Here is a 452,385-nt window from a genome sequence, read left to right as displayed (position 1 = left end):
CCCACAAGCCATCCTGCAGTGCCGACGCAGGCGATAAACGCCGCCGCAACGACCGCCGACGCAGTCCCGACGGTGGTTCGGAAGGCTGGCAAGAGCACCGCGACCCCGGTGGCAGCGAAAACGACGGGAACGACAGCCTGCCCGGACGACCGGAGCGAGGGTCGGGTGTCGGCTGCGATCGAACCGTCCCCGGCCGCGAGCGCCGCGGCCGCACCGAACACCAGCGCGGCGACGACGCCGACGGGGAGTGGGTGAGTCACGATCCGGTGGACGGCATTGGCGACTCCCCAGAACGGTTCCCAACCGATGGGTGTCCCGCCCGCGACGGCGACAGCGTAGGTTGCGACTGCGTAGGCGATGTCGAGATCCGGCAACAGCGCCGCGAGCGCGGCAACAGCGCCGAGACGGAGCGCCGCCACGTCGTCGCAGCCGAGCCAACGCGCCGCTCCGCCGGCCAGCGCGAACGCGAGAAACTCGTGACCGACGAACATCGCTCACGTCGGGTCTGCTCGCGGCGGAAAATAGGTCTTCGGTTGGCGACTCACGGAAGCGGCGCGGATCGACACCTGGACTTTTGCGTTCGGACGCCGAACGGCTTCCCGTGAACGCGACCGAAATCGACCACGCGAAGCTTCTGATCCCCGACGACGGCATCGAGACCGCCTGCGCGTTCTACCGCGACGCGCTCGGGTTCGGGATCGAGGGGATGGAGCGGTACGAGTCGGGCGAGAAGCCGTTCTTTTCGGTTCGGCTCGCACCGGGAGCGGTGCTCCATTTAGAGCCCGATGAGTCCTTCGAGGAAGCCGGTGGCGGCTACGACCACATCGCGGTCCGCGTCGACGACACGATCGACGGGATCGAAGCGACGCTCGAGGACGCGGGCGTCGAGATCGAGCGACACCTGACGTCACCTGTGGGTGCGACGGGCGTCGCGCCGGCCGTGTACGTCGTCGACCCGTTCGGTTACCGGATCGAACTGAAGGCCGAACGCGAGTAAGCGGTGAGGCCGCGGCCCGAACAGAACCAGAGCGGGGCGCTCACGGACCCGATAGACGCGACACCGAACGGTTTTTCTCGCCGCTCCTGTTTGCAACACGCAGTCGATGGCTCCTAAGGTCCCCTCCGTCGGCGGCGTCCCGCTCTCCGGAGCACGGGCGGGTGTCGCACTCGTCGTCGTCGGTGTCGTTCTCTTTACCGCTTCGCTCGTCGTCGGTGCCGCGCTCGCACCGAACGTCGGTGCCGCCGACGACGGCGAGACGCGGCAGACGCTCGTCGGATCCCACGGCGGCGGCCCCGGCCTCCACGAGAAGGGCTCTGTGTACCTCCTCGACGGCCGGGAGACCGCTTGGCGGGCGGGCGACACTGACAGCTACTTCGACGTCACGATGCTGGACAACGGCAGCGTGATGGCCGGGTTTATGCAGGGCGGCTACGAGGACTGCGGGCCGTACGAATCGCCGTGCACCCACACCGGCTTCCGGATCATCGATCCGAACGCCGACTCCGACGCCGACCCCGAAATCGAATACGAGTACTCGTTCCCAGTCCGGACCGAGAAGAACAGCGAGGTCCACGACGTGGAACTGCTCGACTCCGGGGAGTTTCTGGTGACCGATATGGAACACGAGCGGATCTTCACCGTCGAGGACGGCGAGATCACCTGGCAGTGGAACGCCAGTTCGTACTACGACGCCCCCGAGGACCCGACCCGGACCGACTGGCTCCACATCAACGACGTCGACGTCATCGGGGAGGATCGCTATCTGGTCTCCGTTCGCAACGCCAACCAGCTCGTGATCGTCGAGCGCGGCGAGGGCGTCGTCGAGGTGATAAACGAGGGCGACGGGACGGCGGCGGGCAGTCCGACACCCCGCGGTGATCCGACGCTGCTCCGGCAGCAGCACAACCCCCAGTGGCTCGGTGACGGGCGTGTGCTGGTCGCCGATAGCCACAACGATCGGATCGTCGAACTCCAGCGGACCGACGGCGGCGAGTGGGAGGTCGCCTGGGAGATCTACGCCGCCGAGGGTGTCACGTTCAACTGGCCGCGCGACGCCGATCGGCTGCCCAATGGCAACACTCTGATCACGGATTCGCTGAACAAGCGGCTCGTGGAAGTCAACCGCTCCGGCGCGACCGTCTGGAGTTACGGGACGCCAGAGGTGCCCTACGAGGCAGAGCGACTGCCGGCCGGCGAGACAGTCGGCGGCGTCTCGTACGCTGAGGACGGGGACGGCGAGGCGACGACGATCGGAGAGGGTCGCGACATTCCCGTGCTGTCGTTCCTTCTGGTCATCGTCCAGACCGGCGTACAGACACCCTTCTGGTTCACCGAGGTGCACGTCGCCGTCACGCTCGTATCCCTGGTCTGTGTGCTCGTGGGGCTGGGGCTCGTCGTCCGCGAGCGCTTCCGGCGGAGATAGCCACGGCTGGGAACTCCCGGGACGTCGAAACACCGCTTTGTGAGTGGCTCAAACGCGGATACTGGGCAAACAGTCGGCACAGGTCTGGAGCGACTTCTCCGTATCCCGCGTCGGTGTGCCGAACAATCGCTGCTCGACGCGGGGTCGATCCTACGTCACACCGGCGCTGGCCCCGACATCATATATAAACCTCAGCCGGCTATGGGGAGATATGACAGACGACGGGGACGCGGACCTGACGTGGCAGACGACCGACAGCGAGATCGACTACACTTGCCCGGGATTCGACGTACGCCGCGACGAGGTCGTGCTGCCCGACGGCACCGAGACGGACTTCCACTACGTCGAGGAACCGCCCGCGGTGGTGGTCCTCCCCTTTACCCCCGACGGCGACGTCGTCCTGATCGACGAGTGGCGGCAGGCTGTCGGCCGTGTCAACCACGCGCTGCCGGCCGGCAGCACCGAACCCGACGACGACGACCTCGCTGCCGTCGCCGCCCGCGAACTCGCCGAGGAGACCGGCTACGAGGCCGACTCGTTTTCGCCCCTGTTCACGGTCGAGCCGAGCAACGGCCTGCTGAACAGCGTTCACCACTACGTGCTGGCCCGCGGGTGTGAACCGACCGCCGAGCAGGACCTTGATTTCAACGAGAGCATCCGCGTCGCCGTCACCGACTACGACGACCTCCTGAGAGCCGTTCTCGACGGCGATGTCCGCGACGGCCGCACCGTCGTCGGCGTGACACGGTACGAACTCGCCGACCGCTGGCAGCGACCGGGCGCTCGGACGGGAGCGGGAGACGAAGGACTTTGACGCCCGAGCACGTAGCCAGCGTGTGTCCTCCGAACTGAATCCTGTCGGCGATACCGACGAGTCGGCGTCGCCGTCCGATCCGGTCCGTAAGGTCCTCCGCGCGTTCGCGGTCGCCGTTCTGCTTGCGGTCGTCGGGATCGGCGTCGGGGCAGTCCTCGTTATCGCCGCCGTGATCGTGCTCACGCTCGCCGGCGTCTCGATCACCCCGCTTTTGAGTATCGTCCTCTCGCTGGCGCTGGCGACAGGCGTCGGGTTCGGCGGCGTCGCGTTAGGATACCTCCGGTATCGCGGAGTCGGACTCGAATACGTGGGAATCGCTGTGCCGTCGCTCCGCGAAATCGCGTTCGTCGTCGCCGGCTACGTCGCGTCGTTTGCCTTGCTCGTTGTGGCCTCAATCGTCATCTCGGCGGCAAACGCCGACACGGCGCCGAATACGGTCGCCGAGACCGGGATGCAGAACCCCGAGATCCTCCTGCTTTTGATCCCGGCGTCGTTCCTCCTGATCGGCCCCGGCGAGGAACTGCTCTACCGCGGCGTCGTCCAGAACCGGCTCGGCGAAGCGCTGCCGGTACCCGCAGCGATCGTACTCGCGAGCCTGCTTTTCGCGTCGATCCACTACTTCTCGCTCTCGGGGGCGCCCCAGGCGCGGCTGGTCAGCATCTCGGTGCTCGTCCTGCCGACGCTCGTGTTCGGGACGGTCTATGAACTCACAGACAACCTCGTCGTCCCGGCGTTGATCCACGGCGCGTACAACGCGACGCTGTTTTCGTTGCTGTACATCACGCTGCAGTACTCGGGCCCCGATGCGATGCCGCAAACCGTGCTATCGATCGTAGCGCTGTAGCCTTCGATCCCCGCCAGAGCGGCCTACACCAGCGTCCACCCGAAGTACAGCCCGCCGAGAATCAGCGCGATACCGACCGCCTGAACGAGCCGTCGCCACTGTGAGGGTACTCCGGCGTCGTCGGGAGGCGCCGTCCCGTCCGTGCTGTCCGTTGTATCGGTTCCGTCCGTTCCGTTACGCGCGTCGCTGCCGCCGGAAACTCCATCCTCGCCGTACCGGCCGTGTCTCCCACTCGGCAGCCGTCCGGCGGTGTGCACCTGGATGACGGTCTTGGGCGCAGCGACGAAGAGGAGGCCGAGCCCGATCCCGAGGACGGCGGCCGCGAGCGTCCGGACGTCGACCATCAGCCGCGGAGGCGTTCGATCCGCTTTTCGATCGGCGGGTGGGTCGCAAACAGCCGGGCGAGGCCGCGCTCCTCGCCGAAGATACAGAGCGCGTTCACCTGCGAGTCGACGGCCGAATCGTCCCGCCGCTCGTTGCCGCGGCTGATCTTTTCGAGCGCCCGCGCCAGCGGTTCACCGCCGCCGATCTCGTCGGCAGCGTCGCTGTCGGCGACGTACTCGCGGTACCGCGAGATGGCGAACACGAAAAGCATCACCAGCATCTGGGTGATCTGGCCGACGATGATCGCGACGAAGAAGTCCGCGATGTCGTTGTCGCCGGTCAGAAGCACCGCCCACTGGGCGACGATGGCGACGATCGAGGCGACGCCCTGCCCCAGCACCATCATCACCACGTCGCGGTTGCGGATGTGCGCGAGTTCGTGGGCGAGGACGCCTTCAACCTCCTGCGGTTCCAGTCGCGAGAGGAGTTCCTCGCTGACGACGACCGTGCCCGCGCCCTTCCGCCCGACGGCGAAGGCGTTCGGCACGCCCATCCGCGCGATCATCAGCCGGGGCTTTTCGATCCCCATCGAGCGCGAGAGCGATTCGACGCGCTGGTGGATCTGCGGGTAGCGATCCTCCGGGAGGTCCTCCGCGCCGACGCTCCGCAGCGCCATCCACTTGCCGACCTTGTACTGGACGCCGACGAAGGCGACGCTGCCGACGAGGATCACCGGCAACAGTCCCTCGCCGAACATCGCCATCAGCACCACGGCCGCGACGGCGTAGAACGCAAACAGGATCGATCCGACGATCGCCATTCGCGCTTTGAGTCCGAGGTGACGCATACAGCGCCGGCTTGTCCGTGCGGACGGAAATACTCGGTGGGTTGGAAGACGGAAGCGGCATCGGCGGCTGGCCGTCCGCGAACACCGCGAATCCGACGATACTTACCGATCCGCCGCCGAGACCACCGGTATGCGCGATCACTTCGAGCTCCGCGACGGGGACGCCGCCGGCCGCATCGGCGAACTGTCGATCCCCCGGGCGGGGGTGACGGTCGAGACGCCGGCGCTTATGCCGGTCATCAACCCCAACATCCGGACGATCACGCCCGCCCGCCTCGAATCGGAGTTCGGCGCGGAGATCCTGATCACCAACGCCTACATCATCCACCGGAACGAGGAGCTCCACGCGGCCGCCCGCGACGTTGGCCTCCACGATCTGCTCGAGTTCGACGGCGCGATCGTCACCGACTCGGGATCGTTCCAGCTCTCGGAGTACGGCGACATCGAGGTGACCACCGAAGAGATTCTCGAATTTCAGCGGGAGATCGGCTCCGACGTGGGGACGCCGGTGGACATCCCGACGCCGCCGGACGTGAGTCGCGAACAGGCCGAGCGGGAACTCGCTCAGACGGCGACGGCGCTCGCGGACGCCGAAACCGTCGACACGGGCGAGATGCTCGTGAACGCCCCCGTCCAGGGCTCGACCTATCCGGATCTCCGCGAGGCTGCCGGGCACCAGGCGGACGAAACCGACCTCGACGTCTTCCCCATCGGTGCGGTCGTGCCGCTGATGAACAGCTACCGCTACGCGGAGATGATCGACGTCGTCGCCGCCGCGAAACGGGGACTCGGTCGCGACGCCCCGGTGCATCTGTTCGGTGCCGGCCACCCGATGATGTTCGCGCTCGCGGTCGCCGCCGGCTGTGACCTCTTCGATTCGGCCGCCTACGCCATCTACGCCCGCGACGACCGCTACCTGACTGTTCGCGGCACCGAGCATCTCGAAGACCTGGACTACTTCCCCTGCTCGTGTCCGGTCTGTTCGGCGCGGGATCCGGCGGGCCTGCGCGACTGCGATGGCGAGAAGCGCGAACGACTCCTCGCGGCCCACAACCTCCACGTCTCCTTCGCCGAGATCCGGCGCGTCAAGCAGGCGATCCGCTCGGGGAACCTCCTGGAGTTGGTCGAGTCGCGGGCACGGGCGCATCCGGCGATGCTCGACGGCTACCGGACACTCCTGGATCACGTCGAACAGCTCGAGCGCGAAGATCCAGTCTCGAAAGGCTCCTTTTTCCATCTCTCGACGGAGTCGGCGCGCCGTCCGGAGGTACGCCGGCACCACGAGCGTCTCGCGCGGCTCGACGCCGGCGATCGCGTGTTGCTCACGGAAGGGAGCAAGCCCTCGGTCGACGCCTACGACGCCGTCTGGCGGATCGTCCCGCCGTTCGGCCCGTTTCCCCGGGCGCTGTCGGGAACGTACCCGCTCACCGCCGAAACGCCCGAGCGGACGGACCGGGCAGCCTACGAGGCGGCCGCCGAGGGTATCGCGGCACTCGCCGCGGCGAATCCGGACTCGTCGTTCGTTCTGACGCACGACGGCTGGTCGAAATCGGCGCTTGCGCGGGTGCCGGACGGTGTCGCGGTCGAAGCCCGCGGGGGGTGTCGCGGGAACGGCGACGATAGCGCTGACGCCGACGACGCCCACGAGTCGGCGGAGTGAGGGGGGCCAGCGGCCGCCGAAGTGAACGAGGGACGGACAACCAGTCGCCGGACTCATACTGATTACTCCCCGTCGGCCGTCGACACGTCCGCCATCCGGTCGGAGAAGTCCCACGAGTGGAGGCGGTCGGGTGCGATCCGGAGTTTGACCTCATCGCGATCAGGACCGAGGAGCATCTCGGCGAGGTCGTTGTCGGTCCCGCCGAGGTAGCGATCCAACAGCGACCGCAGCAGCGCCTTGTCGGCGTCGGGTTCGATCGTAACCGTGCCGCGACCGCGGACGCCACGGTACGGCGGGTCGTTCGTCGAGATCTCGAACGCGACCGCGGGGTCGTGCCGCAGGTATTCGACGACGTCGGTGTCTGCACTCGTCGCACAGCGGAGTTCGGGCGGTGACTCGGCGCCGTCCGCACTCGCGGTGTCGGAGTCGTCGCCGTCGACCCACGCGTACCACAGCGAGAGCATCCAGAGGTTTCCGTCCGGAGTGTGACACGAGAGCCGAACGGGGACGTGCGTGGCGCGGAGGAACTCACTCGCCTCCGCCAGGGACCACGAACCGGTGACACGCATACCCGATCCTCGGAGGCAACCGCAAAAAGCGCGCGGGCCGAATCCGCGGTGAGAGCCGCTCACAAACAGACAGATAATTGGCGGTCGACGGACCATACGGGTGTATGACCGATTACTTCGAGATCCACGGGCGTGATGGGGCCGCCCGACTCGGCGAACTCCGCCTGTCGGATCCGCTGACGACACCGGCGCTCGTCGACGGGAGCATCGACGACGCCGGGAGCCTCTGGACGGACGAGCGCGACGTACCCAAAGGCTACCGGGAGATCCTGACAGTGCTCCCGCATCGGGCGTTCCCGGCCGGGACCGACGAGCGCGTCGAGGAGGCTTTCGCCGTCGACTACCCCGACGTCGACTTCCCGAGTGCCGCGGTCGTCACGAGCGAAACCGCCGCAGACCACGGTGCGGACGCGTACATCCTCTCGGATGCCCAGGGGTTCGTCGGTCACGCCTCGGCGTTCCGCGACGAGATCATCGCCGCTCGTGAGGCGCTGCCAGCCGACACCGCGCTGTATCTCTCCGGGGTCGCGACGCCGCGGAACGCCGCGACGCTGGTCTACGCGGGCGTCGACCTCCTCGACGCAAAGCGGGCGCGCGTCCGGGGACTGCAGGGCTTCTATCTCACGTCGGAAGGGGAGTACTTCCTCGAAGACCTGGACGAACTCCCGTGTTCGTGCCCGGCGTGTCAGGGCAAGCGCCTCGACGTCGACCCCGACGATTCGTCGGGGGGCCCCTCCAGCGCCGCCCGGGCCGCGGCGTTCGATCGCGAGGACTGCGCCGACCACAACGAGTACGCACTCGAATCCGAACTCGCGACGATCCGGCGGCGGATCCGCGACGGCCGCCTCCGCGACTACATCGAGGGACAGGCGCGCCACGACCAGTGGCTCACCGCCGCGTTCCGGGAGTTCGACGACCAGTACAGCTACCTCGAAGAACGGACGCCCGTCATCCGTGACACCGAACTCGCCTCGGCGTCTGAGGACACGCTCCGCCGCGTCGAAATCCAGCGGTTCGCCGAGCGCGTGACCGAACGCTACCGGAACCGCTTCTCGAATCCGCTCGTGCTCGTGCCGTGTTCGGCGACGAAGCCGTACAGCGAATCACAGAGCCACGCGCAGTTCCACGACGCGATCCAGTACCGCGCCCATCAGGTCTCGATGACCTCGCCGATCGGCGTCGTGCCGATGGAACTGGAACTCACCTACCCCGCCCAGCACTACGACACGGTCGTCACGGGCCGGTGGTCCGAGGCCGAGAAGTCGTTCGTCGCGGACGCGCTCCGCCGGTATCTCGAACGCAACGAGTACCCGCGTGTCGTCGCTCACGTCCCCGAGGGCGGCTACCGCGAGATCTGCGAGCGCGTCGAGGCCGCCGTCGACGTCGACTTCGAGTACACCGTCGAGGAGCACCCGACGACGACGGAGTCGATCGGGAACCTGATGTCGACGCTCGACGGCGAACTGAAGTACGGCAAGCGAAAGCGACAGCACAACACGGTGAAGGCGCTCGCCGACTACCAGTTCGGTCCCGGCGCCGGCGACGACCTCTTCGCCGACGTAGCGCTGGAGACGACGAGCCGCTACCCCAAACTCCAGGTCCGGGACGGCGACGGCGAGGACGACGACGGCAACGGCGGCCAGCAGCTCGCGACGATGGTCCCGCAGTACGGCGTCCTCTCTTTCACCCTCGCTGGCGCGCGTGTCTGGGCCGACTCCGAGGCGCCGACGAAACGCGTCGAGATCGACGAGTTCGTCCCGCACGGGAGCGTGCTCGCGCCGGGCGTCGTCGACGCCTCCGAGGACATCCGCGTCGGCGACGAGGTCGTCGTGGAAGGGCCGCGGGCGTTCGCCGTGGGCCGCGCGCGGATGTTCGGCTCCGAGATGGTCGAATCGACTCGCGGCGAGGCGGTGCAGGTGCGGCACGTCGAGGACCGGTGAACCGGCCGAAGAAGCAGTAGACCGCCGAGGAGGGCGTACATCAGCGACTGTCGATTCGTAGTGCCGGTCGATGCACAAAAATGTTAACCGACTATAATATTTAAGTAGTTATCTGCATTACAAGAGAGTGATGCCACAACAACGGGAGGGCGTGGGGCAACCTCTTGAAGAACTGCCGGACGCGGACGCGCTCGACTGGACGATCGTCCGTTCGCTTCTGGCCGCAAACAACGCGACGTCGCAGGCGCTGGAATCACATCTGCTACACACGTACTACGATCAGGACAGGAACGAAGCGGCTGAATCCACAGAAGAGTACATCGAGCGGGCGATCGCTAACCACGAACAGATCATCGAGGATCTCCGGTTCGCTCGCGATCTGGTCGACGAGAGACAGATGGCGAAACGGTGAAAGTCCGGAACCGCAGAATTATCGCCGTTCGCGGGCGTGTACCGATGCTACATAGGAGATTATTTTATTCTGGAGGCTGACCACCGGCTATGAAACTGGCGGTCCCGACGGACTTCGACATCCTCGACGCTCTCTCGGACGGGCGTCGCAATACTGCGGTCAACCTCTCGCATCTGATCAACAAGAACCGCTCGTACATCAACACTCGGCTTCCCGTCCTGGCGGATTACGGCCTCGTGGAACGGGTCGGCCCCGCCCCCAACAGCGGACTCTACGAGATCATTGAGAAGGGTCGCATCGTCGCCGCGAACCGCGACGCATACGAACGCGACGACCTCGACTTCGAGGCGTTCGTGGCTGCCGAACTGGACGAACGGAAGGAGGCGGCCGAGGGGGGACGGAAGCCGGGGTGACGGCGCCGGGGGTGAGGTCGACGACGCGTAATGTCGCTACCGCCAACTTCGTTTACTCGCCGGGATTAGGCGTCTGCGAACTCGAGGTCGGTGACCTCGAACCGGGCACCGCCGTCGACGCTTTCCGTGACGAGGAGGTTCCAGCCGTGGGCGTCCGCGACGTTCGTGACGATGTTCAGACCGAGCCCCAGTTCCGTGATCGGACATCGTGTATCCGGGTTCGAGCACCCGCTCGCACTCCGCAGGCGGAACCCCGCAGCCGTCGTCTTCGACGTCGAAGCCGTCGGTGAATTCGCCGACCGTCACGGTGATGTTGCCGTCGGTCCGTCGCTGAACGTCACCGTAAGTCTGCGACGGGGCGCTCGTCGAGCCGTGTTCGACGGCGTTCTGCAGGAGGTTCGCCAGTAACTGTCGCAGCCGCTCTTCGTCGGCGCGGATGCGGCTGTCGGTGTCGACGAGCGGCGATGCTCCGCCGGTTTCGGTCGTCCGCCACGACGCTTCGGTAACGCGGTCCAGTTCGACCGCACTCGTCTCGCCGGCACGGTCGTCGGTGCGGGCGAGGGTCAGCAGGTCCCCGATCAGTTCAGTCATCCGGTCGAGCGCCCGGCGTGCGGCGTCGAAATGGTCGCCCTCGCGACCGTCTGCCAGGAGTTCGAGGTTGCCGGTGGCCACGTTCAGAGGATTCCGGAGGTCGTGGCTGATGATTCCCAGGACCTCGTCGAGACGGTCCTTCTGTCGCTCCAGCGCCCGCTCGTACCGGACCCTATCGCTGACGTCTCTGAACACGAGTAGGACTCCCCCGGATGGCCCGCCGTCCGAGAGCGGCGAGACGCGGATTTCGGCCGGGAGGCGTCGGACGATGGGTGCGTCCGCCGGATGGCGGATCTCGCACTCGACACGCTCCTCGTCCACCCGGCCCGCCGCGACGGCGTCGACCGCCGCCCGGAGGTCGTCGTGGCCGTGGACGACGTACTGTTCGAGCAGCGCATCTTCGGCGCCGACGACGGTCGAACGGTCGGACTGCGTGACGTCGAGAAAGCGGCGGTTCGCGAACGCGATAGAGCCGCCCGGGGTGAGGACCACGACCGGTTCCCGGAGCGACCGCAGAACGGCGTCCCCGTCGACCAGCTCGTTCCCGCCCGCTGTCATTGCCCCGTGAGGTTTCGGCACCTAACATAACTGTTCTGAAAATAATCGTTCAGATCAGGTGTAGAGAGCGCATAAACCCGGGAAAACAACTATACACCATCAGTATATATGTTCAGTATCAATAGCGCCCGTCGATCCGGCGGGAACCACAGATGGAACTTGATCTAGTAGCGCCGACCGACTTCGAGATCCTCCGGTACCTCGCGGAGGAGGGCCGGAACAACGCGGTCAACATCGCCGTCGCGCTCGACCGCAACCGCGAGTATATGAACACTCGCCTGGGTGCGCTCGCGCGCAACGACTGTGTGCGTCGAGTCGGCCCGGCGGAGAACAGCGGACTCTACGAGGTCACCGAGAAGGGGGAGGCCGCCCTGAGCGACGGCGCGCGCGAGAGCGAACGCCGGTGATCATCGCGAGGTCCGAGGAGTCGGCGAATCTCGACCGTCGAAAATCGGCTCGGCGGATGTTTATTTCGGATATATTTTTCAGAAATTTTTCTGATCGGGTGACTCCTGCCGGCAGGTTTCTGTTAAGTGAGTAACTTTAAGTCGGACGCTATATACCGTTGGTATGTCCGAGCGGTGTCGGCTACGGCAGTGGGGTATCCTCGGTCGGTGCGAATGGGGAGCCGCTCGTGAGCGAACCACGGTAACACAAACTATGACAGCACGCAATCGACTGACGAGAGACGGAGCAGTACGTTCGATTCCGCTATCAGCGGGGGACGTACTGTCAACACTCGAGACGGGAATCGCTCAGGGTGGGGTGGCGAGCCTATGGAATGTGGGAGACGCTCTCCCGCAGGAGGTGACAGCATGAGTAGTAGCACAGGTGAGAAAGCACGTGCGGTCTTCCTGGCCGCGCTGATGGTGCTGTCCGTCGTCGCGATGAGTGCGGCGTTCGCCGGGAGTGCGGCGGCACAACAAGCTGGGAATGAGATCACAGTGGACAATCTCAGTGATCTCAGAACCAATGTTTCTGGACAGGGGACTGCTGCTCCCGGGGATACGATCCTCGTTGAAGAGGGAAGTTATGATATTTCCACAGGTTCTACCTCTGCTGATATTGATGTCACACTAGATAATCTTACCGTTCGGCCTGCTGATGGTGCGAACCCAGAGATTACTATCAGTGCTTCAGCTCCCTCTCAAATGTTGAACATCACAGCAGATGATGTGAGGGTGGAAGGACTCACTTTGACGGACAACAACGGTGATACCTCTACGCGCGCCATCCTTGCAGAAGGCAATGGTGTAGAGATCGTTGATAACGATATCAATATGGATGACGGTGGTAATGCCGTTGTAAGTATTGGCGGGGATTCACCGACGATTGAGGACAACACCATCTCTGGTGGTCCGATCGCTGCTTCTGGATCTGGTGATGCTATTATTAGGAACAATAGCATTTCAAGTTCTAATCCCGGAAACGGGAATGCCGTCTTCCTGTACAGTACTGGAGATGTTGTAATTGAAGAAAACAACATCACGGATTGGAACTCCGATGCTGGTTCCTCTGCTGATGTGTTGCTAGTGAATGAGGTAAACTCCCTGAACGGCAACGATGATATGCGTGCAGGCGCGCTGGCCGTTCAGTCGGATAACACGCACGTGAACAGCACCCACCTGATGGCTGATGAACTCACGACGGTCAAGCCAGATGGGACAATCTCACACGCCGTTGATCGCGCTTCGCAGGACTACACTGTCCTCGTTGAGTCTGGCACCTATAACGAGAGTGTGACCATCGATACGGCGAACGTCACGCTCGAATCGACGGCCAGTGCTGACGAGACGACGATCGATCTAACAGATACTGAAGATCCTGGAAAAGCAATTGCTGCTACTGCCGTCAAAATCACGGCACCTGGCGTTACAGTTGACGGATTCAATATCGTCGGTGGGACGTATGCCGGAACCGGTGTAAGCGTCCAAGTGAATAAGGCTCCCTCAGGCGTAGCTATCACGAATAATACAATCAGTGGCTTCGCTGGAGAAGCCGGTGGTGACAAGAAAGAGAGCTTTGGTATCCTAGCGTGGGGTACCGATACGGCTCTGGAAAATATCACCATCCGTGGAAACACGATTGAGGATATTGGCTCGGGAACGAACGGAGCCGACACGAATAGCCAAGGCTTCGGAATATTCCTTGAAGAATTAGCTGACAAAACGGCTGGTCACAAAGGAGCGACAATCCAGAATAACACCATTCGGAACATCAATGGCACCACAATCAGCGGTAATGACTATCCGGGTGTCGGGGTTTCTCTGCTACCAGAACTGACAAACCCTGATGCATCCACCGGCGATACCGGAATTGTCACGGATACGCCGAATGCGGATCTCCACAATAATACCATCACGAGCAATGCGGTTGGTGTTTCCATAGCCGGTAACGCCAGCCAGACGACGGTTACCAGCAACGACCTATCTGGCAACGGTATCGGCGTACTCACTGAAGGGAACGTTCCCGACGACGGTTCCGTTGGTATCACGGAGATAGATGCCGAATCGACTGAGTCAGTCGTATCTGGAACAGTTGACGCCACCTCGAACTGGTGGGGATCCACTGACGGTCCGAGCGGGGACTACAGCGGCCACGGTGCAAGCGTAAGCAGTGGCGTGAGCGTTGATCCCGCTACCGTCGACGCTGGTAGCGCCGACCTCGACGCAGAGTTCATCGGCGTTGTCGAGGACGACGCATCTGCACTCACCGTGAGTGCGGACGAGAGCGCCGGGTTCACGGTCGAAACGCTCGACGTTCCCGCGAACGGAACGCTGGTCCTCGAAATCGCCGGCCAGGAGTACGTGTTCGCGGACGCCCTCGATAACGGCGCGGTCGTCGAGACTGACAGCAACAAGAACGCGTCCACGGCCATCGCGGACTCGACCGAAACGGGGACGACGAACATTTCGGTCGCCGGAAGCGGCAGCACGGCGATCGAACAAGCCGGTACGGTCAACCTCGTCCACGAGGCTTACACGGCCCCCGAAGAGGGGTACTTCCTGACGTCGATGCCGCAGTCCGGTGACCTGGTCTATCAGGGCATCAACGACATCACGCACTGGGACGGCGTCAACGACGAGTACGAGTCGTTCGACGACTCCAACGAGGTCCAGAGCGTCCACAAGGCGCTCTATATGAACGCCACGAGCGCAGACGCACGCTACGGCTTCAGCTACGACACTGACCAGTCCGATATCCGGGCGACGGTCGGCAGCGCGGAACTCGACGAGGGCTGGCACGTGCTCGGGTCGAACTTCAACATCAGCAACACGAATTCGATAGATCTCCAAGACGATCTCAACACCCAGTACGACCCCAGCAGTAGCGAACTCGTCGTGTACGACGAGGACGTCACGTCCACCCTCAGTGACAAGGACTCTGTGTCCGAGTACCAAGCGTATTACGTGTACGTCCATCAGGACGACTCGCGTCCGATCGTGCTGCCCGAGTACAACGCCACCGCACGAGGAAGCTGAGGACCAAAATCCCCTATAGCCCTCTTATGAGATCGAAAACTTGGCTGATCGCGCTGCTGGTCATCGTCGTAGCGTTAGGCGGAGCCTCGGCGGCGACAGCCCAAGAAGAGGCGCCCGGAGATCCGGCGTCGTTCTACGGAGCGATCGAGGACGCCGACGGAAATCCGGCCCCGGAAGGCACGACGATCTACGCCGTCGTCGACGGCGAGACGGAGGCGACGATCACCGTCGAAACGGCCGGTGAGTACGGCGGTTCCGGCGCGACGGACGACAAACTGCGCATCGATAGCAACGCGGGCGATCAGGTTAGCTTCCACGTCAACAGTGCGGACGGCCCGCAGTCGCAGTCGACGTACGCCCTCGAAGCGGGCGTCCACGAGCAAGACCTGACCTTCCCGGCCGGAACCTTCGCGGCTGATGAGGACGACGGTGACGACGGCGACGACGATGCCGGGGGTGGCGGTGGAGGCGGCGACGGTGCCGCCGACGAGCCAGCCCCCGAGCCACAGACCGACGTCGAGGGCGACGCAGTCGCCGAATCTAGCTTCGACGGCCAGACGCTCTCGACGCAGGTCGAAAGCGCAAGCGCCGGCAGCAGCGTCACAGCGCGACTCGACGACAACACCGTCAACGAGAACCTCCAGAATACCGGCGCGTCGCTGAACTCGCTGAACACCCGGTTTGCACGGGACGTGTCGAACGTCAACGTCGACGCGAGCTACAGCCAGACGAACCCGAGCGAGGAGGTCCCGGACCTCTCCGCGGAGACGAACGCCGACGAGGTCGCGTACGTCAACGTCGACACCAACGTCGCGGAGGACGACCTCGAATCGGTGACCTTCGAGTTCAGCGTGAGCCGCGACCGGCTGTCGGAGTCGGATCTGAGCCCCGATGAGGTGGCCCTGTACCGGTTCAACGACGGCGAGTACGAGGAGTACGACGCCTCGGTCGAATCGGAGGGTGACGACCGCGTCACCTACACCGCGGAGGTGCCGGGGCTTTCGGTGTTCGCCATCGGCGAGGAGACCGATCAGGTGACCGCCACGACGACGGCCGCACCCGACACGGACACGCCGGACCCGGACACGGCGACGCCGGAACCCGACACGCCGACCGACACGCCCGAACCCGACGGTGACGGCCCCGGTGCGCTGCTCATCGGCGGCATCGTCATCGTCGTGCTCGCCATCGCGGCCGGCGCGTACCTGGCGTTCGGCAGAGAGTAATCGAACCGCCCGCAAACCGCACGCGGACATTCCGCTTTTTTCGGCTGCGTCGACGGACGCCGAGTCGAACCGCTAGCGTCTGCGACGGCGGGACGCGGTCACTCCTCGCGCTCGCGGAGGAGGTCATCGAGGACGTAGAGGCCGAACGGGACCGTCCCGCAGACGAAAGCAAAGAGGACAATCTCCGGCCCCGCCTCGCCGAACCGGTCGATGTAGACCGACAGATTCCCGTCGAAGGCGTACGCCATCAGGATCACATTTCCCAGAAGCAGCGTCGAGAAGCCCCCGAGGATCGCGGTGTACCACACGATAAAGCGGCGAAACCGATCGTGCGTCGGAACGGGAAGGGGGACGGCGAGCATCGCGAGGGCCTTGTGACCTCAGTCGGCCGCGGCGTACTTAGTTAAGCGACGGAATGAACCGACGCGGGCCGGGTAAGCAACGACAAACGAAGGCGTTCGAGCGCCGATCGAAGGGCGCCACTTTTTCACCCTGGTGTGGGTAGCGCCGGTATGCCGACCGTCGCCGCCTGCCAGCTCGCGCTCGCCGACCTCGACGTCGCAGCCAACGTCGCGGCCGTCGAATCCCGCGTAGTCGATCTGCCGGATCGGGTCGACGTCGCCGTCTTCCCGGAGCACACGCTCACCGGCTTCGTCGCCGACGAGCGGGTCGCCGACGTGGCGCTCCCGGCCGACGGCGAGCACATCAGCCGCCTGCAGGACGTCGCCGCCGCCGAAGCGACGGCGCTCGTCGTCGGATTCGTCGAGACCGACGGCGAGGACCTGTACAACACCACCCTCTATCTCGCACCGGACGGCACGCGGGCCCGCTACCGGAAGCGACACCTGTGGTCGGGCGAGGAAGATGTCCTCGTCGTCGGCGAGGAGTTGACGACTGTCGAGACCACCGCGGGCACAGCCGGACTGCTCACCTGTTACGACCTCAACTTCGTCGAGGACAGCGCCGAACTGACCCGGCGCGGCGTCGATGTCCTGTTCGTCAGTGGTGGCTGGCCCGCGACGTACAGTGAAAACTGGACGCTGCTGATGCGCGCCCGAGCGCTCGACGGCGTCCGCTGGGCGGTCGGCGCGGGACGAACCGGCCGCCGCGACATCCCGGACGCCAGCGTAGTCGAGTACGCCGGGCGGTCGCTCGTGGCGCGACCGGACGGCGGCATCCACGCGACGCTCGACCGGCGGGAAGGCGACCTCGTCGCCGACCTGGATGGCGACATTCTCGCGGCCGCCCGCGACCTCGTGGGCGTCTCCCCCGAGTAAACCGCCGCCGACGGCGACTTTTTCACCCCGGCCGCCCTCGATGGCGGTATGTCAGGAGACAACTCCGACACGGACCGGGAACTCTCGCTCGGCGTCCCACAGCCGATCATCGACTCGCTGCCGGCCGACGGCGAAAGCGCCGCCGCGGATATGCAGGAGGCCGTTGCAGGGCTGGAGGGGAGCCTGAAGGATGCGATCGAATCCGCCGACTCGGAGTCGGAAGCGGCGGGCTACGCCGTCGACGCCATCGAGCACCTCGAAGACCGGATGGAGACCCACGACGAGTTCATCCCGGAGCTTCGGGCGTGGGGCCAGTCGCCGATCTACGCGATCGCGTGGCGAAACCTCTATGCGGAACTGATCGCCCAACTCTACGAGCACGACTGGCTCGCCGCGCACATCGACCGCGAGCGCAACTATCGCCTCGTCGAGGACGGGATCCGATTCGGGGACTAATAACGATTACTCTCGTCTCTTACCGCCGAGTGCCATCCCCGTTGACGGCGCCCCGGCGGTAAAAAGTGAGAGTAGTCATTACGAGACGGACTGCGGTAACCACGTACCGCTGATCGCAACGCCGGATGGCGTGACCTGCGGTACGACGTTACAGCAGTTTGGCTGACAGGAAGCGAACGCTCACTGCTCGGGAGCGGAACCGATGCGGGCGGGCCGCCGAACAAGCTTAATCCGTCGATAGCTACGTCTAGATACTACTATGGATGCACTCGATCGGGTGAAGAAGCGATACGCGACGAGCCAGACGCTTATGGACCAGATCAGGTACGCTGCGGAGTCAATAAGTCTGCAGTTCGATCAGTGGGGCGAACAGCACGTCTCCGGCCCTAGCCTCTACTTTCTGATCGTCGCGGAGATGAGTTTCGATGGATACACTGACCCACTCGGCGCGAACAAGTGGCCGGTCAACCGGTGTAAAATCGTCACCGAATCGTTAGATACGTTCACCGAAGTCGCGCGAGACGTGGCGATGACGCAGGATGGGGCGATTATCGTCACCGCGGACGGGACGATCCAAGAACAGATGGTGCGTGTCCGTAATCCCCCGCGGGATGATGTCCCAGGCATCGACGAACTCAATCCCGCCGACTGGATGGGAACTAAACACCTGAGTGCACTGGAAACCTCGCTCCGTGAGGACGTCATCTGGGCGGTCACACTGAGCGAAGAGGACGGGCGCGTCACCACGTTCTTGGATGGGACGTATCGGGACTATCCTCGCGACGAAATCGGTGGCCGATGGCGCCCCGAATAGGAACCTGGTTTCGCACCGGAGAACAGGCACAGATATGCGACTGGAACGTCGATCTCAGTTCCGTTGGCTATTTCGATCTGTTCGTTCTGAGAGATGCTGTGTAATCGCGTGCGGCTATCGGAACTGCGGCGATCGGACCCTGGATGGTCAGTACACTCCTCCTTCCTGCCGATAAAGCCCTGCTTAAAATCTGATTCGGCTAAATCCGGCTAAACTTGAGCGGCAGTATTGACCTGTTTCATATCAATCCCTCCCAACAATCAGGTATGATCAAGCGACGATCGAACATCGATCAGGGGAGAAAAACCGGGTGGAAGACCGTGGCCCAGCACGACTTCGGAGGGCTGACGGAACTCGACGCCACGATCGCCACCGCCCTGGGCGAAGACGGTTGTCTGGAGGACGGGCCGTTGTATCACGCAGTCGACGTCGAATCCGCCGAGCAGTTTCTCGCCTCCGCCGACGACGCCAGCGTGGTGTTCCCCGTTTCGGGCCACAGCGTCCGCGTCTCGGCGGACGGGACGGTCGAAATCAGACAGGAGTCCGGAGACGCGCTCGGGGTGAGGCCTGTCGAACACTGAGTTAGGCTATCGAAACGGCCGGTACCGCATCGGGCAGTGACGAACACCTTTTTGCCAGGGACCGCTTCCAGTCGGCTGTGACCGACGACGCGCTGCACGTGCGCTACGAGGGCGACGACGATCCCGAAAAATGCACAGCCCGGAAGCTCGCCCGCTTCGATCTCGTGGAGCTGCACCGGTCGGATCGCGAGACGCCGTACGGCGTCGTCCTCAATCCCCACGCCGAACGCGCGCTCTCACCGGCGGACGCCGACACGGGGCCGCTCGTCGCGCTGGATTGCTCCTGGGAGTCCGCGGGCGAAGCCCGGTTTTCGCTGCCCGGCGAGCATCGCGCGTTACCGTATCTCGTGGCCGCGAACCCGATCAACTTCGGACGCCCGATGCAGTTGACGACGGTCGAGGCGCTCGCTGCCGCGCTCGTCATCTTCGGCCGGCGAGACCGCGCCGAATTGCTACTTTCGAAGTTTACCTGGGGCCACACGTTCCTGGAACTGAACGAGGAACCGCTGGCTCGCTATGCCGACTGCGAGGACTCGGCCGAAGTGATCGCTGTCCAAGAAGAGTACCTCGATCGGGGGGAGGAAGAGTGAAATCGTTCAAACTGGCTCCGGGCCGGACGCTCAGCGGTTGAACAACCCGCCGAGTGCGCCACCGATGGCGCTGTCGATCGCGAAAAGCAGCGTGATGAAGACACCCACGAGGAAGACCCCCGCCCCGCCGAGGATCCCACCCAGCGGTCCGCCGGCGAGCCCGATCACCCCGCCGAGTAACGCGGCGAAGAGCGAGACTGCGATCCCGGATAGCGACCCCGCGACAAGGCCGTTCCACGCGCCGTTGCCGACCCCGCCGGCGAGGTAGCCGGCGACGAATCCCCCGACGAGGCCGGCGCCGACCTGTCCGACGATTGGGAGCCACAGGCCGAACGTGCCGACGACGAGCATCACGACGAAACCGATACCGACGGCCCGCCAGTTCGTACTCATACTGCTGTGGACGCGTTTGACGGACAAAATCTTCGCGGCTATTTGTGGAAAAACTCGAACGACCGCCGAACGGACGCGTTTTTACCGTTCGGCGATGTAACGTGAGTAATATGATTTTCGAGTCCCTTCCGACGACGCCCCGGTCGGAGGAACTTCTCGACAAGGCGTTCTCGCGGGCGGCCCGTGCTGGGCGGGCGAAGTCCGGGCTCGAGGCCCAGCAGTCGATGCTGCAGACGGCAGCCTCGATCCTCTCGGATAACCTGGAGAACGTCGTCACAGAGTGGCCCGACTTCGGGACGATCGACCCGTTTTACTACGAGATTGCCGACGCCATCGTCGACGTCGACGAACTCAGACAGAGCCTCTCGGAGGTGACGTGGGCGAGCCGACAGGTGGCCGAACTCCGCCGGGAGTACCAGCCGAAGCTCCGGAAGACGGACCCCGAGGCGGCTCGAAAACACCGGAAGCAGGCGTTCGCCCGGATGGCCGACGTCGTCGAGGAGGTCGCCGGCGACCTCGAACGGATCGGCGAGGCCCGTGACGCGCTGAAGAACCTCCCGGACATCCGTCCGGACGAACCGGCCATCGTCGTCGCCGGCTACCCCAACGTCGGCAAGTCCTCCTTCGTCAACGAGGTCACGCGGGCGACAAACGAGATCGCACGCTACCCGTTCACCACGAAGGGTGTCCACGTCGGCCACTTCGAGCGCGACCGGATCCGGTATCAGATCATCGACACGCCGGGACTGCTCGACCGGCCGGCGGCCGAGCGGAACGACATCGAGCGGCAGGCGGCCAGCGCGCTCGAACACCTCGCGGACGCGGTTATCTTCGTCCTCGACGCCAGCGAAGCGTGCGGCTATCCACTCGAATCGCAGCTTGAACTGCGTGACTCCGTCGCCGCACGCTTCCGCGAACGCGACGTGCCGGTGCTGACGGTGAACAACAAGAGCGACCGCTCCCGCGACGTCGACGCTGACTATCAGATGAGCGTCGAGACCGGCGACGGCGTCGACGCGGTACTCGATGCGGCCGTCGAGGCTGTCGGCTGGGAACCGGACATTCCGCCGTCCAGGCAAGAATAAGCGCCGGGAGCCAGCTATCCCGCCGTCCCGGCAAGAATAAGCGCCCGGAGTCGAAACCGGTCGGGAGGCTGCTTCGGCCGCCGCTGACACACAATGATCGAACCCGCCACTGCGCCGCTGTCGGAACTCGTTCTCCGGCTTTTGGTCGCTTTGGGCCTCGGCGCGCTCCTCGGGTTGGAGCGCGAGCAAAGCGAGTCTGGCGGGAGCTTCGCTGGGAGTCGGACGTTCCCGCTTTTCGCGCTCTACGGGGCACTGGTCGCCGCGTTCTTCCCGGACGCGCTGCCGCTCGCGTTCGCGATTCTCGTCGTGCCGCTGACCGTCGCGTACGGCGCGAAGGTCCGCTACGAGCGCGACCTGGGTCTGACGACGCTGATGGCGGCGCTGCTTACCGTTCTGCTCGGCGCGATGACGATGCACTCCCAGCAGGGTGCGACGCTCGCCGTCGTCGTCGGCGGGATTGTCACCGTGTTGCTGTCGGTGAAGGATCCGATCCACGCGTTCGCAGATCAGATCGAGGAGAGCGAACGGCGGGCGTCGGCGAAGTTCATCCTCATCGTCCTCGTCGTCCTCCCGTCGCTCCCGAACCGATCCCTGGCGGTGCTCTACGGACTCAATCCGCGGTTCATCTGGCTGATGGTCGTGTTCGTTACCGGGTTGGGATTCGTCGCGTATCTCCTGGGCCGCGTTTTGGGCCCCGAACGCGGGATCGCCGTCACCGGGGTGATCGGGGGGTTCGTCTCCTCGACGGCGACGACCGTGTCGATGGCGGGCAAGACCGCACAAAACGAGACGCTGTATCGCGTCTGTGCGTTTGCTGTCGTTACCGCGTCGGTCGTGATGTTCCCCCGCGCGCTCGTGGAGGTCTCGGTAGTCAACCCCGCTCTCCTTCCGAGCGTCGCGCTCCCGTTGGGGGCGATGACCGCGGTCGGCGCGGTCGCGGCGGCCGTGCTGTACTGGCGGACGTCGGCCGAGGAGACAATCGAACCGGAGGAGCTGAACAATCCGTTCCGGCTGCGTCCGGCGCTTTTGTTCGGCGCGATCTTCGCGGTCGTGCTCCTCGTCTCGGAGTACGCGAACCAGTGGCTGGGCGCGACGGGAATCTACGCGACCGCGTTCTTTTCCGGACTTGCCGACGTCGACGCGATGACGCTCACGCTGAGTAGACTCGCCGCCGAGGGGACTGTCTCGACGGAGGTCGCGACGACCGGAATCGTCATCGCGGCGATCGCGAACACGTTCGTCAAGGCGGCGTTGGCGTTTCTCCTCGGGACCTACCGACTCGGGCGGCTCGTCGCGCTCGTGTTGGGCACTGTCGTCGCCAGCGGCGTCGTCATTCTCGCGCTGACGGTCTGAACGTCCCGATTCGGGCCGCAAATCAACCGGCCGACTGCTATTCGACGGCGGTGTACGTCACGTCGACGGTCGCCGAGACGGTCACCGATCCGGCGTCGAACTGCGTCGGCGCGCCGCCGCTGTCGGCTGCGGTCGCGCGCACTTCGTAGACTGGCGCGTGACCGCCGCCGGTCGATGCCGATTTGACGCCGGTCACGGTCAGGTCGGCCGATGATGCGATGACGTCGGCGTCGGATCGCGCGTCGCTCATCGCACGTTCGAGCGCCTCTTCGCGGAGTTCGGTGCGGGTCTCGTCGGTGAGCGTGAACTGGACGTGCCGGACCTCGCTTGCCCCGTTGCCGACTGCGGTGTCGACGACGGTACCGGCCGCGTCTGGCGTCGTATCGATACGGAAGACGTGGACCGCCTCGTACCCGACGATTTCGCGCTGCTCGGTCTTGCGTTCGACGTCGGAGATCCCCCGGACGCGGTAGGCTGCGGTCGTCACGCTGTCGTCGTCGACGCCCGCCTCGCGGAGCGCCTCACGCATCGTCGAGGCGTTCGCGGCCACGGATTCACGGGCGGCCTCGGCGCTGTCCGCGCGGGCGGTGACGGCGACAGTCACGATTGCCCGGTCGGCGTCGGCGGAGACTTCGCCGCTGCCGCTCGTGGAAATCGTCCGCTGTGATTCGGCGGCTGCGTCGCTGCCGGTGGTCTGGAGAGGAGCACTGCATCCTGCGAGCAAGAAGAGCGCCGCGATCACGATGGCACCGATACCGAGTCGTCGGTTCATACCCGTCAGTACGTCGGCACAGATAATCAACGCGCGCTTGACAAAAGGAACTGTTTGACTCTTTCGGAGCGTGCGGTGGCTTACCCGGCGGCGCGGTCGACGGCGACGTACTGGATCTCGACGCGGACGTCCCGCTGTCCGAACGGGCCGATCGGCTCGGGGGCCAGCGCCGAGACGCGGTCACGTATCGACGCCCCCACGTCCGGCGGCGACTCCGACGGCGGGTACCCGACGGTCACGACGACGGTCCGCGGAGTCTGTAAGGGGAACCCCTCGTAGACCACCTCTAAATCGAGCAGCGTCGCCTCCGGCGGCAGTTCAGCCTCGATGGCGGCGGTGGCGTTCTCGTCGAAGTCGGCGGTCCGGTAGGAACTGTACGTGAACGCGCCGAGTAACCCCGTGAGAAGCAGGAGGACCACAGCCAGCGCCGCGATCCGCTTGATCGTCGACGCGCGTGCCTCCTCCTCCCGGAACCAGAGTTTCGGTCGGTAGCCCATCCGCCAGAGCACGATGAGCGCGACCAGGTTGATCGCGAGGACGTTGACGAGGACGAGGACCGCAGAGCCGAGGACGGCGCCCGGCGCCCCCCAGGCGATACCGATCCCGACGACCGCCGTCGGCGGGATCAGGGCAGCGGCGATCATCACACCGACGAGCGCCGAGGAGACCCCGGATGCGAGCGAGACGGCGCCCGCTGCGCCCGCCCCGAGCGCGATCACGAGCGAAAGAACGTCCGGGGCGAGTCGCTCCTGTACCTCGCCGATCGCGAACACCTCCCCGGCGGAGAGCGGAACGATGTTGGCCGACCGGATCAGGTACGCGAAGATGGCGGCCGCGCCGATGGCGATGACGCCGCCGAGCGCCTGGAGTTTGATGCCGCGGACGGCGAGTTCGTCGTCGTCGACGACGGTCCCGACGCTTGCAGCCATTGCGGGACCGATCAGCGGCGCGATCACCATCGAGCCGACGACGACCGCAGGCGAGTCAAGGAGAAGCCCGGCGGTCGCGACGATCGCACTGACCGCGGTCATCAGCACGTACGGCCGGATCGTCGGTGCCATATCCTCGGCGCGAGCGACGAGCTCCTCGCGAGCGATGCGGTCGCCGTTGCTGGCCTCTTCCTCGTCGGATTCGTAGCGTTCTTTCAGCTTCTCGAAGCGATCGGAGACGACCGTCTCGGCCTGGACGATCACGGTGTAGGCGTTTCGCTCGATGCCGACGCCGCGGAGGTCCTCCAGAATCGGCTCCACCGCCGCCGTCGGCAGCGGAAACGTGACGACGGCAGTGTAGTCCCGACCGCTGGTCTCGTCAGAGACGGCGTAGTCGACGTCCTCCTCGTCGAGGACGCCGAGAACGGCCTCGCGTTTCCCCGTCGGAACCATCACCTGAACGAGTCGCACACCGGGCGGTCACGCCGGCGGGACAAGAATCCGACGGGTGGCTCACGAGAGTTGGCGAACAGCCGGCACGACTTCCGCATCCCCGCGCCGATGTGCCGGACAACCGCAGAGGGCGCGGGGCCGAATCTACGTCACGGGGACGCTGGCCCCGCGATCGGATATAAACCTCCGCCCCAAGCACTCATATCGATCGCAGCCCCAGACCTACGCGATGCGGCGTGTCTCGGTGACGAACCTGCTCAGGCCGTTCGAGAACGGGGTGCGCTCCGCCCTCGCCCAGCACCGCTCGCTGTCGGCGCCGGTCACCGACTTCCTCGCGGTTGCGGTGTGTGCGGTGTACGCAGCACAGGCGTTCGGGACCGCCCTCTGGGACGCCCCCTCGGTGTTCGTGACGACGAACTACGTCTACCTCCAGGCGCCGTGGCTCGCGTGGCCCCTGTCGCCGTTGCTTCACGGTGGTCTCGAACACGTCGTCCCGAACGTCGTCACGCTGTTCGCCTTCGGGCGGATTGCCGAGTCGCACCTGTCGACCCGACGTTACGCCGCGATGGCAGCGATCGCGGCCGTCGGATCGATCGCGGCGCTGGCGTGGTGGGGGACCGTTTTCGGCGCCGACACCCACGTCGCCGTCTACGGAATCAGCGGCGTCGTCTTCGCGGCCGCCGGGTTCGCCGTAGTCCACCTCCCTGACCACGAACGGGTGACCGATCCCGAACTCCTCGCGGTACTCTTCGGCGTCTGTGCCGTCGGCCTCGTCGGCGTCCAGTCGCTCGGTGCACTCGTGCTTCTGTCGCCGGCGACGGTCAACGTCGGCCACGCGGTGGGGCTCCTCGTCGGCGCCGGGACCGCGTTCACTGTCGATAGCGACTGCGCCGACCACGGATCACGGGACTCGGACCACCGATCGGACGGACACGCCGGGGCGCCAGTGGCGGATATTTCCCCCACAGAGGGGGCCGACGAGGAGTAGAATTATGACGGATCGTTCCCATCGTGGGGACGATGGAGGACAGCGAGTACGACGAACTCACCGCGTCGCTGACGCCACACGAGTCGGCCGGCGGGGTGACGACGTATCGGAACACCGTGAGCATCGCCTGTCCCGCGTGCGGTGACCCGTTCGACGACCTGGTCATCTGCGAGGACGAGTACAACAGCCTCGAACTCAGTATGCTGCTCGACCTCTGCGTGACGACACACGAGGACGAAGTCCTGCTTTTCACACACAAACAGTAGTCGGGACGTCGCGACGCCACCGCCGGCGTCGTCGCAGGAGAGGCGTGTGGCGAATGGGCGTGAAAGCCCCGTTTTTCAGTCCCGTTCGTCCAGTTCTTCCGGCGGCAGTCCCTCCTCGTTGATCACGGTCCCCTCGTCGTCGACGGTGACGATCCCGCGGTTGTTCACCGCGTGGGCGTCGAGGCCGACCTCCTCTAAGAACTGCTTGTAGAGCCGTTCGGCGGTCTCGCCGTCCTTCTGCTTCTCGGAGGCGTGGTCGCACAGTTCCACCAGATCCTCCGGGACGTCGTTCTCGTGGACGATCCAGTGGTTGATCAGATCCGACAGCCGGCGGATCGGGGAGGTGAAGTGCCCGTAGATGTCGAAGTTCAGCGCGTAGTGGCCGCCGAAGGGGTCGTTCATGTACTTCGCGCGCGGCATCACCTTCAGCACGGCGCGCTGGATCTTGTTGAGCGCCCGCTTCTCGGAGTTCTCCAGGGCGTCGTTGACGGCCTTCCGCGGATCGTCCCAGGAGGCCCCGGAGATGTTCACGCCGTCGAGTTCGGTGATCTCCCGCAGCGCCTCGTCCCACTGGTCGGGCGTCGGCTGGGGGTGGACCCGGTACATCGCCTCGACGCCGCGGTTCCACATCAGTTCGTGCGTGACGGCCTTGTTGGCCTTCAGCATACACTCCTCGATGATCGTGTGAGCGCGGTCCCGGCTCGGGTTCAAGACGAGCGAGCCGTCCTCCTTCCGCTGTTCGTGGAGCTGCTCCGCCAGTTCGTAGACGAGGACGTTCTCCTCGTGGAGCGGCGCCTCGGGGTCGTCGAGGCGGTGCTCACACTGCGTGTACGTCAGCCGCTCGTCGGAGTGAATCACCGACTTGTAGATGTCGACCGTCTCGAAGGACAGCGTCTCTTTGCTGATCTCCATCTCGACGGTGTGGGCCAGCCGGTCTTCGCCTGCAACGAGCGAGCAGACCGTCTCCGCGAGGACCGGGGGGAGCATATGGACCGTATAGGCCGGGAGATACACCGTGTTCCCGCGTTCGACTGCCTCTTGCCACATCTCCGAGCCGGGATGGACGTAGTGGGTGACATCGGCGATGTGGACCCACAGCGTGTAGGTCTCCTCGTCTTGGCGGATACTGAGCGCGTCGTCGAAGTCCTGGGCGTCGACCGGGTCGGTCGTCCACGTCGTCAGGTCACGGAGGTCGTGGCGGTCGTCGAGTTCCGCCTCGATCTCGTCTTGCACGCCCTCGGTCCGTGAGCGTGCCTCGGAAAGAACCGCGGGTGGGAACTCGTCGCGGAGTTCGAACTCCGCGAAGAGCTCCTCGCGTTTCTCCTGCAGCTGCCGGGCGACGTCGGGCGAGATCTCGACGGGGCCCTGGCCCTCGGCCGTCCCGGCCTGTGACTGCGCGTCGTTTGACATACCGGGTTCTACTGTCGAGAGGTAGTTAGTGGTGTCGCACCGGGGAAAGCGAGCCGCTCGGGACCGGATCAAGCCAGGGATCGCCGCCGGCGACGTCGTTATGCGAACGATGCCAGTGTCGTGCGTCGGTTTTCGCGACCGAAAGCGGTAGGGGTTTATCCGGGCCGCGTGCAACACTGCCTCGTGTCCCGCCGTCGTCTCCCCGGAGAAGTGCGCCGTGGCCTCCGCGACGTCGCGCCCATTATGCTCGGGGTCGCGCCGTTCGCCCTCGTCGCCGGCGCGGCCGCCGTCGACGCCGGACTGACCCCGATGCAGGCGGTCGGCCTGTCGGTCGTCGTCTTCGCGGGCGCCTCCCAGTTGGCCGCGATCGATCTGTTCGGCAGCGACGCCGCACTCGCCGTGATCGTCCTGACCGGCGTCGTGATCAATCTCCGGATGGCAATGTACTCCGCGTCGATCGCGCCACACTTCCGCCCGCTGCGGGCCCGCTGGAAGGCGATCAGTTCCTACATCCTTACCGACCAGGCGTACGCCCTCTCGATCGCCCGCTACGCCAACGAGGAACTCGACGCGACCGAGCGGCGGCGCTACTATCTGACGGTCGGCGGGTCGCTGTGGGTGGTCTGGCAGTGCTGTACCGCCCTCGGAATCGTCGTGGGCGCGCGGGTCCCCGACTCGTGGGGGCTGGAGTTCGCCGTCCCGCTCGTGTTCCTGAGCCTCCTGGTCCCGGCGGTCTCCTCGCGGCCGAAACTGGTCGCAGCGCTCGTCGGCGGCGGCGTCGCCATCGCGGGCGACGTCTTCGCGGTTCCGCTCGATCTCGGTCTGATCGCGGGCGGCATCGCGGGAGTCGCCGCGGGAGTCGCCACGGACGCGTGGCTGGCAGACGGGAGCGCAGGAAGCGCGGGCGAAGACGAGGGGTCGCACTGATGCCGACCGAATACGGCGCCGTGGCGATCTGGGCAGTGATCGTCGTCTTGGGCGTTGCGACGTTCAGCATCCGGTCGTCGTTCGTCTTCCTGCTCGGCCGCATCGACGACCTCCCCGATCGCGCCCGGAACGCGCTGCGGTTCGTTCCGCCCGCAGTGTTCGCCGCGCTCACGCTGCCGGCGATCGTCGCGCCCGAGGGCTCGATCGCGATCGCCGGCAACCTCCGGTTGCTCGCGGGGATCGTCGCCGGTGCTGTCGCGTGGTACGTCGACGACATCCTCGCGACGATCGTCGCCGGGATGGTCGCGCTGTGGGTGCTGCGGTTCGGGCTGGGACTCGGATGATCGGTTCCGGACTCACGGTCGATCTCGGATGATCGGTTCCGGACTCACGGTCGATCTCGGATGATCGGTTCCGGACTCACGGTCGATCTCGGATGATCGGTTCCGGACTCACGGTCGATCTCGGATGATCGGTTCCGGACTCACAGTCGATCTCGGATGATCGGTTCCGGACTCACAGTCGATCCGTGTTCCGGTTTCGGTGGCCGACTCGCCCGCGTGCTGGGAGGTCCCCTGCGCCCGAGAAATTAAATCGGCTCGGCGTGTCGTGCCGCTATGGACTGGCGGACGGCGGAGGCGACACTCGATTACGAGCCGGTGACCGAACCGACCGTCTCGCGGCTGTTCGAGGCGGCTGCGACGCGGCACGCCGACGCCGTCGCGCAGCGATACAAGGGCGGGATCTACGACCGCTCGCTGGCCGCTGCGGACGTCGTTCCCGCCGCGCCGGACGGCGGATACGCCGACCTAACGTTCGCCGAGATGCGCGAGATCGTCCGCCGACTCGCCGCCGGGTTCCGCGCGATCGGCGCCGGCGCCGACGATCGGGTGGGCATCCTCGCGAATACCCGACTGGAGTGGGCGCAGACCGACTTCGCGCTCCTCGCAGCGGGGACGGTCGTCACGACGGTTTACCCCTCCTCTTCGGAGTCGCAAGTGGAGTACCTCCTCTCGGATCCGGGCGCATCGGGCGTCGTCGTCGAGAACGCCGAACTGCTCTCGCGGGTGCTCGCCGTCGAGGACGCGCTCGATCTCGACTTCGTGGTCGTGATAGACGAGATCCCCGACGGCAGCGGGATGGCCGGGGCTGCTCGCGACAGGGACGACATCTATTCCCTCGCGGCGGTGTACGAACGCGGGACGGACGTGTTCGAGGAGGCGGCGTACGAGTCGTGGCTCGATGCGCGCGCCCCCGACGATCCCGCCTCCCTCATCTACACCTCCGGGACGACCGGCCGCCCGAAGGGCGTCGAACTCACCCACGGGAACTTCCGGGCGAACGTCGGGCAGTGCTACAGGCGGTTCAGCGATCGCCCGGAGAGCCCGATCACGGGCCTCTCCCCGGACTCGACGACGCTTTCCTTTCTCCCGCTGGCACACGTCTTCGAGCGGCTGGTCGGGCACTTTCTGATCTTCGCCGCCGGTGCAACCGTCGCCTACGCGGAGAACCCCGACACGCTCCGGGACGATTTCCGGACCGTCCGGCCGACGGTCGGAACCAGCGTCCCGCGGGTCTACGAGAAACTCTACGACGCGGTCCGCGCCGCGGCCCGGGAGTCGCCGGTGAAACGGCGGCTCTTCGAGTGGGCCGTCGACGTCGGGCGGACCTATCAGGCGACGGACGACCCCGGACGGCTACTGACCGGGAAGTACCGTCTCGCGGATCGGCTCGTCTTCTCACAGGTGCGGGAAGCCCTCGGCGGCCGGATCGAGTTGCTCATCAGCGGCGGCGGGAGTCTCTCCCCGGAACTGTGCCGCCTGTATCACGCGATGGGGCTGCCGATCCTGGAAGGCTACGGGCTCACGGAGACGGCGCCCGTGCTCGCCGCAAATCCGCCCGCGGCGCCAGCGATCGGCACTATCGGGCCGCCACTCTACGACGTCGACGTCCGCCTCGATTCGACGGCAACGACAGCACAGATGGCGAGCGACGACGGCGAGGTCGGCGAACTGCTCGTCCGCGGGCCGAACGTCTTCGACGGGTACTGGAACCGCCCGGAGGAGACTGCCGCGGCGTTCACCGACGACGGGTGGTTCCGGACGGGCGACGTCGTCGAACAGCGACCGGACGGGTATCTCGTCTTTCGCGAGCGGGCAAAGCGGCTTCTCGTCCTCTCGACGGGCAAGAACGTCGCGCCCGGCCCGATCGAGGACGCCGTCGCCGCCAGCCCGGTGGTCGAATCGTGTCTCGTCGTCGGCGACGGGCGAAAGTTCGTCGCCGCCCTGGTCGTGCCCGACGTCGACGGCCTTCGCGAGTGGGCCGCCGGCGAGGGGATCGACCTGCCGGACGACCGGACCGCGCTCTGTCGGGACGAGCGGGTCCGGGCGCGCGTCGAACGCGCGGTCGACGCCGCCAACGACGAACTGGAGTCCCACGAACAAATCAAACGGTTCCGCCTCGTCCCGGAACCGTTTTCGACGGATGACGACACGCTGACGCCGACGATGAAAAAGCGGCGGGACCGGATCCTGGATCGATACGACGAGGCGGTTGCGTCGCTGTACGAGGGGGCGGAGGCGCCGTCGAACCAGTAGAATGTTACATCCGTTCAGGGTTCCGAATATTCGTTCCCGAAGTGTGCCACTAGACGGATGGCGAAAGTCCGACCGGAATCTGGGGATTTATAGCCCTTCGCAGTTGTCAAATCAACGTATGGAGGGCCCATAGTGGCAGCCGAAAGCGGAGCGAACCTCATCCCCATCGTGGCCGCGATCATCGGGATCGGCGTCGTCGCGCAGGTCCTCGCGGACCGTTTTCAGGTGCCGAGCGTCGTGTTCCTCATCGCCGCGGGGATCATCCTCGGCCCGGAAATGCTGGGGATCGTCGGGCCGGACTCCTTCGGCAACGCCTTAGGTGCCATCGTCGGGCTCTCGGTGGCGATCATCGTTTTCGAGGGGGCGTTTCACCTGCACATCGACAAACTCCGCGAGGCGCCGAAGGAGACGGTAAAACTCGTCACGATCGGCGCCGCCATCGCGTTCGTCGGCACTAGCGTCGCGGTGCACTTCCTGCTCGGCGCGCAGTGGGACGTCGCCTTTCTCATCGGCGCGCTTCTGGTTGCGACCGGGCCGACGGTCGTCACGCCGATCCTCGCGGTCGTCCCGACCCGAGATCGAGTGGAGGCGGCACTGGAGACCGAGGGGATCGTCAACGACGTGACGGCGGCGATCCTCGCTATTGTCATCTTCGAGGCGATCCGCGTCGGCCTGGACGATCCGGTTGCGCTGGTGCCGCTTTTCGCGGAACGGCTCGGCATCGGCGTCGTCGTGGGTGGCGTCGTCGCCGCGATCCTGTTTTACGCGCTCCGGTACATCGATCTCTCGCCGGGGAACGCCCCGCGGAACGCCCGGTTGCTCGTGCTCGCAGGCGCGCTCGTCGCCTACGGTGCCGCCGACACCATCGCGACCGAGGCGGGGATCGCCGCCGTGGCGACCGCGGGCATCCTCCTGGGAAATCTGGACGTTCCCTACGAGGAGGATATCTCCGCGTTCAAGGGCGATATCACCCTCATCGTCCTGTCGTTCGTCTTCATCGCCCTCGCGGCGCTTCTGCGGTTCGACATCCTCCGGACGATCGGCCTCCGGGGGCTCCTCGTCGCCGGCGTCGTCGCACTCGTGCTCCGCCCGATCCTGGTGTTCGTGTCGGCGACGGGAGATCGCTTCACGACCGGCGAGAAGTGGTTTATGAGCCTCGTCGGGCCACGGGGGATCATCCCCGCGTCCGTCGCGACCCTGTTCGCCATCGAACTCCGGAGCGCGGGGCAGCCGGGGTCGGCAGATCTGCTCGTCGGGACGGTCTTTCTCGTCATCCTCGTGACGGTCGTGCTGGAAGGTGGCTTCGCTCGACAGATCGCAGAATACCTCGACATCATCCCAATGCGCATACTCATCATCGGAGGCGGACGAGTGGGCCGAACGCTCGCCGAACGCCTCGAAGGCCGCGGAGAGAACGTCGTTATCGTCGAAAAACGAGAAGAAAACGTCGAAAACGCACGAAACGCCGGGTTCACCGTCCACCAGGGGGACGGCACCGACACAGACGTGTTGCGCTCGGCCGGCGCCGAGAACGCCCGGATCGTGGTCGGCGCGACCGGCGACGACGACGTGAACCTGCTGGTCTCACAGCTGGCCCGGTCGAAGTTCGACCCGGAGACGATCCTCTCGCGGGTGAACCAGCCGGACAACACCGAGGCGTTCGAGGAACTCGGCGTCCGGGCGATCTCGGCGTCGCTGGCGACGGCACAGGCGATGGACAACTACATCGAGCGCCCGTCGATGATGGACTGGATGGGCGAGATCGGCCACTCCGGCGACATCCAGGAGATCGAGGTCACCGCCGAGAAGCTGATCGGCAAGACGATCGACGAGATCGGCGACCGGCTCCCGGACGACTGCCTGATCGCGCTCGTCCAGCGGAACGGCGAAACGCAGGTGCCCGATTCGGATCTGACACTGGAGCGGGGCGACCGGATCACGATCATCGGCGGCCGCGAGGAGGTCCGGGAAGCGATCGAGTTCGTCCACCCCGATATGTGATACCGGGTACGCTCGTCTCCTCTCGCAGCGCGCCGTTACCGGGGGGTGCGCTCGGCGGGAAACAGTGAGAGTACTCAGTGAGGGCCGGTGGGACGCGAGTTTTTACCGCAGGAACTCGATCGCCTCGCCCTGTCCGAATCCGACACAGAGCGTCGCGAGGCCGCGGTCTATGTCCCGCTTTTGCATCTCGTGAATCAGTGTCACGGGTAACCGCGCCCCCGACGCGCCGAGCGGGTGGCCGATCGCGATCGCGCCGCCGTTGACGTTGTAGCGATCGGGATCGACGCCGAGCTCCCGCCGCGCGTAGACACACTGGCTGGCGAACGCCTCGTTGAGTTCGACCAGCCCGTAATCGTCGATACTCGTCCCCGCGCGTTCGAGCAGACGCCGCGTCGCCGGAACCGGGCCGATGCCCATCACGGTCGGATCGACTCCGGCGACGGCGTTGGTGCCGACCTCCGCGAGGATGTCGAGGCCGCGGTCCTCGGCGAACGCTTTCGAGGTCACGAGCGTCGCGGCTGCGCCGTCCGTGACCTGCGAGGAGTTGCCGGCGGTGACGGTCCCATCGCCCGTAAAGGCCGGATCGAGGCCAGCGAGTGCTTCGAGGGTGGTGTCGGGGCGGATACCCTCGTCCTCGGTAATCGGCCCCGCGTCGGTCTCGACGGGGACGATCTCGTCGTCGAAGCGGCCCGACTCGGTCGCGGCGGCGGCCCGCTGGTGGGACTGGAGTGCGTACTCGTCTTGGGCCTCCCGCGAGACGTCGTACTCCTCGGCCACCTTCTCGGCCGTCATCCCCATCTGTAGCTGGAAGACGTTGTACTGCTCCGAGAGGTCCGGGTGGAGGTGCTGGTAGGAGTCGCCGTCCATCGGGACCCGGCTCATACTCTCGACGCCGCCGGCGATGATGCACTCGCGGTTCCCCGCGGCGACGGCGTCGGCGGCGGAGACGATCGCCTGCATCGACGAGGCACACCAGCGGTTGATCGTCGTCGCCGGGACGCTCTCGCCCAACTCCGACAGGAGGGCGATCACGCGAGCGACGTTGTTGTCCTGCTGCCCGCGCTGCTGGGCGACGCCCCACTGGAGGTCCTCGACGTCGTCGCTCCCGACGCCGGTCTCCGAGAGGATGTGATCGACGAGTGTGACCGAGAGATCTTCACTTCTGACGTCCGCAAAGACCCCGCCGGCCTTCCCGAACGGCGTGCGGTAGGCGGCGGCGATGACTGGTGTCGGCATATCGGGCGATGGAACGCGCGGCCGTATAAATGGAGAGGCAACGGAGCGATCCCGCCGGGTCGATCCTGTGCGCCAAGCGGTAACACGACGGTTCCCGCAATCGTGCTAGACAGAGAGTTCCCGCTCGAAAGGTGTGACGCGGAACCGCTCGTCGCCGCGAGTTGCGGAGACCGACTCCGTGACCCGCTCGCCGGGGTCGATCGTCACCGCGATCCCCTCGGGCAGGTACACCCAGTCGGACGCTGTCGGCCTGGTCTCGTAGAACTGCAGGCCCCCGCGGAACGTCCCCGGCGCGTCGCCGACGTTTTCGACTGTCACCTCGATCGTCGGATCCGCTCCGCCCTGCGCAGAGATCGTTGCATCGACCAACTCGAAGTCGGGAAGCGGCGGGGTATCGTCGACGGCCTCGAAGCGAACGTCCTCGGTCTCTCCCCACAGCGATAGCGTGAGAGTCGAATCCGGGATCTCCGTGGGAGGCAGTTCCTGGATGGCAACGAGAACCGCGCTTTCACCGGCGGCGATTGTGTTGTCGCCGAAGGGAACCCCGCCGTCGAGGACGAGCGTCTCAAGCGAGTCCCGCATCGCCTCTGCCGTGACGGTGGCGCCGGGATCAGCACGGATTCCCGCGTCGGTAAACGCGTTGTCCGCGATCACCTGCCCGAAGCCGAGCGAGCGGTCGCTCTTGTTCGCCACGCGGAATCGGTGGAGGGCGAGTACGTGACCGTCGCTCGCGGACAGCAGTCCCGTCGCGTCCTTCGGCAGGAGGCCGACGCCGCCCTCCTCGGTCCGGTAGTGGAGTGCGCGCTCGAATCGGGATTCCAGCGCCGTGATCTCGAATCCGCCGACGTCCGAGGCCACGGTATCGCCGGCCGCCAGCCGTCTCGGATTCACCTCAAAGGAGGGATCGAACGCGGGATGTTCGCGGGCGTCGGCGGTGATCGTCCAGGTCGTGCCAGCGTTGACTCGCAGTCCGACCTCGACCCGTTCCCACTCCCCGACGGCGATATCGGGGAGTTCGACGGCGACGGGATCGGGTTCCGAGACCGAGTCGTGAAGCGAATCCGCCGAGTCGCTCTGAACCGACGCGGCCACCGTGGTCGTCTGCCCCGTTATTGTCGCGCCGCCGACGTTGCCGACTGCGAGTTCCACGGTGAACGTATCGAGGAATGTGAGCGGTTCCGCGTCGGGGATCGCGGCCGCCAGGAGCATCGGCGCAGGTTGCGCCGACTCGTCGACGCTGAATTCCGGCACGTCGTCCGCGGAGAGTCCGCTGGCATCTTCACCGTCGTGAGAGGGCTCACTCGATGCGTTCCCGTCGCCAGCGCTCCCGTTCCCGCCAGCGCCGGAAAGGCAGCCTGAAACCAGGCCGATTCCGGCAGCGATTCCCGCGAGATACGATCGGCGGGTCCGGCTGTCACGAGCCGAGCGACTGCCGGCGTCGTTCCCGGGGCGGTGTCCGGTCATTGCGTCTCACCACCGTTCGCGTAGTTCGGATCGTAACACTCCTCGCCAAGCCGGGACCGTGCGGCACGTACGAGATCGAGGAAGTACTCCCGGTAGGCTGCGAGCGTGTCCGGACAGAGCGCCGACTGCTCGAACAGCCGCCAGACCTGGCCGACGTCGTGCCGCGCCCACCACAGGAGGTGGTTGACGAGCGCCAGCCGTGCATCCCGCGGGCGGCCGTACGCCTCCCGGACGGCCGTCGACTGCCACCCCTCCTCGAACAGCAGACTGAACTTCCGGCCGTTCGCCGCGCCCGTCGCTTTTCGGAGCAGTTCCGCGTCGTCGAGGACTGAGGTCCCCACCTCGGGAGTTGTCTCGGACATCACACCACAACCGACGGGTGGCAACCACCTAATACCTATCAAATTACTTATATGTATGCGGATGCGGATTCGTGGTCGAGTACACTGAATCGATCAGTTACAGGATCGTAATCGCACTCCGGCAGAGACGCCCCGGAACGACCAAAGTCCATCACCCCCCGGGACGCTCAATCGATCTGTCCGGACAGTTCGGGGGACAGCGCCGCGACCGGACCACCCAGCAGGATTAAGTCGGGGTGTGCGTGAATGTTACCCGGAAGATGACAACAAAAGATGGCTTGTCGGAGACGCTCCCGTCGGTCAAATATCCGGTTCGACGGGCACGGATCCTGCTGTCGGGACTCGGGTTTCTGTTTGTACTGTACTTCTTCGGGAGCCTCCTGTTTTTGCTCCCCGCGTTCTTCCTCGTGAGTGCGTACGGATCGCTCGGATGGCTCCTGACGCTCCTCCTCGTCTCGGCCGTGATCCTGTTCGTCGCGTATCGGGGCTACCGACGGATGCTCGCGCAGATTCTGGCCGACGCCGAACGAGTGACCCCCGAGGACAGCCCGGAATTCGGCGACTTGCTCGATTTCGTCGAGGAGGAGTCCGAGCGGCGCGGGATGGAACCGCCCGCTCTCTACGTCCATCCGGCACCGATCGCTAACGCGCTGGCGGTCGGCCGGCGAACGAAGGGGCACGTGGTCGTCTACGACGGGTTGCTGACGACCCTCCAGAACCCGGCAGAGCTGAACGCCGTCGTCGCCCACGAACTCGCGCATCTCGACAACCGGGATTCGACGGCGATGACACTGCTCTCGGCGATCAAGCTGACCGTGGTCCGCTTTTGGACGTGGTTCGGGTTCGCCCTCAAGTCGTGGATGTACGAACGGCGAGGCGTCGTCCTGACGCCGACAGAGGAACAGGCGCTGTGGGCGAAGGCGCACAGACGGTCGAACCTCGTCTGCAGTCCGATCGGCCTCGCGGAGAACTCGATTTCGCGACACCGGGAATACATCGCCGACGCGGAGGCGGCCGAGGCAACCTCCCCGGGGGCGATGATCGGCGCGCTCGAATCGATCGCTGACGGCGACCACGATCCCGGAGACCTGGACGTGCCGCAGTCGCTGTGTATCCACGGCGAGAGCGATGGAGTGCTCGCCCGGTTACGTTCGGACCATCCGCCGATCGAAAAGCGGATCCGCTACGTCGAGAAGACGCACGGCGATATCGACAAGTAGCCCCACTGCACCGACGTCGACGAGTGCCGCAGCCGCACGAAGTACAGCGGTGACGGCTGTCAGCAGAGCGGAGAGTGGCACCCGGCGACGCGATCGTCCTCGGTGCTGGCACGGGAGCGACGGCCCCCCGGATGGAATCCTGAAGATCGCCCCGTGGTCCCCCAAAAATTATGAGATCCGGAGAGAAGGTCCACATATGACAACGAGTATGAATTTTGCGCTCGATCGCCTGCAGCAGCGAAATACCGGCCTCACCGCGAAGTGGCGTGAGCGCAACGCGCGAACCACTCTCTCGACGGCGGACGCGCCGACAGGAGGCGACGAGGTCGAGCAGACGTCGACCATCGTGCCGGACGAAGGTCAATTCAACTAACCAACTATGAGTACGGAACCGAAGAAGGGAGCGGTCATCGGCACCTATCGGCTCGAGGAGTTCGTCGACAAAGGCGGGTTCGGTCGCGTGTGGCGGGCCGAGGATCAGACGACAGGCGAGGAGGTCGCGCTGAAGATTCCCCGCCACGACCAGGTCAGTGAGGCGATCCTCGACAAGTACGTCAACCGCGAGTTGCAGGCGCTCAAGGAGATCAGGCAGGTCGGCGGCCACCCGAATCTGATGAACTTCAAGGACAGCGTCGCCAACAACGGGGACGTGATCCTCGTCGTGGACTTCGTCGGCGGTGACGAACTCGGCGAAATCGTCGAAGATCGATCGGGGTTCGGCGCCGACGAAGCGCGCGACATCGGGATCGACATCTGCGATGCGATGTCGTTCCTCCACCAGCACGAGATCGTCTACCGCGACCTGAAGCCCGACAACGTCCTGCTGGATGGTCAGCGCACGCCGACGATCATCGACTTCACGACGGCAAAACAGATCGACGTCTCCGGTCTCTCACGGGCAGGTGACGGTGTTGACGCTGACGATACCGAATCAGAATTCTTGGGTGACGCAGCGTTCAAACCTCCGGAAGTGCTTCCGAGCGGGATCGACAGCGACCAGGGACCCTGGAGCGACGTTTACTCTCTCGGAAAGACGCTGTTCTATATGATGACGACGGCGAAGTTAGAGAGCAACGGTCTCAGGCCGAGCAATTTCGGCGCCTCCTGTCCCCAGTATCTCGACGAAATCGTCGCGCGGGCGACCGCGAGCGATCCGACAGAACGGTACAGCAGCGCGACCGCGCTGAAGAACGCGCTGGGACGGAAAGACCCCACGCCGCCGCAGACGGCGACGCTGTACCACGTCGGGGCCGACCACGCTTACGACATCGAAGACGGCGACACGATCGGCCGCGACGACCCGCCGAAGACCAGCATCTCGATCACGGATCCGAACGATGACACGTTCGTCTCCCGCGTCCACTGCCGGATCACCCGGAACGCCACTGGCTCGTGGGTGCTCGAAGACGAGAGCACGAACGGCACCTACTATTACGAGGACGGTGACTGGGTGGAGATCCTCTCGCCGAACGGCAGACAGACGTACCGAAGCAAGGGGCGGGACGTCGAGGCGACGACTGACACGAAGCGGCTCGAACCCGGCGACACCTTCGCTTTAGTCGATCCGAGCTACGACAAGCAGACGTGGTTCATCTTCCAGGGTGAGAACTGACGGACTACACCCGGACGGTGTGATTCCGCCGCGTTCGAGTCACGGACTGATAATGATGCGACAGTCGGTGACTCTCCCCTACTCCGCCCCGTCGAACCCGGGAACCTCGAACAGCGAGTCGGTGATCGCTCCCGTTCTTTCGTTACTCGCCCGATTCGGCAGGAGATCCAGGACCTGCGCCTCCGAGAGGAGATAGACGCTGGGCTTTGGCCCGCGGCACATCCGCTCGTGGGTGAGATAGAAGACGCGCTCGCCGACCTGCGGGTCGGCGGCCCAGACCGACGAGATCTCTTTGGGCGGACGGATCCGACCGCCGGGTTCGTCGACGTCGTCGATGTCGTATATCTTGTAGATCCCGATGTTGGTGTAGGCGTCCTTTTCAAGCGACGACTCCGAGAGCACGATATATCGGTTTTCGTCCTCGATGCTCCAGCAGATCGACGGCCCTTTGGTCAGGTGGTTGACGGCGACGGTCTCCCGGACCTGTTCGGGGAGTCGGATCATCCGCTCTCTGTTGACCGTCTCCTGGATCAGAAACTCCCAGCCGCGGAACTCGTCCATACTGTCGGCTCACACGGTACACTGCTGTAAAGCTTCACACCAACGGAGCCCGTTTCCCTCACGTCATCGATTCCGACTCCGGAATATGCGAGTGCCTATACCGCGGGCAGCGCAACCGACGGACGAACCCCTCGACGGGAGCAACACACGATGGGACGAACCTTATCGGAAGTCAAACGATACGGCCCGAACTGGGACGAGACGCGGAAGCAGATCCTCCGGCGCGACGACTACACGTGCCAGCGGTGCGGGCACCAGAGCGGCCCACACGCCGGCGACGAGGGGCGCGTGCTGCAGGTCCACCACATCGAAAAGGTCTCCGACGGTGGCTCGAACGACGAGTCGAACCTGGTGACCCTCTGTCGGCCCTGTCACGGCGTCCAGCATCCCGACAACGACACGTTCGACGCGATCCGCGGGTACGCCCGGATCTATCCGCCGGCCACGGCGGACGGCTCCGTCGCGTACGTCAACTCGAAGAACGAACGGGAACCGCTCGACTCCTATCTCGACCGGACAGAATCGGACTACTGCGAACGGTGTGGCGACCCGAAGTCCGACGGCGAACGCTTCTACGTCTACCCCAACATCGATTTCGCCGACCGCGGGTCCTACGAGAACCCCGCCGAGAAGTTCGGCGTGCTGTGTGCCCCCTGTACGGGACTCGTGTACGCGGCGGACGACGACGATGGCGTTGAGAAACGGTTGATCTCGACGGACGGCCGCATCATCGGAACGAGCGTCGAACGGCTGGTCGCACAGCGCGACCGCGCGCTCCTCTCCGGGACGAAGAAGACGCGGAAGTTCGGCACGACCCGCGAGGCGGCAAACCGGAAGGAGTGGTGGCTGTTCGAGAGCCCCTATCGACATATTCACGGTCTCTGGCGGCGGCTCGGAACGGCCGTCATCGCCGCTTTCCTGTTCGTTCTGGCCGGGCCGCTCCTCGACGGTCTGATTTCCGCAGTCGCTGCCAGCACCTCGCTGGGACCGTCGGCGGCGTGGTTCTACGTGTTCGCGGGCGGCCTCATCGCTGCACTGAGCCTCGCGTACGTGCTCCGGTGGTCGGTGGCCGCGCTCTCGGACCGGCTGTGGCACCGGATCGACGGGACGATCCGCCCACATCACTACCGAAAGCCGAAACTGTTCACGCTCCGGCGACGGCTCGGGGCCGTGGGTGGCTATCTGTTCGTTCCCTATCTGGTCGTCGGGGCGCTGCACGCGGTCGTGCTTCTGCTCTGAGTCGGTGAGGAGGGGTGCACACGGTGGTGCTCTCCCTCGGAACCTGCGGTGTGACGATGGCACGGTTGGGTCTCCCGCCCCCGCAACGCGTTTCGACGCGCTTATGCGAGTAGGTCGGCAACCTCTTTGGGATGAGTAATCGGGCTCTCGAAGTCGTCGAGTTCCTCCTCACGGCCCATCTCTACACGGAAGACCGTGATCTGGACGAGAACGACCTCCCGCCGCGGTACCGCCGGGTCTTCTGGACTGACCCGTCCGACGGCGACGACGAGGAATCGGGCGTCGTCGATATCGAGCGGCCGCTCGTCGTCACCGACGACGTCGCGCGGAAGGCGACCGGCGTCGAACACCCCTGGGATGCCGTCTCGGACCTGCTTTTCACCCAGCGCGAGGAGTTCTCCGGCCGCCTCTCTATCACACAGGCCGATATGGCCATCGAGTGGTATCTCGACCGCGCCGACCGCGAGCGGCTGGCGACGAACCCCACGATCGCAGCGACCGTGGAGGACCGCGAATCGGTCGACGTGACCCACGAGGAGGCGCGGGATCACACCCGCCCGATCCAGGCCGACCGCGTCTGGATCGACAGCCTGCTGGAGGAGTATTTCGACGCCGAGGAGGACGCCGAGATGCTCGATCTCGTGCAGGTGCGCGCGCCCGAGGAGATCGAGATGACACTCGAAGATCTCGTGTTGACCTCGGATCAGGAAGGCGAGATCCAGAAGCTGATGAAGGCGATCGAACACCGCGAGTACCTCGCGGGGATCGGCCTCCGCGAGATCGGGAAGATCCTCTTCGTGGGCCCGCCGGGGACGGGGAAAACAACAGTCTCCCGCGCGCTCGCCCACGAACTCGGACTCCCGTTCGTCGAGGTGAAGCTCTCGATGATCACGAGCCAGTACCTCGGGGAGACCGCCAAGAACGTCGAGAAGACCTTCGAGGTCGCAAAGCGGCTCTCGCCGTGTATCCTCTTCATCGACGAGTTCGACTCCGTCGCGAAGACGCGGCGCTCCGACGAGCACGCGGCGCTGAAGCGTGCGGTCAACACACTGTTGAAGAGCATCGACGACATCTCCCTGATCCGCGACGAGGTGATCCTCATCGGCGCGACCAACCACCCCGATCAGCTCGATTCGGCGGCGTGGCGTCGCTTCGACGAGATCGTGAACTTCCCGAAGCCCGACCGCGATATGCGCGCTGACATCCTCCGGATCATCACGCGGCGGATGGACATCGCCGAGTTCGATCCCGGAGCGGTGGCCGAACTGACCGAAGGACTCACCGGCTCCGACCTCCGGATGGTCCTCCGGGAGGCCGTCCTGGAGGCGCTGACCGAAGAGCGGACGACCCTGACCCAGGAGGACATCGTCGACGCCGTCGAAGACTTCGAGGAGCGGGACAACCTCAAGAATATGGATATGATGTCCGACGGCGAACAGTTGGTCGCCGACGGTGACAGCCACTCCCACGACCACGCGCACGATCACTGATCGGAGCGGAGACAGCCACGCTCACGACCACTGACTGGGCGGAGACAGCCACGCTCACGACCACTGACTGGGCGGAGACGCCCAACGGTACACGCCGCGAACGGCGAGCACGTCGGCGTGACACGACAGTATATTCCGACGGCGTTCCCAACGACCGATGATGCAGGTCACCCTGCTCGGGACGGGCGATACGACCGGGACGCCGACCGTCGGCTGCGACTGCGACACCTGCGTCGAGGCACGTCGCCGCGGCGTCGAGCGCACCCGGTTTTCGGTCCACGTCGAGAACGAGCGAACCGGCGAGTCGCTGCTCGTGGACTTCAGCCCCGACTTCCGCCACCAGTTTCTCACGCAGTCGGTGCCGTTGCCGGACGCGGGGATCGTCTCGCACATCCACTTCGATCACCTCGACGGCCTCGGCAACGCCTACCGGCTGTTCGACGACCTGCCCGTCTACGCCGCAAACGAGACCGACCCGGCGACTTCCGAGAGCGTCGCCGGGACGATCGAGCGGAAGTACGACTACCTCGACCAGGTGTCGGTCCACCCGCAGACGCCCTTCGAGCCCTTCGAGGTCTGCGGGCTGGAGGTGACGCTCGTCCCCGTCGATCACCCGCCGCTGCTCTGCTATGGGCTCGCGATCGAGGATCCGAAGACGGGCGCAAAGCTGTCGCTGTCGGGCGATACTTCCTACGGACTCCCCGACCGATCGCGGGAGGAACTGGCGGACCCGGACCTGCTTCTCGCCGACGGGATCGTCCCGGCCGCGCTGTGTGAACACCATCCGCTCGGCGGCAAACACCACGACGACGACGGCGTCCCGCGGACCTTCGGGACGAAGCATATGACGCGAGAGGGCGCACTCGCGCTCGCTGCCGACCTCTCGGCGTCGGAGACGCGGATCGTCCACACGGCCCACTTCTACCCCGCCGAGGAGGCGTTCGCGGAACCGCTCGCCGTCGACGGCGAGCGCTACACGATCTAAGGATTCGGGTCCGCCGAAAAGTCGATCGTCATACTGGTTACTCTCGTCTCTTCCCGCCGAGCGCTGCCCCCGGTAGCGGCGCTCGGCGGTGAAAAGTGAGAGGAACCAGTATCAGTGGTTCACTCGGCCGGCCGGAGTTTGGGGACGTCCGGGCCGGCAGCCTCAACCGAGGATGTACTTCGCGATGCGCTTTTTCCCGAGTTCGGTCTTCTCTATGATCGCGTCCAGGCCGAGCACGCGGCCTGCCCCGAGGACGCCCAGCGTCACGAACATCATCAGACCCAGGAGGTCACCGTTGACGAAGCCGTGCGCCCACGAGGCGTTCCCGAGGTAGAAGAACACCATCAGGAACGCCCCGAAGAAGCTCGCCAACCGGACCAGGGCACCGACGATGAGCCCCAGGCCGATGAGCGTCTCGCCGATCGGGATCATGAAGTTGGTGAACTCCAGCATCCACGGCGTCTGGCCGGCCCAGACGAGAAAGCCCTGGATAGGACTGGACGCGCCCGCGTTGACGAGGTAGCCCTGCGCGCTGAACGGTTCGCCCGAGACGAAAGCGAACTTGGTCAGCCCCGCGTGAAGGAACCAGTACCCGGTGATCACACGGAGGACGGCGACCCAGTAGCCTGCGAGCGTCCCCTGCAGGTCGAAGTCGAGCGGGTTATCGAACACCGCTTGCGTTGATGTTGCCATCGTCGGTCACCTCACAGATGAATCTCTGGAGCTCACCCCCGTATAATATCGAGCCGATTCTCAGGAGTTTGGAAAAGCGTACTCGAACCTGAGTCGCGTTATGTAAACCGGTCTAACCCAGACTGTCGCCGTCGCACGCCGGAGGGATCCCGCCGCCAGGTGCTCCGCTCGTCGCGGAGCGTTCCGGTCGAAACGTCCGGTGGTTCGGCGGGATCGAAGGCGTCGCAGTCGTCGCCGCACGTTCGCGCCGGGTCGACGACGCGATCGAACTGCGCACAGTACGGGCGGCCGTCGTCGGTCGCTTCGGCGTGTGCACACGCCGGGAAGTCGTACGTCCGCCACCCTTTGCCGTAGGCGCGCTCGGCGATCCGTCGCCGGGCGCGTGCCTTCCCGGCCGCAGTGACGGGGCGAACGTCGGTCCGGAGGGGCCGCTCGGCAACGAGTTCGATCCCCGGTTCGTCGGGCGACAGCGACGCCGGCGGCCTGATTTCCTCCCGTGTCCCCGTTTCGGGGTCGAACTGCCAGACGCCGACCGCCGCAGGGATGCGATTGAGGTGCGCGCGCGTGACGTGACTCTCCGTCGCCAGCACGACGGCATCGAACAGGCCCAGAGAGACGTCGGTCCGGAGCTGACGGTCCAGCGCACCCGGGTCGCCGAGATCAGGTTTGTTCTCGATGCCGATCAGCCGGCCGAACCACTCGTCGGGGTACCGCGTCGTCTGGCGGACGTACTCTCGACCCTCGCGCCGCTCCGTGGCGAAAAAGCCCGCGTCGACGGCGGCGTCGACGACGGCATCACGTGTTTCTGAGGCCATCTCGGTGAGCACCCGGTTCCGGGGAACCGCCTCGCCGGCGCCGACGTCGCTCTCGATCGCGCGGATCGGGACAGATCGGTCGGTGATCTCCGCTCGACGGTCGAATGCGGGCCCGGGAATCACGCCGACGACGTCGACGATCCGTCGCCCCGCGCGGTCGACGGTCGCGCCGAGTTGTCGGCTCACGACCCACTCGGTCGTCGCTTCGAGGTGGGAACAGAGCGCGAGTTCGAAGGCGAACTCCCGGGGCGCGTCGATGTCGACCACGTCCGGACATAGACGTCGGCAGACAAAAGCGACTCGTCGGGGCTTACGGCGCCGACTATCCTCGGGCAGGCACGGCCGGAAGGATCAGAAGTGGCCCGGGTCCTCGGTGCCGTACTGGAGTTCGCCGCCGCGGCCGCCCTCGACGGTGCTACTCCCGTGGTCGCCGGAACTCGGCACCTTCACGCGGACCTCGGTGACTTCCTCGAAGTCCATAATCAGGTCCGACTTGATGTTGTCGGCGGTGATATTCGAGATGCCGCAGCCGGCGCAGGCGCCGCCGAGTTCGACGACGACCTCCCCGGTGTCGGGGTCGGCCTTCCGGACGACGCTCTCGCCGCCGTGCATCTGAATGATCGGCATCTGGCCGGCCATCCACGTCTCGATGCGCCGCCGGAGTGGTTCCTCGGAGTCGCTCATTGTATCCAGTACGAGGCCGACGCTTTGGAAGCTTGCGGTTGCACTCGCGGCGTTCCGGCGTCGAGAAAAGTGTGTCACGGTTATACAGGGAAGTTGACGCGGGAAGTGAGGATCTCGATTCGGAGAACCACGAGAGCGACCGATCGACGCGCCGCCCGTCCGCTACTCTCGGCTTCGACGCAGCAGCCGCCACGCCGCCAGCGAAAAGCCGGCGACGGCAGCGGTCGCGCCGAACCCGGGCGCGCCGATGTCGACCCCCGGATCGTCGGTCGCGGCCTCTGTGGCGTCGGCTGTCGCTCCCGCGTCGTCTGACGTCGTCTCCTCACTGGCAGTCGTCGAGACCTCGGTGGCCGGCGTCGCCGTCCGCTCGGGGAGTATTCCCGGCGGATCCGCCTGCTGGCCCGCGTGATCGGGGAACGTGTACAGCCGCGCCGGGCCGTCGCCGACGCCCATACTGCTGGCGACGAAGAACCCCTCGCGTTCCCCGGGGCGGGCCAGCCGTGCAGTCCAAAAGCGGGCCACGTCGGGATCGCGCCACCACGACAGTTCCCGCGGGGCCGATGGCTCGGAGATGTCGTGCCGCTTGACCCCGCCCTGATACCACGAGGAGTAGAGCACGCTATCGGTGAGCTCGAAGTTGTGCGCGGTGGTCCAGACGCCGCCGTACGTCGGATCCGGCGACGGCGGCGCGGGAATCGTCGCCAGCGGGACCGGATCAGCGGGGTCGGCGACATCCCAGAGATCGATCCCGGAGGGGCCGCCGACGTACTCGGATGACGCGGTCGCGGTCGCGGTGGCCGCAGTCCTCGGGGCTGGCGTCGGTGTGGTGTCGGTTGCGCCACCCACGTCGCCCTCCTTCGGGGTCGCGGTGCTCGTCGCGTCCGACGCCGCCGGCCGCAGCGCCCACGTTTCGCGGCCGACCCCGAGAAGCGTTCCTGACGGGTCGGTCGCGACGTAGTGGTGGTTCCGGGGCGGGAGTGTAGCCTCCCGGCGGGCCGCCTCCGCGGCGAGTTCCGCGAGCGACGAGGGATCGGGGGCGTCGACGGTTCCCAGCACGGTCGGCGATGCGGGGTCGGAGACGTCGAGGATCCAGGTGCCGGCGTCCCACAGGGCCACGAACGCGGTCGATCCGTGGACGTAGACGTCGTGGATGCTGCGGAGCCGACTCGCCACCTCGTCCCAGGTCTCGTCGGCGTCGATCACGGACCACCGGCCCAGTTCCGCGCCGCTCTCGATATCGCGGACGACGAGCGGATTGCGACCGCCGTCGTTGCCGGTGAGGTAGGCGACCCCGTCGCGGACGAAGCAGTTGTGGATCGGAAACGGCGTCTCGTGGAACGCTTGCTCCGTGGGGGATTCGGGATCGGAAACGTCGACGACGAGGAAGCCCGAGATCGCCCCCGACAGCGGGTTTGCCGGGCCGGCGACGACGAGCGTCGTCGGGTCCGTCGCGTCGAGTTTGACGTCGAAGATGCCACGGAGCGGGCCGCCGTCGCGGTCCGCCAGCGGTTCACGGACGTCCGCGAGCAGCCGTGGGCGGTCCGGCACCGAGACGTCGACGGCGGCGTAGCCGGTCGTCGTCGCGAGATAGGCGGTCTCGCCGTCCGGTGCGACGACCGCCTCCTTGGCGCCCTCGACGTCGATCGAGCCATACGGTTCGTACGGGCCCGGGTGTGCGGCGGTCGGAGCGGAAACGAGCGACCCGCCGAGGCCGACGGCGACGGCGCTGCCGAGGAGGCCGGCGCCGGTACGGAAGAACTCGCGACGTCGCATCTCGTTGGGGCGGTGCATTGGGCTAAATCGTCCCGTCACAGCCGCGAGTGATCCCCCGTCCCGCCGGTCATCGCGCTCGCGAGGGCACCCTTGACGACCACCTCGTCCCCGAGGGTCGTGAGTTGGATCTGGGGGACGTTCGACATCACCATCTCGTCCATCCGCTCGCGGATCGGATCGAGTGTGCGCTCGGGGTTGTTGAGCGCGACGGCGCCGCCGACGTAGATGATGAGGGGCGCGTACGCGTGGACGATGTTCGCGACGCCCATCGCGTTCCAGTGGCCGAGTTGGTCGACGACGTGGGTGGCGAACGCGTCCTCGCCGTCCTGCTCGAAGACGTCGACGGCCGAGAAGTCCGGATCGTCGATCGGCAGCGTCGTGTCCGTGCCGTCCTCCCCGTGGAGGTAGGCGGCGTACCGCGGGATGTTGTTGCCCGAGCAGTACGCCTCCCAGTGGCCGTCGTGGCCACAGCCACAGGTGAGGTGTCCCTGCGGATCGACCGTCATGTGCCCGACCTCGCCCGCGTTGCCGTCCCACCCCGCAAGGACGTTGCCGTCCACACAGACCCCCGCGCCGATCCCCGAGGAGATGGTGAGATACACCATATCGTCTGGGTTCTGCTCGGAGTAGAACCGCTCGCCGATCACGCCGGCGTTCGTGTCGTTGTGCAGATACACCTGGTCGGTGTCCAGGAGGACCGACAGGGGGCCAGTGAGCGGGATCCGGTCGATAGTGTCGGGGAGGTTCGCCGGATTCTCGACGGCCCCCTCCGCGAGGTCGAGCGGACCGATCGCACCGATCCCTGCCGCGGTCGCCCCCTCGGGGTCCACGCCGGCGTCGTCGCACGCCTCGCGGACGACCCGGAGGACCGCCTCGGTGACGGTGATGCCCGTCGGACCGTGCGGGGTGTCGTCGTCGCTTTCGCCGATGACCGTGCCGTCGTCGTCGGCGACGACCGCTCGGACGTTCGTCGCCCCGAGGTCGACGCCAACGTAGTGCGCCATTGTGTCGTTACGGGTGATCCCCGCACTTAATTAAGCGGGTTCGTGCCGATCCGAGGCGTCCAGCGAGAGAGACTGCTGGGGTGATCAGTAATCGGGTGCGTCGTCCTCGACTTCGCGCTTCATCGAGTCGCGGCGGGACTTCGCGTCTCGACCGGTGGCCTCGAGCAGGAAGTCGTTCTTCGCATCGACGGCGTCGCCCGCCGCCGAGAGTTCGTCGGGGCCGAGTTCCGAGGGATCGGTCTCCTCGAACTCGACGCCGAGGCGGTCCTTCTTGCCACTGTAGGACACCGCGCCGGCGACGATCCGCTCGAACACCGGGTTGTCGGGTTCCTCGACGACGAAAAGGTCGCTTCCCTTGTACTCTGTCGTCCCCGTGATGGGTCCGAAATACTCCTCGACTGTCGCTTCCATATCCGGAATCCGCTCATCGAGCGTCTCCCCGCGACGCATCTTGTACTCCTTCATAGCCCGTCGTTCGACAGGTGGCCGTTTACCTGTTTCGTCACCGAACGGGCGATCCGGGCGGGGCTTTTTGAACCCCCTGGGGACCGTCGCGTTAGAATCGCTGGAGGGACCCGTCCGGGGGTCGTCGCGATCGAATCGCTGGAGGGATCCGTCCGGGGGTCATCGCGATCGAACCGCTGGAGGGACCCGTCCGGGGTGTCGGCCGAGCGACCGACCTCACCGCTCGCGTTCGGCGATGTAGCCCTGCTTGCACTCGGGGCAGATGTCGCCCGCCCGAAGGGAGGACGCGCCTGCCATCCGGGCGTGCCCGCAGTTCGGGCAGTAGAACTCGATCCGGTCGTCCGGGACGTCCGATTCGAGCGTTCCCGACTCCGTCGTTCGGATGAAGCCGTCGCTTTTGGCCCCGTCGCGCTCCGCGCGCCTGATACCGGGGTCTTCCTCGACGGCGACGCCCTCGACGGTCTCGGGCGCGTCGGCTTCGGATCCCGCGTGCCCGTTGACTTCGGGAGTTAGGCCGTTGCCACCGAGTTCGATGTCGCCGTCGCCACCGGGATGCGCGTCGAACCCCTCGTCGTCGCCCTCGACCGCGGGCCAGCCGTCACCACCCGAGGCACCGGCACCGCCCGATGCTTCTGCCGCCCTCCCACCGGCGTTGCCGTCTCCGCCCGGCAGATCGTCGCGTTCAGGCCACGCGCCGGGGTCGCGCTCGCCGTCGACACGCTCGTCGCCGCCGTCGTCCGCAGCGTCGCCGTCGATGATCTCCGCGTCGTTCGTCACCTCTTCGTCCGCCACCTCGCGGGACTCGTCTGTCCCCGCCGGACCGTCGACGGCGTCTGTGTCCGTCTCTTCCGGCCACTGTGCCTCGTCGCGTTCGGCCGCGCCCGCATCGAGGATGACGGCGTCGTCGGCGTCCGGGTCCGATTCGACGTCGTCCCACTCGTCGCTGCCGGTCTCCCAGCCGTCGTCGCTGTCGGGCTGACTCTCCGCGGTGTCATCCGACACGTCGCGCGCCGCATCGCTGTCGAGGCTTTCTGTGGTGACGTCTGGCGGCTCCGCCGTCCCGGAGTCGACGTCTCGAATCTCTTTGTCGTCGACGTGGTCGATGACCTCGCCCCTTTCGTCGTCCCGTGCGGACTCCTCGCCGACGTCGGCCGCGTGCTGCTCCGCCGTCGATTCGGGCGGCTGTTGGGCCGTCGGGATGTCGGCCGATTCGGCGGGGCTCTCACTGAGGTCCGTCGGTTCGACCGCCGAATCGGCTGGTGGGGACCGTTCGGTCCCGGCCGGCTCTGGCGGCGCGTCCCCGCCGGTGGGGGCGTTCTGACCGTCCGGAGGCGCCGGACTCGCATCGGGACCGGACGCCCCCGCGTCCAGTCCGACTTCCGACGGCGAGCGGATGGCAGTCACCTCCCGGTTCTTGCTGACGGTCTCTTCGGCGCCACAGCGGTCACACACCTGCACCTCACGGACCGTGACCACCACCTCGTCCCCGTTTTCCTCCCGGCTCCGTTCGACCTCGGGTTCCCCGTACGCGTGCCCGAGAAGACGGCACTTGAGTCCCATTACCCGTCTTTCCGGCACAAAGCGCCAAAAGTGTACCTCCTGCGTCTGACGGGCGGCAGACGATTGAGACTGTCGGACACGGCTGTTTCGAGGCGGTGACGAAATCCGAAATGGGCCCGAGTCCGACAGTAGCAGGGCCGGGCGGGGGATTTTTTGCTGTCGGTTCAGTTCCTGACAGCTATGGGGCTCCCGTGCACGCTATTCGGCCACGACCTGGCCGACCCGGAGATCCGACGCGACGTCGACCGCCGGGAGAACGCGATGGGTGTCGCGAAGAACGAACTCGTCGCGGTCAGGCGGGAGGTAGCGACGTGTTCGCGCTGCGGAGCCACGGAGATCGTGAGCGAACACACGGAAGTGATGGGACTCGGCGCGGCGACGGTCGTGGTGACGGGCGGGCAGGCCGAGGAACCGCTGGAGGACGTGGTCGTGGACGTAGAACTCGACGAGTCGGTGCCGATGGAACTCCCCTCGCTCTCGACTGACGCCGGCGGCGAGGTCGAGATCCATCTCCCCCGCGTCGAATCGACCGTCACGTTCACCGCCGACCACGACGCGTTTCCCGCTGTCTCGGAGACGGTGTCAGTCGACGAGGCGGTCGAAGGCGGCGTCGAACTGGATCTGACCCCCCAGAGGGGTGCGCTCGAAATCGAGTCGCGGGTTGGCTCGCTCCGCCGAGGCGGCATCGACGTCGACGTGAGCCCGATAGACGGCCCAGCGACGGCGAACGCCGATCCCGGCACGGTCACCACCGATGGGACGGGACACACGCGGATACCGGACCTTCCGGTCGGCGAGTACGAACTCACGGCGAATCCGGACGTCCCGGCCGTCGAGACCGTCGAGACCGCCGAATCCGGGACCGTCCAGGCCGATACGACCACGACAGTCACGCTCGCAGTCGAAACGTCGCTGCCGCTGGCCGCCGACAAGCGGGAGCGACGCGCGATGATCCGTGAGCGGATCGAGGAACTCGCCGCGGCGGACCGAGACACCGCGATCCCGTACTACTACGCGACAGTCCTCGAACGCGTGCTCGATCTGGTCGCCGCGGTCGAAGCCGCCCCCGAGCGAGCCGTCGAGAACGACCTCGATCCCGACGCAGTGGTCGACGCCCTGCTGGAGGCGACGGCCGAGGGAACAGCGATCGTCGCGGACGCGATGTCGGATCCGGGAAACATCAGGCTGTTTCGAGCGACTGACTCGCTGCCCGACGCCGACGTGGCGTGGGACGGGGTCGTCGACCTCGAGACCTTCTTCGAGCGGATCGCGAACGGCGCCGCCTACGAGCGGGAGAGGCTCCGACGTCGGATCGGCGAAACCGACGAGTTCCTAGACGAGATGTGGAGCGAGGTAGCCGAGACCCGGCCGGCGAGCGCCGTCCACACGCGCCTGCGGGAGTCGATGGACGACCTCGGAGACGACGGCCTCACGACGGTCGCCAGGGGGTACGTCGGCGTGTGTCTCCTCGACGCCATCGAGTCGTTGTTCGAGATCGAGCCGCTCCGCCGCCGACTCGATCCCGGCAGTACCGACGGCGTCGCGGACGCCGACTCGTGAATGGCGGTCACCGACGGACGCCCGGTGCCGAGTGCCTGGGACGGCGGCGGTAAGCGTATACCGGACGGGAGCGAACGGCAACGTATGAGAGCGCGGCGGGAGTTTCGGGACCGGCGCGGCGTCGAAGTCGAGGTGCTGGACGCGCTCGTCGATCGTTCGGAGGAAGGGATGACCGTCTTCGAGGTCCGCGCCGCCGTCGACGCCGACATCGACGAGATCGAGGCGGCGCTGGCGGCGCTGAAAGACGACGGCCTCATCTCCGTCGAGGACGGCGAGGACCGCGTCGTCATCCTGGTCGACGACCGCGTCGTGCCGGATCCCGAGGCAGATCGAACCGAAGAACGGGGCTACATCGACGCGATCCGGGACCGGCTCGGGCTGTGACGAGGGCTGCATCGATGCGGACAGAGCTGGAAACGCCTCGAGCGCCTTCGAGCGCTCGTCGGGACGGGCGCGTCCCGGGACGCTGCGGTTTTCCCGCGGGAGCCCCCATAGGTGTGTAATGACTATCGTCACGGAAGCACACGAGGCACACGGTGCGACGTTCGAGGAGCGCGCCGGACGCAAGGTCGTCCGCGAGTACGGCCGCCCGGCGCGGACTCACCGCGCGGTGCGCAACGGCGCGGGCGTGATCGAGATGGCGTACGGCGGCGTCGTCGTCGAGGGCGACGACCGCGTCGACTTCGTCGACGACACCGTCTCCAACCGCGTCCCCCGAACCGACGGCAAGGGTGTCTACGCGCTGCTACTGGACCCGCAGGGGCGGGTCGAGACCGACCTCTACGTCTACAACGCCGGCGAGCGACTGCTGTGTTTCACGCCGCCGACGCGTGCGGGCCCGCTCGCCGAGGAGTGGGCCGGGAACGTCTTCATCCGCGACGTTGAGGTACGCGAGGCCTCGACGGACTTTGCGGTCTTCGGCGTCCACGGCCCGCAGTCGACCGAGAAGATCGCGAGCGTCCTGAACGGCGGCGGGTCGCCCGAGCCAGCCCTGACCTTCGTCCGTGGCTCGATGGGCGGCGAGGGTGTCACCGTGATCGCTACCGACGGACCCGCCGGCGAGGAGGGCTACGAGGTGGTCTGCTCCGCAGACGCCGCCGAGCGGGTCTTCGAGACGCTCCTGACGTTCGGGATGAACGCCGTCCCGTTCGGCTACGAGACCTGGGAGACGCTCACCGTCGAAGCCGGGACGCCGCTGTTCGAGTCGGAACTCGACGGTCGGATCCCGAACGTCCTCGGCGTCCGCAACGCGCTCGACTTCGAGAAGGGCTGTTACGTCGGCCAGGAGATCGTCTCGAAGGTCGAAAACCGCGGCCAGCCGAGCCAGCGACTCGTCGGCCTCCGGCTGGACGGCGCCGCTGGTGGAGAGGCGGCCGACGCGGCCGAGACCGACTGGCTCCCCGACGCCGGGACCGCCGTGACAGCGGACGGCGAAGAGGTGGGGGAGGTAACGCGGGCCGTCGTGAGCCCGTCGCTGTCGGTGCCGATCGCGCTGGCGCTCGTCGACTTCGAGGTCGGAGACGGGTCGTTCGCCGTCGATTTCGGCGGGGAGTCAGTCGACGCCGACCTCACAGCGCTCCCCTTCGTCGAGGGGAGCGCGGTCTCGGCCCGAGCGCCCACGTATCCGGCCGAGTGAGTCCGAATCTGACGGGAAAGTTCCTCTCCGGGCGGGTTTCTGCGTCGAACGGGTGGTTCTAACCCCGGACCAAATACTAAGACCACGTACTCCCAAGCCCTCACAATGAACCAACGTGATCGTCTCTCAACCGGCATCGCTGGACTCGACGACATCCTCTCGGGTGGACTGCTCCGGGAGCGGGCGTATATGGTGACCGGCAGTGCCGGCACGGGCAAGACGATCATCGGCCTCCACTTTCTCACTGCGGGCCTCGAAGCGGGCGAGGATGCGCTGTTCGTCGCCTTCGAGGAAGCTCCGGCCGACCTCAAGGCCGACGCGGCCGGGCTCGGGTTCGACACCGAGGCGATCTCGTTTGTGGATCTCTCGCCGGACGCAGACCGGTTCGTCGCCGAGGAATCATACGACGTGTTCCAGCCGGACGTCGTCGAGGGATCCGGCGTCTCCGCGCAGATCGTCGACGCGGTCGAGGAGACACAGCCCGATCGGGTGTTCGTCGACCCGCTCTCGCACCTGGAGTATCTAGCGCCGGACGAGTATCAGTATCGCCAGGAAGTTGCTGGGTTCGTCACCTACCTCACCGGCGAGGGCGCGACGGTGCTTTTCAGTTCGCAGGCAGCCCTCCCGGGCGAACGGCCGACGCTGGAGTATCTCTGCGACGGGAGTATCAAACTCGATCGCGCCGAAAAGGGCCGGACCATCGAGGTGACGAAGCTCCGCGGATCGTCGTTCCTCTCGGGAGAACACACGCTGCGTATTTCGGGCGACGGAATGCAGGTGTTCACGAAGCTCTCGCCCGACGCCCACCACCGAAATCGGAAGTTGACGACGCTTTCGTCCGGCGTCGACGAACTCGATCGGTTGCTGCACGGCGGCATCGAGGGGCGGACGGTAACGGTGGTGAGCGGCTCCAGCGGTGTCGGGAAATCGACGACGGCGGCGCAGTTCGCGGCGGCGTCGGCCGCCCGCGGGGAGCGTGCGGTCTTCTATCTCTTCGAGGAAACCAGAGACACCTTCGTCCGACGGTCCGAGAGCCTCGGCCTCCCGATCCGTGAGTTAGAGGAGGCGGGGACGCTCGCCGTCGAAGAGATCGAAGCGCTCTCCGTGTCGCCCGACGAGTTCGCCAGCCAGGTCCGAACGGAAGTGGAAGACAGAGACGCCGAGTTCGTCGTGATCGACGGGATCTCGGGGTACCGGCTCTCGATCCGGGGCGACGAACAGGAACTGATCAGGGAACTACACTCGCTCGGGCGCTACCTCAAGCGGATGGGTGTAAGCGCCGTCTTCATCGACGATATCGACTCGGTTACCGGTGACTTCGAACCGACGAGTTCCCAGATCAGTTACCTCGCGGACAACCTCCTCTTTCTCCGGTATCTCGAAGCCGGCGGCGAACTCCGGAAGGCGATCGGCGTGCTCAAAAAGCGGACCGGCGACTTCGAGCGGACGCTCCGGGAGTTCGAGATCCGCGGCGACGGCATCCACGTGGGCGAACCGTTAACCGGGCTACGCGGCATCCTCACGGGGACGCCGGAGTGGGAGGGCGACAGCCCGTTCGGTCCCAAAGAAGCAGGCCCGAGGGACGAGCCACCCGACGCCGGATCGAGTGGGGATCCCGGCGGCTCAGACGGTCCTAGATGACTGACGACGCGTCCGATCCGGTTACCGACGTCCTCGTCCTCGTGTCGGCACCCGGAAACCGACGGGTACTGGTCTCGTGGGTGAAAAACACCGAGGGGCACCGACTGGTCGAGCTAGTTGACCCAGATGAGGAGGCCTCGCTGCCGTCGTTCGACGTCTGCCTGGCAGATCGACCCGGGATTCGGCGGTTCGCCGACGGAATTCGTGCGGCCCAGCAACGGAATCGAACGTTTCTGCCCTGTCTGCTGGTCGAAGAGAGCGGACGGAGCCTCGATGGGCTCGACAACGCGATTCTCGAGCTAGTCGACGACGTGGTGACGGCGCCGATCGATCCCGCACAGCTCCGGTTCCGAATCGACACCCTCGCGCGTCGCCGACGCCTCTCACAGCACCTCCAGGAGAGCGAAGCGCGCTACCGACGGCTGTTCGAGTTGGCCCCGAACGCCGGCTTTCTCCTCGAAGACGGCGAGATCCGCGCGACGAACCGTGCCGCCGAGCAGTTCTTCGACTGCGACACGGAGGCACTCGTGGGGCGCTCTCTCGCAGCGGCCGTCGCCGATGAGGACCGGCCGTCGTTCCAGCAACTGATCGCGGAGGCGCCGTCGGAAATCGGTCCCGAGGGGCCGCGATACCGGACGGTCGCGTGCAATCTCGACGGCGACACCGCGATCTGTGAGGTGGCCGCTGTCCGAACCGGCGAGTCCGACGAGCGACTGGTCCTCGTTCGCGACATGACGGAGCACATCGAGCGGCAGCGTCGGCTCGAACTCTACCGCCGAGCGATGGACGAGGCGACCATCGGCGTCACGATCACCGACCCCAGCCTCCCCGACAACCCGCTGATCTACGTCAACGATCGGTTCGTCGAGATGACGGGCTACGACCGCGAGGAGGCGCTCGGGCACAACTGTCGGTTCCTGCAGGGGGACGGCACCGACGAGGAAGCAGTCGGTCGAATCAGGGCGGCGATCGACGACGAGCGCCCCGTGACGGAGATCATCCTGAACTATCGGAAAAACGGCGAGCCGTTCTACAACGCCCTCGACGTGATGCCCGTTCGCGACGCCGACAACGTCGTGACGAACTTCCTCGGGTTTCAGCGGGACGTCACAGAGCAGGTCAGAAACAGACGCCGCCTCTCGGTACTCGACCGCGTCCTCCGGCACAACGTCCGCAACCGGATGAACGTCGTCGTCGGCCACACCGAACAGCTCTCGGATCACGACGATCCGGCGGTGCGGGAGGCAGCAGCGCGTATCCGTGGGGCCGGTGAGGAACTCTTAGAACAGAGCGACACCGCACGGCGGTTCCGTGACGTCGTAAGCAGCGGCCCCAGCGTCGAGATCCGAGATCTCACCGCGGACGCACGGGAAGCTATCGCTGAGGTCCGATCAGGATATCCGGCGGCCACCATCCACGAATCCCTGCCCGACTCGGCGCCGGTCCGCGGCGGGCAGGGCATCCCGCTGGCAGTGTCGGAGCTCATCGAGAATGCAGCCGAACACGGCGAATCGCCGATCGTCGTCCGCGTCGAGCCGGGGGCGACGGAGACGCACCTCACAGTGTCGGACCAGGGAGCCGGCATCCCCGAGCAGGAACTCACCGTCTTCAGCGACGACGAGGAACAGCCGACGGAGCACTCGGGTGGCGTCGGCCTCTGGCTCATCCGCTGGACGGTCGAACGGGCCGGCGGCCAGATCGAGTACACCGGCGAGAACGAGACGAGGGTGCAGCTATCCTTCCCGACGGCGAACGGGAAGTCCTGATCGGCGTCCGTCGCTCGCCCGTCGCCGAGGGAGCGAGAGGCGCCGCTGGCACAGCAATCGAGCGTGCCGACCAGGAACGTCGACCGGACAATTTCGGCCGCGAGCTATCGCCCGACCAGCTTCGCGAGGTGCTCGCGGGAGAAGAAGGACGTCGGACGATCCATATGGACGCCGATTTCGCCGGACAGCGCCCGGAGGCCGAGCTGCTGGACCGGCTCCGGAAGCGAGTAGGCCCGCCGGATCCAGCGGCCGAGTGCGATCTCCCGGGAGAGTTCAGCGCGCCACGCCGACTCGTAGTCCCGGAGCGATCCCGGATCGTCGGGATCGACAGCGTCGACCGCACAGTCGGCCGCAGTCATTCCATAGAGGATCCCACCCCCGGTGAACGGTTTCGTCTGAGCGGCCGCATCGCCGATCAGGAATGCCCGGCGGCTGTGCACCCGCTCCGGCGGGCCGATCGGGATCGCGCCCGAACAGAAGTGCTCGGTATCGACGTCGTACGCCGCTGTGAGCCGGTCGAACAGCTCGTTGACCGACGTCCCTGGCGGCGCGCCGAGGCCGTATTCGACGCCCGCGTCGCCGCGGGGGATCCGCCAGGCGAAAAAGCGCGGCGCGGTGAGATGGACGTCGACGAAGTCGCCGTCGTCGGGGGCGGGATCGAACGCGAGGACGCCGTGGAGGATCTCGCCGGGTTCGGGGAGTCCACACTGCTTCCGGACGCGGGAAGTAGGGCCGTCGCAACCGGCGACCATCTTCGCGCGGACGGCCTCGGTCCCGTCCTCGTTCGAGACGGTGAGCGCGACGTCTTCGGCGCGCTCGTCGACGTCGACGACGGTGTGTTGCTCCCAGACGTCGGCGCCCGCCTCTCTCGCACAGTCGGCAAGCGTCCGATCGAGTTCGACCCGGTCGATCACGTTCGAGACCTCCTCGCGCTTGTAGAACGGGTGTGCCGCCGAGTCGGGACCGCCGACGTGGAACCGCGCGCCGTAGACGCGGTTCTGCAACAGTTCCGACTTCGCGTCATCGGGGACGTAGCCCCAGATGTCGGTGCTTACGTGCCCCGAGCAGGCCAGCGGCGTTCCGACCGTTCCCCGCTCGAACGCGACGACGTCGTAGCCGGCCTCGGCCGCACGGCGAGCGAAGCGTGCGCCGGCCGGGCCGACGCCGACGACCGCGAAATCGTACATCACCAGTCAGTAGCGGGCCCGCCGGCAAATAGCGTTCGGGTCCGGCGTCGGTGTCGAGCGTCCGGGGTGGCGGTGAACTTCGCAGATCAGGCCGCGTCCTCGACGACCGCCAGCCCCTGTGTCGTCCGGTCGTCGAACGCCGCCGGCCACTCGACGTCGACGCGGGCGAAGGTGTCGCCGCCGTCGCCCGTTCGGTAGAGGCCGCGGTCCGTGAGCGCGAACAGTTCGCCGTCGTCGACCCCGGCAGCGAGCGTCGCCCGGAGCGCGCCCTCGCCGGTCGGGACGGCAGTCGTATCGAGCCGTTCCCACTCGGTGGTCTCCGTCGGTTCGGCGGCCGCACTCGCCGTCCGTTCGGCTGCGTCGCCCCCGCCTGCCCCGTCCGTGTCGCTCCCCACGCGGTCGTGTTTTCGATAGAGATACGACGCCGCGTGCTCGGGCGTGTGGGCCCGTCGGGCGCCCGCGGCCGCCGAAAGGAGAATGCGACCTGGATCGCCCGGATCGATCGCGACGCTCCAGCAGTAGCGGTGTCGCAGCCCCTCCTGCGGGAAGGTCCACGTCTCCCCGCCGTCGTCGCTCTCGGCGTAGCCATCGCCCGCGGCGGCGCGGACGACGTCGGGCGCGTCGGGATGAATCGCGATCGTGTGGGTATCCCGCCGAGTCGAGGGGGCGCGTTCGTCCCAGGTTTCCCCGCCGTCCCGCGTCCGAACCAGCGCCCCCGCTTCGACCGCGACCAGGAGGTGATCCGGATCGCTCGGGTCGACCGTGATCCACCGGACGTGGTGCGTGTCGGGACGCGGCGGGAACGACCACTCCGGCGCGGAGGGGAGGTCCGTCAGCGCGGAAAGTTCCGCCCAGGTCGTTCCCCCATCCGTCGATCGGTAGACAGCGCTCGGTTCGGTCCCGGCGTAGACGACGTCGGGGTCGTGCGGCGAGACGGTCACGCTCGTCACCGCGTCCGGGAGCGTCTCGGCGCCGACGCGGTCCCAGGTCTCCCCACCGTCGCGAGAGCGGTGGAGCCCGGCCTCGAACGTCCCACAGAAGACCCGCTCCGGCGCCGCGGCCGCGGCGTCGAGACACTCGACGTCCTCGCGCTCGAAGGTGTAGGCGGCCGAGGGCGTCGGGGTATCGTTCTCCTCGCCGTCCGCAACGTCGCGTACGACTAAGACGCCAGCACGGGAGGCAGCGTAGCAGGTGACCATACAGAGGGTACGCGAGCCAGTCACTTCACTGTGGGATGCGATTCAGCGTATCGGCCCCGATGCGATCCGCCGAGAAGTTCGTCACAGAGAGCTGGTCGCATAGCAGACCACCGTCTCGGAATCGGTGCGGATTCCGCAATCCAAAAACGGCCTCCCTCACGCCACGGGACTCTGTAATTCCGTCTCTATCTCCAGTTGTTCCAACTCCCATTGGAGATATTCGCGTAATCCTTCCTCTATCGGTCGGTGCTCGATGCCGAGTTCCCGGACAGCTTTCGAGTTGTCGACCAACACGCGTCCGCTGCTGAAGAATTCCAACAGTTCGCTCTCGAATCCCTCAGGTGGTCGCGTGACGGCCTCGACGGGCTTGATCCCACGACTCAACCAATAAAAGATCGTGCCAGAAACCGCCCGTGGTGCTGGAATGTCAGTCATCTCTTCGACTATTTCGAGTACTTCGGCCACGCCTCGTGGCTCGTTTGCGATAATGTACTCTTCACCGGGAGATCCCCGCTCCATCGCTCGAAGGAGGTTCGCAGCGGTGTCCTCGACGTAGTCCCACGGCAACGCGAAATCCGAGGGAACCATCGGGAGGTCCTGTTGGAGATGGCCGAGGAACGCTGTCCGGGGCGTGCCGCCGTAGTCCTTGTCTCCTGGTCCGTAGATGGCTCCGAGTGTTGCGATTACGAGCGGGAGTCCGTCCGCGATCATCGGTTCGGCGACCTCGTAATGGGCACGCCATTTCGTCCGCTGGTACACCGATGGGAACGAGTTCGGCGCGCGATACCATTCGTCGACGTGTTCTCCGCCGGTGTTTCCGTATACCCCGACGGTGCTGACGTAGACGCCCTTTGGGACGTCCAGGTCGTCCATCAGTTCGAGCACGTTACGCGTGCCGTCGACGTTGATACGCTCGGCCTTCTCGGCGTTCCACGGACCCGGGCCGACCTGGAACCAGGCAGCGAGATGGAAGACCCCGTCGACTCCCTCCATCGCGCTTCGCATACTTTCCTTCTCGGTGATGTCGCCCTCGACGACCGTCACCGATTCGGAGAGATGGTCGGCGTTCGTCCGATCCCGGGTCAATGCGATCACCTCGTGACCGTTCGCTTCGAGCCGATCGACGAGATGGGTGCCGATGAACCCTGTCGCCCCCGTGACGAAGTACTCCATACCGAATTTTCATTATCATTTATAATAGTATTTCGCCTCGAACAGCCAGATAGCCCTCGAAGTGAGCACCGGGACGGGACGACAACAGTCGTGATCAGTCGTCGTCTGCGGCCGGGGCGGGCTTGTGTCGATCCGCGCGTGGACCCTCCACGTCGACATCGGGGAGCAGGTCACGGAGGTACCGTCCGGTGTGGGACTCGTCGGTGCGCGCGACCTCCTCGGGCGTTCCCGTGGCGACGATCCGCCCGCCGCCCTCGCCGCCCTCCGGCCCGAGGTCGACGATGTTGTCCGCGTTCTTCACCAGATCGAGTTCGTGCTCGACGACGACGACCGTGTTTCCGTTGTCGGTGAGCCGCTGGAGTACGTCGATCAGTTTGCGCTCGTCCTCCTTGTGGAGGCCCGTCGTCGGCTCGTCGAGGAGATACAGCGTGTCGCCGGTCTGCTTTTTGCCGAGTTCCTCCGCGAGCTTGACACGCTGGGCCTCCCCGCCCGAGAGCGTCGTCGACGGCTGCCCGAGCGTCATATAGCCGAGGCCGACGTCCTCCAGCAGCTGGAGTCGCCGGCGGAGCTGGGAGTTGGCCTCGAAAAAGTCCAATGCCTCCGAGACCTCCATATCGAGGACGTCCGCGATCGTCTCGCCCTTGTAGGTCACGTCGAGCGTCTCGTCGTTGTAGCGGGCGCCGTCGCACTCCTCACAGGGCACGTAGACGTCCGAGAGGAAGTTCATCTCGATCTTGACCGTGCCCTGCCCGCCGCAGGCCTCACACCGGCCGCCCTTCACGTTGAACGAGAAGCGGCCCTTCTCGTAGCCGCGCTGCTTCGAGAGCTTCGTCTCCGCGAAGAGCTTCCTGACGTGATCGAAGACGCCGGTGTACGTCGCGGGGTTCGACCGCGGCGTCCGCCCGATCGGCGACTGGTCGATCAGCCGCACGGTCTCGATCTCCTCGATTCCCTCGATTTCGTCGTGGTCGCCGGGGTCGACGGAAGTGTTGTCGTTCATCTCGCGGGCGAGGCCCTTGTAGACGATCTCGTGCATCAGCGTCGACTTCCCCGACCCCGACACGCCCGTGATCGCGGTGAACTGCCCGATCGGGATCGACACGTCGATGTCCTTCAGGTTGTGCTGGCGCGCCCCGCGGACGGTCAGCGCCTTGTCGGATTCCCGGCGCTCGTCAGGCACAGGGATCGACTTCCGTCCGGCGAGGTAGTCGCCCGTCACGGAGCCGTCGGCCGCACAGACGTCGTCGAAGTCGCCCTGGACGACGATGTCGCCGCCGCGCTTGCCCGGGCCGGGGCCCATATCGATGATGTTGTCGGCGCGCCGCATCGTCTCCTCGTCGTGTTCGACGACGATCAGGGTGTTACCGAGGTCGCGCAGGCCCTCTAAGGTGTCCAGCAGCCGGTCGTTGTCGCGCTGGTGCAGGCCGATCGAGGGCTCGTCGAGGACGTAGAGGACGCCGACGAGGCCGGAGCCGACCTGCGTGGCGAGGCGGATGCGCTGGCTCTCGCCGCCGGAGAGCGTCGACGCCTCCCGGTCGAGGGTGAGATACTCCAGGCCGACTTCCTCCATAAAGCCGAGTCGCGCACGGATCTCCTTGAGGATCTCCTCGGCGATCGTCCGCTCCCGCTCGGTGAGTTCGGCCTCCAGCCCCTCGAAGTGTTCGAGGGCGTCGCCGATGCTCATCTGGTTGACTTCGGTGATCGCAGTGTCGGCGACGAGGACGTGCCGGGACTGCTCTTTCAGCCGCGTCCCCTCGCAGGCGGGGCACGTGGTGACCGCCATATAGTCCTCGATGTGCTCTCTGGTCGACTCGGATTCGGTCTCGACGTGGCGGCGTTCGAGGTTCGGGATGACGCCCTCGAAGCGCTTGGTCTTCCGGCGCGTGCCGTTTTTCGTCTGCCGCTCGAAGACGACCTCCTCGTCGGTGCCGTAGAGGAACTGCCGCTGGACGTCGTCCTCTAAGTCCTCGAAGGGCGTCTCGACGCTCACGCCGAAATGCGCCGCCACGGCGTCGAGCCGCGTCCGGTAGTAGGAGCGGTTGTACGACCACGCCTCGAAGACGTCTTTGATCGGCTTCTCGGGGTCGCGGACGACGAGATCCTCGTCGACCTCTTTTGTCTGGCCGAGGCCCTCACACTCCGGACACGCGCCGTGCGGGCTGTTGAACGAAAAGGAACGCGTCTCGATCTCCGAGAACTGGAAGTCGGAGTTGGGGTTGCCCAGTTCCTCGGAGAACTCGACGACCAGCCGGTTGTCGCCCTCGCCCGCGAGCGCGCCGGTCGAGCGGGTGTTCGAGGCGAAGGGTCCGTCCTCGGGCGGGTCCGGCACGATCACCTTCAGGACGCCTCCGGCTTCCTCCAGCGCGGTCTCGACGGAGTCGGCGAGCCGCGAGCGACCCTCGGCGCTGATCTTCACGCGGTCGACGATCACGTCAATCGTGTGGTCGTAGTTCTTGTCCAGATCCGGCTGCTCCACCGTCAGGTCGTAGGAGTCGCCGTCGACTTCGACGCGAGCGTACCCCTCGCTGACGAGGTCCTCGAAGAGGTCCTCGAAGGCGCCCTTCTGGTCGCGGACGACCGGCGCGGCGATCTTCGCCCGGGTCCCCTCCGGAAGTTCCAAGAGCGCGTCGACCATCTCCCCGGCGGACTGTTCGCCGACCTCCTCGCCCGTGACGGGATCGTACTGCGTCCCGACGCGGGCATAGAGGAGTCGGAGGTAGTCGTGGAGTTCGGTCACCGTCCCGACCGTCGAGCGGGGGTTGTTGGCGGCGTTCTTCTGGTCGATCGAGATGGCCGGGGAGAGTCCCTCGACAGCCTCGACCTGCGGTTTGTCCATCTGCCCGAGGAAGTTGCGGGCGTACGCCGACAGCGACTCGATGTACCGCCTTTGGCCCTCGGCGTAGACCGTCTCGAAGGCGAGCGACGATTTCCCCGACCCCGAAAGTCCGGTGACGACAGTGAACGTCTCGCGCGGAATCCGGACGTCGAGGTCCTTGAGGTTGTGCTCTTCGGCCCCTCGAACCTCGATAAAGTCCTTGCTCATCTACGCCCCGCTATGGAGAGCGGAGAGGAAAGGGCGTCGGTTCCGGCGGTCGGGGCAAACGCACACGACGACTGCCCCGAAACGTTGGGAGGCTTCGCAAACCTGTACTACGTCCCGCGTTCGGCGATATACCCCTGCTTGCACTCGGGACAGATGTCGCCGGGTCGGAGCGTTGCGGCGTCTTTGGTCCGAGCGAGCCCACAGTTCGGACAGTAGAGTTCGGCCCGCTCGTCGGGGACCTCCGAATCTGCCGTCACCGAGTTCGGCGCCCGTGCGAACCCCTCGCCGCCGGAGTCTGACTGTCCCGCATCGGACCCGGCGGACTCCGACTCCGCCGCCCGGTACACCTTCGTGTCCCCGTCGTCGCCAGTCGTCGGCTCGTCGGCCGCCGGCTCTCCATCCGAGTAGACAGCGGTTTCTGTCCCGTCGGATTCGACCTCAAACTCCGGTGGAACCGGGACTGCTGTCGGCGATGTTTCGTAGTCCGTCGTCAGGGTCGCATCGTCGAGAAGCCCGAGGTCGGCGAGTCTCCCTGCGATATCGGCGACGACGTCGCGGGCGCCGGCCGGCGTCGCGCTCTCGACCAGTACCGTCCCGTTGCCGAAAATGATGGCGACCGCCTCCGGGTCGTCGGACTGGTAGATCAGCCCTGGAAGCCGGTCCGGATCGTAGGTGATATCTTCGAGTCCCAGTCCGATCGCGGCCGCGTTGAGGTTCAATACCCGGTCGAGATCGGTCAGCGCCGTCGTGGTGGTCGGCGCTTCGACCGCAGCGTCCATCGCTGCGGCCTGCGAGAGCACCTGCTCGGGTGGGACCGCCGTTTCTGCCATACCGGTGACACTCCGACGCCGAAAAATAAGCCTTCTGACGGACGGGAGGGCGGCGATGGTCGCTCCGACGCCGATCAGGTTAGTTTCTCGCGGGCGATCTCCATCCCACCCGGCGCGAGGATGAGTTCGTCCTCGCCCTTCTGGACGATGTCACCGCCGACGTCTTCGGTGACCTGTCGGAGCGAGTCGACGATTTTCTCCACCGTGCCGTCGGCCGTGTTATGCCGCGTGATGTCGGCAATCACGAGGTCCCCGTCGTAGATGGCGTCGATGATCACCATCGCGTCCCGCTTTTCGCTGACCGTCGCGACGTGGACGCGAGATCCCTGCGACGCGGTGCTGGCTGCCGTGTCGGGATCGTCGACCGTGTCGCCTATGCGAGGTCCATCGCCGACCGACTGACCATCCCCACCAGTGGACGTGTCCGTCGCGTCCGCCTCATATACTTTCGTCTCAGACTCGTCCGTGGGCGGGTGGTCCGTCCCCGCCCCCTCCTCGGGGTAGACGGACGTCCGCCTCCCCTCTGCAAACTCGGGCGGAACCGGGACCTCGCTGGGCGACACCACAACCTCATCTGTCACCTGACTGTTGGGGCCCCCCACCATCCCCAGATCTACGAGCCCGAGCGTGATATCGGCGACGAGTTCCGCGGCCGGGTCTGCGCTCTCGACGAACAGGGTGCCGTCGTCGAAGAGAACGGCGACTGCCGCCGCGTCGTCGGGGCGGTAGATCAACCCCGGGAAGCGATCGGGATCGTACACGATCTCTTCGAGGTCCAGCCCGACGGCGGCGGTTTCGAGATCCAGCGCTGTGTCGAACTGCTTTATCTCCGTCGTGGTGTCCGGCTCATCGACCCCGAAGCCCAGCGCGTCGAGTCGCGCGACCAGCCGGTCGGTCGGCACAGTCTGTCGAGTCACGGCGCATATTTCGGGATCGAACGACCTGATTCTATCGACAGTGAGAACTGAACACGGGCGGTCAGAACCGGCGCGTCAGGTATCAGTTCAGTTTCTCGCGGGCGACGCCGACGCCGGTCGGGGCGATGATGATCTGGTCGTCGCCCTTCTGGGCGATGTCGCCGTCGACCTCTTCGGCGACCTGCCGGAGGGAGTCGACGATGTGCTCCATCGTGCTGTCTTTTGTGGTGTGCCGCGTGATGTCCGCGATTACCAGATCGCCGTCGTAAACGGCGTCTTTGATCGCGACGACGTCCTGCTGTTCGCTGATCGTCGCGATCCGGACGTTCATACCGACGTCGCCACGCGAGGTCTCGATCCCCTCGACGTCGAGGTCGAGATACTCGTCGGTCGTGTGCTGTCCGCCCCCGCTCGCGATCTTGCTGATGATGCCCATACCGACCACAAACGGCAGTAACACGTTAGTTCTTACGTCAGACGTGCGTCTGACGCCGAGGAGTGTTCAGAACCTCACGGGATTTTTGTCGGGATGTCAACCGGCGGCGCCGACGGGCAAAGACGGAATCGCAGATCAGACCGCAAAGTCGAAGAGTTCGTCGCCGACGTGGTGGATCGACTCGACGACCTTTCCGGAGTCGCCGGTCATCTCCGACCCGTCGACGAGCGCCCGCCCGATTGCGAGCACCTTCCCGTGGGTCTCCTCGGCGATCGTGACGAGGTCTCCCGCCGTGATGTCGGGGTCTGCCTCGACGATCCCCGGCCGCATCACGTCCGCGCCGTCGCTGACGAAGGAGATCGCCCCCGCGTCGACGGTGACGACCCCCGTCGAGGGTTCGTGTCGGTTCGCACCCTGGACGGTCAGAAACGGTTCCGACTCGAAGGCGACCACGTCCGGCTCGCCGTCGACGAGGACCACGTCGAACGGTTCGTCGGCGAGTTCGACCATCTCGTAGGTGTCGCCGTCGAGTTCGACACCCGTCGTCGAGGCGATGTCGGCCTCCAGGTCGTCGATCTCGTCGGCGCGGAGGTGGTGGCGGGATTTGACCTGCATACGCGACTGCAGGATTCGCCCGCCGATAAATCACGCGACACGAGCCGCCGGGCGAGGGTCGGTAGTCGGAAAAACGCTAAGTGGGGGCCGTGCCTGTCTCAGAGTATGTGGCGCTCCCGGAACAACCGGGACGGGACGACCGTCGTCTGTATTGCCTGCGGCACGTCGATCCCGCGCTCGGAGGCACGCGAATACGACAAGCGGGGCAACCGCTGGGAGAGACACGGCAAGACGTTCGAACATCTCTGCAAGGAGTGTTATCGTGACCTCTGTCATCAGCCCCGCGAGGGGCTCGAATCGCTGTTGGTCGACGTAGAGCAGGGAACCGCGGGGACGGACTTCGATGGGGAAGCGACGGAGGCGGATTCCGAAGACGGGCCGCCGGCAACGCCCGATGACGAGTCGGCGGAGGACGCAGACATGGATCGGTCGCGGGCGGCGTTTCTCGCACGGTACTTCAGTGCCGTCGAGGAGCGATACGGGCCGGCAGAGGAACCGGGCCGAGAGTCCTGATCTGCGGATCCCCGAAGCGGCCCGTCCGAACCGCTAGGTCCCGATCACGACTGCTTCTCGGATCTCCAGGGCCGTCTCGTATTCCTCGCGTCTGTCAGTCGCTGAACCGATCCGTCGGAGTTGCTGGGCGTGGGCCCGTCTCGCAGCATCGATTGCCCGCTCGGACAGGCCGAGTTCCGATCCCAGTTCGTCCCAGTGTCCCTCGGGAACGAGGAAGATTGCCCGTTCCTCGTCGTCGAGAGCGCACTCGTAGGACCGCCGGTACTCGTCGAGTCGAGAGCTGAGATGTGCCTGCACCCGGCGGAGTAACGGCCCGATCCGCGCCGGCGCGACGCTGGCCGTCGCACCCGTATAGCGGATGACGTCGCCGTCGAGCGGGACCGACACCTCCGCCGCGGGTGCTGTCTCGTCGGCCGCCGGCTCTTCTCCCCCACCGTCGGCCGCGGCCCCGCCACCCTCGACATCGTCGTCGCCGTTAGCGGACATCTCAGCCACCGGCGCGCATCGCCTTCTGGGAGAAGCGTTCGACCAACTTATCGAGCGCGTCGGGGTGGCCCTCGAAGATGACGGTCACCTCCGTCAGCGACAGCGACGGGCCGATCGCAATCTTCTCGGCGGAGAGAGAGGCCCTCCACTCGTCGGCCTCGACGTGCTCGTCGTCGACGATGTCGCCGCCGAGTTTCTCCAGATAGCGACGGGCCAGTCGAATTGAGATTCCACGGTAGGACCTCTCGTTTGTGACCCAGTCGTCGCTCACGGTCGGCCTCCCGAACAGCCACCCGCGACCGGCGGGAAGATACTGAACGTGTCGTCCGGTTCGATCGGGGTGTCGAGCCCCTCCATGTGTTCGACGTCGCTCCCGTTCAGGAGCACGTTCACCTGGGGCCGGATCGCGCCATCCTCCAGAATCTGTCCCTCGAGCCCCTCGAATTCGGATTCGAGCGCGACGATGACGTCGCCGACGGTGTTTGCGTCGTACTCGCGGGAGATCGTCTTGTTGCCGACCGCCTCCCGGAAGGTGGCGAAGAACCGCAGTTGTAAGGACATATCCGATACAGGGGCGGACCGGATAAAAAGGATTTGCGCCAGTGTGAGCGGGCCGCCATCGGCCGGCCGAACCGCCGCAACCGCCCCGACGCCCAATATTATCAGGGTGCAGAGAGGAGTTGGACGCAGCCACGATGCAGGACGAGTTGACCCCGTGTCACTACGTCGAAATCGACCCGGAACCGTCGTCGACGTCCCCGCCGTCGGTGAACCGGCTCCTCGACAACCGGAGTCGAACGCGGTACGTGCCGAAGGACCTCCGGTGTGAGTACTGCGAAGCGACGGGGGAGGAGTTCCCCTGGTTCCAGCGGATTTCCGCCGGCGACGTCGACTCCGGTCGCCCGGAGAGGGACCTGTACTTCTGCGGGATCGTCTGTCTCGCCGCGTACTGCCACGACCGCTTCCCGGCGTTCTCGCCCGACACCCTCCCGACGTCGATCCAGTATACCGAGTCAGCGACTGACGACTGAAGTCGTGGGCTTCCGCCTCGTATATCTGTGAGCGGCTTCCTCACGGACCGACCCACCATTTTATTCGCACGTCTCCCGAATCATTCGTATGGGAACTCGGATCCTCGTCCCGATGGACGACTCGGAGATGGCTCGGCGGGCGCTCACGTACGCCCTCGAAAACCACCCGGACGCCGAGATCACCGTCCTGCACGTGGTGGGAAATCCCTCGTCGATGATGGGTTCCGCGGCGGGACTCGCACTCGAAGACGACCCGGAAGCGGCGGCCGAAGAGCAAGCCGAGGAAATTTTCGACCCCGCGCGGGAACTCGCCGCCGAGTACGACACGGAAATCGAGACCGCAATCCGTTCGGGGAGTCCGGCATCGGTGATCGTGACGGCGGCCGAGGCGTTCGATACGGTCGTCATCGGAAGCCACAGCGGTTCGCTGGTCCAGGACCTGTTCGTCGGCAATATCGCAAAGAAGGTGGTCTCGGAGTCGCCGGTGCCCGTGACTGTCGTGCGGTGAGGCGAACCGGGAACAGCCGGCTGCGGGGCGATACCCACCCATCCGGTCCGAGGCTTTTAATTCCAGGAGGGCGGAGAATCCACCGTGTCGACCACCGGCGAGTACGAGCGGTTCTTCCCCTACGAGGAGCCGTACCCGAACCAGCGCTCGGCGATGGCGGAGATCGCGACGGCGCTGGACGACGAGCGCGACGTGCTGCTCGAAGGAGCGCCGGGGACCGGCAAGACGCTCTCGGCGCTCGTTCCCGCACTCGAGTACGCCCAGCGGACGGACAAGACGGTCGTCATCACCACCAACGTCCACCAGCAGATGCGACAGTTCGTCGAGGACGCCCGCGCGATCACCGAGGAGGAACCGATCCGGGCGGTCGTCTTCAAAGGGAAATCGTCGATGTGTCACATCGACGTCGGATACCAGGAGTGTCAGACCCTCCGCGATACGACGCGGACGCTCGTCGAGAAGGAAGAGGAACGGTCCGAACTGAACCGGCAGTCTGAGGCGCTGCTCGATCGGATCCGGGAGGGCGAGGAGGGAGCGGCCGAGGCTCGCACCGCCGTGACCGACGAACTCGAATCCGTCGAGTCGGACCTGGAGGAACTCAGAGAGGGCAACGTCTGTGACCACTACCACAACAACCTCGTCGAGAACACCGACGAGTTCTTCGAGTGGCTCTTCGCGGACGTCCGGACGCCCGAAGAGATCTACGCGTACGCCGACGAACAACAGCTCTGCGGCTACGAACTTCTCAAGGAGGGGATGGAGGCGGTCGATCTGGTGGTCTGTAACTACCACCACCTGCTGGACCCCGCGATCCGCGAGCAGTTCTTCCGGTGGCTGGGACGCGAGCCCGGAGAGGTCGTCACCGTCTTCGACGAGGCGCACAACATCGAGGCCGCCGCCCGCGACCACGCGAGTCGGGCCCTGACCGAGAACACGCTCGAAGAGGCGCTCGCGGAACTCGACGACGTCGACGACTCCCGGGCCGACGCCGCCGAAAACGTCCTCTCGGCGTTTCTCGGTGCGCTTCGGGAGACCTACGACGACGCGCTCGGGTTCGGCGAGCGCGAGCAGGTCGGCGACGACTGGCACGATCTGACGATCGCAAACGACGACCGGCGCGACGACCTGACGCTCGCCTTTCTCGACCGCTATTCGGGCCGCGGCATCGACACCGAGGTCGACCTCGCGCTGCAACTCGGCCGGACGATCGACCGAGAGTACGAGGAGGCCTACCGCGAGGGGACGGCGACGACCCGCGCGGAGTGTCAGATCCTCCCGGCCGCGGAGTTCATCGCCACGTGGATGTCCGAGGGGAGCAAACTGGGCCAGCATCCGCTGTGTTCGGTCCGCCGGGACGGTGGCACAGACGAGGTGTACGGGCGGGCGGAACTGTACACCTGCATCCCGCGGACGGTGACCGAGACGCTGTTCGAGGAGGTCCACGCGAGCATCCTGATGTCGGCGACGCTGCGCCCCTTCGACGTGATCGAGGACGTCCTGGGGCTCGAAGAGCCCGCGACGATGGCCTACGGGCTGGAGTACCCCGAGGAGCGCCGCCGCACGCTCGCGGTGAAGGCGCCGGCGCTTTTCAGCTCCGAACGCGGAAACCCGGAGACGCAGGCGGCGGTCGGAGACGCCCTGGCGGACGCGACACGCTTTACCCCCGGGAACGCGCTCCTGTTTTTCCCCTCCTACGCCGAAGCAGAGCGATATTACGAGCGCCTCCGGACCCGGTCGGACGTGACGAGCCGGCTCCTGCTCGACGGCCCCGACGTGGAGACGGAGTCGACCCGGCAGTCGTTCGTCGGGAGCGACGACGCGGCGCTTTTCACGTCACTCTGGGGGACGCTCGCGGAGGGCGTGAGTTTCGACGGCGACGACGCGCGGACGGTCGCCGTCGTCGGCGTCCCGTATCCACACCTCTCGGAGCGGCTGGAGGCGATTCAGGACGCCTACGACCGCGCGTACGGCGACCGCGAGGAGGCGGGCTGGCGCTACGCGGTCGAGATTCCGACGATCCGGAAGACGCGGCAGGCGCTCGGTCGCGTGATCCGCTCGCCCGAGGACTTCGGCGTGCGCCTGCTGGTCGACAAGCGCTACACCCAGGCCAGCGTCGAGATGGGGAAATACGGCGTCCGGGAGAGCTTCCCGCGGGAGGAACGAGTCGAACTCGTCGACGTCGAGCCCGAGAAACTGCGCTTTTCGATGCTGAACTTCTACGCCGACCTCGACGCCTACGACGGGGCGCCGCCGACCCCGTAGTGCGGATCTGGGCAATCGAGGCGGTGGGAGCGGTCGACACATCGACAGCGTCGGAGCGATCCAAACGGCCGAACGGCTGATATCGCTGCAGTCCTTCTAGCCGACGATGCGTACTCAGCCGCCGGGTCCCGCGGGCGTGCCTGTATTCGGCAACAGCCGACAGTACGCCCGGGACCCCTTCACGTTCCTCACGACCGTCGCCGAGGCCTACGGCGACGTGACCCGCTTCGACCTCGGCCCGGTCGAGACGTACCTCCTCACTAACCCGGCCGACATCGAACGGGTGCTCGTGACCGACGACGCGAAGTACCGCAAGCCGGATTTCCAGGACGACGCCATCGGGACGCTGCTCGGCGACGGCCTGTTGCTGAGCGAGGGCGACACCTGGAAGCAACAGCGACAGCTCGCCCAGCCCGCCTTCGGACCGAAACGGATCGGGAAGATGGGGGAGTTGATCACCCGACACGCCGAGTCGATGCTCGACGACTGGAGTTCGGGCGACCTCACGGACGTCCACCTGGAGATGGCGCGGGTGACCGTCCGGATCATCGTCGAGGCGATGTTCGGGTCGGAGTTGACCGACGAACAGACCCGGACGATCCAAGAGAACCTCGAACCGCTCGGACGCCGCTTCGAGCCCAGCCCGGCGCGCTTTCTGATCCCGGACTGGCTACCGACCCGGGAGAACAGGCAGTACCACGAGTCCGTCCGAACCCTGGAGGGAATCATCGACGACATCGTCGAGGAACGACGTGGGACCGAGTACGACCCGAGCGTCGACCCCGCGGCCGACGGCGACGAGCCGATGGATCTGCTGTCGGTCCTGTTGCGAGCGAAGAATCGCGGCGAGCAGACCGACAAACAGCTCCGCGACGAGCTGATGACGATGCTTTTGGCCGGCCACGACACGACGGCGCTGACGCTGACGTACACGTGGTATCTCCTCTCGGAACACCCCGAGGTCCGGTCGCAAGTCCACGCGGAACTCGACGAGGTCTGCGGTGGCGACCCGCCGACGGCGGCGGACGTGCGAGATCTCGACTACCTCGAACGGGTGATCCAGGAGTCGATGCGGCTCTACCCACCCGTGTACGTGCTCTTCCGGGAGCCGAAAGTCGACGTCCGACTCGGCGGATACCGGATCCCCCGCGGCTCGGCCGTGATGCTGTCGCAGTTCGCGGTCCACCGGTCCGGCCGGTGGTACGACGAGCCCGAGACGTTCGATCCGGACCGGTGGCTCCCGGCGCGCCGTGCTGAACGGCCGCGATTCTCGTACTTCCCGTTCGGCGGCGGTCCGCGCCACTGTATCGGCAAGCACCTCTCGATGCTCGAAGCGAAACTCATCCTCGGGACGGTCGCAAGCGAGTACGAACTCGACTACGCGCGGGACCGCCCGTTCGACCTCCGCGGCTCCCTGACGATGCACCCGGAGGAGCCGATGGCGATGCGGGTCCAGTCGCGGTAAGCCGCCGCCGAAAACCAGTCACCGAAGCGGAATCCGCGCGGCGTCCTCCCGGTACCGGGAGTCGCGAACCAGCAGTTCGTCGGCTGTCCACTCGATGGGGTCGATCCCTCGCCGCGTCGCGAGGTCCTCCGCGTCGGCGATCCGCCCGCCGCGGGCGAGCGTCACGTGCGGCGTGTACTCGTCGTCCTCCAGCCCCTCGACCGCCCCGAACGAGTCGCAAAGGCGGCGGTGAAGCGCGTAGAGGTCGGGGCTCTCGACGACGAAATAGAGGACCGGTCCGGAACCGCGCGGCGGGGTCTCGAAGTAATCGAGTCCCGTCACCCGGAGGGTCAGCTCCCGGGTGTCGTGCGCCCGAAGCAGCGGGCGGAGCCGTTCGCGGAGTCGGGGCAGCGAGTCGGCGTCGTCGTCGAGACCGGTGTCGAAGCGCTTCGCCAGCAAGGTGTGTCGCTCCCGGATCCGATCGAAGCGCGTGAGCTCCGGGTGGAGCTCCCCCGCAAGCGCCTTGATTTCCCCCGGAACGGGAACGTTCAGACTGAACACACTCGGCTGTGCGGTGCCGGAAACCAAGAACCCGTCGGGAGCGGATTCTGCGGGTCGTTGCGTCGAGCCGTTGCGTTGAGCGACCCCTGCGCGTTTGTGTCGGCGGCACCAAGCGGAGGTATGCAGGAAATCCGTCCGGACAGACGACGGGCCCTCGGAATGCTTTCAGGCGCACTCGTCGCGGCGGTAGCCGGCTGTAGCGGCGGGTCCAGCAGTGATAGCGACGACTCCCAATACGGGAGCGGTGGGGAGACGACGGGGACGGCGACCGCGACGGAGACGGCGACCGCGACGTCGACAGAGTCCACGACGCGGACCGAGGAGTCGGAGCCGGAACTCGATCTCCGCGAGGCGAACGTCGTTGCCGTCGCCCTCGAAGGCGACGGCGGAAGCTACACCTTCGACGTGACGCTCCATCACGACGACGACGGCGAAGACGGGTACGCGAACTGGTGGCAGGTCGAACGCCTCGACGGGACGCGATTGGGGCGACGGGAACTCCTGCACCCCCACTCCCAGCAACCCTTCACCCGCTCGGCGACGATCGAAATCTCTGACGGCGTGAGCTGTGTGGCGGTTCGCGGCCACGACGAGATCCACGGCTACGGCGGGCGAATGATGGTTGCGAACCTCGGTTCCGGGGAGACACGAGCGATCGAACAGGGGGCCGATCCCCGGGCAGTCGACGAAAGCGATTGTCCGTGAGAGGCGGTCCCGCGTTATGCAGGTAGCGGCGGCTCGATCCCGCTCGTCGCGTCAGATCCGATCGAGTAACCACAACACAATCAGCACGAGGACGACGAGCCCCACGAGCGGACGGAGCGGACCCAGAATCCATCCCAGGATGTCGAGGATTCCGCCGATGACCTCCAGCACGATCCAGATCACGACGAGGACCAGAATGATCTTCAGGAGGCTCTCTACGTCCATCTTTGCTCTGTCGAGGTCGGGACTCGGTATCATACCGTTCGCTTCTCGGCCGGCCGGGAAGTGCCTTCGGGTCACCCGCCGTTGTCGCGACCGCCGCCGACCGAACGTGGGTCGGCCGCCGCACCCCGGGACACCCTTAATGCGACAGCCTCACAAGGATTCCTATGGCGAACCTCTTCCGCCGTCTCGGTCGCCTTACCGCCCGCGACGTCCCCGATTGGCTCCGCCCCGTTGCGGGCATCATCGCGGCCGTCATCGCCGCGGTTGCCCTCTTCGGCGGCGACCCGATGGCTGTCGTCGGCCTCGCCGTCCTCGCTTTGGCGATCGTGACGGTGTACAGCGCCGTCGAGATAGTCGACGCCTACGAGAAGGAGGCACTGACGGTGTTCGGCGAGTACCGGACACTACTTGAGCCGGGGATCAACTTCATCCCGCCGTTCGTCTCGCGGACATACGCGTTCGATATGCGGACGCAGACGCTCGACGTCCCCGAGCAGGAGGCGATCACGCGGGACAACTCCCCAGTCACCGCCGACGCCGTCGTCTACATCCGGGTGATGGACGCAAAGCGGGCGTTCCTGGAGGTCGACAACTACAAACGGGCGGTCTCGAACCTCGCACAGACCACGCTCCGTGCGGTCCTCGGCGATATGGAACTCGACGAGACGCTGTCGGAGCGGGAGAAGATCAACCGTCGGATCGCCGAGGAACTCGACGAACCGACGGACGAGTGGGGGATCCGCGTCGAGAGCGTGGAGGTCCGGACGGTCAAACCCAGCGCCGCGGTCCAGAGCGCGATGGAGCAGCAGTCCTCCGCCGAGCGTCGCCGCCGGGCGATGATCCTCGAAGCACAGGGCGAGCGGCGCTCCGCAATCGAAACCGCCGAGGGCGAGAAGTCGGCGAACGTGATCAGCGCCCAGGGCGAAAAGCAGGCGGCGGTCCTCCGCGCGCAGGGTGACGCAATCTCGACGGTCCTCCGTGCGCGATCCGCCGAATCGATGGGCGAACGCGCGATCGTCGACCGCGGGATGGACGCACTCGAACGCATCGGCACGTCGCCGTCGACGACGTATATCCTCCCGCAGGAACTGACGAGTCTTCTCGGTCGATACGGGCGGGGGCTCACGGGATCGGATATGCAAGAGTCCGCAGGGTTAGAGAGTCTCGACTTCGACGCTGAGACGCGGGAACTCCTCGGCCTCGACGAGGTCGACGAGATCGCTGCCGCGGTCGAAGAACTCGAAAGCGGCGGCGCGGTCGACGAACTCACCGGCCGGGCGGACGGCGAAGCGACGGCCGAGACCGACGTCGACCTGAACATCGAGGAGTCCTACGAGACGTAACCGCGTCCCCGCGGGGGTTAAACGAACGATCGTTAAGGTTATTTCGCGCCGCGAGGAAGGGCGAGCTATGAGCCACGAGCGCGGGCCGGGAATCTCCGATGGCGACCGGACACCAACGACACCGGGGCACCGTATTCTCCGCGCGGCGAAGCGACACCTGCTGGAGTGGCCGCGTCGCTACGTCGAGATGCGGGTCGACGCGGTCGAGGATGACAGGATTTAGGTGACTTCTCGGCGCACCGTCGTTCGATGTCTCTTCCGCTACACCTCGGGTTGGAACACGCCGGCCTGTGGGTCGTCGTCACCGTCCTCGCGTTCGTCGCCGGACTGGGAGTCAATCTGTATCGTTCCGGCCGATCGGACCCGTCGCCCGACCCGGTCGACAAGTCCGAGTCGTAATCACGCGTCCGCGCGGACGGTCAACACGGGGACCGGCGACTGCCGGACGACCCGTTCGGTGACGCTGCCGAGCAGGTAGCGGTCGAGCCCCGACCGGCCGTGTGTCCCCATCACGACGACGTCGGCATCTGCCTCCGCGACGAGCGAGAGGATCTCGTCCTGCGGGACGCCCGTGGTGATCGTCCGTTCGACCTCGACCGCGGTCGGGAGTCGGTCGACGACCTCCAAAACGGCCGCTTCCGCGCGTTCCTGTTCGGCCTCGCGCCACGCGTCGGGAGCGAGCCCGCTACTCGGACTTTCGAACCGGTTTCGACTGTCCGCGACCGAGACGACGTGAACCGTCGCCTCCGCTTTCCGGGCGAGCGATCCCGCGTGCGTCGCCGCCGCGAGCGACGCATCGCTGCCGTCCGTCGGTAGGAGAATTCGCTCGTACATCTCAGATGCCTCCGAACGCCATCAGGAAGAGCGCAAGCGAGATCACGGCGAAGAGCCCACCGACGAACGCCTTGATCGTCGAGGTGCTCAGCGCGTTCGAGACGTACGGCGCGATCTGCCCGCCGGTCACCGTCGCCGGGACGGTGAAGACGACCATATTCCACGGTGTCGAGGCGAGGCTGAGGCTGTGACCGCCGACGAGGCCGCCGCCGAACACGTGGACGAGCGACGCCAGGACGGCCGTCAGGGCGACCACGATGTGGTTCGTGCCGATCGCGACCCGGACCGGGACCTTCGTCCCGAGCATCGAGATGATCCCGAGTTCCCCGACGCCGAAGCCCGCGAGTCCCTGGAACGTCCCCCCGATGCTGTAGTTGGCGAACCGACGGAGGTAGCCCTCGCGTGTGTACTGGTAGTCGCCGCCCTCGCGATCGACGCGGGTGACGGTCCCGGTCTCGTCCGTGGTGACGCCCGCGGGACCCAGTTTCCCGGGATCGTCCGGGAGGCCGGTTTGCCCGCCGTCGGCGGCCGCGTTAGATCCGACAGCGGCCGATTCAGTATCCTCGGCTCCGTCCTCGCTTTCGGCCTCGTGGTCGAGATCGGCCTTGAACAGGAGGTACGACGCCGCGAGCAGCGCGATCGCTAGCAGGGCGTGAAAGAGCGGTTCGGGGATGACGAACGACAGGAGCGCCCCGGCGACGACGAACGGCACCGCGCCGCCGACGAGTGCAATCGCCAGCCGGCGGTCGACGAGCCCATACTGGATGAAGGCTATCGAGGAACTCGACAGCCCGAACGCCTCGCTGATGAGACCGACCTTCACGATCGTCGGCGGATCGAGCGGGCTGGCAGCCAGCGGGAACAGGAAGATCAGGAACGGAACGAACAGCGCCGATCCGCTGATCCCGACCGTGTTGACGATCGTGGCGCCAAGCAGGAACGCCGGGAACAGCCACCAGAACTCCAGCCAGTAGCTCACTCCCGACCCCGCCGGCGTGGGTGCGCCGAGGACGACCCCGGTCACGAACACGAGGGGGGCCAGGAACACGAAGATGTGCTGATACCGGAGGAACGACCGCTGGACACGACTGTAGGAGCTTGAGCTCATTCGTTTCAGGGTGTCTTTAGTTATCGAGCGACGCGGCGGTGGTGATCGAAGAAGCGGGGTGATCCGAACGGACGCAGGGAGTTCCGCGCCGGACGGTTCCGAACGCGGAACCGATGCCGCCGTGTACTGTGCCTGGCACGGATGCGGAGGACTCACGGAACATCTACGTGACTCCCTCGCTCGGTTTACTGCTGCACCGCACGTCACACCGGCAGTTCGTCGACACGTGGCTCATCGTAGCGGCCAGGTAGCGACGAGTGCGGAATAAATCTTGAGATTCGAGTACACTGTGGGGTTCTGTGGCGTACGGCAGAGACCGCCGCGATTACCAGGAATCGGATCCGGGCGGGGCGTCGTCCTCCTCGACCGGCACGCCGTCGAGCGGGTCGACGCCGGGATCGACGCCCTCGTCGTCGCGCTCGCTGCCGTCCTCGATGCCGAACTCCCGCCGGAGGTCGCGGATCCGGTCCCGGATGTCGGCGGCGAGTTCGAATTCGAGGTTCTCCGCGGCCTCTTCCATCCGGCCTTCGAGATACGCGATCTGCTCGCGTGCTTCGTCTTCGTCCGTCGGCTCGTCGGTCGGGGACCGCTCGCCGCGCTCGCCGCTGCCGGGGAGACTCGTCTCGCCGATCGCCTTCTCGATCGTCTTCGGCTCGTGGCCGTGTTCCTCGTTGTACTCCCGCTGGATCCGCCGGCGGCGCTGCGTCTCCTCGATCGCCGACTGCATCGAATCGGTGGTCTCGTCGGCGTAGAGGACGACCTCGCCCTCGACGTTGCGGGCGGCGCGGCCCATCGTCTGCACCAGCGTCGTCTCCGAGCGGAGGAATCCCTCCTGATCGGCGTCGAGGATCGCCACGAGCGAGACCTCCGGGATGTCCAGTCCCTCCCGGAGGAGGTTGATGCCGACGAGGACGTCGATGTTCCCGAGTCGCAGGTCGCGGATCAGTTCGTGCCGCTCCAGGGTGTCGGTCTCGTCGTGCATATACGCGACGTCGACGCCGGACTCCTCGAGGAACTCCGTGAGGTCCTCGGCCATCCGCTTTGTCAGCGTCGTCACGAGTACCCGTTCCTCGCGGTCGATCCGCTCGTCGATCCGTTCGAGGAGGTCGTCGACCTGGCCGGTCGCGTCTTCGACCTCGATCGCCGGGTCGACCAGGTGCGTCGGCCGGACGATCTGTTCGACGATCTGCTCGGAGTGCTCCCGTTCGTAGTCGCCGGGCGTCGCCGAAACGTACAGCGTCCGGTCGATCTTCTCCTCGAACTCCTCGAAGGTCAGCGGGCGGTTGTCGTACGCCGTGGGGAGCCGGAACCCGTTCTCCACGAGGGAGTCTTTGCGGGATTTGTCGCCTGCGAACTGCCCGCGGATCTGCGGGAGCGTCTGGTGGGACTCGTCGACGACGGTGAGGAAGTCGTCGGGGAAGTAATCGAGCAGCGTGTACGGCGGTTCGCCGGGCTCGCGGTCGGACATATGCACCGAGTAGTTCTCGATCCCGGAGCAGTAGCCGGTCTCCCGGAGCATCTCGATGTCGAAGGTCGTCCGCTCCTCGATGCGCTGGGCGGCGACGAGGTCGCCCTGCCGCTCGAAGTACGCGACGCGTCCGTCCATCAGCTCCTCGATCTCTTCGATCGCGGTCTCCAGTTTCTCGTCGGGGATCGAGTAGTGCTCCGCGGGGTGGATCAGGACGGCCGGTTCCTCGGAGACGACCTCGCCGGCCAGCGGATCGAGCTTCGTCAGCCGGTCGATCTCGTCGCCCCAGAACTCGATGCGGACCGCGTAGCGGCCGTACATCGGGTAGACCTCGACGGTGTCGCCGCGGACCCGGAACGTCCCCTGCTGGAAGTCGACGTCGTTGCGCTCGTAGTTCAGGTCGACGAGCCGCGCCAGCAGTTCGTCGCGATCGAGCCGATCTCCGAGTTCGACCCGGAGCGCCATCTCCGTGTAGTTCGTCGGGTCACCGAGGCCGTAGATCGCCGAGACGGAGGCGACGACGATGACGTCGTCGCGGGTGAGCAACGAGCGCGTCGCTGAGTGTCTGAGCCGGTCGATCTCCTCGTTGATCGACATATCCTTGTCGATGTAGGTGTCGGTCTGCTCGACGTAGGCCTCCGGCTGGTAGTAGTCGTAGTAGGATACAAAATATTCTACTGCATTATCCGGGAACAGTTCCCGGAACTCCTCGTACAACTGGGCGGCGAGCGTCTTGTTGTGGGCGATCACGAGCGTGGGCTGTTGCAACTCCTCGATGAGCCACGAGACGGTGTTCGTCTTCCCCGAGCCGGTGACACCCAGGAGGGTCTGTTTCTCCATTCCCGACTCGAAGCCCGCGGCGAGTTGTTCGATCGCCTCGGGCTGGTCGCCCGCGGGGTCGAACGGGGCGTCGACGCGGAACGGCCGGTCTGCCGCGGGTCTGTCCGGCGACAGCGGGCCCGATCCGGAGGTATCGCTCATCGACCCGTCGTTGGGTGCACACGCACTTGAGGCGGTCGGTTGGGCGGGATGGGAACGCGACGCTTTCGGTCCGCAGGGATGCGGCTGCGTGGCAAACGGTCCGGTCGACCGGACGCCGGAGTGGCAAGTATTTTTTGCCCGTTGAGCGTAGCCGCAGGTATGTCACGAGAACTCCTCGAGGAAGCCAGCGAGCGACTCCGAGCGGCCGCGGAAGCGACGAGCGGCGACGTCCAGCAACGGATCTACGACCAATCCGACGCCATCGCGACTCTCGCGGCGCGCGACGAGGGGCCGGACCACGGCCGACTCGCGCGCCACTCCAACGCGCTCGCCGAACTCGCCGAGGAGACGGACGGAGACGCCGAAGAAGCGGTCCGCGACGCCCGATCGAAGCTCTCGACGTACCGCGAGGGTATCGAGGGCGTCTGATACTGATTACGCTCGTCGCTTCCCCCCCGAGCGCCGTCAACGGGGGTGGCGCTCGGCGGTGAAATGTGAGAGTGATCAGTATGACGCTTGGCGGACGCGCGTCGGCGATTTCGTGGTCTCACCCCCGTAACCCCTCCGTTTCAGGTGGAGATTGTGAACCCTTCACATTCGATACGGTAGCGGGGAATGGAACGGTTTTGCCGTGACGATCAGCAGACGTTCTTCGGCTTGATCCCCATCGATTCGAGCGTCGCGACGTACTCGTCGTAGGCAGCCTCGATCACCGCGTCGGCGGCCTCGCGGGCAGCGGTCCAGTCGTCGTCGCTCTCGCAGACCGCGTCGAGTGCGTCGACGACCCGGTCCCGCTCGGCTTCGAGATCCGAGCGGAGTCCGCGGAATTCGTCGGCGGCCATCGGATCGGCGTCGCCGACGAAGAAGCCGACCATCTGGCCGGCGTACTCGAGCGTGACGAGATACCGGCCGAGGAGGCCGCCGAGGCGGGCGGGGGCGGACTCGAACCCGGCGAGGGCGTCGTACTGCCGGGGTTCCGCGAAGTCTCCGGACTCGTCGGCGACGTCGGCCGCGTGCTCACGCGCGGCGTCCGCGAGGTCTTCGTACAGCGCGTCGGTGGCGTCGCCATCGTCCGGCGTCTCCGCCCAGTCGTCGAGGACGGCTGCCAGTGCGAGGGCATCGGTCGCCGCCGCGTCGCGGACCTCGTCGCCCTCCATCTCGCCGTCCGTGAGCGCGTACATCGCCTTCGAAGAGCCGAGCCGCGAGAACGCGGTCTCGTGATCGTCGCGCAGTGCCGCCGCGAGGTCGGTGCCGTTCATATTCCTTCATTGGCCGCCGGATCGCTTGTAGGCATCGACACCGGGGCGGCTGATCCGTCGGCAGCGAGCCCCGGTCCCCAATCTCTTTGCTGCGCCCACGCGATACCCCCGCCTGTGAACCCCGCGACGGCCCTCCAGACCGGCGTCCGGCTCCTCTGGGAGCGCTCGGCGTCGGTGATACCGGTGTATCTGCTCGCGAATGGACTCTACGGCATCGCCCGCGTGCCGCTGCTTCTCGCTGGAGCACTCGCCCTCTGGCTTCTTCTGGTCGGCGGGCGGCTGGATCCGCTCGTCGACGTCCTCCGCAAGGTCGAATCCGGGGCGGGCCCGGGGGATCCCGACCCCACCGACCTCGAAGCGGTCTTTCCCGGACTCAGTGACGCGCTGACGAATCTCCTGACGCCGGAGATGGTGGCGCTCGTCGCCGTCGGCGGCGTGCTCTCAGTCGCGCTCGCGCTGGTCGTTTCTGCGATCGGTAACGCCGCGGCGATCGGTGCGATCGTCGGGGTCCTCCGCGACGACGACGGCGTCCGCGCGGCGGTCGACGGTGCACGGCGCCACTGGCGGGCGTTCCTCGTCGTTCGACTCCTGCTGTTCGCCACGCTCGGCGTCGTCATCGTTCCCATCGTCGCTGTCGTCGTCGCCGTCGCCGGCTACTCGGGACCGATCGATCCGGCCGCGGCGGTTGCTGGCGGCCCACCCGGAGCCGCGACGGTGCTCGGCATCGTGGCCGCCGTGTTCGGTCTGCTTGTGACACTGCTCGTCGTCGTGGTCATCCTCGTCCTCTTTGCATTCGCCGACCAGGCGATCGTCGTCGACGACGTCGGCGCGTTCGCGGCGATCGGTCGCAGCATCAGGTTCCCGTTCCGTCGCCCGATCGCCGTCCTCGGGTACGTCGCCGTCGCGATCGCCGCGCTCGTCGTCTCGGGAACAGTCGGCGGGGCGGCCGCGGCGGCCGGAACCGCGCGCGTCTCGGCGCTGCTCGGGGTCGTGCTCCTGCCGCCGGTCGTCGACGGGTTCAAGACGTCGCTGTACGCCGAGACGTCGCTTCCGTCGCTTCCGGAGTCCGAGCGGACCCCGATCGGTGAGCGGTTGCGGACGGCATTCGGCAGCGGACTCGGTGCTCTCGGCGGGTTCGTCCGGTCGCATCCGGCGGCGCATCTCGCGTCGCTCGCCGTCCTCCTCGCTGGCGGCGCCGTCGGGTGGACCGCAACGGGGGCCCTCGGAGTGACGTTTCCGGCGAGCGGGGACTTCACGGGTATCTTCGGGCAGGTTCCAGTCGGGCCGTTCGCGAACATCGCGGTGAACAACTGGCTCGTCGCGACCGACCTGGCGTACAGCGGCCTCGCCGCCGGGATTCCCGCGGTGGTGAGTCTCGCGTTCAACGGCCTGCTCGTGGGCGCCGTCGGCGGCGTGTTCGATCCCGTCGCGTTCGTTGTCCTCGTCGCGCCGCACGGGGTCGTCGAAGTCCCAGCCTTGGTCGTTGGGGGTGCGCTCGGGCTTCACCTGGGCGGCGTCGCTGTCGGCACAGCGCGGGGGCGACACAACACTGACGCCCTCGCTGCGGCGATCCGGCGCGCGTATCGTGTGCTCCTGGGGCTCGCTCCGGTGTTCGTCCTCGCCGCATTCATCGAGGCGTTTCTCACCCCGGCGATCGCTGGAGTCGTCATCGGCGGGTGAGAGCCGTTCTCGTCGCCGCCGACAGGGACGACCCGAAGGCCCTACGGGTCGAAAATCACGGCTTCGCCCCTCGTCAGTCGGAAAAGAAACGGAATCTTCGGCCGCGCTATCGGCAGTTACTCGCCGCTGCCGGTCTCGACCGGCGCGCCGACGAGGTTGCCCCACTCGGTCCAGGAGCCGTCGTAGTTGACGACTTCGTCGTAGCCGAGCAGTTCGTGGAGCGCGAACCACGCGATCGAGGAGCGCTCGCCGATGCGGCAGTAGGCGACGGTCGTCTCCGAGCCGTCGATGCCCTGGTCCGCGTAGAGCTCACGGAGTTCCTCGGCGGACTTGAACGTCCCGTCGTCGTTGACGGTCGCCGCCCAGGAAATGTTCTTTGCGCCCGGGATGTGGCCGCCGCGCTGGGCCGTCTCCTGCAGTCCCGGCGGGGCGAGGATCTCGCCGCTGAACTCCTCGGGCGAGCGGACATCGACGAGCGGCAGGCCCTCGTCGACGGCGTGGTCGACGTCGTCGCGGTACGCGCGGATGGACTCGAACGGCCCCTTCGCGGTGTACTCGACCGCGGAGAACTCGGGGACCTCGTCGGTCGTCGGGTAGTCGTTGTCGATCCAGTAGTCGCGACCGCCGTTCAGGAGGCGCACGTCGTCGTGGCCGTAGTACTTGAACTGCCAGTAGGTGTAGGCGGCGAACCAGTTGGAGTTGTCGCCGTACAGCACGACCGTCGAGTCCTCGGAGATCCCGTGGCTTCCGAGGAGGTCCGCGAAGTCCTCCTTATCGAGGATGTCGCGGGTCGTCTGATCCTGCAGTTGCGTCTCCCAGTTGAAGCCGATCGCACCGGGGGCGTGACTCTCGTCGTACGCTTCGGTGTCGACGTCGACCTCCACCAGTCGGTGGGCGGGGTCGTCGCTTTCGAACTCGTCGAGTCGCTCCTCTACCCACTCCGGGGAGACGAGCACGTCGTTGGCGTAACCGTCGTCTGTCATTGCATTCCCCTGTAGAACCCCCACCCCTATAGTCTTCACAGCTACGGCGTGTCCTGCCCGTCCTCCCACTATCCAGAGATTTTTGCCGCATCAACCGAACGTGACAGGTCGCGGGAGCGGCGCGACCTCCCTAGGGGCATCGAGGACCGGCTGCCGGCCGATTGCGCTGGCAAGTATTTCCCCTTTCTTTGACGCAGCCGCTCCGAGGCGAATCAATCACGTTGAAGAGTCTCACGCCGAAACTGGAGTGTATGTACGAGAACGTCGTCGTCGCCGCCGAGTGGCTGGCGGATCGACTCGACGAGGTCCGGGTGATCGACGTCCGCGACGCCTGGGAGTTCGACGGGATCGGTCACGTACCCGGCGCGGTGAACGTGCCGTTCGAGAAATTCCGCAGCGAGGCGGGCGAGACGGGGATGCTCCCCGGGGCGGCGACCTGGGAGTCGCTGCTCTCGGCGGCTGGCATCGGACCGGATGACGACATCGTCGCCTACGACGACACCCACGGGGTCTTCGCGGCGCGGTTTCTGGTGACCGCGGAACTGTACGGCCACCCGCCCGAGCGACTCCACCTGCTCGACGGCGACTACAGCGCGTGGAACCAGGAGTACGAGACGACGACTGACGTGCCGTCGCCGTCGGAGACCGACTACGAGATCCGGGAACCCGACCACTCCCCGCTCGTGGACTACGAGACGGTGCTGTCGGCGATCGACGACCCGGAAATTACCGTCGTCGACACCCGCGAGGCGGGGGAGTTCGCGGAGGGACACCTCCCCGGGGCGGTCCACCTCGACTGGCGCGACCTCGTCGACGACGACACGCGGGGACTGAAACCCGCTGCGGAACTCGAATCGCTGCTTTCGGACGTCGGCGTGACGCCGGACTCGCGGGTGATCCTCTACTGCAACACCGCCCGCCGGATCAGCCACACCTACGTCGTTTTGCGGTCGCTCGGCTACGAGGACGTCGGGTTCTACGAGGGGAGCCTGACCGAGTGGACGGAGCGCGGCGGTCCCATAGAGGCCGAAGAGAACGCTTGATGCGGGTGGATCCGCGACGTACGGGAGCCCACGTAGACGTCGGGGTTGGTTTTATCAATCCGCCAGTGGAGGATCGAATATGCCGATGCGCCAACTCCGCGCCTGCGATTTCTGCGGCGACGAGGCCGAAGGGGTCTACGAGGTGATTCCCCCGGAACTGTCGCCGACGGAGGCCGAACAGCGGCGGCTCGCTCTCTGCGAGAGCTGTGTCGGGACCCTCGAACTGACGCTGGAGCCGCTGCTTTCGCGGCTGGGAGTCGACGGGGCCGACGACGAACCGGACGGGAACGCCGAGCCAGCGCGTTCAGAGCCGGCGTCGACGTCACAGACGGAGTCCACAGAACCGGAGTCCCGTGCGGACAGAGACTCTCCGGACGAACTCGACGCAGACCTCTCGGGGGACCGCCGATCGCTCCCGTCGAACGACTCCGAGAGCGCCGCCGGGGACGTCGACGACGCGGTTTCCACGGCGGAGACGATGACTGCGGACACCGCAGACCAGCTGAAAGACGGGACGGGATCGATCTCGGGTCCCACTGACGAGCTTACTCGGGACACCGGAGCGTCCACTCGGGACGCGACCGCACCGGCGGAAAGCAAGGACGACCCCGCCGACGCCCCCTCGACGACCGACGCCGCGATCGACGACGAACCGGAGGATTTCAGGACCGTAATGCGATTGCTCGGAAACCGCGAGTTCCCAGTCGACCGGGCGGAGATCGTCGAACTCGCGGAAAGCGCGTACGAACTGGAGGAGGCGCATATCGAGCGGATTCTCGCCTACGCCGTCGACCGTGGCCTGATCGTCGACGACGGGACGACGCTCAGAAAGCCGTAGCGTCGGGCCCAGAGCGGGTCACAGCTCGCCTTTGGTACTCGGCGTATCGCTCCGGCGTGGATCGACGCGGGTGGCGTCGTCGAGCGCACGCGAAAGCGCCTTGAACAGGGCCTCGACCTCGTGGTGCGCGTTCACGCCCGAGACCTCCGTGTGCAGCGTCAGGCCGGCGTTCATCGCGAGCGAGTACGCGAAGTGCCGCGCCATATCGCTGGTGAACTCGCCGATCGTCGGCTGGGAGAACTCGCCGTCGAACGCGAAGTGGGGGCGGCCGCTGACGTCGACGACGACGCCCGCGACCGCCTCGTCGAGGGGGACCTGCCGGTCGGCGTAGCGGGCGATGCCGCGCTTGTCGCCGAGCGCCGCCGCGAAGGCCTCCCCGAGGACGATCGCGACGTCCTCGACTGTGTGGTGGTCGTCGATCCCGAGATCCCCGTCGCAACGCACGGTCAGATCGAACAGGCCGTGCTTCGCGAACGACTCGAGCATGTGGTCGAAGAAGCCGATCCCGGTCTCGATGTCGGCCTGGCCGTCGCCGTCGATCGCGAGCGTCAGATCGATCGTCGTCTCGGCGGTCTCGCGGGAGACGGCCGCAGCGCGCCCCCCGTCGACGTCGCCGGCGGCCGCCTTCCCGCCATCTGTGTCCTCGTCGGCGTCGGTCATACCGGCGAATCGACGCGCGGCCCTATCACCGTTGTGCCTCGTGGCGCCGACGAATTGCTCTCGCCTCCTCGTTCGCCGCCTCATCGTTCGCCGCCGACTCGCGAGCGAAAGTGGTACGTCGCGGGCGCGTGACGTCCGAGTATGCGCATCGCCGTCCCCAACAAGGGCCGCCTGCACGATCCGAGCGTCGACCTCCTCGAACGGGCCGGACTGCATCTCGAAAGCGCCGCCGACCGGAAGCTCTACGCTGACACGGTCGACCCCGAAGTGACCGTGCTGTTCGCCCGCGCGGCCGACATCCCCGAGTACGTCTGGGACGGCGCCGCCGCGGTCGGGATCACCGGCCGCGATCAGGTCGTCGAGTCCGGCCGCGACCTCGTCGAACTCGTGGACCTGGAGTTCGGGCGCTGCCGCCTCGTCCTCGCAGCGCCCGAGGGCGGCGAGATCACGGAGCCGGCGGACGTCGCGGGCGGCAGCGTCGCGACGGAGTTCCCGGAGATCACCCGGCAGTACCTCGAAGACGAGGGGATCGACGCCGACGTCGTGGAGGTGACGGGCGCGACGGAGCTGACCCCGCACGTCGAGATGGCCGACGCGATCGTCGACATCACCTCGACCGGGACGACGCTGCGGATGAACCGTCTCGCGGTGATCGACGAGGTGCTCTCCTCGTCGGTGCGGCTCTACGCCCATCCCGACCACGTCGACGATCCGAAGGTAAAGCAGCTCGTGACCGCCTTCGAGTCGGTCCTCGACGCCGCCGACAAGCGCTACGTGATGATGAACGTCCCGCGGGAGCGCCTCGACGACGTGCGCGAGGTCATCCCGGGGCTCGACGGCCCGACGGTGATGGACGTCGCCGGCGACGACACCGTCGCGGTCCACGTCGTGGTCGACGAACAGGACGTGTTCGAGGTGGTCAACGACCTGAAGGAGATCGGCGCCTCCGGCATTCTCGTCACCGAGATCGAACGGCTCGTCGAGTAACGTCGGCGCCGCGGACGCCCCGGAAGCAGCGACGAGACAGTCGCCGGAGAGCGACGGGTCGGCCCCAGCGGTCCAGGCGCGTCGTCGGCTCTCCAGCCCCTTGAGCTCTCCAGCGCCTTCGGCTATCCAGCCGCCCCCGACTACCCGGGCGCGCTCCCGGCGAGCGCGAGAATCCCGAAGACGATCGTCCCGAGGATGACGCTGACGACGAAGTGGATGACGGTGATGTACGCCGAAAGGCGGGTCGACTCGCCGTAGAGGGCGCGTATGGCGGCGCCATCGAGGACGAGTGCGACGACGAGCCCGGCGAAGAGAACCGCTGAACTGTCGCGGGCGAACGTCGCGACGAGGACGCTGATCGCGGCCGGGACTGGTCCGACGACGAACGCGTTGCGAACGGGCACGTCGCCGAGGACGTTCCGGGCGGCGATGTGGGCGGTGACGGACAGAAAGAGCGCGAACGAGGCGAACGTGCCGGCGATCGCGAGGGGGCTACCGGCGGCAGTCGATTGGAGCGGGAGCGTCATCAGGGAGAGTGAAAGAGCGTGTCAGGCGGGCCTCAGTCCTCTAACAGGCCGAGGTCGTCCAGTCTGGAGACGATGACGTCGACGGCCTCGCGGGCGTCGTCGGGCTCTTTGCCCCCGGTGATGACGAGCTTCCCCGAACCGAAGAGCAGCGCGACCACGGACGGTTCCTCCAGTCGGTAGACCAGCCCCGGAAACTGCTCCGGCTCGTACTCGATGTTCTCCAGACCCAGTCCGATGGCGATGGCGTTGAGATTGAGGTTGCGGCCGAGATCCGCGGAGGTGACGATGTTCTGGACCGTGATCTCGGGGTCGTCGTCGACGGGGATCTGCAGGTCGCGGAGTTTCTCGAAGACGATGTGGAGGCTCTCGTGAACGTCGTCTGTGGATTTGGCGCCGGTGCAGACGATCTTCCCCGACCGGAAGATGAGCGCCGCGGATTTCGGCTCCTGTGTCCGGTAGACAAGGCCGGGAAACTGCTCGGGGTCGTAGTCGGCGCCTTCCAGATCCATCGCCACGCTCTGGAGGTCGAGTTCCTGGCCGATCCCGGTGGAGGCGACGACGTTCTCGATGTTGATCGTATCCTTGGGGTCGCTCATGAATCGACTTAAACGACGTATTTAAGGTTTAAAAAGATTGGTGCGCGGTTTCGGGGGACTGAACGAGGGCGGGACCGGGCGTCGTTCGGCACTCGCCCCCGAGGCGACACGCTGATTTACACCCCGAGCGAGAACCGGACGTGTACTGTCTGGAACTCGGCGGGGAAGCGGCCGACGAGGCGTTCGCCGCCCTCGAAGCCGAGCGGGCGGCCGCCTCGGCGGTGACACGCGTCGCCCCGGGACTGGCGACGGCCCGGGGCATCCACGCCGACCGCCTGCCGACGCTAGCGTACACGCGCCGCGTCTCCGAACTCGTCGGACACACCGATGCTGCCGTGTCGAGCGCGGTCGCGACGCTTTCGGCCGCGTCGATCGATCGGACGGGATCGATCGCGGTTCGGGCGCGGAACGTCCGATCGACCGCGGACGTGAGCACCGCGGCGGCCGAGCGCGAACTCGGGGGCGTGCTCGTCGACCGCGGGTTCTCTGTCGACCTCGACGATCCCGACCACGAACTCCGGGCGTGTTTCGCCGACGACGTCTGTCTCCTCGGGTGGACGGTCGCCGAGCGCGACACGGCGTTCGGCTCGCGAGCCCCGACGGACCGCCCGTTCTTCCAGCCGGGAAGTATGGCACCCAGAGACGCTCGCGCGTACGTCAACCTCGCCGCCGGGCCGGCGCTTACAAACACGACTGCCGCCGGGCCGACACACCCGGACGCGACCGTACTGGATCCGATGTGCGGGACCGGCGGCCTCCTCATCGAGGCGGGCCTCGTCGGCGCGCGGGCGATCGGTTCCGACGCCCAGTGGAAGATGGCCCGCGGAACGACGGAGAACCTCGCAGAGTACCTTCCCGAAGCCCGCTGGGACGTCGTCCGCGGAGACGCTACCGACCTCCCCTTCAGGGACGACACGGCCGACGCGATCGTCTTCGACGCGCCCTACGGCCGGCAGTCGAAGATCGCCGGCCACGAACTGGCCGACCTCGTCGAGGGCGCGCTTGCGGAGGCCGCACGCGTCGCCCCGAGCTGCGTCCTCGTCGGCGACCGTGACTGGTCGGCGGAGGCGAGCGACGCCGGCTGGACGGTCGAAGCGCGGTTCGAGCGTCGCGTGCACGGTTCGCTCGTCCGGCACGTGCACGTGCTGGCACGGGAGTAGCGACGCGGATCCGGCAGCCGCAGCCCGATCACTCGAACCCGCTGATCAACGTCACGAGCCACTGCGCCGGATCGTCCCGCTGGCGGACCTCGACGCGGTGGATCCACTTCACCCACTGGAACCCTCGTCGGCCGGGCGCCACCAGTCGCATCGGAGCGCCGTGGCCGTGGCTGAGTCGTTCGTCGCCGACGTGGGTCGCCAGAAGCGCGTCACGGGCCTCCGCGATCGGCAGCGACCAGCGGTAGCCCGTCACGGAGACGAACCGGACGAACCGTGCCTCCTCGGCGACGTCCGCAGCGTCGAGCAGGTCGCCGACGCGGACGCCGCGCCACCGCTGGATGGTGTACCAGCCGCTCGTACAGTCTAAGAGTGCTTCCTCACTGCTGTCGGGAGCGAGTGCGTCGAGAGAAAGTTCGAGCGGCGACGCAACCTCGCCGGCTACGGTCAGCGACCACGTCGACCGGTCGATCGGTTCGGGATCGTCGGCGACCCAGGAAGTGACCGGAAAGCTGCCGTTTCCGGATCCCTCGCGCGGCTGTGAGCCGGTGAACCGACGGTCCTCGCCGGGGGTGTCGAGGACGCGATTGGCAAGTTCCTGTCCCCGATACGTCAGGGCGCCGCCGACAAGCAGCCCCGCGTATTTGATCGTCGTCCGCCGCCGGTGGAAGTCGTCCCGGTCCGGGAGCCGGGCGCGGGAAGAGAGATGCCACCCCACCAGCGGCACCAGCACCAGCCCGAACCCGACGTGCACGCTCAGAAGCGTCCAGTAGGCGATCCGGATGTCGAGCCCGAAGACCCAGGCGACCCCCGTCGCGAGCGCTCCGAGCGTCGCAAGCAGCGTAAGCACCGATACGAGCGTCGACGCCTGCCAGTGTTCCCGTCGGGTGAGTCGGTGCCGAACCCGGGCGAGTTTGAAGCCCAGAAGCGCCACGAACGCCAGTCCGAGGATCCGGTGCAGCCAGAAGACGGGCCATCCCGACGCAGCGGCGACAGTGAACGAGTACAGCCCGGTCGCCGTTTCGAGGAGGACGACCACGAGGAGTGACCAATCGACGAGCCGTGGCGGCGGCTCGAGCACGGCGACTGCCCGCCGCAGGAAAGCGACTGGTCGGTAGCCCATATCTATGTCACATCGTCACACGGCAAGAAGCGTTGCGGCCGGGAGTGTCAGTCGAGGCCGCTCTGGAGCGCCAGCCCACTACTTCCCGAGCACCCAGCCGAAGAGAAGGGGCGCGAAAAGCAGCGTCAGCGGGACGAGGATCCACACCTGCCCCGCGAGCACGTCGTACTGTGCGAGCGTCTCGCTCACCGGCGTCCCCTCCACGTAGCCGACGAGAAACTCGAAGCCGACCGTGAGTACCGTCCAGACGGCGCCGACGAGGAGGAGTTCGGCCCGGGTGTACGCGATCGGTGTGACGCTGAAGTAGGCTCCGGCGACGAGCAGGATCGCTCCGACAAGCAGCGCGGTGCTGACGACGTGGCCCGCGTACTCGCCGATCCGCGGGATCACGACGAGTTCCCTGAACACGCCGTTGGCGACGGCGATGACGGCCATCAGGAGCCACAGCGCGAGCGGATACGGAAGCACGGAGGGGCGGATCGACGGGAGCGATGAGAGCGTCATCTGTCGGGTCTCGGTGATGCTACGATGGATTCGAGCAAAAGAGTAGCGTCAGTCGCCCCTGCTCACCACACCGTACTGACGTGTGGCTTGACGGGTGCAATGGGGCAGACGGCTACCGGTTTACTACGGCCAGGATCGACTCGCCCGCCCGGACGGTGTCTCCCTCTGCGACGAGAAGGTCTTCGCGATCGTACGACGGCGGCAACAGCACGTCCGCCCGCGACCCGAAGTCGATGTGGCCGATCCGCTGGGCCCGCGAGAGGTCCGCACCCGCCTCGACGTAGGGGTGGATGCGCCGCGCGAACGCGCCGGCGATGAGGGAGACTTCGGCGGGTCCCTCGTCGGTCGCAACGTCGATATCGACGCGCTCGTTGCGCTCGGAGTCCTTCGAGAACGCCGGCCGGTGGGCGCCCGATCGGTGAGTCACGCGCTCGACCCGGCCGGACAGCGGCGCGCGGTTCACGTGAACGTCGGTCACGTTCATAAACACGCCCACGCGGACCTGTTCGCCCTCCTCGCGAACGACCGAGACGCGGCCGTCGGCTGGCGAGACCACACCGGGCCCCGACGGCCGGCGCTCGGGGTCGCGGAAGAACCACGCCACGAACCCGCCGGCGGCGAGCGCAACGACAGCAAGGGGAGGTGCGACGACAGCGAGCACGGCGGCGGCCGCAAACGCCGGGATCGCAACGCGCCGCGCGCCGGGCGCAAAGCGCATCTCAGGCGAACGCCTCCGCGGCGAGTTCCGATTCCCCGGCCGCCCAGGCGGTCAACAGGTGGGTGATGTGGAGGCGGCCGTCGTTGCCCGCCGCGAGGTTGTGGTCGGCCTCGCCGGCGAGGCGGTGCAGGCGGATCAGGTTCGCCTCGCCGAACTCCTCGGGGTAGGTGTCGGCGACGCGCAAAAGTTCCGCGAGCAGTTCCTCGCCGCCGAACCCCTCGTCGTCGAGCAGCGTCGTCACCTCCTTGCGGGCGTCGCGGATCTCGCCCGCGGCCGCGGCGTCGAGCACCGACTTCAGCGCGTCGTCGTGGCCGGCGTCCGACAGCGCCGCCTCCGCCGCGTCGACGCTGATCTCACCCTCGCCCTCGATCGACGCGTGCTGGCCGGCAAGCACCGCATAGCGGAGGTCGCCGCCGGCCTTCGACGCGATGAGGTTCAGCGCCAGCGGCTCGGCGTCGACGTCCTCGGCAGCCGCGACGTCGGCGAGCACGGTCTCGATCTCGTCTGTGGTGGGCGCACGAACCGGCACGGGAAAACACCGCGACCGGATCGGCGGGATGAGTTTCGAGGGCTGTCTGGTGGCGATCACGAACTGGGTGTTGCGGTGGTACTGCTCCATCACCCGGCGGAGCGCCTGCTGGAAGTCCTCGCGGATGGTCTCGGCGTTGTCCAGAAGCACCGTCTTGTACGCCCCCGAGGCGGGCTTATACGAGGAGAGTTCCTGCATCACGTGCGAGACCATATCGCGCTTCGACCAGTCGCGTTTGTACTTGTTGCCCTTGCCGCCGCGACGGTACTGCTTCGAGAACGCGGTTTGGCCCTGCAGGAACCGCGAGAAGCGCGGGTCCTCGCGGATCTCCTTTTTCGTCCGACTGAAGAAGTCCGCGACGTTGATCTCGATCAGATCCGCGTCGGGATCCTCGTGGGCTTCCCTCGCCAACGCGCGGACGGCGGCCGTCTTTCCGACACCCGCCGGACCCTGGACGACGAGGTTCATCGGTTCGTCGACGGTGCGAGCCAGCCGTTCGCGGACCTCCGTCTGGGGCAGGTCCGAAAGGGAGGGCGCGTGTTTCTCGGTCCACAGGGGCGCGTCCATCGAACGCGAGTAATCGTCGGGGGGGTAAGAAACTCCCCCTCTGGACTCGGTCGACACGGGCGCCGACTCGCCGGACGGAGGACAGGCACCGACTCGCCGGATGGAAGAGAAGCACCGACCCGCCGGATGGAAGAGAAGCACCGACTCGCCGTCGGGGGAATGTCAAGTGCGATCGATCTCAGATTCTCGTTCGGCGTGGGCGGATTCCGTCGAGCGCTCGCTCCGTTTCGACCGCTCGATCCGTTCGCGGGCATCCTCCGGTGTTTCAGTCTCCAGCAGGGCTTCGAGTTTCCGCTCGAACTGTTCCTCGGAGAGTTCGCCGCTGGCGTAGCGCTCGCGGAGTCGCGACAGCGCGGAATCGACACCTTCACCCGCAGATTCCTCCGCCGACGCGTGCCGTCCCTCCGTCTCGCTATCGCGTCGCGGTCGCTCCATCCGCCCGTCTCGCGAGCGCTGTCCACGGATCAGCGACACGAGCGGGACCACGACAGCGTACCCGACGACGAAGATCAGCCAGAAGTCGACGGCGGCGAGGAGCGGGACCCCGAAAAGCGACCCCAGCCCCGCGCCGAGAACCACGAGCGCGGTGGCGGCGACGACTCGGTCGTCGGAGTCCGCGGGCGCCGCGTTCCACCGACGTCCCTCAGGCCGACGGTCGTCCATACGCAGCAAATCCTGTGGCAGTGTAAAAAATCGTCCGCTGGTGCGGCGGAAAACGTCACGCAGGTCGACCCGACCGCTCGACCACTGGCGCCCGATCCGACACGGGTTTACCACGCCGCCTCCGAGGGCTGGTATGTCGATGCGCGTGACGTTTCTCGGGACTGGCGGGGCCGTCCCGACGACCGAACGGGGGCCGAGTGCGCTCGTCCTCGAACGGGAGGGTGAACGGCTCCTGTTCGACTGCGGCGAGGGCACCCAGCGGCAGATGATGCGGTTCGGCACCGGCTTTTCCGTCTCGCATCTGTTCGTCACGCACCTCCACGGCGACCACGTCCTCGGGATTCCGGGGCTGGTCCAGACCCTCGATTTCAACGACCGCGAGGCGCCGCTCGCGATCCACGGCCCGCCGGGATCGAAACGGCACTTGCGGGACCTCGTGGAAGCCGGCGGCTACCGGCCGTCGTTCCCGCTGACGATCAACGAAGTCCGCCCGGGGAACGTCGCGCTGGACGCCGACGGCTACGAGGTCCGGACGTTCCCGACCGACCACCGGAACGTCAGTTCGTTGGGCTACGCGCTCGTCGAAGACGACAGGCGGGGGCGTTTCGACCGCGAGAAGGCCGAGGAACTGGGCGTCCCGGTCGGCCCGAAGTTCGGCCGGCTCCACGACGGCGAGGCCGTCGAACTCGACGACGGGACGATCGTCCGCCCCGAACAGGTCGTCGGCGAGCCCCGACCCGGTCGGCGGTTCGTCTACACCGGCGACACCCGACCGACCGATGCGACCGTCGAGGCCGCCGAGGAACCGGATCTACTCGTCCACGACGCCACCTTCGCCTCGGAGTGGGCCGAGCGGGCGCGCGGGACCGGCCACTCGACCGGCCGGGAAGCTGCCGAAATCGCGAACCGCGCCGGCGCAAGGCGGCTCGCGCTCGTCCACATTTCCTCGCGGTACGCCGGCGACGCCAGTCCGATCGAACGCGACGCCGAGGGACGCTTCCGGGGGGAGGAAGCGTTCGTCCCCGACGACGGCCGGAAACTGACGGTGCCGTATCCCGACGAGGAGTAGCGCCCCGCGGGAACCGCAACCGGCCCCCGGCTCCGCCGGAAACGACACCTTTGCCTGAGTCCAGCACGTCTATCAGAGTATCTCTCGAATGACTGCAAGCGACCCCCGTAGCGGCGAACGAACGCCCACGACTGCGCTGGTGTCGGCGCCGTGACCGACGAGGACGGCGGCTTTTCCGACATCCGCGAGACCGTCGACGGCCACCCGATGCGGAGCCTGCTCGGCTCCGCCCGCCCGTACTGGCCGCGGATCACGCTCGGGGTGATCGCGGCGATCCTCACGCGCTTTGCCCGGCTCGTCCCCCCGATCATCGTCGCGACCACCATCGACCGGATCGTCCTCGGCGCCTCGGAGCCCGGGCTGTTGACCGAAGCGGGGCTGCTCCCGGGCGGGGCGATCACCGGCGAGGCCGCACGCCTGGCGTTCCTCCAGCGACTCGTCGCCATCGCGGCGCTGGCGTATCTGCTCCGCTCCGTGACCCGGTTCGGCTCGCGGTACCTGTTGCAGTCGTCCGCCCAGAAGATCCAGCGGGACCTCCGGAACGACACCTACGATCACCTCCAACATCTCTCGATGGACTTCTTTGCGAACCACCAGACCGGCGGGATGATGTCGATTCTCAACAGCGACATCAACCGGCTGGAGCAGTTCCTCAACACGGAGTTCCGCCAGCTCATCCGGGTGGTCGCAACCGTCAGCGGGATCGCCGTCATCCTCTGGTACTACGCGCCGACGCTCGCACTGATCGCCCTCGCCCCGGTCCCGATCATCGGCCTCGGGAGCGTCCTCTTCCTCCGGTGGATCGAACCGCGCTATAAGTCGCTCCGAGAGACCGTCGCCAGACTCAACACCCGGCTGGAGAACAACCTCGGCGGCGTCGCGGTCGTCAAGTCGTTCAACCGGTACGCCTTCGAGCACGACCGCGTCGCCGACCAGAGCGAGGCGTACCACGACGAGAAGGTCGCCGCCCTCCGGATCCGGCGTGGCTTCTTCGCCGCGCTTCGGCTCCTGACCGGCGTGGTGTTCGTGCTCGTGCTGTACGTCGGCGGGCGGGCGATCATCACCACGCCGCCCGGCGAGGCCGCGCTGATCTCGACGGGCGCCTTCGCAGCGTTCTTCCTCTACCTCCGGCGGCTGTACTCCCCGATGCGGCGGATCGGCCGTTCGGCCAACAAGTACCAGCTCGCGAAATCGAGCGCCGAACGAGTCTTCGGCCTCCTGGGGCGCGAGCCGACGGTCACCGAGCCCGAGGACCCTTTCGTCCCTGACCATATTGACGGCGACGTGGCGTTCGAGGACGTCTCGTTCAGTTACGACGACCGCGAGTCGGTGTTGCAGTCGATCTCGCTGGACGTGCCGAACGGCGCGACCATCGGCCTCGCGGGCGCGACCGGCGCCGGGAAGTCCACGCTCGTGAAACTCGTCCCGCGGCTCCACGACGTCGACGAGGGACGCGTGACCGTCGACGGCCGCGACGTCCGGGAGTACGACCTCCAGGCGCTGCGCGAGGAGATTGCCGTCGTCGAGCAGAATCCGTATCTCTTCTCCGGCAGCGTCGCAGAGAACATCGCCTACGGCGACAGCGAGGTGCTCGCCGCCGAGCGGGCCGAGGAGTCGACACAGCGCCACCGCGTCGAGGCGGCCGCCGAGGCCGCGGCCGCAGACGAGTTCATCGCCGGGCTCCCGGACGGCTACGACACCCAGATCGGCGAGCGCGGGATCAAACTCTCCGGGGGCCAGCGCCAGCGGATCGCGATCGCGCGGGCGCTGCTCAACGACCCGGCGATCATCGTCTTCGACGAGGCGACCAGCGACGTCGACACCGAGACCGAAGAGCGGATCAAAGCGAGCATCGACCGGCTGATCGAGGACCGGACGGCCTTCGTGATCGCGCACCGCCTGTCGACGATCCGCGACGCCGACCGGGTCGTGGTCTTAGACGACGGCGAGATCACCGAGTCCGGCTCCCACGAGGAACTGCTCGCGGCGTCCGGCGAGTACGCGTCGCTGTGGGACGCACAGGTCGACGAGGGACTCGACGCGGCAGCGCAGTAGGTCACGCCGAAGCGTCGCTTCAGTCCAGACCTGTTCTGGCCCGCCTGCTTTTGTCCGTGCCGGTCTGAGAGATCGTATGCGCCGCCCGAAGCGTCCGACCGTCGACCTGCTTCTGCTCTTCGTCGGCGTCTACCTGCTTCAACGGCTGGGTGGCCTCGTCGGCGTCGGTCCGGAAGCGTTCGCCCTGGCGACGCCGCTGGCCCGGCCGTGGACGCTAATTACGACCGTCTACGCGCACGCGAGTCTCGGACACCTCCTCGCGAACGCCGTCGCGCTCCTCGTCGTCGGCCTCGCGCTCGAACCGTTCACGACCCGTCGCCGCTTCCACGGGTTCGTGCTCGTGATCGGCGCGCTCGCGGCCCTGACGGAGTATCTCGTCGGAGTCGTTCTCGGTTCGCCGGTGGCGGTGCTCGGCGCGAGCGGCGCCGTCCTCGCGCTGTACGGCTACGCCCTCGCAGGAAACCCCCTCACGGGTGGGCTCCTCGCTCGGATCGAACTCAGTCGACGCGCGCGAGTCGCGCTGGTCGTCGCTGTCGTCCTCGTCGTCACCGTCCTCACCGCCGGTCCCGGCGTCGCGGTCGTCGCGCACGCGACGGGGTTCGTCCTCGGACTGGTTGCGGGACGGCTGCGCGTGCTGCGCCCCACGTGAGGCAGAAACGACAGACCAACTGTCCGCGACACCCCGGCCTGCCCGTGGCATATATATCTACACGCGACAAAGCACGGGTGTGAACGACCGGACGAGCGCACTCGACACCCTCGTCTTCGGCGTGGACATCCAGAGCGGCGACGTCCGGGGCGATTCGCCCTCCTACGCCGTCGTCGCCTTCGACGGCGAGCAGTTCGACCGCGACGTCGTCTCCCACCGGAAGCTCCGGCGACTGCTGGACCGGGAGGAGCCGTCGATGCTCGCGACCGACAATATGTACGAACTCGCGGCCGACAAGGACGAACTCGTCCACTTCCTGCGGTCGCTCCCGGCGGCGACGAAACTGGTGCAGGTGACCGGCGCGGAACGGCCCGAGCCGCTCTCGCGGGTCGCCTCCAGGCACGGCGTCCCCTACGGCAAGAAGCCGATGGAGGAGGCCGAGGCCGCCGCGCGACTCGCGGCGGCGAACGTCGGCCAAGAGGTGACCGCGTTCGGCGACACCACGACCGTCAAGGTCTCGCGGGGGCGATCGACCGGGAAGGGCGGCTGGAGCCAGGACCGCTACACCCGGCGGATCCACGGCTCCGTCAAGCGCCGGACGCGGGAGGTCGAAGACCGGCTCCAGCAGGCCAGCCTCGACTTCGAGAAGGACGTGACCGAGAAGTACGGCGGCTACGCGAACGCCGTCTTCACCGTCGAGGCCCCGCCGTCCGACATCCCGGTGTCGAGCGGCCGTTCCGGTGACACCCGGATCGAAATCGAGCGCGAGCGCCGCGACGGCATCGAGTTCGAGCCGCTGGTCAAGCGTCGCGACCACGTCGTCGTCGGGATCGATCCCGGCACGACCACGGCCGCGGCGGTCGTCGGACTCGACGGTCGCATCCTCGACGTCTACTCGACGCGAACCGCCGACACCGCCGACGTAATCGAGTGGCTCATCGAACGCGGGCGGCCGATCGTCGTCGCGGCCGACGTGACGCCGATGCCCGAGACCGTCGAGAAGTTCCGTCGGAGCTTCGACGCAGCGGGCTGGACGCCGAACACGGATCTGCCGATCGACGAGAAACTCCACCGCACCCGGGAGGCGTCCTACGAGAACGACCACGAGCGGGACGCGCTCGCGGCAGCGCTTTTCGCGCTCGACGACCACGAGGATCAGATCGAGCGCATCACCCAGAAGGTGCCGCGGGACGTCGAGCGCGGCAAGGTAATCTCCCGGGTTGTCGCCGGCGAGGAGTCCGTCGAGGCCGTGCTCAGAGACCTCGAAGACGACGAGGGCGGGGAAGAAGAGGGAGAAGAACACGAGGAGCGCGAACTCACTGAGGAGGAAGCGGAGATCCGTCGGCTGCGGACCCGCGTCGAACGACTGGAGTCACACGTCGAGGACCTCAACGAGACGATCGACGAGCGCGACGCCACTATCGAGGAGTACGAGGAGAAACTCTCGGATGCGAAACGTCAAGAGCGGCGCGAGGCCAGAGAACGCCGGGAGGTCAAGCGGCTCGAACGCGAGAACAACCGGCTGCAGCGCCGCGTCGATGATCTGGAGGCCGAAAACGAGGAACTCGACGGGAAGCTCGAACGGCTGAAGGCCTTATGGAAGCTGGATCACTCGAACTTCGCCGACGTCGACACCGACGGCGACCTCGTGCCGGTGAAGGTGATCGACCAGTTCACCCGCGATGCGATCGAGACGGCCGACGAGCAGTACGGCCTCGCGGCCGGCGACGTGGTCTACCTCCGTGACGCCTCCGGAGCCGGACGCTCGACCGCCGAACGGTTGGCGGCGGTCGAACCGCGGGTCGTCCTCCGGTCGGGCGGCGACCTCTCGGAGGTCGCCGATGGGATCCTCTTCGAGCGGGAGATCCCAGTCGCCCCCGCCGAGGACGTCACGATCCAGGAAGTCGACGAACTCGCCGTGGCCCGCGAATCCGAGGTCGCGGCCGCGATCGAAGACTGGGAACGCCGCGCCGAGGAGCGCCGGAAGGAGCGAAAGGCGTCGATGGTCGATCAGATAATCTCCGAGCACCGCGCGGAGACGCGCGGCGACGGCGACTAACGGGGATCGGTTCTGTGGACAGGATAGGCGGAAAGTTGTGGGAGTGTCAGCCGGATGGCTGCGGTCGAGTAACGTATTCATAACGAATGTTCATTGAGGTGCGTGTTTGTGCGTTTATAATCCAGAGAAGTTTGATTTTGGGCAAGATATTCGACGTTCGTCTTTTGTTTGGGATCGAATACCACGCAATAGTTAACAGGGGTGAGTGCATCTGCTCACCTGTCCCGCAATGTATACCCACGGGCTGAATACGGCGATGACCCTGTACCGGAACGGAACACTGAGGCTCTCACAGGCGGCGTCGCGGGCGGGTCGCTCGAAGGAAGCGTTCGCCACGGCGCTCGCACGGCACGGGATCGCAGTGCGGGAGGCACAGGAGCGGCGGCACGCGGCCGACTGATAGATCGGTCACGATTGGAACTGGTCGATCGGCCATTTTCTGGAGAGTCCGCGACCGGAAGCGACGAGCGGGCAGAATGTGTTCGATGATTTCAGGACGATCGCGCGTGATCGTCAGACAGGGTCGGGGTCGTCACGCTCGTCATTGTCGACGCTATCTGCCGGCAGTACGTGCAGTCCGGCCCGAGTTTTCAGGACCGAAACAGTGTCGGCGTCGGCGTCGACGTACGACGGCCGAGCGATCGTCTTCGACTCGTAGGTCTCGGGATCGAGCACCTGGATCGCGTGCTCGTCTTCGATCGTCACGACCGTCGTCTCCGCCGCATCCACGACAGTCCCCAGCCGGCGGGCGTCGGGCGTCTCACCCTCCTCGAAGGACGCCTCGTATGGCTCGCCGGTCGTGAGTCGCACACCCTTGAGATTGCCCTGTACGCTCCGGACCAGCACCGGGCCCTCGTCGTCGTCCGGGTCGATGACGTCGCCCGGTGTGAACTTCGGAAGACGGACGGCGTAGGTCACCCGGTAGACCTCGTTGCCATCGCTGTCTTCGGTCACCAGCGTCGGGTACTCCTTGACGTGGCCGCCGAGTTCCCGGACGATCCGCTTTGCGACGCCGCCGCCGAGCTGGTTCGTCGAGATCTTGATGTCGGTCCCGTCGTCCGTCTCGACGATCTCGGAGATGAACGCGTTCCGATCCCCGGTGTCCTCGCGTTCGGCGACGTAGGACTCGGCGATCTCGACGGCGCGGCGTTCCTCCTCGGCGGTCGGCGTCCGATCGTCGGCGCGGATCTGAACGATGCTGGCGTAGTACCCGCCGGCGATGCGACCGCAGCGGTCACACGTCTCTCGGGCGATGTGAACCGGCACTGTGACGTGTTCCTCGCGGAACGTCCCGCGGACGATGCCGCCGAAGGTGCAGTGCATCCGGATCGTGTTCTCGTCGACCTGCTCGGGTTCGACCCCCCAGCGGACGTCCTCCGCGTTCAGGTGGACGCCGAGCGCCTCCGTCACCTGCTCGACGGCGACGTCCGTGTAGTCGCGAGCGCCGACATCCACCCAGCGGTTCCCCCGGTGGACTGCGCCGCACTGTGAACAGACGCGCACCTCGATCCGCTCGGGTGCGTCCACGAGATCGAAATCCTCGAAGTAACAGTCGTCGCAGAGGACAGCGTCGCGTTCGCGGGGTTCCCCCGGGAGCGGGTCCGCTCGCTCCGGCATCGGATCCCCACAGCGCGGGCAGAAGTCTCCCGAACTCATCGGCCATCGTAGACGGTCGAGGCGGTTAAGCGCGACGAAGGGGCGTGGGTGTGGGAGTCGCTCCGCACCCCAACACCGTTTATTACCCCGAACTCGTAAGTCGGGTATGGACTGGAAACCCGACTGGGGACTCAGGGGCCGTATGGTCCTGACGATGTTCCTGCTCTTTGCCCTCTATCTGGTCTTCGTGGGGGTACTGTGGCAGACGAACTCCTTCGTCTTCCTGCCGCTGATGGGACTGTTCGTCCTCGCGCAGTTCTTCTTCAGCGACAAACTCGCCCTCTATAGTATGGGCGCAACGGAGGTCTCGGAGGAGGAGTACCCGGAGCTGCACGCGATGATCTCGCGGCTCAGCCAGCAGGCGGACCTGCCGAAGCCGACGGTCGCCGTCGCCGACTCGCGGGTCCCGAACGCCTTCGCTGCCGGCCGCTCGCAGAAGAAGGCGACGGTGTGTGTGACGACCGAACTCCTCAGGACGCTCGACCGCGAGGAACTGGAGGGCGTGATCGCCCACGAACTCGCCCACGTGAAGAACCGCGACGTGATGGTGATGACCATCGCCTCCTTTCTCTCGACGGTCGCGTTTATGATCGTTCGGATGGGCTTTTGGTTCGGCGGCGGCCGGAACCGCCAGGGCGGCGGGATCATCGTCGCCATCGTCGCCTCCCTTGTCGTCTGGATCGTCTCCTTCTTCCTGATCCGGGCGCTCTCGCGGTACCGGGAGTTCGCCGCCGACCGTGGCGGGGCGCTCATCACCGGAAAGCCCTCGGCGCTGGCGTCGGCGCTCCTGACGATCGACGGTCGGATGGATCGGGTCCCGAAGGAGGACCTCCGCGAGCAGTCGGAGATGAACGCGTTCTTCATCGTGCCGCTGAAGAGCGACTTCATCGGGCGGCTGTTCAGCACTCACCCCGCGACCGAAACGCGCGTCGATCGCCTCCGGGAACTCGAACGCGAGATGGAGACTCAGTAAGATGTCTCTGCACCGAGCACCGGTGACTCCGGGAGGGAGCCGCTGATGGGACTGTTCGACACGATCCGGACCGTCCTCGGTACCAGCGCGGAGGCGGACGCGACCCGGGACGCCGACCCCGAGGATCTCTTCGGGATGAGCACCGCGTACGTCACGATGGAGGCCGACCTCGGCTTCCGGCCCGTCGACGCGGCCGCGCTGTGTTTCTCCGGCGTCGACAGCACCGACTTCGACGAGACCGTCGAGGACGTCGAGACGATCCTCCGGGCCGGCGAGGAGGAGACCGGCACCTCGTTCGACGTCCGCGAGGACAGCCACGGCTGGGAGTGGGTCGTCCTCCGCGACGACGACCCCGAGGATCTGGTGACGAGCATCCACTTCGCCGCCGACGAGTTCATCGAGCGGGGCTACGGCTCGCGGCTCCTCGCGGCGGTCTTCAGCTTCCAGCAGGAGAACGGAGCAAGCGGCGGCAGCGGGGGAGACCGCGCCTACTGGATCTACTCGTTCCGTCGGGGAGCGTACTACCCGTTCGCTCCAGCGGGCGGGAAAGAGCGGAACCAGCGGCTGGAGTTCAAACTGGAGTCGGTGCTCGACGGCGAACTCGACGTCGAGGACGACGAGTCCTACTGGTACCCGATGTGGCCCGACACGACCGGCGGGCATCCCTGGGAGTAGTCCCGGGAGCGGCCGTCGGGCCGGATACTGAAAGGAACGACTGAGCCACCGCGGACTATATGTCGCTGGCACCTGACGTTGGAACCGATGCCCTCCAGCACGCAGTTGCCGACGAGGCGCCGGTTCGTGACGTCTGCGATCGCTCTCCTCGGGGGCACCGCCCTCGCGGGGTGCGGCGGGAGCGGATCGGCGTCCGGATCGTCCCGCGAAGCGCCGAACGCCGACCCGCCCGACGACGCGCTCGTCGACCCGCCGCACGTCAGTCTCCGGAACGCGGCCCTGGAGCCGATCGTGTGGAGCGGGACGCCGACCGAAACCCCGGACACGGAGGAGAGCGGCGAGCCGGCGATCGACAGCTGGGCGCACCACGTCGTCGCCAGCGACGAGGCCGCCGCGGAGCTCACATTCGCCGACGTCGACGGCGTCGACGAGGCGCGCGAGTTCCTCGCGGAGACCGACTTCGACGCGGCGACCGTCTACGTCGAGCGGCAGCTCGTCGGCGAGTGCTACCGTCACGAGCTCTGCTGGGTCCGCTGGACCGACTCCAAGATCGAGACCGACTACGCCCGGATTCTCCGCGACGCCGACGTCGCCTGCGAGGCCGACGCCCGCGCTGTCGTGACGAAGCTGATCCGACTCCCGGTGACGCTCGAGCCGGGGCAGATCAGCAGTTACGGGTCGAGCAGCGGCGGCGGACCGTGTCGCCGTCCCGGGGGAGACGGCGAGTCGATGGAGGTGGACGCGTCGTGAGCCGAAGCGGTCGGAGTGACGTGCGCCCGGCGATTGGTCGGCGGCGGCTGCTCGCGCTCGCGGGGACGGGCGTACTCGCGGCGCTGGCCGGCTGTTCGGGACTGCTCTCCGACAGCGAGCCAACGATCGACGCCGACGCCCTCGCGGAGGTGGTGGCGGAGGACGCGCCGTCGGCCCCGGAGACGATTCCCGTCGACATCGAACCGGCGTTCGTCGACGAACAGCGGTCGACGGCGGCGGCGACGCTCGACGGCGTTCCCGCCCCGTTCGACCGCGAGGCGATTCCCAACGGCGTGATCCGCGAGCGGCTGAACGACAGCTACGAGGCCGCGACCGAGGCGCTCGAAACGATCGACGAGGGCGAGACACCGTACGGCCGCCTCGGGCGTGCGAACCGCGCGCGGGTCGCAGCCCGCGAGGTCCGGGCGGGCTGGCGGGCGATCGAGGAGGACCTGACCCAGGCAGATTTGCGAGAGGAGGTTCCGGCCATCGAGAACGGGATCGACGAAGTCGCCGCGCGGTGGTCGTACGTCGGCGACGACCCCGTCCGCGCGGTGGTCGTCCACGCGGAGATCGAAGACGAACTCCGCGCCGCGCGCAACTGGATCGCGCCGGATCGAGGCCGGCCGGCAGACGGGAACGCGCTCGGCGTCGCGGACCTCGCCGAGGAACTCGAACGTGCGCGGACGAGCGTCGCCGTCGCGTCGTATCTCTTCGAGCGGTTCCGCGGGAGCCTCGACACGACAACCGGACAGCGCGGGCGCTTCAGGACCGCGCGTGAGGAACTCACGGGGCGCGTTCGCGAGGCGATGTCCGGGCTCCCGCCCCAGGACGTCGACGAACCGACAGCACTCGTCGACCGCGACGTCGACGAGACCGCGGGCGTCAGAGCGCTCGCCAGCCTGGGCTCCGAGGCCAGATACCGTGCGAAGGACGTGACCGCCCCGGAGAACCGCCGCGAAGGACCGTCCCTCGCGAACGATGTCGTGGGCGCAACCGACGCGCTCGTGTACGTCCGCGGCTTCGAGTCGCTTCGCGAACGGATCGAAGGGGGCGACGACGTCGCAGTCGAGAGCGTCGAGGACGTGGCCGCGCTCCGGTCGGCCGCGGTCTCGGCCGTCGAGCGGGCCCGCGACGCGACGCGCGCGGCGCTTCTCGTCGACGCGATGCTCCCGTGGTACGCCGACGATATTCGGTGGACCGACGACCGCTTCCGGCGGGAGTCGGGGTCCGTCACCGTCGATTCGGTCGCGTACGACGCCATCGATTACGTGGTCGCCGCCGAGACGTGCCGGGCGCTCCCGCCCGCCTGCGCGGACGCGGCAGCCGCGCTCCGCGAGTCGTAGTCGTCCCGGACTCGGCCGAACCGCGCTCTTCTCGGTTAAACGCTTGTGCCCCTGGTCGATTCGCCTCGCAACCGTACCCCGGTTTCACTTTCACCTTGGTGTTAACGAGGGTTTATGTGCAAGTGGGACCCAGACCCGGACACGATGCCAGAAGACGATCTTGAGGATCTTCCGGGAGTGGGGCCTGCGACAGCAGACAAACTGATGGACTCCGGGTTCGAGAGCTACCAGGCGATCGCCGTCGCGAGTCCGGGCGAGATGTCCAACACCGCGGACGTTGGGGAGTCGACCGCCGCGGACATCATCAACGCCGCGCGGGAGGCCGCCGACATCGGCGGCTTCGAGACGGGGTCGACAGTGCTCGAACGCCGCGAGGAGATCGGCAAACTCTCGTGGCTGATTCCCGAGGTCGACGACCTCCTCGGCGGCGGGATCGAGACGCAGTCGATCACCGAGGTGTACGGCGAGTTCGGGTCCGGCAAGTCGCAGGTGACCCACCAGATGGCGGTCAACGTGCAGTTGCCGAAGGAACACGGCGGTCTCGAAGGGGCGTGCATCTTCATCGACTCCGAGGACACGTTCCGGCCCGAGCGGATCGACGATATGATCCGCGGCCTCGACGACGAGATCATCGCGGATCTCCTGGAGCGACGCGAGATCGAAGGGTCGCCCGGCGACGACGACGCGATGGATGCGCTCCTCGATAGCTTCCTCGATCACATCCACGTCGCGAAGGCGTTCAACTCGAACCACCAGATCCTGCTGGCGGAGAAGGCCAAGGAACTGGCGCGCGACAACGAGGACGCCGAGTTCCCCGTCCGCCTGCTCTGTGTCGACTCGCTGACCGCACACTTCCGCGCGGAGTACGTCGGCCGTGGCGAACTCGCCGAGCGGCAGCAGAAACTCAACAAGCACCTCCACGATCTGATGCGCATCGGCGACCTGTACAACACCGCCGTGCTGGTGACAAACCAGGTCGCCTCCAACCCCGACTCGTACTTCGGCGACCCGACGCAGCCGATCGGCGGCAACATCCTCGGTCACACCTCGACGTTCCGGATGTACCTCCGGAAATCGAAGGGCGACAAGCGGATCGTCCGCCTCGTCGACGCCCCGAACCTCGCGGACGGCGAGGCCGTGATGCGCGTCCAGGACGGCGGACTCAAACCCGAATAGCCGCGGTCTGCCCCGCCGCCGCGAGCGGCCGGTTACTCGTCGAGGCCGGTCGACGGGGTCTGATCGTCGGCCACGAAGTCGAGCGGGTCTTCGAGCTCGCCCAGCACCGCCTCGAAGGCGTCGGTCGCGGTCAGCAGTCCCACGACGTCGCCGCCGTCCAAGACGAGCGCGAGCTCCTGCCGTTCGACCTGGAACTGATCGATCGCCTCGCTGAGGTTCGTATCGGCGGACAGCGTCATCGGGGGCGCAGCGATCGCCTCGAAGGTCGTCTCCCCGTTCCGGAGCCGATCCACGTTCGCGACGACCGAGGGGACGTACACGATCCCGCGGAAATCCCCGGGATCGTCCCCGATCAGCGGCAGCCGCGTGTGGGGGCTCGACCCGATCCGTTCGAGGTTCGTCTCGACGGACTCGGTCGTCGACAGGAAGACGATTTCGTCGACCGGCGTCATCACCTCGCCGACCAGTCGGTCGCCGATGTCGAGGGCGTTGAGGACCTCCTCGCGCCGCTCCTCGGGGAGGTCGCCGCGGTCGAGGACCGAGCCGAGTTCGTGTCTGAGATCCGCCCGCGACTCGATGGAGTCGGTCTCGGCGTCCAGCCACGCGCCGGTCATCTCGACGCCGAACAGCCGCAGCGTCCACTTTGCGACGCCGTCGCCGACGGCGATGACCGGGTAGATCAGTTTCGCAAACCAGTACAAAGGCGTCGCGCCGTACCGGACGACGAACTTCGAGCGCTCGACGCCGAGATACGTCGGCGTCTGTTCGCCGTGGGTGAGATGCACGAGATTGATGATCAGGAAGGCGAGCACGCCGCCCGTCCCGATCGACGCCAGCACCGTCGACCGGAAGAACGGTTCGAAGAGCGCCGCCAGCGCCGGTTCGGCGATGATCCCGACGGCGATGCTCGATGCGGTGATCCCGACCTGACAGCTCGTCAGGTAGATCTCCAGGTCGTCGGTCATCTCCCAGCCGCGGCGCAGTCCGGGTTCGTCGAACTCGGATTCCGAGAACTGCCGGACGCGGGTGAGCGCGAACTCGATGGCGACGAAGAAGCCGTTCGCCAGGATCAACGCGACGCCCGCGAGCAATCGGAGTGTGACTTCCAAGCCGTTCACATCCGAGCCACGTTCGTCCGGGAACAAATACGTGCGGGACCGACGGCCGGGATCGGCGTGGGAACGGAGACTGGCGTCGTGACGCAGGGCGCGGGTCTTGGTCCCGAGGCTCCGCCTGCGCTCAAGCCGCCCGGACAAAACCGGTTTGTACCGTCGCCGGTCAAGTGCACGTATGACCGAATTCGATCCCGAGCAGTTCGAGGACAAATACGCGAACTACTTCACGGAACTGCAGCGGGCCTACAAGAACGCCTTCGAGGTGATGAACGACGAGTTCGACTCCGAGCTGGTCCACGCCATCGACCAGCAGATCCTCAACGAGTCGGAGCCGTTCTACGAGGACGGCGAGTTCCGCATCGAACTCCCCGAGAGTCCCCACGAACGACTGACGGCCGTAATCGTCGACGACGAGAAGCTGTCGGCAGTGCTGGAAGAGTACCGCGAGGAGCTACGACGGCAGCTCCGCCGCGTGTTCGGCCTAGAGAAGTGAGACCGTTCAGTGGTATTCCGACGACCGGCACCGGCGGATCAGTTCGATATGCCCCCGAACCAAAGGCCTAAGCCCGTCGGTGCCGAATTGGTTTCTATGAGTGCGGACACCGCAGACGGCGACGACGACCTGAAAGAGCGCGTAACGAACTTCCTGCGCCGGAACTTCCCGCAGATCCAGATGCACGGCGGCTCGGCCGCGATCCAGCACCTCGACCGCGAGACCGGCGAAGTGTCGATCCAACTCGGCGGCGCGTGTTCCGGCTGCGGCATCTCCCCGATGACGATCCAGGCGATCAAAAGCCGGATGGTCAAGGAGATTCCGGAAATCGAGACCGTCCACGCCGACACCGGAATGGGCGGCGGTGGCGGCCACGATGAGGGAATGTCGCCGTCGTTCCCCGGCGAGAGCGCAGACGACGGCGGCGAGAGCGACGAAGGCCCGCAGGCGCCGTTCTGATCGCGACACCGCTCTGATCGCGACACCGCTCTGACCGCGGCGTTCGCTGTACCGTCGAAGACGCGTTCGGACCGATGACTCTTTGATGCCGTCGCCGCGAGGGGTGGGTATGAGCACCGGTTCGCCCGAGAACGTCCTCTTCGTCGTCTTGGACACGGTCCGGAAGGACCGCCTCACGCCGTACGGATACGACCGGCCGACGACGCCGAACCTCGCGGCATTCGCCGAGGAGGCGACGGTCTTCGAGCAGGCCGTCGCGCCCGCGCCGTGGACGCTCCCCGTCCACGCCTCGCTGTTTACCGGCTTGTACCCCTCCCAGCACGGCGCCGACCAAGAGAACCCGTATCTCGAGGGCGCGACCACACTGGCGGAGACGCTCTCGGCAGCGGGCTACGACACCGCCTGTTACTCCTCGAACGCGTGGATCACGCCGTACACGCACCTCACCGACGGGTTCGACGACCAGGACAACTTCTTCGAGGTGATGCCCGGGGAGTTCCTCTCGGGACCGCTGGCCCGCGCGTGGAAGACGATGAACGACAACGAGTCGCTCCGAGCGATCGCGGACAAACTGGTCAGCCTCGGGAACACCGCCCACGAGTACTTCGCCGGTGGCGAGGGCGCCGACTCGAAGACGCCCGCCGTGGTCGACCGGACGAAAACCTTCATCGACGACGCCGACCGGTCGTTCGCGTTCATCAACTTGATGGACGCTCACCTCCCGTATCACCCGCCCGAGGAGTTCGCCGACGAATTCGCTCCGGACGTCGACTCGACGGAAGTCTGTCAGAACTCCAAAGAGTACAACTCCGGCGCCCGCGACATCGACGACGACGAGTGGGAAGACATCAGGTACCTCTACGACGCCGAGATCGCCCACATCGACGACCAGCTGGGTCGGCTGTTCGACTGGCTGAAAGAGACCGGCCGCTGGGACGACACGATGGTCGTCGTCTGCGCCGATCACGGCGAACTCCACGGCGAACACGACCTCTACGGGCACGAGTTCGGCCTGTACGATCCGCTCGTTAACGTCCCGCTGCTGGTCAAACATCCCGAACTCGACGCCGATCGGCGTGACGACCAGGTCGAACTCATCGACCTGTATCACACCGTGCTGGACGTACTCGACGTCGAGGGCGGAACCCCGGCGTCGGCGGGCGAGACCGCGGTCGAACTCGATCGAACGCGCTCGCTGGTCGCCGATACCTACCGCGCCTTCGACGCTGTCGATCCCGCCGAGCGCGACCCCGGACAGCGCGGCGGCGGGAAGTACGCGTTCGTCGAGTACTCCCGCCCCGTCGTGGAACTGAAGCAACTGGAGGAGAAGGCCGCTGCGGCCGGGATCACGCTCCCGACGGACTCCCGGTTCTACTCGCGGATGCGAGCCGCCCGCCGGACTGACGCGAAGTACGTCCGGATCGACCGCATCGACGACGAGGCATACCGGCTGGATACGGATCCAGACGAGACTGAAAACCTCGCCGGGGCCGACGACGACGCGATCGAAGCGACCGAAGAGACGCTCGCGGCGTTCGAGTCCGCGGTCGGCGGCGCGTGGACCGGCGCGCTCGACGACGACGTCGACGACGGGGCCGTCGAGGAGATGGACGCGGAGGCACAGGAGCGGCTTCGCGATCTCGGCTACCTGGAGTGACGACTTCGGTCGAATCGGCCGGATGCGAGCAGATTTGATCGACGCAGTCAGTCGAATCGGCCGAATACGAGCAGAGCCCTTCGACGCGTTCCGAAGCGCCGGCTATTCGGCGACGAGATCGGCGAGTTCGCCCAGTCCGTCGATTTCGAGCGTCGGATCGACGTCGAGGTCCGCGTCGGCGTTGTGGTCGCGTCTGAGGAACGCACTGTCTATCCCCGCCCGCTCGGCGGCGACGACGTCCGTCGCCCGGTCGCCCACGTAGAGTCCGTCGCTCACACCGAGCGCGTCGAGTGCCTCGTTCAGGTAGTGGGGGTTCGGCTTGCGGCGGCTGAACCCGTCGGGGCCGAAGTCGCGGCCGCGGACGTACCGGAACGCGTCGAGGCGATGGTGGTCGACGACGAACTCGACGGTCGGGTGGTAGTTGTTGCTGACGAGGCCGACCGCCGCGTAGTCGGCAAGCCGATCGATCGCGTCGACGTCGCCGAAGACGCCACGTTTTCCCGCCGCCAGGCGGTCGATGCTGTGTTCGGCGCTATAGCGCTCCCGGGCCGTGTAGAACTCGTGAGGATCGACGCCGACCGCCTCGCAGGCCGCGACGAACTCGTCTGTGTACTCGTATTGCTCCAGCGGAGCACGGTAGCGGTCCGGCACGTCCATCTCCCGCTCTTCGAGGAGGTCCTCCAGCGCCAGGCTGTGGACGATCGGATCTGCGCCGCGGCCCTCCACGATGACGCCGTCCATATCGAACAGCAGCGCGAACTCCTCCGGGCCGGAGAGTGTGTCCGACGGCACCTGGGCAGAGTCGGAGACGAAGTGTTTCATTGACTGCCTTAGACGGAGCGGACAAATATATCCTCGCTTGCGGGACCGGGGAACAGGATCTGCGGACGCCCCCAACGACCAGTTACGAGTCCTCAACGACGCCCTGCCCGTCCTCCCACGTCCGGAGCAGCCCCGTCAGCGTCCGGTTGGTTGGGACGGGGACGTCGTCTCGCTCGGCACGGCGGACCACCTCGCCGTTGATCGAGTCAACCTCGGTACGTCTCCCCGCATCGATATCCTGGAGCATCGACGAGCGGTTGGCGGCCGTGGCATCGACGACCTCGTCGAGCGCCCCCGCAGCGTGGTCGTCCGGCAAGTCGACGCCCGCGGCCCTGGCGACCTGTGCGGTTTCGCGGGCAGCGCGGCGGGCGACTGTCCGTCCGGGATCCGCCGCGAGAACACCGTTTTCGACCCGCGCGAGCGCAGTGACGGCGTTGATGCCGGCGTTGACTGCGAGTTTCTCCCAGCGGCGGCGGGGCATATCGGTTGCGACGACCGTTTCCACCTCGACATTGCGGAACGCTTTCCCGAGGCGTTCGGCCCACAGGTGGGTGCCGCCGGTCCGGTCGCCGACGACGACCCGGCCGACGCCGGTACACGCCACGCGCCCCGGTTCGACGAGTCGTGCGCCGTAAGTCGCCGTCCCGGCGAGGACCGGCACGTCGAGCTCGGCCGCGAGCGCCTCCTCGGTCAGTCCGTTCTGGAGCGAACAGACCGCCTCGAACGAGCCGGTCGACAGCGCCGCGGCCGCCGCGTCGGTGTCGAACGCCTTCACCGTCACGAGCGCGACGTCGGCGTCGTGGCCCTCGCCGTCGGTCGTCGCGGCCGGGTGGGTATGAGCCTCGATCGCCCCCGAGATCCGGACGCCGTCCGCCTGCACCGTCGAGACGTGGGGGTCGCGGCCGACGAGCGTCACGTCGTGGACGGACGCGAGCAAGCCGCCGACGAGCGTCCCGAGGCTCCCCGCACCGAAGACGAGAATCTCCATACGCCGCGGAACGAGGGCCGGGGCAAAAAAGGGGGTCGGAGGGGCGGCGAGAAGAGATCATATCCCACAGAGTGCGGTAGCGGTGCGGTGTCCTCCCAGCGATCGCACCGCGAGGCTCGCATTCGCTCGCCTCGCGGGATTTTGGTCGCGTTAAGTTAAGCGTGGATGCGGGCGCAGTACAGCGATTTTGTTATCTCCGTTCCGTAGTTTTCCAGTCTATGGTGTTCCAAGGACGACCAGTAGAGGAATCGAGAGAGCCGATGTCGTTTCGATCCGTGTTCGTGTCCGACTCTACGTATACGCTCTTGGGAGGGAGATTGTTGACGGCGAGAGCGACAGCTGAAAGTCGAAGAGGGCAAGGGCACCGCGCGGAGACCGACACGCGATCAGACGAGATGAACAGTACCATCGAACAGTGGATCGACGACCTCGTCGCCGGCGTCGACGACGCGCAGGCCAGCGACGAGTTCCAGGAGTGGCTCGACGTCCAGAGTCGCTTCCACGACTACTCCTACCGGAACACGCTCCTCATCAAGCGGCAGTATCCCGAAGCGAGCCGAGTGGCGGGCTACCGGACGTGGCAGGAGGAGTTCGACCGCCACGTTCAGGAGGGTGAGTCGGCCATCTGGATCTGGGCGCCGATCATCACCACGCAGTGCCCGGAGTGTGAGAATTCGCCGAGCTATCACGAGGATAGCGACTGTGACTACGATGAGACGTCGCCCGAGGAGTGGTCCGAGGGCCTGGTCGGGTTCAAGCCTGCGCCGGTGTTCGATGTCTCCCAGACCGAGGGCGAGCCGCTTCCCGACCTGGACACAGAAGCGACCGGCGACGCTGGCGATCTCGTCGAGCAGTTGACTGACGCCGCTGATGCCCTCGGCGTGACGGTGCGGATCGTTCCAGCCGAGGAGTGGACCCACGGCGAGGCGAAGGGCATCTGCGAGCAGCTGAGCCTCGTCGACGTTCAGCCGCTCGTCGAGGTGCGTGATCGGGAGAACGAGGCCGACCTCGCGCGGACGCTGATTCACGAGTACGCACACGCCCTGCTCCACTTCGATGTCGACGACGACACCGAGCGAGCGAAACGCGAAGTCGAGGCCGAAGCCGTCGCGTACGTCGTCGGGCGCTACTGCGGGCTCGACACCAGTGGGTCAGCGTTCTACCTCGCAGCCTGGGAGTCGGACGACCCCGAGGTCGTTCGCGAGCGGCTTGGACGGATTAGTCGAACGGCAGAAGAGCTCATCGACGTTCTCGAGAGCGAATCCTCGTCCCAACCCAGTTAACCAACAGAGTGATGGATTTCTTCCGTTCTGTTGGTTAAGTTTTTCAGCGCCCGCCGAGGGGCGGAGGCGCGTTCTGACCTCCGTCGAATGATGACTGAACCCTATCTCACGACGGTCCTCGAGGAAGCCGAGCACGTTGCCGAGCAGCACGACCAGGTCGCTCGAACGACAGACAACCAAGCCCACGAATACCTCCGATACGCCGTCCTCCGGGTGCTCGAAGGCGAGTCGGAACACCACCCAGCAGACTGGACGCCGATCGACGACGTGACCGTCGGCTACGGGAGCGACGACGCGATGTACGACAGCTGGGGCTCCAGCGAAGACTGGTGGGAGACCGTCCCGCCGCAGGAGGCGTGTACCCGCTTCCGGATGTTCTTCCCGGACGACCACCAGACGGTTCCCCGTGACATCGTCGACGTGATGGCCGCGCTCGGTGCCTGGCGCGTCTGGACTGGGTGCGCAGCCGCGTGCGGCTCCTACGACCATCGCGAGCGCCGCGAAGTCCACTACCTGTGGCCGGAAGGCCATCCGGTGGAGGAACTGCTCCACGAGCGGCTCAGTGGCCCTGCGGAAGCCGTCGCTCCCGACGGTGGCCGAACGGGCGACGTTCGCGACCGACTGGTCGTCGACGAGAACGCACAGTCGAAGGACGATCTCGAGCCCCGCACGAAGCGTGCCGTCGCCGAAGCGATGGACGTCTCACTCCTCTCGAAGGGTGGCCGCTACGAGGTGCAGTCCGCGTCCGGAAACCGGTACGAAGTCGATGTCATCGACGAATCGTGTACCTGTCCCGACTGGCAGCAACGTTCACCCGAAGGCGGCTGCAAGCACCTGCGCCGCGTCGATCACGAGATCAAACGGGGCCGCGTTCCCCGACCAGACGGCCGCCTTCCCTCCCCGTAGGGTAACGATTGAACTACTCCACGGGACGGGCTGTGTCGCCATCCCGACGGACCCGGTCGAACGTTGAGAGATACGCGATCCGGTCGTGAATTTCGTCGGTATCCAGCTCCAGTTCGGCGGCCAGTTCGTCAACGGTCATCGGCTCGTCGAGTGCCTGGAGGACTTCGAGCCCCCGGTAGTACCTATTCGTGAGCTCTTGGACGCGGCCCACGATCGGCGTGGTCACTCCGTACCGCTCCTCGAGTTCGACCAGGGCCTCGTTCGCGAACGTGGCGAACTGATCGTCCCCCAGGCGTTCGATCTGGGCTTCGAGGTCATCCCGGACGACGTCGTAATCGAGACCGGCCTGCACGAGCATATTCATGTCCTCGATGTCGTCGTCACGGCCGGCGATTAGTTTGAACAGGAAGATATCCTCGTTGCTGACCAGCCGGACCGTCAGTCGATCCGTGTCGAGGAACGGCTCGCTGCGCTCTTGCATCCCGTCGGTGAGCACGAGCTTGTTCGCGACCTGCCGGTTGAAGATATCGAGCCGACACCCATCGTCGTTCTCGACGCAGCTCGTTGCCCCCAGCGCCCGATAATCTGGATCCAGCGACTGGACCTCCGCATACCCGAGGTCCATCAGGACGGCCCACAGCTGGCCGTACGCGTCGCCATCCGGGACGACCAGGTCGATATCTTTCGTCGCCCCCTTGAGGTCGCGCAGCGACATCGCGCCACCACCGATCAGGTAGACCGTGAGCGGGGCTGAGAGGCCATCCGCGATTCGCTGGAATTCGTGCTCGATGTACTCGCGGCCGAATGTTGGTCTCATTGTGATAGTGGCACCTCGTAGTCAGCCGCCAGCTCCTGGAACTCGTCCCACTCCGGGAGCTGCTCGTCGTTGACCTCGCCGTGCGTCTCGAGGTAGCGCAGCAAGGCGTCGATTTCGTCTTCGAGGCCATACTTCGCCGCCTGCTCTCGGAGGTCCGCCTCGTCGACGTCGACGTGGCTGAGCAGGAGGAGACAGTACGAGCGGTGGCGGCTGCCGTCGTCGATCAGCAGCGTGTGACAACAAAGTTCCGCCGGCGAGACTGCGTCGAGCTCCTCGGAGTAGACGTAGTAGCGATGGCCGGTGAGCAGGAACTGGAGGTCGAAGGCCGCGAACCGAGCAAGGCCGGTTTCGTGGAACGCCTCCGCGTCGATCTCCGTCTCGGCCTGGGCGAGGAATTCGTCGTAGTCCTCCCAGAGAATCGTCCCCTTCCGGGCTACGGCTTCGAGGCGTTGGCGATGCAGATGGTGTGCGAGTTCCCGGGCGAACTCGTGGAGGCGATCGAAGTCGGCGTTGAACTCGTAGTGGCCGTCGACGGTCCCGACAAGCCCACGGTCGCGAAACCGCTTGAGGACCCGGTTGACCGTGTTGCGGTAGTTGTCGCTCTGGTCGGCGATCTCGGAGACGGTTCGCGGCTGGTCGAGGTAGTACAGCACCTCGAGTGCCTTCCCGGTCAGCAGCTCGGGAAACTCGATGTGGGAGTGCTGGCGGCCGAGATCCCGAAAGAGTTCGACGGCGCGAGCATCCGACGGGACGACTCGTTTTCGCCGGCCATCGCGTTCCGTGTAGACGAGCCCTTTCTCGACGAGGTCGTCGACGGCACGAGAGAGGTAGCTCTCGCTGTGGTCGAGCTTCGTCGCGAGCTCGGAGATCGTGTCGCCGCGGTCGACCGTGGCGAGGACCTCGAGTTCGATGCGCCGGAGCACGGTGTAACATAGTACGAAACTTGTATATAAAGAAGTTTCGAGTAGTGTTACAGCCAGCAATCGCGAGAACCGTCCCCATCGTCTTAACCAACAAAACTATGGACTCGTGGGGCGTGTTGGTTAACGCGAGAGTAGCCGATGTCCTACGAACCCCCGACCCCACCGGCGAACCTCCCGACGGAGATCGTCAACACGCTCAATGAAGCCACACCGGAGCATCTTCGGGACGTTGCCAGCTACGCCGAGGCGTTGACCGAACACAAAGAGCGGGAAGCCCGTCTCGAGGAGGAAGCGGACGACGCCGACGTCGAGGAGCGCCCCGATGACCTCCCAGACGACGTGCCGGCGAAGGCGACGATCACGATCAAGGAGATCAACGACAACCGCTACTACTACTGGCAGTGGAGAGAGGGGGACAAGGTCACGTCCAAGTATAAAGGGCCAGTCAATCCGGACGAATAAGAGGCCAATACGTCCGATTATAGAGTTCCCATACCCCGTGTGCTATTTGATTTTGGTGCACTTGGAAAAGTGATGACTACACACCCCTCGTCCAGAGTGAAAACAGTGGGACGAGAAAGAATTTGAGATTAGATTAAGCCGTTAATAGTCGATAGAGCCGTTTTTACGGACGAACAGTCGAACAGAGTTCCACAGTTGAAGCATAGTTTTCTATTTGAGACAGACCACACCCCTGATCACGAGTGTATCCGCTGATAGGTTCTCACCACACACCCCGTGTGTAAAGTGTAAATGTGTCGTATTCCGACGATAGAGTCCCACTAAGCTGGTTTTGTATATTGGAGGAGACCTACAGCCCGTGGGAAGACACAGACGTACCGGACTCCGTGTAAGAGATGAATTGAGTAACAAGTCGAGCGGGAACACCCCGTGTGCGAAATGGAATTCGAACGGTGAACATCAAGAGGGACGGAGACTGAACCGATTTTCACTTCGATGACGGGGGGATGGTCGACCCTGCGTTTACACTTCGATGACGGGGGGTGTCAGACGTGCGGCTTGCTCTTCGATAACGGGGTGTGGAACAACTAGGTCCAATTACAGATACGCAAATCCACATAAGGACCGCCGATTCTGCGTTACACATCGATGACGGGGGGTCTTCGACCAGATGTACTTCGGTGTCGGTTGTAACTAACGAGCCGCGAAAACGCCGAATTCAGGCGAAATATTCGATACAGCGGACGAATAAACATCGACGGAGGTTAATCTTTTTAATGCTCCGGCGTACAGCAGGCATATGGCCGGTAGTGATCAAGAAGGGGCGGACCAATCCACCCTTGATGAAGAAACTAGTTCTACATCGGATGGACAGCAGTTAGAATCCGCCCGTGAGGATGCTGCCGGAGACGCAAGCCAAAATCAGGGATCGACCGAAGAGACCGCTCAGCGGTCGATCCGTGATATGCTCGATGATGAGGGGGAGGCATCGGTGTTCGTCAACCGGGACCTCGTCGAGCCTGACACGATCATCGACGAGGAGCGAATCGTCGGTCGTGACGACCAGCTCGAGTCCGTCGTCTCGTTTCTGAAGCCGACTCTCCAAGGAAATCGGCCGCCGAATATGCTGCTGTACGGTCCCGCAGGGACAGGTAAGTCACTCATCATCGGAGCCGTCACGCAACAGATCATCGAGCTCTGTCAATCCAAAGGCGAACGGTTCGGCGTTGTCGATATCAACTGCCAGCCAATCAATACGCTCGATCAGGCCGTCTACGAACTCGTTCAAACCGTCGCTCAGGACGTTGGGACGGAAGTCGGTGTTCCAGAGACCGGCGTCTCGACGAAGCGCAAGTACCGACGTCTCTACGAACTCATCAACGAGCACTACGATTCAGTCATCTTCATTCTCGACGAGATCGATCTCTTGGTCGGCCGGCGCGAAAACGACGAACCCGCATACTCAAAGCTTCTCTATCAGCTATCGCGGGCAAGTAACACGAACGAAATCGAAGGCCGCGTGTCCGTCGCAGCGCTGACGAACGATCCAAAGTTTATGGAAGACATCGACGGGCGTGCCGAGAGTTCATTCAATCCACGTGACGTCTACTTCCCAGATTACGACGCGAACCAGCTGCGCGAAATTCTCGAAAATCGACACGATGCGTTCCGTCAAAATGCTCTCGAGGACGACGTGATTCCGCTCGTGGCGGCATTCGCTGCACAAAGTCACGGTGACGCACGGAAGGCGATCGACCTGTTCCGCGGTGCCGGTGACCTTGCAGACGAACGGCGAGATGAGGTGGTTACGGAGGACCACGTCCGAGAATCTCAGGAAGAGATTGACAAAGACCGGTCGCTGAAGCTCGTTGAGGGGCTTACGACACAAAAGAAGATTTCACTATACGCAACCGCAGCCGTTGCGTATCACTCGAACCGGACGGGAAGCTCCGTCCCAAGCCCGATTGGATTCAAAGTTTATCAGTGGGTGACGAACGAACTCGATGCGGACCAGATGACTCGTGAGACGTACGTCAAATATGTCAAAGAACTTTCAACGTACGGATTGATTTCAACATCTCGGAAAAGCCGCGGACGAGGCGGCGGGATGTATATGGAGTTCACATTCACGGGCGATCCTGAAGCGATGATGACCCGGATCGTCGATGATACGCGCCTGGAAAGAATAGCCCAGCAGGAAGAACTCCTCAGTTCAGTCGTGAATGCTCAGCTGAAAGAATTTCACGAAGAGTGAGAACCCGGTCGAGCACCCCGTGGAGGACACACCCCCCGTGTTCGATGTGTAAAGTCGAGATTGTAGCGGGACAGAAGTCGAGAGAGTCCTGAACTGAGATCGGTGAATCGGAGAACACGGAGCAGCCGCTTCCACACCGAATCCTCCTAACGGACTGAAATGAGATCAAGACACGGGGTCTCGTGACCCCCACCCCCCGTCATCGATGTGTAAACACCAGAGGGTGGAAGGGGGAACCCACGTGAAACAAACCACGAAAATCGGGTTTAGCGCCACGAGACGGTTGATAACAAAAGAGATCGTGTATGAAGACGAGAGGTGTGATGGAGACATCCGTGTTCGGTTAGTCGAAGTTCCATTTCTCCTAATCTTCACATCTAATTCCAGTACGGTTCCAGTTTTAACGCACTGCATATAAAACTTCGTTAGACAATATGCATTGCTTACGAGAATATAGATTCGACTGCTGAGGCGTTCTTCTTCGTGTTTGTGGTCTCATCGCCGGTTTTCGCCGTTCTTCTCTCGTCACCCCCCTCCCTCCTCTCTTGGTTTTACACATCGATAACGGGGGGAGGGAGTATGACCGTGGTTCTCTATTGAAACCATTCGCTGCTCGGTCACTAGAAATCGGTTAGCTCTGGCTCACGCGTCCCTGCGAGTTCTTGTTGAATCTCCATTCGATCCCAGCCAAGCGGTGCCAGCACACTCTCGACAGCTCTGACGAGTTGCGTCTCGTAGTACGACGCATCGTACGACTCTACCTCTTCGTGGACCAACGCGACCCGCTCTCGTGACTTCTTCTCGTCGTCGACGACCACGTACTCGATGTCCTGTCCCGGATGGATGGCGAGGTCCTGGTCCCGAGACCGCTTCAGCTCAGGTGGTCAATCTGCGAAGACAGATATTCTTGAAGAGTGGTGACCGTCTCTTCTGAGACAGCTGAAGCCCCGAAGTCACTCCGAAATCCGTGCTTAAGTTCGTCGCTCTCCAAGATCTCCAGACCACGATCAAGTTGCTCCCGGAGCGCATCGTCGTCCCCTCGCTGCAGGTGGGGCGTGACAGCGTCGAGGTCGATCTCTTCTGCGACCGCTAGGACATCCCGAAGATCTGTTTCGCGACCGCTGTGGAGCTTTGCCGCGACAAGGACTGCCCCATCGATGACTCTGGCCGTCGTCGTCACTGTACCCCCGCTCACCTCCTGCTGGTGGCTGTGGTCGTACAGGTAGTCGAACGACCACTGTGCCTCTGTCTGGCGACACCCGAGTCCGTTCACCAGGAGATCGAAGCCGATCGGCTGTTGCGGTGTGACCCGCTTTTCGTACTCGATTACCTCGGTGTCGTAGAACCATTCCTTTGCGTGGCTGTCCGTTTCCTCGAAGCCCTGTCGCTCGAGGAATTCGGCGAATTCAGCTTTGGAGTCCGGTGCGATGACGATATCGAGGTCCGTGGAGAAGCGTGCGTTGAACGCTGAGACTGCGTAGCCGCCGACGAGAACGTACTCGTGGCCCTCTTGGGTGAGATCCTCGAGCAGTTCGATGAGTGCGTCACTCCGGTTGTTGAAGCTCATGTCTGTGCCCGTTCCGTCTCTCGATACGTGACGCCGAGGTCGAGGTCCTCGTACATCCGGTCGAGCATCGCCAGCCCCGACTGGAACTGGGCGTAGTTCTCGCGCATATACTCGATCGTTTCAGCTCTCGGGATTACTGGATACCCTTCGACGTGATTGACGTTGAGCGACGACCGCGGCTCAAGGACGACCTGTAGCGACCCATCCAGCTCGTCACGGGGCTGTCGTTCGAATGCGGTGGGGAGGTCGAACGACTCGAAAAACGTCTCCCAGGTGTCGACGTCTTGCTCGTTGACGGCCAGGAAAAGCGGATAGTCATCGGGGTCGCGACCGACTTGATAGCCGCCCTGGGTCCATACGTAGACGGCGTCGATCCGCGTAAACGCGTACTGCCGGTCACTGAACTGCGGGATGACGTATGCCTCCTCAATCGAAGGCGGACTGACGCCGGCGCTTGTAGCCACAAGCTCGCGTGCGGCCTCTCTCACGCGCTCGTCGACGACGGAGAGGCCGTCATCATAACTGATGTAGCCCGAGTCTTCGAGCCGATTGACGGCCTGTCTCACCGTCTCGTACGGCGTGTGAAGGTGTTGTGCGACACGGCGGATAGAGTCACCACTCTCGATAGTGAGGATGACCTGTGCCGCCGTGTCGTCGAGCACCTCGTACATCTATCAGTTACCAATATTCCGGGAACAGTAAAAAGCCTTACTAGATGTCTGATTGAGTGTCTACAGTCTCGGTGGAGGAGCTTCAATCTGATTAATCTAAATCGGTGTCTTCTATTTGGGAATAGATTACTATTCTAAAATAGTTTTTATTGGGAAGAAAAGAACGCTATTCATACTATTCCCCACAGATTTATGTCGTGAGGGGATGATACTGTTGAATAGTATGAGTGGCTCAGATAGAAAGAATAGTATAGATAGAACGAATAGCCCAAATAGCCCATATAGCTCGGCACAGGCCGACGGGAATTCTCGCGCTGTGTCGGTTTGTATGCTGAAGGGGGGCGTTGGTAAATCAACGATCGCAGTCAACCTCGCCAGACAACTGGCTGCTCAAGATCACGATGTTCTCCTCATTGATCTTGACCCGAACGGTCACGCATCCGTCGGATTAGGCTATGACGACGAATACCACAACACGGAGGAAACCATTGGTGACGTCTTCTTCGACGATGCTGACCCGACCTCTGTCGTCTATGATACCGGCTACGAGTTCGACATTCTCCCCTCCAGCGAGGATCTCGAGCAGGTTGAACGGGAGATCGTCGTTGGCGACGTCTTCCAGCCCTCTGCGCTGCTCAAGCGAGAGGTCGTCGACCCACTTCTCGGGGACACCTACGATTACATCGTCACGGATTCGCCGGCGTACCGGTCCCGACTCACGGACAATGCCCTGGTTGCGACGGCAAATTTGGTCCTTCCCCTTGCACCTGGAAACGAGGCGATGACTGGCCTTGAGCGAACTATTGAGCGGCAAATTTCCCCGCTTCGTCAGCACATGGATGTCGACGTGCTGGCGCTGGTCCCGAATATGCTGAGCGGTCGTATCGACCAGCAGACCCAGGATCGCCAGCTGCTTGAACGCCTCAATTCGCACGATAATCTTCAGGACCGCATCCCGAACTTCGCGCGAATCACGGACTGGGAGGCCGTCGACGCTGGCGACCTCAGCCCCTCACCGGGCATACGGGACCGAACCAGCATCACGAAGGCCTACGGCGAGCGCAAACCTTTGCTGGACTACGATCCCGACTGTGACCAGCTGAAGTGTTTCGATGAGCTGGCGCATATCGTCGAGGCTGGGGAGGTGGTCCGCTATGGCTGAGGACGATCCGTTCGCTGACCTTGGGGAGACGCTTGAGGATGAACCGGATGACGAACCACAGGATACGGATGAGGCGCCCGAATCGGAGGGCGACGAGGAGATGCCCTCTCAGGAACCGGTCGAACGACGGAACCCGATGACTGATTCAGCGTTCAGTTACGAGGCTGCCAAACAGCGACCTTTCTACGCCCGAGAGGCTACGATTGAGGACTTTGATTCCTGGCTGAAGTACGAATTAGAGCGGGAACTCAACCAGCAGGGCTACCAGAATATCGTCGTTCGGGAGATGACTGATGCCCTCCTACGAACCGTCGTGGAGGAAGACCTCGTGGATGAAGTGGCCGAACGGTTCGAACAAGCCCGCGAGTCTGCTTCTTCAGAATCGACTGAATAGGATACTATTCTAAAATAGAATACTATTCAGCAATACCCAACAGCAACCTCAGAATAGTCTGATTTCGCCTCTATACGGTGGACCCAGTGTAGACCGCCGGCTCAAAGAAGATGAGACTGGCCGCCTCAATATAGGATCTGTCGTGATCTCCGAGACCGGATCCGTAATCTGCGATACGCCTTTTGCTACTGATCTGCTTCGACAACAGTGAGTTTGACCTGATGGATCCCTTTCAGCGGTCGAATCCAAGACAGTAGCTCTTCGACCTGCACACCAATTCCGTCGACGGCAATGGACTCTAAGCGGAGACGGTCACTAAAATAGACATGATGCACCCGATGATGGTCTTAGTGACTGGGTGTTGCAGGCCGGTCATCTCGCCGATTACGTCTTTGTCCCGCTGTCCAAATAGTCGGCAATACAGTTCCACACGTTCTAGACGCACACTCGGGTCGAAAGAGTGAGATACGGAAAGACATCGTCGAAAGCTTGCTCAATTCTGCGACGGACATCGTTTACGCCGGTACTGTGCTGATGGCTTGAGAGTTCGACGGTCACCACATTCTAGTATTGTTCAGCAAACGTAGACTTTCCTCCGTTGTCTTGAAACGAATGCAGACGAGTGAGAAGGCCAAAACGAAGCAACTATTCCAGCGTGGTCAGTCGCCCCCAAGTCTGCGGTACCGCTCTGTACTCCCCCTCAGTCCTGCTGACTTGGCCTCGCTGTTCTAAGTACTCGAGGGCGGATCTGACCCGCAACTCGGTCAGGTCGCAGGCTTCCGCGAGCTCCGCAGGGGTATGCGGCTAGTCGCTTTCGCGAAGCGCCCGGTGCACCGTGTGCAAAATCTGCATCCGGAGCATCGCCTCGGATTCCGCTTCCGAGACGAACTCGTGCGGCGTCTGGACGGACCCGTACCGGATCGTGATCGCGCCGTCGAGAACAAACCAGAGACCGACGAGCAGTGCCACCCCTCCGATCCAAGCCGTGTAACTGAGCGTCAGGAACACGCCCACAGCCACCAGTCCCAGACCGTAGACCAGCCAGTTCGTTCCGCCTGGGAGGTCGTAGCCTCGTCCATCGCGCTGTACGTCAGCATTCCTGCAGAGAGGATCAGAACGGGTGCTAACGATCGGACCGTGTGTTCGGTGAACACCACAAGAGCAGCGAACAGGCCCACTGCGCTGACGAACGTCCGAAGGGTATCGTCTGTGACGGGGAGGTTCATACTAGCGGGACACCGGCACTCAACGTGTCCAGGCCACTTTTCCATTACTGTTCAGCGGAGCGACGATACAGGCGTTTGTCGATGAACGTTCCTGGGTCGAAGTGACTGAGAGTAACAGCACAGAGGCTAGACCCTTCTTCGCTGGCGTCGATGGATGTCCCGACACCGAACTGCCCGAGTGGTATCGCCAGTGTCACGGGAGCGATAACCCCGTGAGCTTCGCCGAGGCGGTTCGTGGTCTTCTACGATTGTTCACCGGGTCAAGAGTTTATAATCCATTACGGGGGAACCGCGGAGGGAGGTGACGGAGCTGTAACAGAGTATATCTGTGACTACTATGGCGTGTCGTTTGCGACCTCAAACGAACTGGGCGGGCACGTAACGGCCGTCCATCGGCGCGACCAGTTCGTAACGGATGCCGAGGTGATTCTCGACGGTATTCGGCGGGTCGAAAATGAACTGGAGAAACCCCCGACAGCCAGAGAAATGCTGGAACGCTCTTGTGGCGGAGATTGTTGGTGAGTCATAGCGCAGTTTCGAGGATGGTTTTGAGCGCTTCTTTCCCCGGTTTGCGGAACACTTCTCGACGGATCTGAAACGCTCGGATATACGGCGTGAGTCTGTCTTTAGAGACACCTCGATGCGGCGAGAGCCACCGTCGCGCCAGCGACGCGTGGCTCTCGCAGGTGTTCACGTGAACGTCTCCATCGACGTACTCGCCGTCACCGTGGACGACGTATTCACGGGTGAATGCGTTGTCCTCGTCAAGTGGATCGTATGCCCGAAAGCCGTCTGTGTAGACGGTTAACGACTCCTGCTGGCGGTCGGCCAGCAGGAGTCGAATCCTCGATTCGGTCGCGGCTTTCGTCGGGATCACGTGTCGTTCACCACTGCCGCGATCAGCGAGAACAAACACAGGGAGCTTATCCTCAGCGTATGTTCCACGTCCGCGCGTAGACAGGCCACGCGAGCGCGACGGCTGGTCGCGCTCGCGGCCCTTGAGACCTGCTTTCACGTAGAGTTCATCTATCTCGATGGGGCCTTCGAGCTGTAGTCGAGGCGCGTCCAGCGCTCGCAAAAAGCGCTGGACGCGCCGGTAGATCGTCTTGTATGAAACGTCAATCTTTACGTCTAATTGCCTGAGACTTGTGTTGAAGCGGATGTACGTGTAGACGGCGAGAAACCACTTTCTGAGCGCCACCGAAGAATGTTCGAAGATCGTGCCGGTCTGATCGTTGAACGTGCGGTCGCAATCCTTACAGAGATACCGCTGAAACACGCGATAGCTGCCGTACCGAATCACAGATTCGCCACGGCAGCGTGGGCAATAGACGCCGTCGCGCCAGCGAACCTGTGCCAGCAGGTTCGCGTCGCGACGCTCCGAGACGAACGTCTTGATAGGGAACATTGTTCGTCGGGTGACGCGGTCGCGTCACCCTTGCCCGCTGTGACTTCCAGCTACTGCTGAGAACTCACCAACAATCCTCTACCCAAGAGCGTTGTCTCCGAGAGCGTCGGGTGGGGATGTATGACTTCTGCGAGTTCGTCTGTCGAGAGACTCTTTTCGACGGCGAGTGTTATCTCAGAGATCAGTTCGGAGGCTTCCGGCCCGATGACTTGTCCGCCGAGCACGACGCCGTCGCCACCGCTCACGAGACGCATACATCCGTCAGTGTGCCCTGTCGTAAGCGCGCGGCCGCTGGCACGCATCGGAAATTCACCGGTCGATACGGTATGTCCGGTCTCTTCGGCTTCTTCTTCGTTCATCGGGACGGTTGCGATTTCTGGGGCGTTAAACGCGACAGCGGGGATAGCCCGGTTCCTAGCCGAGGGATTCCGACCGACAATCTCAGCGGCAGCGATCTCGCTTTTTTTCGAGCCGACGTGTGGGGCATCGGTTCACCCGAAACGTCGTTGACGGCAAACACGTGATTGACGTCCGTACGTTCGTATTCATCCGTTGGAACGAACCCGTCCTCGTTAGATTCGAATCCGATTCGGTCGAGGTCCCTCGTATCGGTCACGCGCGTCCGGCCCTCAGCGACGAGCACCGCATCAGGCTTGACTCTCTCGCCGATGTCAGCACCTTCAGGATGACCGAAACGCCTAGGTCTGTAGAGCGATACTCCACGGCGAGTTCGCCGTAGTTCGTTTTGATCGCGACCGCTGAAGCGGCTGAAGAAACTGGAGTGACCACGTCCGACGGGAACGCGACCATACGAAGGCGTTCGATTTCCTCCCGGTTGGATACAACTTTGGCGATACGAAATCTGTCGACTCGTATACCTTTACAACAGACACTTGACTCGTGGCTCGATATCATCTTAGTTCGGAGCCGGTCACTGCACCGGGTACCTCGATTCCGACACTGCAAATCGGCTTTGAGGATGGATGTTCGAAAAATAAGAACGCCTGTCGATGCCCCAATCACCGGGAAGACGATCTCAGATAACAAATCTACATTTGTAATTTTGTAAAACTGAGCCACAGATCTCCGTGAGAATCGGTCCCATTCGGCCGTGCAGCTTCTGCACTCCGTTCTTATTTTTCGAACGGTATGGCTAGTCTGCGTGCTGGGGCATATATGGTGGCGCTCACGGCCCATCTGGACCTATGCCGAAGCCTTATTTTGCTTCCAGCTAGTTACGGGTATATGGATGAAAACACGACCTACAGTTCAGAGGTGAAAACAGCCGTGCGCGTGTTCGAAATAATAGAAGCGATTCGGGAGAAGAATGAGGTCGGGGTCACGGAACTTGCCAACGAATTGGACATCGCGAAAAGTACCACGCATCGGTACCTGACGACGATGGAACAGGCAGAATACCTGATCAAGGAGGATGACAAGTACCAACTCAGTCTGAAGTATCTCGACCACGGAGTATACAAACGGAAACAAATCCTTCCCTGGCAGATCATCGGCCAGACGCTGAAGCAACTGTCGAGCGAGACGTCAGAAATCGCCTGGTTCACAGTCGAAGAACACGGGAAAGGGCGGGACATCTACAAGTCCGAGGGCGACCGCGCAATCACCGTCGAAACCTGGATCGGACAAGCAAAGCCGCTGCACGCACTCGCTGCCGGAAAAGCGATTCTCGCGTTCACACCTCAGGACCGGGTTCGCGAAATCTTAGACACCCAGGAACTGGAGAAGATAACCGAACAGACGATTTCGACCCGGGACGCTCTGCTCGCCGAGCTCGAGGAGATTCGAGAGAAGGGGGTCGCGTTCAACGACGAAGAGTACACGAAAGGCATCCGTAGCGTTGCTGCACCAGTGTTTCACGACGACGACGTAGTCGGAGCAGTGAGTGTGTCGGGACCAGCGAACCGAATGAGAGGGGACCGGTACCGACAAGAATTACCCGAGTTGGTACTCGGCGCCGTGAACGAAGTCGAACTTAAGATGCAATCGACGTTCTAACGGTTCGAGACTGGAGACACCATACCGAATTGCTGCATATTCTTTCCTCGGCCTCCCTGTTGACGGACGCACGAACTGGTCCGTCGATAGTTGTCAAGGAGTCAGGTGGAGTGGCCTGCTGATCCACCGCCGATACTACTGTCTCGACCGGGCTGTCCCAGTGCGATTCTCTCGTCCCGTTATGCAGTACTTCTCTTATTGCGGTACTTCTGGGTGTCCGTCGCTCACGACTCCAGCGACGCTACCATCACCAGTTCGATTTCCGCCCCACCTGGAAGCGCCTCGACTTGGATCACGTCTCTCGCAGGAGGGGTGCTATCGAAGTATTCGGCGTAGGCGTCGTCCATCTCACCGAAGTCATCGATGTCGGTGAAGTACGCCGTCGTCCGAACCACGTCTTCGAAACCGGTTCCAGCCTCGGCGAGGATGGCCTCTAAGTTCGACATTATCTGATGCGTCTTTTCGGCGACTGTTCCATCGACGAGTGTTCCGTCGGGGGTCATTGGAACCTGGCCTGCTGTGAATACGAATCCCTGGGCTTCTACAGCGTGGGTGTATGCTTCCTGTTCTGTTGGTGCGTCTGGGCTAGAGTAGGCTTGGCGCATAGAGAGTACCAATCTCGAGAATACATAAAAGTATTTTGGGTGGGTAGGTAGTTCGAATACACGTTCGAGCGAGAACGGACACACAGGTTCGGTTGCAGAAAGCTATTAATCCCTGCCACGACTACAGCTATTAGATGTCGTACGAGGAGTTGCCCCTGTCGCAGGTGCACGAAGACGAAGGGGCAAACGTGACGAACGTAACAGGATGGCAAGTCCCGATCGAATTCAACTCGATCCGTCTCGAACACAACGAAGTCCGAAACAACGCGGGACGGTTCGACGTAAGCCACCTCTGTAAAATCCGGGTCTCTGGACCAGACGCGACCAGGCTCGTCGGCAGGGTGACGACGAATCGAGCGACCGATATCGCGCCGGGCGAGGTCCAGGCCAGTTGCATCCTCGCGGCAGACGGGACGATGCTTGAATACGTCACCGTCTACCGGGTGCCCGACTCGAGCGAACAGGAGTTTCTCGTGGTCGGAGGGCCGGGAAACGATGGGCTGGTTCACGACTGGATTCGGGCGCGTCGTGACGAACTGGGACTCCAGGCTTCGGTGGAGAACAGCACCCGCGAACTCGCGATGCTCGCCGTTCAGGGTCCCGATGCCGAACGGCACATCTCACAAATCACTGGTCCGTCGGTGGGGAATCTCGACCGATTCGAGGCGACGTATACCGGTGTCGACGGCACGTCAGTGTTGGTATCTCGAACGGGCTACACAGGCGAGGACGGGTTCGAGCTATTCCTTCCGTGGACGGATGCCCCTGACATCTGGAACGAACTTGATTGCCAGCCGTGCGGCATCGGAGCGCGCGATACCCTCCGGCTGGAGGCCGGGTTGATACAGGCTGGTAACGAATTCCACCACGAGAACAACGAGCGGACGCCGCTGGAAGCTGGTCTAGAGAACATCGTCGATTTCCAGACGCCGTTCGTAGGGAAGGACGCGCTCGAGACCGAATCGGACGGGGACACACTCATCGGCCTCAAACTTCGCGGTCGGGGTGTGCCGAAACAGGGCTGCGCGATTCAGTACGATGGAACGCGTGTCGGGAGAGTAACGAGTGGTGTCTTGAGCCCAACGCTGAACGAAGCCATCGGACTCGGCTACGTCAGTACAGAGACGGGAACCGAGGCGGCTGTCGTCGAAGTCGAGATTCGAAACCGGTGCGTCGATGCCCGTGTCGTAGACACGCAATTCTATACTGGAACGATGACCAATATATGAGCAAGCAACTCTTCAGTCCCAACGTCCCACGCGAGAACTTCGACTTCCGGTACGTTCCGGATACGAACCAGCACTTCGAGAACGCGCTGGCGAAGGCCCGTGACGGCGACCGCCTGACCGTCGACGATGCGGTCGAACTCCTCACGACGGGCACCGACTGCGACGGTATCGACCGCCAGCGCAAGGAGCAGGTGCTTGAAGCCGCCGACCGTCGCAGAGCCGGAGTGGTCGGCGAGGAGGTGACCTTCGTCGCGAATCTGAACAACAACGTCACGACCGCCTGCAACACCGGGTGTCAGTTCTGCAACTTCAAGGACCGCTCCGAGCAGTTCCGGACTGACCACAACGGCGACCACGGCGGCTTCACGAAGACGCCTGCCGAATCTCGCGCTGTCGTCGCCGATGCTCTCGAACGAGGCATATACGAGGTTACCTCGGTGTCCGGACTGCACCCGGCGTTCGCGCTGAATGCCGACCACCGTGAACTACTCGAACGCAGCGAGCGCGGCGACCTGAACTACCGGTCGCCGGAGGCGTACGATGTCGACCCTGGCACCTACTGCGAGCAACTCCGTGCGATGAGTGTCGATGACGTCCACCTCCACTCGATGACTCCCGAGGAGGCGTACCACGCGCGCAGAGGAACCGACTGGTCATACGAGGAGGTTTACGGACGCCTAGCCGACGCCGGGCTGGACTCAGTGCCTGGCACGGCCGCGGAAATCCTCGTCGACGAGGTACGTGAGGTCATCTGTCCGGCAAAGATAGACACCCGGGAGTGGCTCGACGCGATGGAGGCCGCCGCTGCCGTCGGCCTCGACACCACTGCCACCATTATGTACGGCCACGTCGACAACGAAGCCCATCGTGCGATACACCTGAAACGGATACGCGACCTGCAGGACCGGACAGGCGCGATTACAGAGTTCGTCCCGCTCTCGTTCGTCCACCACGACACGCCGCTATTCGACCGCGGTATGGTCGATGGGGGCGCGAGCCGCCACGAGGACGAGCTTATGATAGCCGTCTCGCGACTTTTCCTGGACAACGTCGACCACATCCAGTCGTCGTGGGTCAAGTACGGCGACGCCCAGGGACTGAAGATGCTCACCTGCGGGGCCGACGACTTTATGGGGACCATCCTCAGCGAGGAGATAACGACGCGCGCGGGCGGGAAATTCGGGGAGTGCCGGAGTTTCGAGCGGTACGTCGAGATGATATCTGCCATCGGCCGGGTCCCCGTCGAGCGGTCGACGGACTACCGACAGCGCCGCCGCATCGACCCCGATGATCGCCCCCACGGCCCACGACTCGGGCCAAAAGCCGACGGCACACCCCTTCTCGACTAGTGAGACGGCACTCACCGACATCCGTAGCACACAAGATATAATATCTTCGGGTAGAACGTAACAGTTGATGCAGTTCCAAGACGAGGTAGTCATCGAAGCAGACGCAGAGTCGACTTGGGAACTCGTTTCCGACCCCGAAGTCTTAGTCGGAGCAGTCCCCGGCGCGAAAGAAGTGACGCGGGTCTCCGACGACGAGTACGAGGGGACGATAGAGCGCGGCATCGCAGGTATTTCCGTGACGCTCGACGGACGAGTGGTTATGACTGAATTGAACGCACCGTCGCATCTCACCGCGGAAGCCAGCGGCGAAGACTCTAACACGGGGAGCAGGCTCGACGCCGACGCGGAGATGACGATGACTGACGAGGGTGATTCGACGACGATAGCCTACGATATCGACATAGAGTTCACGGGTCGATTGGCAACTGTCGGTTCGCGATTGCTCAAGCGGATGATCCGGAAAGACATCAACACGTACTGGGACAACATCAAAGAGACCGCCGAGACCGAACAAACGGAAGCTGCAGCCGGGGAGTAAGCGGATGGCATTTACCGGGCCCCAGCGCGTCGCCTGGTTCTCGATGACCACCTCGAACTGACGCCCCTCCTCCGCGACGGAGCCGAACTCACGGGTGTACTGTTTACGTCACCGACCGTTATGAGCGACGAAAGTGTCGCTCACTAGAACGGTTAAACGGTTGCTGGTTGGACGTGTGTCACGATGTTGCAAGAGGTACTGCGAACCCTCATAGAGCCGATACGTGGGCCCTCGACGATCGAGTCCGTTGGTGAACAACCGTCGCCGGAACGCCCTCCGAGCATTACTCCCGACTGTGGCACCGCCGTGGTTGACGACGACGCCAGTCGGCAACCGACCGCCTCAATCCACAATTATATGATCGTGTAGCCCACAGCACCGAACGGATGCAAGTAGCACTACTAGGTGGTACTGGCGATATCGGCGAAGGGTTGGCCCTCCGAATCGCGGCGGAGACGGACCACGAGGTCATCGTCGGGTCACGTGAAGAGTCGAAGGCAGTCGACGCAGCGACAGACTACGAGGACGTGCTGGCCGAGCATGGTCACGACGTGGCTCTTTCGGGACACGCGAACGACAAGGCGACCGCACTGGGCGACGTGGTCGTTCTGGCAGTGCCTCCCTTCCACGTCACTGACACCGTCGACGCAGTAGCGGCGGAACTCGACGCAGGGACGGTGCTGGTCAGTCCTGCAGTCGGTATGGACAAATCCGCCGACGGGTTCAGCTACGACCCACCCGGAGTCGGGAGCGTGACGGAACTGGTCGCTGCGACTGCCCCCGACGAAGTTCCGGTCGTCGGGGCGTTTCACAACCTCCCCGCAAACCGTCTGGCACACCTCGACGCCGATCTCGGCATCGACACGCTCGTGGTCGCCGACGACGACGACGCCAAGCGGACCGTAGTGGACCTTGCTGACGACGTCGGCGGGCTGCGACCGGTCGACGCCGGGCCGCTCGCGAACGCTCCGGAGATAGAGGGCATCACGCCTTTGCTGATCAACGTCGCGATGAACAACGACGATATGCACGATGTCGGCGTGCGTTTCCTGTAAACCGAACTGTCGACACGACCTCGACACGGTGAGCGCGGACGGAACACCATCGCCACCGACGGCCCATCTACGGTGAAAAGAGACGACAAAACTGACGCTGAGGTCAGTCTCGAAGCGATTCGGTCGCTTCCCAATCGATTTCGAGGTCCTCGGTCACGACGACGCCGTAGTCTTCTCTGGCGCTTTCCCTGGAGACGTATTCGTCGATCACGTCCTCCAGCACGCGCTCGGGATCACGTTCGTAGGGGTCGCCGTATCCACCGCCTCCAGCGGACCGGTTCGATAGCGATTCGCCGGGCTGGAACGTATTCCGCATCATACCGGTGCTGAGTTCTTGTTCGGTATCGGGGTAGAGGACGACTGCGTTCTTCGAGTTTGCTTCGCCGCCTTCGAGCCCCCAGCCGGCGGTTTCGGTCTTCTGTATTATCGAGAGCGCACCGATTTCGTGCGTGAACCGGAAGTCCCGTCGGATGCCGAGGCCGCCTCTGTTCCGACCAGGGCCACCCGAGTCCTGTCGGAGTTCCAGCCGGTCGATGACCACGGGCGCCTTGTTCTCCAGCACCTCGATAGGGATGTTCTGGACCATCGTCTCGCTGATGTGCATCAGCGCCGACCCGCCGTCGTGGTCCTGGGTCGCACCCCAGCCGACGCCCTGGTTGGTCGCCTCGACGATTTGTTTTCCAGTCTTGGGGTTTTCACCGAAGACCGTAATCGAGAGGATGTCGCCGCCCGAGCTAGCGGGGATACGGTCGGGCATACCCTTCGCAAGTGCCTTGTAGATGACGTCGACGGCCAGCATAGCTGGCCAGACTGCGAACGTCGGCGCGGGGTATGACGGGTTGTAGAGATTGTCTTCGGGCACTTCGACGTTGAGCGGGGCGTAGTGGCCCGCGTTGGATTCCTCGTCGGGCGTCGTTATTGTCTTCAGACAGAGTCTGGCGACCGTCTGGGTCATCCCGATGGGGACGTTGAACGGCGCCTCTACCTGGTCGGACGACCCCGAGAAATCGACCGTCATTTCGTCGCCGTCGATGGTGACGGTGGTTTCGATGCGAAGGAGGTCGTCGTCGTCGATGGCGCCGTCTGCGTAGTCGACAGCGTTCCAGGTACCGTCGGGCAACTCTTCGACGGCATTGTGGGCGTTTTCCTCGCCGTACGAGAGGATGCGGTCGATACTCGCTTCGACGGTGTCGGCGCCGTACTTCTCGTAGAGGTCCACGAAGCGCTCCTTGCCGGTTCTGAGCGCCGCAATCTGAGCATTGATGTCGCCGATGACCTTGTCGGGGACGCGAGTGTTGAACCGTAGCAGGTCGCGTATCTCCTCGTCGAGTTCGCCCGCCTTGTATAGCTTCGTCCCAGGAAACAGCAGTCCCTCCTGGTGGACGTCGGTCGAGTCCAAGACGTATCCTGGGTCTTTCTGTCCGATGTCGAGCAGGTGAGCGCGGCTGACCGCATATCCCTTGAGCTCGTCCGCGACGAAGATGGGCATAATGACACACACGTCGAGCGTGTGCCCCGAACTCCAGTAGGGATAGTTCATAATGACGACGTCACCATCCTCGAAGTTCTCCTCACCGATGTGTTCGACACCTTTCTTCAGGCTGTAGTCGTTCGCGCCGAGAAAGAGGGTCAGTCCCGGGGAGTCGGCGACGAGGTTGAGGTCGCTGTCGTACAGCGACAGCCCGAAGTCCTTGATTTCGTAGACGATAGTATTGTACGCGGTTCTTATGAGCGTCCGCTGCATCTCACTAGCCGCCGACGTGAGATAGTTACGAATCACTTCGACGGTCGCAGGATCGACGTCGCTGTTTTTCATTGTCGGGCACCTCGATTACTGATGATGATGTTACCGTAGCCGTCTAGTTCGGCTGTCTGATCGGAGTGGAAGACAGTGGTCGTCGTCGGTTCCTCGATGACCGCGGGACCGGGAACGGTCTGGCCGCGTGCGAGATGCGACCGCTCGTAGACGTCGAACTGGACCATATCGTCCTCGGCGAAACAGTATGCCTGGCGCTGGGCGACCGGCGACGCTTCGCCATCGGTTTCCTCGGCGTGCTCGAACGTCGGTTTGTCGTTTTCCCCGATGCCACGGACGCGCAGACTGACGACTTCGGGAGGGTCGTCCATCGTGTGGCCGTACCGGTCGCGGTGGACCTGCTCGAAACGGTCGCTCAGTTCGTCCGTCCCCGAGACGTCGTCGGCCGGCACGTCGACGGTGTGTTCCTGCCCGAAGTAGCGCATCTCGAGCGTCCGTTCTAGGTGTGCCTCCGATCGGTGGAATCCTTCCGCCTCAATGGCGTCGACGGCCTGCGTTTCTAGGGCTTCGAACTCCGATTCGAGAGCGTTCTCGTCCAAGTCGTCGACGATCTCGATGTGCATCTCCGAGAAGTCGTAGACGACGTCGGCCATCAGCATACCCCACGCTGAGAACACGGAGGGGGCGCGCGGAACCATCATCTCGGGGATGTCGAGTTCGCGGGCGAACAGCGACCCGAGCAACGGCCCCGCACCGCCGAACGGTGCGAGCGTGAAGTCTCGGGGGTCGAGCCCGCGTTCGACGGTTATCTCCTGAATCGCGCCGACCGCCTTCGCGGCCGTAACGTCGAGGACACCCTTCGCGGCGTCGCGAACCGACGTATCAAGCGGGTCGGCGAGTTTCGCCTCGAGGCCGTCCATCGCGCTCTGTTTGTCGAGTTTCATCTCGCCGCCCAGAAGTCCTTCCGGATTGATGTAGCCCAGCGAGAGCGCGGCGTCGGTGACGGTCGGTTGTTCCCCGCCGCGTCCGTAGCAGATGGGACCGGGATCCGCACCGGCGGACTTCGGTCCGACCTTCAACAGTCCGCTGTCGACCCAGGCGATGGAACCACCACCGGCGCCGATGGTACGGATGTCGTAGACCGGAATCATCATCGGCAGGTGTTCCAGATTGGACTCATATTGGATGGCTGGCGACCCGTCCTCGATGACACAGGCGTCGGTACTGGTCCCGCCGATGTCGACGGTGATAACGTCCGATCGACCGGTCATATCGCCGACGGCCGAAGCCCCGATTATGCCGCCAGCAGGTCCGGAGAGAATCGTCTGTACCGGCGTCTGCTTGGCGTTGGCCGCCGAGAGCGTTCCCCCTCCCGAGCGGGTGATGTAGAACGCGTTGTCGAAACCTGCCTCACGTAACTGCCCGTCTAGTTCGTCGACGTACGTCTCGAAGGTGGGCTTGATGTAGGCATCGAAGACGGCAGTGCTCGTACGCTCGTATTCGCGGTACTCCGAGGCGATTTCGCTCGATATCGATATCGACACGTCAGGACACGCTTCGCGAACGAGTTCGGCCGCTTGCCGCTCGTGGGACTGGTTCTGATACGCGTGGAGGAAACACACGGCGATGGATTCGACGTCGTATTCCTCGACGAGTTCGATCGCCGCGTCGGCGACTGCCTGCTCATCGAGCGGTTCGACGACGTTACCGTCGACGTCGATGCGGCCCGGGACGCCCTTGCGTCGTCGCCGTGGAACCAGCAACTCCGGTTTCTGGTAGTCGAGGTCGTACATAGACTCGGGTTCGAGATTCGTCCGGGCAATCTCGTACACGTCGCGGAATCCCTCGTTCGTAATGATGCCCGTGGTTGCACCTTCCCGTTCGAGGAACGCGTTCAGACCGAGAGTCGTCCCGTGGACGAATGCTTCGACCGTTTCGAGGTCGAGTTCGAGACCCTCAATGGAGTCCAGTACGCCTTCCGTTGGGTTACTCGGCGTTGTGGACGTTTTGTCGATGGCGAGTTCGCCCGACTCCCGATCGAACGTTATCGCATCGACGAATGTCCCGCCGATATCGACTGCTAATCGCTTCATTGGCAGTTTGAAAATCCAACAGCAACCACTAATACTTTGCCCAGTCTATCCAGAGAGCCCCGGCGTCCCGATCGTCGACGCGCGCGAGGGACCCGGTGCGGTCCGTCCGGTGATACAGCTATTTGTAGGAGGGCACACATCGCTAGGCAGAACGCATGGTAGACACGCTCGTAACCAACGGAACAGTCGTCACTCAGAACGACGCACGCGAGGTACTCCAAGACGGGACAGTCGCCATCCAAGATGGCGAAATCGTCGCGGTCGGACCCACCGCCGAGGTGACAGACCGGTACGACGCCGACGAGGTCGTCGACGCGAGCGACCACCTGGTGTTGCCGGGACTCATCAACGCACACACGCACGTCTCGGACATCCTCTTCCGGGGGTGCTGGGGTGACGACCGAACACTGTTCGACTGGCTATACAACGTGAAACGACCTGGCGTCGCGGCGATGGACGCAGACGACCACCGCGTCGCGGCGGAGCTGTACTGCCTTGAAGCCATCAAATCCGGTATGACGACGTTCGTCGAGAACGACGCCGAGATGACCTGGGAGGAGTGGGACGAAATCGAGACCAAACTCGACACGTACGACCGCTCCGGTATCCGGAGCGTGTATGCGCGCGGGTTTATGGACCAGCCAGTCGACGACGGGTACAGGTCGATGGTCGCGGAGTTCACGACGAAAGAGCCCGGCGTCGAGCATCCGGACCCGGAGGACTACGTCGTCGAGACCGAGGCAGGCCTCGACGAGGTTGCCTCGCTCATCGAGCAGTACCACGGCACTGCCGAGGGCCGCCGTGAGATATGGATTGCGCCGGTCGTCGTCGAGGGAATGACGACGGAGGGTCTCCAGAAATCGTACGCGCTGGCGGAACGCCACGACGTAATGACGACGACGCACGTCTCGGAGTCTCAACTCCAGGAGCAGGGTCGAGCGCTCTCGAGCGTCGAGTATCTCTCGAACATCGACTACCTCGGCGAACACGCGCTGCTGGCCCACTGCATCCACATCAGCGAGCGCGACGCCCGCATCCTCGCGGCGACGGACACGCGCGTTTCGCACAACCTCATTGCGAACCTCTTCTTGGGGTCGGGCCTCGCGCCGCTTGACGCGCTCCGGAACCACGGCGTCACGACCTGCGTGAGCACCGACAACGCGAGCTGTTCAGATACCGTGAATCTCCTCAAGGACGCTCAGTACGCGACGCTCACACACCGTGGCGCGAACGCCGATTCGGGCGTTGTGTCTACGCAGGCGGCCCTCGATATGGTAACGCGAGACGCAGCACGGGCGATGCGCAAAGGCGACGCACTCGGATCGCTCGAGACCGGTAAGCGCGCCGACGTGATCCTGCTTGATGCCGACAGACCCCATATGACGCCGGTGCGCGACGCGGTATCCGCCGTGATCCACCAGGCGCAGGGCCACGAGGTCGATACTGTCATCTGCGACGGGGACATCGTGATGCGCGACGGAGTGGTAACGACCCTCGACGAATCGAGCATCCTCCAGCGTGCCCGAGAGACTGCTACGGCGGTTATCGAACGATCCGGCCTCGACTCGCTTGCCGACCACGACCGCTGACTGTCAACGACGTAGTGAGACAGATGGACGCGGAACCGACCTGCCGAAGGTACTTTTTTAACCCCTCACGGTTAGTTTGGAGCTATGGGTAGAGTTGGCGTGACACAGCCAGAAGACACGTCCGAGAGTACGCCGCTCATTGAGTTCGACGGGATTCACAAGGAGTTTCCAGGTGTCGTCGCGAACGACCAAGTCTCCTTCTCCGTGGAACGTGGTGAGGTACACGGGCTGCTCGGCGAGAATGGTGCGGGGAAGTCGACGCTGATGAAGACGATGTACGGGCTCTACCACCAGGACGAGGGCCAAATCAAACTCGACGGAGAACCCGTCGAGATAGATTCCCCCCAGGACGCCATCGAACACGGAATCGGGATGGTGCATCAGCACTTCAAACTGGTACAGAGTCTCACGGTGGCCGAGAACATCATCCTGGGGCTGCGGGAGTCCTACGAACAGTTCGACGGCTCCGGGCCACTGAGCGTGCTGAACCGTCTCGGTCGTATATTCACTATCGACCGAACCCGGTCACAGAAGCGCACCGAAGAAATCGCCGATCGATACGGCATCGAAATCGATCCGACCGACGAGGTGTGGCAACTCGACGTCGGTGAACAGCAGCGGGTTGAACTGCTGAAGGCCCTGTACCGCGACATCGACCTCCTCATCTTGGACGAGCCGACGGCGGTTTTGACGCCCACACAGGTCGACCGGCTGTTCGAGACCATCGAATCGCTGACCGAACAGGGGATGACCATCATCTTCATCACGCACAAACTGGAGGAGGCCAAATCGATTACCGACCGCGTGACGGTGTTGCGCGACGGGTCGGTCGTCGGAACCGTCGAGACGGCCGACGTCACGACCGACGAGATGGCCGAAATGATGGTCGGTCGGGAGGTGCTGTTCGAACTCGACCGAAAACCCGCCCGGCCCGGCGACCCTGTCTGTACGGCGCAGGGGCTACGGGCGACGAACGCGCGGGACGTCGAGGCACTCAGTGGACTCGACCTTACCGTCCGGAGTGGTGAAATCGTCGGCGTCGCTGGCGTGAGCGGGAACGGCCAGCTGGAACTCAGCGAGTGTCTGGCGGGCGTGCGTGAACCGGAGGAGGGAACGATTACAATCGCGGGAACCGAACTCACCGGCGAGTCGACGAAGACCTTCATCGAAAACGGCGTAGCCTACGTCCCCGAAGACCGCCTCAAACACGGGTGCGCTCCGGAACAGACACTCACCTACAACGGCATCCTGAAGGTGTACGACACCGACGAATTCGACGGCAGTATCGGTCTCGGTATAGATTACGGGAAGGCGCGTGCCTACGCCGAAGATATCGTCGACCGGTTCGATGTCCGCGTGCCAAACGTCGACACGAAGCTGAAGGACCTATCAGGGGGGAACCTCCAGAAGTTCATCCTCGGTCGCGAGTTGACCCGGGAGCCGAACCTCATCGTGGCGAACCAGCCGACCCGGGGGGTCGACGTCGGTGCCATCGAGTTCATCCACGAGATTATGTTCGACCAGCGCGACGACGGCGCAGGTATCGTCTACGTCTCCGAGGACCTCGACGAGTTGATCAACGTCAGCGACAGGCTGGTCGTGATGTACGAAGGCGAAATCGTCCACTCGACGCCCAACGAGAACGTCGACCCGGAGGAACTTGGGTACTATATGACCGGCGCGACGGTAGACGAGTAATGCCGCGGCACATCATCCGTCTTTAGTTAGGAGACGAATCGATGTACGGCGGTCGCTCATCGGGGCTTCTTTTCGAGAGGAATGAGGAAGTCGAGTCTGTGTACAACCAGATGTACCGTGAGTTGAAGTCGCGGTACGTACTGGAGGAGTTCGACACGAGCACGTGGTGAAGATCTTGCTGTATGCAGTGATACTGTCGCGGCTTGTACGCCGTTATCTGTTGGATCTGGTCACTGCGCAGGCGGCTGATGCGATCCTGTTTCAACCGTGCGCTGGACGGCGACCATTCGGTCGCCCGCCAGCCCTTAGTCCACGAACTCGGTGAGCACCTTGGCTACTTACCTCCGCCACTACTTGAACGGCTGATCGAAGACGCGCAGAAGATCCATAAGCAGCGACCGATCTCCCAAGAGACGCTCGCTACTGCTACGCAACCGAGCTGTAACCTTCAAGTGAGGATTAGTGGCCGCGGTACATATTTTCGTCGCGTGAAACACCGAATCGGTACCGTGGGTTGAATACCCCTCCGTGCCTATCGCCGCCCGCATGGAGGCAGTAGCTAGCCGTCCCCGCAGTGGACGGTACGGCACGACCGACAGGTATCGACGGCAACCGGACCCCGGTCAGCGGAGGGACAGATGCTAGTCGGGGTCCCAACCGAGACGGACCCCGGCGAACGACGGGTCGCACTTGTCCCATCGGTGGCCACAGAACTGATCGAACGTGGACACGAAGTTGTCGTCCAGAGCGGTGCTGGGGAGAGAGCCGATCACAGCGACGACGCCTACGAGGCGGTTGGCTGCGAGGTGGTTCCCGACCGCGAGTCGGTCTTCGCACGCGCGAACATAGTTACTCAGGTCAACGGACTGGCTGCCAGCGGCGAGCCGGATCCGACAGCGTACCGCGAAGGCCAAACCGTCGTCGGGCTGTTGGGTCCCTACGAGATCGAGGAGGCGTCACTCTCGACGCTGGCCGACCGGAACGTCAGCGCGTTCTCGCTGGAATTGATGCCCCGCATCAGCCGCGCCCAGAGTATGGACGCCCTCTCGTCGATGGCCAGCCTCGGCGGCTACAAGGCGTGTCTGATGGCCGCCGAACAGTTGCCCAAGATGTTCCCTATGGAGATGACTGCCGCGGGCACCATCCAGCCCGCGGAGGTGTTCGTCATCGGCGCCGGCGTCGCTGGCCTGAAGGCCATCGCGACCGCCGAACGCCTCGGCGCGTCCGTCCGCGCGTACGACATCCGTTTGGAGGTCAAACGGGAGGTAGAGAGTCTGGGTGCGGACTTCGTCGAACTGGACCTCGAAACGGAAGAGTCGGGCGACGATGAGGGCTACGCTCGCGAGATGGACGAAGAGTTCTATCGCGCCCAGCGCGAGGCGATGCGGGAAGTGGTTCCCGACTCGGACGTCCTCATCACCACGGCTGCCATCCCCGGCGCGCCAGCGCCCGAACTCGTGACCGCCGAGATGGTGGCCGATATGGACGCCGGGTCGGTCGTCGTCGATATGTCCGCCGACAGCGGGGGCAACTGCGAACCCACCCGCGCCGGCGAAACCGTCGAACACGAGGGCGTGACGGTATTCGGCCCGACTGACCTTCCCTCACGGGTGGCACACACCGCCAGCGAACAGTACGCCAACAACATAGCGAACTTTCTGGACGCGATACTCGACGACGACGAACTCCACTTCGATTTCGAGGACGAAATCGTCGACTCGACGCTGCTGACTCACGATGGAACGATACGCAATCCACACCGCGACGACGAGACTGAACCGGATACCGACGAGGAAGACTCGAAGCCGGACCCAGACGAGGAATCCGATTCCACCGCGACCGATGGAGGGGCGACCGATGGCCAGTGAGTCACTGGAGGTGCAACGATGACCTTCGTCGGGAACCTCACGCTGTTCGTCCTCTCGGGGTTCGTCGGTTACGAGATTATCACGAAGATCCCGACCAACCTCCACACGCCGTTGATGTCCGGCGCCAACGCCATCTCGGGCATCACGCTCCTGGGGTCGGTCGTGGTCGCGGGCTCCGGGTCGACCACGTTGGCGACGGTGCTGGGCTTCCTCGCGGTCGTTATGGCGACCATCAACGTCGTCGGCGGCTATATGGTGAGCCACTTTATGCTCGATCAGTTCAGCAACGGGGGTCGATGACCTATGGCTGGCGTGCTCGCGGGACTGCCCGAGTCGGTCCTGCAACTGGCCTATCTCGTCGCTGGCGTGTTGTTCATCCAGGGGTTGCGGGATATGACTCACCCGCGGACAGCCACGCGCGGTAACGCCATCTCGTCCGGTGGGATGTTCCTGGCGGTGGCGATTACCGTGCTGTGGTTCGAGGTTCTGTCGCCGGTAGTGCTGGCGGCGGGGCTGCTGGTCGGCGGTGCGGTCGGCGCGTATCTGGCGATCACCGTCGAGACGACTGAGATGCCCCAGCTCGTCGGCCTGTTCAACGGTTTCGGCGGCGGCGCGTCGGCAGTCGTCGCCGGCGCGGAACTGGTCGACGTGCTGGCAGCGGGCGGGTCGCTGTCAGTCGGGCTGACGTCGACGGCAGCTATCGCCGGCATCATCGGGTCGGTCACATTCTGGGGCAGCCTGGTCGCCGCCGGCAAACTCCACGGGCTGGTGGGTGATTCGCCGGTGGGGGACACCGCCGGCCACGCCATCAAGGTCGTCTTCCTGGCGGCGGCGGTCGTCGCCGGTCTGTTCCTGGTGGTTCGACCGGACCTGGGCACCCAACCGCCGCTGGCGTCGTGGGTGCCGTCCTACTGGGTCGTCGTCGCCGCGGCCTCGGTGCTGGGCGTGTTCCTCGTGGTTCCGATCGGCGGCGCGGATATGCCCGTCGTCATCGCGCTGTTGAACTCCTACTCCGGGCTGGCGGCCGCCACCACGGGCTTCGTGCTGAACAACACCGTCCTCATAATCGCCGGGACGCTGGTCGGTGCCTCCGGGCTTATCCTGACGGTCATTATGTGCGAGTCGATGAACCGGTCGTTGACGAACGTCCTCTTCGGCGGCCTCGACGGCGATGACGGCGACAGCGAGGATATGGAGGACATTTACGAGGGGCAAATAACCGAGACCTCCCCCGAAGAGGTCGTGATGTTGCTGGAGACAGCCAGCCGCGTGGTCGTCGTCCCGGGCTACGGGATGGCGGTCGCACAGGCCCAACACGCCGTCGCCGAACTGGTCGAGTTGCTCGACGAGAACGGCGTCGACGTCGAGTTCGGCATCCACCCCGTCGCCGGCCGGATGCCCGGTCATATGAACGCGCTACTGGCGGAGGCGGACGTCCCCTACGAGAAGATGCGCGAACTGGAGGAGGTCAACCCCTCCTTCTCGAGGACCGACGTCGTCATCGTCACCGGAGCCAACGACGTCGTCAACCCGAAGGCCAACACCGACGACTCCAGTCCCATCGCGGGGATGCCCGTACTGAACGTCTCAGAAGCGCAGTCGGTCATCGTCAACAAGCGGAGCCTCAGTCCAGGCTTCTCGGGAATTCCCAATCCGCTGTTCGCGAAGGACAACACGAGTATGTTGTTCGGTGACGCCAAAGCGTCGATGCAGGCGCTGGTCAACGAATACAAGGAAAGCACTAATTAGCAACCGACGTCGGTTTTCACCGTCGCGAGTGCCGAAACATCCTTGATCGACGCCGGACTGTGCGCCCCGAACGGGTCCGGCGCCTGCTCGCGTGCCGTCGAGGCGGAGACAAATTTAAATAGTTGACTATTAACAGTGGTACCGTATGCCACAGAAACGGCGGCAATTCATTCGGGCAGCGGGCACAGTCGGTGCCATCGGCCTCGCCGGATGTACGCAAGGCGGCAGCGGTGACCAGACAACCGATAACGACACGACGACCAGCAGTGGTAGCGACGATTCGGACTCAGATACGGTCAGGGCGGCGTACGTGTACAACGGGCCTATCGGCGACCAGGGCTGGGTCGCGTCACACGAAACGGCACGCAAGGAACTGGAAGAGAAGTACGACTGGTACCAGACCGAGACGGTGACCGAGCTCCCGGCATCCGAAGCCAGTTCGGTGTTCCAAGACTACGGCGAACGCGGCTTCGATATCGTCGAGGGCTGTACCTTCGACTACGGTCCCGTCCAAAAGCAGGTCGCAGGAGACTATCCGGACACGTACTACGAGTCCTCGCGTGTCACGACCGTCGAGGACGATATGTCGAACGTCGGGTACTACTACGGAAAGCTCCACGAGGCGCGCTACCTGACCGGCGTCGCCAGCGCTATGTTGTCGGAGTCGAACAAACTCGGCTACGTACTGGCGTTCCCCATTTCGTTGCTCATCAATGACCTCAACGCGATGACGCTGGGCGCCCGGTCGGTCAACCCCGACATCACGATGATCCCGACGTACACGAACACGTGGTACGACCCGCCGAAGGAGCAGGCCGCGGCGCGGTCGCTCGTCGACCAGGGCGCCGACGTCTTGGCGTACCACGAGAGTTCGCCCTCCGTGCTGAAAACGGCGCAAGAGGCGGGCGTGTGGGGTATCGGATACGCGGACGAGGTCGGGCAGTTCGCGGGCGACTCCTACCTGACCTCCTGTATGTGGAACTGGACACCCATCCTCGAGGCGACGGCCAAGGCCGCGAAAAACGGCGAGAGCCAACCGGAAATGAAGTTCTTCGGTCTCGAGAACAACGGCGTGAAACTCGACGATTGGGGGCCAGAAGTGCCCCAGGACGTCAAGGACGAGGTCGCTTCCATCCGGGAAGAACTCATCAACGGCGATCGCAGCATCTGGTCCGGGTCGAAGTTCGAGGGAAAATCCGACCTCGAAATCGCCCGGACCGCCAACGAGTACGTCGAAGGCGTCGAAGGTTCGGTGCCGGAGTCGTAACGCGGCGTTCCCTCTGCGTCCGGGACAAACCGCGGTGCAATTCTTTCGGTCGTCTCTCGACGAGCAACCGCTCCGACCGAAGACCGTGCCGTCGGTTGGGGAATACCTATATCGGTCGTCGTCGTAGGGAGCAGTATGTCGTTGCGACCTCCGACGGCGGAGGATATCCGTCGCCTTGGTGAACAGCTTCATCTCGACCTCGACGACGAGGAGATAGCCGACTTCCAGTCACTCGTCACCGAGGGGCTGGACGCGTACGAAACCGTCAGACAGTACCCGCACCCGTCGACGCGAACGCCGCTCGGCGATCGCGACACCGGCTGTCGAGTTCCACGCAACGAGGACCCCAACAACGCCTGGATAACTGCCTGTGAGGTCGTCGGGGCGTCCGAAGGGCCCCTGGCAGGTTGGGACGTCGCACTCAAGGACAACGTGGCCGTCGCCGGCGTCGAGATGACCTGCGGGTCGCAGGTTATGGAGGGTTACGTTCCGAACCGCGACGCCACCATCGTCTCGCGGTTGCTGGATGCGGGCGCGACGGTGGTCGGGAAGACGAATATGGACGATTTCGCGTTCACCGGCAACGGGCATTCGAGCGCGTTCGGTCCGACGCTGAACCCACACGACGATGACCGCCTCGCGGGCGGGTCCTCCGGTGGCAGCGCTATCGCTGTCGCGGAGGGCGAGGTCGACCTCGGTATCGGTGGCGACCAGGGCGGTAGCGTCCGCGTGCCTGCGGCTTGGACCGGCGTCGTCGGTCACAAACCGACCCACGGGCTGGTCCCGTACACGGGCATCGTCGGCATCGAAAACACCATTGACCACACCGGGCCGATCGCTCCAGACGTCGAGACAGCCGCCCGGGCACTGACCGTGCTGGCGGGCCGCGACCCCGACGATCCACGCCAACCCGACGAGGTGCCGACACAGGAGTACGAGGCGACACTCGACGGCGATGTCGACGACCTCGCTATCGGCGTCGTTCGGGAGGGGTTCGAGCGGCCGGAGTGTGACGAAGCAGTCAACGATAGCGTGCGCGACGGGCTTGCGACCCTAGAGTCGGCGGGCGCGACCGTCGACGAAATATCGATTCCTATCCACCACGACGCGGTCGACATCTACACCGTTGCACTCAACGAGGGGACCGTCGCCGCGTTCCGCGGGGAGGGCGTGGGACGCAACTGGTGGGGCTGGTACGACACCTCGTGGGTGGAGTCGTTCGGGAAGTTCCGTCGCGCACAGGGTGGTGACCTGGCTCCGAGCGTCAAGTATACTCTGTTGATCGGGGCGTACGCGTCCGAGGAGTATCACTCGAAGTACTACGCTGAGGCGATGAACCTGCGGCGGACCGTGCGGGACGTATACGACGACCACCTCGCGGAGTATGACCTCCTGGCGACGCCGACGACACCACAGTTGCCACACGAGTACGTTCCCGATCAGAACCGGTTCGAATTCATCGACGACGCCTGGGGGAGTCTGGCAAACACATGTCAGTTCAACGCCACGGGCCACCCGGCAGTGAGTGTTCCGGTCGCGCCCGTCGATGGACTCCCGGTCGGGCTGCAACTCGTGGGGTCACACTTCGACGACGCGACGGTTCTGAACGCGGCGTACGCGCTCGAATCCGCGACCGACGGAGACGCATCGGAGTGACCGACGGGGACGCGTAGCTGTCCGTCGGTGCGAGTACGGCGAAACGAAGAACCGAAAAAAAACGGAACCTTCCGCGAAGGCGGGCGACGGACGCGTACGGCCGTCGGCGTTATATTTCTCGCAGCCCAGCGTCGTCGAGCGCCGGAAGGACGTAGTGTGGGGCCAGTGGCAACTCGGTGAACCGGATGCCGGTGGCGTCGTAGACGGCGTTGGCTACCGCCGCGGACGTTGGGACGAGCGGGCACTCGCCGACGCCCTTTTGGCCGTGAGAGGTTGTCGGATCGGGGTTTTCGAGTTCCTCGATCTTGGTGACCAGCGGCACATCCGCGGCCGTCGGGAGATGGTAGTCTATCATCGACCCGTTCATCAGGTTCCCGTTGTTGTCGTAGGCGTACTCCTCGTAGAGCGTCTCGCCGAGCCCCTGGACGATGGCACCCTGCACCTGTCCTTCGACGAGTTTCGGGTTGATGACGTTGCCGACGTCCTCGCAGATGGCGACGTCGACGACGTCTATCTCACCCGTTCCGGGGTCGACGTCGACGACGATCGCCAGCGCCCCGAGGGTGTAACTGTGCGCGACGTTCCCGCGCCCGGTGTCGGGGTCGACAAACTCGACTTCCTGACTCTGGTACTTGCCGCGACCGACGAGAGAGATGCCGTTCTGAAGTATCTCCGGACGCTCGGACTCTGGACCGAGGGTCTCGGGGTTGCCGAGCATCGCGGTGTTCGCCAGGTCCTCGATTTCGATGCCAGTGTCGGGATCTGTGGCATCGTAAGCTCGTCCGTCTCCGAGACGAACGTCCTCGGGATCCACGTCGAGCATATGCGCGGCGACCGCCTTCAGCGTCTCCGCGAGGTCTTCGGCTGCGCGTGCGGCCGCGCTGCCACCGATAATCGTCCCGCGGTCCGCCCATACACCGAGCCCTTCGGGCGTGGCGTCGGTGTCACCGCGCACCGCGTCGACGCGATCGATAGGGATTCCCAGGGTATCCGCGACCATCTGGTTGATGCCGGTCTCAGTTCCCTGGCCGATGCTCGCGATGGCGGTCAACACGGTAACGTCACCGTTCCGGTTCATCTTCACCACCGCCTCGTCGAAGTCACCACCGGAGGCAGACTTGTTGCCGCCCCGTTTCATAATAGTACCCATCCCGACGCCGCGGAGCTTCCCGTCTCGCGTCTTGCTGCCGCCGCGGTGTTCGTCCCAGTTTATCATCTCGCGGGTCTTTTTGAGACAGGTGACCTGGTCGGCGTTGCGCCAGATGTGGCCCGCGTCCGACCGCATCGGCATGTCCTCTTGACGCGGCGTGTTCTTCAGGCGGAGTTCGATGGCATCCATACCGATTTCTTCGGCTGCCATCTCGATGAGTTGCTCGCGCATAAACGTGACCTGTGGGTCGCCGAACCCACGGACTGCGGTCGTGGGCATCTCGTTGGTGTAGACGACCTTCGTCCGCCAGTGCTGGTTCGGAATCAGGTACGGCCCCTGGCCGCAGTTGGCTGAGGAGTAGGCGACTGCGACGCCGTATGCGGCGGCCGCTCCCGTGTTCTGTAGCAGGTCGACGTCTATACCGACGATGTTGCCGTCCTCGGTAACGCCGAGCCGACCGTCGAGTTCTTCCGGCGAGCGACCGCGACCTGCGGTGAACTCTTCGAGTCGGTCGAGAACGTGCTTGACCGGGCGCTGTGTTGCCTTCGACAGCAGTATCGAACAGATCTCGAAGGGATATGGGTCCAGCTTGATGCCGAAACCGCCCCCAACGTCGGGAAGCCGACAGGTGATGTCCCGCTGTTCGAAGTTCTTCAGGACCTCCGAAATCTCCACGGACAGCAGGTGTGGCATCTGCGTCGAGGAGACGAGTTCGACCGACCCGGTCGCGGGGTCGTAGTCGGCGATGCAGCCGTGAGGTTCCATCGGCGCGGGCGTAGTCTTGTTCGTCTGGAAGGTGTCCTCGACCACGACGTCGGCGTCGGCCAGTGGGTCTTCGTAGTTGCCGACTTCGACTTGGCCGGACCAGGCCACGTTTCCGTCGGTATCGTTCTCGGGGTCGGCGTCGAGGTCTGGATGCACGAGCGGCGCATCGTCCGCCAGCGCATCCTCGACGTTGGTGATGGTATCGAGTCGCTCGTACTCGATGTCGACGAGGTCCGCAGCCTCTTGAGCGACGTCCCGCTCGTTCGCCACCACGACGGCCACCTCCTGACCGGCGTACGTGACGCGGTCGGACGCGAGCACTTCTTCGTCGTGCAGCATATAACCGAACGGTTCCTCGACCTTGTCAGCGATGTCGTCGTGAGTCCAGACGAGTTCGACTCCAGGGTGGGCCTCCGCTTCGCTGGTTTCGACGTCCAGGACCTTCGCGTGGCTGTACTGGCTCCGCACGAAGTAGGCGTGGAGCATATCCGGCCGCTGGATGTCGTCGACGTAGCGACCGTGGCCGGAGACAAACCGGCTACCATCGTAGCTGTTGACGCGTTCGCCGACCCACTCGGTCTCGGATTCCTCGCTTTTGATCTCCTCGTCCTGGTCTTCGGTCACCTCACGCTGTTTCTGCTTGCTCATGGTGCATCACCGTCCATCCGGTCGCCGGCCTCCTGGACGCTCTCGATGATTTTCGTGTAGCCCGTACACCGGCAGATGTTCCCTGCCAGGTGGTCCTGTATCTCGTCGACGCTCGGGTCAGGGTTGTCTTCGAGCAGTGCCACAGCGTTCGTCACGAACCCGGGCGTACAGTAGCCACACTGACTTCCGTGGCAATCCCAGAAAGCCTGCTGGACGGGGTGAAGTTCTTCACCGTCGGCGAGACCCTCGACGGTCGTGATGCTGCTCCCGTCGACCTGCGCGGCGAGCAGGTTGCACGATTTCACCGGTTCGCCGTCGACCAGGACCGTACAGGCGCCACACTTGGCCGTCTCGCAACCGCGATGCGTCCCCGTGAGGTATTCGTGGTTTCGGAGGAACGCCGACAACAGCGTCCCGGCCGGAACAGTCTGTTCCACTTCGGTACCGTTGAGCGTCGTCTCGATAGTGACGTTGGCGCTCGGTTCGGTTTCGGTGCTCATCATCAATGCTGGGCGCGGTCGCGCGCCGTCTTGAGTGCGTCTTTCGCGAGTTTCTTGCTGATGGCCGTCTTGAACTCGGCCGATCCCTCGAAGTCGTCGACCGGCATCGTGTCGTCGCCGAGCCGCTCGGCCGCCTCCGTCAGGGCCTCGTCCGTCGGTTGCCTGTCTTCGAGGAGGGATGCAGCGTCTTCCATCGGCGTCGGTCCGGCTTCGAGTGCACCGGTCGCGAGGCGTGCCTCCGTGATCTGTCCGTCGTCGGACAGCGAGAGGTATGCCCCGACCGTCGCGACGGGGTAGGCTCCTTCCGTCGGTTCGTACTTCTCGTATCCCGCCCCCTCGTTCGCAGACAGGGCGGGGAACCGAACTTCAGTCACGAGTTCGTCCTTCGACAGTGCGGTCTCGTAGAAGTCGTGGAAGAACGAGTCGCCTGATAAGGTCCGCGTGTCGTCGGCACTGCGGGCGACGATGGTCGCGTCGAGGAGAGTGGCGATCACCGGCGGGTCGCCGGACGGGTCTGCGTGGGCGACGGCTCCGCAGAACGTCCCGCGGTTGCGTACTTGAACGTCGCCGATCTGGGCAGCGACCTCCGCCAGTACCGGACAGTGACGCTCGACGGCCTCGGCGGTTGCGACGTCACGGTGTCTACTCAGACAGCCGATTCGCACTTCGCCGTCGGTCACGTCGATGTAATCCTGGTCGGGCAGGTCGTTGATGTCGATGACCTTGTCGTAGGAGCCGACGCGCTGACGGAGCATCGGCAGTAGCGACTGTCCACCCGACAAGATGGCCGCGTCCTCCTTGTGTTCGTGCAGTAACGAACACGCCTCTTCGACCGTCTCTGGGTTCGCATATTTTATCTCTGGCACATCGAGTTACCCTTGTACTGCGACCAGTATATAATTATTGCGTGCGAGCGGGCGTCTTGGATGACAGAGCTACTGGGACTTCGGCGGTCCTCCTGACTGGCAATGACACCCACATCTATAAGAGAGTGTACGGATATGTGGCGATTAGATGGTTAGAGTGTACCTATCCTCGCGAACGTCCGTTCCGAGGTGGCTCTCGGTCACCACTCAGATAGCGACGGTCGTCGCGGCCCTGGCGGTCGGCGGTATCGCGCTGGCATTTACCGGTGTCGACCCTTTCCAGGCGTACTCCATACTGTTCATCGACACGCTGACGACACCGTACACGATCACGAACACGATCGTTCGGGCGGTCCCGCTGGTCCTTGCGGGTTACGCTGTCTTTCTGCCCTTGAAGGCGGGACTTGAGAACATCGGTGCAGAGGGACAAATATACCTCGGTGGCATCTTCGGTACCTGGGTCGGATTGAATCTCGGTCTACCGTCACCGATTTTGTTGCCGGTAATGGTCCTCAGCGGTCTCCTCGGCGGTGCGCTGTGGGCGCTCGTGCCGGCGTTTCTCCGCGCTAAGTGGAACGTCAACGAGATCCTGACGACGCTGATGAGCGTCTTCATCGCCATCCAGGTCAACGAGTACCTGATAAACGGACCGATGCAGGGTGGCGCCGGCGCGTTCCCCCGGTCGGAGTCGTTACCGACTGGGGCCCTGCTCCCGACGATACCCGGAACGGGTTTCCACGTTGGAGTCCTGTTCCTCGTGGTTGTACCCGTCCTGTTGCACTTACTGTTGAACCGGACGCGCTTGGGATACGAAATAACGATGACCGGGTCGAATCCCGAGGCGGCCGGACAGGCGGGAATGTCGAAGTTCAAGATTTACGTGATAGTCCTGACGCTCGGTGCCGCGTTCGCTGGACTCGCCGGTATGGTCGAGATAGCCGCCAATCAGCAACGGCTGACCTCCCAGTGGAGCCCGGGATACGGCTGGACGGCGATTCCGATCGCCTTGCTCGGCCGACGTGGCGCGTTCCAGACGGCCCTGGCCGGATTCTTTTTCGCCATCCTCATCGTGGGGAGTCTGCAGATGCAATCGGCCCTCAGCGTCTCGGCGGCCCTAGCGAGCGTCATCGAGGCGCTCGTCATCCTCTTTCTCATAACTGCGGAGTTCGTCCGTAGTTACGAGGTCTACGTCGAGACTGAGCGCAACTTCGGACGGGACCTCCCGTTCGTCAACGTGGTCGGCAAGGAGTCCTAATTATGTATGAATTAGTCCTTCCACTGGCAACGAGTGGAGCCGCGGTCGGATTGCTCGACGCGACGGTACGCGCGTCGACGGTACTCATCCTCGCCGGACTGGGTGAGCTCATCACCCAGCGATCCGGCGTGTTGAATCTCGGCGTCGAGGGGATGTTGCTGTTCAGCGCGCTCGGGTCGTTCATCGCTGTCGTCGCGACGGGGAGCTACGTCCTGGGATTCGCGGTGGGCGTCATCATCGGCGTCCTCGCGGCTGGACTACACGCGTTCCTCAGTGTGTCGCTGAACTCCAATCAGGTCATCAGCGGCCTAATGATTACACTGTTGGGCATAGGTGCAACGACGTTCTTCGGCCAGCCCTACACCGGCGAAACCATCCAGGGTATGCCGAAGACGACGCTCCCGCTCGTCGGCCAGTACCTCGTTCAGGTTCCGGTTGTGGGCGAGGTTCTGTTCCGGAACGCGGCAACCGACTTCCTCGCCATCGCCCTCGTCCCCATAACGTGGTACTTCCTGTTCCGGACCAACCTCGGACTGGAGATACTGTCGGTCGGCGAGGCACCGGAGGCGGCCGACACCGCCGGCGTACGTGTCGACCGGCTCCGGTACCTGAGTACGATGCTCGGCGGTGCGCTCGCCGGACTCGCGGGTGCGCACCTCTCGCTGGCGCTGACCGGTCTCTGGTCGGCCGGTATGGCCGCAGGACGCGGCTGGATCGCCATCGCTCTCGTGTTCGTTGCCCAGTGGAAACCCTTCCGAATGCTCGCTATCGCGTACGTGTTCGCGGTCCTCGACGCACTGACGATTCGCATCCAGGCCATCGACGTCGGCAGCGCGCCGATCGTCGAGTTCCTGACGCACCCGACCATTATGGCGATGTATCCCTACATCGCGACCGTGTTGGTGCTGGTGCTGGCCTCGCGTGGTACGCTCAAGGAACGGCTCGGTGGGCCGTCGGCGCTGGCGCAGCCGTATCGTCGGCTAGAGTAGCGGTCTGTCACCCCCGGTACGCGAGCGCGTTCGGCACCTACTTTTATCCTGTCGCGGCGGGACGTACGGGACGCAATGGCAGACCAGCGACCGGACGCCGCATTCCTCGATAGCGGCGTCGCGACATTCATGGGAGCAGACCAACTTGACGTGTACGACGACGACGCGCTGGCAGCGACCGACGCGGACGTCGGTGTCGTCGGATTCCCCTTCGACAGCACTTGCATCTCTCGAACGGGGACGAACCAGGGTCCACGCGCGATACGCGATGCGAGTTCGCAGACGCGCTACTACCACTTCGAGTACGACACCGACCTCAGGGACCACTACGCGTTCGCCGACTGTGGCGACGTCCCGGTGATACCGGGCAACGCAGCCCGGAGCCTCGAGCACGGTGCGACGCATATGAGCCGGATGCTCGAAGCGGACGTGATGCCGGTTATGGTCGGCGGCGACCACGTTACGACCGTCTCCGGCGTTCGTGCGCTCGCGGACCATAGAGACGACCCGGGTCTCGTCCTGATAGACACGCACTTCGACACCGCGACGGACGTGGCAGGCGAGAGGTACAACCACTGCTGTCCCATCGCGCGTGCCGTCGATGAAGCGGATTTCGACCCAGAGAATATCAGTATCGTCGGGTTGACCGGCCCGACGAACCCGCGGTTCGAACTCGAATGGGCCAACGAACGCGGCATAAACCTCTACACCCTCGACGAGGTGATTCGACGCGGACCGGTCGAAGTCGCTCGTGACGCAGTCGACGCCGCCACCGACGGTTCTGACGGGCTGTACCTGACCCTTGACATCGACGTGCTGGACGCGAGTGCGGCACCCGGTACCGGCGTCCCTACCAACGGCGGCCTGCGCGCGCGAGAGTTACTACAAATACTCGGGACCGTCGCGAGCGAAGGCATCGACGCTATGGACGTCGTCGAGACATCTCCCCAGCTCGATCCGGCCGGAATCACGTCGCGGATGGCGGTCCGCAGCATCGTCGATTGTCTCGCAGCGAACGCTCTAGGGGAATCACACGCCCCGGGAACCGGCACCGCCGCGACCGAAAACTGTTCCTGACGAGGGGATCCCCCCAGCCAACGACAGAAGGTTTATATTTTCGTTTTACGCAGTTAGTGTGTGTCACACCTGCCACCTGTAGTGCGACCACCGACTCGGGAGGAGCTCCGCGACATCGCGGACCTCTATCACTTCGAGTTGAGCGAGGAGGAACTCGAAGACTACCTCGAACTCATCGAGGCGAAGATGGGGTTCTGCGAGCGTATCGAGGAACTCTCCGACAGAACGGAAACGCGAACCGCAGCGAGCCGGGACCCGGGCTATCGGGCCGGCAAGCACGAAGACCCAAAAAACGCCATCATCACGTACTGCGATGTCGGGAGCGAGGCAGACGGCCCCCTGTCGGGGTACGAAGTCGGCGTCAAGGACAACATCGCCGTCGCCGACGTCGAGATGACGTGTGCCTCAAAGGTGCTGATGGGGTACCGACCCAAGTACGACGCGCCGGTCGTCGAGCGATTGCTCGACGCGGGGGCTACCATCACGGCGAAGACGAATATGGACGAAATGGCGGTCTCCGGGAGCGGCGAGATGTCGGCGTTCGGTCCAATCTTGAACCCGTTCAGCGACGACCATCTCGCCGGAGGGTCGTCCGGCGGGTCCGCGGTGGCAGTCGTCACCGGACAGGTCGACATCGCCATCGGCAGCGACCAGGCGGGGTCGCTACGAACGCCTGCCTCCTGGAGCGGGTGCGTCGGGTTCAAACCGACCCACGGTCTCGTCTCGTTCCGTGGTGTCGCCCCGCTCGGCCACTCCTTCGATCACGTTGGGCCGATGGCGACGTCCGTCACGGACGTCGCGCGCGCAATGGAGGTGCTCGCCGGCGAAGACGCGCGGGACCCGCGCCAGACCACCGTCGAAACGGAGGCCTACACCGACGCACTCGACGAGCCGATCGAAGACCTCCAAATCGGCGTCGTCCGTGAAGGGTTCGAGTTCGAGGGCAGCGAGGCCGCTGTCAACGAGGGCGTCCGCGCGGCCGTCGAAGAACTGGAATCACTCGGCGCTACGGCCGAGGAAGTGTCGATTCCGTGGCACGTCGACGGCTTCTTCGTCTGGCTGGCCGTCGAGAACGAAGAGGCGGCTATGATGTGGGACGCCGACAACACCGGGTACTTCGTTGACGGCCACTACAATACCGACTTCGCGGAGGCGTTCGGCAAGGCACGTAGAGCACAGGCAGACGAGTTCGCTCCGACGGTAAAGCTGAAGTGCCTTCTCGGAAGATACCTCAAAGAGAAGTTCTACGGGCGATACCACGGCAAAGCGCAGAACCTCCGAGAGGACCTGACCGCCGCCTACGACGAGCAACTCGAGACGTACGACGTACTGGTGATGCCGACGACACCGATGACGGCGTTCGAATTGGAGGAAGACCTTTCCCGCCAGGAGGTCGTCAACCGAGCCCAGGGGAAAGAGGGCCGGACGCGCAACACGATGCCGTTCGATATGACCGGCCATCCGGCGTTGTCCATCCCCTGTGGTACGAGCGACGGATTGCCCATCGGTATGATGATAGTCGGCGACCATTTCGACGAACGAACGGTCGTATCGGTCGCTGACGCCTTCGAGCGGAGCACCGACTGGCGCGAGCGGTCCTACTGAACAGCGATGCAACTATCAGGAGTGCGAGTCAACGTGCAACGGCAACCCGGATACGAAGTATGACATACAGAATCGGTACTGACATCGGCGGAACGTGTACTGACTCAGCAGTTATGGACGAGGACGGGCGGGTCGTGATCGGCAAAGACCTGACGACCTATCCGGACTTCTCGGAGGGCATCTTCAATTCGCTGCGGACGGCAACCGAGAAGATGGACCTGACGCTAGAGGAACTCCTGCAGGACACCGAGTTGTTCCTGCATGCAACGTCGGTCGGCGAGAACGCGCTCTTCGAGCGAGAGGGTGCGGAGACCGGCCTGCTGACAACCAAGGGGTTCGAAGAGACACTCCACGCGACGCGTGGCGGCTACGGTCGCTGGTCGGGACTCCCGTTCGAGGAAGTCAAAGACATCGTCAACTCCGACAAGCCCGACCCGCTCATCCCGCGCGAGCGGGTCGCCGGCATCTCCGAGCGAACCTATCGCGAGCAGATCGTCGAACCTCTCGACGAGCAGGAAGTCGTCGAGGCCGTCGATTCCCTCGTCGACGACGGCGTCGAAGCGATGGCTGGCTGTTTCCTCTGGTCGTTCACCGCTCCGGAACACGAGCAGCGCGTGAAGGACATTCTGCAGGAGCGGTATCCGGACCTGTACGTCTCTATGTCGAATGACATCTCGCCGACGATGGGCGAATACGAGCGGACCGCGACAACGGTTCTCAACGCCTACCTGGGACCGACGACCGAACAGTACCTGGAAAGCCTCGGCACGACGCTTGAAGACTACGGCTTCGACGGACTCATCCTCCTTATGTTCGCTCACGGCGGTCTGGTGACGCGTCGGGACGCCATCGAGAAACCAGTCGGACTCATCGAGTCGGGTCCGGTCGGCGGGCTGCTCGGAAGCCGGTTCGTCGCAGGGGAACGCGACATCGAGAACGTCATCTCGACGGATATGGGCGGGACAACGTTCAAGGTCGGCATCATCAACGACGGCCGGTTGGAGTACGCCGACGAACCGATGGTCGGACGGTACCACTACCAGTTCCCGAAACGGGACATCAACTCAATAGCTGTGGCGGGCGGGAGCATAATCTCCCTCGAAGAGGGCACGAACGTTCCGTCCGTCGGGCCCGAAAGCGCCGGTTCCGACCCTGGGCCGGTCTGCTACGGACGCGGTGGCGAACAGCCGACAGTGACGGACGTCGATATGATTCAGGGGTACTTCGCACCGGAGTACTTCCTCGGCGGTGACAAGGAAATGAACCCGGCGAAGGCTCATGACGTATTCGAAGAGCAGATAGCGGACCCGCTGGGCAAGTCTCCGGTCGAAGCCGCTGCGGACATCTACGAACTCATAAACTCCATCGTCGCGGACCTGCTCCGGGAGATGACCGTCGAAAAGGGAATCGACCCCCGCAAGTTCACGCTCGTGTCAATCGGCGGCGCGGCCGGTATGCACGCCGCTTCCTACGCCCGGATGCTTGACATTCCCGAGGTGCTGGTCCCGTACACCGCCTCGGTGAACAGCGCGCTCGGGTTGCTCTCGACCGACGTTACGCACGAACACTTAGACGTTCGGCAGGTCAAGCCGCCCTTCGAGGCCGACCGTATCAACGGCATCTTCGCCGACCTCGAATCGGAGGCCCGCGACAAACTCACCGCGGAGGGCTTCGACCCCGAGGAGATGACCATCGAACGGTCCATCAGTATGCGCTACCAGCGGCAGGTTCACGAACTCGTCACGCCGATAGAGACGAGTGGCGAACTCGACCAGAGTGAGGTCGACGAGACCATCGACCGCTTCGAAACGCTGTACGAGAAGCGGTACGGCGAGGGCTCGGCGTTCAAGGAAGGCGGTATCGAGATGACCGAGTTCCGGGTCCGCGGCGTCGGGCCGATGTCGATGCCCGAGTTCAACGAACACGAACTCACAGACTCCTCGGTCGACGACGCCATCGTGGGTGAAAAAGAGATGTACTTCAAGCAGGCCGGTGGTATCATCGACGGCAATGTCTACGATTTCACCGATTTGACACCTGGAGACGTCATCGACGAACCCGGCGTCATCCTGACTCCGGTCACGACGATCGTGGTCAATCCGGGCGACGTCGCACGAATGGACCGCTATCAGAACGTTTACATCGACATCGAAGGTGACGACCAATGAGTTCAGACATCGACACCTCCCTGGAAGGCATCGACCCGGTCACGTTCCAGATAATCAAACACCGGCTCGCACGGGTGACCGACGAGGCCGTCGAGGCGCTCAAGCGAGTCTCCGGCGCGCCGAATACCAACGAGGGACACGACCTGATGGTCGCGCTGTACACGGCCGAGGGCGACCTGCTGACCGGCGGCGTCGGGTTCCTCCACCACTACCTCGGGGCATCGGAGGCGACCAAACATATCATCGACGAGTACGGCGATGACGTCGAAGAGGGCGATATGTTCGTCCTCAACGACTCCTATACTGCGGCGTTGCATCCCCCTGACGTCTACATCATCAGCCCGATCTTCTATGACGGTGAGCTGCAGGCGTTCTCGGCGAGTTTCGTTCACGTGGCCGATATCGGAGCCGCCGACCCCGGCGGGTTCTCCCCGAGTTCCACGAGCGTCTTTCACGAAGGGTTCCAGACGCCGGGTCTGAAACTCATCGAAGGTGGCGAGATGCGCCAGGACGCGCTCAACACCATCCTCAATATGAGCCGCGACCCTGGAATGGTGGAACTCGACCTGCGTTCGGAGATAGCCGCAAACAACGTCGCTAAAGACCGGATGCGAGATCTGATGGACGAGTACGACCCGGACACCGTCGAACACGTGGGCCGGGAACTCATCAATCAGTCGCGCAATAAGTTCAAGAAACGGCTGCTCGACCTTCCCGACGGCGAGTGGCAGGCCCGACAGTACGTCGACTCGGCCCCCGAAGACGAGAACTTCACGGTTCAGGTCACGCTCCGGAAGGAAGGCGACTCGCTGACCTTCGACTTCGAGGGTACCAGCGAACAGAGCGAGTACGGACTGAACTGTACCCTGACCGCGACGGTCGGGGGCGTGTTCGCGCCGGTGTTCCCGCTGCTGTGCTGGGATATGACCTGGAACGACGGTATCATCGACGTGGTTGACGTCGAAGCTCCGAAGGGGACCATCGTCAACGCCGAGCGACCTGCGCCGATATCCATCGCGACCGTCGCGACGCTACAGGTCTGTAACAACCTCTCGACGCTGTGCGTCTCGAAGATGCTGGGGTCCAGCGAGGAGTACGCCGACCGCGCGACTGGCGTCTGGCACGGCTCACACGCGCACGTTATGCTGGAGATCACCGAAGGGGGAACGACCCAGGTCGAAGCGCTGACTGACACCTTCGCCGGGGCTGGCGGTGCACGACGGTTCGCTGACGGGGTCGAACTCGGTGGCGAGATTCCCAACATCGTGGCCCGATGGGGTAACGCCGAGCGCCACGAAGCGGTGTTGCCGCTGATGTACCTTTACCGGCAGTTCGTGCCCGATTCGGGCGGTCCGGGGTCGAATCGCGGTGGCGTCGGCCACGAGTACGCCGTGACGCCGGTGGGTGACGAGGCCGACAAGATAGACGTTGTCACGTTCGGTCGCGCGGTCGACGTCCCCGCATCGAACGGGATGTTCGGCGGTCACCCCGGCAGTACCATCGAGTACTCGTTCTTCCGGGACGCGGGTCTCGATACCGACGAGATGCCGTTCCCGCCGACGAACGACGAGCTCGACACCGACCGGGAAGACGGCCGCTGGGGCGTCAACGAGCTCGGCGAAGACGACGTGTTCTACCTGCGGTTCCCGGGGAGCGGCGGCTACGGTGACCCGCTAGAACGCGACCCAGAGGACGTCGTCGAGGACGTCGTGAACGGCACCGTCTCGCCCCGGTCTGCGTGCGAGGTGTACGGCGTCCCGGTCGACGACGACGGACAACTGGCGGGCTCCGTCGAGCAAGCGCGCGAGGACATCAGGGCCGACAGACTGGACGGCTCGGACGCGTCGCCCCTCGATGTGACCGGGGCAACCGCGACCGACCGGAAACTCGGCGAGTGCCTGCGAATCGTCCGAGCCGACGACGAACGGTACGTGGCGTGTACGGACTGCGATACCGTCCTCAGCCGAGTCGAGGACAACTGGAAGAACAACGTGGTGGTGAACGAGCGTCCACTCTCCGACAGCGGCGAGAACCACGAGGGTGGTGAGGAGTTCTGTCTCCGCGAGTTCGTGTGCAGCGGCTGTGCCAGGTTGCTCGACGTCGAGGTCGCACAACGGGACGATCCGTACCTCGTGAGCCGGCTCGTGTAGCTCTGGTCCCGGCGCACGTCCGGCGTCGGACAGTAATTATAAATCGTTCGCGGCTGATTGGTTTGCGTATGTACCGTATCCTACTCGCAGTCGACGAGAATGAGGACCGCGCCCACTACCAGGCAGACTACATCGCCGAGCGTCCCGGGACCGAGTCGGTCGAAGTCTGTATCATCCACGCGTGGTCGGGTGACCTCGAATCAGTACCCGAAGAGAGCGTCGGTACGCAGACGGTCGACCACGTCGGATCGGTCCAGGCCGCGGTCGAACGGTTCGAGGAGGCAGGCATCGACTACGACGTCATCGACGGTGCGGGCGACCCGGGCGAACTCGTCCTCGACGTGGCCGAGGACGTCAACCCGTCCGAAATCGTTATGAGCAGGGGAAAGCGTTCCCCGGTTGGCAAGGCGCTGTTCGGAAGTGTTACCCAGAAGGTCCTGCTCAATACCGACGCTCCAGTCGTGGTCATCAATCCGGGCGAGGACTAGTTATCCTGCGCGGTCGAAGAGGTCCTGGAGGGCACGCGGCAGGGCCGCCAGTGCCGCGTCAAGTTCCGCGACGGGGACGTATTCGTCCTGGCTGTGTGCTTGTGCCAGTGCACCGGGACCCCAGACGACGGCGTCCATCCCGCCCTCGTTGACGAGAAAGCGCACGTCACAGGCCGCGGTGTAGCCCCAGGATTCCGTCGGAACGTCTGCGGCGGCCGCCGACGCCTCACGTAGCGCTGACGCAAGGGGACTGTCAGCGGGGCTGGCCGCCGATTCGTAGGTCCGGACCCGTTCCCACTCGATGTCCAGGTCGTGGGCCGTCGCGACGTCGGCGAGCAGATCGTCTATCTCGTCGTCGACGTCGGCGACGGTCTCGTCGGGCAGGAAGCGACGGTCGACCGTATAGGTCGCCCGCCCTGGCACGACGTTCTCCTTGGTTCCGGCGTCGGCCATCGTCGCGGTGGCATAGGCCCGTCCAACGAGGTCGTCACGCCGTTTTCTGACCTGCTGGTCGTAATCGACGATAGCGTCCAGAACTGGTCGCGACGCCAATAACGCGTTCTGGCCGGCGTCGGGGTCGCTGGCGTGGGCAGGCTCTCCATCGACCGTTATCTCGTACCAGGCCAGTCCCTTCGAGCGCGTGGCCGTCTGGAGTCCCGTCCCCTCGAGGACGACGCCGTAGTCGCCGCCGTACCCCGCGTCCAGCAGTGCCCTGGTTCCGGGAGCGGCCGTTTCCTCGCCAACCGCGGCGTGAAAGACCACACTTCCGTCGACGTCTCCGCGCTCGATGCGTTCGGCCAACTCGACTGTTACGAGCATACCGAGGGCGATGCCGGCCTTCATATCGGCTGTTCCCCGCCCGTAAACTGCACCATCGTCGACGGTCGCCTCGAAGGGGTCGTGGGTCCACGCCGACGTATCGCCGGCCGGAACGACGTCGAGGTGTCCATTCAGTACCACGGTCGGGTCGTCGTTACCCACGCGAGCAGCGACCTGCGGGCGGTCCGGAAACGGTTCGGCGACCAGTTCCGCATCGACGCCGTGGTCGGTCAGCCAATCGGCTACGTATTCGGCACACGCCGCCTCGTTTCCGGGTGGATTCACGGACTCGAATCGGACCAGGTCAGAAAGCAGTTCGAGATACTGCGACCTGTCGAATCGGGTCGACATATGGCTTGTCAGGACCGGCACGAGAATAAACGTAGGGGAAGTTACGTTTCGTCGATGACGTGCTCGGAGAACGCTTCGAGGTTCGCCAGTTCGTCGTGTTCCTCGTTATCGAAGCTCAGCAACCCGATGTGGTCGATGCCCAACTCGTGCAGGCGGTCGACGTGTGCCCGACACTCTGCGGGCGTTCCGGCGATGGCGAACTGCTCGGTAACCTCGCGTGGGACATGCTCGCGGAGTTCGGCGGCCTCCATCTCCTTGACGTCCTCCAGAGCCTTGACCTGCTTTGCGTCCTCCTCGTCGATGCCGATGGCCGTCAAGGCAGGCATCGGGGTCTTGTTGACGATGCGACTGACGAGTGGGTTGACACCGTCGAGCGCGGTATCTCTGTCCTCGCCGATAGAGAGAAAGGCCCAGCAGAGCACGTCTATGTCGGCAACGTCGCGGTCCGCCTTCTCGGCCCCGTTGCCTATCTTTTCCAGAGCGTACTCCATCCCCTCGACGGACGCCAGGCCTGCGCCGGCGATAACGCCGTCACCGCGGAAACCGCCCAGTCCGAGAAGGTGGGGACCACGGCCAGCAACGTATATCGGGACGTCGTGGTCGGGGGTGAAATCGAGACCGGCCCCGTGAATCTCGAACTGTGGCCGCTCGATGGTCGGCTCGTCTCCATCGAGCAACGCTCGAATCATCTTGACCGCATCCCGGACGGTTCCGACGGGGTCGTCCTGATCGTACCCGAGCGGGTCGAGCACAATGGGTGAGCCGCCGCCCAGCCCCAGTCGTGCCCTGCCGTCGGAGACCTTGTCGAGGGTCGCCATCGCCGCGGCAGTTACTGCAGGATGTCGGGTGTAGGGATTTGTCACCCCGGTTCCCAGGCCGATGTCGTCCGTGTTCGCGGCGGCGAGTGCGAGCAGGGAGTGCGTATTCCGGTTCAGTCGCTCGTCACCGATGAGAAAGTTCTCGTACGCCAGTTCGCTGTCTATCTTCTTTGCGGCGTCTACCACGTACGACGGGTCGTGGTGATTCGCCAGGCTTGCAGTAAACGTTGGCATTGTGAAAGTTTCCCGCGTGAAACGGGTATCACAATCATACGGTGGAACGGAAATAATAGTTCGGGTGTGGCACGCTGGCGCCGCGCCGTGACACCTCTCGCAGGGACGACAGGTGGAGGTCAATCGGTCAGGGAACGTCGTCGTCACACCTCGTTCCGGAACCGATGAACCGTCCTAGCCTGCGGTTCGAACCTGGCGATCTCGCGGCCGACGTGTCGGTTTATACGATTTCACGGCCGGGATGAAGCCCGCTCGTCGCTACCAGCAGCAGGATACAGACGCCCGTAAGTGCCCAAAACGCCAGCGTGAATCCGCCGAGCAGGTCGACGAGCCAGCCGATAGCGACCGGCCCCCCAGCGCCGACGAGATAGCCGACGCCGAGGACCAGCGAGGTGACCTTCGCCGTGACGTCGCCGGCGGACGTGTAGTCGACCGGTAACGTGAGACAGAGACCGAACATACCTCCGACACCCAGTCCGCCGACAATCGACCACAGCCACGGGGCCGCGAGGGGGAGTGCTGCCACTCCGCCCAGGCCCACCGCGCTGGCGACCACTGTCAGACCGAGTGGGACCCGTCGGTCGGGACGGTCCGCCGCCAATCGCGCGAACCCGAGCGTCCCGAAGAACTCAGCAGCCGTGAAGACCGTCAGGACCAGTCCCGCGCTCTGGGCACTCCAACCGAGCGCGACGTATCGCGGTGGGAGCCAGGCCAGCACCGAAAAGTATACGACCGCGTTTCCACCGAAGTACAGCGTCAGGTACCAGCTCAGAGGGTCACGCCAGACGGAGCGTTCCGAGGCATCTCCGGTTTCGGTCCGCGTCGGTGCGCCACCTGTGACTGGACGCCAGACGGCGAGCGCGACCAGGGCCAACGACCCCCACGCGGCGAGTGCCGCTGGCCAGCTACCCAGGAGACTCGACAGTGGCGCCGTCAGGCCCGCTGCGATTGCTGCGCCAGCTATCAAACCGGCACTGTAGAGACCGGTGACTATCGCAGCCCTGTCCGGAAAATACGAGTTTACCAGCGTCGGCAGCAGCGTCTGTATGATGGCGAGACCGACACCGAGAAGCAGTGTCGTCGCGAACAGGACGGTATGACGGTGGCTTCCGATCCGAGCAAACGTCGCTAACGCGACGAGAACCAGGCCCCAAAATACGGTACGCTCGGAACTCGTGTATCGAGAGATGGGACGAGCGAGGAACGCGAACACTCCCATACAAACCGTCGGCACCGTCGTCAATAGACTAGCAGCGGTGTAACTCAGGCCAAGATCCGCTCGAATCACCTCCAGAACCGGTGAGACCGAGGTTATCGCGGGACGAAGGTTCAATGCAACGAGTAGAATGCCAGCGAGAACGAGCGCGTTCTCCCGTAACGGTGTTTTACGTGTCATATTGATGCTGTTAAGCGTGGTCGCGACCCGGACTCCGCCCCGGCGGAGAACGGCGTTAGCGGCTCGATACGATCGACGGCCAACGAACTGAGAGGACGACGTGGCGACGATGGATGCCACAAGAAAGGAACCGAACCGGATCGGAAAATAACTGTCGGGTGACTCGGGGCCGGAAGAGGAGGTACGGCAGGTTCCAGTGCGGTCACGACGACGAGCCACGCCGACCCGTGCTGAAAGGACGTATCAGGTGCAGGGGAGAGACGACTGAACCGGACCAGCGGACAACTACTGTGCCTCTGAGAGGGTCGTTCCATAGACCGACTGATTAGACCTGCCACTTGCTTGGTATTTGAAACACGAAAATAACTTTTCTCACTGTGGCCGGACGAACATCGATCGAAGACGAAAATTATCGGTTCAGGGTGTGTATCGCCCGGTCTTCAACGTTCGCAGCGGCCTCCCTGATCGCTTCCGCGAGGGTCGGATGCGCGTGAACGGTTTCGGTGAGGTCAGTCACGGTCAATCCGCGCTCTACTGCCAGGCCGATCTCGGCGACCAGTTCCGAGGCCTCGGGACCGACTGCCTGTCCGCCCAGTACCGTCCCATCCTCGTCAGCGACCAGGCGCACGAACCCGTCGGTGTGGCCGGTCGTCAGGGCCCGTCCGCTCGCTCGCATCGGAAACTCACCGACGCTGACGTCGATAGCTGTGTCCCTCGCCTCCTCGGCGCTCAGACCAACGGTGGCGATTTCGGGGTCGGTGAACGCTACGGCAGGAATCGCTCGGTTGTTCATCGACGCGGCCCTTCCAGCGATGCGTTCGGCGGCTACCTCAGCCTCGGCGCTTCCGGCGTGAGCGAGCATCGGTTCGCCGGCGACGTCGCCGACGGCGAAGATGTGGTCGCGAGCGGTTCGGCAGTGTTCGTCGGTCCGGATGAAACCCCTGTCATCCAACTCCAGGCCGACTTGCTCAGGCGCGACCGTGTCGGCGACCGGTTGCCGTCCGACGGCAACCAGTACAGCGTCGGCAGGATACTCTGTCACCGTCCCATCGTCGGACTCGGTCCGAACGGTAATCCCCTTGTCCGTCGTCTCACACGCTGTTGCTCGTTCACCACAGTGAACGTCGATGCCCAACTCGGTGACACGGCCGTCCACCGGTGCGACGAGGTTTGCCGGGAAGCCCTGCAACATCGTGTCCAGCGCCTCGAGGACGGTCACCTCGACGCCGAGTTTGGCGAACATCGTCGACAGTTCCATCCCAATGTATCCGGCGCCGACGACGACGAGCTGATCCGGGAGGGTCTGCAGTTCCAGTGCCTGCCCCGCGTCCAGTACTGCCGGTCGGTCGAATTCGAACTCAGGGAGTTCGATCGGACGACTCCCGGTCGCGATGATGGCGTGGTCGAACGTTGTGCGTTCGACCTCGGAGCCGTTTTCGTCGACGATTCTTGCGGTGTGGTCGTCGACGAACTCCGCGCGCCCCTCGAGCAGCGACACGCGGTTCGCCCGACAGAGTTTCTCGACGCTTCGGCTCATCGAGGAGACGACATCGTCTTTCCAGTCCATCATCGTTCCGAAGTCGAGGTCGACGTCCGCCTCGATACCCATACGGTCGCCATTGCGCACTTCGTGGACGCGGTTCGCGACGGTGATGAGCGCTTTCGATGGGATACACCCGGCGTTCAGGCACGTTCCGCCGTACGCGTTCCGCTCGACGAGGGTGACGTCGCATCCGAGCTGGCCGACCCGAATCGCGGCAGTGTATCCGCCTGGACCGCCACCGACGACCAGCACCTCAGTATCGCGTTCAGTCATCGGTCCTCTCAACCGCCTGCCACGAGAGGCGAGGGTTCCGTGCCGCGGAAGTCTGGTCGATACGTTCGGTGGCCGTTGTCGTCGGCGCATCGGCGAGTTCCGTCTCGGAGAGGTCGCTCGTGTCGGCGAAGGCTTCGGCCAGCACGTCGAGCATCTCCTTGCTCACCGCCTCGGTGGGTTCCGTCATAAGCGCCTCGTCGACGATTTCGGGCCACTTCGTCGTCGGCGGGTGGACGCCGTAGTCGAGCATCCCTTTGGCGAACTCCGCGGCATCCTGCTCGCCCGCACTAGCGACGAACTCGTGGTGGAACGGTTCGTACGGAATGTCCAGATCGATCCGGTTGGCGAGGTAGTTGGCGTTCAGGACCGCCATCGAGCTGGTATCTTTCAGCCCCTCGTCACCGAGCCGAGAGATGTAGGCGTAGGTTTTCAGCAGGACGAGCCAATTGCCCTGGTACCCGTGTACCTTGCCGACCGATTGCGCCGGGGAGTACAGCTCGTAGTTACCGTCCTTGTCCTCCCTAACGTGCGGTTCGGGGAGGAACTCCGCCAGGTGGTCGACGACACCGATGGGACCAGCACCCGGCCCGCCGCCACCGTGAGGTGAAGCGAACGTCTTGTGGACGTTGTAGTGCATAATGTCGAAGCCCATATCGCCAGGGCGTGCCCGACCCAGGAGGGCGTTGAGGTTCGCGCCGTCGTAGTACAGCAACCCGCCAGCGTCGTGGACGATATCGGCGATTTCCTCGATGTTCCGCTCGAACAGTCCCAGCGTGTTGGGATTCGTAAGCATCAGCGCGGCGGTCTCGTCACCGACTGCAGCCTCTAGGGCGTCGACGTTCACGCGCCCCTCGTCGTCGCTGGAAAACTCCACCACGTCGTACCCAGCGAGCGAGGCGCTGGCGAAGTTCGTGCCGTGGGCGCTGGCGGGAACGATCACCTCCTGACGTCGCTCGGCCTCGCCGTTTGCCCGGTGGTAGGCCTGTGCTGTCAGGAGACCGGTGAATTCACCAGCCGCCCCAGCGGGCGGTTGGAGCGTCACCGCGTCCATCCCGCCGATCTCCGCGAGCAACTCCTGCAGTTCGTGGAGTAGTTCGAGCGTCCCTTGGGCGAACTCATCGGGCCGTGCCGGGTGGATGGCACCGGCATCGAGTCCAGCGAGGTCCTCGACGAACTTCGGGTTGTACTTCATAGTACAGCTCCCCAGCGGATACGGTCCGTGTTCGATCGAGTAGTTCATCTGGGAAAGCCGGGTGTAGTGACTCGCGATCTCCGGTTCCGAGAGTTCCGGCAGCGTCAGTTCGTCACGAGTCACTTCCTCGGGCAGGGCCGAATCGTCGTGGTGGACGGTCTCGGTACGCTTCTCGGCGAGCAACGGCTCGTTGACCGTCTCGCCGTCGATCTCACGTTCCCAGCGGGCCTGTCTGTAGTTCATACCACCACCCCCTCGAGAGTCTCGACGAGACCGTCGACGTCGTCGCGGTTGACATCTGTCACGCAAACTTGTAACTCGTGGTCGTCGACGGCGTGGACAAGGTAACCGCGGTCAGCCAGTGCGGATGCAACTTCGTCGGCCGGCATATCGGTCTGCATCACGAACTCTCTGAAGTGATGCCGGTCGTGGACCGGCGCTTGCACACCCTCGATGTCATCCAGTCTGGCCGCCACCTCGCGAGGGTACCTGGCACACTCGTTGGCGAGTTCCGCCAGGCCAGTCGCCCCGAGGGTAGCGACGTGAATCGCGGTCCGGAGCGCGACCCAGGCCTGGTTGGTGCAGATGTTGCTCGTCGCCCGCTCCTTCCGGATGTGCTGCTCGCGCGTCTGTAGCGTGAGCGTGTAGGCCCGACGGCCGCTGGCGTCCTCACTCGCCCCGACGAGTCGACCCGGGACTTGTCGCAGGTACTCTTCCTTGACGGCGAACAGCCCCAGCCCCATTCCGTAACTGGTGGGCAACCCGAGTCCGCTTGCGTCGCCGACGACGACGTCCGCACCAACCGTCGCTGGTTCCTCCAGGAGTGCGAGCGCCACGATGTCCGAGCCGAGACAGAACGTCGCGTCGTGGTCGTGAGTAGTCTCCGCTATCGTCGAGAGGTGTTCTTCGATAGTGCCGCGGCTTGTTGGCGACGCCGCATACACCATCACGACGTCGTCTTCGATAGTCTCACGGAGTGAATCGAGGTCGACGTTCCCGTCTGAGGTAGGGTACGAGTCGACCGACAGGCCGGCCCCATCGGCGTAGTTCTCCAAGACGCTCCGGTCGTCCTTACGAAGGGTTTCCGGCACCAGAATCCGTGATCCGCTCGTCGCACGGACCCGCGCGGACAGCGTTGCGGCCTCGCCCAGCGCCGTCGCGGCGTCGTACATCGAACAGTTCGCGATTTCGAGTCCAGTCAGTTCGACGAGAATCGACTGGAACTCGAACAGCGCCTGGAGGAATCCCTGGGACGTCTCGGGCTGATACTGCGTGTAGGACGTGAGAAATTCCGACCGGAGCGAGAGGTAATCGACGACTGAAGGGATGTAGTGACTGTAGTGTCCCCGACCGAGGAACTCGACAGCTTCCTGATTCCGGTCCAGCATATCCGAGACCTCCGATACGACAGTCTGTTCGGACTTCGCCGATATGTCGAAATTGCCCTCGAACGCCACCTGTTCCGGAATATCGAACAGCTCGTCGACCGACTCGGCACCAATGAACTCGAGCATCGTCGCTATCTCGTCGTTCGTGTGTGGTGCGAAGGGGCTTCCTTTTCTCTGCTCGTACGATTCAGTCTCTGGGGTGAATTCGGGCTTACTCATGGTTTCATTCTATCTGCTCGCTGTATTCCTGTGGGTCCAGCAGTTCGTCGCCTACTTCGGCTTGCAGTTCGACCAGCCAGCCGTCACCGTACGGGTCCTCGTTGATAACCTCGGGTTCGTCGAGCAGTCGGTCATTAGTCTCGACGACGACACCATCGACGGGTGAATACACGTCGCTGATTGCCTTGATACTCTCGATGGTGACGCAGGCGGTCCCAGCCTCTAACGAGTCCCCTTCGTCGGGAAGTTCGAGAAACACGATGTCCCCGAGTTCGTCCTGTGCGAAGTCCGTGATACCGAAACGGACAGAATCGTCCGTCTCGGCGACCCATTCGTGCGATTCGGTGTAGCGTAGATTCTCAGGTATTTCGAAGCTCATTGTTTATAATCTCTGAGTTAGTTCGTGCGACACGATTCCAGAAACCGAGTACCGACGACCGTCGCGGACACCGTCCGCCCACGAATCGAGACGTTGAGTTCGGTTCCCTCGTCGGCCAGAATGGCATCGATATAGCCGAGGGCAATGGGCACTCCCAGCGTCGGACTCATAGATCCGCTTGTTACACGTCCGACGCGTTCCCCGTCGTGGAGGATCTCATATCCATGCCGGGCGATACCTCGTTCCTCGAGTCTGAGACCGACCAGTCGTTCGTCGACGCTGTGGTTCAGTGCCTCACGGCCGACGAAATCACCGGCGTCCTCGTCGACGACGAATCCGATGCCGGCCTCGTAAGGGTCGTGTGGTTCCTCCACGGGGTCGAAATCCTGACCGGAAAGCAACAGTCCGGCCTCGATACGAAGGGTGTCCCTGGCACCGAGCCCACACGGCTGGACCCCATCGAAAGCGGCCTGCATACGGTCGGATTCGGCGGCGGGGAACACGATCTCGAATCCGTCCTCACCGGTGTACCCGGTCCTGGCGATTAGACATTCGTCGCCGTCGATCGTCGCCTCGCGTACCTCGAACGGGTCGAGGTCAGCGACCGAGTCGGTCGTGACTCGGTCGACTTGTTCGGCCGATTCGGGGCCCTGGACTGCCAGAATACCGGTTTCCTCCGTCCGGTTGTCGATGGTCACATCGACGTCCCAGCGCGAAGCGTGCTCGTGCAGGCGTGCCCAAATTTCTTCGTCGTGACCGGCGTTCGGAACGACGAGATATTCGTCGGCCGTCGGGTGGTCGTAGACGACAACGTCGTCAAGTATCACGCCGTCCCTTCGCAGGAAACACGAGTATGCTGCCCGTCCGGATTCCAGTTCCCGAACGTCACTCGGGAGGAGCCGTTGTAACAGCGTCGCGGCGTCGGCCCCGGTGATGGAAAGTAATCCCATATGGCTGACGTCGAAGAGACCGACAGACTGACGGACGGCAGCGTGTTCGTCCTGTATCGATCCGAACGACACCGGCATCTCCCAGCCGCCGAAATCGGTGAAGTCAGCTCCCGATTCGTCGTGCTGCTCATATAGTGGTGGCCTGCGTAATGACACGTCCGTTCGTACAACTCGATAGTGTTTATATCTTTCTAATAATTTCACTAATTGTGGCTCCGAGACCTTCTAAAGCCACTTTAGCCACTTACGAAACAGTAATATAAATTATAATATCCGTACGCTCCGACGAATTCGGTCTATACGCGTCCGACAAGAGCGATGCCTCCGAATTTGGGGTCCACAGTTGGAAAATCGGAGTACAGCGGACAATTGACCAACCGGCTCACGCTTCGGTTCTGACGAAATGTGGTTCGGGAATACATTCAGGAATTCCGGAAAGAGTAGATATAACTGGAGAAAAAACATTTATATTCCGTTTTTATCAGCATATATTATATAATTCACCGGTCCTTCGCCGGGAGTCGAACGCTCGGCAGTCTTAGTTTCGGCTCTGGCTAATTTTTATACTTGTAGAGTCCTGAGGAGCAAATATGGACGATACAAGCAGCGCACTTCAGACTACCACGACCTCCCTGGAAATACTCGACGCCATAAGCCACCAGAATGGGGCCAGGCAAGGCCAGATCGCCGACGAACTGGAACTTGCCGACAGTACTGTCCACGCTCATCTGACTACACTCCGTAATCACGGATATCTCGTTCGGGAGGGCAACGAATACCACCTGGGAGCCAAACTCTTTCACCTCGGCGAACGAGCCCGAGACCGTAAGCCTGCCTACGACGTCGTGCGGAAACGGGCCTACAAGTTGAGTAACCGGTTCAACGAGGAGGTAGCGTTCGCTATTCCAGAACGGGGGCGGTCGATAATCATCTTCGACGAGAACAACGACCCCACGACAGAGGGGTTTCAAGTCGGTCGATATTTTTATATGCACAGTTCAGCGAGCGGAAAGGCAATGCTCGCGGAATTTCCACGTGAGCGCGTCGAAGCAATCATCGACCGCTGGGGACTCCCGAAACAGACCGAACGGACGACCGATTCTAAAGCCGAACTGTTCGAAGAACTCGAGCGGACGCGAGAACGCGGCTACGCCATCAATCGCCAGGAGGCTCTCGAAGGACTGATGGCGATCGGGATGGTCGTCAAGAACCCAGACGGGAGTGTCCTCGGCTCGCTCGACGTGTCGGGCCCTCCCTACCGGCTCTCTGAGGACGAAATCGTTCCCCAGCTCCGTGACGTCGTCTCCCAAATCGAGACAGAAATCGCCGAACAGTACGGATAGCGAACGATCGGCGTCGACAGTCGTGGAGCTGTCTCGATTCTCGGGACCCCTACCGTTCGAAAAATCGGAACAGCTGGTCCAAAACCCACGGCGACTAGGCGTTGAGCAGTCAAGGTGGGAGAAGGTGTTGTAAGCACACGTCTGTAATGACTACTACCAGTCGCTCCGAGTGCCACTGCTATGGGATAGCGGACAGGTGAGAAACGAGATTATATTACATTTGTACATTTGTAATATATGGAACGGCACGCACAATACGAACTGCCCTGCACGCGTTCGTTCACTCCCGGGATATCGTTGACAGTGGCCGTTCGGTTCCTCTTGTTCGAAAAAAAGGAACGCACACTGTCGAACTCGCCCGTGAACGAGTGGCTTCGTTGAATCGCCATACAGCAATTGAGGAGTATACTATTAACAGTCCGGGAAATGAATTTGAGGACCGCTGGTTAGGCCGTGGTTACGAGTCGCAGAGTCTTCGATCATTGGCTGATTGGTGCAATAAATATACTTCAAGTAACATATCAGAAATTTTAGTAACTATTGATTAATATGAAAAGTTGATAATATTTACCGTTTGCTGGCTACTGACGAACTTATTTCAGAGATGCTTCTTGACGCGGAAATAGGGGTGATAAAACATCGATTCTGAAAGTATTCGACGAAAAATTCTCTCTCACTAGTTAGTCTAGATATATTGACTGAATGCCGAGATATATTGAAACAGCGTTCGCCTGGAGATCGAGTTGTGAGCGCCCGCGACACGATGCAACGACTTCAGAACCGACTCATCCCTGTGATCGAAAGTCGTATTAGTCAACTCCGTTATTTGAAAACCTCGCCATCAGGAAGTTCACCGTACTCGTCGATATCCGGATTTTCTGTGAGGACTAAGGATTCAGTTACTCTATCACGAATCTGTTTGACCGTGGAGGCTGTGACTGTCGTTGGTCTCCCACTCGGTCTCAGAGGAATATCAACGACCAACTAGCAGACGGAGGATACCCGCTCACTGCAGTCATCGCCGACCGCACACTGGCAACACCTGACGCGCTCGAACGCCTGTTCGAACCGGACGCTGACATCGTTCTCGTTCTCAGAAGCGGTAGCGGCATTAACGCCGTCGTCGTCCATCACCCAGTCTTCCGGGGTGACTACCACGGCGCCTCGATTCGAGACCATCGAACCATCGGCACAAACGTTGGCACCGATGTCGCCGAGATCGATTCCTTGCGACTGTCGACTGATGGCAACGTACCACAGGACTCAATCGAGGTGCTGTTACATAGCAACGGTGCAGCAAACGAGTGGCTCGTGAACGCTGGATTCGAACTTGCTGTGGATGATCTTGTGACGGCCGAGCGATAATAATGGTACAGCGCGCTCCGCCGTAGCCTGAATCTTTTTGAGGCAAGGCACAAAGGCGGTAATATGATTCCCGGTGCGGCAGAGTACGGCATCGAGGTAGAAACCGGGGAGGAGGATGTCAAGGATTTGCTCTCGGTTGGACCTGAGGATGTCTCCGCCGCAGACGAACTGTCCTTCGCGCGCAACATCTTCATCCCACTCACGACGGCCTGCCGGTACACCTGTAGCTATTGTACTTACTACGACCCACCTGGTCAGGCCGATCTGATGAGCCCGAGAGAGATTCGGGAAATCTGCCGCCGCGGGGCCGATGCCGGGTGTACGGAGGCGCTTTTCACCTTCGGCGACGACCCGGACGATCGATACGACGAGATATACGACCAGCTGGAAGCCTGGGGCCACGAAACGATCTACGAATACCTCCGGGAGGCTTGCAGGATCGCTCTGGAGGAGGGCATCCTTCCTCACTCCAACCCGGGCGACCAGACCAGAGAACAAATGGAGAGGGTCGCCGACGTCAACGCCTCGATGGGTGTGATGCTCGAGACGACCGCCGAGGTGCAGGCTCACAGTGGGCCTAGAGCCAAAACTCCCGGCCAGCGGCTCAACACCATCCGTAACGCTGGCGAACTAGGGATACCGTTCACCACCGGCATCCTCGTCGGCATCGGCGAAGACTGGCGGGATCGTGCAGAGAGCCTCCTCGCCATCCGCGAGATGCACGAGCGATACGACCACATCCAAGAGATCATCGTCCAGCCGGTGGTCGAGAACGATCGCTGGAAGGGCGGCTCACCTGATCTTGAAACCCTTCGCCGGATCACGGCGATGGCTCGTGTCGCAATGCCCAAGACAGTCAGTATTCAGGCGCCTCCGAACCTGGCATCAGTGCGTGAGCTCCTTGACTGTGGCATCGACGACCTCGGCGGTGTCTCGCCGGTCACTGTCGATCATATTAATCCTGAGTATGAATGGCCGGAACTCCGGGAACTGGAGGATATCGCCGAGATAGCTGGTGTCCCCCTGCGGGAGCGGTTGCCAGTCTACGAACGCTTCGTGGCGGATGGGTGGCTCTCAGATCCAGTCAAACGCGCCATAACCGCAGATAACGAACACGGCGAGCGCTATCGATCCCATCTGGACGGAGTGAGCAACGTCGCGAGGTGTGTTGATTAATTGTCTGTGCTGTTGTGTAGCACATTGTTGATTTCAGAGCGTTGGGTCGAGAGCGAGCGCTTTCATCATCCCGTTCATAGTGCCGAAGTCACTGCAACCGGGACACCACGTTGGCTGCTTGTCGATTTGAAGTCGGTGAATCTGATGTCGGTGCTCATCTTCTTACTGGCCCCTTCCGACCGTACGCCAGCGTTCATACTCCGAGCCGATACTCTCGGGTGTCGGTCGTTGCGTAATCTGGCTTGGTATCATGCTTTCGAGTTCGTGACTGTCGCAATCTCGATGTCTGTTATTCCCTGCATCTCGATTTCGGCTCTCACTGCTGGTGGGAGTGTTTCCAGTGTCTCGTCAACTTGTAGGTTAATCGACACACCGTCAACTTTGATCGCAACCAGCTTGCCACGGCGACCGTGTGCAGCGACTTCAAATTCGAACGGTCGGTCACGTTCATCGACGCTGTGGACCCAGACTTTCGCGAGCCCGTTTGCACTCTCCCAGTGAACGCTGTTGACGACGGTGAGACAGCCAGCCGGCGGGACGCAAGAGGATCCACATACTGGGCACTGAGCGGGATGTGGACTCGTACCAATATAGGTATACTCTGCTCCGCACCGGTAGCACTGGAGTGGTAGAGTCATAAGCGGTTCCTCAATCACCCCTCACAGGCGCCTCGCTCGTCCGGGATCGACATCAATGGCGTCGACGGGACACACGTCGACACAAAGCATGCAGTCGATACACTGTGTCTCGTTGAGCGGATCGGCTTTGATGTCGCTCTCGGGATGGCCCGGTGTATCTGCCCATTCGAACACGTCAACAGGACAGTCCTCGAGGCAGGCACCGTCGGCGATACAGATATCGAAGTCGACAGCCACGTGTGTGCCGTGGATTCCGAGCTGTTCCGGTTCGTCGACCGGCCCCCAGACTCGGTGCCCCTCGTGTTTCTCGGCGACATCGCGGTTCTCTTCGAAATTTGGATCGATAGCCATGAGATATCCTCTATAAGAGTGGCGTAGTCCAGATGAACTACTATCCGAGCGAGCCCTCCATCTCAAGTTCGACGAGTCGGTTGAGTTCAACCGCGTACTCGATGGGTAACTCTTCAGTGATAGGCTCGATGAAGCCAGAGACGATCATCTGCTTGGCGTCGTCGTCGTCCAAGCCGCGCGACTGTAAGTAGAAGACGTCCTCATCGCCGATCTTCCCGACAGTCGCCTCGTGGGCCACGTCCACCGTCGACTCGTTGATCTCCATGTACGGCATCGTGTCGGAGGTGGACTCGTTGTCGAACATCAGCGCGTCACACTCGACGGAGGTTGAGGAGTTCTCCGCGCCATCTGCGATGTGGACGAGCCCACGGTAGTTGGTGCGGCCGCCGTCCTTCGAGATCGACTTCGACTCGATCGTCGATTTCGTGTCGGGGGCGTTGTGGTAGACCTTGGCGCCGGTGTCGATGTTCTGGCCCTCACCGGCGAACGCGATGGTGATGTGGTTGTCAGTCGCGCCCGGTCCCTTCAGGATCGTCGATGGATACAGCATCGTCGCCTTCGAGCCCATCGACCCCGAAATCCACTCCATGGTCGCATCTTTCTCGGCGATCGCACGCTTTGTGTTGAGGTTGTAGGTGTTCTTCGACCAGTTTTGTACCGTCGAGTACTGGACGTGGGCATTCTCCTTCACGATTACCTCAACGCCACCCGAGTGCAGGTTGAACGCCGAGTACTTCGGGGCCGAGCAACCCTCGATATAGTGAACCTCGGAGTTTGGCTCCGCAATGATGAGCGTGTGTTCGAACTGCCCCATCCCCTCGGAGTTCATCCTGAAATACGCCTGGACGGGCATCTCGACGGTGACGTCCTCGGGAACGTAGACGAACGAGCCGCCGGACCAGATGGCGCCGTGGAGCGCCGCGAACTTGTTGTCGCTCGGCGGCACGCACTTGGTCATGAAGTACTCGCGGACGAGGTCTTCGTGTTCCTGAACAGCCTCGTCCATATTACAGAAGATGACGCCTTTCTCTTCCCAGCGCTCCTGCATATTCTGATAGACGACTTCGGACTCGTACTGGGCACCAACGCCGGAGAGCGCATTCTTTTCGGCTTCCGGGATACCGAGCTTGTCGAATGTATCCTTGATGTCCTCGGGCAACTCTTCCCAGTCGTCGACGCCGGCGCGGACGTCGACGTCGGGGCGGATGTACGGCACGATTTCGTTCACGTCGACTTCCGACAGATCTGGTTGCCCCGGCCAGTCCGTTGGCATCGGCATCTCTTGCCAGAGGTTCAACGCACGTAGTCGTCGCTTCAACATCCACTCTGGCTCGTCTTTATCCTCAGAAATGAGCCGTATCGTCTCCTCTGTCAGCCCCTGGTCAGCCTTGAACGCAGCTGCTTCCTCTTTCTTGAAATCGAATCGGTCTTCAGTGTCGGTCTCGCGGAGTTGCTCTTGTTTGGAGCTCATCAACCAACATTTGTAGTATGGGAGAATAAAGCTAGGGTGCCTAAACTACAATTTGTAACTATAATAGGTTTCTTTCACAGTTTCTAGAAACTATTAGTGATCACAAAAGTTTACTATTGATGGGCTGAAAGAGGGCGTATGAATCACCAGACTCGCAAAATGACGGATCCAGTCTCAGATTCAAAAACAGAGCAAGCACAGGAGCAGCGATGTCCCGAGTGTGGCGAGGACGTACTCGCAGAGAGTGATACGGCCGAGAAGGTGTGTACTGCCTGCGGATTGGTCCTTGATGAGCAACGTATCGACCGCGGTCCGGAATGGCGGGCCTTCGATTCGGCTGAAAAGGCGGCGAAATCACGCGTTGGAGCGCCGACGACACAATTGATGCACGACAAGGGGCTTTCGACCAATATTCAGTCGATCACATCGGGTTTGAGTGAAAGTGTCTGCTTGGGAGGAGTGTGGAAGCCACCCAGGCAGACAGCAAGATAGAAGAAGAGCACCTCCTTAATTTTGTCGTCAACAGCCTCAACGAAGAGCTTGCGATAGACCTCGACGAGAACGTCAAGGTCACGACAGAGACGTTGTACGAGGTTCTCGCCGGCGCCAGCGCCGGCGGGACCTCGATCAACCACGTCTGCGAAACGACAGACGACTCACCGCACGCCAATACCGTCCGGGGACATCTCACCGAGCAGTTCAACCTTGACACGGTTGAGGCGGTTGGAGACACGCTCCTCCAACGAGATGCGCTTGCGACACTTCCGGATCGACCGGTGGAGGTCTGTGTCGCGCTCGCGTGGCCTGTCCACGCGTGGGCGCGGAACATATGATGGCGACAAACCACCGGTGTTCACGCTGGTTGACCGTGGTTCGGACGAACGGTACATCGTGCCAGCGAAATCCGCAGACGAATCGACCATTCGACTCCTGCTGGCGGATCGCCAGCAGGAGTCGCTCACCGTCTATACCGATGGATTTCGGGCCTATGATCCGCTCGAAGAAGACGACGAATTCACCCGAGAATACGTCGTCCACAGCGACGGAGAGTATGCTGACGGCGACATCCACATCAACACCTGCGAGAGCCACGCGTCGCTGACGCGACGGTGGCTCTCGCCGCATCGAGGCGTCTCAAAAGACAAGCTCACGCCGTATCTCAGAGCGTTCCAGCTTCGCCGCCGAATCTTACGCAAACCCGGTCAAGAAGCTCTCAAAGAGGTCGTTCGAACTGTGCTCTGACTCACCAACAACGTGCTTCCTATGAGCGTACGTATAAATCCGGATCCCCTAGTTCTCAAAAACTCGTTGCTGTCCTGCGTTTCTGTCTAACTTAATGCGACCGGATTTTTTGGTGCAGCTTTTTTTGCGGGGGTCCTCGGCCGCCGCAAAAAAAGGTGCTACATAAAATCCGCAATCCCGGACTGTTTGTTTTTGTCGATTTCACAGTAACAGAAGCAGAGTCAAGATTCCGTTCGAGAATCTTCGTTCTTCTCCGTAGATTAATTTAAAAAGCGAAACGATGGAGATATCCATTGTCTCATTCTAAATTCTTTGATAGATAAGTTGTGAACTTTTCTTTTCTACCGCATTCTGTACAATGAGTTTGGTACTTCAGAAGTACCTTGGCAGAGCCGTGTCTGTCGATACTAAGGTTGCCTCTTACAGTATCCAATTCGCAATCTAAACATCAAAAATAGAGATAGTATTCGAAAGCGATAATACTGTGAGATACAATTGAGTATAGAGCTTCATTAGCAACCACGGTTTTGTTTTCACTTGATAAAACCTAACGTGATCAACCACTGAGGCGCGCAATTTCTGGCATAGACTATGAAGAAATCATTTACTCTCACCCGATATTTTCAATGAGAACACAACCAATATTACGCCGATAAGCTCTCTTATCTCCCATCTCCTCCAGTAATTGGTTCCACAACCCTAATTACGTCTCCGTCATCCAAGCACTTGTTTTTCTCTGAGAGATGCTGGATGTGAGTCTTATTTCTTGTCACGATCAGATCATTTCGAACCGAATTATTTTCGTATACCCGTTCGGTTAGTTCGGGATACTCTTCGGTGAGCCTACATATTATATCCGCCACTGCAGTTCCTGGTGGTACCTCGTAGGTCAAACAATTCTGGCCAATTATCTTCCTCAGAGACCCGAATATCTTCACTTCGACGTGCATATTTCACAAGTATGAGCGTCTTGAGTAATATGTGTTGCTCGTTGAGCACTATGGGGGGTTTTCGATGAGCGCATAATTTAATGGTATTACTCTAATTGTGAAATATATTAGTGGCTCTATGCAGATCGAAATCCGACTGTACGGTGACTGTCGACAGTTGTTTGAAGAGGCCAAGATACATCAGTCAATCGAGCATACGATGACCATCGCTGAGTTGCTTGATGATCTGGGTGAGAATTATCCTAAATTTTCCGAATGGCAAACAAAAACGAATCGAGACGTCATCGTTATTCATAATGATACACACGTGACAATGCCAGAGACATCCGAATTGGAACTTTCTGCCGGAGATGTAGTGACGCTCACGTCATCTTTTGTGGAGTAAAGATAAATTGGTTTTAAGAGGATATAATCGAATGATGATGAGGATTCATAGGACTACCAGATATAGTATCTATTATTCCCTGCTGGTTAAGACAGATCACACAAATTAGTACGATATGGGCTAATTTTTATTGTACTGGGAAATCGATTTTCCAGGAACTGTACCGTCATTGTCCCACCCACGCACCTCGTAGTAGGAATCAAGTGCCGATTCAAAGCCAGGGAGATCGTAGGGGAGGATATCGTCCGAACGGTCTTTACCACGGCGGTTGTTGAAGTGGCGCTCAAGTTCCACAATACTTGCACCTACGTCAAGAAGTGTCTCGATGTCGGCATCAAGCAATTGTTCTTTCTGGTCGTCGGTAATATAATCTTCTGCAAAATTACAAAAAATACCAGAATCCCGTAGCGCCATCCGGTTTTCTTGGTCAACGACCAATTTTACTTTCTCGTCTGAGAGATCTTTGGGTGGCAACACGCCGTCATACTCTTGACCCAATGTTACCGAATACATATGATCGGCACCTCTGTTCGCGACCGCATAACTCAGCCCTTGACCGTGTAGGACACGCCCATCGTGACCAGCGAACTCTAATCCTTTGACGGTCCAGTTTTGGACGCCGAGCGTCTCGTGACAGCGGGCCACGCCCTCTGCTAGTTGGTCACCAATGCCGTCACGAAAAGCAATCTTATCGAGTGTCTTATGGATAAGATCCGAGTTGCCGAAGTCATCCTGACTCTTGAGATAGGCTGCGACTGTCACTCCCGCGCTAACCGTATCCATCCCGTACAGGTCACACTTCTGATTCGACTTCATCACCGAAACGATATCATCGATAGCACAGCTACTGCCGAAGGCATAAATAGTTTCGAACTCAGGGCCTTCGGTCTCTACCCCACTCTCTTCGTCGCGCGTCGGGAGCTTACAGCCGAATGCACATACCGAGCACGACCCTTTTTTGTACTTTTTTTCCTCAACTGCGTCACCACCAATACCGGATGCGCCTTCAAAGGTGGTCTCCTCGAAGTATCGAGTTGGAAGAGAGAAATTATCGTTTATAAACGCTGTTGATCCGGCGGTCCCCTGTCGTTTCATCAGATCGTCGCTCGTCGCCGCATCTCGGTGGACTGTTGTCACCGCTTCTTTCGAGAGATCGAGAGAAGGACGGGAGTCACCTTGGAAAGTTATGCATTTGACGTTCTTTGCGCCTAGTGCTGCGCCAAACCCGCCGCGGCCGAAGGCTCGCGAGTCATAGGTCATAAGACTCGCAAACCGGACCAGATTATCTCCTGCCGGACCGACTGTCACCAGGTTCTCGCTCTCAAGATCGTGTTCAGTTGCCATATATTTCGTCACCTCAGGTACGAGAGCCTCGTCAAGTTCCGGAACATGTTCAAACTCAATCCTGTCGTCAGAGACGTGTACAGCCAACAGTTCGTCACTCTCACCCACAATCTCGACGACACTATATCCGGTATCTGCAAAGTTACGAGAGAGATATCCACCGGCGTTCGATGAGGCAAGACCATCAGTCATTGGTGAGAGACCGGTGACGTTCATTCGTCCGGTAAAACTCATTTGGGACATCTGGAGAGGACCAGTCGCAAAGAATAGTCTATTCTCCGGCCCATACGGGTCAGCGTCGAACGGAATCCGCTGATGAGCGAGTCGAGTCGCTACGCCACGTCCCCCGATGAACGACGACAATTCTTCGTCGATCGACTGTTCTCTTACCTCGCGTTCGCTAACATCAATGGTTAGCATTGGCCCTTTCGAGTAACGCATTAAAAGTAATACTTTATTTGTCCAATATAAAAGTTGGTTTCATCAAGGGGGTCGTGTATAGTTTAGAATATTAAACAGGCGGCAAACGATCGGAGCCAATTTTCAGCAGTTTCAGGCTGTACGTGGCTAAAACAGTTTGAAAACGAGGAATTACGGCGTTTGAGTTCTCGAAAGACTCGCTCGATGATCTTCCGATTTCTGTTCCTTTCAGTATGAAATCCGAAAGATGCTATGGCTAGCGCAGTTTGGAGGTGTTGAGCGCCATCGAACAGAAACACGGCGAATTCGACGTTATATTCTGGCGAAGTTATCGCATCTCGATTAACGCGCTCGTTGTCGCCGAAAACAATCGTAGATGTAGCAGGTCATATGTATTGGGATCGGCCGCGGCATACAGCCGGAATTGTTGAGCGTTGATTCGAATCACGGTTTCGTCTACAGCAACCTGATTCGGGCTGCGACCCTCTGTGGGCTGTAGATCGATTTTTTTTTGCACCCAATCGTGGATGGCTTTGCGAGAGCGCTCGACACACAACCTTTCGAGGATACAGATGGGATTCGACAGCGAAAACCCCTAACTGCAGTTGAATACCGAGCTTCATCGCACGCTCGGGTGTCCGTTATCCTTCAAGAAAATCCAAATCAATCCAATCCGTGCAGCCGCTGAGGCGGTCGATTTCTGTCATAGGCATCGAGAAATCACTCCGTTTCACTCTTCATCCGTAACTAAACACGACACCCTCGGCAGATCAAAATAGTATATCTTCACCGATGGTTTGTTTTGCTAGCAGAATTTTCATAGATGAACACGCTCGTGCATACGTGACTATATACAGGCCAGTCGACATATAAAACGGTTGAGTTCCGTTCATCACACTACGGTACATTATATTTAAATATCCACTATTTATAGACAAAATCCGTCGTTGGCGTGTATTTATCGTTATTGTCTCTGTTGAACTTCCGTTTCTCGTCGTTACTGACTGGGTTCTCCAGCCCAGTTTGAGTTGATGAAATTCGAAATGTATTGATTGTCGAACGGAGCGTTGTACTAGCTCTGAGCCAATCCTTAGGATTACAATAGTAGGGTTGTAATTACAGCAGCAGCTTGAACCTAGACAAAAATAATCACATTTAGTGAACGGGATTAACGCAGGCCCACGCGCCCTACACGGTTATTGCTTCGTTCATTGCTCGAATATCCTGGTTTTTGCTGCATTTGGATCACTACAGTCTTTCGTAAGCGCCGTCTTCTATATTTAAATATCCATCACAAAAAGATATTTATATTTCACTCACCAAATTGGGCACTATGTCCCCCGATGACCGGGTTACGACGACGGAGACCTCGTTCGAGATCGTCGATACGATTAAAAATTGTAATGGCGCGACGTTAAGCCAGTTGAACCAAAAACTAGACTTGTCCCGGAGCGGGATCCACAAACATCTACACACGTTACAGGAATCTGGGTTTCTCACCAAAGAGGACAATACCTACCACATCGGTATGCGATTTTATAACCTTGGTGAGTACGCCCGTAAGCGAAAGCAGGAATTTGTTATCATCGAGAAGCACGCGGAAAAACTTTCTAATAACACGAACGAGGAGGTCGATTTTCTCATAGAAAATAATAATAAAGCACTATCGATATTCAGATCCCATCATCCTATCGAGAATCAACGTCACAGCGGACGATACTACTATATGCACTCTGTTGCCGGAGGAAAGGCATTGCTATCGACGTATACACGAGATCGCGTCGAAGCAGTACTAAATCAATGGGGGTTACCGAAACGAACGGAAAACACGATTACTTCCAGAGCGGCTCTCTTTCAGGAGCTTTCCCAGATTCGGGATCAAGGGTATGCTATCTCAGATGAAGAGTTCGAGCGCGGATTACGAGCAATAGCGATCCCAGTCGAAGAACCACTAGGGGAAGTAATTGGTGCGCTCGTCATTTCTGGCCCCACCTATAGAATGTCCCACGACCGTATGCAAGACGAACTGGCCGATACAATCCAATCATCCCGGGAAGAACTAGAATCGGTGATTTATGAGGAGAAATTTGGTAACGATTCGAAATCAACCTAGTGGGCTATACTGTGAAGAACGAATAAGAAGATCCAATATATGATTGACGTATTCGAGGATTACTGTACTCTGATGAGATCAGTTTGATCGTGGACGTATCGAAGATCGGGACTGAAGTTTCTACTAAAACAGAGACCTCGCGTACAAGTTGCAATGGTGTGACTTGAAGGAGATGATTGATAATTAGTGCCAAGTATTCGTCTTTAGCTGAGGATCACACCTCGGTTGCGTAGCGGTAGCGAGTGTCTCTTGCAGGATCGCTCGTTTCTTGTGGATCTTCTGTGCATCTTCGATCAGCCGTTCCAATAGCGGTGGTGACTGGTATCCGAGGAACTTGCCGAGTTCGTGGAGAATAACCTGGACGTGCGACCGGAAGGTCGCCGCCCAGCGTTTCGGCGGGAACACGATCCCCTCGTCAGCCTGCTCAGTGAATAGGTCCAACACATCACGACTCACCAGCAGCGAAAGCAATGCCGAGTACAGCAAAATTTCCACAACAACCGGGTTGCTTGTGTCGAACTCATCCAGTTAGTACTGCGTCTTCAACTCTCGAAACAGCGTTTCTACCTCCCAGCGACACCGATACAGCGTTGCTAAATCTGCTGGTAGGAACTCTCTGCTCCGAAGATTCGTGATATAGATATGGTAGTCGTCGGCCTCCTCGTTGTGGACGACGACGCGGAATCGTATCGTATCCAGTGATCGCGTCCCATTGCATCGCCCGCGCTTGGACTCGGCTTCGATCTCCGCGTCAATACACTTGACTTACGAAGTAGCCGTCGTTCTGGTCGGTCAACGTGAAGCGAAGATACTTGAAGTACGCAAAGTCGAGCAAAACAAGCCGTCCTTGCAACCACGAACCTATCTTGAATAGCGCGCTATCGTGCGTTTTCTCGTCAGTTACGTCGAGCCGTTCAATCGTCTGGCCGGTAGGCGTTGTCGAGTAGTGAACTTTCGCTCCAGCCTGCACCTAGTGAGGGGATTGGAACTGGTCAGGGAGGAACCCTCAGCACCGTTCCATTGACGATCACTACGTCTCTGGATCGGTCGATAGCAGCGTCAACTGCATCAGGAACAGCGACCCCGTCGAGCGCGGCCAAGACGACGTCGCGGAGATACTCTGCGGGTGCCGGCGTCAGCCGGAGATGGAAGCCACTGGGAGAGATCGTCTCATCAGCTGTCAAGTTGTACCTCCGTCTGTATCCAGCGAGTGTTCGGCTCTCGCCTGCGGCGAAGTCGAACACGAGGACAAGGATCTGTAGCTTACCCTCTTGTTTGACCACGCCGAGTTCCTCGGTGTGCTTTTCAAGATGCTCGGAGGAAAACAGTGTGGTGAGCCAACGCATAATTGAGGATGAAGAGCCGGAGTTGTGCACAAACTCGGCTTCCTCATCCTTCTCCAAGAGTAGTCTCAATAAGCCACCGCTGTCACGTGGTTCTCGTCTTAGCTAAAGACGGATGTTAGTGCCAAGAACCAAACCAGCACAAGGTTTATACACCCATAAAAAATACGAATCGCTATGGCAGAAATAGTATGTGAAGGACTGACGAAGGAATTTACGACTGAGTACGGAAGTGAGGTGGCAGTGGACGATATCGACGTGACGATAGATGACCAGTCCTTCGTAACGATTGTGGGACCAAGTGGCTGCGGAAAAACGACGTTATTGCGTATGTTGAGCGGTCTGGAATCTCCGACAACCGGGGAGGTGTACTTCGATGAGACTCAGGTAACCACCCTCCCGCCACAGGACCGTAATATTTCGATGGTCTTTCAAGATATAGCTTTGTTTCCATTCAAAACCGTGGAAAAAAATATTCTCTACGGCATCAAGTACACAGATATGGGTGAGGAGAAAGGAAAAGAACGGGTACGGGAAATCGCGACGATGCTCCAGATCGACGAACACCTGGATAAAAAGCCTGGACAACTCTCGGGGGGGCAACAGCAGCGGGTGGCTCTGGCTAGAGCACTTATCAGGGATCCAGATCTATTCTTGCTCGATGAACCGATGAGCGATCTCGACGCCCAGTTGAAAATCGAGATGCGGGCTGAACTCAAGAAGTTACATCAGGAGTTTCCCGTGACTACGGTTTACGTGACACACGATCAAGAGGAAGCGCTGACACTATCCGACAAGGTGGTTATCCTGAACGACGGCAAGGTGATGCAAGCGTCGTCCCCTGGTGATGTGTACGAGAATCCCGAAAATATGTTTGTTGCGGAGTTTATCGGTTCGCCGAAAATAAACATCATCGAAACACGTGTCGAAGGATCAACGCTCACGGACGGGACATTCGAACTCCCAATCACAGAAACTGCGGTTGACAATTTCGGAGACTCCCAGTACATCGGTATTCGGCCCCCTATTCTCTACCCCGTCGAAGACGAGGATGCAGCGAAGTTCTCTGGTACGATACGTATGATTGAGAACTACGGGAAGGAAACGGTACTTCACGTTACTGTCCCCCAAATCGAGCGAGAGATGCGGGTCAACATTTCATCAAAAGATTTCGCGGTGGGAGACGACATTTATTTGAATTTCGACTGCGAGAACGTCGACGTTTTCGACGGTACGACACGGGAGACGATCACGAATAACCTCGCCGAGTATTTAGCGCAAAAACCGAACCAGCCGACATCCTGAGCCTTAAAATGGCTATCTTGGAGCGTGTATACTGCCCAGATCTCTTATCGGTTGATATATCCGTGGAGTGATCGACCTCGGATTGATCTTATAATACTGTTTCTTTCTAGATGGATCGTCCGCCGTCAACGGGTAATGCCACCCCTGTGATCATTTTAGCCTCCTCGCTTGAAAGAAAGAGGATAGCATTTGCGATGTCGTCTACTTCGAGCAGGCGGCCCAGTGGGACGCTACTTTCGTACTCTTCCATACTCAAATCGCCGCTCGTGAATTTGGGGAGCATGTCCGTATTGGTAGCCCCGGGACAGATGGCGTTGACGCGAATGTTGTCGCTCGCTAGTTCGTACGCCAGTTGTTTTGATAGTGAAATAACGCCACCCTTCGCTGCAACGTAGGGTGCGAGTCCGTCACGGGGTCGAAGAGCAGCTACGGACGATTGATTTAGAATCACTCCACCTCCAGCTTCGCGCATATAGGGCACAGCGTGTTTGGTGGTCAAAAAGACGCTCTTGAGGTTCACCTGCTGATTTTGCTCCCATGTTTCTATATCAATATCCTCAACTGGGGTCGATTGTTGAGGGATTCCAGCGTTATTATACAAGACATCAATCGACCCGAACTGATCAACAGTCTGGGATATGAGTGACGTGACTGCCTCCTCGTCAGAGACATCCGTGACGATACCAATCGTCTCGCCTGACCCAACCTCTTGAATCGATTCTGCGGCCTCTTCTGTTCCATCAGGGTCGATATCTGCGATGACGACGTTCGCATCGTGCGATGCGAGAAGCCGTGCCGATTCGCGCCCAATTCCCGAAGCTGCACCAGTGACAATTACATTTTTATCTTCAACGGTCTGCATAGCCCGAAGTTGTTCTTTACCTAAATAAATCTTTGGTGAACGGACATTGTCCAAATTAGCTAATTGAAGTAGACAACAAATGCTTGCAACCATATTTTTGCTCCTCTGTTGACTTGATGGAAACGCTGCTACCCTAGGAGAGCGTGAAACAAGATATGGGGCGCAAGAGACCGACCGCTATTCCGTGCTACAGAGCACGTCGTGTTGACTGGTCCGTGTGCGAAAGAAGCCGAGTCATGGGCGTGACAGCCCGGATGCCGCGCGGCGCGGCATCCGGGAAAGCCCGAATAGGTGAATCTCTGCTTCACGCACTGGCGTCCCGGGTGAACAGACTATGTACCTCGGAATTGATGTCCACAAACGGTACGCACAGGTGGCAGTGATGGATGAGGCTGGGAAGATTGTCGAAGAGGTTCGCGTCAAGAACGCGAACCTCGACGACCTCGCCCAGCGGTACGCCGGCGCACAAGCTGTGCTTGAGGCGACCTCCAACTACTACCACATCCACGATACGCTGTCGGAGCACTTGGATGTGACCGTTGCTCATCCCAAAAAAATCAACCAGATCGCAGACACCGACAAGAAAACTGACCGCGTCGACGCCAAAGAACTCGCGCGAATGTTGCGGCTGAATTCGGTGCCTGAGAGCTATGTTCCGACCGAGGAAGTGAGGGAAGCCCGCGCACTCGTGCGCGGGCGACAAACGTTGGTCGAAAATCGTACCAAGTACGCCAACAAAGTCCACGGACTCCTCTCCGATCACGGTATCACTGAAGACGTGAAACCACTGACTGCGAGGGGACGAGAGTTCCTGCGGGAACTCTCGCTCCCGACGCCGTTCGACGCGTTGCTTGAGTCGTATCTCGACCTGATCGAGTCGCTCACCGACGAGATTCAGAAGCTCGAGAAGACGATTGAAGAACGCGCTGGGTCTCTGAAGGAGACCCAGCTGCTGATGACGATTCCTGGCGTGAGTTACTATACGGCGTTGACGATCTATGCGGAGTTAGGCGACATCGACCGGTTTGACGGAGACAAGGAGGTGGTTAGTTACGTCGGATTGAATCCGGTGATCCGCGAGTCAGGCGACTCGCGGATCGAAGGGAGCATCTCGAAACGTGGATCAGGTCGTGTAAGATGGCTGCTCGTCCAAGCAGCTAATACTGCAGTCCATACGTGTAACGACGAGTATCTGAGTCGGTTCTATGACCGGTTAGCAAGCCGGAAGAACTCACAGAAAGCAATCGTAGCGGCAGCTCGGAAGATGCTGGTGTCGATCTACCATATGCTTGATCGGGGAGACGTATACGATCCACCTGGTGTGAGCGCATAGACGAGGGAACTGAGGGCCGCCAAGTGGGCGGCCCTCAGTGGCCGGCCGAGGCCCTCCGTAGCGTCAGCTATCGCTAGACAGCGACCGCACCGCATCACGAGCAGGACCGCCTGTCGGCTGTGGGAATAGCAGATTCCAATACGGCGTAACCATTTTGTCGCCAGCGGTGGTTTGTCCGGGTAGCAGCGTTTCCATAGGTGAATAGCGACCTCCGAGCCGAAACGAACCGAGACCAGTTTTGAGATCACGACCCATACCCACTCACGTCCCGATTCAATTTCTGCCTCCGTACTCAATCACCGCTATTCAACAGAGCAGATTCAGTGGCTATTCAACAGAGCAATCTTCTCCCTTTCAGTCGTCAAATAGCTATGTCTGTCCTAATTACTACCCACACCATTCAATCGTCATCGGATCCGTATATGAGATATTGATAATTATATTTACAAAAACAATTAAGTAAATGCGTTTTGGACATCGTTCATATGTCACGAGATGACATAGGTACGGTGAATAGGCGCAAATTCCTCGGCACATCAATGGCAGTCGGGATCGGAGCGTTGGCAGGATGTTCCGGAGGCACCGAGACAGCCACATTACAATTTATGACGGACCAGAGCGCTCCAGAGTCACAGGATGTGTTCGAGAGCGCGTTCGACGAGTGGGCAGAAACTAGAGACGAAGATGTCGAATCAGAGTTTCAGTATCTCGGATTCGAGGAAGTCTGGCAACAGGCGGGCCAACAACTAGAAGCTGGATCTCCGCCGGATCTCCTGTTGATGCGAGTGGGCGAAACGAGTCAGTTTGGTCTCGCAGGGCACCTAAGTGACTTGTCTGGCGTGATTGACGCAATCGATATCGACATACCAGACCGGATGCTGGTGGAATTCGACGGCGATAGCGTCTATCTAGCACACGACGTGGATCAACCTTCACAATTTTATCGAACTGACATATACGACGATGCCGGTGTTGAACCGGGCTCGACGTGGGAAGAGGATCTGGAGACGCTCTCGACGCTTGACGAGAATCTGGACGAGATGGACCCTATGCTCGTACTGGCAAACGACGCCTCAGGACCAACTCAGTGGTTCCACGATACGCACTTTTGGGGCAACGGCGTCCACTACGTCGAACGAGACGGTGGGGACCTGAACGTTACTATCGATCAGGAGCCATATCGAGAGCGAGCAATAGAGACGCTTGAATACCTCCAGCAAAAGTACCAGTATTCACCAGCGTCGTTCGACTACTCGTGGGGCGAATTGATAGATACGTTCGCGACCGAACAGGTTGCGACGACACATTACGTCGGACGCCTCGTCAGCAGTGTTGCTGAATCTGCACCTGAAGTATACAATAATATGGCTGCAGCCCCGGATCCAGTCGCGCCCCTTGCTGAAGCTGGCGATGCAGATTACGTAATGCGCGGGACGTCCAACGGGTTCTCCGTTCCCGCAGAGGCGGACAACGCCGACCTAGCGAAGGACTTCTTGGAGTACTTTATGAACAACTGGTACACCGATAGCCTCCTTGCTGTTCCGATTCATAAGGTTCCCGTTAATCTCAACATCCTCGACAGCGATGCGTTCCAGGAACACGAACTAGTACAGGAAAATCAAGAGTACGTCGAGTACGTCAAGGAGTGGAATGATTCGGTGGTATGGATTCAAAACCGAACGGAGCCAGCTACACCCTTCCTCAACGGGCTCACCAACGGGTCAGGCGCGATCCCGACAATGATTTCCTCGACGCTCCTCGGGGAGGCTGAACCCGGAGAGGCGGTTGACGCTGCCGCGGACGAACTACGAGATCTGATCGAAAACGAGTTCAGCGATCAGGTAGATCAACTCTGAAAATGGCAAAGTCTCAGCCTCGACGTGTTACAGACCTTCTGCCGGAGAGATACCATTCTATCGCGGAAAACGAAATCACAAAATCGCTGCTGTTTCTCTCACCGGCAATTTTCATTTTCTTTCTAGTGTCTGTATTTCCGATTATTTTCGGTATCTGGATGGGATTGACCACAAGAGGGATCGGCGGTGCGAATATCTCGTTTGTGGGACTCGAAAATTTCCAGACGCTGGCTGGAGATGCTGATTTCAAAATGTCTCTCTGGCGCGGTGGTGTCTACGCGTTTTACTCTGTGTTTGTCCAGACACTCTTGGGCGTGCTGATCGCTCTCGTACTAAACGAATCTTTTCGATTTGCCAATATCGTCAGAACCATCGTCATACTCCCGTATCTGGTCCCAACGGTCGCAATTGCGTTCGTTTTCAGATGGATTCTCAACGCACAGTACGGGGTAGTCAATTACGTGCTTCTGGCAACCGGTCTCAGAGCTGAACCGTTGAGTTTTTTCTCGATGGAGACGGCTATGCACTCCGTAGTCTGGATATCAAGTTGGAAGTTCACTATTTTCGTCGTCTTGGTCGTGCTGGCGCGAATACAGGCGATCGACTCCGAGTTGTACGAACTCGCGAAAATCAATGGAGCGAACATCTATCGTCGATTTATGGACGTCACCCTACCGAACATCAAGAACGTCCTCTTACTTGTGGTGTTGCTCCGCGGCATCTGGATGTTCAACAGGTTCGACGTCATCTGGCTGCTGACCCAAGGTGGGCCACTTGATCGCACTATGACGCTTGTGGTACTCGCGTACATCACGGCGTTCCAGACCTCCAGTATGGGGATGGCAGCCGCAATGGTCACTGTAATGTTCGTTCTATTGCTTGTATCTGCGATGGTATACATTCAATTGTTTGATCCCGAACGGGAGGTGGAACAATGAGCACCACGTCTAGTTCTCAGACGCTCGCACAGCGGGTTCTCCCCCGGATTCACCGGGTGTTGCTCTACGCCTTCGCGGCCGTGTTCGTATTCGCGTTCGGTTTCCCCATCTACTGGATGATGGTGTCGAGTATAACGCCGCTGGAACAGGTCATATCCTACCCACCATCTTTCGTCCCGTTAGAGATGACCTTCGAAAACTACGAACGGTTGCTGTCGGATACGTCGTTTGCCCAGTGGATGTTCAACAGTCTGGTCGTTTCCTTCGGGAACATCGCACTCTCAATTACTGTTTCGATTCTCGCTGGCTACGGGTTAACTCGATTTCATCTCCCATACAAGAAACACCTCGCCTACATTTTCTTGTTTGCCTATATGTTTGCGCCGGTAATGCTTGGAGTGCCATACTTTATGATCTTCCATCAGTACGGACTTCTGAACACGTATCCCGGAATCATCCTCGCTCATTCCTCAGTCACGATTCCGTTTACAATCTGGTTAATGTGGCAGTTCTTCCAGACAGTTCCAATCGAACTGGAGGAGTCTGCATGGATATATGGGGCTCCGAGATGGAAAAGTATGCTTGAAGTGGCGATTCCGAGTGCAGCACCTGGTATCGTTGCAGCCGCAATCTTCGCGTTCGGTATCTCGTGGAGTGATTACACGTTCGCGCTGATTCTGATCTCGGATCCGAGTATGCAAATGATGACTGTCGGCATCGCGAACTTCACTACTGGTGCCGAAATTTTCTGGGACTTGATTATGGCAAGTATCACGCTGTTAGTCATTCCACCGTTGTTAATTATATTCTTCCTCAACAAGTACATACTCAAAGGCTTCAGCGTGAGCGGTATGTGACAAGGTAACGTATTTATGTTTTCCCCCGGAATCGACAAACAGAGTCAATGAGCCGATTACACGAGACAGAACCGATTACGGATACGATAGCCAGGGTCGCAGAATACACGACCACTATGGACGTCGCTCACGAGGATTGGCAAAAAGCTATTGCGGTCGATGGCCTTCTCGCCACCGAAACGGAACTTGATTGGGCACGACGTGCCATTGATCGCGCAATAGACACCCAGACGTCGAACGGGCAGTTTGCCTACGGCTGGGGAAATTATCCTAAAGATTGGGCCAGATGGACCGAATACGACGTGGAAACCTACAATCCGACGACCCTTGCTGCAGCACTCGCTGACGGAGCCCTTGCATTTTACAACCGAACAGGTAACGAGCGATATCTCGAAGCGGTCGAGAAGCAGACTATGTTCCTCGACAGCGTTGAGCGGACTTCAACCGGTGGAATTACGCGGAGACGCGAGGAAGACGAAATATGGACAGAGACACTAAGTTTCGTCTGTCCATACTTTGTACGGTACGGCAGGATCACAGATTCGCCAGCATATATCAAGGCGGCACGCGATCAAATTCGCATTCACATTGATCATCTGCTGGATTCTCGGACCAACCTGTTTCGGCATATCTGGCGAGAGACGCCAGACTGCTATCCGGCGAGTTCGTTCTGGTCGCGAGCTAATGGCTGGGCGCTGGCCGGCATTCTGGAATCAACTCTCCGGTTACCAGCTGAGTACGACAAGTCCAAGTTGCACTCGCTCATCGAATCGACGGCGAGCGCTCTGATAAAGTACCAAGATGAGAGTGGTTTCTGGCATCAGAAAATAGATGATACGACGACTCCGTTAGAAAGTTCAGGGACGCTGATATTTGCATACGCGCTCAAAACCGCGTTGAACGAAGGAATCATTGACGACCAGCGGTTTCGCGAGGCGGCCCGCGACGGGTTCGCGGCCGTACGCAATGAAGTGGACTCAAGCGGTGCGGTTCATCGTGTTTCGAAACCCCCAGCCAGTGCTCGATCTGAACTGGGCGTTACACCGTACGGACAAGGATGGTTTTTGAAAGCAGCAACACAATTCATTACCAATGAACAAAATTAATTCCACTGAAGTGACGGACGGACCGAGTCGTGCACCACACAGAGCCCTATTCAAAGCGATGGGGCATTCGGACGAGGATCTGGAGAAACCGCTCGTCGGGATCGCCAATCCTGGCTCCGAACTGACGCCGTGTAACATTCATTTACCGGAACTTGCAACTGCCAGTGCAACCGGGATCGAAGATGCCCAAGGGCTCCCGCTCGAGTTTGGAACGATAACGATCAGCGACGTCATTGCGACGGGTCACTCGGGAATCAAAACGTCGCTAGTTTCGCGTGAGGTTATCGCTGATTCCGTCGAACTCGTCGCGATTTCGGAATGTCTGGACGCGTTACTGACAATCGGCGGATGTGACAAGAATCTCCCCGGGATGTTGATGGCTGCTGCGCGTCTCGATATTCCATCGGTGTTTTTGTACGGTGGAACAATGTTACCTGGCCACTATCAAGAAGAGGACGTTACGGTTCAGGACGTGTTCGAAGCCGTCGGGGAGTACAACCGCGGAAACATAGATGCTGCCGATCTCGAGGAGATTGAGAATGCCGCTTGTCCCGGCCCCGGATCCTGTGCAGGAATGTATACGGCTAATACGATGGCCGCCGTCAGCGAGGCCCTGGGTATGAGTCCTTTGGGAAGTGCTTCTCCACCTGCAGATACCGACGAGCGGACTGCAGTCGCAACGCAGTCTGGCAGAGTTCTGATGGAGATGCTCGAGCAGGAAATCAGGCCGAGCGACGTGTTGACCGAGGCGGCGTTTGAGAATGCGATCACGACTGTTTCGGCGATCGGAGGGTCGACCAATGCTGTGTTGCACTTGCTGGCCCTTGCCAGGGAGGTCGGGGTCGATCTTGAGATTGACGCATTTGATAGGATCTGCAAACGGACCCCACAGATCTGTAACCTACGTCCCAGCGGAGGATACGTTATGGCTGATCTCCACCGCTCCGGTGGTATACCAGCGGTGCTTTCAACGCTTCGGGAGGGTGGCTATCTCGACGAGAGTGCTCTCACGGTCTCGGGACAAACGATAGGTGCGGAACTCGATTCATACTCGCTTCCAGAAATCGACACTGACGTCGTCCGGCCACTGGAAGATCCTCTCTACGAAAGTGGTGCAATCGTCGTTCTTAAGGGCAACCTTGCTCCGGAGGGAGCTGTTACGAAAGTGACTGGTGGCGACGAGTATGTTTTCACGGGGCCTGCTAGGGTATTTGAGGACAAGGGAACGGCCTATTCCGCTGTGAAAGATGGCGATATCGACGACGGAGACGTCATCATCGTTCGGAACGAGGGACCAAGCGGTGGCCCCGGGATGCCGGGGCTGCTGGATGTGAGCTCTGCGATAGTAGGTCGTGACATCGAGGCCAATGTCGCTCTGTGTACAGACGGCCGTTTTTCCGGGGCCACGCGTGGACCTATGATCGGCCACATTGCACCAGAGGCAGCGTCTGGCGGACCGCTTGCGGCGGTTCAGACTGGGGACCAGATTCGAATAGACATCCCTGACCGGCGCCTCGATGTTGATCTCTCAGATAAAGAAATAGCGTCGCGGCTTACCAGCATCGAGAAACAGTCTTCCGACGAATCCTCACAGGTCCTGCGGAAATATGGAATGCTTTTCGATTCAGCAGCTGTCGGTGCGACAACCCGGATTGAGGATTAATTGGGACGACTCTCGTGTGAATTCTCGTTTACAAAGACATCTCCCCGACTCTTGATAGGTTATCCACCGTATACTCAATGAGATATACCTGCCATTTTGGAGTATCCCACGAAACCATTGAAATTTGTCATTAGCAGACAGACATCATAAAAAGACGCCACTGTCGCCAAGATCGATACTCGTGATTATTCGTGTTAGTATACTCAATGGCCACTGGTTCCAGCGCCTGAACGATGATCTCGGTCCCAAGCGGTGAGAGGTCTAGTTTCCGGGCTGCAATTCGATGGTTGACTATGCCGGCGAGGTACTTATAGGCGAATATAATGCGCTCGTCGTCTGTTCGTCAATATAACCACAACGTTCAAGAGCGATTTCACATTCACCCTCAGAACACATCCATAACCCGGAACGTGCGTCTCGAACACCTCACGGGACGTGAAACAACAACTACGTTCTCGTCACTGAGGTCGGCAACGTATTTGATTCAAACAAGATATATTTGGACAGCTGTACTGGACGATCTTTCGGAATTCGAGTTCGATGACCTGATAGAGGACTTATTCCGCCACATCGACAACGAGAGTAGATGGGTCATTGGTGACGGGATCTTCTATTGAATTTTTCATCTCCGACGATACTATCACTTCATATTCATATTTTTCAAGTGTTTTTGATATTTTATGTATTATATAGAAATATATCATTAGTTCCGATAGGACGTGCACAAAATCGCTTCCCAAACTATAACCAGAATAAACGGCCGGAGTAGATGAGTGGACACGGAGCACTTCTATCGTCTCAGTTTGTTATCAGCCAAATCAGGTAACTTAGATAGTTAGAGAAAATTTTACCCAAAATTAATATAGTTTATATGAAACAAACGATAAGGTGACGATTACATAGCTCTGAAACTGAAATCAGAAGAAGCCAGGAAAATTTGTAACTCTGCAAAACAAAAGAGTGAATAGCTCAGAATCCTGATGAGTATCGCCGTAATTGGTGTCAGAAACGAACTCCTGCATTTTGAACGTGCGGGTAGGTCTAATCCAGTCACATCCGTGTTGCGACCGCGGAACCCATACGGATCTTGAGATTCGGAGCGAAACAATTGGAAAGGGTTTCCGAGACACGTAAACTATAGTAGCGTTTGTAACTGATTACTCATCCAATCGCACACTGTGGTGCGATCGTGTGAGCGAAGACTTGCAAACGCTACTATAACACCCGTCGAAATATTTTGCTCTGTCCTAAACGCATCCCCCAGCGGGTTTCAGGCGAGGTCAATCTCCCTTCGCTTGGGAGTTTGTATTTGATACACACATGCCTTGTTGAACGCAAGACAGCGACGGGGTAGGGTCGATTGTTTGTAGTCTCACGCTGTCAGAGGTGCGTTCTTACAGTCAGAAGATACAGCGGCTGTTACTGACAGCGGTTGCCGAAGGGTCAAAACTATGGTATCTTGCTTCGTTGTTTCGGTGACGACGGCGATGCCTCTCCCGGATACGTCCGGAGAAGGGGAGCAGGCGGCGAGCCCTAACTCGCCGCCTGCGTTAGGTTATGGACGATGCACTTCCGAGTCAGCTCCCGGAACTGGCCGTGCCAGCTCCGGGAGCGGAGCTTCTCGCCGTCGTCTTCTTTCAACTGCGAGAAGCCCGTCTCACTCATCCAGCGTTGGTTGTAATCCTCGGTCATTCGGGCGTTGTGGGCCTTCTGCAACGGTGTTTGTTCCCTGTGCTTGATCAGTGGTCGCGTTGAGTTCGAGCGACACTCCTCACGGAGTTCGCCCCACGAGTAGTTCGCGTCAGCAGACAATACACGCAGGTCTTCCGCGTTCCGGCGGAAGACCTGCATCCCGATGTGGCCGTCCCACGCCTTCTGTGTCGTGAAATGAACGTCTTTGATCGCTAGCGAGTTCACGTCGATCAAGATGGTTGTCTTCATCGACTGGAACGAGTAGTTCGCACGGTCACGGTAGTGATAGCTGGTCTGATCACGCTGGAAGCCACTTGCATCGATTGCGGCTTCACCACTCCAGCCCGCCTGCTCCGCCGAAGCGCGGAGCAGGCGGCGGAGTTCACGCATCCGATACTCGTCTTCCCACCGGCAGAACGAACTGTAGTGTGGTGCCTCGTTGAGATCAAATACGGCGAGGATACCGGGCATCTCGTTGAGGTAGTCTTCAGTCTCACGAAGACTCTTCTCCAACTCAACGCGGAACAAAATCAACGCAATCTGTGTCCACTTGGCGTACCCGTCCGCGCCGTTCGGCGCGGCGGGTACGTCAGGGTCATCTACGTGCTGTTTGGCAAGATCTCGACACATCCGAGCGAGCCGTCTGAGCGATCCCATATCGCCAGACGGCGTCCAATTCCCGGTTAGCTTGACGGTATTTTCCTGTGAGAGCGTCTGAAACTACAGTCAGCTAGCGGCAAAACAAGGCATACACACAGGAAGAAGTCCGGAGAGAACTGAGAGGTGCTGAGCAAGTCAAGCCAGTCAAGTACGGTGAAACCACGTTCTGGGTTACTGAAGCGAGTTTGTCGGCTGAGGTTCGGGACGAAGTGGCAACTTTCTAAAATGTTGGTTCTGACTTACCAGACTCAGTCACGCCTTCTCTATCCTCTTTTAGACAGGAGCATATCAAATAGATAGATATTCTGACCGGGTAATCTCATATTTTCGATAGAGGGAACAGTCGCGAAACTGATTCGAAATGCGATCCAATCGCTTGTTCGGAGCTCCGCACGAATCGTCAGTGCCACTGAGACAGTGTTGCTTGAAACGTACGAGATTATCGTCGAGAAAAGTCACGGCGTGTACAATTCGTTCATTATCGCGCTTGGACGAGCATATGACGCCGATTATCTGATCAAGAAAGAAGATGATTTCGACGATCTGTGCGCGGTTGAAGATGTCAAATGCGTTAATTCAATCTCATCTTAGAAACGTGAGAAATTAACACTCATTGATAGATAGTCGGTCTGCGATACATATGTGGACTGTACTGAGCGATTCCCGCTTCAGGATTGGTAACGATAACATTTTCCGAAGACTAAATGGAGCGGAAATACAGGTATAATAACCGTTATACGACACCCTCTACCAAGTTTCTATGTTTGTGATAAAATGTGTGATCGATTCCGAGGGCAATTATTCGGATTATAAAATGAATGCAGAGATTCTTTGTCGAGACGGATATATGCAATGTAGTTCAGAAAAGAATCTGAGAATCTATGCTATATCCTCATAAAAATCTCACAAGAGGCCAGAATTTTGAGGAGGAGAACGGAGAAGGATATGCCGGGAGAAGTATTAACCAACAATGGAGGGGTCGTGTTAATTTTGGCGTGAGTTGTGACGGACAGCGAGGGCTTGGAGCCACGATTCTGCTGTCGGTGGGTTGATATGGCTAAAACTCGTTGCAAACGAAGACGTTCGTCGTTCTATTTCCCAAAAGACACGTTCGATGGCATTCCGATTCCCGTGTGAAATCATCTGGAATCGGTATCCGTCTTCATCGAGGACATTGACTAAGTAATCGGCATCGTCGACGAGAAATTCGACTCCATCCAGCTGATATCGTCGATGTAGATCGGCCAGAAACCATCGCGTTGTCTGTTTTGTTGTCGTCGAAAATAGTCTGAACTGCAATATTTCGTTTGTTTCGGGATCGACGGCACCGTACAGCCAGTAGTCGTCGCCGTTGACGCGGATCACTTTCTCGTCCACCGCGATCTGATCCGCAATTACCGTTGAAATCGGCTGTAGATCAGCCTTGTGCACCCAGTTGTGAACAGCGACGTGACTCCGCTGGACTCCCAACTCATCGAGAAACTGACTGGCATCCCTTGTTGACATACCTGCAAGATGACACTGGATGCCTACTTGAATCGCCCACTCGGGAGTCCGCTTTCGCTCCACAAACGACAAGTCGATCCACTCGATACATCCGCTGAGGCGTTCGGATTCTGCCATAGACACTCAGAACTCGAACGCCTCATCCTCTAACTTAACGCGACCAATGGAGGAGGCAAGATACTTTTGTTGGTTAAGATGGGCAGACAAGACAAAAGTATCAGACACTAATAGTGGAAATAGAGGCGAAAGAGCGAAATGAATTCGAGTGAATATAATTGACTTAGAGCCTCAGAAACTATTTTCACATATAATCAGCAAAGGTCGTAGGCCTATTCTTGTCGTTCTCGAAGATCGACTCCAGACTCCGCTCCAGTACTTCGAGCCGCTGTTTGGTGTACTCACGGCAGCCGAACTCCTCGGCGACGTGGATGGCGGTGTCCATATACTTGTTCACCGAGCCGCGGTGGACAGTGAGGTTGACGCGGCCGCCACACTCCCGGCAGTCGCCGGTCAGCGGCATCCGGCGGTACTTCTCGCCGCAGTCGAGACACCGGGTCTCCTGTCTGGCAAAGGCCCGGAGGTTCCCGATCAGATCCGGGAGGAAGTGATACTCGATGACGCGCTCTGCGACGTCGGTCTCGTCGACCGCCCGGAGCTTCCGCGACAGCGCCAGTTGGGCGTCCATCTTGTCCATCATCGAGTCCAGTGTCTTGTACGCCGACAGGTCCGGCCCCAGAGCGATGTTGGAGGTGTCGTGCGTGTGCTCGAAGCCGCGGTACTCGTCGTCGGTGCCCAGCGTGTCCTCGCCGAGTTTGATCAGATCCTCGACCTCGTCGGGATCCGCAAGCTCCCGCGTCGCCTCGTAGAATTCGAGCGGATACTCCCGGGCGATGTCCATATTGTGCGCCTCGTCGTCGATCTCGCTGGGATCGATGCGGGAGGACATCACCAGCGGGGCGTCCATCTGCCCGCCGCGCTGGTCCGGGAGGTACTGCTTCGAGAAGTTCAGCAGGCCGTCCATCAGCAGCATCACGCAATCCTCGTCGCCGTCGCAGTTCCGGCGCTTCGCGGCGTGAAAGTACGGATGCGCGTAGCCGACCGCCGCGGAGGTGAAGCCGACCACGCGGCCGACGACCGCCGCCGACGTGTGCGGCGCCATCCCGAAGACGAGTTCGCCGACGAGGTCGTCGCGCTCCTCGACCTCGTAGAACGGCGGGAGGTCGTAGAACTGTTCGAGGAGGTCGTCGACGAAGTCCGCCGTCTTGAGCATATGCTCGGCGGCGCCATCGGAGAGGACGATGTCCTGGACTTTCAGTTCGACCAGCTGGTCGTCGAACTGCAGCGGTTCGCCGTCGATGTCGGTCTCGTAGCCGAGTTCGCGGAAGTGCTCGGCCGTCACGTCGAGTTCCGACGGGCGGACCGACGTCACCGGCAGGTCAGTCATATCGTAGCGGACCGTGCCGTCCTTGAAGGACGAGACGCCGTTTTTCGCGCGCAGAATCCCTTTCTGCATCGGCTCTGGTGTCTTGTTCGCGGAGGTGAGCCCCTTGACGCCCTTCAGGATGTCGTAGGCCGACTCTCGCTCGCCGACCGACTCCAGTGCCTCCCGGTACTCCTCGCCCACGTCGATGGAGAACCACTCGGGGCTCCTGACGTCGCGGTCGCAGCGGTCGCAGTGAACGCGCCCGGCGTCGTCGGGTTCGACGACGCTACCGCACTCCTCGCATTCGTAGTACGGTTCGGTGTGGGTGTCGCAGTCGGGACAGGTCGTCCGGTAGGTGTGAGTGTCGCAGTCGGGGCAGACGCGGTCCCCCACCTGGACGTCGACGACGCCGCGGCGCCCCTCGTCGTCTCTGGCCCGGGCGGCCTTGCCGACGTCGCGCTGGCTGCCGCCGGCCTCGCCGATGGGAAAGAGCGTGTGCACGGCCGGCGAGAGGTCTCTCGATTCCGATTTCTCGGGGCGGCCCATCCGGTTGCCGATGCGTGTGGGAGCGCGCTCGCGGATCTCGAAGGGGGCGACCTCGTTGACCGCCCGCAACGCGCTCTCGCCGTCGTCCCACTCGCGGGCGCCCGATGTGAGGTCGCTCTCCTCCCAGGCTCGTTCGGGGGGCGCCCCCGAGTCGAGACCGGTGAATCCCAGCGACCGGACCAGCAGTCGCCACTCGGGGACCCGGATAGTCTCGTCGTCCTGGGTGTGTTCGACGAGCAGGCCTTCGAGCGTCTCGGCGACCGGTTCGGTGTTGGGGATCGCCAGGACGTCGTCGCCGCCCTCGTTCGGACCGCTTCCGGGATCGCCCACTGGTCCGTCCGTACCGTCCGCGTCGGCGAGGCCGCCGTCGGCCTCCGCCGCGAGTACGCGCCCGGACTCGACGGCGTCGGCGAGGCCGAGGAACTGCTCGACGGAGACGTCGTGCCACAGATACGTGTAGTCGGGGTGGAGTGGGCAGTCGTACGCCGTCGCCCACTCGAACGCCTCGGTGGGCGTCGGGTGTTCGAGGTCGACCGCGGGGTCGTCGTCGAGCGCCTGGACGGGCCCGCCGGCCGCCTCGAACGCCTGCACCCACCACTCGTAAACGTACGACGCGGGGGCGAGCGGGTGGTTGTTCTCGACGAATTCGCCGAAGTTGACGAGGTACTCCCCCAGATCGAGGATCTTCTCGACGCCGTTTCTGACTTCCAGCGCCTCCGCGGGGTCGTCGATCCGCCGCACGTCACCGTTGGCGAGGCGGACCGTCGGCCCCTCGATCGAGTCGACCGGGACGACGCCGGCGGCCTTCCCGGGCCGTTCGGTCTTGATCTGGGTCCCGGTCGCGAGGAAGTCGTCGACGAGGTGCATCGTCGCCGGGTGGACCCCGGCAGTCGCAAAGCCGTGGTTGCGAGCGCGGCCGTAGCGGAGGCGGAACCCGCCCTCGGCACTCGGATGGCTGAAGACGGGACGGCCGGCGATGAGGTCCCGGAGGAACTTCGATGAGGGGTCGGGCCGAAGCGGGCCGTCCCTTGCACCGTCCGCATCGTCTCCGGCCTCGCCGTTGGAGCCATCCGTTTGCTCGTCGCTTTCGGCTGTATCGTCATCGCCAGCGTCGTTGCCGTCGCCTGCTTCGCCCTCGTCTCCGTCCGTCTCGCCGGCCGCCGATTCGGCCGCATCCTCGCCGATGGTGCCGTCGATGAGGTCCTGGAGCCACGGCCAGTCGACCTCGTCGAGGCCGCGGGTGTACCGCTGGATCTTCGGCGCCTTGAGCGCGATCCCCTCCGCGAGGACCAGACACATCCCGCCGCGGGCGGCGTTGGTGTCGACGCGTTCGAGGTCGCGGAAGCCCGAGACCTCCTCGTCGCTTGTGGCCTCCCCGTCGAGCATAATCGGCATATGCTCGGCGATGAACCTCGTCTCCTTGTCTTTCGGTGTGTACTGGAGGCCGGTCTCCTTGTCGTAGAGACCGATCTCCTCGGCGTAGCGTTCGATTTCGTCTGTACGCGCCCGAAATTCCTCGATTCCGAGGAGCGAGCGGGCGTAGTCGGCGACGAGCACCGAGAGGGCCTGTGCGGTGCCGCCGGCCGAGCGGATTGGCCCCGCGTAGTAGACGTTCACGAACTCCGTGCCGTCGTCGTTTTCGAGGATCTCGACGCGGTCGATGCCCTCGATCGGCGCGGCGACGACCCCCTCGGTGAGGAGCGCGACGGCCGTCCGGACCGCGCCCTCGATCTTTCCGGCCCGGCCCTCGTAGTCGCCGACGGTCCCTTCGACGAAGTCGGTGACGAGTTCGAGGGCGGCCTCCTCGCGGGACATCTCGCCTTCGAGTTCGCGGACGCGCTCGGCGACACCCCCGATCCCGAGGATGTTCTCGACCCGGTCGGCCATATCCTTCGCGACCGGGATCTCGACCTCGGGTTCGGGGTCGTATCCCCGGCGCTTCGCCCGTTCGGCGCGGTCGAACGCCTCGTCGAGGCGGGATTCGAGCCGCTCGAAGTAGCGCTCGTCGTCCTCCCGCACGGCTACAACCAGAGGTCGAGGTCTGTCGTCTCGTCGTGTTCGCGTTCGAGCGGCTCCTCGAACGCCCGGAGGTACACCTCGCCCGCGAAGACCGTCGCGGCGTTGAGATGCCCCGCCAGCGATTGGCCGCTTGGCCGCGAGAGAACCGCATGGGTGTGAGCGAAGCGCTCGCCATCGAGGAAGGAGACGTTCCCGACGCAGGCGGCGACTTCGAGCGGTTCCTCGAACGTCACCGACCGATACTCCATATCCTCTTGGTCGTAGAACCACACCTCGGCGTCCTGGACGGCCCCCATCGCCCCGAACCACGCGGCGTCGATGTCTTCGAGCGCGGCGAACTCCTCGATCTCCGTGCGCCAGTCGGCCCCCGTCTCGAGTCGCAGCAGGAACTCCCGACTCGTGTCGACCTCTTGGTATTGCATACCCGACCCCTCGTGAGACGCGGACAAAAGCGCTGTGTTCGCCGGGGTCGACGACGGGGGTCGGTCACCGACGGGGGGAGTCGACGACGGGGGTCGGTCACCGACAGGGGAAGTCGACGACGGGGGTCGGTCACCGACAGGGGAAGTCGACGACGGGGGTCGGTCACCGACAGGGGGAGTCGACGACGGGGGCCGGTCACCGACAGGGGGAGTCGACGACGGGGGTCGGTCGACTCGCGGGCGAACACACTGATGTGGGCGCGGAACGGCCAGTGGATGCTACCGGGCCCGAGAATTAGACCCAGTCTCGGAGCGACGGCGCCTCCGATGCCGGCATCGAGAGATACGCGTCGTCGCGGGAGATGTCTGCGATAATGAACTCCGGCTGTGCGGGAGTGGAGTCCACCGAGGCCATCACCTCGGCGCGCGACGCGTCGGACTTTGCCGTCGCATTCGGCGTCATGTTTGGGAGTGTGTCTCATTCATACATAAACCCGTCGGATCGATGTCGCGATGGATATCACGTTTGTGTGTATTCTGTGGGTGGAAACGCACGTTCTTGCAGATATTCCGGTGATCGTGATATATATGATCGTTCCCGCTGTGTCGATCGTGTTTGTGATTACCAGCCAACTCGCGGCGATATTGGTATGTCGCAACTTACCATATCTCAGGCAGCGTATATAAATTCTTGCCAACACGGGACAGTGTACGGACGGCGACCGTCCCACACAACCCGGACCGCGGCGGATGACGCAGGTGTTCGTCGACGGGATGGCCGGCGAGACGCCAGGAGTCCCGATGTCGTTCGAGGACTCGGAGCGGCCGCGAGGTGTGTGCGAACTTCCCCGCGGACCTCGATTTGGGGCTGGTTGGCTGCAGCGACGTCGACCACCTCGACGAGTCGGTGCTCGCGGGGTGAAACCTGCCGCAGGTCCGTCCGGGGGCCTTCAAAGAGTACAAGAGGTGTGGCCCAGTAAGGCGCGGTATGAACGTTGCTGACGCGATGACTCCCCGCTCGGACGTCGTTACCGCCGAACTGCCGGGGACCCGCGACGACGTACTCGAGCACCTCCAGGAACGCGGCTTCTCCTCGGTGCCGGTGGTCAAACGAACCGACGAGGGCGAACAGTACCGCGGTCTCATCTCCCGGGAAGAACTGATCGAGCGACCCGACGAGGACCAACTGGCGGTCCTGATGCGGGAGGTTCCGACGGTGACCGCCGACACGACCGTCGAGGAGGCTGCGCGGCTGATGGTCGAAAGCGACACTCGGCGCGTGCCGGTCGTCGACGGTACGCTCGAAGGAATCATCACGGTGACCGACGTCGTCCACGCCATCGCACGGGGCGAAGTCGAACTGGACGTCACCGCCGGGGACATCGCCACGGCGGACGTGAACACGACGTACGCCGGCACGCCCCTTCCAGTCGGCGAACGGGAGATCTACTACGCGAACGTTCCCTATACGGTCTGTCTCGACGACGAGGGGTCGATGGCCGGCATCCTCACCGAAGTTGACATCATCTCCGTCGCCCGCGTCGTCGAGGGCGAAGACGACACCGGAGACTCGGTGGCCGGGCAGGACGACGAGTGGATGTGGGAGGGAATCAAGGCTATCGGCCGGCGCTACGTCCCGACGCGGAACGTCGAGATTCCCGCCGAACCGGTCTCGAAGTTTATGTCCGACGACCTCGAGACCGTCTCGCGCCGAAAGCCCGCGGTCGAGGTCGCCCAGTCGATGATCACCGAGGAGATCGAGCAGATCCCGATGGTATCGGGCGACGAACTCGTCGGCATCGTCCGCGACGTCGACCTGCTGGAGGCGCTGTGATGAGCGAGGAGCGGACGGAGGGCGAGCGCCTCGCGGAACTGGCCAAACGCCGCGGCTTCTTTTTCGGCGCGAGCGGGGCCTACGGCGGCGCCGCGGGCTTCTACACGTTCGGCCCCCAGGGCGCGACGCTGAAATCCAACGTCGAGGAGGCCTGGCGCGATCGATTCACCGTCCAGGAGGGGAACTTCGAGGTCGAGGCGCCGACGATCATGCCCGAACCCGTCTTCGAGGCGTCGGGCCACCTCGACGGGTTCGACGACATGCTCGTCGAGTGTCCGGACTGCGGGGAGTCCCACCGGGCAGATCACCTGATCGAGGACGCGACCGACATCGAGGACGCCGAGACGCTGCCGATCGCCGAGGTCGAGGACCTGCTGGTCGACCACGACGTCCGGTGTCCGAACTGCGGCGGCCACCTCGCCGGGGAACCGGTCGACGATTTCAACCTGATGTTCGAGACGAACATCGGGCCCGGATCGTCCACGCCGGGCTACCTCCGGCCGGAGACGGCGCAGGGGATCTTCGTCGAGTTCCCGCGCGTCAAGGAGTACGCGCGCAACAGCCTCCCGTTCGGCGCGACCCAGATCGGCCGCGCCTACCGCAACGAGATCTCGCCGCGGAAGAGCATCGTCCGCACGCGGGAGTTCACGCAGGCCGAACTGGAGCAGTTCGTCGACCCCGAGCGCGACGAACCCGATCTCGACGCCGTCGCCGACGTCGAGGTCACCCTCTACCCGGCGACCGAACAGGAGGCCGACGACGGCGAGTACGTCGAGACGACGATCGGCGAGGCCGTCGACGACGGGATCGTCGGCGACCCCTGGATCGGCTACTTCCTCGGCATCGCCCAGGAGTGGTACGAGCACGTCGGTGTCGACACCGACCGGTTCCGCTTCCGGCAGCATCTCGCCGGCGAGCGTGCCCACTACGCCGCGGACTGCTGGGACGCCGAAAGCGAGGTCGACGGCGACTGGATCGAGATCGCCGGCTTCGCCTACCGGGGCGACTACGACCTCTCGAAACACAGCGAGTACAGCGACGACGAGTTCACGATCTTCCGGCAGTTCGACGAACCGAAGACCATAGAGCGCGCCGTCGTCGACCCGGATATGAGCGTGCTCGGCCCGGAGTTCGGCGGCGAGGCCGCGGACGTGCAGTCGGCCCTGGAAGAGTTGGCCGACCGCGACCCCGACGCGTTCGAAGGCGAGACTGTGACGGTCACCGTCGGCGGCGAGACGAAGACCGTCGACACAGACGTGGCGAACTTCCGGATCGAAGAGGAGACCGTCTCCGGTGAGCACATCACGCCGCACGTGATCGAACCGTCGTTCGGCGTCGATCGGACGGTGTACACGCTGCTCGCGCACGCCTACCGACAGGACGAGGTCGACGGCGAGGAGCGGACGTACCTCTCGCTTTCGCCCGCAGTCGCGCCGACCGACGTCGGCGTCTTCCCGCTGGTGTCGAACGTTCCGGACCTCGTCGACCGCGCGAAAGCCATCGTCGAGGATCTCCGTGCGGCGGGCCTAGACGTCGCCTACGACGACTCCGGCAGCATCGGCCGCCGGTACCGTAGGCAGGACGAGGTCGGGACCCCGTTCTGTATCACCGTCGACCGCGACGGACTGGAGGGTGAGGGCCCGGACACCGCCACCATCCGCGAGCGCGACACCGCCCGCCAGGTCCGCGTCCCGATCGACTCTCTGGTGACTGAACTGCAGGCGGTCGACCGCGGCGAGACGGCGTTCGACGAACTGGTCGAGGCGTACGAACTGGTCGCGCCCGGGACGGACGCGTAGCCGGTGTCACCCTCGCGATCCGCGGACGGCGCCCTCCTACTCGTCGCCAGCCCCGACGGCCCGCTGCCCGCCCCGTCGTCGGGGGAGTTCAAGCGGCGCCTCGTCCACGCCAGCGGGACGGGGCTGCCGCTGCTGTACGTCCTCGATTTTGTGACGTGGCGGCAGTTCGGATACGTGATGATCGCGGCGTCGGCAGTCGCCGCCGTTCTGGAGTTCTTCCGGCTGATCGTCGGCCTCGACTGGCGGATCTACGACGAACTCACGCGCCCCTACGAGCAGACGAACCTCGCGGGCTACGCGCTGTATATGTTCAGCATCACGGCCGTCGCGCTTGTGTTCGCGCCGTATCTCGCCGTGCCGGCAGCGCTGATGTTGACGATCGGCGATCCCATCTCGGGGCTCCTGGGAACGACGCGTGAGGCCGGCGAGCCGAAGCGCCCGCGGACGCTCGCGGCGATGTTCGCGGTCTGTCTCCTCGTGGCGGTGCCGTATCTGGTCCCGGTCGCCGGCGTCGCAGTCGGCGGGATCGCCGCGGTCGCAGCAGCACTGGCGGCGACTGTCGCCGACGGTTTCACGCCCGTGATCGCGGGGTACGTCATCGACGACAACGCCTCGATTCCCCCGGTCGCAGCCGTCGCCGGGGGTGTAGTGTTGGCCCTGACGGGCGCCGCGCCTGTGATCGGATAGGGAAAGCAGGGTGCTCAGCGGCCCACGGAGGAATTTTTTATACTGCCGAGACGAACCGTCAGCCGTGACGGTCTACGAGAGCGACCTCCCGGGCGTCGGCAAGAAACACGAGATCGATCTGGGGGACGGATCGCAGCTCGTCGTCGTGACTCACAACGAGGGGCGGCGGGAGGTGTTTCTCCGTCCGGATCCCGAACGGGACTCCGAGAAGCTGTTCGAGCTGTCGGACAAACTGGCTCGACAGGTCGGGACGATCCTGGAGGGTGCGTACTTCCAGCCCGTCGAGTCCCAGGACGTCGAGACGCTCCTCGGCGGCGACACGCTGTTGGAGTGGATCGACGTGGGCGAGGAATCGCCCGTCGCCGGCGTGACGCTCGGCGAGTCCGACCTCCGCGCGAAGACCGGCGCATCCGTCGTCGCTATCGAACGGGGAAGTGACGTGATCCCGTCGCCGGGTGCGGAGACGACGGTCCAGGCGGGTGACAGGCTCGTCGTCATCGGTACCCGGGCGGACTGTGAGGACTTCCAGTCGCGCGTGGAAGGCGCATAATGGCGGCCGGGCTGTTGGAACTCGGGCAGGTGTTCGCCGTGCTCGCGATCGCCGGAGCGGTCGCGCTGCGGATCGGGCTGTCGGTAATCCCGCTGTACGTCGTCGCCGGGATGCTCGCCGGCCCCCACGTGGCCGGTCGCGTGGGCCTTCCGGCGGTACCGACGGGAGAGCTCCTCACGGTGCTTGCGGAGGTCGGGATCGTCCTGCTGCTATTTTTTCTCGGCCTGGAGTTCAGCCTTGACCGGCTGCTGTCGGCGCGATCGCAGATAAGTCGCGCCGGCGTGATCGACGCCGCGATCAATCTGCCGCTCGGCATCGCGCTCGGGCTCGCGTTCGGCTGGTCGCTCGTCGAGGCGCTGCTGCTTGGCGGGATCGTCTACATCTCCTCGTCTGCCATCATCACGAAGACGCTCATCGACCTTGGGTGGATCGCAAACGAAGAGGCCGAGCCGATCCTCGGGACGCTCGTCTTCGAGGACCTCTTCATCGCCGTCTACCTCGCGGTCGTCACCTCGCTGGTCCTCGGCGGTGGGGGCGACGTGGCCGGTGTCGGCCGCTCCCTGGCGATCGCGTTCGGCTTCTTGGGCGCGCTGCTTCTCGTCGTCCAGTACGGGACGCCGTTTTTCTCGCGAGTGATCGACGTCTCCGAGCAGGAGTCGTTCGTCCTCCGAATTCTGGGGGTCGTCGTGCCCGTCGCCGGGGTCGCGCTCTCGATCGGCGTCAGCGAGGCCGTCGCGGCCTTCTTCGTCGGGATGGGGTTTTCGACGAGCGGCCACCGCGAGCGGATCGAGGACCTGCTCACTCCCGTCCGCGACGTGTTCGCCGCAGTGTTCTTCTTGTGGATCGGGATCGGGACCGACCCGCGATTGCTCCTCACGGTCGCCGCTCCGCTCGCCGCGGTCGTCCTGCTGACGACGCCGGCGAAACTGCTCTCGGGGTATCTCGGCGGGCGGGTCTATGACCTCTCGCAACGCCGGTCGATCCGCGTGGGCATCGGACTGGTGCCGCGCGGGGAGTTCTCGCTCGTCATCGCCGCGCTCGCAGCAGGCGGATCGACGGCGGTGATGCGGGAGACGATCCCGGCGCTCGCCGTGGGCTACGTGCTCGTGATGAGCGGGCTCGGGACGGTTCTGATGCAACGCTCCGACCTCGTCGAGGCGGCCGTCTCACGGGTGCGTCCGGTCGATCGGACCTGACACGGTGACGTGCGCTGGAAGCCCCCGAGTCGACGGTGAACGACGACCGCGTCGTGCAGTCGGACGCGGCACAGCGGTGATCACCGACGAGGGCGACACCGTGGCGATCCGCCCCCGTCCGGAGCAGTGAGCGCGTACGACGAGAACGCCCCGCTGCGAGGAGAACACGCCACGGACCGGCCGGACGCTTTATTCGCCGCGCCGCGGAAGCGACGGCGATGACAGACGATACCCCACTCGTCGGCGTCGACGCGTGCCCTGCGGGCTGGGTCGCGACGGTCTGCGAGGGTGACATAGTGCGCGTCGAGACCCACGAGGCGTTCGCCGCGGTGACCGAGACCTATCCGGAGGGACCGATCCTCGTCGACATCCCGATCGGGCTGCCAACCGGATCCCGACGCCGGTGCGACGAGGCGGCGAGCGAACTGCTCGGCTGTCGCGGCATCTCCGTGTTCTACCCGCCGAGCGAGCGCGCGATCGAACACGACGAGTACGACGCCGCCAGCGACGCCCACCGTGCGGACGTGGGCCACGGGCTCTCGCAGCAGGCATTTCACATCCGGGACAAGATCCGGGAGGTGGCCGACGTCGTCGGCGACGACTACGACGGGCGGGTGAGAGAAGCCCACCCGGAACTCTGCTTTGCCGGGCTGAACGGCCAGCCAGTCGCGTACGGCAAGTCGGGGGCGCGGGGGCGTCGTCTCCGGCGAGCGCTGCTGGCCGAAGTACTCGACGGCGCGGAGCGGGCGTACGAGGACGCACTGGAGCGGTACCCCCGGAACGCGGTCCGCCGCGACGACATCCTCGACTCGCTCGTACTTTCCGTCGCCGGCGAGGGCTTCTCGACGGCGACGGGCATCGCGGACACGCTCGCGACCGTGCCCACGGACCCGGACGGCGACGAACCGCGGATCTACTACCCCGGGTTCGAGATCCCCGGCCCGCCGGGCCGTCCCGAAAACGTTTAGTGCGACGCCCGGCGTCTATCACGACGATGACCGAACGCTCTCGGACGTTCGCTCGCGTTCTGCCGAGAGCGACCGCTGCAACCGCTTCGGCGCTACGCTCTCGGGTTGGCGCCGCTGCCGACGTCGGCGCACGACGCCGACGACGACGGGCCCGTTAGGCCCGCTCTTACTCTTCTCTCTCCGTCACGCCGGTTCGACCCGAAAGCGACCAGCGTCTTTTCGACTCGCCTACAGGCATTGCTGTGTCTTAATTTCTTAACTCTAAACCGTGTAATTTATACGGAAGAGCGTCCGACTCGGAGATATGACAAGCGTGGCACTCGCGTTCTCGGGCGGGCTCGACACGACAGTGTGCGTGTCGCTCCTGCAGGAGGAGTACGGATACGACGAAGTCGTCGGCGTCACCGTCGACGTCGGACAACCGGAGTCGGAGTTCGATGAGGCACAGGAGACCGCCGACGCGCACGGGCTGGATCTGCACGTCGTCGACGCGAAAGAGGAGTTCGCCGACCTCTGTTTCGAGTCGGTGCGCGCGAACGCGACGTACCAGGGCTACCCGCTCGGGACGGCGCTTGCGCGTCCCGTCATCGCGAACGCGATCCTCGAAGTCGCAGAGAACGAGGGCTGCGACGCCCTCGCCCACGGCTGCACCGGCAAAGGGAACGATCAGCTCCGCTTCGAGGCCGTCTGGCGCGCCTCCGACCTCGATGTGATCGCGCCCGTCCGCGAACTGGAACTCACCCGCGAGTGGGAGATGGAGTACGCCGAGGAGAAGGGCCTGCCCGTCCAGTCGGGCAACGACGGCGTCTGGTCGATCGACACGAACCTCTGGAGCCGCTCCGTCGAGGGCGGCGAGCTGGAGGACCCCGCACACGTGCCCTCGGAGGACATCTACGAGTGGACCGACGACCCCGCCAACGCCACCGAGACCGAACTCGTCGAGATCACATTCGAGGACGGCTATCCCGTCGCCCTCGACGGCGAGGACCTGGAGCCGGTGGAACTCGTCCGTCAGCTGAACGAGCAGGCGGGCACCCACGGCGTCGGCCGCACGGATATGATGGAAGACCGGATGCTCGGGCTGAAGGTCCGCGAGAACTACGAGCATCCGGCGGCCACGACGCTTCTGACCGCCCACGAGGCCTTAGAACAGCTCGTGCTCACGAAAGACGAGCGCGACTTCAAACGCTCCGTCGACAACGAGTGGGCCCAGAAGGGCTACGAGGGCCTGGTCGACCATCCGCTGATGGGGGCGCTCGAAGGCTTCATCGCGGAGACGCAGACGCGCGTGACCGGGACGGTGACGGTCAAATTCGAGGGCGGCCAGGCCCGCGCGGTCGGCCGCGAGTCCGAGTACGCCGTCTACTCCGAGGACGCCGCGTCGTTCAACACCTCGGGCGTCGGCGACATCACCCAGAAGGACGCCACGGGCGTCGCGAAGTACCACGGCTTCCAGTCGCGCCTCGCCAACGCCGCGACGGACGCCACCGACGAACGCGCCGACAGCGAAGGCGACTGGGAGTAACCGATGACCCACGGCGAGGACGACCCGGCGGCGGGCGAGGGCGATCCGATGAGGGCTGACGGTGACGTACCGACGGCGGACGACGATCCGACGGCGGCCGGTGACGAATCAGCCGCAGGCAGCGACGGCTCGGGCGTCGTCCGCCGGGACCGCTTCAGCGGCGGCCCCGCCCGGAACTTCCTCTCCAGCCTCGCTGCCGACGAGCGCATCTTCGCCGCCGACCTCGCCGTCGACCGCGCCCACGTGGTGATGCTCGCCGAACAGGGCATCGTCGACGAGGCGGTCGCGGGTGAGATCCTCGCTGCAATCGACGACGTGGAGGACGCAGGCCACGGCGCACTGCCCGACGGTGAGGACGTCCACGAGGCGATCGAGACGGCCGTCGTCGACCGGGTCGGCCCCGACGGCGGGAAGATGCACACCGCCCGCAGCCGGAACGACGAGGTCGCGGCCTGTATCCGCTATCGGCTGCGCGCGGACCTCCTCGACGCGGTCGAGGGGACGGTCGCGCTCCGTGAGGCGCTGGTCGAGACCGCCGAGGACCACGTCGACACCGTGATGCCCGGCTACACGCACCTTCAACCCGCTCAGCCCACGACGGTCGCGCACTTCCTGCTCTCGTACGAGTCGGCGGTCGCCCGCGACACCGCGCGGCTGCTCGACGCCTCCGACCGGACGAACCGCTCGCCGCTGGGCGCGGCCGCCTTCGCGGGCACGCCGTTCGACATCGACCGCGAGCGGACTGCCGAACTGCTCGGCTTCGACGGCATCGTCGAGAACTCGATGGACGCCGCCGCCGGTCGCGACTTCCTCGCGGAGTCGACGGCGGCGCTGGCAACGCACGCGACGACGCTCTCGGGGCTCGCCGAGGACATCGTCGTCTTCGCGAACAGGGGCTTCGTCGACCTCGCCGACGAGTACGCCTCGACGTCGTCGATCATGCCCCAGAAGGTCAACCCCGACACCCTGGAACTCGTCCGGGCGGTCGCGGGCGACGCGGTCGGCGGCCTCACCGGCCTCCTGACGACGCTGAAGGGGCTGCCGCGGGCGTACAACCGCGACCTGCAGCGCGCGACGCCGCACGCCTGGGAGACGGTCGACGCCGTCACGGAAGCGACCGACGTCGCCGCCGGCGCTGTCGCCACCGCGGAGTGGCCCGAGGAGACTCTCGAAGCCGCCGCCGGCGAGGGTTTCTCGACGGCGACGGGCGTCGCGGACGCGCTCGCGATGGCCGGCGTGCCCTTCCGCACCGCCCACGAGGTGCTCGCGGCGGCGAGCGAGGAGGCCGACGATGGGACGCCCGACATCGACACGCTCGATGCGGTCACCGTCGACGTGATCGGGGAGTCGCTCTTCGAGTACGTGAGCCGCGAGCGCGTCGAGGCGGCGCTCGATCCCGTCGAGAGCGTCGCGAGCCGCGACTCCGTGGGCGGTCCCGCACCCGAGGCAGTGGCGGCGCAACTCGAGGCGGCCGCAGCGGGGATCGAAACCGACGCCGCCGCTCTCGATGAGCGCCGCGACGCCCTCGCGGCGGCGGCGACGACGCTCGAATCGGAGGTGGCCGCGTATGTCTGACCGGCGGCCACCCGGCCCCGTGAGTCGCCGCCCTGGGCCGCCGCCTGGGGCGCCCTCTCGGCTGCGTTCGCGACCGTCCCCAACCCGGGGACGATAACATACGAAATCAGACATCGATTTCGCACGGGCGGATCCTTCGACGTTTTCACGCCGTTAGTGGTTTCACCGGTCAGTTAATTTATCCGATAGCTTCGATGGGTTTAAGTCGCTTCCTTGCCCACCGACAGGTATGGCAGAAACCATCACCGCGGAAGACCCGCTGACCGGAGAGGAGATCGAAATTCCCGCCGACGTCGAGGTCGGCGAGATCGTCGACAGCCCCGCGACGGGCGCCGAACTGGAGGTCGTCTCGGTCGATCCGCTGACACTCGAGGAGGCCCCCGAACTCGAAGAAGACTGGGGCGAGTGAGATGAAGGTCGGGCTGCTCTACTCCCGGATCCGTCGGGACGAGAAGCTCCTCCTCTCGGAGCTTCGCGAGCGCGGCCACGAGGTCGAGAAGATCGACGTCCGGAAGGAGCAGTTCAGCATTTCCGACCCCCCGGAATCGTTCGACGGCGTCGACATCGCGGTCGATCGGTGTCTGGCGACGAGCCGGAGCCGCTACGTCACGCAGTTCCTCGACGCCTACGGCGTTCCCGTCGTCAACTCCGCGAGGACCGCCGACGTCTGCGCCGACAAGGTGAAAAACAGCCTCGCCCTGGAACGGGCGGGCGTACCGACGCCGAACACGGAAGTCGCGTTCACCACCGACAGCGCCTTAGAGATCATCGAGGAGTTCGGCTACCCCTGTGTGCTGAAGCCCGTGATGGGCTCGTGGGGGCGGCTGATGGCGAAGGTCGACTCCCGCTCGGCCGCGGAGGCTATCCTCGAACACAAGGCGACGCTCGGCCACTACGAGCACAAGGTGTTCTACGTCCAGGAGTTCGTCGAGAAACCCGGCCGCGACATCCGCGTCGTGGCCGTCGACGGCGAGCCGGTCGCCGCGATGACCCGCTCGTCGGACCACTGGCTGACCAACGCCGCGAAGGGCGGGGAGGTCGCAGCGTTCGAACTCGACGACCGCGCCCGCGAACTCGTCGCCGCCGCCTCCGACGCCGTCGGCGGCGGCCTGCTCGGCGTCGACCTGATGGAGACGGGATCGGATTACACCGTCCACGAGGTCAACCACACCGTCGAGTTCAAGGCGCTGAACGATGCCGTCGACGTCGACGTCCCCGCGGCGGCCGTCGACTGGCTGGAGTCGAAAGTCGAACAGTCGACGACGACGGAGGCGAGGACATGAGCGACGAGACGGGTCCCGGAGCCGACGGCGGCACGAGCACCGACGCCGACTACACGGCCGCCGTCGTCGGCGGGTCGGGATTCACGGGCGGAGAACTCCTCCGCCTTTTGTACAGTCACCCCGAGTTCGAGGTCGTCCAGGCGACGAGCCGCTCGAAGGAACGCAAGACCGTCGGGCACGTCCACCCGAACCTCCGGGCGATGGACCTCCGGTTCACGTCCCCCGAAGAGCTCGAATCGGTCGACGTCCTCTTCGCGGCGACGCCGCACGGCGTCTCGATGGAGCACATCGACCAGTTCCGCGACGCCGCCGACACCGTCGTCGACCTCTCGGCTGACTTCCGGCTCGAGTCGGAAGCGCAGTACGACGAGTGGTACGACGGCCACGTCTGTCCGGAATACCTCGAAGACGCGGAGTACGCGCTCCCCGAGATCAACCGCGAGAACCTCCCCGGTGCCGACCTGATCGCCTCCGGCGGCTGCAACGCCACGGCGACGATCCTGGGGCTGAAACCCCTGTTCGAAGCCGGCATCCTCACGGGCGACGAGCAGGTTGTCGTCGACGTGAAGGTCGGCTCCTCGGAGGGTGGCGCGGGCGGCGGCGACGCCTCCAGTCACCCGGAGCGCTCGGGCATCGTCCGGCCGTACGCGCCGACCGGGCACCGCCACGAGGCCGAGATCGAGCAGTTCCTCGGTCTCTCGGTGTCCTTCACCGTCCACGCGGTCGATATGACCCGCGGCGCGAGCGCGACCTGTCACGTCTTTCCTGAAGAACCGGTCTCGAAGGGCGACCTCTGGGGCGCGTACCGCGACAGTTACGCCGACGAGCCGTTTATGCGGACCGTCGCCGGGGGCGGCGGCGTCTACCGCTATCCCGAACCGAAGGCGGTCGCCGGCACCAATCACGGCGAAGTCGGCTTCGAGATCGACCCCGGCAACCGCCGGCTGGTCGTCTTCTCGGCGATCGACAATATGATGAAAGGATCGGCCGGACAGGCCGTCCACGCCGCCAACGTCGCCCTCGGGATGGAGGAGACCGCCGGCCTGGAGTTCGCCGGGCTCCACCCCGTCGGCGCTCCCTGACACCTGCCGGACCACGTACGATGACGCACGAATATCACACCCACGACGCACGCGACGCACGCCAGACGACGCCGGCCACGGGCGACGAGCGAGCACTCCGAGCCGACGGCGGCGAGCGGGAGGATAGCGGCGCGGGCGAGCAGGAGGATAGCGGCGCGGGCGAGCGGGAGGATAGCGGCGACGCCGATCCGCCGGTCGTCGTCAAAGTCGGCGGCGCACGTGCGGTCGATCCGGCCGGTGCCGTCGCGGACGTCGCCGACCTCGTCGAAGCGGGACGCGACGTCGTCGTCGTTCACGGCGGCTCGACGGCCGTCGACGAGACCTTAGAACAACTCGGCGAGGAGCCGACGTACGTCGAGACCCCGGGGGGCGTCGTCGGGCGGTTCACCGACGAGCGGACGATGGAGGTCTTCTCGATGGTGATGCCCGGCAAACTCAACACGGATCTCACGGTCTCGCTCCGGGATGCGGGCGTCGACGCGCTCGGCCTCTCGGGGGTCGACGGCGGCCTCCTGACCGGGCCGCGGAAGTCGGCCGTGCGGGTGATCGAGGACGGCAAGAAGAAGATCAAGCGGGGCGACCACTCGGGGAAGATCACCGAGGTGAACGCCGACCTGCTTGCGACCCTGCTCGGGGACGGCTACACGCCGGTCGTGACCGTGCCGATGCTGGCCGACGACGGCGTCGCGGTCAACGCCGACGCCGACCGCGCGGCCGCGGCAGTCGCGGGCGCGCTCGGCGCCGATCTGGTTGTCCTCACGGACGTCGCGGGAATCTACGCCGATCCCGACGACGAATCGACGCTGATCGAGTCGGTCTCCACGCCGACTGAATTCGACGGGCTCAAGGACGCAGCGGAAGGATTTATGACCAAGAAAGTGATGGCTGCAAGAGAGGCCCTCGACGGCGGCGCACGCACGGTGATCGTCGCGGACGCGAACGCGTCGGCGCCGGTCTCGGGCGCACTCGACGGGGGCGGCACGCACATCGAGGCGAGTGCCGTCGTCGAGCCGGACGAGGGCGACCAGACGGAAGCGGTCGACGATGACGGCGAGACGGAAAACGGAGAGGAGAACCCGGAGGTGACGGGATGAGCGGCGGCTTCGTCTTCTCGGAGAAGCCGATCGAGATCGAGTCCGGCGAGGGTGCGTATCTCTACGGCGAGGACGGCACCGAATACCTCGACTTCGGGGCGTCGTACGCGGTCGCGACGCTCGGCCACGCCCACCCGGCCGTGACCGAGGCCGTCCAGGAGCAGGCCGCACGGCTCACCTACGTCCAGGCGTCGTATCCCGTCTCCGTCCGAACGGACCTCTACGAGAAACTGGCCGCGCTCGGCCCCGGGTCGGTCGACAACGTGTGGCTCTGTAACTCCGGGACCGAGGCCAACGAGGCGGCGATGAAGTTCGCCCGCTCGGCCACCGGCCGCGAGAAGATCGTCGCCACGAAGCGCGGCTTCCACGGCCGGACGCTGGGCGCGCTCGCGATGACCTGGAAGGACAAGTACAAGAAGCCGTTCGAGCCGCTGGCGGGCGGCGTCGAGTTCGTTCCCTACGGGGACGGCGAGGCGCTCGCCGAGGCGGTCGACGAGGAGACCGCCGCCGTCTTCCTGGAACCGGTCCAGGGCGAGGGCGGCATCCATCCCGCCTCCGCGGAGTACCTCGAACACGCCCGCGAGGTCACAGAGGAGACCGGCGCTGCGCTCGTCTTCGACGAGATCCAGACCGGCGTCGGGCGCACGGGCGACCTGTGGGCCTGCGACGGCGTCGGCGTCGAACCCGACATCCTCACCGCGGCGAAGGGCATCGCGAACGGCCTGCCGCTGGGGACGACCCTCGTGGCTGACTGGATCGCCGAGAACCCCGGCGACCACGGCTCGACCTTCTCCGGCGGGCCGGTGGTCGCGGCGGCGGCCAATGCGACGCTCGACACCGTCGTCGACGAGGACGTCCCCGCCAACGCGGCGCACGTCGGCGAGTACCTGCGCAGCGAACTGGAGGCGGCCGTCGAGGAACACGACCTGCCCGTCCGCGAGGTGCGGGGGGTCGGCCTGATGATCGGGATCCAGGTGAAACGCGGCGCCAACCGCGTGCTGAAGAACCTCGCGCTCTCCGAGCAGGTGCTCGCGCTGCCGGCCGGGCGGACGGTCGTCCGCCTGCTGCCGCCGCTGATCATCGACGAGACGCACGCCGACCAGTTCGTCGACTCGATCGTGGAGGTGCTGAAATGAGCGCCGAACTCGACGGGGACGACGAGCTGAGCGTCGATGGCGACGAGGGCGAACCGGCTGCCGAACGCGACGAGGATGCCGAAACGCCGCCGGAGACACCGGAACCGGCCAGCGACGGCGGGATCACGTTCAAGGCCACCGGCCACGACGTCTTCGAGGTCCAGGAGAACCTCACCGAGGGGCTGACCGAGGCCCAGACCCTGCTTGCGGATCTGGTCTCGATCCCCTCGCCGTCGGGCGAGGAGGGCGCCGCCGCCCAGCGGCTGAAGGAGTTTTTCGAGGAACACGATCGGGAGGTGTGGATCGACGACGCCGGCAACGTCCGCGCGCCGGCCGACGATTCGGTACTTTTGACCTCCCACATCGACACCGTCCCGGGCGACGTCCCGGTGAAGATTGAGAACGGCGTCCTCTGGGGGCGCGGGAGCGTCGACGCCACGGGCCCGCTCGCGGCGATGGCCGTCGCGGCCGTCGAGACCGGCGTCTCCTTCGTGGGCGTGGTGCGCGAGGAGACCGGTTCCAACGGCGCGTGGCACCTCGTCGAGGACCGGGGACAGCCCGAGGCCGTTATCAACGGCGAGCCCTCGGGGTGGGACGGCATCACGCTCGGCTACCGCGGGTTCCTCGCGGGGACGTACGTCTCGACGAGCGAGCTCGGGCACTCCTCGCGTCCCGAGGACAACGCCATCCAGTCGGCGGTGAACTGGTGGTCCAGCGTCGCGGACTTCTTCGACGAGGACGACTCCGAGGGCGTCTTCGACACCGTGACGACCAAACCGGTCCGCTTCGACGGCGGCCCCACCGACGACGGCCTCGCCGTCGAGGCGACCGTCGACGTGCAGTTCCGGGTCCCGCCGAAGTACACCATCGACGACGTCCGGGAGGTCGCGGAGGGTGAACTCGATCGTGGCGGTGTTCACTGGGAGACGCCGATCCCGCCCGTGATGGCGAGCCCACGGACGGAAGTCGCCGCCGCGCTCCGCGCCGCGATCCGGGGGGCCGGCGGCGAGCCGCGGCTCCTCCGGAAGACCGGGACCAGCGACATGAACATCTACGCCGGGACGTGGGACTGCCCGATGGCGACCTACGGCCCCGGCGACTCGGACCTGGATCACGCGCCGAACGAACACCTCGACCTCGCGGAGTACGACAGTTCGATCGACGTGCTTGTCGACGTCTGTGAGCGCCTGCAGGAGTGAGACAGATGCTCCAAACCGACCACTTCCTCGACATCGACGACCTCGCGACCGACGAACTGCACACCGTCCTCGACCGCGCCGCCGCGATCAAAGCCGGCGAGGACGGGGCGAGACTGCCCGAGCAGACGCTGGGGATGCTCTTCGAGAAGCCCAGCACGCGGACCCGGATCTCCTTCGAGACCGGGATGACCCAGCTCGGCGGCCACGCCATCTTCCTGGGCCCCGACGACATCCAACTGGGCCACGGCGAACCGCTCTCGGACACCTCGCGGGTGCTCTCGCGGTACGTCGACGTGGTGATGGCGCGGCTGTTCGATCACGAGGACCTCCTCGAACTCGCCGAGTACGCGGACGTCCCGATCGTCAACGGACTCACCGACGACGCCCACCCGTGTCAGACACTCGCGGACCTGTTGACGATCAGGGAGGCCTTCGACGGCTTCGACGGGGTACAGGCCGCGTGGGTCGGCGACGGCAACAACGTCGGGCAGTCGTTCGTGATCGGCGCCGCGATGGTTGGCCTGGACCTGACAGTCGCGACGCCCGAGGGCTACGGAATGGACGATGCGGTCGTAGAGCAGGCAGCGGATCTCGGCCACGAGCCGACGGTCGTCGACGACCCCGGCGAGGCCGTCGCCGACGCGGACGTCGTCTACACGGACGTCTGGATCTCGATGGGCCAGGAGGACCAACGCGAGGAGAAACTGGCCGCCTTCGAGGGGTATCAGGTGAACGAGGACCTCCTCGAAGACTCCGAGGCGTCGGTGATGCACTGTCTGCCCGCCCACCGCGGGGAGGAGATCACCGACGCGGTGATGGAGTCCGACCGCGTACTCGTCTGGGATCAGGCGGAGAACCGCCTGCACGCCCAGAAGGGGCTGCTCGTCGAACTGCTCGACGCGTAACGGGTCCCCCTTGGCCGCGCGTTGTTCACCGAAGCGTCGCGTACACGCCGCCGACCACCACACCGTACGCCAGGTGACCGATCAGGCTGGTGACGCTCACATTCGGGAGTGGGGGGTTCGCGGGCGAACCGACCGCCGAGAGCCAGATCGGCATCACGATGACGGCGAGGACGATCCAGAGCGCGACGCCGTAGCCCGCACCGAGCGCGACGCCCTTTGCGGTCGACAGATCCGTCTGCGTCGACGCGATCGCGGCGAAGACGACGCCGAGAACGGCGCTGTGAGCGACGTGGATGGTGAAGCCCGCCGCCCCACCGGTCAGGAAGTACATCGAGGGGATCGCTACCTCGAGGACGGGGCGCATCTGCATCACCATCAGCGCGCCCATCACGATGCCGCCGATCACGCCGGCGACGACGCCGTACTGCCACTCGGCCGTGTCTGTACCGGTCGCTGTCGAGGTCGTGGTATCCGTTGCCATACTCTAACATCGACGAGGATCAGATTAAGCCCACCTCGGGCGCGCGCAGCGGCCGCACGTGGCCGGTAATTTTATATAATAGATTGTGAGAGTTTCGCAGTCGGTCGATCGCTCCGGAGTCGGCGGCGGGGCACCGCGCATTACAACGAAAAGACACATACCGACGGACGGAATGTGTTCGGGTATGGCGAACCCGCTCCGTCGACGATTCGCTGACGCCTACGAGCGGATGCTCCGCCGACAGCTCGATTCCGCACCCACGCACGTCGCGATCATCCAGGACGGCAACCGGCGCTACGCCCGCAAGCAGGGCGACGACGCTCCGGAGGGACACCGCGAAGGGGCGAAGACGACCGAGCGCGTCCTCGAGTGGTGCGACGAACTCGGGATCGCGGAGTTGACGCTGTATGCCTTCTCGACGGAGAACTTCGACCGACCCGACGAGGAACTGCAACCGCTCTTCGACCTGCTGGAATCGAAGCTCTACGAGTTCGCGGACGCCGACCGCGTCCACGACAACGGCGTCCGCATCGGCGCCATCGGCGACGTCGAGCGGCTGCCCGAGCGGGTCCGCGAGGCGGTCACCTACGCCGAGTCGCGGACGAGCGGCTACGACACCCTCCGCTTGAACATCGCGTTGGCGTACGGCGGGCGCTCCGAGTTGCTCGGGGCCGCTCGCGACGTCGCCGAAGAGGTCGCCGAGGGCGAACTCTCACCCGACGAGGTCGACATCCACGCGGTCGAAGACCGGCTCGCGGAACACACCACCCGCGACGTCGACCTGATCATCCGGACCGGCGGGGACGAGCGGACCTCGAACTTCCTGCCGTGGCACGCCAACGGCAACGAGGCCGCGGTCTACTTCTGTGCGCCCTACTGGCCGGAGTTCTCGAAGGTGGACTTCCTCCGCGGGCTCCGGACTTACCAGGCCCGCGAGCAGTCCTGGCAGCAGTCCCGTGCCGACCGGGCGGTCGCGCTGCTGCGGGCCGTCACCGAGACGGAACTCGCGGACGCGAAGGCCGTCGCCGGGCGCCTCCGGGAGCAACTCCCCTCCGCGGGCGCCCGAGAGGTGTCTGAGGAGCTCGAACGGCAGCACGGCGCGGAGCCGGTAGATCACGGCGATTGAACTGGCAGGGCGGGGTCCGCCGCCGCAGTCGGGCGCCGTCAGGTCACCGACCGAACCGCCGCTGTCGGTTCTGATAGTCGAGCACGGCCCGGAGGTAGTCCCGCCGCCGGAAGTCCCGCCAGTTCACGTCAGTAAAGTACAGTTCCGAGTACACCGACTGCCAGATGAGAAAGTCCGACAGCCGCTCGGCACCGGTCTTGATGAGCAGATCCGGTTCGTCGTCGAACACCAGCCGTTCCTCGATCCGGTCGGCGTCGACCTCCTCGGGGGCGAGGTCGCCCGCGTCGACGGCCTCGGCGATCTGTCTGACCGCGGCCGCGAACTCCCGCTTGCCGCCGAGGCCGATGTTGATGCGCACCGGTGCATCGGCCCGTTCGGTGTCTCCCGGCTCGCGAACCGCGACGCGTCGGGGAGCGTCCAGGTCCTGCAGTTCCCGCGATAGTGTCGGCACCACGGCCTCGTCGAGCACGCTGACCGAGACGGTGACCCGCTCGGCGCCGTACTCGAAGGCCCACCCGAGGAACGCCGAGAGAGTACCGTAGGCTCCCTGTTCGAGCAGATCCCGCTCGGTGATTACGAGTGCGACGTGCTCGGGGGGATCGGCGTCGTGGAGGCGGTGGCGGAGGGCGAGATAGCGGTCGTACAGTCCCACGGGGGACAGTCCACCCCGCGGCGACAAATGTCTCCGGGTTCGGGACGGATCGATTCTCCCCGGGATCGGGACGAATCGATTCTGCCGGAGTCGGAACAGATTGATTCCGGCGAGATCGGAACAGATTGATGCCGTCGGGGGCGGGACGAACGGAGACGGAGATCGAACGACGCCTCGACTATCGCCGAGGGATCGGGAGACGGGCCCACACCCGATGTCGGGAGGGTTAAGTACGCCTCCGGGTTATCCGGGGGTGTGCAACCGACGCTCCGGCGGGCGAGCGGGTTCGCCCTGGTGGGGACGCTGTCGGTGGCCGCGCCGGTCCTCGGTCGGGCGGCGTTCGTTCCCTTCGCCGCCGTGGCGGTCCTTGCGGCCTTTGCGATCACCGACGGTCCGCTGTTCGAGCTATTTGCTCGCCCCGCAGACAGGCGGGAGGGACGGCTCAACGGGCTCACCGGGTTCGCGCTGGCGGCCGCCGGGCTGGCGATCCTCGCGACCGAAATCGGGCTGCCGACGGACCTCTTCGTCGCCGCCGTGCTCGTCCTCGCGTACGGGAACCTCGGCAAGCGGCTCGTCGCCGAGACGACCGACAACCCGTTTCTCGGGACGGCGGGCTTCGCGGTCGCCGGGAGCGTCGCCGGCGTCGCTGGACAGGTGGCAATCGCGTCGCTGACCTCGTTGCCGGTTCTCGCGCCGCGGTTTACCTTCCTCGCTGTCGCCGGAACGCTCGTGGCGGCGCTCTTCCGGGAGATGCTCTTCGAGCGCGACGATCCGCTGGTGATGCTGTCGACCGGGATGCTGTTGTGGCTGTTCGACGCGCTCGCCAACGGCGTCGGAACGGTCGACGTCGTCGCGGCGCTGGCGGTGACGGTCGCGCTCGGGTACGCGTCCTACGCGCTGGGGGCGGCGTCCGTCGCCGGGATGCTCTCGGGCGTCCTTTTGGGGCTGCTCGTGATTGTCTTCGGCGGCATCGGCTGGTTCGCCGTGCTCATCACCTTTTTCGGCGTCGGGTCGCTGTCGACGAAGTTCAAATACGAAGAGAAGAAGCGCCGCGGCATCGCCGAGGAGAACGAGGGCGCCCGCGGCACCGGCAACGTCCTCGGCAACGCCGCCGTTGCGCTCCTCTGTGTGATCCTCTTTGCCGGCAGTGGCTCGCTTCCGCTCGACGGCGGCCTGTTTCAGTACGCGTTCGCCGGATCGATGGCCGCCGCGCTGAGCGACACGCTCTCCTCTGAGCTCGGCGGCCTCTACGACAACCCCCGGCTGGTCACGACACTGGAGCCCGTTCCACCGGGGACCGACGGCGGCGTGACCTGGCAGGGCGAAGTGTTCGGCCTGCTCGGTGCCGGGCTGGTCGGTGGTGTCGCGTTCGTCCTGCTGGCGGGCGTCTCGCCGCTCGGCGCCGTCGTCGTTACCCTCGGCGGCTTCGCGGGAATGACCGCCGACAGCGTCCTGGGTGCGACCGTCGAGGGCCCACGGTTCGGGAACGAGGCGGTCAACTTCGCGGCGACGTTCGTGGGCGCGGTCGTCAGCGCACTCGCCGCCTTCGCACTCGTCCTCTCGTGATCCGACCTGTCCGACGCGACGACCTGCCGACGCTCGCGACGCTCCAGTCGCACCTGGCGTCGCCCTCCCCGGACCTGCTCGATGCGGCCCCCGCTGTCGGCACCTGTCTCGTCGCTGTCGACGACCGGGAGGCGGAGCAGCCGATCGGATACCTCCTCGCCGTCGAGGGCGAGAACACCCACCTCGCGGAACTAGTCGTCCACCCGGAACGCCGCCGGGAGGGTCGCGGGCGGGCACTCCTGTCGGCCTTCCTCGCCGAGCAGGATCCGGGGACGCGAGTGACGCTCGCGGTCGCCGTCGGCAACGATCCCGCCCGCTCTCTGTACGAGTCGGTGGGCTTCGAGCCGGTCGGCTACAACGAGGGCTTCTACGAAACTGATGGCGAAGGTGGCGGAGACGGGACTGCGGACAGCTCCCGGAGTTCGGACGCGGTCATCTACGCGTACGAAGTTTGAGACGCCAAAAAAACGCAACGCGACAGTACCAGAGCGGCGCTCAGCTCGCGACCGAGTTCGCCAACTGATCCGCAGTCAGCAGCCGTACGCCCGCCGGTTTCTTGACGAACTCGCCGGTCTCGGCGGCGACAGCGTGGTCGACCCCGCGCTGGGCTGCGATGTCGAGCAGCCGCTGGGTGAACTCGCCGTCGACCACGGCGGCGAACGGGACCGGGTCGGCCTCGGCGAGGGCATCGAAGGCTTCGGCAGCCGGTCGTTCCCCGATCGTCACCAGGTCGTCGTCGAGGAGCCGAATCCGGCCGCTCCCGTCGTCGATGACCTCGCGAACGTGCTCACGGAGCGAGCGGGGACGATCGGTAGTGGTGTCGTCCTCCGTCGCGGACGCGACAGCGTCTTCGTCGGCCGTATCGGCGCTACCGGTCGTCGCCGTCTCCGAATCGGACGCCGTCCGGGGACTCTCCGCTCCGGTCGTCACGTCGGTGTCGGAGTCGTCGCCGCCGGGCGAGTCGGGAGAGCTGTCAGCCGATTCCGGGGACCCGTCAGTCGGACTCGGAGAGTCGCTGCCGGATGGCTGGACGGCATCGGCAGGCGTCGCCTCGGCGTCGACTGCCTCCGCTGCCTCGGTGGCTGTGGTGTCGTCCTCGGCGTCGCCTGCCGTGTCCGAATCAGCGCGTTCTGCCGCCGCCGACTCGTCGTCCGCTGGTGTATCCTGATCTGCGTCACCTACCGCCTCCGCACTGCCGTCGGTTCCGGCGGCGTCTTCGGCCGTGTCCGCCACGTCGTCCGGCGTCACTGCACTGGGACGGCCGTTCTCGGCCGAGGTGGCCGACGGATCTGTACCCGGATCGCTGCGTGCCGCGTCAGTTCGACACTCGCCCGTGGGGGTGTGCGCCGCCGACTCAGTCGTCGGCGACTCCCTGCGAGGGTCCGGTCGCTCATCCCCGTTGTCGGCGCTTGGGACTTCGAGCGATCCGTCCTCCAAGAGCGATTCGACCGGCGTCTTATCGCGGAGAGCCGCGAACACTTCGTGCCGCTTGAGATCCTCGACTGACTGCCCCTCGGGCGCGAACGCGACGTAATCGACGTCGCCGACCTGCGTGAGTTCACGCAGGAGTAGCTCCCCGCCGCGGTCGCCGTCGAAGAAGGCCGTCGTCGTCCGTGCCTGTGTCAGGTCCGCGACGGCGTCGGGGACGTTGGTGCCCTCGACGGCGATAGCGTTCTTGATCCCGTATCGGAGGAGTGTCAGCACGTCTGCACGGCCCTCGACGACGATGACGGCGTCGGAGTCGGCGACGCGCGGGCCCGCCGGCAGCCCCTCGTACTCGCTTATGTCCTCGATCCGGACGCTCTCTTTGACCTCGTCTAAGATCTCCGTCGAGGACATCACGCTCTCGTCGAACGACTGCGAGAGCAGTTCCTTCGCCCGCTCGACGACTTCGCGGCGTTTTGCCTCCCGGACGTCCTCGATGTCGGTCACCTCGACGGTGGCCCGGCAGGGACCGACCCGCGTGATCGTCTCGAGGGAGGCGGCGAGGATCGCGGTCTTGACCCGATCCAGGCTGCTTGCGATGGTAACGGTCCCGAAGGACTGGCCGTTCTGGGAGTCGATTTCGACGTCGATGCGTCCGACTTTCGACGACTGCTGGAGGTCGCGGAGGTCCAGATCGTCGCCGAGGAGCCCTTCGGTCTGGCCGAAGATGGCCCCGACGACGTCGGACCGCTCCACGATCCCGTCGGCAGTGATCGCTGCGTGAATGAGGTATTTTTCCGTGTCTTCCATTGGTGAATCCCCCCGAAGGGGTGTGATTGTGATATGAGCGTCATGGGAAACCCGATGACGTCTTTATATATGGGCGTCTCGCGGCAAATATCTATCGTACCGGGGAGTTCGGCGGCCGAACGCGACTTGAACCCCCGTCTTCGACTCCTTCGACCCTGAAAACGGGTATTAAACCGATGTTAACCTGTACTCAGTATTGAAGAGAATACTTCTTCGATACTTGCTATCGAACTTTGAAAGAAGAACGTTTACGTATATCGGGTGATGAGATAAGTTCGATGACGCGACGGAAGAGCGATTATCTATGGATCGGCGTCTTCGCAGTACTCGTCACGTTCGCCATTCCCTGGTTCCTGTGGGGGAACTCGACGACGTGGGTCGGTCTGCCGCTGTGGCTCTGGTGGCACGTCGGATGGATGGCGCTCGCGTCGGTCGCGTTCGCCCTGTTCGCCCGCGGCGCGTGGGACCGCGGAATGGACGTCGATCCCGAGGAGGTGGGGTTCGATGGTTGACGCGACGCTTCTGGTCCAACTGGGCGTCATCAGCGCGTACCTGCTCGTGGCGCTCGGCGTCGGCGTCGTCGCCTACCGGCTGACCGGCCGCGACGCCGAGGACTACTACCTGGCGAGTCGGTCGCTCGGGACCGTCGTCCTGCTCTTCACGACGTTCGCAACGCTGCTTTCGGCGTTCACCTTCTTCGGGGGACCGAACCTCGCGTACAGCGCCGGTCCGGAGTGGATCCTCGTGATGGGGCTGATGGACGGCATCCTGTTTGCCATCCTCTGGTACGCGATCGGCTACCGGCAGTGGCTGATCGGGAAGGTCGAGGGGTACGTCACGCTGGGTGAGATGCTCGGCGACCGGTTCGGCTCGAAGCGCCTGCGCGCGCTCGTCGCGGGCATCTCGCTGTTCTGGCTGTTCCCGTACGTGATGCTCCAGCAGATGGGTGCCGGCGAGGCGATCGTCGGCCTCACGAACGGGACGGTTCCCTACTGGGTCGGCGCGGCGTTCATCACGCTGTTTATGATCGTCTACGTCGTGCTCGCGGGGCTCCGCGGCGTCGCGTGGACCGACACCATCCAGGGCGTGTTTATGCTGGGGATCGTCTGGGTCGCCGTCGGCTGGGTGCTGTCGAGCGCGGGCGGCTTCGAGGCGGTGTCGGCGTCAATGGCCGAGTCGAACCCCGAGTTCCTCTCGCTGGGCGGCGGCGTCTACTCGCCGCAGTGGATGATCGCCCAGGCCGTGACCATCGCGTTCGGCGTCACGATGTTCCCGCAGATCAACCAGCGCTTCTTCGTCGCGAAGGACGCCCGCGTCCTGAAGCGCTCCTTCGCGCTGTGGCCGGTGCTCGTCCTCCTGCTTTTCGTCCCTGCGTTCCTGCTTGGGTCGTGGGCGGCCGGACTCGGCGTCTCGGTGCCGGAGGGCGCAAACGTCATCCCCGTGGTGTTGAACGCGTACACGCCGGCGTGGTTCGCGGCGCTGGTCGTCGCTGGCGCGATGGCGGCGATGATGTCCTCCTCGGACTCGATGCTGCTTTCGGGGTCGTCGTATCTGACCCGGGATCTCTACCGACCGTTCGTGAACCCCGCGGCCACCGACGAGCGGGAGGCGTGGATCGCCCGATTCGGCGTCGCGGCCTTCGCGGTCGGGACGTTCGTCGCAAGCCTGTTCCGGCCCGGAACGCTCATCACCGTCGGGAGCACCGCCTTCGGCGGCTACGCGCAGCTCGCGCTGCCGGTGATGGTGGCGCTCTACTGGCCGAAGACGACGCGACAGGGGATGCTCGCCGGGGTCGGTGGGGCCCAGTTGTTCTACCTCGCGCACGTGTTCCTGCCGGCGGTCACCGTCGGCGGCGTCACTATCCTCGGTTCGACATATCTCACCTGGGACTTCGCGCTCTACGGGATGGCCCTCTCGCTCGTGCTCACGGTCGGCGGATCCCTCATCACCTCCGCCGACGCCGACGAGCGGGACGAGGCGTTCACCGTCGGCACGCGCGCGGATTGATCGATCACCGCGCTACGCGGGCTTCCGCCGCGGTGACGGCTCGCGGCCGTCGTCCACCCACGACGCATCAGGGCGGTTTAACATCTGGACCTCCCTACGAGAGCGTATGCAGACCCACATCGTCCCGGTCGGGTTCGACTACGACCGGCTCATCGCGCCGCTCATCCGGGACCAGCGGGATGTCGACCGGGTGATCCTGCTGGAGGGCGCCGTCGGCAGCGAGTCGAACGTCGAGTACTCCCGGAACCTCTCGGGGAAACTGGAGAAGGACTTCCAGAACCTGCTCGGCGCCGAGACCGAACGCGTCGTCGTCGCCGACGTCTACGACTACGACGCCGCCTTCGAGCAGGCCTACGACCTCATCAACGCCGAACTCGACGCCGCGGAGGACGCCGAGGTGTGGGTGAACGTCTCGGCGATGCCCCGCCCGGTCTCCTTCGCGTTCGCCACCGCCGCCCACTCGATCATGGTCGAACGGCAGGAGGACCGCGAGCGGATCCACACCTACTACACCGCCCCCGAGAAGTACCTCGAAACCGAACTCGCCGAGGAGGTCCGCGCGGCGAAGGACCTGCTCGGTGAACTTCTGGCCGGCGCGGACGTCGACGACGAGCGGATCCGCGAGCGCTACGAGTCCGCGGCCGACATCGTCGAGGAGTTCGACGAGCGCGGGACGACTATCGGCGCCAAACGGATCGGCGACAGCCACATCGTCGAACTCCCGATCGCCTCCTTCCGGAACGTCAAACCCTTCGAGGAGGTCATCCTCTTCGAGCTCGGCGAGTACGGTGAGTTCGAGTCCGTCTCCGAACTCGCGGAGACGCTCGCGCGGGACATGAACGAGGAATACACCGACTCCTTCCGCTCGAAGGTCATCTACAACGTCGACCGGCTCGGTCCGGGCGGGAAAGGCTACATCGAACAGGAAGACCACGGGAAATCCTACCGGACCCGCCTCTCGCGGATCGGGCAGCTCTGGGTCCGCGCACACGCCGAGGACGACGTGAGGGACGGCGAGCAGCTCCCCGGGGAGTGAGAGTCCGGATGACGCAACCCGGCGTCGGTGCGGGCGACGCTACTCCTCGTCGACCTCGAGGTCGAACTGTTCGTTTTCGACGACGGCGTTGAGGACGACGCTGGTGTTCGACTCGCGGATGTCGGCGTCGGTGAGTAGCTCCTTGATCTGGTCGTTCATCCCGTCTGTGTCCTCGAACTTCCCGACGGCGATGACGTCGTAGTCGCCAGTGACCTCGTAGACGGTCGTCATCTGTTTGTGGCCCCTGAGGCGGTCGGTGATCTCCGGCAGCGCGCTCCCCTCGACCTTCAGCTGGATGATCGCCGTGACGTCGTAGCCGAGCGCGTCGTAGTTCACGCGGGGGGTGTATCCCTCGATGACACCCTGGTCTTCGAGATCCCGGAGGTGATTCGAGACTGTCGTGACCGAGACGTCCAGTTCTTCCGCGAGACTTCGGAGGCTCGCGCGACCGTCGCCGAGCAGTGCGTTGATCAGCTTGGCATCGAGGTTTTCGTACGTCATTACAGTCACAATGCCTTCGGGGGCATTAGAATTTTACGAATATCCAATTCCCCCGAACTGCGAGGGATTTGCACTAAGCGATAAGGTCTTTATACTGGGAGTGTTCGGTAGAACCGTCCAGAAATATGACGGACGACAACGAACACGCCGTCCCCGACGGCGGCCTTTCAGCGGAAGCACAGCGCGTCATCGACGAGATCGAGGAGAAAGAGGTCGAGTTCCTCCGCCTCCAGTTCACCGACATTCTCGGGACCGTAAAGAACGTCGCGGTTCCCGCCACGCAGGCAGAGAAAGCCTTCACCGACGGAATCTACTTCGACGGCTCCAGCATCGAGGGCTTCGTCCGGATTCAGGAGTCCGATATGCGGCTCAAGCCCGATCCCGAGACGTTCGCTATCCTTCCGTGGCGCGACGGCCGTTCGGCCCGCCTCATCTGCGACGTTATCAACACCTCGACGGGCGAGCCGTTCGAGGGCGATCCGCGGCGCGTCCTGAAGAACGTCCTCGACCGCGCCGAGGAGATGGGCTACGAGGTCAACGTCGCCCCCGAACCGGAGTTCTTCCTCTTCGAGGAAGACGAAGACGGTCGCGCGACCACGAAAACGAGCGACGCCGGCGGGTACTTCGACCTCGCGCCGAAGGACCTCGCCTCGGATGTGCGCCGCGACATCATCCACGGCCTCGAACAGATGGGCTTCGAGATCGAGGCCAGCCACCACGAGGTCGCCGAGGGCCAACACGAGATCAACTTCGAGTACGACGACGCGCTGTCGACGGCCGACAACGTCGCGACCTTCCGGACGGTCGTCCGCGCCATCGCGGCCCAGCACGACCTGCACGCGACGTTTATGCCCAAGCCGATCCCGAAGATCAACGGCTCGGGGATGCACACCCACATGTCGCTGTTCGAGGACGGCGAGAACGCCTTCCACGACGAGGACGACGAGTTCGACCTCAGCGAGACGGCACACTCGTTCCTCGCCGGTATCCTCGAACACGCGCCGGCGATCACGGCCGTCGCCGATCCGACGGTCAACAGCTACAAGCGCCTCGTCCCGGGCTACGAGGCGCCGGTCTACATCGCCTGGTCCGACCGCAACCGCTCTGCGCTGATCAGGAAGCCGGCGGCGCGCATCCCCGCAGCAAGCCGGATCGAGGCCCGCTTCCCCGACCCGTCGTGTAACCCGTACCTCGCCTTCGCGGCGCTGCTTGCGGCCGGACTCGAGGGCATCGAGAACGACCTCGACTGTCCGGATCCGGTCCGGGAGAACATCTACGAGTTCGACGAGCAGAAGCGTCAGGAGTACGGCATCGAGACGCTGCCGGCGAACCTCGGCGAGGCAGTCGCGGCCCTCGAGGAGGACGAAGTCATCGAGGAGGCCCTCGGCGACCACGTCTACGAGAAGTTCATCGAGGCCAAAGGCCAGGAGTACGACGAGTTCCGCATCGACGTCTCCCAGTGGGAACTCGACCGGTACCTCGAAACGTACTGAGACTGAGTACTCTCACCGTTTACTGCCGAGCGCCACTCCGGTGACGGCGCTCGGCGGGAAGAGACGAGAGTACTCGGTGTGAACGCCGCCGTCAGTCACCGCTTCCGTCCCGTTTCTTTTTCGCGCGTTACCGCCCCGAGCCGCTACGCCCGCCGACGACGAGCGGCAGGCCGAGTAGGCAGATCGCGCCGATCGCGCCGGCAGCCAGGATCAGCAGCGCGCTGTCGGCCAGTTCCGCTGTTCCGCTCATCGCCCCCAGGAGGACGGCAAGCCCGCCCCCGCCGATTGCGAGCGTCCGCCCGGAGACGTCGACCGTCGCGGCCGCGGCCGCGCGACCGAACCGCTGCCACGCGAGCAACCCACCTGCCGACGTACCGATGCCGAGCAGCAGTTCGCTCTCCCCCGGCGCGACCAGGAGGCCGGCGAGGCCGAACAGGAGCGCGACGCCGAAGAGCGCGGTGACGTGCCGGTGGGTCGGTTCCGAGAGCGGCCCTGTCTGACCCGTCGGCGAGAACCCGGGACCGAGTCCGAACGCGGCCGCGAGGAAGGCGACGCCGACGGCGACGCCCGCCACGACGTCGACGAGGTAGTGGACGCCGATGACGACCCGCGAGAGCGCGACGATCGCGACCACGACGCCCGCGACGCCGAGCCGCCACCGCCACCGTCCGCGGTGGGCGAGAACGGCGACGCCGCCCCAGAAGGTCGTCGATCCCAGCGCGTGGCCGCTCGGGAAGCCGAGTCCCTCGCGGTAGGAGATCGGCGGGCGCGGGAGCCCGAAGAACGCCTTCAGTCCGAGCGTGAGCCCGATCGCACCCAGACCGAGCGCGAGCGCGAACGCCGCGCCACGCCGCGAGATGCCGATGCGATCTCCGAACAGATACGCGACAGCGACACACGTGAGCAGCAGATAGGGGTTCCCGAGGTGGGTCAGGCCCCAGAAGATCGCTGTGACGGTTTCCGGGAGCGACTCGGCGAATCCGACCTCGCCGACCCCACGGGCGGAAAGCGGCACCAGAAGTGTCGTCATCGGTCCGGCATCACCGCCCGACGGACAAATAGCTGCGGGAACTGTGGCGCAGAATCGGGGTCGAAAACGCAATCGGCCGCCTCAGGACCGACGATCCCGCACCCAATCGAGGAGCCGGCCGGGAACGCCCAGTGCGTTCAGGCCGACGCCGAAAACCACGAAGAGGGCATAAAGCCCCAGCGTCGAGAGGTAGATCACGATCATCGCGACGACCGCGAGCAGGTCCGACTGCAGCAGGTAGAACGCGGCGATCGTCGCCACGGTGCCGTACAGCAGAACGAGATACGGGCCCCAGCCGCGGGCCTTGCTCCCCCGCATCCGCCCCCGGACGTAGCGGCGCATCTCGGCTTCGACGTCGGGGCGCTCGACCGTCCGGGCGTCGACGTCGTCCTCGAAGGCGTCGAGGTCGGCCCGCAGTTCCTCGATGCGTCGGTCGAGCTGTTCGATATCGGGCGCGCCGCGGGGATCGACGTCGGTGTCGGTCGGCGAGTCGTCGTCGGGTGGGGACCCGTCGCCAGCCGCCTCGCTCGCGGACCAGCCGCCAGTCGCGTCACCCGCGTTCCCGCCGCCAGGCGCGTCGTCGGTCGTCTCGTCGTCCGCGCTCATCGTCTGCTCGGCACGTCGGTCCGGCGGGTTTTCTACCTGCCGGTCTGGGGCGTCGACCCGGCCGAGCGATCGCCCCGTCGAGTCGGCGATGGGACCTTGCTCGTCGATCCGTCCCGCGAGGACGGCGTTGACGGCGGCGCCGGTCAAAACCAGGATCCCCGAGAAGTAAAACCAGGTCACGAGGAGCAACACCGCGCCGAGGGCCCCGGCGACGCCGCTGGAAAACTGGGTGTAGAGACCGAACCCCGCGCTCAATGCGGACCAGCCCACCGCGGCGAACGCCGCACCGGGGAGCGCCCGACGGACACCCACGTCGATGTCGGGGATGACCGCATACAGCGGCAGAAAGGCGACGATCAGAAAGCCCAGGAGGACGAGCGGACTCAATATCCCGACGAGCGGGACGTCGACGACGGTCATCACGGCTGTCGTGATCGCCACGCCGATCGCCGCCACGCCGAGCGTCGCGAGCGTGATCACTCCGTCCGAGAGCTGTGAGAGTATCGGGCTAGTTGGGTACCCGTAGATCCGCGCGAACGCGACGTCGACGCCGCGGAACAGCCGCAGCGCCCCCCAGACCGTGATCACCAGACTGAGAACCGAGAGCGTGCCCCGGCCCGTGGGGTCGGCCAACGCGCTCCCGACGACCTCGGAGCCGGTTGGAAGGAGATACTCGCCTGCGAGCGTCTGAACCTCGGCGGCGAGCTCAGCGCCACCGATGAACGTCGCCACGACCGCAACGAGCGTCAAAAGCGGGACGAGCGACACGAGGACGTAATACGAGATCCCCGCCGCGAGGAACGTCACCTCGCGGTCGCGGACCGTTTCGAAGATCGAGCGCGGAAGGGCGAGTCGACGCTGAGTCCGGATGCTCACGCCCCCAACTTCGGCGGATCGACACAAGAATCACTCGGCGGTGGCGTCGCGGATCTCCGCGACGGTCGCGGGAGTCTTGAACGCCGTCCCGGAGTAGTGGGCGCGCGAGGCCGGGAAGCCGGCGTCCCGGAGCGTTTCGAGGAAATCGTCCATCGCCGGCGCCGAGCGGTTCCACTGCTTGCAGAGTCGGTGCTGGTCGTAGTGAGTCGGCGTGTCGAGTTCCGCCGCGACGGTGTCGAGGAGCCGCCGGGCCCGCGCGGCCTCGCCCATCTCGTCGGTGACCGACTCGCGGACGTTGCAGGCGAACTCGGGGTCGCAGATCGCTCCGAGGTAGATCGGCCCGGCGGTCAAGAGGCGGTCGCCGCCGCAGATGTCGCAGGTCTCCGGCGGGTGGGCGACGAGACCGTACTCGTGGCGTCGGCGGAGGCAGTCCTCGCAGTGGTGGACGTATCCGAGTTCGTCGATGAGTTCGTCCGCCTGCGTCGCCCGAGCGTCGATCTGGAGGTACGTCCGGGCGTAGTGCCGCGAGACGTGCGAGAGGATCGGGACGGCGGCCTTGTCGTAGCGGGCGGCCGTCCGGATCAGCGCCGAGAGGAGGACGCGCAGCCCCATCTCGGGGTGGTAGTCGGTGTTCTGCGGCAGCGTCGAGTACTTCCGGATTCCGGAGCGCTGGTGGGCGCCACACAGCGGCGCCGTGTCGGTCGCGGTGACGCAAACGAGGCTCCGGGCGTTCGAGAGGGCGGCGTCGGCGAAGGGGATCGGCGTCCCGAACGGGTCCAGGTCGACGATATCGAAAAGCGACTCGTACAGCAGGGCGTTGACGTCGCGCTCGAGGACCTCGCCCGACAGGTCGTTGCAGTCGAGGTTCTCGCGGGCGAGATCGACCGCTTCAGCGTCGACGTCGGCGCAGGTCACGTCGAATCCCTCCGCAGCGGCGCGAACGCCGCGGATCCCGCTTGCCGCCATCGCGTCGAGGTAGGAACTCGCGCGGGGCTCGCGGTCGCGGTACGCGCGGAGTGCTGCCACCGTCACGTCGCGGTTGAGCTCCTGGGTCGGGTTGTAGAACACGTCGTCGCCGGCGCCCTCCGACGCGCCGTCCCGGGCGTCCGGGACCGAAATCTCGACGGCACCCTCACGAACGTCCATACGTCCGGTCGCACGCCACAGGCGAAAAACGATGCGATGGGAGAGAGCGAAGAAGGCGACCGAAAGCTTCCGGCCGGCAGGCGACGGTCTTTCGACCACCGGATCCACCGGTGCCGTTTTGTCTGCGCCGGGAGAACCGACGGGCGTGAGCGACGGGGACGGGGGCACCGACGGCGGGGCCGACGCCGACGACGCCGAAAACGGGAGCACCGACAGCCCCGCCGACGCCAGCGACGGAGTCGCGCCACCCGAAGAGACCGCCGAGGAAGCCGCACCATCAGAGGACCTCCCTGACAAAGCCGCGCCCTCCGAAGACATCCCCGGCGAACCTGCGTCGACCGAGAACGCTTCCGACGGAGAGACCGACTACGCCGTCCCGACGGCGACCGAAAGCGACGCCGAAACCGCCTGGCGCCGAGCGCTGACGGAAGCGGGCGAGTTGACGCCGAGCGCCGTCGACACCCTGGTCGGGATCCACGACGACCGCGGCACCCGCGCCATCGAGGCCGTCTCCGAGGGACGGGTCAAGCGCTACCGTGACTTCACCGTCGTCGTCGGCCACGAGGACGAGTACGTCGTCGAGGATGGCGGCTGTACCTGCAAGGACAGTTCGTACAACCTCGACCCCGAGGACCCCGAGGAGAGCTGCTGGCACGTGCTCGCGGTCGCCATCGCCGAGCGCATCGGCGAGGTCGACCACCACGAGATGTGGTACTCGGAGGTCCGGGACTTCCTGTAGGACACAACGCCGGCGGCTGCCGATAGCTCCGTACCGTTTTTACGGCGTCTCGGCGAACGTCCGATAATGCCCACGATCGACGAAAAGCGGGTCTACACCGACAACACGGGAACCGAGACGGTCTACCTCGCGACGGGCCTGGGTGTCGTCGGGGTCTCGGTCTCCGACGACCTGATCGGCGAGTTCGGGGTCGTCCGGCGGTGTCACGCCCGTGACGTCGCGACCGACGGCCCGCTGGTCGCGGCGGCGACCGACGAAGACGTGTTGCTCGCGGATCGTGCCGCGATTGAAGACGAGGACGAGCCGGTGGCGGAACTGGATTTCACGGTGACCGGATTCGGTCCCGCGACGGCCGTCGGCTTCGACGACGGCGCGTTGCTCGCCGGCGACGAGGACGGCGGCGTCGCACGGCTCGACGCTGCGGCCGTCGCGAACGTCGTCGCGGCGGACGCCACGACCGAATCCGACGCAACGCCGGAGAAATCAGCGGATGAATCCGCGTGGACGGCGCTCGGATCGACCGACGGGGTACGCGCGATCGACGGCGGCCTCGTCGCCGCCGCCGATGGCGTCTACCGCGCGGGCGACACCGGTCTCACGCACGCCGGCCTCGACGACGCACACGACGTCGACAGCGAGCCGCTGGTCGCGACGGCATCGGGGCTGTACAAACTCGGCAACGGCTGGATGGACGTCCTCCCGGGGCCGGTCGAGGCGGTCGCCGCCGCGGGGTCGCGGGCGCACGCGGCGAGCGACGGCGACCTCTACGCTCGAAGCGGCGGCAGCTGGAGCGCCGAGGAGTTCCCGGTCGAGGAAGACATCGTTGCCGTGACCCACGGCGCGGAAGCGTCGTACGCGGTCACCGCAGGCGGCACCATCGGGGTTCGGCTGTCCGGCGACGAGTGGCGCTACCGGGGCCTGGGCGTCGGCGACGTCGCGGCGGCGACAGTGTGAGCGCGGCGACGGACGAAGCGCCAAGGCGATCGGCACGGACGGAAAGGGGTTTTACTGCGGGTCGTGAGATACCGGTATGATCGTGCCCGGCACATCCTCGCAGTCGCTGGCGGCCGCACTCGCGGACGAATTGGGTGAACCGCTCGCTGCTGTCGAGTACGACCGCTTTCCGGACGGCGAGACGCTCGCTGCCGTCCCGTCGTTCGACGCCGAGCGCGCGGTTGTCGTCGCCGCGACGGATTCGAACGACGCGTGGGTGGAACTGCTCCAGTTGCAGGACGCCGTCCGCGAAGCCGGCACGAGCGAGGTCGTGACCGTGATCCCGTATATGGGCTACGCCCGACAGGACCGGGCGTTCGAGCCGGGGGAACCCGTCTCCGCGCGGGCGATGGCCCGCGCAATCTCGACGGGAACGGATCGGGTCGTGCTCGTGAACCCTCACGAGGAGTCGGTCGCGGATTTCTTCGACGTCCACGTCGCCGTCTGCGACGCCGCCGGGTGCCTGGCAGAGCCGCTCCCCGAGGGCCTATCGGAGCCGCTTTTCCTCTCCCCCGACGCCGGAGCAGTCGATCTCGCGGAGGCGGCACGAACCGCGTACGGCGCCGGAGAGACGGACTACTTCGAGAAGCACCGGCGTTCGGGGACCGAAGTCGAGATCACCCCGAGCGACACCGACGCCGCGGGCCGAGACGTCGTCATCGTCGACGACATCGTCGCGACCGGGACGACGATGAGCGAGGCCGTCGCACACCTCGACGCCGACGGGGCCGAGCGGGTCTTTGCGGCCTGTGTCCACCCGCTGCTCGCGCGGAACGCCCGGACGAAACTCGAACGGGCCGGCATCGAGCGGATCATCGGTACCGACACGCTCGAACGCGACGTCAGCGCCGTCTCGGTCGCCCCCATCGTCGCCGCCGCCGTCGAGGCGGTCGAAGCGACGTAGCGGCGGATGAGCGGCTCGTTTCCCGACTCGCGGCACGTACTCGAACCGGACTGCGGCCGGTGCCCCGAACTCGTCGCGTGCCGCGAGCGCATCTCGTGGGGAACCGGCGACCGTGACGCGGCGGTGATGGTCGTCGGCGAGGCGCCCGGCGCCGGCGACCCGGAGGCGGCGACCTGGCGCGGCGGCAACTGGACCGGGAAGGCGTACACGACGCGGCACTCGGGGCGTCGCGTCCGCGAACTGCTCGCGGCCGTCGGGCACCCGAACGCGTACGTCACGAACGCGGTGAAGTGTTTCCCCTGCGACGGCGAGGGCTCGAACCGGGAGCCGACCGCGACCGAGCGGGCGAACTGCCGGACGCACCTGCGGAGGGAACTGGCCACCGTCGATCCCGCTGCGCTCCTCACGACCGGCAAGCACGCGACGGCGAGCGTGCTCGCGCTCGACGGGCGGACGCTGGACGGCTTCCTCGATGGCGTGCTGGAGCCGATCGATCTGGACTGCGCAGACGCGACGGTGGTCCCGCTGCTTCATCCCTCATATCAGGACGTCTGGCGGTCCCGACTCGACTACACCGCAGCGGAGTATCGCGCGGCCGTCCGGGAAGCGATCGACGCGGCTGTTGGATGAACTGACAGCGGTGATCAGAAGGACCCGACCGCGACGACCAGAACCTACTTCGGCGATCCGTCCGACGTGTCGCGTATGAGCGACGAACCGACCATCTTCGAGCAGATCATCGACGGCGACATCCCGGGGCGCATCGTCTACGAGACGGACACCGTGGCGGCCTTTCTGGACGCGAACCCGCTCGCGCCCGGTCACACGCTCGTCGTGCCGAAGGAGGCCCACGAGCGCCTCGATGACTTGCCCGACGACGTCGCCGCCGACGTCTGGGCCGCGGTGCAGGAACTGACCCCGCGGATCGAGTCGGCGGTCGACGCCGACGCGACCACGATCGGCGTCAACAACGGCGAGGCGGCCGGCCAGGAAGTCCCGCACGTCCACGTCCACATCGTCCCGCGCTTCGAGGGCGACGGCGGCGGCCCGATCCACGCCGTCGCGGGCGGGCGGCCGGATCTCTCCGAGGGAGAACTCGACGAGATCGCCGCAGAGATCGAGACCGTCGAGTGAGCGGCGAGAACAGGCAGTAACAGAGCGAGCGGCGCCGATGCCGGCATACAGCAACCGGCCGACGACACCGTACTTTTTAAATCCGAGGGGGCAGCCAGGTCGGATATGTCGGAGACAGCGACGCGAGACGTCACGGCGTTCGTCGGCGCGACGGGCGGCGCGGGAACGACACGAACGGTCGTCGAAGCCGCGGCGGCGCTCGCCGCCGACGGCCGCGAGGTCACGGTGATCGACGCCGCGTTCGCGACGCAGGGACTTGGGAGCTACGTGTCGGGACGGATCGAACCGGATCTGACGGCGCTTCTCACCGACGCGGCCGACGCGCCGATCTCGCGAGGGAGCTACGCCCTCGACCTCAGAGAGGCCGTCCCTGGTCGGATATCCATCTGCCCCGCAAACGCCCCGTTCGAACGGCTGGCCCGCGCAAAGACCCCCGAGGCCGCCCAGCGACTCGAATCACGGATCGAAACGGCGGCGGCGCAATCTGACACCGTGCTCGTCGACGTCCCGCCGATCGCAGCGAACCAGGCTGTCGCCGCGGTGAACGGCGCAGACCGGCACGCTGTCGTCACACCTGCAAGCGAGCGCGGTCGGGACGCCGTCGGGCGGTGTCACGACCGCCTCGCGGACCTCGGCGTCGAGGCGTCGCTGGTGGTCTCGACCCGCGGCGAACTGGAGACTGCGGACGTGGCGATCCCCGAGACGGACGCCGACGACGAGCGCGACGCACCGGCCTGTCTGTGCGAGGGCGGCGAGTTCGCTGCCGCGATCGAGCGCGTCGCGGCCGCGGTGACCGGCCGAGAGATCACGGCCGAGGTGGATTCCGACCGCGGCCTCCTCGGAGCAGTCGGAGAGTACGTCGGTCGGTAGGCGAACGGAGCGCATCGAGAAGCGAGGGACGGCGGTCCCCGCCGTCTCCACCGGCTACCGCAGGTCCGACGCGGTGCTCATCGTCTCCGCGAGGGCGTCACGCTTGGAGACGAGCGCGTCCTCGGCCAGTGGCGCAGCGGCGTCCCGGCGGACAGTCTCGGCGAGTTCGGGGATCGGATCGTGGGTCTCGACGTACGCCGCGAGCGCGAACTCCGCGTCGTCGGCGCCCGTGAGTTCGAGGGCGTCGGCGCGGGAGAGGCGGCCGTCGAGCCAGTCGCGGAGCACCTGCCTCGCTGTCGGCGCGAGCGGCGTCACCCCGTCGAACCCACAGCGGTGGAGGAGCTTCGCGGCCGTGACTGGCGCGAGCGCGGCCGCCTCCCCCGCCTCGCCGACGCTCGCGCCCGACTCGTAGCGATCGAGGACGGTACCCGCTGCCGCCGCCGTACACGGGAGGTCCGATTCGTACTCCCGGAGGCGCGCGTCGCGGTCGACGTCGGTGTCGTCGACGGTCGCGACACCCCGGTCTACCTGCTCTGTCGTCAGCTCCAGCCCCGCCGCGATCTCCGACAGTCCCATCGGTTGCGACTACCCGCTCGTCGCCCCAAGAACCTTCGGGCCGATTCTCACACGCGATATTGGAACCGACCGGTTACCGGTACGTTAATCCTGGGCCTCACGGAATCGAAACCCCGTTTTCTCCCGTCTTTAAATATCCCTTCGCGACCGAGTTTCACGTGTGATGAGTGAAGCACCCACTGCCGACGCAGAGGCGACGACCAGTGCCTGCCCGGAGTGCGGCGGCCGCCCGGAGACGACGAGCGGGGAGACGGTCTGCGGCGACTGCGGACTCGTGCTCACGGAGCACCGCATCGATCACGGCCCAGAGTGGCGCTCGTTCCAAGACGACGATACGGACCCGAAGCGGACGGGGGCGCCCCTGACGCGGTCGCGACACGACAGGGGGCTCTCGACGGAAATCGGCCGCTCGACGCGCGTGAAGGGACGGAAGCGCCGGCGACTGAGCAGGATGCGCCGCCAGCACAATCGGGCACGCATCTCCACGAAGCGCGAGCGCAACCAGGTGTACGCCTTCACCGAGATCAGGCGACTCACCGGCGCGCTGTCGCTCCCGGACCGGATCCGCGATCACGCCTGCTCGCTTTTCGACTCCGCGCAGTCGGAGGATCTGCTCCGCGGTCGCTCGCTCGAAGGGTTCGCCGCGGCCTGCGTCTACGCCGCCTGTCGGGTCGCGGGCGTCTCGCGGACCGTCGCGGAAGTCGTCGACGCGGCGAAGGCGACCGAGGACGAACAGACGGCCGCCTACGACGCGATCAACCGCGAACTCGGGTTGCCTGTCGGGCCGATCGATCCCGCCGAGTACGTTCCCCGCTTCGCGTCACGGCTCGGCCTCGCCGACGAGGTCGAACGACGCGCCCGCGAGTACGTAGCCGAAGCCGAGGAGCGCGGGATCTCCGTCGGCCGGAACCCGAGCGGCGTCGCCGCCGCCTGTCTGTACACCGCGGGCCGCGACGTCGGCGCGGATCTGACACAGCGGGAGGCCGCCGAGGTGGCGGACGTGACGCCGGTGACGCTCCGGTCGACGTACAAGCAGCTCCGCGAGACGGAGTAGGCGGCTGCGAGAACCCAGTCACCACGATAACGAAAAAATAATGCTGACAAGTGACAGGTTGTGAGTATGCTGGATTGGCTCCGCGAGCGGATCGGTGGGAGCGAGGGAGTCGACTACACTGTCGATTACGCGGAGACGAGAGCCGCGTTCGAGTCGTTCGTCCGCGGCGAGGGCGTGACCACCGACGGCGACACCGAAGAGCTGATCGAGCGGTTCGAGGGGATTCTCTCCCGATACGACGAGATCAGCGCCGAGGTGGAAAGCGCGACGAATGAGATCACCGAGGACGGCGAAGTGACGCTCTGGGACACGGTCGGCAACGAGCAACTCCCCGAGTGGCAGGAGGAGAATCCGACTCTCGTGGCGGAGCTCGAGTCGCTGAACGAGGAGTTCGACCAACTGATCGAGGAACTGAATCCCGACGAATCGGCGATCGACGAGGGTGGGCCGATCACCGAAGTGAACGCGTTCTATCGGAAGTTGAACAACGCCGGATGGCTGACGGAGTAGGCCGGACGGAAGCCCGACCGAAACGGACTGTGTAGTTCGAGCATCCCCAGACTCTCACACCCGCTCTATCTTCCGAACTGCGTCTGCGACCTCGTCGATTGCCCGCGCCGCCCGCGTCGCCGGCGCCGACCGGACGACCGGCCGGAACGAGTCGAGCGTCTCCCCCATCCGCGGATCCGCTGGCACGGCGACAGCAGGTGCGCCCAGCACGTCCTCGAATGCGTGTTCCGGCGGGTCGTCGACGGCGCGGTTGATCACGACCGCGACGAGTCCCGCGTCGAGTTCGCGGGCGAGTTCCCGCGCTCGGACGGCGTCGGCGAGCGCGTACGACTGCGGCGACGCCACGACGACGCAGGCATCGGCGACGGCCAGCGGCACGCCCGCATCCGCCCGCATTCCGGCCGGACAGTCGACGACGACGTCGCCGTATGCTGCCTCGACGTCGCGCAGCGTCTCCGCGAGCGCCGTGACGTCGGCCGCTCGCGCCCCGGCGAGCGAACGGCCACACGGGAGTAGCCGGACCGGACCGCCCCCGCGCACCGCCTCGATCGGATCCGCCCGGCCGGCGAGGACGTCGTGGAGATCCGGGCCCGGATCGATCGGGAGGTCGGCCATCCCCACGTCGGCGTCGACCACCGTAGCGTCGAGCGCTGCTCCCAGTTCGACCGAGACTGTCGACTTCCCGACTCCGCCCTTCCCGCCGGTGACCGCGAGAATCATCGTCTCCCCGTCGTGTCCGGCACGTCAGCTGACGCGGCCTCGGATTCGACAGACGCCGACGCGTTCGAAAGCGCCGACAGGACCGGCTCCGGATCGGCAGCGGTCGCTCGCGCCTGAAGATCGTCGATCCGATCTGCGACGGCCCGGAGCGCGTCGAGGTCCCGGGCGAGAGACTCCGGCAGATCTGCGAGCGCATCGAGACCTCCGCCGGCTTCGAGGGTCGCGGCCGCCCCCGACGCGGAAGCGTCGGTCAAGCCCTCCGCGTGTTCCACGCGGGTTTCGACTTCGGCCAGCCAGCGGTCGATCGCCGGCGGGAGATCCGGATCCTCGTCGCCCTCGCCGTCGCCTGGCCGTCGCGAAACGTCGTTCCGGAGGGCATCGTGGTTCGCGTTGCTCGCGTCGTCCGCTGTCTGGAGCGCGTCGCTTCCGGTGCCCGATCGCTCGACCTTCTCGACGACCCCCCCTGCTGCGGTTACAAGCTCTGCGCCACGACCTCGTCCGTCTCCCGCAGTCGTCGGAACCGCGTCAGCGGGTGGTCCGGCGCGTCCGAGCGATCGAACAGCGGCGGCGACCCGATCCGAATCGCACTCCTCGCTGTCGGCGGGGCCCAGCAGTTCGACCGAGACAGCCGCCGGATCCTCACTGGCATCGCCGTCGCGCTGCTCGTGGTTTGGAGTCGGACAGGCGTAGCCGACACCCAGCTGTCCCTCGGCGGGGATGACGCCGTGGAAGCCGTCTCTGTCCCAGCCGGCCGCCGGGACTCCTTCGCGCCTCGGCGGGAGGACTGGGCCGTCGAGTTCGTTGATAATACGAACGGCAAGCGCGACCGAAACGTCGCTGTGGAGTTCGATCCGAACCAGCGTGACACCGCCGACGGCGGTCGTCGAGACTATCTCCTGTACCGGCGTCGCGCTGTCCTCAGTCGGCGTAACGCGGAGATCGTGTTCCGAAGACGTCCCGCCCTGCCCGTTCTCGGCGATCGACTGCGTCCTTGGGTCGGATAGCACGAGGTCTCTGGCATCGGATTCGTACAAAAACCTCCGGGGCACTCGGGGATAGCGTCACCGCACGATGACGGGGATCTCAAGCCTGTCGAACGCTGGTTCGGGACCGCCGAGAACCTCTGCGGCCCCAGCGGTGACGACGACGGGGGCAGCCACCGGGGCGATGTGGGCCACGGCAAGCGCGTCCGGAAGATCGGAATCCGCGGCCGGGTTGGCGGCGCTGACAGCGCTGATCTGCGACGCGAACTGCCGGCGGGCGTCGCGGAACTCCGGTTCGACGGTCTCGACTTGGACCTCCCGCGCGGCGCGTTCGAGATTGCCGAGCCGGTCTTCCAGTTCGAATCGAGCGTCCCGTTCGTCACGTGCGTCTCGGGCCCGCGCTTCCAGAAGTGAGAGCCGCTGATCGGCGGCGACACGCTCCGTCGCGGCCTCGGAGAGCTCCCGGGTCGCCTCCGAGAGCGACTGCTCGGCCGCCCCGAGCGCCGGCCCGTCGCCGGCGTCTCGGAGTGCTTCCACCCGCCCGCGAATCGTCGCGACGCGCTCTCTGAGCCGTTCGGTCTCCGCACCCGCCTCGGCGGCACGACGGCGCGCCTCGCGGAGTTCCGCGGCACCGACTTCCGGTTGCGATTCTCGAAGGGCGCGGCAGGTGGCTCGGATCTCCCCGTCGTACTCCGTCTCGATACCGCGGGCGACGGCAACCGCAGCGAGCGCGGCGCGCCGATCGAGCGAGACCTCCGGAGTGAGCGGCGATACGTGAGTGTGGACTGGCCCCGGTACCGGCGCGTGAACCCGCGGCACATCAGCCGGTGTGGGACAGCCAGCTGCGATCGCAGTGTCGAGCACCGCCGGTGAGAGCCGCGCGTCGGTGTCGACGCCGCGGAGATCGACGACCGGTCCTTCACAGGTCGTGCCGTCCGGTAACCGGATGGAGAACTGCCGATCGGCCGTAACGGGCGTCGTGGCGGATGCCGACCTCACAGTTCCTGTCCGCGCATCTCGCTCGCCTGCGGATGCTCGGTTCCGGCCGCGAACTTGTCGTACGGCGTGCTCGGGGAGTCGCGTTCCTCGTACGCCGCGGCTGCCTCCCGCACGGCGTCGGGGGCGTCGGCGAATTCGTTGAACGGCTCCGTCCGCTGGATCTGGACGTCTTCGGCGTGACGTTGGCGGAACCGACACGCCAGAAACGCCGCGTACTCGGTCTCCCGCAGCAGCGCGGCGCGGCCGAACCGACGAACGACGGTCTCATCGTGCGCTCGACACGCGTTTCGTAACGTCTCGCGCGCCCGGCGCGAGTAAGTCACAACCAACAACACGGCGACGACGACGTCTCCGTGCGGGGGTAAAATTCCACCTACATCGGCGAGACGTCCTGTCCCTGTATTGACGAGACGTGCGTCGCCTACGTCCACGGGACGTATCCCCCTACGTCGCCGAGAGGTAGGTTCCCGATATCGGCGAGAGGTACGTTCCCTATATCGGCGAGACGTCGACGTCGAGGGCGGCGGGATCGACGTCGACCAGATCGGCGATTCGCTCGCGCGCCGCGGACTCGCTTTCGGCGACGACGACGAGTCCGTGGGCCTGTCCCGCGCCGGTCGCCCGGTACGGTCGCAGTCCCTCCTCGCTCTCGAAGTCGGTGGCGTACGTCCGGAGGATCCCGACGACGCGCTCTTCGGTCGCCGCGAGGTCGGCCTCGCCGGCCTCGAAGTCCCGGAGCGTTTCCTCGATGTTTCGGAGTGCGGAAATTCGGTCCATCTACGTGGTCCGGAGGTAGTCGGTTCGCGGTTCGTACACCTCGCCCTTCCGCCGGAGGTTCTCGACCTCGCTTTCGGCCTTCGCCTCGTCGAGGCCGAGATCTGTCGTCGCCCGGTCGATCACCTCGCCGATGGGCGCACCCTCCTCGTACTCGTCTTCGAGATCCTGGATCAGCCCCTTCAGATCCTTGATCCGGTCGCGCTGGTTCTTCGAGGTCCCCGTCTCGACGATGTCGGCGTCGAACTCGCCGGTCTCGGGGTCCATCCCGATATCCCGGAGACACGACTCGACGATGTCGGTGACGCGGACCGCGTCCTCGCGTTCGACGGTATCCGAGAGCCGGAGCCGCGCCGACGCCTCCGAGAGCCGGACGAGCGCCTCGAGTTTCCGCGCGGTCACCGGCACGGGCGCGTCCTCGTCTGCGCCCTTCGCCCGGAAGTCGACGTAGAACTGCCGGATGACCTCCTTGGCCTCGTCGGTCATCGTCGGGTAGCAGTTGCGCTTCGCGTAGGCGATGTACTTCCGCAGGAGTTCGGCGTCGATCTCGGGGGTGACGTCCTCGGTCGCGCTGTCGATCTCCTCGTCGCTGAACTCCGAGGTCGGTACCTTCGTCTTCTGGGTGTGGAGCTCTCCCGCGTAGTTCGTATTGATGATGTGCTCTGCGAGTTTGGCGTCGCTTTCTGGATCCGGGTCGTCGGTCACGGTGAAGATCAGATCGAACCGCGAGATGAGCGCGGGTTCGAGGTCGATCTGCTCGCCGATCGGCTCGTACTGGTCGAAGCGGCCGTACTTCGGATTCGCCGCACCGAGCAGCGAACACCGTGATTTGAGGGTGGCGTTGATGCCGGCCTTCGAGACCGAAATCGAGTTGTGGAGCACGACCCCCTGGCTTACGAACGTGTTCGTCGGTTCGACGGTCACGTCGTAGACCCACTCACAGGCGTGTTCGCCCTCGTTCGGGACCGTCTCGACGTCCGTCACGCGGTAGTAGCGGAGGTCACAGCGCGATTCGAGCGCGTCGAGCCGCTTCTCCGCCGTATCGAGGGCTGTTTCGACCGCATCGACGGCTGCAGCCAGCATCGAGTCTCGCTTCTCAGCCGAGTAGCCCCCGTTCTCGGCGTAGTGGACCGCACTCGTCGTCTCACCCGAGAGCCGTTCGGCGAGCTGTCGCCCGGACCAGCCGGCGGTCGCTCTCAGATCTGCGAGCGTCGATACCGAATCGAGATCGGAGCGAACCGTCTCGATCCTCTCGCGAAGCGATTCGACGGCCGATCGAACCGTGCTGATCCGGACGCCGTACCCTTCGTCGAGTATCGGCCGGTACGTGCCAGTCAGCGGAACACCGAGCAGTCGTTTCAGCGACCGGATCTCCTCGGCTGCGCTCGTCGGGAGGACGTCGTGGTGCCGTTCCGTCGCGTTGCTCCGAGCGACGAACTCCCGCGCCTTTTCGTAGCGGTCGTCCGCCGGGTCGACGACCGCCTCGACGAACCGTTCCGTCGAATCGCCCATCACGTAGGTTTTCCAGGAGTCTTCGGCCCTGTGGTGGTGGATCCGAGACGCGATGCCGATCTTCAATAGCGCGTCCGCGTAGTCCTCCGCCAGTCCCGAAGAGGTGGTCGAAAACGACATCGCCTCGCTCTCGACGCCGCCGTCGCCGGCGAACGCGCCGACGAGGAACCGGCGGATCTCTTCCTCCGAGGCCCCGAGGACGGCGTCCGGGATCCGCTTTTCCCGGGATTTCCGCATTACGCTCGGGAAGTTCGAGTCGAACCACCGGTAGAGCTTCGTCGACACCCAGCGTTGCGTCGTCGTTCCGTGTTCGTTGACGGTATCGGTACTGTCGAGACCGAAGACGTCCGTCATCAGCCGATCCATCCGCGCGAGCAGCCGGTCGTCCTGATTCGAGAAGCCGATCTCGTGCGTTCGACCGCCCGAATACGAGTGCCCCTCCGCGGTCAACAGCCCGAGGATCTCGGCCAGGTCGGGCGACAGCTCCGTCGGGAGGTCGACGTCACGCTCACGGCCGCGGTGTTCCTCCTCCGCCAGCGGCTGCGGCGCCGCGGAGTTCGGGAGCTTCCGCGGTGCGGGAACGAAGTCGCCCTCGGTCACCTCCGCGGCCTCGACGGTGCCAATCTCGCCGTCGGCCTCGACGAACATCGGATGTTCCGGCGTGACGAGCACTGATCGACCGTTCGAGAAGGAGACGCGAACGAATTTCTCGGGCGCCTCGTGTCGGCTCACGCGGTCGACCGGGACCTTCTCGACGTCGTTGTCGTCGAGGTCGACCGTGTGGACGCCGACGTCCTCTGTCGGGAGAATCTCGCAGTCGACGCCGTCGACGACCTCGTCGGCGCGGTCGTCCATCAGCGAGTCGACGAACGGCCCGATTTCGACGCGGCGGCCGTCCGAGAGGAGGATCTCCGAGGAGGGGTGATACGACTGCTGCTCCAGCGCCTCGTGCATTGCGCTTCGATCCTCGGAGTTGTGTACGATCATCCCGTTTGCGACGAAGTTGTGCGTTCCCTGGACGGTGAGGTCGTACACGCGGGTGTCTTGGTCCACCTCAATACGTTGCACACTCTCGATCATCCCGGTCGAGACCCCAGTTTCAGGCGGCTCCCGATCTGCGGGAGACGCGGGCGTTGCACCGGATACAGGAGATGAGTCAGAGCGAACACCGCCGTCGGTGAATGCAGACCGTCCATCGACTGGAACGTATACTGTATCGCCAGCACCGAGCGCCGCTGCAGGACGTTCGACACGCTTGCCGTCCTCAAACACGAAGAACGGATGATCTGCCGTCGCTGTCAATTCCGCCCCGTCGGTTAACGAAACACGGAACAACGTATCCGGGGCGTCGTATTCGTGGACAGCCGTGACTGGCCGCCGAACGATCCGCTCATCGTCGGTCATCGTCCACACGTCGAGGTCGAGGTCGCGGATCGTTCGCCCGTTCGGAAGTTCCTCGATATCGCCCTCGACTGCAATCTCGTCGGCAATATCCCTGATTCGAGTCCGACTACCGTCACCGAGTCGAACGAGCGTCTCTCCGGTCACGCATCGCATCTTGTCGAGTTCGTCCACAGCCGCGATCCCCTTGTCGGCCAGCACCAGCGCGCCTGCTTCGAGCGTCCACTGCTGTCCGTCGCCGAAATCATCGCGTACAGCCGCTGCAGTTAACCCCGCGGACGAACTGCCTTTCCCGGAGGTGTACACAGAGCGGGGAGCGATATTGCGTATATATTGAAGCATCGCGGAGTTGTGAGAGACGATCCCATTCGTCAGGTACGAATGCGTGTCTGCAATTTCGAGGTCGTACACCCACTCCTCGTCAGGTGTGACCGTCTCAATCGACTCGATCTGATCTGTAGCGACACCTCCATCGGCCGTGACCCTCGTAGAGTCGTCGACCGCAGCCCCCGTCGTCCCCTTCGTATTCGTAGGCGGTCCCGAAATCGCGACCGACAGTCCTGTCTCAAGTTCGTCTGCAACCACCGACTCCAACCGTCCGCCACGATCGACGAACAGCGGATGCGACGGTGTTACAGTCAGTTTCTTCCCGTTCGCAGTCCGGATCCGGTACATCTCCTCGGGCGCTTCTCGCTTCCAGACCTTTGTCGCCTGCCGCGTGGTGATCGAACCATCGTCAGCCATCGACGGAACTTCGAGGTCGACGCTATCCCAGACGCCATCATCGACTGGCTTCGGATCGTCGAGATTGTTCTCTACTAGCTGCCGGATCGGAACCTCCGATCCGTCTGCAAGTGTGACGAGTGTATCGCCTGCCACGCACTTGCCAGTACCGGGGTCCCCGATAAGCAGCATATGGAGGTCGCCGCGGATCCGCGAGCCGTCCGGGAGATGCTTCGTCACGCCCGAGAACAGCTGGAGGATCATCGCGAGTTTCTCCTCCTCGTAGCCGTAGATCGAGGGCGCGACGGAGTCGACCATCTTCTGGTGGATGTCCGGCTCGTTCGAGAGGTCGACGATCTCGGCGACGTCGGCCTCCGTGATGTTCATATCCTCGAACTCCTCGTCTTCGATCTCGACGGCGACGCCGTCCATATAGAGATCGAAGATAGGCGTCTTCTCGTTGCCGGAGGTCTGCTGTTCGATGTGGAGCACGCCCGTGACCGTGACGTGATCGCCGGCGGTCACCCGACCGGTGATGTCGTCCTCGAGGTCGACGTCGATGTTCTGCGGCGTCTCGCCGCCCCGCAGGCCCTCGGGGCTCTCCTGGACGCGCACCTTCTGGGCGTCGACGAACTCCGATTGATCGAAGTCGACGTGGAACGGCCCCTGGCGCTCGCAGCCCTGACACTCGTGGGGTTCCTGGAAGCCGCTGTCGCTCTGGGGGATGTAGGTCATCGTCCCGCAGCGCTGGCACTCGAAGGCGGCCTCGGTGATCTTCGGGCGTACGTCCGTCGCTTTGCGGACGATTCCCTGTACCTCGATGATTCGGCCGATGTGGTCGTCGTGGACGCGGATGTCGCGGATGTCGACCGTCTCCGGGAGGTTCGTGAGCCGGACGTGCGCGCGGCCGAGTTTGACGTCCGCGGGCAGGTCATAGAGCCGGAGCGCCTCCTCGGCGTACTCCTGGTGTTGGTCGGGTTTGTTCCGGTACTCCTCGGCCAACTCCGCGTCGAACTTGTAGAGGTCGTCGTGATCGATGTACAGCGACCGCTGTTCGTTGGGGTACTTCTGGGCGAGCGTCCCGATCTCGTCGCGGTAGTACTTGCGGTAAAACTGGATGAACCGGTCGGTGATATCGGAGGGGTTCGGGGCCTGCGCCATCGCACCGGAGTAGGACCCTCATCGGGTAAGAGTCTTCGCCACCCGGAGCGGAAGTAATCAGCTGGCCCGATCCGAACGCGGGATCACGGATTTGCGGGACCCTCCTACAGCGAAACATCCGTCTCGATGTCCTCGGTAGCTTCCTCGAGTCCGTCGCGGCGTGCGTCCGCCGCCAGCCGAGAGGACAGATCCGCGTCCGTGAGCAGGTCGGAGAACCCGTCGCGGAAGCGATGGTTGACCCCTCGGGAGGCCAGGTCGGCTTCGACGACGCGCCGGTAGCGGCTGACTGTCTCCGCGTCGGGATCCGTATCGAGCGCGGCCGCCAGCGATCCGTCGATTGCGCAACCACTGTCGTCAGATGCCGCCAAGACGGCGCGCCGGAGCCGCTCGTACCGCACGGGAGCCTCCCGATCGGACTCTGCGACGAGGTGGAGGTCCATCCGCGCGTGAAAGACGGTCTCCGCGTCGGCGTCTGCCGACAGCGAGTCCGCGAGGGCGGCGTCGGCCGCGTCGGACCACGACTCCGCGTCGGCGCCGGCCGCGTCGGGGTCGAAGAACCCGCGAACGATGCGGAGCAGATCGGCGGGCGAAAGCGACGACACGAACTCGTACCGGTCCCGCATCGCCGCGATCAGGTCCGCGAGTCGCTCGTCGACGGCGTCGTCGTCGCAGTCGGCCGAAATCGACCCCCGCGGCGTCGACTGCGACTCGGTCACGGTCTCCTCGCCGGTCGTTTCAACGAAGAGATCCCGGAGTTCGGCCGTCTTTTCGTCCATCGGAACCCTCTAGGGGATGCGGACGTACAAACATTACCTTCGTAAACCGAAGTATTAATACTGGTTTACGAGATGGGAGAGAGTATGTCGACAGACACGCAGTCGGTCGAACTCGTCGGCGAGGACGTCGTCGGCAACGTCGCGCGCGCGGCGCTTTTCGCGGCGCTTACCGGCGCGTTCGCGTACGTATCGTTCCCGAATCCGATCTCGCCAGTTCCGGTGAGTCTCCAGGTTCTCGGCGTGTTCCTCGGAGGCGTCTTCCTCGGCCCGGTCTGGGGTGGCGCCTCGATGGTGTTCTACCTCGCTGCCGGGGCGGCCGGAGCGCCGGTCTTCGCCGGCGGTTCCGCCGGACTCGGGCCGCTGCTCGGATACACCGCGGGCTATCTCTGGTCGTACCCGATCGCCGCGGCGGTGATCGGCGCTGTCGTCCACGGCTTCGACGGCATCGGCGACCTCGAGGCAGTCGCGACCGTCCGGCTGGTCGGGGGGATGGTCGCGGGCACGGTCATCATCTACGCGCTCGGGACCGTCGGCTTCTCGCTCGTCCAGAACGTCGGCCTCGTCGAGGCTTTCACCGTCAGCGCGGTGGCCTTTATCCCCTTCGAGGCGGTGAAGATCGCCGCAGCCGTGGGGATCGTCCGAAGCGACGCCGCCGCGGCTGCTTGAGGCGATGACAGACAATACCCGGGAGCGGACCCCCACGCGGCCGTGATCCGGACCGAGGGGGTCGTCCACCGCTACGGCGACGTCGTCGCCGTCGACGACGTCTCCATCACGATCCCCGACGGCGAGTGTGTGATCGTCGCGGGGGCGAACGGCTCCGGCAAGACGACGCTGGTCCGGCACTTCAACGGACTGTTGGATCCGGACGAGGGCCGCGTGACGGTGAACGGCCGCGACGTCGGCGCGGACACCGTCGCCGCCCGGACGGCCGTCGGGATGGTGTTCCAGGAGCCCCGCGATCAGCTCGTCGCCGCGACGATCGGCGCGGACATCGCCTTTGGGCCGGAGAACCTCGGCCTCGACCGGGCGGAGATCGACCGGCGCGTCCAGACGGCGCTTGCGGCGGTGAATCTGGCCGGCCGCGAGGACGAGCGGGTCCACGAACTCTCCGGTGGCGAGCGCGAGCGTGTCGCGATCGCGGGCGCCCTGGCGATGGAACCGGACCACCTCGTCCTCGACGAGCCGTTCACCGGCCTCGACGCGCCCGCGCGGGAGTCGGTGCTGGATCGACTCCGTGCGCTCTCGGCGTCCGGCACGGGAATCGTGGTCGTCACCCACGATCTCCGGGACATCCTGGATCTCGCAGACCGGGTGGTCGCGATGGCGGACGGCCGGGTCGTCGTCGACGACGATCCGGCGAACGCGGTCGAAGCGCTGCCCGAGTACGACGTCTGCGTGCCGGAAGCGTGGCGACCGAAGCGCACCGAATCCGATGTGAAATGTTAAGCTACCATCCCGGCGACTCCTTCGCCCACCGGCTCGATCCGCGGACGAAACTGCTCGCACAGGCCGCGTTCGCTGTCGCGGCGTTCGCGCACACGACGCCCCGCGGGCTCGCGGTGCTCACGGTCGTGACCGGCGCGTTTCTCGCCGCTGGACGACTCTCGCCGTGGCGTGCGCTCGTCGGGTATCTGCCGGCGCTTCCCTTTCTGGTCGCCGGCCCGCTGGTCTCCGTCGTCGAGGTGCGCGCGTGGGCCGTCGGGATCGACCCCGCCGCGGCTGTCGAGCCGGTGCTGGCGAGCTACCGGGTCCTGCTGATCCTGCTCGTCTCGGCGGTCTATCTCCACACCACGCCCGTCCGCGACTCGCGCGCGGCGATCCAGCGGCTCGTGCCCGGCCGCGCCGGGCGGCTGCTCGGCGTCGGGGTCGCGCTCGTGTTCCGGTTTCTCCCGCTCCTGCGCGCGGATCTCGGCCGCATCCGGGACGCGTCTGCGGCGCGACTGGGTCGGGAGCGACCTCTGCGGGAGCGGATGCAGATCGTCGCGTCGGCGGGGCTCCGCCGGGCGTTCGACCGCGCGGATCAGCTCGCGCTCGCGCTCCGGGCCCGGTGTTTCGCGTGGAACCCGACGCTCCCCACGCTGCGGTTCGCGCGGCGGGACGTCGTCGGGCTCGTGACCGCCGCCGCGCTCGTCAGCGCGGTACTGCTCTGAGCGGCGCGCTCAATCGTCAGTCGTTTCTGTACTCCTTCTCGAACCCGCGGAACTCCGTCCGGTGGGCCTCCTCGTCGGCCAGAAGTGTCACCGCGAGATCCTCCGTCACCGGATCGTCAGCTTCCTCGGCGGCCTTGATGAGCGCGCGGTAGGTCTCGATGGCGCCCTCCTCGGCGTCGAGGACGCCCTCGATGACCGAGAGCACGTCCGTCGTGTCCTCCGGCGGCTGGAGGCTCGTCTGGGTCGCCTGGAACGCGGCCGAGCCCGGCGGGTGTTCGTCGAGTTGTTTGAGTCGATTGCCGAGCTGCTCGGCGTGAGTGAGTTCCTCCTGGATGTCCTGCTGGAGTGACTCTTTGATCTCTTCGGCGCGGACGCCGTCGAGCACGATCGAGTTCGTCAGGTAGTTCATCACCGTCTCGATCTCGTCCTGATAGGCCTTCTGGAGCAGTCGAATAACCTCGTCTGACATAACAGTCGTATTTCGCACGCAGGCGACAAGAGACTACCGACGATGCACCAGAGTGGAGGCCGTGATCCGTGCGGGAGCATGGAGTCGGACCCGGACGCGCTGGGTGGTGATCCCGGCCTATCCCCGCGTCCCGTCGACGTCGATGGCGTCGACCGGACAGATATCCACACAGAGCATACAGTCGATACACTGGTCCTCGTACGTCGGCTCGACCTTCCGCTCGGACTCGGGGTGGCCGGGCGTCTCGACCCACGTGAACACGTCGACCGGGCAGTTCTCCAGACAGGCGCCGTCGGCGACACAGAGGTCGTAATCGACCGCGACGTGCATCCCGTGGATCCCCAGCTGCTCCGGCGGCTCGACCGGCCCCCAGACGTCGAGGCCGTTCTCCTCGCCGGCCCGCTCGCGGTTCTCGTCGAAGTTCGGGTCGATTCCCATTACTCAGCTGTACTCGTGTGAGCAGCAAAACACCGTCGGAATCGGGAGCGGGGCGGTCGGACGGCAGTTCGGACCGACAGCGGCGCGGCTGCGGACAGATCCGACGGACCGAGCCGCCGTCGACCCGACGCTTAAGAGCCGCCGCACGGACGAACGGATATGCGACACGTCAACGAAGCCGACGTGGAGTGGAGCGAGACCAAACGGGAGGAGACGCACTTCCGCCGGAAGCAACTGTCCAGCGCGGCCGGGGACAACGACCTCGGGACGAGCCTCTACGAACTCCCGCCGGGCGGCGCCTCCTGGCCGTACCATTTCCACACCGCCAACGCGGAGGCGGTCTACGTCCTCCACGGCAGTGGCGTCCTGCGGACGCCCGACGGTGAGACGCGGGTCGAATCCGGCGACTTCTGTTCGTTCCCGCCCGATTCCGACGGCGCCCACCGACTGCACAACGACGGCGACGAGCCGCTCCGATACCTCGCGATGTCGACGATGCGCGACACCGACGTGACGGTCTACCCGGACTCTGACAAGATCGGCGTCTACGCGGGCGCTGCTCCGGGCGGTGACAAGGCCGAGCGCGTCGTCTCCGGGTACTACCGGCGCGAGGACGACGTCGACTACTGGGAGGGCGAGGAGTGATCGCGGGCGGCTACGCCGACGATTCGATCTGCGAGAGGACGCGCTGTGCTATCGTCCGATCCTCCGGCGGCGCGTCAGACTCGACGCGCGTTCGGAGGATCTCCTGAAGATAGTCGAGTTCCGCGGACTCGAATGGCTCGTCGGCCTCGATCGTCCGGAGCAGCTCGACGGCGTCTGTGGGATCTTCGTCCGCGTCGACGAGTCGGTCGATTTCGGTGGCGACGGCGGCGTGGACGGCCCACGTCTCTTCGCGGGTCAGATCGAGTGATACCGGGGAGTTGTGCGGGGGAGCGGTCATACACGTGCCTCCGTGTGAAAGTATGATTGAGGGGGCACAAATATGTGGGGGGTGTTGGCATATATCACGCACGACGGCGACGGGGCGACTCCCTATCCGACGACCCGCTGTCGGACCTGGCGGACGTACGTGGTGAAGTTCTCGAAGAGGCGTTTGGCCTGGCAGGCCTCGGCGTAGTTCTCCTCCGTAATTCCCGCGAGCACCGATTCGATCCGCTCGTCGGGGAGGTCTTTCCCCTTCGTGATCGCGGTGGCTGTCTCTCTGTCGTACTCGGGGTGGAACTGGACGCCCCAGGCGTTGCCGCGGCGGAAGGCGTGGATCCCGTAGTCGTTCTCGGCGAGCAGGTCGGCCCCCGGTGGCAGTTCAGTCACCGCGTCGGAGTGGCTGGTGAAGACGGTGAAAGAGTCCGGGACTCCCGCGAACAGTTCGTCGTCTGCGGTCCGACGGACCTCGCGGTAGCCGAGTTCGTACTCGCCCATCCCCTCAACGTGGCCGCCAAGCGCCGACGCGAGCACCTGGTGGCCGTAGCAGACGCCAAGGATCGGCAGCCCGCGTTCGTGTGCGTCGGCGACGTACTCGACGAGCGGGCGGATCCAGTCGCGGTCCCAGTAGACCGACGCGCGAGACCCGGTGACGACGACGCCGTCGAAGCCCAAATCCGCCGGGCGCTCGTTTGCCGTGACGTCAAACTCCACGAGGTCGGCGTCGAGTTCCCGGCGGAAGTTCCGCGGCGTGTGCTCGTCGTCGTGGGAGGCGTTCAACAGTGCGAGCCGCAACCGATCCTGACCGCTACTCATCGATTGGCCTGACGCAGCGGGAGAAAAAGTGCCTTGCGCCCGGGGGCAGTCCTGCCGGACTCTCGGACGGAGCGCGACCGGAGCGACAGTCGACCGACAGAGTCCGACAATGCGCGGAATCGGGCCGGCCACCACGACGGCCTATACCCCGTCGAGAAAGGCGAGCAGTTCGTCGTTGACGCGCCGCGACGCCTCGACGTGGACGAGGTGGCCGGCGTCGTCGATGCGGCAGAACTCCCCCCGCGGCAGCCCCGCCGCGAGTTCCGCCCCCCGCGACGGCGGCCACACGGCGTCGTCCCCACCGTGGACGACGAGCGCCGGCTCGGTCACTTCGTAGAGCGAATCGGCGACGTCGAAGTCGGCGACGGCGTCGGCCTGTGCGGCCCAGGCCTCGCGGCCCGCGTCCTCCGCGGCGCGCCACTCGATCATCTGCTCGACGGCGTCCGGATGCGCATCGACGAACGCTGCCGAGAGGCCTGCCCTGAGCGACCGTTCCAGTGCCGCGTCGTCGTCAGGCGCGCCCCAGAGCGGATCGAGGTCGAGTCCGGCGCCGTCGGCCGCGGTGCCGACGAGAACGAGGCTGCGCACGCGGGACGTAGTCAGCGCCGCCTGCAGGGCGACCATCCCGCCGAGGCCCGCGCCGACGACGTGGGCGGCGCGAACGTCCGCATCGCGGAGGACCGCCACGAGATCAGCGACGAGCGTGTCGACCGGATAGGGTCCAGGCGGCGCGTCCGAGCGACCGGCGCCGCGGACGTCCGTTACGAGGCTCCGGTAGGGGCCCGAGACGGCGCCGTGCTGCCAGCCCCACTGCCACGCGCCGTACCCCACGTCGCCGACGAACACGACCGTCTCGCCGTCGCCGCTGGTCTCGTAGTAGAGGCCGACCTCGCCGTTCGTCGCTGTGGGCATACCCGGGACTTGCGCGAACGACGGCTTATGGTTCCCGGTCCGCGCGAGGATACCGTGTCAGCGCAGGAGGACGGACCATCCGTCCTCGGTGCCGTCAGACTCGATGACCGCGTCGAACAGCGTCTTGAGCAGTTCGACAGTCTGATCGTCTAACAGGTTCGGATCGAGGAAGAACTGCCCCCGTGCGTCCGCCGTCTGGAGCCGGGTCGTGAGGACGTGGAGAAACCGATAGAGGATCTGCGGGTCGGCGTACTGGAGTAGCACCGACAGCGAGTCGATGACCACCACCGCGTCGCTCCACTCGGTGAGATACGGGGTGGCCTTGACCCCGATCCCCGTGAGATTCGACGGTGTCGCGACGTTCTCGACGGCGACGTCGCGGTCGCCTAAGTCCGAGTCCGCGAGGTCCGGCGTCGTCACGACCGCCGCCGCGTCAGGCGCTGTCCCGAGCACTTCACACCACTCGTCGTACCACGTTGCCGGCGATCGGGAAAAGCAAACGGCGAGCAACTGGGCGGACTCCGGGTCATCTATCAGGAGCCGTTTGATCTCCTCGTCGGCCGAGCGGGCCGACTGTGGTCGGAGAACCAGGACGGTACCGACATCTGCTGCCTCTGCTAGCGCCTGGTCTAACGAAGCCACAGTATTAAGTATCCAACAGCTTCCGATAAGTCTTGTGCGATCTGCGGTCGATTGCCGATGGGAGACTGGTGGTAACTCTCGTCAGGCGCTTTCGGCCGCCCGGAGGATCTCCGGCGCCGCCTCGATCGCCTCGTCGAGGGCCTCGACATTCGGTCCGCCGCCCTGTGCGAAGTCCGGCGGCCCGCCGCCGCCACCGCCGACCTTCGCCGCGAGGCGGCCGACTACCTCGCCGGCGTTGATGCCCACTCCGTCGGGGACACCGACGACGAACTGGGCACTTTCGCCCGTCTCGGCGCCGAGGACCGCCACCTTGCCCTCGTCGACGAGTGCGTTCGCAGTCGCCCGCAGTTCGTCGGCGTCGCCGTCGAACCGCCGGATTACCGCTGGCGTGCCGTCGATGTCGACCGTCTCCTCGTCTGCGGCGGCGCGTGCCTCCGCGAGTTCCGTCTTCAGCCGGTCGATCGTCTTCCCGCGCTCCTTCCACTCGGTGAAGAAGCGCTCGGCCGTCTCGGGGACGTCTTCGGGGGTCACGTCGAGGATCTCGGCCGCGTCGTACAGCGCATCTTCGGTCCGCTGTGTGGCCTCGATGGCGGCGTCGCCGGCCGAAAAGACGATCCGCTCGACGCCGTCCTGGACGGGTTCGGTGGAGCGGATCTTGATCGCACCGATATCGCCGGTCCGGCTCACGTGGGTGCCGCCACAGGCCTGCACGTCGTCGCCGACGGTGATCGTCCGGATGTTCTGTCCCGGCGGGATCCCACCCTGGTACAGGTCGAAGCCGTGTTCCTTCTCGGCCTCGTGGCGGTCGGGCCAGTGCTGTTTGACAGTCAGGTTCTCCCGCACGATCTCGTTTGCGACGGCCTCGATCCGCCGTACCTCCTCCCGGGAGATGCGCTCGTAGTGGGCGACGTCGAGGCGGGCTCTGTCCGTGCCCTTCTGGGCGCCGGCCTGTCGGACGTGCTCGCCGAGGACCTGCCGTGCGGCGTAGCCGATGATGTGTGTCGCTGTGTGGTGTCGCATCAGCCGACGGCGCCGTTCGACGTCGAGTTGGCCGCGGACGAACTCGCCTTTCCCCGGGTTGCCGTCGGTCCGGTGGAGGACCACCCCGTCGCGGCTCTGGACGTCCGTCACCGCGACGGTCACGTCGTCGTTCGAGAGCGTCCCGTGGTCCGCGGGCTGGCCGCCGCCCTCCGGGTAGAACATCGTCTGATCGAGGACGACGTCGTACCCCTCCTCACGCTCGATGACGTCGAGGACGACCGCCTCGAACTCCGTCCGCTCCTGGTCGTCGTAGTAGAGTTTCTCCGTCTCGGGCAGGTCGTCGATCCGCTCGCTCCGCTCGATGGCCTCGCGGGAGGCGCCCTCGCCCTCGTGTCTGTCGGCGACGAGCGAGTAGAAGTCGTCGGGGACGTCGACCTCGGCGCCGCGGTCTTCGGCGATGTCCCGGACCATCTCGGGCTGGATGCCGTGGGAGTCGTACAGTTCGATGAGCTCCTCGGTCGGGATCGACTCCCCGCGGTCGGCGTACTCTGCGGCCAGGGTCTCGACCTTCCGGCGGCCCCGTTCCAGCGTCTCGCGGTACTTCCGCTCCTCGGTGCGGACGATGTCGCGGATCGTATCGCGGTTCTCGTAGTCGAGTCGCTCGGCCTGCATATCCACGAGTTCGTCCAGCGGGGCGTCGACGCCGACGTCGTCGACGAGCCGTTTGGTCCGGCGCAGCACCATCCGCGCAAGGTAGCCGGTGCCGACGTTCGAGGGGACGATCTCGTCGCCGAACATGTACGCGAGCGTCCGGCAGTGATCGGCGATGGCGTAGATCGTCTCCAGCGGTTCGAGGAGTTCCGTCAGTTCCTCGCTGTCGACGCCGAGTTCGTCCGCGACGTCCGCCCGCGCTTCCGTCAGGTCGTCGACCTCGTCGATGTCGAGATAGCCCGAAAGCTTCGCCGCGCGGTGGACGAGGTCTTCCTCCTCGTCGGACAGGGAGACGCCGGCGTTCTCCTTCAGGAACTCGATCATATCCGGGTAGACCGCCTCGTAGACAGTCGGAGTTCCCTGCGAGACCCACGTCCAGCGTTCGAGGCCGTAACCGGTGTCGACGATGTAGGTGTCCATCGGCGAGTACCGGTTGCCGTCCTTCATCTCGTAGTCGCCGTCCGGGTCCTGCTCCATCGACATAAAGACGAGCGTCGCCAGTTCGGCGCCCCGGTAGAGCACCTCGAAGGCCGGCCCGGCGTTGCCGCCGCCGACCCACGGGTCCTCGATGTACGTGATCTCCTCCAAGTTCGCGCCCATATGCTCGAAGAACTGATCGCAGAGCCGGACCGTCTCGTCCTTCCAGTAGACCTCCCCGGAGTAGGCGTACTCGTCGCCGGCCTCCTCGCGGGCGTTGAACGCGTGGTGGGCCATCATCTCGAAGGCCATCGTGTGCCGCCCGGTCTTGCCGACGTTGTCGATGTCCTGCATCCGGATGCAGGGCTGGGAGATGCACAGCGGGTTCGCCGGCGGCGGCGTCTGGCCGCTCGTGACGAGCGGCTGGAAGTCGTACACGGAGGCCTGCGTCAGCAGGACATCGTCGCGCCAGCGGTTGGCCGCCACCGGGTACGGGTCGATGCGCTCGTGGCCGTGCTCCTCGAAGAAGGAGAGGAACTCCTCGCGCATCTCCGAGAGGGCGTACGCCTCGTCGAAGCCGGGGTTGTCGATGAAGGTGTAGTCGTCGGCGGGCGGCTCGCCGCAGGTCTCGCGGTCGGGGTCGCGCGTCCAGAAGTGGACGCCCGTCACCGGACACTGCTTCCGATGGAACCCCTCCTCCTCGAAGTACTCGAGCCGATACTCCGCTTCGAGTTCACTCATTACCGTCAGTTGGCCTACGATCGGGTAAAACAGTTCCGGGAAGCGGAGGCGTGGCGGCCCCAGGCGGGTGATTTCGGGATCGCCCGACGGAAACGGGGTCGGACGCCGCTACTCCTCGGCCGCCAACGATGCCAGCAGCGCCTCCAGTTGAATTCGCTCGTTTGCGCCGGTCGTGATCCGGTAGTCGGCCTCGCCGATCCGCTCCATCAGCCGGATCGTCGTCCGCTCGTCGAGGTCGAAGTCCCACGCCGAGCGGTGGAGCTGATCGATGATGTCGCCGCCGGCCATCCCGGTGTCGACGAGCAGCGACTCCAGGCGGGACCGGGCGGTCGCGAAGTCGCCGTCGATGGCCGCCTCGACCATCGCCTCGATCTCCTCGGGGCGGGCCGTCGAGGTGATCAGGTAGACCGCCTCCTCGTCGACGACGTCGCCCGTCGTCGCCGCCGCCTGCAGGGAGTTGATCGCGCGGCGCATATCGCCATCGGCGGCGTATACGAGCGCGTCGAGGCCGTCATCCGTCACCTCGATGCCCTCGGCGTCGGCGATGTCCTGGACCTGGCCGCGGATCGCGTCGTCCGAAAGCGGCGAGAAGCGGAAGACGGCACACCGCGACTGGATCGGGTCGATGATCTTCGAGGAGTAGTTACACGAGAGGATGAAACGGGTGTTGTCGGAGAACTGCTCCATCGTCCGCCGGAGCGCAGATTGAGCCTCGGACGTCAACGAGTCGGCCTCGTCGAGGAAGATGATCGTGTGGTCGTACCCCGGGCTGTAGGACTCCCGCGCGAAGTTCTTGATCCGGTCGCGGACGACGTCGATGCCGCGCTCGTCGGAGGCGTTGAGTTCGAGGAAGTTGCTCTGCCAGTCGTCGCCGTAGATCTCGCGGGCTATAGCCGTCGCAGCGGTGGTGTTGTGCATCACGGTCGGGACCTCGCCCGCGACGTAGTTCCGCGATGAGGGAACGGTGAGATCGTAGACCCGGCGAGATTCTTCGATCGTTTCGGTTCCGGTCACCTCGTCGTAATAGAGGTCTGAATCCGCAACCCGGGAGAGCGAATCGAGACGTTCGATCACGTCGAGCGAGAGCATCTCGGTGGCCAACGTCCGGACCCGCTGTGCGACGGTTTCGTATCTGACGAGCGATCCGAGCGCGTGGTCGTCGCGAGTCAGGAGTTCTCCCACGTCAGTACCGCGAATGTCAGTGTTTTTCGCGATACGCTCGTAGGACACGCCGAGACTGTCGATACACGCGGACAGTTCTCGCTGAAGGTGTTCGAGATCCGGACGGTCGAGTTCCCCCGCCGTGGCCGACGTGTCGTTGTCGCCTTCGAGTTGCGAGAGAAGCCCAGTCACTCGGGACGCGTACGGCGTACGCCGACCGTCCGCATACTCAAGTAGCCGATCGCTTCGAACACCAGTCGAAGCGGAGAGTTCACGTCGGGTTTCGATCGGCTCCAGCGTCTGTCGCGTATCCAGCCACTTGGCCGGAGTTCCGGTGGCGAGTTCGAGTTCGGCCGAGAGCTGTTCGACCCTCAAGAGAGTCTCCTGTGCCGTTTCGATGCGCTGGGTCGCTGCCTCGACGATCCGCGTGAGTTCCGACTGGTGGGCACTTCGTCCCGGATTATCCGGATTACGTGTGTCCGAAATGTACGATTGAATCGGGAGGTTCAGCGTTTCACACAGCCGCCGAGCGTCACGCTGTCGGGGTATCGTATCGTGATTTGGATTCGACTTCTTTTTTGCGTGTTTTTCGATGCGTTCCTGTTTGCGATCGATACTGAATCCGATCACGTCCGCGAACCGCCGAATCGCTGGAGATCCTGAGATACTCAGCACGTGATACTCACGTTCGATACCGGTGCCGTTCGTGGCGGCTTTCATCTCGGTTCCCCGACGGCTCGGGATCCCGAACGTGGAAAGAAGATACGAGAGCAGCGTGATGTGGTCGCCGTTCTTCTGTGTCAGTTCGATAATACCGTGATCGGAAACGTACGCTTCGCCGTCGAACATCGCGCGAACGAAAGCTGCACGGCTCTCGTCGTCGCTTGCTGCGATCGCCGATCCGATTCCGGAGCCTCCGCTCGCACTCGCGAACACGTCGAATACGGTACTGAGCCAGTGTGTGAGCGTTTTCGAGCGAACGTCGACGTACGGGACTCCTTTCTGGGTTCCGCGATCGGGTTCGAGATCGAAAAGGGATCTCGCCGTCCGATCGAACGCATCGCAGAGGTCTCGGTCGGTATTGTAGAATTTAACCCGACTGTTGTCGATGTTGGCTTCGGCGACTGCGAGGCCGACAAATCGAGCCAGTTCCGGGGTCACCTGCCGGGGCGGCGTGATCGGACGTGAGGCCTTACCTCTTGCAGTGACGTACTGGATCGATCGGATCCCAGATCTGAGTGCGTCGGTCTCCACGTCCAGCGCACGGAGTTCCGCGGGGGAGATCGTTGTGTCTGAGAACCCGGCGTCGGCCGCAAACTCGGCCGTGACGTGGACGCGAATCCGTTCGTTGTCGACGTCACCGAGCCAGTCTAGGTCGCTATCGGCAGTACCTTCCGAGGACGGAGTCGGTGCCTGTCTCGGTCGGGCGATCCGATCGCCGTCGGTGACATCGTCTGCCGTCTTCCACGTGAGACCGTTTTTCGTCAGCACGAGGAGCTTGTGCTCGGGGGTGACCTCCATCGTGTTCCCGTCCCGCGTCTCGATGCGTCGGAGTTCTGTCGCCTCCTTCCCGAAGACGTGAGAGGGCTGGACGTACTCGAACTCGTTGGAATCGGTGAGTGAGAGGATCTTCACGTCGGAAGCAGGTTCTCCGAAGCCCTCGATATCCCCCACGATCGAATCGATCCGTTCGATTCCGCGGTTTGTGAGGACCGGTGTCTCCCCCGTCACACACTTCCCGACGCCCGCCGGGCCCGCAAACAGCAGGTGGGGGAGGTCGTCGCGCTCGACGTACGACCGCAGTCGGCCGATGATCTCCTCCTGTCCGTAGATGTCCGCGAAGCTCTCGGGCCGGTACTTCTCGATCCAGATCTCGCGTCCCGCGTTCGCCTCGGCCGAGGCGTCGCCCTCGCTCATACGGGTGAGAGGGTCCCGATGGTTCATAAACCACCCGCGTTTCGACGACGACGGCGAGCCGACGGCGACGACCCCCCACTGCGACGTCGGCGACAGCGACGAGCATCCTGCATCGCCCGGCCCCGAAGCGAAACCGGCAAGCCCGCCACGCCCGAAGCCGCCGTATGCGCGTGACCGTCGAAGTCGTCGGCGAGGGCACCGAGGAGGTCGACGTCGACGACAGCGACACCTACGCCGACGTCGTCCGCGCGGTCGGCTACTCGCCGCACGAGGTGTCGGTGATGGTCGACGGCACGCCCGTGCCGGAGGATCAGCCCGTCGAGGCCGCCCAAATTCGGGTGCTCAGGCTCATCAAGGGCGGCGCGGGCGACGGACGCGAGTTTTAACCGGCTCTGCGGTCGACCTCCTTCCGTGCGCCACGAGGTCCGCGAGGCGACCGACGGCGACGCCGAAGATGTCGTCCGGCTGCTCGACGCCGCGATGCTCGAATTCGACCGTCAGCGCACGCGCCGGCGGATCAGCGAGGGCGACGCGCTCGTCGCCGTCGTCGACGGGTTCGGCGGCGGAGACGATAGCCCGTCGCCGCCGGACGAGCGGATCGTCGGCGCCTGCATCCTTGCGAGCGGCGAAAAAGCGGAGCAGCCACTGTGGCCTGCCGACGAGTGCACGCCCGCCGAGCCCCCGACCGAGATCGAACAGATAGCCGTCCACCAGTCCCGGCGGGGCCGGGGGATCGGCCGCTCGCTTGTCGATGCCGCGGCAAAACGAGCAGACGGCCCGCTCGCCGCACGGTTCCGCGAACAGGTGCGCCCGTTCTACGCGGCCCTCGGCTTCGAGATTCGCGAGCGTGAGGGCGGACGCGACCCTGCCGGCGACACCCGCCTCTGCGGCCTCCTCAGATGAGCGGCTCGACCAGGTCGCGGCCGGCGTCCAACAGTGTATCGACGCGCTCGCGGCTCGACGCCTCGGCGTAGACGCGCATCTTCGGCTCCGTGCCCGACGGCCGGACCAGCAGCCACGAGCCGTCCGAAAGGAGGAGTTTGAAGCCGTCGAGCGTCACCACGTCGGCGACGTCGCGGCCGGCGACCTCCTCGGGGATGACGTCTTCGAGCTCCTCGATGACGCGCACCTTCTCCGCGTCGGGACACACGACGCTGATCTTGTCGGCGACGATGTCGCCGTGGGTGTCGAGGAGGCGGTCGACGCGGGCGTCCATCGGCTCTTCGGCCGTCGCAGCGGCGCCGAATAGGCCCATCAGCACGCCGTCCTTCTCGCGGACGTGCCCGCGGATCGAGAAGCCGCCGGACTCCTCGCCGCCGACGAGGGCGTCGTGGTCGGCCATCGCTTCCGCGACCCACTTGAAGCCGACCGGGGTCTCGAAGACCTCCTGATCGTGTGCCTCTGCGATCCGGTCGATCAGGAACGTGGTCGAGACCGTCCGGATCGCCGGGCCGGCGTCGGATTCCAGCAGGTAGTCGTAGAGCGCGGCGAAAAAGAGGTTCTCGTCGAGGTGGCCGCGCTCCGGCGTCACGAACGCGACGCGGTCGGCGTCGCCGTCGTTCGCGACCCCCAGATCCGCGTCGTAGTCGTCGACTGCCGCGACGAGCGGTTCGAGGTTCTCGGCGCTCGGTTCGGGGGGTGTGCCGCCGAACTCGGGGTCGCGATCGTCGCGGACGTTGAGCACCTCCGCGCCCGCCGATCGGAGGAGCTCGTCGGTGACGCCGCGCCCGGAGCCGTGCATCGCGTCGTGGACGACTGTCAGCCCCGAGAGGTCGGCGTCGACCAGTTCCCGGGCGCGTTCGGCGTGGGGCGTCACGAGATCAACCCGTCTGACGGTCCCGCGCTCGGATTCAGGACGACGCACCGGCTCGCGGAGCCGGTCGGCGACGGCCTCCGTCACCGCCGGAAGAGCCGGTGCGCCGTCGGCGGGGATGAACTTCACGCCGTTGTACTCGGGGGGATTGTGCGACGCCGTTATCATCAGCCCGCCGGAGAGCCCGCGCTCGACGATGGCGTACGAGACGAGCGGCGTCGGACAGTCCCGCCTGGGGAGGAGGACGTCGAAGCCGTTCCCCGTGAGCACGTCCGCCAGCGAATCGGCGAACCCCTCGGAACTCTGGCGGGCGTCGTAGCCGATCACGACGGGGTCCTCGTGACCTTGGTCGGTAAGATAGTCGGCGACCGCCTGTCCCACGATCCGGACGCGGTCGTGAGTGAAGGTGTCCAGCGTCGCCCGCCAGCCGTCCGTGCCAAAGGAGATGGCGTCCATATCCGGACTGTTTCCGGCGTCGAACAAAAAGGTGCGGCGCACGACGTCGTGGCATCGCTGGAGCGGTGATCCGCCGGCTCAGATTTATAACCGAAGCCGGGACCACAGCCCCCGTGACGTAACGTCAGCCCCGCGCCGGGACGCGATTGCCCGGCACGTCGGCGCGGGGAGCGGTCGTGCCGGCTGTTCGCTACAACTGTCCCAGGCTACCTGCGAGGGGAAGCGTCGGTCTCCGGAAACGGTGTGAATCCGGTCCCGCCGTCGGGCTTTTCGCCGTCCGCCTCCGAACGCGAACGATGATCACCGTCGTCGCGGTCTCCGGCAGTCGGCGCGAGCACAGTTCCACCAGGAATGCGCTGCAGGTCGTTCTCTCGGCCGCCCGCGAAGAGGGCGTGGAAACGGAACTGATCGACCTCGGCGCCGTCGATCTCCCGCTGTACCACCCCGACATCGACGAGCAGGGCGACTCCCGGCGGCTGACACGTCAGGTTCGCGACGCCGAGGCGGTCGTGATCGGCTCGCCGGTCTACCACGGCTCGTACTCATCGACGTTCCGCAACTTCCACGACTACTGCTCGAAAGACGACTTTTCGGACACCGCCGTCGGTCTCGTCGCGACCGCCGGCGGCGGCTCCTACGGCCCGGCGCTTGAACACCTCCGGAGTACGGTCCGAGGCGTTCACGGGCATACGGTCCCCGAGCAGGTCGGGATCCGTGGCGCTTCAAGGAAGTTCGATGGCGAGACGCTCACCGATAGGGACCTTCGTCAGCGCCTCGACGAACTGGCCGCGGCCGTCGTCGCTGAGGCGCGGCGGCTGCATCCAGAGTCGTGAGAATCTCACTTGGGATATATATGATATCTCGACGATGTTTGGGGTGATGTCCCGCACAGAAGAGCTCACAGACCTCAAGGAGTCGCTGGGCGATCTGATCGAAGAGGCACCGGAACTCGAATCGTTCGTCGGATTCGTCGAATCCGCAGAAGCGACCGAGACGATCGACAACAAGACGAAAGAACTGATGTCGCTTTCAATTTCGGTAGTCGTCAGGTGTGATCACTGCATCCTCTGGCACACCGATGCGGCACTCGATGCCGGTGCGACGCACGAGGAGATCGTCGACGCATTAAAGATCGCCGTCGTGATGGGCGGAGGACCTGCGATGACCTACGCCGTCGAGGCCTACCGGACGCTCGAAGCACTCGAAGCGGAACAGGCCGAATAGTGTCGAGCGTCGGTGTGTCGTCGGAGGGAGTCTCTCCTCAGTCGAGTCCGACCAACCGCTCCTTCTCGTGACGCGACAGTTCCTTGATATCGTACTCCCGGGACATCGCAGCCGACTTCGACGCGAACGACTCGACGTGAACCACCTCGACCGGCGTCCGGCCACGGGTGTATTTCGCCCCCTCGCCGGCGTTGTGCTCGGCGACGCGGCGCTCGACGTCGGTCGTGTATCCGGTGTAGAGGGTGCTGTCTGCGCACGACAAGACGTAGACGTAGTGGCCGCTGTTCCCTCCGGAATCGCCCGATCCGTCCTGATCGACGATTGACTCGTCGCCGTCGGCCGCGGTCGCCTCGCGCTCGGAATCGCGTTCGGACATCGTACCGGTCACTCGACGTCGATCGTCTCGACGACGTCCGCCAGCGCCGCGCTGTCGGGTGAGGCGTGCTTCACCGACAGCGGCGAGACGCTGACCGCGGCGTCGACGAGCGCGCGACGGTCCGATCCGACCGGGTACCGGCGGCGATGCTCCTCCGTCGGCGGAAACGGGTTCTCCCAGCCGACCACGCCGGGCCACGTCTCATCGTGCAGGCGGACGAGGCGCTCGTCGGGACCCAGATCCCAGTCGGCGAAGTCGCCGTGCTCGTCGTTCCCGGGATCGATCTGTTCGATGTCCTGTTCGTAGTCGTGGTGCGGTTCAGTGAGGATGACCGGCGGCGACGACGCATCGACGGGTGCGTTGACGTTCAGCAGATCGACATCCTCGTAGACACCGGCCTCCAGCGCGCGTTCGACGAGCCGCCGGGCGATCCGAGCCGGACGGGCGAAGTCGTACTCCTCGGGTGGCGAGAGAAAGAAGTCCGTCGAATGGTACGCCGAGATCGCGAGCGCAGGCGTGCCGAGAAACGCCGCCTCGATGCCCGCGCCGACGGTTCCGGAGCGTCCGACCACATAGTTGCCGGCGTTCGGTCCGTTGTTGACGCCGGAGACGACGACGTCGAAGTCGGGGTCGAGTCCCCGGAGACCGTAGGCCACGCAGTCGGCCGGCGTCCCGGTGAGAGCGTAGCCCCACGGGTGCTCGCGGATGACAGTCGTGTGATTCCGGGTCCGGCCAACCCCGCTTCTGTCGCCGTCGGGCGCGACGACGGTGACGTCGCCGAAGGCGGTGAGTTCGGTCCGGAGCCCGGCGAGCCCCGGCGCGTCGATACCGTCGTCGTTGGTCAGGAGGATATCGGGACCCATCGATGGATGGTTCGCCGAGACACAGGTATCCCTTCCGGTCCGGCGCTACGCGCAGTGCTCGAAACGGACAACGACGAACAGCCGGGCGAGACAGCGCCGTCGCTCCCCCGAAAGGACGCTGGACGGGTTACCCCGTCCGAGCTGAGAAAGCGGAACACGGCTTCGCGTGGTGGTCTGCGTCCGCTTCAGTGGTCACGCTGTGCGGGTGCGCCGCCGTGCGACCTCCGCGATCCCCGCGTTCGCCGAACAGTTTGGACAGGCGAGCAATCGCCCGTTCTGATCGGCAAACACGCGCGCGAAGCGATCGGAGACGTGTGACCCGCAATGGTCACAAGTTGGCATACGTGTGTCCGGCAGCCACCAGATGCCGGTACCCTCCGTACGAACGCGGCACTTATATGGGTTCTCGCGCACGCGCGCGACCCCTCCGAACGTCCAGAAATAGTCGCCAGAGCAGTCCGTTTGTTTGCAATTGTCGCACACGGCCGAAGATCCTCGTTCAGTCGTCGCCGCGGGCTTCGTCGACCGCGCGAGCGACGAGTCCCGCCTGAGCCCCGGCGACGAATCCGGCGTCGATATTGACGACTGACAACACCGTACAGGACTGGAGCATCCCTGACAGCGCCGCAGCGCCGTCGCCGCCGTGTCCGTACCCCGTCGAGACCGGGACACCGATCACCGGCGTATCGACGAGGCCGGCCACGACAGTCGGGAGTGCACCCTCGCGGCCGGCGGCGACGACGAGAACGTCGGCCGCCCGCAGCTGGTCGAGGTGATCGATGACCCGACCGAGGTGGGCGACCCCGACGTCTTCGAGCCGCTCGACACTTACACCCATCACTTCGAGCACGGCCGCAGCCTCGCCCGCGACTGCCGCGTCCGCTGTCCCGCCGGTCACGATTCCGACCGTCGCATCCAGCGTCGGCGGGTCGGAGGCGGGCGTCCGCGCCACGAGCGTCCGCGCACGCTCGTCGTGGGTCAGTTCGACCGACGCGTCGGTCTCCTCGGCGACGGCCGCGACGTCGTCCTCGGAGACGCGGGTGAGAAGCGCCAGCCCGGTCGCCTCCAGGGCGGCCGCCGCGAGCGCTGCGATCTCCGCTGGCGTCTTTCCGGCCGCGAGGATCGCCTCGGGAACGCCCCGTCTGCGCTCGCGAGCCGCGTCGAATCGGCCCGCATCGGTCGTCACGTACCCGGCGAGCCGGCGTTCGGCCGCAGCGGGGGAGAGATCGCCCGCTGCGACGGCTTCGAGCACTTCACGCATACCAGGCCTTCCGCAGCCGAGCGTCACGTACCTGTCGCTTCGTTGCAAACGAAGTTTTCGCAGCCGAGCATATGAGGGATTGCCCGATGTGCGACGTCACAGCGACGGAGCGTCGGAAATAGAGCGGCTGGGGGTATTATGGAGCCCAGTATATAAATCATTCCCATAGGAAACCCTGTAGACGACACGCAGGGACGGAGACGCCGCCGTTTTGGAAAATATTTTTATATAGGGCCGGTATAGGAGGTATTGTATGGCAGACCTTATTGTGAAAGCGGCCGTCAAAGAAGCGCTCGACGACAAGAACGTAGCCTCCGACTTCTACGGTGCACTCGACGAGGAAGTCACCGAACTCCTCGAAGACGCTGCCCGTCGCGCGGAACAGAACGACCGAAAGACGGTGCAGCCCCGCGACCTGTAACTCGGGACGATCCGATCCGTTTTTTTGCGGTAGCGACGCCGACCAGCCGTCAGTCCCGCCTTCGAACCGTGACGCCGTCGTCAGTTCCGACGTAGACCGTCTCGGCGAGATCGACAAACAGGCCGTGTTCGACGACGCCCGGTATCGGAGACAGTACCCTTGCCAGCGCTTCGGGATCGTCGATCGGTCCGAAGTCACAGTCGAGGACGAGGTTCCCGTTGTCGGTGACGACCGGTCCGTCCTTGCCCTCGCCGCGACGGAGTGTCGCCGTTCCCCCGAGTTCGTCGACATCCCGCTCGACGGCCGCGTACGCGTCGGGCAACACCTCCACCGGGACGGGTCGCTGGAGCGTCGTGACGGGTTTCGAGGGGTCGGCGACGACGACGAACTTCGCTGCTGCCGCGGCGATCACTTTCTCGCGGGCGTGTGCCGCCCCACCACCCTTGATGACTTGCAGGTCGTCGTCCACCTGGTCTGCGCCGTCGATCGCGAGGTCGACGCCGTCGACGTCCGCCAGCGAACGGAGCGGGATTCCGGCCTCCCGGGCAAGTGCACGAGAATCGAACGACGTCGGCACGCCGCGGACGTCGAGCCCCGCGTCGACGCGTCGACCGATCTCGCGGATCGCGTACGCAGCGGTGCTGCCGGTGCCGAGCCCGACGACGTCCCCGTCGCCGACGAGTTCGGCGGCGCGTTCGCCGGCGCGTCGCTTCTGGTCGTCGGTGCCGCCGGTCGTCTTCATACGCGTCGTCTCGGCGAGCGCCGGCACAAAACTTCCGCTCCCGGTCGCCCGTTTCGGATCCCTATCGGGGTTCGCCGCCGACTCGGACCGTTCGAGCACCGTGTCGCCGTCTACTCGAATCGATTATAATCGTTCGAGCACGGCGTCGGCGTCGTAGGCGAGCGACAGCGACCGCGAGCGGCCGCGGCCCTCGATTTCAGCGTAATCCGCGTCGACGACGCCCAGACGGTCGAGTTTGTTGACGATCTCGGAGTAGCGGGTGTAGCCTAAGCCCGTCTCCTCGTGAAACGCCTCGTAGACGTCGCCGGCCTGGTCACCGTCGTGTTCGGCTACGACGCGGACGAGCTCACACTCGCGCTCGGAGAGCCCGCGAAGGCTCCGCGAGAGGTGGACGTACTTCGATTTCTCGTAGGCGGCCTCGACGTCCTCGACGGAGACGGTGCGACTTGCGCGCATCTCGGCGTGGAGCCCCGCACGACGCAGCAGATCGATCCCGACGCGCAGGTCCCCGCTTTCGGCGGTGAGTTCGGCCACGCGGTCGAGTTCCTGAGTGCCGACGACGCCGTCGTGGAAACCACGACGGACGCGCTCCCGCAGGATGTCGACGATCTCGTCGACGTCGTAGACCGGGAAGTACACCTCTTCCGGCCGGAAGACGCTCTGCACGCGGCCGTCGAGTTCCTCGATGACGTCGAGCGTGAGATCCGACGAGACCACGATGACGCCGATGCGCGCCCCCGAATGCGCCTCGTGCGCACGGAGCAGCGAGTAGAGGGCGTCGGAGGCCTCGTTCTCGTAGAACAGGTAGTTCACGTCGTCGAGGGCGACCGCGAGCACCTCGTCTTCCTCGACGAGGCGGTCGGTGATCTGCCCGAACAGCTTCTTGAACGAGATCCCCGAAGAGGGCGGTTCGTACTCGAAGATGTGCTCGAAGATCCGCGAGAAGACGGCATAGCGCGTGGAGTCGACCTGACAGTTGACCCGGACGGTCCGGACGCCGGTCTGGGCGCCGAGTTCGCCGAAGAGCTTCTGGACTGCCGTGGTCTTCCCGGTCCCGGGCGGCCCGCGGACCATCGTGTTCAACGGTCGGGAGCCGCGGACCGCCGGCCGGAGCGCGTACTTCAGGCTCTCCAGTTGGGTCTCGCGGTGCTCGAAGGTCTCGGGGACGTAATCGATCTCGAAGACGTGTTCGTCGCGGAAGACGGTCTCGTCCCACGACAGCATCCCCTCGTCGGGGTCGTCCCTCATCGGTACAAACACGGCAAGGCGCCCACTTAACCGTTCCCCAGAGACGGCTCACCGGGCGCCGCAGACCGCTCACTCGGTGACGAGCCGATAGGTCCGGAGAGCGGCAAGCAACCCGACCGCGAGTCCGACGGCGCCGACGACGAGAGCGGCGGGCGCCGCCGACCCGCGAACGAACGGACCGAGTCCGCCGACCGCGACCGAGAGACCGATCGCCGAAAGCGCCAGATAAAACAGGATGAGTGTCGCCGTGCCGACCACGTCCCAGATCGCATCGCGGGTCGCGCGGTAGACCAGGTCGTACGTGGCGTCGTCGACGCCGTCACCGAACGGTTCGTCCGAGTCGGCTCTCGTAGAGGGGCGGGAGGGATCACCGGGGACCATACCGAGCGATCGAAGCGCAGCGCAAAAAAGCCACGAGGTGGGCAGCTATTCTGGAGAGTCTCCCGATCGCACGGACACGAGCCGTCGCAAACCGACTGTTCCGGCTGCGGTGGCAACGCCGACGAAGGCGATTACAACGATGGCGTAGTGATACCGAAATGCGGCCTGCAGCGTCGCTTGCCCGAGCGTGAAGCCGCCGAACAGAGCCGTCGCAAGCGGGTCTCCCAGGACCGGGACGGAGAGCAGCAGTTCGAGTCCGAACTGCCCAAGGAAGAACGAGAGCTGCGTCCACGGCAGCAACAGCCCGGTGTAGGCGTACAACGCTACGAACGGGATCGAGAGGGCTCCACCCACCGCGTACAGCGGTCTTTCTGCGAATCCGAGAAGGAAGCCGAGGAACGGCACGCCGAACGCGCCGATCGCCAGCAGGAGTCGAAGCAACTCCGCTCGCGACGTCGTCGTCGGTGCCGCGACGAGTAACGCGGCGTCGACGAGCGTAAGGGCTGCAACGAGACCGATCAGCGCCACCTTCAGCGTCCGATGTGGAGGGTTCGAGTGACTCATACCGGGACCACAGTGAAACAAGCCAAGCGAGACGTCTATGTTTTCGGGTCCCCGCCGCGGTCTTGCGGAAGCGCAGTCTCCCCACGAAAGAGTCGTGCGGGATCGGCCACCGGTCGGATGCGGAGGGCCGACGGCCGCTCAGAACTTCTCCAGAAGCCGGTCGTAGAAGCCCGATTCGTCCCCATCGGCCAGCTTCTCGACGATGAGTTCCGGCGTCGACCGCGCGAGGTGATCCTTCACCGGCGAGCGGTTCACCACGAGTTCGCCGTCTTCCAGGCCCAGCGCCTCGATGCCGTCGACCGCGACGTCGAACCCGGCGGCCTCGCGGATCTCCCCTGCCAGGTGTGAGACGAAGACGGCCGTCGCCGCCTGGTCGTCGAGCGCCTCCAGGATGCCGGCGACGATCTTCGCCGACGCGCCGGGTTCAGTGATGCTCTCCAGTTCGTCGACTAAGACGAGTCGGTTCGCCGCCCCGTCGGTCAGTTCGCGGAAATCCCGGAGTGTGCTCTCGAAGGCCCCGGCGTCGAGGGTGCCCTGGGTCTTCGCGTAGTAGTGCAACTCCGAGAAGCGTTCGAGTTCGACCCGCTCGGCGGGGACGGGCAGGCCCATCTGGGCGAGGACGACCACGAGCGCGACGAGATCCAGCGTCGAGGTCTTCCCACCTGAGTTGACACCCGAGAGGAGCGTCACCCCCGAGACGCCGTAGTCGACCGGCTCGACGTCCGAAAAGTGGACATCCAAAAGCGGCGAGCGACCGCCCGCGATCGTGAAGCCCGCGGGGTCCGACGAATCGGACTCGGAGCCGTCCGGCGGATCGGCCTCGGAGTCGTCGCCTGCGTCGGGGTCCAGCCCGTCGACAAATTCCGGCAGCGTGCAGTCGAAGTCCTCGGCGAACCGCGCGACGGCGAGTTCGACGTCCAGTTCGAGCGCGTCGCGAACGAGCGTCTCGACCGGCTTCCGGAGCGCCGAGAGGTCGGCCGCGAGTTCGCGCTTCAGGCGGGCCGCCCGGCGATCGCGGGCGGTTTTCAACTCCGTCCGGAGCCGCGAGACCACCGCCTCCTCGTGTTCGACCGGAAACGTGGGATCGTTGGGGAACGTCCGCTCGGCGAAATCCGCCTCCTGGGGGCGGAGATCGAGGGCGTCGATGAACTGTTCGCGGGCGGCCGCGACGGCATCGTCGTACTCGTCGTCCAGTTCCCGGCCGAGCAGCGAGTCGACGCGGGCGCCCTGCTCCACCAGAGAGAGGAAGTCTGTCCCTTCGATCGTCACGTCGCGCTCGCGGATCGCCTCGCGGAGGCGGTCGTTGGCGACGGACTCGGCGGTTGCGACCGCCGCGTCGAGGTCGTCGACGGCGGTGGTGAGGCGGTCGAGTTCCGCGTCGCCGACGACGGTACCATCCGTGGCTAGCCGATCGAGCACGTCGCGCAACGCGTCGAGGTCACACGGCGGGTCGAGATCGGCCGTCTCGTGGACTTCCGCGGCCGCGAGGATCCGCGAGCGGTTCTCGGCGAAGAAGGCGAGGACGCGCTCGGGGACGATCTCGTCCGGTTCGTCCATCGCGTCTGGGCGGACTCGGACGTCGCCGTCGACGTCGACGCCCGCGAACTGCTCGTCGAGAGCGATCACCGTCGCGTAGGAGCGGGCGAGTTCGGCGAGATCGCGGGTGTCGTCGACGACCTCCACGGAAAGTTCGGGGAACGACTCCTCGGCCGCGGCGAAGCGCTCGGCGTCGGCGGTGGCGAGACAGCGGTCGCGGACCCGCCGCGTGGGCGGCGGCGCGAGCGGTTCCAGCCCGTCGAGCGCCTCGATGACTGCCGGTTCGGGATCTCGCCGTGTCGCGCGCTCGACGAACTCCCGTACCTCGGCGATCCGCGACGCCGAGTGCGTCGGGTAGAACGTCGCCACGCGCTTTGCCCCGTAGTCGGTGACGGTCCGGTCGCGGAGGAGGTCAAGCACGTCCTGGTAGATGTCACGCGCCCGATCAGTCGCCAGAAAGCCGCCGTCGTCGTCGTGTCGGCGCCGGATGGCACCACGGGCGACGGCGGCCGCGCGCCCCTCAGAGAGCCCCGGGGCGCGAGCCAGGGTGGCGACGTCGCCCTCGCTGAGCGCCCGTTCCGGGTCTTCGAGTTCCGACAGCGCCGCCGCCGTCTTCGTGCCGACGCCCGGGATCGCCTCGAACTCCATTCGAGGGTCCGTTCGCTCCCGATCCGACAAAACGTTACGGGTGTTGCGGGCGCGCCCTCAGTTTCCGCCCGGTACCAAGTCCGGACACGCCATCGCCGGTGATCGACGACAACGTGTTTTTGTCGCTGCGCGCGATAGCCCGGGTATGCAATCACAGCCGGATGCGGATCCGGACGCCGCCGTCGACGCCAGCGACAGCGGTGCGGACGGGGGGACCGACCGGGACAGCGGGTCGGCAGCAGCGAACGGCGCTCTCGACCCGACGATCCGAGCGAAGGCCGACGCCGTCCGCGACTCGCTTTCCGACTGCGACGGCGTCCTCGTGGCGTTCTCCGGCGGCGTCGACTCCTCGGTCGTGGCCGCACTCGCTCACGACGCCCTCGGTGCGGACGCGGTGGCGTGTACGGCCAAATCCGAGACGCTCCCGGCGGCGGAACTCGACGACGCCCGCCGCGTGGCCGCCGAGATCGGGATCCACCACGAAATCGTCGAGTTCTCCGAACTGGACAACCCCGACTTCGTCGAGAACGACGGCGACCGGTGCTATCACTGCCGGACGATGCGCCTCGGCCGGATGTACGAGGCCGCCGCCGACTTGGGCATCGAAACGGTCTGTGACGGCACCAACGCCTCCGACCACGGATCGGGCCACCGGCCGGGGCTCCAGGCTGTCGAGGAACTGGACGTCCGCTCGCCGCTGTCGGCGCACGGCATCGAGAAAGAGGAGGTCCGCGCCATCGCCGACGCCTACGGACTCTCGGTGGCTGAAAAGCCCTCGATGGCGTGTCTCTCCTCGCGCATCCCGACCGGACTGGACGTGACCGAGGAACGGCTCACCCGCGTCGAGCGGGCCGAGAACGCACTCAGAGAGTGGGGATTCTCGCAGTTCCGCGTCCGCGATCACGACGGCCTCGCCCGCATCGAAATCGCTACGGAAGAACTCGATGCGGCACTCGACCACGACTTCGTCGTCGCCGTCCGCGAGCGGCTGTCGGACCTCGGATTCGAGCACGTGACGTTAGATCTTCACGGCTATCGAACGGGCAGCGTCAGTCCCGACGACGAACGAGCGGACGGGGATGGCGGCGACCCGGTCGTCGAGAACGTCTTCGACGCCGATTACCCGACGGGCAAATAGGAGCGTTGTCGGCGCCGATTCAGGTCCCACGATCCGCACGGGAGGCGAGCAGGAGGCGAAGCGCCTCGTATCCGAGTATCAGCACGACCGCAACCCCGCCGGCCAGCGCCGGGCGCAGGTTCACCTCGGCGGCCCACCGGAGAACGACAGGGTCGGGGCCGCCGAGATAGCCCACGACGGCGGCGAGCAGCCACACCGGACGGCGAGCGTCATCGACGGCGAGACGAGCCCGCAGTGCCCGCTCCGAGCGACCAAAGCGGCGCAGGAGGAGCGCAACGAGTTCGAAGACACCCACGAGGATGCCCGCGACGAACAGGGGCGTGTACACCGCGAGGTCGTTGGCCGCGAGCGTCTCGACGACCACCGGAGGCAGCAGATCGAAGTACCCCGCTGGGACCGGCAGGGGGCTGATGAGGTAGGCAACGAGCGCCGCGAGCACGACGGCGTGGGGGCGGCGGGCCGACAGTTTCTCCGCGGTGGGAATCAGCGACCCGCTTGCGGTCCACCGCAGCGCCAGGAGCGTCCCCTCGAACAGTCCGATCATCGTCGCACCGATGATGATCGGCGCCATCCCGGTCGGATCGGGACTGACGAGGAACGCGAGTCCCAGGAACGTCCCCCAGAAGAGCAGCCGCCGGTCTTCGAGCCACTGGCGCGTGACGAGATTCATCATAATCGCCAGCATCACGAAAAGCGGGATTTGGAAGATGATGGCGTTGTAGCCCATCAGGATGAGAATGAGATTGAACGTCTCCTTGAGACCGAACGCGACGATCGCGGTCCCGGTCGTATAAGAGGTGAAGTACGCGAAGATCGCCGGCAGGACGAGGAAGTGCGCGAAGGCAATCCCGACGAAGGCCAAGACAAGACTCGTCGGCACCGCCGCGAGGTAGTACCGGCGCTCGCGGCGGTACAGCCCCGGCCGCATAAACAGGTACGTCTCGTAGACGAACACCGGCAGTCCAATGATGAGGCCGCCGAGCGCGGCGACTTTCAGTTCCGTCAACAGCAGTTCCAACGGGCCGTAGACCCGCGGCCGCCGATCGACCAACTCCGGCGCGCCGGGGACGTGTTTGTTCCACAGGAAGTCGATGACCTCCGTGGAACTGACGAGGTCGAGCCCGAACGCCGAGTTCACGAGGTCGGCACCGGGGTACAGAAGCAGCGTGATGATCCCGCCGATCCCGAGAACGACCGCCAGCCGGCGGATCATCTCCTCGATGTGGTCCGCCAGCGGCATCTCCTCGTCGCTCTCGGGACCGTCCGGCTCGAACGTGTCGCCCGCATCGACGAGCTGGTCGGGCGAGTCGACGGCGCCGGTGGCGACGTCGTCGACGCTCGCCGGAGTTCCGCCGTCCGTCCCCGCCGCGGATTCGTCCGCAGCCGCCGATGAGGCCGCGTCCGACGACTCGTCGGCCTCGTCTTCGTCGCCGTCTTCGGGGCCGTCCGCCGACGCGTCCAGCGAGGTGAAGATGTCCTCGGTATCGCCGTCCGGAGAGTCACCGGTGGGGGTCTCCCCGGCTTCGTCGGTCAGTTCGTCGTCCGCGGCGTCTTCGTCCTCGTCGGGTGCGTCGGTCTCTTCGTCCTCCCCGTCGGCGAACTCGGTCTCGTTATCGAGAGCGTAGTTCTCATCGTCGGCATCGGTGGCTTCGTTGTCCGTATCGTCGGCCTCGGCGGCTTCGTCGTCCGTATCGTCGGCATCGGTGGCTTCGTCGTCCGTATCGTCGGCATCGTTGTCGACTCCCTCGTCGACAGCGCCATCCGAGTCAGCGTCGGCGTCGGCCTCGTTTTCGTCGGTGTCATCCGAGGCGGCGGCTCCCGATTCGTCCTCGCCGGCCGGCTCGTCCGCCGGCGGCTCACTCTCCGTCTCCTCCCCTGGCTCGCCGGTCGAATCCTCGTCCGTCTCTTCGGTGGAATCGCCTCCAACGGATTCGGTATCCTCGCCGCTACCGCTGTCGGAGCCGTCTGAACTGTCGCTATCGTCGTCCGAACCGCCCGCCGGACCGTCAGCGGTTTCGGTCGAATCGTCCGCCCCCGCGTCCGCTCGCAGTTCCTCGACAGTCGACGGGTCCGACTCCTCCGGAGATGGATCCGTCTCGGAGTCCGCATCGTCGGTGTCCGCGCTGTCGGTGTCGGCGTCAGGTTCGGGAGCGTCGTCTTCGGCGGGGTCGGCCGCGTCGGTCTCGGAGTCGTCCGCAGGGGAGGGAGCGACTCCGGCGTCGCTGTCGGGCGCCTCGTCCCCCTGCTCCGGATCGTCGGCCATTCACCCGAGAATCGCCGCCCGGTTCTTATAGGCCTTTCCGCATCGGTTCGCTTGTAGTAGCCTCAGTGCCCCGGCGAACAGTGGGTCGCTGCTCCGGGGGTCGATTGTCCGCACAGCGGCACTCGCGGGGACGACATCACGCGACGCGTGGTCGAAAAGATTGATAACCGCGAAAAGGTTGAGTTCATCTATGTCCAGCGCGCTCGACGACGATACCAGGGAGACGCTCGACGCCGGTCGAGAGACCGCTGGCGCGATGCTTCGAGCCGCGCAGAAGGACCTCCAGAAGGTGTTCGTTTTCTTCCTGGTCGGGTTTCTCGGCACGTTCTACGCGCTCCGTCTGTACGTCTGGGACTTCCTGAAGTCGGTGACGCGGGCGCAGATGTCGGCGGGGATCAGCGGCCAGGTCTCGATCATCGCCCAGACGCCGTTCGACGTCATCCTCCTGCAGGCGAAGATTGGGCTGGTCGTCGGCGTCGTGCTCGCGCTCCCCGCGTTCGTCTACTTCTCCCGTGACGCGCTGAAGGAACGTGACCTGTGGCCCTCGTCTCCGGTCCCGGTCTGGCAGCTGTCGCTCATCTTGCTGGGGATGGTGACGCTTTTCGTTGCCGGCGTCGCCTACGGCTACTACGTCTTTTTCCCCTTTACCTTCTCTTTCCTCGCCAGCAACGCGATCGCCGCGGGCTTCTCGCCGACCTACTCGATCGTCAAGTGGGCGCAGTTCATCTTCCTTCTGACGGCCTCGTTCGGTCTCGCGAGCCAGTTACCGCTCGCGATGACCGGCCTCTCCTACGCGGAGATCGTCCCCTACGAGACGTTCCGCGACAAGTGGCGGTACGCGGTCGTCGGCGTCTTCGCCGCCGGGGCGCTCTTCACGCCGCCGGACCCGTTCACCCAGATTATGTGGGCGATCCCCGTGCTGACGCTCTACGGCGTCAGCCTCTATCTCGCGAAGGTCGTCACCACCGCCCGCCGCGGCAGCGAACAGATGGACGTGCCCGGAACGGTCAGGCGCCACTGGAACGCGATCGCCGGAACCGCCGTCCTCGGCGGCGTGGTGGTCTACGCCTTCTTCGAGCGCGGCGGCGTCGGCTTCGTCAATCAGGGGCTCGACGCGATCGGGAGCCAGTACGGCGTCTACGCGCCGTCGTCGTCGGTCGTGCTCGGCGTGTACGTGCTCCTCGCCGGGCTCGCTGCAGCGGCCGTCGCGGTCGGCTTCTTCGTGTATCAGGATCTCGACGATCTCGCGATCGTCGAGGCTGGCGTGGGCGATCCAACGAAGATCGATGTCGCCGACCTCGACGCCGACGGCGTCCGCGCCGCACCCCCGGAGGTCTTCGAGGCGATGGACGAGGCCGAGGCGATGGACGCCGCCGGCGAAGCGCTCGATGCGGGCGAGAAAGCGAAAGCGCAGGCCATCGTCGATCGCTTCGACGAGGCCGACGACGGTGAGGCGGATTCGGCGGCGGAGGGCGAGCAGGCATCCGGTGAGACGGTGTCTGAAAAGCAGAGCGCGACGGGATCGATCGGCGACCGGGCCTCACGCGCGAGCAACGCGTTCTTCGAGGCGTTCTCCGACGAGGAGGAAGACGAGACTGCTGCAACTGTCGACCACGAGGCAGCAGCCGCGGGTGAAGACGACGACGAGGACGACATCGGCGGCTACTACACCGACCTCACCTTCATTCTGGATTCGGTCACCTCCAACGCCTTCCGCGTCGTCGGGGTGTTTATGCTCGTCCTCGCCGGGACGTTCGGCTGGCTGTACACGGGCGGGATCAAGCGCGTCTACGAGGACTTCCTCAGCCGCCTGCCCGCACAGGTGACCCCGGAGGACGTGCTCAACGTCGTTGCCCTCCATCCGATGGAGGCGCTTGTGTTCGAGGTGAAGTTCTCGACGATCATCGCGGGGATCGTGACGGCCCCGCTGATCGCGTACTACGCGTGGCCGGCGCTCAGAGAGCGGAACATCATCAACCAGCGCCGCCGGGCGGTGTTCGTGTGGACGGGTGCCCTGGCCGCCGGCCTCCTCGGCGGATTCGTCCTCGGCTACACGACCATCGCGCCGGGAGTCATCTCGTGGCTGGTCAACGACGCCGTCCAGGCGAATATGGTGATCGCCTACCGCATCACCAACTTCTTCTGGCTCATCTTCTTCACCACGGCAGGCATCGGCATCCTCGCGGACGTGCCGATCCTGATGATCCTGCTCAACAGCGCCGGGATCGGCTACCGCACGATGCGCGGCCGCTGGCGGGAAGTGACCGTCGGGATTCTCGCCATCGCGGCGCTTTTCACCCCTGCTGACGTGCTCACGATGTTTCTCGTGACGATTCCGCTGATGGCGGCGTACGGGATCGGACTCGGCGTCCTGTTCGTGCTCACGCTCGGCGGGCGGCGGGACCTGGCACCGCCCCGAAGCGTCGAAGTCTGATGCCGATTGTTCCCGTCCCGTTCGAACCTACTCGTCGGCGGCGGGGAGTTTGAGATCCTCCCACGCTTCGGGATGTTCACCCGGATCGAGCGTGACTGGGCAGATGCGCCGAACTCCCTTCACCGTGCGCGTGCCGGAGATGCCGGGGCCCGCGAACCGCGGTCTGGACGCAACGGCGCCCTCACTCTCCCCGAAGGCGAGCACGCCGTCGAGGGCGGTCTCGACCGGAACACAGACGGTGAAGCCGTCCGCGCCCTCCACCTGAACGTGCGTGGTGTCGTCCGGCGTGTCGGCGGCAATAAGCAGTGCGCCGACGGCGAGGCCGGTCCACCCCTCGGCGACGAGTTCACCTGACGAACACTGGAACCGTCCCTCGACGGTCGCCGTCTCGTACCCGTGGTCCGTCGGAAGCGGGACGGGAATCCGGACGGAACTCTCACCGGCTATGGTGACGTACGCCTCTGGCGTCGTGGTCATCGGTCGATTGGTCCTCCGTCAGCCGTGGATATAGTGTCTGCCCCGATTCCCCGATTGCGGTGGCGACGAGAGCGAACACCTAAATATTCTCGGGGGAATCCCCAGATATGCCCAAGATAAGCGTCGAGATCCCGGCGGAGTTGCTGGAGGATCTCGACGACCACGTCGGCGACGGGGGGAAATTCGTCAACCGCAGCGACGCGGTCCGCGCGTCGATCCGCAAGACGCTCGACATTCTCGACGAGATCGATTCCCGCCACGGGAGGCTCGACGATGAATGAGGGGCGCGTCCAGGCGGGGCAGATCGCGCTGGTGGCGCTTTTCGTGACGGCGCTGACGACGGCGCAGTTGACCGCGTCGAAGCTCCTGATGTTCGGTCTCCCGACCAAGTTGCCGGTGACGGGAGCGAGTATCATCCTCCCGGGCGCGGCGCTGGCGTACGCGCTGACGTTCTTCGCGTCGGACTGCTACTCGGAGCTGTACGGTCAGCGAGCGGCGCAGGTGATGGTCAACGTCGGGTTCGCGATGAACTTCGTCCTCCTTTTGCTGGTCTGGAGTACGATCCTGGCGCCCGCGGCGAACCCCGAAGCCGCCGGCCAGTATCGTGCGGTGCTCGCGCCCGGGACGAACATCGTCCTCGGGAGCCTGCTCGCGTACCTGGTGAGTCAGAACTGGGACGTGCTCGTCTTCCACCGCATCCGCGAGATCACCGGCCCGTCGATGCTCTGGCTCCGGAATATCGTCTCGACGGCGACGAGCCAGGCCATCGACACCGTGCTCTTCGTCACGGTCGCGTTCTACCTCGCCCCGCGGGTACTCGGGTTCGGCGATCCGTTCGAGGTTCCGGTGATTCTCTCCTTGATCGTCGGCCAGTACCTGCTGAAACTCCTGATCGCGCTGGTGGACACGCCGTTCGTCTACGCCGTCGTCTCCGCCTTCGGCGGGTCGGGGATCGACCGCGACCGCGACCCGTGGGCGGCCGACTGAGCGAGTCGGGTGTGACTCGCTATACGAACCGTATGACCGCCGAGGCGTCGACGAATCAGCCGTCGACGACTTCGGCGAACCCGAAGTTCGGCTTGACGTCGGTGACGCGCACCCGGACCGAGTCGCCGGTCTCGGTGCCCGGCACGAACAGGGTGTAGCCGTCGATCTTGACGACGCCGTCGCCCTCGCTGCCGACGTCGTCGACGACGACGTCGCGTTCCTCGCCCTCGGCAACCGGCGCGGTCAGGCGACCCTTCCCGACCAGATACAGCTCCGAGGAGGAGTCCCGGGACGCCTCCGGGTGGATCGACCGGACGTACTCGAACTCGGCGTCGATCTCTTCGCGGAGCGCGTCGAGGTCGCGGCCGTCGAACACCTTCGCCGCGAAGTCGCCCCCGGCCGGCAACAGCTCGCAGGCGACCTCGAAGGCCTGCCGGGCGAGATGGACAGAACGGGCGTGATCGACGGAGTACTCGCCGGTCATATTCGGCGCCATATCGGAGATGACGACGTCTGCTCCCTTCTCGCCGATCCGCTCGCGGAGTTTCGCCTTCGTCTCCTCGTCGGTCATATCGCCGCGGATCGTCTCGACGTTCCCGGCGTCGAGATCGCGGATGCGCTGGAAGTCGACGCCGATGACGGTGCCCTCGGGACCGACGGCCTCCGCGGCGACCTGCAGCCAGCCGCCGGGCGCCGCGCCGAGATCGACGACCGTGTTTCCGGGGCCGAACAGCCCCGCCGCCTCGTCGAGTTGCTTCAGTTTGTACGCCGACCGGGAGCGGTAGCCCTCCTGTTTGGCCCTGTTGTAGTACTCGTCTTTGCGTGTCATACATCTCTCACCGGATTCAACAGCGCACTCCCGCCTCGAACCGCAGACGACTTCGTGGTCATACTATACGAAACGCCGTCAATCCGGAAAGGCACATCGGATAGTACCGGCCACCCTCGCAGGCCGGTCACGTCCGGAATTTGCGGCCGTCCGCCCGATGTGAGATTCGCCTTTCGGAGACAGACCATAGCACGAAATTCGTCGCTCCGCGGTGAGGAGACACAGGAGCCAGAAGGGGAGGACAACCCGCTTCAAGCGTCACTGAGAGACACCGTCACCAGCGTCGCCGAGCAGCCAACACAGGATCATCGCGAGCGGTCCGGTGGCAGTGCCGTACTTATTTTATTACATAAGCCGAACGTCCATTATGATCCATACCCGACCTGGACTCCCGATTCGTCCCAAGTCGGACCCCCGAGTGATGGTTCTCGGACCGGTGGCCTCGCCCGCCCCTACCACCAGGGAGGTGCTGTGAGGATGTCGGACCGACCCGCGACCGACGCGTCGATACTGGACGATCCCGCGGTCTCCTCGGAGTACCGGGAGGTCAACGGCGTCCGCCTGCACGTCGTCACGGCCGGCGACGAGGACGATCCCCTCGTCGTCTTGCTCCACGGATTCCCGGAGTTCTGGTACAGCTGGCACCGCTCGATCGCGCCCCTGGTCGATGCGGGCTACCGCGTACTCGTTCCCGACCAGCGCGGCTACAACCACAGCGAGGCGCCCGACGGCGTTCGCGCCTACCGGATCACCGAACTCTCCGGTGACATCGCCGAACTGATCGAATCAGAAGGCCGGGAGTCGGCCCACGTCGTCGGGCACGACTGGGGCGCGGGCGTCGCGTGGGACCTCGCGCTCCGGCGGCCGGCGTACCTCGACCATCTGGGCATCGTCAACGTCCCGCATCCGACGGTGTTTCAGGAGACGCTGACGTCGAATCCGCGGCAACTGGCGAAGAGCTGGTATATGTTCTACTTCCAGCTCCCGCGAATCCCGGAGTGGGTCCAAGCACAGGTGGACTACCGGCCGTTCGTCGACAGCTTCCGGAACGCGAAGCCGGGGACCTTCTCCGAGGCGGACATCGAGCGATACCGGGCGGTGTGGGACCGGGGACTGACCGGGATGATCAACTGGTACCGCGCGCTGTTCCGGTATCGCGAGGATCCGCCGAGAGAGCGCGTGGAAGCGCCGACCCTCGTAATCTGGGGCGAGCGCGACGAGTACCTGCTCGCGGAGATGGCCGAAAAGAGCATCCAGTACTGCGACGACGGACGGCTCGAACGCATTTCGGAGGGGACACACTGGGTCCACCACGAGTATGCCGAAGAAGTGACCGATCACCTCCTGGAGCATCTCGGATGAGCCGAGCGACCCTACACCCGACGAGCCGAACGACCCCACACGAGAGAACTGAAAGATGACGGTGGCGACGATTCCAGCGTACGACGAGAGCCGCATCGGGGCCGTCGGCGACCACGCCGTCGTCGTCGGGGGAAGTATGGCCGGAATGCTCGCGGCCAGTGTGCTTTCCGACGCCTTCGGGCGGGTGACGGTAATCGAGCGGGACTCCCTGCCGTCGGATCCGGACACCCGTCGCGGCGTCCCGCAGGGCCGGCACGTCCACGCGCTGCTTGAGGCCGGGCGAGACACGCTCGAGGACCTGTTTCCGGGCTACGGCGACGACCTCGTCACCGCCGGCGCGGAGACGATCGACCTCTCGGCGGATTTCAACTTCTACGACGAGGGCGACTTCGTCGCAGACGGCGACCACCACCTGCCGATGTACTGTGCGAGCCGTCCGCTGTTCGAGCACGTCACCCGAACTTCACTCTCCGGACTCGATGCCGTCCGGCTCCGCGATGGGTGTCACCGCACGGCGTATCTCACCGACGACGGGGCGAGCGCGGTCGAGGGGGTGCGGATCCGGAACGAAGAGGGCGACACCGAGGAACTGTCGGCGGATCTCGTGGTCGACTGCACCGGTCGGACGTCGTCGACACCGGCGTGGCTGGAGGCGAACGGATATCGACGTCCCCCGAAGGACGAGGTCCCGATCGACCTGCTGTACAGCACTGTCACCGTCGACCGACCCGCAGAGGACCGCCGGGCGTTCCACGTGATGCCGTGCCCGCCGCGGACCCGGAACGCCGTCGTGCTCCCGATCGAGGGCGACCAGTGGATCGTGACGCTGTCGGGGCTGCACGGCGATCACCCGCCCGACACCGTCGCGGGCCTCGTCGACTTCGCTGCGAGCCTGCCGGTCGACGAGATCGCGAGGCTTCTCGCGGACCGTGAGATCACGTCCGACGGGGTCGAACAGCACCCGTTCGCCGCGAACGTCCGCCGGCGCTACTGGGACCTCGATCGATTCCCCGACGGCTTGCTTGTCCTCGGCGACGCGATGGCGAGCTTCAACCCGATCTACGGACAGGGGATGTCGGTCTCCGCGCTGGAGGCGCTGTCCCTCCATCACGCGCTCGCCGCAGGCGGTCTCGACGACCTCGCGCTCCGGTTTTTCGACCGCGCGGAAGGCGTCGTCGACGACGCGTGGAACGTCTCCGTCGGCACCGATTTCCGCTTCCCCGAGACGACGGGACCGAAACCGCCCGGAACCGACATCCTGAACCGGTATCTGTCACGCCTGACGCGGAAAGCACACGACGACGAGACGCTGGCCGACGCCTACGCCCGTGTCGTGACGATGGAGCAACCGCCGACCTCGCTGCTCCGGCCGGGCGTCGCGTGGCGCGTACTCAAGCCGGAAGTGTCAATCTGAACGGACGGCGGAGAGCCGTCATCGCGTGCGATCCAGCTTTTCGCGCCGTTCTTCGAACTCGTCATCCGAGAGTTCGCCGCGGGCGTACCGCTCCCGGAGGACGACCAGCGGCCGTTCGTCGCGGTCGTCCGAGCGGCGGTCGAGATACGCGTAGACGAGAAACAGCGGCACGCCCAGGAACAGTCCCATCCAGAGCAGGCCGACGAAGCCCATCGTGCCGCCGAAGAGCCCCCAGCCACCCATCATCCCGCCGCCGCTGCCGGTGTGAGCAGCGACCGGACCCGTCGCTACGCCGAGCAGCGGGAGCGCGAGCGCCGTCGTTCGTCGAGCGATTCCCCCGAGGGTGTCAGTGATGCGAGTCATTGTGTCGGTGGGTCCGTGGATTCGGTGTGGTTGCGTGCTTCAGTTGCGCTGAGCCGAGCGAACGTTAGCATCCGTGCCCCTGCTGATGCGCACCGGTGCTGCCGTGGTCGGCGTGGGGGGCATTGCGGTAGTGGTCTCCGTGCGCCTGGTCGCTGTGGTTCCCCTGGTGAGTGGAGTTGCGGTAGTGGTCTCCGTGCGCCTGGTCGCTGTGGTTCCCCTGGTGAGTGGAGTTGCGGTAGTGGTCTCCGTGCGCCTGGTCGTTGTGATGATCGCTGTGCGCCGCACTGGTGTGCTGGTCCTCGGGTGCGAGGTCGCCGCCGTGGGCGGCGTGTGCCCAGGGGCCGAGCCGATCACCGGACATTCCGGCGTGCGACGCCATCCATTCGGCGGCGTCCGGTCCCAGCCGGTCGGTCAGCTTCCCGAGCATCCACCCGCCCTGTTCCGTCGCGTTCGTGCCGGTCGTCGGTGCCTCGTCAGTCGCCGGGGCGTCGCCGTGTGCACCCACTGCGGGGGCGGCGAGTGCGAGACCGAGTACCGCAAGCGCCACGAACAGCGTGCGTCCGAGTGTTCTGGTGGGCATTCTCTTTCGCCTCACCTGTGCCTACGGGAGGTTCGGGGTTAGCGTCGTGGACGTGAACTCGGCCAGGAAATCGGATTATAGCGTTTATCGCGGGCTCTAATCGTTTTTCATATCGGAAACCGTTCATCGGACCCGAATTCGGGACGAAGCGCCGCCGTCGTCGGTTTGCAGTCGCCGATTCGCCGTCACCGGTCGGCGTCCCGGAGGTCCTCGCTCGGGTAGATCCGGTAGGTCCGGCCTTGTCGCTCCCGGTACAACAACCCGCGGGACTCCAGCCCGCTCACCGTTTGACTCACTTTGCTTTTCGAGAACCCGGACCGGTCACGCAGTTCGATCTGCGTGATCCCCGGCGAGGAGAGCACCGGTTCGAGGACCCGGCGCTCGTCGTCCGGCAGCAGATCGAGCACGCGCGCCTGTGGCTGGGCCTCGGGGTTGATTGCGGCGGGTTCCGACCCGGGAGGCTCCTGCTCGCCGGGCGACGGCTCCGGTGCCGTCTCGGGTGTCGCCGCGGGCGACTCACCTCCGGCGCTGACGGCCGACGACGACTCACCACGTGCGCTGGCGTCCTCGGTCGGGATTCCCGAACGGATCGCGAGGTATAGCCCGGCGACGACGGCCGCGAGGACGAGCGTGCCGAGGACGTACCACAGCGGGTTCGGTCCGTGCATCGTTGTCATCGAGCCGTCCATCATCGATCCCATCGAAGCGTCGAGGGCGCGACGCTGTCGGAACGCCTGCCAACTGAGGACGCTCCCGACCAGGAGGACGAGTCCGACGAGCGCTGCGGCGACGACGTCCGACCGGTGCCGGTTCATACGGCACACCCCGCTTGGAGGTGCTCCCAGTTCATACGTTCCTCTTCGTCCGGGAGTGGCGAACCAGTTGCGGTTCGATACGACCGCGGACTCCGCCGCTCGAATCGGTCCAGTCGGCCGATAGTACGACCGAGAGATCGCAAGATATACTTCGATCGATCCGGCTAGGTGGCGGAGAATCACCCCTGAAAACTGGAGATAACAGTTATGCCTACGTCGCGCCTGCATTCGGACAATGGGTACGAACGGGAGTGAACACCCGGCCGCAGAGCGTTTGACGACGGGCGTTGCGGGGCTGGACGAAGTTCTCAACGGTGGGCTGCGACCCCGGTCGGCGACACTCGTTCGGGGTGCACCCGGGTCAGGTAAGACGATCATCGGCCTCCACTTCCTCGCCAGCGGCGTCGAGGCCGGTGAAACGGGACTGTACGTCAACCTCGGCGAACCGAGTACGTACATCCGCGATACGGCGCGGGCGTTCGGCCTCGACATCGATCCCGTGGAATTCCTCACGCTGTCGCCGTCCGGCGAGGAGTTCCAGACGGAGACGACGTACGATCTCTTCAGCTCGGCGGAGGTCGAGGGCCCGTCGCTCGTCGACGAGATCCGCGAGGAGGTCGAGGCGATCGATCCCGACCGCGTCGTCGTCGATCCCGCGACAGAGTTCCGATATCTCACGACCGACGAACACCAGTTCCGGACGCAGATTCTGAGCCTGTTGGACTTCCTCAAAGCCGAGGGCGCGACAGTCCTTTTGACCTCTCAGGCCGCCCAGTCGATGCCCGACGACGAACTCCAGTTTCTGGTCGACGCCGTCCTCAACGTCGCGGAAGGGGCCGACCGGCGGACCATCTCCGTCTCGAAGTTCCGGGGCTCGGCCGCTCGCACTGGCCAACACACACTCGCGATCACCGAGGAGGGGATGTCCGTCTGGCCGCGGCTCGATCCGGGGCGCTACCGTGTCAACGGGCCACGACCGACCCTCTCGTCGGGGATCCCCGAACTCGACCAGCTGCTGTCCGGTGGCCTCACGACGGGGACGGTCACGCTCTTCAGCGGCCCAACGGGCGTCGGAAAAACGACGACGGCGCTGCAGTTCCTGCAGGAGGCCGCCGGCCGCGGCCAGCGGTCGGTCCTGTACAGTTTCGAGGAAAACACCCGGACGCTACTCGATCGGGCGGAAGCAGTCAACATCCCCGTCGCGGAGTTGATCGAGCGGGGGACGCTCCGGGTCGAGGAACTCGGGACCGAGGGGCTCACTGTCGACGAGTTCACTGCACGCATCCGGATGGAGGTCGAAGAGCGCGACGCCGAGGTGATCGCGATCGACGGGACGACCGGATTCGAGCAGTCGCTCGTCGGCTTCGATGGGGCGCCGATGGAACACCTCGTCGACATCGGGCAGTACCTCCGGAACGCGAACGTGACCGGACTGATCACGAACGAGGTCCACCAGATCACGGGATCGTTCCAGGCGACCGAACAGCGGATCAGCCACCTCGCCGACAGCATCGTCATCCTCCGACACGTCGAGTACAAGGGGAAACTCCGGAAGGTGATCGGCGTGTTGAAGATGCGAACGAGCGACTACGAGCCGCGACTCCGCGAACTCGAAATCACCGAGAAGGGGCTACACGTCGGCGAACCGTTGACCGACCTCCGCGGGATTCTGACAGGGACGCCGGAGTGGGACGATGCCACCGACTGAGCACTCGGCGGAACCCACGGAAGCGGCCACCGATACGGACGGTGACCCGCTGGACGACCTCCTCGAGGGACGGGCCGTGTCTCCGGAGATCGAGGGGCAGCCGACGATCTACCCGCTTTTGGCCGACAGCGGCAACCAGCGGGTGCTCGCCGAATGGCTCGACGGCCACGATACCTACCGCGCCGCCGACGTCGACACGCCGATTGCGGACGCCGAGTTCGACCTCTGCATCACCGACGAGGGCGCGCTCCGGGAGTCCGGCCGCGAACTGGAACGGCTCAAAGCCGACGCCAGACCAGTGCTGCTCCCAGTGCTGCTTTTGCTCCCCGAGAAGCGAACCGACGTGATCGGGATCGACGACGGCGAGATCGCCGACAACGTGTTCGCGACGACGATCGACGAGATCGTCTCCTTGCCGATCCGGCAGACAGAACTGGCGTGGCGGATCCGGGCGCTGCTCCGGCTTCGCTCCCAGTCGCTCCGGCTGCAGGCGCGGACGAGCAAGCTCGAACTGTTCAGGCAAGCCGTCGAGGACTCGGGCCACGCCGTGTACATCACCGACCGGGACGGCACGATCAAGTACGTCAACCCGGCGTTCGAGGAGATCACGGGCTACAGCGCCGCGGAAGCGATCGGACAGACGCCCCAGCTCCTGAACTCCGGAGAGATGCCGGACAGCTACTTCGAGGAGCTCTGGGAGACCGTCCTCGCCGGCGACGTCTGGAGCGCCGAGGTCATCGACCGACGGAAGGGCGGGGAACTGTACTACGCCGACCAGACGATCGCGCCCGTCACAGACGACGAGGGCCAGTTCGTCGCGTTCGTCGCCGTCCAGCGGGACATTACCGAGCGAAAGCAGCGCGAGGAGACGCTCGAACGGCGCACCCAGGCCATCGAACGAGCGCCCATCGGCGTCAGTATCTCCAATCCTAAAGAGCCAGACAACCCGCTGATCTACGTGAACGAGGCCTTCGAGGAGCTGATGGGGTACTCCCGTGAGGAGGCCGTCGGTCGCAACTGTCGGTTCCCCCAAGGCGAAAACACCGACTCCGAGCGGGTCGCGCGGATCCGCGAGGCGATCGAAGCGGAGGAACCAATCGCCATCGACATTCGCAACTACCGGAAAGACGGCACGGAGTTCTGGAACCACCTGAACATCGCCCCCGTCAGGGACGACGAGGGGGAGGTGCTCAACTACGTGGGCTTCCAGCAGGACGTGACCGACCGCAAGCAACGCGAAGCCCAGTTGCGCATCCTCGGGCGGATCCTCCGACACAACCTCCGGAACGACATCAACGTGATCCAGGGACGGGCCGAGTCGATCCAGGCTCGCTGCGAGGAGTCGATTGCCGACGAAGCCCAGCGGATCATCGACAAGAGCGGGGAACTGATGGCGTTGGCCGAGAAGGAACGGGCGATCACCGACGTGCTGTCGGAGCCGCCACGGCCGGTCGATATCGACCTCGAGAAACTGATCAAGCGCGTCGTGGACGACATCAGTGGCCGGTTCCCGGGCGTCTCGATCGAAACCGACTGTCAGGGCGAGTTAACTGTCTCCGTGTCGGACCACTTCGGAACGGCACTCGAGGAACTGGTCGAAAACGCCGTCGTCCACAACGACCACGAGACGACCGAGGTCGGGGTGAGTGCCCGTCGTGAAGCCGAGAACGTGCGTATCACAGTTCGTGACGACGGCTCAACGATCCCGGAAATGGAGCGGGACGTGTTGCTCGGCGAGGAGACCCAGACAGCGACCTACCACGGAAGCGGCCTGGGGCTGTGGCTCGTCAACCTGATCGTCAGCCGGGCGGGCGGGTCGATCTCCCACGAACCCAACGGGGCCGACGGAAACGTCGTCGAAATCGTCCTCCCACAGTGACCCTCGCTGACGGCATCGATTTGGCACTACGACGCCCCCGTGGATCCACCGGGCGACGGCAACGAGCCCCCGGTGGCAATCGTTGACGCACTCCAGCAGAGACGCATCCCGCTGAGACCCACCCAACGGAGACGCATCCCGCTGAGACCCACCCGGCGGAGACGCATCCCGCTGAGACCCACCCGGCGGAGAGGCGGCCGCTGGGGAGTTCGGTCGGCGAACGACCGCCCCTCGTGGGAGCTACGCTGCTCAAGATTCTTGCCGGTGGGCGACCAGAGACCTAACAATGCTCAGGCGGATCCTGCACGACCTCGGGTACGCGATTGCGCACTTTCTCTTTCTCGGTGCCGATACCCCCGAGGCGGTCGTCAGACGGCTCCGCATCGCCTACCGGCTCGTCGGCGTCCGTATCGTCGAGACGCCCCGCGTCGACGCGACCGAGCGGACGGTGTTCCTGTGTCCATACCGGAACCTCGGCGCCACGTGGTTCGGGGCACGGTGGCTCTGTCACGACGTCCTCGACCGGGTCGACGACGGGTACGTGACGTACCTGCGCCGACACAAGGGAATCGACTATCAGCGACCACGGAGTTGTAATGACTTCGACTACTGTACGGCGTCGGAGCACTGCTACTCGGAAGTCTCCGAGATGGAGTAGGGCGAATGGATCCGCCACCCATCCGTCGGCGCATCGCAGAGCAGTTCTCCTACCGGGGCGAGCGCGCCGACGTCTGGCGCGCGTTCGATTTCGTCCTCGACACCGACGCGTTTCTCAATCTCGGCTTCTCCGAGCGGTACCGGCCGCACCTCCTCGGGTCCCCCCAGCGACGGCTCGCCGACCAGGTCGGCGAGCGACTCGCCGCGCGGCTGCCGACCACGACGGGAACCCGGTTGCTCGACGTCGGCTGCGGTCGCGGGGGACCGGCGATCACGCTCGCGGAGCGATTCGGATTCGACGTCTCCGGGATCGATCTGGTGCCATACAACGTCCAGCGTGCACGCGAGAACGCCCGGGACCGTGCAGTCGACGCCGAGTTCGTCGTCGGCGATGCGACGCAGTTACCGTTCGCGCCAGGGTCCTTCGCCGCGTGTGCGGCAGTCGATTCGCTCGTGTACGTTCCCGACCGGGCGGCTGTCTTCTCGGCACTCGCAGACGTCCTCGATTCGGACGGCGTTCTCGTCGTCTCGGACCTCTTGACCCGGTCTGGACTCGACGGGCGAGAACGCGGGCTCGTGGAGTCTTTCGCGACAGCGTGGGATATGCAACCGCCCGGGACGTTCACCGGGTATCGACGGGCGCTGGAAGCGGCGGGCTTCGCGGTGGAGTCGTTCGAGGATATTACGGCCAACAGCGTCGGTCGGTTCCGGAAGTGGACGACGGCGTTTCTCGCGCTCGCACGGAGCCCGCTGGGACCGCTGCTCTCTCGACTGCTCCGTGCCGCCGGCCTCGACCCCGAGCGGATTACGACGCAGGTGCGACGCGCCCACGCCGCCTTACCGTATCTCAGACACGGGGTTATCACAGCCGTTCCGAAATGAGCCTCATCAGCACACTCAAGGGCCTGTTCGGGGACGATTCCGGCTCCGTTGGCCTGTGCGTTTGCGAGAACTGTAGCAGCAACGTCACGAACGCCGACGCGGCTGGCAGCGCCGACGACGACGTGCGCTGTCCGAACTGCGACTCCGCGGACGTCGAGTTTGCCGTCGGCGCGAACTGATCGTTCCCCGACTGCGTCACCTGAATTTCGGTAATCCGATCCCCCGGAGCCGCGTCTCCGACGCAGACGCAAAGTACAACTCCCCCGGGTTCGCTTCCCCTGTATGTTCGCTGGCGTATCTGATCTCCTCCGACTGGCCATCCTCCCGGTACTCGGGTGGGCGGCGTGGCGGGACATCGAGACCAGACGGGTACCGAGCCGGACCTGGTACCCGCTGGTCGGCCTCGGTGTCCTCCTGCTCGTGTGGGACGCTCTCGGCCACCTCTCGTTTGCGGCCGCCGCCGACGTCCTGTTTTTCGTCCGCGTCGCGGTCAGCCTCTTTCTCGTCGCGCCGATTGCCTACATATTCTGGCGGCTCGGTGGGTTCGGCGGCGCCGACGCGAAGGCCCTCATCACGGTCGCGATCCTTTTGCCGACGTTCCCGACCTACTACTTCGCGGGGTTTACGCTCCCCGACGTTCGGACCACGCTCGGGGTCTTCTCGATGACGGTCCTGACGAACACTGTCGTCCTCGCGGCCGCGTATCCGCTCGCGTTGGCCGGGCGGAACCTCCTCGACGGTGACCTGCAGTTTCCGGTGTCGTTCCTCGGCCGCCGCGTCGATATCAACGCACTCCCCGACGCACACGGTCGCCTGTTCGAGACGCCCGATGGATTCTCGCGAAACGGACTCGACATCGACGCGCTGCGGATGTACCTCCGGTGGCGCGGGACGACGCTCGCGGAACTCCGGGCTGAACCGGGGCGCTTCCGCGACCCCGCGAGCATCGGCGAGACGCACGATCCCACTGACGGCGCAGTGGGCGTCGCGACCGACGGGGGTACGCCCGGCTATGCGTCGGACACCGGAGAAAGCAACTTCGAGGATCCGTGGGGTGCTGAAGCGTTCCTCGACGACATCGAGGGGACGGCCTACGGAACGTCCCCGGAGAAGCTACGCGGCGGCCTGGAGATCGTCGTCGACCGCGAGGAAGTGTGGATCTCCCCGGGGATTCCGTTCATCGTCCCGATGTTCGTGGGGACGCTTTTGGCGTTCACCTACGGGGACCTCGTCTTCGGTGCGCTGGGTGCGGTCGGTGTCGTCTGATCACAAAAAAACGGCTCGGGACAGAACGGACGCGGAAGCGACTGACTCACGGAATGCGGCAACACCCGCGGCGAAACGTCCGATCTCCGACGGATCGACCGTCTCGTGAAGGTGGTTTCGCCGCCCGGCCTCCGGCGTACCCTGGCACCACAGTCCAGTTCGCGACAGCGATGGGGCACCGCCGGTGGCAAAAGACCTATCGGCCGGACACGCCTCGGTCGAAACGATGACCGACGACGTCGACGTCGATTTCGGCGCGGACGGACTCGTCCCCGCCGTCGCACAGGATGCAGACTCCGGGGAGGTGTTGATGCTGGCCTACGTCTCGCCGGAGGCGCTCGAACGGACGCGGGAGACGGGGCGTGCCCACTACTACTCGCGCAGCCGCGAGGAACTCTGGGAGAAGGGCGCGACCAGCGGCCACACCCAGTCAGTTCGGGAGATCCGCGTCGACTGCGACGCCGACACGCTCTTGTATCTCGTCGAACAGACCGGCGGCGCGTGCCACACCGGGCACCGGTCGTGTTTCTACCGCACGATCGACGGGGAACACGTCGGCGAACAGGTGTTCGACCCGGACGCGGTCTACGAGTGAGTACTGATGGTCGGCTCAGGACAGCGAACCGGGGGTGACGGCGCCGACGGGGACGAAGCGGTCCAGTCGTACATCGACGAGGCCGAGGCCCGCATCCAGGACCTCCGGGACGCCCGCGAGCGTCGAGAGGAGGTGGAATCCCGCATCGAACGCGTCGGCGAGGAGGCGGTCGTCGACGCCGCCGACACCTACCGGAAGGCGATCCGGCTCTTGGACCGATACGAGGATTCGGCGACCGGCACGGGCGACTTCCAGGCGTACGTCGAGTTCCAGGATCGCTTTCTCGGTCTCGTCGAGGACCTCGACGAGGACGTCCCGGCCCACGACGCCTTCGAAGACGCTGCCGAGCGGATGGACCGCCGACGGCTGAGCGAGGAGCACTTCGAGGGCGCCCGCTCGGATCTCGAATCCGCCGCGGAGTACGTCGACCTCCTGGAGCGCCGCGAGGACACGAAGGAAGGCCTTTCGACCGCCCGTCGGAACGCGAGGCTCGCTCTCAGAGACCTCGAGGCGGAAATCGAACGTCGAGAGGAGATGCTCGCCTTCGCCGACGTCGACCTCGACGCCCCGGTCGAGGAGATCCAGGACCCGATCGAAGCGTACAACGACGCTGTGACAGCCGATTTCGCGTCGTTCTACGAGTCGGCGCCCGCCACGGAAGTCGTGGAATTCCTCGAACGGACGGAGTCGTTCCCGCTCGTGGAGTTCCGGCCGCCACCGCGCGACCTCCGGGAGTTCGCCCGCGAGAGTCCCGACGCCGACGAGCCGATTCCGACACTCTTGGATTACGCCGATTACACCGGCTCGAAACTGGATCACTACGCCGAGGACCCCGGGCTGCTCCAGACTACGGTGGCCGTCCACCGGACGTACCTCGAACGCCTCTCGGCCGAGCCGCTGACGGTGTCGCTGCCGCCGCCGTCCGCGGAGGCGCTCCGCTGGTGGGTGCGCGAAGCCTCGTCGCTTTTGCGCCGGTTCGCCGCCGAGTCGACGATCGCGAAACTCAGAACGGTGCGGGACCTGACTCGGCGGGACGACTACGAGGACCTCAGATTCGCCGCCCGCGCCCACGAGGAACTCGACGCCGAAGAGCGCGAGCACGTCCGCTCGGGCGCCGCAGCCGCGGAACTCGACCGACTCCGCGACGCCCGGGAGCGACTCAGTGCCGCCCTCGACGGCGACTGATGGTGATCGTCACGGCGGTCACGTTCGCCGTCGGAGCGCTCGCGATCTATTACGGACTGCGGGCGCTCGGAACGATCCAGGCGATCCGGCGACTCCGGGGCGACAGCGGCCTGGTCGGCCACCCGACCGACTGGCTCGACGCCGGCGAAGCGAAGACTGCCGCCGCGGGTCCGACCACGAAGGACCGCTCTCTCGAACGCGGAGTCGTCCTGCTCGCCGTGGGACTGCTCTGTCTGCTGTTCGGAATTTTGGCGCTGTAACTGCCTCGGATCTCGGTGTCGAATACAGAACGCGTAGTCAGAGATAGCGACCGAGAGGGGGGTCGCTATGCGCGACCGTTCAGCGGGCAGATGAAGTAGTTGGGTGGGCCGAATCCAGGGCGACCGAGAGTGACGTCGATGTAGTCTTTATCGAAGATATCGCCATCGTTGGTCAGCGGGGCGTCGTCATTGAACGCTGCGATATCAGTCACCTCTGCGGAGTAATGAGTCCACTGCCCACCGTTCCAGTCTCGGTCACCGGGCGCTGATTCGGAGACGAACGGAGAGCGTTGCTCGTCGCTCGCATCGTCGTTGGCCACGATCGGTCCGCTACCATCGTGCAGGAAGTAGATTTTGTCCTCGGGCTCGGGACGCTCGTCGAGGACGTTCACGACGTTTGTCCGCCAGAGCACGTCGTTCGCGTAGACGCGCCCAAACTGCTTCCCCTCACCGTTTTCGTTTCCTTTTCCTGGGCTGGCTGCAGTTATGCCAGCCACGGACAGCCCGATACCTGCAACGCCAAGGGCTGCTCCTGTCCGGAGCACCTGTCGCCGTGTCGATCTTTCGCGTTCGGTCATTGTGGTACGAAGGCGTTCTCCGCCTCCGAAAACCACAACAGAGAGTCGTAAAAAGAAGATTTTTCAAGGTTCGATCAAACTCTGTTCAAATTTCCTCTGCACTCTCTACGATTTCTCCGATGGCTATCGAAGAAGGTGATGGATTCACTCTCAGTATCTCGCAGGGCGCTTGTGATACATATTACCGCTGTGTCGTATAGCCCACGCCAGTCCTGACCGATTCTTGTTCGGGTGTAGTGACGCTGCTATGAACTTCGACGCCGACCAGAACCGCGAGAGTCGTCACTCGACCGCCGCAGCCGCCTCTCGGAGCGGCTCGGCCGCCTGCTCTGCGAGTGTCCTGGCGCGCTCGGTGTCGCCAGCCTCCGCGTAGACGCGCACCTTTGGTTCGGTCCCGGAGGGTCGGACGAGCACCCACGCGTCGCCGTAGTCGAGCCGGTAGCCGTCGGTGGTATCCGGCTCCGCGTCAGCGGAGGCGGCGAACTCCGCGGCGGTGTCCAACATCGCGTCGAGTTCGGCGTCGGTCTCGTAAGGGAGGTTGATACGGACGTTCTCGTATGCGGAGTAGGGGGCGACGATCTCCGAGACCGACCGCTCGGCGACGAGTTCGAGGAACTTCGCGCCGACGTACGCGCCGTCGCGGACGAGTCGGTAGTCCGGATAGAAGATGCCGCCGTTGCCCTCGCCGGCGATCGGGACGTGTGTGCCCTCGGCCCGGAGCTGTCGGATGCGCGTGATGATGTTGGTCGATCCGATCGGCGTCAACTCCAGCGTCGCGCCGACCTCGTCGCAGACGTCGACCAGCCGCTGGGAGACGTTGACAGCGGCGACTGCAGTGTCCCCCGCTTCGAGTTCGGCAGCAGCGAGTGCCGCAAGCGAGGACTCGCCAGGCACGAACGCGCCGGTCTCGTCGACGAACACCGCCCGGTCGGCGTCGCCGTCGTGGGCGATGCCGACGTCCGCGTCGGCGGCCGTCACCAGCGCGCGGAGGTCGTCGAGATGCTCCTCGGTGGGTTCGGGCTGCCTGCCGGGGAAGTGGCCGTCGGGCGTGGCGTTGACCGTGACGACGTCGCAGCCGAGTTTCCGGAAGAATTCGGGGCTCGTCAGCGCGCCAGCCCCGCCACCCGGATCCAACGCGACAGTGAGATCCGCGTCGGCGATGGCCTCGCGGTCGACGGATTCGAGCAGTTCCGCAATGTACTCGCGGTTCGCAGCGCGGACCTCGCGGACGTCGCCGACTTCGTCCCACGCGGCGGTCGCAAAGCGCTCTTCGAGCACGTGGCTTTCGATCGTTTCGAGGTCGTCGATCCCGAGTTCGATCCCGTCGGCGCCGACGAGTTTCACCCCGTTGTACTCCGCGGGGTTGTGCGAGGCCGTGATCACGAGCGCCGGCTGCTCGGTGACGCCGGCGTAGCGGACCGCACTCGGGGTCGGCGTCGGACCCAGTCGGTCGACGTCGACGCCGACGCTCGCGAGGCCGCTTGCGGCCGCGTTCGAGAGCATCTCGCCCGAGGTCCGGGTGTCCCGCGCCACGGCGATCCGGTCGGCATCCCACACCGTCCCGGCCCCCTTGGCGATACGGAGGACGAACTCGGGTGTCAGGCTGTCGCCGACGACCCCCCGGGTTCCGCTCGAACCGAACAGTTTCATTGCGGGGTACTCCTCGGTGCGCAGTAAAAGTGATTGCGACCCGGTGCGCGACAGTCACCCGGGAGACCCACCCCCGACTGCCTCACTCGCCCGCGGGCGGACCCTCCGTGAACTCGGTCAGCGTCGGGAGGAACTTGTCGACAGCGACGAGGTAGCCGAAGTACAGCGCCACGGCGCCCATCACCGCCATCCAGAGCGCCAAGAGCAGGTCGCCGTGCTGCGCCGTCGAGACGGCGAACCGTTCGATGTAGGCGCCGAGCAGCGAGAGCCCGACCGACGCGACGCCGAAAAGCGACAGTTCCAGCACGGCCGGCAACAGTTCGAGCAGAGCCGTCGTCATACTCCCTGGTTCCGGAGTCACCTTGAGACTCTTTCGGTTGCCGACCGGACGCAGATCGAAAGGTAATCGGGCGGGCGCGGCCACCGCTCCGGTAGAGATGGCAGGACGTCACCGCGATCTGAACTACGCGAGGCTCACCAGGGGCGGCTTTTTCCTGGGCCTCGGACTGTTCGCGCTGGGTGCGATCGGCGAACTCACAATCGGTGTCACCGGCATCGCCGTCCCCGCGTGGGAACACGCGCTCCTCGTCGACGCGGAGTGGATCGGCGTGTTGCTCGCCCTGCTTTCGCCGTTCGTGTTCGGGATCGTGCTGCCGTTGACGGAGTAAGGTCCGGTCCGGAGACTTTAGGCCGCTCCCCGCCGGACCCCCGAGTATGACTGACACGTTCCCCACCTTCGAGGTCGTGCCCGCCGTCGATATGCAGGACGGCGAGGTGGTCCAGCTCGTTCAGGGCGAGCGCGGGACCGAGAAGCGCTACGGCGATCCGGTCGCGGCCGCGGAACGCTGGGTCGAAGCGGGCGCCGAGACGCTGCATCTCGTGGATCTCGACGGCGCCTTCGAGGGCGAGCGCGAAAATGCGGCGGCTGTCGAGGCTGTCGTCGACGCCGTCGACGTCCCGGTGCAACTGGGCGGCGGGATCCGCACTGCCGCCGACGCGGCCGACCTGCTCGACCGGGGCGTCGCCCGCGTGATTCTCGGGACCGCGGCCGTCGAGGAGCCCGAACTGGTCGCCGAGATCAGCGACGAGTACCCCGGACGCGTGATGGTGAGCCTCGACGCCAAGGACGGCGAGGTCGTCGTCTCCGGGTGGACCGAAGGCACCGGCCTCGATCCGGCGGAGGCCGCGGCGCGTTACAAGGAGCTGGGCGCGGGCGCGATCCTCTTCACCGACGTCGACGTCGAGGGCCAACTCGGCGGCGTCCAGACGAACGTGACCCGCCGGGTCGTCGAGGCCGTCGACATCCCCGTGGTCGCTTCCGGCGGCGTCGCCTCGCTGGAGGACGTCCGGGCGCTCCGGGAGGCAGGCGCGGCGGCCGTCGTCGTCGGCACTGCGCTCTACGAGGGGACGTTCACTCTCGCGGCCGCGATGGACGCCTGAGCCCGAACCGGGCGACGACTGCACCACTCGCGATCGTGATCAGCGTGAGTCCGAGCGCGGTCGTCACCCCGGAGTCGGAGAACAGGAGGAACCCTCCGAAAGCGAGGGCATAAGCCACGAATACAACCCCTTTGATCCCCCACATAGTTCGGCGTGGTGGCCGGGGGAGTATCAATCCGCGCAAGACGGTCGTCGGACGTTGGGGCGAGCATAGCGGTGCTGTCGTTGGAGTGCTCTGTTCACCCGGATGGCGTCGGAGTCGCCGCACACCTCACAGGAATCGGTCAGTACAGACGGATGCTGTATCAGATCGGCCCGTCGTCTACGCGAGATCTGTCAGAAACGAGCTGCTGGACGGAGAGAACCTATGGAGCGACGAACTCGACATCCGTGATCTCGAACCGGGCCCCGCCGTCTGGCCCGTCTGTGACACGGATCTGCCAATTGTGGGCAGTGACCACCTGTTCGACGATACTCAGTCCGAACCCAGTTCCTTCCGACGACCTCGAATACCCGGCCTCGAACACCTCATCACGCTCGCCGGACGGAATCCCCGGCCCGTCGTCCTCAATATAGAACCCGTGGTCTAGTTCCCCGACCGTCACAGTCACGTCCGTCCCGCCGTGTTCGACTGCGTTCCGAAACAGGTTCTCAAACACCTGCTTGAGGCGGCTTCTGTCGGCCCGAACGCCTCGATCGATGTTCGTGATCAGTACCGCCTCGTTCGTCTCGACGTTCTCCCAGCAACCATCGATCATCGTGGCGAGGTCGACCGGCTGAGTGTCGGTCACCTCTCTCCCTTCCCGGGTTAGCGTCAGGAGATTATCAATCAGCGCCGCCATCCGGTCAAGTACCTGTTCGAGGCGGTCGAGATGTTCGCTGTCACACTCCTCGGCGGCCAGTTCGAGCCGCCCGGTAGCGACGTTCAGTGGATTCCGCAGGTCGTGTGAGACGACACTCGTGAACTCTTCGAGCCGTTCGTTCGCACGCTTGACCGACTCACGTTCGGTGATGTCCATATACATCGCTACCGTTCCGATGATTTCGTCGTCAGCGGTCCGGCGCGGAACCGCACGCAGGACCGTCTCAATAACCTCACCGTCGATAGTCACGAGGCCGCGTTTCTCTCTCGTGAACTGTCCGTCAAGCGAGCGGTTATATCCTCCCGATAGCAGTCTCTCCGCTGACTCGCGCGTGTAAAACTCCGCGAGCTCGCTGCCGATGATCGCATCCTCATCGTAACCAAGCGTCTCGACGAACTGGCTGTTGCAGTCCTCGATGACGGGCTGTCCGTCTTCGGATCGCGTGAGAATCGTCATCACTGGAGCTTCCTCGAACAGCGTCCGGTACTGGACTTCGTACTTCGTCGCCAGTTGCTCCAGTTCCTCGGTTTGTTGTTCCAGCTGGCGCTCGCGTTCCCTCCGTTCAGTGATGTCGCGGGCGATACCGATGATCCCCGTCGGCTCTCCCTCGTCGTTCGTCATCCGAACTCCTCTGAACTCGTGTGGGACTTGTCGCCCGTCTGCAGTCGTGATCTCGGCTTCGGTTACGTGTGAGCCGGTCTCTAATATCTCGTGGATCGAGTGGTTGATCGCCTCGCGGTGCTCGCCTTCGAAGAACTCAAGCGCGTTCATCGATCCGATCTGCTCGTCGGTGTAGCCGGTTAGCTCCGGCAACTTACTGTTCCACCGTTGGAAGTTGCCGTCGGTGTCGACGAAATAGAAGATGTCTTCCAGCGTATCGAGACTCCGCTCGATTAATGCCTGCTCCTCCCTGAGTTCTTGTTCGCGCCTCTTTCGTTCGGTGATGTCCTGAAACTGGGAGAAGACGGCGACGACCGCTTCGTCCTCATCGGTTACGACGCGGTTGTGCCATTCGCAGATGATTCGACCGCCGTCCTTTCGGATGTTCTCGTTGACGCTTCGGTACCCCCCTTGGTTTTCGAGAAGGTCGGACACGACATCGGCAACCGCATCCCGGTCGGAGTCAGGAACGATCTTCTCCCACGACTGGCCGAGCAAATCAGCCTGAGTATATCCGAGGATGTCTCCGGCGACATCATTCATACGGACGAAGTCGAACTGTTCGTCCCACTCGATGACGCCGAGCGGTGACTGCTCGAAGAAGAGGTTGAGACGCTTCTCTCGGTCGGCAAGCTCGATTTGGGCGTAGTAATTGTCGACCGCGTTCCTGATCCGGTTTGCAAGGACGGTGTACTGGCTGGTCCCGGTTTTCTTCTGCAGGTAGTCAGTGACACCTGCCGAAATGGCGTCGCTGGCGACTTCCTCGCTACCCTTGCCGGTATAGAGGATGAAAGGGAGGTCAGGGTACTCCTCTCGGACGGCCTGCAAGAATTCGAGGCCATTCCGTGTTGGCATCTCGTAATCGGAGACGATACAGTCGAACAGTTCGCTGCCCAACCGGTCAAGCGCCTCATCTGTGCGCGTTTCGATCTCGACGTCGAATCGGTCGTTTCCACGTTCAAGAAACGTCGCCGCCATCTCTGCGAATTCCGGATCATCATCCACATAGAGAATTCTCATAGATCCGTCGTAATTATCCATTATATTCACATAAGATGCTCTCGTCAAAATCGTTTTGAAAGGTATCGTTCGAAGAAAATGAACTCAGATCAATACGTACACAGACTCTCACGGCCGTTCGGTCGCGTGTGCGTAATATGAACTCAGTGAGAAAAGTTCTGTGAGACCTTATATCACGCCTGCCGTTTCCGGATCTTCTCCCGCCCGGGCGCGATGAGTTCGTTCAGGTACGTCGAAAGCGCGCCCTTCGCGTCGGCCGGGTGGAGTTCGCCGGATTCCAGGTCGGCTTCGAGGTCGGCGTACGTCTCGTAGCTCAGGTCGCCGCCGTACTGCTCGGGCCGTTCGACGACGACCTCGCCGAACCGCGGGAAGACGTGATACTCGAAGAGTTGGAGGACCGGGTTCTCCCGCTCCTCGCCGTCGTCGGTGGGGTCGGGATCGGCCGTCGGCGGACAGTAGGCCTTCTCGACCTTCCGTTCGATCTCGGCTTCGGAGTCCTCCATCGAGATGGAGATCCCCGTCGAGGTCGACATCTTGCCGACGCCGGTCGTCAGGTCCGCGATCAGCGGCGTGTGCAGGCAGGTCGGCGCGTCGGCGTCGATGCTCGGCAGCGTATCGCGGGCGAGCATATGGACCTTCCGCTGTTCCATCCCGCCGATCGCGAGGTCGACGTCGAGGTAGACGATGTCGAGCGCCTGCATCAGCGGGTAGACCGCCTGCGCGACCGTGACAGTGTCGCCGCCGCCGATCTCCGACATCGCCCGCTCGGCCCGCGAGAGCGACGTCTCCAGTTCCAGGGCGTGGAGATCGAGGATGTACTCCTCGTCGAGTTGGTACTCGGAGCCGAGAACGAACTCGGTCTGGGACGCTTCGAGGCCGTAGGCGACGAACTGCTCTTTCATCCGCGTCGCCGTCTCGCGGATCTCCTCGAACGTGCCCTTGCCGTTGAGGTACGCGTGAACGTCGGCCAGGAGAACGATCACCTCGAAGCCCGCCTCCTGGAGTTCGATGAGTTTGTTGGCGGTCAACATATGCCCGACGTGGAGGACGCCCGACGGCTCATAGCCCACGTACGCCCGCTTTCCGTCCGGCGATTCGGCTAGCGCGCGCACTTCCTCCTCCGTGACCACCTCGGAGGCGTTCCGGGTGATAAGCTCGTAGGCGTCCATACGTGCGAGAAATCGGGACTGCAGCATATGACTTCTGTGATGTCGTCCGCGGAACGGTCCGGCCAATGCCTCGGGCCCGATTCAGGCGCTGACGGACGCGGTGGCCTCGCTTCTGGAGTCGATTAACACCGGAGCGCCGTTTCTGGAGTCGACGAACGCCGGAGCGCCGCGCTCTTGGGACGCCTACGGCGAAATCCCGTACGTGTCGTGGTCGGGCGTGATCATGTAGACGTTCTCCATCCGCTGGATTTCGTCGAGTCGAGCGATCGTCTCGCCGTCGAGTTCCCACCCGAAGAGGTCGATGTTGGATGCCACGTGCTCGGGGTTCGTGGACTTCGGCAGGACGACGACGCCCTTCTCGATGGCCCACTTGAGGACGATCTGTGCGGGAGCGACGTCGTGTTGCTCCGCCGCCTTGACCACGCGAGGATCATCGAGATACTGGGCGCGGGCCAGCGGCGCCGCCGCCTCGACGACGACGTCGTGCTCGTGGCAGTACTCGAGTAGATCCTCCCGGAAGTACCACGGGTGGAACTCGATCTGGTTTACCGCGATAGGAACGTCGGCGATCTTCCGGGCGAACCGAAGCTGGTAGGTGCTGAAGTTGCTCACGCCGATGTTTCGGACCAGTCCCTCCTCGTGAGCCTGTTCGAGGGCGCCGATCGTCTCCCGCAGCGAGATCGCGGGATTCGGCCAGTGGATGAGGTACAGATCGAGATAGTCGGTACCGAGCCGCTCCAGGGAGTCCGACAGCGACTCCAGCAGGCTCTCGTAGTGGAGGTTCGGGGGCAGCACCTTCGAGGTCACGAAGAGGTCCTCGCGGTCGTAGTCGGCGAGCACGTCCCCCAGCGCTGCCTCGTTCTCGTAGCCCTCGGCGGTGTCGATGTGGGTGTAGCCGGCTTCGATCGCTACCGGAACCGCCTCAGTGACTTCCTCGTCGGAGAGGGCGTAGGTCCCGAAGCCGACAGCGGGGATTTCGTCGCCGTTCGGGAGCGTTCGGGTGGGTGTCGTGGTCATAACCGTCCTGAGGTTTCAGCCGGACCGTAAAAAGTGTCATACCCGTCCGGTCCCAAACATCGCCGATGGCAACGACCCGTTCGCCGATCGTCGTCCTCGGGGGGTTGCTCCTCGTGGCGTTTCTTCCCCTGGTCGTGATGTGGATCGTCGTCACCGACGTCGGAACGTTCGCGTACTTCGCGGGTTTCGCGCTGTACTTCCTGATCGCACACGTTGGGCTGCCCGGGTGGGTCTACCTGGACGCGACCGGCCGCGGCAGCGACTCGGCGGTCGGGTGGACGGCCCTCAGTTTTCTGCTGCCGGTCGTCGGGTTCATCGCGTACTACGTCCTCGGGCGGCCAGACGCCTCCTACGAGGCCGGCGCTGACCGGCGGGTTCGGCGCGAGTGAGGATCGCGGCGAGGCCGCTTTCGAGCGAAAGAACTGAACCAGTCGCCCTGCTATCGGGGGTATGGACCGACAGCAGTTGCTGGCGATCATCCTCGTGGTCCTGATGATCGGCTCCTCGATCGCGTACGGGGCGGCATTGATTCTCTGAAGGTCGGCGATCCACGATCGCCACCGAACCTCCGTGCCCGCTCAGCCGTCGCCCCACACGTCCGAGAGCGGGTGGTTCGACCGGTCGTCGTCCGAGTCGTCGGAACCGTCGGCCGGTCCGCGCGTTCGTCCGCCGGAGGATCGGTCGCCACCCGACGATCCGCCCCCGTTTCGTGTCGATGAGGTCCCCCGACTACCGTTCGAAGACGTCCGCCCACTCCCGCCCGACGTCGCTCGGCCGCTTTTCGTCCCCCCGATCGATCCCGTTTCCGACATCGACCCATCCGCAGTCGCGATCGCCTCGAACGCGGGCAGGTCCGGCGTCGACAGCCGATCGACCTGGTCGCGGAACCACGACGGCATATCACCTCGGGTGCGCTCGAAGAGGTCCAGAAGCGAAGAGTCTGCGAGGTACGTCTCGCCGTAGTCGTCGGGGGCGCGCACCACGCGGCCACACGCCTGGATGACCGTCCGGAGCGCCGCGCGTCGGTACCACGACCACTGGCCCTCCTCGAGGCGGCGGGCGACGCGGGAGTCGCTGGTGTTGAGATACGGCGCCTTGCAGACGACCTGAAACCGACAGCGGTCGCCCGCCAGATCCAGCGCCTCCTCCATCTTCACCGAGAGGAAGACGTCGGGGGCGTCGGTCGCGAGCCACGAGTCCAGGGCCTCGTCGCGGTCCTCGCGGTCGTGCGCGCGAACGCGACCGCCCAGGCCGAGTTCCGCGAGTCGCTTTTGTAACTCGGACTGGATGGCGTAGGAGTGACAGTGGACGAGGCCCTTCTCGTCGGGATGGGCGGCCAGAATCCGGACGAGCGTCCGCGCCACCTTCGGGAGCGTCTCATCGCGGCGGTCGTAGGTCATCTTTCCGCAGGTGACGTCGTACAGCGGGCGGTTCTCGACCGGGAAGGTGTGCGGGACGTCGACTAAGGCGACGTCCGCTGGGTCGAGGCCGACGCCGCGACAGAACGCCTCCTTGTTCAGGATCGTCGCCGAAAGCAGCGCAAACCGGTTGCCGCGGTCCCAGACGGTATGATGCAGATATCGGGCCGGGTCCAGCGGCTTGATCGTGATCGGACTCCCGGCGCCGTCGGGCTGATCGACCACCCACGTCGTCGGGCTCTCGGGATCGCGGCAGTCCTCGACGAACCACGCGAGTTCCGAGCGGAGTTCCTGGAGGCGGTCGCGGCGGGCGGCCTCATCGGGCGTCAGTTCGGACTTCGGGAGCAGTTCGTCCGTCGCGCGCTCGGCGACGCCCGCGAGCGTCTCCGCGAAGCGGGCCGTCCGCTCGATCGGGTCGCCGTCGGCCGCGACGTCCGGCACGGAGATGTCGTCCCAGACGGGAACCGTTCGGGGCGTCAGCTCGACGGTCGCGTACATCTCCGCCCACTCCGCGAGGCCGTGGGCCTCGTCGATCACGACGACGTCGCGCTTCCGAAAGACGTCCGAGCCAGCCGTCTGCATGAAGTACGCGAGCGTCATCGCGGCGATCCGGCGGTTGGAGGCGATCGCTCGGTCCGAGAAGTACGGACAGCGGTGCCGGACCGAGCAGTCGAAGCCCGACTGCCGGACGCAGGGCGCGCGGTCGACCGGCGTGTCGGTCTCGCCGTTCAGGATACAGGTGTAGTTCGACTTCCCGCGGATCACGTTCAGATCGTCCAGTAGGGGGTCTGCCGCGACGTCGTCGAGCTGAGAGACCTGCGGCGTCGTGTAGTAGGCGTCGGTCGCCTCGGCGGGCGTGGTCTCCTCTTTCGTCGCCGCCGCGCCCGCGATGGCCCGCGCCAGGAGCGACTTGCCGCTGCCGGTCGGCGCGCGCACGAGCACGACCTCGTTGCCGGCGGCGAAGGCGTCGCGGATGTCCGCGAGCGCCTGCTCCTGTGCGCCGCGGAACTCGGGTGCTGGGAAGGACTCGGGGATCCGGTCGGGGTCCACAGGCGTCCTGGGTCGGTCTCGGATAAAAACCTTCAGACACACAGTACCCGTCAGAAACGGCCTGCAGAATTATCGATCGTGAAGTCAGTCCACCGAGCAACGGGGCCGAGTCAGCGGCTGCGGGGTTTGCAGGTGTTCACCCCGAATACGCTGTTGATCGGACATTTCTGGGTGAGGCCAGTCACGAGCAGAACGGCGCCGATCAGGACGAGTATCAGCGCCATCAGTGCCTGTGGAACGGGACCCACGGCGACGCGCAAAAGCCCCGCATAGCCGACGACACCCACTCCGACGAGTATCGTGCCGACGATGAACCGCCCAGTTCTGTCGTAGCCGCCAACGTTTGTCTCCATCCCACTTGCGTATCGGTGTCGTGGAATCGTAAATCCCCGAGACGGTGCTCACTCGTCACGGACGATCCTCTGTACTTCTCGCAGGGATCGGTTTCGATATGTCGGACTGCACCCGCAACGGTTGGTCCACACAGCGAGGGCCGTTCATCATTTCAGTCCGCTGTCGATCCCGGTGACCGGTACGCGTATGTGTTATCACGATCATACTTCTGAACGACGGACTTCACTACGGTCAGATTGACCGAACACGGGAGACTCACCGATGGCGAACGATAGCGGACTCGATACGTCGACCGCTCGCCTCCTCTCGATCGGAATGGCGTTCCTCGCTGGCGTGCTCGCCGGCGCCGTTCTGGTGGCGGCCGTGCCCGGACTCCTCGGGGGCCCAGTCGAGTCGGGACCGGATCCACAGAATCCGCCATACACGACAGCCAGTGGCGGTCCGAGTTGTTTCGACGGCGACGTAACCCCGAACGCCGGATGGGTACACGAGGTCGCCGTCGGCGACTCGTATGCGGTGACGCTCAATGCCACCGTCGTCCACGAGCCCGGGACAGAGATTCGCGCGGACGTGATCCCTCGGAGCGGCAATGGATACGAACTCGCCCTCAGAACGGAGTCGGTCACACCGGACCGATCGTTCGAGTGTGAGCGCGTCCACACGGAGTTCTCGATGGCCGCCTCGCTTCCCACCAGCTATCAGCGGTTGATCGTGACGATGAACGGCCGCGAACTCGTCGGGGCGACCCGCGAGGACACGACTGGCGACCTCTATCCGCTCCCGAACCCGCTGAACGCCACGAGGTGAACCGCCGGCAGCGACGAAAAACGAGAGGATTGTCCGGGCTGCAGCCTCCGTTCTAGCAGACCGATATTTCTCCGGAGAGTGTCGTATTGCCGACGAGCAACTCACATATGCGCTCTAGGCGACCGAGTTGCGATTTGGCAGGGGAGCCAAGCCGGGAATCGGTCAATACAGGGAACTCACGTACCGCTCGCTTTACTCGTGATTCACAGCCAGTCGGTAGTAATGTAGATCACTGTATCCATCGCCTCTCGGTTGGGGAACGCTTCGATAACGCGCTGGATGATATGGTAGAGTTCGTGCGAGGGGAGCGACTGGTCGGGGATGTAGAATACCCCACTGTGTGAGTCTGCCGGCATCTGGACAAAGTCGTCGTCGCTGGTGACGATGAGACGCCTCTCTTGGACGGCGTACAGGCGAATCGTGGTGTCGTCGACGCCGTCCCCCAATTCGCTCACGTCGACGACACGCTCTACGTCGTGGCCTGCTTTGTCGAGTTTGTCAGCCAGCGGAGCCGCGATGTTCTCGTCAAGAAGAAACGATACCTGCATCACGACGATTCCGGCAGATCATCGGGGCCGGTGATGATGCTCGGGTCGTCTTTTGCGGCTTCGTGAAGCTCTCGACGGCGTTCTTCGACCGCCCGCATCTCTTCGGGGTGGTCGTGATAGTACGCCAGTGCGTGGTAGACTTCCGAAGCAGTGAGGTCAAAGCGGTCCGCAACCGTCTGCGCGTCAAGGTCGCGCTCTTCGACCAGCGCGTGGATGTGGCTCACGGTGATTCGCCGGCCCCGAATGTGGGGCTCGTCGTGAATATCCGACTCGTCACCCGAGACGACGGTGTTCATCTGCTTCGACATAGTGTCGAATACCATTGCAGTGGCCTTCAGTCTTTGCCGGTACAGGCAGTCAGCCGCGGATGCTTTGTAGGAGATGACTCACATCCGTTCGCTTCGCTCGCAGTGCGTGCGCAGAGTGACAAACGTATCATCGGTCCCAACGTCAATGGTCGTGTGAGATGTGCGCCCTGTTTTCGGCAGGGCTGCCGAACCTGTCACTGATCGGGGCTTCGACAGAGCCGATGATCACTATCAAGTCCCTCGCCGAAGAGACGCCGGATATGAGCGTACAGGACAGCGTCGCCCTCGTCACGGGGGCCAGTGCGGGAATCGGTGAAGCAACGGCTCAGGCGCTCGCGCGGGAGGGCGCGGACGTCGCACTCGCGGCACGGCGCCGGGAGCGACTGGAGGAAATCGCCGACGACATCGAAGCGACGTCCGACGTCGAGGCGCTCGCCGTGCCCACGGACGTCCGCGACGAGGCCGAGGTCGAGGCGATGGTCGAGACGACAATCGAGACGTTCGGCCGGCTGGACGTCCTCGTGAACAACGCGGGGCTCGGCGTCGGCGGCGACGTCGAGGAGACCACGAGCGAGGAGTACCGGCTGATGATGGAGACGAACGTCGACGGCGTCTTCTTCGCGACGCAGGCGGCCGTGCCGCACCTGCGGGAGACGAACGGCAACCTCGTCTTCGTCGGGAGTTTCGCGGGGCAGTACCCCCGCCCCGGCAACCCGATGTACGCGGCGACGAAGTGGTGGGTCCGGGGTTTCGCTCACAGCGTCGAGGGCCAGATCGGCCCCGACGGTATCGGCGTCAGCGTCGTCAATCCCACCGAGGTCCGGACGGAGTTCGCCAGCGAGGACGGCGAAACGTTCGAAGAGCGGTTCGATCCGGGGGAGATGACCGAACCCGAGGAGGTCGCCGAGGCCATCGCGTTCGCCGCGTCGCAGGACAACTCGACGGTTCACGAGATCGACCTTACCGACGCGACAAGTTCGAGGAGTGGTAAGAAGCGGGCACCGGGCCGTCGCAAGCGGCGTCAGTTGGTGAACCGCCGCGGCGACAGCGACTTCCGCGCGGTTCCGTGGCGACGTGCTCATACTGGTTACGCTCGTCTCTTCCCGCCGAGCGACACCCCCGTAGACGGCTCTCAGCGGTAAAAAGAGAGAGTAATCAGTATCAGAGCGCGTCGACGTCCTCGCTCGTCACCACCCGGTCGTCGGGGAGCCGCGCGATGCAGTCGTGACACAGGAAGAACTCGCCGCCGTCGTCGAGTTCGAGGGTCATCCCGCCGGAGGATTCGGTCTCGAACGACCAGAAGTCGCCGATGCCGCCCGCGATCCGCACCGAGCGGCCGCAGCCGTCGCAGGGTTCACTCGTCATACCGGACCGACGGGACCGAGCGACTAACGTCCTGCGGCGACTGGAGAATCGCTACTGCCCGGTAACCTAATCAATTTATCATATCCATAATTTCTACTGTGGAGGCCGCAGAGACACAGTAGGATGAGCACGCCCGAACCGGAGCCGACCGGCGAGAACCGGGCCGGCGAGGCACCGACGACCGTCGCAACGCCGGACGCCGACGAGACTGAGGTCACCACGACCGAATCGGGGACGGAACTCGAACGGACCATCGGGCTGACCGGCGGAATCTCGATCGGCGTCGGGACGATGATCGGTGCGGGGATCTTCGTGTTCCCGGGGCTGGCAGCGGGCCGTGCCGGGCCGGCGGCCGCCGCGTCGTTCGGGATCGGCGCGGTCATCGCACTGTTAGTCGCACTGCCGGCCTCCGAGTTGGCGACGGCGATGCCGCGCTCCGGCGGCGGCTACTACTTCATCTCGCGGGCGCTCGGGGCGCTCCCGGGTGCGATCGTCGGGATCAGCATCTGGCTCGGCCTCGTCTTCGCGACGGCCTTCTACCTCGTCGGCTTCGGCAACTACGCCGCAGCGGTCCTCGTCGAAGCCGGCGTCGCCGTCGGTGGGATTCCGATCGTGGTCCCGCTGGGACTGCTGTTCGGCGCGTTCCTGACCGCGTTGAACCTCTTCGGAACCGAACGGGCCGCCGCGCTCCAGAACTACGTCGTTGGGCTGCTTTTGACGATCCTGGTGCTGTTTCTGGGCTACGGCGGCCTCGACGCGCTCGGCGTCTTCGGCCGGGGGAGCGCCCCGGAGACGTTCGCTCCCTTCGGCCCGCTGCCGGTGTTTACGACCGCCGCGCTCGTGTTCACCTCGTATCTGGGCTTCGCACAGATCGCGACCGTCGCGGGTGATATCAAGCGACCGGGGCGCAACCTTCCGCTCGCGATGGTCGCCTCGGTCGTGATCGTCGGCGTGCTGTACGTCGCAACCATCTTCGTCGCCACCAGCGCGTTCGGGAGCGCGGCGCTTGCGTCGTTCGGCGAGACCGCCATCGTCGAGGTCGCCCGCGACTTCACCGGGACCGCGGGGGCGATCGCGATCCTGATCGCGGGCCTTCTCGCGACCGTCTCCAGCGCGAACGCGTCGATCCTCTCGACCTCGCGGGCGGTGTTCGCGGTGAGCAAGGACGCGATCCTCCCGAGCGTCGCCGCGCGGATGAATCTCAAGTACGGCACGCCGCACGTGGCGCTGTCGATGGCGGGCGGTCCTGTGGTCGTGTTGGTCGCGCTCGGCCAGGTCGAGGTGCTCGCGGAGGTGGCGTCGTTCCTCCATCTCGTGATGTACGGGCTGATGTGCGTCGCACTCATCGCGATGCGGCGGAACGAACCCGAGTGGTACGACCCGGCGTTCCGCGTTCCGGCCTACCGCCTCGTCGCCGGCCTCGGGGCCGTCGCGAGCGCCGGGCTGATACTGTTTATGCAGCCGGCCTCACAGATCATCGGCGTCGCGATTATGCTCGCGTCCGCCGGGTGGTACAAGTACTACGCGGCCGACGTCAAACTCAAGGGGGTGCTGTAGATGCGCCACAACGACCACGACGATGCCGGCGAACCGATCGAGCGGGAGAGACAGCGCCGTTCGCGCGAGAATAGCTCGGACGAGGAGCGAGCGTCAACGGCGACCATCTGCGCTGACGGTGGCCTGGCGATCCGCGAACCGCCGGTGATCCTCATTCCGGTCGAGGTGCTGGAAGGGGAGACGATCCCAGATTCCCTCGTGGAGTTTCTGGCGCCCGCGGACGTGATCTTGCTCGGCTATCACGTCCTGCCGGAACAGACGCCGGCCGAACAGGCGAGTATGCAGTTCGGAGAACGCGCGCAGGCAGCCGTCGAGGACATCGCACACTCGTTCGTCGACGCCGGAGAAGATCCCGAGACGCGCGTGGTGTTCACTCACGACCGCGACCAGACGATCTCGCGGATCGCCGACGAGTTGGGTGCAACAGCGATTCTGCTGCCGAACCCGACCGGAGCGGTTTCGGAGATCCTCGTCCCCATCCGAGGCGTTCTCGACGAGGATCGGCTCGCCGATCTCGTGGCGACGCTCGCGGATGAGATGCACGAGCGAGTGACGCTCTGGGGGCTGACCGGCGAGACGTCGGACTTCGATGCCGAGGCGGCAGTGGCGGACGCGGCAGAGCGCCTCCGGGCACGCGGCGTGACGTCGGTGCAGTTGACGACCGAAACCGCGACGACCACGACGCCGATCATAGACATCGTCGAGCGCTCGGCCGAGGCCGACGTTGTCGTGATGGGCGAAGGCAGCGAGTCGCCCCTCGGAATCCTGCTCGGCGACGACGCCGAGCGGGTCGCCGAGGGGGCGGTCGCGCCGGTGCTCGTCGTCCGCGATCGCGAGCCGGAAGCGACACCGGACCCGGAGACGGAATCCGAATCGGAGACCGAACCCGACGAGACCACCGAAAGCGACACCTGACGAGCGAATCAGCACGGAGGGAATCGAACCGTGAAAGTCAACTGCGAAGGCTGTGCCGGCTGCTGTCTCGACTGGCGACCCATCGCCGAGACGGCCTCGGACCACGAGCGGCGGGGACCGGGCGACCCGATCGACGAGGGGTACAACTTCGTGTCGTTGACGCGCGACGAGGTCGCTCACTTCGTCGACCGGGGGCTCGGCGACGCACTGACGGCGCGGCTCTGGGAGGTCGACGAGGCGACGCCGGGCGTCGCCGTCGACGGGATCCGTTTGGCCGCACTCGACGGCCGCCCGGCCTTCTTCGTCGGCCTGCGGACGGTCCCGAAACCGGTGGCGCCCTTCGAGACCGACCGGCGCTGGCTCGCGACCTGTGCGTTCTTAGATCCCGAGACGCTCCAGTGTCGCATCCACGGGGAGGAGCACTACCCCGACGAGTGCGCGAGCTATCCCGGATACAACCTCGAACTCGGCGTCGAGACCGAGTGCGAGCGCGTCGAGGCCGAGTACGGCGGCGACCGCCTCCTCGACGACGAACCGGCGGGCCGCGAGGGCCTGCTGTTCGGCCCCCAGGCGGTCGGCGCGAAAGTGTTCGCGTATCCGAAGCCAGCGGAACTGGACGGCGTCGTCGACCGGATGGAGCGCGGCGCGCTGACCGACGCGGATCGGGCAGCGTTCGTCGGTGTCGCAGTCGGCTCACGCCCGGGATCGCTGTCTGTCGACGAGGAGCGCGCCGCAGCGGCGACGGCGGCGGCCCGCGACGCCGACTCCTGGGCCGGGCGGGCGATCGAGGCGTGGGAGGCCGTCGCCGCCGATGCTGGCGCCCGAGCGGCGGATCCGCCGAGCGGCGAGGACGTCGAGACGGCCCGCGGCGCCCCGGAGACGCCCGGCTGGGACGCCGTCGACGCGGAGTAGGCTGCTCAAGACCACTCCGCTGTTGGGATCGTCGGAGATGTGCTCCGACCCTGCGGCGAGAACGGTTATCCCGCCGCGGGATCACATACGAGTATGAGAGTTCTCGTGACGGGCGCGACGGGATTCGTCGGTGGACAGCTCGTGCCCGCACTCCGTGCGGCCGGGCACGACGTGACAGTGCTGGTCCGCGACGCCGCGGGCTACGACGGTCCCGAATCGGTTCGGGTGGTCGAAGGCGACCTGCTGGAGCCCGGTAGCTTCACCGCGGCGCTCGACGTCGAGGCCGCCTACTATCTGGTCCACTCGATGCGGTCGGGCGCCGACTTCGAGGACCGCGACAGGCGCGCCGCGGAGAACTTCGCCGACGCCGCCTCGGAGGCAAATATCGACCGCGTCATCTATCTGGGCGGCCTCGGCGAGGAACGGGACCGTCTCTCGGAGCATCTCCGGTCGCGTCGCGAGGTCGAACAGGTGCTCGGCAACGGCGACTACGATCTCACGACGTTGCGGGCCGCGATCCTGATCGGGGCGGGGTCGGCGAGCTTCGAGATGATCGTCCAGTTGTCCTCGCGGCTCCCGGTGATGGTGACGCCGCGGTGGGTCGAAACGAAGTGTCAGCCCATCTACGTCGACGACGCGATCGACTACCTCGTCGGCGTCCTCGACGTGCCGGAGACAGCCGGAGATACCTACGAGATCGGCGGCCCGGACGTCCTCACGTACCGGGAGATCCTGACCCGCGTCGGGAGCCGCAGCGGCCACCGGCCGATCGTCGTGCCGGTGCCGGTCCTCTCGCCGAAGCTCTCGTCGCTGTGGGTCGGGCTCGTCACGGACGTCCCGGCGGCTGTCGCGCGGCCGCTGATCGAGGGCCTGAAGAATCCGGTCGTCGTGCAGGACCACCGGATCGAGTCGCTCGTCGACGTCGACCTGACATCGTTCGACGACGCCATCGACCGGGCGCTCGAAGCAAGGGCGGCGGAGCGCTGATGGGACGGTCACGTTCCGGATCCGAGCGGGAAGCGCGTACCGATCCCGGGCCGTTCGGCGAGACGTGGGTCTACGAGAGCATCGTCGGTGCCATCCCCGGCGTCCACCTCACCGACCTGCAGGCGATCACGCTCCAGGTGGTGCTCTTCGAGTCCGGCGTGCTCCTGCTCGCGTGGGCGTACGACCTCTGGACGGCCGTCTTACCGGGGACGGCCGCCGTCGCTGTCGCCGCGGTCGGCAGCGGCGTGATGCGGCAGTTCGGCCGGCGGACGCGACGGCTCGACCTCCCGGAGCCGTACCGGCGACTGCTGTTCGGGTCGAAGATCGAGGTCGTCCTCGGGATCCTGGCGTTCGTCGGCCTCGTGACTCATCTGTTCGTCTTCGATCCCCGGTACGCCGATACGCCCCTCCTGACGTGGCTTTTCGGCCCCGACCCGCCGGTTCCAGTCGTCTACCTCACGCTGCTCATCCTCTGGGACCTCTGTTACCGGATCGGCACCTCGTGGTGGGCCGCGGTCGTCGCGCTCTGGCGGTCGCTCCGCTATTCGTTCGATCCGGACACGGCTCGGCGACTCCGCCGACTCGACGCCCTAAACGTCGCGTTCGGGCTGACGCAGCTCGCGATGGTGCCGTTCCTGCTCGACCGGCCGGTGCTGCTCGTCGCCGTGGGTGGGCACATCGTCGCGGTGACAGTCGTCTCCGCGGGGGCGATTGCGACACTCCGCGTCGGCGACGTCTCTCCTGCGAAGTAAGAGCCCCGTCGAGAACACTCGTCGGCTACTCACCCTGTAGCTGCTTGAACTGGTCGAGGAGCGCCTCCGTCGACTCGTCGCCCTCGTACTCGACCGAGCCGCGATAGACCGTCCGGTCGTCGTCGAAGTCCGTGTCGACTGCCCCGTTCTTCCGCTCACGACGTTCGTGTTCGTCGTCGTCGTATGCTCCCATCGACATTGGCACACACTACCGTGATAGTAGTACACACAAATATGTGTCGCCGCTCGCGGGGGCTGAAGCCGACACCATCCGGAGATCGAACACGACACTATCTGGGGGTCGAACACGACGCCCGTGGCAACACTGGATACTGCCGGGGAGGAGTCTGAACCGAATCGTCTCACCCCGGGAAATGACTCTCGCGAAACCGTCGTGTCCGACAGTATAAACCCACTGGCCCGCAAGTGGAACGTGTGGCACGTCCTCTCCGCTTTCGACACGCCCCCGGACGCTGGACCGAGGACCGGGTGGTCGGTCAGATCTACCGCGACCTCGACCGGAATCTCGGCGCGACCCGGCTGTCGCCGTGGTTCAAACCCCCCGAGCGGTATACGGGCGAGCGATTCGAGATGGACAACGGCGACATCGCACTCGTGCTGTGGAACGACGACGAGGCCTACTGGCTCGGGAACACCGAGACGCCGGAGACGCTCTGGCGCACCGAGAAGTACAGTTTCGCGGACGTGCCGGACGACGTCTCGCGGTGGGCGACGAGGGAACTCACCGCACAACTCCACGAGGAGAGCCCGTGGCTCGAACCGTACCCCCATCTGTCGTGGTTCTTTCTTCCCGTCTTCCTCTCGAAGGACGGCCGCGAGACGACGCGGGCGTTCTTCGACGAGCACAGCGCGGGCTTTCCCGACGCGACCCGCGATGAGGCCCTGGAATTTTACGAGTCGTTCCTGCGGACCCGGACGCTCGACGACTGGCGGGAGGTGATGGCCGGCAAACTCGGGACTTCCGAGTACATGGACCTCACGCGGATGACCGCCGCGATGGGCGAGTTCAACGCTGGCCACCTGCTGGTCGAAGCGGGGTATCGGATCGAACCCGAAATCGAGGTGTCGACGGGACACGCCATCGACTACCGTGCCGAGACCGACGGCGACGCCGTCCTCGTGGAGGTGACGCGCCCGACGTCGACCGAAGAGCGCCGCGCCGGGACGCCCGTGGCGGCGGTCCGCGACACGGCGGCGACGAAATCGGACGGGCAGCTCGAGGAACACGGCGGCGGCGTCGTGCTCTTCGTCGACTGCTCGTCGTTCCCCGACGACGAGTGGCAGGCGATCCGTGCCGAGGAGCCCGAGGTCCACCACCGGCCGGCCGTCGTCTTTCGGCTCAGACCGTCCGGTCGCGTCGAGGGGTACACGAAGGGGTACGTACCGCTCGATCTGCAGATCTGAGGTCGTCGGGGGTGTCGTAGAACGCGGCACCGCCCTTGCTCTCGCTGTGTCCTGGTGAGGTCACAACGGGGTGGCACTCACCGCGAAACGACGGAGACAGTCAGTATCACTCGGCGCCGAGTCGTTTCAACTCGACAGCGGCTTCATCGATGCTATCCGCTGCAGTCGCTTGGAGGACTTGCCGAATGTGATAGTTCTTTTCGGCGGGATCATCGTCGTGTAACGCTTTGATCAAGTGATCTTTACATCCCTCGCTCAAGTCTGCCATATACGGTATTCGTAAGTGAGGTAACAAAATATAAAATTTCATATTTTCTTGTCCGAGCGGGGGAGCGGCCTTGCTCGATACGCACAGGTGTTCCGGCGGCTAATTTACCAGTGCATCTTCGGAATGGTTTCCCGGTTCGGCGCCGGGACGACCGTCTCGTAGTCGACCGCGTGAACGTCCGCGAAAAACGAACCGCTGCCGCTACCCGGAGTGGCCGTTCAGAAGGACACCTGCTGCGGACCTTCTTCGCCCGTCGCGTAGGCGTCGCGGTCGCTGTAGTACCGCCGGCCGATGGCCTCGTGGCCGAGTCCACAGTGGAGAGCCGAGCGGGCGTCTTCCGCGTCGGTGTAGGTCTCCGCGCCGGCCCGAGAGAGTACCGTTCCGAGGCGTGCGGTCCCGTTGGGGAGTTCGATAGTCTGATCGCCGTACGCCTCGATGAGTTCCTCGGTTGTTGCCGGGAACTCGTGGGCGTCAATGAGATCGCCGGTTTGCTTCAAGCGCATTACACCCAACCCTCACCACCGGAGACCTTAATGGTTTTCTGTTATGATCTTTATAGAGGCTAAATCCATCATATAACCTTAATCGACATAATATGACATCATATTGTTACGTATCAACACAAGGAATTTAGGAGCCGAGATCCGACTGCCAGCCGTGACCGCCGAGGGAGAGAGTGGAGACGATATCGCGGCGGACCTCCACGTCCACACGACCGCGTCCGACGGAACGCTGACGGTACCCGAACTCGCGGACGCCGCCCGCCGGGGGAGTGTCGACGTGGTCGCCGTGACGGACCACGACCGGATCCATCCCGAACTGGCCGCCCCGGTGACAGTCCACGACGGCGTGACGGTGATCCGCGGCATCGAGCTCCGCGTCGAATCCGGAGCGCAGCGGCTCGACCTCCTCGGCTACGGCGTCGAGCGGACCGAAGGGATCGAGGGAGTAACGAGCCGAATTCAGCGGAATCGGAAAGAACGCGGCGCGGAGATCGTCGCCCGCGTCGAGGACCGACTCGGCGTCGACCTCGATATCGAGCCCCGTGAGGGGCTCGGCCGCCCGCATATCGCCCGCGCGATCGAGGAGAGCGACGCCCCATACGACTACGGCGGTGCGTTCGCCCACCTGATCGGGAACGACGGCCCCTGTTACGTCGAACGCGACGTCCCCACCTTCGGGACCGGTGTCGACGCGCTGCGGGACGCCTGTGCGGTCGTCGGACTCGCCCACCCGTTCCGCTACCCCGATCCGAGCGCGGCGCTCGAACGCGCCCGCGACCTCGACGCTGTCGAACGGTACTACCCGTACGACGGTGCCGACGCTGACAGGGAAGATCGCGCCCGTGTCGACGCGGTCGCGGAGGATGCGGGATTGCTCCGGATCGGCGGCTCGGATGCCCACGGCCGACGGCTCGGCCTCGCCGGCCCACCACAGGCGGCGTTCGAGGCGTTCGCCGCCCGTCTGCCGGACGTCGCAGACTGATTACGCAGTTCTCGGAGGAGATAGCCGGTGGCACAGGCTTAAATCCCGAGGAGCCTCTAGTGGTAGTATGAAGTGCCACTACTGCGACCGGGACGCCGCCTACGCCGCCGAGAAGGATGGAATCAAGGTCGGCCTCTGTGAGCGGCACTTCCGGACGCAGGTCGAAGCGCTGGCCGACTCCGAGGAGTTGTCCGCGATCCGCGAGCAGATCGACATCGATCGGACCGAGTAACCGGAAGTACCGCGATTTTCCGACAGTTGGTAGGATTCAGGCGGTCGCTCACCCTCGTGTAATATATTGCTACGCTCTAGGGGTGTCGTAGACGTCCTTTCGCACTTATCGGAGCGCTTGCGAGTCTTCGCTCACACGATCACTCGACGGCGTGCGATCGAGTGAGTAATCAGTCGCAAACGGTACCATAACAGCAATCGCCGACGACTCGGCCAAACGATTTTACGCTGTCAACGCTAACGTTGACACGAGAGATGGCTACCGCCGACGAGCAGATCCGGATCAGCGACCGAGTAAAAAAGCGACTCGACAGCCGACGGCGTGAGGGCGAGTCCTACAACGACGTCCTCGATCGGCTGCTCGGCGAGACGACAGACAGCGACTTCGAGGACGGGTTCGGGCTGCTGTCGGAGACCGACGGCGAGTGGATCCGCGAGCAACGCGCGAAGGCAAAAGACGAGCGCAAAGAGCGGATGCACGGACTCGGGGACGTATGAGAGTTCTCGACGCGAACTTTCTCATCGACTATCTCAGCGGGGTTCAGGCGACGAAAGAGTACTACGCGGCCAATGGTGGCGACGACGAGACGTGGATCATTCCCGCACCGGCGTACGCCGAGACGCTCGTCGGCGTCGGGAACCACCCCGACGGCGACGTCGACGAGGCGGCCGCAGCTCTGGGGTGGGGTGAAGTTGTCGCCGTCGACGAGGAACTCGCCAAGACGGCTGCACGGATCGCGGACGAAATCGACCCCGGCGGACCGTACCTCGACGGCGTCGACGGACTCGTGGCCGCCGTCGGTCACGCGTGGGGCGCCCCGGTCGTCTCAGCGGACGGCGATTTGACCCACGAGGAGACCAGGCGCGTCGTCGACGTCGAGGAATATCGATAGTCCCGCTGGGGGAGTCGATCAATACAACCCACCTTTTTACTGCGTCGGGTCGCGCTGCGCGCGACCGCTCCTTGCAAAAACCTGGACCAAAAACCGACCGACTCCGCCGCCTTCGGCGGCTCCGTCGGTGAACCGCTCGCTTCGCTCGCGGATGCTCAATCCGTAGGCAGATTCTCACGGCTGATTCTGTTTTGACGCCGTGAAATAAACACCGTGACAAGTGTTCTATGGCACCCTCGCCCCCTCTATCCACGCTCCGGTAACGAGCGTCCGCAGTGGGGGCACTCCTCGTCGACGATGGTCACCTGCGCCTCGCAGTCGGGACACACCTCGCGGTAGCAGGCTGGATCGCCCATCACGTCCGGAGTTCGAGACCAGTTCACAAAACCGCTTCGTCGGTAGCGCCGCCGCTGTTCGACGGTGCGTCTCGAAAGAAAATCCGGGTTCGCGTTCGGCGGACGGTGCTGGCGGGTTGTCGGGAGTGGGTAGTGACGGGCAGTAACTGACGCTTACATCGCGCCGCCCATTCCGCCCATTCCGCCCATACCGCCGCCCATTCCGCCGGCGCCGCCGGGCGCGCCACCCTCGTCGCCGCCGTCGTCGCTGCCGCCGCCCTTGAGGTCGCCGGCAGCGATGACGTCGTCGATGCGGAGGATCATCACGGCCGCCTCGGTGGCGGACTCGATGGCCTGCGTCTTGACGCGGAGGGGTTCGACGACGCCGTCGTCCTCCATGTTGACGATGTCGCCCGTGTAGGCGTCCAGACCCGCAGCGAAGTCGCCGTCGGAGTGCTCCTTGCGGAGGTTGACGAGCGACTCGATGGGGTCGAGGCCGGCGTTCTCCGCGAGAGTGCGCGGGATGACGTCCAGCGCCTCGGTGAACGCCTCGATGGCGAGCTGCTCGCGGCCGCCGACGGAGCTGGCGAACTCGCCGAGCCGCATCGAGAGTTCGGTCTCGCTTGCGCCGCCGCCGGGCAGGACGCGACCGTCCTCCAGCGTCGTCTTCACGACGCCGAGGGAGTCGTCGATCGCCCGCTCGAGTTCGTCGACGACGTGCTCGGTGCCGCCGCGGAGGATGAGCGTGACGGACTTTGCGTCCTCGACGTCCTCGACGAAGATGCGCTCGTCGCCGCCGATGTCCTTCTGGGCGACGGAGCCGGCGAAGCCGAGGTCGTCGGCCTCGATGTCGTCGAGCGAGCCGACGACGTTGCCGCCGGTCGCGCGGGCGAGGCTGGCCAGATCGTCGGACTTTGCACGGCGGACCGCGAGGATGCCCTCCTTCGCGAGGTAGTGCTGGGCCATGTCGTCGATCCCGTCGCCGACGAAGACCACGTCAGCGCCGACGTCGACGAGCTGGTCGACCATCTCCTTGAGCTGCTTTTCTTCCTGGTCGAGGAACTGCTGGAGCTGGTCGGGGTCGGTGACGTTGACTTCCGCGTCGATCTCGGTCTCGCGGACTTCGAGCGCGCCGTCGAACAGCGCGACGTCGGCGTCCTCGACACCGTACGGCATATTCTCGTTGACGCGCTCCTTGTCGACGATGACGCCCTCGACGAGCTCGGAGTTCTCGATCGAGCCGCCGACGACCTTCTCGACGGAGACGTTGTCCGTGTCGATGCCCTCGTCGTCGGAGACCGCGAGCACGGCGTCGACGACGAGTTCCGCGAGCAGATCCTTCGAGGATTCGGCGCCCTTGCCCGTCATCGCCGTCTCGGCGATCTTGACGAGTGTCTCGCGATCGTCCTCGGAGACCTCGATCGCGTTGTCCTCGAGGATCTCCTTGGCTTTCTCTGCAGCCTGGCGGTAGCCCTGGGCGATGGTGGTTGCGTGGACGTCCTGCTCGATGAGCTCCTCGGCCTGATCGAGGAGTTCACCGGCGACGACGACGGCGGTCGTGGTCCCGTCGGCGACCTCGTCTTCCTGGGTCTCGGAGACCTCGACGATCATATTCGCCGCGGGGTGGTCGATGTCCATCTCCTTGAGGATCGTTACGCCGTCGTTCGTTACGACGACCGATCCGCCGGAGTCGACGAGCATCTTGTCCATCCCTTTCGGACCGAGCGTGGTCCGAACGGATTCGGCGACCGCTTTGCCCGCCGAGATGTTCATCGACTGTGCGTCTTTGCCCTGTGTGCGCTGGGAGTCTTCGCCCAGAATGATCATCGGCTGACCCTGCTGCATTCGCTGAGACATAATCAACCTTTGATTGTTTGTGATTCTATATAAATATAACGCTACGGAACGCCGAAGGCACAGTAGGGCCGGCCAGATCCGTGTTAACCACTATCAATAGATGCTTTTATATGCCTCGAACGAAGCAACCGTCTCGACGTCCAGCGGACGGATATTCGCCGGGGTGTACGTCAGGATCACGTTTCTATTCCGGTACTGCCGGGTAAACCCTATTAGGAGGAGTTGTGTTGTAGTTCGTAATGAAGTTGCGGGAGTTCGTCGACGAGTTCTCCGAGGCTGGCCACGATACGTCGCTGTCGGTGGTCAACAGCAGCCAGCCGCCGACAGTCTCTCGGATGCTCGATCGACTCTTCACCGAGCAGTCGATCGGAGTCTCGGAGGTCACCCGCGCGCTCTCGGCGGCCGACGTCGTCCGACTGCGACGGGACGGCGAGGTCGTCGCCGAATCCGACTTCGAGGACGTCCGCGACGCGATCCTCGCGGTCAACTCGGACATCTACGTCACCGGCAGCCGCTCGCTCGCAGACGTCGAGACGCCCGACGTCGTCAGCAGCCTGGAAGGACTGCGGTTCCGCGTCCGCGGCTACCCCGAGGGCTCGAAGGGAAAGCTCCTGCTCATCGAGATCTCCCGGTACATCGAGGCGATGGCGCTCCGCCACGAGCGTGGCGAACTCCACACCGGATTCCAGCGTCTCTCCCGGATCGCCGACGAACGGGGGACCAGACACGCGTACGAGGAACTAGCTGCCACCGACCTCGACGTCCACGTCTACGGCATCGGCGACGCCAGCCCGCTGGACTCGCAGTCGGTGACGCTTCACGCCGACGACGCCGAGGAGATCCGGAACGGCTGGTTCGTCGTCTTCGCTCCGCCTGCCGGCGAGGACGTCGCGGGCGCGGTGCTGGTCGCCGTCACCGACGACGACACCGAATGGGAGGGTGTCTGGACCGCCGATACGGACGCGGCACGGCGCGTCGCGGTCTATCTCGAGGATACCTACGGTGGGTGAACAGGAAACGCCAAAGGAACCCCGAAACGCGCCGGTTCAGCCGGACTGCCGGACGTCGAAGCCCTGGGTGAGTTCGTTGTGCTTCCGTTCGAGAAACGAGTAAACCGCACCGTGCGGCGCGCCGTCGAGAATCATCCCGACCGCCCGGCGGACGGCGTCGACCTCCTCGGGCTGGCCGATGACGCCGAGCGTGGTCCCCTTGATGACGACCTCCGCGCCGGTCAGTTCCTCCATCAGTTCGCGGGTGCGCCCGTCCTCGCCGATGAGCCGTCCTTTCTGCCGCTTGAGGTCGTTCTTGTTCCTGGTGTGCGCTTCGAGGTCGACCAGCTCGAACGTCCGGAGATCGTTATCGAGGAGCGACAGCGCCGACTTGGGGGTGAATCCGCGGCCGATGGCCTTGACGATGTCCGGCGCGAGCATCCCGGAGACCGGATCGCCGACGTCGTCGATCGCGACGGCACCGGTCTCGGAGTCGATGTCGAGCCGAACCTCCGCCCGGCGTTCGATCTCGCGCATCGTCTCACCGCCCTCGCCGATGAGGACGCCGATGCGGTCCTGCGGAACCTTCACGTGTTTCATACTGTCGACTACCCGACGGAGCGATTTAAGCACTTTGTTGGGTGTTCCCGGCGGATGCGCCCTCCCATTACGGGACCGCGCGGGACTCGACATCGTAGCCGCAAGAGGGCCGAAATCAGGCGTCCGGCCCGTCCGGCGTCCCGCCGGGTTCGGGATCGACGTCGGTGACGAACGCGAGAAGGTCGTCGGCGGTGACGTCGAGCCCCTGCCGCCGGAAGAAACTGGCCACGTTGCGGCAGTCCCGGTGGAGGAAATCCTCGGCGTTGGGGTGATGCACCGTCACCGCCTGTCCGAGATCGATGATAACGAGTTCGCCGTCGTGGATGATCATATTGTACTCCGAGAGGTCGCCGTGGACGAGTCCCGCGGCGTGGAGTCGCTGCATATACTCACGGACGACCTCGTAGGCCGTTTCGGGGTTCTCGACGTCGACCTCCGCCAGTCGCCGGGCGCGGTCCTCGACGAGACCCACCAGTTCCATCACGAGGACGTTCCGCTCGACGGCGATCGGTTCGGGAACGCGGACGCCCGCCTGTCTGGCCCGGGTGAGGTTCGCGAACTCCTTTTGTGTCCACGCGAGGACGACTTTTTTCTTGTCGCTGCCGATCCCCTCGAAGCGCGGGTCACCCTCCAAGTACTCCCGCATCTGCTGGAAGTTCGAGGCGTTGATGCGGTAGACTTTCACGGCGACGTCGCGCTCCGCACCGTCGAGGCTCCCGAGCGCCTCGTAGACGTTGGCCTCCTTTCCGGTCGAGATAGGGCCGCCGAAGGCGTCGACGTGGCCGTCCTGAACGAGTTTGTAGATGGCGGCGAACGTGGCGTCGTCGAACACCGACTGCTCGACTTTGAACTGGTCGGCGTCCTTCAGCCGCTTGCGGAACTGGTCGAACTTCCGGTCGCGACGGCGGGCGATCCGGTCGGCCTCGGTATCTGTGACGTCAATTTCTTCCCACTCGTCGCCGGGGGCATCGACCTCGTCGGGAGACAGAAAGCCGTACTCCTCGGAGTCAGTCATAATGATTGTTGTTCCGTTTTACCGGTGCTCGCCATCCCCAATACCGGCGAGCACCGATAAGAGACTACAACAATCATTATCACTGGATGTGTCCTTCTTCCCTGAGCTGATCCGCCTCGGACTTTTCGTACCGCCAGACGACGTCGGCCTTCTCGTCTTGCCAGTCCCACGGTTCGACGAGGACCACGTCGTCCTCGCGGATCCAGATGCGCTTCTGCATCCGGCCAGGAATCCGTGCGGTGCGTTCGACGCCGTCGGCACAGCGGACCTTCACACGGTTCGCTCCGAGCATATTCGTGACGACGGCGAACACCTCGTCGTCGTCCGGCATCCGGAGGTCGCGTCGCCCCCTGTTCTCGTCGTCGCTCATACGCGGGCGTTCGGTATGGTCCGGTAAAAGTTCTGCGAGACCCGCCGTGACAGACGCTCCGGATCGATTCCGTCCTCCAGGGCGGGTTTCCGAGCAGTTGACGGAGGGAGACTCCTCGGGCGACAGTCGGACGGCTGATCCCTCCAGCGACAGTCGGATGACTGGCCTCCTCGATCGATACTCGGACGGTTCCCCGCTCAACCGACAGACGACACGCTCATACGGACGCCGGCGGAAGCGTGGTCTATGACTTCCGAGACACTCCTTCTTGCGGGCGGTCGGGTGCTTCGGCCCGACGCCAGCGTCACGGACGCGGACGTCCTCGTTGATCGCGGTAGCGGGCGGATCGCGGAGATCGGTCCGGAGCTGTCGGCCGACCACGACGCCGACGAGAGACTCGACGCCTCGGGCGGACTCGTGATACCTGGACTCGTCAACGCGCACACGCACGTGGCAATGACACTGCTCCGGGGATACGCAGACGACAAGCCGCTGGACACGTGGCTGCGCGAGGATATCTGGCCCGCGGAGGCGGAACTCACCGCCGCGGACGTTCGAGCGGGCGCGGAACTCGGGATGGTCGAGATGATCCGTTCGGGAACGACGACGTTCGCGGATATGTACTTCCAGGTCCCCGAGATCGTCGCCGCCGTCGACGAAGCCGGGATGCGCGCCCGCGTCGGCCACGGGATCGTCACCGTCGGCAAAGACGAGGCGGCCGCCCGCGCGGACGTCGAAGAGAGCCTCAGCGTCGCTCGCGAGTACGACGGCGCCGCCGACGGCCGGGTTCGAACGGCAGTAATGCCCCACTCGCTGACGACCGTCGAGGAGTCGCTACTGCGGGAGATCGCCGCCGAGGCACACGAGGCAGGCATCCCGGTACATTACCACGCTAACGAGACGCGCGACGAAGTCGCGCCGATTGTCGAGGACCGCGGCGAGCGCCCGCTGGCGTACGCAGACGACCTCGGACTGCTCTCCGACGCGGAGTTCCTGGCACACGGCGTCCACGTGGACGACGCGGAGATCGACCTGCTCGCGGATCGCGGGACGGCGGTCGTCCACTGTCCGGCGTCGAATATGAAACTCGCCTCCGGAATCGCGCCCGTGCAGGATCTCCTGGATGCGGGCGTAACGGTCGCGCTCGGCACCGACGGAGCGGCCTCGAACAACGACCTCGATCTCTTCGACGAACTCCGGGACGCCGCGATGCTCGGCAAACTCGGCGCCGACGACGCTGCCGCCGTCCCCGCTGCGGCGGCGGTTCGGATGGCCACCGAGGGGGGCGCGACGGCGCTGTCGCTGCCAGGGGGTCGCGTCGAGGTCGGCGCCGCGGCGGATCTCGCGGTCGTGGATCTCGACGCGCCCCATCTCGCGCCGGCGCACGATCTCGTGAGCCACCTGGCGTACGCCGTCCGCGGCTCCGACGTCCGTCATACGGTCTGTGACGGGCAGGTGCTGATGCGGGACCGGGAGGTTCTGACCCTCGACGAGGAGCGCGTGGTCGAGACTGCGAGAGATCGAGCCGCTGATCTCGCTTCTCGTGCGGAATGACAGAGGTTTACTCGGGGATGACGTCGACGCCGTCGTCCGTCACCGACACCCGCAGCGACTCGACGGCCCGCTCGTAGACGCTGGCGTGGCGTCCGTTCTCGACGTCGACGCGGACGGTCTCTTCGAGCAACCCGGCTTCGACGAGTTTGCTCGTCTCCCGGTAGACCGTCGACAGCGGGACACCGGAGCGATCCCGGAGTTCGCAGGCCGTCGCCGGAGACCCCGCCGATCGGAGGAGCGCGACCCCGGTGTCGCTGGCCAAAAGCTTCAGGACTGCCGACCGCGGGAGCGTCTGCTCGGCCTCGTCGCTACGGCGTTCTTCCTCATAGGAGGACATCTGTGCTATCCGCACTATCGGGTCGAACTGTGAAAGCATTTGCCAGAGATTGGGACGCATTCGACAGGTTTCCGCTCCCAGCGTTCTTATCGCCCGATAGTGATTACTCTCACTTTCGACCGCCGAGCGCCGTCAACGGGAGTGGCGCTCGGCGGGACGAGACGGGAATACTCAGTATGAATCGTAGCGAACAGTCGGCACAGCCGCTCCCCACGCCGACGTGCCGAGCACCCGCAGCCCGACGTGGGGCCGTATCTACGTCACACGACGCCTGGCCCCGCTATCGTACATAAATCTACGTCGGTGTCGGTGTGCACTCGAGGCTGGAGCGGCTCAGCAAGTGATCCGGGACCCGATACTGCACTTTTCGTTAACTTTGAGGTGGTTCGTCTACCGTTCGATTCGGATCGCAGAGATCAACATTTGCAAATTCGAATCGGGCGCCTCCTTCCTTCGAATCAGTAATTGACAACGTCCAGCCGTGAGCATCGGCGATCCGATTGACTATCGCAAGCCCGAATCCGGTACCGTCCGAGGATTGACTGTAGCCAGCTTCGAGCACCTTCGTACGGTTTTCCTCGGGGATCCCGGGGCCATCGTCTTCGACATAGAATCCAGTGTCGTCCAGCCGTCCGACCCGAACCGTTATCCCGTCATTACCGTGTTCGACAGCGTCCCCGTGAGTATCCGAACGCGGATTCGGAGAGCCGTGTTCGACGGCGTTCCGAAATAGATTCTCGAACAGATGCATCAGTCGGCCCTGATCAGCATAAATCCCGAACCCATCACTGACTTCGAGTGTTGCGGCACCGGTATCGACCATCTCCCAGCTTCGATGTGCGATTTGCTGAACCTGGACGAGTTCCGATTTACCGACCTTCTGACCCTGCTGAGCCAGGACGAGCGTATCTTCGATAATGACCTCCATTCGCTCTAATGCGGTTTCGACGTGTGTCAGGTGGTCACCACCGTATTCGTCCTGAGCCAGGTGGAGTCTTCCCATCGCGACGTTGAGCGGGTTGCGCAAGTCGTGTGAGACCACGCTCGCGAACTCGTCGAGTTGTTCAGTCTGTTTTTGAAGCTCGCGCTCGCGTTTCTTGCGAGCCGTGATATCTACGAAGGAGGACATCAACGCGAGTGGTTCCCCCTCGTTGTCGGTGACGGTGCTTGCGGAGCATTGTGCGTGGAAAGTGGTGCTATCCTTTCGGACGGCCAGTAGTTCCCCGTTCCACTGGCCGGTTTCTTCGACACTGCTTGCTACCTTTGCTGCCTCTTCAGGTCGCTTCCAGAATTCTGTGACAGACTTTCCGAGAACTTCATCTTCGGTTTCGTAGCCCCAGAGTTCGAGAAACGACGGATTGACCGAGATCAACTCGCCATCGAGATTGGCGATGGCGATTCCACTGAGCGCGGACTCGATGGTGTATTCGTCGATCAGCAACTCCTCTTCACGCTGTTTGCGCTCGGTGATGTCTCGGCCGACACCGGCGAGTAACTCCGTCGAATCGTCGGTGAACGAAACGGCCGAAAATTCATAGCAAAGACGGTCCCCGTCTTCCGTCTCCAGCGTTGCCTCGACACGAGCGTACGCTTCGTCGAGGGCACGGTCGATGGCGTCGGTGATGAGTTCTCGATCCTCGGCGACGAAAAAATCGACCGGGTCCATCGCCGCAATCGTTGCGTCAGTATATCCCGTCTCCCTTGACAACGCATCGTTCCAGTACTGAAACTTCCCGTCGGCCGTAAAGACATAGAATAGCTCGTCGACTGCCTGCAGAGCGTTGACAACGCCAGCAGGGCTCAGGATCGACGTCCGATCCTCCCCGTTCTGATCATCCATAGCCGTTTGTGGGCCACATATTATTTTATAGTAGGGGCCGGGCAGTTTCGATCCTCGAATGCTCGATTTCCCATTTTTCAGGCCACAGGTCATATTCCGTGGTGGATTTCGACCGATTCGTACGCAGGGCATTCATACTGTCGGACACAACTTTTCAAGATATTCGCCGCCCGGGGCGGCGAAATTCTTCATAGACCTGTGTCCGACAGTATCAGATGGATTCCGAACGAAGACTCGATAGAATGTCGATCAAATAACTACGAATTGGGTGAAAAAGAGAGGATATACGTTCCAGCAATCGCACCGCGAGCGAGGCCGGAGGCCGAGCGAGCGGCCCCTTTTTGGTCCAGCTTTTTACAAGGAGTGGTGCGCCTTCGGCGCACCCGACGCAGTAAAAAGGTGGTTCGGTAGCGTTTTGCCCCGCCTCCCGTTACCGAACGGTATGAGTGCGTATCCACCGATCGGTGAGCAACTCGACGATATCGAGTCCGCTCGCACGGAGGGCCGGCGGAAGATGGACTGGGCGCTGCAGCATATGCCGATCCTCCAGGAACTCCGCGAGCAGTTTAGCGAGGAGCGACCACTCGAAGGCCACACCCTCGGGATGGCGATGCACGTCGAAGCGAAGACCGCGAACCTCGTCGAGTTGCTCGCACTCGGCGGCGCGGAGGTCGCGATCACGGGCTGTAACCCGCTGTCGACCCACGACGACGTGAGCGCCGCCCTCGACGACAACGAGAACATCACGTCCTACGCGAAACGCGGCGTCGGCGAGGACGACTACTACGCCGCGATCGAGGCGGTCGTCTCTCACGAGCCGACGATCACCGTCGACGACGGGATGGATATGGTCTACGCAATCCACGAGGACTACCCCGAACTCATCGACACTATCGTCGGCGGCGCCGAGGAGACGACGACCGGCGTCCACCGCCTGCGGGCGATGGCCGACGACGGCGAACTCGACTATCCGGTGTTCGCCGTCAACGACACGCCGATGAAGCGCCTGTTCGACAACGTCCACGGCACGGGCGAGTCCTCGCTCGCGACAATCGCGATGACGACGAATCTCTCGTATGCCGGCAAGAACGTCGTCGTCGCGGGCTACGGCTACTGCGGGAAGGGCGTCGCGAAGAAGGCCGCCGGCCAGAACGCGAACGTGATCGTCACCGAGGTCGAACCGCGCCGCGCCCTGGAGGCACATATGGAGGGCTACGACGTGATGCCGATAAACGAAGCAGCCGCGGTCGGCGACGTCTTCATCACGACGACCGGAAACAGAGACGTCATCACTCGCGAGGACTTCGAGGTGATGGACGACGGCGCGCTGCTCGCCAACGCCGGCCACTTCGACGTCGAGATCAACCTGGAGGACCTCTCGGACCTCGCTGTCGACGAGTACGAGGCGCGCGACGGCGTCCGTGCCTACGAGACGCCGGACGGGCGCCGACTCAACGTGCTCGCGGAAGGGCGGCTCGTCAACCTCGCCTCGCCGATCGCACTCGGCCACCCTGTCGAGGTGATGGACCAGTCGTTCGGCATCCAAGCCGTCTGCGTCCGCGAACTCGTCGAGAACGGCGCGGAGTACGAACCCGGCGTCCACGACGTCCCCGACGAACTCGATCGGGAGGTCGCAGAGATCAAACTCGACGCCGAGGGCGTCGAGATCGACTCGCTAACGGAGACGCAGGCGGAGTATATGAACAGCTGGAGCCACGGAACGTAAGCGAACGACTTTGCGCGAGACGGCGGCGGTATATCGGCTACTGCCCCCACGTCCACTTCGCGTCGAGCACGTACCGGTAGATGCCGCTGATGACGATCGCCACAGCGTTGGCCACGAGATAGAAGATCGAGATCCACTCGACGAGCGCGAAGAGCACCGAAAGCTGGATCGGGATCGCCGACCCCCGGACGACGTTGGTCTTCAGGAGTCCGTAGAGGTACTCCCCGGTTCCAGTGTTCGGCGTCGCCTGGAACGTCCAGGCGTTGTTGAGAATGTACGAGAGGATGATCGTGATCTCGATCGACACGATCGCACCGAGCAAGTAGTGCAGTCCGGCGGCGTCGACGAACAGCCACAGAAGCGCCATCTGGACGCCTGCAGTGAAGACACCCACGATGACGAAGCGCCGGAGCTGAAGGACGAGCGGACCGCTATGGAGGTTTCGGAGAAAGCTCCGCAGCATCTATCGGTAGCCCAACGCCTCCAGCCGCGCTCCGAGATCCTCGTCGATCCCTTCCCCCGATTCGTCCGCGTCACGTCCGTCCTTCTCACGGAGCAGTTTCGTGTGTGCCTCGGTGATCGGTCGGAACTGCTCGACGACGTCCTGTGCCGTCTCGTCGGGGTGGTCCGACCGATCCGCCGTCTGTCCGGGGTCATCGGGGCTGTAGTACAGCTCTTCGGAATCCGCGTCGACGTTCCGGATGTACGTCCAGTCTTTGTCCCGTACGGAGACGAGTAGATCGCCGTCGGACAGCGACCGCGGGATCGGCTGTGCGGTCACCTCCTCGCCCCGGACGGTGACGGAGACGACCGGTTCGTCTGCCGGAGTTTCGCCGTCGAGTACCGTCGGCGCGAGCGACGCCCCCGCCCACTCCGCGGGGGCGTCGACGTCGAGCAACTCCGTGACCGTCGGCGGGATCGTGTCCAGTCCCACGTGCTCTTCGATCCGTCGCCCCTCGGCGCCGGGCACGTCGACGACGAGCGGTACCCGGATCAGCTCGTCGTAGAGCTTCGGGTAGTGAGCGAGGTGTCCGTGATCCTGGAACTCCTCGCCGTGATCGCCCGCCAGCACGACGGCTGTCTCGTCTCTGTGGCCGGTCGCGTCCAGTTCGTCCAGCAGGCGGCCGATGCTGGCGTCGACCTGCCGGGCGGCCGCCTGATACAGCGTCCGGAGTTCCTCTAACGTCCGCTCGTCGACCTCGAGCCCCAGGCCGGTCCGGGTGTGTGCGTGCAGCATCCGGTGGGTGCCCAGGAAGCCGTCAGAGACCTCGCGGATGTAGCGCGGCGCCGGAACGTACGGCGTGTGAGTGTCCATATAGTGGATCCACAGGAAGAACGGCTCGTCGGTATCCTCGAGGAACGACGCCGCGCCGTGCTCGACGTCGAACATCCGCGAGGTGTCGAGGAACGGCCGGTCGTCGGTGTTGCCTGCGAGCCGTGAGCGAAGCCGTCGCAGCGGCGAGGTCGCCAGTTGCAACCACGCCTCGACCGTGGGATGCGTGGCGAGGTACCGGCTGTAGAGGCTCGATCCGACGCTCGCGACGAACGGCTCGAACTCGTCGAAGCCGTCGTCGTACCCCCAAAAGGAGGTGAGAAAGCCGTTGGCGGCGTTGAACCCGCCCGTGGCGAATCCGGCGTCAGAGAGCGTCCGTGCGATCGTCGGCACGTCTTCGACGCCGATGTCGCCGGAGTCGGCGAACACCGGTCGGGAAGCCAGGATCGACGGGAACGAAAACGGCGTCCAGTTACCGGTCGCGAAGGCCCGCTCGAACACGGTCCCGCGGTCGGCGAGGTCGTCCATCACCGGGGTATGCCGACGTTCGTCGTACGTCCCCAGCGCGTCCGCTCGCAACGAGTCGACCGTAACGAGCACCACGTTCGATATTTCGGTTGATGGCTCCATCGTTCGGGGTCGATCCGGGCATCGGTCCTCACGCCCCCTTGTCGGACCGATGTCCTACGTTGTTCGCCTTGTGGAGGGTTGCACGTATATATTTCTTGATCCCGCTGCCGTACCGAGGAAGCCGTCGCCGACCCACGGCGAAGACGGCCCCGAGCGTCACTCCCCACAGGAGGTGACCGAACAGGCCAGCGAGTTCGAGGTTCGGAATCGTCGCCGGGAGCCCGATTACGCGCAGCCACACCGGCATCACGAACCCGGCCGCAACGAACCAGACTGCCGTTCCGTAAAGCCCGCCGAGCACGGCGGCGACGGCCGATTCCGACCGATATCGGATCAGCCGCGGCGTCGAGAGCAGTGCCACGAACCCGAGTCCGAAGACGACGCTGTGAAACATATGAACCGTCCAGCCGGCGACCGGCGACGGCATTCCGTAGAGCGCCCCGATGACCGGGATCGAGCCCTGAACCAGACTGAGCGGGACGCCCATCACGAACCCCGCGACGGTCGCCGCGGCAGCCGCGACACCGAGTGATCCGGCCGACACCCCACCGCCGAGGGCAGCAACCGCCGTCCCGTCGGGTGTCCGCTCTCTGCGGAAGGTCAGCTTGATCCCGACACCCGAGCCGTCGATTCCTCGGTCGACGGCGACGTCGGCGTTCGATTCCGTCGCGAGCAGGCGGACGATCGTCAGCCCGAATCCGGCACCGGGATCGTCGTATTCGGGCAGTTCCCCGTCGAGAAGGACCTGTCGCTGCCGTTCCGGAAGCCCGTTTCCGTTGTCGGCGACGGTGACCGACACCGTCTCCCAGTCGCTGTCCAGTTCCACGCGGACGCGGGGCTTCGCCGCCTCGTTGTGCTCGATGGCGTTCCCGAGCAGATGTTCGAACAGATATTCGATCCGGTCAGTTGCCACGGCGACGCTGTCATCGGTGTTGTTCTGCAGTTCGAACTCGGCGTGCGGGTACCGGGTCTCTGCGTCCGCGACGCAAGACTCCAAGAGGGATCCGAGGTCGACGGTTCCGGTCGTCCCCGACCGCGTGAGGCGGTTGACCTCCTCGATGGCCTCGTTGATGCGATCGGCGCTCCGTTCGATCGCGTCCGCGGCGTCGGCGACCCCGCCGTCGGCGGTCGCTTCGCGGTCGCCGTCCGCGGAACCGCCGGCCGGTTCACGATCGTCCGTCCCGACAATCCCAGCGTACCCCCGGACGACGTTGAGACTGTTCAGCACCTCGTGGCGGAGGATCCGGTTCAGGAGCGTGAGCCGGGTGTTGCGCTCGGCCACCGCCCGGCCTTTCGCTCGGCGGCGCGACACCTGGATCCCGGTCACCGTTCCCCCGACTGCGCCGGTCAGGAGGATGTCGAGGCCGAGGGCGACCGTCTGCGCCCCCGACGGCGCACCGAAGATCCCGGCCCCGAAGAGGGAGGCGGCGACGGCGATGCCCGTGGCCGCAGTCCCGAACAGACACCAGCGTGCGACGGTCACTCCGTGTTCGCGCCCCCACTCACTCACCGCCAACGAGACGCCGAAGAGCGAGAGCCCGAGCCCCACGACCAGAAACGGGACCTCTCCGAAGAGAAACGATGCCGACGACTCGGCGGTCGCCGACGCGGCCGTCGTCGACCGGGTGAGAAGAAACCCGATTCCGGCAACCACGACCCCGCTGCCCCCGGCCCACCATCGGCTCCGTCGTTGAGACACGGGGAGACCGACGACACACTCCCGATTCAACGTGGCTCGGATTGGCAGCGATGACACACAACCGACGTCCCCGGTCAGGTTCGCCCGATTTATATCCGGCCGCAGCCAGCGGTCGTGTATGTCCTCGAACCGGAAAGGCGACCGCCGCGAGCGCGAACTCGTCAACCGGCTCGACGAGGCGGGCTTCGCGGTGATGCGTGCCCCCGCGTCGGGGTCGGCGACCGAGCGGGAACTCCCGGACGTGCTCGCCGGTAACGGCGACGTCTTCTACGCCATCGAGGCCAAGTCCAGTTCCGGACGGCCGATCTATCTCACCGGTGAGGAGGTCGAGGCGCTGGTCTACTTCGCCCAGAACTTCGGCGCGAAGGCGCGGATCGGCGTCCGCTTCGACCGCGAATCCTGGTACTTCTTCCACCCCGGCGACCTCCATACGACCGACGGCGGCAACTACCGCGTCAAGAAGGAGACCGCGCTCGCGGAGGGCGAGGACTTCGACTCGTTCGTCGGCGGCCCGGCGCAGGCCCGCTTGACCGAGGTCGGCGGCGACGATATCGACGACGGCGGTGACGGAACCGAAGGCGAAGAATAGCGACGGACGGGACTACGGGACGAGCCCGCTTGCGGATCCACAGTCGCGGTGCGAGTCTTCCGCCGTCGGATCCTCGGCCCCGCCAGTGTCGAGTTCGACCGGACGGAGCCGCGAGGCCGGAAACAGGTAGCGGCGGCCCTCGGCGTCCACAGATCGCTCGTCGGGGTCGTTGCGATCGCCGGAAGCGGGGCCGGTCTCGTCGCGAGACGGGAGCGCGTCGACGTATCTGACCGCGAAGACGGGTTCGTGGCCACCGTAGGCGGCGTTAGTCTCGTAGTTCGCGACGATCCGGCCCTCGTCGGTCCGTGCCTCGTCGGCGCGTTCGGCGATCGCGTCGACGACCACGAGGAGCGTCCCCGTCTCCCGGTCGCGAACGAAATCGCCCGGAGCGTGGTCGTGTCGCTCACACAGCGCCGGCCCGTCAGCGTCGAGCGGGACGAACGCGCGGCCGCCGCAGACGGCGCAGACACGTTCGCGCTCGTCGGGGGACGGGACGTGTCCCAACTCGATCTCGGCGGCGACGCGGCGGATATGCTTGCAGCGGGCGCCGCGGATGGCGTTGTCCGGGCAGGTACACGTCGAGCGATCGACGGCGACGACGTACGTCCCGCCCGCGGTCTCGACGACGTAGCGGCCGTCGCGGAGCGGTCTGACCGTCATCGGTTCGGCGCGGGCGCGGCGGGCGCGTCCCTCGTATCCCTCGGCAGGAAGCGTCCGGGCTTTGCGTACGGTGGGCTGTCGGAGGTCGGGCGAGGGATTCTCTCGCCCACCCTCGGCCCCGGCAGTTTCTGACGCGGGTGTGTTTCGAGTGTGCGTCATCGGTATTCCGGAGAGCGTAGCTCTCTCAGTGGAGGTTACGGGCTCCACGACCCTAAACCCTCGTTTCAGGTGGAACACGCCCGAACGCATCGAAGCCCTTTTAGAACGGCCACCGGAAGGCGCAGGTATGGAAATAGACGCGGAGATGCGCCGAAAGATCGTCGTCTCCATCGTCTCCGTCGGCGCTTTTTTCGCCGTCTTCATCGGTATCGGGATGCAGTTCGGCCCCGACCTCGGCGATACGGGTGGCCTCGCCCTGGTGGCGGCGATCACGCTTTTCGTGATCGTGATGGCCGCTGTCGGCGTGTATCTGGGCGACTAACCGCTCCAGGCGGATGCGTGCCGTACCCGCGCTCACCGGGAGACAGATACGAATCAGTCGCCTTCTGTCGCTTCGCGCCAGTCGCGGACGTCGCCGGCATCCCGCACGGCATCCATGTAGTACGACAGCGGGTGAGAGATCGTCTCACAGCGCTCGTCGGGATCGACGCAGTCGCCGTAGGCTTTCATCGTCGCACACGACGGCGGCGGATACTGGGTCCCGTCGCCCTCGGTCAGGTACTCGACTCGCGTCTCGATCCGTTCCCGCCGTTCGTTAGCGCCGGACTCGTCGTTGCTGTCTGCTTTGTCGCTGCTGTCGGCCGCGCCGTCGCTGCCGCCGGCGCCTTCCCTCTCAGGAGTACTGTCGTCGGCGCCATCGACGTCGAGGAGCGTCAACACCTCCTCGCCGTCTAATCCGAGCGCCACCAGGAACGAGACCAGCGAGAACTCGGTGTGGTCCGGCAGCGCCTCGCCGCTGCGGGTCCGCCGGACGAGCGTTTTCATACAGGGCGGAAACAGCGCGGGAACCACCGTCTCGACGTTTGACCCGCGTGTAGCGCCGTGATCGTTCAGGAGCGACCTGAGTTCGGAGACGGCCGGCGCCAGCGCCTCTGCGATGGCGTCGCCGCCGTCGTCGCCGCGGACCTCGAAGGGGAGCCCCGCCGCGACCCGTCGCTCGACGGCCGCTTCCAGGATCCGAGTCAGTCCCTCGCCGGTGATTCGGACCGCGCCCTCGGCGACTTCGCGGTTGACGAGTCGCCACCGCTCGCCCCAGGTAGAATCCGCGAGGTCGAGATACGGGCCGAGGTCGACCCAGTAGTGCGACGGCGCCCGCCCGCCCGAGCGACCGCCGGTGGCGCGTCCCGCCCGGTTGCCGCCGGGTCCATCGGTCCGTTCGGGGCGGACGGCCCCGACGAGGTCGAACTCCCGGAGGACGGTCTCGCGGGAGGCCCGGGCGCGGCCCGCGGTTCCGGATTCTCCGTCGGCGGCGAAGTCGGCCTCGAACCGCTCGCGGGCGGTGTTCGCCTCCGCAGCCGCGTACTTGTCGACGGCCGCGGGCGTCTCGATCAGCGACACGAGGATGCGCGCGATCGGATACGAGAGCAGTTCTGCCCGTGACTCCCAGCGGCGCGGCTCCTCGGCGGCGACGGTTCCGGCCATCAGCGCTCGTTCGACCCGCTCTGTCGCCCGCTCGACGGCGGGCGCGTCCTCGGCGATGAGCGCCGCGGGCGAGATGTCCGCCTCGCGGACGGCCTCACGCGCGCCCTCGAAGAACGGGTAGCGCGCGTACAGCGGGTCCATCGGCATCGCACGTCCGTTGCGGGCGGCGGCGAATAAACACGGCGGTCGGCGCTCCCCCGACCCGCCTGTCGGCCTCCTCCGGCCGCAAATACCGTATCATCTAAGACGGCACGCGTCCTCGCTTCGCCCGTGCCGCAGTTCGACTACCCGTGTCCCGACTGTCGGGCCACAAACAGCCTCCACGACACCGACTGCGAGTTCGAGGGGACGCCGTGGCCCGACGTCGAGAAGGCGTACACCGACATCGTCGCGCGCCTGACGGCGGAACCAACCCCGGAGTCCGATCTCTACGACGCCGTCGACGGCGAGTGGGGGGCGCTCCACCGGGCGGCGCTCGAACGGCTGAAGCGCGACGGCCGCGTCGACGAGGCCAACGACGTGCTCCGCTTGCTCACGCCGACGGAGTTCCGCGAGGCGGTGTCGGAGCCGACCCGCGAGCCGATGCGGACCATCTACCGGAAGGGCAGCGTCCCCGGCTGTCACGACAACGCCACCTTCGCGATGATCGCGTGGTACGAGATGGTCGGCCTGTCGTGGTCGGAGACGCGCGCGAACGTGATCGAGTGGCTCCACGAGAGCGGCGCGTGGGCCCGCGGCGGCTTCGAGGAGTCCTCGCCCGAAGAGCTCGTCGACGCGAAGCGCCACGTCTACGAGGCCGGATACGGCTGGAAGGAGAAGGCCGAGGCGGCAAAGCGCATCATCGACCGGCACGGGTGAAGTAACTCGGGGACAAGCCCCGAGGCACTCGCCTTGAACCGCCTGCAGACCAGCGAGCGCGACAGGGCTCATACAGACTTCGACAGCCGCGAGAGTTCACCCCGACCGCTCCTCATACTGAGTACTCTCATCAGTTCCCGCCGAGCACACCCCTCCGTCGACGGCGCTCGGTGGGAAGCGACGAGAGTAATCAGTATCACCCCAAAATTAACACGAACTCGGGACGAGACTTCCGCTGATGTGCCCTCCAGAACCCGACTCGTCTTCGAAACGCAGACTCGCACGATACACTCCGGACCGCCGACGATGGCGGTACGCGCTCGCTGGCCTCAGTGCCGTCGCCGCCCCCATCCTGTTCTATTACACCGTGCGGCTCGTATCGAGTACGTGGAGCGGGACCCTGCCGAGCCTCCTGGTGCTCGTCGGATCAGTACTGACACTGGCGGCTGCGGCCCTGGCTCCGACGCTTTTGCTCGCCCCGGGCGGCGGCGGGACACAGAGCGGACCCGACCACGGGGAGGATGCGATCGCCGAGCTCAAACACCAGTACGCGTCGGGAGCCGTCTCCGAGGCAGAGTTCGAACGTCGGCTAGAAACGTTGATCGACCCGCCGTCGGGCGAGGACGAGCGGGAAGCTGGAGCCGGCGTCGACCGGGAGATGGCTCCGAGATCGACCGGGATCGAATCCGAACTGGCCGGACGTCGAGAGGGAGATTGATTTTCTCCCCGCGCTGCAGTGCGAGGCTTTCTCCTCGCCTCTGTGTACCCCGGCAGTAGTGGCCTAGTCGCTCTGGATGCGCGGCGCGAGCATGTACGTGACGTTGCCCTGTCCTTCGGCGACAGCGTAGTGGATCTTCACCGGGAACTCCTCGCCGAGTTCGACGGTGACCTCGGCGTCCTTCGGGATCGCCTTGTTCATATCCTTCAGGTAGTCCAGGGAGAAAAGCGAGTCCGCAACGCCGGCGGTCAGGTCGATGAGGTCGTCGACGTCCAGCTGGAAGTCGACGTCGTCGGTGTCGCCTTCGGCCTGGATGTGGAACGCCTCCGCGTCGGGGTCGACGCGGAGTCGGACGTGATCGGAGACCATATCCGCGGCCTTGATTCCGCGGTCCAGCTGTGCGCCCTCCATCACGATCTCCGAGGACAGATCCAGATCGGGGATGTCGGGCTCCTGGCGGATCGAGTCGGGATCGATGAGCGCCAGCGTCGAGGAGAGGCCGTCCATCCGAATCGAAAGCTTCCGGGTCTCCTCGTCGAGTTCCAGTTCCACGAGTTCGTCGCCGCTGGCCATCCCGACGAAGTCCTCGAGTTTCGAGAGGTTGACGCCGATGACGCCCCCGTCGGCCTCGTAGGACTCGAAGGCGGCGGCGGCGAGCGAGAGATCGACCATCCCGACGTTCGCGGGATCGACGGCGCGGATCGACAGTTCGTCCTCGTTCAGCCGGATCTTGCACTCGTCTACCAGCACGCTCACCGAGTCGAGCGCGTCCTGCAGTGTCGACGCGCCCACGATGGCCTTGAACATATGGACAGTGGTACGACAGCCGTCTTAAAAATACTCCTGATCCGGCGACGGAACATCGGCGCTGGAGGTGACTTTCTCGGTCGTCTCCGCGATCGGTCAGTGACGGAGTTGACAGAGGGACCGGCCCGAGTCAGCTGATTCGGCCAGAGCAACCGTTGCAGAAGTTTTGCACCCGTCTGTTCTCTGAACTACGGTAGCATCTGCCGAGAAAGCAGTGGCTGTCAGAGATGATCAGGGGGATCGCACCGGATGCGTCCCCCGGAAAGGGCATCAGTCGCGGAACTCGTCGTTCCGCTAAGTTAGATGACGCGGTTCTGGAGGTAGTCCAGGTGTTTCGCGTTGTAGACGATCTTCACTTCGTCGGCGGCCGGCGACCCGATGCAGGTCAGCCGGACGTCCTTCTCTTCGACCTCCTCGTCGGAGAGGATCTGCTGCATATCCATGTCGATGTCCCCCTCCTTGACGATGGCCGCACAGTTCGCACAGGCGCCGGCACGGCACGAGAAGGGCCAGTCGTAGCCCTGCGCCTCGGCGGCTTCGAGGATGTACTCGCCCTGGTTGACTTCGAGGGAGCCATAGTCCTCGGCGTCGAGTCCGGCGTCGGCGGCCTTCTCGAAGAGGTCGTCCTCGTCCATATCCCAGCCGTTGTCGTCCATCACTTCGTAGTTGAGGTATTCTACAGTAGGCATCACCCGACGGTTCGTAAGCCACCCCATTAGACTTTGCTGTTCGGACGTCGAGCGGCCGGTGGTCCGGGGGAGAAAGCGGCGTTTGCTCGGGGGAGTAGATATCGAACCTCGATTTTCCTCGGTTCCGACAGGTTGGGTCGCGGCGTCCTCACCCCGGCGCGACGTCCGGAGTCCGTCTCTACGTCTTCATTCCGGCGCGATATCCGCAGTTCGTCTCTGCGTCGTCACTCCGTCGCAGCGTCGATGGCCTGCTCTAAGTCGGCGATGATGTCGCCGACGTCCTCTATCCCGACCGAAAGTCGGACCATATCCGGCGTCACACCCGCAGCGGCCTGTTCCTCCTCGGTCAGCTGCTGGTGGGTCGTCGAGGCGGGGTGGATCACGAGCGTCTTCGCGTCGCCGACGTTCGCAAGCAGCGAGGCGAGTTCGACGTTGTTGACGGTGTCGCGGGCGGCGTCGTAGCCGGCTTCCAGGCCGAACGTGATCATCCCGCCGTAGCCGCCCTCGAGGTATTCGGAGGCCTCTTCGTGGGTCTCGTGGCTCTCCAGGCCGGGGTAGTTGACCCACGAGACCGCCTCGTGGTCGTCGAGGAACTCGGCGACGGCCATCGCGTTCTCGCAGTGTCTGTCCATCCGCATCGGCAACGACTCCAGCTTTTCGAGTGTGTTCCACGCGTCGAACGGCGACTGGGCGTTCCCGAGGTCGCGCAGGCCGCGGGCGATCGCAGCGTACGTGAACGCCGCGTCGCCGAACCGCTCGGCGAAGTTGACGCCGTGGTAGGCGGGGTTCGAGGCGCCGATCTCGGGGTACTTGTCGGCGTGTTCGGCCCACGGGAACGTCCCGCCGTCGACGAGGATCCCGCCGATCGTCGTGCCCGCGCCGTGGATCCACTTCGTCGTCGAATCCCACACCAGGTCCGCGCCGTGCTCGATCGGGCGACAGAGATAGGGCGTCGCGAAGGTGTTGTCGACGAAAAGCGGGACGTCGTGGTCGTGGGCGATGTCGGCGATCCGCTCGATATCTGGCGTCACGAGCGCCGGATTACCGATCGTCTCCAGGTGGACGTAGGCGGTGTCCTCGTCGATCGCCTCCGCGTAGGCGTCGTAATCGAGCGTATCGACGAACTTCGTCGTGATGCCGCGCCGTTCGACGGTGTGGCTGAAGTACGTGTAGGTCCCGCCGTACAGCGACGCCGCCGTGACGATGTTGTCGCCCGCCTCCGCGAGCAGGAACGTCGCGAGGTCGAGTGCGGCCATCCCGGACGCCGTCGCCGCCGCGCCGACGCCGCCTTCGAGCGACGCCAGCCGTTCCTGAAGCGTCGCGACGGTCGGGTTCATCAGCCGGCTGTAGATGAACCCCTCTTTTTCGAGTGCAAACTGCCCGGCAGCGTCCTCGGCGTCGTCGAAGACGTAGGAGGTCGTCTGATAGATCGGCTGGGCGCGCGCCCCGGTGGCTGGATCGGGCTCCTGCCCGGCGTGGAGGCTTCGCGTCGTGAACCCCTGTGGTGTCTCGTCGTCAGACATACCTACCCCTTCTCGGAGGGGGCGCCTAACCGCCGTGGCGTGTGCAAATTACGCCGGTACCTGCGACGCAATCTATCGATCAGTGTTACACGCCGCTCAGGCCCGAGATCTGCCGATCGACGCACCCGCCAGGAGCGCGGCCGCCGAGACGGCCCCCATTCCGAGCACACTCACGGTCGCGGGCGTGTCGATCACGACCAAGAGGACCGCGGCAACGAGCGCGGCCCCGCCGACGGAGACCGCGACCGATCGGCCTCGGTCGACCAGTACGGCGACGCCCGCGAGGAGGAGCCCGACGCCGACGGCGCCGACGACGGTGCCGACGTCGCCGCGGGCGAACAGTTCGACGCCGCGGAAAGCAGCGGTGAAGGCACGCAGGCCCGCCCACGCGAGGACGCCCCCGGCGAGGGCGACGAGGAGACCGATCAGGCGCGCGGCGAGTTCGACGGGAGACATATCTACGGGGACAGCGCGGACCGAAAAGTGCGTTCGGGTTCGCGGCTCATTCGCTGAACAGCGAGGCGTGGACGGGCGCGAAGTCGCCGCCCTCGTCGGTGCCCCCGTCGGTGTCGTGGACGGCGCGGCCCGCAACTCCCTCGGCGAGGAAGTCCCGGATCGGCGGCCCGACCTTCTCGGGTTCCACGAGGAAGGCGTCGTGGCCGTGGTCGGACTCGATGACGTGGTGGGCGACCGGAATCCCCGTCTCGCGGAACGCCGCCGCCAGTGTCTCGGACTGCTCGACGGTGAAGTGCCAGTCGCCGGTAAACGAGAGCAGGAGTGTCTCGCCCTCGAAGGCGGCGACGGCGTGGGCGTCGTCCTCGTGACCCTCCGCGAGGTCGTAGTCGTCCATCGCGCGGGTGAGGTACAGATAGGAGTTCGCGTCGAAGCGGTCGACGAACTTCTCCGCCTGGTAGTCGAGGTACGACTCGACGTCCCGGTACGGGAAGAAGGCCGCCGCGGGGTCTGCCGGGAAGGAATCCCGCTGGGCGTCGCGTCCCGCGGCGCGGCGGCCGAACTTCTGGTCCATCGACGCCTTCGAGAGGTACATCACGTGGCCGATCTGTCGCGCGAGCGCGAGGCCGTCCTTCGGATGCTCGCCCCCGTAGTAGTCGCCGCCGTTCCAGTTCGGATCGGTCGTGATCGCGCGGCGGGCGATGGCGTCGAGCGCGAGACACTGGGCGTCGAGCCGTGCTGCGGCCGCCACGGAGATGACGTACCGGACGTCGTCGGGGTAGCGCTTCGCCCAGTCGAGGGCGTTCATCCCGCCGACGCTGCCGCCGATCACGGCGTGGAGGCGACCGACGCCGAGTTCGTCGAGCAGGAGCCGCTGGGAGCGGGTCCAGTCGTCGACTGTCACGGGCGGGAAGTCGGTGCCGTACACCTCGCCCTCGGGGTCCTCGGAGGCGGGGCCGGTCGTGCCGTAACACGATCCGGGGGCGTTCGCACAGACGACGTAGTACTCGTTCGTGTCGATGGCCTTCCCGGGGCCGACGATGTCGTTCCACCACGCGCGGGCCTGGCCGGTCGTCTCCTGCCCGTAGCCCGCGACGTTCTGGCTGCCGGTGAGCGCGTGACAGACCAGGACCGCGTTATCGCCGTCGAACTCCCCGTATGACTCGTAGGCGACTTCCAGGTTCTCGATCTCGTCGCCGGAGGTGAAGTCGAACCGGCCGAGGTCGACGGTGCCGCTGTCGGTCTTCATTCGTCGGTCACCTCCCCCTCGGACGACATATCGGTGTCGGAAGAGGTCTCGGCGTCGGGCGATGCCCCCTCGTCGGACGACGCCTCCTCGGTGGACGACCTTTCCACATCCTGCGTCGCCGTGCTGATCGCCCGGTCCAGATCGGCGATCACGTCGTCGACGTCCTCGATGCCGACCGAGAGCCTGACCATCTCGGGGGAGAGCCCCGCGGCGCGCTGTTCCTCCTCGGATAACTGAGCGTGCGTCGTCGACGCGGGGTGGATCAGGAGGGTCTTCGCGTCCCCGATGTTGGCGAGGAACGACGCGAGGTCGGTCGCTTCGCAGGTCCGCTTTGCGGCCGCAAAGCCCGCTTCGAGACCGAAGGTGACCATCCCCCCGTATTCGTCGGCGTCCTCGGCACCCAGATACCGACTCGCCGTCTCGTGTGTCGGGTGGTCCTCGAAGCCGGGATAGGACACCCACGCGACGTCCTCGTGGTCGCGGAGGAACGTCGCGACCGCCCGGGCGTTCTCGCAGTGGCGAGCCATCCGCAGCGGGAGGGTCTCCAGCCCCTGGATCGTCTGCCAGGCGTCGAAGGGAGACTGCTGGTTGCCGAGGGTCCGGAGCGCCCGCTGTCGGACGACGTTGGCGAACGCGGCGTCACCGTAGCGCTCGACGAAGTCGACCCCGAACGCCGGATTCTCTCCGGAGAGTTCGTCGTAGTCGGCGTGTTGCCAGGGGAACGTGCCACCGTCCACGAGGATCCCGCCGACGGTGGTCCCCGAGCCGTGGATCCACTTCGTCGTCGACTCCCAGACGATGTCGGCGCCGTGTTCCAGCGGGCGGCAGAGATACGGCGTCGCGAAGGTGTTGTCGACGACGAGCGGCGCGGCCGCTCCGTGGGCGATATCCGCGAGGCGCTCGAAGTCGGGCGTCTTCAGCGACGGATTCGCGATGGTCTCGACGTGGACGAAGGCGGTGTCTTCGTCGACTTCCTCGGCGTAGGCGTCGTAATCGAGGGTGTCCACCACCCGGACGTCGACGCCGCGGCGCGTCGCCATCTTCGTGAGGTACGTCGCCGTCCCGCCGTACATATCCGCGGAGGCGACGACGTTGTCCCCGGCGGCGGCGAGGATGCTGGTCGCCGAGTCGAGCGCGGCCATCCCCGAGGCGGTCGCGACGGCCGCGACGCCGCCCTCAAGCGCCGCCAGCCGGTGTTCGAGGATCCGCGTGGTCGGGTTCGAGATCCGCGAGTAGACGTCGCCGTCGGCCGCGAGCGCATACAGATCCGCGGCGTGATCGGCGTCCTCGAAGACGTAGGACGTCGTCTGATAGATCGGTGGCGCGCGAGCGCCCGTCGCGGAGTCCGGTTCCTGACCGGCGTGCAGACTCCGAGTGTGGAACCCCTCGACCATACTATGTATATTACGCATATTCTCTCTCAGACTTATAACCAGCGGTTACGGCCGAGGACGCGAATCTGTTCCGCCAATACGACGAGCCCTCACGTCCCGGCACAGAATTGATGAGTATACACACACAACTGTGTATTAGATGGCGACGAAGACGATATCCCTCGACGAGAAAGCCTACGAACAGTTGAAAGCCCACAAAAAAGAGGGGGAAAGCTTCAGCGACGTCGTCAAACGGCTCGCTGGCGAACGATCCTGGAGTGAAGTGACCGGCATACTCAATCCCGACGAAGCCGAGGCGTTCGAAGACACGATAGCGGAGAGTCGATCGCGGTCACGGGCACGGAGTGATCGGATCGCCGATAAACTCGATGCCGCAACCAATCGCGACGGCTCGAAATGATTCAGGACACGTCGTTCATTATCGATCTACTCCGCGGAGACGAGGGTGCCGAAGCACTTCTCGGCGAGATCGAATCCGAATCTCGCCCTGAAAAAGTCGCGTCGATCACGGTCCTCGAACTGTACGAAGGTGTCGTGAGATCCGAGACATCCACATCAAAGCAGGATCGGATCATCGACGTCCTCGAATCCAAACACGTCGTACCGGCCGACAACAACGTGATACGGAAGGCAGGGAAAATATCGGGGCAACTTATTACCGAGGGGAGACGGATCGAACGAGAGGACTGTATCATCGCCGCGACTGGCCTGTTACACGATGAGGCGGTTGTGACGAGAAACGCCGATCACTTCGGACGGATCGACGACCTCGACATACGAACGTACTGACCGACGGCGAACCCGATTCGATCCGCGTTCTCCCGGCTCATACTGATTACTCTCGTCTCTTACCGCCGAGCGCCGCCACCAGGGTGGTGATCGGCGGTAAAAAGTGAGAGTGATCAGTATCAGTCGTCCGCGGAAGCCGTCTCGGCGACGTCGAGTTCGTCACGGGCGGCGACGACGCCGGCCTCGACGTCGACGTCGACACCCGCATCCGCCATCGCTTCGCCGACGGTCCGGACGCCGCGCAGGATGGCCTCGTCCGGGAGCCCGCCCATATTGCTCACGCGGAAGATCGTTCCGCCGAGATGCGCCTGCCCGCCCGAGATACTGACGTTCCGGGCGTCGACGCCGTCGAAGAAGGCGTCGGCGTCGTCGCCGGCGACCGCTTCCGGCAGCGACACCGCGGTCACGGTGTTCGAGAGCACGGTGGCGTCGTCGGCGTTCGCAAACAGATCCAGTCCCATCGCAGTGAACCCGGCGCGGAAGGCGGCAGCCTGGCGACGGTGACGGATGATCCGCTCGGGCATCGTCTCGGCGACGATGTCCTCGACGGCCACCGCGAGCGCGCGGAACAGCGGGACCGCGCTCGTGAAGGGCGTCTGGTGGGACTCGGCCTTCCGGAGATGCCATTCGAGGTCCTCGTAGAACGGTGCCGACTCGCCGTCGAGGTCGTCGACGACCTCCTCGGTGACGTACATCGCGCTGATTCCCGGCGGCGCCGCAAGCGCCTTCTGGGCGTCGGTGATCGCGATGTCGACGTTCCAGGGGTCGAGACAGAACACGTCGCCGCCGATCGAGGTGACCCCGTCGACGGCGAACCGGGCGTCGTGGTCCTCGGCGATCCGGCCGACGCCCGCCACGGGGTTGAGCAGGCCGGTGCTGGTCTCGTTGTGGACCATCGTCACCAGGTCGGTGTCGTCGGTGACGGCGGCGTCGACGTCCGCCAGCGGGATCGACTCGCCCCACGGGACCTCCACGCGAGTCACGTCGGCGTAGCGCTCGGCGATCCGAGCGAACCGGCGGCCGAACTTCCCGTTGACCAGCGAGACGACGTGGTCGCCCCCACCCACGAGGTTGGCGACCGCCGCCTCCATCCCCATCGAGGCCGTCCCGTTGAGGAGCAGCGACGTCCCGCCGCCGTCGGTCGCCGTGTCCGTGCCGTCGAGGGTCGACTGCTCGAAGACGTAGTCGAGACCGTCCTGTGCACGCTCGTAGACCGCCTCGAACGCCGCCGAGCGGTGAGAGACCATCGGCTCGTCCATCGCTGCCGACACCTCGTCGGTGATGGGCACCGGGCCCGGGTTGAGCAGCAGGAAGTCCTCTTCCATACGCGGCGATTGCGGCGCGCGGGCATAAGCGGTACGGGTTTCGCCCGGCACCGGCCGCCTCGAGGGTCAGTAACACGGATTAGTCACGTGTCGCCGCCGGATGGTCCCATCCGATTCGGTACGGGCGAGCCATTGTTGATGACGAAGCACCTAACTCCGTGCCGGCCGACCGCCCGGTAGGATGAGCGACGAGACGCCGTCGCGGGACGCCGGGAGCGACCGCGACGAGGGGGCCTCGAACCCGGACGCAGAGACGGAATCGGCTCCGGATTCGGGCTCGGCAGCCGCCGCCGACGTCGAACCGGTGTACGCGGAGCCCGACAACCCCTACCTTCAGGATCCGGACACGGATTTCGCGCCGATCGAGGACCTGAGCCGGGAGGAGGCGGAGTCGCAGGCGGAGACGCTGCGGGCGGCGATCCGAGAACACGACCACCGGTACTACGTGCAGGCCGATCCGCTGATCTCCGATCGGGCGTACGACGACCTGTTCGCCCGGTTGGAAGCGCTCGAAGACGCGTTCGATCTCGAACGCGAGACGAGTCCGACCCGACGCGTCGGCGGCGAGCCGCTTTCCGAACTCGACACCGTCGAACACGTCGCGCCGATGCTCTCGATCGACCAGTCGACGGAGGCTGCGGACCTCCGGGAGTTCGACCGTCGCGTGCGGGAGGCCGTGGGCGACGTCGACTACGCCTGCGAACCGAAGTTCGACGGCCTCTCGATCGAAGTGGTCTACGAGGACGGCGAGTACGTCCGCGCGGCCACGCGCGGCGACGGCGAGTACGGTGACGACGTGACCGCACAGGTGCGGACGATCCGCTCGATCCCGCTGACGCTCCGCGGCGACTATCCCGACACGCTGGCGGTTCGCGGGGAGGTGTTCTTCCCGCGGGACGCGTTTCAGGAACACAACCGCGAGCGGGTCGAGCGCGGCGAGGAGCCGTTTGCGAACCCCCGGAACGCCGCCGCCGGCACGCTCCGGCAGCTCGATCCCGCCGTCGTCGCCGATCGGCCGCTGGACTGCTTCGTCTACGACGTCCTGGACGGCAGCGACGTCCCGCCGACCCAGCGGGCGACGCTCGACCGCCTCCGCGAGTGGGGGCTGCCCGTGAACGACCGCGTGGAAGTAGTCGAGGACGTCGATGCGGCGGTCGCCTACCGAGACGAGTTGCTCGCCGAACGGGACTCTTTGAACTACGAGATCGACGGCACGGTCATCAAGGTCGACGACCGCGACGCCCGCGAGGAACTGGGCGCGACCAGCCGGGCCGTCCGCTGGGCCTTCGCCTACAAGTTCCCGCCGCGAACGGAGGTGACGCGGGTGACCGACATCGTCGTCCAGGTCGGCCGCACCGGCCGACTCACGCCGGTCGCGCTGCTCGATCCGGTTGACGTCGGCGGCGTGACCGTCTCCCGGGCGTCGCTGCACAACCCCGAGGAGATCGAGCGCCTCGGCGTCGACGTCGGCGACGAGGTGCGCGTCCGCCGCGCAGGCGACGTCATTCCCGAAGTCGCCGAGGTGATCGAAAAGCGCGCCGAGGGGACCTTTGACTTCCCCGAGACCTGCCCGGTCTGCGGGAGTTCGGTCGAGCGCGACGGCCCGCTAGCGTTCTGTACGGGCGGGCTCACCTGCGACGCACAGCTCGTCCGTGCGATCGTCCACTACGGCAGCCGGGGGGCGCTCGACATCGACGGGCTGGGCGAGGAGCGCGTCGAACAACTTGTCGACGCCGGCATCATCTCGACGCTTCCGGATCTATACCGACTCTCGATCGAGGAACTCGCCGATCTGGAAGGGTGGGGCGAGACGAGCGCGCGGAACCTCGTCGACGCCGTCGAGGCCACGCAGTCGCCGCCGCTTTCGGAGTTTCTTGTGGGACTCGGGATCCCCGAAGTCGGGGAGAGCACGGCCCGGAACCTCGCTCGGGCGTTCGGCGACCTCGATGCGGTGATGGACGCGACAGAGGACGAACTCCAGGCTGTCGACGATGTCGGGCCGACGGTCGCGACACTGATCCGGGAGTTTTTCCAGAACGATGACAACCGCGCCGTCATCGAGGAACTCCGCGCGGTCGGCGTCGAGCCCGAGCCCGTCGAGACGCCCGACGAGGGCGCGGCACTCGACGGACTCACGTTCGTCTTCACCGGTTCCCTGTCGGTGACGCGGGCGACAGCGCAAGACCTGGTCGAGCGGCACGGCGCGACGGCGACCGGGAGCGTCTCCGGCAACACCGACTACCTCGTCGTCGGCGAGGATCCGGGGCGGACGAAGCGCGAGGACGCCGAGGACAACGACGTTCCGACGCTGGACGAAGCGGCGTTCGCCGACCTGCTCGCGGAGCGGGGAATCGCGTATCCGCCCGGGGAGTAGCCGATCACGGTAGCAGATCGATCGACGGCGTGATTGTCAGTCGTCTGCGAACGTGACGTCGGTGATCTCGAATCGCGCGCCGCCGTCGCTGCCCTCGGTGACGTCGATCGCCCACCCGTGCGCTTCGATCACCTGCTTGACGATGCTCAGCCCGAAGCCCGTCCCGTCCGGACTGGTGGAGAAGCCCGCATCGAAGATGTCGTCGCGGTCGGAGGCAGGAATCCCCGGGCCGTCGTCCTCGATGTAGAATCCGTCGTCGAGTTCGCCGACCGTCACGGTCACGTCCGCGCGGCCGTGGTCGATGCTGTTGCGGAAGACGTTCTCGAACACCTGTTTCAGTCGCGTCTCGTCGCCGTCGACTGCGCGGTCGATGTCGATATCGAGGATCGCATCGGCCGTATCAACGTTCCCCCAGCAGCCGTTCAAGAGTGACTTCAGATCCACGACGTCGGTTTCGGTCGCCGCCTCACTCGCGCGAGCGAGACGGAGAAGGTCGTCGATCAGCGCTTCCATCCGATCGTGGGCCGAGGCGACGACCGCGAGATGCTCGTCGTCGCGTTCTTCCCGCACCAGTTCCAGATGTCCCTGCGCCACGTTCAGCGGATTCCGGAGGTCGTGGGAGACGACGCTCGTGAACTCGTCGAGCCGTTCGTTCTTCCGTTTGAGCTCCGTCACCTGCTGTTCGTTCGTGATGTCGAGAAACAGCGCGTGGGTGCCGACGATTTCACCCTCCGGGTTTCGCCGCGGCGACGCACGCAGGATGGTGAGTATCTCCTCGTCGTCGCGAGTGAGAAGTGTCCGCTGTTCGCGGACGAACTCCCCGGTGAGCGCGCGCTGGTAGCCCTTCTCGAGGAGCCGATTGGTCGACTCCTCGGTGTAATACCGCGCCAGTGGCGTCCCGCGGAGTTCCGCCCGCTCGTAGCCGAGCCGTTCGGCGAAGGATCGGTTACAGTCGTCGATGATCGGTTCGCCGTCGACCGATCGGGTGAACACGACCATCACCGGCGCCTCCTCGAACAGGACGCGGTACTGGTCTGTGTACTGTTGCTGGAGTTCGATCCGGTGGTAGGCGTGACCGATCGTCGCGCCGAGCGTCGAGAGTAGCTGCCGTTCGTGATCGTCGAAGACGTGCGTGCGGTCGGCGTAAACGTTCAGGACGCCGTAGAGGGTATCGTCGTGGATCAGCGGGACCGCGGCGCTCGCTCTGTAGCCTCGTTCGAGCGCCTCCTCCCGCCACGGTTCGTAATCCGGATCCTCGTGGATGTCCTGCATCACCGACAGTTCGCGGGTTCGGACGGCCTCGCCGGTGGGGCCGCGGGCCGTCGCCGCCTCGTCGGTCGTGATCTCGATGACGTCGGGATAGTCCTCCCCGACGCCTGCGGCCGTCCGCCGCTCGACAGTCCGGGCATCGGGGTTGTGGTCGCCGATCCAGGCGAACCGGTACGGCTCCGCGTCGCTGATGATCTCACAGACGCGCTCGTCGATCTCCCGCTGGGTCGTCGCCCGGACGAGTGCGCGGTTGATTCGGCGGACGACCCTGTTGATCCGGAGCTGTTCGGTGACGCGCTGGCTGTCCCGGTAGCCTTCGACGGCGTTTCGGATCCGGTTTGCCAGCAGCGCATACTGGTCAGCGCCGACCCCCTTCTGGAGGTAGTCGGTTACGCCCGCGGAGATTGCGTCGCTTGCGACTTCCTCGGATCCCTTCCCCGTGTAGAGGATGAACGGCAGGTCCGGTTGGTCCTCGCGGACGGCCTCCAGGAAGTCGAGGCCGGACCGACCGAGCATCTCGTAATCGGAGACGATACAGTCGATGCTCTGTTCGGCGGCGATCGCAAGCCCTTCGTCGGTGCTTGCGGCGGTCTGCACCTCGATTCGCTCGTCCTCGCGTTCGAGCAACGTTGCGGTCAGCTCGCCGATCGACGAATCGTCGTCGACGTGGAGGACGCGAATCGACTCGGCCATACCGGGTGAACGGACCGCGTAATTAAATTGCTATGGTAATGATCCCCTACCGAACGTGAGCGACGATACCGTGCCCGGACCAACCCTACCGAACGTGAGCGACGATACTGTGCCCGGACTGCCTGTATGACCGACAGTCGGTCACAGATCGGTCTGCTCGAACGCCCAGTATCCGACCGCAACCGGAAGAAAGATCCACAAAAGGAGGATGACGAAGAGGAACCACCCGGAGAAGTAAAACGGCACGGAGCCCTCGAAGACGGGCGCGATGACCGCTCGCTCGCCGAAGGTGGTACTCACGAGGCGTGCCTGCGCCGGCCCGTAGTACAGTTGGGCCGCGAGCGTCTCGTAGGTCTTCAGCGGGTTCAGATACTTCAGGAACACCCCGAGTTGCACGCGCGTGAGTTCGGAGACGGTCCCCACCCCGACCTGCTCTGCGGCGTAGTTGATGAGCTTCGGAATCCCCTCGGAGATCGATCCCCAGAGGATCGCGAAGATGAGATACACGCCCATCGTCGCGAGGGTCGCCTCGCGGTTCGAGTCCGCGAGCGCCGAGATGCCGAGCCCGATCGAGACGAACGCTATCCCGAGAAGCGCCGTCAACGCGACCTGCGGAACGAACGATCCCAGTTCCAGCCGCGTGCCCGTGGCCACGAGGATTGCGAACGTGACCAGGAAGCCGACGAGCAGCGCGACGACGACGACGGCCGAGCGGCCCAGTAGCTTCCCGATGACGGCGTCGAGCCGTGAGTTCGGCAGCGACAGCAGGAGCTTGATCGACCCCGACTCGCGTTCCTCGGTGATCGATCCGTAGGAGGTCGACAGCGCGACGAACCCGAGAACGAGCGCGAGCAGCCCGGGGAACGAGAAGCTGAACACGCCGAGGCTGGCGAAGAAGCCGAAGAGGTTCGACACTTGGCGACTGTCCGGCGGCAGCAGGAAGCCGAAGAAGATCGCCGCGGCGCCGCCGATGAAGAGCGCGAAAAACAGCGTCGAGCCGTGGAGCCACCGCGAGCGGATCGCGTCCCGGAACTCCTTGTGGGCGACGGCCTGCCAGCTCATCGGCCGGCCTCCGTGTCGACGGTGGATTCAGCATCGTCTGTTGGCCCGGCGTCGGCCGTTGGCTCGGCATCGTCTGTTGACCCGGCGTCGGCCGTTGACTCGGCACCGGCGCCCGCAGCAGTCGGCTCGCCGCCCGCGAGATCTGCCCCGTCCTCGTCTTCGGTGTACGCGAGGAACAGATCTTCGAGCGACGCTTCCTCGGTGGTGAAGTCGGTCACCGACACCCCACGGGATTCGAGTTCCGTGACGACGCCCGTTTTGGCGTCGCTGTCGCAGACGACCGAGAGGGCGTCGCCGTCGCGAGCGACGCTGTCGACGCCCTCGAGGTCGCGGATCGCCGCGAGGACGTCGTCGTCGACCGGATCCGCGACCGCGACGCGGAGGCTGGCGTCTGCGTCCGAGGCCTCCCGGAGCCCGTCGATCGAGTCGACGGCGACGAGTTCGCCCTCCCGGAGGATGCCCACCCGATCGCAGACGGCCTCGACCTGTTCGAGGATGTGGCTGGAGAAGAAGACGGTCGTGCCGCGTTCGGCCTCCTCGAGGACGATCTCGCGCATCTCCTTTGCGCCAGCGGGATCGAGCCCCGAGGAGGGTTCGTCGAGAATCAGCAGGTCGGGGTCGCCGACGAGGGCCATCGCCAGCGCGAGTCGCTGGCGCATCCCCTTCGAGTAGCCGCCGGCCTGTCGATCGGCGGCGTCCGCGAGGCCGACCCGCTCTAAGACCGCGTCGGGATCGACGTCGACCGCCTTCGACTCGATCGCGAACTCGACGTGAGCGCGACCGGTCAGCCGATCGTACACGCCGAATCCCTCGGGGAGCACGCCGGTCCGTTCCCGGACCGCGACGCTCTCCTCGCGGGCGTCGTGACCGAGCACGGTCACCGTCCCCTCGGTGGGACGGACGAAATCGAGAATGACGTTGATCGTCGTCGATTTCCCCGCCCCGTTCGGCCCGAGGAAGCCGAACACCTCGCCTTCCTCGACTGTCAACGAGAGATCGTCGACGGCGGTGACGTCCTCGAACCGCTTTGTCATCCCGTCGAGTTCGATGGCGGCCATAGCCAAGCGTTGTCAGGTCTTTCGTTAAAGGGTTTCGTGAGAAATATCAGCGCTGATACGGACTGCTGTCGTCTCTTCCCGCTGATCGCGCCTCACCGGATGTGATCAGCGGTGAATAGTTACAGCAGTCCGTACGAGAGTCACTTACAGCCGGACTGTCGCGGGTGTGGGACGAGAGTCGAAGACAGATCACACCTCCTCGTCGGGAGCGTGCTCCTCGCGCATTCGCTCGGCCTCCGCGGCGTAGCGTTCCTGGGTCTCCTCGTCGTCGACGGGGTCGAGATCGGAGCGGGCCACGTCGACGGCGGCCGTGGTTCCGGACCCGCGCTGGCGCATAATCGTCGTCGACACCTGTTTGCGGCGGACGTGCGAGCCGTCCAGCGTCGCGTACGTCATATCTACGAGTCCGCGGTCGGTGTACGTCCGCTCGACCAACCAGCAGCGGACCGTGTCGTCCTCGGTGGCGTCCTCGCCCATAAGAGTCCGTCGTTGGCGAGGGCTTTGTAGCTACTGACCCGCGCTGCTGTCGGAGCAGTCGGGTTGGTCGCGTGGACTGCACCCGATGGAACGGAAACTGCCGGGATGCGCCCACCAGACGGGTCCCGACGTTCGATCGCGTCACGCTCAAGCCGCTCGACCCGCTACGTCGGGGTAATGGAGCGCAGCGACCTTCGCGAGCGCGCCGCGGGGCTGCCGACCGACCCCGGCGTCTACCGGTTCCTCGACGGCGAAGACGTGCTCTACGTCGGCAAAGCGGTCGACCTCCGGGACCGCGTCCGCTCGTACGCCGACCCGCGTGGTGAGCGCATTCGGCAGATGGTCGCCCGCGCCGGGTCGATCGACGTCGCCGTCACCGACACCGAGACGCAGGCGCTGCTGCTCGAGGCGAACCTGATCAAGCGTCACCAGCCGCGGTACAACGTCCGGTTGAAGGACGACAAGTCCTACCCGCTGGTCCAGTTGACCGACCACCCGGTCCCGCGGATCGAGATCACGCGGGATCCGGACCCGGGTGCGACCGTCTTCGGCCCGTTCACCGACAAAGGTCGCGTCGAGACCGTGGTGAAGGCACTCCGCGAAACTTACGGACTCCGCGGGTGTTCGGACCACAAATACGAGGGCCGCGACCGACCGTGTCTCGACTACGAGATGGGGCTGTGTACCGCGCCCTGCACCGGCGAGATCGACCCCGAATCGTACCGCGAGGACGTCGCCGCCGCCGTCCGCTTTTTCGAGGGCGAGACGGGCACCCTGGCCGATCCGCTCCGGCGAGCGATGGAGACAGCCGCCGAGTCCGAGCAGTTCGAGCGCGCCGCGAACCTCCGGGATCGACTCGACGCTGTCGAATCGTTCCACGGCGCCGGCGAGGAAGCCGTGTCCGCCCAGTCGGACGAGCGCGCGGTCGACACCCTCGGCGTGTCGGTCGAGGGCGACACCGCCACCGTCTCGCGACTCCACAGCGAACGCGGGCAGCTGGTCGACCGCTCGCGGCACCGCCTCGACGCTCCCGAGGGCGGGGAGCGGTCGGCGGCCGTTCTCACGGCGTTTCTGACGCAGTACTACGCCGAGCGCGAGCTCCCGGATACGGTCCTGGCGTCCGAACGCCCCGACGACCCCGACGTGACGGCGTGGCTGCGCGCCGAAGGCGTCGAACTGCGGGTACCCGGGGCTGGCCGGGAAGCGAAGCTCGTCGACCTCGCGCTGAAGAACGCGCGGCAAGGGCCGGATCGGAACGACGAACTCGGGGCGCTCGCGGACGCGCTGGGGCTCGACTCAGTCACGCGAATCGAGGGGTTCGACGTAAGCCACGCGGGCGGCAAAGCCGTCGTCGGCAGCGACGTCTGCTTCGTCGACGGCGCCGCAGAAAAATCCGACTACCGCCGGAAGCAGCTGTCAGACGGCAACGACGACTGCGCGCGGATGCGCGAACTCGTCCGCTGGCGGGCCGAACGCGCGATCGAGGGCCGTGACGACAGACCCGATCCGGACCTGCTCGTGATCGACGGCGGCGAGGGACAACTCGGCGCCGCACGCGACGCGCTCGCGGAGACGGGCTGGGGCGTCCCCGCGGTCGCACTCGCCAAGGAGAAGGAACTGGTGATCACCCCCGACGGCGTCTACGACTGGGACGACGACGACCCGGCGCTGCACGTTCTCCAGCGCGTGCGCGACGAAGCGCACCGCTTCGCCGTCCAGTACCACCAGACGCTGCGCGACGAGGTCCAGACGGTCTTGGAGGACGTTCCGGGCGTCGGCGAGAAGACCCGGCAGGCGCTCCTGCGGCGGTTCGGGAGCGTCGAGAACGTCCGCGCGGCGTCGACGGAGGATCTCACGGACGTGCCGGGCGTCGGCAAAGGGACCGCGAAGACGATCCGCGAGCGACTGTGACCGCACCGCGACGTCGGTGCAGCTGCTTGGAACGGTCGCTGGCGCCGATATCAGTTCTGCCCTCACAGCCAAGAAGGGTCGCTGTCGCCGGAACCAACTCGGCGGTCGCTGCCCTGCAATAATAGCTTACAGTCGGCACGCTCGTCGCCCGCACCGGTGTGCCGAACAACCGCTGCTCGGTACGGGGCTATGGCTACGTCACGCCGGGCGTGGTCCCGTTCTCGTATATAAATTCCCGGCTGATTCGGCGACGGATCCGATTCGATGTCGCTCGCCACCCACGGCGCCCGACAGAATCATTAATAGACGTTGCGCCGCAACTCCGGGTATGGACGACATTTTCGTCGCACGCGTGATGTCATCACCGGTACTTACCGTTTCGCCCGACACGCTGGTGGAGGACGCCGCCGAGAAGATGTTAGATGCCGAAATCGGTTCGGTCGTCGTCGTCGACGACGGACAGCTCGTCGGCATCTTGACCAACACAGACTTCGTGCAGATCGTCGCCGAACGGAAGCCGAAGGACCGCACGCCGGTGTCGGCGTATATGTCCGACACGGCGGTGACGACGACAGCACAGGTCCCGATCACACAGGTCGCCGAGTCGATGCTCGAACACGGGATTCATCACGTCCCGGTCGTCGACGACGACGGGGCGGTGATCGGTATCGTGACCACGACCGATCTGACGTCGTACGTCTCAGATCTTCGGACAGTGAGCGCGTAACCGCTACTCGATCTTGTCGTACTGCTCGCTGAGTTTCTCTGCGGCCTCCTCCAGCATCTCCGCCTCGGACTCGTCGAGATCCCACTCGACGACTTCCTCGGCCCCGTCGGAGCCGAGTTTCAGCGGGACGCCGACGGCGGTGTCCTCGTAGCCGTACTCGCCGTCGAGGACGATCGATCCGGGGAGGACCTCACCAGTGTCTCGGATGATAGCCTCGACGGTGTGGGCGACGCCCGTCGCGGGGCCCCACTGGGTCGCGCCCTTGCGCTCGATGACGTCCATCGCGGACTCCTGCAGGTCGCCGAGGATCTCCTCGCGCTCGTCGGCGCGGAATTCCGGATCGGCGCCGTCGACGCGGACTTTCGAGAAGACGGGCACCTGCGCGTCGCCGTGCTCGCCGAGGATCGTCCCCTCGACGTTCTGCACGGGGGCATCGAAGCGCTGGCTCAGGACGTAGCGGAAGCGCGCCGAGTCGAGGCGGCCGCCGAAGCCGATCACCTGGTGTCGGTCGCGGTCGCCGGTCTCGTAGAGGTGCCGGTTCAGCAGATCGACCGGGTTCGACGTCGTGACGGAGACGAAGTCGTCGTTGTACTCCGCGAGCGACGAGCCGATGTCCTCCATAATCGGCGCGTTGTCGCCTGCGAGGTCGATCCGGGTCTGGCCGGGCTGGCGAGGGATGCCCGCGGTGATGACCACGACGTCCGATCCCGCGGTGTCCTCGTAGGTCCCCTGGACGACCTCGGTGTTGGAGTCGTAGGCGACCCCGTGGTTCGTGTCTGCGGCCTGTCCGACCGTCTCGTCTTCCTTGTCCGGGATATCGACGAAGACGAGTTCGTCGACCACGTCGCGGAGCGCGAGGTTGTATCCGGCGGCGGCGCCGACCGTTCCGGCGGCACCGACCACGCTAACTTTCGTCATATCGGCTAAACGAGGCGGCGGAGTCCGATTAAACGCTTCGGAAACGCCAGGGTACGTCTGTATGATCTCTACCTATTCAGTCGCAGTCGGGACACTCGTACAGTTCGACGCCGACCTCCTGGGAGACCCACGTCAGTCGACCCCCGCACTCCGAGCAGTAGTTGGACAACTGCTTGCGTTCCTCAGTGCTCCTCGGACAGTTTCCACCCGGAATCTCCTGCATACGCGGCTGGTACGACTCCCGCCGACAAATAGCTCCGTCAGACGGTCGTTCGACGTGTCTCCGATCGTAATTTACGGATCCGACGGTGGTGGGCAGTTATCCACGGACGTAGCTCACCCGGAATTCGGAGCCGCACTCCGAGCACGTGACCGTCGACCAGCCGTCCCCCGTCGTCCCTGACTTCCGAACGGCAGCGAGCTTCGAGTCCCGCGGAATCGGCGCCTTCGTTTCACAGCCGTGGTACGGACAGATGACGTTTATCGTTGCCACAGTAGTGCGCTACGCCCGCAGCCGATATTTAACTCTTTGATATTTCGAAGGTGCCAGAGGTCGTCAGCCGTCGGGTGGATCCGGCCGGGGACAGGCCCGTCGATGGAGATAATATCACAGGGAAGCAACCGTGACATATGCGGGTACCACAGCCGGAGTTGGGGGCGCTTCCGGATCCCGAACTGAACCGGGAGATCGGGCTGATGTCCGATTTCGAGCTCCAGAAGGCGCTCAACCAGCCGTCTGCCTACGCAGTCGGACCGAGAGAGGAGAGGGCAATCAACGGGGAACTCGGGTGGCGCCACCACGAGCGCGTCGCCGCGGCGGAGGCACACCACGATCGGTTCCGCTCTGCGGGATTCGACGACGGCTTCTCGGTGGACATCTCCCGGGGCATCCCGGATCCCATCGCCGACCCGTTGCCGGATCCCGTCGTGAACCACGTCGACGCGGTCACTGCCGGCGACTTTCGACCGGAGCCCCTCCCGGGGAACGAGCCGGTACCCGAGACCGTCGTGACCCCCGATACGTCCCCGCTCGACGTCGTGCCGTACAAGGATCCCGACGACGTGTCCATCTCCCGGAACTACGCAAACGACGGGATCAACGTGCGGTTCGAGGTGTCGTTCGAGTCCGACTTCGAGTCCGACTTCGAATCGGAGTTCGACTCTGAGTTCGACTCGACGTTTGACCCCTGATTCGAACCACGGTCGCTCACCGCTCCCTGATTCGAATCCCGCGTGCCGGTTCACCGTCCTTCGAGGCGAAACCCCCGCCCTCAAGGAGCGAGCCGAAAGGCGAGTGAGTAGGGCGGGGTAGTTTACTCGACGTTCCGTCTCGTTGTACGGGCGCGACGGGACCCCCACGAGCGAAGCGAGTGGGGGGTCGTGGCGTGAGTGAGCAACGCGAACGAGCGCGACGGGATTCGAACCCGCGACCATCGGATTAGAAGTCCGACGCTCTGTCCGACTGAGCTACGCGCCCTCGTGGGAGACCAATCGGTGGCCGGTAAAAAGGAATGCGGGTTCGAGTTCACGCCGCCGAACGGAACTCGTAAGGTCCGCACACGTAAAGTGCGGTGTAATGAAGGTCATCGGCACTGTCGGGCTTCCCGGCAGCGGCAAGGGCGAGGCCGCCGCCGTCGCCCGCGAGGCGGACGTTCCGGTCGTCACGATGGGCGATGTGATCCGGAAGGCGTGTCGCGAGCGCGGCCTCGACCCCGCAGAACACCACGGCGAGATGGCGCAGACGCTCCGGGAGGAAAACGGCCCCGCGGCAATCGCCGAGCGGTCGCTCCCGCTGATCGAGGACGAACTCGAATCGAACGACGCCGTGCTGGTCGACGGCCTCCGGTCGGACGTCGAACTCGACCGCTTTCAGGCGGCGTTCGGCGACGACTTTCTCCTCGTGAGCATCGAGGCGCCGTTCGAGACGCGCGCCGAGCGCCTCCTCGACCGCGCCCGTGACGACACCGACCTCGATAAGGAGGCACTCAGAGAACGCGAGGAACGAGAACTCGGCTTCGGGATGGGCGAAGTGATGGACCGCGCGGACGTCGTCGTCGAGAACACCGACACGCTCCCGGCCTTCCGGGAGCGGATCCGCGCGATTCTGGACGGTGACCTCGCCGCCGTGGCCGAGGACGAACACGTCGAACTCAGGCGGGATGCGCTGGCCGTCGAGGCCAACGACGGGGGTGCTGCCGGATGATCTACCGGATCGACGCCCGCATCGTGGCCCCGGTGCGCGACACGGAGGTGACAGACCGCGTCGAGGACGCCGTCCGCAACCTCTTCCCGAACGTCTCCTTCGAGCAGGCGCCGGGGGAACTCGTCGGCGAGACGCACTCGCTGGAGCGGTTCTCCGAGCGACTGCACGAACAGGAGATCCTCGACACCGCCAGACGGGAGTTCTTCAAGCGCGCCGACGAGGACGGGTTCTCCTTCGCGCTGAAAAAGCAGGCCGCGTTCAAGGGCGTGATCAACTTCGCCGTGGGCAACCCCGACGAACTCGGTGACATCCAGGTCCACGTCACCGTCCACGAACCCGACGTCGAGTCCTACATCGACCACGTCGCGCCGCCGACGGAGGAGGGTCGGCCGGTCGACGTCGACGAGCGGGAGTGAGTCGGGTTCGAGGGCGCGAGCAGTCGTGTCGACGGCGCGCCGAAACGACCTACACCGGCACGAGCAGCACGGCGATCGCGACGGCGATGAAGACGATTTTCAGGACCGTGTTGACAACGATGACCTTCGAGCCGAAGCGCGGACCCCAGATGCCGTACTGAAACGGGATCGAGCGCTTGAACGTCGACACCGCGAAGGAGACGATCCCGCCGAGAAGCATCGTCACGACGGCGGTCCGTGGCGTGAACGTCGAGCCGATCATCGGTGCGATAGTGGCCGCGCCGGCGGTCGTCTCGAAGGCGAACACCGCGATCACCGGGAGCGACGCTCCCGGCAGGCCCAGAATCGAGGTCAGCGGCTCCGCGACGGCAGTGGCCGACTGGAGGTCCTGCGTCCGCACGATGACGGTCACGATAACATAGACGACGGCGAGCCGCGGCACGATGCGCCGCAGTTTCGGCCAGGTCTTCTCCGCGGCAGTCTGCAGGACGGAAAGCGGCGGGTCCGTGTCGTTGCCGGCGTCGTCACTCGGGCCAGCACTGACGTCGCTGGCGCCCGCCACGCCGCCGTCCGGCGTCGTCGCCGGATCGGCGTCGCGCCCGTCCGAAGCGGCCCCCCGCGAGAGCAACACTCCGCCGGCGAGGACGCCGACGACCGTGATACAGAGCGCGATAGCGGCCCGCGCACCGACGTACAGCAGGCCGACTTCGAGCCCGAGGATCGGGATCAACACCGGCGCGTAGAAGGTGAAGATGTGCTGCACGAACCCGAAGAAGGTGTTGATCGTGACGGCGATGAGCGTCTCGACGTCGTCGAGTCGGCCCGACTCGCGGAAGTCCGCGAGCATCCCGTAGCCCGCGGTCGTCGACGCCGCAGTCGTGACGATCGCGGTCCCGACCTCGTCCGGGAGGTTCGCCGGCCGGGTGAGATACTTCGAGAACGCGGCGATGTACTCCACGAGGCCGAAGCCGACGGCGACGTTCGCCAGGAAGACGCCGACGCCGATGAGAACGGCGATGCGAGCGACTCGCGGCGCTACCTCGACGAGGATCGGCCAGACCGCGTCGACGACCGCTGCCGGTTGCACGACTCAGGCTCCGGACGCCGGCGACTAATCCCCGTCGGTTTTCGAGCCGAGAGTATCACGGGTCCTCGGTATACCCCTCACAGCAGCAGTTGCACGGTCGCAAACAGTACCACGACGCCGAGCACGTCGCAGGTGTTGGTGACGACGGGAATCACCACGTCGTCGGGATCCAGCCCCAGTCGGTAGGCGGCGTACGTGACCGTGAGCGTCACCGCGACAGCGAGGACCGCGAGTGCGATCCCCGAGGACAGCGAGATCGCGAGAACGGTCCCCGGCGACAGCTGTACGCTCCCGGCAAGTGCAGTGAGCCCCCACGAGCCGATGCCGACGAGCGGGAAGATCGACAGCGCGAGCGCGAGCGTCGCGACGGCGTTGCCGGCGAGCTGTTCGTCCGCGGGGTCGAACGAGAGCGTCCCGAGGTGAAACGCCGTCGAGAGCCGCGCCGCGAGGATGCTCCCGAGGTTGCCGGCAGTCCCGATCGTCACGGGCACCAACGCAAGCAACGTCGGATACCGGAGTAGTTGCGACTCGAACCGCCCGAGCACCAGCCCGCTGCCGACCTCGACGAGCGTCAGCGCCAGCAGCACGGGCAGCATCGCGCGCGAGATCGCTCGGACGGTCCAGTCGGTCGTCACTCAGATCACCCCGGCGACGAACAACACGAGCCTGACAGCCGCGAGCAGGAACAACACGCCGAAAACGTCGCCCGTCGTCGTCACGAGCGGACCGACGAGGGTGTCTGGATCCCGGCCCCGCCGGTAGCCGGCGAAGACGGCCGTAACGACGACAGCCGAGAGAGCGACGCCCGAGAGCGAGCCGGCGACGAGCGCGATCGCGACGAGCACGGGGAGCGGTGCGACGGCATCGCCGAACAGGGTCAGGAGGAGAAAAACGGCGATTGCCGCGAACGAGGACGCCAGGAGACCGTTCGTGAGCGCGGCGGCGACCGCCGCCCGGAGCCGTTCGTCGCCCCCGCGGACGCGGGGTTCGACCAGCCCCTGGTGGAGGGCAGTCGAGATCCGGGCGCCGAGCGAGCCGTAGACGTTGCCGCGGGTCGCAAGCAGCGCCGGCACGAGAACGAGCAATCCCGGCACGGCGCGTAACTCCGCCCGCATCCCGCTCAGCACGACGCCCGCGAGCAGACCGCCGACGAGACTGGCAAGGAGCGCAGGGATCGCCTCGCGGTAGGCATCGCGCGCGGCGTCCCGGACTGTCATACCGGAGTCGTGGACGCGGGGGGTAAAAAATCGGCCGTGTCGATCCGATCGGGAGGATCGCAGTTTTCGGTGAAGGCGTCGTCGGAGGGGGCCATCATCCGGACCAGGATTGGTTCACTGCGCAGATCCCACAGAGCGAACGGCCTGAGCGGGATCGGTCATCACCGGTTCTCGTCGATCCACTCGCAGAACGTTTCGAAATCTTTCGCGCCGGCGTCATCGGCAATATCGTGGAGCGTACCGATGCTGATCGAATCGTGGGCGGGGACAGTCACCGTACGAGTCTCGGTGTGTTCGTGACTTTCTGGTGGATCCCACCGCAGAATCAGATGATCACCGGTGGTGCGGACGTGCCGGAAGCCACCGACATTCACCAGCACCTTATAGACGTCCTCTCCCGAAAAGTCCCGAGTGACCATCGCTACTGCAGCACGTCGGGAAGCTCGTCGCCTTGCGTCCGAGCCACTTCGGGATCGACACCGAGGTCACGAATCTCGTCGTCCGTTGGTGGGCGACCACCATCGCCTTCGACCGCCTCGACGACGGCATCGAGATTGTCGAGTGCCGCATCTCGACTCTCCCCCTGTGCAGTCACGCCGACACGGAGATCACGAGCCGTCCACTCTCCCTCCGGGTTCTTCAGTAACCGGATTTCTCTCTCGGGAGCGTCCGTATCGCCCGGATCGGCTCTTGCCATACCGAGTACTACTCCACCCACGCGCAAAACAGTTCGGGAGTCTCGCCACACACCCGTTTCCAGACCGATGAAAACGGATCAAACAGGCCGCCTCAGTCGCCGAACGGGCCCAAGCCGCCGCCACCGCCGCCGCCGAGGCCGCCCATCCCGCCGCCGCCTTGGTTCTGGAGCTTCTTCATCATCCGCTGCATGTCGCCGTCGCCCATCCCCTGGAACTGCTGGATGGTCTGCTCCATCATCTTGTGCTGCTGGAGGAGTTCCCGGACGGTCTCCTCGTCTTTCCCGGAACCGCGGGCGATCCGCCGCACGCGGGAGGCGCCGACAGAGCGAGGGTTCTCCATCTCGTCGTCGGTCATCGAATCCATAATCACCTCGAAGTCCCGCATCCGATCCTGGGTGACGTCCATCGCGTCGTCCGGCAGTTCGTCCATAAAGCCGCCGCCGAGCCCCGGGATCATATCGAGAACCTGATCGAGCGGGCCCATCTTGTTCATCGCCTCCATCTGCTTTTGCATGTCCTTCAGGGTGAACGAGCCCTGCATGATGTCCTCGGGCTCCCAGTCGTCCTCCTCGTCGCCCGTCTCGGCCATCGCGCGCTCGACGCGTTCCGAGAGCTGTTTGAGGTCGCCCATCCCGAGGAGGCGGGAGATGAAGCCGTTGGGCTCGAACCGCTCGATGTCCTGGACGGTTTCGCCGGTCCCCAGGAAAGCGATCGACGAGCCTGTCTCGTTGACGGCGGTCAGCGCGCCGCCGCCTTTCGCGGTCCCGTCAAGTTTCGTGACGACGACGCCGCCGATGCCGATGGCGTCGTCGAACTCGCGGGCCTGCTCCTTTGCGCCCTGTCCGATCGCGGCGTCGAGAACGAGCAGCGAGCGGTCGGGGTCGACGACGCGTTCGATCTCCTCGATCTCCGCGATGAGGTCGTCTTCGAGGGCGTGTCGCCCGGCGGTGTCGACGATGTGGACGTCGGCGTCCTCGGTGGCCTCCAGGCCGTCGCGGGCGATCTGCACCGGGTCGGACTCGTCGGGATCGCCGTAGAAGTCCACTTCGGCGCGTTCACACATCTGCTCGGCCTGGTCGTAGGCGCCCGGACGGAACGTGTCGGTCTGGATGACCGCAGGGCGCAGCCCCTTCTTCGAGAACCACCACGCCATCTTCGCGGCGCTCGTGGTCTTCCCCGAGCCCTGGAGGCCCGCGAGGAGGATCGTCTGCGATTCGAGCGGTAGCTCAGTGGATTCGCCGACCAGATCGACGAGTTCCTCGTAGACGATTCTGAGGACGTGGTCCCGCGCGGACGTGCCGGCGGGCGGGTCTTCTTCGGTCGCACGCTCCTCGATCGACGAGGAGAGGTCCATCACGAGGCTCACTTCGACGTCGGCAGAGAGCAGCGAGCGCTGGATCTCCTTGACGATCTCCTCGACGTCCTCCTCGTCGAGGCGGGATTTCCCCTGCAGTTTATCCAGACTGCTGCGGAGGGAACTCCCGAGATTGTCGAGTACCATTACCTACCTCTACGCCGCCACGCGGGTAAAGCCTTTTTCTGCGGGCCGAGACGATCTACTTCTCGCCGACCAGCCGGTCGACCATCCGCTCGGGGTCGAACCGCTCGATGTCGTCGTAGCCCTGCCCGACACCGAGAAAGAGGATCGGCTTGCCCGTGACGTACGCGATCGAGATCGCGGCGCCGCCGTTGGAGTCGGCGTCGGCCTTCGTGAGGACCGCGCCGTCGATCTCGGCGGCGTCGTTGAACGTCTTCGCGCGCTCGACGGCGTCCTGGCCGGCGACCGCCTCGTCGACGAAAAGCGTCATATCGGGGTCGACGACGCGGTCGATCTTCTCCAGTTGGGCCATCAGGTCATTCGAGGTGTGGAGCCGACCCGCGGTGTCGCCGAGCACGACGTCGATGTCGTTCGCTTCGGCGTACTCCACGGCGTCGTAGAGCACCGCCGCCGGGTCGCCGCCCTGCTCGTGGCTGATGAGTTTCGTGTCGAGGTTTTCGGCGTGCTCGCGGATCTGTTCGTTGGCGCCGGCGCGGTAGGTGTCGCCGTTCGCGAGCACGACCGACAGGCCGCGCTCCTCGAAGTAGCGGGCGAGTTTGGCGATACTCGTGGTCTTCCCGACGCCGTTGACGCCGGTGAAGACGATCGTGACCGGCTTCTCGGCCTCGGCGACGCGGGCGTCGAAGTCGAACTGTCCGATGCTGATGACCTCGTAGAGCGCATCGTGCAACGCTTCCTGGACGAGTTCGCCGGTCGTCTCGACCTGGGCGCGCGTCTCGCCGATCATCTTCTCGCGGACGGTGTCGAGGATCTCTTCGGCGACCTGCATCTCGACGTCGCTTTCGAGCAACGCCATCTCAAGTTCCCACAGCGGGTCCTCCAGGTCTTCCTCCTCGATGATCACCTTCCCGGTGGCGAACGCCGCAGCGCGCTTGAGCCGACCGGGGCCCGACTCGTCGTCCTCCTCGGACGCTTCGAGCGCCTCAGCGGCCTCGTCAGCGGCGATTCCTGTTCCGGGCTCGGCGTCGCCCGGGGCTTCCTCGTCCGTGGCGGTCGCTGTGCGGTCCGACGCCGTCGCGTCGGCTCCAGCCGCCGTGTCCTCGCGCCCACCGGAGCCCGACGTCTCGTCGGCGTCCGGTGTGGCCGCTATCCCGTCGGCGTCCGCGGAGGGGGCCGGTGCGTCCTGCTCTTCGGCATCCCGCGCGCCGGCGCGGGCCCGGTTCTCCGTGTCTGTCGCGTCGGCGCTATCCTCGCCCGGCGTCGGCGCGTCAGCTTCCGCTTCGCCCTTCGCTTCGGCCGTCTCCTCGACGTCCTCGCGGAAGCTGTCGAGTTTCTTTTTCAGTCCGTCGAACATAGTGTCTGCCGCTCTCGGGTCGGTGTCAGCACGACGCCGCAGCGCTCGGCGCCGACCACGTTACTCGTCGCCTTCCTGCTGCTGCATCTGCTGCATCTGCTGTTGCTGCATCTGCTGTTGCATCTGCTGGGCCTGCTGTTCGAGTTCTGAACTCTCGGATTCGAGCTCTTCGATGTCCGCCTGGACCTCTTCGATGCGGTCGTCGAGCGCGTCCTGCTTCGTTCGGAGCGCCTCGATCGCGGCGTCAGCCGGCTGCTCGGCGGCGAAGTCGGCGCCGAGGTCGACGATGACCTCGTCGATGTCCTGGATCTCCGCACGGACGTACGCGCCGCCGCCGAGCGGGACCTGAACCGTCGAGCCGGTGTCGAGCGTCTCGATCGCCTCGATCGCCTCGTCGATCTCGGACTGTTCGGTCCGGAACGCCTCGACCTCGGCTTCCAGCGCCTCGATCTCCTGGTCGATCGCTTCCAGTTCCTGCGAGAGCTGCTGGAGTTGCTGCTGTCCGCCACCCATCATGCGGCGGTCACCTCTTCGGCTTCGGCGACGTCGTCGATCTCGATCTGGGTCCGCTTGAGACCGTGCTGACTCCCGATGTTCGCGTAGACGCGCTCGTGGGCGACGTTCTCGTTCGGCGCCTCGACGGTCGTCTGGAACTCGCTGAACCCGTCGCGGCTCTGGAACCGGCCGCTCACTGCGTATTTACTCATACACCGACTTATCCGAGCGAACGGGAAGTATCTTCCTACTCGGGGACCCGAGGCGTCCGGATCGTTGCCGGAGCGTAGACGGTCGCTGAAGACCGGCAGCGTCGCTATCGGCGGGGCGACGTGGCACAGGCGACGCCGCGGTCGGCGAGGCGACGTGGCACAGGCGACGCCGCGGTCGACGCGGAGAGGCGCGGGAGCACGGCGAGAAAAAGCGGCGGTCCGTCGTTACAGGTAGCCGAGGGCGTCTTCGATCCGGGTCAGTTCCGGTCCGGTGGTGTCCTGCCCGGCGACGTACCCGGATTCGTTGACGACCAGGCCGGAGCCGACGAGCGGGGCGCCGTAGTTGACGGTCCCGATGTCGGCGCGGACGTCGAGGTGGGCCTCGATGGCCTCCAGTTCGGGCTCGCGGGACTTCGGGTGACAGAGCACGCCCTCGTTTGTCGCGACTGCCGCCGTCCCGACTGTGCGGACGTCCGCGAGTTCGCCGCGCTCGGCCGGGACGTCGAGCGCCGACTCGACGACGTCGACGGCGTCGTCGGAGAGGTCGGGGTGGACGTAGGCGCCGTAGTCGTTCGCGAGAACGACGTTGCCGGCGGCGTTGATGCGACCGGGTAGTTCGGTCACGGGGACGTCGACGGCCGACGCGATCGCCTCCTTCTCCCGTTCGGTCGTCCGGCTGGTGAGGAGGATCCCGTTCTCGTTGCCGGTCGCGAGCGCGCCGACGGTCCCGGACCCGCCGACGGTGGTCGGGACGGCCGGGACGTCGAGTTCCTCGGCCATCGAATCGACGACGTCGGACTCCGCGTCGGACCGAACCAGGAGGACGTGATCCGTCGCACGGGCGAACACACCGACGTACGGCGACCCGGCGAAGGAGGCGCGGAGCACGTTACTCTGCCGGCTCCGCTTCGACGATGGACTCCCCGTCCTCGTCGAAGCGAGCGGCGCGAACGCGGAGTTTGCTCGGGGGCTGCTGCTGCCCGCGGGCCCACACCGTCTCGTTGAGCGAGGGGTCGAGCCGCACCGCGTCCTCCGGGACGGAGAAGTGCTTCGCGAGATGCGTTCGGATGATGGACATCGCCTTCCCGGCGCGCTCGTGGCCGGGGACCGCGGCGACGTCACGCAGCGGGACCGTGATGACGCGTTCCTCGAAGTCGCTTGCGCTCATCGTTACTCGTCCGTGTCACTCCGCCGCCAGTTGCGCCGCTTGGGGTTCCGCGTGACTTCCATATTCGTCTTCATCATCACCCAGGCGGGGACGCGCGTGTTCTGCTTTTCGAGTTTGGCGAGCCGCTTCTTTTTCGCCTTCGACTTCTTGCTCATAGTACCCGTCTCTTTCCCGGGACTGCATAAAATCTTGTTCCTTCGGCCCCGTCGCCTCCGAGACGCCGGTATCGAGGCCAGACTTCAACCAAGCCGAGCGGCGACGCCGACACCAAACTCGACCGAGGCTCGACTCGCCGGCTCACAGTTCCACGGTCGCGACGGTCTCGTACTCCGGCCCGTCGTTCCGCAGCTTGCTCTTCTTCAGCCGGATGGCATCGACCGCGAACGAGCCGAGATCAGGGTCAGTCTCGCGGACCACCTCCTGGACGAGGTCCTTCCCGCGGGCGTCATCCATCCGGGCGATGGTCACGTGTGGCGTGAACTCGTGGTCGTCGGCCTCGAAGCCCAGCGCGGTCAGTTCATCTTCGACCGCCTCAGCGAGCCGCGTCGTCTCCGCAGCACCCCGATCCTCCCGGACGCCGGCCCAGACGACGCTGATGTAGTCCAGCGACGGGAAGACGCCGAAGCCGCCCACGGCGAGTTCGAACGGGTCGACGTCGGCGGCGGCGACCGCGCGTTCCAGCGCCGACTCGATCTCGTCGATCCGTTCTGAATCCGTGTCCCCGAGGAAGAAGAGCGTCAGATGCGCCTGTTCGGGGTCGACAAAGCGGAGTCCCGCGGCGTCGTCTAAGCGCTCCTGTGCGTCGGCGACCGCCTCGGCGAGCTGTTCCGGGAGGTCGATGCTCACGAAGAGTCGCATACGCCCGCGTACGCGATCGACCCAATTCAATCCACGCCGATCGACCCAATTCAACCCACGCCGATCGAGTCAGTTCAATCCACGCCGACCGAGTCCACAGCGGCCGCACCACTCGAATCACGTCCGTGACGTAGTCCTTAACCGTGCCGATACCCAACTTCGGTGTATGACAGACGGCGAGCGCGACGACCACGAGTTCTCCTCGGGGCAGGGATTCGACGAGGACTACGAGGAGTTCACACTCGATCCGCCGGAACTGAAGGTCGATCCGACGAAGGTCGACCCCGTCGACAGCCGGGTCGTCACCGACGAACTCGACCGCCGGAACGTCGACTCGGACTCGGTCGACGTCGAACGGCTCGTCGACGTCGGGCTCTCGTACATGCAGATCAACCGCTTCGAGGAGGCCACCGAGACGTTCGAGCGCGCGGCGCGCTTCGCCGACGAAGACTCGATCGAAGCCCAGGAGGCGTGGGTGAACAAAGGCGCCGCCCACGCCGAACTCGAAGAGTGGGACGAGGCGATCGGTTCTTACCGGGAGGCGCTTCGGATCGACGACGACTCCGAGCACGCCGCCTCCGCGGAGACGAACCTCGCGTACGCACTCTGGAACGCCGGGGAGACGGAGGCCGCGCTGCATCACGCCGAACGCGCCGTCGAGATCGATCCGCGCTTCCCGCAGGCGTGGTACAACCGCGGCTTCTTCCTCCGGGAGCGCGGCCTCGACGAGGAGGCGGTCAACGCCTTCGACAACGCGATCCGCCTGGGGATGCGCACCGCCGACGTCCTCGAAGAGAAAGCGATGGCGCTCGAGGAACTCGGCGAGGACGAGCAGGCCGAAGAGGTCCAACAGCAGGCCGACGAACTCCGACAGGAGCGCGAACAGGAGATGCTGGAACAGCAACAGGACCGGTGATGCTACTCCGCGAACGACAGACGCCGGACGGACTGCTCGTCTCCGTCTGCGATTCGGAGTGTCTCGGCGAAACGTACACCGAGGGCGACGTCTCACTCGAAGTGACGGAGGCGTTCTACGGCGGCGACGAGGCCGAATCCGCCGACGAGGCGGCAGTCGTCGACAGCCTCACTCGCGCCAGCGTCGCCAACATCGTCGGAGAACGCGCCGTCGGCGTCGCCGTCGACGCGGGCATCGTCGACGAGGACCGCGTGCTGTCCGTCGACGGGACGCTGCACGCGCAGTTACTGTGGATGTGACGGGAGGCGGCGAGTCGGCCTGCGAATCGTGCGACAGCACGCGGCTCTGATAATGATTACTCTCCTCTCTTACCGCCGAGCGCCGCCAACGGGGGTGGCGCTCGGCGGTAAACAGTGAGAGTAATCATTATGAGGAGACGATCATTCCCCAGCACGGTCGGCACCTTCGTCTACCCGCTCTTCGACTTCCGCCTCCACCCGCTTTTCGACCCGTTCGTCGACCGTCTCCTCGACTTCCGCTGCCACCGTCTCTTCGACTTCTTCTGCAACCGTCTCCTCGACGTGTGCATCGACGGTCTCTTCGACTTCTTCTGCAACCGTCTCCTCGACCCGTTCGTCGACCGTCTCTTCGACCTCTTCTGCAACTGTCTCTTCGACGCGGTCACCGACCTCTGCTTCGACCTGTTCGTCCACCTCCGCTTCGACCCGGTCGCCGACCTGCTCTTCGACCTCCGCTTCGACCTGCGTTTCGGCCTCCCGGGAGACTGCTTCTTCGAGGATCCGCTCGTAGATCGACATCTTCTCCCAGACACGGAGCAGGTAGCCGACGACGAGTCCGCCCTCGAAGGCGGCGACACGGGGTTCGACGCGGAACGCGAGGTAGCCGAACCCGACGACGAAGAGCGCACCGTAGATCAGTTCGATGTGGAACTGCGTCTGCCGTCCCTGAAAGCGACGGGTCAGTGTGCTCATACTCACATCGGATGCTTCGAGATTCGATCCCAAATTTGTGACGCCGGGAGAGCACGTTTTGGCGCCTCCAGCGGGCTCTCACGCCACGAAGGGGAACCACGTCGCCGCCTCGAACGCGACGAAGGCGACGACGCCCGCGACGGTCGGTGTCGCGATCCACGTAGTCACGATCCGTTTCGTGACGGACGGATCGAAGAGATCGAGTTGATCGGCCGCCCACGTCGATCCCTCACGATCGGCAGCGAATCCAGGGCGGATCACACGCTGGAGCGGCACCCGGCGGCTCGCCCGGCCCCAGCCGAGCCCGATCACACAGGCAGTCAGCACGACGGCGAGGCTGGCCGGGATCCCGGCCCAACTCAGCCCAGTGAGAATCGAGGCCGAGACCGTCTCGGCGATCAGCGACGCCTCCAGGGAGAGATCCGTGATGTCCTCGCCGACGGTTTCCATCGTCCGCGGGCCGAGCACGAACGCGCCGACGCCGATGGCGACACCGCCGACCGCGACGCCGGTGAACATCCCGATCTGGCCCGAGCCGACGAGGGGCGCGACGGCGTTTGCGACGTTCGAGGCGCCCGCAGAGAACGCCATATAGCAGCCGATCCCGATCACGAGCAGTTCGCCGAGGCGTCCCTCGCGCGATTCGAGATCGAGAGTCTCGACGACGGAGTCGTAGAGATAGCGACCGATGAACGCACAGAGCCAGAAGGCTAGGATCGTCGAGAGCAGCCACCAGATGACGACGATCCCCACCGTCTGCCAGTTGAGGACGCCGAGCGCCGCGCCCATCCCGACGACCGCGGCGACCGCCGTCTGGCTGGTGCTGGTCGAGACTTTCAGGACGTTCCCGAGCAGGATCCCGAGGCCGATGAAGAGCAGGACGCCGATCGACGCGCCGAGCGTGAAGTACTCCGGAGCGACGAAGCCGCTGCCGAGCGTGTCGACGACGTTCGTCCCCACTGTGAAGCCGCCAAGGAGAACGAACGCTGCCATCAACAACGACGCCGTCCGCATCGACAGGACGCCGCTCCCGGTCGCAGGGCCGAAGGCGACCCCGGTCGACGACCCGCCGATGTTGACGCCGACGAAGACGGCGACCGCCACACCGACGAGAAACAGCACCGAATCTGCCATCGCTCTCTACTGAGTGGTTCGTCTCAAAAGAGCGCTTCCGTTCGTCGCCAGCGCGGGACGAGGCCGCGACTGGACGTCGGGACGATTCGTGACGACACTCGAAAAAAAAACGAGGGCCGCACTCGGTCCGCTTTCCGAAGGCGATCGCGATTAGCTCTCGATCGGGATGGTCTTGCCGTGGGTGGCGCCGCCCTCCTCCAGCGGGAGGGTCACTTCGAGGACGCCGTTCGTGTACGTCGCGTCGATCGCCTCGTCGTCGATGTCCTTCGGGAAGCGGAACCGTCGGTGGTAGGTTCGTTTCCGACCGCGGTCCTCATCGACGTGTTCCGCAGCAATGTTCAACACGCCGTCGTCCCACGCGAGGTCGATCTCGTCGCGGTTGAATCCCGGCATCTCGACGCTGAGGACGAACTCTTCGTCCTCCTCGTACAGTTGGTAGTCTGTACCGTCTTCGCCGAAGACACGGGACGGGAATCCGAGCCCCTGCATCCAGGAGCTTGTGGTGTCGGTCGGGAGCGGCATTGCTGCTCACCTCGATTCCATCTGCTAATTGTCCGCGGTTCGCAAAAAATATTATTGAGATTTGGTAGTTTGTGAGACACTACCGATTCGAGCGAGATTATTCGGGCGCGTAGCCGTCGACGCCAGTCGCGCGGAGATACTCCTCCAGGAGGATCGGAAACTGGCCGCCGCGAACGTACCGAAGGCCGAATTCGTCTGCCCAGGAGATGATTCCGCGGTCCTCGGTGACGACGCCCGCGTCGAGTTCACGGGCGAGCACGAGCAGATCGAAGTCCTCCCGGGAGTCGAGAACGCCCTGTCTGAGCGCCCGGCGATACTTGTCTCGCATTTTCGAGAGGATCTGGTCAGCTTCGGTCATATACGCCTCGGTCCCGTCGCCATCGGTCTCCTGTGCGAGTTCGTCGGGGTCGAGTTGTTCGACCTCCCGGAGCGCGGTCTCGGAGACGCGCAGTCCGCGGTCGACCCGGTCGCTCATCTCGTCGATGAAGTCGTAGACGATGTTCGCCGGAATCGTGACGCCGTATCGGTCCGGGCTCTTCCGGACGACCCAGGTATCCAGCCGGGAGAACACCTCGTCGTCGACGTCGCGGTCGCGGAGCATCGTGGCGAGTTCGTCGTGGATCGAGGGCGGCATGTGACAGGAGATGTTGAGTTCCAGCCGCGCGGTCGCCACGAGGTCCAGGAGACGAAGCACGGCTGCCGACAGCGACTCGTCGTCCCGGCGGATCTCCTCGGTGATGAAAAGCGAGGTATCGAGCACGAACTGCTGCCGTGGCAGGTCACCGGGCATACTCGCATTTCGTGACACGGTGTGTTGTAACTTTGTCCCAGACCGACTCCGTTCCACGGGCCGAGTGGGGGTCCAGCCTACCGACCCCGCCGTTTTTCACCTGCTCCCACGGAGATTACCTATGGACGGACGCGCCTACTTCCGACGGCTGGACTCGACGGCGTCGAGTCCCGACGAGCTGTTCGAGCACTTCGAGCAGCGGACCGTCGACGGGAACACCCACTACGTACTTCCCGACGCCCGACACGGCGTCGAACGCGGGACCGTGCTCGTCGAAGATACCGAGGCCATCGTCCGCGGGTATCCGAGCATCCCGCGGGTACTCGCGCTGGATGCCGGTGTGACATCCTTCTTCGATGCCGACGAGACGGTCGTCGTCGAGGAGAAACTCGACGGGTTCAACGTCCGCATCGCGGACGTCGGGCGACCCCTGGCGTTCACCCGAGGGGGATACGTCTGCCCGTACACCACCGCGCGGGTCAACGAACTGCTCGACCTGCCGCCGTTCTTCGCGGACTACCCCGAGAAGATGATCTGCGCCGAATTGATCGGCCCCGAGACACCGTACACGACCCACGACTACGACGAGGTCGACTCCCACGCGATCCGGATCTTCGACGTCCGCGACCGGGAGACCGGCACGCCGCTCCCGGTCGACGAGCGCCGCGACCTCTGCGACCGATACGGGTTCGAGCAACCGCGGCTCTTCGGTCGATACGAACCGTCGACAGCGACGGAAGCAATCTGGGACGCCATCGAGGACCTCGACGAGGACGGCCGGGAGGGCGTCGTGATGAAGACGCCCGACAGCGACGCGATGGTCAAATACACGACCGAGTCGAAACACCACGCCGAACTCGAAAGCGCGTTCGCACTCCCGTTCGATCTGGGCCGGGATTTCGTCTTCTCGCGAATCACCCGCGAGGCGTTTCAAGCCGCCGAGTTCGACGAGAGCGACGAACGACTCCGCGAGCGCGCCCACGACCTCGGCGAGTCGATTCTGCTGCCGGCGGTCGAGACGATCCGTGAGGTCGAGGACGGCGAAACTGTCGGCGAACACCATCGAGTCCGCGGCGAGGGCGAGGAGATCGACGCACTCCTGGATTATCTGCGAGAGCATTCGCTGACCATCGACGTCGAGGCTGACTACCGCGAGGACGGCCAGCGCGTCGTCGAGTTCCGCAAGGTGGCCGAATCCACGATGGATCGGATCCAGTTCTATCTAGATGGCGGAACGTACGACGAGTGAGCCGGCTCCGAGCCGTTCTGTATACCGTTATGTGATTTACTGCCGGCCTATAAGCGAGATTTGAGGCGTGAGACTGGGATTCGGGGACAAACTGGTCGTGGACCTGGATCCGTCCTCGGAGATATGTCGGGAGCGATACAGAATCGGGCGGGAGCGGCTGGTGCTTGGGACCACTGTTAGTATGTGACATACTACTCCGGGAACAGATTCGGTGCAAGCAGGTGACACTCGCACCAGTATACTACGAGATCGCGACCTCCGTCTCTCGAGGACACGTCTCGGGCCGGATGGGGGTGGTTCGGGGGACCAGGAATCGGTAAAGAGGTCAGGAACCGTGACCTTCCAAGCGACTACCGCTGAAGATTGATCGACCGCCAAATCTCGCTCAGAAGCTCTCCGGTCCATCTACGGATTTTGCTTTCGGGACGTTGTACGCGGAGAAAGCAAGGTGTAAATCTTATATCGCGATATAGAATCACTTCATTTCCGCACGAGGGATCCCCAGAGCTTCACGAAAGCTGCTCGCCGACGAGTCGATCCGCCTCGGCGACGAACTCCTCCCGGTTCCCGGTCGGGATCGTCGCACCGGCCGCGACATCGTGGCCGCCGCCGTCGCCGCCGACCGCGCGTGAGGCCTCGCGCATCACAGCCGAGAGATCCAGTCCCTGGCGGACGAGCGCGTGCGACCCGCGGGCGCTGACTTTCACGTCCTCGTCGGACTTCTCGGCGAAGGCGATGATCGGCACGTCGCCGCGGACACCGGACGCGCCGACGGCCATCCCGGCGACGATGCCGACGATGGTCTCGCGGATACGCGTGCCGGCGTCGAACCACTGGATGTTGTCCTCGACCGTCGTCCCCTCGGTTTTGACCCACTCCAGACCCTCCGAGAGGTTCCGTCGGTGGTTCCGGAGGAGCGTCCGCGCGCGTTCGAGCGCCTCGTCGCGGTCGCCCAGACAGACAGCCAGGCCGACATCGGCGCGCTCGTACCGGGCCGTGGCGTTAAGCAGCGTCGAGAACTCGCTGACGTCTCTGAGCTCCGTGCCGGGCTTCTCGTCGGACAGCGTGTACGTGGTTCCGACGAGGCGCTCGATCCGGTCTGCGGGCACGCCGGAGGCAATCGCCCGCCGGAGCAGCCCGCTGACGACTGCCTGCCGCTCCGCCATCGTCAGATCGACCCAGCGGCGCCACTCGCCGCCGTCCTTCAGATCGACGTCGAGACCGGAGAGGAACTCGATTGCGCCGTTCTCGTCGTTCGTGATGCCCGGAATCCGGACGTCGGTGGCGTATTCGAGGAACTTCGGGAGCGGACGCGTCTGCCGACCGTAGACGAGCAGATCCGTCGCCTCCTCGACGACCCCGGCGGCGACGCCCTCTGCGACGATGCCCTCGTTCGCGCCCGAGAGGCCACCGTCGGTGCCCTGCATATCACCGACCGCGCCGACGACTGCCAGTCCCGCGAGGTCGCGGTTGTCGCCGTCAGGGCCTTCCAGCGCGCGGGCGAGGGTGTAACTCGCTCCCGCCCCGGAAAGCTCCGATGCGCCGTCGATGCCGAAGAGCAGCGGGTTGAGGTGGTGTGTGGGTTCCTCGACGTCCGCCGGGAGGTCGGCGGGCTGGTGGTGATCGGCGATCACCGGCGTGAACGCCCCGTCGGCCGCATACGGCGCGATCACATCCAACTGGCCGCTCCCGAAGTCGGTGAAAAGGACCGTCTCGTAGTCGGTCGCGGCGACGCGCGCCACCTCCGTTTCGTCCAGCTGTTTCGCGAACACGGTCTCGAACGGGATTTCCGCCCGTTGGAGTGCGGCCGCCGCGATCGCCGCGCTCGTCAGCCCGTCGGCGTCGATGTGCGACGCGAGCAGGACGCGATCGGCCGCTCGCAGCCGGTCCGCGCAGGCGACGGCGCGCTCCCGGAGTTCGGGAACGGGCCCCTCGGCGTTCGTCGTGTCCGCGCTCATACCCGGGCGTGGGTCGTTCTCGGATTTAAACCCACGCTCCGGGGGGACGCCGGGTCGGCTCAGATCCGCCGGACGACGAGGAAAAGGAGCGCAGCACCGACACTGGTGGCGACGGCGAGCAGCCCCCACGCGGCGTCGTAGCCGCCGATCTCCACCAGGTAGCCGAACACCGGGGGCGTGACCACGCCGCCGAGGTTGATCGCGGTCTGGCCGCCGGCGGTGGCCGCGCCCACCTCGTCGCCGTCGACGAGGTCGGTGAGACACGAGTAGAACACGCCGGTCGAGCCGTGGATCGACACCCCGAGGCCGGCGAAGAGAAAGAACGCGACCGCGAGCGATCCCGGCGCGACCGCGACCCCAGCAAACAGCGCCGCGCCGAGGCCGAGTTGGCCGAGCGCGACGAGCGCGGATCCGCGCGCGCCGCCGAGGCGATCCGCGAGGCCACCGGCCCCGATTCGGGCGGCGCTTCCGGTGAGTTGCGTGAGTGCGAGCGCGACCCCGCCGGCCGCGGCGCTCGCGCCGACGGCGTCCTGCACGTAGAGAACGACGTAACCGAGCATCGTGAAGATCGATGCGCCGACGAAAAAGCCCGCGGCGACGAGGACGACGTACGTGCGCTGCCCCAGCAGGCCGCGCACATCGGGCACCGAGAGGTCACCGGTGCCGGGGCGGCCGCGGTACCGGAGTGCGAAGACGGCAGTGTACCCCACGGCCAGGAGCGAGATTGCCCAGAAGCCGACCTGCCACGCGGCCACGGCTGCAACGCCCGTGACGACGAGCGATGCCGCCGCGCTCCCGGTGGTGACGCCGACCTGCTTGAGCCCCATCGCGAGACTCGTGCGACCGGCCGGGGCGGCGGCGACGATACCGCGGTTCGAGGCGGGCATCGCCGTCGAATACGCCGCGCCGAGGAGCGCCGCAGCCGCGAGCACCGTCGCGTACGTGGGCGCAAAGGAGACCGCAACCGTGGCGACCGCAAGTCCCACCAGGCCGGCGAGCATCACGGGCCGCTCGCCGTAGCCGTCGACGGCCGCCCCGCTCGGGAAGAGCGCGACCGTGTAGCCCACCAGCGCGGCCGTGAGGAAGACACCTACGAGCGACTCCGAGAGCGCGAAGGTCTCGCGGACGAACCCCGTCGCGGCGAAGATGCTGTAATAACAGAGGCTCGCCGCCGTCTGCCAGCCAGCGACGAGACCGACCGGCCGCCAGTCGTCCAACACGTTCGTCGGGTCGGGTGGATCTCGACTTCATCCTGTCGAGTCGTCTCCGACGGACGGCGCCGTCCCACCGGTGCCCGGAACCGGTCAGTCGCGGTACGTCGGCGCCGCCGCCTCGACGACGGCTGTCGCGAGTTGCTCGAAGGTGGCGTCCTCCGGGACGACATCGACCCGGATGCCGTAGCTCTCGGCGGTCTCGCGTGTCGGTTCACCGATCGTCCCGACGACGGCGCGGTTCAGTCCGGCGATTGCTTCATCGCGAACGCCGCGCTCCGCGGCGGCGTCGAGGAAGTTCTCGACGGTGAGCGAGGAGGTGAAACAGGCGGCGTCGAGTTCGTCGCCGGCCGCCATCACCGTCGATTGGCCCGATCCCGCCGGGCGAACGAGCCGGTAGAGCACGGTCTCGTGGACGTCGGCGCCAGCCTCGCGCAGTCCATCAAGGAGGACGTCACTGCCGTGGTCGCTCCGGGCGACTTCGACTCGCAGCCCCGCGACGCCGTCGGCAAGGACGTCGGCCGCGGCCGCCGATCTCGTCTCCGAACCACCGCCGCCCTCGAGCGCCGCGACGAGTCCCGACGAGGAGTACTCAGCGGGAACGAGATCGACCGTCCACCCAGCGTCGTGGGCCGCCGCCGCAGTCCGGGGGCCGATACAGGCGAGCGTGGCGGCGCCCGGGCCCCAGCCCGCGTCGTCGAGGAGTTCGACGCCGGTCTTGCTCGTGAGGACGACGACGTCCGGGTTGGTTTCGTCGTCAGTGTCGCTTCCGCCGTCGCCCGGCACGTTCCCCGTCGGTTCGACGGCGAGCATCGGGTCGGGGACCGGGATCGCGCCGAGCGATTCCAGCAGTTCCACGGCGTCGACCATCCGCTCGTCGTCGGGCCGGAAGACGGCCACGCGGACCTCGCGGGTCACGCGTCGGTCACCTCGCTTTCCTCGCCAGTCCGGTTCCGGAGGAACTCGACGACGCGCTCCCGCGTCGCCGCCACCTCGCCGATTACAGTGATCGCTGGCGGTTCGATGCCTGCCTCGTCGCGGACGTCGACGATGTCGTCGAGCGTTCCGGTCGCGACGCGCATCTCCGGCCAGGTCGCGCGTTCGACGAGCGCGACCGGCGTGTCGGGGTCCATCCCGGCGTCGCGGAGCGCCGCGGTGTAGTCCGGCAGTTTGCCGACCCCCATCAGGACGACGATCGTGCCGCCGGTCGCCGCGAGCGCGTCCCACTCGACCGCCGATTCGTCTTTCGTGGGGTCCTCGTGGCCCGTCACAAAGGAGACCGACGACGCGTGATCGCGGTGCGTGATCGGGATGCCCGCGGTGCCGGGGCCGGCGACCGCCGAGGTGATCCCCGGGACGACCTCGAAGGGAATCCCTTCGCTCGCGAGGTATTCCATCTCCTCGCCGCCGCGCCCGAAGACGAACGGGTCGCCGCCCTTCAGCCGGACGACCGACTTGCCCTCGCGGGCGAGTTCGACCAAGCGGCGGTTCGTGTACTCCTGTGGCGTCCACTCCCCGCCGGCGCGCTTGCCGACGTCCTCGCGTTTGGCTTCCGGGATCGAATCGATTATCTCCGGGCCCGGGAGTTTGTCGTGGAGCACGACGTCGGCGTCGTCGATGAGCCGCCGCGCCTTCACCGTCAGCAGTTCCGGGTCGCCGGGGCCGCTGCCGACCAGATAGACCGTGCCGGTTCCGTCGACCTCTGCGGCGTCCCCATCGGCTGCCGTGTCAGCATCGTCGCGCATCGTCACTCCTCCGCGGCTTCGCGGGCTGCGGCTATCAGGTCGTCGGCGCCGCGCTCGGCCAGCGACTCGGCGAATTCCGCCGCCGCGTCCGCGTGGTTCGCGACTGGCAGGTCGCGGCTCCCGGACACCTCCTCCTCGCCGTCTCCCGAGAGGACGCGAACGGTCACGTGAACGTGCTCGCCCTGCAGTTTCGCGTGGACGCCGATCGGGGCGATGCAGCCGCCGCCGAGCGTCGCAAGCACCGTGCGCTCGACAGTCGTCTCCACGCGCGTCCGCGGGTGATCGACCACCGACCTGATCTGCTCGGTCGCCTCGCTGCCGTCGTGGGTCGTGACCGCGATGGCACCCTGCCCGGGCGCGGGGACGAACGTCGACGGATCGAGGCGGGCGTACTCGACGTGGTGCAGGAGCCCCGAGCGGCGGAGCCCCGCCTCCGCGAGGACGATGGCGTCGTACTCGGTGTCGAGGTCGCGTTCGAGCGCGCGCCGCTGGATCTCCGCGAGGCCGTCGAACCACTCCTCGATCGACTGCTCGAAGGTCTCGGCGTCGTCACCGTCTGCGGCGTCATCTGAACCCGCCTCGTCGTCCGACTCTTCGCCGGCGTTCGCCGTCTCGTCGCGGTCGGCCTCGACGCGTCGCTCGTGTTCGGCCTGCAGGTCGGGTGCGAGGAGCTTCTCGACCCGCGTGTCGACGTTCCCGCGGAGGGGGACGACCTCCAGATCGGGCCGGGCCGCGAGGAGTTGGGCCTTGCGGCGGAGCGACGACGTTCCGACGACCGATCCCTTCGGGAGGTTCTCCAGGGGTGTCCCGTCGGGCGAGAGCAACAGATCGGCCGCCGATTCGCGCTCTGGGACGCCCGCGACGACGAGGTCCTCGGGACCCTCGGTCGGCATATCCTTCATCGAGTGGACCGCGGCGTCGGCGTCGCCGTCGAGCACCTTCTCGTCGAGCGCGCGCACGAAGGCGCCGGTCTTCCCGAGTCGGTGGATGAGTTCGTCTCTGATCCGGTCGCCGCGCGTCTCGACTTCGAGGATGTCGACCTCGAAACGGCGATCCGCGAGCGCGTCGCGGACGCTCGTCGCCTGCCGGAGCGCCAGATCCGAGCCCCGCGTCGCCAGCCTGAGTGTCCCGCGAGTAGTCATTATCGAGTCCTCGGCGGCCACGGGTGAAAAGGCCACTACTTCCGCCGCGCGGGGAGTGGCAGGGTGGGTCACGGTCGCCGGGGAGGGAACTCGGCCCCCGGCACGTCAGGGTGTGCCGACCGCGACGTGTCGCCTATACAGGTAGTATAACGCCTGAAGGACGCTCAGGAGAAACGCGCTCAGCACGACCGTCGCGAGCGCCGCGAGACCCCACACCAGCGGATCGGGCGTCCACTCAGCATCCGACTCGGCGATCGCACGGGCGTCGATGTACGTCGCGACCGGAAACAGCACCGTCAGGACGAGGCCGACGAGGCCCAACAGGGGGATGACGATGAACGCGCCGAAGACGGTGGCGAGGCCGCCGGTCAGGAACAGATCGAAGATGAACGCGCCGACGAAGAGAACCGCGAGCACCCCGCCGAGGACGACGTACAGCGGGATCGCCGCGATCCAGTACCACCACCGCGAATCGACGCTCGCGTGGGGCAGCAGGTCGCCGACCGGATCGTCGACCGCCGGCGTCGAGGCCCCGGCGGTCGGTCCCGTCTCGCGGTCGTCTGCCACCGGATCCTCGCTTGCGACGGTGTCGTCGACGCGGCTCGCTGTCGACGTGTCTCGGGCGGAAATGCCGGCGTCGTGCCGCCGCGCCGACTCGTCGCGGTCGGGATCCCGATCGTCGCGATCGGACGGCGAACCGCCGTTCGGCTGTACGTCGTCGGCTGGAGGGCTCGTCATACCCCGGGTTACGCCGTGACCGTACAAAAAGTCGCGCGTCGGGGGTCGCCCGCGGGCTACAGCTCAGCGGTCGATCGCGGGCTACAGCGTCGGCGGTCGACGGCGAGCTACAGCGTCTCCTTGTACGCTTCGAGCGTCTCCTCGACGTCCTCCTCGGTGTGGGCGTAGGAGACGAACTGCGACTCGAACTGGTTCGCGGTGAGGAAGATCCCGCGCTCTTTCATCTCCTGCCAGAAGATCCGCTCCCAGCGGTCGGTCTCGGCGTTTGCGACGTCCGCGCCCGTCTTCGGACAGGTGTCGTATTTCGAACACGACTCCCGCTGTCGGCAGCCAGCCGCACAGACGTCGCTGTCCTCGGCGTCGCCGGCGTCCCCGACGGTCCCGCCCCGCGTAAAGACCGTCTTGAACATCGAGTCGGTGCCGACGACCGTGTAGCCGGGTGCCTGATCTTCGAGGATGTCCGAGATGCCCTTCCGGAGGCGTTCGGCGAGGCGGTTGACGTGCTCGTAGACGTCGTTCTCGGCGGCGTATTTGAGGTACTCGTAGCCGGCCGCCATCGTCACGGGATGCCCGGAGAAGGTGCCGGACTGGAAGACGTCGCCCGAGGGCGTGAACTGCTCGATGATCGCAGCGCGGCCGCCGATCGCGCCGACGGGGAACCCGCCACCGACGATCTTGCCGAACGTCGTCACGTCCGGCGTGACGCCGAACTTCCCCTGGGCGCACTGGAGGCCGCCGACGCGGAAGCCCGTGATGACCTCGTCGAAGATCAGGAGCGCGCCGTGATCCGCGGTCAGTTCCCGGAGCCGTTCGAGGTAGCCGTCGACGGGGTGGACGATGCCGGTGTTGCCGAGAATCGGCTCCGTCAGGACGGCGGCGATCTCGTCGCCGTGCTCCGCGAAGACCGCCTCGATCGCCTCGCTGTCGTTGAACGGAACCGGGATCGTGTGTTCGGCGAAGGAGGAGGGGATCCCCGGCGAACTCGGTTCGGCGCCGTCGGGACCGCCCTCGACGAGCGTCGACTCCTGTGCGCCGTGATAGCCGCCCTGCATCACGACGATCTTCTCGCGGCCGGTGTAGCCGCGGGCGAGTCGGACCGCCGAAACGGTCGCCTCCGTCCCGGAGTTGACAAAACGGGTCATCTCCACTGAGGGGACGTGGCGGGCGACGAACTCCGCGAGTTCGACCTCGACTTCCGTCGGAGCGCCGTACATCGGCCCCTCGGAGGCGTACGACTGGATCGCCGCGCGTACCGGCTCCGGCGGGTCGTGGCCGTACAGGAGCGGGCCGTAGCCCATCACGTAGTCGAGATAGCGGTTGCCGTCCGCGTCGACGACGTGGGCGCCGTCGCCGCGCTCGATGAAGAAGGGATACGGGCGGGTCGCCCGGACTGAGGAGTTGACGCCGCCGGGGATCACCGACAGCGCCCGGTCGTACAGCGCTCGCGACTCGTCGTGTCTCATATGCGACGGTTCGGCCGGCGGGTGCAAAGTCCTTGTCGCTTCGTCCGACGGTGCCCTCCTCGCGGCGGCGAGACCCGGCAGTCACTCCTCCCGGAGCCACTGTATCGCGGCCGAGGGTTCGCGTTCGTCGCCTGCATCTGTGCCGTCCTCCTCATCGCCTGTGTCCCCGACATCGCCGTCTGCTTCCGACGCGAACCGATCGGCCAGAAGCAGTCCGACAGCGTCGTTCAGGGCGTGGATCGCGATCAACACCGGAAGCGACCGAAAGGTGAGATACAAAAGCGTCATCACGAGCGCAGGCTGGGCGATCCGGAGGACGGCCTCGCGGTCCCAGGTCTCTCCGGCGTGGCCGAGGGTGAACGCGACGAACGCGACACCGCCGGCGAACGGGAGACTGCCGGTGAGTGCGACGAGGCGCTCGATGCCGTAGCCGTGAAAGGCTGTCTCCTCGGTCGCGCCCGCGGTGAAGGCGACAAACAACCGCTCAGGAGTCGAGAGTGACGTGAACGCGCCGAGGCCCGCCGCGAGACTCTCGCCGCCGTCGCCGACGCGACGCCACAGTGGCGCCGAGACGAGATTCACTCCGAGCGTGATCCCGAGTCCGATCGCCACCTGCGCGAGAAACCGCGGCGGCGAATCGAAGTGCCATCCGATCGACGCGAGGGAGTTCCCCTCGGCGGCGACGACGACCACGAGCACGGCCGGGATAGCCCACTTCCAGACGTGCTCCCGGAGGTCCGAGGCGGGGTGTGGTCGACCCTGACGCCGGGAGCGCGTCCGAATTCGATCGATGGACGCCGAAGCGGCGGCTCTGAGGCGATCGAGCGCCGTGAATCCCCCGAGCGCGACCACGAGCCCGAGGGCGGTGACCGGCGTCAGTTCCACACTCCCAGTGCCGGGAGCGCCGGTCTTTGCTCTTTCTCTCTGTGGAGTGGTGAGAGCCGAGAATCACTCGGTCCGGACGAACGTCACCGGGCAGGGGGCGTTCAAAAGCACTTCCTGGGCGGTCGACCCGAAGAGCGCCTTCCCCGTCGGCGAGCGTTTCCGGCCGCCGACCACAACGAGGTCAGCGCCGAGTTCCTCGGCCGCCTCGACGACCTTCTTGCCCTCCTCGTTTTTCTCGCTGACGCGGCCGTGCCACGTGGAGTCGACGCCGGCGTCGTCGATCGCGCTGCCGAGTTTCCGGATCGACAGGTGGCGCTTTACGACCTCGTCGGGGGAGACTTCGTCGTCGGGGTCGAACTCGAGTTGCTCTCGGACCTGATCGTACTCCTCGCGCTCGAATACGTGTACCAGTCTGACTATCGCGTCCGCCGGTGCCGCGAGATCGATCGCCGTCGAGGTGACCGCCTCCAGGCGGTCCTCGTCGTCGGTTCCGACCGCAACTAACACAGTATCAATGGCCATATCGGTCCATTCTCGCCGACAGTATTTAAAATCAGTACATACTTACTCGGATTCGAGTACCTGTGGTGCGAACGAGCCGCCGGCCTCCCCGGTGCAGCGGAGCCCTTTGGAGCGACGATACGACGATCGACTGGAACGTCGTCAGGGTTCGACGCTACACCGCGTCGGGACCGGTCTTGCCGGTACGGATCTGGCGAGCGGATTCGACCGGGAGGACGAACACTTTGCCGTCGCCCTTCTCGCCTGTGTGTGCCGCGTCGGCGATCGCGTCGACCACGTCCTCGGCGGGTGTGTCGGCGACGACGCATTCGATCTTCACCTTCTGGTGGAGATCGACCGTGTACTCCTCGCCGCGCCACTGGCCCTTCTTCGCCGGCTGTGAGCCCCGCCCCGAGACGTTCGTCACAGTCAGCGACGGCGCGCCAGCCGCCGCCAGTCCCTGTTTCACGTCCGAGAGTTTGTCGGGACGGATGTACGCCATCACCAGTTTGATCTCGTCGTTCGACTGCGTGTCACTCATAGATTCGTCTCCCGGTCGGTCGGGGTGTCAGTTTCGGTCTCAGTGCTGTCAGTATCGCGGCCCGAGCGGTCAGTATCGCGGCCCGAGCGGTCAGTATCGCGGCCCGAGCGGTCAGTATCGTGGCCCGAGCGCACAGAGTCGTCCGTGGGCGCGTAGGCGCCGCCGTCCGAGCGGACGAATCCGCCGTCGACGCGGGCGCGGGACTCGTCCGGACTGCCGAACTCGGGATACGTGTCGACGCCGTGTTCCGACGTGTCGAGCCCCTCGATCTCGTGTTCGCGGGAGACACGGGCCTGGCCCGTAGCGCGGAATGCGCCGAAGACAAGCGCCGTCGCGGCGAACGTCCAAAGCGAGATGACGACGACGCCCACGACCTGGGGGATCACGAGGGAGACGAACGACGCGTTGCCGTTCCAGACGGCCGTCGCGACGAACGGGTACGCGAGCGCCCCGAGGATGCCCGCCGAGCCGTGGACGGGGAAGACCGCACACACGTCGTCGATGTGGAGGCGCTTCTCGACGAACTCGAACACGACTGGGAGCTGAGCGCCGGCAAGCAGGCCGACCGCGATGGCCCCGGGCCAGACGATTGCGTCGGCGATCGAGGTGATCCCGACGAGGCCGGCCAGCACGCCGTTGGCGACGTAGAGCGTGTCGACCTTGCCCGTCTTCGACAGCGCGACGGCCGCAGCGCGATCGCGCCCGCGGCCATCCCGAGGGTCGTCACCAGCGCGACCCGCCCGACCGTCTCGAAGGAGCCGAGCACGATCTCGCCCGACTCCGCCAGCGCCAGCGGCGACGCCGACGTCCCGACGTTGAATCCGTACCAGCCGAACGCCAGGATGAGCGTCCCGAGAACGGCGAACGTCATCGAGTGCCCGGGGATGACGTTCGCGGAGCCGTCCTCGTTGAAGCGGTTCACGCGCGGGCCGATGATCCACGCCGCGGTCAGGCCGGCGATGCCGCCCATCGCGTGGACGATGACACCCCCGGCGAAGTCATAGAAGCCCAGGGCGTCGAGGAAGCCGCCGCCCCAGGTAAAGCCGACGACGACCGGGTAGATGACCGCCGCCAGGAGAATCGTATACCCCACGTACGCGCGGAGTTTCGCGCGGCCGGCGACGGCGCCGGAGACGATCGTCGCCGCCGTCATCGCAAACACCGCGCCGAACAGCCAGGAGACCCACGCGGTGGCAGATCCCGCTGCGGGCGCGTACAGATCCATAAACGCGCCGACGACGGAGTAGGAGCCGCCGCCGGTCATCCCGCCGACGATCGTCGAGATGGCTGCGCCGACGAGGAAGAAGACGATCACGCCGACGCTCCAGGTCAGCAGGTTCTTCGTCAACTGGTTTGCGACGTTCTTCGAGCGGACCTGCCCCGCTTCGAGCATCGCGAACCCGGCGTGCATAAAGAAGATCAGGAACGTCACCGTCAGCACCCAGATCATATTGACGCCCTCGACGACGGCGCCGAGATCCGACTGCAGTAGAGTGTTCAGCATACGGTCCTCCTCGACGCTGGTGCAAAAGTGTGGCTTGGACAGTCGTACATTGTTTGTGCTGTTTCAGGCAGATTCGTTATTCGAATCCTGGATCATCATACCGATCCAAGTGATTATAACCATTACTGTTTATATTTTAAAATAATACGTGTTCTAATAGACGAGCGTCAAAACTACTATCGAATAAAAGGAGTATAAGGACGTTATTTCGGCAGCGATGAAACAAATGTTGCCGAAGTTCCGTACGAATGTGAACGGGACGAACGCGAAGAATCGAAGCGAGGAGCGGTCGACGCGCGAGCGAGTCGGCGGCCCCTACACCGCGTCGGGGCCGGTCTTGCTTACACCGCGTCGGGACCGGTCTTCCCCGTCCGGATCTGGCGGGCGGACTCGACCGGGAGGACGAACACCTTGCCGTCGCCCGGTTCGCCGGTCTGGGCGCCGTCCTGAATCGCGTCGACGACGTCCTGGGCCGGGATGTCGGCGACGACACACTCGATCTTCACCTTCTGGTGAAGGTCGACCGTGTACTCCTCGCCGCGCCACTGGCCCGTTTTCGCGGGCTGTGAGCCGCGTCCGGAGACGTTCGTCACCGTCAGCGACGGCGCACCGGCCTCCACGAGCGATTGCTTGACGTCCGAGAGTTTGTCCGGACGAATGAACGCCATCACGAGCTTCATCGACCGATCTTCGGAGTCACTCATCGTCGATCACCTCCGTGTCGTCAGCGGGGACTCCGCCGTCAGTGCGGACGTTGCCGCCGTCGGTACGCACACTGCCGCCGTCGGCGGCGACGCCGCCCTCACGGCGGTTGTCGGGAACGAACTCGGGGTACACCGAGACGCCGTGTTCGCCCTCGTCGAGTCCCTCGGTCTCCTCTTCTTCGGTCACGCGGAGGTCGACCACCGCACTGATCGCGTACAGGGCGATCGCCGACGCGACGATCGTCCACAGCGCGATGACCACGACGCCGATGACCTGCAGCGCGAACTGGTTGACCGCGAAGCCACCGACCGCGAAGATCGGGATCAGCGCCGTGCCGACCGCCCCGGCGACGCCGTGGACGGCGAAGACGCCACAGACGTCGTCGACCTTCAGCGTGTCGACGGTGAAGCGGAAGGCCGGCAGCACCAGGAAGCCGCCGAGGCCGCCGAGCAGCGCACCGCCCCACCAGGTGACGTGCGGCACGGCACCGGTCACGGCAACGAGCCCCGCCAGGAGGCCGTTCGCGGTCCAGAGCGGGTCGGGCTTGCCCTGGTAGCGCGCGGAGGTGAGCATCGCCATCGCACCGCCGGCGCTCATTCCGAGCGTCGTCACCAGCGCGACCCGACCGAGCGCCGCGCCCATGAAGGTGAGGCTCCCGTCCTCGACGGCGAGGATCGTCGCCTGCGTGCCGACGTTGAAGCCGTACCAGCCGAACGCCAGGATGAACGTCCCGAGGACGGCGAGCAGCATCGAGTGCCCGGGAATGGGCTGGCTGTTGCCGTTCGCGTCGTAGCGGTCCTTGCGAGCGCCGACGAGTTTCGCCGCAACGAGGCCGGCGATCCCGCCGCACATGTGGACGACCGTCGCCCCGGCGAAGTCGAGGTAGCCCGCGCCGAGCGCGCTCCCGATGAAGCCGCCCGCCGAGAGCAGGCCGCCCCCCCACGTGAACCCGACGACGACGGGGTAGATTATCGCCGTCATCAGGATCGTAAAGAGCACGTACGCGTCGAAGTTCATCCGCTCGGCGACGGCGCCGGAGACGATCGTCGCGGCCGTCATCGCGAACACCGCGCCGAACAGCCAGCCGATCCAGGCGGTCGGATCACTGATGTGTGCGAAGGCCCCGGAGATGCCGCCGCCGGAGGTCAGCCCGCCGACGACACCGACGACGCCCGCGCCGACGACGAAGTAGATGATCGTCCCGAGGAACCAGTCGCTCATATTCTTCATCAGCACGTTCCCGACGTTCTTCGCCCGGACCTGCCCCGACTCCAGAAGGGCAAAGCCCGGCTGCATGAAGAAGATCAGGAACGTCACCGTCAGGACCCACACGTTGTTGATCCCGTTTGCGACGACCGTCGGATCGAGTTGTAGCGGAGTTACCATTTCCCTCCCTCCGTTGGCAAACAATTGTCCAGCGATGCCCCGAATTTGGTGTGGTTCGTAGTGTAACTCACGTTGAACGCTCAAGAGGAGGTAGTATATAAAGTTTGGAGTTAAAAATATCCAAAATACCTATGATTGGGTAGACGTTCGTATAATTTGGGCAATAATATAATGTATATAAGGTTCGGCTTCGTTGGCTTCGCGCCAGTTTTCTGTCCCGCTTCTGGACGAACGTTCAGGCAAATGCTGCCATATTCCCGGAATTAGCGCGTGCGCGGCGATTTTATCAGCGGACAAGGCGAATACCCCGAGGCTTGACCTCGGGGATGAAGCCGACGACTCGTGATACAAACGATTAAATCAATACGTTCCTAATCGAGAGACAGCGATGGAACACAGTCACCGCTACCACGCCTACCCAAAAGGAGAGGTAGCGGAGGGACTGGAACACCATCTAGATATTCATCGCCAACTCTACAACCACGTCCGCTGGGACTACGAACAAGCCCCAGAGGACGATAAGCCGAGTGAGTACGACCAGAACAACAAACTCCCTGAGTGGAAACGCAAGTGGCCCGTATTCAGTGAACTTCACTCGAAGGCCGCCCAAGCCACCGTTGCACGCTTCCATCGAAACCTCTCGAATCTTCGCAAGAAGAAAGAGAAGGGGTACAACGTTGGTCGGCTCAAACGGCAAGCACCCACCGACTACCGAAGCGTGACGTACAACCAGTCCGGTTTCGACCTCGATGAAAAGAGGGGGCGCGACAAGTATGCGTACGTCCGCTTCAGCAAAATTGGCTGGGTGAAGATTCGTTACCACCGTCCGATTCCCGGCCACGCCACCATCAAAGAGGTCACGGTCAAGAAAGAACGGACCGGCGAGTGGTTCGTCACATTTGGTCTGGAAACTGATGAGGCTGACCTGCCCGAGAAACCCGACGTAGACTCGCTGGACGCGAGCAACAGCGTCGGTATCGACCTCGGAATACTCAACTACATCCACACGAGCGACGGTCACACTGTGGATTGGCTCGACCTCGAAGACGACTACGAACGACTTCGAGGAGAACAACGCAAACTCTCACGGAAAGAGAAGGGGTCGAGCAACTACGAGAAACAACGTCTGAAGGTCGCCAAGGTCAAACGCCACATCAAGCGGAAGGTGCTGGACTACCAGCACAAGATTACGACGTGGCTCGTCCGCGAGTACGACGCCGTGTTCGTGGAAGACTTGGACGTGAAGGGGATGCTCGAACAGTCGCATAACGCTCGGAACAAGCAGGATGCGGCGTGGCGACAATTCATCACCCTCCTGGAATACAAAGCAGACCTGTACGGTTGTCACGTCGTACAGGTCGAAGCACGAGGCACGACCAAGGAGTGTGCGTCGTGTGGTGTGGAGACGGCAAAGCCCATCTGGGTGCGGGAACACTCCTGTCCGTCGTGCGGATTCGAGACGGATAGAGATGCGAACGCGACGATGAATGTGTTGCAGAGAGGCTTTTCTGAACTAGGGCTGGGATGGCCCGAAGACACGCCCGTGGAGACTGTGACCGCTACGGACACGACTCACTTCGAGTCCGTGTCTGCAAGTCACGTCGTAGAAACGGGAAGCCTCGGGGCTTGACCCCAAGGCGATTCACTACCGTGATTCAAACAAACAGATTGCAGCCGCTGCCTGGCTACCGCGACTCGTCACACTGGACGGACTGCAGACCGAGTGCCTCTCCCGGCGGAGACCGCAACCCGAGTTCCTGATCCGACCAGAGCGGTCTGCCGACGTCCACGTGTCGATCAGAGTTGGGGAGCGAGATCCTCGGCGAAGTAGGTGATGATGAGATCCGCCCCGGCGCGTTTCATCGCGAGTAGCGACTCGTGGGCGGCGGCGTCGAGGTCGAGCCATCCCTTCTCGGCGGCGGCGTGGAGCATCGCGTACTCGCCGGAGACGTTGTACGCCGCGACGGGGTGGTCGAACTCCGAGCGCACCGCACTGACGACATCGAGGTACGCAAGCGCGGGCTTGACCATCAGCACGTCGGCGCCCTGTTCGACGTCGAGAGCGACCTCTCGGAGCGCCTCCCGGCCGTTTCCGGGGTCCATCTGGTAGTGGCGGCGGTCGCCGAACGCCGGCGCACCGTCGGCGGCGTCGCGGAACGGCCCGTAGAAGGCGCTCTCGTACTTCGCCGCGTAGGACATAATCGGGACGTCCGCGAAGCCCGCGCTGTCGAGTCCCTCGCGGATCGCGCCGACCATCCCGTCGGTCATCGAACTCGGCGCGACCATATCGGCGCCCGCCTCCGCGTGGGAGACGGCGGTCTTCGCGAGCAGCTCCAGCGTCTCGTCGTTCCGGACGGTCAGCGTCGGGTCGGCCTCGGCGTCCGGTTCGAGGACGCCGCAGTGGCCGTGGTCGGTGTACTCACAGAGACAGACGTCCGTAATCACGTACGCGTCCGTCTCGTCTTTGATACGCCGGACTGCCTCCTGGACAACGCCGTCCGGCGCCCACGCGCGGGATCCGCGTTCGTCCTTCGATTCTGGGATGCCGAACACCATCACGGCCTCGACGCCCGTCTCGCGTACCTCTGCGACGCGCTCGGCCGCTTCTTCGAGCGGGACGCGCACCTGGCCGGGCATCGAACCGATCGGGACGCGTTCGTCCGTGGTCGCGTCGACGAACACCGGCGCAACGAGATCCTGCGCGCGCAATGCGGTCTCGCTGACGAGCGGTCTGATCCCGTCGCGTCGGAGTCGCCGCGGGCGGTGGGTGAGGTCCATACCGGACGTTCACGGCGGGTGGAAAAAATCGCATCGGAGTCGACAGCATCCGGAGCGAAAGGGGTTTGTGCGATTCGGCGGTAGTTTGGGGCAATGCAGCCGCACGCGGTCGCCCTCCAACTCGACGCGATGCCCCCGCGTTTGCTCGCGCTCTTAGAGTCCGAGTGGACCTTCCTCGCGCTCTTCGGCGTCTTCGTTCTCGAAGGAGCGATGCTGATGTACTTTATGCCGAGCGAACTCATCGTTCCCGGCTCGCTGCTGCTTCTCGGCACCGACGCGCTTGTTCCGGTGCTCGGTGTCGCCGTCCTCGGGGCGACGGTCGGGCAGTACGCGCTGTTCAAAGTGGCCAAACGCGGCGGCCGTCAGTACCTCCTCTCGCGGTCGTGGTTCCGCATCGACGAGTCGAAACTCGACCGCTTCGACGGCTGGTTCGAGCGGTGGGGACCGATCGTCGTCCCCGTCAGCAACGCCTTGCTTTTCACCCGCGGGATGTTGACCGTGCCGGCGGGCTTTGCCGATATGGACGATCGGCAGTTCCTCGTGCTGTCGGCGGCCGGCACGCTCGTCTTCGAGGTCGCACTCGCCGCGCTCTATCTCTACGCAGGGACGCTTTTGTAGGGGCGTCGTCATCATCGAGAACGCTGCGGTAAGATATCGTCGCCGTAGAGAGCGCTGCTGTAGAACGTCGTCGCCGGAACGTCGCGTCACGACAGCCAGTGGCCCGTCCGGAGGGTTTTTCGAGACAGGTCGCCTGTATCGAGGTGTGAGCGACTTCGACGAGGAAGCGGAGCGGAAGCGACTGCGCGAGAAGTACGAAAAGGACGAAGAGCAGCGCAAGGAGACCCAGCAGATGAGCGAACTGCTGCTGAAGGGCGCGACGATGACAAACAGCCACTGCGGGGAGTGCGGATCGCCCATCTTCCGCTACGAGGGACAGGAGTTCTGTCCGACCTGCCAGCGCGCTGCGGGAGCGGCGGGCGCCGACGGGGCCGGGACCGAAGCGGCCGCGGCGGCAAACGGAGCGGACGAGACCGGAGAGACACCGTCGACACCTGCGGGCGGGGCGAGCACTCCGGCAACGGGCGCCGAATCAAAGCCGGACGAATCGGAGCCCAGGTCGTCCAGCGTCGCCACCGAGTCGACGCCCTCGACCGATCGACAGCCCGCTCCGGGGCCGACGGCGACCGACCGAACGGCGGCGGAAACGGGGCGCGGGAACGAGCCTACAGCCGACACCCCGAACAGCGCGACCGCACGAGAGTCCCTCCTGCGGGCGCTGACGCGGCACGCGCAGTTGGCCGAGGAGACTGACGAGCCGCGACGGGCGGCCGATCATCTCGCCGCCGCGCGGGAAGCCGCCGAGGCGCTCGACGCCCTCGGCGGGTCCTAGCCCGCCGACGGAACTTGCCGTACTCGATCGGTCGTCGTCCCGCCGTAACTCCACCGTCGACGCCCTCGGCCCAGTAACACCGGTGTTGCCTGGAATATATACCCCTGGCGTCCGCTATGCGAGATGATGGCACGCGAAATTACTCACGAGGAGCAGGGACCGACCACGATCGACCCCGACGACCACGACGGCGACATCTACGTCTGTCAGTGTGGTCTCTCCGACAACAAGCCGTTCTGCGACGGCTCACACAACGCCACCGCAGACGAGGAAGACGGTGTCACGTACAAATACGAGAACGACGACAGCGACGGCCCACGTCACGCTATCGCGTCGATCGAGTACGAAGACGAGTAGCGGCGGACAGTCTGCGGAGGCTCACGAGGACTGTCGGCGTTGTTCAATACCCATCGCAGCACCGTATTTCGCGATAGGCGGTAACGGACGACAACAGGCGGTCTCAGGCTGCGAATATCCCGGCCAGCTGCAGCCGAACGTAGCCGAGGTACGGGATCCGGAGGCGAGCAGTGCCGCGGATCCACTCGGTTCTGACAGGGCCCGCGATCCCGCTGGCCTGATCGTACCGGGTGTTGGCGTCGCCTTTCGTGATGAAACCGTCCGTAGGTGCGGGACAGTTCGAGAGCGCCGCGCAGTCGTCTGCGCTCATATACTGGGGGTTCGCCCGGTCGTACCAGTTTTCGCCCTCCTCGACGTAGAAGTGTGCCCGATGGATGATCGGCGAACCGGCGCGGTCGGGCGGATCGTAGATCACCACCGAGCCGTTGCCGCCGAAACTCCGGTATCCCCGGTCGGTGCCGACCTCGACCGTGACGATTCCGGTGTCGTTGACGGCGTAGTCGGGAGAAAAGCGGTGCGGCTCGGTCACGAAGACGAGGTCGCCGCGGTGCATCTCCGGCTCCATACTCCCGCTTTCGACGGCGACCATCGGGGGCCAGACGCCGCTGATCGCAAACAGCAGGAGTCCGACAGCGAGGACGGCCATCGCGCTGTAGAGCGTCTCGCGTATGTACAGAAGCGGTCCGCTCCGGGCCGTTCGGAACCGCGTGATGAAGCCCACCTCGGGGTCCCTCGCCCGACTCCCGGGTTCGGGGCGCGGGCGGGTCGAGCGCCGCCGTGACTGGGCGACGCCGGGTGGTACGTCGGACTGGTCGTCGTGACTCGGGGTGTCGCCTGCGCCGCGGTCCGGAGCGTCTGCAGGAGTGTCGGAGTCCGTTCGATCGTCGTCGGTCGATCCGTCGCCGGGTGACTCCTCGGTCGACGCGTCGTCACGACGATGGGGCGTGTCCCTCCCGCCCGCTTCGTCCGTCATCTACCCGACGTTCGCCGTCGGCGTGTTTCAGCGTGTCGGTCGTCCCCCCGCGCCGCGTTCTCGCTCTCGGCCATCTCCACGCGGACGCGTGCCGACCCGACCGCGGTCAGTACGCTTTTCTTCCGGTGTCTCTTTCGGCCGGTGTGCCTCTGGAGACGCCGGTTCGGATCGTGGCCGCACTTGCCGAGCGCGGCTACAACGCCGAGCGGGAGGCAGTGACGCTCATCGCCGCCGCCGATGCCCCCGCAGTCGCGCTCGACCGGATCGTCGACCACGTCGACGACGACGCGCTCCGCATCACCACCGCCGACGTCCGCGCGGCACTGGACGGCTCGGGACCCACAGTCGCACCGACCGAGGGGACGGACGCGCCGCCGGACCCGAATTCGACACGCGATCCGGCCGACCCGGAAGAGTCGGAATCGTCCGATTCACACCCCGTCGTTTCGGCTGGAGATGACGAAGAGGATCGGGATACGTCCGGTGGTTCACTCAAAAAAGATGTTGCAGATGAAATGAAGGGGGTGGGCGAGACAGATACTGATAAGTCGGCCTCGTCGTCATCGACGAAGGAGAACAGCCAGCACGACGGCGCCGCCTCCGGCGGTGACAGTCGGTCCCCTGAGCGCGACGGCGCGGCCGCTGCGGACACCGCAACCGAGGACGCCACCCGTGAGGGCGCTGACCGGGCTGGTGGCCCCTCCGCCGCGGGGGACGGGTCGGATCCGGCCGAGGCCACAACAGCAAACGGCGGCTCATCCGCTCCCGCATCCGATACCGCCCGCGCTACCAGAACCAGCGATCCCTCCCTCCGGTCACTCGAAGTGACCGGCGACGTGACCGGGCAGAGCACCGGAACCGGGGAGTACTCGGACTTCGTGACGGTATTCCGGGACCGCTACGAGAAGCTCTCGAAACAGCTCCGCGGACGGGTGAACCACCGACCCGCGGAGGCCATCCAGTCGATGAGCGGCGGGACGGACGCGGCGATGATCGGACTGGTCAACGACATCCGGTCGACGAAGAGCGGCCACTGGCTCGTGGAACTGGAGGATACCACCGGGACGTTCCCCTGTCTGGTGATGAAAGACCGCGAGATCGCAGACCTCGTCGACGAACTCCTCTTAGACGAGTGTGTCGCCGTCGAGGGGACGCTGGCGGACGATTCAGGCATTATGTTTGTCGACGCGATGTACTTCCCCGACGTTCCCCGGACGTACACGCCCAACACGGCGGACAGACACGTGCAGGCGGCGCTCGTCTCCGACATCCACGTCGGCAGCGAGGAGTTCGTCGCCGACGCCTGGACGCGCTTTGCGGAGTGGCTCCACACCGAGGAAGCCCAGCACGTCGAGTATCTGCTGATCGCCGGAGACATGGTCGAGGGCGTCGGCGTCTATCCGGGTCAGGACGAGGAACTCGACATCGTCGACATCTACGAGCAGTACGAGGCCTTCGCCGAGCACCTCAAGGAGGTCCCTGGCGACCTTGAGATTCTGATGATCCCGGGCAACCACGACGCCGTTCGGCTCGCGGAGCCACAGCCGGGATTCGACGAGACGCTCCGGGAGATTATGTCGGCCCACGACGCCCGCATCACCGGGAACCCCTCGCTTGTGACAGTCGAGGGCGTGCAGATCCAGATGTACCACGGCGTCTCCCTGGACGAAGTGATCGCCGAACTGCCGGAGGCGAAGGCGAGTTACGGCGACCCCCACAGGGCGATGTACCAACTGCTGAAGAAGCGCCACGTCGCCCCGCAGTTCGGCGGGAAGACGCGCCTCGCACCCGAGAAGAAGGACTATCTTGTGATGGAGGAAGTCCCGGACGTGTTCCACACCGGCCACGTCCACAAACTCGGCTGGGGGAAGTACCACAACGTCCTCGCGGTCAACTCCGGGTGTTGGCAGGCCCAGACCGACTTCCAGAAGTCGGTCAACATCGATCCCGACGTCGGGTATGCGCCGATTCTCGATCTCGACACCTTAGAGATGACCGTCCGGAAATTCGTGTGATCCTTCGGCCGCTTGGGCGAGTTACGTCGGCAGCGTCTGTCGATAGCTCATACTGATTACTCTCACTTTTCGCCGAGCGCTACCCCGGTTGACCGTGCTCGGCGCGAAGAGACGAGAGGAATCGGTATCAGTCCCCGACGAGTTCGACGCCGGTAATCTCGAATCGTGCGCCGCCAGTCTCCCGCTCCGGGACGGTCAGATCCCATCCGTGGCTCTCGACGATCTCCGTGACGATACTGAGACCGAGTCCGGTTCCGTCTGTCTTCGTCGAGAATCCGTCTTCGAGGATCGAATCACGCACGTCTTCGGGGATTCCCGTCCCGTCGTCCTCGACGTAGAATCCGTTCTCCAACTCCCCGATAGTGACCGTCACGCTTTCGTCTCCGTGTTCGACGGCGTCCTCCCGAGCCTGCGAGTGAGGGCTCGTCGAGCCGTGTTCGACGGCGTCCCCGTGAGCGTCCGAACGGGGGCTCGTCGAGCCGTGTTCGACGGCGTCCCCGTGAGCGTCCGAACGGGGGCTCGTCGAGCCGTGTTCGACGGCGTTCCGGAAGAGGTTCTCCAGAACCTGCTGGAGCTTGGTTGCATCGGCCGTGATTATCTGGTCGGTTTCGACCTCGAGAGTCGACGACTCTGTGGCGACGTTCTGCCAACAGCTCGTGGCCAGTTCGCGAAGGTCGACAGCGTCCACCTGTAGTTTGCTCTCTCCCTCCCGCGCCAAGGTCAAAATGTCCTCAATCAACTCGTCCATCCTGTCGGCCGCGCGAGCGATGGTATCGAGTCGATCGCTCTCGGATTCCGCTCGGGCGAGTTCGACGTTCCCCTCGATGACGTTGAGAGGGTTCCGGAGGTCGTGGGAGATGATACTGACGAGTCGGCTCAGGCGATCCTGTTCCCGCCTGAGGTGCTCTTCGTACTCCTTGCGTTGCGTGATATCACGCAGGGTCACGACGTACCCGTCTATCGAAGGGATTCGCTGTGTCACTCCTCTGGATTCGAGCCACACCCACGATCCGTCTTTGTGACGGAACCGAAATTCGGCAGTGACTATTTTATCATCCGAGGCGTTGATGGCCTCCGAAAACTTCTCGAGAACCCGTCGTTCGTCATCTGGGTGAACGTACTCGAACACGCGGTTCCCAGTACGCTCCTCCGGGTCGTATCCGGTAACGCGCTGCACAGCCTTGTTTTCGTACTGGATGACGCCGGACTCATCAACGATAATTAATATGTCGGTAGAATGTTCGATAAGTTCCCGATAAGCCTCGAGAGAAAGGTCCTCACTCATTGTATGTTGGGTTAGCTCCGGAAGCAGTATGATATTAATGAAACTATCCACTTTTTGATTGGCAGCACAGAAAGGAGGACAGCCCACCTTCGCAGGGGGCTAATTGGGCGAAACATCGACAATCTGGCCTTGCGTATTCGGAGAAAGTTTGTCGCGGAGGCTGGCGCTGAGCAAGGTTATTGACCCTACCGGCCGCTCCCCGAGTATGGTCGCGAGGATCTCCGAGCAGTTCGATGACCACTTCTGGAGCGCCATTCGAATCCGAAGAGCGGCTGGAGGCGCGTCCTATCGGGCGCAATCATCGCCTACGCCCCCTATCGTCGCAACTGGCGCCTGTTCGGTGCCGCGTTGGCGTGGACAGCCATCAATCCGTTTCTGTTCTTGCCGCCGGAAACCGAGGACGCCTGAATGACTCGCGCAGTTCTCGCAGAGCGGTGGTGGATTCGGGAAGAGACGAACCGGACAGTCGGGCTCAGGTACCCGAACATCTGTAACACGGGTGGTGCGCTCGGGTTCGTCTACGCGCTGTACGCCGCGTGGCGACAGTCACCGAAACACGCGACGCTCGGCGTCTTGATCAGCGTTGGTCTGATACTGATTACTCTCGTCTCTTCCCGCCGAGCGCCGTCGACGGGGGTGGCGCTCCGCGGGAGTGAGAGTAACCATTGTGAAAATCTGGTGGCTCGGGGTGTTGATCGAGCAGCACACCCGGCGATCGGAGTGAGAACGGTTCGCTCACGCTCCCGGCGCGTCTCGCCTACTCACGGGGGCGGAATCGATACCGCGTCGTCGGCTCGCCCTGGAACTCGGGCCCCGGACCGACGGGGTCGAACCCGGCCGCTTCGGCCGCCGTCTCGGCATCGACGTCGGACTCCGGGACGACGAACTCCACGTCGAACCCCTCGTTGAGCGCAAAGCGGATCGGTTCCGCGAGGAGTCGCTCCGCGACGGTGGCGTCGCCCGCGAGCTGTGTCACGTGGACCGTCCCGTTTCTGACGTCGAAGGCGACGAACCCGTGGACGGTCTCGGCGTCGTCCCCGGCGGTATCGGCGTTCGGTCCCGGATCGGACGGCCGCTCGACCGCGAGACGCACCGTCCGGTCGTGGACGACGTTCCGAAGCGCGTCCGCAGGGAGGTCCACGATGGCGCCGAGGGTTTCGGCGTCGGCCTCGACCGCATCCCGGACGTCTACGTCCATATCTCAGTATTTGGCCGAGGGAACTTAAAAGGCCGACGCGTATTCCGGACGGAACGCCCGCAGGAGCGAGCGGTACGGGTCGAATTGCGGGTGGGAATCCGCGGGAGCGGGAGACAAGATTTTACATTACCCCCGCGCAATCTCCGGCTATGTCAGAGCACCGCTCGCAGTTCGTATCTGTCATCCGACAGGAGGATCGATCGTGCGTGTAGTCGCGAAGTTCGGGGGCACCTCCCTGGGCAGCGGGGACCGCATCAACCGCGCCGCGGACTCGATCGCCGCTGCGGTCGAAGAGGGCCACGAAATCGCCGTCGTCGCCTCCGCGATGGGGAACACGACGGACAAGCTCTTAGAGGAGATCGAGTTCGAGGCCGAGGACCGGGATCGGGCGGAGATCGTCTCGATGGGCGAACGAACCAGCGTCCGGATGTTGAAGGCCGCACTCGCCGCGCGCGGCGTCAATTCGATTTTCGTGGAGCCAGGCAGCGACGAGTGGCCGGTCATCGCCAACGAGCTCGGCGAGGTCGACGTCGAGGAGACGAAGCGTCGTGCGGCCACGCTCGCAGCCGATCTCGACAACACCGTTCCGGTGATCACGGGCTTTCTCTCGCAGAACCACGACGGCGAGATCACCACGCTCGGCCGCGGCGGGTCAGACACGACCGCCGTGATGCTCGGCCGGTACATAGACGCCGACGAGGTCGTCATCGTGACCGACGTCGAGGGCGTGATGACGGGCGACCCACGCGTGGTCGAAGGCGCGCGCAACGTCGGGCGGATCACAGTCGACGAACTCCGCAACCTCTCGTTCCGCGGCGCGGAGGTGGTCGCGCCCTCGGCACTATCCTACAAGAACGACGAACTCGACGTCCGCGTCGTCCACTACCAGCACGGCGACCTGCTCACCGGCGGCACGCTGATCGAGGGCGAGTTCCAGAACCTGATCGATATGCAGGAGGACCCACTCGCGTGTGTCACCGTCGCCGGGCGCTCGCTGCGGAACAGCCCAGGAATCCTCGCGGACCTCTCGCAGGCGCTCCGGGAAGCAGAGATCAACATCGACGCGGTGGCCTCCGGGATGGACTCAGTGACGTTCTACATCAGCGAGGACAACGCTGCGGAGGCCGAGAACCTGCTGCACTCGAAGGTCGTCAACGATCAGACGCTGTCGTCTGTCACCGTCGACGACGACATCGCGGTCATCCGCGTGACGGGCGGCGAACTGCCGAACCGCCCCGGCGTCATCCTCGACATCGTCGAGCCGATCTCGGCGGCCGGCATCAACATCCACGACGTCATCACCTCCGCGACCTCGGTGGCGATCTTCGTCGCGTGGGACGACCGCGAGGAGACCCTCGAAATCGTCCAAAACGAGTTCTGAGGCGGCCGCGTGATCGGGAGGATCGAGCCGTCGAAGCGGGGAGTCGACGAAACCAAAGGCGTAACCGCGTCGCCGCACTCCGACAGAGGGAGATCAGATGAGTGTACTCGACTCCTTCGGCGCGCTGCTCAGTAGTGTCATCGCAGCAGTCGTGATGCTGGCCTTCGCCGTCCTCAGCTTCTTCATCACGGTGTTTATCGTACAGGTGGGTGCCGGCCTGGCGGGCTACTCGCCCAGCGGGGACTTCGTGGTCCTCTCCGCAGCGCTTCTGGCGACGGGAGCGATCGTCGCCGGTGCGACCCCACTGACCGGATTGAGCGGGATCAGCGGGTAATCGCGCGTCAACTGACTGGAAGTCTCCGGCTGGATGGCAACCGCCGCTCGTAACGAAGCCGTCGGAAAGGATGCGACAGAAGGGAGTCAGCGCCCCTCGTACAGCCGCTCGCCGATCCGGTCCGGCAGGTCCGCCTCTTTTACCGCTTCCATCACCGAGTCGATGTCGTAACCGACCCGCCGCTCCTCGACCGAGAGATCGTCGAGATCGACTAAGGCGTACGCCGCCCGCGGGTCGCTGTCCCGCGGCTGGCCGACGCTGCCGGGATTCATTACGATCCCCTCGTCGAAGATCTCGTGTCCCTGGACGTGGGTGTGACCCATCACGAGCACGTCCTCGTCGTCGAGCATCGACGGCGAGAACTCCTCGGGGTAGGTGTACCGGTCCGGATCGTCCGGGTGGCCGTGGACCAGTTTCAGGCGGCCGTCGAGGACCGTTCGCGCGTCGGGCAGGTCCGCCAGCCACGCGACGGCGTCGTCGTCGAGTTGGTCTCGGGCGTGTTCGACGCCCGCGGCGGCCATCGAATTGAAGCGGAAGGCCGTCCCCGAGGAGACCGCGCGGTCGTGATTGCCCATCACAGTCGGAATCTCTCGTTTGCGCACGGCAGCGACGCACTCGGCCGGCCAGGGGTTGTAGCCGACGACGTCGCCGGCACAGACGACGGCGTCGACGTCGGGGAGATCATCGAGGACAGCGTCGAAGGCGACTTTGTTCGAGTGAATGTCGGAGATGACGGCGACCTGCATACGCGAGTGTTCGTGTACCGGAGCCAAAAGTCCCCGCGACTTCGCGCCTGCGTCGGGCGGGATCGACCGGGGATCGAACCGGCCGCTCGACCGCCGGTCCGTCCCGCGATTCCCGTGAACCGGGTGTCGTACTCCGCTCGTCTCGTCCCGTCGAGCGCCGCCACCGTTGGCGACGCTCGCTCCCGCTCACTCGCCGTTGTGGAAGCCGACGGCGATGTCGCCGTCTTCGTAGGTGACGCCCGCAGCGCAGACCGCGTGTTCGTACGGCAGTTCGTAGGCGTCGCGGGCGAGGTCGTCGGGATCGGCCGCTGCGCTTCCGGCGAAGTCGATGGCAGTGGGCTCGTTTTCCTCGTAGGTGGCCACGAGCGTCGGTTCGTCGACGGCCTCGACGAGGATGGCGTCTCGGCGGACGATCCCGACGAACGACTCCTCGCCGACAACGCCCGCGACGCGCGGGGTGTCGTAGTCGTCCTTCTCGTAGTCGAGCGCGAGCAGCGCCCCCGCGAGTGCGTCCCGCGCCGGATAGCCGAGGTCGAGTTTCTCCGCGATCGGATCGACGTGCGAGCCGTTGCCGACGACGACGCCGTCGCCGCCCTCGCGGACGCAGTTGTAGGAGACGTAGGGGTTGTCGTTCTCGGGCGCGTCGGGCGTCGGCGCGACCGTCAGCGTGCCCTCGCGGGCGACGATCTGTCGGTTGGGAAACGAGCGGGAGGAGACGCGGTAGGCGCCGAAGTCGGGTGCGACGACGACGAACCGTCCGATGTACATACACGAAAGGTCGCCCGGAACGAACTAAATAGGTAGTGGATCGGGGACGGATACGGCCGCGCCGTCGGCGCTGGTGGCAGTATAGCCCCACGGACGGCACACCAGCACCGACTTCGCAACACTCATATGGAGCGACAGGCAACGAACGTCCACGTAGTCGGCAGGCGGCGTCGACGACGGCAGTCCCATGGGGTAGCGGCCAATCCTGAAGCCTTCTGGGGGCTTCGACCCAGGTTCGAATCCTGGTGGGACTATAGTAGCGTTAGCGAGTCTTCACTCACACGATCGCACGCGGTCGTGCGATCGGATGTGCAATCAGTTGCAAACGCTACGATACTTCTCACAACCCGATACGCCCGGAGCGACTGCGCTGATTTCTGCTACGCCCGATTGCTGGAGCACCTGACGTGCCGGTTCGACGTTCAGTTCGAGCTCAGGTCGACGATGTGGGCGCAGTCGTCGTTCGTACACTGGTAGGTCCCGTCGCCGAGTTCCTCGAACTGCGGCGAGAGAAAGGAGCCGGATTCCTTGCACCGGGGACACCGCTCCGGCGGCGAGAATTCGTCGCTGGAGTCCGATCCGAAGTCGAACCCGAAGTTGTTCTCGATGAAGTTCTCGACGAGTTCCTCCTGGCGTTCGGCCTGCCGGCGGTTCCGCGTCCGCTCTCTCGTGCGTGCGCCCTCCGCGGACACCTGCCGGTCGAGCTTCTCGTAGAAGTCCCCCTCCGAGAGGTCCTTGTTCGAGAGCACCACGTCGCCGGTGTCGTCGATGGTGACGGTCGCGTACGAACCGCCGGCGAGGGCGCTCGCGACTGCGCCGAGAAACCCTGAGGATTCCGGACAGACTTCGAGGCCGACGCGCGTCCCGGCGTCTGTCGTGGTCATCGAGACCGCCTCCACCTCGACGTCGTCCCGATACAGCGTGTTCTCGACGTAGTCTGTGGCGATCTGTCTGAGACGCTGCTCGGTTGGCATTTTGTCGGACTTATCAGCTCGAGGAAAAATATATTTTGGATATAGTATCTTCTGTGACATTTTCTTTCTGATGACCAACGACGCTACTCGTTCGAACACCAGCGGCACGGGGGTGTCGACGTTGGCGGCAGTCCGCTGCGGTCGCTGCCAGTCCCGATATGCCGGACAGACGACGGTCACGGGTCTCTCAACCCGTCGTGACGACTCTTATGTGACCGTCCCTGCGGGAGTTTGAACCCCTCTGTACGCAGGTTTGAAACGGGAGATGAACCCGGGGTTGTCGCAAAGCACTCAAAAGAATCTGAGAATGCTCCAAACGAACATCACCAAACCCAAGGCGTAGCCAACGACAACGAGTGTGTTCCGTCGCGGCGCGTCGGGAGCGGTCCCGGGAAGACGTATCGGGACTCGTCCGGCCCGCACGGTCATCAGCCCTCGTCCGAGGCATCCGGGACCGACGTGTCTGAGGAGCTGTCGTCGATGGCGTTATCCGGACCGTCGCCGGAGTCACTCTCCGGCTCCGAAGCACTGCTGTCGGTCGCTTCCGATTCGGATTCGGTCTCGTCGTCGGACTCGGAGGACTGTTCGGTGTCGTCCGGCTCCGTCGGGACCGCTGAACCATCATCAGAGTCTGCAGTTCCAACATCGGAATCGTCCGGATCGGAACTCTCTGCCGACCCCGACTCCGCAGACGTGGAGTCACTGTCCACCGTCCCAGTCTCCTCGTCGGCTGTTCCGCTCTCCTCGTCCGACGACGTGCTCTCGTCGTCTGCCGTCCCAGTCTCCTCGTCGGCTGTTCCGCTCTCCTCGTCCGACGACGTGCTCTCGTCGTCTGCCGTCCCAGTCTCCTCGTCGGCTGTTCCGCTCTCCTCGTCCGGCGACGTGCTCTCGTCGTCTGCCGTTCCGGTTCCGTCGTCGGAGGCCTGAGTCTCGTTGTCAACCGTCCCGTTCACTCCGACCGCTGGCTGATCTTCGGTCCCGGAGAGCGGTGCTTCCGTTGTTCCCTTCTCGGGGAGCGTCTCGTTGTCGCTTGCCGTCCCGTTTTCGGCGGCCGGGCCGACGTTGCCGGTCGACTGGTTCCCGGTCGGGATCACGCGATCGGCGAGAGTCCCGTTTCGATCCGTGGCGTTGTCGGCGAGGCCCTCCTCCTCTGATTGGGGCGCGTTCGCGGCATTCGCTACCACGAACCCGTCGGAGCCGTCCAGTTTCGCCGGCTCCTCACCGGCCGTGACTGCATCGGGGCTCGGCACATCGGCGCTAAAACCGACGGAAACTGACTCCTCGTCCGACAACAAGGCGACGGACAGTCCGCCGGCGAAGCCGACAGTCGTCGAGGCGAACAGCACGAGCAGCGCACAGACGACCGCGAGTGTCTTACTCATCGCCCACCTCCACGTCGCCGCGCCCATCTGTGAGCGCCAGGGGCGGGGGAGTGCCAGCGGCAGACTTGGTTGCCCGCCACGCCGCCACCGTCACCGATCCGGCGAATAGCAGGCCGAGCAGTCCACCTGTGAGCGCCCCCACGGAGACGGGGTCCGGGGCCGCTGCGACGGTGAACTCACGGTACACATTCCACCCTGCGTAGGCTAACAGTGCCGCCATCGCCAGGAGCGTGAGTTTCAGATCAACGGCGGCAACCGCGACGGTTTCGGCCGACTGCGGCGCAGTAGCTTCGCCGACGGTTCCGGCGGTTGCTCCGGCGTCCGAAACGACCTCGCTGGCGTCTGAACTGGACACCTCGACGGCTTCGTCGGGGGCGTCAGCGCCCGAATCGGACCGTGCAGTCTCCGGGCCGGTCGTGGTCGCTTCGGGCTCTCGACGTGCCCACGCGAACAGTTCGCTGATGCCGAAAAGCACCAACGGAGCGACGACGAGGGTAACGTATCCGACGGGGGTGTTCACCCACAGGATGACGTGGCCGACCAGCGGGATCACGAGGATGGTCCGCCCGATGATTGCCCCGGGGCCGACAAGGCCCGCGTCGGCATTCTCGTTGGCGTCGCCCTTCGTTTCGTATCCGCCGTCGACGACGCCGACGACGCGGTGGGTCGTCGGGACGGTGTCCGCGCCGGTCCGGTAGGTGATCACGTCACCGACCTCGACGGGGCCGGAGGCGTCGACGATCACGACATCACCGGGCGACAGCGCCGGCTCCATACTCCCGGAGAGCACGACGAACCCGTCGTCGGCCCCGACGACCTGCGGGACGGCGAACACGACGAACGGCGAGATCGCCGCGAGCAGGACGAGCGTCACGAGCAACTGGCCGGCGCTCGGCAGCGACAGCGTCGGGAGTTGGATCATTGCTCACCTCCGGGCGAAGCCGTCGACGGACCGCCGTGACCGGCGGGGTCGCCGTCGGAGCCGTCGGGGTCGGTGGCACCGCGGCCACCCGGTCCGTCTTCGTCCCCGCTCGGTTCGCCCTCGTCTCTGTCAGCATCGTCGTCCTCGCTCGGGCCGCCGGGGCCGTCGTTCGTGAGAGAGGGGTCGGTACAGCCGGGACAGTCCGCCTCCGACTGGGTCGTGCAGACGCAGACCGTGACGTGGCTGATCGCTTTCCCGTCGGGCGCGTAGACGAGTCCGTCGGCGTCGCTGCCGGGCAGGCCAGCGGTGTCGGCAGTCGTTCCGTCGTCGCGGTCGTACTGCTCGAACCCCTGGCCGCCCTTGACGGCCACCGTGCAGAGGCTCGGGACGGCGTCGCCAGCGAGATGCACGAGCCGGAAGGCGACGCCGACGGTCTCGGTGCCGGCGTCTTTGTCCGCGGTGTCGTAGATCTCGAGCCCGTAGTCGGTGTCGCCCTCGGTGAACGCGTAGGTCCCGGGCTCGACGGAGCTGTCGTCGATCCCGTCCTGGATGCCGGAGTCGAGTTCCAGCTTGCCGAGCGTCCGGCAACACGTACAGGGGTCGCCGGGGAGACACGGTGCCGTATCGCGGCTGGCGAAGGGGTTCTCCGGCGTGGTGTTGCGGCACTGGACCGCCGCGAACCACAGCGGGAACTCGACCGTTTCGGTCCCCACGTACCCGGCGAGTTCGTACTCGACGAGCAGACAGACTTCATCCACCAGGCAGTCGGGCTCGGCGGTCGTCGGATCGCCGTCGATGCGGCGTCCGTCACGGAGGTCGTCGGCGACCGCACGGAGCGGACCGCTGACGATCCGGGAGCCCGGGGTCCCCGACTCGCAGTCGGCGTACGACACCGTGACCCGGAACGCCTCTCCCAGCCCCGTCGCCTCGGGCACGGGGCAGTCGGTCGCGAGCCACAGCGCCGCGGGGTTGTTGACGGCGTCGCCCCCCTGCGGGAGCGCGAACGTGAGAAGCATACTCCCCGCGCCGTCGTCGGGGCCGAGCGAATCGACCGGGAGCGTGACGCGCGGGCCGTCGATGGTACCGCTGCTGTCGGGGCCGTCCGCGCCGGGACCGGTCAGGAGGTCGTACTCGACGACCAGATCGACGGTGCCGGCCGTGATCGACGCGCGGGTCCGCTCGGCGTCTCTGAACACCGCGGCGGTTCCGGTGCCCGCGAGTGCGCCTGTGCCACCGGCCGCGGCCAGCGCTGCCAGCACGCGGCGTCGGCTCAGAATCATTGCTCTGTCCCCCCGACGACGAAGGGGCTGTCGCCGTCGCAGGCGCCGCCGGCGAACGCGAACTCGAAGCCGAGGGAGTCCCCCTGTGCTTGGTTCCCCGTCTCGGCCGGGAGCTCCCAGCGGAGCGCGACGCACCGCAACGATCCCGGTGGAATACAATCCAGCGCGAGTAGCCCCTCGGCGTCGCCGGCGTCGGCTGTCGGCGCGAACGCCTCGGCGAAGGGGGCGGGAGCGACCAGCGGCGATTCGAGCGTCTCGTCGAACTCCTTGGTGCCGTTGCAGCTCCCCAGCGGCGACCCGTCGAGCCACATCTCGACGACGGCGTCATCGTCGAGCTCCCCGTCGTCCTCGGTCGTGTCTCCGGCGGCCCGTTCGGGGCCGTTCACGCCGTTTTCGCTGTCCTCTGTCAGCGACGCGCGGAACCACACGTCGAGCGCTTCCGCATCGCTACCGTCGACTACTTCCAGGCCGACGACCAGCGTACCCGTGTCTCCGGGGAGGACGTTCCCCACGGAGAGGACTGGGCCGCTCACGTCGGTCACGAAAGTCGCCTCATCAACGTACGCGGGCCCGCTATCGGGATCGAGCGTCGTTTCGAGAGTATCGTTCGTTCCGGCGTGGTTCGCGACGAAGCCGCCGTTGTATTTTTCGTACCAGGCGATACGGAGCCGCCGGTCGTCCGTGTCATCCTCCGGTGCGGCATAGGTGTACTGGGAGAAGCGGGGCGTGTGCCGACGGAGGGAGAACCCCCCGACGCCGAGCGCGCCGGCGCCGATTCCCGTCAACAGTTCCCGACGTGTGAGTGTCATTGTCAGTTGTCCCGGATACGCCGGGTCGGTCGGTGGATCGGGCATCCGATCCGTGTTCAGTAGGGCGATACGACAGCGGAGGTCATAGGTATGGATCGAGTTCACGACCGATACGACGCCCGTACTCCGCGATATGGCGTCGTTACCGGGCCGACCGTCTGGACCGAGTGGCCGACTGCGATGGTGGGGTGCGCGCCCGAAATCGACGGTGACAACCGCCGGTGTCGGTATCAGTTGTCGGTAGCGGTGGAGTTCGCGAACGGCGTCTCGTTGTGCCGCGACTGTTCGACCTCGAAGCCGAAGTCGAAGGCGACGGAGTCGGACTGCACCTCGTTGCCGACCTCGAAGGGGAGTTCCCACTCGAAGCCGATACACTGGGTCGTCGCGCCGGGGTACGGCTGGACGCCCCCCTCCTGCCGGTTTCCGTCGAGGAGCACGCCCTCCGAGAGCTGGGCGAACACTTCGGCCATCGTCCCCTCCGCGATCTTCTGTTCGCCGTCGAGGACGATCTGGGCGATCTCCGCGTAGACGGTGTCCAGATCCGCGGGGTCCGGCGCGACGAACGCGTCGTCCGGGTTGGAAGCGATGTCGTTCGCGAGGAACGACTCGTCCGCGCCGCTCCCGAGTGCGATCGTGAAGATACGGATCCCGTCGATCTTCGCGGCGTCGGCAGCATCTTCCGCGCCCTCCTCGTCGTTCGGCGATCCGTCCGAGAGCAGGATCATAACCTTCGACGCGCCGGGCGTGGCGTTGGTACCGTTGAGGAGTTCGTCCTCGGCGGTCTGGATCCCGTCCGTCATGTCGGTGGTGCCGCCGGCGGAGTAGTCGTTGATCGCGTCCTTGACGTCCTGGTAGACCGTCGTGAGTTCCTGATCGAGCGACGCGCTGCTGCTGAACGAGATCGCGGCCGCCTCGTCGGGCGACGAGAGGTTGTCGACGAAATTCGTTGCAGCCGTCTGGAGGTCGTCGATCTCTCCGGACATCGAGCCGGAGACGTCGGAGACCAGCGCGACTTCCAGTTCGTTCTGTTGGCCCGTGCCGGTCGGCTCGAAGACGTTGTCGCAGTCCTCGTCGTACCAGACGCAGACCTCGATCGCGTCGGCGAGTTCGCCGATTCCGTCGGTGTCCTCACCCTCGGCGTCGAATTCGGGCTCGGTCTGGCCGTTCTCGGCGTTACCGGTGATGTCGCCCACCATCCGGAGGTAGCCGGGGTTGTCGCAGATGTGGATGCTCACCGTGACTTCCCCGGAGTCGCCGGGCTTCACGTCTGAGAGGGTGAACATCGGGATCCCGTCGCCGTTGACGAGGTACTCGTCGGCCTCGGGGCTGCAGAAGTCGAACTGCTCGCCCTGGACGAGATCCTCCCACGCCTGCATATCGGCTGGCGAGGGAGCTTGGCCGAGGAGGTACCGGCCCGTCGATTCGTCGTCTTCGATGATCTCCTCGGCGTCGGGGTAGTCCATCGCTCTGACCGCGTCGATCCGCCCCGGGCCGCCGAAGTAGGTCGCTTTGTAGTCGAGTTTCAGGTCGAGCGTCCCGGCCTGGAGCCTGTTGTCAACGAACTCCTCCTCGTCGGAGAAGAACGCGCTGGTGCCGAGACCGGTCCCTGCGGAGGCGATGCCGACCGCTCCGAGGCCCGCGAGAAGGCGGCGCCGGGAGAGGTTGTACAGTGGTAGTTCGTCGTCTTGTGTCATTGTTGCGTTTTGTCTAGATCGTCTGTTGTCGATTCTCGTTTCCCAGCCACTGTGGATGGAAAGGACCCACCGGGGGAGTCGAACCCCCGTTATCGCCGGCGTGGGTCGGGATCAGGGATCAGGCGGCCACCTCCGGCCCGGAGCCGTCGTTGTGGCGCTCCTGCTCGGTGTAGAAGCCGAGGTCGAAGCCGAGCGTGTCGCCCTGAACCTCGTTGCCGATCTCGAACGGAAGCTCCCACGACAGCGCGACGCAGTGCATCACGCCGTCGCCGCGGAACGCCTCGCGGTCGGGGTCAGTGGGATCGTCGTTTAGTTCGTCGTAGAGCGTCGCGCGGTTGCCGTCGAGTGGGACGCCGTTGCCGTCGGCCAGAGCGGCCAAGACGTTGTCCAGCGTGTCCTGCATAATGACCTTCTCGGCGACCGTCTGCGCTGCGAGGTTCCCGAACACGCTCGGGATGTCGAGGGGGTCGTCGACGTCGTTGAAGAACGCCGGGTCGCCGCCCGACTCGCCGGCCGCGCCGGCCATCGCCAGGAGCGTGCTGGCACTGCCGTTGACGTTGATCGTGTAGACGTCGGTCGCGGGGCTCGGCGAGGCCGCCCGCGCGTCGTCCGCGGCGCCGGTCGGCGAGGAGAACTGTGTGCTCCCGGTTCCGTTGAACGACTCGCCGTCCGAGAGGACGATATTGCGCTTTTCGGCGCCGCTGCGCCCGTTGCTCGCGAGTTCGTCCTGGGCGTCGTCGACGCCCTCGCCGATGTAGGTGCCCGTCGCGATCGAGTCCGCGTTCGAGAACGGGTCCGGGTCGCCGTCGCCGTCGGCGGGATCGCTCACGTTCGGGTCGTCCCCGACGTTGTCGTTGGGGCCACCGGCGACGACGTTCGCGAGTTTCTGCCGGAGCCCGGAGAGCGCGCCGTCGACGACCGAGAGGTCCGTCGTCATCGGCTGGAGGATGCCGGTCCGGGGCTCGTCGTCATCACTGCCCTCGCCGTCGAAGTACGCGACGCCGACGTTGACGTCCGCGTTCTGCGACTGCAGGTAGTCGAGGAACTGGCGGGTCCCGAGTTCGACGAGGTCGATCTTCGTCGTCTCGGCGTAGGTGTTCCCGTTGACCTGGATCTCGTCGTTGCTGACGACGCCGCCGTACTGGTCGTAGAGCATCGACCCGGAGAAGTCCAGTGTCAGCATAATGTCGACGGGGTCTGCGCCGTCGTAGACGTTGTCACAGTCCTCGTCGTACCAGAGCCGCGCGTTGATGGCGCCCGCGAGGTCGGGGAGGTTGTCGGAGTCGACCGCCATCTCGGGCTCGGTGTGAACGCCGCCGGACTCGGAGACGTTGTCGGCCTGCATCCAGAGGTAGCCGGGGTTGTCACAGAGGTGTAGCGAGAAGGTGATCTCGCCGGAGTCGCCCGGTTTCACGTCGGTGAACTGCACGAGTGTGTCCATCTCCTCGCCGGTGACGGGATCGACGCCGAACTCCGCCTCCGACAGCGGGGGGATGTTCTCGCAGTTCAGCACCGGGATGTTCGCGCCGTTGCTGTCGTCGTCCTCCTCGTCCGGGTAGTCGCTGTACTTGGCGACTTCGCCGTCGATTTCGACCGACTGTTCGCCGTCGCCGTCGTGATCGGGGTGGGCGCTGACGAAGGTGTGGCCGTCGCCGAAGTCGTAGGTCTGCTGCCAGTCGACGAGCAGGTCGAGTTCACCGGCGACGATCGAGTTGTCGACGAACTCCTCCTCGTCGGAGAAGAACGCGCTCGTGCCGAGGCCGGTGCCCGCGGAGGCGAGCCCGACCGCACCGAGGCCGGCGAGCATCTTGCGGCGTGAGAGGGTGTACAGTTTGGGGTCGTTGGTCATTGTTGTGGGTTGTTGATTGGGTTCGTGTGGTAGTGGATCGTGATGTGTGTTCGATGCGGAGGACGTCTCCACCGAGGAGGGCCGGTCAGCGGGTGATCACTCGACGCTGATGTCGAATGCGACGCCCTCCTCGCTGCCGGGGTAGTCGCCCTGGACGTCGACGGTCACGTCACCGCTGATGGTGAACGGGTTCGCCACGTCCGCGGCGTCGGTGTCGAACACGAGGTACGTGACCTCGCGGTCGGAACCGTCGTCGTCGTTACTGGCCGAGATCGCGTCGGGACCGCTGAGGGTGACCGGGGTGCCGTCCAGGTCCAGCGCCAGGTTCGCGACGCTGACGGTGGCCTCGTCGGCCTTGGTCGTGATCGCGAGCTTCCCGCTGGGCGCGGTGATCCCGCTCCCGACGCTTACGCCGTCGAGGGTGAACGAGGCGTTCCCGCTACCGTCGTAGACGTAGCTGAACGGGACCGTGTCGCCGGGCGTCCAGACGTAGTTGGCCGTGTCGGCGCTCCCGACGTCGGGGCCGACGGCGACTTCCCACGAGCCCGAGGGACCGTTGTTGCCGTAGCGGCCGCGGGCGAAGGAGGTCTCCTGTTCGGTGGCGAACTCCTGCTGCTTGGCGAAGCCCTCGCCCGTCCGGGTAGTGACCGTCGGTGTGCAGGGGTTCGTCGTGCCGTCATTGTGGCGGGCCTGCAGCGCGTGGAACTCCAGCGCCATCGTCAGCGAGTCCGACTGGATCTCGTTGCCGACCTCGAAGGGGACCTCCCAGTAGAGGCACAGGCACGAGCCGGTGATGTAGTCGGGATCAGCTTCGACGACCTCGTCGTACGGGGACTGGTCGCCGGGGGCGAGCCCGGCGACGCCGTCGCCGTCGAGCGCCGCGCCGTTGGCGATGGCCGCGAACACGTCGACGAGGGATCCGGAGACGATCTCCTCGCCCTCGATCAGTTCCTCGCCGTCGACGTCGCAGTAGGAGAGCCGCGCATCGATGCTGTCGCCGAGTTCGCCGAAGTCCGGCGTGTCGTCGACCGCGCTCTCGGGCTCGTTCATACCGTTCTCGTCCTGCGAGATGTCACCGCACGCCCACACGTAGGCGGGGTTGTCCACGATCTCGAAACAGAACTCGACGTGGCCGGAGTCGCCCGGCTTCACGTCCCCGAGGTCGTAGAACATCCCGGCGGGGTCGCCATCCTGGGTTCCCATCGCGGTGTCGGCCATATTCTCGACTGCGCCGCCGCTGTCGTAGCTGGCCTCGTACTGGACGCGGAGGTCGAGCGTCCCCGCTGTCAGCGTGTTGTTCTCGAAGCTCTCCTCGTCGCTGAAGTACGCGGAGGTACCGAGACCGGCTCCTGCGGAGGCGAAGCCGACGGCACCGAGGCCGGCGAGCATCTTGCGGCGCGAGAGGCTGTACAGTTGGGAGTTGTTGTCGTTTGTCATTGGTTTGTCCTCCCGTCGGACCGTGAGACCGTCACTGGTCGTTTCGGGACAGCCTACCCCACAGCTCGGGGGGTATTACCTATGCGCCGATTCAGGCGTTAGAGCCCCTGAATCGCCGTTTTATAGGGCCTCGTTGCCTGATTCGACCGCTGGATACGAGGTCCGTACCGCCGTGTACTGTGTCTGTACCGGAACAGGTGTGCGTCCATACCGGTGTGATCCGGTATGCATACCAGTTGGTCCAGTGGACGTACCGGTTTGGGACGGTTCGTTCGGGGTTCTGTACGGTGAGCGTGCCGCATGGCGCCGAACGGCAGTCGACCCATAGCTATCCCCGGCGATCGCCTCTGAGAATCTGATGTTCCAGCGGTCCGTACTCCCGGAAGCGGAGGTGTATCACGTACTGAGTAACGCCCGCCGGCGCGAGGCGCTCGCCGAGTTGTGGACCCACCCGGAAGCGCTCTCGCTGCGTGAGCTCTCCGAGCGGATCGCTACGACCGAGTCCGGCCAGAGCCCCGCACCGCGGGCGCACCGCGAGAGCGTCTACAACGCGCTCCACCAGACGCATCTCCCGAAGATGGCCGATCTCGGGCTCGTCGTGTACGATCCCGACAGAAAGTTGGTGTCTGTGTGTCCGCAAGCGGGGCATCTCGGCCGCTATATGGATGTCACTACGCGTGCAGGCGTGACCTGGGGAGAGTACTACCGCGCGCTCGGCGTCGTGGGGCTGTTTGCCACGGTCGCGTCGCTCGCTTCGATCCCCGGCTTCGCCGCCGTCGATCCGCTCGTCCCCTCGACGGCGTTCCTCGTGCTCTTCGCCCTCTCGACGACCTACCAGCTTGCGGCCGCGCGACTCGGTGCGCGCGGGCGAGTCACGCGGGCCTGGGACCGCCTGTTCTGAGCGTGTTGGCCGTCCCACGTTGAATATTCTCGGGGTGAGGGTGCGAGCGACTGCACAGACGGCCGTCCGACAGGACGACTTGTTGCTTCCCCGTTCGGTCGAGAGACAGTATCGGGAGCGTTTGAGGAGACGACAGCGGGCTCCGTCGCTCGGGAGCCAACCGGGACCGCTCCGGGAGCGAGTATACGAACACGTCCGAGATCGCCGAAAGATATAGTAGCGTTTGCAATTCTTCTCTCATCCGATCGCCCGCTGTCTGGCGATCGGATGGGCAATCAGTTGCAAACGCTACTATAGTTCGGAACGCCCGGACGTGCTGTCCGTACCCCCTTAGCGAAGACGCGGCAGAAATGCCAGTTTCGTCGCTCAGAAAGTCGATTCCCCGTTTCCTCGGCACGCCGTATCGTCGGTCACTCCGCGGCAGCGACGGTCCGCGCGTCGGTCTCGAAAAGCCGGGCATCGCAGTCGACACAGGTGGCTGCGACGACTTCGTACTCGCGGCAGCAGGAGCGCACCGTCTCGGTCCCGAGTCGGATGTCACCCGCACAGAGTGGGCAGATTTCGAGACAGGCGCGGACCGCAGAGAGCGTCCGGCCGCGGGCGGCGTCCGGCACCGACACCCAATCGCCGGTCCACTCCGAGAGCGCCCGGTGGGCGGCGAGGTCGGCGACGAACGCGGCCCGCGACTCCCACTGACCGAGTACCGAACCGTCGACCAGGACGCGCCACGACGTACCGCTGGCGACGAACGACACGCGGTCGGGGTCGACAGCGAGCAGGTCGGATGCGACCGCGGTCATCGCCGCCTCGCTGTCGAGGGCGAATGCGGCCGTCTCGAAGCTGTGCTCGAAGTTCGATGCGAGTACGACGTCGTCGCCGTCGTCCACCACGACTCCGGACCGGTCGAGAAACGAAACTACGTCGAAGTCGACAGCTCCGGAAGCTCCCGGAGCGTCGACCTTCCCGAACCACGCGAGTACCCGGTCGGGGAGGTATCGTCTCGTGAGTTCGGGCGTCCCGGGGACGAGGTAGCCGCGAACGTAGATGCTCGCGAACGCCACAGCAGCGACGACGGTGGCGACTGGGGGCGAGACGAGCGCCACCACACCGGCGAGCGCCGCTGCGAGGGCGAGGTTGACGGCGGTGCAGGGGAGACACCGGTTGGCACCAGTGTACTCCGGGCGGCGAATGCGTGTCATAAACGATATCGGAGACTGTCGGATCATCTCTGTCTCCGATAGGGCCAGCAAAACGCATAGGTATGATCGGCATATCCGCCACGAGGACCTCATCCTGTCTGCTGTGCGTCTGTGAAGGATTTCGCGACCCCCGGAGGCGCCAATAGGATCAGTCGCGCGTCTTTGCTCACCGGTCACACAGTCCTGCGATCGAGTGTGCGATCAGTTGCGAACGCTACAGCATCTTGCAACAGCCGACAGTATGATCCCGCCAGGCTACCCTGGGTAAGACTACCATATTCCACGGTAGGTAGATTCATATCCACAACCATCAATAGAGTAATATGAATGGTTGGGGTCAAATATCGAAGCCGAAAGAGACCGGCGAGAACACGGACTCCCCGGACGACGGTGAACTGTCTCGGGAGACGGTTTTCAAGACGCTGGGCAGTCGGCGGCGTCGGTACGTGCTCCATTACCTGACGCAGGTAGACGGCCCAGTGACGGTCCGCGACCTCTCCGAGCAGATCGCGGCGTGGGAACACCATATCGAGCGGCGGGTGGTGACACCGAAACAGCGAAAACGGGTGTATACCGCGCTGCACCAGACACACCTCCCGACGATGGATCGACTCGGCGTCATCGAGTACGACAAAGACCGGGGGACGGTCGCGGTCACTGACCACGTTCAGACGTTCGAGGTCTACCTCGACGTGGTGCCACAGGACGACATCCCGTGGAGTCAGTTCTACCTCATATTGGGGAGCGTCCTGTCGGTTCTGGTCGTGGTCGCGGCGCTCGGATTTCCCCCGTTCTCGTACGTGGGTGGGTTCGGATACGCGGTGTTCGTCGCCGTATCGTTCACAGCCGCTGGCGTCATCCACACGATCCGCGACCGGCGGACACTCATCGGAAGCACCGCGGTGCCGCCGGAGATCGAACCGCCGCAGGAGCTCGCAGAATATCCCTGAGACGGGTGAGTGATCCCCGCGCTGAAGCGCGAGGCCTTCTCCTCGCTTCTCGATAAACACGCATCCGGGAGCGACAGCGGGCGATCGGTCGCAGAATCAACTGGAGGAGTGAGACTGTGGGAGAAAATCGGTGTCGGTTCCGAGTGGCGCCTTTCGGCTACCTCGTGTCGATGCAGACTGTCGGACTCCCCGTTGCAGATGACTTGTCAAAAAAGGCCGAAGAGAGTTTGTACGGACGTATTTCAGGGAGTATCAGACGCGTTCGGCCGACTCCACGTCGGTGCGGTCCGGCGTCGCCTCGGCGGCCTCTCTGATGTCGTCTTCGATCTGGTCACGTCCCCGCTTGAATTCACCCATCGCCTGCCCGGAAGAGCGAGCGAGTTTCGGGAGTTTGTCTGCGCCGAAGAGCAGCACGACGAGGAGGAGTATAACGAGCATTTCCGGACCGCCTGGGATTCCGATGAACGCCGGTAAGAGTGTGTCCATACCGCCAGGAAGGGCAGGGACGGAGATAACTATGGCGACCCTACCGACTCGCCGTCTGCACTGCAATCCCGTCCGAGGGAGACTCCCGGAGATGCCATCCCGGGGGGCGCAATCGAAACGGCGGATCCGGTTCACTTCTCGACGACGAGCAACGCCACCCGTTCGAGGACCAGCGACGCCAGATCGCCGTCGACGACGGCGAGTTCGGCGCCGTCGATATCGTAGTACTCGCGGACGCGCTCGGGGTCGTACTCCCCGAGTGTCGGCTCGACACTATCGAGGACGCGCGATCGAATCGCGTCAGCTGCGGCCGCCTCCGCGGTGTCCGGATCCATCGGCTCCGTTCTGTCGCCGCTACCGGCTCCCTCGGGCTCGTCGCCCGATGCAGACGATCCTCCGCTCGGGGCGTCGACGAGGACGACGACGCGGTTCTCACCGGCGGAGACGCCGAGTTCGAGCGCGTCGCTGATCTGCCGGCGGCCGGCGGCGTACAGCAGGATCTCGACCGCCCGGTCGCGGGCGACGTTCTCGCCGCGTTCGATGGCTCTGTCGGCCAACTCGACGGCGCGTTCGAGGTGGCGTTCGCTCACGACGTACCGGGCGTCGAACGCCTGGATCGTCGCGCCGGTCTCGGCGGCGATCTCGCCGATCGTCGCGACGAACGCGTCGACGTCGTCGACGGCCACCGTGCCCTCGACGAGCCTCATTCGGGTTCACCTCCATCGCCCGACGCTCTCGCTCTCACCCGAAATCACCCAGGCTGGCCTGTTCTTCGGGGTCGGACTCGCCACCTTCGTGCTCTCGCCCCTCCGGGCCGGTGGAGATCTCTGTGGTCGACGCCGACTCTCCGCCGCCGTCGGCCTCGGAGACCTCGTCCATCGACGGGTCCTGCCGCCCGACGTTCTCTAAGATGTTCTCGGCGGTCTTGCGACGGCCCCGGAGCGCCCGGAGGATCACGGATTTGTCCGCCTCGCGGAGTTCCGCGCGCGTCTCAATGCCCGCCTCGTAGAGCCGCCGGGCGCGCTTCCGACCGACGCCGCGGATTCCCGCGAGATCCAGGAGTTCCTCGCGAACGCCGTACTCGACGCGCTTTTTCGCCTCGCGGACGGGCACGACCGGCAGGCCGAGTTCGCCGGCGAGTTGCTCTGCGGCCCCCAGCAGCCACTCGGCGGTCTCGACTTTCCCGCGGATGTCGCCCGGGCCGACGCCGTACCGCTCGGTGATCCGGTCCTCGTCGACCTCGTTGGTCCAGTCCTCCAGGAGCTTCGCCGTCTTCAGCGCCGAGAGCCACTCCTCGAAGCGGACGTCCTCGTACTCGGAGGGCGTCCGGCCGAGCAGTTCCGATTCGCGCTCGTAACACACCTCGGTGTACGTCTCGCGGTCACCGGATTTGAGGTACAGCTGGTACATATCCGGCGTCCGGGAAACGAGATGAAAGAGGCCGAGCGCGGTCGGGTAGGTGGGTTCGTCAGTCGGCGCTGACTCTGCCCCGTCGGACGTCTCCGCCTCGTCGCCGACCGGTTTCGTCTCCGGTCTCGCGTCGCCGTCGGGCGTCGACGACGCCAACTCGCTGGCGCGCTGGAAGCCGGGCGCATCTCCATCCGGGCCGTCGCGGTCGACCTGCCCAGCGGCGGGCGACCCGCTGCCGTCCCCGTCTGCGTCGCCGCCCGCGAGCGCGCGGATCATCTCCCCCCGGTTCGATTCGGCCCACTCCAGGCCGTCGATGATCTCCGCGGCGGTCATCGGATCGAGGTAGAGCCGCGAGACCGTGTGTCCGATACTCGTCGCCGTCAGCGACCCGTCCTCGCGCTCGAGGAATCCGTTGCGGTCGAGATACGCGAGGACGTCGTCGGCGACCGTCTCCAGCCGACCGGACTCGTCGGTCTGGGTGGCGTACAGGGTCCGATCGAGGAAGTCGAGCAGCCCCGAGCGGGTGTGGGCGAACCCGGAGGCGACGGTCGCGAGGACGTGCGTCCGGAGCGCCGGCTCGGCGGCCAGTTTCGAGCGGATCGGCTCCGGGTCCGCCCAGATGTATCGCTCGAACAGTTCATCGCGCGTGTCGGCGTCCTTCGCCAGCAGCACGGCCTCGCCGTAGGGGTCGAGACCCGGCCGGCCGGCGCGGCCCATCATCTGGTGGATTTCGAGGACGTCGAGCGGTTTCATCCCGCCGAACTCGCCGTCGTAGCGCCGCCAGTCCCGGACGATCACCCGGCGGCTGGGCGTGTTGACGCCGGCCGCGAGCGTCGGCGTCGCCGAGATACACTTGACGAGGCGGTCCCGAAACGCGTCCTCGACGAGCGAGCGGTGCTCGGCGGCCAGGCCGGCGTGGTGGAACGCCGCCCCCTTCGCGACGCAGTCGGCGAGGGTGTCGCTGGTTTCGGCGTCCGAGACGTCCCGGATCTCTGCGGCGAGTTCCGCGAGTTGCCCGCGCTCGTCGTCGGTGAGGTGCCGCTCGGTGACGTCGCGCAGTCGCTTGGCCGCCGCCTCGGCGTTCCGCCGGGAGTTCACGAAGACGAGCGAGGAGCCCTGGTCGGTGGCCGAGACCGTTTCGGTGGAGTCGGCATCGCGTGCGTCCCCGCTTGCAGAGTCGTCTCCGTCTGCAGAGTCGTCCCCGTCGAGCGCATCGTCCACGAGCGCGGCCGTGGGTCGCCCGCCGGACTCGACCCGGACCTCGCGTTGACTGCCGTCGTCGAACGTGATCGCGTTGCCGTAGTGGACGCCCGTCCGGAGGTCGATCGGCCGCCACGCCGATTCGATCAGTTCGGCGTCGAGCCACTCGGCGATGACATCGGCGTTGCCGACGGTCGCCGAGAGCGCCACGACCTGCAGTCCGGGGTTGAGCGTGCGGAGTTTCCCGAGCGTCACTTCGAGCGTGGGGCCGCGGCCCGCGTCGTCGACCAGGTGAACCTCGTCGGCGACGACGCAGGAGAGGTCGTCGATCCACGCCGCGCCGTTGCGGATCAGGGAGTCGACCTTCTCGGAGGTGGCGACGATGATGTCCTGCGAGGCCAGCCACTCGCCGTCGGCGTCGTAGTTGCCCGTCGAGACGCCCACGTCGAAGCCGTACGCCTCCCAGCGCTCGAATTCCGCTTTCTTCTCGGAGGCGAGCGCCCGCAGCGGGACGATGTAGAGGGCCTTGCCGCCGGAAGAACCGCCCGGCGGTTCTTCCGAGCCGTCCGAGCGCGGCTCGGAGACCCCGCGGGCGACGCTCGACAGCATCGCCAGTTCCGCGATTAGCGTCTTCCCCGAGGCGGTCGGGACCGCGGCGACGAGACTCTCGCCGCGGGTGACCCCGGCCTCGACGGCGGCCGTCTGCGGCGGATAGAGCTCCTCGATTCCCTCCTCACGCAGGTGGTCGGAGACATCGGCGGGCAGTTCGGGCACCTCCTCCGGTTCCATTACGGCCGGCTACGCCGTGCTCGGATTTAAACGGTCGGAGAGTAGCCGAGTTGTTCGGCGCGAGTTCGACGATGTCGACGAGGGCTACCGGTACGGCGCCAAGGATATGTGCCCGGTGGACGAACGGCGCGTATGAAGATCCGCTACGATCGGGAGACCTGCATCGGGATGTTCCAGTGTGTCGAGGAGTGGGACGCCTTCGAGAAGAACGTCGACGCCGGCAAGGCAGAACTCGCCGGCGGGGAGGAACTCGAGGAGGGCGTCTTCGAGCGCGAGGTCCCGGACGGCGCCGAACTCGACGCGGAGTTCGCCGCCCGCGCCTGTCCGGTCGACGCGATCGAACTGTACGACGACGGCGAACAGATAATCTAGCCGATCGGCGGCACCCACCGAAAACCAGCACAACCGTTATATACGTTCGCGAAGAGTTTTACTGCCGAGGGAAGTTATGAGCCGTCACAACCGCGGTCAGAACCTTTCGGAGTGGGCGGATCTCGTCGGAGCATCGCTGCCGGACTCCGTCGAGGATCTCGACGACGTGGGAGGAAGCGTCGACGCCTACGTCGAAACGGAGACCGGGGAACCGTTCGGGTACGAGTTCGGAGACGGGGAGCGGAAGGGATAGCTCGATCACACCCGCGCTGAACTCCCCGCCGCCGATCCACCAGACAGGCGTCCGTACGTGTCCGGCTTCACTTTCACCGTCGTCGGCGAACCCTTAACAGCGATGGCGCCGTATCGGGCGTGATGGCGGCCACCAACGACCCCGCGTACGTGGACCACCCGCTCCTGCGTCCGGACTTTATCGAACGCCGACTCTACCAGATCCGGCTGGCGGGGACCGCACGGGAGTCGCACACGCTCGTCTGTCTGCCGACCGGGCTTGGCAAAACCACCGTTAGCCTGCTCGTGACCGCCCACCGGCTGCAGGAGGTGGGCGGGAAGGTGCTCTTTCTGGCGCCGACGAAACCGCTCGTCCAGCAACACGCCGAGTTCTACCGCGAGGCCCTGGAGATCCCCGACGAGGAGATCGTCGTCTTCACCGGCGAGATCCGCCCGGAGGACAGGGCCGACCGGTGGACCGACGCGCGGATCGTCATTGCGACGCCGCAGGTGGTCGAAAACGACCTCGTCGGCAGTCGCATCTCGCTTGCGGAGGTCACTCACCTGACGTTCGACGAGTGCCACCGTGCCAGCGGCGACTACGCGTACGTCTACATCGCCGAGCGGTACCACGCCGACGCCGAGAACCCGCTCGTGACCGGGATGAGCGCCTCGCCCGGTGGCGACAAGGAGGCGATCTTACAGGTGTGTCAGAACCTCGGCATCGATCAGGTCGAGGTGATGACCGAAGATGACGCCGACGTCGACGAGTACACCCACGACACCTCCGTGGAGTGGGAGCGGATCGAGTTGCCCGACGAGATCCTCCAGATCCGCGACGCGCTCAACGAGGTGATCAAAGACCGCCTCCAGAAACTGAAGTCGCTGGGGGTGACGAACACGACCCAGCCCGACGTCTCACAGAAGCAGTTGAACCGGATGCGCGGGAAGTTACAGGAGTTGATGAACGCCGACAAATCCGAGGGCTACAAGGGGATGTCGACGCACGCGGAGGTGATGAAGCTCCGGCGGGCGGTCGAACTCGTCGAGACGCAGTCCGTCGAATCGGTCTGCCGCTACTTCGAGCGCCAGCGGAACGCCGCGCGGTCGTCTGGCGCCTCGAAAGCCAGCCAGCGGCTCGTCGCCGAACCGAAGGTTCGGGAGGCGATGCGACTCGCCGAATCGTTCGACGGCACCCACCCCAAGTTCTCGCGGGCGCGGATCCTGCTCGCGCAGACGCTCGGCATCGAGGGCGGCGAGCGCGTCATCGTCTTCACCGAGTCCCGCGACACCGCCGAGGCGCTGACGGACTTTCTCTCGGCGTCGTTCGACGTCCGCCGGTTCGTCGGGCAGGGCGACAAGGAGAGTTCCGAGGGGATGACACAGACGGAACAGCAGGAAACCCTCGACGACTTCCGGGCCGGGGAGTTCGAGGTGCTGGTCTCGACGTCCGTCGCCGAGGAGGGACTGGACGTCCCCGAGGTCGACCTGGTGCTCTTCTTCGAGCCCGTGCCGACGGCCATCCGCTCCATCCAGCGGAAGGGGCGGACCGGCCGACAGGCCGAGGGTCGCGTCGTCGTCCTGCTGGCAGAGGACACCAGAGACGAGGCGTACTTCTGGATCTCCCGCCGGCGCGAGAAGGAGATGGAGTCAGAGCTTCGGGAGCTGAAAAGCGTCGTCGGCGACATCGAGTCGGAACTCGATCCGCCCCAGCGGGACCTGGAGGCGTACGACGATAGCGACGGCGACAGCGACCCCGACGGAGCCGAGGGTAGCGGCACCGACAGCGACGGTGAGGGAACCGGCATCGACGCTGATGACACCGACAGCGAAGGTGGGGCTGACGTCGATGCCGATGACACCGACAGCGAGGGAACCGGAGCGGACGCCGACGCCACGGCAGCTGTCGCAGCCGATTCAGGGGGCGAATCGGCGTCTCGATCGACGGCCCAGTCGAACGGACAGGCTGGCCTGACGGACTTCGGCCTGACCGCGGAGGAAGTCGATCGAGCCCGCGGGGACGAACGGGACGGCGAAAGCGACACCGAAAGCGAGACGCCGGAGGAAGCGGGCGTCGACGCCGAACCCGAGAGTGAAGACGAAGCCGGGACCGACGACGGCATCGTCGCCACCGCCGAGGGCGACGAAGCGGAGACAGAAATCGTCGTCGACCAGCGCGAACTCGACGCCGCAGTGGCGAAAGACCTCTCGAAGCGCGACGGCGTCCGGACCCGCCTGGAGACGCTCGCGGTCGGTGACTACGTGCTCTCGGACCGCGTCGCCGTCGAGCGGAAGTCGGTTTCGGACTTCCTGGATACGCTCCTGGACGGCGAGCGCTCCCTGTTCGAGCAGATCGGCGACCTCGCCCGCGCGTACGCTCGCCCCGTCTTGATACTCGAAGGCGAGGGACTCTACGAGGAGCGCAACGTCCACCCGGGCGCGATCCGAGGAGCGCTCGCCTCGCTGGCGGTCGATTTCGACGTGAGCGTCCTACAGACCGGCGACGAAGGGGAAACCGCGGAACTCCTGCTGACGATCGCCGAGCGCGAGCAGACCGAGCGGGATCGGACCGTGAGCGTCCACGGGGAGAAGAGCGCGAAGACGCTGGCAGAACAGCAGGAGTACGTCGTCTCGGCGATCGCCGACATCGGCCCGGTGACCGCTCAGTCGCTACTCGACGAGTTCGGCACCGTCGAGGCAGTGATGACCGCCCGGGAGGAGGACCTCCGGGCGGTCGACGGCGTCGGCGAGGTGACCGCAGAACGGATCCGCGAGGTCGTCGGCAGCGAATACGAGTAGTGTGGGGCGAGAGACAGACGCGAGAAAGGAAGCGGGAAACTGGAGACCTGAGAGCCGGCGAAAGTGAGACGGAATTTACGCCGAGAGCGGCTTCGATGCGCCGGAAGTCGATTGCGCAGCGATGACGCCGTCCCGGATAACGCGGATCTCGTACCCGTCGATCTCGAACCGGATCTCGGAGACGCCGCGTGACCGCTGATCGGGCAACAACGCCGCGATCACGGCCTCGATGTCGACGGAGTCGGAGAGGGTCAGACCGTCGTCGATCCCATCGATCCCACGGACCGCATCAGTGAGTGCGACTAACAGTTCGTCTTGGGTCTCCCAGGTTTCGCGCGTGAGTACCGACCACGAACCGGACGAAGCGGGCTTTGGGTCGAAAGCTTCGGACATATCGGGGACTGAGCCCCCCGCAACTAAAAGGTGCGGTTCAAAATGTCGTTCCTGATAATCGGTCAGCGAGCGCCGGCGTCGATGCCATCGTCCACTCGGAGCAGATAGTACGGAGTCCGGTATCCCGGCCAGAGGGCCTACGCCGAGTCGCTGGGGCCCTCCGTGGATTCGCCGCTCCGCGCATCGTCGTCAGCCAGGGCCGCAGACTCGCCCGGGTGCAGTTCCCGTGACAGGAGCGTCGCCGACTCCACGAACAACCCGACGGCCAGCGGTCCCGCGACGACGCCGATGGGGCCGAGCGTAAGCACGCCGCCGAAGAAGCCGATGAAGTAGAGACTCCCGGGAATGTCGGCGGTCTGGCGGGCGAGTCGGGGACGGATGAGAACGTCGGGTAGCAGAGCGATCACGAATCCGCCGACCAGGAAGACGGCCACTCCCCGCAGCAGTTCGCCGACGGCGACGTGGTACGCCGCAAGCCCCGCGAGCAGGACACTCGGACCGACGATCGGGATGAACTGGAGGACCGCCGATACGGTCGCTAAAGCGATCACTGCCTCGTACCCGAGGAAGAAGAACACCGGGAGCGCGAGGACGAACGTTCCGAGCGCAGTCGCGGCCTGCAGCACGTAGATGGCGAACAGTGTCTCCCTGGCGCGGTCGTTCAGCGCCCTCGCGGCGTCGTGATAGGCGGAGGGAACGAGCGCGATCACGGCACGCTGGGCGTCTTCACCGTAGAACAGAAGCGAGTACACCAGAAAGACGAAGACGGTGACTTTGATGACGAGAACGGGGGCTGCTGTGGCCGCACGGCGCGCCGCCCGCTCGATGACCAGGATCGTAAATTCGCTGACGGCCTCGAGCGTGAGCGCGTACTCGAACCCGAAAAGGGAGATAGCGAGATCGTCGGGCAGCAACCCGAGAAGCGCCACAAGCGAGTCGGAACGGAAGTAGACGACCACGACGAGCGGAACGAAGACGAAAAGCGCCATCAGGAACGCACCGAAGGTCGCGCCCGCGCTTGCGATCCGGCGCGACTGACCGCGGGCGACCAACTCTCTGCGGAGCGGCCAGAGCACGTACGCGACCGTGACGGCGAAGAAGACGGTCCCCAGCACCGACTGGAGGAGGACCGACGCGAGCAGTCCAGCGAGGACGAACAGGCCACCGAGGACGTACCGTCTGTTGAGTGGCACGGTCGACTCTTACGGCGAAGTGACAAGAGCGTTACTTCCGTCCCGTCCTGTCAGACAGAAGTCCCACGATTTCAGTCCATCACCGTTAAATACCACCCAGTATGATTACCTGGTAATGAAGCGACGAACGTTCCTGCGCGTGGCCGGTGCTGGGAGTGTCGCCGGCCTCGCCGGGTGTGCCGGCAGCGACGGCGGAGCGACGGATACGGCGACCGACACGGAGGCGACAACTGAAAGCGACACGGCCACCGGAACGACCGCGGGGAGCACCGACTCCGAGCCGCCGGAACTGATCGTCTCGACGTACGGGGCGTTCGTGGACGCGCCGTCTACGAGCCCCGGGCCGTGGCTCAAGGAGACCTTCGAGTCGGAGTTCGACGCCACGCTCACGTTCGAGACGCCCGACAGCGAGATCAACCACTACATCGAGCGCGGCCTGCAGGGCGTCGACATCGAGGCCGACGTCTACGTCGGGCTCAACGTGGATATGCTCGTCCGGATCGACGACAAACTCGACGACGGGCTGTTCACGACCGTCGACGGCCTGGCGGGCCAGGACGACGTGAAGGAGTCGCTGCAGTTCGATCCCGACGGGCGGACCGTTCCCTACGACACGAGCTACGTCAGTATCGTCTACAACGAGACGATGGGCGAGGACGGCGAGTACGTCGCGCCGGAGACGTTCGACGAACTGCTCGACCCGGCCTTCGCGGGCGACCTGCTCACCCAGAACCCGACCGCGAGTTCGACGGGGAAGTCCTTCCTGCTCCACTCGATCAAAGCGAAGAGCGAAGACGGCTATCTCGACTACTGGCAGCAGTTGCAGGACAACGACGTTCGAGTGGTGGCCGACTGGGACACCTCCTACGATCTGTACACCGAGGAGGAGGCGCCGATGGTCGTCTCCTACTCGACCGATCAGGTGTACGCCAACCGCTACGACCAGGACATGGCGAAACACCAGATCCGGTTCCTGAACGACCAGGGCTACGCCTACCCCGAGGGGATGGCGCTGTTCGAGGGGACCGACCGACCCGAACTCGGCCGGCGGTTCCTCGAATTTATGCTCCGGCCCGACGTGCAGGGGGAGATCGCCCAGCGCAACGTCGCGTTCCCGGCGACCACGTCCGCCGAACTCCCCGAGGAGTTCGCGCAGTACGCCAAAGAACCGCCGGAAGGGGTCACTTTCACGTACGACGAACTCCGAGGCAACGTGAGTGAGTGGACCGAGGCGTGGGAACGACAGTTCGCGAGCAAGTGAGGACGGCGCAGACGAGGGTCGAGGTCTGAGAGCCGTGAATCCAGACGCCCTTCCGTCCGTGCCGGGTCGTCTACGCGCGTTCCTGTCGGCTGTCGAGGCACGGGCGCTCACGCTCGTCGCGGCGGCGACGGCGCTCGTGTTGCTCGTCGTCTTCTACTACCCGGTCGCGACGGTGTTCGTCGAGGCCGTCGTCGTCGACGGCCGTCCGACGGTCGAACCGCTCGTGTCCGTCCTCTCCTCGCGGTTCTACCTCGTCGACATCTTCGGGTTCACGGCGTACCAGGCACTGCTCTCGACGATCGCGTCGGTGGTCCTGGGACTGCCCGGCGCGTGGCTCCTCGCGCGCTTCGAGTTCTCCGGCCGGGAGACGCTCCGCTCGTTGACGATCCTCCCCTTTGTGATGCCCTCGATCATGGTCGCGATCGGGTTCGTCGCCACGTTCGGCAAGAACGGCACGCTCAACGCCATCCTGCAGACGCTCGGGCTGCCGACCGTCGAACTGCTGTTTTCGCTGCCGGCCATCGTGATCGCCCACGCGTTCTACAACGCGCCGCTCGTCGCGCGGGTGACGACCGCTGCCTGGGAGAGCGTCGACGCCTCGGCGATCGAGACGGCCCGGAGCCTCGGCGCGTCGCCGACGCGGGCGTTCCGCGACGTCGTCCTCCCGCAGCTTTTGCCCGCGGTCGCCATCGGCGCGACGCTGACGTTCGTGTTCACGTTCGCCTCGTTCCCGATCGTCCTCGCGCTCGGGGGCTTCCAACTCGCCACGGTCGAGGTGTTCATCTACTCCCGCATCCAGAACCTCGCGTACGCCGAGGCGGCCGCACTCGCGGTCATCGAGACGGTGATCTCCTTGGGGCTGACGTACCTGTATCTCCGTTACGAGGGGCGCCAGCGTGCATCCGGACAGGGTGCGCGTCCGCAGCCCCGGCGGTCGCTGTGGCCCGGGTCGTGGACACCGCGGGAGATCGGCACACGGGCGGGAATCGCCGTCTACGCCGTCGCCCTCGTCGCGGTGTTCGTCCTCCCGATCGCCTCGATGCTCCTGACGAGCCTGACGGGCTCGAACGGGGCGATCACGCCCGAGCACTACCTGTTCCTGCTCGAACGCCAGCAGACCGGCGCGTCGTACCAGGTTCGCCCCCTGCCGGCGATCCGGAACTCGCTGCTTTTCGGTGGCGCCACGCTGCTCGTCGCGGTGCCGATGGGAGTCGTCCTCGGCGTATTGACGACGCGGCAGTTCCGCGGGCGCGCCGTCGTCGACGCGCTGGCGATGGCGCCGCTCGCGGTCTCGGGGATCGTCGTCGGCCTCGGGCTCCTCCGGGGGCTCGTCTTCGGCGTCGAGGCGTTCGGCACGCGGATCCAGGTGACCGGGGCGCTCGCGATCATCGCCGCACACGCCGTGGGCGCGTACCCGTTCGTGACCCGCAGCGTCGCGCCGCTCTTGGGGAATCTCGATCCGCGACTGGTCGAATCCGCCCGGAGCCTCGGCGCGAGTCGCGTGCGGGCGCTCGTCGACATCGAGTTGCCGCTCGTCGCCGCCGGCGTCGTCGCTGGCGCGGCCTTCGCGTTCGCCATCAGCATCGGCGAGTTCGACTCGACGATCGTACTCGCGGAGGGGTCCAGCAGCTACACGATGCCCATCGCTGTCGAGCGCTACCTCGGCCGCCGGCTCGGACCGGCGACGGCGATGGGCTGTCTCCTGCTCGCAGTCACGAGCCTGAGTTTCGTCGTGATCGAGCGGTTCGGCAGCCGATACGGCGGTCGAGGGGGGTTCTGAGTATGCAATCAACACGCCACCGGGGGATCCACAGATGGAACTGACGCTCACGAACGTACGGAAGAAGTACGGCGAGGCGGTTGCGCTGGGCAGGGAATCCGCAGGGGTCGACCTGACCGTCGAGGACGGCGAGTTCTTCACGCTGGTGGGGCCCTCCGGGTGCGGGAAAACGACGACACTGCGACTCGTCGCCGGATTCGAACCGACGACGACCGGGCGCATCGCGTTCGACGGCCGGGAGATGGCCGGCGTGCCGCCCGAGGACCGAAACGTCGGCGTCGTCTTCCAGAACTACGCGCTCTTTCCGCACCTCTCCGTCGCGGAGAACGTCGCCTACGGACTCCGGTTCGACGACCCGCCCGGCGGGGAGAGCCGCGAGAAGCGCGTTGCGTCGCTTCTGGAACTCGTCGACCTCCCGAACACTGGGGAGCGGGATCCCACGGAACTCTCCGGCGGGCAACAGCAGCGCGTCGCCCTCGCAAGAGCGCTCGCACCTGGGCCCGACCTGCTGCTGCTCGACGAACCGATGAGCGCGCTCGACGCCCGACTCAGGGAACGGCTTCGGATGCAGATCAAGGAGATCCAGTCGACGCTCGGGATCACGACGCTGTACGTCACCCACGACCAGGAAGAGGCGCTTGCGGTCTCCGACCGCGTCGCGGTGATGAACGACGGTCGGATCGAGCAAGTCGGGACACCGCGGGGGGTTTACCGACGCCCGGCGACTCGGTTCGTCGCGGAGTTCGTCGGCGACAACAACGTGTTCGACGGCCGGGTCGTCTCCGTCGAGAGACGCACCGAGTCGACCGGATCTCCAGTGGAAACAAAGGGGGATTCGGAGACGGGTGGAGAGCGATCAACGGGCGAACTATACGCTGGCCGGATCGAGGCCGACGGGACGACGTTCGCGGTGACGACGGCGCGAGCGCTGGCGGTGAACGACCGGGTGACGTTCTGCGTTCGCCCGGAGCAACTGAGAGCGATCGACGACGGAGAGCGGCAAAACGGTACGGACGCGTCGAACCTGCTCGAAGCGTCAGTGTCGAAAACGGAGTTCCTCGGCGAGTCGACGCGGTCGTATCTGGAGTGGCAAGGACGGGAGTTGCGGGTCCGGTCACCGGACCCGCTCGACGGCGACGTCCGCGTGGGATTCGATCCGGGCGACGCACATCTCGTCGAAGTCGAGGGTGAGTAAGCTCGAAGCGCATCACTCCGGCGTTTCAGGGCGCGACGCCGACGGTGAGAAGTGTCCCGTAGGTCCGGTACCGTTCGACCATCGCCTCGCGGGAGTCCCACTCCTCGGTGGGGAACGCCTCGGCGGGCGGGATTTCGATCTCCCGATCCGGGATCGAATCCTGTTCGGCGACGTGGAGGCCCGCCTCGCGGAACGCCTCGCGGTACTCCGCCCGAGACCAGCGGGTCATCTCGATGTCGATGTGCTCCTGCCACGCGTGGGAGTGGACGTTCTCCTCGTAGTAGTTCACCGCGCAGTAGAACGTCCCGCCCGGCGCGAGGATCCTGGCGACCTCTTCGAGCGTGTGGCCCGGGTCCCGCGCGTAGTAGAACGCCTCCATACTCCAGATGTGGTCGATACTATCGGCCGCGAAGGGCAGGTCGTCGAAGTCGCCGACGGCGAACGCGACGTCCGAATCGTCCGTGTACGAGCGGGCGTTGCGCGCCATCGCGGGCGACCCGTCCAGCCCGTACACTCGGCCGGCGTCTTTCGTCTCTCGGAGTGCGCGGCCGGCGTACCCGCTACCGCATCCGAGATCCAGGACGGTGTCACCTGGTTCGATCGGCATCCGCGCGAGCGCGTGTTTCGCGGTGTGCCAGTGTCGCTCCTCCATTCCCTTGTCGCGCCCGTCGGCCGCCCAGGCGTCGAACTCGTCTCTGACGCTCATATCCCCCGATGATCCGGCGCGGACAAGAACCGTCGGGTTTCCTCCGGGTGCTTCGGACGGCGGACAGGTGCGTATCCCGGCGGTGAGAGCGGAGAGTATATCCTGTCCGGGGGAAGACAGGAGATATGGCTCGTGGCCGTCGGTTCGCGCTCACGGACACCGCACAACAGATCGTCGGGGGGTTCCTCCTCGCGGGGCCCTTCGTCGTCACCGAGGAGGTGTGGGTGCTCGCCGAGAGTATGTCCGTAGTGCAGGCGCTTTTCACCGTCGTCATCGTCTTCACGATCGGCTACGGCGCGCTGTACAAGGCCGACGACAGGGATCCCGATCGGGAATCCGACGTCGGCGGGGTGCCGCTGCGGTTCATCTCCCTGATCGCGGTCTCGTATCTCTCGGTGTTACTCCTCGCGGTCGCGTTCGACGCGCCGGGGACGTTTCTCGGCGGCACAGGGGCTGCATCCGGCGTGCTCTTCGACGGAGTAATCGACAGCGCGGTCGTCAAAACGACGGCGAAAGCAGTCAGTATCGGTGCCGTCTTCAGCGTGATCGGCGCGGCGACCGCCGACTCGCTGTACTGACACCCTCCCCCTGCGACCGGTTCCGAGCGTGAATACGCCCGAACGGCCCCGACTCGTCGGGATCAGTCGTCTGGAACGTGTGAGCGGATCCCCCGCACGGTTAAGTCGACAGGGCCGATTTGATCCGGTATGGATTACCAGCTCGCTATCGAGAACGCGCCGGACACCGTCCCCGGTGGCACAGGCATCTTACTGCTCCACCCGAGCATCGGCGAGACCGACCGGATCGACACCGACTTCTTCAAAACCGACACCGATCACTTCCTCATCGTCTCGACCCGGACGACCGCCAGGGAAGTCGAACAGAAACTCGAACACTACGACGTCGACGAGTCGCGGGCGGACATCCTCGATACGCTGTCGGTCGAGCGAGGGTACTCCCGCTGGCGGACTGACAACGTCCACTACGTCTCCGCGCCCGACGACCTCGACGGGATCGTGACGCAGGTGACGGACTTTCTGGAGTCCCACGAGGGCAAACTGCGGCTCAGCGTCGATTCGGTGACGGAACTGGCCTACTACGCCGACGTCGACGGGGCCTACGACGCCACCCGCAAGCTCCTCGATCTCCTCGATAAACACGACGCGGTCGGGCTGTTCCACCTCTCGAATGAGGTCCACGACGCGGAGACGATCCAGCGGTTCCGGGAGCTTTTCGACGGCGTGGTCGAACTGGATCTCGACGGGGGCGTCGAAGCGGATTTCTGATACTGATTACGCTCGTCTCTCCCCGCCAAGCGCCGTCGAGGGGGTGATGCTCGGCAGGAAACAGTGAGAGTAATCAGTATGACGCTGTCGGTTGTCGCGCCTGATGCAACGCCCATCGAGAACGCCGAACTGCTAGTGAGGTGATTGCCGGGCCGACTGTAGAACTTTTATTACCGCGGCAGCCATCGTTTCAGTAATGCTGCACAGCAAAGGACCACTGCTCTCTGTGGATCTCACAGCGCAGGACACACACACAGAGGATATCGACGACGTACTCGAATCGTACATCGGCGGACGAGGCGTGGGCACGAAACTCGTCCACGACCGCGTCCCGTTCGACGCCGACCCGCTCGGCACCGAGAACCGGCTCGTGTTCACCACGGGGCCGATGCAGGCCTCGCAGATGAGCTTCACGGGGCGGATGAACGCCACTGCGGTGTCACCGCTGACCGACGGGCTGCTCTCGTCGAACGCCGGCGGATTCATGTCGCGGCACTTCGCGGACACCGGCTACAGCGCCGTCGAGTTCGCCGGCGAGAGCGACGAACTCCTCGTCGTCCACGTCACCGACGAGGGCGTCGAATTCGAGCCGGTCCCGGATCTCGCGGGCGCCACCGTCCCCGAGACCTGCGAGTACATCCGCGAGGAGCACGACCTCGACGCGGACCACGTCGCGTGCATCGGGCCAGCGGGCGAAAACGAGGTCCGGTTCGCCTCGGTGATGACCACCGAAGAGCGGGCCTTCGGCCGCGGCGGCCTCGGAGCCGTCCTCGGCGCGAAGAACGTCAAGGCGGTCACCTTCGACGGCGACTCGGCCCCGGAGATCGAGATCCCGGCCGGACAGATGGAGATTCACCGCGAGGCCGCGACCGACGACCACATCATGAAAGAGCAGGGAACGGTCGCCGTGATGGATCTCGCAAACGAGAAGAACGGCCTGCCGTCGTATTACTTCTCGGAACAGTCCTTCGAGGGCGTCGAGGGGATCAACGGCAGCGCCGTCGCCGACAAGAAGTACAAGAAGGGAACCTGTTCGGCGTGTGCGTTCGCGTGCAAACTTCCGACGAGAGACGAGGAACGCGGCATCGAAACCGAGGGGCCGGAATTCGAGGTGGCGATGGCGTTCGGCTCCAACAGCGGCGTCGACGACATCGTCGACGTGATGAAGTCGAACCAGCTGTGCGACGAGTACGGTCTCGACGCCATCTCCGCGGGTAACGTGGTCGCCTCCTATCTCGCCGCCGAAGACGAGTTCGGCAACCGCGAACTCATCTGGGACCTCGTCGAGAAGATCGCCCACCGCGACGGCGTCGGCGACACCCTCGCGGAAGGGATCGACCGGACCCACGAGGAGTTAGGCGTCGAGAACTGGTCGGTCAAGGGAATGGACTTCGCGGCCCACGAGGGGCGCGTCCTCCACGGACAGGCGCTCTCCTACGCGGTGGCGAACCGCGGCGCCGACCACATGTACGCGACGTTCTACTCGGTCGAGTACCCGCTCGTCCCCAGCGACCAGGCGATGGAGCCCACCGGATTCGAGGGGAAGGCCGAACGGCTCGTCGAGCGGGAGAACCTGATGGCGCTCAACGACAGCGGCGTCGTCTGCAAGTTCTCGCGCGACTATATGTCGCCGGAGCGCTACGAGATGCTGTTCGACGCGGATTTCGAGGATCTGCTTTCGGTCGGCGACCGGACCGTGACGCTGGAACGGCACTTCAACAACCAGCGCGGCTTCGACGAGGGCGACGACACCCTCCCGTACGCCGAGGATCTGCCCGGGTTCGACGACGCACTCGTGGAGTACTACCAGGTCCGAGACTGGAACACGGACGGAACTGTCCCGAACGCGGCGCTTCCCTCGTAGGGAGCGAGGCGTTCGCCTCGGAGCTTTCGGACGCGGCGAGCCGGAGTATCACCGTAACTGGCGACTCCGGGCATCACGCCGAGACGAACTCGTCGGCGTCGGAACCGAAGACGAAGACGAGTACGCCCGCGAGCGCGAAGCCGACCGCGAGCGGGGCCAGCGCGAGGAGGTATCCCGACCCGACGAGGCTACCCGCGACGATCGGCCCTAAGATCCCGGCGATCCGGCCGGTTCCTTCCGCCACCCCGGAGCCGGTACTGCGGAGACTCGTCGGAAACTGTGCGGGCGTGTAAGCCCGGAGCGACCCGAAGGCCCCAACGGAAAAGAAACTCGCCGCCAACAGCCCGAACAGAAACGGCCAGAATCCCGACAGCGGGGTGAATCCGACACCGGGAAGCGCAGCCGCGAAGACGTACGTGCCGAGCCCCGAGAGGAGGAGATACCCCCCGAGCGTCCGCTTTGCCCCCACGCGGTCGACGAGCCAGGCGGCGCTGAGATAGCCCGGAATCTGGACGACGCTGGCGAGCAGTAGATACTGATACGTGCCGCCGACGAACTCCGCGGCACCGATCGCGCCCGGGAGCCAGATGAACACGCCGAAGAATCCGAAGTTGGTGCCGAACCAGGCGAGCGACGTCACCACGGTCCGACGGCCCAGCGAGGGCGAGAGCAACTGTTTGAATCCGGCGTCGTCGTCGTCCGCCGTCCGGACCACGAGCCGGACCGCCGAGAGATCGAGCGGCGCGCCGTTTCCCGTGGAAATGGCTTCGAGCCGTTCACGGGCCGCGGTTTCGCGACCGTGGTCGGCCAGATAGTGCGGGGAGTCGCCGAAGCGGCCGAACAGCGGAACAAGCAGGATCGGCGTCGCCCCGACCACAAAGAGGAGTCGCCAGTGTTCGAATCCACCGGCGGGCATCGAGAACGCGAACGGAGTGAGAAGCACCCACGCCAGAAGCACCGCCGCGATCGAGCCGATCGCCCAGAACGCGTCGAGATACGTGAGATACCGCCCCCGGTCGCCGTCCGCGAGGTGTTCGCTCAGGTAGACCGTCGTCGCCGTTGCGGTGCCGCCGATGCCGATACCGGTCAGAAACCGCAGAAGCGTGGCCGAATAGAGACCACCCGAGAGGGCCGTGAGACCCGCAGAAACCGCATACACCGCCACCATCAGCTGCAGCGTCCGCAGCCGACCGTAGCTGTCGGCGAGTCGGCCGCCGAGCGGGCTGCCGAGAACCATCCCCCCAAGACTGGCGCTGCCGAGCACCCCGGCCGCAGTCCCGGAGAGCCCCCACACCGCGGTCATCGTCGGGAGCGTAAACGAGATCAGGAGCACTTCCATCGCCGCAAGCGCCCAGGCGGTGCCCGTCGCAACGAGGACGTTCCGCTGGACAGGACCTCGCGGGATCCGCGTCAGAACCTCGCCGACCGGAAGCGGACTCGCCATCGTGGGCGTCAGCCCGAGTGAGACTCGTCGGCGGTGTCGTCAGTGACGACAGCATCGGCTTCGATCTCGACGACGAGCGCCGGATCGAGCAGTTCGGCGACGCCGACGATACTGGTCGCCGGCCGGACGTCGCCGAACGCGTCGGCGTGTGCCGTCCCGACGGCCTCCCAGTCGTCGATATCGGTGAGGAAGATTCGAGTGCGGACCACATCCGCAAGCGAGGCACCGGCCTCTTCGAGGGCGCTCTCGATGAGATCGAAGATGTGTGTCGCCTGCTCGTACGGGTCGTTCGGAGCGACGACGGCGCCGTCATCGTCGGTCGCTGTAGTGCCCGAGACGCGGATCTCGTCGCCGACGCGAACCGCCCGCGAATAGCCGAACTTCGGTTCCCACTTGGTTCCTGTAGAAATATTCTGACGCGACATACGACACCGATGGACGCAACGGAGTATAAATTAGGATGTTTAATTTTGTGGGTATGGTGAACGGTCAATCGAATGTCCCGAAGCGCAACCAGTCCGGGGCTCTCGACTTGAAGGGAATATCACACCGTTCGAGCCCACGGCAGCCCGTCACGGCGCGATCGGAGGCGCGTCTGAACGTAAATCGAGGGGATCGGGATATGCGGAATTTCGTTGCACTCAACGGCAGTGATTGATCCGTCGTCCCAAAATCTATAGTATCTCGAATCGAAGCCCCCTCTATGGTACAGATCGACATCAACTGCGATATGGGCGAGAGCTTCGGGAACTGGACGATGGGGCGAGACGACGAGGTGATGCCGTACATCACGTCGGCGAACGTCGCCGGCGGCTACCACGGGGGCGATCCGCACGTGATGCGGGAGACGGTCCAGCTCGCGTCGGACCACGGCGTCGGCGTCGGTGTCCACCCCGGCCTGCCGGACAAGATGGGCTTCGGTCGCCGGAAGATGGACGCCACGCCCGAGGAAGTCAAAGATTACGTCACCTACCAGCTGGGCGCGCTCCGGGCGTTCTGCGACCAGCACGGCGTCACGTTCCAGCACGTCAAGCCCCACGGGGCGATGTACTCGATGCTCTCGGAGAGTCCCGAGCACGCCCGTGCAGTGATGGAGGGAATCCTCGACGTCGACGAGGATCTCATCTATCTCGCGACGGATATGAACATCTACGAGGTCACAGAAGAGTACGACGAACTCGATGCCGTCTTCGAGGGCTACGTCGACCTCGATTACAACCCCGACCGGAGCCTGATCGTCGAGCAGGAGAAACAGGCCCGGGACCCGGACCTCGTCGCCGACAGGCTCGTCAGGATCGCGACCGAGGGAAAAGTCGAAGCCGCCAACGGCGAGGATATCGACATTCCGGCCGACAGCATCTGTATCCACGGCGACACGCCGAACGCTGTCGAGATCCTCGAAACCGTCCACGACCGGCTCGAGGAACACGACATCGAACTCGCACCGCTTCACGAGATCGTCTGATAACGATTACTCTCACTGTTTACCACTGAGCGCCACCCCCGGTGGCGGCGCTCGGTGGTAAGAGACGAGAGTAATCAGTATGAGGCGCCGCGCGGACGACGCCTCGGCGGAAAGACACGATCCGCGCGAAGTCGACAAGAGACGTCGGAACCACTGGCGACTCACGTCCTGTCTTTTGTACGAACCCGTCGAGCGCCACGAGACGCAGCGGCGGTCGAAAAAACGGCCGTGCGGTTAGTGTTCCTGATTGTCGGTACTCGACCGGTAGAGCACCCCGATCGCGATCCCGATCAGGATGAACGAGAAGACGACGGTGAAGCCGGCCAGCGCGAACACCTCCGGCGAGAGTTCGACCTGAAGCTTCGCGAAGACGTACGTCGGCACGGTGTTCTCCCCGAACTGGAGGAAGACGGTCCGGGAGAACTCGTTGAATGAGAGGACGAAGCTGAAGATGATAGCGCTGATCAGTCCCGGCCGAATCTGCGGCAGGATGACGTGGCGGAACGTCTCGAACTCGTTTGCGCCCAGGTCGGCGCTCGCAAGCAGGACGTCATCACGAACCGTCGACATACTGGTGAGAATGACGAGGAAGGCGAAGGGGAACGCCCAGATGACGTGCCCGATGGCCGTCGAGACGAACGGCTGGCCGAACCCGATCTGCTTGAACAGCATCAGGAGGCTGAACCCCTGCACGACGCCGGGGACGAACAGGGGCAGAATCATCGCTCCGACGAACCCCGCCTTGTAGCTCGTTTTCCTGTACGAGAGTGCCGCCAGGAGTCCGAGGAGGGGCGCGACGATCATCGTGACCACGCCCAGTTGGATCGAGCGCTCCATCGCGGTGATCAGCGGTTCGCTTTGGAGCATCAGTTCGTATTTCGAGAGCGTGATCCCCTGCGGGACCCGGACGTACGGCGCGGTGTCCAGGGAGATGAACACCAGCATAATCGGCGGCGCGAGGATGTAGAGGATCCAGAAGCCCATAAACGCCTTCCAGAGTCGGTCCTTCGACTGATCCGAGAGCCAGGCGTCCGGATCGATCCGGAGCAGCGTCGTCGGCGCCGTCGTTTTCGTGCTCATCAGATCTCACCCACCGTTTTGAGGCCGAAGGCGTACTCCCACAGGAGTAAAAGGAAGACCGCGAACAGCAGCAGCACGGAACTGATCGCGCTCGCGAGCGGCAGGCGCGCCGAGTTGACCGCGTTGCTGATGACCGTCGCGATCAGCGAGACGTTGCCGCCGCCGAGGATGACGGGCACGACGCTCTCGCCGAGCACGCCGACGAACACGAAGACGCTCCCGATGAGCAGTCCGGGGACCGACAGCGGAAGCACGATGTGGCGGATCGTCGCCAGCGGCGAGGCGCCGAGGTCCGTGCTCGCTCGGAGGATGTCGTCGTCGATCCGGCTCATCGCGAGCCACGCCGGGAAGATCATGAAGGGCAGGTAGCTGGCGAGCATCCCGACTCGAACGGCGAACTTCGAGTACAGTAGCCAGCTGAGCGGGTTGTTGACGACGCCCAGCAGCATCAGCACGCTGTTGATGAGGCCGTCGCTCCCGAGAAAGGAGATCCACGAGAGCGTCCGGAGGATGTAGTTCGTGAGAAACGGGATAGCAAAGAGCAGCATCACCGGGAAGGTGTACTTCGAGTGGCGCTTGCGGATGCCGGCGTAGTACGCGATCGGGAACCCGAAGGCGAGCGAGAGGACGACCAGGAGCACCCCCTCGCCGATCGTCACGAAGAAGATGCCGAGCCGATAGGAGTCGATGAACGCCGCGTAGTTCTCCAGGGTGAACCCGAGTTCGAACCCGAACGGCTGCGGGATCGCGACGCTCCACACGAAGATCGCCGCGAGGGGGAGAAACACGAAGAGGGCGAGCACCAGAAGCCACGGGAGCACCTGCAGCCCGAACCGGAGCCTGTCGTTCTCGACGAGCGGCCTGAGAACTGCCGGGAGCCGCTGCTGGGCGGCGTAATCGACCCCGCTGCGTTCACTACCATCTGTCGCCAGCTGTGAGTTGTCGTGAGCCATTAAAAACTGAGAGCGCGTGAATTTAGGACGTGAGGCGGTTCCACTGGGAGTTCAGCGTACTGAACGTCTCCGGGTACCGGTTGCCGTAGACGCTGACGTCGTCGCTGAAGCGCGACCGGACCTCCTCGTGGCGCTGCTGGATGAACTCGGCGTCGAAGTCCTCCGAGTCTTCCGCGTAGTCGATGCCGAGTTCGCTCGAGGAGAGGTAGCCGCGGATCGTCGTGATCTGTGCGTTGTACCAGCCACCCATCATCCAGTTGATCAGGCGCTCGGAGGCATCGCGGTGCTCCGCGCCCGCGTTCGTGATCCACGGGCCGATGGCCCACAGGGAGTACCCTTCCTTCGGTTCGAGGTACTCGGCTTCCATATCCTGGTCACGGAGCGCGAACACGACCGGCTCCCAGGTGTCCATCGCGACGACTTCCTTCTTCGAAAGCAGGTTGACAGCCGTCTGCCAGCCGCTCCAGAACGTCCGGAACTGTCCGTTCTCCTTCTGTTCGAGGAGGAAATCGACGACCGTCTTGACGTCGTCTTCGGTGGGGTTCTCGATACTCTCGAGGTCGGCCATATTGTTCCGCTGCAGGTAGAGTGCGACCTTGTGGAACGCGGTCGCCCAGCCCGCCTCCAGCGAGGTCTTCCCCTTGAACTCCTCGTCGAAGAGGATGCCGTAGGAGTTGACACTCCCCGGATCGCCGACCTCCTGTGGCAGATACGCGACCGAGTCGCCGTTCTGGACGCTCGAAAGCGAATGCTGTTCGCCGTCGATCTCGGTCGGCCCGCTGTTTTTGACCTCGTCGTAGACGTGCTCCCAGTTGGAGAGGTCCTGCAGATTCGTCGGGTTGATCGCCCCCTGTTCGTGGAGAACGGTGGTGAGCGTGGTGTCGTTGCCGGCGATATCGAAATCCTGAGAGGCGGTCCCCTGAACGAGTTTGGTCACCGTCTCGCCGGGACTCCACGCGGCTGCGGAGTAGCTGACGTCGATCCCGGTTTCGTCGGTGAAGTCGCCCCACTCCTCGGGGTTGGTGGTTCCGACGGCCCAGTACGAGAGTTCGTCGACCGAATCCCCGCCGTCGTCGCTGTCGCCGCTGTCGGTGGTCTGTTCGGTCGTGGTGTCTTCGTCTCCGTCGCCCTCGGTAGCAGTGTCGCCGCCACCGCTCCCGCCGAGACATCCGGACAGGCCTCCGACCGATGCCGCACCGGCGACCCCGCCCGCGAGCTTCATAAAGTCGCGGCGTGATTCTTCTTCTTGACCCTCGCTAGCATTTTTCCGATCCATACAGTCTGCTGGACAGACACGGATATGAATATTTCTATTTATACGTCTCAGGTACGGCGTGTAATAAAGTTAGATTCGTATATTTGCCGGGGAACAGTGATTAAACTATACAAGGTCCAAATAATAACCTATATCTGGGACCGGTTTCAATAGTCCGCCCAGAACCACAGAAATTTTAGACGCGGTTCTAATCAGAGCTATGGACAGGAGTCAATATGGACGAACGAGACATCAAAATAATTAAAAAGATCGCCGAGATCGGTGAACCGAGTCCGAAAGCCATCGAGGAAGCGACGGGGATTCCGAAATCGACGATCCACTATCGCCTCGAAAACCTCCGGGAAGAAGGCATCATCAAAGACGGGCTGTTCACCATCGACCTCGAGAAGGTCGGACTCAATCTCACGGTCATTACCGAAGTGAATGCTGAGTACAGCGAGGAGTACCACGAGGAAGTCGGTCAGAAACTCAGCGACATCGAAGGAGTCAATCAGGTGTACTTTATTGCGGGCGACACGGACTTCATTGTCATCGCCCACTTCGCGAGCCGCGAGATGGTCGAGGACCTCATCTCCTCGTACGAGAGGATCGACGAGATCGAACGCACGAGCACCAACTTCGTGATCACGACGATCAAAAACGAGCGGACGCCGTTCCGCGACTTCGAGCTCGATACCCTGACAGATCTCGTCGATCCGGAGTGAACTGCGCTCTCTACAGATGAAACAAGGCGAGTGCCTCGGGGCTTGACCCTGAGGCGGTTCACTCGATCGTGAGTTCCTCGTCGACGAACTTCGTCGTGTGCTCGGCGTTCAGGAAGCGCTCGTCCGTCAATACCTGCTGGTGGAAGGGTATCGTCGTCGGCACGCCTTCGATCGTGGTCTCTTCTAAGGCGCGCAGTCCGCGGCTGATCGCTTCCTCGCGGTCTTCCCCGGAGGCGATGAACTTGGCGAACATCGAATCGTAGAACGGGGCAATCCGGTCGCCCTGATCGATACCGTCGTCGACGCGCGTCCCGATACCCCGGGGCGGCCGATACGTCGTCACTTCGCCGGGCATCGGCGCGAACTCCTCGCTCGGCTCTTCGGCGTTGATCCGGAACTCGATGGCGGAGCCGCGCGGTTCGACGGCGGACTGCGGGAACGAGAGGTGCTCGCCGGCGGCGATCCGGATCTGCCATTTGACGATGTCGATTCCGGTCACGACCTCGGTGATGGAGTGTTCGACCTGGATCCGGGCGTTGACTTCGAGGAAGAAAAAGTCGCCGTCCTCGTAGAGGAACTCGACGGTCCCGGCGTTGATGTACCCGGCTTCCGACGCGCCGCGCCGGGCAGCATCCCAGACTTCGCCCCGGGTCGCTTCGTCGAGGACCGGACTCGGCGTCTCTTCGATGAGTTTCTGCTGGCGGCGTTGCGTCGAGCAGTCCCGTTCGCCCAGATGCCGGACGTTTCCGTGTTCGTCGGCGAGGATCTGCACCTCGATATGACGGGGGTTCTCCAGGAACCGCTCGACGTAGACGTTGTCGTTGTCGAAGTACGCCTCCCCCTCGCGTTTCGCGTTTTCGAACTGCGATTCGATCTCGTCTTCGGATTGGACGACCTTGAGCCCGCGACCGCCGCCGCCGCCGTCGGCCTTGATCGCCACCGGATAGCCGTGTTCCTCGGCAAACGCCCGGACCTCCGCGACGCTTTCGACCGGATCGGTCGTCCCGGGGACGATCGGCACGTTGGCACGCTGCATAATCTTTCGCGCTTTCGTCTTTTCGCCGAAGTCGTCCATCACGTCGCTCGGCGGGCCGATCCACTTGAAGTCGCTGTCCTCGACGTTCGCCGCGAACCCGGTGTTCTCCGCGAGGAACCCGTATCCGGGGTGAATCGCGTCGACGCCGGCCTCGCGGGCCGCGTCGATGATCGCCTCCTGATTGAGGTAGCTCTCCCGGGCGACCGACGGGCCGATGTGGTACGCCTCGTCGGCGAGGCGCACGTGCTTTGCCGACTCGTCGGTATCGCTGTACACCGCGACGGCGTCGACACCGAGTTCGCGGCAGGCCTGGATGATGCGGACGGCGATCTCGCCCCGGTTCGCGACCAAGACACTGTCAAACATACGCGTCAATTACGCCGTATCTGCAATATTAGTCTTTTGATAAGCCGTATATTCGTACGCTATTCGGAATAGAATTTGTATGCGGGACAGCGTTCAATAGCTCCTGAGGCAGCGAAACAACAGCTCCGGAGACAGCGAAACGCTGTCACCGTGTCGACGACGGAGAACACGCCAGACGACGAGACCACGACGACGGAGAACACGCCAGACTACGCGAACACGACGACGGAGAACACGCCAGACGACGAGACCACGACGACAGAGAGCCCCGCAGACTACGAGAACACGACGACGGCGTCGGGCGCGAAGCCGACCTTGACTTCCGAGCCCTCCGAGAGGAGCGACTCGCCCGTGGTTTCGTGGACCCGGAGTTCGCGGTCGTTCAGTAGTTGGACAGCGTACTCGGTGTAGGATCCCTTGAAGATCGTATCGGTAACGACCGCCTCAAAGGTGTTCTCGTGGTCGTTGTCGAAAAGCAGCCGCTCGTTGGGAATCAAGAACGTCACTTCGTCGCCGACGGCGGGGGTGCCGGCGGTTTTCTTTTTGGCGATCCGATACTCGATGCCGTCGCTCTCGAGGGTGACGAGTCGGTCGTGGACCGAAACGATCTCGCCCGTGATGAGGTTAGGCATCTGGAGGAAGTCGGCGACGAACTCCGAGGTCGGGTTGTTGTATATTTCCAGCGGCGTCCCGACCTGCTCGACGCTGCCCTGGTTCATAATCGCGATCCGGTCGCTCATCGAGAACGCCTCCTCCTGGCTGTGCGTGACGAACACGAACGTCTTTTCGACCTCCTCTTGGATGCGCTTCAGTTCGACCTGCATCTCCTTGGCCAGCTTCTCGTCGAGGGCGCCGAGGACCTCGTCTAAGAGGAGCACGTCGGGCTCGATGACGAGACTGCGGGCCGTCGCGACGCGCTGGCGCTCGCCGCCGGAGAGCTCCTGGATGTTCCGGTCTTCCTTGCCCACGAGGTTCATCAGCTCGAACATATCGTCCGCCCGCTCGCGGCGCTCGGCTTCGGGGACGCCGCGGAGCATCAGCCCGTATTCGACGTTCTCCCGGGCGCTCATATGCGGGAACAGGGCGTACTCCTGGAACACGAGGCTCGTGTTCCGGTTGTACGATTTCACGTTGTTGACCAGATCGCCGTCGATCCGGATCTCCCCGTCGGTCGGTGTCTCGATGCCGGTGATCATCTGTAGCAGCGTCGACTTGCCGCTGCCGGAGGGGCCGAGGATCGTGAAGAACTCCCCTTCGCGGATGTCGAGATCGACGTCGTCGACGGCGACGACCGTTTCGGGCCCGTAGTATTCCTTCCGCAGGTTCCGAATTTCGATGACGTTCTGCTCGGGCGTAGTAGTTTCTTCGCTGGCCTCCGCGTTCATTTTTCATCGAATACTGACGACGGGTGTATTTAAATCCATCTGTGGGAGAACAACACAGTCCCGAGTTTGTGGTTCGAAATTAGATCCCGTATAAAGAAAAGGCTTAGATGTGGGAGGGTGTCCTATATGTACGAATGGATTCGAGTTCGATCACCTCCGCGGACGCGGGCGAGGACCACGCTGTGCTCGATGGTGCCGTACAGCTCGGCGGACTGGCAGCGGGGCTCTACGGACCCGGCGGGCGGGACAAACTCGTCGTCACCGACGGCGAGGCGGTCGTCACGGGCGATCTCCACCAGCTCTTCGACACGCTCGATCTTGCCCATCCGGGCGCTCGCATCGCAGCCAACGCCGCGGTCGAACAGAAGGAGACCGCCGGCGACGGGTCGACCGCCGTTGCCCTGCTCATCGGGGCGCTCGGTGACCGGGCAGACGACCTGTTGGCGAAGGGGATGCACCGGGCGACCATCGCCAAGGGCTTTCATCGCGGACAGCGCGCCGCGGTCGCCGCAGTTGCGGATCTGGGAACGCAGATCGCGGACCTCGACGACCCACGGAGCCGTGCGGCGATCCGTGCGTCGCTCGGTCGGGCCACCGAACTCGACGGCAGCGTCGAGGCAGTGATCGAAGCGGCCAGACTCACCCAGCGCGCACGGGACCGCGGAACCAGGGGGATCGGCGTCGATCACGTCGAGTTTCACCACCGGACTGGTGCGTCGGCCCCCGCTGTCGAATTCCGGCGGGGACTCTTTCTCGAACGGGAGCCGGTAACACCGAACACAGCACGGCAGTTCGAGGACGCACGGATCGCCGTCCTCGGCGGCGGGAAGAAAGCGGGCCACGGGATCGAAGAACGGGAACTGAAACGGACAGGCGGGAGTACGGGGAAGGGACGGACGGAAGTGACGCTGCAGGCCGAGACACCGGAGGATCTCGAGGCGTTCCGACAGCACGAGGTCGAGGACGTGAAAGCCCAGGTTCAGGCGCTCGTCGACGCCGACGTGGATGTCGTGTTCACGACGATGGGAATCAGCGATCGCGCGATCGCGGAACTCGACAAGGCCGGTATCACCGCGTTCCGGAGTCTCCAGGCCCCGCAAGCCCGTCGCGTGTCGCGAGCGACCGGCGCCAGGATCGTGATGGGGAACACCAATATCGGCCCCGAAGACGTCGGTTCCGCGGGGCGAGTCACGGTCGAATCGGCCGACGAGACGTACGTGCGGATCGAGGAGTGTGCGGAGAGCGAAGTCGGGACGCTCGTGATCACGGGCGCGCTCCGGTACGACGCGACGTCGATCCAGCGGGCGCTGATGTCCGGAATCTCGACGGGGCGGACGATCCTGCAGGGCACTCGGCTCGTGCCGGGCGGCGGCGGCACGTGGATGCAAATCGCGGCCGCCGTTCGGGACGAGGCCAAGGGGGTCGGCGACCGCTCTGCGGTCGCGATGGACGAGTACGCCGAGGCACTCGAAGAACTGCCACGAACCCTCGTTCGGAACGCGGGCGGGGATCCGATCGATACGCTCACACGGCTTCGGGCGTCGGGAGCGAGTGGTGTCTTCGATGCGGATGAGAAGGTCGTGCGCGACGCGGGCGACCGCGGTCCGTTCGATCTCGCACCGGTGGTTGAAAGCGCCGTGACGGCGGCGTCCGACGTCGTCATTCAACTCGTCCGCATCGACGATACTCTCCCGGCCGCTGACGACGACGACGAGGTCGAGGACGACTACGATTTCCGGCCGGATCCGGAGCGAGATGTCGCCTGAGTAGCAGATAGAAACCTTGTGCCGGTCTGCACGTCCAATATCGGATGACGTTCCGGTATCGATTCCGTTGTTGTACGTCATATTCTCAAAAGTATTGGCGAGCGGAGATTTACCAGAATCTATAACTCGGAGAAGAGAAACTGAACACCCAGAGAGATGACCAACGGCATCCAGCGACAGGAGCTCTCCTCGCCCAGATACGAATACGGGGGAGACGACCACGTGTTCGTGGAACTCGCAGAGGAGATGAGCTTCGACGCGAACTTCACAGCGCAGGCAATCTGTCAGGAGATCAGAGAGCGGGACCTCCCCGGAATCGTCGAGGTCGCACCGTCGAACGCCTCGTATATGATCCGGTTCGATCCCGCCGAGCAGAATCCGGACGACCTGATCGAGGAACTCAAACAGCTGAAAGAGGACATCGACATCGCCGAGTACACCTGGGAGGCCCGGGTCATCGACATCCCGGTACTGTACCAGGACGAGTGGACTCACGAGACGCTGATGCAGTTCCGCGAGCGACATCAGGATCCGGACGCGACGGATCTTGAGTACTCCGCGCGGATCAACGGGTTCGACAGCGTCGAGGCGTTCATCGACGCCCACTCGGGAGCCCCACAGATGGTCACGATGGTCGGGTTCGTGCCCGGGTTGCCGTTTACCTTCCAGATGGTCCCGCGTGAGCAGCAGATCGAGGTGCCGAAGTACGTCCAGCCGCGGACGGCGACGCCGAGCCGCGCAGTCGGCTACGGCGGGGCGTTCACGGCGATCTACCCCGTCAAGGGCGCCGGCGGCTACCAGCTCTTCGGGCGGACGCCGGTCGAGGTGCTGGACGTCGATCAGGAGTTGGCCGACTTCCAGGAGTCGATGGTCCTCCCGAACCCGGGTGACATTCTCAACTACCGCCAGATCGACCGGGCGGAGTACGACGCGATCAGAGAGGAAGTCGAAAACGGGACCTACGAGTACAATATGGGGACGATCGACTTCCACCCCGAGGAGTTCTTCGAGGACCCAGATGGCTACAACCAGCGGATCCAGGAGGTGCTACAGTAATGATCGAAGTCGTCGAATCGGGACTGTCTACGACGGTACAGGACACGGGCCGGTACGGGCACTATCACATCGGGATGCCGCCGTCGGGCGCGATGGACCAGTACGCCCACAAGGTCGCGAACTACCTCGTCGGCAACGACGAGAGCGCGGCCACCCTGGAGATGACGTATGCGGGTCCCGACCTCGAATTCGGCGAGGACGCCGTCGTGGCCGCAACGGGGGCCGATATGGAACCGAAGCTCAACGGCGAGCCGGTACCGATGTGGAGCGCCGTGCAGGTCGAGGCGGGCGACACCCTCTCCTTCGAGTTCGCGACCGAGGGCGTCCGGTCGTATCTGAGCGTCGCGGGCGGCATCGACGTCCCGTCGATTATGGGGAGCCAGTCGACGTACACGCTCATCGGGATCGGCGGCTACGAGGGCCGTGCCCTCGAAGACGGGGACACGCTCGCGATCGGCGAGGCGACTGGCAGCGCACCCGTCGGAGCGTCGGTCGACAGCGAAAACGTCCCGGATTACGCGAACAACGACACGATCCGGGTCGTGATGGGACTCTGTGACTATCGGCTAACCGACGAAGGGCGCGAGGAGTTCCTGGGTACCGAATGGAAAGTCAGCGACGAGGCCGACCGGGTCGGCTGCCGATTGACCGGGCCGGACATCGAACCGATGTTCGAGAAGCGCGAACAGCCCTTCGGGGCGGGCCCCGACGCGACGAACGTCGTCGACCTGGGGTATCCGGTCGGCTCGATCCAGATGGCCGGACAGCCGATCATCCTGATGCAGGACGCCGTGACGGGCGGCGGGTACGCGACCGTCGGGACGGTCATCAGTATCGACCGGAACATGCTCGCACAGGCCCGTACCCACCGGAACATCACCTTCGAGGCGATCGATATCGACGAGGCGCTGGACGCTCGTGCGCAGCACGACGAGCAACTGGAGTCGGTGCGAACAGCGCTCCTCGAGTGAGAGCAGTTGCTGTAGGCCATCCCTCCTGTCTGGGGCCGGCGTGACCGGCCACGGGAGACACGCAGTTGGATATGCTTCCAATTTTTCCAGCTTTCTCAAAGGAGAGTCAGTATTCGGCTGACAGCCCGGACCAAGGGGAAGATATATGTAGATCGGCGTCGGCACATACGGAACGATATGGCCGAGAATGTCGTCATCAAAGCATCGATGCCGGGCGTGTTCTATCGACGTCCCGATCCCGAAGACCCCGTATTCGTCGAGGAGGGTGAGGAAGTCGAGGCGGGAGACGTCGTCGGTCTCATCGGCGTGATGAAGAACTTCCACGACGTGAAAGCCGACGAAGCCGGCGAGGTCGTCGAGTTCCTCGCAGAGCACGAGTCGGAAGTCGACGCAGGGGACGAACTCGTCGAGATCGCTCCCGCCTGACGCCGTCCGAGCGGGCGCTTCCGGTTTTCGCGCACCTGCAGATGAGACGAAATGCCGTTTCCGAGGGTGACTTCGGAGAGTAGCTGGTGGGGTCGGACTCACGACGGAGTCGGTCTCATAAAGGAGTCGGACTCACGAAAGAGTCGGTCTCATAAAGGAGTCGGACCCACGAAAGAGTCGGCCCCCGTAAAGGAGTCGTCGAGTATCCGCTAGACATCCCCCGGGAGCGGACTGAGATCACCCGGGGAGCGACCGCCGGGGCGATGACGAGAGACCGAAACGGTCGTGGATAGACCTCATCCGATAAATGAGATATATTGTGTATCTGATCCATAAATAGGTGACAAAGTTATTTATTATACGAGCCGAAACGATCAGTATGGTCGGCCCAGAGATACACGAACTACATTTCGACGACGCACCGAACGTCGACAGCGTTCCCGGTCCGGAGAGCAAGCGGTTCCTCAAGCGGCAGCGCGAAATCGACAGTAGCGCAGTCGCCTACCCGGAGAACATCCCCATCGCGCTCGACGAAGCCAGCGGCGCGACCGTTCGGGACGTCGACGGTAACACCTTTCTGGACTTCTTCGCGGGTATCGGGGTGCTCAACGTCGGGCACACGAACCCCTACGTGATGGAGGGGATGTACGAACAGGCGGACAAGTTCGTCCACACGGTCGATTTCCCGACTGAAGCCCGGCTCGATCTCATCGAGAAACTCGAAGAGTTGGCCCCGGGTGACCTCTCGGGGAACAGCCGCGTCGTGTTCGGCGGGCCGACGGGAAGTGACGCGGTCGAAGCATCGATCAAACTCGCGAAGTTCAACACCGAGGGGAGCGGACTGGTCGCGTTCCGGAACGCCTACCACGGCGCGACTGCCGGGGCGATGAGCATCACGGCGAACAAGGGGTTCAAGGGCCACTACACGCCGATGTTGCCGGACGTCGTGCACGCCCCCTACCCGTATCCGTTCCAGGAAGGAAGAGATCCCGAGGCGGCCGTCGACCACGCCCTCCAGGAGGTTCGATCGATCCTGACCGAGCCCTACGGGGGACTCGCAAACCCCGCCGGGATCTTCGTCGAGCCGATTCAGGGCGAGGGTGGCGTCGTCGTCCCCCCGAAGCGGTTCATGAAGGGGCTCCGCGAGATCGCAGACGTTGCCGAGGTGCCGCTGATGGTCGACGAGATCCAGGCCGGGTTCGGTCGGACCGGCGAGTGGTGGGCCAGCGAGCACTACGATATCACGCCGGACATCGTCACGAGCGCGAAGGCCCTCGGCGGGAACGGACTGCCGCTTTCCTGTACGATCTACCACGAGGACCTCGACACCTGGGACTCCGGGGATCACGCCGGCACGTACCGCGGCAACGTGCCCGCGATGAGCGCCGGCCTCCGGGCGATCGAGTACATCGAAGCACACGACCTCCTGGATCACGCGACCGAGATGGGCGATATGATCCAGTCGCGCCTGCGGGAGATCGCCGACGAGAACCCGCACGTGGCCGAGGTCCGCGGGAAGGGGCTGATGATCGGTGCGGAGTTCGTCGACGAGAACGGGTCCGTCGAGGACGCCGGCGACATCGTCGCAGACGTCCAGGAATACTGCTACGAGCACGGACTGCTCGTCTGGAAGGCCGGCCAGTACAGCAACGTCCTCCGGCTCCTGCCACCGCTCGTCATCACCGAAGAGCAGACCCGGACCGCACTGGATATCATCGCCGACGCGATCACGGAAGTCACCGCCGCCGTCGCCGAGTAGCCGCTCCGCTCGCGACTCCCTTCGCCGATGGGTTCGCTGGAGCAGCCCTGTTTTTTGTCAGGTCGCGTCGTCCGGAGCGAACGCCACGTTGGTGAGCGTCTCGCCCGCGGCCAACCAGTCGACGTTTTCGGCGACGATGTCGGCGAGCCGATCCCAGTGCTTCGGGGTGTGGCCGCCGATGTGTGGAGTGATGAGGCAGTTCTCCAGGGTCCACAGCGGATGATCCTCCGGCAGCGGTTCGGGTTCGGTGACGTCGAGTGCTGCGCCGCGGATCTTCTCGGTTTTGAGCGCATCGACGAGCGCGGCGGTATCGACCACGCCGCCGCGCGCCATATTCACCAGGACCGCGTCGGGCTTCATCGTCGCAAGCGCCGCCCGATCGATCAGCGAGCGGGTCGTCTCGGTGAGCGGACAGGCGAGGACGACGTAGTCGCTCCGGGCGAGGGCGTCGTGAACGGCTGCGGGATCGAACCCGACGACCTCGTCGGTCGGGCCGCCCTTCTCGGGCGTGTAGCGGACGCCGATCGAATCGACCTCCATCCCCTGCAGGCGCTGGGCCAGTGCCTGACCGATCGTGCCGAGGCCGACGATCGTCACGGTGCTGTCAGTGAACTCGCCGGGACCGAAGTGCCGCCACTCGCCGTTTTTTTGCCGACGCCACGCCTCGTGGAGGCCCCGGGCGAACACGAGCATCTGGGCGAGCGCCTGTTCGGCGATCCCCGGTGCGTGGATCCCGCTTGCGTTGGTAACAGTGACGCCGCGGTCGCGGAGGCGGTCGCCGGGCAGGTGGTCGGTCCCCGCGAAAGTGCACGCGAACAGTTCGAGACGGTCCGCGCGCTCGAGGAGACCTTCGTCGATCGTGTTGCCGGTAACGATCCGAGCGGTCGAGATGTACTCCCGTTCCTCCTGCGGCGTTCGGGCGTGGACCACGGACTGGTCCGGCAGTCGCTCGCGAAGCTTGTCGGCGTAGGCGGCCATCGAGAGCCCCTCGGTTCCTTCTCGGAGAACCAGAATATCGACATCAGTGTCTGTCATAGCGGTTGGTATACCCGAATTCGGGTCTACTCTCCACTCGATAGTTGCGGATTTATTTTTTGTGTCGAGAGCACCTGGTGTTGCAGATGTCGGGACCGTACAGCCACGATCCCGGATCCGCTTTCCTCTGATCGCAGAGCCGTTCACCCCTGATCGCAAAGCCGTTCACCCCTGATCGCAGACTACGCCGAGTCGGTCTCGGCGCTCGTTTCCAGTTTCTCGAAGGTCTTCTCTGCCCAGCGGATCCCGTACTCGGCGCCGTATTCGACGAACGCCTGCGTATCGAGCGCGGCGAACGGGGTGGGGAGATCCAGCCCGTGTTTGATCGCCGAGCAGGCGTACTCAGTCGCCTCCGGGAAGGAAGTCTGTTCGCGTGCGACCGCGCGAGGAAGCGTCGACAGGCGACCTTCCAGTCTCTCGCCGGCATCGACCCACGCGTCGTAGAGTCCCGGGTGATCGCCCTCCCACGCGGCGAACGTCTCGCGGGTCTGGAGCCCCAGCCAGGCGTCGTAGAGGGCGGCAGCGATCTGATAGACGTCCGCGGGACCCAGGGGGACCGCATCGTCGAGTTCGCGGTAGCCCTCGCCGAAGAATGGAAGAAAATGCTCGGGGGCGTCCGTTCCCACCTGGACGAACGCCTCCGCGAGGAGGAACTCCAGGAAGGGGTCGGGGGTACCTTCGGCGCGTTTCTTCACGAGGACCGTCGGCGGGGTTGTCTGCCGCGTCCAGACGACGGTGCCGTCCCCGGGCATTCCGACAGTGAAGTCCGCCCCCGCGTAAGCGACGAGCGGGCTCGGGGCGTCGGGCGGGAGCCACTCGCTCGGATAGGTCGCCGGATCGAGCGTGTCGACGAGCAGGCCGAGATCCTCCGCCGCGGCGGGTGGAATCGTCTCGAAATCGGCCGCCGTATCCAGCACGATCGAGTCGGGGGCGTGCTCCGCGCGGACGGCCGCGACGTCTTCGGAGAGTTCGCGTCGGTCGAACATACCTGGAGTTAGGGATGCAGATGCTTCAGGGATCCGCTACGAAGGTTCGATTCGAGAATCCGTCTCAGATCCGTTGCGCGCATTCGAACGGATGTCGGAGAGGAGTCACCCGAATGCGAGGGCGAAGATGATGGCAATCGCGAGGATAGCCGACACACCGACAGTACCGAGAACGATCTTCGTCGCTTGGCTCATACCCACTCCGTCTCCGCGGTAGCGCTTAAAAGCTTCAATCCGTCGCGGCAAATCTCTCCCGGTAGCATCGAACTCCGTCGTCAGCAAACCGACGTCAGCCAACTTACTCAGCAGATCCACCTTCTCAGGTATCGTCGCCGGGATCGGGGGTGGTGTCCCAGGTGTCCGGGACTTCGATGACGTACCGACCGTCCTCTTGGAGTGAGATGATGTACTCGGTCCGGTCGTACAGTTCCATCAGATTGAGTTCGTACTCGCCGGGTGCGACAATACGGATGCTCTCGAACTGCTCGTTGAGTTCTTCCCGGAGATCTTCGAGGTCGGGGCGGTCCTCGCTCGACGGTTCGATAACTCTGCCATCGGCGTCGGTCGGCGGGCCGTCGCGGTCTGGCCGGTCGGGCCCCGAAGGAGACGACGACGCGGGATCCTGCTGTCGGCTATCGGAGCTATCGCGCCCTGCAGCGAGAATTTCGTCGGGGGAGACGACGTCGCTGCGAGCGCTCGCCTGTGCCGTGTCTTCGGGAGGCACCCGTTCCGCCGACTGGGAGTCATCTGACCCAGGATCGGCGTCGGGTGGGGATTCGACGTCGGGGGCGTCCGTGTCGGCGTCGGGTCCGGAGTCATCGACGGACGCCGGTTCGTGGTCGCCCGTGGAGTCGCTGGTGATATCGGACGCCTCTCCGTCTCGCTGATTCACCCACTGATGGGACGAGTCCGGCTGCTGGGAAGGTTCGGCGGACTCTGCAGACCCGGCGGATTCGGCGTGCGGTGATCCCGTCTCGGGGTCGCTGTCTGCTCCGCTCGTGTCGTCGAGTGCACGATCGGCAGTCCCGCTCCACGCGTTCGATCCGGTCGACGGACCGCCGGAGTCGCGTCTGGGGGTGTTCCCGCCGGTGTCAGCTTCGTGTGTCTCGGCGCCTGGATCGGCGTCCATCGCCGACGACGGTTGGAACTGGAACTTGTTTCCGCCGCAGTTCGGGCACCCCGACAGCATCTCCTTCGAACCGTCGGCGAACACCTGTCCGCAGTTGGTGCATTCGTGGGGCATCTGTGTGAGTTAGTGTGTGCGTTTCGTGGGGGATGCGTCCCGTTCGGGTGGAACGTGTCGCGGGGCGCCGCAGGTCACTTCCGTGAGACGAGTGCGCTGATTAGGTTCTCGTCTTTGTGGAGCGTTTCGATCTGGTTCGCCGGGCCGATAACGGTGAGTTTCTTCGTCGACTCCTTGCCGATCAACCGTCCGATAAAGCCCTGGTTCGTGCTTCCGGACCGTGGGTACGTCTCGATCTCGATCCCGTTGAACTCGTCGGGGCTGATCTCGGTCATCGTGACCTCGATGAGCTTCGACTCCTCGTCTGGGGACAGGCCCTCTTCGAGGACGACGATGTTGCCGTCGCGGACGCCGTCGAGGATGAGGCGGATCTTCTCCATACTCGTCAACCCCTCCATCCGGGCGCCGCTGATGAGGTCGATCTGGACACCGTCGGCGGTCTCTCCTGGTGTGACTTCCGGCATCGGTCTCACCCGAAGTACTCCGCGATCTTTCCGTAGACTTCGTCCATATTATTCCCTTCGAGCGCCGACAGCGGGACCGTCTCGTGCTGCGGGAACGCGTTCGCGACGCGCTGGACGTTCGCTTCCTCGAGGTCTGTCTTGTTCGCGAAGATGAGCACTGGCAGATCCTGACTCTCGATGATCCCGATGAGCATCGTGTTCACCTGCGTGAACGGATCCTGGGTGCTGTCGAGGACGTAGATGACGCCGTCGACGTCCTCCCGGAGCCAGTGCATCGCCTCGGCGACACCCTCCGTCGCCTCCCGGGAGCGGCGAACGGCGTCGTCTTTCTCCATATCGTGTTCGAGAAACTCTTTGTAGTCGACTTTCGTCGTCACCCCGGGGGTGTCGACGATGTCGATGTTGACGGTCTTGCCGTTACGCTCGATCTCGACGTTCTCCTTTCTTCGCGCGCGGCGGGTCTCGTGGGGGATGTGGCTCTCCGGACCGACGGCGTCGCCCGTCCAGTCCCGTGCGATTCGGTTTGCGAGGGTCGTCTTTCCGGCGTTCGGGGGTCCATAGATCCCGATCCGTTTCGGCTCGGTGTCCGAAAACATCCGGTCGACGGCCCGTGAGATGCTGTCTTTGAGGTCTGTTAACAGTCCCATCCTGGCCTCCCGGCCCTCTAGTTCCGCTCGAAGAGGGCGTATGAAGGAACCACATTTCCGTGTTCACTTAAACACTGCGTCAGACAGGCTATCGACGGCGAACTGTCGTTCGGTGGTTATACGAAATACAGGAGAAAACCCTCGGCTTTAGCCGTCATCAGAAATCAAAGATTTCTGATTGCCCGCCAGACGCAGTCTGGCGACGTGGGATGAATCCGTCACTGTTGAACCAAACCACGCTACAGTGGCAGGCCGACTCCTCAGCGTTTAAGGAATACCAGTTCTACATATAAGATATCGAGGTGCGGCGTACCGTCCCCGTTGCACTCGACGTGGACAGCGACGACGCTGTACTCCTCGAAGACACCGTAGACACGTTCCTCTGGTCGGCACAGTACGTCGTAGACCACGCTTTCAACGGTGAACTGCGTCACCACCAGCAAAACCACGCTGGACGACGAAACCTAAAACCACGCTGGACGACGAAACCTACGACGATGTGCGCGAGAAAACAGACGGGTTCTACGGTGGGTTGGTGCAAGCCGCTCGGAACAAGGCCGCTGAAGCCTGCAAAAGCGTCGTCGCACGCTGGAAAACGATAAGAAAGCTTCGAAGCCGACGTTTACCAGCCCACACGTCGTCTACGACCACCGAACCGCCACATTCCACGACTGTGGTGTACGGGTCGGACTTGAGGTTCGTACTCCCGAGCCGACCTGAGTGCTATCACGTCAAACTACTGACACAAACTACTGGATAGAGAAGTGAGTGTCGCAGTGCCCCCCCCCCCACCCCTTCGTTTCAGGTGGAACCTCCGAACAGGGGAGAGGGGGGTGTCCGAAGGGCTCGTTAGTAGCGGTACCTTTATTACTTTCAGTGTTAAATCAGATCCGTAGTGGGAGATCAGTATTAATTTCATAACTGTACTTGTTTGATTTTAATAACTACTCACCCTACTACGTTCCATTGACAGACGTTGCTTCCCAGTCTCGGAAGTCTCCAGTTGAAACGAAGGGGTGGGGGGCTACCGACAGTACGTTCGGGGTGAAACAGAACGGGCGCGGAAAACAGACCGAGTAATTCCCGTGGGTAATATTAATCCAAGACTACCGACCCAAACGGACGATACTCGGCGTCACCGCGGGGTATTTCGAGTCCAGCGGTCGGCATAGACAGCTTCGAGAGGAGCAGAGACAAGTTTTTAGTAGTGGCTCTTCCTCTGGTTCGACTGCATCAACTGGACGCGCCCCCGGATAACTGGTCCGGCAAAACCACTCGTCAAACCGCAAACTACCCGATTTACCGGTTTTGGGCGTTATCTCCAGTCGAAATAGGGGGGATATCGATGGAAGAAGACACACAATCTGACGACAGCGCCGATCCAGGCGATCATCCAGGACGGGGAGAGGGCACCCACAGCGACGGGCGAAACGAGGCGTTGTCCGTCGGAGAAGAGACTGATCGTGCCGACGAGGAAGGAAGCCAGCCGGACCAGCCAGCCGAAACTGGCACCGATCAGCCGACTGGAACGGGCTATCAGCAGTCGACCGAAACTGGCTCTGATCCGCCAACTGAACTCGGCCGTGAGCGGTCACCCGAAACCGACCCTGGTCACTCGACCGAGGGCGACACCAATATAGACACGTTCGTGGATCGAGTTGTGGCTTCGGATTCTGGTGACTCCCCCAACCGCTCCCAGAGTGATCACTCCCCTAACCGCTCCCAGAGTGACGAAGATCGTTCCGATACTGCCGAGAAGGATGTGGATTCGCGCCAGGACACCGACTCGCGCCAGGACGCCGATTCGCGACAGGACACCGACTCGGGGGTTGAGAAGTCTCAGGACCCATCACAGGCTGACTTGTCGCAGGTAGGGACTTCCGAAGCCGAATCCCCTCAGACGGATTCAGCCGATACCGACGATCTCATCACATCTACTTCCGCACACGAGAGTACCACTGACTCTGATTCGAGTCCGTCCGAATCAACCTCGTCCACGTCTTCCCACTCGACCCCCGGTCCATCCGCAACGGACCCGTCTACTCCCGACCAATCCACGTCAGCCTCCTCTACTCCCGACCAATCCACGTCAGCCTCCTCTACTCCCGACCAATCCGTATCCGGCCCATCATCCGATTCGACCGACACCTCTACAGACACGACCGACGTCTCCACATCTACCCCGTCCGCTGAATCGGCTGACACCTCCGCGTCCAGTTCGACGCCAGATTCGACCGACAGATCAACTCCGGGCTCCTCGTCCGACTCGCGCGGAGACACGACAGTAAACCTCGACGAAGTCGTCCTCGACGACGAAGACGACAGCCAGGGACTGTTCGACGACCTCCTCTCCGGCGAACCGATCTTCGAGAACAAGGAGGTTCTCCGGCCATCCTACACGCCGCACGAACTCCCCCACCGGAACGAACAGATCAATCAGATGGCAACCATCCTCGTGTCGGCGCTTCGCGGCGAGACGCCGTCGAACATCCTGATCTACGGGAAGACGGGTACCGGGAAGACCGCCAGCGCGAAGTTCGTCAGCCAGGAGTTGGAGTCGACGTCGGAGAAGTACGACGTCCCGTGCGAGGTCGAGTACATCAACTGCGAGGTGACGGACACCCAGTATCGAGTTCTCGCCCAACTCGCCAACAAGTTCATCGAGAAGAATCAGAGCTTCATCGACCGGAAGCTCGAAGAGCTGACCGACCTCCGGTCGCGCGCCGAGACGAATCCTCAGGCACTCGTCGACTCTGGATTCGGGACGACCGAGGACGTTGCTGCCCGGATCGAACAGCTCGAATCCGACCGCGAGGAGATGGAACCGGTCCCGATGACTGGCTGGCCCACCGACCGGGTGTACTCGACGTTCTTCGACGCCGTCGACTACGAGGAGCGGGTCGTCGTGATTATGCTCGACGAGATCGACAAACTCGTCGAGAAATCCGGCGACGACACGCTGTATAATCTCTCGCGGATGAACTCCGAACTGGAAAACTCCCGGATCTCGATTATGGGCATCTCCAACGACCTGAAGTTCACCGACTTTCTCGATCCCCGGGTCAAATCGAGTCTCGGCGAGGAGGAGATCGTCTTCCCGCCGTACGACGCGAACCAGTTGCGGGACATCCTCCAGCACCGCGCGAACGTCGCGTTCAAACCCGAGGCGCTCACCGACGACGTCATCCCGCTGTGTGCCGCCTTCGCGGCCCAGGAACACGGCGACGCCCGGCGCGCGCTGGATCTCCTCCGGACGGCCGGCGAACTCGCCGAGCGCGGCCAGGCCGACACCGTCGAGGAGGCCCACGTCCGGCAGGCGCAGGACAAGATCGAACTCGACCGCGTCGTCGAGGTCGTCCGGACGCTCCCGACGCAGTCGAAGATCGTCCTCTTTGCGACGATCCTCTTGGAGAAGAACGGCGTCCACAACATCAACACCGGGGAGGTGTTCAACATCTACAAGCGCCTCTGCGAGGAGATCGACGCAGACGTGCTCACCCAGCGTCGCGTGACCGACCTCATCTCCGAACTCGATATGCTCGGGATCGTGAACGCCGTCGTTGTCTCGAAGGGACGCTACGGCCGCACGAAGGAGATCTCCCTGTCCGTTCCCGTCGAGGAAACGGAGGCAGTCCTCCTCTCGGACTCCCGCCTCGGCGACATCGAGAACGTCCAGCCGTTCGTCCAGGCGCGGTTCGACAACTGATCACCTCACAGACCGACAAACGACACGCCATATGTTCGACGAGATTATGCAGAAGTTCGAGGGGAGCCCGAGCCAACAGGAGGTCATCCGGCTGCTCCTCGAACGCGGCTTCTCCGTCAACGACGAAGGACGCGTCGTTTCCGGTGGAATCGAGATCCCGAACACCGGGATCGCCCGCGAGATCGGCGTCGACCGACGCGTCGTCGACTCGACCACCACGGCGATCCTCGAAGACGAGGAACTCCGGCGGATTTTTCAGAACATTTCCTCGATCCCGAGTCTGATGGATCTCGCCCCCGTCCTCGATCTCTCGGTCCTGACGGTCGAGGTGAACGACGCCGATCAGCCCGGGATCGTCTCGGAGGTGAGTTCCCGCCTCGCCGAACGAGACATCTCCATCCGGCAGACGATCAGCGAGGACCCCGAGTTCACCGACGAACCGAAGCTCTACGTCGTCACCGACGAGCCGATCCCCGGTGATCTGCTGAACGAGTTATCCGAACTGGAATTCGTTCGTCGAGTTTCGATCGCCTGAA

Annotated in this window: 441 protein-coding genes, 2 tRNA genes and 14 pseudogenes (1 of these 457 only partly in view); 221 read left to right on the top strand and 236 right to left on the bottom strand. The window is 64.6% G+C overall.

What is annotated here, in order from left to right; all coding sequences use genetic code 11:
• Positions 1-491, bottom strand: the 5' portion of a protein-coding gene (locus RJT37_RS05150) for a metal-dependent hydrolase (protein WP_313688354.1). It extends 556 nt beyond the left edge of the window; 491 of the gene's 1,047 nt are visible here — the first part of the coding sequence; the start codon lies at positions 489-491; its stop codon lies off the left edge, out of view.
• A gap of 110 nt (positions 492-601) precedes the next feature.
• On the opposite strand from RJT37_RS05150, the gene RJT37_RS05145 reads away from it, so the two are divergent.
• The 4 genes from RJT37_RS05145 (at position 602) to RJT37_RS05130 (ending at position 4,081) form a co-directional block, all read left to right on the top strand.
• Positions 602-997: a VOC family protein gene (locus tag RJT37_RS05145; protein WP_313688352.1), complete on the top strand. Its 396-nt coding sequence runs from the start codon at positions 602-604 to the stop codon at positions 995-997.
• Between the two features lie 106 nt (positions 998-1,103).
• A complete protein-coding gene (locus RJT37_RS05140; RefSeq protein WP_313688351.1) occupies positions 1,104-2,423 on the top strand; it encodes a hypothetical protein in 1,320 nt (439 codons plus the stop codon).
• A 211-nt stretch (positions 2,424-2,634) separates the two neighbouring features.
• Entirely contained in the window at positions 2,635-3,237 is a 603-nt protein-coding gene (locus RJT37_RS05135) for an NUDIX hydrolase (RefSeq protein WP_313688349.1), read from the top strand.
• Between the two features lie 22 nt (positions 3,238-3,259).
• On the top strand, positions 3,260-4,081 hold the full coding sequence (locus RJT37_RS05130; RefSeq protein ID WP_390209127.1) for a CPBP family intramembrane glutamic endopeptidase: 822 nt from the start codon (positions 3,260-3,262) through the stop codon (positions 4,079-4,081).
• A gap of 23 nt (positions 4,082-4,104) precedes the next feature.
• Here the strand turns inward: RJT37_RS05130 and RJT37_RS05125 are convergent, their stop codons facing one another.
• Entirely contained in the window at positions 4,105-4,425 is a 321-nt protein-coding gene (locus tag RJT37_RS05125; protein ID WP_313688347.1) for a hypothetical protein, read from the bottom strand.
• Positions 4,425-5,252 carry a M48 family metallopeptidase gene (locus tag RJT37_RS05120; RefSeq protein ID WP_390209128.1) on the bottom strand — a complete coding sequence of 276 codons (828 nt, stop codon included), beginning with the start codon at positions 5,250-5,252 and terminating at the stop codon, positions 4,425-4,427. Before RJT37_RS05120 ends, RJT37_RS05125 begins: the two co-directional genes overlap by 1 nt.
• Positions 5,253-5,382: 130 nt before the next feature.
• On the opposite strand from RJT37_RS05120, the gene tgtA reads away from it, so the two are divergent.
• Positions 5,383-6,912 carry a tRNA guanosine(15) transglycosylase TgtA gene (tgtA, locus tag RJT37_RS05115; protein WP_313688345.1) on the top strand — a complete coding sequence of 510 codons (1,530 nt, stop codon included), beginning with the start codon at positions 5,383-5,385 and terminating at the stop codon, positions 6,910-6,912.
• 62 nt (positions 6,913-6,974) lie between these two features.
• Here the strand turns inward: tgtA and RJT37_RS05110 are convergent, their stop codons facing one another.
• On the bottom strand, positions 6,975-7,481 hold the full coding sequence (locus tag RJT37_RS05110; protein WP_313688343.1) for a pyridoxamine 5'-phosphate oxidase family protein: 507 nt from the start codon (positions 7,479-7,481) through the stop codon (positions 6,975-6,977).
• Between the two features lie 104 nt (positions 7,482-7,585).
• Between RJT37_RS05110 and arcS the strand changes: the two genes are divergently transcribed.
• The 3 genes from arcS (at position 7,586) to RJT37_RS05095 (ending at position 10,246) form a co-directional block, all read left to right on the top strand.
• Entirely contained in the window at positions 7,586-9,421 is a 1,836-nt protein-coding gene (gene arcS / locus RJT37_RS05105) for an archaeosine synthase subunit alpha (RefSeq protein WP_313688341.1), read from the top strand.
• Between the two features lie 130 nt (positions 9,422-9,551).
• A complete protein-coding gene (locus RJT37_RS05100) occupies positions 9,552-9,833 on the top strand; it encodes a DUF8103 family protein (RefSeq protein WP_313688339.1) in 282 nt (93 codons plus the stop codon).
• An 89-nt stretch (positions 9,834-9,922) separates the two neighbouring features.
• A complete protein-coding gene (locus tag RJT37_RS05095; protein WP_313688337.1) occupies positions 9,923-10,246 on the top strand; it encodes an ArsR family transcriptional regulator in 324 nt (107 codons plus the stop codon).
• Between the two features lie 36 nt (positions 10,247-10,282).
• Here the strand turns inward: RJT37_RS05095 and RJT37_RS05090 are convergent, their stop codons facing one another.
• Positions 10,283-11,395 (bottom strand): histidine kinase dimerization/phospho-acceptor domain-containing protein, encoded by a 1,113-nt coding sequence (locus tag RJT37_RS05090; protein ID WP_313688335.1) that lies wholly within the window; start codon positions 11,393-11,395, stop codon positions 10,283-10,285.
• A 152-nt stretch (positions 11,396-11,547) separates the two neighbouring features.
• On the opposite strand from RJT37_RS05090, the gene RJT37_RS05085 reads away from it, so the two are divergent.
• The 3 genes from RJT37_RS05085 to RJT37_RS05075 all read left to right on the top strand — a co-directional run bounded on the left by RJT37_RS05085 (position 11,548) and on the right by RJT37_RS05075 (position 16,103).
• Entirely contained in the window at positions 11,548-11,802 is a 255-nt protein-coding gene (locus RJT37_RS05085; RefSeq protein ID WP_313688333.1) for an ArsR family transcriptional regulator, read from the top strand.
• A gap of 408 nt (positions 11,803-12,210) precedes the next feature.
• Positions 12,211-14,877, top strand: coding sequence for a surface glycoprotein (locus tag RJT37_RS05080; protein ID WP_313688331.1), 2,667 nt, complete (start codon positions 12,211-12,213; stop codon positions 14,875-14,877).
• A 26-nt stretch (positions 14,878-14,903) separates the two neighbouring features.
• Positions 14,904-16,103 (top strand): PGF-pre-PGF domain-containing protein, encoded by a 1,200-nt coding sequence (locus RJT37_RS05075; protein ID WP_313688329.1) that lies wholly within the window; start codon positions 14,904-14,906, stop codon positions 16,101-16,103.
• A gap of 98 nt (positions 16,104-16,201) precedes the next feature.
• On the opposite strand, the gene RJT37_RS05070 is transcribed toward RJT37_RS05075, so the two are convergent.
• Complete coding sequence (locus RJT37_RS05070; protein WP_313688327.1) at positions 16,202-16,465, bottom strand: hypothetical protein; 264 nt, start codon at positions 16,463-16,465, stop codon at positions 16,202-16,204.
• A gap of 150 nt (positions 16,466-16,615) precedes the next feature.
• On the opposite strand from RJT37_RS05070, the gene RJT37_RS05065 reads away from it, so the two are divergent.
• The 5 genes from RJT37_RS05065 (at position 16,616) to RJT37_RS05045 (ending at position 19,821) form a co-directional block, all read left to right on the top strand.
• Complete coding sequence (locus tag RJT37_RS05065) at positions 16,616-17,380, top strand: carbon-nitrogen hydrolase family protein (RefSeq protein ID WP_313688325.1); 765 nt, start codon at positions 16,616-16,618, stop codon at positions 17,378-17,380.
• A 48-nt stretch (positions 17,381-17,428) separates the two neighbouring features.
• A complete protein-coding gene (locus RJT37_RS05060) occupies positions 17,429-17,836 on the top strand; it encodes a DUF7971 family protein (protein ID WP_311170576.1) in 408 nt (135 codons plus the stop codon).
• 259 nt (positions 17,837-18,095) lie between these two features.
• A complete protein-coding gene (locus tag RJT37_RS05055; RefSeq protein ID WP_311170575.1) occupies positions 18,096-18,650 on the top strand; it encodes a hypothetical protein in 555 nt (184 codons plus the stop codon).
• Positions 18,651-18,916: 266 nt separating this feature from the next.
• A complete protein-coding gene (locus RJT37_RS05050; RefSeq protein WP_313688322.1) occupies positions 18,917-19,231 on the top strand; it encodes a HalOD1 output domain-containing protein in 315 nt (104 codons plus the stop codon).
• Positions 19,232-19,308: 77 nt separating this feature from the next.
• The gene (locus RJT37_RS05045; protein WP_313688320.1) at positions 19,309-19,821 is read left to right on the top strand and encodes a DUF367 family protein; all 513 of its coding nucleotides are present in this window, start codon (positions 19,309-19,311) and stop codon (positions 19,819-19,821) included.
• A 30-nt stretch (positions 19,822-19,851) separates the two neighbouring features.
• Here RJT37_RS05045 and RJT37_RS05040 read toward each other — a convergent pair whose 3' ends face one another.
• A complete protein-coding gene (locus RJT37_RS05040; RefSeq protein WP_313688319.1) occupies positions 19,852-20,214 on the bottom strand; it encodes a DUF5518 domain-containing protein in 363 nt (120 codons plus the stop codon).
• A gap of 110 nt (positions 20,215-20,324) precedes the next feature.
• On the opposite strand from RJT37_RS05040, the gene RJT37_RS05035 reads away from it, so the two are divergent.
• Positions 20,325-21,299 carry an NOG1 family protein gene (locus RJT37_RS05035; RefSeq protein ID WP_313688318.1) on the top strand — a complete coding sequence of 325 codons (975 nt, stop codon included), beginning with the start codon at positions 20,325-20,327 and terminating at the stop codon, positions 21,297-21,299.
• Positions 21,300-21,392: 93 nt separating this feature from the next.
• Positions 21,393-22,652, top strand: coding sequence for an MgtC/SapB family protein (locus RJT37_RS05030; RefSeq protein WP_313688316.1), 1,260 nt, complete (start codon positions 21,393-21,395; stop codon positions 22,650-22,652).
• A 37-nt stretch (positions 22,653-22,689) separates the two neighbouring features.
• Here RJT37_RS05030 and RJT37_RS05025 read toward each other — a convergent pair whose 3' ends face one another.
• Positions 22,690-23,424, bottom strand: a complete 735-nt coding sequence (locus tag RJT37_RS05025) for an SIMPL domain-containing protein (protein ID WP_313688314.1) — start codon at positions 23,422-23,424, stop codon at positions 22,690-22,692.
• A gap of 80 nt (positions 23,425-23,504) precedes the next feature.
• Positions 23,505-24,824, bottom strand: a complete 1,320-nt coding sequence (locus RJT37_RS05020; protein WP_313688312.1) for a TIGR00341 family protein — start codon at positions 24,822-24,824, stop codon at positions 23,505-23,507.
• Positions 24,825-25,035: 211 nt separating this feature from the next.
• Between RJT37_RS05020 and RJT37_RS05015 the strand changes: the two genes are divergently transcribed.
• Positions 25,036-25,794, top strand: coding sequence for a rhomboid family intramembrane serine protease (locus RJT37_RS05015; RefSeq protein ID WP_313688311.1), 759 nt, complete (start codon positions 25,036-25,038; stop codon positions 25,792-25,794).
• Positions 25,795-25,826: 32 nt separating this feature from the next.
• Positions 25,827-26,060: a DUF7385 family protein gene (locus RJT37_RS05010; RefSeq protein ID WP_311170566.1), complete on the top strand. Its 234-nt coding sequence runs from the start codon at positions 25,827-25,829 to the stop codon at positions 26,058-26,060.
• Between the two features lie 75 nt (positions 26,061-26,135).
• On the opposite strand, the gene RJT37_RS05005 is transcribed toward RJT37_RS05010, so the two are convergent.
• Positions 26,136-27,470: an RNB domain-containing ribonuclease gene (locus RJT37_RS05005; RefSeq protein ID WP_313688309.1), complete on the bottom strand. Its 1,335-nt coding sequence runs from the start codon at positions 27,468-27,470 to the stop codon at positions 26,136-26,138.
• Between the two features lie 183 nt (positions 27,471-27,653).
• On the opposite strand from RJT37_RS05005, the gene RJT37_RS05000 reads away from it, so the two are divergent.
• The 4 genes from RJT37_RS05000 (at position 27,654) to RJT37_RS04985 (ending at position 32,995) form a co-directional block, all read left to right on the top strand.
• On the top strand, positions 27,654-28,397 hold the full coding sequence (locus RJT37_RS05000) for an AzlC family ABC transporter permease (protein WP_345785384.1): 744 nt from the start codon (positions 27,654-27,656) through the stop codon (positions 28,395-28,397).
• Positions 28,397-28,741: an AzlD domain-containing protein gene (locus tag RJT37_RS04995; protein ID WP_313688308.1), complete on the top strand. Its 345-nt coding sequence runs from the start codon at positions 28,397-28,399 to the stop codon at positions 28,739-28,741. Before RJT37_RS05000 ends, RJT37_RS04995 begins: the two co-directional genes overlap by 1 nt.
• A 273-nt stretch (positions 28,742-29,014) precedes the next feature.
• Positions 29,015-30,994, top strand: coding sequence for an AMP-dependent synthetase/ligase (locus tag RJT37_RS04990; protein WP_313688306.1), 1,980 nt, complete (start codon positions 29,015-29,017; stop codon positions 30,992-30,994).
• A gap of 132 nt (positions 30,995-31,126) precedes the next feature.
• On the top strand, positions 31,127-32,995 hold the full coding sequence (locus tag RJT37_RS04985; protein ID WP_313688305.1) for a cation:proton antiporter domain-containing protein: 1,869 nt from the start codon (positions 31,127-31,129) through the stop codon (positions 32,993-32,995).
• Between the two features lie 102 nt (positions 32,996-33,097).
• Here RJT37_RS04985 and RJT37_RS04980 read toward each other — a convergent pair whose 3' ends face one another.
• The 3 genes from RJT37_RS04980 to RJT37_RS04970 form a co-directional block, all read right to left on the bottom strand.
• Positions 33,098-34,231: a thiolase family protein gene (locus tag RJT37_RS04980; RefSeq protein WP_313688303.1), complete on the bottom strand. Its 1,134-nt coding sequence runs from the start codon at positions 34,229-34,231 to the stop codon at positions 33,098-33,100.
• 105 nt (positions 34,232-34,336) lie between these two features.
• Positions 34,337-35,695 carry a hypothetical protein gene (locus RJT37_RS04975; RefSeq protein ID WP_313688301.1) on the bottom strand — a complete coding sequence of 453 codons (1,359 nt, stop codon included), beginning with the start codon at positions 35,693-35,695 and terminating at the stop codon, positions 34,337-34,339.
• Complete coding sequence (locus RJT37_RS04970; protein WP_313688299.1) at positions 35,692-36,057, bottom strand: hypothetical protein; 366 nt, start codon at positions 36,055-36,057, stop codon at positions 35,692-35,694. Before RJT37_RS04970 ends, RJT37_RS04975 begins: the two co-directional genes overlap by 4 nt.
• A 260-nt stretch (positions 36,058-36,317) precedes the next feature.
• Here RJT37_RS04970 and RJT37_RS04965 point away from each other — a divergent pair, with 260 nt between their 5' ends.
• From RJT37_RS04965 to RJT37_RS04955, 3 genes are all read left to right on the top strand, one after another.
• Positions 36,318-37,277 carry a M48 family metallopeptidase gene (locus RJT37_RS04965; protein WP_313688297.1) on the top strand — a complete coding sequence of 320 codons (960 nt, stop codon included), beginning with the start codon at positions 36,318-36,320 and terminating at the stop codon, positions 37,275-37,277.
• Between the two features lie 196 nt (positions 37,278-37,473).
• Positions 37,474-37,650: a hypothetical protein gene (locus RJT37_RS04960; protein WP_313688295.1), complete on the top strand. Its 177-nt coding sequence runs from the start codon at positions 37,474-37,476 to the stop codon at positions 37,648-37,650.
• A 6-nt stretch (positions 37,651-37,656) separates the two neighbouring features.
• The gene (locus tag RJT37_RS04955; RefSeq protein WP_313688293.1) at positions 37,657-38,889 is read left to right on the top strand and encodes an FHA domain-containing serine/threonine-protein kinase; all 1,233 of its coding nucleotides are present in this window, start codon (positions 37,657-37,659) and stop codon (positions 38,887-38,889) included.
• Positions 38,890-38,967: 78 nt separating this feature from the next.
• On the opposite strand, the gene RJT37_RS04950 is transcribed toward RJT37_RS04955, so the two are convergent.
• Complete coding sequence (locus RJT37_RS04950; RefSeq protein WP_313688291.1) at positions 38,968-39,450, bottom strand: hypothetical protein; 483 nt, start codon at positions 39,448-39,450, stop codon at positions 38,968-38,970.
• Positions 39,451-39,600: 150 nt separating this feature from the next.
• Between RJT37_RS04950 and RJT37_RS04945 the strand changes: the two genes are divergently transcribed.
• The 3 genes from RJT37_RS04945 to RJT37_RS04935 all read left to right on the top strand — a co-directional run bounded on the left by RJT37_RS04945 (position 39,601) and on the right by RJT37_RS04935 (position 43,164).
• Positions 39,601-40,689: an HNH endonuclease gene (locus RJT37_RS04945; RefSeq protein WP_313688289.1), complete on the top strand. Its 1,089-nt coding sequence runs from the start codon at positions 39,601-39,603 to the stop codon at positions 40,687-40,689.
• 131 nt (positions 40,690-40,820) lie between these two features.
• Positions 40,821-42,179 (top strand): ATP-binding protein, encoded by a 1,359-nt coding sequence (locus tag RJT37_RS04940; RefSeq protein ID WP_313688287.1) that lies wholly within the window; start codon positions 40,821-40,823, stop codon positions 42,177-42,179.
• 160 nt (positions 42,180-42,339) lie between these two features.
• On the top strand, positions 42,340-43,164 hold the full coding sequence (locus RJT37_RS04935) for an MBL fold metallo-hydrolase (protein WP_313688286.1): 825 nt from the start codon (positions 42,340-42,342) through the stop codon (positions 43,162-43,164).
• 162 nt (positions 43,165-43,326) lie between these two features.
• Here RJT37_RS04935 and RJT37_RS04930 read toward each other — a convergent pair whose 3' ends face one another.
• The 7 genes from RJT37_RS04930 to RJT37_RS04900 all read right to left on the bottom strand — a co-directional run bounded on the left by RJT37_RS04930 (position 43,327) and on the right by RJT37_RS04900 (position 50,158).
• Positions 43,327-43,857: a DoxX family protein gene (locus tag RJT37_RS04930; RefSeq protein ID WP_313688284.1), complete on the bottom strand. Its 531-nt coding sequence runs from the start codon at positions 43,855-43,857 to the stop codon at positions 43,327-43,329.
• 98 nt (positions 43,858-43,955) lie between these two features.
• A complete protein-coding gene (locus tag RJT37_RS04925; RefSeq protein ID WP_313689861.1) occupies positions 43,956-44,930 on the bottom strand; it encodes a DUF5787 family protein in 975 nt (324 codons plus the stop codon).
• 93 nt (positions 44,931-45,023) lie between these two features.
• Positions 45,024-45,356, bottom strand: coding sequence for a NifU family protein (locus RJT37_RS04920; protein WP_311170542.1), 333 nt, complete (start codon positions 45,354-45,356; stop codon positions 45,024-45,026).
• 162 nt (positions 45,357-45,518) lie between these two features.
• Positions 45,519-47,129, bottom strand: a complete 1,611-nt coding sequence (locus RJT37_RS04915) for an LVIVD repeat-containing protein (RefSeq protein WP_313689859.1) — start codon at positions 47,127-47,129, stop codon at positions 45,519-45,521.
• 35 nt (positions 47,130-47,164) lie between these two features.
• On the bottom strand, positions 47,165-48,133 hold the full coding sequence (locus tag RJT37_RS04910; RefSeq protein ID WP_313688283.1) for an ROK family protein: 969 nt from the start codon (positions 48,131-48,133) through the stop codon (positions 47,165-47,167).
• A gap of 84 nt (positions 48,134-48,217) precedes the next feature.
• On the bottom strand, positions 48,218-48,598 hold the full coding sequence (locus RJT37_RS04905) for a DUF5611 family protein (protein WP_313688281.1): 381 nt from the start codon (positions 48,596-48,598) through the stop codon (positions 48,218-48,220).
• Positions 48,599-48,814: 216 nt separating this feature from the next.
• Complete coding sequence (locus tag RJT37_RS04900; protein WP_313688280.1) at positions 48,815-50,158, bottom strand: DUF7093 family protein; 1,344 nt, start codon at positions 50,156-50,158, stop codon at positions 48,815-48,817.
• 180 nt (positions 50,159-50,338) lie between these two features.
• Here RJT37_RS04900 and RJT37_RS04895 point away from each other — a divergent pair, with 180 nt between their 5' ends.
• The 5 genes from RJT37_RS04895 to RJT37_RS04875 all read left to right on the top strand — a co-directional run bounded on the left by RJT37_RS04895 (position 50,339) and on the right by RJT37_RS04875 (position 56,761).
• Complete coding sequence (locus RJT37_RS04895; protein WP_313688278.1) at positions 50,339-51,718, top strand: DUF7093 family protein; 1,380 nt, start codon at positions 50,339-50,341, stop codon at positions 51,716-51,718.
• Positions 51,719-51,802: 84 nt separating this feature from the next.
• Complete coding sequence (locus RJT37_RS04890; protein ID WP_313688276.1) at positions 51,803-52,102, top strand: DUF6432 family protein; 300 nt, start codon at positions 51,803-51,805, stop codon at positions 52,100-52,102.
• Positions 52,103-52,220: 118 nt separating this feature from the next.
• Positions 52,221-53,354 carry a CAF17-like 4Fe-4S cluster assembly/insertion protein YgfZ gene (gene ygfZ, locus RJT37_RS04885; RefSeq protein ID WP_313688274.1) on the top strand — a complete coding sequence of 378 codons (1,134 nt, stop codon included), beginning with the start codon at positions 52,221-52,223 and terminating at the stop codon, positions 53,352-53,354.
• A 105-nt stretch (positions 53,355-53,459) separates the two neighbouring features.
• The gene (locus RJT37_RS04880; protein WP_313688272.1) at positions 53,460-54,995 is read left to right on the top strand and encodes an ATPase domain-containing protein; all 1,536 of its coding nucleotides are present in this window, start codon (positions 53,460-53,462) and stop codon (positions 54,993-54,995) included.
• Complete coding sequence (locus RJT37_RS04875; protein ID WP_313688270.1) at positions 54,992-56,761, top strand: PAS domain S-box protein; 1,770 nt, start codon at positions 54,992-54,994, stop codon at positions 56,759-56,761. The genes RJT37_RS04880 and RJT37_RS04875 overlap by 4 nt, the downstream gene beginning before the upstream one ends.
• A 104-nt stretch (positions 56,762-56,865) precedes the next feature.
• On the opposite strand, the gene RJT37_RS04870 is transcribed toward RJT37_RS04875, so the two are convergent.
• The 8 genes from RJT37_RS04870 to RJT37_RS04835 all read right to left on the bottom strand — a co-directional run bounded on the left by RJT37_RS04870 (position 56,866) and on the right by RJT37_RS04835 (position 66,161).
• On the bottom strand, positions 56,866-57,948 hold the full coding sequence (locus tag RJT37_RS04870) for a geranylgeranyl reductase family protein (protein WP_313688268.1): 1,083 nt from the start codon (positions 57,946-57,948) through the stop codon (positions 56,866-56,868).
• Between the two features lie 86 nt (positions 57,949-58,034).
• Positions 58,035-59,147 carry a hypothetical protein gene (locus tag RJT37_RS04865; RefSeq protein WP_313688266.1) on the bottom strand — a complete coding sequence of 371 codons (1,113 nt, stop codon included), beginning with the start codon at positions 59,145-59,147 and terminating at the stop codon, positions 58,035-58,037.
• A 156-nt stretch (positions 59,148-59,303) separates the two neighbouring features.
• Positions 59,304-60,320 (bottom strand): NAD-dependent epimerase/dehydratase family protein, encoded by a 1,017-nt coding sequence (locus RJT37_RS04860; RefSeq protein WP_313688265.1) that lies wholly within the window; start codon positions 60,318-60,320, stop codon positions 59,304-59,306.
• Positions 60,321-60,414: 94 nt separating this feature from the next.
• Positions 60,415-63,363 carry an excinuclease ABC subunit UvrA gene (gene uvrA / locus RJT37_RS04855; RefSeq protein WP_313688263.1) on the bottom strand — a complete coding sequence of 983 codons (2,949 nt, stop codon included), beginning with the start codon at positions 63,361-63,363 and terminating at the stop codon, positions 60,415-60,417.
• Positions 63,364-63,470: 107 nt separating this feature from the next.
• Positions 63,471-64,193, bottom strand: coding sequence for a TATA-box-binding protein (locus RJT37_RS04850; RefSeq protein WP_313688261.1), 723 nt, complete (start codon positions 64,191-64,193; stop codon positions 63,471-63,473).
• Between the two features lie 74 nt (positions 64,194-64,267).
• Positions 64,268-65,110: a cell division protein SepF gene (gene sepF / locus RJT37_RS04845; protein ID WP_313688259.1), complete on the bottom strand. Its 843-nt coding sequence runs from the start codon at positions 65,108-65,110 to the stop codon at positions 64,268-64,270.
• 82 nt (positions 65,111-65,192) lie between these two features.
• The gene (locus RJT37_RS04840; RefSeq protein ID WP_313688258.1) at positions 65,193-65,546 is read right to left on the bottom strand and encodes a cell division protein SepF; all 354 of its coding nucleotides are present in this window, start codon (positions 65,544-65,546) and stop codon (positions 65,193-65,195) included.
• 135 nt (positions 65,547-65,681) lie between these two features.
• Positions 65,682-66,161: an RNA-binding protein gene (locus tag RJT37_RS04835; RefSeq protein ID WP_313688257.1), complete on the bottom strand. Its 480-nt coding sequence runs from the start codon at positions 66,159-66,161 to the stop codon at positions 65,682-65,684.
• Between the two features lie 105 nt (positions 66,162-66,266).
• On the opposite strand from RJT37_RS04835, the gene RJT37_RS04830 reads away from it, so the two are divergent.
• Positions 66,267-66,674 (top strand): DUF7562 family protein, encoded by a 408-nt coding sequence (locus RJT37_RS04830; RefSeq protein ID WP_313688255.1) that lies wholly within the window; start codon positions 66,267-66,269, stop codon positions 66,672-66,674.
• A 33-nt stretch (positions 66,675-66,707) separates the two neighbouring features.
• On the opposite strand, the gene RJT37_RS04825 is transcribed toward RJT37_RS04830, so the two are convergent.
• From RJT37_RS04825 to RJT37_RS04815, 3 genes are read right to left on the bottom strand one after another with little or no spacing between them, the layout of a single operon-like run.
• The gene (locus RJT37_RS04825; protein ID WP_313688253.1) at positions 66,708-67,160 is read right to left on the bottom strand and encodes a DUF8048 family protein; all 453 of its coding nucleotides are present in this window, start codon (positions 67,158-67,160) and stop codon (positions 66,708-66,710) included.
• 1 nt (position 67,161) lies between these two features.
• Complete coding sequence (locus tag RJT37_RS04820) at positions 67,162-67,431, bottom strand: MoaD-like domain-containing protein (RefSeq protein WP_313688251.1); 270 nt, start codon at positions 67,429-67,431, stop codon at positions 67,162-67,164.
• Entirely contained in the window at positions 67,428-67,721 is a 294-nt protein-coding gene (locus tag RJT37_RS04815; protein ID WP_313688249.1) for a ubiquitin-like small modifier protein 1, read from the bottom strand. The genes RJT37_RS04820 and RJT37_RS04815 overlap by 4 nt, the downstream gene beginning before the upstream one ends.
• Before the next feature lie 134 nt (positions 67,722-67,855).
• On the opposite strand from RJT37_RS04815, the gene RJT37_RS04810 reads away from it, so the two are divergent.
• The 4 genes from RJT37_RS04810 (at position 67,856) to RJT37_RS04795 (ending at position 72,426) form a co-directional block, all read left to right on the top strand.
• Positions 67,856-68,191 carry a hypothetical protein gene (locus tag RJT37_RS04810; RefSeq protein ID WP_313688247.1) on the top strand — a complete coding sequence of 112 codons (336 nt, stop codon included), beginning with the start codon at positions 67,856-67,858 and terminating at the stop codon, positions 68,189-68,191.
• 88 nt (positions 68,192-68,279) lie between these two features.
• Complete coding sequence (locus RJT37_RS04805) at positions 68,280-68,699, top strand: universal stress protein (protein ID WP_313688245.1); 420 nt, start codon at positions 68,280-68,282, stop codon at positions 68,697-68,699.
• A gap of 153 nt (positions 68,700-68,852) precedes the next feature.
• Positions 68,853-70,961 (top strand): ATP-dependent DNA helicase, encoded by a 2,109-nt coding sequence (locus tag RJT37_RS04800; RefSeq protein WP_313689858.1) that lies wholly within the window; start codon positions 68,853-68,855, stop codon positions 70,959-70,961.
• Between the two features lie 106 nt (positions 70,962-71,067).
• Complete coding sequence (locus RJT37_RS04795; protein WP_313688243.1) at positions 71,068-72,426, top strand: cytochrome P450; 1,359 nt, start codon at positions 71,068-71,070, stop codon at positions 72,424-72,426.
• An 18-nt stretch (positions 72,427-72,444) separates the two neighbouring features.
• Here the strand turns inward: RJT37_RS04795 and RJT37_RS04790 are convergent, their stop codons facing one another.
• Complete coding sequence (locus RJT37_RS04790; RefSeq protein ID WP_313688241.1) at positions 72,445-72,966, bottom strand: 2'-5' RNA ligase family protein; 522 nt, start codon at positions 72,964-72,966, stop codon at positions 72,445-72,447.
• A 120-nt stretch (positions 72,967-73,086) separates the two neighbouring features.
• Between RJT37_RS04790 and RJT37_RS04785 the strand changes: the two genes are divergently transcribed.
• Positions 73,087-73,671 carry a hypothetical protein gene (locus tag RJT37_RS04785; protein ID WP_313688239.1) on the top strand — a complete coding sequence of 195 codons (585 nt, stop codon included), beginning with the start codon at positions 73,087-73,089 and terminating at the stop codon, positions 73,669-73,671.
• A gap of 51 nt (positions 73,672-73,722) precedes the next feature.
• Here the strand turns inward: RJT37_RS04785 and RJT37_RS04780 are convergent, their stop codons facing one another.
• Complete coding sequence (locus RJT37_RS04780) at positions 73,723-73,929, bottom strand: DUF7554 family protein (protein WP_313688237.1); 207 nt, start codon at positions 73,927-73,929, stop codon at positions 73,723-73,725.
• Between the two features lie 254 nt (positions 73,930-74,183).
• On the opposite strand from RJT37_RS04780, the gene RJT37_RS04775 reads away from it, so the two are divergent.
• The 3 genes from RJT37_RS04775 to RJT37_RS04765 all read left to right on the top strand — a co-directional run bounded on the left by RJT37_RS04775 (position 74,184) and on the right by RJT37_RS04765 (position 75,638).
• Positions 74,184-75,239, top strand: coding sequence for an SPFH domain-containing protein (locus RJT37_RS04775; RefSeq protein WP_313689856.1), 1,056 nt, complete (start codon positions 74,184-74,186; stop codon positions 75,237-75,239).
• A gap of 67 nt (positions 75,240-75,306) precedes the next feature.
• Positions 75,307-75,462 carry a hypothetical protein gene (locus RJT37_RS04770; protein WP_313688235.1) on the top strand — a complete coding sequence of 52 codons (156 nt, stop codon included), beginning with the start codon at positions 75,307-75,309 and terminating at the stop codon, positions 75,460-75,462.
• Between the two features lie 26 nt (positions 75,463-75,488).
• On the top strand, positions 75,489-75,638 hold the full coding sequence (locus RJT37_RS04765) for a hypothetical protein (protein WP_313688233.1): 150 nt from the start codon (positions 75,489-75,491) through the stop codon (positions 75,636-75,638).
• On the opposite strand, the gene RJT37_RS04760 is transcribed toward RJT37_RS04765, so the two are convergent.
• From RJT37_RS04760 to uvrB, 3 genes are all read right to left on the bottom strand, one after another.
• Positions 75,639-76,073 (bottom strand): universal stress protein, encoded by a 435-nt coding sequence (locus RJT37_RS04760; RefSeq protein WP_313688231.1) that lies wholly within the window; start codon positions 76,071-76,073, stop codon positions 75,639-75,641.
• Between the two features lies 1 nt (position 76,074).
• Complete coding sequence (locus RJT37_RS04755) at positions 76,075-77,181, bottom strand: sulfite exporter TauE/SafE family protein (RefSeq protein ID WP_313688230.1); 1,107 nt, start codon at positions 77,179-77,181, stop codon at positions 76,075-76,077.
• 325 nt (positions 77,182-77,506) lie between these two features.
• Positions 77,507-79,630 carry an excinuclease ABC subunit UvrB gene (gene uvrB, locus RJT37_RS04750; RefSeq protein WP_313688228.1) on the bottom strand — a complete coding sequence of 708 codons (2,124 nt, stop codon included), beginning with the start codon at positions 79,628-79,630 and terminating at the stop codon, positions 77,507-77,509.
• A gap of 159 nt (positions 79,631-79,789) precedes the next feature.
• On the opposite strand from uvrB, the gene RJT37_RS04745 reads away from it, so the two are divergent.
• Complete coding sequence (locus RJT37_RS04745) at positions 79,790-80,059, top strand: DUF7553 family protein (RefSeq protein ID WP_313688226.1); 270 nt, start codon at positions 79,790-79,792, stop codon at positions 80,057-80,059.
• Positions 80,060-80,268: 209 nt separating this feature from the next.
• Here RJT37_RS04745 and RJT37_RS04740 read toward each other — a convergent pair whose 3' ends face one another.
• Positions 80,269-80,889, bottom strand: coding sequence for a transcription antitermination protein (locus tag RJT37_RS04740; RefSeq protein WP_313688225.1), 621 nt, complete (start codon positions 80,887-80,889; stop codon positions 80,269-80,271).
• A 114-nt stretch (positions 80,890-81,003) separates the two neighbouring features.
• Here RJT37_RS04740 and RJT37_RS04735 point away from each other — a divergent pair, with 114 nt between their 5' ends.
• Positions 81,004-82,569, top strand: coding sequence for a stage II sporulation protein M (locus RJT37_RS04735; protein ID WP_313688223.1), 1,566 nt, complete (start codon positions 81,004-81,006; stop codon positions 82,567-82,569).
• Positions 82,570-82,685: 116 nt separating this feature from the next.
• Here RJT37_RS04735 and RJT37_RS04730 read toward each other — a convergent pair whose 3' ends face one another.
• A complete protein-coding gene (locus RJT37_RS04730) occupies positions 82,686-83,552 on the bottom strand; it encodes a sulfurtransferase (RefSeq protein WP_313688221.1) in 867 nt (288 codons plus the stop codon).
• Positions 83,553-83,803: 251 nt separating this feature from the next.
• Between RJT37_RS04730 and RJT37_RS04725 the strand changes: the two genes are divergently transcribed.
• Both RJT37_RS04725 and RJT37_RS04720 read left to right on the top strand, forming a co-directional pair.
• The gene (locus tag RJT37_RS04725) at positions 83,804-84,595 is read left to right on the top strand and encodes a sulfurtransferase (protein ID WP_313688219.1); all 792 of its coding nucleotides are present in this window, start codon (positions 83,804-83,806) and stop codon (positions 84,593-84,595) included.
• A 79-nt stretch (positions 84,596-84,674) separates the two neighbouring features.
• Positions 84,675-85,433: a hypothetical protein gene (locus tag RJT37_RS04720; RefSeq protein ID WP_313688217.1), complete on the top strand. Its 759-nt coding sequence runs from the start codon at positions 84,675-84,677 to the stop codon at positions 85,431-85,433.
• A gap of 18 nt (positions 85,434-85,451) precedes the next feature.
• Here the strand turns inward: RJT37_RS04720 and hisB are convergent, their stop codons facing one another.
• A complete protein-coding gene (gene hisB, locus RJT37_RS04715) occupies positions 85,452-86,093 on the bottom strand; it encodes an imidazoleglycerol-phosphate dehydratase HisB (RefSeq protein WP_313688215.1) in 642 nt (213 codons plus the stop codon).
• Positions 86,094-86,234: 141 nt separating this feature from the next.
• Between hisB and hisG the strand changes: the two genes are divergently transcribed.
• Entirely contained in the window at positions 86,235-87,080 is an 846-nt protein-coding gene (hisG, locus tag RJT37_RS04710; protein ID WP_313688213.1) for an ATP phosphoribosyltransferase, read from the top strand.
• Positions 87,081-87,220: 140 nt separating this feature from the next.
• Here the strand turns inward: hisG and RJT37_RS04705 are convergent, their stop codons facing one another.
• Together RJT37_RS04705 and RJT37_RS04700 are read right to left on the bottom strand one after the other, a co-directional pair.
• Entirely contained in the window at positions 87,221-87,607 is a 387-nt protein-coding gene (locus tag RJT37_RS04705) for a DUF7473 family protein (RefSeq protein WP_390209130.1), read from the bottom strand.
• Positions 87,608-87,639: 32 nt separating this feature from the next.
• On the bottom strand, positions 87,640-88,203 hold the full coding sequence (locus RJT37_RS04700; protein ID WP_311170498.1) for a TATA-box-binding protein: 564 nt from the start codon (positions 88,201-88,203) through the stop codon (positions 87,640-87,642).
• A gap of 140 nt (positions 88,204-88,343) precedes the next feature.
• On the opposite strand from RJT37_RS04700, the gene RJT37_RS04695 reads away from it, so the two are divergent.
• Positions 88,344-89,363: a methyltransferase domain-containing protein gene (locus tag RJT37_RS04695; protein WP_313688212.1), complete on the top strand. Its 1,020-nt coding sequence runs from the start codon at positions 88,344-88,346 to the stop codon at positions 89,361-89,363.
• Positions 89,364-89,391: 28 nt separating this feature from the next.
• Here RJT37_RS04695 and RJT37_RS04690 read toward each other — a convergent pair whose 3' ends face one another.
• The 5 genes from RJT37_RS04690 to RJT37_RS04670 form a co-directional block, all read right to left on the bottom strand.
• Positions 89,392-90,483 carry a molybdopterin-dependent oxidoreductase gene (locus tag RJT37_RS04690; RefSeq protein ID WP_313688210.1) on the bottom strand — a complete coding sequence of 364 codons (1,092 nt, stop codon included), beginning with the start codon at positions 90,481-90,483 and terminating at the stop codon, positions 89,392-89,394.
• A gap of 78 nt (positions 90,484-90,561) precedes the next feature.
• A complete protein-coding gene (locus RJT37_RS04685) occupies positions 90,562-90,987 on the bottom strand; it encodes a hypothetical protein (RefSeq protein WP_313688208.1) in 426 nt (141 codons plus the stop codon).
• Between the two features lie 112 nt (positions 90,988-91,099).
• Positions 91,100-91,705, bottom strand: coding sequence for a protein sorting system archaetidylserine decarboxylase (locus RJT37_RS04680; RefSeq protein WP_313688206.1), 606 nt, complete (start codon positions 91,703-91,705; stop codon positions 91,100-91,102).
• 1 nt (position 91,706) lies between these two features.
• The gene (locus RJT37_RS04675; protein WP_313688205.1) at positions 91,707-92,801 is read right to left on the bottom strand and encodes an AAA family ATPase; all 1,095 of its coding nucleotides are present in this window, start codon (positions 92,799-92,801) and stop codon (positions 91,707-91,709) included.
• Between the two features lie 162 nt (positions 92,802-92,963).
• Entirely contained in the window at positions 92,964-93,464 is a 501-nt protein-coding gene (locus RJT37_RS04670; RefSeq protein ID WP_313688204.1) for an SHOCT domain-containing protein, read from the bottom strand.
• Between the two features lie 139 nt (positions 93,465-93,603).
• Between RJT37_RS04670 and rnz the strand changes: the two genes are divergently transcribed.
• The 5 genes from rnz to RJT37_RS04645 all read left to right on the top strand — a co-directional run bounded on the left by rnz (position 93,604) and on the right by RJT37_RS04645 (position 99,696).
• Complete coding sequence (gene rnz, locus RJT37_RS04665; protein ID WP_313689851.1) at positions 93,604-94,533, top strand: ribonuclease Z; 930 nt, start codon at positions 93,604-93,606, stop codon at positions 94,531-94,533.
• Between the two features lie 150 nt (positions 94,534-94,683).
• Complete coding sequence (locus RJT37_RS04660) at positions 94,684-96,588, top strand: ABC transporter ATP-binding protein (RefSeq protein WP_313688203.1); 1,905 nt, start codon at positions 94,684-94,686, stop codon at positions 96,586-96,588.
• Positions 96,589-96,664: 76 nt separating this feature from the next.
• Positions 96,665-97,237 (top strand): rhomboid family intramembrane serine protease, encoded by a 573-nt coding sequence (locus RJT37_RS04655; RefSeq protein WP_313688202.1) that lies wholly within the window; start codon positions 96,665-96,667, stop codon positions 97,235-97,237.
• 79 nt (positions 97,238-97,316) lie between these two features.
• Complete coding sequence (locus RJT37_RS04650; protein ID WP_313688201.1) at positions 97,317-99,296, top strand: DUF460 domain-containing protein; 1,980 nt, start codon at positions 97,317-97,319, stop codon at positions 99,294-99,296.
• A gap of 256 nt (positions 99,297-99,552) precedes the next feature.
• Positions 99,553-99,696 (top strand): DUF7317 family protein, encoded by a 144-nt coding sequence (locus RJT37_RS04645; protein WP_390209131.1) that lies wholly within the window; start codon positions 99,553-99,555, stop codon positions 99,694-99,696.
• A gap of 113 nt (positions 99,697-99,809) precedes the next feature.
• Here RJT37_RS04645 and RJT37_RS04640 read toward each other — a convergent pair whose 3' ends face one another.
• The gene (locus RJT37_RS04640; RefSeq protein WP_313688198.1) at positions 99,810-100,952 is read right to left on the bottom strand and encodes a 60S ribosomal export protein NMD3; all 1,143 of its coding nucleotides are present in this window, start codon (positions 100,950-100,952) and stop codon (positions 99,810-99,812) included.
• A 106-nt stretch (positions 100,953-101,058) separates the two neighbouring features.
• Here RJT37_RS04640 and htpX point away from each other — a divergent pair, with 106 nt between their 5' ends.
• From htpX to radA, 5 genes are all read left to right on the top strand, one after another.
• Positions 101,059-101,925 carry a zinc metalloprotease HtpX gene (htpX, locus tag RJT37_RS04635; RefSeq protein WP_313688196.1) on the top strand — a complete coding sequence of 289 codons (867 nt, stop codon included), beginning with the start codon at positions 101,059-101,061 and terminating at the stop codon, positions 101,923-101,925.
• 45 nt (positions 101,926-101,970) lie between these two features.
• Positions 101,971-102,600 (top strand): PspA-associated protein PspAB, encoded by a 630-nt coding sequence (pspAB, locus tag RJT37_RS04630; protein WP_313688195.1) that lies wholly within the window; start codon positions 101,971-101,973, stop codon positions 102,598-102,600.
• Positions 102,601-102,687: 87 nt separating this feature from the next.
• Entirely contained in the window at positions 102,688-103,350 is a 663-nt protein-coding gene (locus RJT37_RS04625; protein WP_313688193.1) for a hypothetical protein, read from the top strand.
• A complete protein-coding gene (locus tag RJT37_RS04620; protein ID WP_313688191.1) occupies positions 103,347-104,696 on the top strand; it encodes a hypothetical protein in 1,350 nt (449 codons plus the stop codon). The genes RJT37_RS04625 and RJT37_RS04620 overlap by 4 nt, the downstream gene beginning before the upstream one ends.
• A 144-nt stretch (positions 104,697-104,840) precedes the next feature.
• Positions 104,841-105,872 (top strand): DNA repair and recombination protein RadA, encoded by a 1,032-nt coding sequence (gene radA / locus RJT37_RS04615; protein WP_313688189.1) that lies wholly within the window; start codon positions 104,841-104,843, stop codon positions 105,870-105,872.
• 32 nt (positions 105,873-105,904) lie between these two features.
• Here radA and RJT37_RS04610 read toward each other — a convergent pair whose 3' ends face one another.
• On the bottom strand, positions 105,905-106,990 hold the full coding sequence (locus tag RJT37_RS04610) for a CNNM domain-containing protein (protein WP_313688187.1): 1,086 nt from the start codon (positions 106,988-106,990) through the stop codon (positions 105,905-105,907).
• 172 nt (positions 106,991-107,162) lie between these two features.
• Here RJT37_RS04610 and RJT37_RS04605 point away from each other — a divergent pair, with 172 nt between their 5' ends.
• From RJT37_RS04605 to RJT37_RS04595, 3 genes are all read left to right on the top strand, one after another.
• Positions 107,163-107,480, top strand: coding sequence for a DUF5783 family protein (locus RJT37_RS04605; protein ID WP_313688185.1), 318 nt, complete (start codon positions 107,163-107,165; stop codon positions 107,478-107,480).
• Positions 107,481-107,576: 96 nt separating this feature from the next.
• Entirely contained in the window at positions 107,577-107,939 is a 363-nt protein-coding gene (locus tag RJT37_RS04600; RefSeq protein WP_311170478.1) for a NifU family protein, read from the top strand.
• Between the two features lie 109 nt (positions 107,940-108,048).
• Positions 108,049-109,596, top strand: coding sequence for a sulfatase (locus RJT37_RS04595; RefSeq protein WP_313688184.1), 1,548 nt, complete (start codon positions 108,049-108,051; stop codon positions 109,594-109,596).
• A 102-nt stretch (positions 109,597-109,698) separates the two neighbouring features.
• Here the strand turns inward: RJT37_RS04595 and RJT37_RS04590 are convergent, their stop codons facing one another.
• Positions 109,699-110,418: an HAD family hydrolase gene (locus RJT37_RS04590; protein WP_313688182.1), complete on the bottom strand. Its 720-nt coding sequence runs from the start codon at positions 110,416-110,418 to the stop codon at positions 109,699-109,701.
• An 82-nt stretch (positions 110,419-110,500) separates the two neighbouring features.
• Positions 110,501-111,406: a ketopantoate reductase family protein gene (locus RJT37_RS04585; protein WP_313688180.1), complete on the bottom strand. Its 906-nt coding sequence runs from the start codon at positions 111,404-111,406 to the stop codon at positions 110,501-110,503.
• Positions 111,407-111,801: 395 nt separating this feature from the next.
• Between RJT37_RS04585 and RJT37_RS04580 the strand changes: the two genes are divergently transcribed.
• Positions 111,802-112,689 carry an ArdC-like ssDNA-binding domain-containing protein gene (locus RJT37_RS04580; protein ID WP_313688178.1) on the top strand — a complete coding sequence of 296 codons (888 nt, stop codon included), beginning with the start codon at positions 111,802-111,804 and terminating at the stop codon, positions 112,687-112,689.
• A 90-nt stretch (positions 112,690-112,779) separates the two neighbouring features.
• Positions 112,780-113,595 carry a hypothetical protein gene (locus RJT37_RS04575; protein ID WP_313688176.1) on the top strand — a complete coding sequence of 272 codons (816 nt, stop codon included), beginning with the start codon at positions 112,780-112,782 and terminating at the stop codon, positions 113,593-113,595.
• A 13-nt stretch (positions 113,596-113,608) separates the two neighbouring features.
• Here the strand turns inward: RJT37_RS04575 and RJT37_RS04570 are convergent, their stop codons facing one another.
• Both RJT37_RS04570 and RJT37_RS04565 read right to left on the bottom strand, forming a co-directional pair.
• Positions 113,609-114,412, bottom strand: a complete 804-nt coding sequence (locus tag RJT37_RS04570) for a DUF6036 family nucleotidyltransferase (RefSeq protein WP_313688174.1) — start codon at positions 114,410-114,412, stop codon at positions 113,609-113,611.
• The gene (locus RJT37_RS04565) at positions 114,409-115,335 is read right to left on the bottom strand and encodes a helix-turn-helix transcriptional regulator (protein ID WP_313688172.1); all 927 of its coding nucleotides are present in this window, start codon (positions 115,333-115,335) and stop codon (positions 114,409-114,411) included. The genes RJT37_RS04570 and RJT37_RS04565 overlap by 4 nt, the downstream gene beginning before the upstream one ends.
• Positions 115,336-115,473: 138 nt before the next feature.
• Here RJT37_RS04565 and RJT37_RS04560 point away from each other — a divergent pair, with 138 nt between their 5' ends.
• Positions 115,474-115,797, top strand: coding sequence for a DUF6788 family protein (locus RJT37_RS04560; RefSeq protein WP_313688170.1), 324 nt, complete (start codon positions 115,474-115,476; stop codon positions 115,795-115,797).
• Between the two features lie 799 nt (positions 115,798-116,596).
• Entirely contained in the window at positions 116,597-118,051 is a 1,455-nt protein-coding gene (locus RJT37_RS04555) for an orc1/cdc6 family replication initiation protein (protein ID WP_390209132.1), read from the top strand.
• Between the two features lie 620 nt (positions 118,052-118,671).
• Here the strand turns inward: RJT37_RS04555 and RJT37_RS04550 are convergent.
• From RJT37_RS04550 to RJT37_RS04540, 3 genes and pseudogenes are all read right to left on the bottom strand, one after another.
• Positions 118,672-118,926 (bottom strand): annotated as a pseudogene (locus RJT37_RS04550) (type B DNA-directed DNA polymerase); the annotation flags it as partial.
• On the bottom strand, positions 118,923-119,618 hold the full coding sequence (locus RJT37_RS04545) for a nucleotidyltransferase family protein (protein ID WP_313688168.1): 696 nt from the start codon (positions 119,616-119,618) through the stop codon (positions 118,923-118,925). The gene RJT37_RS04545 and the pseudogene RJT37_RS04550, both read right to left, overlap by 4 nt.
• On the bottom strand, positions 119,615-120,289 hold the full coding sequence (locus RJT37_RS04540) for a helix-turn-helix domain-containing protein (protein WP_313688167.1): 675 nt from the start codon (positions 120,287-120,289) through the stop codon (positions 119,615-119,617). Before RJT37_RS04540 ends, RJT37_RS04545 begins: the two co-directional genes overlap by 4 nt.
• 328 nt (positions 120,290-120,617) lie before the next feature.
• On the opposite strand from RJT37_RS04540, the gene RJT37_RS04535 reads away from it, so the two are divergent.
• Together RJT37_RS04535 and RJT37_RS04530 are read left to right on the top strand one after the other, a co-directional pair.
• Complete coding sequence (locus RJT37_RS04535) at positions 120,618-121,451, top strand: ParA family protein (RefSeq protein WP_313688165.1); 834 nt, start codon at positions 120,618-120,620, stop codon at positions 121,449-121,451.
• Positions 121,444-121,845, top strand: a complete 402-nt coding sequence (locus tag RJT37_RS04530) for a DUF7970 domain-containing protein (protein WP_313688164.1) — start codon at positions 121,444-121,446, stop codon at positions 121,843-121,845. Before RJT37_RS04535 ends, RJT37_RS04530 begins: the two co-directional genes overlap by 8 nt.
• A gap of 185 nt (positions 121,846-122,030) precedes the next feature.
• On the opposite strand, the gene RJT37_RS20620 is transcribed toward RJT37_RS04530, so the two are convergent.
• The 7 genes from RJT37_RS20620 to RJT37_RS04500 form a co-directional block, all read right to left on the bottom strand.
• Positions 122,031-122,117 (bottom strand): hypothetical protein, encoded by an 87-nt coding sequence (locus RJT37_RS20620; protein ID WP_313689847.1) that lies wholly within the window; start codon positions 122,115-122,117, stop codon positions 122,031-122,033.
• 532 nt (positions 122,118-122,649) lie between these two features.
• On the bottom strand, positions 122,650-122,814 hold the full coding sequence (locus RJT37_RS04520; protein WP_313688162.1) for a hypothetical protein: 165 nt from the start codon (positions 122,812-122,814) through the stop codon (positions 122,650-122,652).
• Positions 122,815-122,843: 29 nt separating this feature from the next.
• Positions 122,844-123,071 (bottom strand): hypothetical protein, encoded by a 228-nt coding sequence (locus tag RJT37_RS04515; protein ID WP_313688160.1) that lies wholly within the window; start codon positions 123,069-123,071, stop codon positions 122,844-122,846.
• A 523-nt stretch (positions 123,072-123,594) separates the two neighbouring features.
• Entirely contained in the window at positions 123,595-124,479 is an 885-nt protein-coding gene (locus RJT37_RS04510; protein ID WP_313688159.1) for an IS1595 family transposase, read from the bottom strand.
• A gap of 50 nt (positions 124,480-124,529) precedes the next feature.
• Complete coding sequence (locus RJT37_RS04505) at positions 124,530-124,838, bottom strand: hypothetical protein (protein WP_313688158.1); 309 nt, start codon at positions 124,836-124,838, stop codon at positions 124,530-124,532.
• Entirely contained in the window at positions 124,835-125,095 is a 261-nt protein-coding gene (locus RJT37_RS20615) for an FAD-dependent oxidoreductase (protein WP_425604879.1), read from the bottom strand. The genes RJT37_RS04505 and RJT37_RS20615 overlap by 4 nt, the downstream gene beginning before the upstream one ends.
• A complete protein-coding gene (locus tag RJT37_RS04500; RefSeq protein ID WP_313688156.1) occupies positions 125,092-125,289 on the bottom strand; it encodes a hypothetical protein in 198 nt (65 codons plus the stop codon). Before RJT37_RS04500 ends, RJT37_RS20615 begins: the two co-directional genes overlap by 4 nt.
• Positions 125,290-125,655: 366 nt before the next feature.
• Between RJT37_RS04500 and RJT37_RS04495 the strand changes: the two genes are divergently transcribed.
• On the top strand, positions 125,656-126,495 hold the full coding sequence (locus RJT37_RS04495) for an IclR family transcriptional regulator (RefSeq protein WP_313688154.1): 840 nt from the start codon (positions 125,656-125,658) through the stop codon (positions 126,493-126,495).
• Positions 126,496-126,719: 224 nt separating this feature from the next.
• On the opposite strand, the gene RJT37_RS04490 is transcribed toward RJT37_RS04495, so the two are convergent.
• Complete coding sequence (locus RJT37_RS04490; RefSeq protein WP_311173388.1) at positions 126,720-127,100, bottom strand: Rid family detoxifying hydrolase; 381 nt, start codon at positions 127,098-127,100, stop codon at positions 126,720-126,722.
• A gap of 134 nt (positions 127,101-127,234) precedes the next feature.
• Between RJT37_RS04490 and gcvT (RJT37_RS04485) the strand changes: the two genes are divergently transcribed.
• The 4 genes from gcvT (RJT37_RS04485) (at position 127,235) to npdG (ending at position 131,271) form a co-directional block, all read left to right on the top strand.
• Complete coding sequence (gene gcvT / locus RJT37_RS04485; protein WP_313688151.1) at positions 127,235-128,329, top strand: glycine cleavage system aminomethyltransferase GcvT; 1,095 nt, start codon at positions 127,235-127,237, stop codon at positions 128,327-128,329.
• Positions 128,326-129,678 (top strand): 7,8-didemethyl-8-hydroxy-5-deazariboflavin synthase subunit CofH, encoded by a 1,353-nt coding sequence (cofH, locus tag RJT37_RS04480; protein ID WP_313688150.1) that lies wholly within the window; start codon positions 128,326-128,328, stop codon positions 129,676-129,678. Before gcvT (RJT37_RS04485) ends, cofH begins: the two co-directional genes overlap by 4 nt.
• 67 nt (positions 129,679-129,745) lie before the next feature.
• Complete coding sequence (locus RJT37_RS04475; protein ID WP_313688148.1) at positions 129,746-130,216, top strand: SRPBCC family protein; 471 nt, start codon at positions 129,746-129,748, stop codon at positions 130,214-130,216.
• A gap of 386 nt (positions 130,217-130,602) precedes the next feature.
• On the top strand, positions 130,603-131,271 hold the full coding sequence (npdG, locus tag RJT37_RS04470) for an NADPH-dependent F420 reductase (protein WP_313688147.1): 669 nt from the start codon (positions 130,603-130,605) through the stop codon (positions 131,269-131,271).
• A 103-nt stretch (positions 131,272-131,374) separates the two neighbouring features.
• Here npdG and RJT37_RS04465 read toward each other — a convergent pair whose 3' ends face one another.
• A complete protein-coding gene (locus RJT37_RS04465; protein WP_313688145.1) occupies positions 131,375-133,087 on the bottom strand; it encodes a hydantoinase B/oxoprolinase family protein in 1,713 nt (570 codons plus the stop codon).
• Positions 133,084-135,120: a hydantoinase/oxoprolinase family protein gene (locus RJT37_RS04460; RefSeq protein WP_313688143.1), complete on the bottom strand. Its 2,037-nt coding sequence runs from the start codon at positions 135,118-135,120 to the stop codon at positions 133,084-133,086. The genes RJT37_RS04465 and RJT37_RS04460 overlap by 4 nt, the downstream gene beginning before the upstream one ends.
• A 155-nt stretch (positions 135,121-135,275) precedes the next feature.
• Here RJT37_RS04460 and RJT37_RS04455 point away from each other — a divergent pair, with 155 nt between their 5' ends.
• The 8 genes and pseudogenes from RJT37_RS04455 to RJT37_RS04420 all read left to right on the top strand — a co-directional run bounded on the left by RJT37_RS04455 (position 135,276) and on the right by RJT37_RS04420 (position 144,947).
• Complete coding sequence (locus tag RJT37_RS04455) at positions 135,276-136,709, top strand: amidohydrolase family protein (RefSeq protein ID WP_313688142.1); 1,434 nt, start codon at positions 135,276-135,278, stop codon at positions 136,707-136,709.
• 84 nt (positions 136,710-136,793) lie between these two features.
• Positions 136,794-138,407: an ABC transporter ATP-binding protein gene (locus RJT37_RS04450; RefSeq protein ID WP_313688140.1), complete on the top strand. Its 1,614-nt coding sequence runs from the start codon at positions 136,794-136,796 to the stop codon at positions 138,405-138,407.
• Positions 138,408-138,475: 68 nt separating this feature from the next.
• A pseudogene (locus RJT37_RS04445) lies at positions 138,476-138,850 on the top strand (IS4 family transposase); the annotation flags it as partial.
• Between the two features lie 195 nt (positions 138,851-139,045).
• Positions 139,046-140,275 carry a Re/Si-specific NAD(P)(+) transhydrogenase subunit alpha gene (locus tag RJT37_RS04440; protein WP_313688138.1) on the top strand — a complete coding sequence of 410 codons (1,230 nt, stop codon included), beginning with the start codon at positions 139,046-139,048 and terminating at the stop codon, positions 140,273-140,275.
• 18 nt (positions 140,276-140,293) lie between these two features.
• Positions 140,294-140,575, top strand: coding sequence for an NAD(P) transhydrogenase subunit alpha part 2 (locus tag RJT37_RS04435; protein ID WP_311173400.1), 282 nt, complete (start codon positions 140,294-140,296; stop codon positions 140,573-140,575).
• Positions 140,576-140,578: 3 nt separating this feature from the next.
• The gene (locus RJT37_RS04430) at positions 140,579-142,024 is read left to right on the top strand and encodes an NAD(P)(+) transhydrogenase (Re/Si-specific) subunit beta (RefSeq protein WP_313688136.1); all 1,446 of its coding nucleotides are present in this window, start codon (positions 140,579-140,581) and stop codon (positions 142,022-142,024) included.
• Positions 142,025-142,169: 145 nt separating this feature from the next.
• Entirely contained in the window at positions 142,170-143,291 is a 1,122-nt protein-coding gene (locus RJT37_RS04425) for a BMP family ABC transporter substrate-binding protein (RefSeq protein WP_313688134.1), read from the top strand.
• Positions 143,292-143,426: 135 nt separating this feature from the next.
• Positions 143,427-144,947: an amidase gene (locus RJT37_RS04420; protein ID WP_313688132.1), complete on the top strand. Its 1,521-nt coding sequence runs from the start codon at positions 143,427-143,429 to the stop codon at positions 144,945-144,947.
• A gap of 109 nt (positions 144,948-145,056) precedes the next feature.
• Here the strand turns inward: RJT37_RS04420 and RJT37_RS04415 are convergent, their stop codons facing one another.
• Genes RJT37_RS04415 through RJT37_RS04405 form a run of 3 tightly spaced genes read right to left on the bottom strand, consistent with a single transcriptional unit; the run spans position 145,057 to position 148,876 of the window.
• Positions 145,057-147,510 carry a xanthine dehydrogenase family protein molybdopterin-binding subunit gene (locus tag RJT37_RS04415; protein WP_313688130.1) on the bottom strand — a complete coding sequence of 818 codons (2,454 nt, stop codon included), beginning with the start codon at positions 147,508-147,510 and terminating at the stop codon, positions 145,057-145,059.
• Positions 147,507-148,010 carry a (2Fe-2S)-binding protein gene (locus RJT37_RS04410; RefSeq protein WP_311173405.1) on the bottom strand — a complete coding sequence of 168 codons (504 nt, stop codon included), beginning with the start codon at positions 148,008-148,010 and terminating at the stop codon, positions 147,507-147,509. Before RJT37_RS04410 ends, RJT37_RS04415 begins: the two co-directional genes overlap by 4 nt.
• A gap of 2 nt (positions 148,011-148,012) precedes the next feature.
• Complete coding sequence (locus RJT37_RS04405; protein WP_313688128.1) at positions 148,013-148,876, bottom strand: FAD binding domain-containing protein; 864 nt, start codon at positions 148,874-148,876, stop codon at positions 148,013-148,015.
• Between the two features lie 148 nt (positions 148,877-149,024).
• Between RJT37_RS04405 and RJT37_RS04400 the strand changes: the two genes are divergently transcribed.
• From RJT37_RS04400 to RJT37_RS04370, 7 genes are all read left to right on the top strand, one after another.
• Positions 149,025-150,131 carry an ABC transporter permease gene (locus RJT37_RS04400; protein WP_313688126.1) on the top strand — a complete coding sequence of 369 codons (1,107 nt, stop codon included), beginning with the start codon at positions 149,025-149,027 and terminating at the stop codon, positions 150,129-150,131.
• Between the two features lie 2 nt (positions 150,132-150,133).
• A complete protein-coding gene (locus RJT37_RS04395) occupies positions 150,134-151,120 on the top strand; it encodes an ABC transporter permease (protein ID WP_313688124.1) in 987 nt (328 codons plus the stop codon).
• A 75-nt stretch (positions 151,121-151,195) separates the two neighbouring features.
• Positions 151,196-152,197: an agmatinase family protein gene (locus RJT37_RS04390; RefSeq protein ID WP_313688122.1), complete on the top strand. Its 1,002-nt coding sequence runs from the start codon at positions 151,196-151,198 to the stop codon at positions 152,195-152,197.
• A gap of 60 nt (positions 152,198-152,257) precedes the next feature.
• On the top strand, positions 152,258-153,802 hold the full coding sequence (locus RJT37_RS04385; RefSeq protein WP_313688120.1) for an amidase: 1,545 nt from the start codon (positions 152,258-152,260) through the stop codon (positions 153,800-153,802).
• A gap of 59 nt (positions 153,803-153,861) precedes the next feature.
• The gene (locus RJT37_RS04380) at positions 153,862-155,970 is read left to right on the top strand and encodes a hydantoinase/oxoprolinase family protein (protein ID WP_313688118.1); all 2,109 of its coding nucleotides are present in this window, start codon (positions 153,862-153,864) and stop codon (positions 155,968-155,970) included.
• A complete protein-coding gene (locus tag RJT37_RS04375) occupies positions 155,967-158,120 on the top strand; it encodes a hydantoinase B/oxoprolinase family protein (protein WP_313688116.1) in 2,154 nt (717 codons plus the stop codon). Before RJT37_RS04380 ends, RJT37_RS04375 begins: the two co-directional genes overlap by 4 nt.
• Positions 158,121-158,188: 68 nt before the next feature.
• A complete protein-coding gene (locus tag RJT37_RS04370; protein ID WP_313688114.1) occupies positions 158,189-158,608 on the top strand; it encodes a universal stress protein in 420 nt (139 codons plus the stop codon).
• Here the strand turns inward: RJT37_RS04370 and RJT37_RS04365 are convergent, their stop codons facing one another.
• The 8 genes from RJT37_RS04365 to gcvT (RJT37_RS04330) all read right to left on the bottom strand — a co-directional run bounded on the left by RJT37_RS04365 (position 158,609) and on the right by gcvT (RJT37_RS04330) (position 168,326).
• Positions 158,609-159,778, bottom strand: a complete 1,170-nt coding sequence (locus tag RJT37_RS04365) for a M20 family metallopeptidase (protein WP_313688112.1) — start codon at positions 159,776-159,778, stop codon at positions 158,609-158,611. It abuts the gene before it with no gap.
• A 41-nt stretch (positions 159,779-159,819) separates the two neighbouring features.
• A complete protein-coding gene (locus RJT37_RS04360) occupies positions 159,820-160,830 on the bottom strand; it encodes an LLM class flavin-dependent oxidoreductase (RefSeq protein WP_313688110.1) in 1,011 nt (336 codons plus the stop codon).
• 220 nt (positions 160,831-161,050) lie between these two features.
• Positions 161,051-162,226 carry an MFS transporter gene (locus RJT37_RS04355; protein ID WP_313688108.1) on the bottom strand — a complete coding sequence of 392 codons (1,176 nt, stop codon included), beginning with the start codon at positions 162,224-162,226 and terminating at the stop codon, positions 161,051-161,053.
• Between the two features lie 409 nt (positions 162,227-162,635).
• Complete coding sequence (lpdA, locus tag RJT37_RS04350) at positions 162,636-164,042, bottom strand: dihydrolipoyl dehydrogenase (protein WP_313688106.1); 1,407 nt, start codon at positions 164,040-164,042, stop codon at positions 162,636-162,638.
• The gene (gene gcvPB, locus RJT37_RS04345; RefSeq protein ID WP_313688104.1) at positions 164,035-165,477 is read right to left on the bottom strand and encodes an aminomethyl-transferring glycine dehydrogenase subunit GcvPB; all 1,443 of its coding nucleotides are present in this window, start codon (positions 165,475-165,477) and stop codon (positions 164,035-164,037) included. Before gcvPB ends, lpdA begins: the two co-directional genes overlap by 8 nt.
• The gene (gene gcvPA / locus RJT37_RS04340) at positions 165,474-166,841 is read right to left on the bottom strand and encodes an aminomethyl-transferring glycine dehydrogenase subunit GcvPA (protein ID WP_390209136.1); all 1,368 of its coding nucleotides are present in this window, start codon (positions 166,839-166,841) and stop codon (positions 165,474-165,476) included. Before gcvPA ends, gcvPB begins: the two co-directional genes overlap by 4 nt.
• Positions 166,842-166,845: 4 nt before the next feature.
• Entirely contained in the window at positions 166,846-167,220 is a 375-nt protein-coding gene (gene gcvH, locus RJT37_RS04335; RefSeq protein ID WP_311173422.1) for a glycine cleavage system protein GcvH, read from the bottom strand.
• 17 nt (positions 167,221-167,237) lie between these two features.
• On the bottom strand, positions 167,238-168,326 hold the full coding sequence (gene gcvT, locus RJT37_RS04330; RefSeq protein WP_313688099.1) for a glycine cleavage system aminomethyltransferase GcvT: 1,089 nt from the start codon (positions 168,324-168,326) through the stop codon (positions 167,238-167,240).
• 434 nt (positions 168,327-168,760) lie between these two features.
• On the opposite strand from gcvT (RJT37_RS04330), the gene RJT37_RS04325 reads away from it, so the two are divergent.
• From RJT37_RS04325 to cofG, 4 genes are all read left to right on the top strand, one after another.
• Positions 168,761-169,513 carry an IclR family transcriptional regulator gene (locus tag RJT37_RS04325; protein ID WP_313688097.1) on the top strand — a complete coding sequence of 251 codons (753 nt, stop codon included), beginning with the start codon at positions 168,761-168,763 and terminating at the stop codon, positions 169,511-169,513.
• Positions 169,514-169,881: 368 nt separating this feature from the next.
• Positions 169,882-170,061: a rod-determining factor RdfA gene (rdfA, locus tag RJT37_RS20610; RefSeq protein ID WP_390209137.1), complete on the top strand. Its 180-nt coding sequence runs from the start codon at positions 169,882-169,884 to the stop codon at positions 170,059-170,061.
• A gap of 358 nt (positions 170,062-170,419) precedes the next feature.
• Positions 170,420-170,878, top strand: a complete 459-nt coding sequence (locus RJT37_RS20605; RefSeq protein ID WP_425604913.1) for a glycosyltransferase family protein — start codon at positions 170,420-170,422, stop codon at positions 170,876-170,878.
• Between the two features lie 63 nt (positions 170,879-170,941).
• The gene (gene cofG, locus RJT37_RS04315) at positions 170,942-172,054 is read left to right on the top strand and encodes a 7,8-didemethyl-8-hydroxy-5-deazariboflavin synthase subunit CofG (RefSeq protein WP_313688093.1); all 1,113 of its coding nucleotides are present in this window, start codon (positions 170,942-170,944) and stop codon (positions 172,052-172,054) included.
• Between the two features lie 51 nt (positions 172,055-172,105).
• Here the strand turns inward: cofG and RJT37_RS04310 are convergent.
• The 3 genes and pseudogenes from RJT37_RS04310 to sufB all read right to left on the bottom strand — a co-directional run.
• Positions 172,106-172,212, bottom strand: a pseudogene (locus RJT37_RS04310) (2-oxoacid:ferredoxin oxidoreductase subunit beta); the annotation flags it as partial.
• A 501-nt stretch (positions 172,213-172,713) separates the two neighbouring features.
• The gene (locus RJT37_RS04305) at positions 172,714-173,043 is read right to left on the bottom strand and encodes a 4Fe-4S dicluster domain-containing protein (RefSeq protein ID WP_313688091.1); all 330 of its coding nucleotides are present in this window, start codon (positions 173,041-173,043) and stop codon (positions 172,714-172,716) included.
• A 40-nt stretch (positions 173,044-173,083) separates the two neighbouring features.
• Entirely contained in the window at positions 173,084-174,514 is a 1,431-nt protein-coding gene (gene sufB / locus RJT37_RS04300; RefSeq protein ID WP_313688090.1) for a Fe-S cluster assembly protein SufB, read from the bottom strand.
• A gap of 138 nt (positions 174,515-174,652) precedes the next feature.
• On the opposite strand from sufB, the pseudogene RJT37_RS04295 reads away from it, so the two are divergent.
• From RJT37_RS04295 to RJT37_RS04285, 3 pseudogenes are all read left to right on the top strand, one after another.
• Positions 174,653-174,928, top strand: a pseudogene (locus tag RJT37_RS04295) (TFIIB-type zinc ribbon-containing protein); the annotation flags it as partial.
• Between the two features lie 47 nt (positions 174,929-174,975).
• Positions 174,976-175,311 (top strand): annotated as a pseudogene (locus RJT37_RS04290) (ISH3 family transposase); the annotation flags it as partial.
• Positions 175,304-175,756: pseudogene (locus RJT37_RS04285) on the top strand (IS1595 family transposase); the annotation flags it as partial. The pseudogenes RJT37_RS04290 and RJT37_RS04285, both read left to right, overlap by 8 nt.
• 662 nt (positions 175,757-176,418) lie before the next feature.
• Here the strand turns inward: RJT37_RS04285 and RJT37_RS04280 are convergent.
• Complete coding sequence (locus RJT37_RS04280) at positions 176,419-176,706, bottom strand: MoaD/ThiS family protein (protein ID WP_313688088.1); 288 nt, start codon at positions 176,704-176,706, stop codon at positions 176,419-176,421.
• A 118-nt stretch (positions 176,707-176,824) separates the two neighbouring features.
• Here RJT37_RS04280 and RJT37_RS04275 point away from each other — a divergent pair, with 118 nt between their 5' ends.
• Complete coding sequence (locus RJT37_RS04275; protein ID WP_313688086.1) at positions 176,825-177,091, top strand: MoaD/ThiS family protein; 267 nt, start codon at positions 176,825-176,827, stop codon at positions 177,089-177,091.
• Between the two features lie 120 nt (positions 177,092-177,211).
• Here RJT37_RS04275 and RJT37_RS04270 read toward each other — a convergent pair whose 3' ends face one another.
• Both RJT37_RS04270 and RJT37_RS04265 read right to left on the bottom strand, forming a co-directional pair.
• Positions 177,212-178,876, bottom strand: coding sequence for an aldehyde ferredoxin oxidoreductase C-terminal domain-containing protein (locus RJT37_RS04270; protein WP_313688084.1), 1,665 nt, complete (start codon positions 178,874-178,876; stop codon positions 177,212-177,214).
• A gap of 62 nt (positions 178,877-178,938) precedes the next feature.
• Positions 178,939-179,562: pseudogene (locus RJT37_RS04265) on the bottom strand (transposase domain-containing protein).
• 626 nt (positions 179,563-180,188) lie between these two features.
• On the opposite strand from RJT37_RS04265, the gene RJT37_RS04260 reads away from it, so the two are divergent.
• On the top strand, positions 180,189-180,968 hold the full coding sequence (locus RJT37_RS04260; RefSeq protein WP_313688082.1) for an IclR family transcriptional regulator: 780 nt from the start codon (positions 180,189-180,191) through the stop codon (positions 180,966-180,968).
• Positions 180,969-181,151: 183 nt separating this feature from the next.
• Here the strand turns inward: RJT37_RS04260 and RJT37_RS04255 are convergent.
• Positions 181,152-182,314 (bottom strand): annotated as a pseudogene (locus tag RJT37_RS04255) (IS4 family transposase).
• Positions 182,315-182,488: 174 nt separating this feature from the next.
• Here RJT37_RS04255 and RJT37_RS04250 point away from each other — a divergent pair.
• Positions 182,489-183,616, top strand: a complete 1,128-nt coding sequence (locus RJT37_RS04250) for an ABC transporter ATP-binding protein (RefSeq protein WP_313688080.1) — start codon at positions 182,489-182,491, stop codon at positions 183,614-183,616.
• A 106-nt stretch (positions 183,617-183,722) separates the two neighbouring features.
• Here the strand turns inward: RJT37_RS04250 and RJT37_RS04245 are convergent, their stop codons facing one another.
• Positions 183,723-184,478, bottom strand: coding sequence for an SDR family NAD(P)-dependent oxidoreductase (locus RJT37_RS04245; protein ID WP_313688079.1), 756 nt, complete (start codon positions 184,476-184,478; stop codon positions 183,723-183,725).
• A gap of 334 nt (positions 184,479-184,812) precedes the next feature.
• Between RJT37_RS04245 and RJT37_RS04240 the strand changes: the two genes are divergently transcribed.
• The 6 genes from RJT37_RS04240 (at position 184,813) to ilvD (ending at position 192,231) form a co-directional block, all read left to right on the top strand.
• Entirely contained in the window at positions 184,813-185,811 is a 999-nt protein-coding gene (locus RJT37_RS04240) for an IS110 family RNA-guided transposase (protein ID WP_313687416.1), read from the top strand.
• Positions 185,812-186,296: 485 nt separating this feature from the next.
• Positions 186,297-187,667 carry an ABC transporter substrate-binding protein gene (locus RJT37_RS04235; RefSeq protein ID WP_313688077.1) on the top strand — a complete coding sequence of 457 codons (1,371 nt, stop codon included), beginning with the start codon at positions 186,297-186,299 and terminating at the stop codon, positions 187,665-187,667.
• A gap of 2 nt (positions 187,668-187,669) precedes the next feature.
• Positions 187,670-188,605: a carbohydrate ABC transporter permease gene (locus tag RJT37_RS04230; protein ID WP_313688075.1), complete on the top strand. Its 936-nt coding sequence runs from the start codon at positions 187,670-187,672 to the stop codon at positions 188,603-188,605.
• A complete protein-coding gene (locus RJT37_RS04225) occupies positions 188,602-189,462 on the top strand; it encodes a carbohydrate ABC transporter permease (protein ID WP_313688073.1) in 861 nt (286 codons plus the stop codon). Before RJT37_RS04230 ends, RJT37_RS04225 begins: the two co-directional genes overlap by 4 nt.
• A gap of 116 nt (positions 189,463-189,578) precedes the next feature.
• Positions 189,579-190,568 carry a glycoside hydrolase family 88 protein gene (locus RJT37_RS04220; RefSeq protein WP_313688071.1) on the top strand — a complete coding sequence of 330 codons (990 nt, stop codon included), beginning with the start codon at positions 189,579-189,581 and terminating at the stop codon, positions 190,566-190,568.
• Positions 190,555-192,231 carry a dihydroxy-acid dehydratase gene (gene ilvD / locus RJT37_RS04215; protein ID WP_313688069.1) on the top strand — a complete coding sequence of 559 codons (1,677 nt, stop codon included), beginning with the start codon at positions 190,555-190,557 and terminating at the stop codon, positions 192,229-192,231. Before RJT37_RS04220 ends, ilvD begins: the two co-directional genes overlap by 14 nt.
• Before the next feature lie 130 nt (positions 192,232-192,361).
• Here ilvD and RJT37_RS20600 read toward each other — a convergent pair whose 3' ends face one another.
• The 6 genes from RJT37_RS20600 to RJT37_RS04190 form a co-directional block, all read right to left on the bottom strand.
• On the bottom strand, positions 192,362-192,511 hold the full coding sequence (locus RJT37_RS20600) for a DUF7437 domain-containing protein (RefSeq protein WP_425604912.1): 150 nt from the start codon (positions 192,509-192,511) through the stop codon (positions 192,362-192,364).
• Positions 192,512-193,764: 1,253 nt separating this feature from the next.
• A complete protein-coding gene (locus tag RJT37_RS04210; RefSeq protein ID WP_313684617.1) occupies positions 193,765-194,580 on the bottom strand; it encodes an IS5 family transposase in 816 nt (271 codons plus the stop codon).
• Positions 194,581-195,567: 987 nt separating this feature from the next.
• Entirely contained in the window at positions 195,568-196,206 is a 639-nt protein-coding gene (locus RJT37_RS04205) for an IS6 family transposase (protein ID WP_313688068.1), read from the bottom strand.
• A 184-nt stretch (positions 196,207-196,390) separates the two neighbouring features.
• Complete coding sequence (locus tag RJT37_RS04200; RefSeq protein ID WP_313688066.1) at positions 196,391-200,077, bottom strand: DNA polymerase II large subunit; 3,687 nt, start codon at positions 200,075-200,077, stop codon at positions 196,391-196,393.
• Between the two features lie 2 nt (positions 200,078-200,079).
• Complete coding sequence (locus RJT37_RS04195; protein WP_313688064.1) at positions 200,080-200,499, bottom strand: PPC domain-containing DNA-binding protein; 420 nt, start codon at positions 200,497-200,499, stop codon at positions 200,080-200,082.
• A 295-nt stretch (positions 200,500-200,794) separates the two neighbouring features.
• Positions 200,795-200,962, bottom strand: coding sequence for a DUF7556 family protein (locus tag RJT37_RS04190; RefSeq protein WP_313688062.1), 168 nt, complete (start codon positions 200,960-200,962; stop codon positions 200,795-200,797).
• Between the two features lie 525 nt (positions 200,963-201,487).
• Between RJT37_RS04190 and RJT37_RS04185 the strand changes: the two genes are divergently transcribed.
• The 15 genes from RJT37_RS04185 (at position 201,488) to argF (ending at position 217,332) form a co-directional block, all read left to right on the top strand.
• The gene (locus tag RJT37_RS04185) at positions 201,488-202,333 is read left to right on the top strand and encodes a CBS domain-containing protein (protein ID WP_313688061.1); all 846 of its coding nucleotides are present in this window, start codon (positions 201,488-201,490) and stop codon (positions 202,331-202,333) included.
• A complete protein-coding gene (gene glyS, locus RJT37_RS04180) occupies positions 202,333-204,132 on the top strand; it encodes a glycine--tRNA ligase (protein ID WP_313688059.1) in 1,800 nt (599 codons plus the stop codon). Before RJT37_RS04185 ends, glyS begins: the two co-directional genes overlap by 1 nt.
• A 63-nt stretch (positions 204,133-204,195) precedes the next feature.
• The gene (locus RJT37_RS04175) at positions 204,196-204,819 is read left to right on the top strand and encodes a dolichol kinase (RefSeq protein WP_313689845.1); all 624 of its coding nucleotides are present in this window, start codon (positions 204,196-204,198) and stop codon (positions 204,817-204,819) included.
• Positions 204,820-204,883: 64 nt separating this feature from the next.
• Positions 204,884-205,369, top strand: coding sequence for a cation:proton antiporter regulatory subunit (locus RJT37_RS04170; protein WP_313688057.1), 486 nt, complete (start codon positions 204,884-204,886; stop codon positions 205,367-205,369).
• Positions 205,369-206,565: a cation:proton antiporter gene (locus RJT37_RS04165; RefSeq protein ID WP_313688055.1), complete on the top strand. Its 1,197-nt coding sequence runs from the start codon at positions 205,369-205,371 to the stop codon at positions 206,563-206,565. Before RJT37_RS04170 ends, RJT37_RS04165 begins: the two co-directional genes overlap by 1 nt.
• Before the next feature lie 218 nt (positions 206,566-206,783).
• Positions 206,784-207,533, top strand: coding sequence for a DUF429 domain-containing protein (locus RJT37_RS04160; protein WP_313688053.1), 750 nt, complete (start codon positions 206,784-206,786; stop codon positions 207,531-207,533).
• A gap of 304 nt (positions 207,534-207,837) precedes the next feature.
• Positions 207,838-209,058 (top strand): argininosuccinate synthase, encoded by a 1,221-nt coding sequence (locus RJT37_RS04155; RefSeq protein WP_313688051.1) that lies wholly within the window; start codon positions 207,838-207,840, stop codon positions 209,056-209,058.
• Positions 209,059-209,106: 48 nt separating this feature from the next.
• Complete coding sequence (gene argH, locus RJT37_RS04150; protein WP_345785388.1) at positions 209,107-210,633, top strand: argininosuccinate lyase; 1,527 nt, start codon at positions 209,107-209,109, stop codon at positions 210,631-210,633.
• A 229-nt stretch (positions 210,634-210,862) separates the two neighbouring features.
• Complete coding sequence (lysW, locus tag RJT37_RS04145) at positions 210,863-211,042, top strand: lysine biosynthesis protein LysW (protein ID WP_121568781.1); 180 nt, start codon at positions 210,863-210,865, stop codon at positions 211,040-211,042.
• 1 nt (position 211,043) lies between these two features.
• Positions 211,044-211,916, top strand: coding sequence for a lysine biosynthesis protein LysX (lysX, locus tag RJT37_RS04140; protein WP_313688045.1), 873 nt, complete (start codon positions 211,044-211,046; stop codon positions 211,914-211,916).
• A complete protein-coding gene (gene argC, locus RJT37_RS04135) occupies positions 211,913-212,998 on the top strand; it encodes an N-acetyl-gamma-glutamyl-phosphate reductase (RefSeq protein ID WP_313688044.1) in 1,086 nt (361 codons plus the stop codon). Before lysX ends, argC begins: the two co-directional genes overlap by 4 nt.
• A gap of 20 nt (positions 212,999-213,018) precedes the next feature.
• Positions 213,019-214,092 carry an acetylglutamate/acetylaminoadipate kinase gene (locus RJT37_RS04130; RefSeq protein WP_313688042.1) on the top strand — a complete coding sequence of 358 codons (1,074 nt, stop codon included), beginning with the start codon at positions 213,019-213,021 and terminating at the stop codon, positions 214,090-214,092.
• The gene (locus RJT37_RS04125) at positions 214,089-215,228 is read left to right on the top strand and encodes an aspartate aminotransferase family protein (RefSeq protein ID WP_313688040.1); all 1,140 of its coding nucleotides are present in this window, start codon (positions 214,089-214,091) and stop codon (positions 215,226-215,228) included. Before RJT37_RS04130 ends, RJT37_RS04125 begins: the two co-directional genes overlap by 4 nt.
• Positions 215,225-216,427 (top strand): [LysW]-lysine hydrolase, encoded by a 1,203-nt coding sequence (locus RJT37_RS04120; RefSeq protein ID WP_313688038.1) that lies wholly within the window; start codon positions 215,225-215,227, stop codon positions 216,425-216,427. Before RJT37_RS04125 ends, RJT37_RS04120 begins: the two co-directional genes overlap by 4 nt.
• A gap of 5 nt (positions 216,428-216,432) precedes the next feature.
• The gene (gene argF, locus RJT37_RS04115) at positions 216,433-217,332 is read left to right on the top strand and encodes an ornithine carbamoyltransferase (protein WP_313688037.1); all 900 of its coding nucleotides are present in this window, start codon (positions 216,433-216,435) and stop codon (positions 217,330-217,332) included.
• Between the two features lie 25 nt (positions 217,333-217,357).
• Here argF and RJT37_RS04110 read toward each other — a convergent pair whose 3' ends face one another.
• The gene (locus RJT37_RS04110) at positions 217,358-217,813 is read right to left on the bottom strand and encodes a histidine kinase (RefSeq protein WP_313688035.1); all 456 of its coding nucleotides are present in this window, start codon (positions 217,811-217,813) and stop codon (positions 217,358-217,360) included.
• A 184-nt stretch (positions 217,814-217,997) separates the two neighbouring features.
• Here RJT37_RS04110 and uppS point away from each other — a divergent pair, with 184 nt between their 5' ends.
• Entirely contained in the window at positions 217,998-218,939 is a 942-nt protein-coding gene (gene uppS, locus RJT37_RS04105) for a polyprenyl diphosphate synthase (RefSeq protein ID WP_313688033.1), read from the top strand.
• Positions 218,940-218,982: 43 nt separating this feature from the next.
• On the opposite strand, the gene RJT37_RS04100 is transcribed toward uppS, so the two are convergent.
• Positions 218,983-219,591, bottom strand: a complete 609-nt coding sequence (locus RJT37_RS04100; RefSeq protein ID WP_311170449.1) for an undecaprenyl diphosphate synthase family protein — start codon at positions 219,589-219,591, stop codon at positions 218,983-218,985.
• Positions 219,592-219,846: 255 nt separating this feature from the next.
• On the opposite strand from RJT37_RS04100, the gene RJT37_RS04095 reads away from it, so the two are divergent.
• Positions 219,847-221,157 carry a DUF92 domain-containing protein gene (locus RJT37_RS04095; RefSeq protein WP_313688031.1) on the top strand — a complete coding sequence of 437 codons (1,311 nt, stop codon included), beginning with the start codon at positions 219,847-219,849 and terminating at the stop codon, positions 221,155-221,157.
• Entirely contained in the window at positions 221,154-221,612 is a 459-nt protein-coding gene (locus RJT37_RS04090) for a GNAT family N-acetyltransferase (RefSeq protein ID WP_313688029.1), read from the top strand. Before RJT37_RS04095 ends, RJT37_RS04090 begins: the two co-directional genes overlap by 4 nt.
• A gap of 40 nt (positions 221,613-221,652) precedes the next feature.
• Here the strand turns inward: RJT37_RS04090 and dnaG are convergent, their stop codons facing one another.
• Complete coding sequence (gene dnaG, locus RJT37_RS04085; RefSeq protein WP_313688028.1) at positions 221,653-223,392, bottom strand: DNA primase DnaG; 1,740 nt, start codon at positions 223,390-223,392, stop codon at positions 221,653-221,655.
• A 278-nt stretch (positions 223,393-223,670) separates the two neighbouring features.
• Between dnaG and RJT37_RS04080 the strand changes: the two genes are divergently transcribed.
• The 3 genes from RJT37_RS04080 (at position 223,671) to RJT37_RS04070 (ending at position 226,435) form a co-directional block, all read left to right on the top strand.
• The gene (locus RJT37_RS04080) at positions 223,671-223,904 is read left to right on the top strand and encodes a DUF3311 domain-containing protein (protein ID WP_313688026.1); all 234 of its coding nucleotides are present in this window, start codon (positions 223,671-223,673) and stop codon (positions 223,902-223,904) included.
• The gene (locus tag RJT37_RS04075) at positions 223,897-225,399 is read left to right on the top strand and encodes a sodium:solute symporter family protein (protein ID WP_313688024.1); all 1,503 of its coding nucleotides are present in this window, start codon (positions 223,897-223,899) and stop codon (positions 225,397-225,399) included. The genes RJT37_RS04080 and RJT37_RS04075 overlap by 8 nt, the downstream gene beginning before the upstream one ends.
• Positions 225,400-225,505: 106 nt before the next feature.
• The gene (locus RJT37_RS04070) at positions 225,506-226,435 is read left to right on the top strand and encodes an HFX_2341 family transcriptional regulator (RefSeq protein WP_313688022.1); all 930 of its coding nucleotides are present in this window, start codon (positions 225,506-225,508) and stop codon (positions 226,433-226,435) included.
• A 39-nt stretch (positions 226,436-226,474) separates the two neighbouring features.
• On the opposite strand, the gene lrp is transcribed toward RJT37_RS04070, so the two are convergent.
• Complete coding sequence (lrp, locus tag RJT37_RS04065; protein ID WP_313688020.1) at positions 226,475-226,936, bottom strand: HTH-type transcriptional regulator Lrp; 462 nt, start codon at positions 226,934-226,936, stop codon at positions 226,475-226,477.
• A gap of 125 nt (positions 226,937-227,061) precedes the next feature.
• Between lrp and glnA the strand changes: the two genes are divergently transcribed.
• Positions 227,062-228,429, top strand: a complete 1,368-nt coding sequence (gene glnA / locus RJT37_RS04060) for a type I glutamate--ammonia ligase (protein ID WP_313688018.1) — start codon at positions 227,062-227,064, stop codon at positions 228,427-228,429.
• 127 nt (positions 228,430-228,556) lie between these two features.
• Here glnA and RJT37_RS04055 read toward each other — a convergent pair whose 3' ends face one another.
• From RJT37_RS04055 to RJT37_RS04045, 3 genes are all read right to left on the bottom strand, one after another.
• A complete protein-coding gene (locus tag RJT37_RS04055) occupies positions 228,557-229,459 on the bottom strand; it encodes a phosphatase PAP2 family protein (RefSeq protein ID WP_313688017.1) in 903 nt (300 codons plus the stop codon).
• Between the two features lie 81 nt (positions 229,460-229,540).
• Positions 229,541-230,941, bottom strand: coding sequence for a YihY/virulence factor BrkB family protein (locus RJT37_RS04050; protein ID WP_313688015.1), 1,401 nt, complete (start codon positions 230,939-230,941; stop codon positions 229,541-229,543).
• A gap of 30 nt (positions 230,942-230,971) precedes the next feature.
• Positions 230,972-232,087 carry a tRNA (guanine(26)-N(2))-dimethyltransferase gene (locus RJT37_RS04045; RefSeq protein WP_313688013.1) on the bottom strand — a complete coding sequence of 372 codons (1,116 nt, stop codon included), beginning with the start codon at positions 232,085-232,087 and terminating at the stop codon, positions 230,972-230,974.
• 421 nt (positions 232,088-232,508) lie between these two features.
• On the opposite strand from RJT37_RS04045, the gene RJT37_RS04040 reads away from it, so the two are divergent.
• The 6 genes from RJT37_RS04040 (at position 232,509) to RJT37_RS04015 (ending at position 236,727) form a co-directional block, all read left to right on the top strand.
• Positions 232,509-232,826: a hypothetical protein gene (locus tag RJT37_RS04040; RefSeq protein WP_313689843.1), complete on the top strand. Its 318-nt coding sequence runs from the start codon at positions 232,509-232,511 to the stop codon at positions 232,824-232,826.
• A gap of 66 nt (positions 232,827-232,892) precedes the next feature.
• The gene (locus RJT37_RS04035; protein ID WP_313688011.1) at positions 232,893-233,780 is read left to right on the top strand and encodes an HVO_0234 family beta-propeller protein; all 888 of its coding nucleotides are present in this window, start codon (positions 232,893-232,895) and stop codon (positions 233,778-233,780) included.
• Between the two features lie 76 nt (positions 233,781-233,856).
• Positions 233,857-234,723: a ribose-phosphate diphosphokinase gene (locus RJT37_RS04030; protein WP_313688010.1), complete on the top strand. Its 867-nt coding sequence runs from the start codon at positions 233,857-233,859 to the stop codon at positions 234,721-234,723.
• Between the two features lie 6 nt (positions 234,724-234,729).
• The gene (locus RJT37_RS04025; protein ID WP_313688008.1) at positions 234,730-235,353 is read left to right on the top strand and encodes a uracil-DNA glycosylase; all 624 of its coding nucleotides are present in this window, start codon (positions 234,730-234,732) and stop codon (positions 235,351-235,353) included.
• Positions 235,354-235,428: 75 nt separating this feature from the next.
• Positions 235,429-235,857: an HIT family protein gene (locus RJT37_RS04020; protein ID WP_313688006.1), complete on the top strand. Its 429-nt coding sequence runs from the start codon at positions 235,429-235,431 to the stop codon at positions 235,855-235,857.
• Positions 235,858-235,962: 105 nt separating this feature from the next.
• A complete protein-coding gene (locus RJT37_RS04015; protein ID WP_313688004.1) occupies positions 235,963-236,727 on the top strand; it encodes an AAA family ATPase in 765 nt (254 codons plus the stop codon).
• A 54-nt stretch (positions 236,728-236,781) separates the two neighbouring features.
• Here the strand turns inward: RJT37_RS04015 and RJT37_RS04010 are convergent, their stop codons facing one another.
• Positions 236,782-237,303: a DUF7858 family protein gene (locus RJT37_RS04010; RefSeq protein WP_313688002.1), complete on the bottom strand. Its 522-nt coding sequence runs from the start codon at positions 237,301-237,303 to the stop codon at positions 236,782-236,784.
• Between the two features lie 163 nt (positions 237,304-237,466).
• Here RJT37_RS04010 and RJT37_RS04005 point away from each other — a divergent pair, with 163 nt between their 5' ends.
• Together RJT37_RS04005 and RJT37_RS04000 are read left to right on the top strand one after the other, a co-directional pair.
• A complete protein-coding gene (locus RJT37_RS04005) occupies positions 237,467-238,357 on the top strand; it encodes a transcription initiation factor IIB (protein ID WP_313688000.1) in 891 nt (296 codons plus the stop codon).
• A 66-nt stretch (positions 238,358-238,423) separates the two neighbouring features.
• Positions 238,424-238,867 carry a hypothetical protein gene (locus RJT37_RS04000; RefSeq protein WP_313687998.1) on the top strand — a complete coding sequence of 148 codons (444 nt, stop codon included), beginning with the start codon at positions 238,424-238,426 and terminating at the stop codon, positions 238,865-238,867.
• A 54-nt stretch (positions 238,868-238,921) separates the two neighbouring features.
• Here RJT37_RS04000 and RJT37_RS03995 read toward each other — a convergent pair whose 3' ends face one another.
• The 8 genes and pseudogenes from RJT37_RS03995 to RJT37_RS03965 form a co-directional block, all read right to left on the bottom strand.
• A complete protein-coding gene (locus RJT37_RS03995) occupies positions 238,922-239,587 on the bottom strand; it encodes a MinD/ParA family ATP-binding protein (protein ID WP_313687996.1) in 666 nt (221 codons plus the stop codon).
• Entirely contained in the window at positions 239,584-240,594 is a 1,011-nt protein-coding gene (locus RJT37_RS03990) for a DUF7857 domain-containing protein (protein ID WP_313687994.1), read from the bottom strand. Before RJT37_RS03990 ends, RJT37_RS03995 begins: the two co-directional genes overlap by 4 nt.
• A 54-nt stretch (positions 240,595-240,648) precedes the next feature.
• Entirely contained in the window at positions 240,649-241,569 is a 921-nt protein-coding gene (locus RJT37_RS03985; protein ID WP_313687992.1) for a DUF7856 family protein, read from the bottom strand.
• Complete coding sequence (locus RJT37_RS03980; protein ID WP_313689842.1) at positions 241,566-241,904, bottom strand: DUF7855 family protein; 339 nt, start codon at positions 241,902-241,904, stop codon at positions 241,566-241,568. Before RJT37_RS03980 ends, RJT37_RS03985 begins: the two co-directional genes overlap by 4 nt.
• 157 nt (positions 241,905-242,061) lie before the next feature.
• On the bottom strand, positions 242,062-242,346 hold the full coding sequence (locus tag RJT37_RS03975) for a DUF7854 family protein (RefSeq protein WP_313687990.1): 285 nt from the start codon (positions 242,344-242,346) through the stop codon (positions 242,062-242,064).
• Positions 242,347-245,646, bottom strand: a pseudogene (locus RJT37_RS03970) (LAGLIDADG family homing endonuclease); the annotation flags it as partial.
• 18 nt (positions 245,647-245,664) lie between these two features.
• A pseudogene (locus RJT37_RS20595) lies at positions 245,665-247,140 on the bottom strand (minichromosome maintenance protein MCM); the annotation flags it as partial.
• 104 nt (positions 247,141-247,244) lie between these two features.
• A complete protein-coding gene (locus RJT37_RS03965) occupies positions 247,245-247,916 on the bottom strand; it encodes a conditioned medium-induced protein 4 (RefSeq protein ID WP_313687987.1) in 672 nt (223 codons plus the stop codon).
• Positions 247,917-248,000: 84 nt separating this feature from the next.
• Here RJT37_RS03965 and RJT37_RS03960 point away from each other — a divergent pair, with 84 nt between their 5' ends.
• The 3 genes from RJT37_RS03960 to RJT37_RS03950 are packed head-to-tail and all read left to right on the top strand — an operon-like array spanning position 248,001 to position 250,069.
• On the top strand, positions 248,001-248,582 hold the full coding sequence (locus tag RJT37_RS03960; protein ID WP_313687985.1) for a biotin transporter BioY: 582 nt from the start codon (positions 248,001-248,003) through the stop codon (positions 248,580-248,582).
• Between the two features lie 42 nt (positions 248,583-248,624).
• On the top strand, positions 248,625-249,365 hold the full coding sequence (locus RJT37_RS03955) for an energy-coupling factor ABC transporter ATP-binding protein (protein ID WP_313687983.1): 741 nt from the start codon (positions 248,625-248,627) through the stop codon (positions 249,363-249,365).
• Positions 249,359-250,069 carry an energy-coupling factor transporter transmembrane component T family protein gene (locus tag RJT37_RS03950; RefSeq protein WP_313687981.1) on the top strand — a complete coding sequence of 237 codons (711 nt, stop codon included), beginning with the start codon at positions 249,359-249,361 and terminating at the stop codon, positions 250,067-250,069. Before RJT37_RS03955 ends, RJT37_RS03950 begins: the two co-directional genes overlap by 7 nt.
• 16 nt (positions 250,070-250,085) lie before the next feature.
• Here RJT37_RS03950 and RJT37_RS03945 read toward each other — a convergent pair whose 3' ends face one another.
• Positions 250,086-250,538: a ferritin-like domain-containing protein gene (locus RJT37_RS03945; RefSeq protein ID WP_313687979.1), complete on the bottom strand. Its 453-nt coding sequence runs from the start codon at positions 250,536-250,538 to the stop codon at positions 250,086-250,088.
• Between the two features lie 117 nt (positions 250,539-250,655).
• A complete protein-coding gene (locus RJT37_RS03940; protein WP_313687977.1) occupies positions 250,656-250,976 on the bottom strand; it encodes a 4Fe-4S dicluster domain-containing protein in 321 nt (106 codons plus the stop codon).
• Between the two features lie 159 nt (positions 250,977-251,135).
• Here RJT37_RS03940 and RJT37_RS03935 point away from each other — a divergent pair, with 159 nt between their 5' ends.
• Positions 251,136-251,621, top strand: a complete 486-nt coding sequence (locus RJT37_RS03935) for a cupin domain-containing protein (protein WP_313687975.1) — start codon at positions 251,136-251,138, stop codon at positions 251,619-251,621.
• 10 nt (positions 251,622-251,631) lie between these two features.
• Here RJT37_RS03935 and RJT37_RS03930 read toward each other — a convergent pair whose 3' ends face one another.
• From RJT37_RS03930 to RJT37_RS20485, 6 genes are all read right to left on the bottom strand, one after another.
• Entirely contained in the window at positions 251,632-251,919 is a 288-nt protein-coding gene (locus tag RJT37_RS03930; RefSeq protein WP_313687974.1) for a DUF7853 family protein, read from the bottom strand.
• A gap of 92 nt (positions 251,920-252,011) precedes the next feature.
• A complete protein-coding gene (locus RJT37_RS03925; RefSeq protein ID WP_313687973.1) occupies positions 252,012-252,716 on the bottom strand; it encodes a type 1 glutamine amidotransferase in 705 nt (234 codons plus the stop codon).
• A gap of 141 nt (positions 252,717-252,857) precedes the next feature.
• Positions 252,858-253,628, bottom strand: a complete 771-nt coding sequence (locus RJT37_RS03920; protein WP_313687971.1) for an alpha/beta fold hydrolase — start codon at positions 253,626-253,628, stop codon at positions 252,858-252,860.
• Positions 253,629-253,685: 57 nt separating this feature from the next.
• Positions 253,686-254,270, bottom strand: coding sequence for a DUF7504 family protein (locus RJT37_RS03915; protein WP_313687969.1), 585 nt, complete (start codon positions 254,268-254,270; stop codon positions 253,686-253,688).
• Between the two features lie 81 nt (positions 254,271-254,351).
• Positions 254,352-257,120, bottom strand: a complete 2,769-nt coding sequence (alaS, locus tag RJT37_RS03910) for an alanine--tRNA ligase (protein ID WP_313687967.1) — start codon at positions 257,118-257,120, stop codon at positions 254,352-254,354.
• A 108-nt stretch (positions 257,121-257,228) separates the two neighbouring features.
• Positions 257,229-260,198 carry a replication factor C small subunit gene (locus tag RJT37_RS20485; RefSeq protein ID WP_345785382.1) on the bottom strand — a complete coding sequence of 990 codons (2,970 nt, stop codon included), beginning with the start codon at positions 260,196-260,198 and terminating at the stop codon, positions 257,229-257,231.
• A 164-nt stretch (positions 260,199-260,362) separates the two neighbouring features.
• On the opposite strand from RJT37_RS20485, the gene samp2 reads away from it, so the two are divergent.
• Positions 260,363-260,584: a ubiquitin-like small modifier protein SAMP2 gene (gene samp2 / locus RJT37_RS03890; protein ID WP_313687966.1), complete on the top strand. Its 222-nt coding sequence runs from the start codon at positions 260,363-260,365 to the stop codon at positions 260,582-260,584.
• A gap of 25 nt (positions 260,585-260,609) precedes the next feature.
• Complete coding sequence (locus RJT37_RS03885; protein WP_313687964.1) at positions 260,610-261,101, top strand: GNAT family N-acetyltransferase; 492 nt, start codon at positions 260,610-260,612, stop codon at positions 261,099-261,101.
• Here RJT37_RS03885 and RJT37_RS03880 read toward each other — a convergent pair.
• Positions 261,094-262,467 carry a phosphoglucomutase/phosphomannomutase family protein gene (locus RJT37_RS03880; protein ID WP_313687962.1) on the bottom strand — a complete coding sequence of 458 codons (1,374 nt, stop codon included), beginning with the start codon at positions 262,465-262,467 and terminating at the stop codon, positions 261,094-261,096. The genes RJT37_RS03885 and RJT37_RS03880 overlap by 8 nt on opposite strands.
• Before the next feature lie 296 nt (positions 262,468-262,763).
• Here RJT37_RS03880 and RJT37_RS03875 point away from each other — a divergent pair, with 296 nt between their 5' ends.
• Positions 262,764-263,300 carry an NADPH-dependent FMN reductase gene (locus tag RJT37_RS03875; RefSeq protein ID WP_313687961.1) on the top strand — a complete coding sequence of 179 codons (537 nt, stop codon included), beginning with the start codon at positions 262,764-262,766 and terminating at the stop codon, positions 263,298-263,300.
• A gap of 46 nt (positions 263,301-263,346) precedes the next feature.
• Positions 263,347-263,691: a carboxymuconolactone decarboxylase family protein gene (locus tag RJT37_RS03870; protein WP_313687959.1), complete on the top strand. Its 345-nt coding sequence runs from the start codon at positions 263,347-263,349 to the stop codon at positions 263,689-263,691.
• 37 nt (positions 263,692-263,728) lie between these two features.
• On the opposite strand, the gene RJT37_RS03865 is transcribed toward RJT37_RS03870, so the two are convergent.
• The 4 genes from RJT37_RS03865 to larB all read right to left on the bottom strand — a co-directional run bounded on the left by RJT37_RS03865 (position 263,729) and on the right by larB (position 266,191).
• Positions 263,729-264,013, bottom strand: coding sequence for a GIY-YIG nuclease family protein (locus tag RJT37_RS03865; protein ID WP_313689841.1), 285 nt, complete (start codon positions 264,011-264,013; stop codon positions 263,729-263,731).
• A 62-nt stretch (positions 264,014-264,075) separates the two neighbouring features.
• Positions 264,076-264,930, bottom strand: a complete 855-nt coding sequence (gene surE / locus RJT37_RS03860; RefSeq protein ID WP_313687957.1) for a 5'/3'-nucleotidase SurE — start codon at positions 264,928-264,930, stop codon at positions 264,076-264,078.
• 192 nt (positions 264,931-265,122) lie between these two features.
• On the bottom strand, positions 265,123-265,272 hold the full coding sequence (locus RJT37_RS20590; RefSeq protein ID WP_425604687.1) for a DUF7563 family protein: 150 nt from the start codon (positions 265,270-265,272) through the stop codon (positions 265,123-265,125).
• Positions 265,273-265,429: 157 nt separating this feature from the next.
• The gene (larB, locus tag RJT37_RS03855; RefSeq protein ID WP_313687956.1) at positions 265,430-266,191 is read right to left on the bottom strand and encodes a nickel pincer cofactor biosynthesis protein LarB; all 762 of its coding nucleotides are present in this window, start codon (positions 266,189-266,191) and stop codon (positions 265,430-265,432) included.
• Between the two features lie 253 nt (positions 266,192-266,444).
• Between larB and RJT37_RS03850 the strand changes: the two genes are divergently transcribed.
• Complete coding sequence (locus RJT37_RS03850; protein WP_311170399.1) at positions 266,445-266,612, top strand: DUF1931 domain-containing protein; 168 nt, start codon at positions 266,445-266,447, stop codon at positions 266,610-266,612.
• Between the two features lie 49 nt (positions 266,613-266,661).
• Here RJT37_RS03850 and rpiA read toward each other — a convergent pair whose 3' ends face one another.
• The 5 genes from rpiA to RJT37_RS03825 all read right to left on the bottom strand — a co-directional run bounded on the left by rpiA (position 266,662) and on the right by RJT37_RS03825 (position 271,731).
• The gene (gene rpiA, locus RJT37_RS03845; RefSeq protein ID WP_313689839.1) at positions 266,662-267,354 is read right to left on the bottom strand and encodes a ribose-5-phosphate isomerase RpiA; all 693 of its coding nucleotides are present in this window, start codon (positions 267,352-267,354) and stop codon (positions 266,662-266,664) included.
• Positions 267,355-267,477: 123 nt separating this feature from the next.
• Positions 267,478-268,602: an ORC1-type DNA replication protein gene (locus tag RJT37_RS03840; RefSeq protein WP_313687954.1), complete on the bottom strand. Its 1,125-nt coding sequence runs from the start codon at positions 268,600-268,602 to the stop codon at positions 267,478-267,480.
• Positions 268,603-268,671: 69 nt separating this feature from the next.
• Positions 268,672-268,983, bottom strand: a complete 312-nt coding sequence (locus tag RJT37_RS03835; RefSeq protein ID WP_313687953.1) for a hypothetical protein — start codon at positions 268,981-268,983, stop codon at positions 268,672-268,674.
• 45 nt (positions 268,984-269,028) lie between these two features.
• Positions 269,029-269,547, bottom strand: a complete 519-nt coding sequence (locus tag RJT37_RS03830; protein ID WP_313687951.1) for a cytochrome b N-terminal domain-containing protein — start codon at positions 269,545-269,547, stop codon at positions 269,029-269,031.
• A 138-nt stretch (positions 269,548-269,685) separates the two neighbouring features.
• On the bottom strand, positions 269,686-271,731 hold the full coding sequence (locus RJT37_RS03825) for a MutS-related protein (protein WP_313687950.1): 2,046 nt from the start codon (positions 271,729-271,731) through the stop codon (positions 269,686-269,688).
• Between the two features lie 145 nt (positions 271,732-271,876).
• Between RJT37_RS03825 and larE the strand changes: the two genes are divergently transcribed.
• Entirely contained in the window at positions 271,877-272,869 is a 993-nt protein-coding gene (larE, locus tag RJT37_RS03820; protein ID WP_313687949.1) for an ATP-dependent sacrificial sulfur transferase LarE, read from the top strand.
• Between the two features lie 493 nt (positions 272,870-273,362).
• Here larE and tatC read toward each other — a convergent pair.
• Positions 273,363-274,133 (bottom strand): annotated as a pseudogene (tatC, locus tag RJT37_RS20585) (twin-arginine translocase subunit TatC); the annotation flags it as partial.
• A gap of 1,189 nt (positions 274,134-275,322) precedes the next feature.
• On the opposite strand from tatC, the gene RJT37_RS03810 reads away from it, so the two are divergent.
• A complete protein-coding gene (locus RJT37_RS03810; protein ID WP_313687947.1) occupies positions 275,323-277,566 on the top strand; it encodes a twin-arginine translocase subunit TatC in 2,244 nt (747 codons plus the stop codon).
• A 27-nt stretch (positions 277,567-277,593) separates the two neighbouring features.
• Here the strand turns inward: RJT37_RS03810 and RJT37_RS03805 are convergent, their stop codons facing one another.
• Positions 277,594-278,043, bottom strand: a complete 450-nt coding sequence (locus RJT37_RS03805) for a molybdopterin-dependent oxidoreductase (RefSeq protein WP_313687945.1) — start codon at positions 278,041-278,043, stop codon at positions 277,594-277,596.
• Between the two features lie 107 nt (positions 278,044-278,150).
• Here RJT37_RS03805 and RJT37_RS03800 point away from each other — a divergent pair, with 107 nt between their 5' ends.
• Both RJT37_RS03800 and RJT37_RS03795 read left to right on the top strand, forming a co-directional pair.
• Positions 278,151-278,324 carry a ribbon-helix-helix domain-containing protein gene (locus RJT37_RS03800; RefSeq protein WP_311170390.1) on the top strand — a complete coding sequence of 58 codons (174 nt, stop codon included), beginning with the start codon at positions 278,151-278,153 and terminating at the stop codon, positions 278,322-278,324.
• On the top strand, positions 278,317-279,030 hold the full coding sequence (locus tag RJT37_RS03795) for a queuosine precursor transporter (RefSeq protein WP_313687944.1): 714 nt from the start codon (positions 278,317-278,319) through the stop codon (positions 279,028-279,030). Before RJT37_RS03800 ends, RJT37_RS03795 begins: the two co-directional genes overlap by 8 nt.
• Before the next feature lie 55 nt (positions 279,031-279,085).
• Here RJT37_RS03795 and RJT37_RS03790 read toward each other — a convergent pair whose 3' ends face one another.
• Positions 279,086-279,859 carry an SAM-dependent methyltransferase gene (locus RJT37_RS03790; RefSeq protein ID WP_313687943.1) on the bottom strand — a complete coding sequence of 258 codons (774 nt, stop codon included), beginning with the start codon at positions 279,857-279,859 and terminating at the stop codon, positions 279,086-279,088.
• A 477-nt stretch (positions 279,860-280,336) separates the two neighbouring features.
• Between RJT37_RS03790 and RJT37_RS03785 the strand changes: the two genes are divergently transcribed.
• Entirely contained in the window at positions 280,337-281,221 is an 885-nt protein-coding gene (locus RJT37_RS03785) for an alpha/beta fold hydrolase (RefSeq protein ID WP_313687941.1), read from the top strand.
• A gap of 55 nt (positions 281,222-281,276) precedes the next feature.
• Positions 281,277-282,635, top strand: a complete 1,359-nt coding sequence (locus tag RJT37_RS03780) for an FAD-dependent oxidoreductase (RefSeq protein ID WP_313687940.1) — start codon at positions 281,277-281,279, stop codon at positions 282,633-282,635.
• Positions 282,636-282,653: 18 nt separating this feature from the next.
• On the opposite strand, the gene RJT37_RS03775 is transcribed toward RJT37_RS03780, so the two are convergent.
• The 3 genes from RJT37_RS03775 to RJT37_RS03765 all read right to left on the bottom strand — a co-directional run bounded on the left by RJT37_RS03775 (position 282,654) and on the right by RJT37_RS03765 (position 284,393).
• Complete coding sequence (locus RJT37_RS03775) at positions 282,654-282,998, bottom strand: SHOCT domain-containing protein (protein ID WP_313687939.1); 345 nt, start codon at positions 282,996-282,998, stop codon at positions 282,654-282,656.
• A gap of 64 nt (positions 282,999-283,062) precedes the next feature.
• A complete protein-coding gene (locus tag RJT37_RS03770; RefSeq protein WP_313687938.1) occupies positions 283,063-283,578 on the bottom strand; it encodes a hypothetical protein in 516 nt (171 codons plus the stop codon).
• 185 nt (positions 283,579-283,763) lie between these two features.
• Entirely contained in the window at positions 283,764-284,393 is a 630-nt protein-coding gene (locus tag RJT37_RS03765; RefSeq protein WP_313687937.1) for a helix-turn-helix transcriptional regulator, read from the bottom strand.
• Between the two features lie 235 nt (positions 284,394-284,628).
• Here RJT37_RS03765 and RJT37_RS03760 point away from each other — a divergent pair, with 235 nt between their 5' ends.
• The 9 genes from RJT37_RS03760 (at position 284,629) to RJT37_RS03720 (ending at position 292,825) form a co-directional block, all read left to right on the top strand.
• Positions 284,629-286,101 carry an ATPase domain-containing protein gene (locus RJT37_RS03760; RefSeq protein WP_313687935.1) on the top strand — a complete coding sequence of 491 codons (1,473 nt, stop codon included), beginning with the start codon at positions 284,629-284,631 and terminating at the stop codon, positions 286,099-286,101.
• On the top strand, positions 286,088-287,980 hold the full coding sequence (locus RJT37_RS03755) for a PAS domain S-box protein (RefSeq protein WP_313687933.1): 1,893 nt from the start codon (positions 286,088-286,090) through the stop codon (positions 287,978-287,980). Before RJT37_RS03760 ends, RJT37_RS03755 begins: the two co-directional genes overlap by 14 nt.
• A 286-nt stretch (positions 287,981-288,266) precedes the next feature.
• Positions 288,267-288,638, top strand: coding sequence for a hypothetical protein (locus tag RJT37_RS03750; protein ID WP_390209082.1), 372 nt, complete (start codon positions 288,267-288,269; stop codon positions 288,636-288,638).
• A gap of 5 nt (positions 288,639-288,643) precedes the next feature.
• Complete coding sequence (locus tag RJT37_RS03745) at positions 288,644-289,519, top strand: class I SAM-dependent methyltransferase (protein ID WP_313687931.1); 876 nt, start codon at positions 288,644-288,646, stop codon at positions 289,517-289,519.
• Positions 289,516-289,698, top strand: coding sequence for a hypothetical protein (locus RJT37_RS03740; RefSeq protein ID WP_313687930.1), 183 nt, complete (start codon positions 289,516-289,518; stop codon positions 289,696-289,698). Before RJT37_RS03745 ends, RJT37_RS03740 begins: the two co-directional genes overlap by 4 nt.
• 103 nt (positions 289,699-289,801) lie before the next feature.
• Entirely contained in the window at positions 289,802-290,785 is a 984-nt protein-coding gene (locus tag RJT37_RS03735; protein WP_313687928.1) for an A24 family peptidase, read from the top strand.
• Between the two features lie 226 nt (positions 290,786-291,011).
• Complete coding sequence (gene hisI / locus RJT37_RS03730; RefSeq protein ID WP_313687926.1) at positions 291,012-291,380, top strand: phosphoribosyl-AMP cyclohydrolase; 369 nt, start codon at positions 291,012-291,014, stop codon at positions 291,378-291,380.
• A gap of 6 nt (positions 291,381-291,386) precedes the next feature.
• Positions 291,387-292,565: a DUF7118 family protein gene (locus tag RJT37_RS03725; protein ID WP_313687924.1), complete on the top strand. Its 1,179-nt coding sequence runs from the start codon at positions 291,387-291,389 to the stop codon at positions 292,563-292,565.
• Positions 292,565-292,825, top strand: a complete 261-nt coding sequence (locus tag RJT37_RS03720) for a hypothetical protein (protein WP_313687922.1) — start codon at positions 292,565-292,567, stop codon at positions 292,823-292,825. Before RJT37_RS03725 ends, RJT37_RS03720 begins: the two co-directional genes overlap by 1 nt.
• Before the next feature lie 65 nt (positions 292,826-292,890).
• Here RJT37_RS03720 and RJT37_RS03715 read toward each other — a convergent pair whose 3' ends face one another.
• The 3 genes from RJT37_RS03715 to RJT37_RS03705 all read right to left on the bottom strand — a co-directional run bounded on the left by RJT37_RS03715 (position 292,891) and on the right by RJT37_RS03705 (position 295,393).
• Positions 292,891-293,403: a hypothetical protein gene (locus tag RJT37_RS03715; protein WP_313687920.1), complete on the bottom strand. Its 513-nt coding sequence runs from the start codon at positions 293,401-293,403 to the stop codon at positions 292,891-292,893.
• Positions 293,404-293,685: 282 nt separating this feature from the next.
• On the bottom strand, positions 293,686-295,053 hold the full coding sequence (gene glmM / locus RJT37_RS03710) for a phosphoglucosamine mutase (RefSeq protein ID WP_313687918.1): 1,368 nt from the start codon (positions 295,051-295,053) through the stop codon (positions 293,686-293,688).
• 82 nt (positions 295,054-295,135) lie between these two features.
• Positions 295,136-295,393 carry a DUF8151 family protein gene (locus RJT37_RS03705; RefSeq protein ID WP_313687916.1) on the bottom strand — a complete coding sequence of 86 codons (258 nt, stop codon included), beginning with the start codon at positions 295,391-295,393 and terminating at the stop codon, positions 295,136-295,138.
• 97 nt (positions 295,394-295,490) lie between these two features.
• Here RJT37_RS03705 and RJT37_RS03700 point away from each other — a divergent pair, with 97 nt between their 5' ends.
• Positions 295,491-295,721, top strand: coding sequence for a DUF7860 family protein (locus RJT37_RS03700; protein ID WP_313687913.1), 231 nt, complete (start codon positions 295,491-295,493; stop codon positions 295,719-295,721).
• A 46-nt stretch (positions 295,722-295,767) separates the two neighbouring features.
• Positions 295,768-296,493, top strand: a complete 726-nt coding sequence (gene hisA, locus RJT37_RS03695; protein WP_313687911.1) for a 1-(5-phosphoribosyl)-5-[(5-phosphoribosylamino)methylideneamino]imidazole-4-carboxamide isomerase — start codon at positions 295,768-295,770, stop codon at positions 296,491-296,493.
• Here hisA and RJT37_RS03690 read toward each other — a convergent pair.
• From RJT37_RS03690 to RJT37_RS03675, 4 genes are all read right to left on the bottom strand, one after another.
• Positions 296,465-296,638 (bottom strand): hypothetical protein, encoded by a 174-nt coding sequence (locus RJT37_RS03690; RefSeq protein ID WP_313687909.1) that lies wholly within the window; start codon positions 296,636-296,638, stop codon positions 296,465-296,467. The genes hisA and RJT37_RS03690 overlap by 29 nt on opposite strands.
• 220 nt (positions 296,639-296,858) lie before the next feature.
• A complete protein-coding gene (locus RJT37_RS03685) occupies positions 296,859-299,057 on the bottom strand; it encodes a hybrid sensor histidine kinase/response regulator (protein ID WP_313687907.1) in 2,199 nt (732 codons plus the stop codon).
• A 152-nt stretch (positions 299,058-299,209) separates the two neighbouring features.
• A complete protein-coding gene (locus tag RJT37_RS03680) occupies positions 299,210-300,205 on the bottom strand; it encodes a tyrosine--tRNA ligase (RefSeq protein ID WP_313687905.1) in 996 nt (331 codons plus the stop codon).
• 183 nt (positions 300,206-300,388) lie between these two features.
• Positions 300,389-301,222 (bottom strand): aldo/keto reductase, encoded by an 834-nt coding sequence (locus RJT37_RS03675; RefSeq protein WP_313687903.1) that lies wholly within the window; start codon positions 301,220-301,222, stop codon positions 300,389-300,391.
• 65 nt (positions 301,223-301,287) lie between these two features.
• On the opposite strand from RJT37_RS03675, the gene RJT37_RS03670 reads away from it, so the two are divergent.
• Positions 301,288-301,611 carry a PLDc N-terminal domain-containing protein gene (locus tag RJT37_RS03670; protein WP_313687901.1) on the top strand — a complete coding sequence of 108 codons (324 nt, stop codon included), beginning with the start codon at positions 301,288-301,290 and terminating at the stop codon, positions 301,609-301,611.
• A gap of 189 nt (positions 301,612-301,800) precedes the next feature.
• On the opposite strand, the gene RJT37_RS03665 is transcribed toward RJT37_RS03670, so the two are convergent.
• Positions 301,801-303,690, bottom strand: coding sequence for a helicase C-terminal domain-containing protein (locus tag RJT37_RS03665; RefSeq protein ID WP_313687899.1), 1,890 nt, complete (start codon positions 303,688-303,690; stop codon positions 301,801-301,803).
• Positions 303,691-303,800: 110 nt separating this feature from the next.
• A complete protein-coding gene (locus RJT37_RS03660) occupies positions 303,801-304,043 on the bottom strand; it encodes a YgaP family membrane protein (RefSeq protein ID WP_313687897.1) in 243 nt (80 codons plus the stop codon).
• A 262-nt stretch (positions 304,044-304,305) separates the two neighbouring features.
• Here RJT37_RS03660 and RJT37_RS03655 point away from each other — a divergent pair, with 262 nt between their 5' ends.
• A complete protein-coding gene (locus RJT37_RS03655) occupies positions 304,306-304,851 on the top strand; it encodes a hypothetical protein (protein ID WP_313687895.1) in 546 nt (181 codons plus the stop codon).
• A 203-nt stretch (positions 304,852-305,054) separates the two neighbouring features.
• Here RJT37_RS03655 and RJT37_RS03650 read toward each other — a convergent pair whose 3' ends face one another.
• Both RJT37_RS03650 and RJT37_RS03645 read right to left on the bottom strand, forming a co-directional pair.
• A complete protein-coding gene (locus RJT37_RS03650; protein WP_313687893.1) occupies positions 305,055-305,399 on the bottom strand; it encodes a DUF5615 family PIN-like protein in 345 nt (114 codons plus the stop codon).
• Complete coding sequence (locus tag RJT37_RS03645) at positions 305,399-305,707, bottom strand: DUF433 domain-containing protein (protein WP_313687891.1); 309 nt, start codon at positions 305,705-305,707, stop codon at positions 305,399-305,401. The genes RJT37_RS03650 and RJT37_RS03645 overlap by 1 nt, the downstream gene beginning before the upstream one ends.
• 260 nt (positions 305,708-305,967) lie before the next feature.
• Here RJT37_RS03645 and RJT37_RS03640 point away from each other — a divergent pair.
• Positions 305,968-306,698, top strand: a pseudogene (locus RJT37_RS03640) (SDR family oxidoreductase).
• A gap of 170 nt (positions 306,699-306,868) precedes the next feature.
• On the opposite strand, the gene RJT37_RS03635 reads toward RJT37_RS03640, so the two are convergent.
• Positions 306,869-307,072 (bottom strand): DUF7561 family protein, encoded by a 204-nt coding sequence (locus RJT37_RS03635; protein ID WP_311170352.1) that lies wholly within the window; start codon positions 307,070-307,072, stop codon positions 306,869-306,871.
• A gap of 123 nt (positions 307,073-307,195) precedes the next feature.
• On the opposite strand from RJT37_RS03635, the gene RJT37_RS03630 reads away from it, so the two are divergent.
• The 5 genes from RJT37_RS03630 (at position 307,196) to RJT37_RS03610 (ending at position 312,195) form a co-directional block, all read left to right on the top strand.
• Complete coding sequence (locus RJT37_RS03630; protein ID WP_313687888.1) at positions 307,196-308,629, top strand: APC family permease; 1,434 nt, start codon at positions 307,196-307,198, stop codon at positions 308,627-308,629.
• Positions 308,630-309,544: a universal stress protein gene (locus RJT37_RS03625; RefSeq protein WP_313687886.1), complete on the top strand. Its 915-nt coding sequence runs from the start codon at positions 308,630-308,632 to the stop codon at positions 309,542-309,544. It abuts the gene before it with no gap.
• 30 nt (positions 309,545-309,574) lie between these two features.
• Positions 309,575-310,456, top strand: coding sequence for a YkgJ family cysteine cluster protein (locus RJT37_RS03620; protein WP_313687884.1), 882 nt, complete (start codon positions 309,575-309,577; stop codon positions 310,454-310,456).
• A gap of 93 nt (positions 310,457-310,549) precedes the next feature.
• The gene (locus RJT37_RS03615) at positions 310,550-311,443 is read left to right on the top strand and encodes an NAD(P)H-binding protein (RefSeq protein WP_313687882.1); all 894 of its coding nucleotides are present in this window, start codon (positions 310,550-310,552) and stop codon (positions 311,441-311,443) included.
• Complete coding sequence (locus RJT37_RS03610) at positions 311,443-312,195, top strand: DUF7530 family protein (RefSeq protein ID WP_313687880.1); 753 nt, start codon at positions 311,443-311,445, stop codon at positions 312,193-312,195. The genes RJT37_RS03615 and RJT37_RS03610 overlap by 1 nt, the downstream gene beginning before the upstream one ends.
• Before the next feature lie 25 nt (positions 312,196-312,220).
• Here the strand turns inward: RJT37_RS03610 and RJT37_RS03605 are convergent, their stop codons facing one another.
• The gene (locus RJT37_RS03605) at positions 312,221-312,394 is read right to left on the bottom strand and encodes a DUF5786 family protein (RefSeq protein ID WP_313687878.1); all 174 of its coding nucleotides are present in this window, start codon (positions 312,392-312,394) and stop codon (positions 312,221-312,223) included.
• Between the two features lie 236 nt (positions 312,395-312,630).
• On the opposite strand from RJT37_RS03605, the gene RJT37_RS03600 reads away from it, so the two are divergent.
• Positions 312,631-313,620, top strand: coding sequence for a DUF5784 family protein (locus tag RJT37_RS03600; protein WP_313687877.1), 990 nt, complete (start codon positions 312,631-312,633; stop codon positions 313,618-313,620).
• 106 nt (positions 313,621-313,726) lie between these two features.
• On the opposite strand, the gene RJT37_RS03595 is transcribed toward RJT37_RS03600, so the two are convergent.
• Together RJT37_RS03595 and RJT37_RS03590 are read right to left on the bottom strand one after the other, a co-directional pair.
• A complete protein-coding gene (locus RJT37_RS03595) occupies positions 313,727-313,888 on the bottom strand; it encodes a hypothetical protein (RefSeq protein WP_313687875.1) in 162 nt (53 codons plus the stop codon).
• Positions 313,889-314,106: 218 nt separating this feature from the next.
• Entirely contained in the window at positions 314,107-314,391 is a 285-nt protein-coding gene (locus tag RJT37_RS03590; protein WP_313687873.1) for a DUF5789 family protein, read from the bottom strand.
• Positions 314,392-314,545: 154 nt separating this feature from the next.
• Between RJT37_RS03590 and RJT37_RS03585 the strand changes: the two genes are divergently transcribed.
• The 4 genes from RJT37_RS03585 (at position 314,546) to RJT37_RS03570 (ending at position 316,497) form a co-directional block, all read left to right on the top strand.
• On the top strand, positions 314,546-315,373 hold the full coding sequence (locus tag RJT37_RS03585) for a PHP domain-containing protein (RefSeq protein WP_313687872.1): 828 nt from the start codon (positions 314,546-314,548) through the stop codon (positions 315,371-315,373).
• A 67-nt stretch (positions 315,374-315,440) separates the two neighbouring features.
• Positions 315,441-315,605, top strand: coding sequence for a DUF6757 family protein (locus RJT37_RS03580; RefSeq protein WP_311170343.1), 165 nt, complete (start codon positions 315,441-315,443; stop codon positions 315,603-315,605).
• Positions 315,606-315,859: 254 nt separating this feature from the next.
• On the top strand, positions 315,860-316,102 hold the full coding sequence (locus RJT37_RS03575) for an antitoxin VapB family protein (protein ID WP_313687870.1): 243 nt from the start codon (positions 315,860-315,862) through the stop codon (positions 316,100-316,102).
• Positions 316,099-316,497 (top strand): PIN domain-containing protein, encoded by a 399-nt coding sequence (locus RJT37_RS03570; RefSeq protein ID WP_313687868.1) that lies wholly within the window; start codon positions 316,099-316,101, stop codon positions 316,495-316,497. The genes RJT37_RS03575 and RJT37_RS03570 overlap by 4 nt, the downstream gene beginning before the upstream one ends.
• Before the next feature lie 509 nt (positions 316,498-317,006).
• On the opposite strand, the gene thsA is transcribed toward RJT37_RS03570, so the two are convergent.
• Positions 317,007-318,659, bottom strand: coding sequence for a thermosome subunit alpha (thsA, locus tag RJT37_RS03565; RefSeq protein WP_313689837.1), 1,653 nt, complete (start codon positions 318,657-318,659; stop codon positions 317,007-317,009).
• Positions 318,660-318,928: 269 nt separating this feature from the next.
• Between thsA and RJT37_RS03560 the strand changes: the two genes are divergently transcribed.
• Positions 318,929-319,699, top strand: a complete 771-nt coding sequence (locus RJT37_RS03560; RefSeq protein ID WP_313687866.1) for a DICT sensory domain-containing protein — start codon at positions 318,929-318,931, stop codon at positions 319,697-319,699.
• A 36-nt stretch (positions 319,700-319,735) separates the two neighbouring features.
• On the opposite strand, the gene RJT37_RS03555 is transcribed toward RJT37_RS03560, so the two are convergent.
• From RJT37_RS03555 to eif1A, 3 genes are all read right to left on the bottom strand, one after another.
• A complete protein-coding gene (locus RJT37_RS03555) occupies positions 319,736-320,278 on the bottom strand; it encodes a KH domain-containing protein (RefSeq protein ID WP_313687864.1) in 543 nt (180 codons plus the stop codon).
• Positions 320,279-320,393: 115 nt separating this feature from the next.
• Positions 320,394-321,293 carry a serine/threonine-protein kinase Rio1 gene (gene rio1, locus RJT37_RS03550; RefSeq protein ID WP_313687862.1) on the bottom strand — a complete coding sequence of 300 codons (900 nt, stop codon included), beginning with the start codon at positions 321,291-321,293 and terminating at the stop codon, positions 320,394-320,396.
• Positions 321,294-321,372: 79 nt separating this feature from the next.
• Positions 321,373-321,663: a translation initiation factor eIF-1A gene (eif1A, locus tag RJT37_RS03545; protein ID WP_311170339.1), complete on the bottom strand. Its 291-nt coding sequence runs from the start codon at positions 321,661-321,663 to the stop codon at positions 321,373-321,375.
• Positions 321,664-321,909: 246 nt separating this feature from the next.
• On the opposite strand from eif1A, the gene RJT37_RS03540 reads away from it, so the two are divergent.
• Positions 321,910-323,217, top strand: a complete 1,308-nt coding sequence (locus tag RJT37_RS03540; protein WP_313687859.1) for an amidohydrolase — start codon at positions 321,910-321,912, stop codon at positions 323,215-323,217.
• 7 nt (positions 323,218-323,224) lie between these two features.
• Here the strand turns inward: RJT37_RS03540 and RJT37_RS03535 are convergent, their stop codons facing one another.
• Positions 323,225-323,554 carry a winged helix-turn-helix domain-containing protein gene (locus RJT37_RS03535; protein WP_313687857.1) on the bottom strand — a complete coding sequence of 110 codons (330 nt, stop codon included), beginning with the start codon at positions 323,552-323,554 and terminating at the stop codon, positions 323,225-323,227.
• 370 nt (positions 323,555-323,924) lie between these two features.
• The gene (locus tag RJT37_RS03530) at positions 323,925-325,394 is read right to left on the bottom strand and encodes a PAS domain S-box protein (protein WP_313687856.1); all 1,470 of its coding nucleotides are present in this window, start codon (positions 325,392-325,394) and stop codon (positions 323,925-323,927) included.
• Positions 325,395-325,836: 442 nt separating this feature from the next.
• Here RJT37_RS03530 and RJT37_RS03525 point away from each other — a divergent pair, with 442 nt between their 5' ends.
• Positions 325,837-327,120, top strand: coding sequence for an adenosylhomocysteinase (locus RJT37_RS03525; RefSeq protein WP_313687854.1), 1,284 nt, complete (start codon positions 325,837-325,839; stop codon positions 327,118-327,120).
• A gap of 37 nt (positions 327,121-327,157) precedes the next feature.
• Here the strand turns inward: RJT37_RS03525 and RJT37_RS03520 are convergent, their stop codons facing one another.
• From RJT37_RS03520 to RJT37_RS03510, 3 genes are read right to left on the bottom strand one after another with little or no spacing between them, the layout of a single operon-like run.
• Complete coding sequence (locus tag RJT37_RS03520) at positions 327,158-327,583, bottom strand: GtrA family protein (protein ID WP_313687852.1); 426 nt, start codon at positions 327,581-327,583, stop codon at positions 327,158-327,160.
• Positions 327,584-329,023, bottom strand: coding sequence for a sulfatase (locus RJT37_RS03515; protein WP_313687850.1), 1,440 nt, complete (start codon positions 329,021-329,023; stop codon positions 327,584-327,586).
• Between the two features lie 28 nt (positions 329,024-329,051).
• Positions 329,052-330,722 carry an ATP-binding protein gene (locus RJT37_RS03510; protein WP_313687848.1) on the bottom strand — a complete coding sequence of 557 codons (1,671 nt, stop codon included), beginning with the start codon at positions 330,720-330,722 and terminating at the stop codon, positions 329,052-329,054.
• Between the two features lie 118 nt (positions 330,723-330,840).
• On the opposite strand from RJT37_RS03510, the gene hjc reads away from it, so the two are divergent.
• Entirely contained in the window at positions 330,841-331,311 is a 471-nt protein-coding gene (gene hjc / locus RJT37_RS03505) for a Holliday junction resolvase Hjc (RefSeq protein ID WP_313687847.1), read from the top strand.
• A 12-nt stretch (positions 331,312-331,323) separates the two neighbouring features.
• Here the strand turns inward: hjc and RJT37_RS03500 are convergent, their stop codons facing one another.
• Complete coding sequence (locus RJT37_RS03500; protein WP_313687845.1) at positions 331,324-332,130, bottom strand: SWIM zinc finger family protein; 807 nt, start codon at positions 332,128-332,130, stop codon at positions 331,324-331,326.
• 127 nt (positions 332,131-332,257) lie between these two features.
• On the opposite strand from RJT37_RS03500, the gene RJT37_RS03495 reads away from it, so the two are divergent.
• Positions 332,258-332,452, top strand: coding sequence for a DUF7472 family protein (locus RJT37_RS03495; RefSeq protein ID WP_313687843.1), 195 nt, complete (start codon positions 332,258-332,260; stop codon positions 332,450-332,452).
• Positions 332,453-332,505: 53 nt separating this feature from the next.
• Here RJT37_RS03495 and RJT37_RS03490 read toward each other — a convergent pair whose 3' ends face one another.
• Positions 332,506-333,753 carry a DNA primase gene (locus RJT37_RS03490; protein WP_313689834.1) on the bottom strand — a complete coding sequence of 416 codons (1,248 nt, stop codon included), beginning with the start codon at positions 333,751-333,753 and terminating at the stop codon, positions 332,506-332,508.
• Positions 333,754-333,882: 129 nt separating this feature from the next.
• Here RJT37_RS03490 and RJT37_RS03485 point away from each other — a divergent pair, with 129 nt between their 5' ends.
• Together RJT37_RS03485 and RJT37_RS03480 are read left to right on the top strand one after the other, a co-directional pair.
• Complete coding sequence (locus RJT37_RS03485; RefSeq protein ID WP_311170327.1) at positions 333,883-334,470, top strand: DUF7474 family protein; 588 nt, start codon at positions 333,883-333,885, stop codon at positions 334,468-334,470.
• A gap of 238 nt (positions 334,471-334,708) precedes the next feature.
• Complete coding sequence (locus tag RJT37_RS03480) at positions 334,709-335,188, top strand: SHOCT domain-containing protein (RefSeq protein ID WP_313687842.1); 480 nt, start codon at positions 334,709-334,711, stop codon at positions 335,186-335,188.
• A 63-nt stretch (positions 335,189-335,251) separates the two neighbouring features.
• Here RJT37_RS03480 and RJT37_RS03475 read toward each other — a convergent pair whose 3' ends face one another.
• The 6 genes from RJT37_RS03475 to RJT37_RS03450 form a co-directional block, all read right to left on the bottom strand.
• Positions 335,252-335,995: a DNA polymerase sliding clamp gene (locus tag RJT37_RS03475; RefSeq protein WP_311170325.1), complete on the bottom strand. Its 744-nt coding sequence runs from the start codon at positions 335,993-335,995 to the stop codon at positions 335,252-335,254.
• A 299-nt stretch (positions 335,996-336,294) separates the two neighbouring features.
• Positions 336,295-336,684: a ferredoxin Fer gene (gene fer / locus RJT37_RS03470; protein WP_313687840.1), complete on the bottom strand. Its 390-nt coding sequence runs from the start codon at positions 336,682-336,684 to the stop codon at positions 336,295-336,297.
• Between the two features lie 224 nt (positions 336,685-336,908).
• On the bottom strand, positions 336,909-338,207 hold the full coding sequence (locus RJT37_RS03465) for an O-acetylhomoserine aminocarboxypropyltransferase/cysteine synthase family protein (RefSeq protein ID WP_313687838.1): 1,299 nt from the start codon (positions 338,205-338,207) through the stop codon (positions 336,909-336,911).
• Between the two features lie 96 nt (positions 338,208-338,303).
• Complete coding sequence (locus RJT37_RS03460) at positions 338,304-338,663, bottom strand: hypothetical protein (protein WP_313687836.1); 360 nt, start codon at positions 338,661-338,663, stop codon at positions 338,304-338,306.
• A 46-nt stretch (positions 338,664-338,709) separates the two neighbouring features.
• Positions 338,710-339,909, bottom strand: a complete 1,200-nt coding sequence (gene metX, locus RJT37_RS03455) for a homoserine O-acetyltransferase MetX (protein ID WP_313687834.1) — start codon at positions 339,907-339,909, stop codon at positions 338,710-338,712.
• The gene (locus RJT37_RS03450) at positions 339,906-341,303 is read right to left on the bottom strand and encodes an O-acetylhomoserine aminocarboxypropyltransferase/cysteine synthase family protein (RefSeq protein WP_313687832.1); all 1,398 of its coding nucleotides are present in this window, start codon (positions 341,301-341,303) and stop codon (positions 339,906-339,908) included. The genes metX and RJT37_RS03450 overlap by 4 nt, the downstream gene beginning before the upstream one ends.
• Positions 341,304-341,442: 139 nt before the next feature.
• Between RJT37_RS03450 and RJT37_RS03445 the strand changes: the two genes are divergently transcribed.
• A complete protein-coding gene (locus RJT37_RS03445; protein ID WP_313687831.1) occupies positions 341,443-341,703 on the top strand; it encodes an antitoxin VapB family protein in 261 nt (86 codons plus the stop codon).
• The gene (locus tag RJT37_RS03440; RefSeq protein WP_313687829.1) at positions 341,700-342,092 is read left to right on the top strand and encodes a type II toxin-antitoxin system VapC family toxin; all 393 of its coding nucleotides are present in this window, start codon (positions 341,700-341,702) and stop codon (positions 342,090-342,092) included. The genes RJT37_RS03445 and RJT37_RS03440 overlap by 4 nt, the downstream gene beginning before the upstream one ends.
• A gap of 119 nt (positions 342,093-342,211) precedes the next feature.
• Here the strand turns inward: RJT37_RS03440 and RJT37_RS03435 are convergent, their stop codons facing one another.
• The gene (locus tag RJT37_RS03435) at positions 342,212-343,417 is read right to left on the bottom strand and encodes a pyridoxal-phosphate-dependent aminotransferase family protein (protein WP_313687827.1); all 1,206 of its coding nucleotides are present in this window, start codon (positions 343,415-343,417) and stop codon (positions 342,212-342,214) included.
• Between the two features lie 181 nt (positions 343,418-343,598).
• Between RJT37_RS03435 and ligA the strand changes: the two genes are divergently transcribed.
• Positions 343,599-345,791, top strand: coding sequence for an NAD-dependent DNA ligase LigA (ligA, locus tag RJT37_RS03430; protein WP_313687825.1), 2,193 nt, complete (start codon positions 343,599-343,601; stop codon positions 345,789-345,791).
• A gap of 36 nt (positions 345,792-345,827) precedes the next feature.
• On the opposite strand, the gene RJT37_RS03425 is transcribed toward ligA, so the two are convergent.
• From RJT37_RS03425 to RJT37_RS03410, 4 genes are all read right to left on the bottom strand, one after another.
• Positions 345,828-347,753: a hybrid sensor histidine kinase/response regulator gene (locus RJT37_RS03425; RefSeq protein WP_313687823.1), complete on the bottom strand. Its 1,926-nt coding sequence runs from the start codon at positions 347,751-347,753 to the stop codon at positions 345,828-345,830.
• Positions 347,754-347,894: 141 nt separating this feature from the next.
• Entirely contained in the window at positions 347,895-348,815 is a 921-nt protein-coding gene (locus tag RJT37_RS03420; protein ID WP_313687821.1) for an ABC transporter permease, read from the bottom strand.
• Positions 348,812-349,873 (bottom strand): ABC transporter ATP-binding protein, encoded by a 1,062-nt coding sequence (locus tag RJT37_RS03415; RefSeq protein WP_313687819.1) that lies wholly within the window; start codon positions 349,871-349,873, stop codon positions 348,812-348,814. The genes RJT37_RS03420 and RJT37_RS03415 overlap by 4 nt, the downstream gene beginning before the upstream one ends.
• A gap of 189 nt (positions 349,874-350,062) precedes the next feature.
• The gene (locus RJT37_RS03410; RefSeq protein WP_313687817.1) at positions 350,063-350,350 is read right to left on the bottom strand and encodes a DUF7967 family protein; all 288 of its coding nucleotides are present in this window, start codon (positions 350,348-350,350) and stop codon (positions 350,063-350,065) included.
• 177 nt (positions 350,351-350,527) lie between these two features.
• On the opposite strand from RJT37_RS03410, the gene RJT37_RS03405 reads away from it, so the two are divergent.
• Together RJT37_RS03405 and RJT37_RS03400 are read left to right on the top strand one after the other, a co-directional pair.
• Entirely contained in the window at positions 350,528-352,261 is a 1,734-nt protein-coding gene (locus tag RJT37_RS03405) for an excinuclease ABC subunit C (RefSeq protein WP_313687815.1), read from the top strand.
• 328 nt (positions 352,262-352,589) lie between these two features.
• On the top strand, positions 352,590-352,988 hold the full coding sequence (locus tag RJT37_RS03400) for a CBS domain-containing protein (protein WP_313687813.1): 399 nt from the start codon (positions 352,590-352,592) through the stop codon (positions 352,986-352,988).
• A gap of 3 nt (positions 352,989-352,991) precedes the next feature.
• Here the strand turns inward: RJT37_RS03400 and mdh are convergent, their stop codons facing one another.
• From mdh to RJT37_RS03385, 3 genes are all read right to left on the bottom strand, one after another.
• Entirely contained in the window at positions 352,992-353,906 is a 915-nt protein-coding gene (gene mdh / locus RJT37_RS03395; protein WP_313687811.1) for a malate dehydrogenase, read from the bottom strand.
• A 76-nt stretch (positions 353,907-353,982) separates the two neighbouring features.
• Complete coding sequence (locus RJT37_RS03390) at positions 353,983-354,129, bottom strand: hypothetical protein (RefSeq protein WP_313687809.1); 147 nt, start codon at positions 354,127-354,129, stop codon at positions 353,983-353,985.
• Positions 354,130-354,225: 96 nt separating this feature from the next.
• Positions 354,226-354,399, bottom strand: coding sequence for a hypothetical protein (locus RJT37_RS03385; protein WP_313687808.1), 174 nt, complete (start codon positions 354,397-354,399; stop codon positions 354,226-354,228).
• Between the two features lie 137 nt (positions 354,400-354,536).
• Here RJT37_RS03385 and RJT37_RS03380 point away from each other — a divergent pair, with 137 nt between their 5' ends.
• A complete protein-coding gene (locus RJT37_RS03380; RefSeq protein WP_313687807.1) occupies positions 354,537-355,097 on the top strand; it encodes a hypothetical protein in 561 nt (186 codons plus the stop codon).
• A 212-nt stretch (positions 355,098-355,309) separates the two neighbouring features.
• On the opposite strand, the gene RJT37_RS03375 is transcribed toward RJT37_RS03380, so the two are convergent.
• Positions 355,310-355,383 (bottom strand) — tRNA-Arg (locus RJT37_RS03375).
• Positions 355,384-355,482: 99 nt separating this feature from the next.
• Here RJT37_RS03375 and RJT37_RS03370 point away from each other — a divergent pair.
• Together RJT37_RS03370 and RJT37_RS03365 are read left to right on the top strand one after the other, a co-directional pair.
• The gene (locus RJT37_RS03370; RefSeq protein ID WP_313687806.1) at positions 355,483-356,109 is read left to right on the top strand and encodes an AAA family ATPase; all 627 of its coding nucleotides are present in this window, start codon (positions 355,483-355,485) and stop codon (positions 356,107-356,109) included.
• Positions 356,106-356,525 (top strand): RNA-binding domain-containing protein, encoded by a 420-nt coding sequence (locus RJT37_RS03365; RefSeq protein WP_313687804.1) that lies wholly within the window; start codon positions 356,106-356,108, stop codon positions 356,523-356,525. The genes RJT37_RS03370 and RJT37_RS03365 overlap by 4 nt, the downstream gene beginning before the upstream one ends.
• 49 nt (positions 356,526-356,574) lie before the next feature.
• Here RJT37_RS03365 and RJT37_RS03360 read toward each other — a convergent pair whose 3' ends face one another.
• The 13 genes from RJT37_RS03360 to thpR all read right to left on the bottom strand — a co-directional run bounded on the left by RJT37_RS03360 (position 356,575) and on the right by thpR (position 365,112).
• On the bottom strand, positions 356,575-357,612 hold the full coding sequence (locus tag RJT37_RS03360; RefSeq protein WP_313687802.1) for a nucleoside recognition protein: 1,038 nt from the start codon (positions 357,610-357,612) through the stop codon (positions 356,575-356,577).
• Positions 357,613-357,689: 77 nt separating this feature from the next.
• A complete protein-coding gene (locus tag RJT37_RS03355) occupies positions 357,690-358,247 on the bottom strand; it encodes a magnesium transporter (RefSeq protein WP_313687800.1) in 558 nt (185 codons plus the stop codon).
• Positions 358,248-358,829: a magnesium transporter gene (locus tag RJT37_RS03350; RefSeq protein ID WP_313687798.1), complete on the bottom strand. Its 582-nt coding sequence runs from the start codon at positions 358,827-358,829 to the stop codon at positions 358,248-358,250.
• Between the two features lie 161 nt (positions 358,830-358,990).
• Positions 358,991-359,248: a type II toxin-antitoxin system HicA family toxin gene (locus RJT37_RS03345; protein WP_313687796.1), complete on the bottom strand. Its 258-nt coding sequence runs from the start codon at positions 359,246-359,248 to the stop codon at positions 358,991-358,993.
• A 2-nt stretch (positions 359,249-359,250) separates the two neighbouring features.
• On the bottom strand, positions 359,251-359,526 hold the full coding sequence (locus RJT37_RS03340) for a type II toxin-antitoxin system HicB family antitoxin (protein WP_313687795.1): 276 nt from the start codon (positions 359,524-359,526) through the stop codon (positions 359,251-359,253).
• A 92-nt stretch (positions 359,527-359,618) separates the two neighbouring features.
• Complete coding sequence (locus RJT37_RS03335) at positions 359,619-361,028, bottom strand: signal recognition particle protein Srp54 (protein WP_313687793.1); 1,410 nt, start codon at positions 361,026-361,028, stop codon at positions 359,619-359,621.
• A gap of 55 nt (positions 361,029-361,083) precedes the next feature.
• Entirely contained in the window at positions 361,084-362,379 is a 1,296-nt protein-coding gene (gene ftsY, locus RJT37_RS03330; protein WP_313687791.1) for a signal recognition particle-docking protein FtsY, read from the bottom strand.
• Between the two features lie 60 nt (positions 362,380-362,439).
• Positions 362,440-362,892, bottom strand: coding sequence for a prefoldin subunit alpha (pfdA, locus tag RJT37_RS03325; RefSeq protein ID WP_313687789.1), 453 nt, complete (start codon positions 362,890-362,892; stop codon positions 362,440-362,442).
• A complete protein-coding gene (rpl18a, locus tag RJT37_RS03320) occupies positions 362,892-363,086 on the bottom strand; it encodes a 50S ribosomal protein L18Ae (RefSeq protein ID WP_313687787.1) in 195 nt (64 codons plus the stop codon). Before rpl18a ends, pfdA begins: the two co-directional genes overlap by 1 nt.
• 225 nt (positions 363,087-363,311) lie before the next feature.
• Entirely contained in the window at positions 363,312-363,974 is a 663-nt protein-coding gene (locus tag RJT37_RS03315) for a translation initiation factor IF-6 (protein WP_313687785.1), read from the bottom strand.
• A 1-nt stretch (position 363,975) separates the two neighbouring features.
• Positions 363,976-364,254 carry a 50S ribosomal protein L31e gene (locus RJT37_RS03310; RefSeq protein ID WP_313687783.1) on the bottom strand — a complete coding sequence of 93 codons (279 nt, stop codon included), beginning with the start codon at positions 364,252-364,254 and terminating at the stop codon, positions 363,976-363,978.
• A gap of 2 nt (positions 364,255-364,256) precedes the next feature.
• Positions 364,257-364,409, bottom strand: coding sequence for a 50S ribosomal protein L39e (locus tag RJT37_RS03305; RefSeq protein WP_311170293.1), 153 nt, complete (start codon positions 364,407-364,409; stop codon positions 364,257-364,259).
• A gap of 142 nt (positions 364,410-364,551) precedes the next feature.
• The gene (gene thpR / locus RJT37_RS03300; protein WP_313687781.1) at positions 364,552-365,112 is read right to left on the bottom strand and encodes an RNA 2',3'-cyclic phosphodiesterase; all 561 of its coding nucleotides are present in this window, start codon (positions 365,110-365,112) and stop codon (positions 364,552-364,554) included.
• A 166-nt stretch (positions 365,113-365,278) separates the two neighbouring features.
• Between thpR and RJT37_RS03295 the strand changes: the two genes are divergently transcribed.
• Together RJT37_RS03295 and RJT37_RS03290 are read left to right on the top strand one after the other, a co-directional pair.
• Complete coding sequence (locus RJT37_RS03295) at positions 365,279-366,028, top strand: tetratricopeptide repeat protein (protein WP_313687779.1); 750 nt, start codon at positions 365,279-365,281, stop codon at positions 366,026-366,028.
• Positions 366,028-366,327 carry a DUF424 domain-containing protein gene (locus RJT37_RS03290; RefSeq protein ID WP_313687777.1) on the top strand — a complete coding sequence of 100 codons (300 nt, stop codon included), beginning with the start codon at positions 366,028-366,030 and terminating at the stop codon, positions 366,325-366,327. Before RJT37_RS03295 ends, RJT37_RS03290 begins: the two co-directional genes overlap by 1 nt.
• A 141-nt stretch (positions 366,328-366,468) precedes the next feature.
• On the opposite strand, the gene RJT37_RS03285 is transcribed toward RJT37_RS03290, so the two are convergent.
• From RJT37_RS03285 to RJT37_RS03270, 4 genes are all read right to left on the bottom strand, one after another.
• Positions 366,469-367,020, bottom strand: a complete 552-nt coding sequence (locus tag RJT37_RS03285; RefSeq protein ID WP_313687775.1) for a hypothetical protein — start codon at positions 367,018-367,020, stop codon at positions 366,469-366,471.
• 78 nt (positions 367,021-367,098) lie between these two features.
• Positions 367,099-368,154 carry an inorganic phosphate transporter gene (locus tag RJT37_RS03280; RefSeq protein ID WP_313687773.1) on the bottom strand — a complete coding sequence of 352 codons (1,056 nt, stop codon included), beginning with the start codon at positions 368,152-368,154 and terminating at the stop codon, positions 367,099-367,101.
• A gap of 150 nt (positions 368,155-368,304) precedes the next feature.
• Complete coding sequence (locus RJT37_RS03275; protein WP_313687771.1) at positions 368,305-368,676, bottom strand: Hsp20/alpha crystallin family protein; 372 nt, start codon at positions 368,674-368,676, stop codon at positions 368,305-368,307.
• Positions 368,677-368,773: 97 nt separating this feature from the next.
• Complete coding sequence (locus tag RJT37_RS03270; RefSeq protein WP_313687769.1) at positions 368,774-369,466, bottom strand: RNA ligase partner protein; 693 nt, start codon at positions 369,464-369,466, stop codon at positions 368,774-368,776.
• Between the two features lie 121 nt (positions 369,467-369,587).
• Between RJT37_RS03270 and RJT37_RS03265 the strand changes: the two genes are divergently transcribed.
• The gene (locus RJT37_RS03265) at positions 369,588-370,715 is read left to right on the top strand and encodes an RNA ligase (RefSeq protein WP_313687767.1); all 1,128 of its coding nucleotides are present in this window, start codon (positions 369,588-369,590) and stop codon (positions 370,713-370,715) included.
• Between the two features lie 509 nt (positions 370,716-371,224).
• On the opposite strand, the gene recJ is transcribed toward RJT37_RS03265, so the two are convergent.
• From recJ to RJT37_RS03200, 13 genes and pseudogenes are all read right to left on the bottom strand, one after another.
• On the bottom strand, positions 371,225-372,673 hold the full coding sequence (gene recJ / locus RJT37_RS03260) for a RecJ family nuclease (protein ID WP_313687765.1): 1,449 nt from the start codon (positions 372,671-372,673) through the stop codon (positions 371,225-371,227).
• A gap of 59 nt (positions 372,674-372,732) precedes the next feature.
• Complete coding sequence (locus RJT37_RS03255) at positions 372,733-373,893, bottom strand: MFS transporter (protein ID WP_313687763.1); 1,161 nt, start codon at positions 373,891-373,893, stop codon at positions 372,733-372,735.
• An 84-nt stretch (positions 373,894-373,977) separates the two neighbouring features.
• Positions 373,978-374,802 carry a uroporphyrinogen-III synthase gene (locus RJT37_RS03250; RefSeq protein ID WP_313687761.1) on the bottom strand — a complete coding sequence of 275 codons (825 nt, stop codon included), beginning with the start codon at positions 374,800-374,802 and terminating at the stop codon, positions 373,978-373,980.
• On the bottom strand, positions 374,799-375,629 hold the full coding sequence (cobA, locus tag RJT37_RS03245) for a uroporphyrinogen-III C-methyltransferase (protein ID WP_313687759.1): 831 nt from the start codon (positions 375,627-375,629) through the stop codon (positions 374,799-374,801). Before cobA ends, RJT37_RS03250 begins: the two co-directional genes overlap by 4 nt.
• 2 nt (positions 375,630-375,631) lie before the next feature.
• The gene (hemC, locus tag RJT37_RS03240) at positions 375,632-376,771 is read right to left on the bottom strand and encodes a hydroxymethylbilane synthase (RefSeq protein ID WP_313687757.1); all 1,140 of its coding nucleotides are present in this window, start codon (positions 376,769-376,771) and stop codon (positions 375,632-375,634) included.
• 105 nt (positions 376,772-376,876) lie between these two features.
• Positions 376,877-377,509, bottom strand: a complete 633-nt coding sequence (locus RJT37_RS03235) for a hypothetical protein (protein WP_313687755.1) — start codon at positions 377,507-377,509, stop codon at positions 376,877-376,879.
• 107 nt (positions 377,510-377,616) lie between these two features.
• Entirely contained in the window at positions 377,617-378,972 is a 1,356-nt protein-coding gene (hemL, locus tag RJT37_RS03230) for a glutamate-1-semialdehyde 2,1-aminomutase (protein WP_313687753.1), read from the bottom strand.
• 81 nt (positions 378,973-379,053) lie between these two features.
• Positions 379,054-379,857, bottom strand: coding sequence for a CPBP family glutamic-type intramembrane protease (locus RJT37_RS03225; protein ID WP_313687751.1), 804 nt, complete (start codon positions 379,855-379,857; stop codon positions 379,054-379,056).
• 63 nt (positions 379,858-379,920) lie between these two features.
• On the bottom strand, positions 379,921-380,379 hold the full coding sequence (locus RJT37_RS03220) for a universal stress protein (RefSeq protein WP_313687749.1): 459 nt from the start codon (positions 380,377-380,379) through the stop codon (positions 379,921-379,923).
• A gap of 154 nt (positions 380,380-380,533) precedes the next feature.
• The gene (gene glnK1, locus RJT37_RS03215; protein WP_313687747.1) at positions 380,534-380,899 is read right to left on the bottom strand and encodes a nitrogen regulatory protein GlnK1; all 366 of its coding nucleotides are present in this window, start codon (positions 380,897-380,899) and stop codon (positions 380,534-380,536) included.
• A 158-nt stretch (positions 380,900-381,057) separates the two neighbouring features.
• Positions 381,058-382,400 (bottom strand): annotated as a pseudogene (locus RJT37_RS03210) (ammonium transporter); the annotation flags it as partial.
• Positions 382,401-382,744: 344 nt separating this feature from the next.
• Entirely contained in the window at positions 382,745-383,107 is a 363-nt protein-coding gene (glnK1, locus tag RJT37_RS03205; RefSeq protein WP_311170276.1) for a nitrogen regulatory protein GlnK1, read from the bottom strand.
• Complete coding sequence (locus RJT37_RS03200) at positions 383,100-384,494, bottom strand: ammonium transporter (RefSeq protein WP_313687744.1); 1,395 nt, start codon at positions 384,492-384,494, stop codon at positions 383,100-383,102. Before RJT37_RS03200 ends, glnK1 (RJT37_RS03205) begins: the two co-directional genes overlap by 8 nt.
• 388 nt (positions 384,495-384,882) lie before the next feature.
• Between RJT37_RS03200 and RJT37_RS03195 the strand changes: the two genes are divergently transcribed.
• The gene (locus RJT37_RS03195) at positions 384,883-386,124 is read left to right on the top strand and encodes an RNA-guided endonuclease InsQ/TnpB family protein (protein WP_313687742.1); all 1,242 of its coding nucleotides are present in this window, start codon (positions 384,883-384,885) and stop codon (positions 386,122-386,124) included.
• Between the two features lie 167 nt (positions 386,125-386,291).
• On the opposite strand, the gene hemB is transcribed toward RJT37_RS03195, so the two are convergent.
• Positions 386,292-387,272: a porphobilinogen synthase gene (gene hemB / locus RJT37_RS03190; RefSeq protein WP_313687740.1), complete on the bottom strand. Its 981-nt coding sequence runs from the start codon at positions 387,270-387,272 to the stop codon at positions 386,292-386,294.
• Between the two features lie 93 nt (positions 387,273-387,365).
• On the opposite strand from hemB, the gene RJT37_RS03185 reads away from it, so the two are divergent.
• From RJT37_RS03185 to RJT37_RS03175, 3 genes are all read left to right on the top strand, one after another.
• Positions 387,366-387,890, top strand: coding sequence for a DedA family protein (locus tag RJT37_RS03185; protein WP_313687738.1), 525 nt, complete (start codon positions 387,366-387,368; stop codon positions 387,888-387,890).
• Positions 387,891-388,035: 145 nt separating this feature from the next.
• Positions 388,036-388,662, top strand: coding sequence for an Sjogren's syndrome/scleroderma autoantigen 1 family protein (locus tag RJT37_RS03180; protein WP_313687737.1), 627 nt, complete (start codon positions 388,036-388,038; stop codon positions 388,660-388,662).
• Between the two features lie 126 nt (positions 388,663-388,788).
• Positions 388,789-389,019 carry a CDGSH iron-sulfur domain-containing protein gene (locus RJT37_RS03175; RefSeq protein ID WP_311170271.1) on the top strand — a complete coding sequence of 77 codons (231 nt, stop codon included), beginning with the start codon at positions 388,789-388,791 and terminating at the stop codon, positions 389,017-389,019.
• A 103-nt stretch (positions 389,020-389,122) separates the two neighbouring features.
• Here RJT37_RS03175 and RJT37_RS03170 read toward each other — a convergent pair whose 3' ends face one another.
• Complete coding sequence (locus RJT37_RS03170) at positions 389,123-389,992, bottom strand: S26 family signal peptidase (RefSeq protein ID WP_313687734.1); 870 nt, start codon at positions 389,990-389,992, stop codon at positions 389,123-389,125.
• 143 nt (positions 389,993-390,135) lie between these two features.
• Between RJT37_RS03170 and RJT37_RS03165 the strand changes: the two genes are divergently transcribed.
• Positions 390,136-392,007, top strand: coding sequence for a DNA-directed DNA polymerase II small subunit (locus RJT37_RS03165; protein WP_313687733.1), 1,872 nt, complete (start codon positions 390,136-390,138; stop codon positions 392,005-392,007).
• A gap of 127 nt (positions 392,008-392,134) precedes the next feature.
• Here RJT37_RS03165 and RJT37_RS03160 read toward each other — a convergent pair whose 3' ends face one another.
• Together RJT37_RS03160 and RJT37_RS03155 are read right to left on the bottom strand one after the other, a co-directional pair.
• Complete coding sequence (locus RJT37_RS03160; protein ID WP_313687731.1) at positions 392,135-393,292, bottom strand: two-component system sensor histidine kinase NtrB; 1,158 nt, start codon at positions 393,290-393,292, stop codon at positions 392,135-392,137.
• A gap of 757 nt (positions 393,293-394,049) precedes the next feature.
• Positions 394,050-394,490: a hypothetical protein gene (locus RJT37_RS03155; RefSeq protein WP_313687730.1), complete on the bottom strand. Its 441-nt coding sequence runs from the start codon at positions 394,488-394,490 to the stop codon at positions 394,050-394,052.
• A gap of 202 nt (positions 394,491-394,692) precedes the next feature.
• On the opposite strand from RJT37_RS03155, the gene RJT37_RS03150 reads away from it, so the two are divergent.
• On the top strand, positions 394,693-395,871 hold the full coding sequence (locus RJT37_RS03150) for an aspartate kinase (RefSeq protein ID WP_313687728.1): 1,179 nt from the start codon (positions 394,693-394,695) through the stop codon (positions 395,869-395,871).
• A gap of 97 nt (positions 395,872-395,968) precedes the next feature.
• Positions 395,969-396,205: a hypothetical protein gene (locus RJT37_RS03145; protein WP_313687726.1), complete on the top strand. Its 237-nt coding sequence runs from the start codon at positions 395,969-395,971 to the stop codon at positions 396,203-396,205.
• A gap of 86 nt (positions 396,206-396,291) precedes the next feature.
• On the opposite strand, the gene RJT37_RS03140 is transcribed toward RJT37_RS03145, so the two are convergent.
• Positions 396,292-396,951, bottom strand: coding sequence for a metallophosphoesterase family protein (locus RJT37_RS03140; protein WP_313687724.1), 660 nt, complete (start codon positions 396,949-396,951; stop codon positions 396,292-396,294).
• 186 nt (positions 396,952-397,137) lie between these two features.
• Positions 397,138-397,719 (bottom strand): IMP cyclohydrolase, encoded by a 582-nt coding sequence (locus RJT37_RS03135; RefSeq protein WP_313687723.1) that lies wholly within the window; start codon positions 397,717-397,719, stop codon positions 397,138-397,140.
• A 181-nt stretch (positions 397,720-397,900) separates the two neighbouring features.
• On the opposite strand from RJT37_RS03135, the gene RJT37_RS03130 reads away from it, so the two are divergent.
• Positions 397,901-397,973, top strand: a tRNA-Gln gene (locus RJT37_RS03130).
• A 168-nt stretch (positions 397,974-398,141) separates the two neighbouring features.
• On the opposite strand, the gene RJT37_RS03125 is transcribed toward RJT37_RS03130, so the two are convergent.
• The 8 genes from RJT37_RS03125 to RJT37_RS03090 all read right to left on the bottom strand — a co-directional run bounded on the left by RJT37_RS03125 (position 398,142) and on the right by RJT37_RS03090 (position 408,066).
• Positions 398,142-398,693 (bottom strand): hypothetical protein, encoded by a 552-nt coding sequence (locus RJT37_RS03125; protein ID WP_313687722.1) that lies wholly within the window; start codon positions 398,691-398,693, stop codon positions 398,142-398,144.
• A 428-nt stretch (positions 398,694-399,121) separates the two neighbouring features.
• The gene (locus tag RJT37_RS03120; RefSeq protein WP_313687720.1) at positions 399,122-400,075 is read right to left on the bottom strand and encodes a hypothetical protein; all 954 of its coding nucleotides are present in this window, start codon (positions 400,073-400,075) and stop codon (positions 399,122-399,124) included.
• On the bottom strand, positions 400,068-400,997 hold the full coding sequence (locus tag RJT37_RS03115) for a signal peptidase I (protein ID WP_313687718.1): 930 nt from the start codon (positions 400,995-400,997) through the stop codon (positions 400,068-400,070). Before RJT37_RS03115 ends, RJT37_RS03120 begins: the two co-directional genes overlap by 8 nt.
• Positions 400,994-402,277: a hypothetical protein gene (locus tag RJT37_RS03110; RefSeq protein WP_313687716.1), complete on the bottom strand. Its 1,284-nt coding sequence runs from the start codon at positions 402,275-402,277 to the stop codon at positions 400,994-400,996. The genes RJT37_RS03115 and RJT37_RS03110 overlap by 4 nt, the downstream gene beginning before the upstream one ends.
• Entirely contained in the window at positions 402,274-403,086 is an 813-nt protein-coding gene (locus RJT37_RS03105; protein ID WP_313687714.1) for a hypothetical protein, read from the bottom strand. The genes RJT37_RS03110 and RJT37_RS03105 overlap by 4 nt, the downstream gene beginning before the upstream one ends.
• Before the next feature lie 230 nt (positions 403,087-403,316).
• On the bottom strand, positions 403,317-404,780 hold the full coding sequence (locus RJT37_RS03100) for a vWA domain-containing protein (RefSeq protein ID WP_313687712.1): 1,464 nt from the start codon (positions 404,778-404,780) through the stop codon (positions 403,317-403,319).
• A gap of 118 nt (positions 404,781-404,898) precedes the next feature.
• Positions 404,899-406,629: a SipW-dependent-type signal peptide-containing protein gene (locus tag RJT37_RS03095; RefSeq protein ID WP_313687710.1), complete on the bottom strand. Its 1,731-nt coding sequence runs from the start codon at positions 406,627-406,629 to the stop codon at positions 404,899-404,901.
• Positions 406,630-406,725: 96 nt separating this feature from the next.
• Positions 406,726-408,066, bottom strand: a complete 1,341-nt coding sequence (locus RJT37_RS03090; protein ID WP_313687708.1) for a choice-of-anchor W domain-containing protein — start codon at positions 408,064-408,066, stop codon at positions 406,726-406,728.
• A 358-nt stretch (positions 408,067-408,424) separates the two neighbouring features.
• Between RJT37_RS03090 and RJT37_RS03085 the strand changes: the two genes are divergently transcribed.
• Positions 408,425-408,967, top strand: coding sequence for a DUF7344 domain-containing protein (locus RJT37_RS03085; RefSeq protein ID WP_313687706.1), 543 nt, complete (start codon positions 408,425-408,427; stop codon positions 408,965-408,967).
• A 410-nt stretch (positions 408,968-409,377) separates the two neighbouring features.
• Here the strand turns inward: RJT37_RS03085 and RJT37_RS03080 are convergent, their stop codons facing one another.
• Positions 409,378-410,166 (bottom strand): DUF8054 domain-containing protein, encoded by a 789-nt coding sequence (locus RJT37_RS03080; RefSeq protein WP_313687705.1) that lies wholly within the window; start codon positions 410,164-410,166, stop codon positions 409,378-409,380.
• A gap of 323 nt (positions 410,167-410,489) precedes the next feature.
• Between RJT37_RS03080 and RJT37_RS03075 the strand changes: the two genes are divergently transcribed.
• Complete coding sequence (locus tag RJT37_RS03075; RefSeq protein ID WP_313687703.1) at positions 410,490-411,116, top strand: DUF7344 domain-containing protein; 627 nt, start codon at positions 410,490-410,492, stop codon at positions 411,114-411,116.
• Positions 411,117-411,368: 252 nt separating this feature from the next.
• Here the strand turns inward: RJT37_RS03075 and RJT37_RS03070 are convergent, their stop codons facing one another.
• The 3 genes from RJT37_RS03070 to RJT37_RS03060 form a co-directional block, all read right to left on the bottom strand.
• The gene (locus RJT37_RS03070) at positions 411,369-411,602 is read right to left on the bottom strand and encodes a Sec-independent protein translocase subunit TatA/TatB (RefSeq protein ID WP_313687701.1); all 234 of its coding nucleotides are present in this window, start codon (positions 411,600-411,602) and stop codon (positions 411,369-411,371) included.
• 131 nt (positions 411,603-411,733) lie between these two features.
• Entirely contained in the window at positions 411,734-412,309 is a 576-nt protein-coding gene (gene cgi121 / locus RJT37_RS03065) for a KEOPS complex subunit Cgi121 (RefSeq protein ID WP_313687699.1), read from the bottom strand.
• Positions 412,310-412,343: 34 nt separating this feature from the next.
• Entirely contained in the window at positions 412,344-415,001 is a 2,658-nt protein-coding gene (locus RJT37_RS03060) for an ATP-dependent DNA helicase (protein ID WP_313687697.1), read from the bottom strand.
• A gap of 132 nt (positions 415,002-415,133) precedes the next feature.
• Here RJT37_RS03060 and RJT37_RS03055 point away from each other — a divergent pair, with 132 nt between their 5' ends.
• From RJT37_RS03055 to RJT37_RS03045, 3 genes are all read left to right on the top strand, one after another.
• Positions 415,134-415,373, top strand: a complete 240-nt coding sequence (locus RJT37_RS03055) for a ferredoxin (protein ID WP_313687695.1) — start codon at positions 415,134-415,136, stop codon at positions 415,371-415,373.
• Between the two features lie 76 nt (positions 415,374-415,449).
• Complete coding sequence (locus RJT37_RS03050; RefSeq protein ID WP_313687693.1) at positions 415,450-415,626, top strand: hypothetical protein; 177 nt, start codon at positions 415,450-415,452, stop codon at positions 415,624-415,626.
• A gap of 122 nt (positions 415,627-415,748) precedes the next feature.
• Positions 415,749-418,403, top strand: coding sequence for a DEAD/DEAH box helicase (locus RJT37_RS03045; RefSeq protein ID WP_313687691.1), 2,655 nt, complete (start codon positions 415,749-415,751; stop codon positions 418,401-418,403).
• Between the two features lie 75 nt (positions 418,404-418,478).
• On the opposite strand, the gene RJT37_RS03040 is transcribed toward RJT37_RS03045, so the two are convergent.
• Both RJT37_RS03040 and RJT37_RS03035 read right to left on the bottom strand, forming a co-directional pair.
• On the bottom strand, positions 418,479-418,796 hold the full coding sequence (locus tag RJT37_RS03040; protein WP_313687689.1) for a hypothetical protein: 318 nt from the start codon (positions 418,794-418,796) through the stop codon (positions 418,479-418,481).
• A 137-nt stretch (positions 418,797-418,933) separates the two neighbouring features.
• On the bottom strand, positions 418,934-419,989 hold the full coding sequence (locus tag RJT37_RS03035; RefSeq protein WP_313687687.1) for an AI-2E family transporter: 1,056 nt from the start codon (positions 419,987-419,989) through the stop codon (positions 418,934-418,936).
• A gap of 115 nt (positions 419,990-420,104) precedes the next feature.
• On the opposite strand from RJT37_RS03035, the gene RJT37_RS03030 reads away from it, so the two are divergent.
• Genes RJT37_RS03030 through RJT37_RS03020 form a run of 3 tightly spaced genes read left to right on the top strand, consistent with a single transcriptional unit; the run spans position 420,105 to position 424,225 of the window.
• The gene (locus RJT37_RS03030) at positions 420,105-421,250 is read left to right on the top strand and encodes a thiamine ABC transporter substrate-binding protein (RefSeq protein WP_313687685.1); all 1,146 of its coding nucleotides are present in this window, start codon (positions 420,105-420,107) and stop codon (positions 421,248-421,250) included.
• A 34-nt stretch (positions 421,251-421,284) separates the two neighbouring features.
• On the top strand, positions 421,285-423,030 hold the full coding sequence (locus tag RJT37_RS03025; RefSeq protein WP_390209085.1) for an ABC transporter permease: 1,746 nt from the start codon (positions 421,285-421,287) through the stop codon (positions 423,028-423,030).
• 34 nt (positions 423,031-423,064) lie between these two features.
• Complete coding sequence (locus RJT37_RS03020; protein WP_313687683.1) at positions 423,065-424,225, top strand: ABC transporter ATP-binding protein; 1,161 nt, start codon at positions 423,065-423,067, stop codon at positions 424,223-424,225.
• A gap of 25 nt (positions 424,226-424,250) precedes the next feature.
• Here RJT37_RS03020 and RJT37_RS03015 read toward each other — a convergent pair whose 3' ends face one another.
• Positions 424,251-424,931 carry a class I SAM-dependent methyltransferase gene (locus RJT37_RS03015; protein ID WP_313687682.1) on the bottom strand — a complete coding sequence of 227 codons (681 nt, stop codon included), beginning with the start codon at positions 424,929-424,931 and terminating at the stop codon, positions 424,251-424,253.
• A gap of 125 nt (positions 424,932-425,056) precedes the next feature.
• On the opposite strand from RJT37_RS03015, the gene RJT37_RS03010 reads away from it, so the two are divergent.
• The 3 genes from RJT37_RS03010 to RJT37_RS03000 all read left to right on the top strand — a co-directional run bounded on the left by RJT37_RS03010 (position 425,057) and on the right by RJT37_RS03000 (position 428,081).
• On the top strand, positions 425,057-425,509 hold the full coding sequence (locus tag RJT37_RS03010; protein ID WP_313687680.1) for a DUF2391 family protein: 453 nt from the start codon (positions 425,057-425,059) through the stop codon (positions 425,507-425,509).
• 129 nt (positions 425,510-425,638) lie between these two features.
• Positions 425,639-426,217, top strand: a complete 579-nt coding sequence (locus RJT37_RS03005) for a DUF7090 family protein (RefSeq protein WP_313687678.1) — start codon at positions 425,639-425,641, stop codon at positions 426,215-426,217.
• A 196-nt stretch (positions 426,218-426,413) separates the two neighbouring features.
• Positions 426,414-428,081, top strand: a complete 1,668-nt coding sequence (locus RJT37_RS03000) for an aldehyde ferredoxin oxidoreductase family protein (RefSeq protein WP_313687676.1) — start codon at positions 426,414-426,416, stop codon at positions 428,079-428,081.
• 73 nt (positions 428,082-428,154) lie between these two features.
• Here the strand turns inward: RJT37_RS03000 and RJT37_RS02995 are convergent, their stop codons facing one another.
• Together RJT37_RS02995 and RJT37_RS02990 are read right to left on the bottom strand one after the other, a co-directional pair.
• Positions 428,155-429,525, bottom strand: a complete 1,371-nt coding sequence (locus RJT37_RS02995) for an MFS transporter (RefSeq protein WP_313687674.1) — start codon at positions 429,523-429,525, stop codon at positions 428,155-428,157.
• Between the two features lie 8 nt (positions 429,526-429,533).
• The gene (locus RJT37_RS02990; RefSeq protein ID WP_313687672.1) at positions 429,534-429,950 is read right to left on the bottom strand and encodes a RidA family protein; all 417 of its coding nucleotides are present in this window, start codon (positions 429,948-429,950) and stop codon (positions 429,534-429,536) included.
• Positions 429,951-430,228: 278 nt separating this feature from the next.
• Here RJT37_RS02990 and RJT37_RS02985 point away from each other — a divergent pair, with 278 nt between their 5' ends.
• Complete coding sequence (locus RJT37_RS02985; RefSeq protein ID WP_313687670.1) at positions 430,229-430,990, top strand: LamB/YcsF family protein; 762 nt, start codon at positions 430,229-430,231, stop codon at positions 430,988-430,990.
• 234 nt (positions 430,991-431,224) lie between these two features.
• Here RJT37_RS02985 and RJT37_RS02980 read toward each other — a convergent pair whose 3' ends face one another.
• The 3 genes from RJT37_RS02980 to RJT37_RS02970 are packed head-to-tail and all read right to left on the bottom strand — an operon-like array spanning position 431,225 to position 434,299.
• On the bottom strand, positions 431,225-432,070 hold the full coding sequence (locus RJT37_RS02980; protein ID WP_313687668.1) for an ABC transporter permease: 846 nt from the start codon (positions 432,068-432,070) through the stop codon (positions 431,225-431,227).
• Positions 432,070-433,023, bottom strand: coding sequence for an ABC transporter permease (locus tag RJT37_RS02975; protein ID WP_313687666.1), 954 nt, complete (start codon positions 433,021-433,023; stop codon positions 432,070-432,072). Before RJT37_RS02975 ends, RJT37_RS02980 begins: the two co-directional genes overlap by 1 nt.
• Before the next feature lie 22 nt (positions 433,024-433,045).
• The gene (locus RJT37_RS02970; RefSeq protein WP_313687664.1) at positions 433,046-434,299 is read right to left on the bottom strand and encodes an ABC transporter substrate-binding protein; all 1,254 of its coding nucleotides are present in this window, start codon (positions 434,297-434,299) and stop codon (positions 433,046-433,048) included.
• 215 nt (positions 434,300-434,514) lie between these two features.
• Here RJT37_RS02970 and RJT37_RS02965 point away from each other — a divergent pair, with 215 nt between their 5' ends.
• Positions 434,515-435,003 carry an Lrp/AsnC family transcriptional regulator gene (locus tag RJT37_RS02965; protein ID WP_313687662.1) on the top strand — a complete coding sequence of 163 codons (489 nt, stop codon included), beginning with the start codon at positions 434,515-434,517 and terminating at the stop codon, positions 435,001-435,003.
• Between the two features lie 58 nt (positions 435,004-435,061).
• Here RJT37_RS02965 and RJT37_RS02960 read toward each other — a convergent pair whose 3' ends face one another.
• Positions 435,062-436,405 carry an acetyl-CoA carboxylase biotin carboxylase subunit gene (locus tag RJT37_RS02960; RefSeq protein WP_345785381.1) on the bottom strand — a complete coding sequence of 448 codons (1,344 nt, stop codon included), beginning with the start codon at positions 436,403-436,405 and terminating at the stop codon, positions 435,062-435,064.
• 275 nt (positions 436,406-436,680) lie between these two features.
• Positions 436,681-437,790: an ABC transporter ATP-binding protein gene (locus RJT37_RS02955; protein WP_313687660.1), complete on the bottom strand. Its 1,110-nt coding sequence runs from the start codon at positions 437,788-437,790 to the stop codon at positions 436,681-436,683.
• Between the two features lie 134 nt (positions 437,791-437,924).
• On the opposite strand from RJT37_RS02955, the gene RJT37_RS02950 reads away from it, so the two are divergent.
• From RJT37_RS02950 to RJT37_RS02930, 5 genes are all read left to right on the top strand, one after another.
• Positions 437,925-439,556 carry a TCP-1/cpn60 chaperonin family protein gene (locus tag RJT37_RS02950; RefSeq protein ID WP_313687658.1) on the top strand — a complete coding sequence of 544 codons (1,632 nt, stop codon included), beginning with the start codon at positions 437,925-437,927 and terminating at the stop codon, positions 439,554-439,556.
• Between the two features lie 156 nt (positions 439,557-439,712).
• Positions 439,713-440,612, top strand: coding sequence for a 5-oxoprolinase subunit B family protein (locus RJT37_RS02945; protein ID WP_311170233.1), 900 nt, complete (start codon positions 439,713-439,715; stop codon positions 440,610-440,612).
• Entirely contained in the window at positions 440,612-441,583 is a 972-nt protein-coding gene (locus RJT37_RS02940) for a 5-oxoprolinase subunit C family protein (protein ID WP_313687656.1), read from the top strand. Before RJT37_RS02945 ends, RJT37_RS02940 begins: the two co-directional genes overlap by 1 nt.
• A gap of 177 nt (positions 441,584-441,760) precedes the next feature.
• Positions 441,761-442,009 carry an acetyl-CoA carboxylase gene (locus RJT37_RS02935; RefSeq protein ID WP_313687654.1) on the top strand — a complete coding sequence of 83 codons (249 nt, stop codon included), beginning with the start codon at positions 441,761-441,763 and terminating at the stop codon, positions 442,007-442,009.
• Between the two features lie 379 nt (positions 442,010-442,388).
• The gene (locus RJT37_RS02930) at positions 442,389-443,768 is read left to right on the top strand and encodes an aspartate aminotransferase family protein (RefSeq protein WP_313687652.1); all 1,380 of its coding nucleotides are present in this window, start codon (positions 442,389-442,391) and stop codon (positions 443,766-443,768) included.
• Between the two features lie 57 nt (positions 443,769-443,825).
• On the opposite strand, the gene RJT37_RS02925 is transcribed toward RJT37_RS02930, so the two are convergent.
• The 6 genes from RJT37_RS02925 to RJT37_RS02905 all read right to left on the bottom strand — a co-directional run bounded on the left by RJT37_RS02925 (position 443,826) and on the right by RJT37_RS02905 (position 448,143).
• Positions 443,826-444,803 (bottom strand): D-2-hydroxyacid dehydrogenase, encoded by a 978-nt coding sequence (locus tag RJT37_RS02925; protein WP_313687650.1) that lies wholly within the window; start codon positions 444,801-444,803, stop codon positions 443,826-443,828.
• 182 nt (positions 444,804-444,985) lie between these two features.
• The gene (locus tag RJT37_RS02920; RefSeq protein WP_313687648.1) at positions 444,986-445,789 is read right to left on the bottom strand and encodes a DUF7089 family protein; all 804 of its coding nucleotides are present in this window, start codon (positions 445,787-445,789) and stop codon (positions 444,986-444,988) included.
• Between the two features lie 105 nt (positions 445,790-445,894).
• Positions 445,895-445,984, bottom strand: a complete 90-nt coding sequence (locus RJT37_RS20580; protein ID WP_425604684.1) for a hypothetical protein — start codon at positions 445,982-445,984, stop codon at positions 445,895-445,897.
• A 124-nt stretch (positions 445,985-446,108) separates the two neighbouring features.
• Positions 446,109-447,032, bottom strand: coding sequence for an OapC/ArvC family zinc-ribbon domain-containing protein (locus RJT37_RS02915; protein WP_313687646.1), 924 nt, complete (start codon positions 447,030-447,032; stop codon positions 446,109-446,111).
• A 74-nt stretch (positions 447,033-447,106) separates the two neighbouring features.
• The gene (locus RJT37_RS02910; RefSeq protein ID WP_313687644.1) at positions 447,107-447,496 is read right to left on the bottom strand and encodes a DUF2073 domain-containing protein; all 390 of its coding nucleotides are present in this window, start codon (positions 447,494-447,496) and stop codon (positions 447,107-447,109) included.
• Between the two features lie 5 nt (positions 447,497-447,501).
• Positions 447,502-448,143: an Era-like GTP-binding protein gene (locus RJT37_RS02905; protein WP_313687642.1), complete on the bottom strand. Its 642-nt coding sequence runs from the start codon at positions 448,141-448,143 to the stop codon at positions 447,502-447,504.
• 296 nt (positions 448,144-448,439) lie between these two features.
• Here RJT37_RS02905 and RJT37_RS20480 point away from each other — a divergent pair.
• The 3 genes and pseudogenes from RJT37_RS20480 to trpY form a co-directional block, all read left to right on the top strand.
• Positions 448,440-448,815: pseudogene (locus tag RJT37_RS20480) on the top strand (RNA-guided endonuclease TnpB family protein); the annotation flags it as partial.
• Between the two features lie 1,090 nt (positions 448,816-449,905).
• Positions 449,906-451,849 carry a Cdc6/Cdc18 family protein gene (locus tag RJT37_RS02895; protein WP_390209088.1) on the top strand — a complete coding sequence of 648 codons (1,944 nt, stop codon included), beginning with the start codon at positions 449,906-449,908 and terminating at the stop codon, positions 451,847-451,849.
• Positions 451,850-451,880: 31 nt separating this feature from the next.
• Entirely contained in the window at positions 451,881-452,384 is a 504-nt protein-coding gene (trpY, locus tag RJT37_RS02890; RefSeq protein ID WP_313687638.1) for a TrpY family transcription regulator, read from the top strand.
• Position 452,385: the final 1 nt, after the last annotated feature.

The organism is Halobellus marinus, from assembly GCF_032113415.1.
Lineage (GTDB): Archaea > Halobacteriota > Halobacteria > Halobacteriales > Haloferacaceae > Haloquadratum > Haloquadratum marinus.
Note: the sequence above shows the minus strand (reverse complement) of the source record. Positions and strands in the feature narration are given on the sequence as shown.

Excerpts from the sequence above, each read along its gene's own strand:
- lysX (WP_313688045.1), top strand. The coding sequence starts at position 211,044 with ATGAAGGTCGGGCTGCTCTACTCCCGGATCCGTCGGGACGAGAAGCTC.
- RJT37_RS05100 (WP_313688339.1), top strand. The coding sequence starts at position 9,552 with ATGCCACAACAACGGGAGGGCGTGGGGCAACCTCTTGAAGAACTGCCG.
- RJT37_RS04455 (WP_313688142.1), top strand. The coding sequence starts at position 135,276 with ATGGTAGACACGCTCGTAACCAACGGAACAGTCGTCACTCAGAACGAC.
- RJT37_RS04440 (WP_313688138.1), top strand. The coding sequence starts at position 139,046 with ATGCTAGTCGGGGTCCCAACCGAGACGGACCCCGGCGAACGACGGGTC.
- RJT37_RS03525 (WP_313687854.1), top strand. The coding sequence starts at position 325,837 with ATGAGTGCGTATCCACCGATCGGTGAGCAACTCGACGATATCGAGTCC.
- RJT37_RS04495 (WP_313688154.1), top strand. The coding sequence starts at position 125,656 with ATGGTGGCGCTCACGGCCCATCTGGACCTATGCCGAAGCCTTATTTTG.
- RJT37_RS03740 (WP_313687930.1), top strand. The coding sequence starts at position 289,516 with ATGAGCCTCATCAGCACACTCAAGGGCCTGTTCGGGGACGATTCCGGC.
- RJT37_RS03555 (WP_313687864.1), bottom strand. The coding sequence starts at position 320,278 with ATGAAACACGTGAAGGTTCCGCAGGACCGCATCGGCGTCCTCATCGGC.
- RJT37_RS03660 (WP_313687897.1), bottom strand. The coding sequence starts at position 304,043 with ATGGAGACAAACGTTGGCGGCTACGACAGAACTGGGCGGTTCATCGTC.
- RJT37_RS03650 (WP_313687893.1), bottom strand. The coding sequence starts at position 305,399 with ATGCAGGTATCGTTTCTTCTTGACGAGAACATCGCGGCTCCGCTGGCT.
- RJT37_RS04400 (WP_313688126.1), top strand. The coding sequence starts at position 149,025 with ATGGTTAGAGTGTACCTATCCTCGCGAACGTCCGTTCCGAGGTGGCTC.
- RJT37_RS05120 (WP_390209128.1), bottom strand. The coding sequence starts at position 5,252 with ATGCGTCACCTCGGACTCAAAGCGCGAATGGCGATCGTCGGATCGATC.
- RJT37_RS04725 (WP_313688219.1), top strand. The coding sequence starts at position 83,804 with ATGTACGAGAACGTCGTCGTCGCCGCCGAGTGGCTGGCGGATCGACTC.
- RJT37_RS04770 (WP_313688235.1), top strand. The coding sequence starts at position 75,307 with ATGAGCCACGAGCGCGGGCCGGGAATCTCCGATGGCGACCGGACACCA.
- RJT37_RS02995 (WP_313687674.1), bottom strand. The coding sequence starts at position 429,525 with ATGGCGAGTCCGCTTCCGGTCGGCGAGGTTCTGACGCGGATCCCGCGA.
- RJT37_RS04850 (WP_313688261.1), bottom strand. The coding sequence starts at position 64,193 with ATGGCAGAAACGGCGGTCCCACCCGAGCAGGTGCTCTCGCAGGCCGCA.
- RJT37_RS05040 (WP_313688319.1), bottom strand. The coding sequence starts at position 20,214 with ATGAGTACGAACTGGCGGGCCGTCGGTATCGGTTTCGTCGTGATGCTC.
- ygfZ (WP_313688274.1), top strand. The coding sequence starts at position 52,221 with ATGACTATCGTCACGGAAGCACACGAGGCACACGGTGCGACGTTCGAG.
- RJT37_RS04980 (WP_313688303.1), bottom strand. The coding sequence starts at position 34,231 with ATGCCGACACCAGTCATCGCCGCCGCCTACCGCACGCCGTTCGGGAAG.
- arcS (WP_313688341.1), top strand. The coding sequence starts at position 7,586 with ATGACCGATTACTTCGAGATCCACGGGCGTGATGGGGCCGCCCGACTC.
- RJT37_RS03270 (WP_313687769.1), bottom strand. The coding sequence starts at position 369,466 with ATGCCCGGTGACCTGCCACGGCAGCAGTTCGTGCTCGATACCTCGCTT.
- RJT37_RS04805 (WP_313688245.1), top strand. The coding sequence starts at position 68,280 with ATGGGAACTCGGATCCTCGTCCCGATGGACGACTCGGAGATGGCTCGG.
- RJT37_RS04490 (WP_311173388.1), bottom strand. The coding sequence starts at position 127,100 with ATGCGCCAAGCCTACTCTAGCCCAGACGCACCAACAGAACAGGAAGCA.
- RJT37_RS04460 (WP_313688143.1), bottom strand. The coding sequence starts at position 135,120 with ATGAAGCGATTAGCAGTCGATATCGGCGGGACATTCGTCGATGCGATA.
- RJT37_RS04830 (WP_313688255.1), top strand. The coding sequence starts at position 66,267 with ATGTGGCGCTCCCGGAACAACCGGGACGGGACGACCGTCGTCTGTATT.
- RJT37_RS03750 (WP_390209082.1), top strand. The coding sequence starts at position 288,267 with ATGCTCAGGCGGATCCTGCACGACCTCGGGTACGCGATTGCGCACTTT.
- RJT37_RS03060 (WP_313687697.1), bottom strand. The coding sequence starts at position 415,001 with ATGGAACCGGAGGAGGTGCCCGAACTGCCCGCCGATGTCTCCGACCAC.
- RJT37_RS04955 (WP_313688293.1), top strand. The coding sequence starts at position 37,657 with ATGAGTACGGAACCGAAGAAGGGAGCGGTCATCGGCACCTATCGGCTC.
- RJT37_RS03055 (WP_313687695.1), top strand. The coding sequence starts at position 415,134 with ATGAAGATCCGCTACGATCGGGAGACCTGCATCGGGATGTTCCAGTGT.
- RJT37_RS03435 (WP_313687827.1), bottom strand. The coding sequence starts at position 343,417 with ATGGAAGAGGACTTCCTGCTGCTCAACCCGGGCCCGGTGCCCATCACC.
- htpX (WP_313688196.1), top strand. The coding sequence starts at position 101,059 with ATGGACTGGAAACCCGACTGGGGACTCAGGGGCCGTATGGTCCTGACG.
- RJT37_RS04515 (WP_313688160.1), bottom strand. The coding sequence starts at position 123,071 with ATGAACCTCCCCGTCACAGACGATACCCTTCGGACGTTCGTCAGCGCA.
- RJT37_RS05025 (WP_313688314.1), bottom strand. The coding sequence starts at position 23,424 with ATGAACCGACGACTCGGTATCGGTGCCATCGTGATCGCGGCGCTCTTC.
- RJT37_RS03675 (WP_313687903.1), bottom strand. The coding sequence starts at position 301,222 with ATGACCACGACACCCACCCGAACGCTCCCGAACGGCGACGAAATCCCC.
- RJT37_RS04355 (WP_313688108.1), bottom strand. The coding sequence starts at position 162,226 with ATGACACGTAAAACACCGTTACGGGAGAACGCGCTCGTTCTCGCTGGC.
- RJT37_RS03275 (WP_313687771.1), bottom strand. The coding sequence starts at position 368,676 with ATGCCGCTCCCGACCGACACCACAAGCTCCTGGATGCAGGGGCTCGGA.
- argH (WP_345785388.1), top strand. The coding sequence starts at position 209,107 with ATGAGGGCTGACGGTGACGTACCGACGGCGGACGACGATCCGACGGCG.
- RJT37_RS03560 (WP_313687866.1), top strand. The coding sequence starts at position 318,929 with ATGAAGTTGCGGGAGTTCGTCGACGAGTTCTCCGAGGCTGGCCACGAT.
- RJT37_RS04905 (WP_313688281.1), bottom strand. The coding sequence starts at position 48,598 with ATGAAGGAGTACAAGATGCGTCGCGGGGAGACGCTCGATGAGCGGATT.
- RJT37_RS03110 (WP_313687716.1), bottom strand. The coding sequence starts at position 402,277 with ATGATTCTGAGCCGACGCCGCGTGCTGGCAGCGCTGGCCGCGGCCGGT.
- RJT37_RS04965 (WP_313688297.1), top strand. The coding sequence starts at position 36,318 with ATGACAACAAAAGATGGCTTGTCGGAGACGCTCCCGTCGGTCAAATAT.
- RJT37_RS03220 (WP_313687749.1), bottom strand. The coding sequence starts at position 380,379 with ATGGCCATTGATACTGTGTTAGTTGCGGTCGGAACCGACGACGAGGAC.
- RJT37_RS04915 (WP_313689859.1), bottom strand. The coding sequence starts at position 47,129 with ATGCGACGTCGCGAGTTCTTCCGTACCGGCGCCGGCCTCCTCGGCAGC.
- mdh (WP_313687811.1), bottom strand. The coding sequence starts at position 353,906 with ATGACGAAAGTTAGCGTGGTCGGTGCCGCCGGAACGGTCGGCGCCGCC.
- RJT37_RS03075 (WP_313687703.1), top strand. The coding sequence starts at position 410,490 with ATGAATGGTTGGGGTCAAATATCGAAGCCGAAAGAGACCGGCGAGAAC.
- metX (WP_313687834.1), bottom strand. The coding sequence starts at position 339,909 with ATGAAGACCGACAGCGGCACCGTCGACCTCGGCCGGTTCGACTTCACC.
- RJT37_RS04940 (WP_313688287.1), top strand. The coding sequence starts at position 40,821 with ATGAGTAATCGGGCTCTCGAAGTCGTCGAGTTCCTCCTCACGGCCCAT.
- hisG (WP_313688213.1), top strand. The coding sequence starts at position 86,235 with ATGCGCATCGCCGTCCCCAACAAGGGCCGCCTGCACGATCCGAGCGTC.
- pfdA (WP_313687789.1), bottom strand. The coding sequence starts at position 362,892 with ATGGGTGGCGGACAGCAGCAACTCCAGCAGCTCTCGCAGGAACTGGAA.
- RJT37_RS04305 (WP_313688091.1), bottom strand. The coding sequence starts at position 173,043 with ATGGCTATCGATCCAAATTTCGAAGAGAACCGCGATGTCGCCGAGAAA.
- RJT37_RS03490 (WP_313689834.1), bottom strand. The coding sequence starts at position 333,753 with ATGGACCCGCTGTACGCGCGCTACCCGTTCTTCGAGGGCGCGCGTGAG.
- RJT37_RS03120 (WP_313687720.1), bottom strand. The coding sequence starts at position 400,075 with ATGAGTAAGACACTCGCGGTCGTCTGTGCGCTGCTCGTGCTGTTCGCC.
- RJT37_RS05085 (WP_313688333.1), top strand. The coding sequence starts at position 11,548 with ATGGAACTTGATCTAGTAGCGCCGACCGACTTCGAGATCCTCCGGTAC.
- RJT37_RS05010 (WP_311170566.1), top strand. The coding sequence starts at position 25,827 with ATGGAGGACAGCGAGTACGACGAACTCACCGCGTCGCTGACGCCACAC.
- RJT37_RS03125 (WP_313687722.1), bottom strand. The coding sequence starts at position 398,693 with ATGCCAACCGAGCAGCGTCTCAGACAGATCGCCACAGACTACGTCGAG.
- RJT37_RS02905 (WP_313687642.1), bottom strand. The coding sequence starts at position 448,143 with ATGGGACTGTTAACAGACCTCAAAGACAGCATCTCACGGGCCGTCGAC.
- RJT37_RS04415 (WP_313688130.1), bottom strand. The coding sequence starts at position 147,510 with ATGAGCAAGCAGAAACAGCGTGAGGTGACCGAAGACCAGGACGAGGAG.
- RJT37_RS03590 (WP_313687873.1), bottom strand. The coding sequence starts at position 314,391 with ATGCGCTTGAAGCAAACCGGCGATCTCATTGACGCCCACGAGTTCCCG.
- RJT37_RS03415 (WP_313687819.1), bottom strand. The coding sequence starts at position 349,873 with ATGGCCGCCATCGAACTCGACGGGATGACAAAGCGGTTCGAGGACGTC.
- RJT37_RS03960 (WP_313687985.1), top strand. The coding sequence starts at position 248,001 with ATGTCGACAGACACGCAGTCGGTCGAACTCGTCGGCGAGGACGTCGTC.
- RJT37_RS03085 (WP_313687706.1), top strand. The coding sequence starts at position 408,425 with ATGTTCCAGCGGTCCGTACTCCCGGAAGCGGAGGTGTATCACGTACTG.
- RJT37_RS04705 (WP_390209130.1), bottom strand. The coding sequence starts at position 87,607 with ATGACGCTCCCGCTCCAATCGACTGCCGCCGGTAGCCCCCTCGCGATC.
- RJT37_RS03195 (WP_313687742.1), top strand. The coding sequence starts at position 384,883 with ATGGAACACAGTCACCGCTACCACGCCTACCCAAAAGGAGAGGTAGCG.
- RJT37_RS04570 (WP_313688174.1), bottom strand. The coding sequence starts at position 114,412 with ATGAGACCAACATTCGGCCGCGAGTACATCGAGCACGAATTCCAGCGA.
- RJT37_RS04970 (WP_313688299.1), bottom strand. The coding sequence starts at position 36,057 with ATGTCCGAGACAACTCCCGAGGTGGGGACCTCAGTCCTCGACGACGCG.
- RJT37_RS05075 (WP_313688329.1), top strand. The coding sequence starts at position 14,904 with ATGAGATCGAAAACTTGGCTGATCGCGCTGCTGGTCATCGTCGTAGCG.
- RJT37_RS03015 (WP_313687682.1), bottom strand. The coding sequence starts at position 424,931 with ATGAGCGTCAGAGACGAGTTCGACGCCTGGGCGGCCGACGGGCGCGAC.
- RJT37_RS03340 (WP_313687795.1), bottom strand. The coding sequence starts at position 359,526 with ATGGCAAGAGCCGATCCGGGCGATACGGACGCTCCCGAGAGAGAAATC.
- gcvH (WP_311173422.1), bottom strand. The coding sequence starts at position 167,220 with ATGAGCTTCGAAATACCTGAGAATCTACGCTACACCGAATCGCACGAA.
- RJT37_RS03825 (WP_313687950.1), bottom strand. The coding sequence starts at position 271,731 with ATGGAGTTCGAGGCGATCCCGGGCGTCGGCACGAAGACGGCGGCGGCG.
- RJT37_RS03005 (WP_313687678.1), top strand. The coding sequence starts at position 425,639 with ATGGATTACCAGCTCGCTATCGAGAACGCGCCGGACACCGTCCCCGGT.
- RJT37_RS04160 (WP_313688053.1), top strand. The coding sequence starts at position 206,784 with ATGACAGACGATACCCCACTCGTCGGCGTCGACGCGTGCCCTGCGGGC.
- RJT37_RS03875 (WP_313687961.1), top strand. The coding sequence starts at position 262,764 with ATGATCACCGTCGTCGCGGTCTCCGGCAGTCGGCGCGAGCACAGTTCC.
- RJT37_RS04210 (WP_313684617.1), bottom strand. The coding sequence starts at position 194,580 with ATGGGATCGCTCAGACGGCTCGCTCGGATGTGTCGAGATCTTGCCAAA.
- RJT37_RS04645 (WP_390209131.1), top strand. The coding sequence starts at position 99,553 with ATGACCCTGTACCGGAACGGAACACTGAGGCTCTCACAGGCGGCGTCG.
- RJT37_RS04900 (WP_313688280.1), bottom strand. The coding sequence starts at position 50,158 with ATGGGACTCAAGTGCCGTCTTCTCGGGCACGCGTACGGGGAACCCGAG.
- RJT37_RS03295 (WP_313687779.1), top strand. The coding sequence starts at position 365,279 with ATGACAGACGGCGAGCGCGACGACCACGAGTTCTCCTCGGGGCAGGGA.
- RJT37_RS03200 (WP_313687744.1), bottom strand. The coding sequence starts at position 384,494 with ATGGTAACTCCGCTACAACTCGATCCGACGGTCGTCGCAAACGGGATC.
- hemB (WP_313687740.1), bottom strand. The coding sequence starts at position 387,272 with ATGGACCTCACCCACCGCCCGCGGCGACTCCGACGCGACGGGATCAGA.
- RJT37_RS03400 (WP_313687813.1), top strand. The coding sequence starts at position 352,590 with ATGGACGACATTTTCGTCGCACGCGTGATGTCATCACCGGTACTTACC.
- recJ (WP_313687765.1), bottom strand. The coding sequence starts at position 372,673 with ATGAGCGCGGACACGACGAACGCCGAGGGGCCCGTTCCCGAACTCCGG.
- RJT37_RS04220 (WP_313688071.1), top strand. The coding sequence starts at position 189,579 with ATGGACGTCGCTCACGAGGATTGGCAAAAAGCTATTGCGGTCGATGGC.
- RJT37_RS04055 (WP_313688017.1), bottom strand. The coding sequence starts at position 229,459 with ATGACGACACTTCTGGTGCCGCTTTCCGCCCGTGGGGTCGGCGAGGTC.
- tgtA (WP_313688345.1), top strand. The coding sequence starts at position 5,383 with ATGCGCGATCACTTCGAGCTCCGCGACGGGGACGCCGCCGGCCGCATC.
- RJT37_RS03410 (WP_313687817.1), bottom strand. The coding sequence starts at position 350,350 with ATGGGCGAGGACGCCACCGAGGACGACACGGTCCGCTGCTGGTTGGTC.
- uvrA (WP_313688263.1), bottom strand. The coding sequence starts at position 63,363 with ATGAGCAAGGACTTTATCGAGGTTCGAGGGGCCGAAGAGCACAACCTC.
- RJT37_RS04595 (WP_313688184.1), top strand. The coding sequence starts at position 108,049 with ATGAGCACCGGTTCGCCCGAGAACGTCCTCTTCGTCGTCTTGGACACG.
- RJT37_RS03115 (WP_313687718.1), bottom strand. The coding sequence starts at position 400,997 with ATGATCCAACTCCCGACGCTGTCGCTGCCGAGCGCCGGCCAGTTGCTC.
- RJT37_RS04070 (WP_313688022.1), top strand. The coding sequence starts at position 225,506 with ATGCAGACCCACATCGTCCCGGTCGGGTTCGACTACGACCGGCTCATC.
- RJT37_RS04890 (WP_313688276.1), top strand. The coding sequence starts at position 51,803 with ATGAGAGCGCGGCGGGAGTTTCGGGACCGGCGCGGCGTCGAAGTCGAG.
- RJT37_RS04990 (WP_313688306.1), top strand. The coding sequence starts at position 29,015 with ATGGACTGGCGGACGGCGGAGGCGACACTCGATTACGAGCCGGTGACC.
- RJT37_RS03045 (WP_313687691.1), top strand. The coding sequence starts at position 415,749 with ATGGCGGCCACCAACGACCCCGCGTACGTGGACCACCCGCTCCTGCGT.
- RJT37_RS05030 (WP_313688316.1), top strand. The coding sequence starts at position 21,393 with ATGATCGAACCCGCCACTGCGCCGCTGTCGGAACTCGTTCTCCGGCTT.
- RJT37_RS04370 (WP_313688114.1), top strand. The coding sequence starts at position 158,189 with ATGTACCGTATCCTACTCGCAGTCGACGAGAATGAGGACCGCGCCCAC.
- glmM (WP_313687918.1), bottom strand. The coding sequence starts at position 295,053 with ATGAAACTGTTCGGTTCGAGCGGAACCCGGGGGGTCGTCGGCGACAGC.
- RJT37_RS03725 (WP_313687924.1), top strand. The coding sequence starts at position 291,387 with ATGGTCGGCTCAGGACAGCGAACCGGGGGTGACGGCGCCGACGGGGAC.
- RJT37_RS03755 (WP_313687933.1), top strand. The coding sequence starts at position 286,088 with ATGCCACCGACTGAGCACTCGGCGGAACCCACGGAAGCGGCCACCGAT.
- RJT37_RS03280 (WP_313687773.1), bottom strand. The coding sequence starts at position 368,154 with ATGGCAGATTCGGTGCTGTTTCTCGTCGGTGTGGCGGTCGCCGTCTTC.
- RJT37_RS03950 (WP_313687981.1), top strand. The coding sequence starts at position 249,359 with ATGTTAAGCTACCATCCCGGCGACTCCTTCGCCCACCGGCTCGATCCG.
- RJT37_RS03880 (WP_313687962.1), bottom strand. The coding sequence starts at position 262,467 with ATGGACGCCATCTCCTTTGGCACGGACGGCTGGCGGGCGACGCTGGAC.
- RJT37_RS04605 (WP_313688185.1), top strand. The coding sequence starts at position 107,163 with ATGACCGAATTCGATCCCGAGCAGTTCGAGGACAAATACGCGAACTAC.
- RJT37_RS05055 (WP_311170575.1), top strand. The coding sequence starts at position 18,096 with ATGGATGCACTCGATCGGGTGAAGAAGCGATACGCGACGAGCCAGACG.
- RJT37_RS04960 (WP_313688295.1), top strand. The coding sequence starts at position 37,474 with ATGACAACGAGTATGAATTTTGCGCTCGATCGCCTGCAGCAGCGAAAT.
- RJT37_RS03760 (WP_313687935.1), top strand. The coding sequence starts at position 284,629 with ATGGGTACGAACGGGAGTGAACACCCGGCCGCAGAGCGTTTGACGACG.
- RJT37_RS04465 (WP_313688145.1), bottom strand. The coding sequence starts at position 133,087 with ATGAAAAACAGCGACGTCGATCCTGCGACCGTCGAAGTGATTCGTAAC.
- RJT37_RS04185 (WP_313688061.1), top strand. The coding sequence starts at position 201,488 with ATGAACGTTGCTGACGCGATGACTCCCCGCTCGGACGTCGTTACCGCC.
- glnK1 (WP_313687747.1), bottom strand. The coding sequence starts at position 380,899 with ATGAGTGACACGCAGTCGAACGACGAGATCAAACTGGTGATGGCGTAC.
- RJT37_RS04030 (WP_313688010.1), top strand. The coding sequence starts at position 233,857 with ATGATCGTGCCCGGCACATCCTCGCAGTCGCTGGCGGCCGCACTCGCG.
- RJT37_RS03450 (WP_313687832.1), bottom strand. The coding sequence starts at position 341,303 with ATGGTCGAGGGGTTCCACACTCGGAGTCTGCACGCCGGTCAGGAACCG.
- RJT37_RS03050 (WP_313687693.1), top strand. The coding sequence starts at position 415,450 with ATGAGCCGTCACAACCGCGGTCAGAACCTTTCGGAGTGGGCGGATCTC.
- RJT37_RS02980 (WP_313687668.1), bottom strand. The coding sequence starts at position 432,070 with ATGAGCACGAAAACGACGGCGCCGACGACGCTGCTCCGGATCGATCCG.
- RJT37_RS04675 (WP_313688205.1), bottom strand. The coding sequence starts at position 92,801 with ATGGACGCGCCCCTGTGGACCGAGAAACACGCGCCCTCCCTTTCGGAC.
- argF (WP_313688037.1), top strand. The coding sequence starts at position 216,433 with ATGCTCCAAACCGACCACTTCCTCGACATCGACGACCTCGCGACCGAC.
- RJT37_RS03350 (WP_313687798.1), bottom strand. The coding sequence starts at position 358,829 with ATGACAGTCCGGGACGCCGCGCGCGATGCCTACCGCGAGGCGATCCCT.
- RJT37_RS04860 (WP_313688265.1), bottom strand. The coding sequence starts at position 60,320 with ATGGAGTACTTCGTCACGGGGGCGACAGGGTTCATCGGCACCCATCTC.
- RJT37_RS02970 (WP_313687664.1), bottom strand. The coding sequence starts at position 434,299 with ATGGATCGGAAAAATGCTAGCGAGGGTCAAGAAGAAGAATCACGCCGC.
- RJT37_RS03040 (WP_313687689.1), bottom strand. The coding sequence starts at position 418,796 with ATGTCCGAAGCTTTCGACCCAAAGCCCGCTTCGTCCGGTTCGTGGTCG.
- radA (WP_313688189.1), top strand. The coding sequence starts at position 104,841 with ATGCCAGAAGACGATCTTGAGGATCTTCCGGGAGTGGGGCCTGCGACA.
- lpdA (WP_313688106.1), bottom strand. The coding sequence starts at position 164,042 with ATGACTGAACGCGATACTGAGGTGCTGGTCGTCGGTGGCGGTCCAGGC.
- RJT37_RS05005 (WP_313688309.1), bottom strand. The coding sequence starts at position 27,470 with ATGTCAAACGACGCGCAGTCACAGGCCGGGACGGCCGAGGGCCAGGGC.
- RJT37_RS02940 (WP_313687656.1), top strand. The coding sequence starts at position 440,612 with ATGATCGAAGTCGTCGAATCGGGACTGTCTACGACGGTACAGGACACG.
- RJT37_RS03850 (WP_311170399.1), top strand. The coding sequence starts at position 266,445 with ATGGCAGACCTTATTGTGAAAGCGGCCGTCAAAGAAGCGCTCGACGAC.
- RJT37_RS03610 (WP_313687880.1), top strand. The coding sequence starts at position 311,443 with ATGGGACGGTCACGTTCCGGATCCGAGCGGGAAGCGCGTACCGATCCC.
- RJT37_RS04075 (WP_313688024.1), top strand. The coding sequence starts at position 223,897 with ATGGTTGACGCGACGCTTCTGGTCCAACTGGGCGTCATCAGCGCGTAC.
- RJT37_RS04800 (WP_313689858.1), top strand. The coding sequence starts at position 68,853 with ATGGCGGAGATCGCGACGGCGCTGGACGACGAGCGCGACGTGCTGCTC.
- RJT37_RS03030 (WP_313687685.1), top strand. The coding sequence starts at position 420,105 with ATGAAGCGACGAACGTTCCTGCGCGTGGCCGGTGCTGGGAGTGTCGCC.
- RJT37_RS05080 (WP_313688331.1), top strand. The coding sequence starts at position 12,211 with ATGAGTAGTAGCACAGGTGAGAAAGCACGTGCGGTCTTCCTGGCCGCG.
- RJT37_RS04120 (WP_313688038.1), top strand. The coding sequence starts at position 215,225 with ATGAGCGCCGAACTCGACGGGGACGACGAGCTGAGCGTCGATGGCGAC.
- RJT37_RS03700 (WP_313687913.1), top strand. The coding sequence starts at position 295,491 with ATGGCAGGACGTCACCGCGATCTGAACTACGCGAGGCTCACCAGGGGC.
- RJT37_RS02950 (WP_313687658.1), top strand. The coding sequence starts at position 437,925 with ATGGATTCGAGTTCGATCACCTCCGCGGACGCGGGCGAGGACCACGCT.
- RJT37_RS03595 (WP_313687875.1), bottom strand. The coding sequence starts at position 313,888 with ATGGCAGACTTGAGCGAGGGATGTAAAGATCACTTGATCAAAGCGTTA.
- RJT37_RS20485 (WP_345785382.1), bottom strand. The coding sequence starts at position 260,198 with ATGAGCGAGGGCGACGCCTCGGCCGAGGCGAACGCGGGACGCGAGATC.
- RJT37_RS03080 (WP_313687705.1), bottom strand. The coding sequence starts at position 410,166 with ATGACACGCATTCGCCGCCCGGAGTACACTGGTGCCAACCGGTGTCTC.
- RJT37_RS03920 (WP_313687971.1), bottom strand. The coding sequence starts at position 253,628 with ATGCCCACAGCGACGAACGGCGAGGTCGGCCTCTACTACGAGACCAGC.
- RJT37_RS03975 (WP_313687990.1), bottom strand. The coding sequence starts at position 242,346 with ATGGACCGAATTTCCGCACTCCGAAACATCGAGGAAACGCTCCGGGAC.
- cofH (WP_313688150.1), top strand. The coding sequence starts at position 128,326 with ATGAGCAAGCAACTCTTCAGTCCCAACGTCCCACGCGAGAACTTCGAC.
- RJT37_RS02965 (WP_313687662.1), top strand. The coding sequence starts at position 434,515 with ATGGACGAACGAGACATCAAAATAATTAAAAAGATCGCCGAGATCGGT.
- RJT37_RS03265 (WP_313687767.1), top strand. The coding sequence starts at position 369,588 with ATGGACGGACGCGCCTACTTCCGACGGCTGGACTCGACGGCGTCGAGT.
- RJT37_RS04655 (WP_313688202.1), top strand. The coding sequence starts at position 96,665 with ATGCGCCGCCCGAAGCGTCCGACCGTCGACCTGCTTCTGCTCTTCGTC.
- RJT37_RS04880 (WP_313688272.1), top strand. The coding sequence starts at position 53,460 with ATGAACCAACGTGATCGTCTCTCAACCGGCATCGCTGGACTCGACGAC.
- RJT37_RS04275 (WP_313688086.1), top strand. The coding sequence starts at position 176,825 with ATGCAGATCGAAATCCGACTGTACGGTGACTGTCGACAGTTGTTTGAA.
- hisB (WP_313688215.1), bottom strand. The coding sequence starts at position 86,093 with ATGACCGACGCCGACGAGGACACAGATGGCGGGAAGGCGGCCGCCGGC.
- RJT37_RS04810 (WP_313688247.1), top strand. The coding sequence starts at position 67,856 with ATGCAGGACGAGTTGACCCCGTGTCACTACGTCGAAATCGACCCGGAA.
- fer (WP_313687840.1), bottom strand. The coding sequence starts at position 336,684 with ATGCCTACTGTAGAATACCTCAACTACGAAGTGATGGACGACAACGGC.
- RJT37_RS04560 (WP_313688170.1), top strand. The coding sequence starts at position 115,474 with ATGTCCTACGAACCCCCGACCCCACCGGCGAACCTCCCGACGGAGATC.
- RJT37_RS04685 (WP_313688208.1), bottom strand. The coding sequence starts at position 90,987 with ATGACGCTCTCATCGCTCCCGTCGATCCGCCCCTCCGTGCTTCCGTAT.
- RJT37_RS04910 (WP_313688283.1), bottom strand. The coding sequence starts at position 48,133 with ATGGCGCACTACGTTGGCGTCGACCTCGGGGCGACGAACGTCCGAGCG.
- RJT37_RS04930 (WP_313688284.1), bottom strand. The coding sequence starts at position 43,857 with ATGGCAACATCAACGCAAGCGGTGTTCGATAACCCGCTCGACTTCGAC.
- RJT37_RS04230 (WP_313688075.1), top strand. The coding sequence starts at position 187,670 with ATGGCAAAGTCTCAGCCTCGACGTGTTACAGACCTTCTGCCGGAGAGA.
- RJT37_RS20580 (WP_425604684.1), bottom strand. The coding sequence starts at position 445,984 with ATGAGCCAAGCGACGAAGATCGTTCTCGGTACTGTCGGTGTGTCGGCT.
- lrp (WP_313688020.1), bottom strand. The coding sequence starts at position 226,936 with ATGACGTACGAAAACCTCGATGCCAAGCTGATCAACGCACTGCTCGGC.
- RJT37_RS04545 (WP_313688168.1), bottom strand. The coding sequence starts at position 119,618 with ATGAGCTTCAACAACCGGAGTGACGCACTCATCGAACTGCTCGAGGAT.
- RJT37_RS04240 (WP_313687416.1), top strand. The coding sequence starts at position 184,813 with ATGTACCTCGGAATTGATGTCCACAAACGGTACGCACAGGTGGCAGTG.
- RJT37_RS03335 (WP_313687793.1), bottom strand. The coding sequence starts at position 361,028 with ATGGTACTCGACAATCTCGGGAGTTCCCTCCGCAGCAGTCTGGATAAA.
- RJT37_RS03685 (WP_313687907.1), bottom strand. The coding sequence starts at position 299,057 with ATGGATAATTACGACGGATCTATGAGAATTCTCTATGTGGATGATGAT.
- RJT37_RS04795 (WP_313688243.1), top strand. The coding sequence starts at position 71,068 with ATGCGTACTCAGCCGCCGGGTCCCGCGGGCGTGCCTGTATTCGGCAAC.
- RJT37_RS04270 (WP_313688084.1), bottom strand. The coding sequence starts at position 178,876 with ATGCGTTACTCGAAAGGGCCAATGCTAACCATTGATGTTAGCGAACGC.
- surE (WP_313687957.1), bottom strand. The coding sequence starts at position 264,930 with ATGGGTCCCGATATCCTCCTGACCAACGACGACGGTATCGACGCGCCG.
- RJT37_RS04360 (WP_313688110.1), bottom strand. The coding sequence starts at position 160,830 with ATGCCAACGTTTACTGCAAGCCTGGCGAATCACCACGACCCGTCGTAC.
- larB (WP_313687956.1), bottom strand. The coding sequence starts at position 266,191 with ATGCGTGAAGTGCTCGAAGCCGTCGCAGCGGGCGATCTCTCCCCCGCT.
- RJT37_RS03670 (WP_313687901.1), top strand. The coding sequence starts at position 301,288 with ATGGCAACGACCCGTTCGCCGATCGTCGTCCTCGGGGGGTTGCTCCTC.
- glnK1 (WP_311170276.1), bottom strand. The coding sequence starts at position 383,107 with ATGAGTGACTCCGAAGATCGGTCGATGAAGCTCGTGATGGCGTTCATT.
- RJT37_RS04475 (WP_313688148.1), top strand. The coding sequence starts at position 129,746 with ATGCAGTTCCAAGACGAGGTAGTCATCGAAGCAGACGCAGAGTCGACT.
- RJT37_RS02945 (WP_311170233.1), top strand. The coding sequence starts at position 439,713 with ATGACCAACGGCATCCAGCGACAGGAGCTCTCCTCGCCCAGATACGAA.
- hemC (WP_313687757.1), bottom strand. The coding sequence starts at position 376,771 with ATGACTACTCGCGGGACACTCAGGCTGGCGACGCGGGGCTCGGATCTG.
- RJT37_RS03500 (WP_313687845.1), bottom strand. The coding sequence starts at position 332,130 with ATGACGCACACTCGAAACACACCCGCGTCAGAAACTGCCGGGGCCGAG.
- RJT37_RS05095 (WP_313688337.1), top strand. The coding sequence starts at position 9,923 with ATGAAACTGGCGGTCCCGACGGACTTCGACATCCTCGACGCTCTCTCG.
- RJT37_RS04755 (WP_313688230.1), bottom strand. The coding sequence starts at position 77,181 with ATGAGCTCAAGCTCCTACAGTCGTGTCCAGCGGTCGTTCCTCCGGTAT.
- thpR (WP_313687781.1), bottom strand. The coding sequence starts at position 365,112 with ATGCGACTCTTCGTGAGCATCGACCTCCCGGAACAGCTCGCCGAGGCG.
- gcvPA (WP_390209136.1), bottom strand. The coding sequence starts at position 166,841 with ATGAGTAAGCCCGAATTCACCCCAGAGACTGAATCGTACGAGCAGAGA.
- RJT37_RS02930 (WP_313687652.1), top strand. The coding sequence starts at position 442,389 with ATGGTCGGCCCAGAGATACACGAACTACATTTCGACGACGCACCGAAC.
- RJT37_RS04875 (WP_313688270.1), top strand. The coding sequence starts at position 54,992 with ATGACTGACGACGCGTCCGATCCGGTTACCGACGTCCTCGTCCTCGTG.
- RJT37_RS03090 (WP_313687708.1), bottom strand. The coding sequence starts at position 408,066 with ATGACAAACGACAACAACTCCCAACTGTACAGCCTCTCGCGCCGCAAG.
- RJT37_RS03715 (WP_313687920.1), bottom strand. The coding sequence starts at position 293,403 with ATGACCGAACGCGAAAGATCGACACGGCGACAGGTGCTCCGGACAGGA.
- RJT37_RS04535 (WP_313688165.1), top strand. The coding sequence starts at position 120,618 with ATGCTGAAGGGGGGCGTTGGTAAATCAACGATCGCAGTCAACCTCGCC.
- RJT37_RS04530 (WP_313688164.1), top strand. The coding sequence starts at position 121,444 with ATGGCTGAGGACGATCCGTTCGCTGACCTTGGGGAGACGCTTGAGGAT.
- RJT37_RS04865 (WP_313688266.1), bottom strand. The coding sequence starts at position 59,147 with ATGGTCACCTGCTACGCTGCCTCCCGTGCTGGCGTCTTAGTCGTACGC.
- RJT37_RS04745 (WP_313688226.1), top strand. The coding sequence starts at position 79,790 with ATGTCACGAGAACTCCTCGAGGAAGCCAGCGAGCGACTCCGAGCGGCC.
- RJT37_RS04995 (WP_313688308.1), top strand. The coding sequence starts at position 28,397 with ATGCCGACCGAATACGGCGCCGTGGCGATCTGGGCAGTGATCGTCGTC.
- RJT37_RS04895 (WP_313688278.1), top strand. The coding sequence starts at position 50,339 with ATGGGGCTCCCGTGCACGCTATTCGGCCACGACCTGGCCGACCCGGAG.
- RJT37_RS03945 (WP_313687979.1), bottom strand. The coding sequence starts at position 250,538 with ATGTCAGACGAGGTTATTCGACTGCTCCAGAAGGCCTATCAGGACGAG.
- RJT37_RS03380 (WP_313687807.1), top strand. The coding sequence starts at position 354,537 with ATGCGGGTACCACAGCCGGAGTTGGGGGCGCTTCCGGATCCCGAACTG.
- RJT37_RS04540 (WP_313688167.1), bottom strand. The coding sequence starts at position 120,289 with ATGTACGAGGTGCTCGACGACACGGCGGCACAGGTCATCCTCACTATC.
- RJT37_RS03995 (WP_313687996.1), bottom strand. The coding sequence starts at position 239,587 with ATGATTCTCGCGGTCACCGGCGGGAAGGGCGGAGTCGGGAAGTCGACA.
- RJT37_RS03465 (WP_313687838.1), bottom strand. The coding sequence starts at position 338,207 with ATGTCTGACGACGAGACACCACAGGGGTTCACGACGCGAAGCCTCCAC.
- RJT37_RS04395 (WP_313688124.1), top strand. The coding sequence starts at position 150,134 with ATGTATGAATTAGTCCTTCCACTGGCAACGAGTGGAGCCGCGGTCGGA.
- RJT37_RS04700 (WP_311170498.1), bottom strand. The coding sequence starts at position 88,203 with ATGAGCGACCCCAAGGATACGATCAACATCGAGAACGTCGTCGCCTCC.
- RJT37_RS04590 (WP_313688182.1), bottom strand. The coding sequence starts at position 110,418 with ATGAAACACTTCGTCTCCGACTCTGCCCAGGTGCCGTCGGACACACTC.
- RJT37_RS04430 (WP_313688136.1), top strand. The coding sequence starts at position 140,579 with ATGGCTGGCGTGCTCGCGGGACTGCCCGAGTCGGTCCTGCAACTGGCC.
- RJT37_RS02920 (WP_313687648.1), bottom strand. The coding sequence starts at position 445,789 with ATGTTCGACCGACGCGAACTCTCCGAAGACGTCGCGGCCGTCCGCGCG.
- RJT37_RS04935 (WP_313688286.1), top strand. The coding sequence starts at position 42,340 with ATGCAGGTCACCCTGCTCGGGACGGGCGATACGACCGGGACGCCGACC.
- trpY (WP_313687638.1), top strand. The coding sequence starts at position 451,881 with ATGTTCGACGAGATTATGCAGAAGTTCGAGGGGAGCCCGAGCCAACAG.
- RJT37_RS04450 (WP_313688140.1), top strand. The coding sequence starts at position 136,794 with ATGGGTAGAGTTGGCGTGACACAGCCAGAAGACACGTCCGAGAGTACG.
- RJT37_RS03785 (WP_313687941.1), top strand. The coding sequence starts at position 280,337 with ATGTCGGACCGACCCGCGACCGACGCGTCGATACTGGACGATCCCGCG.
- npdG (WP_313688147.1), top strand. The coding sequence starts at position 130,603 with ATGCAAGTAGCACTACTAGGTGGTACTGGCGATATCGGCGAAGGGTTG.
- RJT37_RS03420 (WP_313687821.1), bottom strand. The coding sequence starts at position 348,815 with ATGAGCTGGCAGGCCGTCGCCCACAAGGAGTTCCGGGACGCGATCCGC.
- RJT37_RS04785 (WP_313688239.1), top strand. The coding sequence starts at position 73,087 with ATGCAGGAAATCCGTCCGGACAGACGACGGGCCCTCGGAATGCTTTCA.
- cgi121 (WP_313687699.1), bottom strand. The coding sequence starts at position 412,309 with ATGAGGCTCGTCGAGGGCACGGTGGCCGTCGACGACGTCGACGCGTTC.
- RJT37_RS05070 (WP_313688327.1), bottom strand. The coding sequence starts at position 16,465 with ATGCTCGCCGTCCCCCTTCCCGTTCCGACGCACGATCGGTTTCGCCGC.
- RJT37_RS04765 (WP_313688233.1), top strand. The coding sequence starts at position 75,489 with ATGTCTCTTCCGCTACACCTCGGGTTGGAACACGCCGGCCTGTGGGTC.
- RJT37_RS03690 (WP_313687909.1), bottom strand. The coding sequence starts at position 296,638 with ATGTGGGGGATCAAAGGGGTTGTATTCGTGGCTTATGCCCTCGCTTTC.
- RJT37_RS02990 (WP_313687672.1), bottom strand. The coding sequence starts at position 429,950 with ATGTCGCGTCAGAATATTTCTACAGGAACCAAGTGGGAACCGAAGTTC.
- RJT37_RS03630 (WP_313687888.1), top strand. The coding sequence starts at position 307,196 with ATGAGCACGCCCGAACCGGAGCCGACCGGCGAGAACCGGGCCGGCGAG.
- RJT37_RS03425 (WP_313687823.1), bottom strand. The coding sequence starts at position 347,753 with ATGGCCGAGTCGATTCGCGTCCTCCACGTCGACGACGATTCGTCGATC.
- RJT37_RS04045 (WP_313688013.1), bottom strand. The coding sequence starts at position 232,087 with ATGGACGTTCGTGAGGGTGCCGTCGAGATTTCGGTCCCGGACGCCCGG.
- RJT37_RS03480 (WP_313687842.1), top strand. The coding sequence starts at position 334,709 with ATGTGCCCTCCAGAACCCGACTCGTCTTCGAAACGCAGACTCGCACGA.
- ilvD (WP_313688069.1), top strand. The coding sequence starts at position 190,555 with ATGAACAAAATTAATTCCACTGAAGTGACGGACGGACCGAGTCGTGCA.
- RJT37_RS03770 (WP_313687938.1), bottom strand. The coding sequence starts at position 283,578 with ATGCCCACCAGAACACTCGGACGCACGCTGTTCGTGGCGCTTGCGGTA.
- RJT37_RS03310 (WP_313687783.1), bottom strand. The coding sequence starts at position 364,254 with ATGAGCGCAAGCGACTTCGAGGAACGCGTCATCACGGTCCCGCTGCGT.
- alaS (WP_313687967.1), bottom strand. The coding sequence starts at position 257,120 with ATGAGTGAACTCGAAGCGGAGTATCGGCTCGAGTACTTCGAGGAGGAG.
- RJT37_RS04260 (WP_313688082.1), top strand. The coding sequence starts at position 180,189 with ATGTCCCCCGATGACCGGGTTACGACGACGGAGACCTCGTTCGAGATC.
- RJT37_RS03285 (WP_313687775.1), bottom strand. The coding sequence starts at position 367,020 with ATGAGCACACTGACCCGTCGCTTTCAGGGACGGCAGACGCAGTTCCAC.
- eif1A (WP_311170339.1), bottom strand. The coding sequence starts at position 321,663 with ATGAGCGACGACGAGAACAGGGGGCGACGCGACCTCCGGATGCCGGAC.
- RJT37_RS04425 (WP_313688134.1), top strand. The coding sequence starts at position 142,170 with ATGCCACAGAAACGGCGGCAATTCATTCGGGCAGCGGGCACAGTCGGT.
- RJT37_RS04575 (WP_313688176.1), top strand. The coding sequence starts at position 112,780 with ATGACTGAACCCTATCTCACGACGGTCCTCGAGGAAGCCGAGCACGTT.
- RJT37_RS03625 (WP_313687886.1), top strand. The coding sequence starts at position 308,630 with ATGCGCCACAACGACCACGACGATGCCGGCGAACCGATCGAGCGGGAG.
- RJT37_RS03390 (WP_313687809.1), bottom strand. The coding sequence starts at position 354,129 with ATGCAGGAGATTCCGGGTGGAAACTGTCCGAGGAGCACTGAGGAACGC.
- RJT37_RS04110 (WP_313688035.1), bottom strand. The coding sequence starts at position 217,813 with ATGGCAACGGATACCACGACCTCGACAGCGACCGGTACAGACACGGCC.
- RJT37_RS03805 (WP_313687945.1), bottom strand. The coding sequence starts at position 278,043 with ATGACCACGACGCCAGAGGCGTACGTCACCATAGCCGGTGAGAGTTCC.
- RJT37_RS04555 (WP_390209132.1), top strand. The coding sequence starts at position 116,597 with ATGGCCGGTAGTGATCAAGAAGGGGCGGACCAATCCACCCTTGATGAA.
- RJT37_RS05060 (WP_311170576.1), top strand. The coding sequence starts at position 17,429 with ATGTCAGGAGACAACTCCGACACGGACCGGGAACTCTCGCTCGGCGTC.
- RJT37_RS04015 (WP_313688004.1), top strand. The coding sequence starts at position 235,963 with ATGTCGGAGACAGCGACGCGAGACGTCACGGCGTTCGTCGGCGCGACG.
- uvrB (WP_313688228.1), bottom strand. The coding sequence starts at position 79,630 with ATGAGCGATACCTCCGGATCGGGCCCGCTGTCGCCGGACAGACCCGCG.
- RJT37_RS05090 (WP_313688335.1), bottom strand. The coding sequence starts at position 11,395 with ATGACAGCGGGCGGGAACGAGCTGGTCGACGGGGACGCCGTTCTGCGG.
- RJT37_RS02935 (WP_313687654.1), top strand. The coding sequence starts at position 441,761 with ATGGCCGAGAATGTCGTCATCAAAGCATCGATGCCGGGCGTGTTCTAT.
- glyS (WP_313688059.1), top strand. The coding sequence starts at position 202,333 with ATGAGCGAGGAGCGGACGGAGGGCGAGCGCCTCGCGGAACTGGCCAAA.
- RJT37_RS03020 (WP_313687683.1), top strand. The coding sequence starts at position 423,065 with ATGGAACTGACGCTCACGAACGTACGGAAGAAGTACGGCGAGGCGGTT.
- gcvT (WP_313688151.1), top strand. The coding sequence starts at position 127,235 with ATGTCGTACGAGGAGTTGCCCCTGTCGCAGGTGCACGAAGACGAAGGG.
- RJT37_RS03580 (WP_311170343.1), top strand. The coding sequence starts at position 315,441 with ATGAAGTGCCACTACTGCGACCGGGACGCCGCCTACGCCGCCGAGAAG.
- RJT37_RS03440 (WP_313687829.1), top strand. The coding sequence starts at position 341,700 with ATGATTCAGGACACGTCGTTCATTATCGATCTACTCCGCGGAGACGAG.
- RJT37_RS03780 (WP_313687940.1), top strand. The coding sequence starts at position 281,277 with ATGACGGTGGCGACGATTCCAGCGTACGACGAGAGCCGCATCGGGGCC.
- dnaG (WP_313688028.1), bottom strand. The coding sequence starts at position 223,392 with ATGGAAGACACGGAAAAATACCTCATTCACGCAGCGATCACTGCCGAC.
- RJT37_RS03540 (WP_313687859.1), top strand. The coding sequence starts at position 321,910 with ATGACTTCCGAGACACTCCTTCTTGCGGGCGGTCGGGTGCTTCGGCCC.
- RJT37_RS03615 (WP_313687882.1), top strand. The coding sequence starts at position 310,550 with ATGAGAGTTCTCGTGACGGGCGCGACGGGATTCGTCGGTGGACAGCTC.
- RJT37_RS02910 (WP_313687644.1), bottom strand. The coding sequence starts at position 447,496 with ATGCCGGAAGTCACACCAGGAGAGACCGCCGACGGTGTCCAGATCGAC.
- RJT37_RS04505 (WP_313688158.1), bottom strand. The coding sequence starts at position 124,838 with ATGAACGAAGAAGAAGCCGAAGAGACCGGACATACCGTATCGACCGGT.
- glnA (WP_313688018.1), top strand. The coding sequence starts at position 227,062 with ATGACGGACGACAACGAACACGCCGTCCCCGACGGCGGCCTTTCAGCG.
- RJT37_RS02985 (WP_313687670.1), top strand. The coding sequence starts at position 430,229 with ATGGTACAGATCGACATCAACTGCGATATGGGCGAGAGCTTCGGGAAC.
- RJT37_RS04835 (WP_313688257.1), bottom strand. The coding sequence starts at position 66,161 with ATGCAGGTCAAATCCCGCCACCACCTCCGCGCCGACGAGATCGACGAC.
- RJT37_RS03935 (WP_313687975.1), top strand. The coding sequence starts at position 251,136 with ATGCGACACGTCAACGAAGCCGACGTGGAGTGGAGCGAGACCAAACGG.
- RJT37_RS04165 (WP_313688055.1), top strand. The coding sequence starts at position 205,369 with ATGGCGGCCGGGCTGTTGGAACTCGGGCAGGTGTTCGCCGTGCTCGCG.
- RJT37_RS03775 (WP_313687939.1), bottom strand. The coding sequence starts at position 282,998 with ATGACTCGCATCACTGACACCCTCGGGGGAATCGCTCGACGAACGACG.
- RJT37_RS03155 (WP_313687730.1), bottom strand. The coding sequence starts at position 394,490 with ATGGACGTAGACGTCCGGGATGCGGTCGAGGCCGACGCCGAAACCCTC.
- RJT37_RS03605 (WP_313687878.1), bottom strand. The coding sequence starts at position 312,394 with ATGTCGATGGGAGCATACGACGACGACGAACACGAACGTCGTGAGCGG.
- RJT37_RS03515 (WP_313687850.1), bottom strand. The coding sequence starts at position 329,023 with ATGGAGCCATCAACCGAAATATCGAACGTGGTGCTCGTTACGGTCGAC.
- RJT37_RS04130 (WP_313688042.1), top strand. The coding sequence starts at position 213,019 with ATGACGCACGAATATCACACCCACGACGCACGCGACGCACGCCAGACG.
- RJT37_RS03570 (WP_313687868.1), top strand. The coding sequence starts at position 316,099 with ATGAGAGTTCTCGACGCGAACTTTCTCATCGACTATCTCAGCGGGGTT.
- rnz (WP_313689851.1), top strand. The coding sequence starts at position 93,604 with ATGCGCGTGACGTTTCTCGGGACTGGCGGGGCCGTCCCGACGACCGAA.
- RJT37_RS04235 (WP_313688077.1), top strand. The coding sequence starts at position 186,297 with ATGTCACGAGATGACATAGGTACGGTGAATAGGCGCAAATTCCTCGGC.
- RJT37_RS04225 (WP_313688073.1), top strand. The coding sequence starts at position 188,602 with ATGAGCACCACGTCTAGTTCTCAGACGCTCGCACAGCGGGTTCTCCCC.
- hisI (WP_313687926.1), top strand. The coding sequence starts at position 291,012 with ATGACCGACGACGTCGACGTCGATTTCGGCGCGGACGGACTCGTCCCC.
- RJT37_RS03305 (WP_311170293.1), bottom strand. The coding sequence starts at position 364,409 with ATGAGCAAGAAGTCGAAGGCGAAAAAGAAGCGGCTCGCCAAACTCGAA.
- RJT37_RS03940 (WP_313687977.1), bottom strand. The coding sequence starts at position 250,976 with ATGGGAATCGACCCGAACTTCGACGAGAACCGCGAGCGGGCCGGCGAG.
- RJT37_RS03535 (WP_313687857.1), bottom strand. The coding sequence starts at position 323,554 with ATGTCCTCCTATGAGGAAGAACGCCGTAGCGACGAGGCCGAGCAGACG.
- RJT37_RS04010 (WP_313688002.1), bottom strand. The coding sequence starts at position 237,303 with ATGGGACTGTCGGAGATCGCGGCGGGGCTGGAGCTGACGACAGAGCAG.
- RJT37_RS03765 (WP_313687937.1), bottom strand. The coding sequence starts at position 284,393 with ATGAACCGGCACCGGTCGGACGTCGTCGCCGCAGCGCTCGTCGGACTC.
- RJT37_RS05135 (WP_313688349.1), top strand. The coding sequence starts at position 2,635 with ATGACAGACGACGGGGACGCGGACCTGACGTGGCAGACGACCGACAGC.
- RJT37_RS03460 (WP_313687836.1), bottom strand. The coding sequence starts at position 338,663 with ATGTCTCCCGTCGAACTCGCCGCGCGCCTGATCGGTCTCCTCGTCGCC.
- hisA (WP_313687911.1), top strand. The coding sequence starts at position 295,768 with ATGACTGACACGTTCCCCACCTTCGAGGTCGTGCCCGCCGTCGATATG.
- RJT37_RS03365 (WP_313687804.1), top strand. The coding sequence starts at position 356,106 with ATGATCTACCGGATCGACGCCCGCATCGTGGCCCCGGTGCGCGACACG.
- samp2 (WP_313687966.1), top strand. The coding sequence starts at position 260,363 with ATGCGCGTGACCGTCGAAGTCGTCGGCGAGGGCACCGAGGAGGTCGAC.
- argC (WP_313688044.1), top strand. The coding sequence starts at position 211,913 with ATGAGCGACGAGACGGGTCCCGGAGCCGACGGCGGCACGAGCACCGAC.
- RJT37_RS02925 (WP_313687650.1), bottom strand. The coding sequence starts at position 444,803 with ATGACAGACACTGATGTCGATATTCTGGTTCTCCGAGAAGGAACCGAG.
- RJT37_RS03720 (WP_313687922.1), top strand. The coding sequence starts at position 292,565 with ATGGTGATCGTCACGGCGGTCACGTTCGCCGTCGGAGCGCTCGCGATC.
- RJT37_RS03445 (WP_313687831.1), top strand. The coding sequence starts at position 341,443 with ATGGCGACGAAGACGATATCCCTCGACGAGAAAGCCTACGAACAGTTG.
- RJT37_RS05050 (WP_313688322.1), top strand. The coding sequence starts at position 18,917 with ATGATCAAGCGACGATCGAACATCGATCAGGGGAGAAAAACCGGGTGG.
- RJT37_RS04870 (WP_313688268.1), bottom strand. The coding sequence starts at position 57,948 with ATGTACGATTTCGCGGTCGTCGGCGTCGGCCCGGCCGGCGCACGCTTC.
- RJT37_RS03800 (WP_311170390.1), top strand. The coding sequence starts at position 278,151 with ATGCCCAAGATAAGCGTCGAGATCCCGGCGGAGTTGCTGGAGGATCTC.
- RJT37_RS05065 (WP_313688325.1), top strand. The coding sequence starts at position 16,616 with ATGCCGACCGTCGCCGCCTGCCAGCTCGCGCTCGCCGACCTCGACGTC.
- RJT37_RS03925 (WP_313687973.1), bottom strand. The coding sequence starts at position 252,716 with ATGAGTAGCGGTCAGGATCGGTTGCGGCTCGCACTGTTGAACGCCTCC.
- RJT37_RS04365 (WP_313688112.1), bottom strand. The coding sequence starts at position 159,778 with ATGTCGACCCGATTCGACAGGTCGCAGTATCTCGAACTGCTTTCTGAC.
- RJT37_RS03345 (WP_313687796.1), bottom strand. The coding sequence starts at position 359,248 with ATGGTCACTCGGGACTTTTCGGGAGAGGACGTCTATAAGGTGCTGGTG.
- lysW (WP_121568781.1), top strand. The coding sequence starts at position 210,863 with ATGGCAGAAACCATCACCGCGGAAGACCCGCTGACCGGAGAGGAGATC.
- RJT37_RS04780 (WP_313688237.1), bottom strand. The coding sequence starts at position 73,929 with ATGATACCGAGTCCCGACCTCGACAGAGCAAAGATGGACGTAGAGAGC.
- RJT37_RS03810 (WP_313687947.1), top strand. The coding sequence starts at position 275,323 with ATGTCCAGCGCGCTCGACGACGATACCAGGGAGACGCTCGACGCCGGT.
- larE (WP_313687949.1), top strand. The coding sequence starts at position 271,877 with ATGCAATCACAGCCGGATGCGGATCCGGACGCCGCCGTCGACGCCAGC.
- RJT37_RS04945 (WP_313688289.1), top strand. The coding sequence starts at position 39,601 with ATGGGACGAACCTTATCGGAAGTCAAACGATACGGCCCGAACTGGGAC.
- RJT37_RS04625 (WP_313688193.1), top strand. The coding sequence starts at position 102,688 with ATGCCCTCCAGCACGCAGTTGCCGACGAGGCGCCGGTTCGTGACGTCT.
- RJT37_RS02915 (WP_313687646.1), bottom strand. The coding sequence starts at position 447,032 with ATGCCCCACGAATGCACCAACTGCGGACAGGTGTTCGCCGACGGTTCG.
- RJT37_RS04190 (WP_313688062.1), bottom strand. The coding sequence starts at position 200,962 with ATGACGCCGAATGCGACGGCAAAGTCCGACGCGTCGCGCGCCGAGGTG.
- RJT37_RS04380 (WP_313688118.1), top strand. The coding sequence starts at position 153,862 with ATGACATACAGAATCGGTACTGACATCGGCGGAACGTGTACTGACTCA.
- RJT37_RS04600 (WP_311170478.1), top strand. The coding sequence starts at position 107,577 with ATGAGTGCGGACACCGCAGACGGCGACGACGACCTGAAAGAGCGCGTA.
- RJT37_RS20590 (WP_425604687.1), bottom strand. The coding sequence starts at position 265,272 with ATGCCAACTTGTGACCATTGCGGGTCACACGTCTCCGATCGCTTCGCG.
- RJT37_RS04125 (WP_313688040.1), top strand. The coding sequence starts at position 214,089 with ATGAGCGGCGGCTTCGTCTTCTCGGAGAAGCCGATCGAGATCGAGTCC.
- RJT37_RS04205 (WP_313688068.1), bottom strand. The coding sequence starts at position 196,206 with ATGGCAGAATCCGAACGCCTCAGCGGATGTATCGAGTGGATCGACTTG.
- RJT37_RS04640 (WP_313688198.1), bottom strand. The coding sequence starts at position 100,952 with ATGAGTTCGGGAGACTTCTGCCCGCGCTGTGGGGATCCGATGCCGGAG.
- RJT37_RS03795 (WP_313687944.1), top strand. The coding sequence starts at position 278,317 with ATGAATGAGGGGCGCGTCCAGGCGGGGCAGATCGCGCTGGTGGCGCTT.
- RJT37_RS03735 (WP_313687928.1), top strand. The coding sequence starts at position 289,802 with ATGTTCGCTGGCGTATCTGATCTCCTCCGACTGGCCATCCTCCCGGTA.
- RJT37_RS03070 (WP_313687701.1), bottom strand. The coding sequence starts at position 411,602 with ATGGACACACTCTTACCGGCGTTCATCGGAATCCCAGGCGGTCCGGAA.
- RJT37_RS04155 (WP_313688051.1), top strand. The coding sequence starts at position 207,838 with ATGACAAGCGTGGCACTCGCGTTCTCGGGCGGGCTCGACACGACAGTG.
- hjc (WP_313687847.1), top strand. The coding sequence starts at position 330,841 with ATGTCCTCGAACCGGAAAGGCGACCGCCGCGAGCGCGAACTCGTCAAC.
- ftsY (WP_313687791.1), bottom strand. The coding sequence starts at position 362,379 with ATGTTCGACGGACTGAAAAAGAAACTCGACAGCTTCCGCGAGGACGTC.
- RJT37_RS03135 (WP_313687723.1), bottom strand. The coding sequence starts at position 397,719 with ATGTACATCGGACGGTTCGTCGTCGTCGCACCCGACTTCGGCGCCTAC.
- RJT37_RS03235 (WP_313687755.1), bottom strand. The coding sequence starts at position 377,509 with ATGACGAGCCCTCCAGCCGACGACGTACAGCCGAACGGCGGTTCGCCG.
- RJT37_RS04410 (WP_311173405.1), bottom strand. The coding sequence starts at position 148,010 with ATGAGCACCGAAACCGAACCGAGCGCCAACGTCACTATCGAGACGACG.
- RJT37_RS04975 (WP_313688301.1), bottom strand. The coding sequence starts at position 35,695 with ATGACCGGACACCGCCCCGGGAACGACGCCGGCAGTCGCTCGGCTCGT.
- RJT37_RS05035 (WP_313688318.1), top strand. The coding sequence starts at position 20,325 with ATGATTTTCGAGTCCCTTCCGACGACGCCCCGGTCGGAGGAACTTCTC.
- RJT37_RS03495 (WP_313687843.1), top strand. The coding sequence starts at position 332,258 with ATGGAAATAGACGCGGAGATGCGCCGAAAGATCGTCGTCTCCATCGTC.
- hemL (WP_313687753.1), bottom strand. The coding sequence starts at position 378,972 with ATGAGACACGACGAGTCGCGAGCGCTGTACGACCGGGCGCTGTCGGTG.
- RJT37_RS04585 (WP_313688180.1), bottom strand. The coding sequence starts at position 111,406 with ATGGAGATTCTCGTCTTCGGTGCGGGGAGCCTCGGGACGCTCGTCGGC.
- RJT37_RS03095 (WP_313687710.1), bottom strand. The coding sequence starts at position 406,629 with ATGACCAACGACCCCAAACTGTACACCCTCTCACGCCGCAAGATGCTC.
- RJT37_RS04375 (WP_313688116.1), top strand. The coding sequence starts at position 155,967 with ATGAGTTCAGACATCGACACCTCCCTGGAAGGCATCGACCCGGTCACG.
- RJT37_RS03790 (WP_313687943.1), bottom strand. The coding sequence starts at position 279,859 with ATGACACGCAAAGACGAGTACTACAACAGGGCCAAACAGGAGGGCTAC.
- RJT37_RS04740 (WP_313688225.1), bottom strand. The coding sequence starts at position 80,889 with ATGAACGGCACCGACCTCGCGGCGGCACTGCGCGACGATCACGAGACC.
- RJT37_RS04280 (WP_313688088.1), bottom strand. The coding sequence starts at position 176,706 with ATGCACGTCGAAGTGAAGATATTCGGGTCTCTGAGGAAGATAATTGGC.
- RJT37_RS03930 (WP_313687974.1), bottom strand. The coding sequence starts at position 251,919 with ATGACCGCTCCCCCGCACAACTCCCCGGTATCACTCGATCTGACCCGC.
- RJT37_RS03175 (WP_311170271.1), top strand. The coding sequence starts at position 388,789 with ATGGCACGCGAAATTACTCACGAGGAGCAGGGACCGACCACGATCGAC.
- cobA (WP_313687759.1), bottom strand. The coding sequence starts at position 375,629 with ATGCGCGACGATGCTGACACGGCAGCCGATGGGGACGCCGCAGAGGTC.
- RJT37_RS04005 (WP_313688000.1), top strand. The coding sequence starts at position 237,467 with ATGAGTGAAGCACCCACTGCCGACGCAGAGGCGACGACCAGTGCCTGC.
- RJT37_RS04670 (WP_313688204.1), bottom strand. The coding sequence starts at position 93,464 with ATGGACGACCGTCGGCCTGAGGGACGTCGGTGGAACGCGGCGCCCGCG.
- RJT37_RS05140 (WP_313688351.1), top strand. The coding sequence starts at position 1,104 with ATGGCTCCTAAGGTCCCCTCCGTCGGCGGCGTCCCGCTCTCCGGAGCA.
- RJT37_RS04950 (WP_313688291.1), bottom strand. The coding sequence starts at position 39,450 with ATGGACGAGTTCCGCGGCTGGGAGTTTCTGATCCAGGAGACGGTCAAC.
- RJT37_RS03170 (WP_313687734.1), bottom strand. The coding sequence starts at position 389,992 with ATGACGGACGAAGCGGGCGGGAGGGACACGCCCCATCGTCGTGACGAC.
- RJT37_RS03145 (WP_313687726.1), top strand. The coding sequence starts at position 395,969 with ATGAGTGTACTCGACTCCTTCGGCGCGCTGCTCAGTAGTGTCATCGCA.
- RJT37_RS03370 (WP_313687806.1), top strand. The coding sequence starts at position 355,483 with ATGAAGGTCATCGGCACTGTCGGGCTTCCCGGCAGCGGCAAGGGCGAG.
- rpiA (WP_313689839.1), bottom strand. The coding sequence starts at position 267,354 with ATGAAGACGACCGGCGGCACCGACGACCAGAAGCGACGCGCCGGCGAA.
- RJT37_RS03100 (WP_313687712.1), bottom strand. The coding sequence starts at position 404,780 with ATGACACAAGACGACGAACTACCACTGTACAACCTCTCCCGGCGCCGC.
- RJT37_RS04840 (WP_313688258.1), bottom strand. The coding sequence starts at position 65,546 with ATGGGCATCATCAGCAAGATCGCGAGCGGGGGCGGACAGCACACGACC.
- RJT37_RS04690 (WP_313688210.1), bottom strand. The coding sequence starts at position 90,483 with ATGGGCTACCGACCAGTCGCTTTCCTGCGGCGGGCAGTCGCCGTGCTC.
- RJT37_RS03870 (WP_313687959.1), top strand. The coding sequence starts at position 263,347 with ATGTCCCGCACAGAAGAGCTCACAGACCTCAAGGAGTCGCTGGGCGAT.
- RJT37_RS02955 (WP_313687660.1), bottom strand. The coding sequence starts at position 437,790 with ATGAACGCGGAGGCCAGCGAAGAAACTACTACGCCCGAGCAGAACGTC.
- RJT37_RS04420 (WP_313688132.1), top strand. The coding sequence starts at position 143,427 with ATGTCGTTGCGACCTCCGACGGCGGAGGATATCCGTCGCCTTGGTGAA.
- uppS (WP_313688033.1), top strand. The coding sequence starts at position 217,998 with ATGGCGAACCCGCTCCGTCGACGATTCGCTGACGCCTACGAGCGGATG.
- rpl18a (WP_313687787.1), bottom strand. The coding sequence starts at position 363,086 with ATGAGTAAATACGCAGTGAGCGGCCGGTTCCAGAGCCGCGACGGGTTC.
- RJT37_RS03475 (WP_311170325.1), bottom strand. The coding sequence starts at position 335,995 with ATGTTCAAGGCCATCGTGGGCGCGTCGACACTGCAGGACGCGCTCGAC.
- RJT37_RS04080 (WP_313688026.1), top strand. The coding sequence starts at position 223,671 with ATGACGCGACGGAAGAGCGATTATCTATGGATCGGCGTCTTCGCAGTA.
- RJT37_RS04730 (WP_313688221.1), bottom strand. The coding sequence starts at position 83,552 with ATGACAGACGACGGTTACGCCAACGACGTGCTCGTCTCCCCGGAGTGG.
- RJT37_RS03140 (WP_313687724.1), bottom strand. The coding sequence starts at position 396,951 with ATGCAGGTCGCCGTCATCTCCGACATTCACTCGAACAAAGTCGCCTTC.
- RJT37_RS05125 (WP_313688347.1), bottom strand. The coding sequence starts at position 4,425 with ATGGTCGACGTCCGGACGCTCGCGGCCGCCGTCCTCGGGATCGGGCTC.
- RJT37_RS04720 (WP_313688217.1), top strand. The coding sequence starts at position 84,675 with ATGCCGATGCGCCAACTCCGCGCCTGCGATTTCTGCGGCGACGAGGCC.
- gcvPB (WP_313688104.1), bottom strand. The coding sequence starts at position 165,477 with ATGAACTACAGACAGGCCCGCTGGGAACGTGAGATCGACGGCGAGACG.
- RJT37_RS03405 (WP_313687815.1), top strand. The coding sequence starts at position 350,528 with ATGGAGCGCAGCGACCTTCGCGAGCGCGCCGCGGGGCTGCCGACCGAC.
- RJT37_RS04510 (WP_313688159.1), bottom strand. The coding sequence starts at position 124,479 with ATGTTCCCTATCAAGACGTTCGTCTCGGAGCGTCGCGACGCGAACCTG.
- RJT37_RS03575 (WP_313687870.1), top strand. The coding sequence starts at position 315,860 with ATGGCTACCGCCGACGAGCAGATCCGGATCAGCGACCGAGTAAAAAAG.
- RJT37_RS03160 (WP_313687731.1), bottom strand. The coding sequence starts at position 393,292 with ATGAGTGAGGACCTTTCTCTCGAGGCTTATCGGGAACTTATCGAACAT.
- RJT37_RS03645 (WP_313687891.1), bottom strand. The coding sequence starts at position 305,707 with ATGTCGAAGCAGATGAACACCGTCGTCTCGGGTGACGAGTCGGATATT.
- RJT37_RS03290 (WP_313687777.1), top strand. The coding sequence starts at position 366,028 with ATGCTACTCCGCGAACGACAGACGCCGGACGGACTGCTCGTCTCCGTC.
- RJT37_RS03105 (WP_313687714.1), bottom strand. The coding sequence starts at position 403,086 with ATGACACTCACACGTCGGGAACTGTTGACGGGAATCGGCGCCGGCGCG.
- RJT37_RS03635 (WP_311170352.1), bottom strand. The coding sequence starts at position 307,072 with ATGACGAGTGAACCCTGCGACGGCTGCGGCCGCTCGGTGCGGATCGCG.
- RJT37_RS04680 (WP_313688206.1), bottom strand. The coding sequence starts at position 91,705 with ATGCGCTTTGCGCCCGGCGCGCGGCGCGTTGCGATCCCGGCGTTTGCG.
- RJT37_RS04580 (WP_313688178.1), top strand. The coding sequence starts at position 111,802 with ATGAACAGTACCATCGAACAGTGGATCGACGACCTCGTCGCCGGCGTC.
- RJT37_RS04435 (WP_311173400.1), top strand. The coding sequence starts at position 140,294 with ATGACCTTCGTCGGGAACCTCACGCTGTTCGTCCTCTCGGGGTTCGTC.
- RJT37_RS04245 (WP_313688079.1), bottom strand. The coding sequence starts at position 184,478 with ATGCAGACCGTTGAAGATAAAAATGTAATTGTCACTGGTGCAGCTTCG.
- RJT37_RS04025 (WP_313688008.1), top strand. The coding sequence starts at position 234,730 with ATGAGCGGCTCGTTTCCCGACTCGCGGCACGTACTCGAACCGGACTGC.
- RJT37_RS03530 (WP_313687856.1), bottom strand. The coding sequence starts at position 325,394 with ATGGATGATCAGAACGGGGAGGATCGGACGTCGATCCTGAGCCCTGCT.
- RJT37_RS04760 (WP_313688231.1), bottom strand. The coding sequence starts at position 76,073 with ATGTACGAGCGAATTCTCCTACCGACGGACGGCAGCGATGCGTCGCTC.
- RJT37_RS03965 (WP_313687987.1), bottom strand. The coding sequence starts at position 247,916 with ATGGACGAAAAGACGGCCGAACTCCGGGATCTCTTCGTTGAAACGACC.
- rio1 (WP_313687862.1), bottom strand. The coding sequence starts at position 321,293 with ATGACTGACTCCGAGGAGTACGGCTTTCTGTCTCCCGACGAGGTCGAT.
- cofG (WP_313688093.1), top strand. The coding sequence starts at position 170,942 with ATGATTCCCGGTGCGGCAGAGTACGGCATCGAGGTAGAAACCGGGGAG.
- thsA (WP_313689837.1), bottom strand. The coding sequence starts at position 318,659 with ATGATCATTCTGGGCGAAGACTCCCAGCGCACACAGGGCAAAGACGCA.
- RJT37_RS05015 (WP_313688311.1), top strand. The coding sequence starts at position 25,036 with ATGCGGCGTGTCTCGGTGACGAACCTGCTCAGGCCGTTCGAGAACGGG.
- ligA (WP_313687825.1), top strand. The coding sequence starts at position 343,599 with ATGAGCGACGAGACGCCGTCGCGGGACGCCGGGAGCGACCGCGACGAG.
- RJT37_RS04775 (WP_313689856.1), top strand. The coding sequence starts at position 74,184 with ATGGCTGTCGTCGGCCTCGCCGTCCTCGCTTTGGCGATCGTGACGGTG.
- RJT37_RS04020 (WP_313688006.1), top strand. The coding sequence starts at position 235,429 with ATGAGCGACGAACCGACCATCTTCGAGCAGATCATCGACGGCGACATC.
- RJT37_RS03000 (WP_313687676.1), top strand. The coding sequence starts at position 426,414 with ATGCTGCACAGCAAAGGACCACTGCTCTCTGTGGATCTCACAGCGCAG.
- sufB (WP_313688090.1), bottom strand. The coding sequence starts at position 174,514 with ATGAGCTCCAAACAAGAGCAACTCCGCGAGACCGACACTGAAGACCGA.
- RJT37_RS04815 (WP_313688249.1), bottom strand. The coding sequence starts at position 67,721 with ATGTCCTTACAACTGCGGTTCTTCGCCACCTTCCGGGAGGCGGTCGGC.
- RJT37_RS03840 (WP_313687954.1), bottom strand. The coding sequence starts at position 268,602 with ATGAGGGACGACCCCGACGAGGGGATGCTGTCGTGGGACGAGACCGTC.
- RJT37_RS04825 (WP_313688253.1), bottom strand. The coding sequence starts at position 67,160 with ATGTCCGCTAACGGCGACGACGATGTCGAGGGTGGCGGGGCCGCGGCC.
- RJT37_RS03520 (WP_313687852.1), bottom strand. The coding sequence starts at position 327,583 with ATGCTGCGGAGCTTTCTCCGAAACCTCCATAGCGGTCCGCTCGTCCTT.
- RJT37_RS05110 (WP_313688343.1), bottom strand. The coding sequence starts at position 7,481 with ATGCGTGTCACCGGTTCGTGGTCCCTGGCGGAGGCGAGTGAGTTCCTC.
- RJT37_RS04250 (WP_313688080.1), top strand. The coding sequence starts at position 182,489 with ATGGCAGAAATAGTATGTGAAGGACTGACGAAGGAATTTACGACTGAG.
- pspAB (WP_313688195.1), top strand. The coding sequence starts at position 101,971 with ATGGGACTGTTCGACACGATCCGGACCGTCCTCGGTACCAGCGCGGAG.
- RJT37_RS04390 (WP_313688122.1), top strand. The coding sequence starts at position 151,196 with ATGGCAGACCAGCGACCGGACGCCGCATTCCTCGATAGCGGCGTCGCG.
- RJT37_RS02975 (WP_313687666.1), bottom strand. The coding sequence starts at position 433,023 with ATGGCTCACGACAACTCACAGCTGGCGACAGATGGTAGTGAACGCAGC.
- RJT37_RS03655 (WP_313687895.1), top strand. The coding sequence starts at position 304,306 with ATGGCGAACGATAGCGGACTCGATACGTCGACCGCTCGCCTCCTCTCG.
- RJT37_RS03830 (WP_313687951.1), bottom strand. The coding sequence starts at position 269,547 with ATGAGTCACTCGAACCCTCCACATCGGACGCTGAAGGTGGCGCTGATC.
- RJT37_RS04920 (WP_311170542.1), bottom strand. The coding sequence starts at position 45,356 with ATGAGCGACTCCGAGGAACCACTCCGGCGGCGCATCGAGACGTGGATG.
- RJT37_RS04500 (WP_313688156.1), bottom strand. The coding sequence starts at position 125,289 with ATGGTCGCGTTCCCGTCGGACGTGGTCACTCCAGTTTCTTCAGCCGCT.
- RJT37_RS03680 (WP_313687905.1), bottom strand. The coding sequence starts at position 300,205 with ATGGACGCCTACGAGCTTATCACCCGGAACGCCTCCGAGGTGGTCACG.
- RJT37_RS03745 (WP_313687931.1), top strand. The coding sequence starts at position 288,644 with ATGGATCCGCCACCCATCCGTCGGCGCATCGCAGAGCAGTTCTCCTAC.
- RJT37_RS02960 (WP_345785381.1), bottom strand. The coding sequence starts at position 436,405 with ATGTTTGACAGTGTCTTGGTCGCGAACCGGGGCGAGATCGCCGTCCGC.
- RJT37_RS03185 (WP_313687738.1), top strand. The coding sequence starts at position 387,366 with ATGCAGCCGCACGCGGTCGCCCTCCAACTCGACGCGATGCCCCCGCGT.
- RJT37_RS03705 (WP_313687916.1), bottom strand. The coding sequence starts at position 295,393 with ATGACGACGGCTCTGCTCGAACTGTTGCCGGCCGTGCTGGAACTGTCG.
- RJT37_RS03010 (WP_313687680.1), top strand. The coding sequence starts at position 425,057 with ATGGCTCGTGGCCGTCGGTTCGCGCTCACGGACACCGCACAACAGATC.
- RJT37_RS03835 (WP_313687953.1), bottom strand. The coding sequence starts at position 268,983 with ATGGTCCCCGGTGATCCCTCCCGCCCCTCTACGAGAGCCGACTCGGAC.
- RJT37_RS04035 (WP_313688011.1), top strand. The coding sequence starts at position 232,893 with ATGCCCACGATCGACGAAAAGCGGGTCTACACCGACAACACGGGAACC.
- RJT37_RS04325 (WP_313688097.1), top strand. The coding sequence starts at position 168,761 with ATGGACGATACAAGCAGCGCACTTCAGACTACCACGACCTCCCTGGAA.
- RJT37_RS04195 (WP_313688064.1), bottom strand. The coding sequence starts at position 200,499 with ATGCAATACCAAGAGGTCGACACGAGTCGGGAGTTCCTGCTGCGACTC.
- RJT37_RS04000 (WP_313687998.1), top strand. The coding sequence starts at position 238,424 with ATGCTGGATTGGCTCCGCGAGCGGATCGGTGGGAGCGAGGGAGTCGAC.